General features: G+C 54.9%; 414 protein-coding genes, 4 tRNA genes, 1 other RNA gene and 11 pseudogenes (2 of these 430 running past the window's edge). 132 read left to right on the plus strand and 298 right to left on the minus strand.

The window, feature by feature from the left end:
• From ACRTGH_RS02040 to ACRTGH_RS02050, 3 genes are all read right to left on the minus strand, one after another.
• On the minus strand, positions 1 to 1558 hold the 5' end (the start) of the coding sequence (locus ACRTGH_RS02040) for a hypothetical protein (RefSeq protein ID WP_368847126.1). The gene continues 4646 nt to the left of window position 1, outside the view; 1558 of the gene's 6204 nt are visible here — the first part of the coding sequence; it begins with the start codon at positions 1556 to 1558; the stop codon falls past the left edge of the window.
• 354 nt (positions 1559 to 1912) lie between these two features.
• A complete protein-coding gene (locus tag ACRTGH_RS02045) occupies positions 1913 to 2410 on the minus strand; it encodes an autotransporter outer membrane beta-barrel domain-containing protein (RefSeq protein ID WP_368847125.1) in 498 nt (165 codons plus the stop codon).
• Positions 2407 to 7281, minus strand: coding sequence for a beta strand repeat-containing protein (locus ACRTGH_RS02050; RefSeq protein ID WP_368847124.1), 4875 nt, complete (start codon positions 7279 to 7281; stop codon positions 2407 to 2409). Before ACRTGH_RS02050 ends, ACRTGH_RS02045 begins: the two co-directional genes overlap by 4 nt.
• Before the next feature lie 374 nt (positions 7282 to 7655).
• On the opposite strand from ACRTGH_RS02050, the gene ACRTGH_RS02055 reads away from it, so the two are divergent.
• The 5 genes from ACRTGH_RS02055 (at position 7656) to ACRTGH_RS02075 (ending at position 14900) form a co-directional block, all read left to right on the plus strand.
• Positions 7656 to 8432 carry a MurR/RpiR family transcriptional regulator gene (locus tag ACRTGH_RS02055; protein WP_368847123.1) on the plus strand — a complete coding sequence of 259 codons (777 nt, stop codon included), beginning with the start codon at positions 7656 to 7658 and terminating at the stop codon, positions 8430 to 8432.
• 414 nt (positions 8433 to 8846) lie between these two features.
• On the plus strand, positions 8847 to 10958 hold the full coding sequence (locus ACRTGH_RS02060) for an alpha-glucoside-specific PTS transporter subunit IIBC (RefSeq protein WP_368847122.1): 2112 nt from the start codon (positions 8847 to 8849) through the stop codon (positions 10956 to 10958).
• Positions 10959 to 11021: 63 nt separating this feature from the next.
• Positions 11022 to 12683 carry a glycoside hydrolase family 13 protein gene (locus ACRTGH_RS02065; RefSeq protein ID WP_368847121.1) on the plus strand — a complete coding sequence of 554 codons (1662 nt, stop codon included), beginning with the start codon at positions 11022 to 11024 and terminating at the stop codon, positions 12681 to 12683.
• Complete coding sequence (locus tag ACRTGH_RS02070) at positions 12683 to 13456, plus strand: HAD-IIB family hydrolase (RefSeq protein ID WP_368847120.1); 774 nt, start codon at positions 12683 to 12685, stop codon at positions 13454 to 13456. Before ACRTGH_RS02065 ends, ACRTGH_RS02070 begins: the two co-directional genes overlap by 1 nt.
• Positions 13457 to 13613: 157 nt before the next feature.
• Positions 13614 to 14900, plus strand: coding sequence for a hexokinase family protein (locus tag ACRTGH_RS02075; RefSeq protein ID WP_368847144.1), 1287 nt, complete (start codon positions 13614 to 13616; stop codon positions 14898 to 14900).
• Positions 14901 to 15233: 333 nt separating this feature from the next.
• Here ACRTGH_RS02075 and ACRTGH_RS02080 read toward each other — a convergent pair whose 3' ends face one another.
• Complete coding sequence (locus ACRTGH_RS02080) at positions 15234 to 16121, minus strand: Rpn family recombination-promoting nuclease/putative transposase (protein ID WP_368847119.1); 888 nt, start codon at positions 16119 to 16121, stop codon at positions 15234 to 15236.
• A 167-nt stretch (positions 16122 to 16288) separates the two neighbouring features.
• On the opposite strand from ACRTGH_RS02080, the gene ACRTGH_RS02085 reads away from it, so the two are divergent.
• Complete coding sequence (locus tag ACRTGH_RS02085; protein WP_368847118.1) at positions 16289 to 16588, plus strand: maltose acetyltransferase domain-containing protein; 300 nt, start codon at positions 16289 to 16291, stop codon at positions 16586 to 16588.
• 92 nt (positions 16589 to 16680) lie between these two features.
• Positions 16681 to 16783: pseudogene (locus tag ACRTGH_RS02090) on the plus strand (DapH/DapD/GlmU-related protein); the annotation flags it as partial.
• 118 nt (positions 16784 to 16901) lie between these two features.
• On the opposite strand, the gene ACRTGH_RS02095 reads toward ACRTGH_RS02090, so the two are convergent.
• From ACRTGH_RS02095 to ACRTGH_RS02180, 18 genes and pseudogenes are all read right to left on the minus strand, one after another.
• Positions 16902 to 17186: a type II toxin-antitoxin system YafQ family toxin gene (locus ACRTGH_RS02095; protein ID WP_368847116.1), complete on the minus strand. Its 285-nt coding sequence runs from the start codon at positions 17184 to 17186 to the stop codon at positions 16902 to 16904.
• Complete coding sequence (locus ACRTGH_RS02100) at positions 17183 to 17458, minus strand: type II toxin-antitoxin system RelB/DinJ family antitoxin (protein WP_368847115.1); 276 nt, start codon at positions 17456 to 17458, stop codon at positions 17183 to 17185. The genes ACRTGH_RS02095 and ACRTGH_RS02100 overlap by 4 nt, the downstream gene beginning before the upstream one ends.
• A 136-nt stretch (positions 17459 to 17594) precedes the next feature.
• The gene (locus ACRTGH_RS02105; protein ID WP_368847143.1) at positions 17595 to 20099 is read right to left on the minus strand and encodes an excinuclease ABC subunit UvrA; all 2505 of its coding nucleotides are present in this window, start codon (positions 20097 to 20099) and stop codon (positions 17595 to 17597) included.
• A gap of 37 nt (positions 20100 to 20136) precedes the next feature.
• Entirely contained in the window at positions 20137 to 20583 is a 447-nt protein-coding gene (locus ACRTGH_RS02110) for a hypothetical protein (RefSeq protein ID WP_368847114.1), read from the minus strand.
• Positions 20584 to 20606: 23 nt separating this feature from the next.
• The gene (locus ACRTGH_RS02115) at positions 20607 to 21509 is read right to left on the minus strand and encodes a restriction endonuclease (RefSeq protein ID WP_368847113.1); all 903 of its coding nucleotides are present in this window, start codon (positions 21507 to 21509) and stop codon (positions 20607 to 20609) included.
• A gap of 22 nt (positions 21510 to 21531) precedes the next feature.
• Positions 21532 to 22170, minus strand: a complete 639-nt coding sequence (locus ACRTGH_RS02120; RefSeq protein WP_368847112.1) for a helix-turn-helix domain-containing protein — start codon at positions 22168 to 22170, stop codon at positions 21532 to 21534.
• Positions 22148 to 22819, minus strand: a complete 672-nt coding sequence (locus ACRTGH_RS02125) for a DUF3990 domain-containing protein (RefSeq protein ID WP_368847111.1) — start codon at positions 22817 to 22819, stop codon at positions 22148 to 22150. Before ACRTGH_RS02125 ends, ACRTGH_RS02120 begins: the two co-directional genes overlap by 23 nt.
• A 164-nt stretch (positions 22820 to 22983) precedes the next feature.
• Complete coding sequence (locus tag ACRTGH_RS02130; protein WP_368847110.1) at positions 22984 to 23553, minus strand: anthranilate synthase component II; 570 nt, start codon at positions 23551 to 23553, stop codon at positions 22984 to 22986.
• On the minus strand, positions 23537 to 25033 hold the full coding sequence (trpE, locus tag ACRTGH_RS02135) for an anthranilate synthase component I (protein WP_438474840.1): 1497 nt from the start codon (positions 25031 to 25033) through the stop codon (positions 23537 to 23539). Before trpE ends, ACRTGH_RS02130 begins: the two co-directional genes overlap by 17 nt.
• A 17-nt stretch (positions 25034 to 25050) precedes the next feature.
• Entirely contained in the window at positions 25051 to 25848 is a 798-nt protein-coding gene (gene trpA, locus ACRTGH_RS02140) for a tryptophan synthase subunit alpha (RefSeq protein ID WP_368847108.1), read from the minus strand.
• Positions 25845 to 27137 carry a tryptophan synthase subunit beta gene (gene trpB / locus ACRTGH_RS02145; protein ID WP_368847107.1) on the minus strand — a complete coding sequence of 431 codons (1293 nt, stop codon included), beginning with the start codon at positions 27135 to 27137 and terminating at the stop codon, positions 25845 to 25847. The genes trpA and trpB overlap by 4 nt, the downstream gene beginning before the upstream one ends.
• Before the next feature lie 57 nt (positions 27138 to 27194).
• Positions 27195 to 27995 carry an indole-3-glycerol phosphate synthase TrpC gene (gene trpC / locus ACRTGH_RS02150; protein WP_368847106.1) on the minus strand — a complete coding sequence of 267 codons (801 nt, stop codon included), beginning with the start codon at positions 27993 to 27995 and terminating at the stop codon, positions 27195 to 27197.
• Positions 27992 to 28612: a phosphoribosylanthranilate isomerase gene (locus tag ACRTGH_RS02155; protein ID WP_368847105.1), complete on the minus strand. Its 621-nt coding sequence runs from the start codon at positions 28610 to 28612 to the stop codon at positions 27992 to 27994. The genes trpC and ACRTGH_RS02155 overlap by 4 nt, the downstream gene beginning before the upstream one ends.
• 618 nt (positions 28613 to 29230) lie before the next feature.
• A pseudogene (locus tag ACRTGH_RS02160) lies at positions 29231 to 29752 on the minus strand (IS3 family transposase); the annotation flags it as partial.
• Positions 29751 to 31889 (minus strand): hypothetical protein, encoded by a 2139-nt coding sequence (locus ACRTGH_RS02165; RefSeq protein WP_438474559.1) that lies wholly within the window; start codon positions 31887 to 31889, stop codon positions 29751 to 29753. The pseudogene ACRTGH_RS02160 and the gene ACRTGH_RS02165, both read right to left, overlap by 2 nt.
• Positions 31890 to 32053: 164 nt before the next feature.
• Positions 32054 to 33451 (minus strand): FibroRumin system radical SAM peptide maturase, encoded by a 1398-nt coding sequence (locus tag ACRTGH_RS02170; protein ID WP_368847104.1) that lies wholly within the window; start codon positions 33449 to 33451, stop codon positions 32054 to 32056.
• Positions 33445 to 33699: a FibroRumin family radical SAM-modified Cys-rich RiPP gene (locus ACRTGH_RS02175; RefSeq protein WP_438474561.1), complete on the minus strand. Its 255-nt coding sequence runs from the start codon at positions 33697 to 33699 to the stop codon at positions 33445 to 33447. Before ACRTGH_RS02175 ends, ACRTGH_RS02170 begins: the two co-directional genes overlap by 7 nt.
• A complete protein-coding gene (locus tag ACRTGH_RS02180; protein WP_368847102.1) occupies positions 33599 to 33835 on the minus strand; it encodes a FibroRumin family radical SAM-modified Cys-rich RiPP in 237 nt (78 codons plus the stop codon). Before ACRTGH_RS02180 ends, ACRTGH_RS02175 begins: the two co-directional genes overlap by 101 nt.
• A 260-nt stretch (positions 33836 to 34095) precedes the next feature.
• Here ACRTGH_RS02180 and ACRTGH_RS02185 point away from each other — a divergent pair, with 260 nt between their 5' ends.
• On the plus strand, positions 34096 to 34236 hold the full coding sequence (locus ACRTGH_RS02185; RefSeq protein WP_438474842.1) for an IS3 family transposase: 141 nt from the start codon (positions 34096 to 34098) through the stop codon (positions 34234 to 34236).
• Between the two features lie 221 nt (positions 34237 to 34457).
• On the opposite strand, the gene ACRTGH_RS02190 is transcribed toward ACRTGH_RS02185, so the two are convergent.
• From ACRTGH_RS02190 to ACRTGH_RS02200, 3 genes are all read right to left on the minus strand, one after another.
• The gene (locus ACRTGH_RS02190) at positions 34458 to 35933 is read right to left on the minus strand and encodes a DUF2828 family protein (protein ID WP_368847100.1); all 1476 of its coding nucleotides are present in this window, start codon (positions 35931 to 35933) and stop codon (positions 34458 to 34460) included.
• A gap of 423 nt (positions 35934 to 36356) precedes the next feature.
• On the minus strand, positions 36357 to 37190 hold the full coding sequence (locus ACRTGH_RS02195) for a hypothetical protein (protein WP_368847099.1): 834 nt from the start codon (positions 37188 to 37190) through the stop codon (positions 36357 to 36359).
• A gap of 303 nt (positions 37191 to 37493) precedes the next feature.
• On the minus strand, positions 37494 to 37679 hold the full coding sequence (locus ACRTGH_RS02200) for a hypothetical protein (RefSeq protein WP_368847098.1): 186 nt from the start codon (positions 37677 to 37679) through the stop codon (positions 37494 to 37496).
• A gap of 337 nt (positions 37680 to 38016) precedes the next feature.
• Between ACRTGH_RS02200 and ACRTGH_RS02205 the strand changes: the two genes are divergently transcribed.
• Positions 38017 to 38529 (plus strand): methylated-DNA--[protein]-cysteine S-methyltransferase, encoded by a 513-nt coding sequence (locus tag ACRTGH_RS02205; RefSeq protein ID WP_368847097.1) that lies wholly within the window; start codon positions 38017 to 38019, stop codon positions 38527 to 38529.
• On the opposite strand, the gene ACRTGH_RS02210 is transcribed toward ACRTGH_RS02205, so the two are convergent.
• The 3 genes from ACRTGH_RS02210 to ACRTGH_RS02220 form a co-directional block, all read right to left on the minus strand.
• Positions 38526 to 39278: a hypothetical protein gene (locus tag ACRTGH_RS02210; protein ID WP_368847096.1), complete on the minus strand. Its 753-nt coding sequence runs from the start codon at positions 39276 to 39278 to the stop codon at positions 38526 to 38528. The two genes, ACRTGH_RS02205 and ACRTGH_RS02210, sit on opposite strands and share 4 nt — an antisense overlap.
• Before the next feature lie 43 nt (positions 39279 to 39321).
• On the minus strand, positions 39322 to 40083 hold the full coding sequence (locus ACRTGH_RS02215) for a hypothetical protein (protein WP_368847095.1): 762 nt from the start codon (positions 40081 to 40083) through the stop codon (positions 39322 to 39324).
• A gap of 83 nt (positions 40084 to 40166) precedes the next feature.
• Entirely contained in the window at positions 40167 to 40925 is a 759-nt protein-coding gene (locus ACRTGH_RS02220; RefSeq protein ID WP_368847094.1) for a hypothetical protein, read from the minus strand.
• Positions 40926 to 41389: 464 nt separating this feature from the next.
• Here ACRTGH_RS02220 and ACRTGH_RS02225 point away from each other — a divergent pair, with 464 nt between their 5' ends.
• Positions 41390 to 42259 (plus strand): RsiV family protein, encoded by an 870-nt coding sequence (locus ACRTGH_RS02225; RefSeq protein WP_368847093.1) that lies wholly within the window; start codon positions 41390 to 41392, stop codon positions 42257 to 42259.
• 350 nt (positions 42260 to 42609) lie between these two features.
• Here the strand turns inward: ACRTGH_RS02225 and ACRTGH_RS02230 are convergent, their stop codons facing one another.
• From ACRTGH_RS02230 to ACRTGH_RS02275, 10 genes are all read right to left on the minus strand, one after another.
• Positions 42610 to 44676, minus strand: coding sequence for an alkyl/aryl-sulfatase (locus tag ACRTGH_RS02230; RefSeq protein WP_368847092.1), 2067 nt, complete (start codon positions 44674 to 44676; stop codon positions 42610 to 42612).
• A gap of 331 nt (positions 44677 to 45007) precedes the next feature.
• Positions 45008 to 45634: a TM2 domain-containing protein gene (locus tag ACRTGH_RS02235; protein WP_368847091.1), complete on the minus strand. Its 627-nt coding sequence runs from the start codon at positions 45632 to 45634 to the stop codon at positions 45008 to 45010.
• 44 nt (positions 45635 to 45678) lie between these two features.
• Positions 45679 to 48735 (minus strand): type I restriction endonuclease subunit R, encoded by a 3057-nt coding sequence (locus tag ACRTGH_RS02240; protein ID WP_368847090.1) that lies wholly within the window; start codon positions 48733 to 48735, stop codon positions 45679 to 45681.
• Positions 48736 to 48968: 233 nt separating this feature from the next.
• Positions 48969 to 49949 (minus strand): Abi family protein, encoded by a 981-nt coding sequence (locus ACRTGH_RS02245; RefSeq protein WP_368847089.1) that lies wholly within the window; start codon positions 49947 to 49949, stop codon positions 48969 to 48971.
• Between the two features lie 85 nt (positions 49950 to 50034).
• A complete protein-coding gene (locus ACRTGH_RS02250) occupies positions 50035 to 50610 on the minus strand; it encodes a restriction endonuclease subunit S (protein ID WP_438474567.1) in 576 nt (191 codons plus the stop codon).
• A gap of 11 nt (positions 50611 to 50621) precedes the next feature.
• Complete coding sequence (locus ACRTGH_RS02255; RefSeq protein WP_438474569.1) at positions 50622 to 51350, minus strand: restriction endonuclease subunit S; 729 nt, start codon at positions 51348 to 51350, stop codon at positions 50622 to 50624.
• Positions 51347 to 52357: a type I restriction-modification system subunit M gene (locus ACRTGH_RS02260; RefSeq protein ID WP_368847087.1), complete on the minus strand. Its 1011-nt coding sequence runs from the start codon at positions 52355 to 52357 to the stop codon at positions 51347 to 51349. The genes ACRTGH_RS02255 and ACRTGH_RS02260 overlap by 4 nt, the downstream gene beginning before the upstream one ends.
• A 109-nt stretch (positions 52358 to 52466) precedes the next feature.
• The gene (locus ACRTGH_RS02265) at positions 52467 to 53393 is read right to left on the minus strand and encodes a DUF4268 domain-containing protein (protein ID WP_368847086.1); all 927 of its coding nucleotides are present in this window, start codon (positions 53391 to 53393) and stop codon (positions 52467 to 52469) included.
• A gap of 119 nt (positions 53394 to 53512) precedes the next feature.
• Complete coding sequence (locus ACRTGH_RS02270; protein ID WP_368847085.1) at positions 53513 to 54490, minus strand: recombinase family protein; 978 nt, start codon at positions 54488 to 54490, stop codon at positions 53513 to 53515.
• Positions 54487 to 54633 carry a hypothetical protein gene (locus tag ACRTGH_RS02275; protein ID WP_368847084.1) on the minus strand — a complete coding sequence of 49 codons (147 nt, stop codon included), beginning with the start codon at positions 54631 to 54633 and terminating at the stop codon, positions 54487 to 54489. Before ACRTGH_RS02275 ends, ACRTGH_RS02270 begins: the two co-directional genes overlap by 4 nt.
• A 412-nt stretch (positions 54634 to 55045) precedes the next feature.
• Between ACRTGH_RS02275 and ACRTGH_RS02280 the strand changes: the two genes are divergently transcribed.
• The 8 genes from ACRTGH_RS02280 to ACRTGH_RS02315 all read left to right on the plus strand — a co-directional run bounded on the left by ACRTGH_RS02280 (position 55046) and on the right by ACRTGH_RS02315 (position 67639).
• Entirely contained in the window at positions 55046 to 61669 is a 6624-nt protein-coding gene (locus ACRTGH_RS02280; protein ID WP_368847083.1) for a hemagglutinin repeat-containing protein, read from the plus strand.
• Between the two features lie 28 nt (positions 61670 to 61697).
• A complete protein-coding gene (locus ACRTGH_RS02285) occupies positions 61698 to 62033 on the plus strand; it encodes a hypothetical protein (protein ID WP_368847082.1) in 336 nt (111 codons plus the stop codon).
• Positions 62034 to 62128: 95 nt separating this feature from the next.
• Positions 62129 to 62953: a hypothetical protein gene (locus tag ACRTGH_RS02290; RefSeq protein ID WP_368847081.1), complete on the plus strand. Its 825-nt coding sequence runs from the start codon at positions 62129 to 62131 to the stop codon at positions 62951 to 62953.
• On the plus strand, positions 62950 to 63378 hold the full coding sequence (locus tag ACRTGH_RS02295) for a hypothetical protein (protein WP_368847080.1): 429 nt from the start codon (positions 62950 to 62952) through the stop codon (positions 63376 to 63378). Before ACRTGH_RS02290 ends, ACRTGH_RS02295 begins: the two co-directional genes overlap by 4 nt.
• 2 nt (positions 63379 to 63380) lie before the next feature.
• Positions 63381 to 63776 carry a hypothetical protein gene (locus ACRTGH_RS02300; RefSeq protein WP_368847079.1) on the plus strand — a complete coding sequence of 132 codons (396 nt, stop codon included), beginning with the start codon at positions 63381 to 63383 and terminating at the stop codon, positions 63774 to 63776.
• A gap of 10 nt (positions 63777 to 63786) precedes the next feature.
• A complete protein-coding gene (locus ACRTGH_RS02305; RefSeq protein WP_368847078.1) occupies positions 63787 to 65085 on the plus strand; it encodes a hypothetical protein in 1299 nt (432 codons plus the stop codon).
• A gap of 265 nt (positions 65086 to 65350) precedes the next feature.
• Positions 65351 to 65692 (plus strand): hypothetical protein, encoded by a 342-nt coding sequence (locus ACRTGH_RS02310; protein WP_368847077.1) that lies wholly within the window; start codon positions 65351 to 65353, stop codon positions 65690 to 65692.
• 414 nt (positions 65693 to 66106) lie between these two features.
• Entirely contained in the window at positions 66107 to 67639 is a 1533-nt protein-coding gene (locus ACRTGH_RS02315; RefSeq protein ID WP_368847076.1) for a ShlB/FhaC/HecB family hemolysin secretion/activation protein, read from the plus strand.
• A 64-nt stretch (positions 67640 to 67703) separates the two neighbouring features.
• On the opposite strand, the gene ACRTGH_RS02320 is transcribed toward ACRTGH_RS02315, so the two are convergent.
• The 10 genes and pseudogenes from ACRTGH_RS02320 to ACRTGH_RS02365 all read right to left on the minus strand — a co-directional run.
• Complete coding sequence (locus ACRTGH_RS02320; RefSeq protein ID WP_368847075.1) at positions 67704 to 69326, minus strand: recombinase family protein; 1623 nt, start codon at positions 69324 to 69326, stop codon at positions 67704 to 67706.
• Positions 69241 to 70878 carry a recombinase family protein gene (locus tag ACRTGH_RS02325; protein WP_368847074.1) on the minus strand — a complete coding sequence of 546 codons (1638 nt, stop codon included), beginning with the start codon at positions 70876 to 70878 and terminating at the stop codon, positions 69241 to 69243. The genes ACRTGH_RS02320 and ACRTGH_RS02325 overlap by 86 nt, the downstream gene beginning before the upstream one ends.
• A gap of 26 nt (positions 70879 to 70904) precedes the next feature.
• On the minus strand, positions 70905 to 71093 hold the full coding sequence (locus tag ACRTGH_RS02330) for an SHOCT domain-containing protein (RefSeq protein WP_368847073.1): 189 nt from the start codon (positions 71091 to 71093) through the stop codon (positions 70905 to 70907).
• A 6-nt stretch (positions 71094 to 71099) separates the two neighbouring features.
• Positions 71100 to 71528, minus strand: a complete 429-nt coding sequence (locus ACRTGH_RS02335; protein ID WP_368847072.1) for an RNA polymerase subunit sigma-70 — start codon at positions 71526 to 71528, stop codon at positions 71100 to 71102.
• 162 nt (positions 71529 to 71690) lie between these two features.
• Positions 71691 to 72095: a phage holin family protein gene (locus ACRTGH_RS02340; RefSeq protein ID WP_368847071.1), complete on the minus strand. Its 405-nt coding sequence runs from the start codon at positions 72093 to 72095 to the stop codon at positions 71691 to 71693.
• Positions 72095 to 73300, minus strand: a complete 1206-nt coding sequence (locus ACRTGH_RS02345) for a hypothetical protein (RefSeq protein ID WP_368847070.1) — start codon at positions 73298 to 73300, stop codon at positions 72095 to 72097. Before ACRTGH_RS02345 ends, ACRTGH_RS02340 begins: the two co-directional genes overlap by 1 nt.
• Positions 73301 to 73304: 4 nt before the next feature.
• Positions 73305 to 73529 (minus strand): hypothetical protein, encoded by a 225-nt coding sequence (locus ACRTGH_RS02350; protein WP_368847069.1) that lies wholly within the window; start codon positions 73527 to 73529, stop codon positions 73305 to 73307.
• Between the two features lie 2 nt (positions 73530 to 73531).
• On the minus strand, positions 73532 to 75538 hold the full coding sequence (locus ACRTGH_RS02355; RefSeq protein WP_368847068.1) for a hypothetical protein: 2007 nt from the start codon (positions 75536 to 75538) through the stop codon (positions 73532 to 73534).
• A gap of 1 nt (position 75539) precedes the next feature.
• Positions 75540 to 76487 (minus strand): hypothetical protein, encoded by a 948-nt coding sequence (locus tag ACRTGH_RS02360; RefSeq protein WP_368847067.1) that lies wholly within the window; start codon positions 76485 to 76487, stop codon positions 75540 to 75542.
• Between the two features lie 12 nt (positions 76488 to 76499).
• Positions 76500 to 76682 (minus strand): annotated as a pseudogene (locus tag ACRTGH_RS02365) (hypothetical protein); the annotation flags it as partial.
• 54 nt (positions 76683 to 76736) lie between these two features.
• On the opposite strand from ACRTGH_RS02365, the gene ACRTGH_RS02370 reads away from it, so the two are divergent.
• The 5 genes and pseudogenes from ACRTGH_RS02370 to ACRTGH_RS02390 all read left to right on the plus strand — a co-directional run bounded on the left by ACRTGH_RS02370 (position 76737) and on the right by ACRTGH_RS02390 (position 79975).
• The gene (locus tag ACRTGH_RS02370; protein ID WP_368847066.1) at positions 76737 to 76976 is read left to right on the plus strand and encodes a hypothetical protein; all 240 of its coding nucleotides are present in this window, start codon (positions 76737 to 76739) and stop codon (positions 76974 to 76976) included.
• Positions 76952 to 77689, plus strand: a complete 738-nt coding sequence (locus ACRTGH_RS02375; protein WP_368847141.1) for an IS3 family transposase — start codon at positions 76952 to 76954, stop codon at positions 77687 to 77689. Before ACRTGH_RS02370 ends, ACRTGH_RS02375 begins: the two co-directional genes overlap by 25 nt.
• A 13-nt stretch (positions 77690 to 77702) precedes the next feature.
• Positions 77703 to 78143 (plus strand): hypothetical protein, encoded by a 441-nt coding sequence (locus ACRTGH_RS02380; protein WP_368847065.1) that lies wholly within the window; start codon positions 77703 to 77705, stop codon positions 78141 to 78143.
• Positions 78144 to 78211: 68 nt separating this feature from the next.
• A complete protein-coding gene (locus ACRTGH_RS02385) occupies positions 78212 to 78733 on the plus strand; it encodes a hypothetical protein (RefSeq protein ID WP_368847064.1) in 522 nt (173 codons plus the stop codon).
• Positions 78734 to 78883: 150 nt separating this feature from the next.
• Positions 78884 to 79975: pseudogene (locus tag ACRTGH_RS02390) on the plus strand (IS256 family transposase).
• A gap of 106 nt (positions 79976 to 80081) precedes the next feature.
• On the opposite strand, the gene ACRTGH_RS02395 reads toward ACRTGH_RS02390, so the two are convergent.
• The 5 genes from ACRTGH_RS02395 to ACRTGH_RS02415 all read right to left on the minus strand — a co-directional run bounded on the left by ACRTGH_RS02395 (position 80082) and on the right by ACRTGH_RS02415 (position 85038).
• Positions 80082 to 80819: a hypothetical protein gene (locus tag ACRTGH_RS02395; RefSeq protein WP_368847063.1), complete on the minus strand. Its 738-nt coding sequence runs from the start codon at positions 80817 to 80819 to the stop codon at positions 80082 to 80084.
• A 306-nt stretch (positions 80820 to 81125) separates the two neighbouring features.
• The gene (locus ACRTGH_RS02400) at positions 81126 to 81332 is read right to left on the minus strand and encodes an ATP-binding protein (protein ID WP_438474578.1); all 207 of its coding nucleotides are present in this window, start codon (positions 81330 to 81332) and stop codon (positions 81126 to 81128) included.
• Between the two features lie 253 nt (positions 81333 to 81585).
• Entirely contained in the window at positions 81586 to 83319 is a 1734-nt protein-coding gene (locus ACRTGH_RS02405; RefSeq protein ID WP_368847062.1) for a hypothetical protein, read from the minus strand.
• A 214-nt stretch (positions 83320 to 83533) separates the two neighbouring features.
• The gene (locus ACRTGH_RS02410) at positions 83534 to 83905 is read right to left on the minus strand and encodes a hypothetical protein (protein WP_368847061.1); all 372 of its coding nucleotides are present in this window, start codon (positions 83903 to 83905) and stop codon (positions 83534 to 83536) included.
• Between the two features lie 371 nt (positions 83906 to 84276).
• A complete protein-coding gene (locus tag ACRTGH_RS02415) occupies positions 84277 to 85038 on the minus strand; it encodes a type I restriction-modification system subunit M (protein ID WP_368847060.1) in 762 nt (253 codons plus the stop codon).
• Positions 85039 to 85257: 219 nt separating this feature from the next.
• On the opposite strand from ACRTGH_RS02415, the gene ACRTGH_RS02420 reads away from it, so the two are divergent.
• Positions 85258 to 85464 (plus strand): hypothetical protein, encoded by a 207-nt coding sequence (locus tag ACRTGH_RS02420; protein ID WP_368847059.1) that lies wholly within the window; start codon positions 85258 to 85260, stop codon positions 85462 to 85464.
• Between the two features lie 250 nt (positions 85465 to 85714).
• Positions 85715 to 86098: a hypothetical protein gene (locus ACRTGH_RS02425; RefSeq protein ID WP_368847058.1), complete on the plus strand. Its 384-nt coding sequence runs from the start codon at positions 85715 to 85717 to the stop codon at positions 86096 to 86098.
• A 268-nt stretch (positions 86099 to 86366) separates the two neighbouring features.
• Here the strand turns inward: ACRTGH_RS02425 and lacZ are convergent, their stop codons facing one another.
• From lacZ to ACRTGH_RS02445, 4 genes are all read right to left on the minus strand, one after another.
• Positions 86367 to 89423 (minus strand): beta-galactosidase, LacZ type, encoded by a 3057-nt coding sequence (lacZ, locus tag ACRTGH_RS02430; protein ID WP_368847057.1) that lies wholly within the window; start codon positions 89421 to 89423, stop codon positions 86367 to 86369.
• A gap of 356 nt (positions 89424 to 89779) precedes the next feature.
• Positions 89780 to 91474: a hypothetical protein gene (locus ACRTGH_RS02435; protein WP_368847056.1), complete on the minus strand. Its 1695-nt coding sequence runs from the start codon at positions 91472 to 91474 to the stop codon at positions 89780 to 89782.
• A 100-nt stretch (positions 91475 to 91574) separates the two neighbouring features.
• Entirely contained in the window at positions 91575 to 92087 is a 513-nt protein-coding gene (locus tag ACRTGH_RS02440) for an XRE family transcriptional regulator (RefSeq protein ID WP_368847055.1), read from the minus strand.
• 108 nt (positions 92088 to 92195) lie between these two features.
• The gene (locus tag ACRTGH_RS02445) at positions 92196 to 92951 is read right to left on the minus strand and encodes a metallophosphoesterase family protein (protein ID WP_368847054.1); all 756 of its coding nucleotides are present in this window, start codon (positions 92949 to 92951) and stop codon (positions 92196 to 92198) included.
• A 155-nt stretch (positions 92952 to 93106) separates the two neighbouring features.
• Between ACRTGH_RS02445 and ACRTGH_RS02450 the strand changes: the two genes are divergently transcribed.
• Genes ACRTGH_RS02450 through ACRTGH_RS02475 form a run of 6 tightly spaced genes read left to right on the plus strand, consistent with a single transcriptional unit; the run spans position 93107 to position 95551 of the window.
• The gene (locus ACRTGH_RS02450) at positions 93107 to 93373 is read left to right on the plus strand and encodes a DUF4160 domain-containing protein (RefSeq protein ID WP_368847053.1); all 267 of its coding nucleotides are present in this window, start codon (positions 93107 to 93109) and stop codon (positions 93371 to 93373) included.
• Between the two features lie 10 nt (positions 93374 to 93383).
• Positions 93384 to 93677, plus strand: a complete 294-nt coding sequence (locus ACRTGH_RS02455; RefSeq protein ID WP_368847052.1) for a DUF2442 domain-containing protein — start codon at positions 93384 to 93386, stop codon at positions 93675 to 93677.
• A 1-nt stretch (position 93678) separates the two neighbouring features.
• Entirely contained in the window at positions 93679 to 93999 is a 321-nt protein-coding gene (locus ACRTGH_RS02460; protein ID WP_368847051.1) for a hypothetical protein, read from the plus strand.
• A complete protein-coding gene (locus tag ACRTGH_RS02465) occupies positions 93984 to 94412 on the plus strand; it encodes an EamA family transporter (RefSeq protein ID WP_368847050.1) in 429 nt (142 codons plus the stop codon). Before ACRTGH_RS02460 ends, ACRTGH_RS02465 begins: the two co-directional genes overlap by 16 nt.
• Positions 94413 to 94426: 14 nt before the next feature.
• Complete coding sequence (locus ACRTGH_RS02470) at positions 94427 to 94831, plus strand: secondary thiamine-phosphate synthase enzyme YjbQ (protein ID WP_368847049.1); 405 nt, start codon at positions 94427 to 94429, stop codon at positions 94829 to 94831.
• 54 nt (positions 94832 to 94885) lie between these two features.
• Positions 94886 to 95551 (plus strand): DNA-3-methyladenine glycosylase family protein, encoded by a 666-nt coding sequence (locus tag ACRTGH_RS02475; protein ID WP_368847048.1) that lies wholly within the window; start codon positions 94886 to 94888, stop codon positions 95549 to 95551.
• Between the two features lie 76 nt (positions 95552 to 95627).
• Here the strand turns inward: ACRTGH_RS02475 and ACRTGH_RS02480 are convergent, their stop codons facing one another.
• The 31 genes from ACRTGH_RS02480 to ACRTGH_RS02630 all read right to left on the minus strand — a co-directional run bounded on the left by ACRTGH_RS02480 (position 95628) and on the right by ACRTGH_RS02630 (position 126571).
• Complete coding sequence (locus tag ACRTGH_RS02480; RefSeq protein WP_368847047.1) at positions 95628 to 96098, minus strand: hypothetical protein; 471 nt, start codon at positions 96096 to 96098, stop codon at positions 95628 to 95630.
• A 178-nt stretch (positions 96099 to 96276) separates the two neighbouring features.
• Positions 96277 to 97107 carry an ADP-ribosylglycohydrolase family protein gene (locus ACRTGH_RS02485; RefSeq protein ID WP_368847046.1) on the minus strand — a complete coding sequence of 277 codons (831 nt, stop codon included), beginning with the start codon at positions 97105 to 97107 and terminating at the stop codon, positions 96277 to 96279.
• Complete coding sequence (locus ACRTGH_RS02490; RefSeq protein WP_368847045.1) at positions 97089 to 97211, minus strand: hypothetical protein; 123 nt, start codon at positions 97209 to 97211, stop codon at positions 97089 to 97091. Before ACRTGH_RS02490 ends, ACRTGH_RS02485 begins: the two co-directional genes overlap by 19 nt.
• 44 nt (positions 97212 to 97255) lie before the next feature.
• Positions 97256 to 97693, minus strand: a complete 438-nt coding sequence (locus ACRTGH_RS02495; protein ID WP_368847044.1) for a WapI family immunity protein — start codon at positions 97691 to 97693, stop codon at positions 97256 to 97258.
• A gap of 34 nt (positions 97694 to 97727) precedes the next feature.
• Positions 97728 to 98456 (minus strand): ATP-binding cassette domain-containing protein, encoded by a 729-nt coding sequence (locus ACRTGH_RS02500; RefSeq protein ID WP_368847043.1) that lies wholly within the window; start codon positions 98454 to 98456, stop codon positions 97728 to 97730.
• Complete coding sequence (locus tag ACRTGH_RS02505; RefSeq protein ID WP_368847042.1) at positions 98453 to 99994, minus strand: ABC transporter permease/substrate-binding protein; 1542 nt, start codon at positions 99992 to 99994, stop codon at positions 98453 to 98455. Before ACRTGH_RS02505 ends, ACRTGH_RS02500 begins: the two co-directional genes overlap by 4 nt.
• An 11-nt stretch (positions 99995 to 100005) precedes the next feature.
• Positions 100006 to 100278 (minus strand): helix-turn-helix domain-containing protein, encoded by a 273-nt coding sequence (locus ACRTGH_RS02510; protein WP_368847041.1) that lies wholly within the window; start codon positions 100276 to 100278, stop codon positions 100006 to 100008.
• Positions 100278 to 100640, minus strand: coding sequence for a type II toxin-antitoxin system RelE/ParE family toxin (locus tag ACRTGH_RS02515; protein ID WP_368847040.1), 363 nt, complete (start codon positions 100638 to 100640; stop codon positions 100278 to 100280). The genes ACRTGH_RS02510 and ACRTGH_RS02515 overlap by 1 nt, the downstream gene beginning before the upstream one ends.
• 95 nt (positions 100641 to 100735) lie before the next feature.
• Positions 100736 to 100957, minus strand: coding sequence for a hypothetical protein (locus ACRTGH_RS02520; RefSeq protein WP_368847039.1), 222 nt, complete (start codon positions 100955 to 100957; stop codon positions 100736 to 100738).
• A 279-nt stretch (positions 100958 to 101236) separates the two neighbouring features.
• A complete protein-coding gene (locus ACRTGH_RS02525; RefSeq protein WP_368847038.1) occupies positions 101237 to 102244 on the minus strand; it encodes a LacI family DNA-binding transcriptional regulator in 1008 nt (335 codons plus the stop codon).
• Positions 102229 to 103698, minus strand: a complete 1470-nt coding sequence (locus ACRTGH_RS02530) for a sucrose-6-phosphate hydrolase (protein ID WP_368847037.1) — start codon at positions 103696 to 103698, stop codon at positions 102229 to 102231. The genes ACRTGH_RS02525 and ACRTGH_RS02530 overlap by 16 nt, the downstream gene beginning before the upstream one ends.
• A 5-nt stretch (positions 103699 to 103703) precedes the next feature.
• A complete protein-coding gene (locus ACRTGH_RS02535) occupies positions 103704 to 105575 on the minus strand; it encodes a glucose PTS transporter subunit IIA (RefSeq protein ID WP_368847036.1) in 1872 nt (623 codons plus the stop codon).
• A 285-nt stretch (positions 105576 to 105860) separates the two neighbouring features.
• Positions 105861 to 106049, minus strand: a complete 189-nt coding sequence (locus tag ACRTGH_RS02540) for a hypothetical protein (protein ID WP_368847035.1) — start codon at positions 106047 to 106049, stop codon at positions 105861 to 105863.
• A gap of 69 nt (positions 106050 to 106118) precedes the next feature.
• Positions 106119 to 106961 (minus strand): PD-(D/E)XK nuclease family transposase, encoded by an 843-nt coding sequence (locus ACRTGH_RS02545; protein WP_368847034.1) that lies wholly within the window; start codon positions 106959 to 106961, stop codon positions 106119 to 106121.
• A gap of 179 nt (positions 106962 to 107140) precedes the next feature.
• The gene (gene ftsZ / locus ACRTGH_RS02550) at positions 107141 to 108256 is read right to left on the minus strand and encodes a cell division protein FtsZ (RefSeq protein ID WP_368847033.1); all 1116 of its coding nucleotides are present in this window, start codon (positions 108254 to 108256) and stop codon (positions 107141 to 107143) included.
• 224 nt (positions 108257 to 108480) lie between these two features.
• The gene (locus ACRTGH_RS02555; RefSeq protein ID WP_368847032.1) at positions 108481 to 108816 is read right to left on the minus strand and encodes a small basic family protein; all 336 of its coding nucleotides are present in this window, start codon (positions 108814 to 108816) and stop codon (positions 108481 to 108483) included.
• Positions 108813 to 109511, minus strand: a complete 699-nt coding sequence (locus tag ACRTGH_RS02560) for a DUF881 domain-containing protein (RefSeq protein WP_368847031.1) — start codon at positions 109509 to 109511, stop codon at positions 108813 to 108815. Before ACRTGH_RS02560 ends, ACRTGH_RS02555 begins: the two co-directional genes overlap by 4 nt.
• Positions 109512 to 109536: 25 nt before the next feature.
• A complete protein-coding gene (locus tag ACRTGH_RS02565) occupies positions 109537 to 110307 on the minus strand; it encodes a cell division protein FtsQ/DivIB (protein ID WP_368847030.1) in 771 nt (256 codons plus the stop codon).
• Positions 110308 to 110533: 226 nt separating this feature from the next.
• Positions 110534 to 111475 carry a D-alanine--D-alanine ligase family protein gene (locus ACRTGH_RS02570; protein WP_368847029.1) on the minus strand — a complete coding sequence of 314 codons (942 nt, stop codon included), beginning with the start codon at positions 111473 to 111475 and terminating at the stop codon, positions 110534 to 110536.
• Positions 111472 to 112857: a UDP-N-acetylmuramate--L-alanine ligase gene (gene murC, locus ACRTGH_RS02575; protein ID WP_368847028.1), complete on the minus strand. Its 1386-nt coding sequence runs from the start codon at positions 112855 to 112857 to the stop codon at positions 111472 to 111474. Before murC ends, ACRTGH_RS02570 begins: the two co-directional genes overlap by 4 nt.
• Before the next feature lie 51 nt (positions 112858 to 112908).
• A complete protein-coding gene (gene murG, locus ACRTGH_RS02580) occupies positions 112909 to 114018 on the minus strand; it encodes an undecaprenyldiphospho-muramoylpentapeptide beta-N-acetylglucosaminyltransferase (RefSeq protein ID WP_368847027.1) in 1110 nt (369 codons plus the stop codon).
• 72 nt (positions 114019 to 114090) lie between these two features.
• Positions 114091 to 115461: a UDP-N-acetylmuramoyl-L-alanine--D-glutamate ligase gene (gene murD, locus ACRTGH_RS02585; RefSeq protein ID WP_368847140.1), complete on the minus strand. Its 1371-nt coding sequence runs from the start codon at positions 115459 to 115461 to the stop codon at positions 114091 to 114093.
• Between the two features lie 23 nt (positions 115462 to 115484).
• Positions 115485 to 116459, minus strand: coding sequence for a phospho-N-acetylmuramoyl-pentapeptide-transferase (mraY, locus tag ACRTGH_RS02590; protein WP_368847026.1), 975 nt, complete (start codon positions 116457 to 116459; stop codon positions 115485 to 115487).
• Complete coding sequence (locus ACRTGH_RS02595; RefSeq protein WP_368847025.1) at positions 116456 to 119365, minus strand: UDP-N-acetylmuramoyl-L-alanyl-D-glutamate--2,6-diaminopimelate ligase; 2910 nt, start codon at positions 119363 to 119365, stop codon at positions 116456 to 116458. Before ACRTGH_RS02595 ends, mraY begins: the two co-directional genes overlap by 4 nt.
• Before the next feature lie 98 nt (positions 119366 to 119463).
• The gene (gene ftsL, locus ACRTGH_RS02600) at positions 119464 to 119835 is read right to left on the minus strand and encodes a cell division protein FtsL (RefSeq protein WP_368847024.1); all 372 of its coding nucleotides are present in this window, start codon (positions 119833 to 119835) and stop codon (positions 119464 to 119466) included.
• A 57-nt stretch (positions 119836 to 119892) separates the two neighbouring features.
• Positions 119893 to 120837 (minus strand): 16S rRNA (cytosine(1402)-N(4))-methyltransferase RsmH, encoded by a 945-nt coding sequence (gene rsmH / locus ACRTGH_RS02605; RefSeq protein ID WP_368847023.1) that lies wholly within the window; start codon positions 120835 to 120837, stop codon positions 119893 to 119895.
• 8 nt (positions 120838 to 120845) lie between these two features.
• Entirely contained in the window at positions 120846 to 121277 is a 432-nt protein-coding gene (mraZ, locus tag ACRTGH_RS02610; protein WP_368847022.1) for a division/cell wall cluster transcriptional repressor MraZ, read from the minus strand.
• 314 nt (positions 121278 to 121591) lie between these two features.
• Positions 121592 to 122398, minus strand: coding sequence for a polysaccharide deacetylase family protein (locus ACRTGH_RS02615; protein ID WP_368847021.1), 807 nt, complete (start codon positions 122396 to 122398; stop codon positions 121592 to 121594).
• Between the two features lie 39 nt (positions 122399 to 122437).
• A complete protein-coding gene (locus ACRTGH_RS02620; protein ID WP_368847020.1) occupies positions 122438 to 122962 on the minus strand; it encodes a hypothetical protein in 525 nt (174 codons plus the stop codon).
• A gap of 70 nt (positions 122963 to 123032) precedes the next feature.
• Complete coding sequence (locus ACRTGH_RS02625) at positions 123033 to 124373, minus strand: tetratricopeptide repeat protein (protein WP_368847019.1); 1341 nt, start codon at positions 124371 to 124373, stop codon at positions 123033 to 123035.
• Positions 124370 to 126571, minus strand: a complete 2202-nt coding sequence (locus tag ACRTGH_RS02630; protein ID WP_368847018.1) for a transporter substrate-binding domain-containing diguanylate cyclase — start codon at positions 126569 to 126571, stop codon at positions 124370 to 124372. The genes ACRTGH_RS02625 and ACRTGH_RS02630 overlap by 4 nt, the downstream gene beginning before the upstream one ends.
• 440 nt (positions 126572 to 127011) lie before the next feature.
• On the opposite strand from ACRTGH_RS02630, the gene ACRTGH_RS02635 reads away from it, so the two are divergent.
• Positions 127012 to 127686: a uracil-DNA glycosylase gene (locus ACRTGH_RS02635; RefSeq protein WP_368847017.1), complete on the plus strand. Its 675-nt coding sequence runs from the start codon at positions 127012 to 127014 to the stop codon at positions 127684 to 127686.
• Between the two features lie 269 nt (positions 127687 to 127955).
• Here the strand turns inward: ACRTGH_RS02635 and ACRTGH_RS02640 are convergent, their stop codons facing one another.
• The 3 genes from ACRTGH_RS02640 to ACRTGH_RS02650 form a co-directional block, all read right to left on the minus strand.
• Entirely contained in the window at positions 127956 to 129479 is a 1524-nt protein-coding gene (locus ACRTGH_RS02640) for a DUF438 domain-containing protein (RefSeq protein ID WP_368847016.1), read from the minus strand.
• Between the two features lie 294 nt (positions 129480 to 129773).
• Positions 129774 to 130847, minus strand: coding sequence for a hypothetical protein (locus tag ACRTGH_RS02645; protein WP_368847015.1), 1074 nt, complete (start codon positions 130845 to 130847; stop codon positions 129774 to 129776).
• Positions 130848 to 130982: 135 nt separating this feature from the next.
• Entirely contained in the window at positions 130983 to 131345 is a 363-nt protein-coding gene (locus tag ACRTGH_RS02650) for a hypothetical protein (RefSeq protein WP_368847014.1), read from the minus strand.
• 259 nt (positions 131346 to 131604) lie between these two features.
• Here ACRTGH_RS02650 and ACRTGH_RS02655 point away from each other — a divergent pair, with 259 nt between their 5' ends.
• From ACRTGH_RS02655 to ACRTGH_RS02670, 4 genes are all read left to right on the plus strand, one after another.
• On the plus strand, positions 131605 to 132453 hold the full coding sequence (locus ACRTGH_RS02655) for a hypothetical protein (RefSeq protein ID WP_368847013.1): 849 nt from the start codon (positions 131605 to 131607) through the stop codon (positions 132451 to 132453).
• A 180-nt stretch (positions 132454 to 132633) separates the two neighbouring features.
• A complete protein-coding gene (locus ACRTGH_RS02660) occupies positions 132634 to 133662 on the plus strand; it encodes a hypothetical protein (RefSeq protein ID WP_368847012.1) in 1029 nt (342 codons plus the stop codon).
• A 117-nt stretch (positions 133663 to 133779) separates the two neighbouring features.
• Positions 133780 to 134829, plus strand: a complete 1050-nt coding sequence (locus ACRTGH_RS02665) for a hypothetical protein (protein WP_368847011.1) — start codon at positions 133780 to 133782, stop codon at positions 134827 to 134829.
• A gap of 70 nt (positions 134830 to 134899) precedes the next feature.
• A complete protein-coding gene (locus tag ACRTGH_RS02670) occupies positions 134900 to 135451 on the plus strand; it encodes a hypothetical protein (RefSeq protein ID WP_368847010.1) in 552 nt (183 codons plus the stop codon).
• Between the two features lie 441 nt (positions 135452 to 135892).
• Here ACRTGH_RS02670 and ACRTGH_RS02675 read toward each other — a convergent pair whose 3' ends face one another.
• The 6 genes from ACRTGH_RS02675 to ACRTGH_RS02700 all read right to left on the minus strand — a co-directional run bounded on the left by ACRTGH_RS02675 (position 135893) and on the right by ACRTGH_RS02700 (position 140159).
• Positions 135893 to 136243 (minus strand): nucleotidyltransferase family protein, encoded by a 351-nt coding sequence (locus ACRTGH_RS02675; RefSeq protein ID WP_368847009.1) that lies wholly within the window; start codon positions 136241 to 136243, stop codon positions 135893 to 135895.
• Between the two features lie 131 nt (positions 136244 to 136374).
• Positions 136375 to 137097: a vWA domain-containing protein gene (locus ACRTGH_RS02680; protein ID WP_368847008.1), complete on the minus strand. Its 723-nt coding sequence runs from the start codon at positions 137095 to 137097 to the stop codon at positions 136375 to 136377.
• A 242-nt stretch (positions 137098 to 137339) separates the two neighbouring features.
• Entirely contained in the window at positions 137340 to 137705 is a 366-nt protein-coding gene (locus ACRTGH_RS02685) for a hypothetical protein (protein WP_368847007.1), read from the minus strand.
• A 314-nt stretch (positions 137706 to 138019) separates the two neighbouring features.
• Positions 138020 to 138298, minus strand: a complete 279-nt coding sequence (locus ACRTGH_RS02690; RefSeq protein ID WP_368847006.1) for a type II toxin-antitoxin system YafQ family toxin — start codon at positions 138296 to 138298, stop codon at positions 138020 to 138022.
• On the minus strand, positions 138291 to 138560 hold the full coding sequence (locus ACRTGH_RS02695; RefSeq protein WP_368847005.1) for a type II toxin-antitoxin system RelB/DinJ family antitoxin: 270 nt from the start codon (positions 138558 to 138560) through the stop codon (positions 138291 to 138293). Before ACRTGH_RS02695 ends, ACRTGH_RS02690 begins: the two co-directional genes overlap by 8 nt.
• A 288-nt stretch (positions 138561 to 138848) precedes the next feature.
• Complete coding sequence (locus ACRTGH_RS02700) at positions 138849 to 140159, minus strand: hypothetical protein (protein ID WP_368847004.1); 1311 nt, start codon at positions 140157 to 140159, stop codon at positions 138849 to 138851.
• Between the two features lie 216 nt (positions 140160 to 140375).
• Between ACRTGH_RS02700 and ACRTGH_RS02705 the strand changes: the two genes are divergently transcribed.
• From ACRTGH_RS02705 to ACRTGH_RS02730, 6 genes are all read left to right on the plus strand, one after another.
• On the plus strand, positions 140376 to 142949 hold the full coding sequence (locus ACRTGH_RS02705; protein WP_368847003.1) for a hypothetical protein: 2574 nt from the start codon (positions 140376 to 140378) through the stop codon (positions 142947 to 142949).
• Positions 142937 to 144346 carry a sensor histidine kinase gene (locus tag ACRTGH_RS02710; protein ID WP_368847002.1) on the plus strand — a complete coding sequence of 470 codons (1410 nt, stop codon included), beginning with the start codon at positions 142937 to 142939 and terminating at the stop codon, positions 144344 to 144346. Before ACRTGH_RS02705 ends, ACRTGH_RS02710 begins: the two co-directional genes overlap by 13 nt.
• The gene (locus ACRTGH_RS02715; protein WP_368847001.1) at positions 144324 to 144944 is read left to right on the plus strand and encodes a response regulator; all 621 of its coding nucleotides are present in this window, start codon (positions 144324 to 144326) and stop codon (positions 144942 to 144944) included. Before ACRTGH_RS02710 ends, ACRTGH_RS02715 begins: the two co-directional genes overlap by 23 nt.
• 126 nt (positions 144945 to 145070) lie before the next feature.
• A complete protein-coding gene (locus ACRTGH_RS02720; RefSeq protein WP_368847000.1) occupies positions 145071 to 146495 on the plus strand; it encodes an SPFH domain-containing protein in 1425 nt (474 codons plus the stop codon).
• A 78-nt stretch (positions 146496 to 146573) separates the two neighbouring features.
• Positions 146574 to 147686 (plus strand): TFIIB-type zinc ribbon-containing protein, encoded by a 1113-nt coding sequence (locus tag ACRTGH_RS02725; RefSeq protein WP_368846999.1) that lies wholly within the window; start codon positions 146574 to 146576, stop codon positions 147684 to 147686.
• A 12-nt stretch (positions 147687 to 147698) separates the two neighbouring features.
• Complete coding sequence (locus tag ACRTGH_RS02730; protein ID WP_368846998.1) at positions 147699 to 148508, plus strand: TPM domain-containing protein; 810 nt, start codon at positions 147699 to 147701, stop codon at positions 148506 to 148508.
• A gap of 183 nt (positions 148509 to 148691) precedes the next feature.
• Here the strand turns inward: ACRTGH_RS02730 and ACRTGH_RS02735 are convergent, their stop codons facing one another.
• Entirely contained in the window at positions 148692 to 149144 is a 453-nt protein-coding gene (locus ACRTGH_RS02735) for a MarR family winged helix-turn-helix transcriptional regulator (RefSeq protein WP_368846997.1), read from the minus strand.
• A 476-nt stretch (positions 149145 to 149620) separates the two neighbouring features.
• Entirely contained in the window at positions 149621 to 151555 is a 1935-nt protein-coding gene (locus ACRTGH_RS02740) for an aconitate hydratase (RefSeq protein WP_368846996.1), read from the minus strand.
• A gap of 176 nt (positions 151556 to 151731) precedes the next feature.
• On the opposite strand from ACRTGH_RS02740, the gene ACRTGH_RS02745 reads away from it, so the two are divergent.
• Positions 151732 to 153072 (plus strand): citrate synthase, encoded by a 1341-nt coding sequence (locus ACRTGH_RS02745; protein ID WP_368846995.1) that lies wholly within the window; start codon positions 151732 to 151734, stop codon positions 153070 to 153072.
• Positions 153073 to 154071 carry an isocitrate/isopropylmalate dehydrogenase family protein gene (locus ACRTGH_RS02750; RefSeq protein WP_368846994.1) on the plus strand — a complete coding sequence of 333 codons (999 nt, stop codon included), beginning with the start codon at positions 153073 to 153075 and terminating at the stop codon, positions 154069 to 154071. It abuts the gene before it with no gap.
• Between the two features lie 132 nt (positions 154072 to 154203).
• On the opposite strand, the gene perR is transcribed toward ACRTGH_RS02750, so the two are convergent.
• The 5 genes from perR to cysK form a co-directional block, all read right to left on the minus strand.
• Entirely contained in the window at positions 154204 to 154629 is a 426-nt protein-coding gene (gene perR / locus ACRTGH_RS02755; protein WP_368846993.1) for a transcriptional regulator PerR, read from the minus strand.
• 149 nt (positions 154630 to 154778) lie between these two features.
• Positions 154779 to 154943 (minus strand): hypothetical protein, encoded by a 165-nt coding sequence (locus ACRTGH_RS02760; RefSeq protein ID WP_368846992.1) that lies wholly within the window; start codon positions 154941 to 154943, stop codon positions 154779 to 154781.
• A gap of 248 nt (positions 154944 to 155191) precedes the next feature.
• On the minus strand, positions 155192 to 156223 hold the full coding sequence (gene aroF, locus ACRTGH_RS02765) for a 3-deoxy-7-phosphoheptulonate synthase (RefSeq protein WP_368846991.1): 1032 nt from the start codon (positions 156221 to 156223) through the stop codon (positions 155192 to 155194).
• Between the two features lie 68 nt (positions 156224 to 156291).
• Positions 156292 to 157203: a prephenate dehydratase gene (pheA, locus tag ACRTGH_RS02770; protein ID WP_368846990.1), complete on the minus strand. Its 912-nt coding sequence runs from the start codon at positions 157201 to 157203 to the stop codon at positions 156292 to 156294.
• Between the two features lie 117 nt (positions 157204 to 157320).
• Positions 157321 to 158253: a cysteine synthase A gene (gene cysK, locus ACRTGH_RS02775; RefSeq protein ID WP_368846989.1), complete on the minus strand. Its 933-nt coding sequence runs from the start codon at positions 158251 to 158253 to the stop codon at positions 157321 to 157323.
• Positions 158254 to 158502: 249 nt separating this feature from the next.
• Between cysK and ACRTGH_RS02780 the strand changes: the two genes are divergently transcribed.
• The 5 genes from ACRTGH_RS02780 to ACRTGH_RS02800 all read left to right on the plus strand — a co-directional run bounded on the left by ACRTGH_RS02780 (position 158503) and on the right by ACRTGH_RS02800 (position 162944).
• Positions 158503 to 158949: an RrF2 family transcriptional regulator gene (locus ACRTGH_RS02780; RefSeq protein ID WP_368846988.1), complete on the plus strand. Its 447-nt coding sequence runs from the start codon at positions 158503 to 158505 to the stop codon at positions 158947 to 158949.
• A 215-nt stretch (positions 158950 to 159164) separates the two neighbouring features.
• Positions 159165 to 159395, plus strand: a complete 231-nt coding sequence (locus ACRTGH_RS02785; protein WP_368846987.1) for a ferredoxin — start codon at positions 159165 to 159167, stop codon at positions 159393 to 159395.
• Between the two features lie 249 nt (positions 159396 to 159644).
• Positions 159645 to 160208, plus strand: coding sequence for an alkyl hydroperoxide reductase subunit C (gene ahpC, locus ACRTGH_RS02790; RefSeq protein WP_368846986.1), 564 nt, complete (start codon positions 159645 to 159647; stop codon positions 160206 to 160208).
• Between the two features lies 1 nt (position 160209).
• Positions 160210 to 161850, plus strand: a complete 1641-nt coding sequence (locus tag ACRTGH_RS02795) for an FAD-dependent oxidoreductase (RefSeq protein WP_368846985.1) — start codon at positions 160210 to 160212, stop codon at positions 161848 to 161850.
• Between the two features lie 227 nt (positions 161851 to 162077).
• Entirely contained in the window at positions 162078 to 162944 is an 867-nt protein-coding gene (locus ACRTGH_RS02800; protein ID WP_368846984.1) for an Rpn family recombination-promoting nuclease/putative transposase, read from the plus strand.
• Between the two features lie 162 nt (positions 162945 to 163106).
• Here ACRTGH_RS02800 and ACRTGH_RS02805 read toward each other — a convergent pair whose 3' ends face one another.
• The 16 genes from ACRTGH_RS02805 to ACRTGH_RS02880 all read right to left on the minus strand — a co-directional run bounded on the left by ACRTGH_RS02805 (position 163107) and on the right by ACRTGH_RS02880 (position 185155).
• Positions 163107 to 164066, minus strand: a complete 960-nt coding sequence (locus ACRTGH_RS02805) for a zinc-binding dehydrogenase (RefSeq protein WP_368846983.1) — start codon at positions 164064 to 164066, stop codon at positions 163107 to 163109.
• Between the two features lie 28 nt (positions 164067 to 164094).
• Positions 164095 to 165636: a GH32 C-terminal domain-containing protein gene (locus ACRTGH_RS02810; protein WP_368846982.1), complete on the minus strand. Its 1542-nt coding sequence runs from the start codon at positions 165634 to 165636 to the stop codon at positions 164095 to 164097.
• 15 nt (positions 165637 to 165651) lie between these two features.
• Positions 165652 to 166977, minus strand: a complete 1326-nt coding sequence (dnaB, locus tag ACRTGH_RS02815) for a replicative DNA helicase (RefSeq protein ID WP_368846981.1) — start codon at positions 166975 to 166977, stop codon at positions 165652 to 165654.
• The gene (gene lonC, locus ACRTGH_RS02820) at positions 166978 to 169032 is read right to left on the minus strand and encodes a Lon family ATP-dependent protease (RefSeq protein WP_368846980.1); all 2055 of its coding nucleotides are present in this window, start codon (positions 169030 to 169032) and stop codon (positions 166978 to 166980) included.
• Positions 169033 to 169048: 16 nt separating this feature from the next.
• Complete coding sequence (gene rplI / locus ACRTGH_RS02825) at positions 169049 to 169495, minus strand: 50S ribosomal protein L9 (protein ID WP_368846979.1); 447 nt, start codon at positions 169493 to 169495, stop codon at positions 169049 to 169051.
• Complete coding sequence (locus ACRTGH_RS02830) at positions 169452 to 171482, minus strand: DHH family phosphoesterase (RefSeq protein WP_368846978.1); 2031 nt, start codon at positions 171480 to 171482, stop codon at positions 169452 to 169454. Before ACRTGH_RS02830 ends, rplI begins: the two co-directional genes overlap by 44 nt.
• Before the next feature lie 24 nt (positions 171483 to 171506).
• Positions 171507 to 172460 (minus strand): YybS family protein, encoded by a 954-nt coding sequence (locus ACRTGH_RS02835; protein ID WP_368846977.1) that lies wholly within the window; start codon positions 172458 to 172460, stop codon positions 171507 to 171509.
• A 247-nt stretch (positions 172461 to 172707) separates the two neighbouring features.
• On the minus strand, positions 172708 to 174348 hold the full coding sequence (locus ACRTGH_RS02840) for an L-lactate permease (RefSeq protein ID WP_368846976.1): 1641 nt from the start codon (positions 174346 to 174348) through the stop codon (positions 172708 to 172710).
• 78 nt (positions 174349 to 174426) lie between these two features.
• Positions 174427 to 176610 carry an L-lactate dehydrogenase (quinone) large subunit LdhH gene (gene ldhH, locus ACRTGH_RS02845; RefSeq protein ID WP_368846975.1) on the minus strand — a complete coding sequence of 728 codons (2184 nt, stop codon included), beginning with the start codon at positions 176608 to 176610 and terminating at the stop codon, positions 174427 to 174429.
• Entirely contained in the window at positions 176610 to 177227 is a 618-nt protein-coding gene (locus tag ACRTGH_RS02850; protein WP_368846974.1) for a LutC/YkgG family protein, read from the minus strand. Before ACRTGH_RS02850 ends, ldhH begins: the two co-directional genes overlap by 1 nt.
• A 306-nt stretch (positions 177228 to 177533) precedes the next feature.
• Positions 177534 to 178931 carry an FAD-binding oxidoreductase gene (locus ACRTGH_RS02855; protein WP_368846973.1) on the minus strand — a complete coding sequence of 466 codons (1398 nt, stop codon included), beginning with the start codon at positions 178929 to 178931 and terminating at the stop codon, positions 177534 to 177536.
• On the minus strand, positions 178928 to 180136 hold the full coding sequence (locus tag ACRTGH_RS02860) for an FAD-binding protein (RefSeq protein ID WP_368846972.1): 1209 nt from the start codon (positions 180134 to 180136) through the stop codon (positions 178928 to 178930). Before ACRTGH_RS02860 ends, ACRTGH_RS02855 begins: the two co-directional genes overlap by 4 nt.
• Before the next feature lie 195 nt (positions 180137 to 180331).
• The gene (locus tag ACRTGH_RS02865) at positions 180332 to 181123 is read right to left on the minus strand and encodes an electron transfer flavoprotein subunit beta/FixA family protein (RefSeq protein WP_368846971.1); all 792 of its coding nucleotides are present in this window, start codon (positions 181121 to 181123) and stop codon (positions 180332 to 180334) included.
• Between the two features lie 297 nt (positions 181124 to 181420).
• Positions 181421 to 182914 (minus strand): hypothetical protein, encoded by a 1494-nt coding sequence (locus ACRTGH_RS02870; RefSeq protein ID WP_368846970.1) that lies wholly within the window; start codon positions 182912 to 182914, stop codon positions 181421 to 181423.
• A gap of 88 nt (positions 182915 to 183002) precedes the next feature.
• Positions 183003 to 184712, minus strand: coding sequence for a phosphoenolpyruvate--protein phosphotransferase (gene ptsP / locus ACRTGH_RS02875; protein ID WP_368846969.1), 1710 nt, complete (start codon positions 184710 to 184712; stop codon positions 183003 to 183005).
• 176 nt (positions 184713 to 184888) lie between these two features.
• Positions 184889 to 185155, minus strand: a complete 267-nt coding sequence (locus tag ACRTGH_RS02880) for an HPr family phosphocarrier protein (protein ID WP_368846968.1) — start codon at positions 185153 to 185155, stop codon at positions 184889 to 184891.
• A 372-nt stretch (positions 185156 to 185527) separates the two neighbouring features.
• Here ACRTGH_RS02880 and ACRTGH_RS02885 point away from each other — a divergent pair, with 372 nt between their 5' ends.
• Together ACRTGH_RS02885 and ACRTGH_RS02890 are read left to right on the plus strand one after the other, a co-directional pair.
• The gene (locus tag ACRTGH_RS02885) at positions 185528 to 187663 is read left to right on the plus strand and encodes a Yip1 family protein (RefSeq protein ID WP_368846967.1); all 2136 of its coding nucleotides are present in this window, start codon (positions 185528 to 185530) and stop codon (positions 187661 to 187663) included.
• 52 nt (positions 187664 to 187715) lie between these two features.
• On the plus strand, positions 187716 to 188603 hold the full coding sequence (locus ACRTGH_RS02890) for a PRC-barrel domain-containing protein (RefSeq protein WP_368846966.1): 888 nt from the start codon (positions 187716 to 187718) through the stop codon (positions 188601 to 188603).
• 80 nt (positions 188604 to 188683) lie between these two features.
• Here the strand turns inward: ACRTGH_RS02890 and ACRTGH_RS02895 are convergent, their stop codons facing one another.
• The 16 genes from ACRTGH_RS02895 to ACRTGH_RS02970 all read right to left on the minus strand — a co-directional run bounded on the left by ACRTGH_RS02895 (position 188684) and on the right by ACRTGH_RS02970 (position 205300).
• Positions 188684 to 190105: an NADH-quinone oxidoreductase subunit N gene (locus ACRTGH_RS02895; RefSeq protein ID WP_368846965.1), complete on the minus strand. Its 1422-nt coding sequence runs from the start codon at positions 190103 to 190105 to the stop codon at positions 188684 to 188686.
• A 2-nt stretch (positions 190106 to 190107) separates the two neighbouring features.
• The gene (locus ACRTGH_RS02900; RefSeq protein WP_368846964.1) at positions 190108 to 191640 is read right to left on the minus strand and encodes a complex I subunit 4 family protein; all 1533 of its coding nucleotides are present in this window, start codon (positions 191638 to 191640) and stop codon (positions 190108 to 190110) included.
• On the minus strand, positions 191640 to 193541 hold the full coding sequence (gene nuoL / locus ACRTGH_RS02905) for an NADH-quinone oxidoreductase subunit L (protein WP_368846963.1): 1902 nt from the start codon (positions 193539 to 193541) through the stop codon (positions 191640 to 191642). Before nuoL ends, ACRTGH_RS02900 begins: the two co-directional genes overlap by 1 nt.
• A gap of 11 nt (positions 193542 to 193552) precedes the next feature.
• Positions 193553 to 193864, minus strand: coding sequence for an NADH-quinone oxidoreductase subunit NuoK (gene nuoK / locus ACRTGH_RS02910; protein WP_368846962.1), 312 nt, complete (start codon positions 193862 to 193864; stop codon positions 193553 to 193555).
• On the minus strand, positions 193861 to 194364 hold the full coding sequence (locus ACRTGH_RS02915; protein ID WP_368846961.1) for an NADH-quinone oxidoreductase subunit J family protein: 504 nt from the start codon (positions 194362 to 194364) through the stop codon (positions 193861 to 193863). The genes nuoK and ACRTGH_RS02915 overlap by 4 nt, the downstream gene beginning before the upstream one ends.
• Positions 194357 to 194752: a 4Fe-4S binding protein gene (locus tag ACRTGH_RS02920; protein ID WP_438474609.1), complete on the minus strand. Its 396-nt coding sequence runs from the start codon at positions 194750 to 194752 to the stop codon at positions 194357 to 194359. Before ACRTGH_RS02920 ends, ACRTGH_RS02915 begins: the two co-directional genes overlap by 8 nt.
• Before the next feature lie 49 nt (positions 194753 to 194801).
• Entirely contained in the window at positions 194802 to 195839 is a 1038-nt protein-coding gene (nuoH, locus tag ACRTGH_RS02925) for an NADH-quinone oxidoreductase subunit NuoH (protein WP_368846959.1), read from the minus strand.
• Between the two features lie 13 nt (positions 195840 to 195852).
• Positions 195853 to 196950, minus strand: coding sequence for an NADH-quinone oxidoreductase subunit D (locus ACRTGH_RS02930; RefSeq protein WP_368846958.1), 1098 nt, complete (start codon positions 196948 to 196950; stop codon positions 195853 to 195855).
• Positions 196923 to 197423 carry an NADH-quinone oxidoreductase subunit C gene (locus ACRTGH_RS02935; RefSeq protein WP_368846957.1) on the minus strand — a complete coding sequence of 167 codons (501 nt, stop codon included), beginning with the start codon at positions 197421 to 197423 and terminating at the stop codon, positions 196923 to 196925. Before ACRTGH_RS02935 ends, ACRTGH_RS02930 begins: the two co-directional genes overlap by 28 nt.
• Positions 197420 to 197929, minus strand: coding sequence for an NADH-quinone oxidoreductase subunit B (locus ACRTGH_RS02940; RefSeq protein ID WP_368846956.1), 510 nt, complete (start codon positions 197927 to 197929; stop codon positions 197420 to 197422). The genes ACRTGH_RS02935 and ACRTGH_RS02940 overlap by 4 nt, the downstream gene beginning before the upstream one ends.
• Positions 197920 to 198273: an NADH-quinone oxidoreductase subunit A gene (locus ACRTGH_RS02945; RefSeq protein ID WP_368846955.1), complete on the minus strand. Its 354-nt coding sequence runs from the start codon at positions 198271 to 198273 to the stop codon at positions 197920 to 197922. Before ACRTGH_RS02945 ends, ACRTGH_RS02940 begins: the two co-directional genes overlap by 10 nt.
• Positions 198274 to 198443: 170 nt before the next feature.
• Positions 198444 to 199193, minus strand: a complete 750-nt coding sequence (locus tag ACRTGH_RS02950) for a thiamine phosphate synthase (protein ID WP_368846954.1) — start codon at positions 199191 to 199193, stop codon at positions 198444 to 198446.
• A gap of 76 nt (positions 199194 to 199269) precedes the next feature.
• The gene (locus ACRTGH_RS02955) at positions 199270 to 200385 is read right to left on the minus strand and encodes an aldose epimerase family protein (RefSeq protein ID WP_368846953.1); all 1116 of its coding nucleotides are present in this window, start codon (positions 200383 to 200385) and stop codon (positions 199270 to 199272) included.
• Between the two features lie 106 nt (positions 200386 to 200491).
• Positions 200492 to 202198, minus strand: a complete 1707-nt coding sequence (locus ACRTGH_RS02960; protein WP_368846952.1) for a two-component system response regulator — start codon at positions 202196 to 202198, stop codon at positions 200492 to 200494.
• Positions 202199 to 202261: 63 nt separating this feature from the next.
• A complete protein-coding gene (locus ACRTGH_RS02965; RefSeq protein ID WP_488657294.1) occupies positions 202262 to 204202 on the minus strand; it encodes a penicillin-binding protein in 1941 nt (646 codons plus the stop codon).
• 393 nt (positions 204203 to 204595) lie between these two features.
• Entirely contained in the window at positions 204596 to 205300 is a 705-nt protein-coding gene (locus ACRTGH_RS02970) for a hypothetical protein (protein ID WP_368846950.1), read from the minus strand.
• Positions 205301 to 205490: 190 nt separating this feature from the next.
• Here ACRTGH_RS02970 and ACRTGH_RS02975 point away from each other — a divergent pair, with 190 nt between their 5' ends.
• Positions 205491 to 206684: an ATP-binding protein gene (locus ACRTGH_RS02975; protein ID WP_368846949.1), complete on the plus strand. Its 1194-nt coding sequence runs from the start codon at positions 205491 to 205493 to the stop codon at positions 206682 to 206684.
• Between the two features lie 737 nt (positions 206685 to 207421).
• The gene (locus ACRTGH_RS02980) at positions 207422 to 209086 is read left to right on the plus strand and encodes a ribonuclease J (protein ID WP_368846948.1); all 1665 of its coding nucleotides are present in this window, start codon (positions 207422 to 207424) and stop codon (positions 209084 to 209086) included.
• A gap of 110 nt (positions 209087 to 209196) precedes the next feature.
• Here the strand turns inward: ACRTGH_RS02980 and ACRTGH_RS02985 are convergent, their stop codons facing one another.
• From ACRTGH_RS02985 to rfaE1, 53 genes are all read right to left on the minus strand, one after another.
• The gene (locus ACRTGH_RS02985) at positions 209197 to 209943 is read right to left on the minus strand and encodes a Crp/Fnr family transcriptional regulator (protein WP_368846947.1); all 747 of its coding nucleotides are present in this window, start codon (positions 209941 to 209943) and stop codon (positions 209197 to 209199) included.
• A 114-nt stretch (positions 209944 to 210057) separates the two neighbouring features.
• On the minus strand, positions 210058 to 210564 hold the full coding sequence (locus ACRTGH_RS02990; protein WP_368846946.1) for a flavin reductase family protein: 507 nt from the start codon (positions 210562 to 210564) through the stop codon (positions 210058 to 210060).
• Between the two features lie 49 nt (positions 210565 to 210613).
• The gene (locus ACRTGH_RS02995; RefSeq protein ID WP_368846945.1) at positions 210614 to 212362 is read right to left on the minus strand and encodes an ABC transporter ATP-binding protein; all 1749 of its coding nucleotides are present in this window, start codon (positions 212360 to 212362) and stop codon (positions 210614 to 210616) included.
• A gap of 15 nt (positions 212363 to 212377) precedes the next feature.
• The gene (locus tag ACRTGH_RS03000) at positions 212378 to 213766 is read right to left on the minus strand and encodes a sugar transferase (protein WP_368846944.1); all 1389 of its coding nucleotides are present in this window, start codon (positions 213764 to 213766) and stop codon (positions 212378 to 212380) included.
• Between the two features lie 159 nt (positions 213767 to 213925).
• Entirely contained in the window at positions 213926 to 214870 is a 945-nt protein-coding gene (locus ACRTGH_RS03005) for a GDP-L-fucose synthase family protein (RefSeq protein ID WP_368846942.1), read from the minus strand.
• Positions 214871 to 214910: 40 nt separating this feature from the next.
• Positions 214911 to 215255 carry a type II toxin-antitoxin system RelB/DinJ family antitoxin gene (locus tag ACRTGH_RS03010; protein WP_438474617.1) on the minus strand — a complete coding sequence of 115 codons (345 nt, stop codon included), beginning with the start codon at positions 215253 to 215255 and terminating at the stop codon, positions 214911 to 214913.
• Positions 215237 to 216553 carry a sugar phosphate nucleotidyltransferase gene (locus ACRTGH_RS03015; RefSeq protein WP_368846941.1) on the minus strand — a complete coding sequence of 439 codons (1317 nt, stop codon included), beginning with the start codon at positions 216551 to 216553 and terminating at the stop codon, positions 215237 to 215239. The genes ACRTGH_RS03010 and ACRTGH_RS03015 overlap by 19 nt, the downstream gene beginning before the upstream one ends.
• Before the next feature lie 213 nt (positions 216554 to 216766).
• Positions 216767 to 217801: a GDP-mannose 4,6-dehydratase gene (gene gmd / locus ACRTGH_RS03020; RefSeq protein WP_368846940.1), complete on the minus strand. Its 1035-nt coding sequence runs from the start codon at positions 217799 to 217801 to the stop codon at positions 216767 to 216769.
• Between the two features lie 354 nt (positions 217802 to 218155).
• Complete coding sequence (locus ACRTGH_RS03025) at positions 218156 to 219331, minus strand: glycosyltransferase family 4 protein (RefSeq protein WP_368846939.1); 1176 nt, start codon at positions 219329 to 219331, stop codon at positions 218156 to 218158.
• 17 nt (positions 219332 to 219348) lie between these two features.
• Complete coding sequence (locus tag ACRTGH_RS03030) at positions 219349 to 220296, minus strand: acyltransferase family protein (protein ID WP_368846938.1); 948 nt, start codon at positions 220294 to 220296, stop codon at positions 219349 to 219351.
• A gap of 46 nt (positions 220297 to 220342) precedes the next feature.
• The gene (locus ACRTGH_RS03035; RefSeq protein ID WP_368846937.1) at positions 220343 to 221422 is read right to left on the minus strand and encodes a glycosyltransferase; all 1080 of its coding nucleotides are present in this window, start codon (positions 221420 to 221422) and stop codon (positions 220343 to 220345) included.
• A 13-nt stretch (positions 221423 to 221435) separates the two neighbouring features.
• Positions 221436 to 222575, minus strand: coding sequence for a glycosyltransferase (locus tag ACRTGH_RS03040; protein WP_368846936.1), 1140 nt, complete (start codon positions 222573 to 222575; stop codon positions 221436 to 221438).
• A 4-nt stretch (positions 222576 to 222579) separates the two neighbouring features.
• Complete coding sequence (locus tag ACRTGH_RS03045) at positions 222580 to 223689, minus strand: glycosyltransferase family 4 protein (RefSeq protein WP_368846935.1); 1110 nt, start codon at positions 223687 to 223689, stop codon at positions 222580 to 222582.
• Between the two features lie 441 nt (positions 223690 to 224130).
• Positions 224131 to 225228, minus strand: a complete 1098-nt coding sequence (locus tag ACRTGH_RS03050) for a DegT/DnrJ/EryC1/StrS family aminotransferase (RefSeq protein ID WP_368846934.1) — start codon at positions 225226 to 225228, stop codon at positions 224131 to 224133.
• Positions 225229 to 225245: 17 nt separating this feature from the next.
• Positions 225246 to 226331, minus strand: coding sequence for a GDP-mannose 4,6-dehydratase (locus ACRTGH_RS03055; RefSeq protein WP_368847138.1), 1086 nt, complete (start codon positions 226329 to 226331; stop codon positions 225246 to 225248).
• Complete coding sequence (locus ACRTGH_RS03060) at positions 226213 to 227175, minus strand: glycosyl transferase (protein WP_368846933.1); 963 nt, start codon at positions 227173 to 227175, stop codon at positions 226213 to 226215. The genes ACRTGH_RS03055 and ACRTGH_RS03060 overlap by 119 nt, the downstream gene beginning before the upstream one ends.
• Before the next feature lie 32 nt (positions 227176 to 227207).
• A complete protein-coding gene (locus ACRTGH_RS03065; RefSeq protein ID WP_368846932.1) occupies positions 227208 to 228452 on the minus strand; it encodes a glycosyltransferase family protein in 1245 nt (414 codons plus the stop codon).
• 2 nt (positions 228453 to 228454) lie between these two features.
• The gene (locus ACRTGH_RS03070) at positions 228455 to 229774 is read right to left on the minus strand and encodes a nucleotide sugar dehydrogenase (protein WP_368846931.1); all 1320 of its coding nucleotides are present in this window, start codon (positions 229772 to 229774) and stop codon (positions 228455 to 228457) included.
• 40 nt (positions 229775 to 229814) lie between these two features.
• Positions 229815 to 230549, minus strand: coding sequence for a polysaccharide deacetylase family protein (locus ACRTGH_RS03075; RefSeq protein WP_368846930.1), 735 nt, complete (start codon positions 230547 to 230549; stop codon positions 229815 to 229817).
• Between the two features lie 24 nt (positions 230550 to 230573).
• The gene (locus ACRTGH_RS03080) at positions 230574 to 231770 is read right to left on the minus strand and encodes a glycosyltransferase (RefSeq protein ID WP_438474623.1); all 1197 of its coding nucleotides are present in this window, start codon (positions 231768 to 231770) and stop codon (positions 230574 to 230576) included.
• Between the two features lie 84 nt (positions 231771 to 231854).
• Positions 231855 to 232634 (minus strand): hypothetical protein, encoded by a 780-nt coding sequence (locus ACRTGH_RS03085; RefSeq protein ID WP_368846929.1) that lies wholly within the window; start codon positions 232632 to 232634, stop codon positions 231855 to 231857.
• A gap of 10 nt (positions 232635 to 232644) precedes the next feature.
• Positions 232645 to 233553 (minus strand): class I SAM-dependent methyltransferase, encoded by a 909-nt coding sequence (locus ACRTGH_RS03090; protein ID WP_368846928.1) that lies wholly within the window; start codon positions 233551 to 233553, stop codon positions 232645 to 232647.
• Between the two features lie 6 nt (positions 233554 to 233559).
• Positions 233560 to 235419, minus strand: a complete 1860-nt coding sequence (locus tag ACRTGH_RS03095) for an LIC12162 family transferase (protein WP_368846927.1) — start codon at positions 235417 to 235419, stop codon at positions 233560 to 233562.
• Between the two features lie 150 nt (positions 235420 to 235569).
• Positions 235570 to 236610 carry a pseudaminic acid synthase gene (gene pseI / locus ACRTGH_RS03100; RefSeq protein WP_438474626.1) on the minus strand — a complete coding sequence of 347 codons (1041 nt, stop codon included), beginning with the start codon at positions 236608 to 236610 and terminating at the stop codon, positions 235570 to 235572.
• A 2-nt stretch (positions 236611 to 236612) separates the two neighbouring features.
• Positions 236613 to 236852 (minus strand): acyl carrier protein, encoded by a 240-nt coding sequence (locus ACRTGH_RS03105; protein WP_368846925.1) that lies wholly within the window; start codon positions 236850 to 236852, stop codon positions 236613 to 236615.
• An 8-nt stretch (positions 236853 to 236860) separates the two neighbouring features.
• Complete coding sequence (locus ACRTGH_RS03110; RefSeq protein WP_368846924.1) at positions 236861 to 238360, minus strand: amino acid adenylation domain-containing protein; 1500 nt, start codon at positions 238358 to 238360, stop codon at positions 236861 to 236863.
• Between the two features lie 25 nt (positions 238361 to 238385).
• A complete protein-coding gene (locus ACRTGH_RS03115; protein ID WP_368846923.1) occupies positions 238386 to 239441 on the minus strand; it encodes a 3-oxoacyl-ACP synthase III family protein in 1056 nt (351 codons plus the stop codon).
• Positions 239441 to 240202 (minus strand): SDR family NAD(P)-dependent oxidoreductase, encoded by a 762-nt coding sequence (locus ACRTGH_RS03120; protein WP_368846922.1) that lies wholly within the window; start codon positions 240200 to 240202, stop codon positions 239441 to 239443. Before ACRTGH_RS03120 ends, ACRTGH_RS03115 begins: the two co-directional genes overlap by 1 nt.
• Before the next feature lie 4 nt (positions 240203 to 240206).
• The gene (locus tag ACRTGH_RS03125; RefSeq protein ID WP_368846921.1) at positions 240207 to 240425 is read right to left on the minus strand and encodes a hypothetical protein; all 219 of its coding nucleotides are present in this window, start codon (positions 240423 to 240425) and stop codon (positions 240207 to 240209) included.
• Positions 240422 to 240982 (minus strand): UDP-4-amino-4,6-dideoxy-N-acetyl-beta-L-altrosamine N-acetyltransferase, encoded by a 561-nt coding sequence (gene pseH, locus ACRTGH_RS03130; protein WP_438474629.1) that lies wholly within the window; start codon positions 240980 to 240982, stop codon positions 240422 to 240424. The genes ACRTGH_RS03125 and pseH overlap by 4 nt, the downstream gene beginning before the upstream one ends.
• Positions 240960 to 242054, minus strand: coding sequence for a UDP-2,4-diacetamido-2,4,6-trideoxy-beta-L-altropyranose hydrolase (gene pseG / locus ACRTGH_RS03135; protein ID WP_368846919.1), 1095 nt, complete (start codon positions 242052 to 242054; stop codon positions 240960 to 240962). Before pseG ends, pseH begins: the two co-directional genes overlap by 23 nt.
• A gap of 30 nt (positions 242055 to 242084) precedes the next feature.
• A complete protein-coding gene (locus ACRTGH_RS03140; RefSeq protein WP_368846917.1) occupies positions 242085 to 243230 on the minus strand; it encodes an N-acetyl sugar amidotransferase in 1146 nt (381 codons plus the stop codon).
• Positions 243227 to 243940 carry a PIG-L deacetylase family protein gene (locus ACRTGH_RS03145; protein WP_368846916.1) on the minus strand — a complete coding sequence of 238 codons (714 nt, stop codon included), beginning with the start codon at positions 243938 to 243940 and terminating at the stop codon, positions 243227 to 243229. The genes ACRTGH_RS03140 and ACRTGH_RS03145 overlap by 4 nt, the downstream gene beginning before the upstream one ends.
• A complete protein-coding gene (locus ACRTGH_RS03150; RefSeq protein ID WP_368846915.1) occupies positions 243927 to 244619 on the minus strand; it encodes a formyl transferase in 693 nt (230 codons plus the stop codon). The genes ACRTGH_RS03145 and ACRTGH_RS03150 overlap by 14 nt, the downstream gene beginning before the upstream one ends.
• 111 nt (positions 244620 to 244730) lie before the next feature.
• Positions 244731 to 245456 carry a cytidylyltransferase domain-containing protein gene (locus tag ACRTGH_RS03155; protein ID WP_368846914.1) on the minus strand — a complete coding sequence of 242 codons (726 nt, stop codon included), beginning with the start codon at positions 245454 to 245456 and terminating at the stop codon, positions 244731 to 244733.
• Entirely contained in the window at positions 245450 to 246229 is a 780-nt protein-coding gene (locus ACRTGH_RS03160; protein WP_368846913.1) for an SDR family oxidoreductase, read from the minus strand. The genes ACRTGH_RS03155 and ACRTGH_RS03160 overlap by 7 nt, the downstream gene beginning before the upstream one ends.
• Before the next feature lie 25 nt (positions 246230 to 246254).
• A complete protein-coding gene (locus tag ACRTGH_RS03165; protein ID WP_368846912.1) occupies positions 246255 to 247154 on the minus strand; it encodes an aldo/keto reductase in 900 nt (299 codons plus the stop codon).
• A gap of 29 nt (positions 247155 to 247183) precedes the next feature.
• On the minus strand, positions 247184 to 248350 hold the full coding sequence (pseC, locus tag ACRTGH_RS03170; RefSeq protein ID WP_368846911.1) for a UDP-4-amino-4,6-dideoxy-N-acetyl-beta-L-altrosamine transaminase: 1167 nt from the start codon (positions 248348 to 248350) through the stop codon (positions 247184 to 247186).
• A complete protein-coding gene (pseB, locus tag ACRTGH_RS03175; protein ID WP_368846910.1) occupies positions 248347 to 249330 on the minus strand; it encodes a UDP-N-acetylglucosamine 4,6-dehydratase (inverting) in 984 nt (327 codons plus the stop codon). Before pseB ends, pseC begins: the two co-directional genes overlap by 4 nt.
• A gap of 90 nt (positions 249331 to 249420) precedes the next feature.
• Positions 249421 to 250635 carry an O-antigen ligase family protein gene (locus ACRTGH_RS03180; protein WP_368846909.1) on the minus strand — a complete coding sequence of 405 codons (1215 nt, stop codon included), beginning with the start codon at positions 250633 to 250635 and terminating at the stop codon, positions 249421 to 249423.
• Between the two features lie 29 nt (positions 250636 to 250664).
• Positions 250665 to 251831: a glycosyltransferase family 4 protein gene (locus ACRTGH_RS03185; RefSeq protein WP_368846908.1), complete on the minus strand. Its 1167-nt coding sequence runs from the start codon at positions 251829 to 251831 to the stop codon at positions 250665 to 250667.
• Between the two features lie 80 nt (positions 251832 to 251911).
• Positions 251912 to 252976 (minus strand): lipopolysaccharide heptosyltransferase II, encoded by a 1065-nt coding sequence (gene waaF, locus ACRTGH_RS03190; protein WP_368846907.1) that lies wholly within the window; start codon positions 252974 to 252976, stop codon positions 251912 to 251914.
• Between the two features lie 55 nt (positions 252977 to 253031).
• Positions 253032 to 253652, minus strand: coding sequence for a DUF4276 family protein (locus ACRTGH_RS03195; protein ID WP_368846906.1), 621 nt, complete (start codon positions 253650 to 253652; stop codon positions 253032 to 253034).
• 1 nt (position 253653) lies between these two features.
• Entirely contained in the window at positions 253654 to 254739 is a 1086-nt protein-coding gene (locus tag ACRTGH_RS03200) for an AAA family ATPase (protein WP_368846905.1), read from the minus strand.
• A gap of 27 nt (positions 254740 to 254766) precedes the next feature.
• A complete protein-coding gene (locus ACRTGH_RS03205) occupies positions 254767 to 255672 on the minus strand; it encodes a VirK/YbjX family protein (protein ID WP_368846904.1) in 906 nt (301 codons plus the stop codon).
• Positions 255666 to 256490 (minus strand): glycosyltransferase family 2 protein, encoded by an 825-nt coding sequence (locus ACRTGH_RS03210; protein ID WP_368846903.1) that lies wholly within the window; start codon positions 256488 to 256490, stop codon positions 255666 to 255668. Before ACRTGH_RS03210 ends, ACRTGH_RS03205 begins: the two co-directional genes overlap by 7 nt.
• Before the next feature lie 116 nt (positions 256491 to 256606).
• A complete protein-coding gene (locus ACRTGH_RS03215; RefSeq protein WP_368846902.1) occupies positions 256607 to 257179 on the minus strand; it encodes a hypothetical protein in 573 nt (190 codons plus the stop codon).
• Positions 257154 to 258476, minus strand: coding sequence for an AAA family ATPase (locus ACRTGH_RS03220; protein WP_368846901.1), 1323 nt, complete (start codon positions 258474 to 258476; stop codon positions 257154 to 257156). The genes ACRTGH_RS03215 and ACRTGH_RS03220 overlap by 26 nt, the downstream gene beginning before the upstream one ends.
• A 79-nt stretch (positions 258477 to 258555) precedes the next feature.
• Positions 258556 to 259773, minus strand: a complete 1218-nt coding sequence (locus tag ACRTGH_RS03225; RefSeq protein WP_368846900.1) for a glycosyltransferase — start codon at positions 259771 to 259773, stop codon at positions 258556 to 258558.
• 320 nt (positions 259774 to 260093) lie between these two features.
• The gene (locus ACRTGH_RS03230; RefSeq protein ID WP_368846899.1) at positions 260094 to 262124 is read right to left on the minus strand and encodes an LTA synthase family protein; all 2031 of its coding nucleotides are present in this window, start codon (positions 262122 to 262124) and stop codon (positions 260094 to 260096) included.
• A 29-nt stretch (positions 262125 to 262153) separates the two neighbouring features.
• Positions 262154 to 262684, minus strand: a complete 531-nt coding sequence (locus tag ACRTGH_RS03235; RefSeq protein WP_368846898.1) for a D-glycero-alpha-D-manno-heptose-1,7-bisphosphate 7-phosphatase — start codon at positions 262682 to 262684, stop codon at positions 262154 to 262156.
• Positions 262674 to 263645 carry an ADP-glyceromanno-heptose 6-epimerase gene (gene rfaD, locus ACRTGH_RS03240; RefSeq protein WP_368846897.1) on the minus strand — a complete coding sequence of 324 codons (972 nt, stop codon included), beginning with the start codon at positions 263643 to 263645 and terminating at the stop codon, positions 262674 to 262676. Before rfaD ends, ACRTGH_RS03235 begins: the two co-directional genes overlap by 11 nt.
• A gap of 59 nt (positions 263646 to 263704) precedes the next feature.
• Positions 263705 to 264706, minus strand: a complete 1002-nt coding sequence (gene rfaE1 / locus ACRTGH_RS03245; RefSeq protein ID WP_368846896.1) for a D-glycero-beta-D-manno-heptose-7-phosphate kinase — start codon at positions 264704 to 264706, stop codon at positions 263705 to 263707.
• Between the two features lie 247 nt (positions 264707 to 264953).
• On the opposite strand from rfaE1, the gene ACRTGH_RS03250 reads away from it, so the two are divergent.
• On the plus strand, positions 264954 to 265088 hold the full coding sequence (locus ACRTGH_RS03250) for a hypothetical protein (RefSeq protein WP_368846895.1): 135 nt from the start codon (positions 264954 to 264956) through the stop codon (positions 265086 to 265088).
• Positions 265089 to 265184: 96 nt separating this feature from the next.
• Here the strand turns inward: ACRTGH_RS03250 and ACRTGH_RS03255 are convergent, their stop codons facing one another.
• The 6 genes from ACRTGH_RS03255 to ACRTGH_RS03280 form a co-directional block, all read right to left on the minus strand.
• Entirely contained in the window at positions 265185 to 266333 is a 1149-nt protein-coding gene (locus ACRTGH_RS03255) for a glycosyltransferase family 9 protein (RefSeq protein ID WP_368846894.1), read from the minus strand.
• A 65-nt stretch (positions 266334 to 266398) separates the two neighbouring features.
• Positions 266399 to 267460: a glycosyltransferase family 9 protein gene (locus ACRTGH_RS03260; RefSeq protein WP_368846893.1), complete on the minus strand. Its 1062-nt coding sequence runs from the start codon at positions 267458 to 267460 to the stop codon at positions 266399 to 266401.
• 138 nt (positions 267461 to 267598) lie between these two features.
• On the minus strand, positions 267599 to 268063 hold the full coding sequence (gene rfaE2 / locus ACRTGH_RS03265) for a D-glycero-beta-D-manno-heptose 1-phosphate adenylyltransferase (RefSeq protein WP_368846892.1): 465 nt from the start codon (positions 268061 to 268063) through the stop codon (positions 267599 to 267601).
• A complete protein-coding gene (locus tag ACRTGH_RS03270; RefSeq protein WP_368846891.1) occupies positions 268057 to 269073 on the minus strand; it encodes a bifunctional heptose 7-phosphate kinase/heptose 1-phosphate adenyltransferase in 1017 nt (338 codons plus the stop codon). Before ACRTGH_RS03270 ends, rfaE2 begins: the two co-directional genes overlap by 7 nt.
• Before the next feature lie 16 nt (positions 269074 to 269089).
• Positions 269090 to 270643: a Tat pathway protein gene (locus ACRTGH_RS03275; protein ID WP_368846890.1), complete on the minus strand. Its 1554-nt coding sequence runs from the start codon at positions 270641 to 270643 to the stop codon at positions 269090 to 269092.
• An 11-nt stretch (positions 270644 to 270654) separates the two neighbouring features.
• Positions 270655 to 271578, minus strand: coding sequence for a hypothetical protein (locus tag ACRTGH_RS03280; RefSeq protein ID WP_368846889.1), 924 nt, complete (start codon positions 271576 to 271578; stop codon positions 270655 to 270657).
• A gap of 340 nt (positions 271579 to 271918) precedes the next feature.
• Between ACRTGH_RS03280 and ACRTGH_RS03285 the strand changes: the two genes are divergently transcribed.
• A complete protein-coding gene (locus ACRTGH_RS03285) occupies positions 271919 to 273283 on the plus strand; it encodes an alanine/glycine:cation symporter family protein (protein ID WP_368846888.1) in 1365 nt (454 codons plus the stop codon).
• 151 nt (positions 273284 to 273434) lie between these two features.
• On the opposite strand, the gene ACRTGH_RS03290 is transcribed toward ACRTGH_RS03285, so the two are convergent.
• Positions 273435 to 274775, minus strand: a complete 1341-nt coding sequence (locus ACRTGH_RS03290) for an anaerobic C4-dicarboxylate transporter (RefSeq protein ID WP_368846887.1) — start codon at positions 274773 to 274775, stop codon at positions 273435 to 273437.
• A gap of 191 nt (positions 274776 to 274966) precedes the next feature.
• Positions 274967 to 275281, minus strand: coding sequence for a hypothetical protein (locus ACRTGH_RS03295; RefSeq protein ID WP_368846886.1), 315 nt, complete (start codon positions 275279 to 275281; stop codon positions 274967 to 274969).
• Between the two features lie 123 nt (positions 275282 to 275404).
• Between ACRTGH_RS03295 and ACRTGH_RS03300 the strand changes: the two genes are divergently transcribed.
• On the plus strand, positions 275405 to 275860 hold the full coding sequence (locus ACRTGH_RS03300) for a DUF441 domain-containing protein (protein ID WP_368846885.1): 456 nt from the start codon (positions 275405 to 275407) through the stop codon (positions 275858 to 275860).
• A gap of 15 nt (positions 275861 to 275875) precedes the next feature.
• Here ACRTGH_RS03300 and ACRTGH_RS03305 read toward each other — a convergent pair whose 3' ends face one another.
• Positions 275876 to 277141, minus strand: coding sequence for a DAK2 domain-containing protein (locus ACRTGH_RS03305; RefSeq protein ID WP_368846884.1), 1266 nt, complete (start codon positions 277139 to 277141; stop codon positions 275876 to 275878).
• A 258-nt stretch (positions 277142 to 277399) separates the two neighbouring features.
• Here ACRTGH_RS03305 and pilM point away from each other — a divergent pair, with 258 nt between their 5' ends.
• The 4 genes from pilM (at position 277400) to ACRTGH_RS03325 (ending at position 282110) form a co-directional block, all read left to right on the plus strand.
• Positions 277400 to 280279, plus strand: a complete 2880-nt coding sequence (gene pilM, locus ACRTGH_RS03310; RefSeq protein ID WP_368846883.1) for a pilus assembly protein PilM — start codon at positions 277400 to 277402, stop codon at positions 280277 to 280279.
• Between the two features lie 59 nt (positions 280280 to 280338).
• Positions 280339 to 280412 (plus strand) — tRNA-Gly (locus tag ACRTGH_RS03315).
• A gap of 163 nt (positions 280413 to 280575) precedes the next feature.
• Complete coding sequence (locus ACRTGH_RS03320) at positions 280576 to 281382, plus strand: class I SAM-dependent methyltransferase (RefSeq protein WP_368846882.1); 807 nt, start codon at positions 280576 to 280578, stop codon at positions 281380 to 281382.
• A 101-nt stretch (positions 281383 to 281483) separates the two neighbouring features.
• A complete protein-coding gene (locus ACRTGH_RS03325; protein ID WP_368846881.1) occupies positions 281484 to 282110 on the plus strand; it encodes a hypothetical protein in 627 nt (208 codons plus the stop codon).
• Between the two features lie 154 nt (positions 282111 to 282264).
• On the opposite strand, the gene ACRTGH_RS03330 is transcribed toward ACRTGH_RS03325, so the two are convergent.
• The 17 genes from ACRTGH_RS03330 to ACRTGH_RS03410 form a co-directional block, all read right to left on the minus strand.
• Positions 282265 to 283188, minus strand: coding sequence for an RpnC/YadD family protein (locus tag ACRTGH_RS03330; protein ID WP_368846880.1), 924 nt, complete (start codon positions 283186 to 283188; stop codon positions 282265 to 282267).
• A gap of 168 nt (positions 283189 to 283356) precedes the next feature.
• Positions 283357 to 283569 carry a DUF2922 domain-containing protein gene (locus ACRTGH_RS03335; protein WP_368846879.1) on the minus strand — a complete coding sequence of 71 codons (213 nt, stop codon included), beginning with the start codon at positions 283567 to 283569 and terminating at the stop codon, positions 283357 to 283359.
• 73 nt (positions 283570 to 283642) lie between these two features.
• Complete coding sequence (locus tag ACRTGH_RS03340; protein WP_368846878.1) at positions 283643 to 283867, minus strand: DUF1659 domain-containing protein; 225 nt, start codon at positions 283865 to 283867, stop codon at positions 283643 to 283645.
• Between the two features lie 64 nt (positions 283868 to 283931).
• Entirely contained in the window at positions 283932 to 284489 is a 558-nt protein-coding gene (locus ACRTGH_RS03345) for a sigma-70 family RNA polymerase sigma factor (RefSeq protein WP_368846877.1), read from the minus strand.
• A 131-nt stretch (positions 284490 to 284620) separates the two neighbouring features.
• Entirely contained in the window at positions 284621 to 284749 is a 129-nt protein-coding gene (locus tag ACRTGH_RS03350; RefSeq protein WP_368846876.1) for a hypothetical protein, read from the minus strand.
• A gap of 19 nt (positions 284750 to 284768) precedes the next feature.
• Positions 284769 to 285323, minus strand: a complete 555-nt coding sequence (locus ACRTGH_RS03355) for a hypothetical protein (RefSeq protein ID WP_368846875.1) — start codon at positions 285321 to 285323, stop codon at positions 284769 to 284771.
• A gap of 294 nt (positions 285324 to 285617) precedes the next feature.
• The gene (locus tag ACRTGH_RS03360; RefSeq protein WP_368846874.1) at positions 285618 to 286727 is read right to left on the minus strand and encodes a [Fe-Fe] hydrogenase large subunit C-terminal domain-containing protein; all 1110 of its coding nucleotides are present in this window, start codon (positions 286725 to 286727) and stop codon (positions 285618 to 285620) included.
• Positions 286728 to 286865: 138 nt separating this feature from the next.
• A complete protein-coding gene (locus ACRTGH_RS03365; protein WP_368846873.1) occupies positions 286866 to 287558 on the minus strand; it encodes a metallophosphoesterase family protein in 693 nt (230 codons plus the stop codon).
• Positions 287559 to 287820: 262 nt separating this feature from the next.
• Positions 287821 to 288297 carry an SsrA-binding protein SmpB gene (gene smpB, locus ACRTGH_RS03370; RefSeq protein ID WP_368846872.1) on the minus strand — a complete coding sequence of 159 codons (477 nt, stop codon included), beginning with the start codon at positions 288295 to 288297 and terminating at the stop codon, positions 287821 to 287823.
• A gap of 54 nt (positions 288298 to 288351) precedes the next feature.
• The gene (rnr, locus tag ACRTGH_RS03375; protein ID WP_368846871.1) at positions 288352 to 290970 is read right to left on the minus strand and encodes a ribonuclease R; all 2619 of its coding nucleotides are present in this window, start codon (positions 290968 to 290970) and stop codon (positions 288352 to 288354) included.
• Positions 290957 to 291382 (minus strand): PaaI family thioesterase, encoded by a 426-nt coding sequence (locus ACRTGH_RS03380; protein ID WP_368846870.1) that lies wholly within the window; start codon positions 291380 to 291382, stop codon positions 290957 to 290959. Before ACRTGH_RS03380 ends, rnr begins: the two co-directional genes overlap by 14 nt.
• 99 nt (positions 291383 to 291481) lie before the next feature.
• A complete protein-coding gene (locus ACRTGH_RS03385; RefSeq protein ID WP_368846869.1) occupies positions 291482 to 292225 on the minus strand; it encodes an alpha/beta hydrolase in 744 nt (247 codons plus the stop codon).
• Positions 292226 to 292370: 145 nt separating this feature from the next.
• A complete protein-coding gene (secG, locus tag ACRTGH_RS03390) occupies positions 292371 to 292586 on the minus strand; it encodes a preprotein translocase subunit SecG (protein WP_368847136.1) in 216 nt (71 codons plus the stop codon).
• A 623-nt stretch (positions 292587 to 293209) separates the two neighbouring features.
• Positions 293210 to 295027: a hypothetical protein gene (locus ACRTGH_RS03395; RefSeq protein WP_368846868.1), complete on the minus strand. Its 1818-nt coding sequence runs from the start codon at positions 295025 to 295027 to the stop codon at positions 293210 to 293212.
• Positions 295020 to 299789, minus strand: coding sequence for a hypothetical protein (locus ACRTGH_RS03400; RefSeq protein ID WP_368846867.1), 4770 nt, complete (start codon positions 299787 to 299789; stop codon positions 295020 to 295022). The genes ACRTGH_RS03395 and ACRTGH_RS03400 overlap by 8 nt, the downstream gene beginning before the upstream one ends.
• 269 nt (positions 299790 to 300058) lie before the next feature.
• Positions 300059 to 301474, minus strand: a complete 1416-nt coding sequence (gene pyk / locus ACRTGH_RS03405; RefSeq protein WP_368846866.1) for a pyruvate kinase — start codon at positions 301472 to 301474, stop codon at positions 300059 to 300061.
• 199 nt (positions 301475 to 301673) lie between these two features.
• Positions 301674 to 302702 (minus strand): ABC transporter substrate-binding protein, encoded by a 1029-nt coding sequence (locus ACRTGH_RS03410; RefSeq protein ID WP_368846865.1) that lies wholly within the window; start codon positions 302700 to 302702, stop codon positions 301674 to 301676.
• A gap of 243 nt (positions 302703 to 302945) precedes the next feature.
• On the opposite strand from ACRTGH_RS03410, the gene ACRTGH_RS03415 reads away from it, so the two are divergent.
• Complete coding sequence (locus ACRTGH_RS03415) at positions 302946 to 304424, plus strand: class I adenylate-forming enzyme family protein (protein ID WP_368846864.1); 1479 nt, start codon at positions 302946 to 302948, stop codon at positions 304422 to 304424.
• Positions 304425 to 305032: 608 nt separating this feature from the next.
• The gene (locus tag ACRTGH_RS03420; protein ID WP_368846863.1) at positions 305033 to 306214 is read left to right on the plus strand and encodes a multidrug effflux MFS transporter; all 1182 of its coding nucleotides are present in this window, start codon (positions 305033 to 305035) and stop codon (positions 306212 to 306214) included.
• A gap of 67 nt (positions 306215 to 306281) precedes the next feature.
• On the opposite strand, the gene ACRTGH_RS03425 is transcribed toward ACRTGH_RS03420, so the two are convergent.
• Both ACRTGH_RS03425 and ACRTGH_RS03430 read right to left on the minus strand, forming a co-directional pair.
• Positions 306282 to 307064 (minus strand): phosphotransferase, encoded by a 783-nt coding sequence (locus tag ACRTGH_RS03425; RefSeq protein ID WP_368846862.1) that lies wholly within the window; start codon positions 307062 to 307064, stop codon positions 306282 to 306284.
• Between the two features lie 117 nt (positions 307065 to 307181).
• Entirely contained in the window at positions 307182 to 308201 is a 1020-nt protein-coding gene (locus ACRTGH_RS03430) for a NifB/NifX family molybdenum-iron cluster-binding protein (protein ID WP_368846861.1), read from the minus strand.
• Positions 308202 to 308413: 212 nt separating this feature from the next.
• Between ACRTGH_RS03430 and ACRTGH_RS03435 the strand changes: the two genes are divergently transcribed.
• From ACRTGH_RS03435 to ACRTGH_RS03460, 6 genes are all read left to right on the plus strand, one after another.
• Positions 308414 to 309352 carry an NAD(P)/FAD-dependent oxidoreductase gene (locus tag ACRTGH_RS03435; RefSeq protein WP_368846860.1) on the plus strand — a complete coding sequence of 313 codons (939 nt, stop codon included), beginning with the start codon at positions 308414 to 308416 and terminating at the stop codon, positions 309350 to 309352.
• Positions 309346 to 309576: a glutaredoxin family protein gene (locus ACRTGH_RS03440; RefSeq protein ID WP_368846859.1), complete on the plus strand. Its 231-nt coding sequence runs from the start codon at positions 309346 to 309348 to the stop codon at positions 309574 to 309576. Before ACRTGH_RS03435 ends, ACRTGH_RS03440 begins: the two co-directional genes overlap by 7 nt.
• Positions 309577 to 310084: 508 nt before the next feature.
• Positions 310085 to 311356, plus strand: coding sequence for a UDP-N-acetylglucosamine 1-carboxyvinyltransferase (gene murA, locus ACRTGH_RS03445; RefSeq protein ID WP_368846858.1), 1272 nt, complete (start codon positions 310085 to 310087; stop codon positions 311354 to 311356).
• The gene (locus ACRTGH_RS03450) at positions 311353 to 312816 is read left to right on the plus strand and encodes an ArnT family glycosyltransferase (protein ID WP_368846857.1); all 1464 of its coding nucleotides are present in this window, start codon (positions 311353 to 311355) and stop codon (positions 312814 to 312816) included. Before murA ends, ACRTGH_RS03450 begins: the two co-directional genes overlap by 4 nt.
• A gap of 174 nt (positions 312817 to 312990) precedes the next feature.
• Positions 312991 to 314052 (plus strand): NADH:flavin oxidoreductase, encoded by a 1062-nt coding sequence (locus tag ACRTGH_RS03455; RefSeq protein WP_368846856.1) that lies wholly within the window; start codon positions 312991 to 312993, stop codon positions 314050 to 314052.
• A gap of 146 nt (positions 314053 to 314198) precedes the next feature.
• Positions 314199 to 315878, plus strand: a complete 1680-nt coding sequence (locus ACRTGH_RS03460) for a carbon starvation CstA family protein (RefSeq protein WP_368846855.1) — start codon at positions 314199 to 314201, stop codon at positions 315876 to 315878.
• A 217-nt stretch (positions 315879 to 316095) separates the two neighbouring features.
• Here ACRTGH_RS03460 and ACRTGH_RS03465 read toward each other — a convergent pair whose 3' ends face one another.
• A complete protein-coding gene (locus tag ACRTGH_RS03465; RefSeq protein WP_368846854.1) occupies positions 316096 to 317118 on the minus strand; it encodes a LacI family DNA-binding transcriptional regulator in 1023 nt (340 codons plus the stop codon).
• A 223-nt stretch (positions 317119 to 317341) separates the two neighbouring features.
• On the opposite strand from ACRTGH_RS03465, the gene ACRTGH_RS03470 reads away from it, so the two are divergent.
• From ACRTGH_RS03470 to ACRTGH_RS03495, 6 genes are all read left to right on the plus strand, one after another.
• Entirely contained in the window at positions 317342 to 318721 is a 1380-nt protein-coding gene (locus ACRTGH_RS03470; RefSeq protein ID WP_368846853.1) for a sugar porter family MFS transporter, read from the plus strand.
• Positions 318722 to 318749: 28 nt separating this feature from the next.
• Positions 318750 to 320351, plus strand: a complete 1602-nt coding sequence (locus ACRTGH_RS03475; protein WP_368846852.1) for a xylulokinase — start codon at positions 318750 to 318752, stop codon at positions 320349 to 320351.
• 12 nt (positions 320352 to 320363) lie between these two features.
• Entirely contained in the window at positions 320364 to 321062 is a 699-nt protein-coding gene (locus ACRTGH_RS03480; RefSeq protein ID WP_368846851.1) for an L-ribulose-5-phosphate 4-epimerase, read from the plus strand.
• 39 nt (positions 321063 to 321101) lie between these two features.
• Positions 321102 to 322526, plus strand: coding sequence for an L-arabinose isomerase (gene araA, locus ACRTGH_RS03485; RefSeq protein ID WP_368846850.1), 1425 nt, complete (start codon positions 321102 to 321104; stop codon positions 322524 to 322526).
• A 170-nt stretch (positions 322527 to 322696) separates the two neighbouring features.
• Positions 322697 to 323548, plus strand: coding sequence for a transketolase (locus tag ACRTGH_RS03490; RefSeq protein ID WP_368846849.1), 852 nt, complete (start codon positions 322697 to 322699; stop codon positions 323546 to 323548).
• A 2-nt stretch (positions 323549 to 323550) separates the two neighbouring features.
• Positions 323551 to 324492 carry a transketolase family protein gene (locus ACRTGH_RS03495; RefSeq protein ID WP_368846848.1) on the plus strand — a complete coding sequence of 314 codons (942 nt, stop codon included), beginning with the start codon at positions 323551 to 323553 and terminating at the stop codon, positions 324490 to 324492.
• A gap of 254 nt (positions 324493 to 324746) precedes the next feature.
• On the opposite strand, the gene ACRTGH_RS03500 is transcribed toward ACRTGH_RS03495, so the two are convergent.
• Complete coding sequence (locus ACRTGH_RS03500) at positions 324747 to 334625, minus strand: two-partner secretion domain-containing protein (protein WP_368846847.1); 9879 nt, start codon at positions 334623 to 334625, stop codon at positions 324747 to 324749.
• An 84-nt stretch (positions 334626 to 334709) separates the two neighbouring features.
• Complete coding sequence (locus ACRTGH_RS03505; RefSeq protein WP_438474845.1) at positions 334710 to 336503, minus strand: ShlB/FhaC/HecB family hemolysin secretion/activation protein; 1794 nt, start codon at positions 336501 to 336503, stop codon at positions 334710 to 334712.
• A gap of 382 nt (positions 336504 to 336885) precedes the next feature.
• Here ACRTGH_RS03505 and ACRTGH_RS03510 point away from each other — a divergent pair, with 382 nt between their 5' ends.
• Positions 336886 to 337377, plus strand: a complete 492-nt coding sequence (locus ACRTGH_RS03510; RefSeq protein ID WP_368846845.1) for a hypothetical protein — start codon at positions 336886 to 336888, stop codon at positions 337375 to 337377.
• A 69-nt stretch (positions 337378 to 337446) separates the two neighbouring features.
• On the opposite strand, the gene msrB is transcribed toward ACRTGH_RS03510, so the two are convergent.
• Positions 337447 to 338571, minus strand: coding sequence for a peptide-methionine (R)-S-oxide reductase MsrB (msrB, locus tag ACRTGH_RS03515; RefSeq protein ID WP_368846844.1), 1125 nt, complete (start codon positions 338569 to 338571; stop codon positions 337447 to 337449).
• Between the two features lie 230 nt (positions 338572 to 338801).
• Here msrB and ACRTGH_RS03520 point away from each other — a divergent pair, with 230 nt between their 5' ends.
• Both ACRTGH_RS03520 and ACRTGH_RS03525 read left to right on the plus strand, forming a co-directional pair.
• On the plus strand, positions 338802 to 340124 hold the full coding sequence (locus ACRTGH_RS03520) for a TrkH family potassium uptake protein (protein ID WP_368846843.1): 1323 nt from the start codon (positions 338802 to 338804) through the stop codon (positions 340122 to 340124).
• 10 nt (positions 340125 to 340134) lie between these two features.
• Positions 340135 to 340788: a potassium channel family protein gene (locus ACRTGH_RS03525; protein ID WP_368846842.1), complete on the plus strand. Its 654-nt coding sequence runs from the start codon at positions 340135 to 340137 to the stop codon at positions 340786 to 340788.
• Positions 340789 to 340937: 149 nt separating this feature from the next.
• On the opposite strand, the gene ACRTGH_RS03530 is transcribed toward ACRTGH_RS03525, so the two are convergent.
• Positions 340938 to 341579 carry a class I SAM-dependent methyltransferase gene (locus ACRTGH_RS03530; RefSeq protein WP_368846841.1) on the minus strand — a complete coding sequence of 214 codons (642 nt, stop codon included), beginning with the start codon at positions 341577 to 341579 and terminating at the stop codon, positions 340938 to 340940.
• 106 nt (positions 341580 to 341685) lie between these two features.
• Between ACRTGH_RS03530 and ACRTGH_RS03535 the strand changes: the two genes are divergently transcribed.
• A tRNA-Arg gene (locus ACRTGH_RS03535) sits at positions 341686 to 341762 on the plus strand.
• An 86-nt stretch (positions 341763 to 341848) separates the two neighbouring features.
• Here the strand turns inward: ACRTGH_RS03535 and ACRTGH_RS03540 are convergent.
• From ACRTGH_RS03540 to ACRTGH_RS03640, 21 genes and pseudogenes are all read right to left on the minus strand, one after another.
• Entirely contained in the window at positions 341849 to 342730 is an 882-nt protein-coding gene (locus tag ACRTGH_RS03540) for a diguanylate cyclase domain-containing protein (RefSeq protein WP_368846840.1), read from the minus strand.
• Positions 342731 to 342977: 247 nt separating this feature from the next.
• Positions 342978 to 343421 carry a Fe-S cluster assembly sulfur transfer protein SufU gene (sufU, locus tag ACRTGH_RS03545; protein WP_368846839.1) on the minus strand — a complete coding sequence of 148 codons (444 nt, stop codon included), beginning with the start codon at positions 343419 to 343421 and terminating at the stop codon, positions 342978 to 342980.
• Positions 343418 to 344647 (minus strand): cysteine desulfurase, encoded by a 1230-nt coding sequence (locus tag ACRTGH_RS03550; protein WP_368846838.1) that lies wholly within the window; start codon positions 344645 to 344647, stop codon positions 343418 to 343420. The genes sufU and ACRTGH_RS03550 overlap by 4 nt, the downstream gene beginning before the upstream one ends.
• The gene (locus ACRTGH_RS03555) at positions 344637 to 345479 is read right to left on the minus strand and encodes a SufB/SufD family protein (RefSeq protein WP_368846837.1); all 843 of its coding nucleotides are present in this window, start codon (positions 345477 to 345479) and stop codon (positions 344637 to 344639) included. Before ACRTGH_RS03555 ends, ACRTGH_RS03550 begins: the two co-directional genes overlap by 11 nt.
• A gap of 20 nt (positions 345480 to 345499) precedes the next feature.
• Positions 345500 to 346906 carry a Fe-S cluster assembly protein SufB gene (gene sufB, locus ACRTGH_RS03560; RefSeq protein WP_368846836.1) on the minus strand — a complete coding sequence of 469 codons (1407 nt, stop codon included), beginning with the start codon at positions 346904 to 346906 and terminating at the stop codon, positions 345500 to 345502.
• 10 nt (positions 346907 to 346916) lie between these two features.
• Complete coding sequence (gene sufC / locus ACRTGH_RS03565; RefSeq protein ID WP_368846835.1) at positions 346917 to 347672, minus strand: Fe-S cluster assembly ATPase SufC; 756 nt, start codon at positions 347670 to 347672, stop codon at positions 346917 to 346919.
• A gap of 420 nt (positions 347673 to 348092) precedes the next feature.
• Positions 348093 to 348743, minus strand: coding sequence for a hypothetical protein (locus tag ACRTGH_RS03570; RefSeq protein ID WP_368846834.1), 651 nt, complete (start codon positions 348741 to 348743; stop codon positions 348093 to 348095).
• Positions 348744 to 348851: 108 nt separating this feature from the next.
• Complete coding sequence (locus tag ACRTGH_RS03575; protein ID WP_368846833.1) at positions 348852 to 349523, minus strand: response regulator; 672 nt, start codon at positions 349521 to 349523, stop codon at positions 348852 to 348854.
• Positions 349520 to 350851 (minus strand): type II secretion system protein GspD, encoded by a 1332-nt coding sequence (locus tag ACRTGH_RS03580; protein ID WP_368846832.1) that lies wholly within the window; start codon positions 350849 to 350851, stop codon positions 349520 to 349522. Before ACRTGH_RS03580 ends, ACRTGH_RS03575 begins: the two co-directional genes overlap by 4 nt.
• 99 nt (positions 350852 to 350950) lie before the next feature.
• A complete protein-coding gene (locus tag ACRTGH_RS03585) occupies positions 350951 to 351715 on the minus strand; it encodes a hypothetical protein (protein WP_368846831.1) in 765 nt (254 codons plus the stop codon).
• A gap of 102 nt (positions 351716 to 351817) precedes the next feature.
• Positions 351818 to 351943, minus strand: a complete 126-nt coding sequence (locus ACRTGH_RS03590; protein ID WP_368846830.1) for a hypothetical protein — start codon at positions 351941 to 351943, stop codon at positions 351818 to 351820.
• A gap of 59 nt (positions 351944 to 352002) precedes the next feature.
• Positions 352003 to 353457: a glucose-6-phosphate isomerase gene (locus ACRTGH_RS03595; RefSeq protein ID WP_368846829.1), complete on the minus strand. Its 1455-nt coding sequence runs from the start codon at positions 353455 to 353457 to the stop codon at positions 352003 to 352005.
• Positions 353458 to 353608: 151 nt separating this feature from the next.
• A complete protein-coding gene (gene galU / locus ACRTGH_RS03600; protein WP_368846828.1) occupies positions 353609 to 354511 on the minus strand; it encodes a UTP--glucose-1-phosphate uridylyltransferase GalU in 903 nt (300 codons plus the stop codon).
• Between the two features lie 6 nt (positions 354512 to 354517).
• Positions 354518 to 355870, minus strand: a complete 1353-nt coding sequence (locus tag ACRTGH_RS03605; protein WP_368846827.1) for a phosphohexomutase domain-containing protein — start codon at positions 355868 to 355870, stop codon at positions 354518 to 354520.
• Complete coding sequence (locus ACRTGH_RS03610) at positions 355836 to 356006, minus strand: hypothetical protein (RefSeq protein WP_368846826.1); 171 nt, start codon at positions 356004 to 356006, stop codon at positions 355836 to 355838. Before ACRTGH_RS03610 ends, ACRTGH_RS03605 begins: the two co-directional genes overlap by 35 nt.
• Before the next feature lie 82 nt (positions 356007 to 356088).
• Positions 356089 to 356637, minus strand: a pseudogene (locus ACRTGH_RS03615) (nuclease); the annotation flags it as partial.
• 119 nt (positions 356638 to 356756) lie between these two features.
• Positions 356757 to 357266: pseudogene (locus ACRTGH_RS03620) on the minus strand (nuclease); the annotation flags it as partial.
• Positions 357267 to 357372: 106 nt separating this feature from the next.
• Positions 357373 to 358296 (minus strand): helix-turn-helix transcriptional regulator, encoded by a 924-nt coding sequence (locus ACRTGH_RS03625; protein ID WP_368846825.1) that lies wholly within the window; start codon positions 358294 to 358296, stop codon positions 357373 to 357375.
• 74 nt (positions 358297 to 358370) lie between these two features.
• Positions 358371 to 358919, minus strand: coding sequence for a lecithin retinol acyltransferase family protein (locus ACRTGH_RS03630; protein ID WP_368846824.1), 549 nt, complete (start codon positions 358917 to 358919; stop codon positions 358371 to 358373).
• A gap of 608 nt (positions 358920 to 359527) precedes the next feature.
• Positions 359528 to 360001, minus strand: coding sequence for a hypothetical protein (locus tag ACRTGH_RS03635; RefSeq protein WP_368846823.1), 474 nt, complete (start codon positions 359999 to 360001; stop codon positions 359528 to 359530).
• A 432-nt stretch (positions 360002 to 360433) separates the two neighbouring features.
• On the minus strand, positions 360434 to 361471 hold the full coding sequence (locus ACRTGH_RS03640; RefSeq protein WP_368846822.1) for a cell division protein FtsZ: 1038 nt from the start codon (positions 361469 to 361471) through the stop codon (positions 360434 to 360436).
• Between the two features lie 62 nt (positions 361472 to 361533).
• On the opposite strand from ACRTGH_RS03640, the gene ACRTGH_RS03645 reads away from it, so the two are divergent.
• Positions 361534 to 361665: a hypothetical protein gene (locus tag ACRTGH_RS03645; RefSeq protein WP_438474658.1), complete on the plus strand. Its 132-nt coding sequence runs from the start codon at positions 361534 to 361536 to the stop codon at positions 361663 to 361665.
• Between the two features lie 61 nt (positions 361666 to 361726).
• Here the strand turns inward: ACRTGH_RS03645 and ACRTGH_RS03650 are convergent, their stop codons facing one another.
• From ACRTGH_RS03650 to ACRTGH_RS03670, 5 genes are all read right to left on the minus strand, one after another.
• Positions 361727 to 363013 (minus strand): RtcB family protein, encoded by a 1287-nt coding sequence (locus ACRTGH_RS03650; RefSeq protein WP_368846821.1) that lies wholly within the window; start codon positions 363011 to 363013, stop codon positions 361727 to 361729.
• A 24-nt stretch (positions 363014 to 363037) separates the two neighbouring features.
• Positions 363038 to 363256 (minus strand): hypothetical protein, encoded by a 219-nt coding sequence (locus tag ACRTGH_RS03655; protein WP_368846820.1) that lies wholly within the window; start codon positions 363254 to 363256, stop codon positions 363038 to 363040.
• A 206-nt stretch (positions 363257 to 363462) separates the two neighbouring features.
• Entirely contained in the window at positions 363463 to 364500 is a 1038-nt protein-coding gene (locus ACRTGH_RS03660; protein ID WP_368846819.1) for a ParA family protein, read from the minus strand.
• Positions 364501 to 364959: 459 nt separating this feature from the next.
• Positions 364960 to 365631: a vWA domain-containing protein gene (locus ACRTGH_RS03665; RefSeq protein ID WP_368846818.1), complete on the minus strand. Its 672-nt coding sequence runs from the start codon at positions 365629 to 365631 to the stop codon at positions 364960 to 364962.
• A gap of 222 nt (positions 365632 to 365853) precedes the next feature.
• Positions 365854 to 366483 carry a hypothetical protein gene (locus tag ACRTGH_RS03670; protein ID WP_368846817.1) on the minus strand — a complete coding sequence of 210 codons (630 nt, stop codon included), beginning with the start codon at positions 366481 to 366483 and terminating at the stop codon, positions 365854 to 365856.
• Positions 366484 to 366666: 183 nt separating this feature from the next.
• Here ACRTGH_RS03670 and ACRTGH_RS03675 point away from each other — a divergent pair.
• Positions 366667 to 366742 (plus strand) — tRNA-Gln (locus ACRTGH_RS03675).
• A 269-nt stretch (positions 366743 to 367011) separates the two neighbouring features.
• Here ACRTGH_RS03675 and ACRTGH_RS03680 read toward each other — a convergent pair.
• Positions 367012 to 367332 (minus strand): helix-turn-helix domain-containing protein, encoded by a 321-nt coding sequence (locus ACRTGH_RS03680; RefSeq protein ID WP_368846816.1) that lies wholly within the window; start codon positions 367330 to 367332, stop codon positions 367012 to 367014.
• Between the two features lie 277 nt (positions 367333 to 367609).
• On the opposite strand from ACRTGH_RS03680, the gene glpA reads away from it, so the two are divergent.
• The 11 genes from glpA (at position 367610) to ACRTGH_RS03735 (ending at position 380813) form a co-directional block, all read left to right on the plus strand.
• Positions 367610 to 369217 (plus strand): anaerobic glycerol-3-phosphate dehydrogenase subunit GlpA, encoded by a 1608-nt coding sequence (gene glpA, locus ACRTGH_RS03685; protein WP_368846815.1) that lies wholly within the window; start codon positions 367610 to 367612, stop codon positions 369215 to 369217.
• On the plus strand, positions 369214 to 370440 hold the full coding sequence (gene glpB, locus ACRTGH_RS03690) for an anaerobic glycerol-3-phosphate dehydrogenase subunit GlpB (protein ID WP_368846814.1): 1227 nt from the start codon (positions 369214 to 369216) through the stop codon (positions 370438 to 370440). The genes glpA and glpB overlap by 4 nt, the downstream gene beginning before the upstream one ends.
• A 14-nt stretch (positions 370441 to 370454) precedes the next feature.
• On the plus strand, positions 370455 to 371678 hold the full coding sequence (locus tag ACRTGH_RS03695) for an anaerobic glycerol-3-phosphate dehydrogenase subunit C (RefSeq protein WP_368846813.1): 1224 nt from the start codon (positions 370455 to 370457) through the stop codon (positions 371676 to 371678).
• Between the two features lie 136 nt (positions 371679 to 371814).
• A complete protein-coding gene (locus ACRTGH_RS03700) occupies positions 371815 to 372120 on the plus strand; it encodes a PTS sugar transporter subunit IIB (RefSeq protein ID WP_368846812.1) in 306 nt (101 codons plus the stop codon).
• Positions 372121 to 372214: 94 nt separating this feature from the next.
• Positions 372215 to 373717: a glycerol kinase GlpK gene (glpK, locus tag ACRTGH_RS03705; protein ID WP_368846811.1), complete on the plus strand. Its 1503-nt coding sequence runs from the start codon at positions 372215 to 372217 to the stop codon at positions 373715 to 373717.
• Positions 373718 to 373729: 12 nt separating this feature from the next.
• Positions 373730 to 374458 (plus strand): MIP/aquaporin family protein, encoded by a 729-nt coding sequence (locus ACRTGH_RS03710; RefSeq protein WP_368846810.1) that lies wholly within the window; start codon positions 373730 to 373732, stop codon positions 374456 to 374458.
• A 152-nt stretch (positions 374459 to 374610) separates the two neighbouring features.
• Positions 374611 to 375486 carry a hypothetical protein gene (locus tag ACRTGH_RS03715; protein ID WP_368846809.1) on the plus strand — a complete coding sequence of 292 codons (876 nt, stop codon included), beginning with the start codon at positions 374611 to 374613 and terminating at the stop codon, positions 375484 to 375486.
• Positions 375487 to 375573: 87 nt separating this feature from the next.
• Positions 375574 to 376122 carry a hypothetical protein gene (locus ACRTGH_RS03720; RefSeq protein ID WP_368846808.1) on the plus strand — a complete coding sequence of 183 codons (549 nt, stop codon included), beginning with the start codon at positions 375574 to 375576 and terminating at the stop codon, positions 376120 to 376122.
• A gap of 248 nt (positions 376123 to 376370) precedes the next feature.
• On the plus strand, positions 376371 to 377867 hold the full coding sequence (gene glpK / locus ACRTGH_RS03725) for a glycerol kinase GlpK (protein WP_368846807.1): 1497 nt from the start codon (positions 376371 to 376373) through the stop codon (positions 377865 to 377867).
• 285 nt (positions 377868 to 378152) lie between these two features.
• On the plus strand, positions 378153 to 379412 hold the full coding sequence (locus ACRTGH_RS03730) for an SLC13 family permease (RefSeq protein ID WP_368846806.1): 1260 nt from the start codon (positions 378153 to 378155) through the stop codon (positions 379410 to 379412).
• A gap of 66 nt (positions 379413 to 379478) precedes the next feature.
• Positions 379479 to 380813, plus strand: coding sequence for a serine hydroxymethyltransferase (locus tag ACRTGH_RS03735; RefSeq protein ID WP_368846805.1), 1335 nt, complete (start codon positions 379479 to 379481; stop codon positions 380811 to 380813).
• A 175-nt stretch (positions 380814 to 380988) separates the two neighbouring features.
• Here the strand turns inward: ACRTGH_RS03735 and ACRTGH_RS03740 are convergent, their stop codons facing one another.
• Both ACRTGH_RS03740 and ACRTGH_RS03745 read right to left on the minus strand, forming a co-directional pair.
• A complete protein-coding gene (locus ACRTGH_RS03740) occupies positions 380989 to 382326 on the minus strand; it encodes an MATE family efflux transporter (protein WP_368846804.1) in 1338 nt (445 codons plus the stop codon).
• A gap of 3 nt (positions 382327 to 382329) precedes the next feature.
• Complete coding sequence (locus tag ACRTGH_RS03745; RefSeq protein ID WP_368846803.1) at positions 382330 to 383085, minus strand: YdcF family protein; 756 nt, start codon at positions 383083 to 383085, stop codon at positions 382330 to 382332.
• Positions 383086 to 383285: 200 nt separating this feature from the next.
• Here ACRTGH_RS03745 and ACRTGH_RS03750 point away from each other — a divergent pair, with 200 nt between their 5' ends.
• Entirely contained in the window at positions 383286 to 383630 is a 345-nt protein-coding gene (locus ACRTGH_RS03750) for a cupin domain-containing protein (protein WP_368846802.1), read from the plus strand.
• A 245-nt stretch (positions 383631 to 383875) separates the two neighbouring features.
• Here ACRTGH_RS03750 and ACRTGH_RS03755 read toward each other — a convergent pair whose 3' ends face one another.
• From ACRTGH_RS03755 to ACRTGH_RS03775, 5 genes are all read right to left on the minus strand, one after another.
• Positions 383876 to 384799 carry an NAD-dependent epimerase/dehydratase family protein gene (locus ACRTGH_RS03755; RefSeq protein WP_368846801.1) on the minus strand — a complete coding sequence of 308 codons (924 nt, stop codon included), beginning with the start codon at positions 384797 to 384799 and terminating at the stop codon, positions 383876 to 383878.
• Positions 384800 to 384929: 130 nt separating this feature from the next.
• Positions 384930 to 385772, minus strand: a complete 843-nt coding sequence (gene rfbD / locus ACRTGH_RS03760) for a dTDP-4-dehydrorhamnose reductase (protein ID WP_368846800.1) — start codon at positions 385770 to 385772, stop codon at positions 384930 to 384932.
• Positions 385773 to 385907: 135 nt separating this feature from the next.
• A complete protein-coding gene (locus ACRTGH_RS03765) occupies positions 385908 to 387392 on the minus strand; it encodes a sensor histidine kinase (protein WP_438474667.1) in 1485 nt (494 codons plus the stop codon).
• Positions 387376 to 388089, minus strand: a complete 714-nt coding sequence (locus tag ACRTGH_RS03770) for a response regulator transcription factor (protein ID WP_368846799.1) — start codon at positions 388087 to 388089, stop codon at positions 387376 to 387378. The genes ACRTGH_RS03765 and ACRTGH_RS03770 overlap by 17 nt, the downstream gene beginning before the upstream one ends.
• 47 nt (positions 388090 to 388136) lie before the next feature.
• Positions 388137 to 389027 carry a LysR family transcriptional regulator gene (locus ACRTGH_RS03775; protein WP_368846798.1) on the minus strand — a complete coding sequence of 297 codons (891 nt, stop codon included), beginning with the start codon at positions 389025 to 389027 and terminating at the stop codon, positions 388137 to 388139.
• A gap of 1595 nt (positions 389028 to 390622) precedes the next feature.
• Between ACRTGH_RS03775 and ACRTGH_RS03780 the strand changes: the two genes are divergently transcribed.
• A complete protein-coding gene (locus ACRTGH_RS03780; RefSeq protein WP_368846797.1) occupies positions 390623 to 391126 on the plus strand; it encodes a hypothetical protein in 504 nt (167 codons plus the stop codon).
• Here the strand turns inward: ACRTGH_RS03780 and ACRTGH_RS03785 are convergent.
• The gene (locus tag ACRTGH_RS03785; RefSeq protein WP_368846796.1) at positions 391065 to 391466 is read right to left on the minus strand and encodes a hypothetical protein; all 402 of its coding nucleotides are present in this window, start codon (positions 391464 to 391466) and stop codon (positions 391065 to 391067) included. The two genes, ACRTGH_RS03780 and ACRTGH_RS03785, sit on opposite strands and share 62 nt — an antisense overlap.
• On the opposite strand from ACRTGH_RS03785, the gene ACRTGH_RS03790 reads away from it, so the two are divergent.
• The 4 genes from ACRTGH_RS03790 to ACRTGH_RS03805 all read left to right on the plus strand — a co-directional run bounded on the left by ACRTGH_RS03790 (position 391454) and on the right by ACRTGH_RS03805 (position 394240).
• Entirely contained in the window at positions 391454 to 391882 is a 429-nt protein-coding gene (locus ACRTGH_RS03790; protein ID WP_368846795.1) for a hypothetical protein, read from the plus strand. The genes ACRTGH_RS03785 and ACRTGH_RS03790 overlap by 13 nt on opposite strands.
• A gap of 3 nt (positions 391883 to 391885) precedes the next feature.
• Entirely contained in the window at positions 391886 to 392281 is a 396-nt protein-coding gene (locus ACRTGH_RS03795; RefSeq protein ID WP_368846794.1) for a hypothetical protein, read from the plus strand.
• A 225-nt stretch (positions 392282 to 392506) separates the two neighbouring features.
• Positions 392507 to 392971: a hypothetical protein gene (locus ACRTGH_RS03800; protein ID WP_368846793.1), complete on the plus strand. Its 465-nt coding sequence runs from the start codon at positions 392507 to 392509 to the stop codon at positions 392969 to 392971.
• Between the two features lie 147 nt (positions 392972 to 393118).
• Positions 393119 to 394240 (plus strand): hypothetical protein, encoded by a 1122-nt coding sequence (locus ACRTGH_RS03805; RefSeq protein ID WP_368846792.1) that lies wholly within the window; start codon positions 393119 to 393121, stop codon positions 394238 to 394240.
• Here ACRTGH_RS03805 and ACRTGH_RS03810 read toward each other — a convergent pair.
• On the minus strand, positions 394218 to 394466 hold the full coding sequence (locus tag ACRTGH_RS03810; RefSeq protein WP_368846791.1) for a hypothetical protein: 249 nt from the start codon (positions 394464 to 394466) through the stop codon (positions 394218 to 394220). The genes ACRTGH_RS03805 and ACRTGH_RS03810 overlap by 23 nt on opposite strands.
• A 101-nt stretch (positions 394467 to 394567) precedes the next feature.
• On the opposite strand from ACRTGH_RS03810, the gene ACRTGH_RS03815 reads away from it, so the two are divergent.
• The 8 genes from ACRTGH_RS03815 to ACRTGH_RS03850 all read left to right on the plus strand — a co-directional run bounded on the left by ACRTGH_RS03815 (position 394568) and on the right by ACRTGH_RS03850 (position 401554).
• The gene (locus ACRTGH_RS03815; protein ID WP_368846790.1) at positions 394568 to 395497 is read left to right on the plus strand and encodes a hypothetical protein; all 930 of its coding nucleotides are present in this window, start codon (positions 394568 to 394570) and stop codon (positions 395495 to 395497) included.
• Positions 395498 to 395509: 12 nt separating this feature from the next.
• A complete protein-coding gene (locus tag ACRTGH_RS03820) occupies positions 395510 to 395857 on the plus strand; it encodes a hypothetical protein (protein WP_368846789.1) in 348 nt (115 codons plus the stop codon).
• 107 nt (positions 395858 to 395964) lie between these two features.
• Entirely contained in the window at positions 395965 to 396309 is a 345-nt protein-coding gene (locus ACRTGH_RS03825) for a hypothetical protein (protein WP_368846788.1), read from the plus strand.
• A gap of 71 nt (positions 396310 to 396380) precedes the next feature.
• Complete coding sequence (locus tag ACRTGH_RS03830; RefSeq protein WP_368846787.1) at positions 396381 to 398714, plus strand: hypothetical protein; 2334 nt, start codon at positions 396381 to 396383, stop codon at positions 398712 to 398714.
• A complete protein-coding gene (locus ACRTGH_RS03835) occupies positions 398715 to 399269 on the plus strand; it encodes a hypothetical protein (RefSeq protein WP_368846786.1) in 555 nt (184 codons plus the stop codon).
• Positions 399270 to 399333: 64 nt separating this feature from the next.
• Positions 399334 to 400023, plus strand: a complete 690-nt coding sequence (locus ACRTGH_RS03840) for a flavodoxin (RefSeq protein ID WP_368846785.1) — start codon at positions 399334 to 399336, stop codon at positions 400021 to 400023.
• 86 nt (positions 400024 to 400109) lie between these two features.
• The gene (locus tag ACRTGH_RS03845; RefSeq protein WP_368846784.1) at positions 400110 to 400697 is read left to right on the plus strand and encodes a flavin reductase family protein; all 588 of its coding nucleotides are present in this window, start codon (positions 400110 to 400112) and stop codon (positions 400695 to 400697) included.
• Positions 400697 to 401554 (plus strand): aldo/keto reductase, encoded by an 858-nt coding sequence (locus ACRTGH_RS03850; protein ID WP_368846783.1) that lies wholly within the window; start codon positions 400697 to 400699, stop codon positions 401552 to 401554. Before ACRTGH_RS03845 ends, ACRTGH_RS03850 begins: the two co-directional genes overlap by 1 nt.
• Before the next feature lie 89 nt (positions 401555 to 401643).
• Here the strand turns inward: ACRTGH_RS03850 and ACRTGH_RS03855 are convergent, their stop codons facing one another.
• Complete coding sequence (locus ACRTGH_RS03855; RefSeq protein ID WP_368846782.1) at positions 401644 to 401778, minus strand: hypothetical protein; 135 nt, start codon at positions 401776 to 401778, stop codon at positions 401644 to 401646.
• Between the two features lie 49 nt (positions 401779 to 401827).
• Here ACRTGH_RS03855 and ACRTGH_RS03860 point away from each other — a divergent pair, with 49 nt between their 5' ends.
• Entirely contained in the window at positions 401828 to 402004 is a 177-nt protein-coding gene (locus ACRTGH_RS03860; RefSeq protein ID WP_438474674.1) for a hypothetical protein, read from the plus strand.
• A 75-nt stretch (positions 402005 to 402079) separates the two neighbouring features.
• Here the strand turns inward: ACRTGH_RS03860 and ACRTGH_RS03865 are convergent, their stop codons facing one another.
• The 6 genes and pseudogenes from ACRTGH_RS03865 to ACRTGH_RS03890 form a co-directional block, all read right to left on the minus strand.
• The gene (locus ACRTGH_RS03865; RefSeq protein ID WP_368846781.1) at positions 402080 to 402448 is read right to left on the minus strand and encodes a TIGR02328 family protein; all 369 of its coding nucleotides are present in this window, start codon (positions 402446 to 402448) and stop codon (positions 402080 to 402082) included.
• Positions 402449 to 402635: 187 nt separating this feature from the next.
• A pseudogene (locus ACRTGH_RS03870) lies at positions 402636 to 402992 on the minus strand (transposase); the annotation flags it as partial.
• Positions 402992 to 403132 (minus strand): annotated as a pseudogene (locus tag ACRTGH_RS03875) (IS30 family transposase); the annotation flags it as partial. The pseudogenes ACRTGH_RS03875 and ACRTGH_RS03870, both read right to left, overlap by 1 nt.
• Positions 403065 to 403403 carry a helix-turn-helix domain-containing protein gene (locus ACRTGH_RS03880; protein ID WP_368846779.1) on the minus strand — a complete coding sequence of 113 codons (339 nt, stop codon included), beginning with the start codon at positions 403401 to 403403 and terminating at the stop codon, positions 403065 to 403067. The gene ACRTGH_RS03880 and the pseudogene ACRTGH_RS03875, both read right to left, overlap by 68 nt.
• 297 nt (positions 403404 to 403700) lie before the next feature.
• Positions 403701 to 403772 (minus strand): annotated as a pseudogene (locus tag ACRTGH_RS03885) (recombinase); the annotation flags it as partial.
• A 67-nt stretch (positions 403773 to 403839) separates the two neighbouring features.
• Positions 403840 to 403998 (minus strand): hypothetical protein, encoded by a 159-nt coding sequence (locus ACRTGH_RS03890; RefSeq protein ID WP_438474677.1) that lies wholly within the window; start codon positions 403996 to 403998, stop codon positions 403840 to 403842.
• Positions 403999 to 404048: 50 nt separating this feature from the next.
• Between ACRTGH_RS03890 and ACRTGH_RS03895 the strand changes: the two genes are divergently transcribed.
• From ACRTGH_RS03895 to ACRTGH_RS03915, 5 genes are all read left to right on the plus strand, one after another.
• Entirely contained in the window at positions 404049 to 405794 is a 1746-nt protein-coding gene (locus tag ACRTGH_RS03895; RefSeq protein WP_368846777.1) for an ABC transporter ATP-binding protein, read from the plus strand.
• Positions 405787 to 407547 carry an ABC transporter ATP-binding protein gene (locus ACRTGH_RS03900; RefSeq protein ID WP_368846776.1) on the plus strand — a complete coding sequence of 587 codons (1761 nt, stop codon included), beginning with the start codon at positions 405787 to 405789 and terminating at the stop codon, positions 407545 to 407547. Before ACRTGH_RS03895 ends, ACRTGH_RS03900 begins: the two co-directional genes overlap by 8 nt.
• Before the next feature lie 383 nt (positions 407548 to 407930).
• On the plus strand, positions 407931 to 408512 hold the full coding sequence (locus ACRTGH_RS03905) for a nitroreductase family protein (RefSeq protein WP_368846775.1): 582 nt from the start codon (positions 407931 to 407933) through the stop codon (positions 408510 to 408512).
• A gap of 185 nt (positions 408513 to 408697) precedes the next feature.
• A complete protein-coding gene (locus ACRTGH_RS03910) occupies positions 408698 to 409015 on the plus strand; it encodes a TIGR04076 family protein (RefSeq protein WP_368846774.1) in 318 nt (105 codons plus the stop codon).
• A gap of 173 nt (positions 409016 to 409188) precedes the next feature.
• Positions 409189 to 409572, plus strand: coding sequence for a VOC family protein (locus tag ACRTGH_RS03915; protein ID WP_368846773.1), 384 nt, complete (start codon positions 409189 to 409191; stop codon positions 409570 to 409572).
• Between the two features lie 61 nt (positions 409573 to 409633).
• On the opposite strand, the pseudogene ACRTGH_RS03920 reads toward ACRTGH_RS03915, so the two are convergent.
• Positions 409634 to 409957, minus strand: a pseudogene (locus ACRTGH_RS03920) (hypothetical protein); the annotation flags it as partial.
• A 254-nt stretch (positions 409958 to 410211) separates the two neighbouring features.
• On the opposite strand from ACRTGH_RS03920, the gene gltX reads away from it, so the two are divergent.
• A complete protein-coding gene (gene gltX / locus ACRTGH_RS03925) occupies positions 410212 to 411666 on the plus strand; it encodes a glutamate--tRNA ligase (RefSeq protein ID WP_368846772.1) in 1455 nt (484 codons plus the stop codon).
• A 20-nt stretch (positions 411667 to 411686) separates the two neighbouring features.
• Positions 411687 to 411761: transfer RNA gene (locus ACRTGH_RS03930), tRNA-Glu, on the plus strand.
• 69 nt (positions 411762 to 411830) lie between these two features.
• Here ACRTGH_RS03930 and ACRTGH_RS03935 read toward each other — a convergent pair.
• Positions 411831 to 412901, minus strand: coding sequence for a glycosyltransferase family 9 protein (locus tag ACRTGH_RS03935; RefSeq protein WP_368846771.1), 1071 nt, complete (start codon positions 412899 to 412901; stop codon positions 411831 to 411833).
• 199 nt (positions 412902 to 413100) lie between these two features.
• Between ACRTGH_RS03935 and ACRTGH_RS03940 the strand changes: the two genes are divergently transcribed.
• From ACRTGH_RS03940 to ACRTGH_RS03960, 5 genes are all read left to right on the plus strand, one after another.
• Positions 413101 to 413661 (plus strand): SWIM zinc finger family protein, encoded by a 561-nt coding sequence (locus ACRTGH_RS03940; protein ID WP_368846770.1) that lies wholly within the window; start codon positions 413101 to 413103, stop codon positions 413659 to 413661.
• On the plus strand, positions 413610 to 416375 hold the full coding sequence (locus ACRTGH_RS03945; protein ID WP_368846769.1) for a DEAD/DEAH box helicase: 2766 nt from the start codon (positions 413610 to 413612) through the stop codon (positions 416373 to 416375). Before ACRTGH_RS03940 ends, ACRTGH_RS03945 begins: the two co-directional genes overlap by 52 nt.
• 72 nt (positions 416376 to 416447) lie before the next feature.
• Positions 416448 to 416810, plus strand: a complete 363-nt coding sequence (locus tag ACRTGH_RS03950) for a type II toxin-antitoxin system RelE/ParE family toxin (protein ID WP_368846768.1) — start codon at positions 416448 to 416450, stop codon at positions 416808 to 416810.
• Positions 416803 to 417090: a helix-turn-helix domain-containing protein gene (locus ACRTGH_RS03955; protein WP_368846767.1), complete on the plus strand. Its 288-nt coding sequence runs from the start codon at positions 416803 to 416805 to the stop codon at positions 417088 to 417090. The genes ACRTGH_RS03950 and ACRTGH_RS03955 overlap by 8 nt, the downstream gene beginning before the upstream one ends.
• Before the next feature lie 38 nt (positions 417091 to 417128).
• Positions 417129 to 418289: a DNA polymerase IV gene (locus ACRTGH_RS03960; RefSeq protein ID WP_368846766.1), complete on the plus strand. Its 1161-nt coding sequence runs from the start codon at positions 417129 to 417131 to the stop codon at positions 418287 to 418289.
• A 102-nt stretch (positions 418290 to 418391) separates the two neighbouring features.
• Here ACRTGH_RS03960 and ssrS read toward each other — a convergent pair.
• The 3 genes from ssrS to ACRTGH_RS03975 all read right to left on the minus strand — a co-directional run bounded on the left by ssrS (position 418392) and on the right by ACRTGH_RS03975 (position 420386).
• Positions 418392 to 418569: non-coding RNA, 6S RNA (ssrS, locus tag ACRTGH_RS03965), on the minus strand.
• 155 nt (positions 418570 to 418724) lie between these two features.
• Positions 418725 to 419078, minus strand: a complete 354-nt coding sequence (locus tag ACRTGH_RS03970; protein WP_368846765.1) for a PTS glucitol/sorbitol transporter subunit IIA — start codon at positions 419076 to 419078, stop codon at positions 418725 to 418727.
• A 243-nt stretch (positions 419079 to 419321) separates the two neighbouring features.
• On the minus strand, positions 419322 to 420386 hold the full coding sequence (locus tag ACRTGH_RS03975) for a restriction endonuclease (protein WP_368846764.1): 1065 nt from the start codon (positions 420384 to 420386) through the stop codon (positions 419322 to 419324).
• Positions 420387 to 420688: 302 nt separating this feature from the next.
• On the opposite strand from ACRTGH_RS03975, the gene ACRTGH_RS03980 reads away from it, so the two are divergent.
• A protein-coding gene (locus tag ACRTGH_RS03980) for an IS3 family transposase (protein ID WP_368846763.1) occupies positions 420689 to 421848 on the plus strand; the annotation gives its coding sequence in 2 pieces (ribosomal slippage) (positions 420689 to 420941 and positions 420941 to 421848; 1161 coding nt in all).
• A 404-nt stretch (positions 421849 to 422252) separates the two neighbouring features.
• Positions 422253 to 422651 carry an FxLYD domain-containing protein gene (locus ACRTGH_RS03985; RefSeq protein ID WP_368846762.1) on the plus strand — a complete coding sequence of 133 codons (399 nt, stop codon included), beginning with the start codon at positions 422253 to 422255 and terminating at the stop codon, positions 422649 to 422651.
• Positions 422652 to 422765: 114 nt separating this feature from the next.
• Here ACRTGH_RS03985 and ACRTGH_RS03990 read toward each other — a convergent pair.
• The 7 genes and pseudogenes from ACRTGH_RS03990 to ACRTGH_RS04020 all read right to left on the minus strand — a co-directional run.
• A pseudogene (locus tag ACRTGH_RS03990) lies at positions 422766 to 423780 on the minus strand (ISL3 family transposase); the annotation flags it as partial.
• 64 nt (positions 423781 to 423844) lie between these two features.
• Positions 423845 to 425110, minus strand: coding sequence for an IS110 family RNA-guided transposase (locus tag ACRTGH_RS03995; RefSeq protein WP_368846761.1), 1266 nt, complete (start codon positions 425108 to 425110; stop codon positions 423845 to 423847).
• A 344-nt stretch (positions 425111 to 425454) separates the two neighbouring features.
• Entirely contained in the window at positions 425455 to 425739 is a 285-nt protein-coding gene (locus ACRTGH_RS04000) for a hypothetical protein (RefSeq protein WP_368846760.1), read from the minus strand.
• A 216-nt stretch (positions 425740 to 425955) separates the two neighbouring features.
• On the minus strand, positions 425956 to 426618 hold the full coding sequence (locus ACRTGH_RS04005) for an MAE_28990/MAE_18760 family HEPN-like nuclease (protein ID WP_368846759.1): 663 nt from the start codon (positions 426616 to 426618) through the stop codon (positions 425956 to 425958).
• Positions 426608 to 427717 (minus strand): GmrSD restriction endonuclease domain-containing protein, encoded by a 1110-nt coding sequence (locus ACRTGH_RS04010; RefSeq protein ID WP_368846758.1) that lies wholly within the window; start codon positions 427715 to 427717, stop codon positions 426608 to 426610. Before ACRTGH_RS04010 ends, ACRTGH_RS04005 begins: the two co-directional genes overlap by 11 nt.
• Positions 427714 to 429135 carry an Eco57I restriction-modification methylase domain-containing protein gene (locus ACRTGH_RS04015; RefSeq protein WP_368846757.1) on the minus strand — a complete coding sequence of 474 codons (1422 nt, stop codon included), beginning with the start codon at positions 429133 to 429135 and terminating at the stop codon, positions 427714 to 427716. The genes ACRTGH_RS04010 and ACRTGH_RS04015 overlap by 4 nt, the downstream gene beginning before the upstream one ends.
• 27 nt (positions 429136 to 429162) lie before the next feature.
• Entirely contained in the window at positions 429163 to 429369 is a 207-nt protein-coding gene (locus ACRTGH_RS04020; protein WP_070496688.1) for a helix-turn-helix domain-containing protein, read from the minus strand.
• Between the two features lie 240 nt (positions 429370 to 429609).
• Here ACRTGH_RS04020 and ACRTGH_RS04025 point away from each other — a divergent pair, with 240 nt between their 5' ends.
• Together ACRTGH_RS04025 and ACRTGH_RS04030 are read left to right on the plus strand one after the other, a co-directional pair.
• Entirely contained in the window at positions 429610 to 430983 is a 1374-nt protein-coding gene (locus ACRTGH_RS04025) for an IS4 family transposase (protein WP_368846756.1), read from the plus strand.
• Between the two features lie 222 nt (positions 430984 to 431205).
• Positions 431206 to 431751: a hypothetical protein gene (locus tag ACRTGH_RS04030; protein WP_368846755.1), complete on the plus strand. Its 546-nt coding sequence runs from the start codon at positions 431206 to 431208 to the stop codon at positions 431749 to 431751.
• A 179-nt stretch (positions 431752 to 431930) separates the two neighbouring features.
• On the opposite strand, the gene ACRTGH_RS04035 is transcribed toward ACRTGH_RS04030, so the two are convergent.
• From ACRTGH_RS04035 to ACRTGH_RS04050, 4 genes are all read right to left on the minus strand, one after another.
• The gene (locus tag ACRTGH_RS04035; protein ID WP_368846754.1) at positions 431931 to 432785 is read right to left on the minus strand and encodes a hypothetical protein; all 855 of its coding nucleotides are present in this window, start codon (positions 432783 to 432785) and stop codon (positions 431931 to 431933) included.
• Positions 432775 to 433161, minus strand: coding sequence for a response regulator (locus ACRTGH_RS04040; RefSeq protein ID WP_368846753.1), 387 nt, complete (start codon positions 433159 to 433161; stop codon positions 432775 to 432777). The genes ACRTGH_RS04035 and ACRTGH_RS04040 overlap by 11 nt, the downstream gene beginning before the upstream one ends.
• 246 nt (positions 433162 to 433407) lie before the next feature.
• Positions 433408 to 434616, minus strand: a complete 1209-nt coding sequence (locus ACRTGH_RS04045; RefSeq protein ID WP_368846752.1) for a phosphopentomutase — start codon at positions 434614 to 434616, stop codon at positions 433408 to 433410.
• Entirely contained in the window at positions 434613 to 435146 is a 534-nt protein-coding gene (locus ACRTGH_RS04050; protein WP_368847134.1) for a GNAT family N-acetyltransferase, read from the minus strand. The genes ACRTGH_RS04045 and ACRTGH_RS04050 overlap by 4 nt, the downstream gene beginning before the upstream one ends.
• Positions 435147 to 435424: 278 nt before the next feature.
• On the opposite strand from ACRTGH_RS04050, the gene ACRTGH_RS04055 reads away from it, so the two are divergent.
• Positions 435425 to 436597: a MalY/PatB family protein gene (locus ACRTGH_RS04055; RefSeq protein WP_368846751.1), complete on the plus strand. Its 1173-nt coding sequence runs from the start codon at positions 435425 to 435427 to the stop codon at positions 436595 to 436597.
• Between the two features lie 36 nt (positions 436598 to 436633).
• Here the strand turns inward: ACRTGH_RS04055 and ACRTGH_RS04060 are convergent, their stop codons facing one another.
• The 4 genes from ACRTGH_RS04060 to ACRTGH_RS04075 all read right to left on the minus strand — a co-directional run bounded on the left by ACRTGH_RS04060 (position 436634) and on the right by ACRTGH_RS04075 (position 442281).
• Positions 436634 to 438082 (minus strand): TrkH family potassium uptake protein, encoded by a 1449-nt coding sequence (locus ACRTGH_RS04060; protein ID WP_368846750.1) that lies wholly within the window; start codon positions 438080 to 438082, stop codon positions 436634 to 436636.
• Between the two features lies 1 nt (position 438083).
• Positions 438084 to 439430 carry a Trk system potassium transporter TrkA gene (gene trkA, locus ACRTGH_RS04065; RefSeq protein ID WP_368846749.1) on the minus strand — a complete coding sequence of 449 codons (1347 nt, stop codon included), beginning with the start codon at positions 439428 to 439430 and terminating at the stop codon, positions 438084 to 438086.
• A 133-nt stretch (positions 439431 to 439563) separates the two neighbouring features.
• On the minus strand, positions 439564 to 440694 hold the full coding sequence (locus tag ACRTGH_RS04070; protein WP_368846748.1) for a DUF362 domain-containing protein: 1131 nt from the start codon (positions 440692 to 440694) through the stop codon (positions 439564 to 439566).
• A 186-nt stretch (positions 440695 to 440880) separates the two neighbouring features.
• Entirely contained in the window at positions 440881 to 442281 is a 1401-nt protein-coding gene (locus ACRTGH_RS04075; protein WP_368846747.1) for a methyl-accepting chemotaxis protein, read from the minus strand.
• A gap of 317 nt (positions 442282 to 442598) precedes the next feature.
• On the opposite strand from ACRTGH_RS04075, the gene ACRTGH_RS04080 reads away from it, so the two are divergent.
• Positions 442599 to 443174: an N-acetylmuramoyl-L-alanine amidase family protein gene (locus ACRTGH_RS04080; RefSeq protein WP_368846746.1), complete on the plus strand. Its 576-nt coding sequence runs from the start codon at positions 442599 to 442601 to the stop codon at positions 443172 to 443174.
• A 105-nt stretch (positions 443175 to 443279) separates the two neighbouring features.
• On the opposite strand, the gene ACRTGH_RS04085 is transcribed toward ACRTGH_RS04080, so the two are convergent.
• The 3 genes from ACRTGH_RS04085 to ACRTGH_RS04095 are packed head-to-tail and all read right to left on the minus strand — an operon-like array spanning position 443280 to position 445520.
• Positions 443280 to 443786 carry a DUF4411 family protein gene (locus tag ACRTGH_RS04085; protein WP_368846745.1) on the minus strand — a complete coding sequence of 169 codons (507 nt, stop codon included), beginning with the start codon at positions 443784 to 443786 and terminating at the stop codon, positions 443280 to 443282.
• 2 nt (positions 443787 to 443788) lie between these two features.
• On the minus strand, positions 443789 to 444946 hold the full coding sequence (locus ACRTGH_RS04090) for an ImmA/IrrE family metallo-endopeptidase (protein ID WP_368846744.1): 1158 nt from the start codon (positions 444944 to 444946) through the stop codon (positions 443789 to 443791).
• Between the two features lie 46 nt (positions 444947 to 444992).
• Positions 444993 to 445520, minus strand: a complete 528-nt coding sequence (locus ACRTGH_RS04095) for a cysteine hydrolase family protein (RefSeq protein WP_368846743.1) — start codon at positions 445518 to 445520, stop codon at positions 444993 to 444995.
• 376 nt (positions 445521 to 445896) lie between these two features.
• On the opposite strand from ACRTGH_RS04095, the gene deoC reads away from it, so the two are divergent.
• From deoC to ACRTGH_RS04110, 3 genes are all read left to right on the plus strand, one after another.
• On the plus strand, positions 445897 to 446541 hold the full coding sequence (gene deoC, locus ACRTGH_RS04100) for a deoxyribose-phosphate aldolase (RefSeq protein ID WP_368846742.1): 645 nt from the start codon (positions 445897 to 445899) through the stop codon (positions 446539 to 446541).
• Positions 446542 to 446656: 115 nt separating this feature from the next.
• Complete coding sequence (locus ACRTGH_RS04105) at positions 446657 to 446941, plus strand: type II toxin-antitoxin system RelB/DinJ family antitoxin (RefSeq protein ID WP_368846741.1); 285 nt, start codon at positions 446657 to 446659, stop codon at positions 446939 to 446941.
• On the plus strand, positions 446931 to 447209 hold the full coding sequence (locus ACRTGH_RS04110) for a type II toxin-antitoxin system YafQ family toxin (RefSeq protein ID WP_368846740.1): 279 nt from the start codon (positions 446931 to 446933) through the stop codon (positions 447207 to 447209). Before ACRTGH_RS04105 ends, ACRTGH_RS04110 begins: the two co-directional genes overlap by 11 nt.
• 123 nt (positions 447210 to 447332) lie before the next feature.
• Here ACRTGH_RS04110 and ACRTGH_RS04115 read toward each other — a convergent pair whose 3' ends face one another.
• From ACRTGH_RS04115 to ACRTGH_RS04130, 4 genes are all read right to left on the minus strand, one after another.
• Positions 447333 to 447572 (minus strand): phospho-N-acetylmuramoyl-pentapeptide-transferase, encoded by a 240-nt coding sequence (locus ACRTGH_RS04115; protein WP_368846739.1) that lies wholly within the window; start codon positions 447570 to 447572, stop codon positions 447333 to 447335.
• Between the two features lie 69 nt (positions 447573 to 447641).
• Complete coding sequence (locus ACRTGH_RS04120; protein ID WP_368846738.1) at positions 447642 to 449636, minus strand: clostripain-related cysteine peptidase; 1995 nt, start codon at positions 449634 to 449636, stop codon at positions 447642 to 447644.
• A gap of 63 nt (positions 449637 to 449699) precedes the next feature.
• Entirely contained in the window at positions 449700 to 450365 is a 666-nt protein-coding gene (locus ACRTGH_RS04125; RefSeq protein ID WP_368846737.1) for a DUF5105 domain-containing protein, read from the minus strand.
• 240 nt (positions 450366 to 450605) lie between these two features.
• The gene (locus ACRTGH_RS04130) at positions 450606 to 451337 is read right to left on the minus strand and encodes a LytR/AlgR family response regulator transcription factor (RefSeq protein WP_368846736.1); all 732 of its coding nucleotides are present in this window, start codon (positions 451335 to 451337) and stop codon (positions 450606 to 450608) included.
• 129 nt (positions 451338 to 451466) lie between these two features.
• Between ACRTGH_RS04130 and ACRTGH_RS04135 the strand changes: the two genes are divergently transcribed.
• Positions 451467 to 452822: a sensor histidine kinase gene (locus ACRTGH_RS04135; protein WP_368846735.1), complete on the plus strand. Its 1356-nt coding sequence runs from the start codon at positions 451467 to 451469 to the stop codon at positions 452820 to 452822.
• A 121-nt stretch (positions 452823 to 452943) separates the two neighbouring features.
• Positions 452944 to 453180, plus strand: a complete 237-nt coding sequence (locus ACRTGH_RS04140) for a hypothetical protein (protein WP_368846734.1) — start codon at positions 452944 to 452946, stop codon at positions 453178 to 453180.
• A 104-nt stretch (positions 453181 to 453284) separates the two neighbouring features.
• On the opposite strand, the gene ACRTGH_RS04145 is transcribed toward ACRTGH_RS04140, so the two are convergent.
• The 4 genes from ACRTGH_RS04145 to ACRTGH_RS04160 form a co-directional block, all read right to left on the minus strand.
• A complete protein-coding gene (locus ACRTGH_RS04145) occupies positions 453285 to 454274 on the minus strand; it encodes an asparaginase (RefSeq protein WP_368846733.1) in 990 nt (329 codons plus the stop codon).
• Positions 454275 to 454340: 66 nt separating this feature from the next.
• Positions 454341 to 454901, minus strand: coding sequence for a hypothetical protein (locus ACRTGH_RS04150; RefSeq protein ID WP_368846732.1), 561 nt, complete (start codon positions 454899 to 454901; stop codon positions 454341 to 454343).
• A gap of 73 nt (positions 454902 to 454974) precedes the next feature.
• Entirely contained in the window at positions 454975 to 455337 is a 363-nt protein-coding gene (locus ACRTGH_RS04155; protein ID WP_368846731.1) for an ArsR/SmtB family transcription factor, read from the minus strand.
• 12 nt (positions 455338 to 455349) lie between these two features.
• Positions 455350 to 455682: a 7(1) septoil knot domain-containing protein gene (locus ACRTGH_RS04160; RefSeq protein WP_368846730.1), complete on the minus strand. Its 333-nt coding sequence runs from the start codon at positions 455680 to 455682 to the stop codon at positions 455350 to 455352.
• 322 nt (positions 455683 to 456004) lie between these two features.
• Between ACRTGH_RS04160 and ACRTGH_RS04165 the strand changes: the two genes are divergently transcribed.
• A complete protein-coding gene (locus ACRTGH_RS04165) occupies positions 456005 to 457528 on the plus strand; it encodes a WG repeat-containing protein (protein ID WP_368846729.1) in 1524 nt (507 codons plus the stop codon).
• Between the two features lie 91 nt (positions 457529 to 457619).
• Here ACRTGH_RS04165 and ACRTGH_RS04170 read toward each other — a convergent pair whose 3' ends face one another.
• Complete coding sequence (locus ACRTGH_RS04170) at positions 457620 to 458012, minus strand: DUF488 domain-containing protein (protein WP_368846728.1); 393 nt, start codon at positions 458010 to 458012, stop codon at positions 457620 to 457622.
• Between the two features lie 211 nt (positions 458013 to 458223).
• On the opposite strand from ACRTGH_RS04170, the gene ACRTGH_RS04175 reads away from it, so the two are divergent.
• Entirely contained in the window at positions 458224 to 459594 is a 1371-nt protein-coding gene (locus tag ACRTGH_RS04175; protein ID WP_368846727.1) for an NCS2 family permease, read from the plus strand.
• 83 nt (positions 459595 to 459677) lie between these two features.
• Here the strand turns inward: ACRTGH_RS04175 and ilvA are convergent, their stop codons facing one another.
• Positions 459678 to 460925, minus strand: coding sequence for a threonine ammonia-lyase (ilvA, locus tag ACRTGH_RS04180; RefSeq protein WP_368846726.1), 1248 nt, complete (start codon positions 460923 to 460925; stop codon positions 459678 to 459680).
• Between the two features lie 288 nt (positions 460926 to 461213).
• Between ilvA and ACRTGH_RS04185 the strand changes: the two genes are divergently transcribed.
• Positions 461214 to 461373, plus strand: partial view of a universal stress protein gene (locus ACRTGH_RS04185; RefSeq protein ID WP_368846725.1) — the start only. It continues 278 nt past the right edge of the window; only the first 160 of its 438 coding nucleotides appear in the window; its start codon is at positions 461214 to 461216; its stop codon lies beyond the right edge, outside the window.

The raw sequence follows: 461373 nt of genomic DNA on the forward strand, positions 1-461373 counted from the left end.
CCTTGAACTTATTCCATTCCGTCGTGCGCCCAAAGCCGCCCGTTCCCAGTGTCAGCATGGTATCGCCGTCGCCGATCGAGCTGTTCAGTTTGAAGTTATAGTTTTCAAAATTGTTAACAGATTTCACCGCAACATTCTTTGCATTGACGTTCAGCGTATTGTCTGTGACATCACTTGCATCATTGCCGCCATAAATATCGCTGTTCGTCAGCATCGCCGTATATGTGCCGTCGTCTGCGCCAAGCGTGACCGTGTTGCCCGTCGTCTTGCCCCACGACTCACCGCCTTTAACATCACCGCTGAATATTCCGCCCGAAATGGTAACGGTATTCCCCGTAACCGCATTCGTGCCATCCGATGAACCACCGATAACGACCCCCTGGATGATCCCTCCCGAAATGACGACATGATTATTCTTCACCGTGCCGTTGCCATTGGACACGCCGCCATAGATACGTCCCTTCAGGGTGCCGCCCGAAATGGTGACCTTGTTCTCCCTGACCGTGCCGTCCTTGGCGGATAGTGCGCCACACACTATCTTTTCCACCGTACCGTCCTGAATGGTGACTTCATTCTTTTCTAGGATTCCATTCGTCGTAGCATAGGCGCCTTGCGCATTTGCATGGCCGCCATAGACGGCGCCGCCGATCGTCGATGTGCCCGCAATCGTGACTTTGTTCGAGCTTGCTGATCCATCGCCCAGGACGAGGCCGGCATTGATCTCCCCGGTAACGGACGTATCTGTCACAGTGACTTCGTTTCCATCTGCCTTGCCGTTCGCTCCTCTGGAAAATCCGCCAAAGACATGACGTTTATTTCCGCCCGTACCAACCGTGCTATTTTCAAGCGTCACAATATTCTTCGTAACGCTCGCATCATCGTTCCCTTGAGCGCCGATCACCATCCCCGATACGGCTGCGTTTTTCAAATGAATCTCGTTGCGCTCAGCCGTCCCGCTGCCCGCCAGACGACCGCCAAAGACCGTCTCATCTGCGTGTCCTTCAATATTCACAATATTATGGATGACACTGCCCGCTGCATAGCCGCCATAGACCCGCCAGCCCCTGCCCGTCGCCGTAATCGTGACCGTATTGTTTGACGAGTTGCTCATGCCTGCCGTATAACCGCCGTAGATGCTGCTGTTGTTCAGTATGCCGCCCTCAATCGTGACGTTATTGCCCGTCGCTGCCCCCGAAGCGCTTTTGCCGCCATACACGCTTTGCCCGGAGCCAAGCGTAATGCTGTTGATGGCAACGGAATTATTCGCCACATCGTCCGCAGTGGCAGAGCCGCCGACAACATCCCCGTTGATAGCAGGACCTGCAGCGCCGCTCTCGCCGATTGTGACATTATTCCCGTCCTTGCTTCCTGTTTCCGTCGTTCCGTCGACACCGGCACTATGCGCCGTATCCGACGACGGAATCGTCACATCCGCCGCATACGCCACGGATTCTCCCAACAAAGAACTGACCCCCGGCACTAAACAGGCGCCGTTCGTCGATAAGGCCAACGTCACTAAAAGCGAAAGTTTTTTCTGCGCGTTCTTCTCACTAAGCATACGATATGATTCCTCCTTGTACACTTGAGGAGCATCCTCCCCATCGCTCCTCCGGCTTTGGCAAGTCCATGCTCTAGCCATAGCCCCTGTCTTCTGTTCATAACGAAGAGCTGGCATTTAACCATAAAAATCCGATATCATAAGATAAATCATACCATCTTATAGAGCTGTTTGTCTAGTTCTTTTCTCATATATTTTGGACGGGCAAGGACATGACTCTTAACAAAAGGCAAAACCTTCTCTCAAGCGAGTCTGCGATAAAATCCTCTCCTTGCACGGCGCTAAGACAAGAAGAGAACCGGGCAATGTTCTTCCCGGTTCTCTTCTTGTATGCTTTTCCGTCCCGATCTCGCATCAGAACGTCCAGTTGACGCTAACACCGCCGGAAACACCGCGGCGCTTGCCGGCCCAACCGTTGAGGTTGAGCTCATAGCTGACGTTGCTGTCCTTCGGTGCGAAGCGCGCACCGAGTTCGAGAACGCCGCTGGAGCCTTTGAGGCTCGGGCTGGGCGTGTCCATGCCCTGGTAGCTTGCCCTTGCATCGCCGTCGAATTCATACTCCCAGGCAATGCCTGCGTAGACCTGGCTCTCAGGGCTGTCGCCCTTCGTATAGCGCACACCGAGGCGCAGACGGCTCGAATCGACATCGTCGAACTTATACGTTTCACCCGTTGCGAGCGTGGCGTCCGCATCGTTCTGGTGCGCGTAGAAGTACTTGAGGTAGGTGTCAACGGAAGCGCCGCCCTTGAGCTTCGTCACACGACCAAGGCCGAGATGGAAGCCGTAGTAGGGATGCGAGATGTCGTAGCTCGTATCGACGCCCGCAATATTGCCCGTGTAATCGCTCTTCATGCGTCCGGCACGGATGCTGCCTTCGAAGTAGGTTCCGTCTCCTGCCCATCCTTTCTCGCCAGCAAGCCTGCACCGATATAGCGCGTCTTACCGTCGCCGTGCGTACCGTCATCGAGGTAGGAATCGTAGTTGCCGCGACCGTATTCGACAAAGGGGCCAAAGAGCAGTGCGCCGTCCTTCTGCGCGATTTTGCGTGCAAAGCCGACATTGAGATTGTAGCCGCGGACATCCGCATAAGAACCGGTCTCCACTCTCATGCTCGTGCCGCTCTGTGCTACCCAGGACGCATAATCGGTATCTGCACCGGAGGATGCAGACCCGGCTGCCTTGCCGCTCTCTGCCGCTTCCGCCGCCACAGCCGATGCAGCTGCCGAGAGACCGCTGCCCACGAGGCTGTTGACGCCGCTGTTGTAGAAGTCCATGGCGGCAGCCCTCGTTTCAACCAACGACTTGGTTGCTTCGTTCAATTTCGCCTCGGAAACGGTGGCGACAAGCTCATCCGTGCCGCGCTTGGCAAGCGCGAACTTGTAGCGCATCGATACACCCTGCTGTCCTTCGAGCGCATTCGTCAGCGTATCGTCCGTCGTCAGCGTGCCGCTCGTGTGGTCGGGCTTTTCCGCGACTTTCATGAGGCTGAGCGTATCATTCGCCTTCAGTGTCCGCGCCCCGCCGGCGAGGCCGACGCCAAGCTTCAGCCCCCGGATATCCTTCGTGTCCGTGCCCAGCTTGAGCATCGTAGGCATGGCCGCACTCGCGCCTTCCGGCAGGTAGAAATTGAGCTTTTCGATGTTGGCAAAATCTTTAATCTCCGTGCCCGACGCATGAACGGCGAGCGTATTGCCCGCAGCCTCCTTGTTGCCGCCGTAAACAACGTCCCTCACCTTCGTCCCGAAGAGATTGATCGTGTTGTTTCGTGTTTGCGCATCAGCAGAAAGCGGTGCACCCGAACCGTCTACACCAATCTGGCCGCCGTAGACATTGCCGTGAACCTCGACGGCACCGAGGTTCACGGTATTGTACGAGGCTGCGCCCTTGGCCGCATAGCCGCCGACGATATCGCCCGTGACATTGCGCAGGACGTTGACCATATTGCGCAGCGCATTTCCTGCGCCGACCGTCTTGCCGCCAAAGACTTTGCCTGTGAACGTATTCGCTGCATCAGTCTCCGTGAGCGTCGTCGTATTGTCCGCGGCATCTGCCGTGTTGTCTGCATTGCTGATATAGCCGGCGGCGATTACCGGGATCTGAATCGGCGCCCCGCCCTTTACGACAAGCTCGTTATGATGGGAGCCGCCGTGCGTGTTTGAAACGCCTGATGTGCCTTCCGTCTTGCCGCCGTAGGCAGCGTCAAGGCCCGCCGCAGCAGGTATGGCGTCAATCTCAAGATGGTTGTACTCCGTGCCCGCGCCATACGCGGAAATGCCGGCATAAAATTCGTTGTTGTCGAAGGTGCTTGCCGCGTTAAGCGTACGATTGCCGTTCTTGAAACGGTTGAGCGAGAGTTCCACAGATGTGGCGTCTGCCGTCTTGTCGGGATTAACCGTCGCATTAGCGTCAAGATGCGTGACAGTCTCATAATTTCCCTGAATTTTTGAATCCAGGGCATATTCCGAGAATTTGAGTTTACCAGAAGCCAGCGCCTTGAGGAGGGTAATCTTATTCTTGCCCTGCAAGGTGTCGAGGTTTTCAGGCACATTAGTCGTGACATTTGTCCATTTTACGCGAACATCCGTAGTATCCGATGACAGCTGTCCAAAGCCGCCCGGTTCGGACAGCTCGAGCATGGTAGCACCGTTCTGGAGTGCGTCCGTCATCTTGAAGTTCAGCTTCTCGAAGTTGCGGATCTTCTTCACCGTCAAACCCGCTGCCTGCACGTTCAGCGTATTGCCCTTGATCTTTTCATCGTCATTGGCATAGACAGTGCCGTTATAGCTTGTGCCCCAGACCTCTGATCCCGTGAGCGTACCGCCGCCAGGCGTGACGGTATTGTTGTTCGACGTGCTCGTCGTGACGCGCGAATCGCCGCCGACAATTTGTCCCGTGACCGTGCCGCCCGTAATCGTGACGGTGTTCTCCGACATATCGCCTGCCGCAGCGGGAGTTCCGCCGCCGCCGATGACGTTCGCGACCTCGCCGCCCTCAACAGTGACCTCGTTGCCCGTCGCCGAGCCGTTCGCACCGGATACAGCGCCGCCCATGGCATTCGTGACCGTGCCGCCTTTGATGAAGACGCGATTCTTCGATGCAACTCCGTCCGTCTTGCCAGTATAGCCGCCGTTGATGTTGGCAATCGAGCCTGCGCCCGTGCTCTCGATCGTGACCTGGTTCTCCTTTGAGTCAGCCGCACCGTTGGTCTTGCCGCCGTAAACGAAATTGAGATTCGTCGACGGAACGCCCGTCACCGTAATCTTGTTGTTATAGGTCGTATTCCCGTCCCTATAGGAGATACCGCCGGCAACTTCGGTTGCCGTTGCCGGATTCGTACCGTCATACGTCCACTCGTTGTTTCTGAAGATATTGTAATTCATGATGACGGATGTAGCCGTGCGCGTCCCCGTATCCGTGCCCATGAAATATTCGGTATTCTCGGTGCTGCCGAGATCGCGCGGCGCATAGCCATCCTTGAACGTCAGCGCATTCGCATCCTCGCTCCTGATAAGCGTGATTGTGCCATTCGGCCGCCCGGTCAGCCCTGTCGTATCCACGCCGAAGTTGTTGTTCCAGTCGATCTCCCTGCCGAAGCCGCCGTTACGCAATGTCAGCATCGTATCGCCGCTCGCGAGGCTATTGTTCAGCTTGAAGTTATACTTGTCAAAGTTGTTGACGGACTTCACCGCAACATTCTTCGCCTGCACATTGAGCGTATTGCCCGAAACAGGGCCACTCGTCGCATCACCGCCATAAATATTGGCATTCGTGAGATCCGCTGCCGATAAATCATGATGCGTATCATCACCAAAGTTGACAATGTTGTTGTTCTGATTGCCTCCGGCGTTCGTCAGACTACCATAGACGGCCTGGGTAATCTTGCCGCCCGTGATCGTGACCTCGTTCTCTGACGACTCACCGCTTGCCAGTGCACCTTCGACAACCTTTGCCTCGCCGCCGTGGAAGAACGTCTTGTTTTTCCTGGCAGCCCCCGTGCCGTTGGTAAAGCCCGCGCGCACAACATCGGCCTTGCCGCCATGGAAATGCACTTCGTTTTCCGTTACATCAGCATTGTTGGCATTATAGTCGACATATCCGCCTTCGACAGCTTCGAATTCGCCGCCGCGAATGGTCGTGATATTCTTCTTGACCGCACCGCCGCCCAGTGTGTAACCGGCATACACTTTTTGCATGCCGCCGTTCTCGACGATGACCTTATTATCGGAAACCTCTCCCGCATTTTGATCGTTTGTAATCGCGCCGCCATAGGCAAGCCCGATGCCAGTCGTTCCTGTACTCTCCACGGTCAGCGTATTATTCGTCGAATTACCCGCTGTTCCTGCCGTCTCTGCACCATAAGCAGCGCCCAATCCGCCGGAAGGAAGCGCCTTGATCGTCAGCTTATTGTTGTTCGTCGTATTGCCGAGACTCGAATAGCCGCCGTAGAGCTCATTGCCCGTAAGCGCCGTGCCGTTATACGTCGCGTCGGCGTTCTGGAAGCGATCGACGCTTGCCTTGATGAGCGAGGCAATGTGTTCTCCAAAGAATGTATGACCATTCGACTCCATGTGGTATTCATAGTCGCCCGTCGTACCCTTTTTGCCGCCGGTCGTATAGTTGCCGATCTTCATATCTGAGCCGGAATATGCATGGAGCAGGTTGATATTCCCGATACGTCCGTATTTTGTCTTGTCCGTATCGTTTTCCTTACCCGTCAGGGAGAAGTTCTTCCAATCAAACGCTTTGCCGTAGCCCAACCCGAAGTTGCCCGTATCCATCGTCAGCATGGTAGAACCTGCTGTGACCGATTTCGTCAGGTTAAAGTTAATCTTCTCGAAGTTACGAACTTTGTCCAGACGAATGCCCGAGGCATTGACATTCAGCGTATTGCCCTTGATCTTATCGCTGTCATTATCCTGTACCTGCCCGCCGTAGCTCGTTCCCCAGATTTCCGCACGATTGAGATTGGCACTGAAATTGCCATTTTCATCACCGAGATTGACAATATTGCCATTCGACGTACTCGAAAGATTGCGCGAATCACCCGCATAGATCTTGTTGTTGTTGTTCAGTGCGCCGCCCGTGATAGTGACGGTATTGCCCGACATATTTCCTGTTACGCCGTTCATACCGCCGCCGCCGATGATGACACCGCCCGAGGAAAACGTGCCGCCATTGATATTGACCGTATTGCCTGTGGCGCTGCCCGTACCGGCAGTCCGTGCCAATCCGCCCCATACATAGCTCAGATTGCCACCCGAAACAGTGACCGTATTGCCCTGAGCACCGCCGGACGCACCTGTAGTCGCTCCGCCAATCAGCGAAGTTGCACTGCCGCCTTTGAAGATGACCGTATTATTCGATGCCGTTCCCGTAGCACGACCGCCAAAGATTGTGCCGTTTCCTGCTGCCGTCGCCTGGATGCTGTTGATCGTGACGGTATTGCCCGATGCATTCGCCGACGTGCCGCCAGCAACATTGCCGCCGATGACGGGATGATCACCACCCCCCTCTGCACCGATTGTGACCGTATTGTTGTCCGTCGTACCGCCGATAACGTCACCGGGACGATCATCCGACACTCCGACCGTCACATCCGCCGCATGCGCCACGGATTCTCCCCACGGCGAGTCGACCCCCATCGTCAGGCAGGCTCCGCCCGTCGATAAAGCCAACGTCACTAAAAGCGAAAGCCTTTTCTGCGCTTTCTTCTCACTAAACATAAAATATGATTCCTCCTTGTGCACCAGAGGAGCGCCGTCCCACTTGCCCCTCTCCTCTCCGGCCTCGGCAGCTCCATGCTTTGGCCGTTTTCATCACCTTTTGCAGGCAATGAAATTCAATTTCATAAAGCAAATCATACCACTTAACGAGGGTTATTGTTCAGTCCTTTTTTCATACATTTCAAAAACGCAGGGACGTAAACCTTAAGGAAATGCGCAGGTTTTCTTCATGTAAAATATTTCTCGGTGGAGGCTGCAGAAAAAGAAAGAGCCCTATCCCCTATAATGTATGCTCCAAAATTGACGAACCCTTTGCAGTATCTTATAATTTTATTGAAACTATCTCTATCGCTGTACGGGAAAGGAGTGTTTTTATGCGTCTGGCAGAACGCATCAATATGCATTTGCAGGAGCTCGGCGAGGCGGACAGGAGCATCTGGCGCTTTATTGACAACCACAAGGAAACCGCCTGCCACACCTCGATTCACGAGCTTTCCCGTGCGTGCGCCGTTTCGAGCGCCTCGGTCGTGCGCTTCGCGCAGAAGCTCGGCTTCGAGGGATTCGGCGAGATGAAGGCACTGCTCAAGATGGAACTGGAGGCAGGCGCTGTGCCGGAGCGCGATGTCACGAAGGCGCTCGGCCGCTTCTACGACCAGACGTGGCGCGAGCTCATGGGGCGCGACTACAGCCGCGCGAGCCGTCTGATGCATGAGGCGCACCGGGTCTTTGCCTACGCCTCGGGCTATGTGCAGAACAATGTCATGCAGGAGTTCAAACGCCTTTTTCTTTATGACAATATCTTTGTCTGCGAGATCGCGGGACGCGAGGAGTTCTATTCTGTCTATCAGACGGCAGGGCCGGACGATCTCTTCGTCTTCATCTCGCTTTCGGGAGAATCCGAGCGTGTCAAGGAGTTTTCCGAACAGCTGAATCTCAAGGGTGTGCCGCTGCTCGCCATCACGCAGATGCAGCACAACACGCTCGCAAGCCGCTCGACGGAAAACCTCTACATCATGCCCGCCCAGTTTAACCTGCCCGAGAACGAGGCGCGGCTTCAGTTCAAGTCGATGCTCGCCTACTTCCTGCTGCTTGAGATCTGGTACGTCCATTACCGCCTGTACCGTGGGAAGCAGGAGGAGATTTCAACGTAAGTTACACGCACAAACGTACACTTCGTGGACATTGTCCTCACGCCCTTACAGAAGCCTGGCCAATCGGTCTGCGCCTTCGGCTTGACCTCTTGGGGCTTCTTGTAAGCTTTCAGGACATATGTTCAGCCGCCACGTGAAACGGCTCGGGGGCTTTTGATTCCGTCTCCTGCTCCGGCACATCACAACATCGTGCTGTACATATGTCCTCACGCCCTTACAGAAGCCTGGCCAATCGGTCTGCGCCTTCGGCTTGACCTCTTGGGGCTTCTTGTAACAAGTTTCATCCGCTGTACTTCCTTCCATTTTTCGTACATAGCACCCAAATGCCACAAAACACTTGCTTTTGCGGCGTTTTTTTATTATGGTATAGATAACGGTTTTACCTTATATCAAAACATTCAAGGAGGCAGGCTCATGTCAATCAGCAAAGATGTCTTTATGCAGAACATGCAGCGGTTTGGCGGCGCGATGTATACGCCCGTCATCCTGTTCGCGTTCTTCGGTCTGACGGTGGCGGTGTCCATTGTCTGCAAGAACACGGGGCTTCTCGGCGCAATCGCCGCCGAAGGCACGCTATGGTACGATTTCTGGTACATCGTCGAGCAGGGCGCGTGGACGGTGTTCGCGCAGATGCCGATTCTCTTCGCCATCGCCGTGCCCATCGGCTTCGCGAAGAAGGAGCCCGCGCGCTGCGCCATGGAATCCTTCGTCATCTACATGCTCTTCAACTACTTCATCTCGGCCATCCTCACGCTGCACGGCAGCGCATTCGGCGTTGATTACAGCCAGGCGGCGGGCGCCGGCACGGGACTTGCCATGATCGCGAACGTCAAGACGCTCGACATGGGCATGCTCGGCGCGATCTTCATCGCGTGCTGCACGGCGTATCTGCACAACCACTTCTACGACACGAACATCCCCGATTGGCTCGGCATTTTCAAAGGCCCTGCCTTCGTCGTCGCCGTCGGCTTCGCCGTCATGATCCCGATGGCTCTCATCTTCTGCTGCGTCTGGCCGATGGTACAGCACGCAATCGAGCAGTTCCAGTTCTTCCTCAAGACGAGCGGCATCGTCGGCGTCTGGGCGTACACGTTCTCGGAGAAGATCCTGCTGCCCGCCGGCCTCCATCACTTCATCTACCTGCCGTTCATGTTCGGCCCTGCCGTCGTCGACGGCGGCATCCAAGCCTACTGGCTCGGCCACATCAACGACTTCATGACGAACGCGCAGTCACTCCGCGACCTCTTCCCCGAGGGCGGCTTCGCGCTGCACGGCAGCGGCAAGGTCTTCGGCCTGCCGGGCGCAGCGCTCGCCATCTACGCCTGCGCCAAGCCTGAAAAGCGCAAGAAGACGGCAGCTCTCCTGATACCCGCGACGATCACGGCGATGCTCTGCGGCATCACGGAGCCTCTGGAATTCACCTTCCTTTTTGTCGCGCCTCTGCTTTATCTGCTGCACGCCATTCTCTCGGCGACGCTTTCGGCAACGCTCTACGCCATCGGGCTTTCGGGCAACTTCGGCGGCGGTCTCATCGACTGCTTCGTGCAGAACTGGATTCCTCTTTTCTCCTACCACTATGCGACATACCTCACGCAGATCGGCGTCGGCCTGTGCTTCACCGCCATCTACTTCTTCGTCTTCCGCGCTGTCATCCGCTTCAAGGATTACAAGACGCCGGGCAGGACGGACGACGACGTCGAGGACAAGCTCTTCACGAAAGCCGACTACAAGGCGAAGCAGACCGGCGATACCGCCGGCGATGAAGCCGCTCCCGGCATGAAGCTGGACGAGCGCGATGTGAAGGCGAGGGTCTTCCTCGAAGGGCTCGGCGGCGCAGCAAATATCAAGGATGTCACAAACTGCGCGACGCGCCTGCGCGTGACGGTGGAGAATCCCGACCTCGTACAGTCAGTCGCCGTATTCACCCGAGCGGGCGCACACGGCCTCGTACGAAACGGACATGCGTTCCAGGTCATCGTCGGCCTCTCCGTGCCGCAGGTGCGCGAGCGCTTCGAGGCGCTGCTTTCCGCCCCGGCCTCCGACAAGACGGAAGTCGCCGTCGGCACGGAAAAATCCCTCTCCTTCGCGGCGGTTGCGGACGGCAAGGTCATCGACATGAGCGAAGTCAAGGACGAGATGTTCTCGCAGAAGATGATGGGCGACGGCGTCGCCGTCGAGCCGACGGGAAATCTCGTCGTCGCGCCCGCCGACGCCGAGGTCACGATGGTCATGGAGGATTCGCTGCACGCCGTCGGACTGCGTCTCGCGAACGGCGCGGAAATGCTCATCCACATCGGCGTCGACACGGTGAAACTCGGCGGCAAGGGCTTCGAGCTCCTTGTCAAAGCAGGCGACCATGTCGGCCAAGGCGCGCCGCTCGTGAAGTTTGACCGCGCCACGATCAAGGAAGCAGGCTATCAGGACACGGTCATCATGGCGGTGACGAATTCGGGCGAATACCCGCTGATGAAGAAGCATACGGGCATGACGGCCGAAGCCGGCAAGACGGACGTCCTGACCTTCTGACGCACGGCAAATCTCGCAGCCCCCTGCCCGCACGGCAGGGGGCTGAATGGAAAGGAAAAACGCATGAAAGCAACGCATTGGTGGCAGAACACCGCCGTCTACCAGATTTATCCGAAGAGCTTCAACGACACGCGCGGCAAGGGCACGGGTGATATTCGCGGCATCACGGAAAAGCTCGACTATCTGAAGTCGCTCGGCGCAGGCGCGCTCTGGCTCACGCCCGTCTATCCGTCGCCCATGGTCGACAACGGCTACGACATCAGCGACTACTGCGATATCGACCCGTCCTTCGGCACGCTCGCCGATATGGAGGAGCTGATCGCCGAGGCCAAAAAGCGCGACATGCGCATCGTCATGGATCTCGTCTACAACCACACCTCTGATCAACACCCGTGGTTCTTGGAGTCGAAGAAGAGCCGCACGAACGCGAAGAGCGACTGGTACATCTGGCGCGACGCGAAGGAGGACGGCAGCGCGCCTACGAACTGGCGCGGCATCTTCGGCGGCTCCGCCTGGACGTACAGCGAGGAGCGCGGCCAATACTATCTGCACACCTTCGCCGAGGCGCAGCCCGACCTCAACTGGGAAACCCCCGAGGTCAGAGAAGCGCTCTTCGCCGCCGCAAACTTCTGGCTCGCAAAGGGCGTCGGCGGCTTCCGCATCGACGCCATCACTTACATCAAAAAGCCCGCCGTCTTCACAGACGGCGAGCCGGACGCGGCGGACGGCATGACGAGCGTCCACGATATGACGGCGAACACGCCGGGCATCCTCGACTTCCTGCACGAGTTCCGCGCACGCGTCTTCGACGGGCACGACATCTTCACCGTCGGCGAAGCGAACGGCGTCACGCCCGAGGAACTGCCTCTGTGGGTCGGCGAAAACGGCGTCTTCTCCATGCTCTTCGAGTTCAGCCACGTCCTCGTGCCCTACGAGGGCGGCGAATGCTGGCACAAAGCGCAGCCGTGGCCTCTAACGAAGCTCAAGCGCGCGCTCACGGCGAGCCAGCACGCCACCGCCAAGGAAGGATGGTTTCCCATCTACTTCGAGAACCACGACCGCGCACGCTCCGTCGATTACTTCTTCCCGAAGGGTGCGGACAAGAAGCTCGCGGCAAAGGCGCTCGCCGCCGTCCTCTTCACGCTGCGCGGCACGCCCTTCATCTACGAGGGCGAAGAACTCGGCATGACGAACGTGGCTTGGGATTCCATTGACGCCTACGACGACATTTCATCGCACGGCCAGTACGCGCTCGCTTTGGAAGATGGTTTCTCCAAGGAGGAAGCGCTGGGCTTTGTCCACTTCAACAGCCGCGACAACGCACGCACGCCGATGCAGTGGACGGCAGAAAAACATGCGGGCTTCACGAGCGGCACGCCGTGGCTTCCCGTCAACGAGAACTATCGCACGCTCAACGCCGCTGCCGAGGAAGAGGCGGCGGACTCCGTGCTGCACTTCTACCGCCATCTCGCCAAGCTGCGCGAGACAATTCCAACGCTTTTGGATGGCGTATATGAAGAGCTTCTTGCGGAAAACGAGCAAATCTATGCGTTCTCGCGCACACTGGAAAAGACGCGCATCAAGACGGCAGTCAACTTCAGCACGGAAGACGCGGCGCTTCCTGCAGGCTTCCTCCGCGGCACGCGCCTTGCCGGAAGCTATGCGGACGCACCGACGACTTCGCTTCGCCCATTGGAAGCTGTGATTTACGAGGAGGAAATATGATGAAGGTAGCTGCGAGCGATTACGACGGGACGCTCTTTCGGAAGGGAAAAATCGACGAAGAAACACTGCAAGGCGTCCGGAAGTGGCGTGCGGCCGGCAACAAGTTCGGCGTCATCTCGGGGCGCGACTACGGCATGCTCGTGCCGCAGCTCCGCGCTTTCGGACTGGAATTCGACTACACGGTCTGCAACAACGGCGGCATCATCCGCGACGCAGAAGAGACGGTGCGCTTCCAAGCCGAGATCGACCCCGCCGCCCTCGTCGCCATCGCCGAGGAACCATTGGCGCAGAAGTCCTTCCACTTCGCCTTTTCCGCGGCAGATGTCACATACCTCTGCCACCATTCGGAAGGCTCATGGATCGAGCGCGAGGCAAAGGAATGGGACTTCCCCATCATCTACATTGAGGAATCTGAGATCGGCACGCTCACGAAGATCCAGCAGTTCTCCATGGGCTTCCCGCTGCCCGCCGAATCCGACGCCTGCGCTGCGGTACTCAACGCAAGGCTTGGCGCGAAGATCCACGCCTACCCCAACGCCTGCAGCCTTGACATCACGCCCACAGGCATCGGCAAGGATCAAGGCATACGCACGCTGCTGTCCACCATGGGCTGGGACGGCGCAGAAGTTTTTGCCATCGGCGATGAGACGAACGATTTGCCGATGCTCAAAGCCTTCGACGGTTATACGCTGACGACAGCACGAGAAGAAATCCAAAAGCAGGCAAAAGAGGCTTTCCCAAGCGTCGGCGCGATGCTGCTGACCTGTCTGTAAGGCAAGCCCGAAGGGCGCAGCCGCACAGGAAACAGGTCGCATGTGAAAACGTCCCAAGAACGCGAGCCAAAGGCGAAGCGCGATTGGCTGACGTTGACCACTCAGGGGTTCGCTCAGCGGCGAAACCCTCATTATTAAAGGAGGAGCAGCCATGACCATGACCATGGACAAGAAGAAATACGACGAGGTGCTCGCCGCCTTCAGCATCAGCGACGAGGAACTGCAGAAAGTCTCTACCGACTTCGAGTCGGAGATGCAGGCGGGGCTCAATGGCGAAGCTTCCACGCTGCGCATGCTGCGCTCCTACGTCGCCCTGCCGACGGGGAAGGAAATCGGCGATTTCCTTGCGCTCGACTTCGGCGGCACGAACGTACGCGCCCTGCACATCCTCCTGCACGGAGGCGGCAGGTACCAGGTCATCAAGAAGGCGGCGAAGCCCCTGACCGCGCCGGGTGTCTACGACTATGTGGCAGAAAGCGCCACTGCCGAGGAGATGTTCGACTTCCTCGCCGAACTCATCGACGAGGCCATCGAGAGCAATCGCTCGACGACGTACCTGCTCGGCCACACCTTCTCCTTCCCGTCAGTGCAGACCAACCTCTACAATGCCAAGCTCATCACTTGGACGAAGGAGTTCGCGACGCAGGGCGTCGAAGGCAAGGTCGTCAACGACCTGCTGAAGGAAGCCCTCGCACGGCGCGGTGCACGAAACGTCATCCCCGTCGCCGTCATCAACGACACTGTCGCCACGCTCCTCGCCGCCGCCTACAAGAAACCAAACGCCTACATCGGCTCGATTTACGCCACGGGACAGAACACCTGCTACTTCGAGGAGTTCGCAGACGGCTCCGAGACGCCCACCGTCATCAACATGGAGTCGGGGGGCTTCGGCAAGCTGCGCCCGACGAAGTATGACATGCGCATCGACGAAATCTCCGAAAAGCCAGGCGCACAGCACCTGGAAAAGATGGTGTCGGGACGCTACCTCGGCGAGATTTACGGGCACGCGCTCGCCGACCTCCTCGGCAGGGACGATCCGTTCTCCTTCACGAGCATCGACCTTTCCACGATCGTCGCCGATGCCTACCTCGACCGCCACGAAGCTGCCGCCATCCTCGAAGAAAAGACAGGAGAGAAGTTCAACGCGCTTGAGCTGAACCTGCTGCAGGATCTCGCGGGCGTCATCATCGCCCGCTCCGCCCGCCTCGTCGCCGCGACCTTCGCAGGCATCGTGCGCCACTGCGCACATGGTGGGGCGATCAAGGAGCAGCACATCGCCATCGACGGTTCCGTCTACGAGAAGATGCCCCTCGTCGCCGAAAACCTCAAGAAAGCACTCGTGGATCTCCTCGGCAACGAGGCCGAAAAGATCCACATTATCCTTGAAAATACCGGCTCCGCCCTCGGCGCCGCCCTCGCTGCCGCCATGACGGTGGAAGGGTAACGGAGGAAAGACTCAACACCATGCAAAGAAAGCCGGCTCAAATCTTCGTTAGCATTTACAATTTTGAATAAAACCCTCGTTTCCCGCGCACTGTAAGACAAAAAGACAGTCGTTCGGAAATCCCGTTCGACTGCCTTTTCCTTATTTTGCTTCGTCTAAGCCGCGTTTCTTAAAACTCGTACTGCGTCCACATGCCGATAACCTTAACGCTCGTTTCTTCCTCACAAAAACGGACGGATATGCGCTCCACTGCGTATGCCCGTCCGTTTTCCTTATTTCGTAAAGAATTGACCAAAGATCAGCCGACAAAACAGCCTCCTGCACACATACGTCTTACTGCATCACCGCCTGCAGCTGCAGCAAATATTCCATCGTGCAGCCCGTCCGCTTGGAGATTTCCGGCAGCGGCACATTCGCGCGCAGAAGAGGGAAAATCTGCAGCATCATCTGCTGCGTTTCCGCCTTCCCTTCAAGTCTGCCTTCAAGTCTGCCTTCAAGTTTTCCTTCAAGTTTTCCTTCAAGTTTTCCTTCAAGTTTTCCCTCACGAAATCCTTCTTTGCGTTCTTCCATCATTTTCATAGCGAAAGTCATATAACTCACCCTCTCCTGTTCTTCACTCTTAACTTTTTGTATCTCCTGCTCAATCTCCTGAACCAAGCTATTGTCCGAAACCACCCCATCGACATATTGCAGGAATGCTATGATCTCGGAATCCACATCGCCGATCACGCCTTTCGTGTTGAGGAAAATTTTTGTCGCGCCATCCTTCAGCCTTAAATCTTTGTTTTCCAAGCAAAGATTCTCAAACGTATAGATATAGCGACCTTCATCAAAAGGATCAAACGGACAGATGAAGATGATGATCGTCTTGTTCAAATCATCGTAATCGGCTCCCGCTGCAAGAAGATCCGCATCCATCATCGACTGGTAATAACGCGTCCGTTTAAAGAGTGCGTCTCCTTCCAATCGCCGCACCTGCATCTCGATATTATATACCGTCTCTTTCTCATCACGCACATAAACATCCAAGCGGATGCCCTTGCTGCTGTACTGCGTCTTCATGGATTTTTCAGTCTCAAGATAGCGAATCTTTCTAATTTTCATACGAAGTGTGCGCTCTAGTAATTTTTTGCAAATGCGCTTGCGGCGCATGATAAGTTTGAACATATAATCATCGCGAATCGTCAGTTCTTCCCACGGCTTGATGGCATATCTTTCCATCCCTTCACCTCCCGATCTGACTTCTTTTCTTTATTGTATCATGAACGCCCGCGAGGTCAAGTGTGCCGAACGCTGAATATATTCTCTTCATTTCAATTATTCAAAAACAATGCTAGGATAGAAGCCGTAAGCATTATCCGAAAACCAAAAGACCGAAGGAAAACAACATGACGGAACCGGAAAAACTCGATGCCGGACTCACCTACGACTTTTGGAATGAAGGCGTGAACGGGCGCAAGCTTCGCGCCATCGCTCTATGCGCAAAGCTGAACGTCATCCCGATGACGGACGAGGCGGCGCGTGCGCCAGTGATTCGCGAACTCTTCGCGGAAGCGGGCGAAAACACCTCCGTTCTGACGGGATTCAACTGCGATTACGGTCTGCACATCCGCGTCGGCAAGCAATTCCTGGCGAACTACAATGTGACCTCCTCGACATCATGCCCGTCACCATCGGCGACTATGTGATGATCAGCCCGAACACATTGATCTCCACGGTCAACCACCTGATATCACAGCGAGACCGGCGCGCGCACCTCGATATCGGCAAGTCCGTCGCCATCGGCAGCGACATCTGGATCGGCGGCAACGTCACAATCCTTCCCGGCGTCACGATTGGCAATAACGTCATCATCGCTGCCGGCGCCGTCGTGACGAAGGACATCCCCGACAACTGCCTCGCCGGCAGCGTGTCGGCAAGGAAAATCCGCGCTATTGAAATGCTATCTAAAAGCAAAATACCCCGCAGGGTCAAACGACCTTGTGGGGCATTTCCATCATCTCAGTTTCCAAACAATTCGCTATGTGTTCCCGTCCTTGCCAATGTTAACACAAGCACATCATTTTCAATTCGATAGATGAGCAGCCACTCCCGCTGAATGTGACACTCGCGATAGCCGCGCCAGCGTCCAAGCAACGCATGATCTTTATTTTTGCTCGGCAGAGATTTCCTGCGTGCCAATGCACGGATGATTTCATCAAGCAACTTAATATCAAGCCGCCGCTTCATCGCCAGCTTATAATCTTTCTTGAACTGACTTGTCCAAACAATCTCCAGCGCTTTCATGCCTTCAGTGCCTGCAGGGCTTCTTCCAGATCTGAATAGCGCTTGGCAAAAGGATCGCTCAATATATGTTCGGCTTCCATCAAGGCTGCAACAGTCTCCCGATTGGGTCGATCTACACGAACATCGAACGGGAACCCCCCCACACGGAGGGACTGCCGCAGGAACACGTTGATTGCCGTTGTCAGGTCGATGCCGAGTTCACCATACAGAGCCTCACTCCGCTCCTTCACATCACGATCCACGCAGACATTCACATCCATGACAGCAGACATACCGCTTCCCTCCTTCATCACTTTCCTATATTATACTGCTTCTCGAAATGCAAGTCTATTGTTTTCCAAAGGAAGCGCTGATAAGATGAAGTCGCCCAGATTTGCACAGATGTGTGAAGATGGGTGGCTGAATTTATCAGCGTTTCCTATAATCAAGATACCGCCCCGTGACGCTTTGCGGACTTTTCCGTATCACCTCGTGCGTGCCGCAGGCGACGATCTCACCTCCTGCTTCTCCGCCACCCGGCCCCATGTCGAGGATGTAGTCGGCGTTCCGTATGACATCGAGGTCATGCTCGATGACGATGACGGTCGCACCGCTCGCCATGAGGGTCTGGAATACGCCGAGCAGCGTCTCTACATCGAGCGGATGCAGACCGATCGTCGGCTCGTCGAAGACGAACACGGAGCCCTCCTGCCCCCTTCCCATATCGCTCGAGAGCTTCAATCGCTGCGCCTCGCCGCCCGACAGCCCCGGCGTCGCCTCGCCGAGCGTCAGATAGCCGAGGCCGAGATCGTGCAGAATCTGAAGCCGCCGCTGCACCGCCTTCAAATCGCCGCAAAGTTCCAGCGCCTCATCGACGCTCAGCGACATCAGCTCGGGCAGAGAACAGACCTGCTTCCCCTTGCGCTGCACGCGAAGAAGATCGGCGGCTTCCTTGCGGTAGCGCGAGCCGCCGCAGTCGGGGCAGTCAATCGTGACATCGGGCAGGAATTGGACATCGAGGCTGATCGAGCCTGTTCCGTCGCACGTCGGACAGCGAAGCTTCCCCGTGTTGTAGGAAAAATCCCCCGCCTTATAGCCATGCGCCTTCGCCGCCTCTGTACGCGCATAAATCTTTCGCAGCTCGTCGTGCACGTTCGCATAGGTGGCGACGGTAGAACGCACGTTGGCGCCGATCGGCACAGCGTCGATCAGCCGCACCTGCCGCACGCCGTCAGCGGCGATTTCTCGAACGTGCGCGGGAAGCGCCGTGCCGCTCGCCTGTGCTTCGAGCGCCGGAATGAGGCTTTCGAGGATCAGCGTCGTCTTGCCCGAGCCGGAAACGCCGGTCACGACGCTCAGTCGTCCCAGTGGAAACACGGCGTGAAGAGGCTTCACCGTATGGATCTGCTCCGTTTTGAGCTCGATCCTGCCATGCCGGAACATACCCTCAGCCGGCGCAGGCGTATGGACGCGCACCTTTTTTCTGCCGGACAGAAAGGCGCCGATGCGCGAGTTCTCGTTCTTTTCCAGCTCCGCGAGCGTCCCCTGCGCGATGATCGTGCCGCCGCCCGCTCCCGCCTCCGGCCCCATCTCAATGAAGTGATCGGCGCTCTTCAAGACCTGCACGTCATGATCGACGAGAATGATGGAATTCCCGTCAGCCATGAGTTCCTGCATGACATGCAGCAGGCCTTCGATGTTCGACGGATGAAGTCCTATGGACGGTTCATCGAGAACGTAGAGCACGCCCGTCGTCCGATTGCGCACGGCGCGCGCAATCTGCATGCGCTGCCTTTCTCCCGTCGAGAGCGTCGATGCCGCGCGATCGAGCGCGAGGTAGCCGAGACCGAGTTCCATGAGGCGCGCCGCCGTATGCCGGAACGTCTCGCAGATGCTTTGCGCCATCGGAACCATATCCTGCGGCATCGCCCGGGAAACATCCGCGACCCACGCCGCAAGCTCCGTCAGCGTCATGCGGCAGACATCCGGCAGGGAAAGTCCCGCAAGGCGCGGCGCACGCGCTGCATCCGAGAGGCGCGTGCCGTGACACGACGGGCAGATCTCCTGGCGCAGGAATTTTTCCACGCGCTTCATGCCCTTTTCATCCTTGACCTTCGCGAGCGCATTTTCTACGGTATAAATCGCGTTGAAATAGGTGAATTCCATCTCTCCCGCCGCACCAGTCTTTTTGAGCTGATAGACCATATGCACTTTGTCGGGCGGCCCGTGAAAGACGATGTCCCTCTCTTTCGCGGTAAGCTCGCGGAACGGCACGTCCGTCCGCACGCCCAACTTCTGCGCAATCTCCTTCATCAGCGACCACATGAGCGTCTGCCACGGCAGCACCGCGCCCTCGTCGATCGAGAGAGATTCGTCGGGCACGAGCGTCGACTCATCGACGACGCGCACGATTCCCGTGCCGCCGCACGCCTCGCAGGCGCCGCCGCTGTTGAACGCCAGCTCCTCCGCACCCGGCGCGTAGAAATGCACGCCGCACGTCGGGCAAGTGATCTCCTGCTCCGCTGCGACCCTGCGTGTCGGCGGCACATAGTGACCGTTCGGGCAGCGATGGCTCGCCAGACGCGAGAACATCAGCCGCACGACGTTCAGCAGCTCCGTCGCAGTGCCGAACGTGCTGCGCATCCCGGGCACGCCCGGGCGCTGATGCAGCGCGAGCGCCGCCGGAATATAGCGCACCTCGTCGACACGCGCCTTCTCCGCCTGTGTCATGCGCCGCCTCGTGTACGTCGACAACGCTTCCAGATACCGCCGCGACCCTTCGGCGTAGAGCACGCCGAGCGCAAGCGAGGACTTCCCCGAACCCGAAACGCCCGCAACGCCGACGATCTTATGCAGCGGAATGTCAACGGATATATTCTTCAAATTATGCACGCGCGCCCCTCGGACTTCGATCGCCGCTGGCTGCTTTTCCATCACCGCACCTTGCCTCTCGTTCCTGCACACATACGTCTTACTGTATCACCGCCTGCAGCTGCAGCAAATATTCCATCGTGCAGCCCGTCCGCTTGGAGATTTCCGGCAGCGGCACGTTCGCGCGCAGGAGAGGGAAAATCTGCAGCATCATCTGCTGCGTTTCCGCCTTCCCTTCAAGTCTGCCTTCAAGTCTGCCTTCAAGTCTTCCTTCAAGTTTTCCTTCAAGTTTTCCCTCACGAAATCCTTCTTTGCGTTCTTCCATCATTTTTATAGCGAAAGTCATATAACTCACCCTCTCCTGTTCTTCACTCTTAACTTTTTGTATCTCCTGCTCAATCTCCTGGACCAAGCTATTGTCCGAAACCACCCCATCGACATATTGCAGGAATGCTATGAGCTCGGCATCCACATCGCCGATCACGCCTTTCGTGTTGAGGAAAATTTTTGTCGCGCCATCCTTCAGCCTTAAATCTTTGTTTTCCAAGCAAAGATTCTCAAACGTATAAACTACACGTTCTGGAAATACGTATCATCGACCTCATATGTCTTGACTTCTCTCACGCCAATACTATACTCTGCTAATTTCGAGATGAATTCTTCGCCATCAATGAGATCGATCTGCTGCTTGCCTGGGCTGAGTGCCTCGGCTTTCGCCGCCTGCGAAAATGTTCCCGTCGTGATGAATACGCCTTTCTCGATATCCGTTGTGAGGGAACCACGAAAATCACGAATTTCCGGTGCACCGACACTTCCTGCATACCTTTTGCATTGAAAAGCCACATTGAAACTCAAAATGCCGTTGATTTTAAGCTTGCCTGTGCCATCGATACCACCATCTCCGGATTTCTTTGTTACCTTCACATTTGAAAAGCCACACTCTCGCAGGAGCCGTTGAGAGAGACGCTCAAAACCATACGGATCCATATGCAATAAGACTGCAGAAAGATGGTCACGCCACGAAAGTTCTGTAGAAATTTCTGTGATATCTCCTTGCTCCTGTAATTGCATCTGCTCTGCCTTTTCTCGGAGTCTTTTATCTTCAAATCTTTTCTTCGGCTTCTTTGCATTTTTATCAAGGCTATGTACATAGCGAACAATTTCATCTGGATGGATAACGACCGTTTCTGGATGATTTTGGTATGTGGAAGCAATAGTCCAAACACCGCGTGAGCTATTTGTGATATAGCCGCGCTTCTTGAGGTAAGAGCGCGTCCAACTCATGCGATACGAAAGTTCAGTCGTACTTCCGTTTGTCCCATGCGGCATATCTATAGCCTCATTGGAGAGTCCCATCTTTTTGATAACGGCATCTTCAATTTCCTCAATGGTTCCCGATCCACCAAGCTCAATGAGTGCCTGCCATATAGGCTGCATGTACTCTTGATACTTGGGTACTTCTATTTTTGACATCTGATTTCCTCCATCCACGTCCTTAGGCCAACAAGTCCTCCATTCGGCAATGAAGCGCCTTGGAGAGTCTGTACACCGTAGCCGAAGCCGTCTTGTTGATATCTCTTTGCCCCTGCTCGAAAAGCTGGATTTGCCGCAGCGGCACTCCGGCCTCGGCTGCCAGCTCTGCCTGGGAAAGTCCGGCATTTCCCCGGTACTCCCGCAGCCGTGTATGCGGATGAGCCGCTTTCCGTTGCTGATTCAGCTGTTCAGCAAACTTCATGACATCCATCTCATGATAGACAGGATACATCGCGATGATTTGATCCAGAGAAACTGTCTGCAGGATTTCCATGAAAGAGATGTCTTCCAGCCATTGATAGAATGCCAATGCCCATCCTGCCCAATACTCCGGCGATTTATCCAAGTACATCGCATCGGGAACGGCAGGATATGAAATCCCGGTGTCATCCAGAATCTCCCTGACCAGCTCCGGTCCATTCACCCCCGCCACATAACGAGGATTGCCTTGAGCAAACTGCTTGGCGCTTTTCGAAACGGCCAAAGCTTTTCCAAAAACATCCGGTTCTATAGACAAGGACATCACTGCAAAGTCGACGGCATGCCCCAAAATATTCTGAGCACTGGATAAATAGATTTCATCGTAAGCGTGGATCCCCATTTGAAATCCCTTCTCTCATGATATCCAACATATAAAGCTCTTCCAGTCCTTCTGCTACAGATTTCTTCCTTCGATACTCCCGACGTGCATCCCTGTCCCGAATCGCCTTTTTTTCATACCATTTTCCAGCTTCTGCAACTTCCGCATCCACGAAACGGATGTGTTGATAAGATTTTTCGCTTTTCAGCACGATCTGTTCTCCGAGCTTTCCCAATCGCATAGCTTCCGAAAGCTTCTGCAACGATACCGCGCCCATTATAAAATCCTGCGCAAAGCTGAAATAGGAATCATCCGCACGGTAGCCAATAATGACATCGTATGGCTCGGGATCGATAAAGAAATGTTCCTGCAGGTAATCTTTGGCCTCTTCTGCGATGCTGCCATTCTGCCAATAACTTCTGTAACGGGCAAGAAGCGCCAGCCAATTCAAGATGTTGCATGGCGGCAAATTAAGGTTCAGTACCGAGAGGCCCTCCATATCCAATTCATAACAATTCGCATAACCGTCCGTATTCTTGGCACAAGCCCATTCCTTGGCCAGTTCCTTGCTTTCCGTAGTATAAAAGCCATAGCCATAGTCGTTGCTCTTTTTTCCTCCATGAAAAACGGGACGCTCGACAACATGTTCTGAACCATGGTAAACAAGCATAAACCGCCCCCCCTTCTTCACTATTAGTATATCGCTACAGGGATACATCGGTCAAGTTTCCCAAGGAACCTTTGTGCTAAGGCCGAAAAAACGCAAAAACGAGCCGCTCAAAACAGCGATTTGCATGGATACGGCAAATCGCTGTTTCTTCTCAACCCTATGCCTCAAGCCAATCCTTGCAGGAAGTTCCGCATGATCTTCTCGCCGTCGGGCGTCAGGATGGACTCGGGATGGAACTGGATTCCCTCGATGGCGTACTCCTTGTGGCGCACGCCCATGATCGTGCCGTCTTCCAGCTCGGCGGTGACGGCGAGGCAGTCGGGCAGAGATTCGCGCTCGATGATGAGCGAGTGGTAGCGGCCGACGGCCGCTTTCTCGGGCAGCCCTGCGTAAAGACCTTGCCCGTCGTGGCGGATCAGCGAAGGCTTGCCGTGCACAATCTCCTTGGCACGCACGATGCGACCGCCGAAGACTTCGCCGATCGCCTGATGGCCGAGGCAGATGCCGAGGAGCGGCACCTTGCCCTTCGCCGCTTCGATCAGCATCTCAAGATTGCCCGCATCCTTCGGCAGCCCCGGCCCCGGCGAGAGGATTACGGCCTCGTAGTGCGCCGCCAACACGTCCTCGGGCGTCACGGCATCGTTTCGCACGACCTCAACCTCTGCGCCGAGGGAAGCGAGCAGTTGATAGATATTGTATGTAAATGAATCGTAGTTGTCAAAAAGCAACAACATCGTTTTCCACCTCCTCGACAACTTCAAACAGCGCCCGCGCCTTCTGCAGAATCTCCCGATATTCGTTTTCGGGCACGGAATCCGCGACGATGCCCGCCCCCGCTTGGATCACGGCGGTTTCGTCGTTTTCGATGCGCATCGTGCGCAAGGTGATGCACATGTCCATATTGCCGTAGAAGTCCATATAGCCGACCGTGCCCGCATACGTGCCGCGCTTTACAGGCTCAAGCTCGCGGATGATCTCCATGGCGCGCAGCTTCGGCGCACCGCTGACCGTGCCTGCGGGAAATGCCGCCGCCAAGACGTCCAGAGGGCGGCATTCTTTCTTGAGCCGCCCGACGACCTCGGAGACCATGTGGAGCACATGGCTGAACTTCTCGATCTCCTTGAACTTCGTCACGCGCACGCTGCCCGCCTCGCTGATGCGCCCGATGTCGTTGCGCGCAAGGTCGACGAGCATTGCGTGCTCAGCACACTCCTTCGCGTCCGCCTTGAGCTCGGCGGCGAGCGCCGCGTCCTCCTCGTCGTTCCTGCCGCGCCGGCGCGTGCCCGCAATCGGGTAGGTGAAAATCTTGTCGCCCGCCACCTTCACGAGCATCTCGGGCGAAGCGCCGACGAGCTTGACGCTGCCGAAGTTCAGATAGAACATGTAGGGCGACGGATTGACCTGTCGCAGGCGGCGATAGAAGTGGAAGCTCGGCTTCGTGATCTTCTCGCGGAACTGGCGCGACGGCACGACTTGGAAGATGTCGCCGGCAAAGATATGCTCCTTCGCCTTTTCGACGGCGGCAATAAAATCACCGGAATCGCTTTCATACTTCGCGAGGAAGTCGAGCGGCTTCCTTCGCTTCGCAGCCGTTTTGGCGGCAGGCGCGACGGGCGCGCGCAGCCGTTCTGCAATCGTTTCCATCTTCCGCTCCGCCTCTTCGTACACAGCGTCCGCCGTTTCCTCCGTGACGCGCGCGAGATGGATGAGCCGCGCCGTATTTTTCAAGGCGTCGAAGACCACCATGTGACGGCAGACCATGAACTGGCCGAGAAGCTCGTCTTCGTCGAGCGTCATTGTGCGCACGCGGTCGAAGGTCGCGGCGATTTCGTAGTTCAGATAGCCGACCATACCGCCGTTCGCCAGCGGCAGCTCCTCGTCCTCCACCGCAGGGCGGAAGCCTTCCATATATTTTTTGAGCGTTTCCTGCGGCGTGCCGTCGAAGCATTTCATCAAATCGTTTTCGCGAATCATCAGGCGATTCTTGAAAACCTGCAGGCGAATGAACGGCTCGGCGCCGATGAACGAATAGCGCCCGAACTGCTGATGCGTCGTGTCGACGGATTCGAGGATGAAGCCCTCCGCCTCACCGACGAGCTTGCAAAAGACGGAGACGGGCGTATCGAGATCCATGGAGAGCTCCGCCGTGACGGCGATAAGATTCGCCGCCTTTGCCAATTCCTTAAAACGCGCCAACGATGGCTGCAAAGTCATCATTTTCTGCACCTCCCTCAGCCATGATATGCCGCATCGAGAGCTTTGCGCATCGCCGCGATCAGCTCCGCCGCCTCGTCCCGCCTGTCCGCGAGCAGGAGCTTGACGACGGCGCTGCCCACGATGACGGCGTCGGCTTCCGCCGCCGCTTCGACAGCCGCCTCGGGCGAGCCGATGCCGAAGCCGACCGCCAGCGGCGTCTTCGTATAGGCGCGCGCACCCTTGACGATCTTGCCGATCCGGCTGTAGTCGACCTTCTTGACGCCCGTGACGCCGTTGTTCGACACGCAGTAGATGAAGCCTGCAGCGCTCGCGCACGTCTCCTTCATGCGCTCGGGCGTCGTGCCCGGCGTGATGAACTCCATCAAGGGAAAATCGTGCGCCGCGCAAATTTCGCGCATCTCACCCGACTCCTCGTGCGGCACATCGGGGATGATGACGCCATCCATGCCCGCCGCCTTGAAGTCCTCGACGAAACGGGGGAAGCCGTAGTGCAGCATATTGTTGACATAGCCCATGCCCACGAGCGGCATCTCGGAGAAACGACGAATCTCTTGCACGATTTCGCGCACTTTCGCGAGCGTCATGCCGCCCTTCAAGGCGGCGACGGAAGCCGTCTGGATGACGGGACCGTCCGCCATCGGGTCGGAAAACGGCAGCCCGAGCTCTATGACGTCGGCGCCCGCCTCTTCTGCACGGCGCACCGCATCGATCGTGCCTTCCGCATCGGGCATGCCCGCCGTCAGATAAATGATGAGCCCTTTCCTACCCTTTTCTTTCAGACCGTTCAATACATGTTCCAAACGCGTGCTCATTCGCTTTCCCTCCCCAATGCTTTTGCCATGAAACCACAGGATGTCACGCCGGAGGCACTGACTGACTGGCTGGTTTCAGGCAAGGGCGGCGCACAATGTCCACAAAGTGGACGTTTGTGCGTGTAGTTCGCCACCATCTGCACATCTTTGTCACCGCGCCCCGAGAGGCAAACAACGACGACCTCATTCTCCTTCGTCCCGGGCATCAGTTTCTCAAGATACGCGAGCGCATGGGAGCTTTCCATGGCGGGCACGATGCCTTCCATGCGGCAAAGCCGCTGAAACGCCGCGAGCGCTTCCTCGTCCGTGACCGAAACGTACTCCACGATGCCTTGATCCTTGAAGTAAGAATGCTCGGGGCCGACGCCCGGATAATCGAGCCCTGCGGAAATGGAATACGCCTCGACGACCTGTCCGTCCGCGTCCTGCAGCAGGTAGCTGTAAGCGCCGTGCAGGACGCCCGGCTCACCGGCGCCGCTCAAGGTGCGCGCGTTGTCGACGGGAGCCTCGCCGCGCCCGCCGGCCTCGACGCCGTACTTCTTGACGGAAGCCTCGTCCTTGAAATCATAGAACGTGCCGATGGCGTTGCTGCCGCCGCCGACGCAGGCGACGAGCGCATCGGGCAGCTGTCCGCACGCCGCCTTGACCTGTGCGCGGATCTCCTCGCCGATCATCTTCTGGAAGTCACGCACCATGCTCGGGTACGGGTGCGGCCCGACCGCCGAGCCGATGATGTAGTAGGTGTCCGTGATATTCGTCGCCCAATAGCGGATCGCCTCGCTCGTCGCGTCCTTGAGCGTGCCCGTGCCGCTCGCGACGGGAATGACCTTCGCGCCCAGAAGTTCCATGCGGAAGACGTTGAGTCTCTGGCGCTTGACGTCCTCCTCCCCCATGAAAACATGGCACTCCATGCCGAAGAGCGCCGCGACCGTCGCCGAGGCGACGCCGTGCTGCCCTGCACCCGTCTCGGCGACGATGCGCTTCTTGCCCATGCGTTTTGCAAGCAGCGCCTGCCCGAGCGCATTGTTGATCTTGTGTGCGCCCGTATGCAGAAGATCCTCGCGCTTGAGGAAGATGCGCGCCTTGCCGTAATGCTCGGTAAGCTTCTCGGCAAAGTACAATCGCGTCGGACGGCCTGCGTACTCTTGCAGATAGCGCCGAAACTCCGCTTGAAACTCCTCGTCCTCCCTGCATCTCGCATAGGCGGCTTCCAATTCCTGCAGCGCCGGCATGACGATTTCCGGCACATACTGTCCGCCGTATGCCCCGAATCTTCCCTTCTTAGCCATATATTTCCCTCAACTTTCTTCTACTATCAAAACAAAAATCTATTTCTTTCGCCCTGCTCATGCGCTCTCCTTGGCGAGCGCGCACGGCTCCGCCAAACGCCGCGTCATCTCCGCAACATCATCGGCACGCACGAGCCCCTCGCCCACGAGGATGCCGCCGCAGCCCGCCTCCTGCAGGCGGCGCGCATCCGCAGCGCTGAAAATGCCGCTCTCGCTGATAAATGTACGGCTTTCCTCCACCTTCGGCAAAAGCTCCAAGGTGTTCTCGATCGAGGTCGTGAACGTCTGCAAATTGCGGTTGTTGATGCCGATGAACTCGGCCGGCGTCGCCAGGGCGGCCTTCATGTCCGCCTCATCGTGCACCTCGACGAGCACATCGAGGCCGATCTCCCATGCTCGGAACACATACTCCCGAAGCTGTGCGGGTGAGAGGATACGCGCAATCAGCAGCACGGCGTCCGCGCCGAGCATACGCGCTTCGAAGATCTGGTACTCGTCGATGATGAAATCCTTGCGCAGGAGCGGCAGATCGACGAGAGAACGCACGCGCACCAAGTCCTCGTTCGAGCCGAGGAAATGCGGATCGGTGTGAACCGACAGCATCGAAGCGCCGTTCTCCGCGTAGATGCGCGCGAGTTCATCCACCGTATGCGTGCGGCACAGCCTTCCTTTGGCAGGCGACTGCAGCTTGCACTCGGCAATGAGATTCCAGTCGCGCGCCTGAAAGTGCTTCGTCATATAAAAGCCGCCGCAGCGCTCCCTCGCCCTCGCCTTGAGCTCGGCAAACGGCAGCCGTCGCTTCGCCTCCGCTACCAAGTCACGCTTCTTTTCCACGATTTCCGCTAAAATATCTTTCATTCCGGAATCCTCCGTTTCTGCACAACTGCCATAAATTCTCGTATCCTCTCGACGGATTTCCGCTTCTCGATCTCAAGACTGCCCGAAACATCGACGCCGTAGGGGCGGAAAACCTCTTCTGCCTCCCGCACATTGCCGCTCGCAATGCCGCCCGCGACCAACAGGGGCTTTTCGAGACGCACCGTTTCCTCCGCAGCCTCGCGCCAGCGGAAGCGCTGCCCCGTACCGCCGACAGCATCTTTGGAAAAGCTGTCGAGCAGGATGATCTCCGCCGGATAGTCGTTCGCTTCCTCCGCCGAAAAGTCGTCGCCCCAGCGAAACGCCTTGATGACGGGGCGATGGACCGCACGCGCATAGGCAGTGCTCTCATGCCCGTGGAGCTGCACGAAGTCAAGACTGCAGAAATCTGCGGCGGCATTGACCTCGTCGAGCGGTGCATCGACGAACACCCCGACCTTCTTGGCGCGCTGCACATGCTTCGTCAGGCCGCGCACCTCTTCCGGCAAAACATGGCGATGGCTCTTCCCGTAAAAGATAAAACCCAAAAAGTCCGCCCCTGCGTCCTCCGCCGCCAACACCGCCTCTTCTGTGCGCAAGCCGCAAATCTTGACCTTCATACCACTCACTCCTTACAAAAAAAATCGCCCCCTGCAGGAATCACAATCCTGCAAGGGGCGAAATATTTCGCGGTGCCACCCTTTTCAAGTCAAGTTCAGAAAACAAAAAAGCCACTTCGCCGCCTCGGGACGAAATGGATTCGCAGCCACCCTGAAATTGACCTCTCGTTTCAGGTACAGGAAAAACCGATACCCTAGCCCTCTAACGGTGGCAGCCGTTCCAGCCTACTCGGCACAGCCTTTCGGTGGACTCTCACAGGACCATTCACCATGCGCTTCCCGCCGATCATCACACCTCCCCGAAGGGTCATCGGCTCGCTGAAAGAAAGTTTACAAGGCTACTATTTCCTGCTCTACGATTTACCTATATACATTGACGATTCGAAAATCGATGTTGCCATTATAAAATAGAGCCGCCACTCTGTCAAGCACTTTATCCCATTATTTTTCTATGCTTTTTACTCAAGGTTAATTGCAATAGCAAATTGGACAGTTTCCCAAAAATTTTTCAAGCAGCAGAAGCAATGTGGTTGAGTTGTTCTTAAAACAGCTCTTCTGGAGTGCGGTACCCGAATATGTTGTGGTCAAGCGTTTTGGTAACACGAATGTCCAATCAACTTATGTCGAATATCTCGCTTCGAATGGCGTACGATATCCGTTATAAGAATGCGGTCGTACATGGTTGTATGTAGTATAAGCAAAATGTTCCACAGCACGGTAGAGAAACTCCTCATCTTGATACTCGTGAAGATAAATTTCTTCGTTCTTCAGCGTATTGAAATAGCGCTCCATAGGGGCGTTATCATACGGGCATCCGGCCTTGCTCATGCTTTGAGTCAGGTCATGTTCTTCGCAAAAGTCGGTAAACACCTTCGATGTGTACGGGCTGCCTTGATCGCTCTGAAGAATCAGACCTTTGATTCTCTTTCGTTGACTGCTGAGTGCTTTGCCAAGCGTTCGGATTGCCAAGTCACTCGTCATACACCGATCCGTCAGGGTTGCGACAACACTGCGGTCATGCAGGTCAATAATCGTACAGTTATATCGGACATCGCCTCCATGGAGAAATAAATAGGTGAAACCTGTTGCCCATTTTTGATTGATTTGTGGTGCTGTAAAATCTTGCTTGAGCAGATTCTCAAACGTATTTATTAGAGTCCCTTAGAATACTGTTATCACAAGTTAATTCAATATGTTTTGCAAAGTATTGTTCAATTGCCTCCGAATGATCAACAACGATAACCGTTCTATCTTTTTGACAAAGTCTATTTAAATATTGAACAACGCAAAAAATTTCCGTATTGCTCAGTCCTTTGAACGGCTCGTCAACACCAAATACTTTTGCTTTAGATTTCATAGCTTTCAAAACTTTAACTCGGATATTCTCTCCACCAGAAAGTGTCGCTACTGGCTGCCCCATTCTCAAATGCCCTAACAAAAGAGAATTTGCTTCTTCTAAGTAGTGTATTATTTTATTATTCATTCCAGAAAAATACTCTATCGTCTCATCAATGGTCATGTTCCAAACATCAAAAATATTTTTTCCAGCAACTCTATACTTTTGGAGAATTTTATTAAATCCAGTCCCAGCACAATCTTTACATAGAAATCTTATTTTCGAGTCGTACCCATTTCCATATTCTATATAACCAGCTCCCATGCAAACCGGACACATACCTGTACAACCAGTTTGGTTCGAAAAGAAGCGACGATCCTTTTTATGTTTTACTGCAAATAAATTAGAAATATCAATAGAAACATCCAACGCTGTAGCTACAGACGAATTTTTATTCCCCAATAGAGGTTTGGGGTTGATATATAGGTAATGATCAAAGTATTGAGGGAAATACTCTCTCAATAAAGTGGATTTTCCAATGCCGGAATGCCCTGTAATTAGATTCATACACCCTTTCCCAATCTCAATATCGACACCTACATAAGAATAAACCGGGTTATGAATACTAACACGCTCCATACTTTGGACAGGCAAGATGTTTATTGTGTTCCTGATACTTTGTTTTGCCAAATATTTTTTGGCATCAATAATAAAACCGCCATGTACTCCGCCGCTTTCTCCTAATGCAATTATTTTTTTTGAAACACTCACAAAAATATCGCTATGATCAACAATGACAACAGTATGTCTTTTCGCTAAATCTACAACGCATTCAAATACAGATCTTTTTTCTTCACCAGACAGCCCAGCTAAAGGTTCATCCAAAACCAAAAGTAAATTTGACAACTGGGTACTTAAAACCTGTACCATCCTAAGCCTCTGCAATTCTCCACCTGAAAGTGTAGGGATTGCTCTATGAAAGAACAAATAACCAAGATGAAGATCTATAGCTTTTGACACGAACTTCTGAATATTATTAAGCACAAAGAGCAAACTGCTATCTGTTGTTTCAGAAAGCATCTTCTTTATATGATGTTGAAGCTGCTCAAATGGCATTGTCATAAAGTCACCGATAGATAAACCAACAACGTTGTATCGTTCGTGCTGTAGAGAATACTTTTTTCCTCGACAACATCTGCAAGTTTCTTCTGAGAAAAATTGTGTTGCAGGAACAAAGTTTACCATCATCGGTTTTCCAGTCATAATGCCGTAATATTTTGTAGTCCTGCGTGAAAAACTCGAATTCTTTTTATATCGAACAGAATACTTTTTCGCACTTTCTCCATAGAGGATCATTGTTTTTTCCTTATTCGTAAGTTGACGAAAAGTCTTCTGCGAATCAATCCCATTGTCTAAACAGAACTGCTGGATTATTTGCGAATAAAAATCTTTATATCGATTCCAACACTGAATAGGATTTTTTTCTAAAGGTACATCATAATTGATAAGTCTATTTTTATCCAGTGTTCGAATATATCCTAAGCCGTGGCACTCATCACACAAATTTTCTTCTCTATTTAATACAAAGAAACTCTCACTCAATTCTAAAACAGATGAATAAATTAAGATAACGCTTCTGCTAATTCCAAAGTACGTTCCTATTGTCGATCTCAGATTATTGTTAAAGTTGGATTGTCTGATTGGTACAGCAGCAATCATATTTTTGTAACCTTTAATGTGGTAAGTAGGTTCAGAAATATCATCAGCGAACATTGATAAAAATTCATGTTGACCAATTTGGGCAATCGTATCATACGCAAGTGAAGACTTTCCACTACCAGAGGGGCCAACAATAAGATTGATTGCATTCTGTTCAATCTCAATCTCGATGTTTTTTAAATTATTCGTTTCAATTCCCCAAATATTGATGATTTCACTCATGCTCAACCTCTTTCTTCCCTACACTTTACAAAATACTGCTCAAATAAATTTTATAAAACTTTCAATTCTGCACAAGTACTAGTGGCTGACATTCATGATGTCAGCCACTAGTCAAGCGGCTTTCGCCAACAAATTAGGTACTATTGATACTATGTAAATATTTTCTAGACTTGTCCACTAACAATAATGCGGTACAAATCTTTGATAAAAAACTCCAACGTCTTCTTTGAATGGACACAAAACCTCTCATCAATGGAATGAATCGTATTTCCAGGTTTAAGATGCATTGCATTAACCGGACAGCCCCCGCCACAAATACCAAGAGCTGGACAGGCAAAACATTCTTCATGGTTTATAGGAGTTAATTGCGACCATTCGATGAAATCGGCATCTTTTACGGCAATAAAGTCATCGTCATTGATGTGAGCCACAAAGTATTGCTTATCGTGGAGACAACCATGACAAATACCTACCTGCCCATTCGGAGCAATTACAATCTGACCACCCGTAGTTGCGGCGCAATCTGAGAAATAAACCTGCGCTTTTGAAAAAGATTTCAATTTTCTCATTATGCGATCTTCATAAATTCCACGCTCACGTAACTCAATAAACTCATCAATGATAAACTGCGCCGCTTCTTCGTTATAGCTATGGGGTAGTACAAAAGTATCGCTGGACATCATAATATTGAAACCAAATGCTTTTACACCATATGCATCAATCAACTTCAAAATGTCTTTTGTACTTCTTATCGTTTCTTCACTTAATGTGACCGAAAGAGACACATCCACCCCCATCTTCTTACAAAGATCGAGTTTATCTAAAATTCGAGAAAACACAGCTTTTCCGTCTACATCTACTCGCATACTATTGGCTTTTTCAGTAAAACCATCAATAGAAATAGCAATGGCCACCCCGAGTTCACGAAGTTTTCGAATTCGTGTTTCATTCAAAAGCAAACCGTTTGTAACCATAGACATTTCAATGTTACGTATGCATCTTTCTTCACTACGTAGTTCATTAATTCTCCTTGCCACATATTCAAGCACATTGAAATTCACCAACGGTTCTCCACCATAAAAAATTAAAACCGGCCTATTCTCTTCCATATCCAAACCAGATTCTTTTATTTGACGAATGAAAAATTTGATGGCTTTTTCTGCAGTTTCAACTGACATATTTTCTAAAAGGAAATTGCTCCGTTTCCCACAGTCATTATTTCCGAGGAAACAGTACTTACATGCCAAATTACACTGTTCACTCATAATCATATAGCAAACATTGACGGCAGGATTAGGAATCTTAGATTTTACAAATTGGAGAACTCTATCATCCTCATCTTCTGTTTGTGTTAGAATCTTAAATCTTGCGAGTTCCTGTACTTCTGCACTAATTTCTTCGGGTGCATTTTCTACTTTATCACAAAAGGAGCTTGCAAGCCATGCCTGCAAGCTCTCAAGTGCCTTTTTAGATAAATACACCGGCTTCATTCTCAATGAATGGTAAAGAGCTACGGCATCTCCCAAGTCATAAGAATGCGTAAACCGAGATATATTTACCATCCAATTTCCTCCATCTCAGGAATCGCACGGCAGGAGCAGGCACAGGTGCAAGAGTTACAAGCTACGCATGCACAACGAGCCATTACAACCGCATTATTGCAGATTGCACCAAAAAGCTGCATATATTGTATATTATTTGCGCTCATATTAGATTGCCTCCCATTCAAAATCAGAAACAACGCCACCAGAACAAGAGCAACGGCAATTGCACATACAGCCTGTGCACTGGCCGATGCATGATGCCGCATAAGAAAGCGCTCCCTCACTGATATTTCCCAGAAGAGCCTCATAGGCGCCAAAATAAATTTGAATCACGAAAATCCCCCCCCCTTCTCTAAATTTTCTATCTATAATATTATGACCTTTTTCTAGAAATGTCAACATACAGGATATACGTTTTTAAGAAAACTGGAACACACAATATACAGCATCTTCTGATAATATAAATCGTATATACTGTACTTAATCCAGACCACTTAATAATGGCATAAAGCAAAGAAAGTAGTAAAATCCCCTTAATATCAAGCTTTTTTGTTATTACACTATATCTCGTATAATTTGTTAGATTCTCAAACTTCGCATATCAAAAACATTCTACAGACCTTGAAAGCATTGACTTTATGCCAATGAAAATACTTCCTTACATGCACATTTTCGTAGTTTTTGCGACAACAGTATATATTCGATTCTTCAACGAAGAGCGTCCCGCATACGCCTTGGGATATCTTACTCCAACGCAATATCGGGAACGTTTCACGCCCAAGCAAGGAAGATCTGAGCCTTGATAAAAACGGTTCATTGTAAATGGATTCCATAGATATCCGAACTATCATAAAAATACTAGACAAACCCGATTGTCTAACTCTTCAATCGGGTTTGTCTAGTATTCAGGTTTCCATGACTATTTTGGGAATTTTTATGTCCAGTTTTTGTTAACAAATGCAAAATCATAGAGAAAAAGCATGACGCGCACCGCCATGCTTTTTCTTTTCCCGCTCTCCTGTCCTTACGCCTGAATCGCCGCATATCGCTCGCTTGCCAGCACCTTTTCCATATATTCATACGGCGTGATGCGATCCTCCACGACCATGGAGAATACGCCCGGGCTGCAGCCGGAAACGAGCATGACGCCTTGCTCGTTCATCTTGACGGGCTGCTGCTGACGGCGGCTCTGCACGTTCCAGAACACGATGCGCGGCAAGCGATAGCCCGCCTCGGCAAACATCTTCTTCGCCTGCTCGAAATTCGTCACAGAGGCATTTTCCGTACAGGCGTCAAACTCCATGTCCGTGATGATGTAAAGCACCTCGGGCATCTCCTGCTGCGGCACGCCGCCCGAAACCGCCGCACGCAGCAGGAGGCGGAAGACGCCTTCGAGATTCGTATTTGCCACCTCATTAAACGTCCTGCAATAACTGATCTTATCCGCAATCGTCGCGCCCTTGATCTGAAGGATGCGCGGCTTACGAGAAAACGTGATGAAGTGATCGCGGAACGCGCCCTCATTGCGCTCTGCAAAATAGACGGCGAGCGAGAGCGCGACGCAGGCCGGCAAAGGCTCTCCGCCCCCATACATGGAAGCGGAACCATCGAGCACGACGAGCGCGTTCTCCCCATGCGTATAGTCGGGAAGCGCCTTCCATGTGATGTCGAGGGTACGCGACGCCTCCGCCGAAAGACCTCTTCCACTCTCCCATTTGCAAAGCGGGCGAATGACTTCGTAGGGATAGAGCGTCCCCGTATGAAGAGTCTCAGTCCCGCGCGCCACGCGCTCCAAGAAAGCCTCGTAGCGCTTCGCATCGTTGCGCCGAAAAGCCTCGCGGTACTTGAACATCGCCTTGGACGGCTGCTTCGCATAATCAAAGCTGTAGTCCTTCGTGCGCAAATGGTCTTCGATGATCCGGATGCAGCGGCGCAGACGGACGAGCATCTTTCGATATTCCGCCTCCTGCATCCCGAACGACGCCGCCAGATGACGCGCCTTAGCACGCGTCTCACGCGACGAAGTATTGACGGACGGCAGCCACTTCGCGAGAAGCGAGACGTCCTCCCCTTTTTGCGACGCGCCGAGATCGCTTTCCAGCTGCTTACGAATCAAGCGAACGGCGGCAGACTCCAACGGTGTGCCGAGAAGCGCGAGCACATCATCCCAGCGCCCGTACTCGGGGATGAGCGGCAGATTCTTCTCCACGCACGCAGGCGCATAGACGGCAAGATGGCGCAGAAGCACGCGGAAGACGCGGCGCTCGCCCAGCCCGCCGCGAACATCACGCGCATAGAAGAGCGTGCGCAGCGCGCGCACAGGATCCTCGGCAAAGGCGCGCGTAAAGCGCACGACGATCTCTGCCTCCTTCGCAGAGCGCAAGGCGCCGACCGTCGCAAAGAAGTCGAGCACGTCCGAGCCCGAGCCGGCGTAGGTCGCGGCATCGTTCTCCGTCCGCGTGTACGTCTTATTGCTTTCCTCTTTGAGCAAGTCGAGCATCGTGCTTCCTCCTTCGCGCAAAAAGCCCGGCGCAAAGTGCAGATGCAAATGTGCCGGACAAATTCATTCTCCGCAGCATACGCCGGGAACGTATACAAAAACAAGATGCCACGGACGGAACGGCAAGCCGCTCCGTCCTGTGAGGTCGTGCCACACTACTGCGTGACAGGCAGATTCACTGCTGTTGGCATCTTTTTGCGAGACGCCTTTCCGAGGGTGCCCGCAACGGGGTACACATGCGCGATCTCCAAGAATAGCTGTACGCGTCTCCTGTATATGATACCATGATATGCAGCATTACACAATAGATTTTTCCAATATTCAGACGATAGGGAAGATTGCAAGTTTAATTGTCGCATCGTTCTGCCAAACTTTGGTAGTTATGCAGCCGCAGACAAAACCGCCAATCGGAATTGACGTTGTTTACCATACGACGCAATCGGATCCATGCTGCTTTTCCCACTCATACGACCAAAATGCCTGCCCATCTTTCGTGACAACAATGCGTCCCTTGGACTGCAGTAAGACACCGAATCCATAAGATCCAATGATGCCAGTCCACCCTCCAAGCCGATGCAGATTATGAGAAATCTCTTTCTCTCCTTGCGGTGTCAGCCATCCCTCCCCATGCAATACATCCGTAATCGTTTGGCATATCGCTTCCCTATTATCTCTTCCCACGATTCTCCATTTCTCATCAATCGACTCCGGCCCGGAGTAAAAAGTTTCCCTCTCAGCCTGTAAAAACAGCACATCCCCCTCACCTTTTTTGATCACAACACGCACCTTGCCGGATTTCAAATCCCCTGGCTCCAAAAATGGGGAAAAGCGCGCATACTCCCAACGCAAGGGGCGGAATTGCATCGTCAGAACGGGAATCCCCTGCTCATCTATGGTTTTTTTGCGCTCCATCTCTTTGAGTACAATTACGTCCTGCCAAGAAATATAATAATTCTTAGGCGTGAGTTCTGTACCGGTTTCATCAAGCGCATAAATCTTATCCATCACCGCCTCTCTCAATTTATCTGAGGCAGCCCCTTTCAGGCTTTCTGCCACATCCTCTTCCGTGCGAAGGCGGCCTGAGAGAGTCTTCATCGGAAGTGATACGGCAGGCAGTGGCTCAGCCAACAGAGCATCACACCACTGCTCCAGAGCCTGCTCTTTTACGCCGCTAGGATCGGATAAGGCATACGCGTTGACGGTCACTTGCTGAAAAAGAAGAACTGCTACGGCTACCAAAAGCTTTTTCCATTTCATAAAAGATGCCTCCACTCATTTCAATTCGACCAGTACCTTCTTTGCTTTTTTTTGGCATTCCGACGACATGAGCCTATCCTATATAAGCCGCAATACCCTTTTTCCGTTTTGCAGGAGAGTCAATACGTCGATGAGTTTTTTCATATTTTTGTCACGTTTTTTCGCTCGCTTCACATCGCGCTTCATACGGTTCGTATATACCACGTCAATCCTCCAACATGGACGCGACGGTTTCCTCTGCGAAGGCGCACGGTTCATGCAGATCACCCCATGCGACTGTCATTCACCGCCTCCATCATATCGTCAGGTATGCCACGATGCTGCACGGGCAAACGGTATCCCGGTGTTGGCAATAGATGCCTGCAAGAAGCTCCGAATCGCCGCCGTATCGAGTCCAAGGCTGGCAAAAAGAGCGTCCGCCTCCTGCGTCACATCGTCATCCACCATCAGTTCAAATCGTGTCAGGATCTGCGATCTGCACTCCCGCATCTATTGAATCCATTCTATTATATCACATCAAAACTGCCGCATGAAGCCTGGCGACTCAGCGCAATGCTCTCCAGCAAATACTCTCCGATCCTTCATTCCTCCTCGCAGACTTTCGTGATACAATGATATAATACAGGAACGCATGGAAAAAAAGAGCGACCTCATGATTCGCCCCGCTCGCCTGCAAAGGCCGAATCCTTTTCTTCCCTCGCACAGCGGCGGTATGATGCACTCGGCGTGCAGCAACGCTTTTGATACAAACATAGAAAAGAGAAACTCCTTATGGCAACGAAAGATACCGGAAATTTAATTTCACCATACGAAAGGAAGCATCCCCATGCAGTACACAGCGCATTACGCTTCGCCGTTCGGTCCCATCACGCTCGCCAGCGACGGCACATCCCTCGTCGGGCTTTGGTTCGACGGGCAGAAGTATTTCGCCGACACGCTTGAAGATGCGCACAGGCAAAAAAGCCTCCCCGTATTCGAGGAGGCTCGTCGCTGGCTCGACCTCTACTTCAGCGGCAAGGAGCCCAGCTTTTTGCCGCCGCTCGCACCGAAAGCCACGCCGTTCCGCAAAAAGGTCTGGGATATCCTTCTCTCGATCCCCTACGGGCAAACGATGACATACGGCGAGATCGCCAAAACGATCGCCCGCGAGCAGTCTTCCCGCATGTCCGCCCAAGCCGTCGGCGGCGCTGTCGGGCACAACCCGATCTCCATCATCGTCCCCTGCCACCGCGTCGTCGGCACAAACGGCAGCCTCACGGGCTATGCCGACGGCATCGACAAGAAGGTGCAGCTCTTGACGCTCGAAGGCGTAGATATGACGCGGTTCTTTGTACCTTAATTCTCGTAAATGCTGAGCACGACATAGCTTCCATCCAGTCCGAAGGAAAGATTCTCGCCGGGAGCGATGCTGTAGACTGCCGTCATGCTTCTCGACGACTCTTCAGGAATTTGCGGCAGACGGTAGGCGCGGGCGTACGCCTCCCGCGAATCGTTTACCCCGAGGCCGGAGCGGTCAAAGTGCAGCTTGCTCCCCCGGAGAAGCACGAGTCCTGTCACGATTCCGTTTTCGCGGAAAATGATGAGCCTCTTATCCGGATAATACAAGCCCTGGGAAAAGCTCATGTCGCCTACATGACAGGGCTCCTCCCGACGCAATTCCTTCCCCTCTCCGAGAATCTCCTGCACGGCGCTCATGCGCATACCGAAATGAATGCCGCCGACAGACTCAAAGTAGTCCGGAGTCAGCGTGCGCTGCAATGCATCGCCGCCCGCCAGCGTGATATAATCCCCCGCACCGCCAAAAAGTTTCCAGCCGATATGAAGCGTGCGCTCTCCGCCCGCTTCTTTGACGCGGAACTCTGCGCCGCCGGATTCAATACCGCCTACCCATTGTCCCCAGCCGACGACTTCACAGCCGTTGATCGTGCGCTCCCCAATCGTGAGCGCCGCGCCTCCGTCTCCATCGTACCAAGTGCCCGCCATGCGCTCCAAAATCACATCGAGAGCGTCGCGCGGCTCCGCCGCCGCACTCTGTCCCAAAGCGAGCAGCACGAACGCACATAAGGCGAACATCGCCAATCCTTTCATCTCGCACCTCCCGATCCTGCAAAGATTCCACTATCACCAAAAATCAATGCGCCACAGCGCTGAACCTGACATAGCTCCCATTCTTTCCGAACGAGAAGAACTCCCCGGGAGCGATCTCATAGAACGCCAGCGGATTGTTGTACGTCCTTTCCTCGGGGATCTCGGACATCTTATAGGCGCGCGCGTATGCCGCCCGCCCGTCGTTTGCCCCGAGGCCGGAGCGGTCAAAATACAGTTTGCTCCCCGGCAGCAGAACAAGGCCTGTCACGATGCCGTCTTTATGGAGAACGATAAGCCCCTTGCCCGGATAATGCCAGCCGTAAGCAAAGGTATCATCGCCTGCACGGCAAGCATTTTCCCTGTTCAATTCCTGCCCCGCACCGAGCCTTTCCCGCACGGCGCGCGTGCGCATACCGAGACGAACGCCCTCGACGGATTCGGAACAAGCAGGATTCAGCGTGCGCTGCAGCGCTTCCCCATCGTTCAGTCGGATGTAGTCCCCCGGCCCGCCGAAAAGCAGCCAACCAATGCGCAGCGTGCGCGTGCCGGCCGCCTCTCGAATGATGAAGTCCAGAGAGCCGCTGCCGGGTCCGTTTGCCAGTCGATCGCCGCCGATAACCTCGCAGCCGTTGATCGTATTGCCCTCGATCGTCAGCACCGCATTCCCATCTTCATCGTACCATGTACCTGCCAGCTTTCCCATGGTTCCCCGGAACGAATCCGGCGACATCATCGTCTCCGCCTCACCCTGCCCCGCAACGAACAGCATGAGCGTACATAGGACAAGCAAAACAACGCGTTTCATCTCGCACCTCCTGTTTTAGAAAAGCTCCTCCATATAGCATCCACAGCATAATACCCTGCCTTTGATTCCGAAAATGCCTGTCTTCAATCGTAAACAGCGAGCAGGACATAGCTCCCATCAAGCCCGAAAATAAGAGCCTCACCGGGAGCGATGCGATAAACTGCAGCCCGGTCTCTCGATGAATCCTCGTAAATCTCCGGCAGACCGTAAATGCGGTCGTATGCTTCGCGCGAATCGTTTACCCCGAGGCCGGAGCGGTCAAAATGCAGCTTGCTTCCCTTGAGCAGCGCCAATCCCGTCACAATTCCGTCTTCATTAAGCACCATGAGCCCCTTGTCTTGATAATACCAGCTGCAAATCCAGCGGGGATAGTCTGCGGGGTAATCATCGTAGGCGCGCAATTCCTCACCTTTTCCGAGGATTTCCTGCACGATGCGCAGGCGCATGCCGAAATGGATGCCGCTGACGGACTCGAAGCCGACGGGATCCGGCGTGCGCTGCAATGCCTCACCGTCCGCGAGCGTGATATAGTCTCCCGCGCCGCCGAAAAGCCTCCAGCCGATGTGAAGCGTACGCTCCCCGCCCGCTTCTTTGATGTGAAACTCCGCATCACCGGCCTTAGGGCTGCCTGCCCCATGCTCCATGGCGACGGCCTCGCAGCCGTTGATCATGCGCCCTTCGATTGTGAGCACCGCGCCGCCGTCTTCATCGTACCAAGTGCCCGCCATGCGCTCCAAAACCGTATCGATCTCATCGCGCGGCTCCGCCGCGCTCTGCCCCGAAACGAGCAGCACAAACGCGCATAAGAGGAACATCGCATGTCGTTTCATCACGTTGTACATAGGTCCTCACGCCCTTACAGAAACCTCCGAATCACTTTGACGAAAGCTCACAATCGTGCCATGCATCCCCGCTTCCGGATGTGTGTTCATTTCCTTTTCACCGCCTCCGTCTCCAACGCATCCCTCCTCCCTGCATCCAAAAGCGCATGCTCATATATGCGCTTCCTGCACCAAAGGCAGTCCTTTCCCTCATAGTATAACATAACCGATATGTTTTTTTAATCGCTTTATTCTCTTTATTCGTGTTCTGTCGAAATGCATATAAAAGTGCAAATTTTTCATACAGCCTGTCATTTGGCACAGTACACTTCCGCCTGAATTCATGCTATATATTAAATAAGTATGTTCATTTTCGCTGTAGGCCAGGGAGGCATTTCTTCAACGTCGCCGAGCCGCTGAAATAGTATCGCAGCCGCAAAAGCCTCTGCTCACATACCCAGACGATCATATAAGGAGGAATCCCCATGAAAAAGCTCCGTTCCCTCTCCCTTGCAGCCGCCCTGGTGCTCGCACCTCTCGCGCCGCTCCCGGCCAGCTTCCCGCTCGCGCCAACCGCCCAGGCTGCGCAGCAGGACACGATCCGGGAAGTCACGAGCATGGCGTCGGACGCCTACAGCCTTGAGGCCGCCCGCTCCCTCAAAGCCCCCGTGCCGTGGCTCCTCGTCGAAGATCATCGCATCGAGGCCTTGAATGCCAACGGCAAATGCGTGACCTACAGCAGCCATTCCGTGCTCCACGTCAAAGGCGAAGGGCGCGAAGCGCTCTCGCGCGCCCTCGACGCCTGGAACAAGCACGAGGCGCAAGCTGCGAAAAAGGGCTTCGATTTCGCCTATAAATGCAAAAACGGCGACCGCCAAGGCGGCTTTCTCGAAGAAATCGCCTACTTCGATTACTCCGTCATCACGAAGTGGGGGCGCGTCGACGAGAGCATGATCAGCTTCTGCAGCTTCGGCGCCGAGTTCACCGGCGGCATTCACCCGATGCATGGCGAGGGCGGCACGACCTTCGACACGCGGACGGGGAAAGAAATCGATCTCGCCGCCATCGTCACGAGCCGCGAAGCTTTGCTCCGAGCGCTCGCCACCGCCTTCCGCACCCAATACCCGGGCCGCGAGGAGGATCTCTTCGCCTACGACATCGAAGAGCAGCTCGAACGATTCCACAGACCCGAAAAGGGATTCGACAACTTCTCCTGGTACATGGGCACGCGCGGCGAACTCGTCTTCCTCTATGCCCCCTACGCCCTCGGCCCCTACTCCTCCGGCGACTTCACGCTGACCATCGAGCGCGCGGACGCCCCCGAGCTTTTCACCGACGCTTATCCGTTAAAATGACAAAGGAGGCGCGATCTGTAGTTTGGCTACAGACCGCGCCTGCTGTTTTTTTGCACGCGGGCATCCATCACCGCAATCGCAGCTCTTCACACGGTGTATGCCGAATAAACTTTCAGGACATATGTTCAGCCATCACGCGAAACGGCATGTTTTGTTTTCGCACCCGATTTCAGTGATGGCACATCACAACGTCATCCTGTACATATGTCCTCACGCCTTACAGAAACCTGGCCAATCCGTCTGCGTCCATGGCTTGACTTCTTAGATTCTCATGGCAATATCGACATACTCCCATTTGAGGTTTTCCTTTATTTAGCAGCAACTGGGCAGTGAGCCAACCGTTGCTGCTGTCACGGCTCCACAATATTGAACATGCCGGATTTCCGACCGAGCTCAGTCAGATTGGCCGCCAGTCTTTGCAGCAAAGCTGCATCTCCCTTGATTTTTGCCTTCCGGGCAAATGCATTATAATCCATGAGCAGCAGGAGCATCGTCTTGGAGCTGCATTCAACCGTCGTGTCCGCAGGAGCTTTTCCCGCATCCTCCGCATGGAGAAGGACGCCGTCCACAAGATAGGCTCTGTAATATTTGCCGAGATCTTCGATATGGAAAAGAATCTCGGCATCCCGGTTTGCCATAGCCTTCTTATCCAGCAGGATATCCATGTAGTCGAATGCCATCTCCGGTGTAAGCTGGCGCATGAGAGCACGACCAAATTCACCGCCGCTCCTGGGCCGTTTTGTCCTATTGCCCTTCCTCAGTTCAAGCGCACCGGTCAGATAGCAGTTGCGCCATGTGCCGGATTCTGCCTGATAGCCCAGCTGTTCGAGCGCGTCTGCACAGAGAAGTCTTGCCTCCCGATTGGAAGGATCTGCGAATACGAGCTGATTGGTGAATTCGGCAACCCACTGGTATTCCCCCTTGGCGAAATCCCGCCTCGCCTGCGCAAGGCAGGCGTCCATGCTGCCAAGCTCCAGATATTGTGCCATCTTCTTCGCGCTTTGCTCGGCAGGAAGCCTGCAAAGGTTCACCGGGTTGGCGTCATAGTAACCCATATATTTCTGATAGACCGCCATGGCATTGTGCGCCGGCGTCCCATAATACGGCCTTGTATACCAATTTTTAGAAAGCCGCTCCGGCAGCTGCAGCATATTTTCGATTTCCACGCCGTTATACCCCTGGTTGATATAGGTCAATGACTGATCATTGATGTACTTGTATACCGCAGCGGTATTCAGCATATAATCGCGGATGACCTCTTTGCCCCAATGCGGCCAGTTGTGCGACTGGAAGACAACCTCCGATCGATCGGCGTACCGCGACATCGCTTCCATGATATATTTCGCCCATGCATTTCCGTCGCGCACCTCAGCACCGCGCAGAGTGTACAGGTTATGGAGCGTTGCCGTGCAGTTCTCCGCAGCCCAGAGCGCCTTGTAGCGCGGGAAGTATATGTTCATCTCGGCAGGAGCTTCCGTTCCGGGCGTCAGCTGGAATTCCATCTCCACGCCGTCAATCGTGATTTTTTCGCCGGTCTTCTTTACCTCGTACGACGGCACGACAAAGGATACCGTCCCCTTGGACTGCCCCATGCCGATGCCGATTGACAGCGCGCCCGTCGGGGATTTGTCGATAAGCGTACCGTACTGATAGTTTGCACGCCTCCCCATGGCCTTGCCCGCATAAAGATTCTCTTCCACCGCATGGGTGGTAAATCCCTCCGGAACGATGAGCGGAATCTTGCCGCCTGCAAGCTGCTTCTCGATAGGAAGGGAGGCGTCCGCAACCGTTTTATCGTTCACGAAAGCTCCGACACCACCGAAATGGTCAATATGAGGATGCGAGATAATGACTGCTTTGATCGGTTTTTCCCCGAGATGTTGTTTGACAAGATCGAGAGCTGCCCCTGCACATTCGATGCCCATCGTCGTATCGAGTACGATCCAGCCGGTATCGCCTGTCACAAGGGTGAGATTCGCCATGTCGTACCCGCGCACTTGGTAGATTCCCTTTTCCACCTCGAAAAGGCCATAGGCATGGTTATTTTTGGCATTTTCCCAAAGGCTCGGATTGACGGTATCGGGACTCTCCGCTGCGTCTTCCAGAAAACCATACGCCTTCTGGCTCCATACGATATTGCCGTAGGCATCCTTGATCTCCAGCTTTTCAGGCGAGGCAATCCGCCCTCTTTGGGCAAATTCCGCTTCCTGTCTGTCAGCAAAATCCAACTGGCTGTAAACAGACTCGTTCTTTTGCCGGGTAAATTCCGTCGCACCCTTTGAATCCGGCGTCAGTTCCTCTGCCGCCGCGCCGCTTCCTGCTCCCGCTTCCATATCCGCCGCCCCACAGGGCGCGACAGCCAGCAGGATTGCAGCCGTCAGTGAAAGAATCACCTTTCCCGTTGCCTTCTTTTTCAATGTTTCTCTCTCCCCATATCGCATACCATACCAAAATCCGTTTCGCTGCGGTTCTTTCATATACATCCCAATATACATGGTACTTTAAAATGAACCGATAGGCTTATACTATTATATCATAAATTAGCTGCAAGAAAAGAACCGCTTGAAACGCAAGCTCTTGGAAAGCGATATGCCCACAGCGAATACCGTGGAAAAGTCTATCCATCTTCAACCGACGGAGTACATCTGCAAACTTCATTTTGTCGGTGCGTTCAAGCAAGCTGCCCCCGTCACTCCTCCACCAGCCCCATAAACATCGCGAAAAACGCCTTGAGCTTCGCAATGACACTCACCTTCCTCGTTGAAAATTCATAGCAAACAAATAAATACATTCATCCATAGAATCCTTTCGTACAGATTCCCATGGCGCTCCTTCTGCTTCAACCATTACATTTCCTGCCTGATCCAAAAACTCTCCTTTATGCGTCATAACCAAAATTTCGGACTTGCTTGTCTGAAATGTAACATGTGAAATTGCATATGTTATATTTTTTATCGGCATCATATTCTTGCCGGAAAAATTCAACTCAACTAGATAGGAACAATGAATCAAATTCTCTTCCTTGATAATGGATGTCACATCTACAAAATACCGTCCACATGCCATAGACCAATAAACATATCGCCATTTTGCATATTTATCATCCCATCTTTTTCGCGCCGCCGATTCCAAACATAACCCATCGCCATCTTTAAAACAATTTGTCAAAAGACGGACAACATCCACACATGTCCCTATTCCAAAAATCCCGGCAGTCAGCAGATACAGCAGACCTGTAACATACTGTCGAACATAAAACCTATGCAGTCCTGCAACACCAATGAATCCCAGAAGGCATAACCCTAGTGCTGTCTTTTTATCATAAGAGGACACTCGTTGTATTTGCATCCATAAGGGCATTTTCTTCTCATTCATAGCACCTGTCTCCTCTCATTTGATTCAAATGCATAGGTTCCCCCTCACTCCTCCACCAGCCCCATGAAAGTCGCAAAGAACGTCTTGAGCTTTTCGATGACGCCCGCCTTCTTCTCGGCGCGAGCGCCGCCGAAGCGGCGAACGGGCGGCAGGATCGTATCAATCGCCGTGCCCGTCGTCTTGAACCTGCCGTCGCGCAGCGCACTTCGGACGAACTTCTCCGTCTCCTCGGGCTTCAGCTTCTCCTCCTGCACGATTTTCTCAAGCGCCTTTTCCTTCTCCTCATCGACATAGGTGCGCCAGTCCTCCATCACCTTCGTACTCGTGTTGACCGTCGCAATGAAGCCGTCGATCAGCTCCTTCTTGCTCCGAAGCTCGGGACTTGCGCCGACCGCGCGGTCAATCGCGCCGATGATGCTCTGATCCAGGCCGTTCGATGCATGATACTTCTCCACGAGCAGAAGAATGTAGTCGATATTGATGTCCACCTGCCGGATCAATTCCAGCTCGAACACAACATCGTCGTTGATGTTCTCCTTCTCCGCATTTCCTGCACCCGTCATCTCGCGATGAATGTCCAAGTACATGCTCTGGTAATCCTGCAAATCGCGCGGCGGCAGAAGAGGATCATTTTCCTCAAAATCATCAAACGCCGTGAGAATGTTCCTGAGCCGCAAGATACTGCCGAAGACGCGCACGAAATCCTTCTGCGCCTGCTCGCCCAAGATCGGCTCACCGACAGCGAACTTCTCGCGCAGCTCCAGGATAAGCTCCGCATAGCCCTTGTGGTGACGGCCGCTCGCATCGTCATAGCCGTCGTAGTAGTCGCGGAAACCTCTCAGCAGTACGACGCTCTCGGCATTCTCATCACCGAAAAGCGAGATCGCATCGTCCGTCGCTTTCGCCAGATTGCGAAAAGCGACGATATTGCCAAACGTCTTGACCGAATTCAAAATGCGGTTCGTGCGTGAAAACGCCTGAATCAGCCCATGGTACTTGAGGTTCTTGTCCACCCAAAGCGTGTTGAGCGTCGTCGCGTCAAAGCCCGTGAGGAACATATTGACGACGATGAGCAAATCGATCTCGCGCTTCTTCATGCGCTGAGAAAGATCCTTGTAATAATTCTGGAAGGAATCCCCGTCCGTCGAAAAATTCGTAGAAAAACGCGCATTATAGTCCGCAATCGCGTCCGAAAGGAAGTCGCGGCTCGTGCGGTCAAGCCCCGCCGTATCAAAATCCTCATCGGGCAAAGCGTCCTCGGGATCGTCCTCGTTCGCCGCATAGCTGAAAATCGTCGCAACCGCAAGGTCGCGCCCCGCCGCTGCCAGCTGACGCTTGAACTCCTCGTAATACTTCATGCAGACAGGAATCGACGCGACCGCGAACATCGAATTGAACCCCAAGACGCGCTGTCCCTTGAGCGAATACGCCTTGCCGCGCATCGTCTTCTGATCGAAATGCGCGAGGATATATTCCGTCACGGCACGGATGCGTTCGGGCGCAGCGAGCGCCTTCTCGCGGTCAATGGCACGCACTTCCTTGTCCTCGATCTCCGCCTTGCTCTTCATCGTGTTGATGTAATCAATGCGAAACGGCAGCACATTGCCGTCGTTGATGGCGTTCACAATCGTATAGGTGTGGAGCTTGTCGCCGAAAAGCTGCGGCGTCGTCCGCGCCGAAGGCTTGCCCGCGCCCGACGCATTCGGCGCGAAAATCGGCGTTCCCGTAAAGCCGAAGATATGATACTTCTTGAACGCCTTCGCAATCGCCGTGTGCATATCGCCGAACTGCGAGCGATGGCACTCATCGAAAATCAGCACGACATGCTTGCCGTAGATCGCGTGCGTCTTGTTCTGCTTGATGAACATAGCGAGCTTCTGAATCGTTGTGACGACGATGCGCGCCGCATCATTCGCGAGCTGCCCCGCGAGCACGCGCGTCGACGTATTGCCGTTCGCCGCTCCCTTTTCGAAGCGGTCGTACTCCTTCATCGTCTGATAGTCAAGATCCTTGCGGTCAACCACGAAGAGCACCTTGTCAATATCCGGCAGTCCTGCGGCAAGCTGCGCCGTCTTGAACGAAGTCAGCGTCTTGCCCGAGCCCGTCGTGTGCCAGATATAGCCGCCGCCCTCGATCTTGCCCCAAGTCTTGTAATTCGACGCGATCTTGATGCGCGACAAAATGCGCTCCGTCGCCGCAATCTGGTACGGACGCATGAGCATCAGCACCTCTTCCGTCGTAAAGATCGAATAGCGCGTCAAGACGGCAAGCAACGTATGCTTCGCGAGGAATGTGCGTCCGAAATCCATGAGGTCCGTGATGAGGCGATTGCTCGCATCCGCCCAAAACGACGTGAACTCAAAACTGTTGCTCGTCTTCCTGCTCGCCCTGCGCCCCGCCGCATCCATCTCACGGATATGGCTCGCACGCGTCGTATTCGAATAATACTTCGTATTCGTCCCGTTCGAAATAATGAACACCTGCACATACTCATACAGCCCCGCACCTGCCCAGAAGCTGTCGCGCTGATAGCGGTTGATCTGATTGAACGCCTGGCGAATCTCCACGCCGCGCCGCTTCAGCTCCAAATGCACGAGCGGCAAGCCGTTGACGAGAATTGTCACATCGTAGCGGTTCGCATGAGCCGCCGTCTCTGCTTGAGCGCCCGCGCCGCCTTTCACCGCATATTGGTTGATGACCTGCAAACGATTGTTGTAAATGTTCTCCTTGTCGATCAGCTTGATGTTCTTCGTCGTTCCGTCATCGCGCCGAAGATTCTGAATGTAATCCGTCTGAATGCGCCGCGTCTTCTCTGCAATACCGTCGCCCGCAGGCGCGATTGACGCCTTGAAGAACCGCCCCCACTCCGCATCGCTGAACGCATAATCATTGAGCGCCGAAAGCTGCTCCCGAAGATTCGCGACCAGCTCCGCCTCGTCATGAATCCGAAGATACGTATAGCCTTCCTCTTTCAGCAGCCCGATCAATGCCCGCTCAAGCGCCGCCTCCGGCTGATACGCCGCATACGGCGCCCGCTCCTCGCGAACATACTGGGAGAGCACCGTGCTCTCTTCCGCGCTTGCAATCAGGTTATAGTACATGGTATCCCTCGTTTTTTTCGTAGGTTTCCTTCTTGTTATTCTCCTAATCCCTCTGTTATTCCAATATTCTATCTCGTATTTCGTGAAAGGGCTGCTTTTGTCCTGCACTCCCATCGTTTCGCCCCTACAAAAAAAAGAGAGCCAGATCTCTCCGACTCTCTCAAGTATGCGTCCGCAAACACATACCCCAATTTGTGTTCTCATTATACTACCGACCAGGAAAATATGCAAGCTTAAATATACGCTTTAAGTGCAGTCATTCGTGCAGATAAGTCCCTATGGATAACGATTGCTGCAACTGCGGGATTCACTGATTTGACGTAGTCATCCCTAATTTTCTCAAACGCTCTAACGAATGCTTTAATCTCCATCTTAGGCACATGCAAGATTTTTAGATAGTAGCACACGAGAATGATATAGTCGCCAATCGTCTTGAAATTCACATAGGACAGACCGATTTCTTGCAGCAAACACTGCTTCACAGCTCTATTGGGATCAACACTTCGAAAACGTGTATCAAAAACAACTGCGTTATGTGCGATTGCATTCCTTAAATCTTTTAACATGTAAATATACTTGTAGACAAGCTGCCGATCCGTATCATATGCCAAATTCAATCCGATTCTGCGGGAAATATCATCACGCACATCATACGTCAAACATGACAAAAGAAATCCAAAATCCCCCATTGTCATGATTTCAAAAAGCGCCCAAATAGGAACACCCGAATAATTCGCATTGTCATAGAAATGAGTTATTTTAGGATTTCCCCTTCGATATTCTTTTGCAAGACTCGACTGAATCGCATTTTGCAAATTAAGCTTTGCTTGCTGTAGTTTTCTCTTCTTTTCCACATTCGCTCCAACTGGCGAATTATGATATCCACTGACCGCACGATCACACATCACTTGGATGCTCTCCGACCTTACCTTTGTAAGAATCGCCTCCACCGCAATATTCTTGACTGCAGTTTCGATAAACATCACCTTTCCATACAGCAAAGATTTCAGAGCCGCATCGTATCGAATCGTCGCATATACCTCGCCATACGAAGTAAAAGGCAAACTATTTCCTGCACGATGAAAAAACCGATACCCTTTGTAGCCATGAAAATATCCTGTATTGATCAGTTGGCGTTTTTGCGTACTCCCAGAAACCGCTATGCCCTTGTCGCGAAGATGACGCATCAAACCATCCGTGGTTTTATAACTCATAAGAACCTCCTGCCATTTTCTATAAGCCTATTATACCAAATATATGTTCTTATAACAATACTCATAGAAACGACCTTTTCGCCAATCAGATGCGCTCTTCGAGCTTGCTTCTTGGAAAGGTCAGCAGTTTATCGCGGTAGTATTCGTATTGCTTCTTGCGTGCGACGATCTCAGCAGGGAGTCCGCTGGTGAGATCGTTACATAAGGCGTCGAAGCGGTCGAGGATATTCGCAATACTATTTTGAATTTCAAGTTTTGGTATTGCTATTTTCACTTTGTTCAATCGTTTCACGGACAACCCTGGTTGTGCACCTGCTGTTTTGTATTGACCAAGATTCATATTCACCAAAACATGAAATAAAAAGCGATTATTAAAATTCTTCTTCCCGTCAACAATCACAGCGTGTTCAGTCGCATAATACGGTGCCTTGGCAAAGCATATATTACCGCAAAGTGCGCCTTGTCGCCCAATCAGAGGTGCATCACTGTAATGATTCACTTCTTGAACATACCCACGAAGTCCATTACCACCATAACAAGGAGTTTTATAAACGTCGTTTTTCTGCTCACGAATACAGCTAGCAGATATTGCTGTTCCAGCTTTTAACCCACAAACCTCCCCTAGCGTTTTCCATTCAACATCAAACGTTTTCCACAACAACCCGAATTTACTTATTCTTTGTGCTTGTCTGTCTGTCTGTCTGTCTGTCTGTCTGTCTGTCTGTCTGTCTGTCTGTCTGTCTGTCTGTCTGTCTGTCTGTCTGTCTGTCTGTCTGTCTGTCTGTCTGTCTGTCTGTCTGTCTGAACGATTGTATCATCCGCACGGACAAAATTCAAAAGGCTGTCGCGGTAAAAATCATACTGCTTTTTCCGCAATGTAAGCTCTGTCATTAGTTGCTCTGTCAACTCCGCTGTAAGTTCCGTAAAATTGTCTAGCAATTTTACGATTTCATTTTGAATTTCCAATGGCGGGACGGGGATTGGTATTTCACGGAGGTCTTTCTGATTCAGCTTAGGTGGAACGCCTTTCACAAGATGATGAATTTTGACGGTCTGCATATAGTGGAATAAAAACCTTAACAAAATTTCTCCCTTTTCTTTCAAGATATGTGCATGATTATTAACCCATATCTTTCCGGTAGCCCAATGCACAACAGGAGTTTCTTGCTCAGTCAATACACTCCCATCCTCGCCAATCAACAAAAATGTACCGTCAAAAATAAAATCATCGACGTAATCTTGAATTCCATTAGCACCATAATATGGATATTGCCCTGTAACTCTATCTTTTTTTGTTACAGGTCGCCTATGACTATCTAATATAACGCAAATTTCCCCCAACTTCTTATATTCCACCCCATTCGGGCAAAGCTCTTCCATCAAATCCCTCAGCCTGCTCATAGCGCAATTCCCTCCTCGCCCTCGATCTCGGCGATGATCTTGTCGATTTCACGCCGCAGCACTTCTTCCCTTGCGACGATCTCGCAAATCTCTGCGTTGAGCGCCGCGATGTCGATGACTTCGCGCGTGTCTTCTGGCTCGACGTAAGTGCTGACGGAGAGGTTGTAGTCCTCGGCGGCGATTTCCTTGCCTTGAACGAGGCGCACCGTGTAGGCAACATCTGCGCGGTCAGTATACATCTGCAGGATACGCTCGATATTTTCCTGCGTGAGCTTGTTGTTGTTCGTGACCTTGATGCATTCCTTCGAAGCGTCGATGAAGAGCGTAGTCGTATCCGCTTTCGACTTCTTCAGCACCATAATACAGGTCGCAATACTCGTGCCGAAGAAGAGATTGTCCGGCAGTTGGATCACAGCATCGACGAAATTGCTGTCGATGAGATATTGGCGAATCTTCTTCTCCGCGCCGCCGCGATACATGATGCCGGGGAAGCAGACGATCGCTGCCGTACCGTTCGCCGCCAGCCAAGCGAGCGCGTGCAGGATGAAGGCGAAGTCGGCTTTCGACGGCGGCGCAAGCACGCCCGCAGGCGCAAAACGCGGATCGTTGATGAGCAGAGGATTTTCCTTGCCCACCCATCGAATCGAATACGGCGGATTGGAAACGATCGCCTCAAACGGCTCAAACGCATCATGCTGCGGATCAGTCAGCGTGTCGCCGCGCGCAATGTCGAAGTCATCGAAATTGATGTCATGCAGGAACATATTGATGCGGCAAAGATTGTACGTCGTGATGTTGATCTCCTGCCCGTAGAAGCCGTTTCGCACATTCTCCTTGCCGAGAATTTTGGCAAACTTCAGCAATAGAGATCCACTGCCGCAGGCGGGATCCATTGGCACGTCGTCTTTGATACAAGTGAACGATGCACCCAGATACCCCTTGAACGATGAACACGCCACCCTGTAACGATTATGCACAGGTGCATCCAGACGAGTATTCATCCGCATGGCACGCTCCTTCCCAGAACCTACAAAAAATTTCGATGCGTCAGATCGCCGTATTGATATTGCTCCATGCTGACCACCAATTCCCCTGACAAATCAGAACAAGCTGCTGTCATATGTATTTCTTGAACACTGCTTTCATTTTGAGCATGACATCAATCAGCCATTCAAACTGCGATGTCCACTCGCTTCGGTCTGCAAGAGACACACTTTTTTCAAGGACGATGCGGCTCGCCTTGCGCTCCGGCAGTTCTCGCCAATCAAAAGAAAAGCCGCATTCCCGCTCGATTGCGTCCTTGTTCTGTAGCAGGGAACAGAACATATCCTTGTCTTCATTAATATAAAGTTCCATGTCCAATTCGTCTCTTTTCTGTATTTGAGACACAACAAAATGGCAGGCAGACGATCCGATGCTGAAGTCCATCCAGTGATCTGTGGAGGGCTTTCTGCGCTTAAAGTTCTTTGCAAATTGTACGTTCTGGAAAGCGTAGTCCTGAAAAGCCACCCAATACTCGTACCTCTGCTGCTGCGTTGCACTGGTCATTTCGGTTTTCCTGACCTCTTTCGTCCAATCATTCGGTTTTTCAACGACCTCGAACTTGACGGCGGGCGCAGAATTACCGATGCGGTACAGTTTGATCTCGCAGAGGAAGAACCCGATTCTTTCATCCGTATGATTGTTCAGCCATTCGATTGCGGCCTTGTGTTCTTCACGCGCATACTTCACGACCCAGATAATGACATCCGCCGATTTGCCGGATGCATATGTAATGAGTTTGCCGAGGTGATCGTGATCCGTATCTCCCAGTTGGTTCTCGATGATGATTTTCCGCTCCGTCCCTGTCTCCGAGGCAAAAAGATCCACATGGAAATCCCCTACCGACGATTCCGTTTCATCCACCGTAATATCAATCCCCACGGCATCGGCGAGAAGCGCGATGTTGTCATCCTCCGAAAGCCACGGCGTGAAATCCGCAGCTTCGTGCGGCCACACCGTACGCAAATCCTTTATTTCCTCCAACTTGCCCAAATTCGCCATGGCTGAGCTCCTCCCTGCGTTTTCGTTCTCTGTTCTAATTCTGACACAGGACAGGGAGTTTTTCAATCCCAAAAGAAAAAGGCACCCGACCTAAGCCGAGTGCCTTTTTTCATTATATTTTATATTTCTGTGCCGTCCTTGAACGTCACGCGAATGTCCGTCTTGCTGTAAACTGTCATGAAATTCACGAGGCTTGCCCACAATTCCGTCTCGAATCTCGTAATCGGCTCCTGCGCCGCAAGCATCCGAATGAAATCCTCCATCTGCTTCTTTCGCATCTCTTTTCCCGAGAGCTCCTGCATCACCGCATCCAGTTCTGACCTCGCTTTTTCATAACGCTGCACCAATCTCTCGTACCTCTCGGCGTATTCGTTCTGATCGAGTGCAATGCGTGCATTTTCACTCACGTATTGTTCTGCCAATGCGGCCGTCTCTTCCACTTCTTCCCGAAGTTCCGTCTGCTTCTTCTCCAAGGCTGTATTCTCGCAAAGCATATGGATGACCGTCCGAAGGTTGGCTATGAGTTCATCCTTCTCCGCGAGCAGGATATTGACCGACCGAACGAATACGTCCTTGATTTCTTCTTCCGTAAGGTGCGGTGTACTGCAGATTTTCCCATTCCCATATTTGTGATTGCATCGATAGATCGTACGGCGATAGGCATCTGTCGAATGCCATACTTTTGCACCGTACCAGCTTTTGCACTCGCCGCATCGAATTTTGGAGGAAAAGATACTCACACCACTGTGGCGCGGCTCTGCCTTTCGTCTTGCCATCTCTGCCTGCACGCAGTCGAAGGTCTGTGGATCAATGATCGCTTCGTGGTTTCCTTCTACATAATACTGAGGGATTTCACCCTCGTTCTTCTTTGTCTTCTTCTGCAGAAAATCTACCGTAAATTCCTTCTGCAATAGCGCATCGCCCTTGTATTTCTCGTTTGTGAGAATGCTCCGCACGGTGCTCTGATTCCATTTTATCTTGCCGCCCGGTGTCCTCAGCTTCCTTTTTGTAAGCTCCTTCGCAATCGCATAGCAGCTCAGTCCGTCAAGGAATCGTTTGTAGATGAGCCGCACGACCTTTGCCTGTTCCTCGTTCACCACGAAACCTCGATCATAACCGAGGAATCGCTTGTAGGCGACACTTGCCTTGCCGTCGGCAAAACGCCGTCTCTGCCCCCATGTGGTGTTTCCAAGATGCTGCGGCTTTCTTCCTGAGCCAAGCTCGACATGATCGTGATCAAAAGCTCCGTCTTACCGCCAATTTTGATACAATCTAACGATGCACCCCCTATACCCGATTAACGATGCACCCCCTTGCACCCCCCTGCTTATCGTTAAGAGAGTATACGCCGTGAAGCCGCATAAATCAAGGCTTCGCGGCATAGTGAAAGGGGGTGCATTTGCACACCCTAGGTCGAGATTTTGCACACCCTAGCCAGAAAAACTGGACACGGAAATCTAAAAATCGGTCAGGGCTTCATGGCAAAGTCCGACGCCAAAGACCAGCGCCATATTCCTCGAAAGGCACAGTCCAGCATCGGCAAGAACCACGTCCTTAATTTTTGGAAACAACCTCTTGCTATTCCTTATTGATTATGTTATCATTAAATCACTTTGCGATAGGTATAGGGATATATGAGGAGGATGCCGAATATGAGAAGAAACGACCTTGCACGAAAGATTACAAGCTGGCTCACCTTGGGCGTCTTTTCGTTGCAGCCGTCTCTTGCTTTTGCTACGGACATCGTTGCCGACGCTTCGGCGCCCGAAGCGCAGCGTCCCTATGTGACGGAGACGGCGAGCGGCGTCCCGCTCGTGCAGATCGCCCGCCCCGACGGCGGCGACGTCTCCGTGAACCGCTACGAGGCGTTCAGTGTCCCGGAACGCGGCGCCATCCTCAACAACGCCTTTCTCTTCTCGAATACACAGCTCGCCGGATATATCGAGGGCAATCCAAATCTCAGCGGAGGTCCTGCACGCATCATCGTGAACGAGGTGATGAGCGACCGGCCTTCGGAGCTGCGCGGATTTCTCGAAGTGGCGGGCACGAAAGCCGATGTCATCATCGCAAACCCGAACGGGATTTACGCCGATGGCGCCGGCTTTTTGAATGCCTCCCGCGCCATCCTCGCGGCGGGACACGTCCTGCACGATCCGTCGGGCGGCTATACAGGGCTTCGCACGGATGACGGCAGGATCGACATCCGGGGCAAGGGGCTTGACGCGCGCGGCGCGGAAAGCGCCGAGATCTATGCCCGTGCCGTTGAGGTGAACGCAGGCCTTTGGGCGAATCATGCAAAGATCGTCGCCGGAAGAAACGAAATCGGAAGAGACGGCAGCATCACCCCCATCGCCTCCGAAACGGCTGTCCCTGCCCCGCACTATGCCATCGACCTCGCGGACATCGGCGGCATGTACGCCAACCGCATCACCCTGATCGGCACGGAAAAGGGGCTCGGCGTCAATCTCACGGGACAGCTTTCCGCCACACAGGCCGTCTCCCTTGATGTGAACGGCAACCTCAAGACCACAGGCAACGTCTACAGTGACGGTGACGTTTCCCTGCGCGCCGGGCAGATCGAAAACACGAATCTCATCTATGGCGGAAAGAACACCTCCATCGACGCCCGGCAGCTGACAAACAAGAGCGGCGGCCGAATCTACGGCGGCACGGTGACGATCCAGGCAGGGAATGTCACGAATGAGACCGACCGTGCTCTTGAAGATCGTCTTGCCTCCGAGGTGCATACGCTCTCGCACCACGCGGCGCAGGTCGAAGCCGCTCACATGGATCTCGCGGCGCGAAACGGCGCCTCCCTTCCTTCGCTTCTCTCCTCTTATCGGGAGAGGATCGGGCAGGCAGAAGCATCTTACGATGCACAGCAGCGCAGAGTCGATGCCCTCCGCGATGAACTCGCATCCCATCCCGCAGGTGTCATCGCCGCACACGACCAGCTCAAGATCCATGCCGATACGGTTCAAAATAGCGGAAACGCCCTGCTCTACTCCGGCAAAGATCTTTCCATTACGGCAAACGAAACAGTCAAAAACCGCGGTGCACGCATCGAGGCGCAGGGCAGCATCGTCATCACAGCGCCCCATATCGAGAACGAAAACGCCGCCTTTGCCGCAAAACGCAGCATCACGAAGGCCAGCATGAACCCCACCAAGATCCGCATCGACGAGCCGGGACACAGCGAGCAGGGCAAGGCGTTCCCTGCGGGGGAGTTCCGGGAAGTCGGCAGCGGCTATGGCGCGTATCACAGCTACATGGCGAAAAAGCCCATCTATGAACGTGCCGCCTATGAGCCTGTGGCGCAGCTTACTCCTGCCGAAATTGCCGCAGGGGAGACGCCGGTTCCCGCAGAAATCGTCGGAACGCTCGCCCCGAACTACGACTATGACGACCCGATCTTCGCCGAGCTCGGCGTCACGTCCATGGCCTCCCCGCGTCCTGCGCACGGAGACCCGGCGCAAGCGGCATGGGATGCACAGTACCGCAGCATCCTTGCGGCGCTCAACGAAAAAATCGACGCGTATAACCGCGAGGCCGAGGAATACAACCGCACGACGGCGCAGGCGGCCGGGCAGAAGATCAACCTGCTGACGTTCATCGAGACGGCAGACGTGCATTCTGCCGAGACGGTCACGTCCTCCCTGCCCGCCGCAATTCGGGCAGGAAACAGCATCACGCTGCACGGCGACACGGAAAACACGGACAGCACCATCAGTGCGGGCGGAACACTTCGCGCGGATGGCGCTCTCACCGAAAACGCCCATATGCAGCAGGAGCAGACCGTCACCCTCGGGACGACGCAGGGAAGCTATACGGAAAGAAGAAGCTGGCTTCATAAAGGGAAAGTACGGAAGTACCATGGAAAAGCCTGTATGACGCCCGAAGTCGTACGTACGAATCCCACGCCCATCGGCGTCCATGTAATCGAGGAGAATGCTGCTGCAGAGTCCATCGAGGACGCGCAGCGCGATCGCGTTGCCCGGACGCTCTCCCCCTTCGGGCTCTCTTCGCATCCGCAAACGGCAGGAACAAGCACAGGCGGCGCAGAGCATCTCTCCCTCAGCGCGCTCTATCGCGTGCATCCCGAGAGCACGGCAAAGTATCTCGTCGAGACCGATCCTGCCTTCACCGACCGGAAGAAGTTCCTCTCCTCGGACTATATGTATCAGCGGCTTCGGTGGGATCCCGACCGAATCCCCAAGCGCATCGGCGACGGCTTCTACGAGCAGCAGCTCCTTGCCGACCAGATTCTTCGGCAGACGGGAAAGCGCCACCTTGACGGCTATACCGATGATGAAACCGCATTCAAGGCTCTTATGGATGCGGGCATTTCCTATGCCCAAAAAATGAATCTCGCTCCCGGCATCGCGCTTTCCAAGGAGCAGATTGCCGCCCTCACCTCGGATATGATCTGGCTGGAGGAGCGTGAGGTCGAAGTCAATGGCAAAAAGGAGCGCGCCGTATACCCTGTTCTCTACACGAAGAACACTCAAGGACTTCGCCTCACCGAGGGCGGCAGTCTCATCTCGGCGCGGAACATCATCGTCGAGACGAAAGATGCGCTGAAGAACGCCGGCACGCTCTACGGGGAAAACATCATCGTGCAGGCGGGAGAGATCGAAAACACGGGACGGATGCGCGGACAGAAGATCGGGCTGAAGTCTGAGCGGGATATCCACGTGCAGGGTTCTGTCATCGGGGACAAAGCCGTTGCCCTTGAAGCCGGGAACAATATTACGGCGGAAAGCACGACGGAGAAGCTCGCCCATCAGGATGTTCTGAATACGACCGCCGGAATCGCTGTGAAGGGCGATGAGGGCGTTCTTGTTGTGAGCGCAGGAAAGAACATCGCTCTTGCGGGAGCAACACTTTCAGCGCTCGGCAAAAACGGCAGCGTGCTCCTCTCGGCGGGAGAAAACATCTCCCTTGACACCAAGAAACTCCAAAGCGAGAAGGATATGACGGCGAATGCGGAGAATTATCTTCGTATCAAGCGCGGCACGGAACTCGGCACAGAGATTCGTGCCGACGGCAATATCTCTCTCGCTGCCGGAAACGATCTGAAAGCAAGAGCCGCCACCATCGAAAGCAAAAACGGCACGGTTTCCCTTTCCGCCGGAAACGACATCTCCCTCACCGCCGGACGGGAAACGGCGGAAGATCACTACGGCATCCGGTACAAGTCGGGCGGACTGCTCTCCGCCAAAACCACCGCCATCCGCACGGACAACGAGACCGATACCGCGATCACGAGCAAGGTCACGGGTGCGAACGTCAGCATCGCGGCCAAACGGGATGCTTCCTTTACGGCGGCAGATATCGCGGCAGATCACGACGTGAAGATTGCCGCAGGACGGAACATCTCTGCTGCCTCGGCGGAGAACGTTGCACATGCGGAGAATTTCAAAGAGGTCAAGAAATCCGGCGTCTTCTCCTCCGGCGGGCTCGGCTTCACCATCGGCACGCAGAAGACGAAGACCACGCACGACAGCGATGCCATCACCCAGCAGGGGACGAACATCGCGGCACTCGGTGGCAGCGTCTCCATCGCTGCAGGAGAGAACGCGCATATCTCATCGAGCAATATCCTTGCGGCCAAAAATGCGACTATCGCAGCGAAGGAAACCATCCTCGACGGCAAGGACAACATCTACCGCGAGAGCTTCACGCAGGAGAGCCGGACGACGGGGCTTACCGTCAGTCTCAGCCATGGCCTCCTGAGCCTCGGGCAGGAGATTGCCGCGCCTTTGCAGCGCCTCGGCGAAGTGAAGGACGACCGCTTGAAGGCCGTCTACGCCTGGAAGGCCGGCCGCCTCATCCATGAAAACTTTGGCAAGGGACAAAACCCACTGAAGGATGCCTCGGGCTTCTCCTTGAATCTCAGCCTCGGCACGAGCAAGACCTACAGCCGCACCGAGAGCACAAGCAAGGAATACGTGGGCAGCGCGATCCGCGCCGGCCGCACAGCAAGCCTCACGGCGGCAGAGCATGACCTTTCTGTCAAAGGCTCCCAAGTTGCAGGAAAGGACGTCTCCCTCAAGGCTAAGGGAGACGTGCGCCTCGAAGCCGGAGAAAACACCAGCGTCACGACGAGCGAGAACAAGACGAGCGCCGCAAGCATCGGAGCCTCCTTCTCCCCGCAAGGCCTTTCCGGCCTCAGCCTAAGCGCGAGCAGCGCAAAAGGAAAGAGCAAGGAAAGCCGCACGTCCTACACCCCCACGGAAGCGAAAGCTGCGGGAACGCTCAAGCTGGAAAGTGGCAAGGATACGAACATCCTCGGAAGCAAGGCCAAGGGCGAAAAGATCGAGGCGAACGTCGGAGGCAATCTCACGATCGAAACCTTGCAGGAAAAAGAAACCTACGAGGAGAAGAACACATCGGCGGGCTTCAACCTCTCTTGGAGCATGAACCAGATGCTCGACCCGGCCGGCTCCGGCAAAATCCTCCGCTCCTTCTCCAAGCCCACGGTCGGTGCATCGGTCAGCAAGGGAAGCCTGGAATCCCACTACCGCAGCGCACATGAGCAGGCAGGCCTCTTCGCAGGGAAAGACGGCTTCGACATCTACGTCGAGAAGAACACCGACCTCAAAGGCGCGGTCATCGCAAGCGAAGCGGAAGCGGGAAAGAACCGCCTCAGCACAGGGACATTCTCTTTCAGCGACCTTAAAAACGAAGCGGACTACAGCTCGAAGAGCATCGGGGCGGCCTACCATCACTACGGCAACTACGACAAGATGAGCCAGAAGGAGAAGGACAAGGTCTATAACACCATAGGCCTCACCCCCAACATCTCCATGCCCGCGAAGGGCGATGCGAAGAGCACGACAAGAGCCGCCGTCGCACAGGGCACGATCAATGTGCGCGACAATCCCACGCAGGATCTCTCTGCCCTCAGCCGCGATACGGAGAACGCACTGAATGAACTGGGGCGTATCTTTGACAAGCAGAAGATCGAAGAGCAGCAAGAGCTTGCCAAGGTCTTCGGCGAAGAAGCCTTCCGCCTCGCCCATAACCTCCCCGACGACGGCAGCGGCCGGAAGATCGCCGTCCACGCCATCATCGGCGGCATCATGAGCCAGATCACAGGTGCTGGCTTTGCTTCTGGTGCGATTGGTGCAGGCGTAAATGAGGCTGTAATCGGCGAGATCAAGAAGATCAAGGATCCCGGCACCGCACAGATCGTCAGCGCGATTGTAGGTGCTGCAGCAGCCAAAGCTGTCGGCGGGAATGCTGGCGCTGGTGCAAGTGCTGCAGCAGCAGGGACGAAGTGGAACTTCTTGTATCGCTGGCAAGAGCGACAAATGCAGGAAGAACTATCCAAAGCAAAAACAGAAGAAGAGCGTCAAACGATTATTGAACGTTATGAAAAAATTTACCAAGAAAATGAGCAAGAACGCAATGCCTACGCAAAGTATTTAGCGGATAATACTTTGCTTAGTGACTATGGGATCCTAAAAGAAGTTAATAGAAAATATGCCGATATCGTAGAAGTTGTAAAAGGAGATGGTTTTGAACTAAGAAGAAACAATCCTATAAACTACAATACAGAACAAACACGTTTTTTCCCTTTTTACCTAGCCGACGGATTAAAAGACGGGTTAATCATGCATGGTGTAGGAACTATTGAGGGTTTTCGTGCAATTGCAGATGATCCGTTTAAAGTTATAAAAGATGTCACAGAAACTCTTGGAGAACTGTTTTCCTCAGGAGAATTAGGGAATTCATTAAAAGATACACTGTATGAACAGTTAAATATCCTAGAGGATGGAGATGCTTATGACAAAGGCTTTATAGTAGGTGCAGTACTCGAAGAGATTGCCGAACTTGCTGTTCCTGAAGCGAAAATATCAAAGTTAAAGTATTTAACTAAAGGAACAAAGATATCGTCAATAGTAGAGATAGAAAAAGGGTTTGATAACTTTTATAGACTGAAAAGGCAATTAGGTGATCCAGGGAAGGGCCTGCAGTGGCATCACATTGTTGAGCAATCACAAATCAAATCCTATAGAGCCGGATTTGCTCCTGAACAGATTCATAACGTAGGTAATGTTATCGCTTTACCGAGCGGAAAAGGAAGCATACATTCGGAGATAAGTAAGATATATTCTAGTAAATATCTCTTCACAGGAGATAAAACAGTTCGAGACTGGTTAGCAACCCAAAGTTTTGAAGAGCAATTCAAGTTTGGAATACAACAACTTGAAAAATTCGGTACAGTAACACTGGACCATGGACATTGGGTTTTTAAACCATTTAACTGACTTCCAGATAAACGAAAGAGGTATACTTATGAAAAAACCTTTGGATTTAATTTCCTACTATATAGATATATGTATGCAGTGGGGATACAGTGAGACCGCAGGTAAAGCAAATAAAATATATGATAAGATAAGGTCAACTGAAAGAAAACTAAAAGAAACGGAAGAGGGGACACAACAACTTATATCTATTTTATCCCACTCTGATGGATATGTTCGGTTGAATGCAGCTTCGACATTATTGAACATAGTTCCCAGAGAAGCAGAAAAGTGCTTAGAGGAACTTTCAAAAGAGAGAGGAACATTGGGCTTTATTTCAGAAATTACATTGCAGGAGTGGAGGAAAGGAACGTTAAAGATACAATGATAATTCTCTAAATACAATGTACTGACACCACAAAATCTGCCATTGCCCCCGGAACCATCGACATCCGCGAGAATCCCACGCAGGACATCTCTGCCTTGAGCCGCGATACGGCGAACTCGCTGAACGAACTTGGACGTATCTTTGACAAGCAGAAGATCGAAGAACAGCAGGAACTCGCCGCCGCCTTCGGCGAAGAAGCCTTCCGTCTTGCCCACAACCTCCCCGACGACGGCAGCGGCAGAAAAATCGCCGTCCACGCCATCATCGGCGGCATCATGAGCCAGATCACAGGAGCAGGCTTTGCCTCGGGTGCTGTCGGTGCAGGCATCAATGAGGCTGTGATCGGCGAGATCAAGAAGATCAAGGATCCCGGCACAGCGCAGATCGTCAGTGCGATTGTCGGAGCTGCAGCAGCTACGGCGGTCAGTGGGAATGCGGGTTCTGGTGCAAGTGCGGCGGCGAGCGGGACGAAGAATAATAGCTTGATCACCCAATTCGATTTTATAAGAGATGGCATACGTAATAATAATTGGGTTTATGAACTTCCTGAAGGGCATTGTGTCTACAGTCTATATTCTGTGGGGCCAACTACGATTATGACCATTATATTTAACGTGGATGGAATGCCAGTTTTTTCCTCGTATGCTCTAGGCGCAGGAATACCAACTCTTCCGATTGGCGGTTCTTTTGGCCAAGGTTTCTTCATGAATTCAAAGAGGGAACTAGTTACAGATCCAGAGAAAATAATAGAAGAAATGGCCGGTTTTTCGGACGGATGGACTTTGAATATTCTAGCTGAAGGAGGAATATCAACAAACTTAAATGGATATCAACTAATTTGTTATGGTATTGGAAGCACCCCAGGAGCAAGTTTAAGTGCAGGATGGACATTCTATGAAGGGAGTAAAGATGATTTTTGAAAAGAGAATTTTATCCCTATATTTGTTTGTATAGTGGTTTGTTTCTGTTTATTGCATGTGCGATTGCATTGACTACTTCCGCTATATTGTCGGTTTACGAAGAAAATTCTGTTAAGGAAGATGGTTGGAATGAATATATTTCCCTTTATCAAGCCATTCCTTTACCGGAGGCATCACAAATTATTGAATTCAAGATTTTCGATAAAGCAAGTGTACCATTCAATATCACCATAAAATATACAAGTGCCAAAAGCTATGAGGATGAACTGGAACAATATTTGCCATTGCTCGAAAAATATCAAATGATAGAAATCATGCAAAAGGAAGATCAATATGAATGCACAGATAAGAGAAAAATTATACACTTTTCATTTAAGAGGCGAGATACTAAATATATTCTCAGGCTTTCAAACGGAAGTTGGTAAAAATGAATAGATCTGTCATAAAATATTCAATCTGTGTTGCAGGGACGGGATTCTTGCTCTTTTGGCTATGGGGCTATTTCTATCATCCGCTGCACTATGGTGGGCATACGGATCAAGATGAGGCTACACTAGCTTATGCTCTGCACGATTTAACAGAAATTCAACAGTGTGATATTATCAACATACAGAAGTCAACTTATCTAGGAGGAGGACGCTCTCTTGCCATCGAGGTGCAAGGAGACTTTAAAGATGCTTTATCTGCCGATAAAATGGCGGAGAATGGCTGGAGAAATATAAAAACAACCGCAAACTCTCTATCTGCCGAAAAAAAGAATTATTGCATAGAAATACAACAAAAGAAAATCCGATATATGCTGATAGTCACTGCAAGAAAATAGCAGCGGCATCATGAGCCAGATCACAGGAGCTGGCTTTGCTTCTGGTGCGATCGGTGCAGGCGTAAACGAGGCCCTGATCAAGAACCTAAAGGGGATAGATCCTGGTACGGCGCAGATCGTCAGTGCCATTGTCGGTGCCGCCGCAGCAAAAGCAATCGGCGGAACCGCCCAAGCAGGAGCATCTGCTGCAGCAAGCGGGACGAAGTGGAACTGGTTAGGAGAAGAACAATATGTTTTTGTTGACGAACTAAGGTCATTGGAAGCGGATGATGAGAGCGAACTCATTGATATTATTGCGAGATATGCAGCATTAAGCAATTTCAAAGCACAACACGGTCTAACAGGAGATGGCGATGATGAGCGAATTACAGCTTCACTATATCCGTTATTGAGAGATTTGATTCCTGAAGAGTATAGAGAAGAATGGTTAAGCAAGGGATTAAACTATACGCTAAATGCAATTGTTTGTATGGATGAACGAACGTATAAAAAAGCGAATGAATATCGTACGCTTATAGAGACTGGCGAACTTAAGACGGAAGACTACCTCTCTTCTTCAAAAGCTCAATATATATTGGATGGTGTAATGGCCAAACAAAAAGCAGACACCTTATTCAATACCAATTCTTCTAATGGTATAAGTGAAATACCCGGCAGACTGTCTGACATTTTTTCTAATGGTATAAGTGAAATACCCGGCAGACTGTCTGACATTTTTTCTGATGATATAGGTGAAATACCAGGTGAGCTGTCTGACCTTGCCTCCGAGATGCTAGGCAGGTTTTCTAACCTTGCTTCCAATACTGCAGCCAGGATATTAGGCGGGGGTTATGCCCTTGCTTCTAATTCATTCGTAGCACAAGAAGTCACCCCTCTTTCACGGGAACTATACAGGCACGCATACGAAGGAGAAGGAGAACCTCTACACTTTGACGCTGATTCTGAAATGAGTTCATTGATAATAAACGGAAAATCCTTTCAGGAACAAGTAACAAAAATAGGAGGTGCAATTCCGGTAGGGGAAACACAATTTCGTGCGATAAGTATAGGTCCAAAGGCGGGCGATCCATATGATTTTCATATGGGACCTGGAAAAGGTTCACTAAATCTAAGAATAACCAGAACTAGTGAAAATTCAGTCCATGTAGAAGGAGTGTTCCAGGACTACTACAATTTTGACCATTGGGGTAAACCAACTCTTAAAGGCTTGATCAATGATGGTGCTCATGAATTGCAAAAGGCAGGGATACTGACCCCATATGAATGGTATTCTGATATTAACACGGATATAGATTTAAGCGGTGAATAAGATGAAAAAATATAATTTTTTTATTTCCTTATGTATCTCTCTACTGCTAGTATGTGGCGCTCTAGTTTCCGTTTTCTTACGGATTACTCTTATACTCCTTATGCTCAGTATTTATGATCTATTCATCATAGATCAACTTCCTCGGGATTTCGAAATATCGTATTGGAAACAGTTAAGAGATTACAGAGTAACATCCGTCCATTCAGATTACCACGAGATAGAAGACTGGGTTTACACCTACGAAAAGAACAAGGAGAAATTGTATGTGAGGGGTGCACATGGCTTTTGGATCATTGATTATGTACATGGCAACATTACTTTATTTGACAAAGATTTAACAAAAGAGGATGTGGATGTTATCAATAGCTATGTTGACACACACAGCGATACAGAACTCAGAGATGATAAACGACCATTTCTAGGACTCTCTAAAATAGTAGCTCACAAAAAAGTATATAAGGACCAGATGAAAATACTTACCCAATATTCCGATTTAACTTATGAAGAACAAGAAATATATCAAAGATTAAGGTCTCCAGGTTATGAAAACACGTCTCCTATGGTCTATGGATCTTTATTCCAGCCATTTGAGTATCTATTTAGATAATCCATTCGTTATGCACATTTTCGCATTTTTAAGGAAACGCTGATAAAATGAAGTCGCCCAGATTTGCACAGATGCGCTGTATCTATCGAGGAGACAAACCGGAGGCGTAGCGGTGCTACGTCGAGGATTTGTCGACGACGAGAGGACAGTGCAGATGTGTGAAGATGGGTGGCTGAATTTATCAGTGGTTCCTTAATACAGGCTTTGTGCATAATGATGACGACAACTTCGATGCGTAAAGTTACGGCCTAAGAAATGTGGTGAAACTATTTGATCCCAGACAAACTCCCATCTGCCCTCCTACTCGCAGCAGCCATCCTCCCCTTATCCGTCTCTCCCGCCAATGCTGCTCCACTTTCACAGCAAGAGCAGCTTGACCAGTCACGAGAACAAGAGGCGGCACGACAAGAGAGGATGCATCAAGAACGCACGGAGGTTGATACGCCCGCTCTTCCTTCTTCACCTCTGTCTGCCGATGCGAACGTCCGATTCCCCATCTCCAAAATCATCCTTGAGAATGCATCCGGGAAGTTTTATTTCCTGCGCCACATCTCCCGTGACTACGAAGGACGCGAGCTTTCTCTCAAAGATATCAACGAAGCCGTCAGCAAGATGAATCGAGAGCTTATGGAGCGTGGCTTTTCCACGAGTCGTGTCGTTATCCCCGAGCAAAATCTTTCCTTGGGAGAGCTGCACCTCGTTTTGCAGATCGGACGCATTCATGCCGTGCGCTTTGCCGAGGACAGTGATACACTCTATACCTACAACCTCTTCCCGTTTCGTGCGGGTGATGTCTTGAATGTACGCGATATCGAGCAGGGGCTTGAGCAGGCGAAGCGCCTGCCTTCACAGGATATTACCGTGAAGCTATTGCCGGCACAGGAGCCGCAGATGACGGATATCCTGCTCACGGTGACACGCGGCAAGAATGTCTACGGCACGATCTCGGTGGACAATTCGGGGCTTGAGGATACGGGAAAGCTCCAGCTTTACGGCAGTGTCGGCGTCGATCAAATATTTCAGCGCAATGATATCCTTCGCGTCGGCATGAATCTAGACGGCGCACAGGACGGCTATGCGAAAGGTACGCGCGGGCATAATGTCAGCTACACGATTCCGTATGGGGCGCATACGTTTACGCTCTCTTACCAACGCTCGAAATACCATCAGACGGTGGAGAGCCGCCCCTACGATTTCATCAGCGCGGGCGATACGAATATCTCGACGTTTTCCTGGGATTATGTGCTGCACCGTTCGTCAAGCACGAAGACGAGCATGGATATTCGTCTGAAGAAGCGCAATTCCCATAGTTTTATCAACGATGTGGAGATCCCCATCCAGGCGATGCACCAGACATCCATGGAGGTCGGCTTTTCCGAGCGTCTCTATATTGATCGAGATACGCTCTATTTTCGTCTGGCACACCGCTTTGGTCTCGGCTGGCTGGGCGCACAGAAGGAAAAGCCCTATGCCGATGCGCCCAAGACGCTCTATCGAATGTGGCTGCTCGATGTAGACTTTGTGCATCCGTTTGAGTTCTGTCATCGTCCCGCAACACTTACAACATCCTTTCACGGGCAGTGGACGATGGATAATATGCGGCTCTACGGGGTGGATATGATCAGCATGGGCAATCGCTATACGGTGCGCGGCTTCGACGGTGAAACAACGCTGATGGGAACGAACGGCTGGTATCTTCGGAATGAGCTTTCGACACTCTTCCCGAAACAGAAGGCGGAACTCTACTTCGGGCTTGACGTCGGCGCCGTCTACGGCTACGGCACGGAGGTCTACAACGGACATGCAATCGCGGGCGCAGCAATCGGTCTGCGCGGTACACTCGCCGACGCTTCCTATGACGTATTCGCCGCTGCGCCCATCATAAAACCCGAGGGATTCCATACGCCGGATGTGACGTATGGGTTCTCCCTCGGGTTGAAGTTCTAGGAAAAGTTATCCTCCGACAGGAATTTCACACAGCTTTGAAAAATTTCTTCGCTGCGCCAAATTTCTAAATCCGTATCTCTGTCCCATCCCGAAACACCACCGTCATGCCCTTACTCACGGTCACGCACTCTACCATGCTCGCCCAAAGCTGGCTGTCGAACACTGCCACTGGCTCAGGCTGCGCTTTGAGCCTCTTGATAAACTCTGCCAATCGCTCCGACTGTGCTTCCTTGGCAGAGATAGCTTCCGTCGCCTCGTCAAACCGAGCCTTGGCGGCATCATATCTCGCCACAAGCCCCTCGTAGTGCCGCTGATACTCCTCCTGATTCTGTGCAATGCGAGCGTTCTGCCTAACGCAGTTCTCCGTCATCTCCACCAATACCGCCAACTCCTGCTGCAGCTTGACTTTCTCCTCCGTGAGAACCGTCGTGTCGCAAAGCGTCTGCTTGATGAGCCGAGCATTCGCGATGATCTCATCCCGCTCCGTCACCAGACGATTGAATGCCTTTACGAAAGCCGTCTTGATTTCCTCTTCCGTCACATGGGGCGTCTGGCATTTCTGCCCGTCATACTTGTTGTTGCAGCGGTAGATGGTGCGTCTGTACTTATCCGTAGAGTGCCAAACTTTAGCACCGAAAGAACCGCCGCATTCGCCGCACCGGATTTTCCCCGAGAAAATGCTCACACCGCTGTATCTCCCGCCCTCCCGTGTGCGTCGCTCCATCTCCCTCTGCACCATCTCGAACACGGCAGGGTCGATGATGGCGGGATGGCTCTGTTCCACGAAGTAGCTTGGCACTTGCCCGCAGTTCTTGACGGCTTTCTTGGTGAGGAAGTCCGGCGTGAAGGTCTTCTGGATTCTCGCGCATCCCGTGTACTTCTCGTTCGTGAGGACACCCCGAATGGTCTTTGCGTTCCATCTCTCCTTGCCCGTGACTGTCAGAATGTGCCGTGATGTCAACTCCTTGGCAATCTTACACGCCGTCATGCCTTCAAGGAAAAGCTGGAAGATGAGCCGCACGGTTTTGGCTTGCTCCTCGTTGATGGCGAGATTGCCGTCCTCGCCCTTGTCGTAGCCGAGAAAGCGCGAGTAGCCGACGGAGAACTTGCCGTCTGCGAACCTCTTCCGCAAGCCCCATGTGACGTTCTCGGAAATGCTCCTCGCTTCCTCTTGCGATAGGCTGGAAAGAATTGTCAAGAGAATTTCGCCGCGAGCCTGAAATGTCCAGATAGACTCCTTCTCAAAGTAGACCTCAACGCCATGTTCCTTAAGGTTTCGTATGGTGGTGAGGCTGTCCACCGTGTTTCTCGCGAACCTCGATACAGATTTCGTGACAATCAGCTGAATCTTGCCGTCCAAGGCATCCTGCACCATGCGGGTGAATCCCTCGCGCTTTTTCATGGAGGTTCCCGTCACGCCTTCATCCGAATACATTCCGGCAAACTCCCAGTCCGAGCGGCTCTGGATGTAGTTGGTGTAATAATCCACTTGGGCGGCGTAGGAGGTTTTCTGGTCTTCGTTGTCCGTGGAGACTCGTGCATACGCCGCAACTTTGCGTTTCTCTGCGCTCGCCAGCGGCACTTCCGAAAATCTATGGATGCTAGCGGGGATGACCGTCACATTCCGCATCGCGTTCACGTCCTTTCCATCGTTTGTATTCCGCTTGCCGCCGTGCTTGTGCGGCATCGAACATCTCCTGTGTCACAAGCGGCTCGTGGTCGTTTTCGATGATTTCTTCCTGTCCACTCTTTGAGAACTGTGCCTTGATTCTCCGAACGCCAAGGTAGAAGTCGCTTGCCAGCGTGTAGGCAATCAGCTTGCGGGATATTTTCCCACGAAAGCTGCCATAGCCGTCGGCTTCCAGCTTCCGTGAGATGTCCGTAATTTGCCAGCCGTCGAGGTAGTATTGGAAAATCAGCCGAACCGCCTCGGCTTCTTTGGGAACAAGCACATAGCCGTTTTTGCTCCATTGGTAGCCGAAGGGCTTCTTATGCGGGTCGGTACGCTTCTTCTCCGCTTGATTGAAATAGTGAATCCTCGCCGTCTTGACCGTACCATCGTAGAAGTGGAATTCCAACACGTCCGTATCGGTGGTGAGGATTTTCTCCACTGTCCGAGCAAATGCAGTTTCGTCAAATTCCGTCAATCCCAGTACCTCGCAGGAAGCCTCCCGAAGCCGATAGCCACGGATGTTCCTCGCGTCGCACGTTCGCTTGCGGATTTTGTCGTAGCAGTGCCAATGCTCCTGCAAACCGTCGTGTCCATTGGTTTTGCACACACCTTTGACAAAGTGCGCTCCGCATCTGCCGCAGATAATTTTTGCCGAGAAGCAGCTGGGCTTTACGATGCGATGTGCTGCCGGATTGAAGTCGTAGCTGTCCTGAATTTTCTTTTGTACCTTATCGAACGTCTCTCGGTCAATGATGGCAGGGTGATTGTCCGTGATGTAGTAGCGCGGCAGCTGTCCCTTGTTCTCAATGATTCTGTGCGTCCGAGGGTTTTCCGTGATGTAGCGCTGCAGAAGGACATCGCCGGCATAGACCATGTTCCGCAAGGCGTAGCGAATGAACGGCACGGATGAAGCATGTCCGTGTTTCTGCAGCCAGCGGGATGTCTGACTGAGCGGAATATCCTTGAGGAAATTGTCGTAAATCACCCGGATGGCATCTGCTTCTTCCTCGCAGATGACGAAGGACTTGCCGTCCCAGCGGTAGCCATAGGCGGCAGCGTGCCATTGCTCCCCTCGCTCAAATTTCTTCTGAATCGACCACTTGGCATTGTCGGATTGGCTGCGGCTCTCCTCTTCCGCAAACCCCGCCAAGATTCCGAGCATCAATTCTCCGTCCGCCGAGAGCGACTGGATGTTCTCCTTCTCGAACCACACGTCGATGCCGAGAGATTTTAAGTGCCGCACGGTTTCCAACAGGTCTACCGTGTTTCTGGCAAATCTTGAAATGCTCTTGCAGAGAACGATGTCGATGCGTCCGACATCGCAATCGGCAAGCAGTCGCTTGAATTCTGCCCGGCGACTTATCCCACCGCCGGAGATACCGCTGTCGGCGTACACCCCGACATAGATCCATTCGGGATTGTTCTGGATGAGCTTGCTGTAGTAACTGACCTGTGCCGAGAGCAAATGGTTCAATCTGTCCGATTCCACGGAAACACGGGCATAAGCTGCCACTTTCTTTTTAGGCGTAAGTGTCGCCACGGTCGGCTCTATGCGTGTAATCTTCAATTGTATCACCCCTCACCATATATCCCTCAACTCGGGCGAGGAGTCAACGGTATTTCCGCATAGATTGAGCCGATCAGCGGCTTATATTTTTCGAGGAAGATTTGCTCCATTTGTCCATACTCGGCTTGGGAGATCAGCCCCTCGGAAAGCATCCGGCGCACCATGCCCATCGTGGCTTGGTACATTTTCTCGCGCTGAAACTGTTCCTTCGTCACGAGAAATCACCTCCGAGTTCCTGCGCTCTTGCAGCCGCCAAACCGCTCGGCGATGTAGCACGCATGAGAGCAGTATTTTCTGCGGCTGTTGCCGTAAACCTCGAAATCTCTGCCGCAATGACGGCACACCAATGGATAGACGGCTTTTCGCTGCACGAGATGCAGATGGCTGTTCCACCACTTCTGGCGGCAGGCATCCGAGCAGAACCGCCGTTTCTTCCTGCCGGGAATCTGCTCCATCGGCTTGCCGCAGCATTCGCAACTCAAGCCAACATCCGCAGCCTGCGGCTTGACTGCCTCCGGCTTTGCTGCATTCATCCTGCGGCAAAAAGATTTCACGGTGTTTTCGGATAGACCAAGTTCCTGTGCGATTTTCTTGTAGCCCTCGCCCTTCCCGCGAAGGTCTTTGATTTGCTTCTTTTGCTCTTCTGTCATGGTGTTCTCCCCTCTCTACAATTGAAAGGACAGAAACCAAGATTTTCAGCGGATGTTTTCATAAAATCACCTCTACAAGAGAGCCACGGCAAAGGTGAAACTTCATGGGTTTTGCTCAAAAAAATAAGCCCGGCAGGATTTCCCCCGCCGGGCTTCGTTCCTTTATCCGAGCATCTGCTTTTCCCGTATCTCCTTCATGGCTTCCTGCAGCTTCTTCGGTACGGGAAGTCCCATTCTCGCTGCATGTCCTACGATGGAGATGCCTTCATTTGATAAGTAGAAGAAAATCACGGCCGAGCGCAGGACGCAGCCGCTGCCGATGATGTGGACGTCGAGCACGTTTGCCACGCCGACGAGCAGGAAGATGGCGACTTTCCGCACGATGCCCTGAAAGCCGATCTCGCTCGACAGGTTCTTGTCCAGCACGGCGCAGAGGACGCCCGTGATGTAATCTACGGCAATGAATACGATCAGCGCATAGAGCAGATGGTCGAAGTCGCCGAGAAACTCGCCGACAAGCACGCCGATGCACGCCGACCACCAGCGAAGGTGCATAAGGTTTTCCATTACGTTTTTCCCCCTTGAATTGCATTTTTCAACGTCTTTTCCCATGTCTGTACGTCCCGCACACGACGGAAGCGGAACGTGTCGCAATCGCCCTCCGCCAGCTTTTGCAGCACGCCGTCTTTGCATAGGTACAGCCCGTTCTCGAAGGGATGAACGACGTCCCATCCCCACTCGGGAGGATATACCTCCGGAACTTGATCCTCTCCTGTGGTGGACATGGAAAGCGTCTGCGTGGTTACGGAATGCACGCCAAGCAGATACTGCCCATCTCCGATGCGGAGAATCGTAAAGCGCGTGCCAAGGCGGAAGCATCCGGTGACGACCTTGTTTCCTGCCGGCGTAAAAATAGTCAGGATGATGCGCTCAGGACGGCTGAGTACATTGGCGGACACTGGCGCATAGCGGTTCCACATATAATAGTAACCATCGTGGATCGGGAACTTCTTGCCCCTCGCGCCCGTAAACTTTTCTATCTTCCGCAGAAATCCGTTTTCGTTAAGGCGTGCATATTCATAGAACAACGGATGCGCACTTGCGGCATTCACATAATACACGGTATTGGTCATTTCCCTGCCGGGTTTCCTGCCGTTATATCCGCCGTCTGTGGAGGCATCGATTTCCAAATAGAAGCCCCAGTTCCCTTCGCAGTCTATATGCCCGCCTCCGGTAATGATGCTTGTGTAGTGCGGCAGTTTGAACATCTCATAATACGGTCTGAGATCATGCGAGGCGATCTCTTCCCCGTTCTTTTCTGCGCGGACAGCGCCCAGAGCGCCCGGCCATATCCCTAAATCATCCTCCACCCAGTAAACGCCCGTGAGTGTAAAAATGTTCCCATAGGCATCCATATCCGCATCGAGGAGCTGTCTCTTGCCTCGCGGATACGGATGCGGCAGAAGATGTGCGGCGTGCGCCCCCAGATAAAGAAGTCCTCTGTAACTGACCGCTGGGAGTCCCGACAGCCGTCGCAGTTCTCCTCGTTGGTAAATGCAGTGCCATCCGCCAACGTAGATGGGAACGCCGCTTTCCCCACGCTTGGCGAGCACAGGCGCACTGCCGCCTGCGGATTCATGCCCGTAGATGCAGCGCCCGTCCGTCCACACCCAGTCGCCGCTGTGGACGCTTCGATTGCCGATGACGGTGAGCCACTTCCCTTCGGAGAGTGCCTTCTTGCCCTCCACAGTGCTCACTCTTGCCCTGTGCATATTCTCACGCTCCCAGAATGATTGCCGTGCCGCCTTTGGAAATCTGCACCCAGACGAGAGCGCCTTCTTCCGTGCTGCAGTCTACGACGGCTTTAAACGAATAGGAGCGCGATCCGATGCGCACCCTGCCGCCTTGAATCACGCCCCTCTGCGCCTTGCCTTCCTGCCGTTCCTTCGTGTCTTTGACACCCTTACGCAGAGCATCCATCAACCCTTGCACGCCGTTCATAGTCAGTACCACCTCGTCATCTTTATGGTTTGCTTGAGAGAGCGCGGCGTAAGTTCGACGGCATTCGACTGCAGGAAATATTCGTTGCCCTCGAATCTTATGCGCTCCGTAAAATCGACGATATGCCCGACATCCGGCACACCGTCTTGAATATTCGCAAAAACTTCCAGCGTGACGGTTTCCTGCGTCTTGCGGTTGAGCCACAGAATTGCCTGTGTCAGTTCCTTCAAGTACGCTTCGCCCTTGACGGGAAATTCCGTATCAATCAGCGAGGTGAAGGGGGCATCATCGTCGTCACGCGAATAGCTGGAGCCGAGACTGAGATTGGACTGCTCAACCGTGAAGCGGCTTGCCTTGCCGCCGGGCTTTCCCTGCGAGAGCGTGCTGCCTTCCAAACTGCCGTCGACGTAGACGATCGTCACATACCAACCGTAGCCCAGTGGTGCGTGGTAGGTAAGGCGCTCCGTTCCGTGCTCGTTGTTCCAGTCCGTCCAGTCGTATTCCGTGTGCTTCTTCCCGTCGTTGATTGGCTCGGTGGTACGCTCCCATTCTTTGACGAGATACACGTCGCGCTTGGTTTCGGCGTAGGTATATTCCGTGCGGCTCGTGGAGCCGTCCTTGTTGTGCGTCTGCTTGCTCGTCAAATATTCGCCGTGATAGGTGTATCGCGTCATGCCTTTCTCATTCGTTTCGCTTGTCAGAAAGCCGTTGTGATAGGTGCGGCTCATCTCTTCCCAAGAGATCGTACCCGTAAAGGGAATCGGCTCGGTATCTTCTTCATTGTAGGCATTTCCTGCCGTCTCGGAAGCGTGACCGCTGTGCCATAGGGAGCGCACGAGGCAACGCTCCACCGTCGGCCTGCCATGCGGCCAGTCCGTGATGTCGAGGACGGACGCTTCTCTGCCCCGTTGGACGATATGCAGCGTATCTTCGCGGATGAACACATTGACCTGCCGCTGCGGCAGCTTCGCCGTCCAACCGAAAAGCGCGGAGATGAAGTCTTGGTACGTCATGCCGCTGTCCTCGAAATTCTGCGACGGCGTGAAATCGTCACACGCCCAACGGAGATGCAAGCCGAGCGCGGCGGCGATGGACTGCGCGTAACCGGAAGCCTGCGCTTCTTTCACGAAGATGCGAATGGCAGAGTAGAGCGTCGCGTCCTTGCTGTACGCGCCTTTCACCGTTTGAAGCAAGTCCCGTTGGAGGGTTTCTTCCACGAGGAAGGAGAAGCGATAGTCGAGTAGCTGACCGCGCACGGCATCGCCGATGGCAAACGGCTGCACCGTCTCCATCTGAAAGCTGTCGGAAAGCGTCATCTCGCCGAGCGTGACGGCAAAGGAGCGGATGCCATGGGCACGGAAGTTGTCGACGATCTGTGATACGGCACGCTTGCTTCTTCTTCCTCGGGATGTTTTGACGTATTCGAGCACATGCGGCACGCGAATCAAGGTGTCAAAACGGACGCACACCTGCGCCACGACGGTACGGCGCAGTGCGGCTTTAGCGAGATTGCCCCTGCCGAGCCTGCGCTGCGTCCTCGCACCCGCTTGATTCCCCACCCCTGGTGTGCGCTTGGTGTCACCACGAACCGTCTCACTCTTGACGACTTCGCGCCCCGTCGCCCCGCGAGAAATGCAATAATTCGGAGACAGCGTGCGATAGGTGTCACAGCGGACGCAGACATAAATGCCGCCGACGCATCTTCGCGTGGCGGCAGAAACGATATTGCTTTTTGCCACGCGCCGCAGGAATCTGGCGCTCGTCCAATCGATGGCGGAAGAAGTGACCGTGCGCCTTGTATCTGCGGCAATGCGGCTGGTGCTGCAAACCTGCCTTTGACTGTCTGCTCTTGCTGCTGCAGTTTCAGTAACTTGGCGTATGGTATCTACGCGCACCGTTTCCCTGTGCTTGGGCGCGGGGATGATTGTAACCCAAATTTGAGGACAGAGATTTTCCTTGCCGTAGGGAATCCACGAAATGAAAATCTGCGGTTTCAGCAAGGCGTTCATCTCATTCCCCCGCTTTCCAGCCGAACTTTCTCCCTGCAAGCTCCGTCAAACGCATGGCTACGGCGCGGCTGTCCACGATGGCGCCTGTCGGCTGACCTTTCAGAATGTGCCTGCCGTATTCCGTAACGGTCTCGCCGTTTTTCTCAAGTGCCGTAAGGGCGCAAAGCCCTTCCGCCGTTCGATAGGCGGGATTGCCGACGAGCGCGATTCCCGTCACCTGAGATTCTTCGCCATATGCTGCAGCCAATGCCGTCGTATCCGCTGTCTGCAGAAGAATCTGCCCTGCAGCCGTCGCCGTATAAATACCGTCGCCGGAGTTCGTCATCGTCGTTTCGGTAATCGTGCCCGGCAGCATGACGACCTGTTCCCTCGGATCGATTTCCCTGTCCGACAGAATAATGTTGGAGATCAGCCCATGTCTGGCAGTGCTCACAATTTCCAGCACCTTGCTTTCTTGGAAGACGCCATCCCCCTCGTATGACTTTGTACTGAGTTCTGCACCATTCACTATGAGGGTTACAGAACCTTCGCGAGTGCCCGGTTTATATTTGACGTGGAAATACAGCGTATTGACGTCGTCCAGTTTGAGGTGCGATCTTTCCTTGAAGTTTTGATAATCCGTACTCCCTGTCACGCTGATTACAGAGCTCGCATGCAAGGTTCCGCTGACGTACCAATCGTCATATCTTTTTGAAATCCTTGCGCCATGCCACCCTGCAAGCGCAACCTTGACCTCAAAATTATCCTCGCTGGAATCGCTTTCACGGTGCAAGTACACGTCAAATTTGCCGTAAAGCTCCGTCACCGCTTCGGCGAGCACAATGCCGCGCTCCTTCTTAGGCTGCCAGAAAGATATGCCGCTCCTGCTGTACTTTTCGCCCTCCACCGTCTTTCCTGTGTCGGTATCGAGCAGGTTGGCATATCCCGGATTGATGTACTTGAACGCCATGCCATCGCCTCCTCAGACTTCTACGATCAGCCCTTCCGCCTGCACGTCAACCGTGGTGTCGTTCTTTGGGCTTTCATCCGACGTACTCGTCGCCTTGACCCAGAAGATAACGTTGCCCTCGCCAACATTCGAGAGGGAAATCATGTCTTTCCAATCAGCGGAAACCAAGACAGTATCTGCCGTGTAGTTGTTATCTTGTGTTGTGGTAAACTAAAGTTGTAACAGGATTGTCGAAAGAAAAACCCTCTAGTGAAAGGAGATTTGATTCTTGTCACAACAACATTAGGAGTCTCAAAAGCAAGCATCTGCAAATGGTGCAAAGAATTCAGCGAAGAATGCCGGAAAAACGCCTCAAAAAACCCAACCGCCCAGAATGATCTGGAACTCATGAAGGAGAATCGCCGCTTGCGCGAAGAACTTGCAGAAGCGAAAAAAGAAAATCTTTTCCTAAAAAAAGCGGCGGCATTCTTCGCAAAAGGAATCGACTAGAGGCCTATCGGTTCATAGACGAATATTGGGATCTGTTTGGTGTTCGGTGGCTGCTGCGACGTTTGGAAATTTATCCGAATGCTTATTACAACCACCGAAAGCACAGACGGGCAAAAGAAGCTACCCGAAAACGAGATATCCTGCATCAAATCCAAACCATATATCATGAAACCAACGGCATTGCCGGATATCGCAGGATGCGGATTTATTTGGCGCGCAATGGCATCGAACTTTCCGCCTTCACGGTTCATAAGTATATGAATACGGAACTGGGGCTGCGCTCCATTGTGCGGCGAAAAGCTCCGAGATATCAAGGCGGTACGCAGCATAAGAAGTTTGAGAATCTGCTCAAACAAGATTTTACAGCACCACAAATCAATCAAAAATGGGCGACAGATTTCAGCTATTTATTTCTCCATGGAGGCGATGTCCGATATAACTGTACGATTATTGACCTGCATGACCGCAGCGTTGTTGCAAGCCTGACGGATCGGCGCATGACGAGTGATTTGGCAATCCGAACGCTTGGCAAAGCACTCAGCAGTCAACGAAAGAGAAGCAAAGGTCTGATTCTTCATAGCGATCAGGGCAGCCCGTACACATCGAAGGAATTCACCGACTCAACACAGATAAGAAGCAAGATCTTGCCCTATAAAACTAAGATGAAATATGGTACGATATTAAAGATATTAAGTGTAAAAATTAGAGTTTAAGAGGTAGCCATTAATGGATTTAAATAAAATATTAGCATTTAGTCAACTCGCAATTGATAGAACCGAGGATGAAAAAAAGAGTTTAGCACGGTTATTAAATATTGATTATGAAGAATATAAAAAAAGAATTGTCGGTAAAGAAAAAGAAGCCGATTTTATTATTATTTTAAAATCACTTGAAGTATTAAAACATTTTGAAGCCTATGACGAAGGATTATCCCATATTACAGGAGAATATACTCCAGATTTTAAAATAGAAATGTGCGACGGCTATGAGATGTTACTTGAGGTAAAACATACAGATAATGAAATATTTAAAATATCACAGGGGAATTTGCAAAAGAGAAAAAAATTTGCAGATAGATATAATTTACCACTGAAATTTGCTATTTCTTTAAAAGGTCTTTGGGGTCTTTTTACTGTTGAAACTTTACTTGCAAAAAAGGTAAATTAACGCTTGATGATTTTAGGGGAGAAAAGGCAATTTCTTGGTTAGATATTGAGCTTGCAACTTGTTCATATATGTTCCAAAGACAAGTAAAAATAAGAAGTGTATATTCAACAAATCACGCTAAAGGTATGGGAATTCAATTTGAACCATATGGTCAATTAATTTCATATGAACTATATTACGGTGATAAACGAATTTTTAGAGCCAAAGGAAAAGGGAGCAAATTCGTACAATATAGTAGGTATCTAGAGGCACTTCAAGATAGAGTTGCAAATATAAACCAAGACATAGAACAACAAGGTGAATTTACAATTATCACAGAGTTTTCTGATAAAGGTGTTGCCAATATTATACCTGAATATGAATTTGTCTTATCACCTATAAAACATTTGTATAAAGAAATGAATTCAAAAAAGATTAAATATAATTCTCAGCTAGCTATTTCTGAATATGAATTTAACTATATATCTATTCAGATGCTTAGACTTATTTTGTCTGAATTAGTGAGTTTAGGCTTAGATATAATTGTTTTTAGAAACAATTATGGATATAAATTTAAGGATTATGCTACGAGTTTTTGGAATAAGTCTTAATTGAATATGTGAATGTCCATGAAAAAGTGAGCCATGTGGTTGCGAATCATTGAGCCGCCATCGAGTGTGTGAAAGAAACTCTGTAAAAAACTTCACACTCGAAGAAACAGGTCTTCTATGATAAAATCTAATCACAGGAAGTCTTTAATTATGGCAGCACATCAAAAAGAAGTTCACAAAGTCAAAATGACCGATGGGAAAATAGCGTTCATTCAGCAACTCTTTCAAGAGTATGACATTGAGAGCACATCCGACATCCAAGATGCACTAAAAGACCTGCTAGGCGGAACCATCAAGGAAATGATGGAGATGGCATTTGGGCTACGAGAAATCCCAAAGCTCCGACAATGAGAACGCACGCAATGGGTACAAAACCAAAACATTAAATAGCAGCTATGGGAGATTTCGGATCGAAGTCCCCCAAGACCGACAGTCTTCTTTTTAACCACAGGTGGTAAACGATAAGATTCTCCCCCACATTGAGGAATGGCAGAACCGCTCTCTTGTCGGCGTTTGTCCAATCGTTTTCATCGATGCCGTCCATTTTTCCGTGCGCCATGACAGTATGGTCAGCAAACTGGCTGCCTATGTCGTTGTAGGAATTAACGACGCTGGGCGAAAGGAAGTCTTAACCGTTGAAATCAGGGAAAATGAGAGCAGCAAATACTGGCTTGGTGTTCTTAACCGCCTAAAAAATCGAGGTGTTCAGGATATCCTGATTCTTTGCTCGGACGGGCTTAGTAGCCTCAAGGAAGCAGTCGCTACGGTCTTTCCGGAAACGGAACATCAGCGCTGTATCGTACACATGGTACGCAATACCCTGAAATACGTGGCGCATAAGGATATGAAGCTCTTTGCCAAGGATCTTCGCAACATATACACAGCTCCCGATGAAAAGACCGCCTTCAAATGACTGGAAGAGGTGGATAAAAAATGGAGTCCTCATTATCCACCAGCCATGCGCAGATGGTATGATTATTGGGATGTCATAACACTGATATTCAAGTTTTCTGTGGGTGATCGCACCTCGTTTTATACCACTAATATCATTGAAAGTCTAACGCATCATACTACCGTAGCTTAAACTGGCAACGAAGCGTATTTCCAAGTGCTCAAGCATTATTAAAAATTCTTTATTTGGCGACATTTGAAGCCACAAAGAAATGGACGATGTCGATAAGGAACTCGAGAAAGACCCGAGGAGGACTGGCAATTATGTATCCAAACAGATTGCCTTATTAATATCCCCATAAATCATAGAAAATCTGATTTACAGACTTTTCTTCACAGCCCGTATTCGTCGTAGATTTATTGGACATTCATGTTACAAAACTGCTTGACCACAACATCATCTTTTAATGTGATCTTTTAGAAGCTCTTTTCGCAATCCGTCTCTATCAATGGCCTCAACCAGATCAAAAATAGTTTGTCGCATATCTGATAATATTCTATATGTTAATTTTATGTAAAATCCATTTGTATATTCTAAATGTGGATGTTTCTTTCTAAAAGCTTCATCCGCATATCCATCCGCATGTACAAGTTTATGACGTATATCCAAATAGGATACTGCACTATTTATCAATTCTTTTTCTACTTCAATACCGAGCTTCTTACATGCTTTTTCTATAAGCGAACGTGTACTGCGTTCGCTTTCTAAAGATTGAAATATATTATCTATAACAGTTTTCTCTATATTGCCATCACGTATACGCTTCAAAACTTCTGTGGCAGACATATTAAAAGAATGATTCCCAACAATACGTTCCGGTGTATTGGTAGCATTTTTATACGATTCTAAAATGACTCCTTTTAAATAAATTGTTAATTCTTCATATAATTCTTTTACATATGCAGCATACATTGTTGCACGCAAATGAGTTACTACAATTTCCCTATTAGCATCGCAAATCTTATACCGTGCTATACTTTTATGTTTTTCTCTGTCAAACATATCAAATAATTTTTCTTTATTTTCCCAATTATCTCTTTTTATCAACGCATAGAACATATCAATAATTTCTATATCATCTTGAAAATGCATCATCTTGTTTTTAAAACTTATATATGCTTCTGAATGCTCCACTTGCTTTCCCTCGTTCCATTTTCAAAGAATCGCTAGAAATAGTAAATACATAAAATCACAAGATTCATAGCCACGGATTTCACAAATTGCAGTACAAATAGGATTCTGCATCACATTCCCTCCCATTTCATTGCAATTATACTATATGCTATGCACTTTGAATACCATTTTCCGTATTGACTCTTATTTTTATCCTACCGCTTGGGTATACCCCCTATGCTGTCAATGCCATAAAATCCTTGAAAATCGGTATTCTTTCCGTATCAATACAAGCATTACATCATATCGTTATCGACGTTACTTCGTTCATCGCGCATACGAAAAAGAAGATACTGTAAGTCTTCCTCTCACCTTAAGCGGCGCCTGCCGCGTCATCGGCGGCAGGCGCCGCGCGAGCATCGTCTTACCCGAGCCGGGCACGCCGACCATCAACAGATTGTGCTCGCCTGCCGCCGCGATCTCCAACGCACGCTTGGCGAAGAACTGTCCCTGCACATCGGCAAAGGCATCCAACAGCGCCTCCCTGCCCGAAGGAACTCTCACACAGCTAGCGCAAATTCTTCGGTACATACACACTGATTCTGTCAACGAGCAATGCCTCACTGTCGTTGCCCGGCGAGACGAAAACTTCCTAAGACCATGTTTCTTTTTCGCCATTCATCAGATTTAATCCTACTCCTTCATGCTGATTTGCACAAAATCGCGTGCCATATGCACAAGTACGACTAACTAATGTAGACTAACATCTCGATACTAAGCTTCGCAATCATTTTTTCGAATGGGCAATAACAGAAAACATAATCTGTATAGGCGGCTCATAGAACATTTTCACTAGATCATTATAACAACTTTCATCACAGCCTTCTTTTACAGAAACATCTCCGTGCGCTAATCCGTTACGCAATTTTACCAAAGTATATTTTTTAATACCTAGATGGTACTTTTCTATGGCATCACAAATTCGACAAAAATTCTCCCGTTCACTTCCAAGGAACTTCTTGAAAGCGGCTACAACTTCACTACCTTGTTGATTTTTCTGGGATGAAATTGCCTTTCTTACAAACGGTATATTTCCCAAGGTTGGATGACGCGATTTATCAAACAATGCCTTGTGCACATCCAACAATTTATTATCACGACAAAATGTATTTTTGATTTTTTTATAGCTAGGACTTTTTTTGAACGGTTCAAAAAAGTTCAAATTCATCTCCCGTTCAAGGCTGCTAACGAACAAAAACGAGGCAATATCCGGTGTCTTTAATTTTTCGTAAATAGCTAAAGATGTCTTTATATCTTTTTGTGTAATCGGCGCAAACTTTTCCCAAATATCCGTCAACTTATATTTACTCTGATCAAAATTGATGTCTTCCGGCATGAAAGTATAAATACGGCTCAGTATCGCATCAATCTTTTCCTCATCGGTTCTTTCTTGATCTAACTGCAAGCTATCAATTTGTTCGCGAAGCAAGTTATAGTTTTTCTGTAAAGTTTCATTATCTTTTTTCAACTGGACATTCTCATGACGTAACCCCAATAATTTTTCTTGTAATATTTCATCACTTTTTATCGAAAAATTTGTTATGCATTCTTTTAAATAGTCGATAATATCTTGATTTTCTTTGACTCTATCTGCCATCGCGGAAGACAATATGAATTCGCTTAGCAAATCGACCAAATCATTTTTCAAGACTCGTTCTTCAATATTCCCCACTTGCTGTGCAGCAAAAACACCATAAGTCGCCCACTTATATAATATGGGGTCGAGTCTTGTGTTCACCATCTTCGAATTCGAAAACCATGTTTTCCCATATTTTTGATACACCGTCGCAATGCACTCATAAAATTTACATTCATATAAGTTCTGTATTACATCATCATAGCACCAAAACCACCACAACATCGTGGTTCGATTCTCTGAAAGCTGTTTCGCGGCCTGAGCCTGCAGCTTTGTAAAGGTATAGAGTTCTAACATCCCATAGTCTCGGGCATAGGATGTCATGCCACCTAAATCAGGTGTAAAATCTCCCGTCCACTCATACACCTTACGTCCATCTTTTTCATAAAGTAATTCTCCTTTTTTAAAATCGATGGCTCTATGTAAAACCTTTTTATTATATTCTTTAAAAAATTTGTTCTTTAGGAGTTCTTTCAGATCATTTTCATCGAAATCCATCCATGCCTCATTTTTACTTTGACTATTATTCTGAAGCATACTGTCCTCAACGGATCGCAGAATAAAATAATTTATGTCCTCTGCGTCAACGAGTTTGGGGTATTGATCCTTCTTCAAAGAATATGCATTGTCAAGGAAAGCGTCCAATTCATCAAGATTATTACGCTCCGCTACACCATAATAAAACGTAATCATCTCAAGCAAATTTTGAAATGGATTTACTTTAACAACAGTATCTCCGTCATCCGCAGAGAAATAAGGACTCCCATCTTCTATCCTCGGGTTGAGCCATTTTACTAATTTCATTTCGATTCGATCCATTCCCATATAGTATCACTCCTCGCATGTAACTTTCAAATAGAGCAACGCTGTTTCAGATTCGTATGATGTAGTATCCTCAATAACGACTTATTTACCATATGCTTTTTTAAGCATATCTCTAGACGAACAACAGGTTACACAAAAAAAGAATCCTACAGTTAGTTCATGCAGCAAAGTCACATCTTAGAACAATTCAACCTTATATCGTACGCAAAATATTTCAGTAATAGGAGTCATCATCTCGTATGCTATAAATCCAGCCTAATTGATTCATGCAGAATTCAAAAATGTTATTTTTGAAGAGCGCAGGTGAGTTAAAGTGTTGCCCATCGTTAGTTGAATATTTCCATCCTTTGAGACTATCAAATGTCCAGCTTATCACCCTTTGTAATGTTCCATTTTTCACCAATTTAGTAGAAACCGTAAACCCAATACTTCTTGCGCCTCTATAACTCACAATCGTATCATCCATGATAAAAACATCGATATTTTCGTTGTTCCAATGCTCAACCCATACATCCGTTGCTTCGCAATTCGGCGCAAAGATAAGCATCGAAGCAACTACCAGTGCAATAGATAAAAACTTTTTCATGTTTAATTCTACTCCTCATGACAGCATCTTTACTTCCCTGTTAACCTTGTAACTATTTCTCCAAGCTCTTCGTAAATTCCTATCTCACCTTTCAAAAATTACGAGATATCTAACGCATCATTTCTTCTATTCTTATACGATAGGTCTATTTTTGAACGATAACTTTCTCATATCATTCAAGAACTCAACACGTCCAGCACAGCGAATATATCAAAGCATCCATTGTTTCATAATCATCATGTTGGTTCTACATTTTAACGATAGCATACCCTGAAACGATAGCTTTTTCTATCGTTTCAGGGTATGCTATCGAAATAACTGTTTTTCATCTCTCGCTCTAGATTCCAGCTATACCGCCTTGCCCGAGCAGCCTAAAAACCGCTGAATCCCCCCGACATCAAGGCATTTCCGCGCCCCTGCAGTTGTATCATTTTCGAAGTGCTTTTGTCGTATACTTTGTTCACCCGCGCCTTGCCGATGACCGCGAGGCGTGTCAGAAGCTCAGAGACTTCCTGCGGCGTATAGTATTCGCCGCCGCTCTTGCCGGCATTCGAAGCGTACATGCCCATGAGATATTCATAGGCGTCGCCAAAAGCGTCGATCGTATTGTCTCGATAGTGCCCAAGCTGCATTTCGCCGATGCCGTCGAGGAGTTTCACGAGCTTTGCATTGCGCTCCTTCACCGTAGCGCCGAGCTTGTTGCTGTTGACGTCGAGATCTTCAAAAAGCCCCGCAAGATCGTTTTCACTCGCCGTGCCGGTCGCCGAGGCTTCAATGTTGTGAAATACCTTTTCCAGCGTTTCATTGAGGTTTTCATTCGTCGGCGCACTTTTTCGCACATTGGCAAAAAGCTCGCTCGGCAGGATGAAGTACCCCTGCTCCTCCACAAGATTCTCGCGCTCCGTCTCCGCCTCTTCATCGGACAGTGCGGCATAATCAAACGCCGTATCGCCCGCCTCATGCGCCTCACGGTTGAGGTAATTCGTCAGCTTCTCCGAGATATAGCGATAAAAGAGCGTGCCCAAAACATACTGCTTGAAATCCCAGCCATCCACCGAGCCGCGCAGATCGTTCGCAATCTGCCAGATCGCCCGATGCAGCTCCGCCCGCTCCATTTCCTTCTTGTTGTCCATCGTCTCGCCTCCATAGTCAGGATATTCTTAAATTCGCGTCAAGCCTGTCTTTGTCCTGCTTTCCTGATAAAAGCATCGTCCGTGCTCCACAAATAAATAGCATCAGAGGCGCACCCGCGGTACCGGCAAGTCCTATCTGGCCAAGGAAATCGCCGCGGACATCATCAGCAACGGCCATGCTGATGGTTATACGAGCCTCACGGACGAGCAGAAAAGCTGATGGAGTTTGTACAGTTCCATCCGAGTTACGACTACTCCGATTTTCTCGAAGGACTGCGTCCGACAATCAATGATGACGGGACGATGGGTTTTGAATTGCAGGACGGTATCTTTAAGAAATTTGTAGCCCGTGCCAGAAAGAACTACGAGGATTCACAGAAATCCAAAGAACTGCTGGAAAAAGAATTCTCCGTCCATAAAAAGTAAGACGTTGGCAACGCAAGCGGAAGGTACATATTATGATAAGCATAATAAACCGAATTTTTTCATAACCATCCTCAAAAAGTTTATGCATAAAATCATCAAAAAGAAGGTAGATCCCCAACGTTTCGCGAAATATGAAAGTGCCATCTCAAAGATAGTGCGAGCCGTGAAAATAAACAGCCCGGTCGGCGAAAGAGTTTGGCAAAGAATCGCAGCATCAGCCATGCTGTCACTTGAAATGGAGGATTGCAAAATGAAAAAACGGATTTGTCTCATGGCTCTGATCGTATCTGCAGCAATTTTACTGCCAACATACGTCTGCGAAGCAAAGGATGTATGGGTCGATCATTGGAATTCTGAGAATGTCGATATCTACGTTATGGATGATACGCTTACGAGCGGCACCTCCGACAGCGGAAGATATTTCAAGGTGTCCGCCAAAGAAGTACGAAACGGAGAGTTGGTGCGTATCGTCCATTGGAATTTCAGCAAGTACAAATCGGATATGTGGCGATATAAAACAAACACCATGCGGGGAGATCATACGACTGTAGTCATCCCCAAGGATCAGCTCTTTGAGTTTTGCATGGATTCCCTGGGCTGGTCCTATTACATCAAGGAATACTGGTACTATTGAGATTTCATATCCAGCAAACGCACGAATTGCTCGAGAAATATAGGGGAATGATAAAATCCCGCCTGTTGTTGAATACACTCTCAACAAGCGGGATTTTTCATACCCAAAACACGAAAACGAAAGAGGCATGCCTCCATCCTGCACTCCTCCCGAGTCACCTCGCAAATTCCGTGGAGACGGATCCATGCCGGCATCCAACGACTCGAACGATGTTCCGTGTCCACCGCCCCATGAATTGCCGCCGTGCAGCCGAACAGTCGCAGCTGTTTTAAATCCCTTTCATCATGAACCGGAAATGTCTCTTTTCATTCGACCCAATCCCTGTGCGTACGGGCGCATCCCCGCGGTCGCCTCCGCTTACGCCGCACCCGCCTGCTGACGCGCGCAGATACATATGCTTGGAGTGTGGCAGATCGTACGCATGGCGTGCTCTCTCCAGCTCATGCGGGCTGTGCGGGAGTGCCGATGCCTCAAACGGAACATCGCCTGCGAGACGCAGACCGTGCCCGCTGCGATCCGTGACCTCAATCCACCGCACACCGCAATGATTTCCCATTTCCTGCGGACGCAGATACGGTTCGACCTCATCCGCCGCCGTACTCTCATAGATGCCAAGGCGTGCTCCCCCCGCACAGTCGATGTAATTCTCCTTCGGTCCATAGCCATAAAAGCGAATGCGATCATAGTCTGCATTCAGCGTAAAGATCATAGCAAAGTCCGGCATCTCGGGCATCCCCTTTACCGCCTCATAATCCATCGTGACACCGATTTCCCCGCTCGCCACCACCGTATAGGTGACCCTGCACGCGGAAGCAGGTTCCGTGGCAAGCGCATAGGTAAAGCGTACGGTGACGCGCTTGGCACGCCGTTCATCGCGTCTGCCGAAGAAACCGTTCACCATCTCGAAATCCTCGCCGTCCACACTGTACTCGATGCGCGTGCAGCGGCGATAGAAACTCGCGAGTTTCCACTGTGCCGTGTCCGCCACGCGCCCGCTGTCGCAGTCATTGTCGATCGGCGCACGCCAGAAACTCGGCTGCGGCAGTTCCTCGATCAGTTCACGCCCACCATAGCAATAAGAGACGAGATTGCACTGCGCACTCGAGAACCGGAGGGAAAATCCCTCCCCCTGCACACCGAAGTTGATGTCTCCCTGCACCACACGCAGATCCCCATAGGCAACAAGCGGCGTATAGACGGGCGCAGCATCACATCGGCCAAGAATATCAAAAAGGCGCGTCTGTGCATCTGCAGGCGGTACAACAACGGCCTGTCCAAAGGCGATATCATATTCCACTGGTGCCCACAGCTCCGCATGTTTCAGCTGAAGCGATGCCGTCAACACATACTCCCCCTCGCCCATGTAGGGCATTTGGTAGATCACACTGCCGATGTGCTTTGTTTCTCCCGGCGCCACATGATGCCCCTCTTGCCAGGTTTCCCAAATCTCACGCCCATCGAGATGAAGCATAAGGTGCAGCTTATAATTCTCCGCATAGAAAAAGCGGCTCTTGTTCTCGATCTCTACGCCGTTCCACACAGGCCGCAGAACAAAGTCCTGGTAATGGTACTTCACCTCCTGCAGCTTTGCCGGCAGACGGTCGCCAAAGTAGCTGCCGCAGAAGAGTGCAGACTCCCCATAGCGACCGTGCCGACGAATCGCCTGATCGCCAAAATCCCCGATGAAGGTGCCCTGGTACAGAGGGTCGCGCTCCGATAGTTCCGTATACTTGTGCATGGCGCCCATCGCATGCGTATATTCGCAGCAAATGAAAGGTTTGTCGCGATGTTCCTTGAGAAACGCCTCGATCTCCTCTGCCTTCGCATACATTCGGCTCACCACATCACTCCTCGCCGGAACGCTGCTTGCTCCAAAAATCCTCTCGCAATGCACGAGGCGCGTGGGATCGACGCGGTGAAAGTACTCGCTCATCTCATAGATACTGCGGCAAGCCCCATTGCCGCACGACCAGATGAGGATGCACGGGTGGTTCTTGTCGCGCTCGTACATCGACTTTGCGCGGTCGAGCACAGCGGGCAGCCACGCCTCGCGATCACCCGGCAGATTGTGCGTCTCCTGCACACATGTGCCATCTTTCATCCACGATCCGTGCGTCTTGCAATTTGTCTCATCGATCACATAAAATCCATAAAGATCTGCCAACTCATAGAAGCGATTGCTGTTCGGATAGTGTGCCGTGCGGATCGCATTGACATTCGCGCGCTTCAGCGCGATAAACTCCTGCTCGACGAGCGCAGGTTCCATCGCCCGCCTGTGGTCACAGTCGAACTCGTGCCAATTCACTCCCTTGAACACAATGCGCTCGCCGTTGATCTGCATGGCTCCGTCTCGGATGCAGAACTCGCGGAAACCGACGCACACGCGCACGACCTCCTGCAAAGCATCCGCCGCATCACACACATAAAACATAAGATTGTAGAGCCATGGACGCTCCGCGCTCCACAGTAGCACGCAGACAGCCTCTCCCGAGAACGCATGGGTCTTTGCCCGGATGACCGCCTCATCTCCCCATATGCAATCTCCATCCGAATCGCAGAGCAGGATCTCGACATGCTTTTCTGACGCATCATTGAATGCAAGACGCACATCCATCTGCCCGTAAGTACATCCATCCCGCTCAACCGGAACGGCCCGAACGGCAATATCTTCGATGTGCTGCCGCGGCTTCGTGTAGAGGAGGACATCGCGGCAAATTCCCGAAAACCGCCGCATGTCATGATTCTCGAGCCAACTTCCACTCGTATAGTGAAAGACCATCGCCGCCAGCTTGTTCTCCCCCGCTGCGAGATACGGCGTCAGATCAAAGTCCGCAGGTGTGCAGCTGTCCTCGCTGTAGCCGACGAAATGACCATTGAGGAAGAGTGCGAGCGCTGCGTCCACTCCGCCAAAGGAAATATAGACATCATCCCATCCCTCAGGCACCGTGAAATACTTTACATAGCAGCCAACGGGATTGTCCCGCACAGGAATCTCACCCGGCACGATGTTTTCGCGCCCGTCCCACGGGCAGGCCGTACTCGTATAGTGCGGTACACCATTCCCTTCCATCTGGATGTGCGCCGGCACATGGATCGTCTCCCAGTCGTAGCAGTCATAGTCCGCCGTCTCAAATCCCTGCGGGATGTGCCTCGCATTCCGAGCATAAGCGAAATGCCAAACACCGCCAAGCGTACGATAAAACGAGGATATGCCGCGTGCAAGCTCCATCTCGTCGCGATAAAAGATATGGTCGCTATGTGCAGGCAAACGGTTCTCCGCGAAATACAGTGGATCTTTCAGCTTCTCAAAATTGAATGCCGCCATACGAAACCTCCTATTCTCTAGAGAACGCAGCCTCTGCCGACCGCTTTCCAACAACCTGAACCAAAATCACTTATTCATTTCATCCCATTCGCCTTCGATCTCTGCCACGATGCACACAAGGCCATCCTCACAGTCTTTCTCTCGTTCGGCTCAGATGCATGCCACCCCTCGGAAATGACACATTCCGCCAACATCCTTCGATACCTTACGACATATTCTTCTTTTCCGTTTCGAGCGGTACATTCGCTTCACGCGGCATACGGACGAGCAGGCGCAAATGAAGACTTCCACCACCGGCACAGCATAGTCATCCATCCCGTAGGAGAATTTCGTATAGCGAAATTCGATCTTATCCATCATGCCGCTCCTCCTTTCATCGGAAAACGCCGGCGAAGTTCCTGTATTCCCCTGAGAATTGCAAGGTCGCGCTCCATACTGCCCGACGATATCGCGCGCTGCAATCGTTCTGCAGCCAGCGCCGCCTCGCCGTCCCCGTGATCCGCCGCCCATGAGAGCCAATAGAGCGCTCGCTGCACATCACAGCGCATCAGACGCCCGCGTTGGTAGAGCAGCCCCAGGACACGCGCCTGCATGATATGACATCTGCGATCCAATTCGATGCACGCGACATAACGCTCACCCTTGCAGACGGCAACGATGATGGAACTCTTCTCGATCACGTAGCTGCGATAGCTTGCAAGGCAGTTATGCAAGGCGATACCGAGCGGCGCAAGTTCGTCCGTATGATGGACGAGGCGAAAATCATAGTCATTGACACAACATTGATAGCACAAAGTTTCCGGCTTGTAGAGGATTCGCCGAGGTTCATCTTCCGACGTAATCGCCTCGACTTCCCAAGCAATCGCGTCACGCACATACTGCGTCAGCCCTTCACGCAGGAGGAGTCGCTTGACCTCCGGCGTGAGCTGTGCACCATATCGCCGGAAATTTAAGAGGATATCCTTGCGGCACTGCGTCATTCTTTTCCATACATAGTTCTCCCCAAGGAAATCGGCAAGAGCCTTCTCCCCCTTTTGTCTGCACAGCCAAGCGGCATGTTCTTCCAGTGCCGCCCACAAAAGGCGATTGCCGCTATTGCACAACTCCACGCGTCGCGTCTTCGGCTCGAAATAAAATTCGCTGATTCTTTGCTCTCCGATATCACATTCCGGCTCCAATTCCAAAAACGGCTGCATGAGCGCAACTTCCCGCATCCCCATCTGACGCAAGAGCAGGTACCATGTAATGGCATACGGAGTGTAAGTATACGCCCTGCGCACGCTCTTCGACGGATGAATTTCCAGGCATTCGCAGAGAATACGGTAGGGATTCGTTTCCTCGTAAGGAAACGTCTCATCAAAATCTTCCACAGCATGCGCAAGGAACTTCTTGAGGTAGACGATGTGCGGATCGAAGGGGCGCTCGATGTACGCTGTAATCATCGATGCTCCATACATTCGACTGAGACTGCTCGGACGAATGCCGCAGCTGCGCTCGATCCCTCTCGCCAACGCGTCAAGAGCCAATTCAGTAATCACCGGAGGAACGTAAACAGCCGTGCACGCCGTCCACGGCTGCAGTTTCCCATCGACACGGATCCGCGTGCACTCCCAACGCCGCCGCACCGCCCATACTGAAAGGGCGAAATTATGCCATTGCAGGCTTACACCTTTCGTTTCGTACCGTACCTCTGCCACATCCGCCGCAACATTCAGCGGGCCATCCGGCGTGCGCTGAAACAGCCGCCAACGAAACGGAATATAGAGCGGCCTCGGACGCCCCTGCGACATGTCGAAAGTGCCGTGATTGGAAAGTCCGCAAATCTCGCAACCGCATACGGAACGGACGCCATGCGAAAGGCGCTGCTCGACCTCTTCCAGCCTCCAATGATAGGGGCAAAGCACATAGCCGTTTTCACTGCCAATGAGCTCATCTGTTCCTCCGTAGTAGAATGAAAGCACATAGGGCAATTCCTCAATCGGCGCATTGATCTCATGCTCATCCGTGCATGGCACCCACCTATATTTATCTTCATCAAAGCGAAACGCCATATTCAGCATCCTCCACACCGCCTTTCCCGCAAATCTTGTTTACGAGTCCAGTCTAGCATGCAGGCTGCGTCTTGCGGTCGCTATCAGAGAGACAATGCGATCAATGCGCAGCACTGTCGCCGAGTATCGGAAGACCATAGTAGTCAAGCACATCATTGATCAGAAAGAGATCGTATTCCCCCTGCTCAATGAAATATCGCAAGATCACATCCTCCTTGCGGGTCGACGAGAGCGCATAACCAGCGCGCCGCAAAAGATCGTCTGCCTCCTTCATATTCAACTCAAGAGAAATCACGAGTGCCATGATATTCCGCTTGCTCGGCGTATAGCGCGCGTCTGTTCGAAGCTTGGAAAAGAGCCGCCTGTCAAGCTGCGCCTTCTTATAGACTTCTACCTCACTCTTCCCCTTTTTATGAATCAATTTCATGAGCCGCTGTGCAAACGAATCCTCAAAATGCGCAAAGATCTTGTCCAGTTTCTCGCGCATCTGACCGCTTCGCTCCGTATACCTGGTTCCGTAAGAAAACTTCACACCCAACTCACGCAGAGCGACTATATCGAGAAAGTTCTCTTGCAGATATCGCTCGATTTCCTCTATAAGCCATGGATTCATATTGCCCTCCGCAGGAAGAATCACCTCATGTTTTATCTGCCAATGCATCGGCAGGCCGAAAGTGAACGTCTCAGCTATGCATGACTTCTCGCCCCAGCATTTTCCCGATCACCGAATCCGGTCGATCTCCTTGTAGATGCCGCGGAATTTCATTTTTTTGTTGATCATGCTGCTGTGAAAATGGCCGAAGTACCAGAGGTTCCAATTCATTTTCTTGTAGAGTTCCTCAAACATTTCCGCCGTTCGGTCGATGCCGAAGCGGCGGTGCAGGATGACGGGCGGCTCGCCTTGTACGCCGCTTTGGCGGATGAACTCAAACGGAGCGGTATGCGTGACGACGAGGTCGGCGTGCCAGTCCAGCGCCTCGAGATGGCGCACAGCATTTTCATACTCATCTTCATTGTACGTCTCTTCCTGCCACCAGCTTTCACCCGGCGTGCGCCAGGCGCGGTCGATACTCAGTGCGCCGCCGAAGGCAAAGAGCGAGATGCCCTGCACCTCGTATGTTTCGCCGCGCTCCAAGTGCAGGATGTTCGGGCGCAGTTCGTGCACGCGCCCGCCGTACTTCTCCTTCTCGGGAAAAGCGAACAGGAGGGGAAAGTTCTCGTGGTTTCCGTCGATAAACAGGATCTCCGCACCAAGCTCTGCCAAGGCGTCGAGCTTCGCCTCGTCACGCTCCGTCGCCTTTCCTTCACGAGGAGTTCCCAAGCTTCCCTTGCCAAAGCCCCACGGGATGCCGAAATCACCGCAGATGAGGACGACATCCTCCTTCGCCAGCGGCGGCAAGCCATAGTGCCCCTGCCAATTCTCCGGCAAAAAGCGTGTAATATCCCCGTGTATATCACCCGTGACATAAAAGGCCATCGCCATCTCCTCCATCCACTCTGCCGCACCATGATGCTTTCATTGTAACATAGAAAAAGCAGCGCGAACAAGGAATACACGGCATTCAGACGCATAGTTTATGTTGAGAAAGTTCGCCTGGTATGCTATCCTTGATATGGAAGGAGGCCGTCAATGTGCCAGAATTAAGCCGTTTCGGAGGTATGATTATCTATATGCTGTTTCACGACATCGGTCAGCACCATAAGCCGCATGTACATGTGTACTACGGGGAACACGAAGCCGTCATCGGTATCGATGGTGAATTATTAGCGGGATCCCTGCCACGAAAACAGTTAAGAATCCTTACAGGCTGGCTTGCCTTTCATGAAGAAGAAGCCTATAAGGCTTGGAACCTCGCCGTTCAGGGCAAACACTTCGACAAGATCCCCCCCATGAATTGAGGTGAACGTGATGTACATAAAGAACGATATTTGCTATGCAGGAGAAATGCAGGACGGCATAAAGGTGACGGAAGCCAAGCCGCTGCGCGGCGGCATGATGCTGATCACCTTCTCCACGGGAGAAAGGCGATTATTCGACACAACGATTCTCTCTGGAGAAACATTCAGGGCGCTTGCAGATGATGAAGTATTCCGCCGTCCCGTATTATTTCACGGCGCGATCACATGGCAGCAAGGAGAAATCGACATCGCCCCTGAATTTGTCTACGAGAACAGCTACGCTTATGACGACATGGCGATATAACATGAACTGGACAATTTCCAGGATCAGCGATATTCGCATGCCGCATGCGACAAAGTATGCAAACCAGCAAGGAGCGTGGAATGAACACCGCCATCGCAAAATACTCGACATCGTTCCCGGGGAAATGGTGTTCGGAGCAAACGGGATCTTCCAGATCAAATTCGACAACTACAACCTCGCAAACGGGGTTTGCTCGGTCGCGCTCATCTTCATCATGTTCTACGGAGGCTTCGGGACGAAACGAGGCGCACTTCCAAGGAAGGTTTCTTACAGAAGCCTTTGCCGCTTACGAAAGAAGGCTTTTTCATGTCATCCTGGCTGATTTACGCACTCCTCTCCGCGCTTTCCGCCGCCTTTGTTTCCATCTTCGCCAAAATGGGGCTCGCGGGGCTTGACAGCAGCGCCGCTACCGCCGTGCGCGGCGTTATCATGGCGATTTTTCTCATTGCCGTCATGCTCGTACAAGGCCATGCCGCTCAACTGCCCGAAATCTTCGCCGACCGCAAGGCGCTGGCATTCGTCGCCCTGAGCGGCATCGCCGGAGCCACTTCCTGGCTCTTTTACTTCATGGCACTCAAAACCGGCGATGTTTCGCGCGTCGCCCCCGTGGACAAACTCAGCGTCGTTTTCGCCGTCCTCCTTGCCATGCTCATTTTCCATGAAGAAGTCAGCCTCGCGCATGGCATCGGCATTTTTCTCATCGCCCTCGGCAGCCTGATGCTCGCCATCTTTTAGAAAGGAGCGTCTCCATGACGCAGACAAAGATTTTAAACGTGCCGACGCACGCACATACGGAAATGCTGGACATCACGGACAAAGTACGCACCGCCGTTGAAGAAAGCGGCTGCAAGAGCGGCATTGCCGTTGTCTTCGTACCGCATACGACAGCGGCGGTCACCATCAACGAGAATGCCGATCCCGATGTCGTACATGATTTCACCGGGGCGCTCGCCAAGATCGTCCCCTGGCAGGACGGCTACCGCCATATGGAAGGCAACTCCGCCGCTCACTTGAAGGCCAGCATGATGGGCTTTTCCGAAACCGTGCTGATCGAAAACGGCAAGCTGCTCCTCGGCACATGGCAGGGCATCTACCTCTGCGAATACGACGGACCGCGTCCGCGCAAGCTTTATGTGAAGGTGCTGGAAGGATGAAGCGAGCCGTTCTCCTGAATCCGAGCGGCTCTTTCCGAGGTGAGGAGGAACGTCATGTTTGTGCCCTGCGGCGAAAAAGAACTCGCCTTTTTAAAAGCCAAGGACAAGAGGCTCGGTGCCGTCATCGAGAGCCTCGGTGTGCTGAAACGTCCGACTTTTGACGACGTTTTCGCTGCCGTCGTGCATCACATCATCGGACAGCAGATCTCGATGAAAGCACAGGACGCCGTCTGGGCAAGGCTTCTCGAAAAAGTCGGTACCGTGGATGCGGCACATCTGCTGACCCTCGGTCGCGAAGAACTGCAGACCGTCGGCACAAGTTTTCGCAAGGCAGACTACATCATGGACTTTGCTGAAAAGGCGGCGAACGGCGCATTCGACATCACCGCCTTGGAGACGATGTCCGATGCCGAGGTCATCGCCTCGCTTTCCTCGCTCAAAGGCGTCGGCGCCTGGACGGCGGAGATGCTCCTGATCTTCACATTCAGGCGCCCCGACGTCCTGAGCTTCGGCGACCTCGGGATACAGCGCGGCTTGCGGATGCTCTACCGGCACAAGGAAATCGACCGCCAAAAGTTCGCGCGCTACCGGAAGCGTTACTCCCCCTACGCAAGCACCGCCAGCCTCTATCTCTGGGCGATTGCCGGCGGCGCGGTAGAGGGGCTGACCGATCCTGCGGCGCGGAAGAAACCAGCGTCGTCCCAACGAAATTCATCCTAAAAGCCACATAGGAAAACCCCCGATAGAAACAAATCCATCGGGGGCACATTCATTGCAGAAACGGTTCAAAACACGTTCAATCAAAAAGACCGATATGGATGCTTGCAATCTTTCCTGCATCATTGAACACGAATTTGATACCAATATGGTCATTGGATTCGCTCTGATAAAAGAAGTTTCCCTTTTCCTTCCTGTCCGGCTCGCCATAAAGCCGCAGTACTGTTCCCCTGTCCATGCCGACCGTGATTCCTGCCGGCGTAACCCAACCATTGTTCCCTTTGCAGTCGGCATGGATCATGAGGGCATTACAGAACGTAAGGTCTATGGTTCCGCCGTAATGATACGTATCAATCCATCCCCTCCAAAGCGGATGCTGATTTGTCGTCGATACCTTCGACGGCGCCCCGTATATGCCGCGCACATAATCGATGGACGCCCCGTAATAGACGCCACCGAGCGATACCTCCTCATCGGGTACGGAAGCGGCGGCCGCAGTCATCGTCGAAAAAACAGCAAGAAAAACCATCGTGGAAAACCACCTGCGCATAATTACCACACTCCATTTCTGAGATTCCAAAAGCCCATCGGCAGCTTCGCACGGCTCTCACCGGCTCCGGCAAGCTGCCTTTTCTATTATTATACGGAGAAGGTTCCCTTCCCTGCGTCAAAAAACCTGCGACATCCCCCGCACGCCCGTTTTTTTCCGACGAAACAGGGCTGCCGGCTCAGGCGTTTTCCGGTTCCAGCCAGCGCTTTGCCTCCCGGCGCGTTTTATCAAATGCCCCGAGTACAGTGAGCATATCCTGCGGCAAGCGGCTGCGGCACTCTTCCTGCAGCGTTTCAGGAACACCGTAAAAGGCTTCGGCAATACTGCCCGCAATGCAGGCGATTGTGTCCGTGTCGCCGCCGAGAGATACGGCTCCTCTCACGGCATCCTCGAAGTCCGTGCTTTCCAAAAACGAAAGGATCGCCTCGGGCACGGAGCCTTGGCATGTCGCATCCATGGAATACCCCGGGCGAATCTCATCGAGCGTGCGCGACAAATCGTAGCCGAACTCCTGCACGATATAGCTCTTGATCTCCTCCTTCGAACTGCCCTCGCGTGCGAGGAAGATGGCACTCGCCGTCGCCTCTGCACCCTTGACGCCTTCCGGATGATTGTGCGTGACAATGGCCGTCCGGCGTGCAGCCTCGCGCGTCTTTTCGAGCGTATCGTAGAGCCAGCCCGCAGCGGCGACGCGCATCGCCGAGCCGTTGCCAAAGCTGCCGTAAGGCTCCGGCTCATCGCTTGCCAGCCAGTGACGGAAAAGTCCGCCGTAGCCTGCACGAGAATATCGCCTGCCCCAGCGCTGCATCGCGTGAACGACCGCCGCACAAACCGCCGCTTCGTCCGCCTCTTCTCCCACTTCCAACAAGGCGTCCGCCACGGCGATCGTCATCACCGTATCATCCGTAAAGCGCGAGCCTTGACTGAACAGAGGAAAATCCTTCGTCTTGCCGCCGCGATCAAATTCATACGGCGCACCGATCATATCGCCTAAAATCGCTCCATACATGCAAATCGCTCCTCTCCCTGTCCCGTGATTTTATCATTTTCTACTAGAATATCTAGAAACTCATCAATTTCTGCGTCGATGCCCATTTCCTTTTCTATGTCCATTTGACCGCCCCATAGTTAAAAAATCGAACGACGGCCATTTCGCTTCATCCCTTTAGCAAATCCGGGATTTCCTCCGCATATCTCCCATAGTCAGCAAACAGAGCCTTTGCAAAAGTCTGCAAATATGTCTGGTCGAATTCGTTTTCAAATGTCAGCTCATGCGCATGACCTGTCCCCATCTTGTTGTGAAGGTTGCCTTTCACATGGATATGACCGCCTGCCGCAGCTATGAATTCAAAGAAACAATGCATGCTGTACGGCTCTTCCAATCGCACCGAACCTTTCAGTGTTTCGCACAATTCATTCAGCTGTACGGCAAACGCGGCAAACTGAAGATCGTCGACATCCATGAAGGAGTCTGCCGAGAAGCCTCGGCTCGATACCTGCACCCGCAGACTGTTTACCTCAGGATAGGAAAAATTTCCCTGTGAGACTCGCGGCGTCAATTCCAATGAGAAATCTTCTGCATTCAATCTGTACATAGCGCCCTCATAAATACACCCTGTTGATTCTCTCCTACACCTTTTCCACAAGCTGGCGCACAAAGTCCGTCGCAGGATGCGCCTCGATCTCCTCGGGCGCGGCAAACTGCTCGATGCGTCCATCCTTCAGAATGAGGACGCGCGTGCCGAGGCGCAGGGCTTCTTCGACATCGTGCGTGACGAAGACGATCGTGAGGCCGCCGCGCGCGTGGATGGCGCGTATCTCGTCCTGCAGCTGGCGGCGCAGCAGCGCGTCGACCGCGCCGAACGGCTCGTCCATCAGCAAAAGCTCGGGTGATGCCGCCAAGGCGCGCGCGATGCCGACGCGCTGCTGCTGTCCGCCCGAAAGCTCGCCAGGATAGCGCCCGCCGAGACTCGCGTCGAGGCCGACGATCTCCATCCACTTCACCACGGCCTTCTTCGTGCGCTCCTTGTCGCTCTTGTTCCAAAGGTTCGGCACATAGGCGATGTTTTCCTCGACCGTCAGATGCGGGAAGAGCACGCTGCCTTGAATGGCATAACCGATCTTGCGGCGCAGCTGCACGAGATCCGCCGTTTTGAGACTTTCGCCGAGCACTGTGATCTCGCCTGAAGTCGGCTCGACAAGACCGTTGATCATCTTGAGGAACGTCGTCTTACCGCCGCCCGACGCACCGAGCACTGTGATGAACTCCCCCGCTTCGATCGAAAGGTTTAAGTCGCGGATAGCTTCCGCGTCCGCATAAGATTTGCATACATTGCAGAACGTGATGACCTCACTCATTCGAGCACCCCCTTCTCCTGCAGGAAACGACGTGCAACCGTGCGCGGCTCCTCCCCGCCCGACTCGACCTCGTCGTTCATGCGCGCCATCTCCGCCTCCGAAATCAATCCGTCGAAGTGTGCGAGAAGGCTGCGAAGTTCAGGATGCTCGGAGAGCACCGCCTCGCGCACGACCATGCCGCACTCGTAGGATGTAAAAAACTTTTTGTCATCCTCCAACACGATACCATTAACCTTGGAAAGCCTCCCGTCCGTCGTAAAAACAATCATCGAATCGAGCTTTCCTTCGTCGAGAGCCTGATACTTGAGCCCGATATCCATGTCAACAGTCGAACCAAAGTTCATGCCATAGGCGCGGCACAGGGCGGGGAAACCGTCCTCACGCTCGAAGAAGTCGTACTCAGCGCCAAAGTTCATCTGCGAGGCGCAGCGCGCAAGATCGGAATACGTCTTGAGCTGATACCGTTCAGCAATCTCTCGCCGCACAGCGATACCAAACGTATCGTTGAAACCCGTCATGCCGAGCCATTCCATATGATACCGATTGCGGTACTCTTCCTGCAGTTCCCCGAAGCGCGATTCATCATAAGCATCCGTACGCTTCAAAACCTGCAGCCAGCCTGTACCCGTATACTCGGGATAGATGTCGAAATCGCCGTTCTCCATGGCGGGCATAATGTTTGATGTGCCGCCGCCCACGCCCGGTGTCAAGGAGACCTGCAGGCGACTGCCCTGTTCGATGATGAGCTTGAGCATTTCGCCGAGAATCAGCTGCTCCGTCATCGGCTTCGTCGCAATGCGGATCACCGAGGATTTCGTGCTCTGGAAGAACGCATAGGCGCCGCCCGCCATGACGAGTACGAGAGAAACCGCTGCCAGTTTGCGCCACGAGCGGCTCTTCGCGCTGCTACGACGACGAAAGGCGCGCTTCTCCACGCGCGAGAGAACGGTATCAGCAAGGAGCGCCAAAAAAGCGATGAGGAGTGATCCGTCGAAGGCGAGCGCTGCATTGTTCGTCGTGATGCCGCGGTAAATCGCGATGCCGAGCCCGCCCGCACCGATGAAGGAGGCGATGCCGGCAAGCGCGATTGTCATCGTCGTCATATTGCGTATGCCCGCAAGAATCACCGGTATGGCCAGCGGCAGGGAAATACAGCGCAGGACTTGGAAACGCGTCGACCCCATGCCGACTGCCGCCTCGATCAGGAGCGGATCGACGTTTTTCAAGCCCGTATGCGTGTTTTTCACCATGGGCAGCAGCGCGTAGAGCGTCAATGCGATGATCGCCGTCGTATTGCCGATGCCCGAAAAAGGCAGAAGAAAGCCGAACATCGCAATCGACGGTATCGTGTAAAGAAAATTGACGACAAGCAGCGTCGGCTGTGCCGCGCGATCGATTTCGGCAATCAAAATCCCCATCGCGCCGCCGATCACGATGGCAAGGACGATCGCCACTAACGATATAGCGATATGTTCCAACGTGAGCTGCAGAAAAAAATCACTGCGCTCCTGAAAAATCCGTATCATTTCTGCAAGCATAAGGCATCTCCTCAGTCGCTCGGAACAATATCCAATTTATAGCCCAAGGGCTGCAATACGCGAATCAATGTATTGATCTTAGGTGTGGCCCCCATCTTTTCCAACCGCGCAATAGCAGATTGTTTCAATCCGCACATATCTGCTAATTGTTTTTGGGACAGCCCTCTTGTTTCCCTGGCTTCAATGAGCTTACCAATCAAAGCCACTTCAAAATCAATACGAGCTTTTTGCTCTTCGCCAATAAAGGCCTCATCATTCCAAAGTTCATTGAAATTCGTCCCCATTACTTTCCCTGCCTTTCCAAATAGTCCTCCATCCTACGTTTCGCACATTCAATCTCTTTCTTAGGGGTCTTCTGTGTTTTCTTGCGAAAATGGTGCAGCAAAACAAAACGACCATCGATATAAGCAAAAAATAAAATGCGTTCATGCAAAGGACGCATTTCCCACAAATCACCCTCCAAGTGTTTCATATACGGCATACCTGCCCTTGTGCCATATTCCTGTAAAACACGCAAATATACGAGAATCTTATCCGACAAAACACGCATACGTTTATCGGAATCCCGCCGTCGCTGCAACTCCATCAGGAAGTCTTTTACAGGCTCCTCGCCTTTTTTATCTCGGTAAAATTCCACATTAAACATAGATACATCCCATTTAAACTATAACATAGTTGTTATCAACCTACAAGTGACTCTTCTGCAAAAATAGTGCCGCTTCCGTCACTGCGCCTCGCCGCTCAGCCTTTCAATCGGTTCTGCGGGGCAGCTTTCAAAACAAAGTCCGCAGTGCAGGCAGTGCGCAGCGCCGATCTTGTACGGCTCACCTTCCGCGATGCACTGCTGCGGACAGAAAGCATCACATCGATGATGCGCACGGCGGGCAAACCGTTCCGATCCATCGTAGCAAAAGCGCAGTCCCTTATACTGCGCAGGATTTCCAGGTATTCCTGCGTTTCCATCTGCATCCGCTTCCTTTGACAAAATTTTTCATACAGCTTCATCTTAGCATATCTTTATTGTAATATCAAGTATTACATTTTATTTCTTCGCTTCTTCTCCTATTTCTCGCACGCAAAGATATTTTCCCCTTAAACACAAATAATCCGAATCCTGGCACAGCCAAAGACTCGGATTATTTTTCGCTTTATTCTTCCACGCCCCAAAAATTCAAGGAGCTGCACCTATAGACGGAACCCCCGGGCATCTTCCTGCAGGTCGCCCGTCATACGCTGCTGAATTCATTCTTTCTCGATCTTGATCACGCTGGACCGTTCGATAAGATGCGGCGGAAAATCAGCGACGGAAGCCACCGGTTCCTCAGAAAGAAGCTTCAGCAGCATTTTAGCCGCCTGGGCGCCGACTTTCTCATAATCAAAGGCAACCGTTGTCAACGGCGGATAGGTGACCGCGCCCATTTCATAGCCGCCGAAACCAGCCACAGAAACTTCCTCCGGCACATCAATCCCGCGCTCGTGCAGAGCCCGCAGGATGCCGAAGGCAAGCCCATCCGTTGCGCAGACGACAGCCGTAGGACGATGCGCCAGAATTTCGCTGCCCTTTTCGTAAGAAGCTTCCAAGCCAAACCCCGTCTCGATAAAATCAACGACTGCACCGCGGCTGCCGCGCGTGAAGAGCTCGATAAAACCATCCTTGCGGTCGACGCCGACCGCCTGATCCTTTTCCGTCACGCCGACGAAGGCAACACGCTCATGCCCCATGCGCCGCATATAGTCGCCGAGCATACGGCCTGCGCCGAAGTCATCCACCTTGATGTACGTCACCTTCGGATGCTTCTGGCCGACAAAAACTACGGGAATCTCGCGTTTCCTCAAATCCTCGGCAAGAGCAATATGCGCCTCGGTAATCCCGACGGAAACGATGATGATTCCATCGGCGCCGCACTGAGCCAGATTCTCCATATTCTGCAGCTCGCGATTTCCATCGAGGCACGACGATTCAAAGAGAGCGCGGCAGCCGACTTCCTCAAGAGCAAACGACATGCCCCGCAGCAGCTTGCCGCCTGTCGGCGAGTCGACGCGCGGCATGACGATGCCGATCATGCCGCTCTTCTTTGCCTTGAGGCGGCGCGCAAAAGCATTGGAGCTAAAACCGGTCGCATCAATGGCCTTCTGTATGCGGTCGGCTTTCTCAACGCTTACATAGCCCTTGTTCAAATAGCGCGAGACCGTACTCTTGGAAACCTCAGCCAATGCCGCGATATCTTGTATCGTTACCTTTCTTTCCATTCAAATCCCCCCAATTCCCATGCCTTGCCTTCGATTTTTTCAAGCTTCCTGTCCGCTGAAACCACGAGCTGCGACGCCGTCTCCTTTGTCGGAAAGACGAAGAACGACGCCGCCTCTTCCCCGTCCTGGAAAAACACTTCAATCGCTGTCTTATCCCGGTAGATATGCAGTTTGAGCGTATCACGCACAGCGAGACGGAAGCGGCGCATACCGCGCCCGCCGAGTTTCATCGCCGTGCGGTCGAGCGTCATGACCGCACAGCGTCGATCATAGGAAAAACGCAGGTATTCACCCGCCTCCGCATAAACAATGTCGATGTGCGCTTCCTGCGCATCTCCGAGCACGAGCGAAAGCTCAATCTCCGCTTTTTCCGCAAGCAGCTGCCCGATTTCCTCCGCATGGACGGCGCCGAACTTCTGTGGCGCACCTTTTCGAAGCGCCTTCATTTCCTCGAGCGGCGCAGAAAGGAGCCTACCGTCCTGAAGACGCAGCTCACGCGGCATCGTCAGCGAGAAGAGCCAGCCTTCTTCCGCCGTCGGATACTCTTTCTCGCGCTCAGGCATGCCCATCCAGCCGAAGAGGATCGCACGCCCCTCGTGCAAAAACGCCTGCGGCGCATAGAAGTCAAAACCCCGGTCAAGCTCATGGAATGCGCCATGCTGAAACTCCAGCGCATCGACGTCAAGCCGTCCGACGACATACCCCGACTGGTAGAGATTCTGCCAGCGATAGTCCCCCGCAGGAAGCCCCTGCGGCGAGAAGAGCAGCACATCACCTTCCGCAAGCGGCAAAAGCGTCGGGCATTCCCACATGTAGCCAAAGTCGGAAAGCTCCGTCTTGAGCTCGCCTGTGAACTGCCACGCGCCTTCCTTTTTTTCATAGAGCACGGCGCACCCCTTCTTCGCCTCTGTCTGTGCGCCAAGCACGAGGAATTCGCGCCCATCCTTTACGAAGCGGCTCGGGTCGCGAAAATGCGCCGTAACCCCGCGCGGCTCGTGCTCGATGATGATTTCATCCTTTGCGGCGATTCCTTTTTCCGGCTGCCACGAGGCCAGCCTTTGTGCCGGGATGCGCCGTCCGTCCTCCTTGCGGTTGCAGGTATATACGAGACGCAGCACATCTCCTTCGACGAAACCCGCGCCCGAGTAGCAGCCATCCTTATCGTGCACATCGCTCGGCCAAAGCGCCAATTCAGGCAGGCTGTAATGCACGAAATCCTCGGTTTCCACATGACCCCAGCATTTATGCTTGTGCTCAACGCCCAAGGGATTCCACTGAAAGAAGATTTGATACTTGCCCGCGTACCAAGAAAGCCCATTGGGATCGTTGACGAGCCCAAACGGCATCTCAAAATGAAACGCATTGTGCCAGCGATGGCGAAAGGGAATGCCTTCACGCACTTTGGTATCAATTTCCCTTTTATCGAATTTCCCCGCGAACCTTTCCTCCGACATGCGCTTCACTCCTTCGGGTCAAAGAGCGTGTAGGTCAGACCGAAAGCGATGCCGAAACCAATGGCATTGACAATCAGGTATTCGACGAGGCGATCCATGTAGAGCAGCGTGCCCGGCAAGACCGTCACGCCCATGCCCGTGCCCGCGAGGTGCATGATGCCCGATGCCGCGCCAGCGCAGGCACCGCCCACAAGAGCATAGAGGAACGGTTTCATAAAGCGCAGGTTGATACCAAAGATGGCCGGCTCCGTAATGCCCAAAAATGCCGGAATTGCCGAAGAGATGTAGAGAGCGCGCTTCTTCTTGTTCTTCGTGCGTGCCGCCACGGCAACGGCAGCGCCGCCCTGCGCGATGATCGCGCCCGTGATGATCGCATTGAAGGCGTCGCGCCCCGTTGAAGCCAGCAGTTGGATCTCGAGCGCATTGAACACATGGTGTATGCCGCTGACGACGATGACCTGATGCAGTCCGCCGACGATGAAGCCGCCGGTACCGAACGGCAGTTCAAGGAACGCGCGCACAGCGCCGAACACAGCAAGTTCCAGCGTGTGCATGATGGGACCGACGACGAGAAGGCCCACGAGCATGCAGGAAAAGAGCGTGAGGAACGGCGTGAAGATGAGGTCAACGACATCGGGAATGAACCTCTTGAGCCATGCCTCAACCTTCGCGGCAAGAATGCCGAGAACGAGCGCCGGCAGAACCGAGCCTTGGTAGCCGACGACGGGAATCGCAAGCCCGAGGAGTTCGAGCCGAATCGGTTCCGCCGTACCGCCCGCAATCGCATAGGCATTCGGCAGCTGCGGCGCAACGAGCATGAGCCCCAGGACAATACCGATGACAGGCGTGCCGCCGAATTTCTTCATCGTCGACCAGCAGACGAGCGCCGGCAGGAAAGCAAACGCCGTATCCGTCAGGATCTGGCTCATGAGCACGAGGTTGTCACTCATCTCGACGCCGAGGTTCTGGAGCATGCCGCGCAGCCCCATGAAAAGACCGGTAGCAACGAGCACAGGAATGATCGGCACGAAGACGTCGCCGAACGTGCGCGAGATTTTCTGCGCCGTCGTCATCTGCTCGTATGCAGCTTCCTTGTTGGAGCCGCCCGCGAGCGCGGGATTCATGCCGACGAGCACATCGTAGACCTTGTTGACGAAGCCCGTGCCGAGAATGATCTGGTACTGTGCAGCCGCGAAGAACTGCCCCTTGACGCCGTCGATGTTCTCGACCGCCTTGTCCTCGATCTTATCCTTGTCGTTCAAGATCAGCCGCAGACGCGTCGCACAGTGCTCGGCGGAGCGGATGTTCGCCATGCCGCCGATGTGGTCGAGAATCTCTCGCGCCACACGCTCCTCAGCGCTCATCGAGGCGTAAGCAGGATTCGGTCCTGCCGCAGCCGGCGCAGGCGCTGCCGCCTCACTTGCCTCTTCCGCGCCTTCGCCCGGCGAGGCGACTTTCTGCTCACCGAGCGAGAGCGTAATCGTGCCGTAGTCCGCCGCATTCGTCACGACGACGGGCGTCGTCGTATCGTAACCGGCCGCGCGGATTGCCGCCTCGTCAAACTCGATGAGGAGATCGCCCTTCTTGATCTGCGCCCCCTGTTCCACATGCGCCGTGAAGTGCTTTCCTTCAAGATTCACCGTGTCAAGACCGACATGAACGAGCAGATCGACGCCGTCCGACGAGTGAAGCCCGATTGCGTGCTTCGTCGGAAAGAGCACCGTGACCTCGCCGTCGAACGGAGCGCGAACCTTGCCCTGCGGATTTTTCACCGCTGCGCCGCGTCCCATGGCCTCGCTGGCGAACGCAGGATCGTTGACCTCCTTGAGAGCGATGAGCTCGCCCTCCAAGGGGCTTTCCAACAATAATTCCGCCATTCCCATTCCCCTTTCTCTGCGAAGCATTGATAATTTCAGCCCCGCCGTCTCGACACAAAAAGCATGAAACGCCTGCTGCCAAGCCGGAGAGCTTCATTTTATCAGTGTTTCCTGTGAAATCGGTCTCATAACTCCATTCTTATCTTACCCCGTACAAGAATTATTGTCAATAGATTAGAAAGAACTTTCGCTTACTATCTATCGAAAAGAGTTTTCCCACGCCTTTGACGCATACGCCGCTATGTTATATTACCCGGAAGAAACATCGAACCGGCCTTGAAAGCTTCAGCACGCCGCCAGAAGAGCGCTCCGAAGTCGCGCACCCAAGACCCGCCTCGCCCTCGTCGCTCCCGGACGCTTCACCCCCACCATTTTACCTACAGACCAGACGGCTGCATATAGAGCGAAGAGCCACTGCACAGCAACTGCCGTACAGTGGCTCTTCGCCTCGTCCAACCGTTTCATTTCCATCATCGGGACGGCCACCTCGACACCGCTTTCCGGTCACACACCGTCTCCTTGCAGCTTCCCCGCTTTACACCTTCAAAGCATCGCCTTATACCGTTCCTGCTCCGCTTTCGGAATCGCCAGTGCATCCATCGCTTTTTCCGCCGTCAACTGCAAGTTAGCCATAAGGCTGCGAATAGAAAAAATACGCTCCGTTTCCTTGCCACGCTCCATGCCACGCTCCATGCCGCGCTCCATACCACGCCTCTCAGCCTCATTTGTAAGCATTTCCATCGCCCTGCACATCACCGCCACCCCTTTCTCATTTTCCTTAAAGTAGCGCACACGTTCTGCCAATACAGCATAATACATATCCGCTGCTTGCGTACAGCGAAAATCGTGCATCAGTTTTCCCAACGGCGTATCTTGTCCTGCCATCGAACTATTGATATAAATGATATGCGATCCATCGCAAAAAGTTTTATTGCTGCCTTCAATCATGCGCCGAACCATATACATCGGCTGCCCATCACCAAGCACATCCGTCTCTGTGATAAAGATTACATAAGACTCCGGCAGATTTTCATAGTCTTCACCCGCCAAAAGTACATTGGCATCCATAATGCTGCTATGATACCTCGCTCTACGCTCTGCCGCACCCTTTTCTGCACGCTGGATCTCGATATTGAATTCCTTTCCATCAGCAAACGCATGAATATCCAAGCGCACACTGCGTCCCTGAAGATTTTTCAGCGTATCCTGCGTAATCGCCTTTGTCGCCTTAATATTCGGCTTGTTCAGAATAATTTGCAGAACCAAATCCACACATTCCAAGCTGTCTTGAAAAACCACCGTCATGAAATCATCATCCAGCAATCGAAATCCTGCCAGCACCGTCAGAAACTTTTGCCGCCACTCTTCTTTCTCATCCCAATCCATAAGCTTTCCCCCGTCTTATTTCCTCCATTATACTATGAAGCCCTTCCTCTTTACAAGCAAGCCCGGAACGCTTGGCAAAAGCTGTGCGGCGTACACAGCATGATCATGCAGTCAAACAAAAAAACAGGCGCCTTCACCGAAAAGGGGAGGACGCCTGTTTGCAATATTCGTTATTTCCCTCAGTCGCGCTTCTTGTTCATCCAGACGGGGATGTCGAAGTTGCTGAAGCTCGGGGCTTTCGGCATCGGGGTGTCGGGCTGGGGGGCGACGGGGCCTGCGCCGGGCTGACCGGGCTTGGCTGGAGCCGCAGCGGCGGGGCGTTGGATACCAATGGCATCGGTATCGAAGCCTGTCGCTATGACGGTGACGCGCACCGTTTCCCCGAGGGTATCGTCCAGCGAGGCGCCGAAGATGATGTTCGCGTCGACGTTGACAGCCTCCTGGATCGTGGAGGAGGCTTCGTTAACCTCGTACATGCTGAGGTTTTCCGCCGAACTCGAGATGTTGAGGAGCACGCCGTGTGCCCCCTCGATGCTCGTCTCAAGGAGCGGCGACTCGATGGCAAACTTGGCCGCAGCCACAGCGGCATTCTCTCCTGTAGCCTCGCCGATGCCCATGAGAGCCGAACCGGCGTTGCTCATGATGGACTTCACATCAGCAAAATCGAGGTTGATGAGTCCCGGCACGGCGATGAGATCAGAGATGCCCTTGACGCCTTGGCGCAGGATATCGTCGGCAAAGCTGAAGGCGTCCATGATGGAAGTCTTCTTGTCGACGACCTGCAGAAGCCGGTCGTTCGGAATCGTGATGATCGTATCGACATGCTGCTGGAGCTTCGAAATGCCCGCCTCGGCTTTCTTTTGGCGCAGACGCCCCTCAAAGCCGAAGGGACGCGTCACAACGCCAACGGTCAAGGCGCCGATTTCCCTCGCGCACTCGGCAACGACGGGGGCAGCGCCCGTGCCTGTGCCGCCGCCCATGCCGGCGGTGACAAAGACCATATCCGCGCCCTGGAGGGACTGGATAATGTCGTCGCGGCTCTCCTCAGCCGCCTGCTCGCCAATCTCGGGGCGTGCGCCCGCGCCTAGGCCGCGCGTAAGCTTCTCGCCGATCTGTATGCGCTTCGGCGCCATCGCGTGCAAAAGCGCCTGTGCATCCGTATTGACAGCGATGAACTCCACCCCCTGGAGCCCCGCTGAAATCATGCGGTTCACGGCATTGCTGCCGCCGCCGCCCACGCCAATGACCTTGATCTTGGCAAATTGGTCGTAACCCATATCATCCAATTCTATCACTATAGCAACCCCCATATTACAGTATGGTCCGTCATCCCGACCACCCTTTGCGGCAGAGAGACTGGTATTCGCAAAAGCCATATCGCCAAAACCGCGATTCATGACCGCCCAAGCGGCGCATAAACCAAGGTTCTCAGATATTTTATCATTATTTTAATTGTTGCGCCATAAAAAAATTATGAAAATAGTCGCTTTTCCTATCTTTTTTCTTTCCCAGGAGCCATTCAGCCCTTCTTTGCAAAAAAATGGCGGCGCAGAATCGCCAGGTTCTGGAAAATGCGCAGGCCGAAGGCCAGGAGCGCCACATAGTAGAGGTCGATGCCGAGGCGATCGCCGATGTAGACGAGGAAAGCGGCCATGAGCGCGTTCATGAAAAAGCCCGAGATGAATACGGCGTTGTCAAAATGATTTTCCGAAGCTGCCCGAAGGCCGCCGAACACGGAGTCGAGCGAGGCCAGCAATGCAACAGAGGAGAGCTTTGCATAGGCAAACGGCACTGTCAGCGGCGAGAGCATACCGACGGCAATGCCGAGAACGAGACCGAGAACCGGCAGGATCATGATGCATCCCCCTTTTCTTCCGAAAGAGATTCGATTGCCTGCGCGTACTTGAACGAGGCCGCCCCCTTGTAACTGGGAACCTCGACGCGCTCCTCTTTCTTCACATCGATCTGTATGCCCCAGACCTTCAGTGTATCCTCGACGCCGCCGCGCATCTTGATCGATTTTTCGAGGCTCTCGGGATCGCCGATCGCCCGAATCTTATACGGCGGCGCCGAGCGCACATTATTGACGGAAAGCGTCGGACCCGCACAGCGGATCTCAGAGGTGCCCGTAAGGCGCTGCCCGTTGATGGAGATGGCTTCCGCGCCTGCGGCGCGCAGTTCGTTGATGACGCGCAGCAAATCGTCGTCATGGATGAGGTAGAGGTTCGGATTCTCACCGGCCTTCGATGTCGCCTTGCTGTCGTCGAGCGTCACCGTGACCCCCGGACCGGCCAGCGGCGTGAAGCCGCCCTTCATGCGCAGATAATCGTTGCTCGGACCATCCGGCTGTTCTTTCGCGCCCTTGAGCTCTTCCTGCAGTCGGTCGCGCTCCTTCTCCGTCTCGATGAGACGGGCGGCAAGCTCCTCGACGCGCTGCTGCGAGACGGACTGGCGCATGTCCTCCGTCGCGCGGAACTGCACGGCCAGCATGAAGCCGAGCACCATGCAGACACAAGCGATCGACCAGCGTCCCTGCTTGAAATTGATCATAAAGATGAACACCTCTTGCGATAAATTATTGCTTGATTTTGATAAAGGGTGCGGTGAACTTGAAATCGACATACTCGACGGGGCGTTTCGTCACTTCGAGGTCGACGATGAAGCTGTCGGTCAGATGCGCTTTTTCCTCAAGTCTCTCGAGGCGGCCGAGACGGATCTGCACGCCGCCTGTCGTATAGGCCATGACGTCGTTCGGGTTCTTCAGCGACACTTCCGAAATCTGCCCGTTCGTTTCGGGCTTCATGGCGTAGAGATAGACGAGCGCTGCCTTGAGATTTTCGTCGGTGGTCGTATCCCCGATGTAGATATCCGTGAGCTTGATGCCTGTAATCATAGGGATGGACATTTTCTTCAGCGTCTTATAGGCGTCGATGACCGTGCCCTCACGGTCGAGGTCTACGTAGCCGAAATCGCAGTCGACTGTCGCCACAGGACGGCGCTCCGTCACCTGGATTTCCAGCGTCGAGGGCAGGGAACGACGCACGACGGCCTGCTCCACGCGCAGATCTTTCATCAAAAGCTGTGCCATCTCCGCCGTACGCACCTGAAAGAGCGGCACGCCGGGATAGACGCCGGCAACGCGGCAAATATCTTCCTTCGGCATATAGTGGTTGCCCAGGACGCGAACCTCACGCACAGAAAAAAGCGGCGAGTAGACAACGACGCCGAGGACGATGCCGGAGCACACCAGGAAAAGGAAGCCCTTTAGAACACGGCGCGGACTTCTGCGGCGCACGACGACCTGCGATTCATACGTCTCCGGCTCTGTCGGCCTGTCTGCTCCCATCGCTGTCGCCTCCTTTCGCCCTGTGCCTTATTATACCACGTTTTTTCCCCGCCGCGCGCTTTTCCGTCTTTTTTATAGGAAGCGCTGATAAAATGAAGCCGCCCAGATTTGCACAGATGCGCTGTACCTATCAAGGAGACAAACCGGGGGCGCAGCAATGCTACGTCGAGGATTTGTCGACGACGAGAGGACAGCGCAGATGTGTGAAGATGGGTGCCTGAATTTATCAGTGATTCCTATATCCCGCCATTTCCAGCAGACGCTCACAGAGCTCGGGAAAGGCAACTCCCATGGCACGGCCGGCGTCCGGCACGAGCGAAGTCTCCGTCATGCCCGGCATGGAATTGATTTCGATGACATACGGCGTCATATCCTCCGCCAGCATCATATCGGCACGGGCGACGCCGCGGCAGCCGCAGGCGCGGAAGGCTGCGACGGCGAGTTCCTGCACGCGCTTTGTCACTTCCGGCGGAATTTCAGCGGGAACGATATGTGTCGAGGCGCCTTTCGTGTACTTACTCGCATAGTCGTAGCGTCCCGAAACCGTCGTGATCTCGATGACGGGGAACGCCTCCGCCTTTTCCTCATTGCCCCAAACGGCGACGGTCAGCTCCCGTCCCCGGATAAATTCCTCTACAAGAATCGTGTCATCGTAGCGAAACGCATCGGAAAGAGCCGCAGCCAGCTCCGCCTCTTTCTCCACGATGACGACGCCGATGCTCGATCCCTGCGACGAAGCCTTGACGACGACGGGCAGGGAGAAGTCGGCGAGGATCCGCGCTTCCAGTCCTGCCTCGCGCTCGAAGCGATGAAACGTCGCCGAACGCGGCGTCGAAATTCCTGCGCCTAAAAAGACACGCTTGGACAGCACCTTGTCCATCGTGACGGCAGCCGCGAGAACGCCCGATCCCGTATAGGGTATGCCGAGCATATCGAGCGTTCCCTGTAAGACCCCATCCTCCCCATACTTGCCATGCAGAGCGTTGAACACAATGCTGCAGCCGCTCTTTTGAATGGCCTCGGGAAAATGCGGCGGATCAAGCTCCATGGGCTCAGCCGCATATCCCTTTTCCTGCAGCGCATCGACAATGGCCCTGCCCGTGCGGCGCGAGACTTCCGCCTCCGTCGAGGGGCCGCCCATGACGACGACGATCTTTTCCTGCCTCATTGCTTCGTTTCCCTCTCTTCCAAAAGCGCCACGAGCTCCTCGCCCGTCTTCCAGATATCGCCCGCCCCCATCGTGAGGATGATGTCGCCCGGCTGCGCCAATGCGGCGAGATGAGCTGCGACCGCTTCCCGCGCAGGGATATAGGTGACGTCCTGCCCTGTCGCGGCGCGAACCGCATCGAGTATCGTACGCCCCGAAATGCCGGGCAGCGGCGTCTCTCCCGCCGCATAAACATCCGTCAAGACGAGGATGTCCGCCTCACGGAAAGCGCCGCCGAATTCATTGGCGAGCAGCTTCGTCCGCGAATAACGGTGCGGCTGGAAAGCACAGATGATGCGGCGCGGTTTTGTCTGGCGCGCCGCAACGAGCGTCGTCTCGATTTCCGTCGGATGATGCGCGTAATCGTCTACGACCCAGATATCCCGGATGCGCCCTTTCGTCTGGAAGCGGCGTTTAGCCCCATGGAAGAGAGCCAGTCCCTGCGCCATTTGCGGCACCGTAAGGCCGATGGAAAGTCCCGTGACGATGGTGGCCAGCGCGTCGAGCACGTTGTGGCGGCCGGGAAGATTGAGCCGCACGCGGCCGAGGTCATCCGCTCCATGCAGCACGGAAAAATCCACACCCGCGCCGTGCATCTCGAGCTTGCCCGCACGGTAGTCAGCCGGATGATCGATGGCGTAGGAAATATATTTCACATCGAGTTTCTCAGCCATTTCACGCACATTTTCGTTGTCGAAACAAAGGATGGCATGGCCGCCCGGCTTGATGCTGCCGACGAACTCGCGGAACGCCTTGCAGATGTTGTCGAGCGTGCCGTAGTGATCGAGATGATCGTCCTCGATGTTCGTGACGACGGCGATATGCGGGCGAAGCTTCAGGAAGGAGCCGTCGCTCTCGTCCGCCTCGGAAACGAGGTAATCGCCCTTGCCAAGCTTCGCATTGCCGCCGAGGACATCGACCTCGCCGCCGATGATGATCGTCGGCGATATGCCCGCATGATCGAGCGCGACCCCCAGCATGGAAGTCGTCGTCGTCTTGCCGTGCGCCCCGGCGACGGCAATGCCTTTCGCCGCATTGAGGAGCGCCGCATTGATGTCGGAGCGATGAAAACGGCGGATGCCAAGGCGCGCGGCCTCGACAATTTCGGGGTTGTCTTCGGGAATGGCGCTGGAGACAACGATAGCCTCGGCGCCCCGGATGTTCTCCGCGCGGTGCCCCTTGTATATGGTCGCGCCAAGTTCCCGAAGCTGCTCGGTCAAAGGCGACGAGCCGAGATCCGAGCCGGTCACCCTGCAGCCCTTTGCGAGCAGGATATGCGCCAATGCGCTCATGCCCGCCCCGCCGATGCCGACAAAATGTATCTTATGGATGTCTTTCAGCAACAAATTCCCCTCCTGCTACTTTCCGGTCCGCTTCCTGCGTCCCGTGTCCTTCTATCGCTTCGCGAGCCCCAGCACCATGTCCGCAATATCGTCGGCCGCCTGAGGACGTCCGAGGGAACGGCTGCTTTGCGCCATGCGGCGGAGTACATCCTCTTCCTTCAGAAGTTCTCCGAGCAGCGCCGCAAGCGTTTCCGCTGTGAGATCGCGGTTCAATATGACGCGTGCCGCGCCCGCTTTTTCGAGGGCGCGCGCATTATGCTCCTGGTGGTTTTCCGCTGCAAACGGATACGGCACGAGAATCGCCGGCACGCCGCGCGCCGTCAGCTCGGCAAGCCCCGTCGCGCCTGCACGGAAAATGGCGAGATCCGCCATGGCCAAGGCTTCCGGCATATCGTAGAGGTACGGTTCCACCCGCAGATGCGGAAAACGCTCGAGATCGGCGCCCGCTTCCCGCAGCCGCCGCATGACGTCCTCGTACTCCCCCTTGCCCGTGACGAGCAGGTACTGCACCTGCGGATATTCCTGCGCCTGTTTCAGCACGCCGACCATGGCGCGATCGATGCTCCTCGCCCCGCGGCTGCCGCCTGAGACGAGCACCATGCGCCGCGCGGAATCGAAACCGAACTTTTCAAACGCCTTCTCACGGTTCGCCGTCATGACCTCGCGGCGGATCGGGTTGCCCGTGAACACCGTCTTTTCCCGCGGAAAATGTGCCAAGGCTTCTTCCATGCCGACCGCGATTCGCGTCACAAACTTCGCAAGGATCTTGTTCGTGACGCCGGGCACGACATTCTGCTCCTGGATCAGCGTCGGCACATGCGCGAAGCTCGCGGCCATGAGGATCGGCCCGCAGACATATCCGCCCGTGCCGATGACCGCATCCGGACGGAATCGGCGCACGATTGCCGCCGCTTCCGCGAGGCCGTGCACAGCGCGTCCGAGGCGCACGATGTTCGACGGCGAAAAGCCGCGCTTGAGCCCCTCGATGTCCACCGTTTCGAAAGGGATGCCCTCCTTCGGGATGATGTCGGCCTCCAGTCCCTTCTTCGTGCCGACGTAGAGGAATTCCGCCCCCTTTTCCTTCTCCGCTATCGCGCGCACCAGCGTCAGCGCGGGATATATATGGCCGCCCGTGCCGCCGCCCGATACGATGATCTTCATGCCTGACTGTCCCCTCCATGCCTTTTTCTGCCGCTTTTGTGCGCCTCTTTCCTGTCGCACAAAACCGACGGCTCATACAAGTCCATGCACCAGTTTTTTGAACACCTCTCCCCGCTCCTCGTAGCTGTCGAACATGTCGAAGCTCGCACAAGCCGGCGAGAGCAGCACGACGGCCGGCGGCTTTGCCAGGCGATAGGCGATGTCGACCGCCGTCTTCATCGAATAGGCCGCATCGTGAATATGTTCCGTCGGGAAACCTGCGGCGCATGCTTCCTTGTGAAAGCGCAGCGCCGCATCGCCGACGAGGATGAGTTCGTCGCAGCGCTCTTTCACGAGGTGCATGAACGCCCCGAGATCCGTCATCTTGTCGTCGCCGCCGGCGATGAGGATGATATGCGCCGGGAAAGTCTCCAAAGCCTTGATCGCGGAGTCCGTGTTCGTAGCCTTGGAATCATTGTACCAAGGGACGCCCGCGATGTCCACAACATACTCGATGCGATGCTCAACTCCCTTGAAGGAGCGAAGCACGCGGCGAATCGCCTCGGGAGCGACGCCCGCGAGATACGCCATCGCCGCCGCTGCAAGCGCGTTTTCCACATTGTGCGCTCCCTTGATGCCGAGCTCCGCCGTCGTGACGAGAGCGATCTCCGCGCCCCCATGACGCAGTGTGAGCATATCGCCCAAGAGCACCGCGCCCTCTTCCAGCGCTTCTTGCCGACTGAAGAAAAAAACGGGGCAGGCGGCGCGTTCCTTCATCGAGCGCGTCCTCTCGTCGTCATGGTTCAGGACGAGCCAGTCTCCCTCCGCCATCTCTCGGAAAAGACGCTCCTTCATCGCTTGATAAGTCTCCATCGAGCCATGGCGCGCCAGATGATCGGGCGTCACATTGAGGACGGCGGCAATCTTCGGGCGGAAATGCTCCGTCGCTTCCATCTGATAACTCGAGATCTCGGCGGCCAGCGCGCCGCCCGTGCCGATCTCGCAGGCGGCCTCGGAAAGCGGGTAGCCGATGTTTCCGCCGACGCGCGTCTTTTCTTTGCCAAATTTTTCCGCGAGCAGCAGTCCCAGGAGCGTCACGGTCGTCGTCTTGCCGTTCGTTCCCGTCACCGCATAAATCGGCGACTTTGCGAGGCTCGCCGCAAGCTCCACTTCGCTCGTCACGCGTATGCCCCGCTTCACGGCCTCCTGGGCAAGCGGTATGCGAAGGGGCACGGCGGGCGAGAGCACGACGAGATCCGTTCCGTCGAGAAGCGCCGCTTCCTGCGGACCGAAGGCCAGTGCAATGCCCGCCTCGCGCAGTCCCCCGAAATCGTACTTGAGAGCCTCCTCCGGCTTCGCATCCGAAAGGGTGACGACAGCACCGAGCCTTTTCAGAATCCTCGCCGCTGCAAAACCGCTGACGCCCGCCCCGATGACGAGCGCCTTTTTTCCTGCAAAATTCATATCGAGCCGCAATTTGAAGCCTCCTAACGCAGCAAAGAAATGCCGAGAACCGCACAGAGCGCGCCTGCAAGCCAGAAAACATGCACGACGCGTTCTTCCTTCCAACCCTTGAGCTCAAAGTGGTGATGGATCGGGCTCATGAGAAAGACGCGCTTGCCCGTTGTCTTGAAGGAAATGACCTGAATGATGACGGAGAGCGCCTCGATGACGAAGACTGCGCCGATGACGACGAGCAGCAGCTCCGTATGCGTGAGAATGCCGAGCGCGGCAATCGCGCCGCCGAGCGCGAGCGATCCCGTATCGCCCATGAAGACGCGCGCCGGATGATGGTTGAAGCGCAAAAAGGCACAGGAAGCCCCCGCAACGGCCGCCGCGAAAGCAGCAAGTCCCGGCGAAGAAAACGCGAGCGCCGCAAAGATGTAGGCGACAGCCGCCGCCGTCACCGTACCGGCCGCTAGACCATCGAGGCCGTCCGTGAGATTCACCGCGTTGCTCGTGCCGACGAGCACGAAGAGGACGAGCGGATAGTAGAGGACGCCGATATCCAGTTCCGTCTGCAGGACGGGCAGCCAGACCGTGGTGTCGATGCCCAGTCCCTGCCGCGCGAAAAACGCGACGACGACGGCGATGACGATCTGGCCGAGGAGCTTTTGACGCGCCTTGAGCCCGAGATTCCTCTTTTTGACGACCTTGATATAGTCGTCGAGAAAGCCGAGCGCGAAGTGGCCGAGCATCACGAAGAGCGCGAGCAGCACTTCGAGCGTCAAGGGCGCGGCGAAGAGCGTCGCCAGCGTCGCTGCACCTATGATCATGATGCCGCCCATCGTCGGCGTGCCGCTCTTCGCCTGATGGCTCTTCGGCCCCTCTTCGCGTATGCTCTGCCCGAACTTGAGCTTGTGCAGCTCCGGTATCACGAAAGGACCTGTCAAAAGCACAAGGAAGGCGGCAATCGCTGCCGCCGTCACAATATAAAGCGTGGACACATTCACTTCGATCATTTACGCTCTGCTTCCTCCCCGAGCTCCTTTTTCAAAAGCCCGATAATCTCATCCATCTTCATGCCGCGCGATCCCTTGAAAAGCACCGCATCGCCGGGATGCAGAAGCTCCCGCAGCAGGCGCGCCGCCTCCTCGTGCGAGGCGGTGCGCCGCACGAACGGCACGCCGCCCCTTTCGGCAGCTTCCGCGATAAAGCGGCTCTCTGCACCGCGCGTCAGGACAGCGGCGAAACCGCGCCGCGCCGTCTCCTCGCCGACACTCTCGTGCCCGCTTTGCGCCGCCTTTCCCAGCTCAAGCATGTCGCCCAAAACAGCGATCTTGCGTCCCGCATGCATCTCCGCCAGCGTCTTGACGGCGGCGCGCGTCGAGCTCGGGCTCGCGTTGTAAGCATCGTTGATGAAGATGTACGGACCGACCTTCTCGACGGCGAAGCGCATCCGGCTCTCCAACGGCGAAACAAGGCCGCGGCGGATTTCCGCCAGCGACAGGCCGAGCACGCGCGCCACCGCAATGGCCGCAAGCGCGTTTGACACATTATGGCGGCCGAGCATCGGCAGGAAGAGCTCGTGACGCTCCTTTTTGCCGCGCTCGTTCCTGAACTCGAGCATAAAGCGCATGCCGCCTTCCGCATGGCCGACGGCCACGCCGCGCACATCGGCGCCCGCGGCAAGGCCGAACGTCACGACGCGGACTCCCTCGCCCGCCTTCTCGCGCATGGCCGCGACGCGTGCATCGTCCGCATTCAGGATGACCGTGCCGCCCGGTGCGACGGCCTCGACGAGCTCCGCCTTCGCCTTCGCAATATTTTCGATGGAGCCGAGAAGCTCCATATGAACCTCGCCGACATTCGTCACAATGGCGATATCGGGCTTCGCCAACGGCGCCAGCGCCGCGATCTGCCCGAGCCCCCGCATACCGATCTCGACGACGGCGGCTTCATGTTCTTCGCGCAAGCCGAGAAGCGTCAGCGGCAAGCCGACCTCGTTGTTGTAATTCGCCGCCGTCTTCTGCACATGGAAGCGTGCTCCGAGCACGGCGGATACAAGCTCCTTCGTCGTCGTCTTGCCGTTCGACCCCGTGATGGCGACGACGGGAATCGCGAACTTCCTGCGCCAGACAGCCGCAAGCTGCTGGTAGGCCGCAAGCGTATCCTTCGCCTTGAGGACGACGCCCTTCGGCGGCAGCTTCTTTTTCGCTGTATCCTCCGCCACGAGCACGCCCGCCGCGCCCTTTGCCGCAGCCTCCGCAGCGAAATCCGCTCCGTCGAAACGCTCTCCCTTGAGCGCCACGAAAAGCGCCCCCGGCACGATCCGACGCGTATCCGTCACGACATCGGAGAATACGGCATCCTTCGCGCCGCGCACAAGGGAAATGCCCGTATCCTGCAGCATATCGCCGAGCGAAAAGCGCATAGCAAGGCGCCTGCGCTTTTCGGCAACAGCCTCGCGCGCCGTTTCCCTATCGTCAAAATGGATGGTGCGATCCCGCAGGATCTGGTAATCCTCGTGACCCTTGCCCGCGATGACGACGATATCGTCCTTCTCCGCCAGCGCGACGGCGCGGAAAATGGCCTCGCGCCGTTCCGTGATCTTCTCGTGCCGCTTGCTGCCGATCTTTTCCCGCACGCCCCTCTCCACCTCGGCAAGAATTGCCTCGGGATCTTCCGTGCGCGGGTTGTCCGAAGTTGCGATGACGATATCGGAGAGCTGCGCCGCTATGCGCCCCATGATGGGACGCTTCGTGCGGTCGCGGTCGCCGCCGCAGCCAAAGACGGTGATGATGCGCCGCCGAGCAATGCGGCGCGCCGTTTTGAGGATGTTTTCCAAGCCGTCGGGTGTGTGGGCATAGTCGACGATGACGGAAAAATCCTGCCCCGCATCGACAAGCTCGAAGCGCCCCGGCACGCCCTGAAACGCCCCGAGCGCCCGCTGGATCACCGCAGGCGCAATGTTTTCAGCCAGCGATGCGCCGACAGCGGCCATGACGTTGTAGACATTGAAGATGCCCGTGACGCCGAGTGAAAGCTCCATTCTGCCAAAAGCCCCGGACAGCACAAAATCCATGCCTCGCGCATGGACATGTATATTCTCGGCGCGAAGATCCGCCTCCTGTTCGATGGCATACGTCATAGGGCGGCATTTCGCGTGCTCGAGCATCACAGCGCCCGCCGCATCGTCGATGTTGACGACAGCCGTCTTCCCTTCTTTCACGCCCGGCTCGCTCACATGCTCAAAAAGCCGCGCCTTTGCCGCCCGGTAATTTTCCAAGGTCTTGTGGTAATCGAGATGGTCCTGCGTGAGATTCGTGAAAACCGCCGTGTCAAATTCGATGCCCGCCACACGGTTTTCCGCCAGCGCATGGGACGACACCTCCATCACGACGACGTCCATGCCGCACCGCGCCATCCGGGCGAGCGTACGCTCCAGCGACACGACGTCAGGCGTCGTGTTGTGAACCGGCAGGGCCTCGTCCTCGATGAGGATCTGAATCGTGCCGATCAAGCCGACCTTGAGACCAGCCTCGCGCAGGATGGCGCGCGTCATGTAGCTCGTCGTCGTCTTTCCGTTCGTGCCCGTGATGCCGATGATGCGCATCCTGCGCGCCGGATAATCGTGGAAAAAGGGCACGATCTTTTCCAGCGCCTCCTGCAGACGCGGTACGCGCAGAACAGCCGCCGCTCCCTCGGGCACGGCGATATCGCGCTCTGTCAGAACCGCCCGCGCACCCTGCGCTACGGCTCGGCCGATAAAGGAATGGCCGTCGACATGGAGCCCTTCGATGGCGACAAACAGCGTATCTTTGCCCACCTCGCGCGAATCCTGCACGATATCCGCGATTTCCGTCGTGCCATCCCCCTTGATCTCGGCGCCCGCAACAAGCGCCGCCAAATCGGCCAGTTTCTTCATTCTCTGCCTCCCCGTTCTGCAGCCATTTTTGCATCCATGCCCTGACGGCATCCCTTCTCACCTCTGCCGCAGCGTTTTGCCGCCTGCTCCGGCTTTCTCTACGGACGTCCGTCCGTCGCGAAATAGACGTTTTTCGGCGTGCTCATGCCGAGCTTGTCCGTCGCGATGCGGCGGATGCGTTCGGGCGATTTCATCTGCGCGATCTCGATCTTCAGATGCTCATTCTCCTTCTCAAGCGCCTGCGCCTGCTGCTGAATCTGCACGAGATCGTAGCCGCGGCTCGCCGTGATGCCGCTCCGTATCGTGATCGCCATCGCCATCACGCAGATCAGCGCGAGCAGCAGGAAGCAGCGGGAGCGCAGATGCGTGTTGAGCGTCGACCGCCTTTTTATCAGGGGCGGCTTCTCCTCCCTCGGCTGCGGCTTGGGCAGCTCCTCGTAGTACTCGTATTCCTCCTGCCTTGCAAGCATCTGCTTCTCCTCCCTTCCTGAAACTCCATTTCTGCAAACAAACTTCTTCCTGCGCCGTCATGTGCGCGGCAGTTTCTCCGCCGCGCGCAGCTTCGCGCTCTTGGCCCTGGGATTCACCTCGACTTCCGCTGCCTCCGGCTTGTGCGCCCTGCCCAGGAGCCTCAGCTCCGGCTCGTGCCCGCAGACGCAGACGGGCAGACCCGGCGGACAGATGCAGCCGCGCGCGAGCTCCCGCAAAGTCGTCTTGGCGATGCGGTCCTCCAGGGAGTGGAACGTGATGACGGCGATGCGCCCACCGGGCGCCAGCGCCTTCACCGCCGCCCGCAGGCTGTCGCCCAGTATGCCGAGCTCGTCGTTTACCTCGATGCGCACGGCCTGGAAAACGCGTTTCGCCGGATGTCCGACGGCGGCGCGGCGCACGCTCTTCGGCACGGCGCGGCAGATGACGTCGACAAGATCGCCCGTCGTCTCGATGGGCCGCTCCGTGCGGGCCGCAGCGATGAATGCGGCGATGCGCTTCGCCCAGCGTTCTTCCCCGTAGTCGCGGAAGATGCGGCAAAGCTCGGCTTCGCTGTAGTCATTGACAACCTCGCGTGCGGAAAGGCAGCGCGTGCGATCCATGCGCATATCGAGCGGCGCATCCTGCATGTAGGAAAACCCCCGCTCCGCCGTATCGATCTGATGCGACGAAACGCCGAGATCGAAGAGTGCACCGTCGACATGGTCTACGCCCAGGCTTTCCAGCACCCCCGCAAGCGCACTGAAATTCGACTTCACGATATCGACGCGGCAGGAAACGCCGGCCAGCCGCTCCCTTGCCGCCGCAAGCGCCGCCTCATCTTGATCGAGGCCGATGAGCCGGCCCCTTGCGGAAAGCCTCTCGGCGATGCGCCGCGCATGGCCTGCGCCGCCAAGCGTGCAGTCGAGATAGATGCCGTCCGGCTTCACATCCAGCGCCGCAATCGTCTCCGCGGGCAATACGCTCGTGTGCTCAAACCCCATGCGTCACCTCAAATCCCGAGATCCGTCAGCGTCTCCGCAATCTTCGTGACCATTGGGTTCACCTCGTCGTTGTAGGAATCCCAAGCCGCGCGGCTCCAGATTTCAGCACGCGTCATGACGCCGTTCAGGACGACGTCCTTCTTGAGCTCCGCGTAGGCGCGCAGATTGCTCGGCACGAGGAAGCGCCCCTGCTTGTCAAGCTCAAGCTTTCGCGCCCCCGCGAAGAAAAAGCGGGCGAAAGCGCGTGCCTCCGGCTTTGACATCGGAAGCTCCTTGAGTTTCGCCGCAAGGCGTTCCCATTCTTCCTCACCATAGAGGAAAAGGCAGTTGTCAAGACCCTTCGTGATGACAAACGACGCGCCGAATTCCGGACGAAAATCAACCGGCAGGATCACGCGCCCTTTCGCGTCGATCGTATGCATGTACTCGCCCATCAACATTTCGTTTGCCACCTCCTGTCTATATTAAACCACATTTCCCCACTTTTCGCCACTTTTTTGCCTAGTTTTAATTCTTCCTTTCTCGTCATTTTCCTGCTTCTCTTTGAGATTTTTTCAAAAGCAAATGCAAAAAACAGCTTTCGCGCCGGAAAACACAAGGGCTTTGCGCGGATCCGCCGCAGCGGGCAGCCATGCGTTGCCCCAATCCCAAGGCAATCGCATCCTAGGCATAAAGAAGCAGCCCCGCGCCGATGGCACAAGGCTGCTTCTTTCATCGATTCAATTTTATCTTCCTGCGGGAGAGCCGCCTCCCGTCAGCGCTTCACCCAGCCGAAACGCTCGAAGGCGGGGAGGTACCTCATGCGCTCCTGGAACGAGCGCTCCGTGTTCTCCGTATGAAAGATCGGGATGCGGTCGAGCGCGTAGAGGTTGCTCGCGCGGTCCGTGTTGCCGTAGCGCACGGTGAACGCCATCTTGTAGCCCGCCTCCTGCACGAGGCTTGCGATATGGAGATTATAGGCGCCCGTCGGGTAGGCGAAGCAGGTGACCGTCTTGCCGAGCTTTTCCTCAATCAAACGCTTCGAGGCGGCCAATTCCTCCTTGGCCTCATCGTCGGAAAGGTCGGTCAGGGCGCGGTGCGTCATCGTATGTCCCTCGACGGAAATGCCGTTCGCTTCCATCTCACGCAGCTGATCCCAGGTGAGATAGCCCTTCTTCTTGCTGATAAAGCCTGCCACGACGAGAACCGTCGCCTTCAAGCCATACTTTTTCAGAATCGGGTACGCCTTTTCGTAATTGTCCACATAGCCGTCGTCAAACGTGATGAGCACCGGCTTCGCCGGCAGCTCCGCGCCCTCTGTCAGGGCGGCATGAAGCTCGGCCGGCGTAATGGTCTCAAAGCCGTTGTTCTTGAGCCATACCATCTGCCGCTCGAAATCCTTCGGCGTCACGGCGAGCGACAGCTCCCTGTTGTCGACCATATGATAATTCAGGATGCGCACCTTCGGTCCCTGCTCCACATCCTGCGAGATGCGTGCGCGGATATCGCCCGTCCCCGCCGCCAGAAGCGGCAGGAGCACCAGCCAAAGCACCAGAAAAATCCGCAGCAGCCTTTTTCCCATCTGCCTCTCTCCCTCAATCCCGAGCCGCACGGCGCAACGTCAGAGAAGCGGCGCGTAAAAATCATCCGAGAACACATCCACATCGCGTTTCAGGACCGCATCGTAGAACCGTTTGCTCCCATAAAATCGCATACGATAGGCGAGATAGAACGCGATCTCACCCGCCGGCATGGAAATGCCCCTTTCCGCCCACGAGCCGGTCGGCGGAATGAACCGCCAGTCATCCGCTCCCACTTTTCCGGCATACATCTGCCGCAAATCCCAATTATAGAAGAAGCGCATCGTGCGCACCTGCGTGATCTCGCCTCTCCCACCGCTGTAAAAATCATTCTCATTACCGATGGCGCTTTTCGCCGTGATGACGTTCACCGCGATGATGTACTGCGGCGGCTCGTACTTCTGCACAACGAGCGATGTGCGGTCGACGTACCAGGCCACCCCCATATGCCCGTCGCAAAGAACGAGATTGTGATCGCCGTTCAGGTACGTCGGGTAGTTTGCAAGCGCCGTATGCGAGAGCGCAAACACAAAAAGTCCGATCAGCAGGGCAAAAAATCGTTTCATCGCAAGCACCTCCAGCAAGCTTCCATTTCTTGGTGATTCTATCTTTCCCGGCAGAATCCTTTCTTTCGCCTCACTTCAGGCAGGCTTCAAAAATAATCTGGTTTTTCAGCACCGTCGGGTTCGTCGTGTTGATCTCGGAAGCGCGGAAAAAAGCCTTCCATGCTTCCCGATATTTTTTTTGCCGCACCAGAGCGATGCCGATATTGTTCTGGGCGTTGGCCGACTGCGGCACGAGTTCCAGCACGCGCTCGAAGCTTCGTATGGCGGCCGCTTCCCTGCCTTCTTCCAGCTCCAGCACGCCGAGATTGTACCAGCCGTAGGCAAAGTCAGGGTGCTCGCGGACGAGTGTTTCATAGTCCTTCAGCGCCTTCTGCCTCTCGCCCCCCGCCACGCGGAAGAGGGCGCTGTCGTAGCGCGCCGCTGCGCTCTGCGGCGCAAGGCGCAGCGCGGCCTCGATATCCTGCGCTGCACCCTGCGCCTCGCCGCGCTTTTGGCGCACGATGGCGCGGTAAATGTAACGGGCGGCCGACGGCTCTTCCGCGAGCTTCCTTTCCGCAAAGGCGAGCGAGGCGTCGGACGCATCCGGCGCCTTCGCCTCGCGCCAGAGGAGCAGGATGTCCTGTCCATACGACGTGCCGGGCACAGCCCATACGCCGTTGAGACCCGTCCATGTCTTGACCTTGCCGTAAACATCCGTGCGGTATTGGCGCACCAGCTCATAGCGCGGATCGACGAGCGCTTCCTTGGGGCGCTCCGTCGTCGTATACGCCAGCAAGTGCTGGATGTGGGCGCGCACGCCGAGACGCGGCGTCGCAAAGCTCGCGCCCCTCACCTTGTTGCCCGTCGCGCCGAGGCCGCAGTAGTTGTTCTGCTCCGGCAGGACATCGCCGCCGTAGGCAAAGAAGCCCGTCTCCTTCAGTGCCTGACAGAGCGCGATGTCGGCGCGTATGCCCTCCGCGCCTGCCTCCTCGTAGTAAAAGCGCACGATGTCCCGAACGCTGCAGCCAAGCTTCGGTCTTGGATTGCGCCGTTCGATAAAAGCTGCCATCTGCTCCTGCGCAGCCTCGGCCTCGCCCAGGATAGCAAAGCTTTCAGGCGGCACCTCCTCTTCGAGGAGCGGCGCGGAAAGCGCCGGAGCAAGCGCGAAGCGCACCTCGTCCATAGCCTTCCCGTTGACCTCGCCCGGCAGCTCCCGCGCAAAGGAGGGGCGCACCATCGCTGCAGCGGCAGCCTCCGCCGCCCCGTCCGCAGATGCAGCAGACGCAGCGATGCCCGCGCCTCCTGCCGCGGCCGCCTCGCTCGCCGCAGGAAGCGAAAACGCCGTTCCCGCCGCAGCGAATACCGTCAGCCAAAGGGCGGCGCCGAGGCCCAGACGCCGCAGCGTCGTTTTCCTGTTCCTGCCGTCCCTCACGTCTTTTCCCCTCCGTCTTCCTGATCCTCGCCGTATATTTTCCAGCCGTTCCGCCCGGCGCGCTTCACCTCATAGAGCGCGTTGTCCGCCGCATGGAAAAGCTCATCGTACGTCGTGCCGTGCTGGGGTGCAAAGGCGATGCCAATGCTCACCGAAAGAAATGAGCGGTCATCCCGGATTTCCAGCTCGCGCGCCGCCGTCAGAAGCTGACGCGCCCGGCGCTGCACGACGCGGAAGCTCGTGACGTTCGTCATCAGCACCGTGAACTCATCGCCGCCGAAACGTCCGACGTAGTCGGAATCGCGGAAGATTCCCCGCGCCTCCTGTGCGAAGCGGCGCAGCACATCGTCACCGTACTGATGGCCGAGCGTATCGTTGACTTCCTTGAAGTGATCGAGATCCATGATGAAGAAGGCATGGAACGCCCCTTCCTTCAGCGGCAGTTTGAGCGTCTCCGTACACGCCGCACCGATGGAGCGCTTGTTCAGCAGCCCCGTCAGGGCGTCGACCTCAGCCTCTTGCTTGTAGACATCGCGCGCGCGCATCAATGTCTTTTGCTCGGCAATCGCCGCCTCAAGCTCCACGTTCTTCGCCAGCAGGATCTCCGACTGACGGCTCTGCAGGCGCGAGCGGTAGAAGAACGCCGCCGCCCCGAAGAGAGCAAGCAGGACGATGCTCACGAGCACGACCGTCTGCACCGGATAGAGCGCGACGATCGACGTCAGCGTCATGCGGCTCGTCATATGCGCGTTGACGATCTCCTGCACGCGGCGCGGATCGAGCTTCAGGATGCCCTTCGTCAGCACAGACTGCAGAATATGCGGCTGCGCGTTGGAAATGGCAAGGCTCACCGGAATCTCCGCCGAACGTCCCGCCAGGACGACAAGGCCCGGGTGCAGTGAGAGCAGGCCGCTGCGCTGCAAAAAGAGCAGCGGCATCAAAGCAAAATCGCAGTCCTCCTCCTCAACAAGGCGCAGGCCGTCCGACGGATTGTCCACCGGCACGATCGTCCAATTCGGGTGCTGCGCACCCAGATAGACGCGCGTGCCGAAAAACCAGCGCGGCACAGCCACGCGCACCTCGCCCTCCGGCAAATCGCTCATGCCGCGGCGTACGACATAGGAAAACGGCTCACTGACAAAGGTAGACGTAAAACGCATATCCTGCATGGACGGCAGGTTGTTGTAGACACAGAAGAGGAGATCTGCCTGCCCCTCCCGCAGCATCTTCAGCGCCTGCTCATTATCCGCGGCGCGCACGAACTGAAAGGAAAGGCCGATCGTCTCGCCCATCGCCTTCAGCACATTCGGATAGATGCCGTCCGGCACCCCCTCCTCTATATGCTCGCCAAAAAAAGGCGCATGGCTGCGGACATAGACGATGCGCAAGGTCGGCTCCTGCTCCCGATAGGCATTTTCCTCCGGCGTAAAGCGCACGAGCTGGCCCTGCGCCCTGTCGAGAAACAGTTGGCCCAAATGCGTCTCAAAGCTCGGGTTGATCGTCTCCGTGCGGTAAATGGCCTCGCTGAGATTCCGCAAAAGCCCTGCGCGCTTGTCCGCCGTCACGAAGCTTGCGGGAAGGAGTGCCAAGCGCAGCAGCATTTTCTCCTCCTGCCTCTTGTGGCCTACGGTGTCGACGATCGCATCGACCTCCCCACGAGCCAGCGCCTCGTGCATCTCCTCCGTGCTCTCATACGCCTGCGTCTGGATCTGGATTCCCTGGTCGCGCACAAAAGGCTCCAACGCTGCCGCATGGGATCCGGCCGTCAGAATGCCGACGCGCATCCCCTCAAGCGCAGCCGGCTCATTCTGCACAACATCCCGGTCGCCGCGCACATAGAAGGCAAGCACGGTGAACGTTGCCTTGCCTCTGCTGTAAACAAAGCCCTCAGCGTCATGGATTGTCTCCTCCGGGAAATAGAGATCGATCTTCCCTGCCTGCAGCATCTCGCGGGCCGTCCGCTCTTCCATCGGCACATATTCGTACTGCCAGCCGGTACTACGTGCAATTTCGTCGAGATACGTCTTCGTATAGGTGAAGAGAAGCCGCTCAGGCGAATCATCCGGAAAGGGCGTGAGATCCGGGCAGCCGACGCGCAGCACCGCCGTCGTCCCCATAGCAAAAAGAGCCCTTCCCGGCACGAAGATCGTCAAAAAGACGAGCCCCAAAACCATGCCGAGCCGCAATACCCGATTCATTCCCAAACACCTCTTCTGCTCCATGCATATTGCAGCCAACCACGCGCTTTCACGGCATCCTGCCGCCATCCTTGGTCAAACCGCCCAAAAAACGATCTTTTCCTGACTATTAGTATAACAGATTTTTCCTTGAGAAGCACTGATAAAATAAAGTCGGTCCAATTGACCTGTCAGGGCTCTCTTTTTTCATGAGACCCCAAGAAATCAAGTCCGAAGGGGCCGAACGATCGGGCGCCTTTCTGTAAGGCGTGAGGACACCGTACAGCACGATGCTCTGACGGCACGATCGCCGGAAGCGGCGTCGAAAGCCAGCCATGCCGCTTCACGCAGCGGCTGAACCCGTGTCCTGAAAGATCCCTCATAAAAAGAAGGAACTTGCGCCATAAGAGAAGAAAACACTGCAGTAAGGAATGACAAACAAGAAAAGGCAGGACCGCATCATGAAAATTTTCCAAAACGACTGGGGCGATCTCCTCGCGGACGAGATGCAGAAACCCTACTACCGCGAGCTGCGCCGCTTCCTCATCGAAGAATACCGCACGCGCCGCATCTATCCCGACATGTATTCCATCTTCAACGCGCTGCACTGCACCGCCTATGCCGACGCCAAGGTCGTCATCCTCGGGCAAGATCCCTATCACGGGCCGGGGCAGGCGCACGGTCTCTCCTTCTCCGTGCAGCCCGGCGTCGCGCCGCCGCCCTCACTGCTCAACATCTTCCAGGAGCTCCGGACGGATCTCGGCTGCCGCATGCCGAACAACGGCTGTCTCACCCCCTGGGCCGAGCAGGGCGTCCTGCTCCTCAACACTGTGCTGACCGTGCGTGCGCACGCAGCCGCCTCGCACCACGGGCATGGCTGGGAGACCTTCACCGATCGGATCATCTCACTCCTCGCCGCACGCGAAAAGCCCCTCGTCTTCATCCTCTGGGGCAGCCCCGCCCGCCGCAAAAAGCCCATGATCGCAGCCCCGCCGCACCTCATCATCGAGTCGCCGCATCCAAGCCCGCTCTCCGCCTTCCGCGGCTTCTTCGGCAGCCGCCCCTTCTCCAGAGCCAACGATTTCCTCAAAAGCACGGGGCAAACGCCCATCGACTGGCAGCTGCCCGACGTGTAAAGCTGCGGATCGCTCCACGACAGAAATTCTCCGAACATGGTTCAGTCGTCACACCAACCGGCACGGCTCGGAAACGATTCAAAAAATCCGCTGCACAGGCAAAGCTTATGCAGCGGATTTTTCTATCGTCTTATTTCAAAGATTCGTCTTCTGCTCTTTGTTAAGTCCGCAGCGGCTTCAATCTCATTGTTTTTCGAATTTTTGCACCCGCCTGCCTCAAGTTCCCTTTGCTCGCAGTTCCTTTATCCCTGCGGCATCGCTCCTCCAGCCTACTGCTTGCCGGAAAACGCCTCCAAAGCGCGCTCGAAGTCCTCGACGACCTCCACCGTGCCGATGTATTCACCCGCATCATCGTAAACCGCGAGATAGCGCACACCGACGGGTTTGCCCTTGATGTAGCGGTAGATTTCCATATGGTCGCGGCGCTTCGCCTTGAAATCCGCGATGAGCTGCTCTATGACGGGCAGGACGCTGGCCGGATGGCAGTCCTGCACATTGCCGCCGAGCGCCAGTCGCGGACGCACAAATACCTGCCCCGGGTTCGAGAAAAAGCGCAGGATATCGTCTTTGTCGATGAAGGTAAGATCGACGGGCAGCAGGTTCAGGATCGCCTCAAGCGCCTTGAAACTCAGCTCCCCCGTCGAAAGACGCACGCTACCGCCTGCGAGCGCCGCCCGTTCCTTTTCCTTCGCCTCGACGACATAAGCCTCGCCTGCCGACCATCTCGGCACCTCGCGAAGGAAGGCGAAGCCGATTTCCTCCATATCGCGGTAGACCATGAGCCAGTCCCTCTCCGTGAAGAAACGCAGCGTCAGGGGGAAGAGGATTTGCTCCTCCTTATAGATCATGTCGCTGATGCGCTGCAGGAACGCCGCGATGCGTTCCTCCTGCCCCGCCAGCCCGTCCGCCGTCTCCTTGGCGAGCGAGCGCATCTCCTGCTTGATCTCATCGTCCACGCCCCACATGACGCCCGAGGGACCCGTCACCCCATTGCGGTAGAGAAGCGGCATCAGGAGCGACTCCTTCTTGCCGTAATGCGCATAAAGACCGTTGAGCTGTCCCAAGCCCGCCCCGAAAGCTGTCGCGTCCCCCTGTGCGAGGGCCGTCTTCATCTCTTCCAAAAGCGCGGCAAGCCCCTCGTTCTCCGCGACGAGGACCCGGAGCGGATGGCCTTCCGGCAGATCCTTCACTTCAGGCGGCGTCCCCTCCGCCGGCAGTGCGCCGCCGATATGGCCATGGAAAAGAGCCGAGTGGACGTCACAGAGCTTCTGCACCTCATGAATGGCCATGCCGCCGTCGATCAGCTCCTGTTCGGCAGCAGAAATCTCCTCCGCCGAAACACTCGCAAAATCCTTCACAAAGTCGGCGCGCACCGTATCGAGCGATTCGCCGTCCGAAAGACGCCGCAGCAGGCCCTTCAAAACAGCCGCACGCTCCCCCGACTCGCCGTCCGCTCCTGTCGCTGACGCACCGGCCGCACCATGGCAGCCACAGCCGCCGGACGCATGAGCGTGCGCCGCCCCGTGGGCGTCGCCGCTGCAGGCGCAAGCAGAAGGCTCTGCCTTGCTGTCCTTGACCGTGAAGCCGCGCTCCTCAAGCTGCCGCACAACATCGTCGAGCTTCATGCCCTTGACCGCCACGCCCTTGGGCAGCGTCATCACGCGTCCCATGAGGTTCAACACCACCGGGTTCTTGATCTCCTCAAAGCCGATATCCGCCATCGCCTGCTGGAATTCCGGAAATTCCTCCACCAGCTCCGCCACCGTTTTCGTCAAATCGAGTTCCTTTTTCATATTGTCCGCTCCTATTCAAACATCGTGATTTCATTTCTCATTGCAGCCATTATAGCAGAAATTTTTCTCACGTGTTGTCGCATTTGTTACCACCTCTTGCCTAAACCGCAAGATTCCATCGAACAGCAGAAGGAGCGTACGCCGCTGCACAGACCATTGCCGTTTTCCAAAAAGTGTCGGGCAGCAAGCGATCGACCTCGCAGGGAATATCATTTCACTGCCTTGAGCAGGTGCAAAAAAGAGATTCCATACGTCAGATCCGGCATGTGGAATCTCTTTTTGGGAAGCCTGCACCTATTCTGTTTCTATCTCGTCGCGATGTTCAGCAAAAATACGCTCCGTCCATTCGATGAACGCATTTTCCAGATCGATCTCCTGCGGGGTGGGCGTCTTTCCCTTTGCTGCGTGCCAAGACGAGCGGCCGCTTTCGTAATAGATTCTCACGCAGTAAGCTGCGGTTCTCTCATCCTCTTCTGTGACCCGCGAACCGTCTTCGAAATCCAGGCTGTATCGGGCCAGGAGTTCTTGCAGGCTGGCGGCAATCTCCGGGCTCCATGGAATCGAGCGCTCATGAACCGTCTCATCCGTGCCGTCCTCATGCCACAGATAGGCCACGTCGAAAAGATAGGGGCTGAAATCGTTCGGGTCGATGCGCTCTTCGGCAATTTCCTGCAGCGTATAGTTGCCGCCGATTTGCTTGTTTGAAAGGGAGATGGTGCGCTTGAGAACGCCGGTTTCCTCGGGTTGTCGGATATCAAGAGAGAAGCGACTGATGCGGAAAACTTCCGGAGGATAGGCATATTCCGTGTGACCGGCAGCGATGAAAAGCTCATCCATATATCGCTTGAACGGCATCCTGAACATTGCCCATTTTATGGGATACATGCAATTGCTGGATGCAGAAATACTTTCACCCGAAGCATAGGAGATGAGGAAGGAAAATTCATTTCCCAGGAACGGCAGACCGTTTGTATGCTCACTGATTCCGTTGAGAGAAGCGATGTCGAAGCGGCGGATCATCCGTTCGATGGCGTCGACATTCTCCTGCGTCACATCAATCGTCTCCTTCTTTGATTTCAGCTTCCATGTGCCGTTTTCCTTATCGAGGGCATAGCTGTAGGGACCGGACCGCTCCGGCATATAGGGATCACGGAAACCGAAATAGATGAAAAAAGAGGAGATTTCCGTGGATTCCACCGTATGAGGCACATCGGTTCTTGTATGCGATCTGCGTCCGCCGGGCAGATCCTCCTGCCGGATTTCAGTGCCGAACGCCGAATTTTGAAAGGAGCAGCCGATGGTGAAAAGAACGAGAGGTGCGGCGGCGAGCAGCAAGCGACGTATCATCTTTTTGCCGGAAAGTTTCATTGTGGCAGCCTCCTTTATCTTGCGAAAGATCTGCGGGCGTATGGGGACGGTCTAGCACAAAAGACCATTTTGATAAAAACAACGCGCCCCTTTACGGGGCGCTTAAAGAAACCTGCGTTCACAGCATGTCGGGCATTAGGTTTTATCACTCATGCTAAATCCATAGAGGGTGTTGCCGTGCACAGTCGATGAGCCATTCATTGTGATCGTTTTAAACGTTTTCAATTTCTCGAGAAGCACAGTGTTCGGCGTATATAGACCCCCTCTATTCCCAATATACGCAGCGAGTTCTTTCGCAGCGGCTTCCGTACTGCTGGCATTGGAATAATACTGCGTATACTCGCTGCTGCTCTTCGGCACATAAATGGCGTTCATCGTCCGATTGCTGAGACCCGAATGGTCTGTCCTGACCGTCTGCACACTCACTGAGGCAAAACAGAGGCTTGAGGAGAGCAGCAGAGTTGCAAATGCGGCAGAAAGAACTTTTTTGAGTTTCATGGTGTTTTCCTCCTTTTTTGAAAAACCGATCATCCATGTTTCAAATCTACTCGAACACAGGCCTTGTTTGTAGTATATCATCGAACAAGCGGGAAGCGTCCTGTCCTAAATGACAGGTGAAAGCGATTTTTCAATTTTTCGCCTTCCGAACCCAAACGGTACGCGCAAGCCTTTTGAACCTGTCATTTGCTACAGGACACCCCTTGTTTTTTTTATGCTATGATTAAGGAAAACTTGGGCAATATAAGGAGGATTTTCTATGAAATCATCAAAAACTGTCATCTTCGCCGCACTCTGCCTCCTCCTCGCCGCGCTTCTCTCGGCGGGCTGCTTCAAGGGGCAGGCAAACCTTGCCGTCCATGAGGACGGCTCGTGCACCTTCAAGAGCACCCTGCTCGGCGCCGATTTCATTCGGCAGGCCATTGACGAGAACAAGGATGAACTCCTGAAAAACGATCCGAACGCCAAGATCCGGGAGATCACGGAAGGCGACAAAAAAGGCTTTGAAGTCATCTCGGAGTTTCCCGATATGAAGACGCTCGCCGAAAAAGGCGGCAAGCTCTTTGCACGCCAGGACGGCAAATGCCTCGGAATAATGGAAAAAAAGACCTGGTTCTACGACGCTTACAGCTTCGACCTCTGGGTCGGCTCTTCCCAGGAGGAGCCGACCGCCGAGGTTGACCCGCAGGCTCAGGCGATGATGCAGGGCTTCCTTTCTCAGATCCAGTACGAATTCCGCCTCGATCTTCCCGTCATCCCCGAAAGCCACAATGCGGAGACGGTGGAGGCGGAAGGCAAAACGCTCCACTGGGATCTCTCGCCCACGCTGGCGTCCCAGCAGGAAAAGCATATCAAGGCCGAATACCGCCTCTGGAACAAGATGCACATCGCCCTGACCGCCGTCCTCATCCTCGCCTTCCTCGCCCTTGCCGTCGTCATGCTTGCGATGCGGCAAGAAGAGGAATCCGGAAAGCGCAGGAATCAGCTCCTGGCCGCGCTTTTCCTTGTCATCGCCCTTGCCATCGGCGCTTTTTCCGCCTACGCGGCGCTGCAGCCGCCCACACTCACGGCGCAGGATTCCATCTCGCCCGCGGCCTCCGACAAGTAAAGCGGGAAATGCGCAGGAACTCCGCTCCGCGCTCTGTCCCCACCGGCGAACGGGAAGCGTCTCTGCTTTCCTGACAGGCGCCATGCGCCTCTCTTCAGCGGCTTCTGAAAAAGGGTATCCCGCCTGCAATGCAGGCATAAACATTTAACTGCAATGTCCTCAAGGAAAGGAGAACAGCAAATGAAAACATCCTGGAAAAAACTCCTCACGGCTGCAAGCGCAGCAATCTTCTGCGCTGCGCTGCTTACGGGCTGCCTCGGCAGCAACGGTCTCGGTCCCGACGCGCCGAAGGAACCCATCGCGAAGTTCAAGCTCGGCGACAAGGAAGTGCCGCTCTACGAATATAAGGGCGCGGAACTCCCGGATTTTGAGACCTTCCATTCCAATCTCGCTTTGACGAAGGACGCCATCTACGGCATCAGCAGAGATGCTGCGGATAACAAGTACCATCTCAAGAAGATGAACCTCAAGGACGGCGCGATCGTCTCGGTGGAAGATCTCGGTCCTGTAGCCATGAACCGGATCTCTTCGGACGCAACGAACATCTACTACATCGGCGAGAAGGAGCCTGGGACGATCGGCTGCTACGACGGCAAAGCCGCCACTGTCTTCAAAGTGGTGGGCGTATCGCCGTCTGAGGTGCGCACCATCTTCGGCGGCAAGAACGCCTATCTGGCGGCTGACCATTTCGATCGTTCCGGCATTTTGTTCGGCGAGATCTCCAAGGAAGGCGTCAAGGATACGAAAGTCGTCCTGCCTCCGGAGGATTTCAAAAAGTACAGTTCATCGCCCGACAATAGGGATGGGGAGAGCAATCCAAGAATCCGATTTGCGGACAAGGACGGCTTCTACCTCTTGACCGAGGCTCGGCACGGGGACAAGGAGACGACTCTCCCCCTTCATATGTATGGGCCGGACGGCAAGAAACTGCGCACGTTCGAATGCAACGAGGGGATTCCTGCCGATGCCAAAAAGCGAGATGTAGGATTGAACCAGACCATGGCGTCGAAGGACTATGTGATCTTCTGCAACAGGGGCTATATGCGCATCTTTGACAAGAAGGACGGCAAATACGTCGGCGACATTGAGTTGAAACTGGGGGAGCAGACATTGCGCCCCGAAGGCATCACAGTTGATGAAGAGAACCATATCTACTTCGTCAGCCAATCCGGCAAGGATCCGAACCATATTTACCGCATCGACCTCTAAGGCTCAAGGCTTCACGGCGCCTGCATGACTCATGCCGGCGTCGTTTTCCTCTTGCAAAAGAGGATACGGGTGCGCAGAAAAGAGATTCGTATACGGGACAAGGAAAGGAGAGCAAAAATGAAAACATCCTGGAAGAAGCTTCTTACGACGGCAGGCGCAGCCCTTCTCTGCGGCGCGCTCCTCACGGGCTGCCTCGGCGGCGGAGGCGGCGCGGACGGTGCGCCCGTCGACGACAAGGGCATCGGCCCCGAGGCGCCGAAGGAGGCCGTCGCACAGCTCAAGTTCGGCGACAAGGAGGCGCTGCTTTACGAATACAAAGGCGTACCGCTCCCTGCATTCGAGGGCATAAATTCCAATCTCGCCGTAACGAAGGACGCGATCTACGGTCTGAGCCAAAAGGAGGATGCGTACTACCTCAAGAGAATCGCCGTCAGGGACGGCGCCGTCACCGCAGTCGAGGATGTTGCCCTGGCTGAGAACAGGCCGCTCGCCTCGGACGGAACGAACATTTACTACGTCTCGGATGTCATGAAATTTGAGATCGCCTGCTTTGACAAAAAAAGCGTGTCGCGCTTCACTGTGCAGGATGTGAAGGCCGTGCGCCCCGTCCTCGGCAGTAAGAACGCCTATATGAGCAGTGATTTCGTCTCGTTTTCCGGCGTCCTGTTCGGCGAAATCTCCAAGGAAGGCGTCAAGGATGTGAAATCCGTCCTGCCTGCGGACGAGTTCAAAAAACTCAGCTCCAGAAACGACGAAAAAAATGAAACGAATGATGTGCTCATGTGTGCCGACAAGGACGGCTTCTACATCTCGACGCTCGCCGGTCACGGCTCGAAAAACCGCGAAGACTGGACGATGCCGCTGCATATGTATGGGCCGACCGGCAAGAAGATCCGCACCTTCGAGTGCAACGAAGGAATCCCAAAGGAGGCGCAAAAGATTCCCATCCGTGAGCGCCATGCCATTGCGACGAGGGATTACATCGTATTCTACGCCAGAGGCGTCATGCGCGTCTTCAACAAGAAGGACGGCAAATACGTCGCCGACATCAATCTGAGCGTCGACAAGAAGGCGCTCTCTCCCATGATGGTTACAACCGACGGCGCAAATCACATCTACTTCATCGACGAGTATACAAAGAACAGGATCTACCGCATCGACCTGTAACGTCTATGGCGACTGCCTATCGGATGCCGGCGCCATTTCCCTTTTGCCGATCAAGGAAGGAGGCTTCCCCATGAAAATCAGAGCCGTATTCGCGCTGCTCTTCGCGCTCTTCCTGCTTCCCGCCGCCGTCGGCGGAGCCGCAGGGCTTCCCGACGCGGAGATGTCGCTCGGCGGCATCCGCCTCGGCGATACGATGCAGGAGGTTGAGGAGATTTACGGCGAAGGCGAGCGCGTCGCCGACGGCGTCGATGAATGGGGCGGTACGACCGTCCACATCTTCGCCAATGATTACGGCGACTCCCTTCGCGTGTCGTACCGCGATGAAGACGGCGTCCATCGCGTCATCAGCGTGCATCTCGGCGTGAACGACGTCAACGAGTACAATCTGCAGCCGTCCGAAGAGGCGCGCATGATCGAGACGCCAAGCGGCATCCACCTGGACAGCACGCTTGAGGATCTGGAAGCCGCCTATGGCTATATCCCAAAGCCGAAATGCGGACACACCGCGCCGCCCGTCTGCGGCTATTTCTACGACAGCGAGGACGCGGAAATCGCCTTCTACATCTGCCGCGAGCACAGCCCCGGCATCCGCTCGATCTGGCTGCACGAGAAATTGATGTAAGATTGCCCTGATGGGGAAATCTGATTTACCTGAAAGCCCAAGAAGGCAAGCCCGAAGGCGCAGACTGATTGGCGAGGTTTCTGCAAGGCGTGAGGACATATGTCCTGAAAGTTTACATGAAAGCCCAAGAAGGCAAGCCCAAAGGGCGCAGCCTGATTGGCCGCTTTCAGGTAAGGGCGTGAGGACATATGTACAGCATGATTCTATGATGTGCCATCGCCGAAATCGGGACTAAAAACGAGCTATGCCACTTCGTATGGCGGCTGAACATATGTCCTGAAAGTTTACATGAAAAGGCTGTGCAATCGTCGGTATCGACGATTGCACAGCCTTTTTCATGACGGCAGCAACTATGTATTTTTGTGCTTTTTGGCGACGGATCGGATTTTTCCTATAGCGAAGTCATTTTTCTGCAATACTTCTCGAAATTGTATGGTATCTTCAATTTCCCTGCAATACATATGAATGCTCTGGAGAATTTGTGCGTCTCTTTCGTTTAGCTTCATAAAGCAGCATCGCATCTCTTTCGTAATATTTTTTAAAAATCTCACTGTCTTTGGATATTTGCGATATGAGATCGACTTCTTTGCCCAAGGCTTCTTCCAAATCCATACGTAGTCCGATCATTTTGAACAAATCCAGATCTCTTCCGGAAATCAGGCGGAAATCCACGTCGCTCTTTTCCGTCGCATCTCCTCTCGCATAGGAACCGAAAAGGAACAGTTTCTTCACGCCATATTTTTCACAAATCGGACGAATCTTCTCTTCGATTTCCGCCCTCGTCAGAATCATTTCTTCTCGCCTCCGTTCAGAATAATTTCCTTTATTTTATTATACCGAAAAGATGAAATTTTTGCCGCATAGAAAAGCCCCGAAACCATCGCGCGATGGCTTCGGGGCTTTTCTATGCGGCGAAACGTCTCTCAGTCCTGCGTCTCGTCCGTTTCTACATGATCCTTCCAGCTGTCGCTCTCGGCATCTGGATTTTCCACGGCTTCCGCCACATAGGCGCTGACCGCCTCGAAGTTCCTGCGTACGCCCGAGCCTGTATTCTTGTAGGTCACGGCGTTCTTCTTATTGACGCCGATGCGGTCCGCTTCCTTCGCCGCATCGATGTTCGCGCCGAGGTAGATGAAATCCCAGCCCGCCTTTTCCTGCTTGTCAGAAATCATCTTCTTGACCTTCTCCTGCGTGAACTCTTCACTGGCGTTCTCCATGCCGTCCGTGATGATGACGAAGACGACCTTCGTACCCTTCTTCTCAATGCCTTCCGTGCGCGCGACCTTGAGGATCGTCGAGCCTACGGCATCGAGGAGCGCCGTCGTACCGCCGACCTCATACTCCTTATCCGTCAGCGGTTTGATGCGCCGAATGTCCTCTCGGTCATAGATCGTATCGATCTTGTCGCTGAAGAGAACCGTCGTGACATTGACCTTCGCGTCGAGCTTTTTCTCCTTCTCGATCATCGCATTGAAGCCGCCGATCGTATCCGACTCCAGCCCCGACATCGAGCCGCTCTTGTCGAGCACCATCACGAGCTCCACGCGCTCCGGTTTCTCCTTCTGCGCTGCTTCTGCCAAAAGCGCATTCCCCAGGAAAATACAGAGCGTGAGTACAAGAAAAGACGAAACAATCTTTTTCCACATGATGAATACCTCCTTTTAAACAATTTCTCTATCAGCTCTATTATACCGAACCTATGCCTCCTTCGATACTGCGAATGTCTCGGATTGGCAAAATTTAAGGAATCCCCTGCCTCCTTATGCCAAACGGGGCATTGCCCGCTCCGGACAACGCCCCGTTTTCATGTGAAATTTATGACGCGCTCGCTTTCCCGCTTCTGCAGATCCATGCTTCAGCGGCAAAAACAAACTGCGGCCGCCTTATATTACATCTTTTCCCATTCCGTGAAGTGGTAGGAACGGACGCCGCCGCCGATATCCTCACCGTCGCGGTACACGTCATAGTAGCCATATTCCTCAAGGAAGTCGCGCACGGCAATGTTGCCCGTGTAGACATCGAGCCTGCCGCTCGGCAGCGCACTCTTGAACTCGCTTGCCGCTGAAGACGGGGAGCTTGCCTCGTACATCGTGATCGTGCTGCCGCTCTTGACAAAGATGGCAAACTTCGCGGACTTCACATAGTTCTGGAAGTCACTCTGGCTGACATTTCCCTTCCACATGGCGAAACTCATGCTCGACATCACCATCATCATCGCGAAAACCAATCCCATTACCCTTACTGCTTTTTTCATAACCTTTCATCTCCTTCTCTTTTGAAAATCCATTGAACTGCCAAAATGACCCTGCGCGGTTCATTTTCTATAATTATACACGAAAAGCGGCATTGCTGTCCTGTAATAAGTTACAGGACACAAAATTTTTCTTGTACCGGTGAAGCATGCTTAAGGAAGCGCTGATAAATTCAGCACCGGCATCTTGTTGCATCTTTTCCGCCCTGCCTGCGTCGGCAAATCCTCCGCATAGCCCCGCTATGCGTCCGGTTTTCCTCCTTGGCAAGTCGAAAAATCTGCACCAATCTGACGAACTTCATTTTATCAGCGCTTCCTTAAAACAAATCGCTGTGCGTCCCCGTCCGAACCAGCTGCAAAGTGCGCGCAGTCTGCACAATCTTATACACCAGGAGCCAGTCCGGTTCAATATGGCATTCCCTCATACCCTTGTAGTTCCTTGAATTCACCAGTACATGATCGCGATATTCTTCCGGCAAAGACTGCTCTCTGCGCAAAAACTCGACGGCAGTTTCCAGTTTCTTCATCTCGCAGCCGCGTTTGACGGCCAACTTGTAATCACGTTTAAATTGACCTGAGAACGCCAGCCTAAGCATCAAGTGCCTCCATCATTTCGGAAACACTGTCGAAAGGCCCGTGCATATCCTCACCCTTTTCCGCAGCAGCCATCGCCCTGTAGGTAACTTCATTCGGCTCATCCAGCTTCACCACGAAAGGAAGGCCATGGCAGCGCAGAGCCTGACGATAGAAAATACCTGTAGCCGTGCTTAAATCCATCCCCAATGCCTTAAAGAGCTCCGCAGCTTGCAGCTTGAGTTCCGGCTCCATGCGAAGCGTCATATTTCCCTTGTTTGCCATAGCGTATACCCCTTTCTGTTCCCGTTTGCACAACATGGAAGAACTCTAGTCGACCAATTCAATAAGCTTATTATATGAAATATTCATTTGCTTTGCAAGTGCATTGCCAGAAAAACATATCCTGTTAAGGAAGCGTGGATAAATTCAGCGCTTCCATCCCGGCACGCCTTTTCTGCCTTCTTTGCATCGGCAAATCCTCCACATAGCCCCGCTGCGCAGCCAGTGCAGCTCCTTGAGCGGAGGAAAAATGTGCACCAACCTGACGCGCTTCATTTTATCCTCGCTTCCTCAAAAATACGCTGTGGCGCTCATGCCCAGCACGCGCTGCCGCGCCCCCCGGTAGGAAATCGGGCCGAAAAGGGGCGTTTCCGGCTGCGCCGGCTTCAAGTCGAAGCCCTCGATCGCCAGGACAAGGCCGCGCGCCAGGACGATATCGGCGCGCGCACCCCAGCCGCAAAAGCCCGCGCGGCCAAAGAATGTAGGGTCGGCATCCATCGTATGCGCGATGAACGTCGCACGCGGCTGATGATAGTAGCTGATCCAGAGGCCGTAGTCGCCGGGACGCTCCAGGTCGGGCGGCTGTCGCAGATGCAGCGTGGCGACAAAGCCGTCGCCCCGTCCCGTCCAGCCGTCGAGCTCCGTCCGCGCCCAGCCGTGCAGCCATTCCAGTGAGAAGCTTCGGTGCTTGTCAAAACGATAGGAAGCATACATCTCCAAGGCGCGCTGGCGATCAAAGGCATTGCCCAGGGAGAGCGGTTTTTTCCGCGCCTCCTGCAGGGTCAGCGGCGCGGCTTCGCTTTTCAAGTCGAAATAATAGACGCCGCCCTGCCACTTCTGCCGCCTTTGCTCATAGGAAAGGATTAGGCCGCGCTTTCTCTTTCCCGCTTCCCGTGCCACCGTGCGCCCATAAAAAACAGAGGCTCGCCCCACCTTCACCCCGTCGCCGAAGCGATAGCGCACACCTTCAACGCGCCGGTCAAAGGCATTGCCGTCGAGCGCCATAAAATTGAACCTGCCAACGCTGAGCTTCGTCGCGTGCCGTGTCGTATGCTCGATGTAAAACCGCGAAAGATAGAGCCGTCGGTCGCTCTTATGCGGCGTTCCGGCGGGATCCTTGTCGTAACGGATGTCCTCGAGCTGCGTCCGCAGGCTCCACTCCTTGTCCAAATGAAGCAGCGGAAAAAGACGCAGTCGCCGCGTAGCGAGCAGCGTCTTTTCTTTCCGGTGCGCCTCGGGCAGTTCCATACGCCCTTCACCAAAGAGCCAGCGATACTCGCCGGAAAGCTCAAACTTCGGATAACGCTCCTTTGCCTCTGTCCGCCCGCTTTCTGAGGACGCGGCTTCATCCGGCTCCGGAGCAGCCGCCTCCTGCGCCGAAGCTGCCGTTTGCAGGGCGGACGGCTCCTTTTCCTCAGACGCTTCCTCCCTGCCGGCTGACCGTCCCTCATAAGCGGCATACGGGGAGGTCCCGTCCTCAACTGCCGCCCCTCTTGCCCGCAGCCGAGGCGCCTCCGCTTTCTCCTGCGCCGCCTCGACGCAAGGCAAAAACATGCAAAAAAGGGACAGCAGCCAAAGCAAGCCGCATCCAATCCGTCGCACAAAAAAACCTCCCTCTGCCGTTCCAACATTTGCATTGCATATTGTATCACGATTGGCCTCCTCCATGTAAGGCGAATGGGTATATGTTAAAAAAAGTTTAGACAAAACTCCTAGGGCAAAACTTCTTTTTCCACAAGGATTTTTCAATGTTACAAGAGAAATAAAGTATGTACACAATGCACACAAAGACGCGCACGGTGAATTTGGAGGGCGGCGATGAAAAGGCTTGAACGAGACGGCGAGGCTTGCACAGGCGTTTTTCCTGCGGCTCTTTTTTTGCTTCTGACACGCCTCCGGATCAAGCGCTTTGTCTTTGCCCGTCCTGCCCGCTCCCTGCGGCCTCTGCCCGTCCTTGCCACCCAGGCTCTTCTCGCCGCATTTCTCACGGGACTTGCCGTCTCGCTCCTCCTCTTTCCGGGCACGGCGTCATCTGCCTCGCTCGCCTACGAGAAAACCTTCGGCCCGGTCTATATCGATGCGCTGCGCCGCGCCTGCCCCGAGATCAAAGAAGCACAGGGGCGGCCGGGCAGCCTGCTCGAGCTCTTCCAGGACAGGCGCTTCGACGCCGTTGAGGCCTACGGCTTTCAGGCGCAGCGTTTCCTTGCCAGCGATCCCGAAGAGATTTACTGGTACCCGCACTTTTCTGCCGTCGTCGTGCTCGCCGTGGACGAAAGATGCCCTGTTCCCGTGGAAGGCTGGGCGGATCTCGCCGAAGGCGTCACGATCGTGCTGCCCGGCGACGCACCGGAACGCGAAATCTTTTCCCTGGCACTTGCACGCGGGCTTTCCAACGAGCCGCATCTGGAAGGGGCATTCTCCCTTCTCGTCCGCTTGAAAGAAGAGCGCCGGCTCAAGTTCTACCCCGTGCAGCGCGCCAACCAGTACAGCATGGCGCAGGCAGACGGCGGCGGCGACGTCTATGTGCTTTTTGCGCATCAGGCGGAGCAGCTGATCCGCCGCGGCGCACCTCTGCGGATCTGCCTGCCCCAGGAGGGGACGCTCGCCTTTTCCAAAGGCTTGCTCTCGCACCAGCCCCTCGTTTTCGACGACAGCCTGTCCGCCGAACTCGCTGCGGCCGGCTGCCCTATCAAAATCCCTGCCGGCGCCGTGCGCATTGCGGACGCGGACGCCTTCCTGCGCGACGCCGCTCTGGCGAACAGGCTTTACCACAGGGAAATCCTGGCCCGCCCCGTCCTTGTGCCGCGGGAGCCGCACGAACGCTTCACGCTTCTCGTCCTCTCCCTCGTCCTCACCGTTCTCTGGGGCGCGAGCCTCTGGCAGCGCGTGCTGCACCGCGGCACGCGGCGTGCCGTCGTGCTGCTCGTCATCATGCTCCTCCTCTGGGAGATGGTCCGCATCGCGAAAATTCTCGCTCTCACGGACGATATCGCACTGCACCATATACAGTGGTATCTCTTCTACATCTTCCGCGCGGCGCTGCCCGTCTCCCTCCTCTGGATTGCCTGGGCGTCGGACGAAGACGTGCTCGACCGGAAGATGCCGCGCTGGCTCAAGTCCGTCTTCGGCCTGAACCTCTTTCTCTCTTTTTTGATTCTCTGCAACGACTTCCACGAGCAGTTCTTCATTTTCACCTGGGACGCTGCAAATCTGCAGTGGCAGGAAAAACTCGCCTGGGGCGCCTATGCCTATTGGACGCTTTGGTTCAGCGAAATTCTCGCGGCGCTCCTGTTGCTGCTCGAAAAAGCGGAGCAGCAGAAGATCCTGCGTCTCTCGATGAGTCTGCCCTTCCTCCTCTTCGCCCTCTTCATCTATTACTCCATAGCCTATCAATATCATCCGTGGATTCAGCTGTTGGAGATCACCTGCGTAACGGCGCTTTTCTTCCTGCTCCTCATGGAACTCTGCCTGCGGACGGGACTGATGCCTTCGAACAGCAGCCACCAGAAGTTTTTTTCCCACTCGCGCCTCAACATGCAACTCGTCGATACGGCGGGAAACATCATCTTCGCTTCCGCCGCGCCCGGATGCGCCAACGAGAACGAGAGCCGCATCTCGCGCATGGCGATCCACGGCGGCGCCATCGTCTGGCACGAGGACATGCGCCGCCTGCATCGCCGCCAACGCCAGCTCGCTCTTCTGCGCGACGCCCTGCAGCGCTTCAACGCCCTTTTACATGAGAAGCGCCGCATAGGCAAGAAGCACCTGGCGCTCACGCTCAAGAAGCAGCTCGCCGAGGAACTTGAAACCATACTCGAAAGCAAACGCCCACTGCTGCGCGACTTCCGAGCGCGCCTTATGGAGAGCACGGACACGGAGGATGCCACACGCCTCATCCGACAAATCAATGTGCTTTCCTCCTACCTCAAGAAACGCTGCGTACTCTTTCTCAAGGGGCAGGAAAACGGGAGTATACGCCCGGACGAGCTTTCGATGGCCGTCTCGGAAACCTGCTCCTACCTGCGCCCCCTCGGGCTCCATGTCGGCGTGGAATGGCGGCTGGATCACCCGCTTTGTGCCGAGAACGCCCTGACCCTTTTCGACTTCTTCGCCGAATTTCTCGCCGAAGCCGCCGACCGGGGACTGCCCGATGCCTTTTGCCGCTTTTCCCTCGAAGAACAGCCACAGGCCTCCTTCCTTTTCGAGAAAACGGTCTGGCTCATCCCGTGGCTGGAGAAAAACCGCTGCCATTACAAGGCAAAAATCGTGCTGCGCGACCTCGGCCACGCAAATTCGCTCCTCGTGCGGGGCGCCGCGCCCACTGGAAAGGAAAGCGCAGCCACTGCCGAAGGCAAGACGGAAGAGGAGGAACACAACCCATGGAAGCCCTGACCTCTTATGGCTATTGGGCCAATCTTTTCTTCATCCTCCTCGCCTGCTTCACCCTCATCGGTGAAAGCTTCGCCCTCTTCTGGGGGCCGTTCCTCCAGGGGCGTCAAGGCGGCCGCCGCACCCTGCCGGAGCTGGCGGCACTCGCCGTACTGCTTTCCGTCGCTCTTCTCTTCGGCGGTTTCTGGAACTCCCTGCGCCTCGGCTTTGCACACAGCACCTGGCTTGAGACGGAACGTTTCTTCATCGGCAGCTTCGCGCTGCTCGCAGGCGCCTTTTCCTGGCAGAGCAGCGTCCTCCTCTCCCTGCCCCTCGCTGCCGCCGGGCTCCTCATCCTGCCGCTTGCGGACAGCGCCCTTCCCTGGAGCGCTTTCCTGGCCACGCTGCTTCTCGCTCTGCGGCTCATCTTTCTAGCCTTTCGCGAGCGAACCCTGCTCCATTATGAAGTCACGGCAGCCTCCATCCGAGAGGGGCTCGACCTCCTGCCCGAGGGCGTGCTCTTCGCCCGCAGGCAGGGCGCTGTCGTGCTTGTAAACATCGCGATGCTGCGCTTCATGGAGAGGCTTTTCCAACAACAGTTCCGCAGCTTCAACGCCTTCTGGGAAGCGCTGCAGGAATTCGACCACCCTTCTCTGGCGGAAAAGAAGGTGCAGAAAGATGCCTTCCTCTTCCGTTTCAGCTCCGGGGATTCCTGGCTCGTGCAGCGCATGCAGCTGACAGAAGGCCTGGAAGGCTGGCAGATGACAGCCTCCTGTGTCACGGAGCTCGATGCCGTGACGCAGGAGCTTGAGGCAAAGAACGCGCTGCTGGAGACCCGCGCCGACGAGCAGAAAAAGCTTCTGAAAACCCTCGAAAAAACGGAGCGTCACCGCGCCCTGTTGGAAATCACCACGCGCGTGCACGACATCCTCGGGCAGCGCATCAGCATGCTGCAGCAGCTCCTCGCCAGTCCTGCCCCGAAGGACATCCTCGATACCATCGTGCATATCGACGCCCTTCTCGAGGCCGTGCCGCTCGGCCAGGAGCCGCCCCCCGAAACGCTTCTCGCCGATATGCTCGACACCTACAGGAGCCTCGGCGTGAAGCTCAGTCTCTCGGGCAGCCTGCCGCGCAATATGCGCCGCGCCCAGGCCTTTGCCGCCATCATTCGCGAGGCCTTGAGTAACGCCGTCTGCCACGGGCGTGCCAACGAAATCTTCATCGAAATCTCTGAAAGATGCCTGCGCGTGCGCGACAACGGCCTCGGCTGCCCGCACGGCCTCTCCCCGGGCGGCGGCCTCAAGGGCATGATGCAGCACCTGGACGAAATCGGCGGCCAGCTCGCCGTCACGACAGAGCCATACTTTGAAATTGCCGCAAAGGTAGGTGAAAAAAAGCATGATAAAAATCCTTCTCGTTGACGACCAAAAGATCCTGCTCGAGGGGCTCGCCAAGATTTTCGACCCCCTGCCCGACATCGAAGTCATCGGAACCTGTACCCTTTCCGAACTGGCGGAAGAGTCCTGCTGCCGCTTCCGCCCCGACCTCGTGCTCATGGACATCTGCATGGAAGGACGCACCAGCGGCATACAGATCTGCGAGCGCCTGAAAGCCCGTTTTCCCAAGATCCGCATCATCCTCATGACGGGCATGCAGGAAATCGCTTTTCTCGACTGGGCCAAGGATGCCGGCGCGGACAGTTTCATCTACAAGGAATCCTCCAGCGAGGCCTTTGCCGACTGCATTCGCGAAACGATGGCGGGCGGCCATATCTACCCCGATGCGCGGGGCGGCTCTTCCTTCGGCTACACGGACACGCAGCTGACAGAGCGCGAGATCGAGATCCTGCAGCTCGTCTGCCGCAACATGAGCTACAGCGAGATCGCGGAGGAGCTGGGCATCAAGAAGCGCACCGTGAGCTTCCACATCAGCAACATGCTCGTCAAGACCGGCCACAAGAGCATCATCGGTCTTGCCGTCGAGGCGGCGGAAAAGGGCTATGCGAGCATACAGCTCTGACGGTGCAGCGGCAATTTTCTTTGCCAACCTGTCATTCGCTACAGCACACTTTTTTCATTTATATGCTATAATATTTAGAAAAGGAACTCTGTAAAATCATCTCCCAGCAAGAAGGAGGCAAACACCATGGGCTTGATCCAAGCAGCAATGGGCGCCGCAGGCGGCGTCATGTCCGACCAATGGAAAGAATTCTTCTACTGCGACAGCCTCGACAAGGATTCCCTTGTCGCCAAGGGGCAGAAGCGCACGAGTTCGCGCGGGCGCAGTTCCAACACCTCGGGCGAGGAAAATATCATCACGAGCGGCTCGATCGTTGCCGTAAACGAAGGCCAGTGCATGATCATTGTGGAACAGGGCAAAGTCGTCGAAATCTGCGCCCAGCCGGGCGAGTTCACCTACGACAGCTCAACGGAGCCGACCATCTTTGGCGGTGACCTCGCCAACGATCTCAAAGCCGTCTTCCAGAACATCGGCAAACGCTTCACCTTCGGCGGCGACGCGCCAAAAGATCAGCGCGTCTACTACTTCAATACGAAGGAAATCATGGGCAATAAATACGGCACGCCTCAGTCCATCCAATTTGAAACGATGATCGGGCAGTACATGATGAACGTAAACATTCGCTGCTTCGGCGAGTACAGCTACCGCATCACGAACCCGATTCTGTTCTATACGAATGTCTGCGGCAATGTCGAGGGCGTCTATTCGAGAAGCGAGATCGACTCCCAGCTCAAGAGCGAGCTTCTGACTGCACTGCAGCCTGCCTTCGGGCGCATATCGGCCAAGGGCATCCGCTACACGCAGCTCATCAACTACACGCGGGACATCAAGAACGAGCTGTCCGAGGAATTGTCCGAGGACTGGGGCAAGAAGCGCGGCATCGAGATCGTTTCCTTCGGTGTATCGAGCGTCAAGGCGGATGAAGAGGATGAGAAGCGCATCAAGGAGATCCAGGACAGCGCCATTATGAGCGATCCGAACCTGCGCGCCGGCCGCCTAGCGACGGCGACGGCGGACGCCATGCGCACGGCAGCCGGCAACGAGGCCGGCATGGGCGGCGCCTTCGGCTTCATGGGCATGGGCATGGCCGGAAATGCCGGCATGGGAGCCATGGGCGCTTTCGGCCCTGCAGGCGGACAGGCGCCGCAGGGCAATCCGCTCGCCCCGCAGCAGCAGCCGCAGCAGCAAGGCGCCGCCGGCGGCTGGAACTGCGCCTGCGGCCAGACGGGCAACACGGGCAAGTTCTGCGCGGGCTGCGGCAAGCCACAGCCGGCTCCTGCCGGATCCTGGAACTGTGCCTGCGGACACGGCGGCAACACGGGCAAATTCTGCGCCAACTGCGGCAAACCGCAGCCGGCGGCGGACGGCTGGACATGCGCCTGCGGCTCGACGAACCAAGGCAAGTTCTGCGCCAACTGCGGCAAGCCGAAGCCGGCCGGAGCGCCTCTCTACCGCTGCGACAAATGCGGCTGGCAGCCGGCAGATCCGACGCATCCGCCGAAGTTCTGCCCGCAGTGCGGCGATCCCTTCGATGAAAACGATGTGACCTGAAAAAATAAAACAAGCAGCAGCGAACCGGCGTCCGAGACCGGCTCGCTGCTGCCCCCAGTGAAAAGCAAGGTGAAGTAAATGCCCGATACATCCGTAAGCTATAAATGCCCCAACTGCGGTGCGCCGCTCTCCTTCCTGCCGGGACACGACCATGTGACATGCGAGTATTGCTCGACGGAGCTTGCTGTCGAAACAGTCGAGTCACTGTTCGAGCGTGAGCAGGAAAAGGCACGCCTTGCCGCAGAAGCCCGGGATTCGCGCTGGAACACCGAAGGCGCGGGCAGCGAATGGGACGAGCAGGAAGCGGGCGCCATGCGGCTGCAGACCTGCTCCTCCTGCGGCGCCGAGCTCGTTTCCGACGGCAACACGATGGCGACCGAATGCGCCTACTGCGGCAGCCCGAACATGATGCCGCAGCAGTTCCACGGCATGCTCAAGCCCGACTATGTCATCCCCTTCAAAAAGACGAAGGAAGAGGCCATTGCGGCTCTCAAGAAATTCTACGAGAAACGCTACCTCTTGCCCGACGCTTTCAAGTCCAATAACCGCATCAAGGAAATTCAGGCGATGTACGTGCCGTTCTGGCTCTTTGACTCCGCCGTCACAGCCAGCGCGTCCTTCCGTGCGGAAAACGACAGGGTTTACGAAACGGCGGACGAAGTCATTACGGAAACAAGCGTCTACAGCTGCGAGCGCAGCGGCTCAATGAAGTTCGAGCGCATCCCCGTCGACGGCAGCGAACGCATGGACGACACCTATATGGAGAGCATCGAACCCTTCGATTACGGGGATCTTGTCCCCTTCTCCGCCGCCTACTTCACAGGCTTTCTAGCCGACAAGTACGACGTCGATGCCGAGGCTTCCGCCCCGCGCGCCGACAAGCGCGTCACAGAAAGCGCCCTCGGCGTCCTCGAAAGCACCGTCGAAGGCTACACGCGCCGCACGCTTGAAGGCGAGCCATGCATCATCAAGGAGGACGGCACGGTCAGTTACGCCATGGTGCCCGTCTGGATTCTCACGACGAAGTACGAAAATAAGCCGTACACCTTCATGATGAACGGTCAGACGGGAAAGGTCGTCGGCTCTTTGCCCATCGACAAGCGGAAGGCCATGCTCTACCCGCTCGTCGCTTCCCTCGTCAGCGTGCCGATCCTCTACTTCATCGCAAAATTCGTTTTGGGAAGCATATAAGGAGGGCTGCACATGAACAACAAGAAAAGAAGCTTCTTCAGCGCCGTCCTTCTCTCCTTCTTCCTCCTCGCGCTCGTCATCTCCCCTGCTGCGGCCGAAGCGGCAGCCAAGACAGCCAAGGGAGCCGAACAGGTGCAGATGCGCGTCATGGACGAGGCCGATCTCCTCTCCGCACAAGAAAAGAACTCCCTTGAAAACACCCTGGTGGACCTAGAGAAGAAGCATAAGGTTCATATCGCCGTCTATACCTCGAAGGATCTCAAGGGACAGAAGGCCGGCGACGCTGCCAACAAACTCGTCGACAAGATCGCCCCAGGCGCGGAAAACGGCGCCATGGCTCTTGTCCTCGACATGAAGGAGCGCGATTGGTACATCGCAACGGACACAAAGATGCGTGAGCGCATCACCGACAAGGTCGGCCAGGGCCACCTTTCCGACAAATTCCTCCCCGCTCTCTCCCAGAACCGTTATGCTGAGGCATTCGGCGCCTATGCCGCCACGGCGGACGAAATGCTCACCTACTACGAAAAAGAGGGCAAGCCCTTCGACCCCAAGGCAGGTTTCAGCCTGCTCGCACTCGGCATTGCCGTCTTGCTTGCGGGCGGCGTGTTCTGGCTCGTGCGCAGCAGCCTCATGGGCTCGATGAGCAATGTGACGGCGGCGACCGAAGCCGACGCCTACCTCAATCAGGAGAGCTTCAGCCTGACAGAAAACCGCGATACCTTCCTCTATATGAACGTCACCCGACGTGAAAAACCCAAGAAAAAAGAAACCTCCTCCAGCCGCGACGAAAGCCACGGCGGCGGCGGCGGAAAATTCTAAGGGACAGAGGAACGGTACAAAAAAGGCAGCCCTGCATCATACCGTATATCGGATGATGCAGGGCTGCCTTTTTCGCTTCTTTATCCAAATGACCGCAGCGAGCGGGACGGCGCGGTGCAGGAACGGCGACTCTGCACGCTGCACCGGAACAGACGGCGTGCAAACGGATCACAGCAGGACGTTTCAGACAGAATACCGCGCTCTCTCCATGCGCTCGTCTTCGACAGCATTTTTCATCGCCTGCTCCAAAAGCCCGCCCATCTGACGGCATTCCTCTTCCGAGAAGCCCCGCGTCAGGAGCTTCTGCCAACGGTCGCTGGCCTTCCTCAGCTCCTTTTTGATGCCCTGCGCTTTTTTCGTCGTCCGAAGCACATAGGCGCGGCGATCGTTCTCGCTGACCGTACGGCTTATATAGCCCGCCTCGACAAGCTTCGCAACGGCGCGCGCCGCCGTCGTCTTGTCGATCTTCACCATCTGCGCCAGCCGCTCCTGGTTGATGCCCTCATTATCCAAAAGATGCAGCAGGAAAATATATTGGCCGCTGCCGAGCCCATACTTCTTCAAGGCCGCATTGAAATAACTCTGGCTGTACCGATAGAGCAGGGAGATATGCATCCCCATGTCGCTTCCTCGCAAAATATCCCCTCCTCTGGGACTAGATAACCAGGCTTCCAATATATAGGAATCGCCCGCAAACATATAGAATCCTTCTTGTTTTTCTATATTATACTATGCCATTCTGGAAAAATCTACTCTTAAGTGAAACCTTGCTCTTAATTTTATTTGTATACATGATACTTTCGACTTATAAAAGAAGCAGTGGGGATCCGGAGCATCCGGAGAAAAAGAAAAAGCCGAAGCCCCCTGCCCTTTCGGAAAACAGGTGGCTTCGGCTCCCGGCCGCACTGCGGCGGAAGGAGGCACAGGCAAGATTCGCGGCTCGAACCTTTAGGAAGCGCTGATAAAATGAGGTCGCCCAGATTTGCACAGATGCGCTGTATCTATCGAGGAGACAAACCACAGGCGTAGCGGTGCTACGTCGAGGATTTGTCGACGACGAGAGGACAGTGCAGATGTGTGAAGATGGGTGGCTGAATTTATCAGTGCTTCCTTTATGCCTTCTGCTTATTCTTAATATAATTGAGCTTGCCGCCCGCCTGCAGAAGCTCGATATCGAGCGGCGAAAGGTTGTGGCGGGCATGGAAGCTTTTCTTCTTCGTACGGTTCTCGACCCTGACGGACTTTCCCGGTGCGAGCGATGCAAAGTCGAGGAAGAGTACGTCGCCCTCCTCGATGCCGTCGTAGTCCTCTGCCGTCTCGAACAGCAGGGGAACGATGCCGAAGTTGACGAGATTTGCAGCATGGATGCGTGCGAAGCTCTTCGCCAACACGGCCTTGATGCCGAGATACATTGGCGCAAGCGCCGCGTGTTCACGGCTCGATCCCTGCCCGTAGTTTTCGCCTGCGACGATGATGCCGCCTCCCACCTTTTGGCAGTGCTCTTTGAAGCCCTCCTGCACATCACGGAAGACGAATTCGGAAATCTTCCCGATATTCGAGCGGTAAGGCAGCACCTTAGCTCCTGCCGGCATGATATGGTCGGTCGTGATATTGTCGCCCACCTTGATGACGACTTCCTTTTCCACGGATGCGGCGAGCGGCGTATTTTCCGGCAGCGGCTTGATGTTCGGGCCCTGTACGACCTCGACGCGCTCGGGATGCTCCTTTTCCGGCGCGTAAATCATCGAGTCGTCCACGAGGAAGACCGCCGGCTCTTCCGGCAGTTCGAAGCTCGCCTCCCTGGGATCGGCGATGACGCCCTTGATGGCGCTCACGGCCGCCGTCTCCGGCGAAACAAGACAGACATTGGCGGAAAGCGTGCCGCTCCGTCCCTTGAAATTGCGGTTGAACGTGCGCAGCGACCAGGCATTTGTCACGGGCGACTGCCCCATGCCGATGCACGGGCCGCAGGTACACTCCAAGAGCCTTGCACCGGCGGAAAGAATCTTCTGCAGGCCGCCCGCCTCCGTCACCATTTGAAGCACCTGACGCGAGCCGGGCGAAAGCACCAGCGAGACATGCGGCGCGACATGCTGCCCCTCGAGGATCGAGGCTACCGTCATGATATCGCGATAGGAAGAGTTCGTGCAGCTGCCGATAGCCACCTGGTCGATGCTCTGCCCCGCGACCTCACGCACCGTCTTGACCACATCGGGCATATGCGGCATGGCAATGAGCGGCTCAAGCTCCGCGAGATCGATGGTATGGCTCTCGTCGTAGCAGGCACCCTCGTCCGCCGCCAGCGGCCGGAAAACATCCTCACGCCCTTCGCGGCGCAGGAAGCTGCGCGTCGTTTCGTCACTCGGGAAGACCGATGTCGTAGCTCCGAGCTCTGCGCCCATATTGGTGATCGTCGCGCGCTCCGGCACGGAAAGCGTCGCGACGCCCGGCCCCGTATACTCGATGACCTTGCCGACGCCGCCCTTGACCGTAAGAAGCGAAAGAACTTTCAGGATGATGTCCTTCGCGCTCACGCCCTTTTGCAGGGCGCCCAGCAGGCGGACCTCGACGACACGCGGCATGTTCAGCATAAAGGGTTCACCCGCCATGGCGCAAGCCACGTCGAGGCCGCCCGCACCGATGGCGAGCATGCCGATGCCGCCGCCCGTCGGCGTGTGCGAATCGCTGCCCAGAAGCGTCGCGCCCGGCCTGCCGAAACGCTCGAGATGCACCTGATGACAGATGCCGTTGCCGGGGCGCGAGAAGAGGATGCCGTGCTTCTTGGCAACCGTCTGCAAGTATTTGTGATCGTCGGCATTCTCAAAGCCGCTCTGCAGCGTGTTGTGGTCGACATAGCTGACGGAAAGCTCCGTCTTCACCTGGCCGACGCCCATCGCCTCGAGCTGAAGATACGCCATCGTACCCGTCGCGTCCTGCGTGAGCGTCTGGTCGATGCGGATGCCGATGGGCGCACCCTTCTCCATCGTCCCCGTCACGAGATGCTCCGCGAGAATCTTCTCCGTCAATGTCCATGCCTTTACCGTCATGCAGTACACTCCCTTTATCGATGTTGCTTTTCACATAAAGAACTTATCACAAAGAGGAGCGAGCGTCAATACTTCTATGCTATTTTATTATAGGAGCAATAACCTATTTTATATATCTAAGCAAAGTGCTATAATGCATTTGTGCTTATTCGCTCATTTGGAAAGGGGCTAACGTCATGGACAAAGCAATCCACCTCGCGCAATTTTACGGCAAATCGCAAAACTATACGGATATCCCCAAGGAACTCTTCAAAAAATACAACGTGAAGCGCGGCCTCAGAAACGAGGACAAGACAGGCGTCCTCATCGGCCTTACGCGCATCGCCGATGTCGTCGGCTACAAGCTCGACGAGAACGGCCACAAGATCGACGCGGACGGCGAGCTCTTCTACCGCGGCATCAACGTCATGGATATGGTGAAGACGGCGGAGCACTCCTCCTATCTTTACGAGGAAGCCTGTTTCCTGCTGCTCTTCGGCTACCTGCCGACCGAGGAAGATCTCCGGCGCTACTGCCAGGGACTCAAGGAAGGCTACGAGCTGCCCGAAGGCTTTCTGGAAACGCACCTCCTGCACCATCCGGGAAAGAACCTCATGAACCAGCTGCAGCAGTCCATTCTCGCACTCTACAACTACGACCGGGACCCCGATGCCACCGATGTCTACAAGACGCTCATCAAGGGCATCGACATCATGGCCAAGCTGCCCTCCATCGCCTGTTACACCTACAACGCCAAGACCCACTATTTCGGCCGCGAAAGCCTCGTGCTCCACTACCCGCAGCAAGGCTATTCCACGGCCGAGAACATCCTCTCCATGCTGCGCCTCGACGGCAAATTCACGCGAACCGAAGCGCAGCTGCTCGACATCCTGCTCCTGCTGCACGCCGATCACGGCGGCGGCACGAACTCCACCTTCACCAATGTCGTCGTCGCCTCGACGGACACCGACCTCTACTCAGCCATCGCCAGCTCCATCGGCTCCCTGAAGGGGCCGCGCCACGGCGGCGCCAATGTACGCGTCGCCAACATGATGGACAAGGTCATCGAAGCCATCGGCCTGGATGCGGATACAGCGGCCATCGAACGCGTCATCGAGCGCCTGATGGCAGGGGAACTCGACAACCCCTCGGGGCTTGTCTACGGCATCGGCCATGCCGTCTACACGCTCTCCGACCCGCGTGCCGAAATCATCCGCCAGTATGTCGGCAAACTTGCAGCAAGGAAGGGTCTCGGGAAAAAATTCGACTTCTTCGTTCGCTTCGAAGCCGTCGCCAAGCGTTACCTGAGCGAGAAAAAGGGCGTGAGCATGTCGAGCAACATCGACTTTTACAGCGGGCTCGCCTATGAGCTGCTGGGCATACCGCGCGACCTCTTCACACCGCTCTTCGTTCTCGCACGCACCGTCGGCTGGATCGCGCACAACGTCGAGCACAAGCTCTACGACAGCCGCATCATCCGCCCGGCTGCCAAGTACGTCGGCAGCATGGCGGATTATGTACCAAGGGAGGCACGCTGAATGGCAACGAAAATCACAGTATTCAAAGGCGACGGCATCGGTCCTGAAATCACGGACGCCGTTCTGGAAATCCTCGACAAGGCAGGCGCAGGGCTCTCCTGTGAAATCTTCCCCGTCGGCGAAGCGGAATACGAAAGGAACGGCGCCCTGATTCCGGAAGCCGGCCTCGCCTCCTTTGAAAACACGCGCGTCCTTCTCAAATCCCCCATCACGACGCCCGTCGGCAAAGGCTTCCGCTCCCTCAATGTCACGCTGCGGACGAAATACGACCTCTACGCGAACATCCGTCCCGCCAAATCGAATCAGGCCGTCAAGACGCCCTTCCCCCATGTCGATTTAGTCACCTTCCGTGAAAACACGGAAGATCTCTATGTCGGCGTGGAAAAAGAAATCGATGCCGACACGGTTCACGCCATTAAGATCATCACGCGGGAAAAGAGCGAGCGCATCTGCCGCGCCGCCTTCCGTTATGCAGCCGCCCACGGGCGCAAAAAGGTCACCTGCGTACACAAAGCCAACATCATGAAGCTCTCCGACGGCCTCTTCCGCTCCGTATTCTACGAAGTCGCCAAGGAATTCCCCTCCATCGAGGCCGACGACAAGATGGTCGACGCCGCCTGCATGATGCTCGTCATGCACCCCGAAGTCTTCGACATCATGGTCATGCCGAACCTCTACGGAGATATCGTATCCGACCTCACCAGCGGCCTCATCGGTGGCCTCGGCCTCCTCCCCTCGAGCAACCTCGGCGATACCATGGCGATGTTCGAGGCCGTGCACGGCAGCGCTCCCGACATCGCGGGCAAGAACATCGCAAATCCGACCGCCTTCCTCTGGTCCGCCTGCATGATGCTCGAGCATATCGGGCAGAACGAAACAGCGAAAAACATTCGCCGTGCCGTGGATGAAACGCTTGCCGCAGGCAAGACGCTCACCCCGGACATCGGCGGCACAGCGACGACCGAGGCATATACAAAGGCCGTGATCGAAAGGCTCTGAACGGCCTTTGCAGAGCATCGACCGCAAAATGCCGCACCTGCCCCGGCAAAACCTTTTCAAAAAAACGCCCTTGGGAGAGAAGCCACGCTTCCCGCCCAAGGGCGTTTGTACTTTATTTGCCTCGCTCTTCCGTCAATGCGCCGCCTTCTGGCAGGCCGGGCACTGCCCGTAGAAATAGAGCTGCTTGCCCGAAATGGCATAGCCCGTTTCTGTTTCCACCTGCTCCACAAGATCGCCCGTATCGGCCTTGAACACATCGTCTACGCGGCCGCAGCCCACGCAGCAAATATGCGGATGGCTCGTCGTATTCGCATCGTAGCGGAAACTCTCCTCGCCGACATTCAGCGCCTGCACAAGACCGACTTTGCCAAGAATGTCCAGCGTCTTGTAAACCGTCGCCAAACTCATCGTCGGATAAGTCGGCTGCAGCTCGCTGTAAATCATATCCGCTGTCGGATGCGCCGTCGTATGGCAGAGCACGTCGTAGACGGCAAGCCTCTGCGGCGTTACCTTGAATCCTTTTTCGCGCAGCAGCGTCGTCACTTCCTGCATCACCATGTTTTTCCCTCCTTGCCTGTCGGCTGCACCTTTGTCCAAGCCGTACTATTGCAATATTTTTCTAACAATCATTTGTCGTTAGAAAGAACTCTCATCAACTTAAGTTTACCTCATTTGCTCCCGCCTGTCAATTCCTTGGAGGTAAAAGTTTACATTTTCTCCAAAACGCAGCTTCCAGCCACGATTCCTCCGCCGTCTGCCCATCCCTCATTCTGTATGCGCTCCCGAGAAAGCGCCCCGAAAACAAGCGTATAAAGCATCCATCCCGTCGCTTCGGAAATACCCGAATATTGCTTTGTCTGCCTCCGCTCCAAAGCAAAATCTCCTGTAGGAATCCCTGACAAATTCAGCCACCCATCTTCACACATCCGGGCGACTTCATTTGATCGGCGCTTCCGATAGCCATCCCTTGCAGTCCTGCGGCAAAACGTCATGAAAAAGCCCCGCTCGAACAGCTCCGAGCGGGGGCAAACCATATAGGCGAAGAGGCGAACAGCTTCTTTCGCCGCTCGCCGCGGCAGCCTTCCCCTAAGACGGGAGCAGCGCGTGCCGGAAACCGATCTTAAATATCCATCGGCTCGATCTTCTCATCCCGCATGAACTGCGCGATCTTCTTCACGCCGCGCATGACCTCGTAGTAGCTCTCAGGCGTCAGGGACTGCGGGCCGTCGGACAGCGCCTTGGCCGGATTCGGGTGCATCTCCATGATGAGACCGTCCGCACCGGCCGCTATGGAAGCGAACGCCATGGGGCGCACGAAACGCCACTTTCCCGTGCCATGGCTCGGATCGGAGATGATCGGCAGATGCGATAGATGCTTGATGGCAGCAACAGCACTGAGGTCGAGCGTATTGCGCGTATACGTCTCGTAGGTGCGGATGCCCCGCTCACAGAAAATCACGTTCGGGTTGCCCTCGTTCATGATGTACTCGGCCGCATTCAGCCACTCGTCGATCGTCGCCGCCAACCCGCGCTTGAGCATCACAGGCTTGCTCCCGCGGCCGACTTCCTTCAGCAGGCGGAAGTTCTGCATATTGCGCGCACCGATCTGCAGGACGTCGGCATACTCAGAAACAAGTCCGACGTTTTCCACCTCCGTGACCTCGGTCACGATCTTGAGCCCTGTCTTTTCGCGCGCCTCGGCGAGAAGCTTCAGGCCTTCCTCTTCAAGGCCCTGGAAGGAATACGGCGAGGTGCGCGGCTTGTAGGCGCCGCCCCGCAGGAATTGAGCGCCGCCCTTCTTGACGATCTCGGCGGCTTCCATAAGCTGTTCACGGGACTCAACGGCGCAGGGGCCGGCCATGACGACGGGCAATCCCTCGCCGATCTTGATGCCGCCGACATCGATGACGGTCGGCATCGGATGAAACTCCCTGCTTGCAAGCTTATAGCTCTTAGAAATGGAGACGCTCTGCTCAACGCCGTCCATCGCATCGATGGCCAAAGAGCCCATGCGCATCTTGTCGCCGATGACGCCGACGATCTTCTGCTGGGCGCCTTCCATGATCTTGGCCTCAAGACCCACACCGTTGATGGCCGCAATGACCTCTTTGATATTCTCTGCTGTCGCATCCGGGTTCATGATGATGACCATAACAAACTCCTTTCAAACGAGGGAATCACACGCTTAAATAAATGACTGCCCTAACCGCACCCAACGGATCAACCCGCAGGAGCGTCCCTGACGGCCGCCCCCGGCGCACGCACATTCGCCGCCGTCAGCACCGGAAAGGGGCCGAGGGTGCGCAGCCAGATGCTCTTTTCACGCACCGCTTCGATAGCAGCCGCAAGAGACGCACGCTCCACAGCCTCGATCTCGAAGAAGAAGATATAGACGCCGAGCTCCGTGCGTGCGGGGCGCGACTCGATGCGCACCATATTGACGGAACGCGAGGCAAACTCCTGCAGCACCTCGCAGAGGCTGCCCGCGCGCTTGCCGTCAATCTGGCAGATGACCAGAATCTTCTGCGGCACAGGCGCATGCGCCTCAAGGAAGCGCAACTGCGGAGGACACTCCCCCTCGCGCTCGACGAGGAAAAAACGCGTGCAGTTTGTCAGCGTATCCTGTATGTCCTCGTCCACCGTCAAAAGCCCGTAAATCTCCCCGGCACGCGCGGTGCAGATTGCCGCCGCCCCGTCCTCCGGACGGCTCTTGGCAACCTGCCTCGCAGCCTCCGCCGTCGAGGAAACGGCGACGAGCTGCGCCTCGGGACAATGCGCTTTCAGATAGCTGCGGCACTGCGAAAGCGGCTGCGCATGGGAAATGACGCGCCGAATCCGCGCCTTCGGGTACTTCGCCATCAGCTCGTTCCTTACGCCCCAGATAAGTTCCAGTGTCAGGGAGAAGACATCGCTGTGCGCCAGTGTATCGAGCGTGATGTTCACCGAGCCTTCCAGAGAATTCTCGACGGGTACGAGGGCGCTTTCCGCCTGCCCCTCCTCAACGGCGGAAAGCGCCTGGAAAATCGCTGGAAAAGCACGGATCTCGCGCGGCTCATCGAGGAGGCCGTTCAAGTAAAGAGCCGCCGCCTCGCTGTGCGTCCCCAAAGGGCCCAAAAAACCCATGCGTTTCATCGTCTTCCCTCCCAACACAAAAGCCCCTTCAGCAAAAACGCCAAAGGGGCTGCCTTGCTAAAAACAGTGTTATCTTATCACATAACACAATTCTTCGCAAGGCTCACGCGCCAAAACTCAATCGTTGAAGAGCTCCGTGGAAAGGTACCGCTCGCCCGTATCCGGCAGCAGGGCAACGATCGTCTTGCCCTTCGCCTCGGGACGGCGGGCAATCTCGAGCGCAGCAGCGAGAGCCGCCCCCGAGGAGATGCCGACGAGAGCGCCCTCCGTGCGCGCGAACTCACGGCCGCAGCGGAACGCATCGTCATTCGAGACGGCAATGACCTCATCGTATACCTGCACATCCAGCGTCTCCGGCACAAACCCCGCGCCGATGCCCTGAATCTTGTGCGGGCCGGCCTTTCCCTGACGCAGGACAGCCGAATCCTGCGGCTCCACCGCCACGACCCGCACGGCAGGGTTCCGGCTCTTCAGATAAGAGCCGACGCCCGTCACCGTACCGCCCGTGCCGACGCCCGCGATGAAGTAGTCGACCTTGCCGCCCGTCGCCTCCCAGATCTCCGGGCCTGTCGTCCTCCTATGCATCTCAGGATTGGCAGGGTTCGTGAACTGCGACGGGATGTAAGAATCCGGCGTCTCTTTCGCCAGTTCCTCCGCCTTGGCAATCGCCCCCTTCATGCCCTTCGAGCCGTCCGTCAGCACGATCTCTGCGCCATAGGCCTTCAAGAGGTTGCGCCGCTCGACGCTCATCGTCTCCGGCATGGTCAGGATCGCGCGATAACCGCGCGCTGCCGCCACACTCGCAAGGCCGATGCCCGTATTGCCGCTCGTCGGCTCGATGATGACGGAGCCGGGCTTCAAGGCGCCCTCCCGTTCTGCTTCCTCAATCATGGCCAGGGCGATGCGGTCCTTTACGCTGCCCGCCGGATTGAAATATTCAAGCTTCACCAGAATATCCGCCCCGCTGCCATTTCTCTTGCTGAAATTTCCCGCGCGCAGAAGAGGCGTTCCGCCAACGAGTTCCGTCACGCTGTCATATACTTTCGCCATGCTGTTTCCTCCTCCATGTCAAAACAACATACATTTTTCATATCTGTTTGATATGTTATAGTCTACAATATTTTTCCTAGCATGTCAATAGGCTTTATTTTTTTCTCTCCCCTCCCCCCTTTCCTTCCTTAATAAAAGCGCCGCAGCATCCGGCAGAAAAAGCCTATTTAATTGCTATGTTATTGACAAATTCCTTTTTCCCCGCTAAGATAAATGCATAGATAAACCGTATGAAAAGAGGCATATAATATGAAGATTTCTGCCAAGGGGCGCTATGGTCTCGCCGCCATGGTCTTTCTTGCAAAAGCCTGCCAATCGGACAATCCGACAACCATATTGACGATTTCCGAAAACCTCGGCATCTCGAAAATTTATCTCGAGCAGGTATTCTCCCTCCTCAAGCACGCACACCTTGTAACTTCGAGCAAGGGCTCGCAGGGCGGCTACCAGCTTGCAAAGCAGCCGCAGGAGATCAGCTCCTGGGATGTCCTCTCGTCCATCGAACTGCCGCTGACAGAGAAGACAGCCGCCTCCGTGGAAGAAAAGCGGCCGGAGCTGGAACGCGCTCTGCAGAGTGCCGTCTATGAGCCTCTCGACGAATCCATCCGCACCGCGCTGCAAAAGACAACACTTCGGGACCTTCTCGAAGAAACAAACCGACAAAAGTCTGAAGAAAATTTGATGTATTTTATCTAAACCCTTCTGCAGCGCCTGAATCCCCTGATATTCTCTGCTTTTTCCTTGTTTTTCTTCTCGATATTTAGATTCTTTTCAGGGTCTTTTGGGCAGGTGCGCAAAAAAACCTTGCATTTTAAAAAGATTGCGGTATAATAAACCATGGCTCGTGAAGAATGATATTTCATTCCACAGCTTTTTGTTAGCACGGTTGCAACACCGCTGGAGGGATTTTTATGATGATTGATAACGTTACGGTTGTCATCGAGAGCGGCGCCCTTTCTGTCAAAGAGGCAGAGCGCTACATCCGTAAAATCCAAAGGCACTCGAAAGGTCGCACGCTCAAGCGTGTTTCATTTAGGATGACTGATGGGTATTTGGATTTACGCTATGCGTTTGAAGGCATCCCCTTTGAGCGCATCCGCCGCATCTCGCATGAGACGACCACGGAGCGCAAGGCTGTCTAAGCTGCTCCGCCAAAGAACAGCGCGACAATACCCTGCGTCCGCAAGAAGCCGATGTTCCCGCATACCGGGACATCGGCTTCTTGCGTTCATCCGCTCTTTCTCAAACAAGGATGTCCCGCGGCAAATTGCAGTTAATCGCATTCCTCGCCCGGAAGAGATTCTGGAAACCCCCTTGACAACATTCCGAGAGTATGTTATCCTATATTCATCAAGTAAACAATAATAATTATTCAATAGGAGTGATTGACTATGTCATTAATCAACAAAGAAATCGGCGACTTTTCTGTACAGGCTTACCAGAACGAAGAGTTCCGCACGGTAACAAAGGCGGATGTGCTCGGCAAGTGGAGCGTGTTCTTCTTCTATCCGGCGGACTTCACCTTTGTCTGCCCGACGGAGCTGGAAGATCTCGAAAACAATTACGCGAAGTTCAAGGAAACCGGCTGCGAGGTCTATTCCGTTTCCTGCGACACGCACTTCGTGCACAAAGCATGGCACGACCATTCCGAGCGCATCCAGAAGATCACCTACCCGATGCTCGCCGACCCGACGCATGTCCTCTCGCGCGACTTCGAAGTGCTCATCGAAGACGCCGGCCTTTCCGAGCGCGGCACGTTCATCGTGAACCCCGAGGGCAAGATCGTCGCCTACGAGGTGAACGCGGGCAATGTCGGGCGCAACGCCGACGAGCTCCTGCGGAAGCTCCAGGCCTGCAAGTTTGTCGCCGAGCATGGCGATGAGGTTTGCCCGGCGAAGTGGCAGCCCGGCGCTGAGACGCTGAAGCCGACCCTCGACCTCGTGGGGGCGCTCTGAGATGGCAGAGGAAAAGAACGAACTCTATGATGCTGTAGTGATCGGCGGCGGCCCTGCGGGGCTGACCGCCGCCATCTATTTGGCGCGTGCCTGCTGCCGCGTGCTCGTCGTGGAAAAGGAAACCTTCGGCGGACAAATCACGCTGACGGCGGAAGTCGTAAACTATCCGGGCAGCGACCCCACAAGCGGCGCTGACCTCACGGCGAAGATGCACCGCCAAGCGGAAGGCTTCGGCGCAGAGTTCCTGCTGGCCGAGGTCACTTCTCTTGAAAAGAAGGGCGATACCTGGCGGATCAAGACGAGCCGGGGTGAATACGAGGCGTTTGCCGTGCTGCTCGCCACGGGCGCACACCCGCGCCAAATCGGTTTCAAAGGTGAAGAGGAGTTCCGCGGCCACGGTGTTGCCTACTGCGCTACATGCGACGGCGAGTTCTTCACGGGCAAGGACGTCTTCGTCATCGGCGGCGGCTTTGCAGCAGCAGAAGAAAGCGTTTTCCTCACGAAGTACGCGAAGCATGTGACGCTTCTCGTGCGTGAGGAGGATTTCACCTGCGCCCCTGCAACGGCGCAGCCGGCACGCGAAAATGACAAGATCACGATTCATTTTCAGGCGGAAGTGGAATCCATCGAGGGCGATACCCTGCCGCGACGTCTCACATGGAAAAATCTCGCGACAGGCGAACGCAATGTCTTTACACCCGAAGGCGGCGATTCCTTCGGTGTTTTCGTATTCGCCGGCTACCAGCCTTCGACTGACCTCGTCCGCGGCCTCGCTGATCTCGACCCGCAGGGCTACGTCGTCACCGATCGTCAGCAGCAGACGACGATGGAAGGGCTTTACGCGGCAGGCGACGTCTGCATCAAGCCGCTGCGCCAAGTCGTGACGGCTACGGGCGACGGCGCTCTCGCCGCCACCGAAATCGAAAAGTATGCCGCCAAAATGGAGCAGAAAACAGGCAGAAAGGCGCACCTTCAGGTGCGCCGCGCGCCGCAGCATACGGCGAAGGACACGGGGGACAAGAAAGAAGGACCTTCCACCAGCGGTCCCTTCACCGCTGAGATGAAAGAACAGCTCAAGACCGTGTTTGCACGCATGGAACGCCCTTTGCACCTGGAAATCGCTCTGAGTGAAGATCCCCATTCAACCGAGCTTCTGGACTTCATGACGCAGCTCGCGGCAATGACGGACAAGCTTTCCGTCGAAATCACCGGCGGCATCGGCGTGCCGAACGTGCGCGTCCTCAACGATGACGGCAGCTGGGCCGGGCTCACCTTCCACGGTGTGCCCGGCGGGCATGAATTCACCAGCTTCGTTCTCGCCATTTACAATGCCTCAAGCGCCGGACAGAAAGTCTCCGACGAGGATCGCGCACGCATCGAGGCCATCACGAAGGAGCACCATATCACTCTGCTCGTGAGCCTCTCCTGCACGATGTGCCCCGAGCTCGTCACAAGCGCCCAGCGCATTGCGACGCTCAACCCGCATGTGAGGACGGATGTCTACGATCTGGGACTCTTCCCCGAAATCAAGGAAAAGTACAACATCATGAGCGTGCCGTGCTTCTTCATCGACGACGACAACGCGCTCCATTTCGGCAAGAAGAACATCGCGCAGCTCCTCGACTTGCTGGAAAAGGCGTAAACGATAACCTCCGCTGCTTGAAAAAACGATGAATCCTTTCTGCAATGCAAATAAGCAAGCAGACCGCCGGCCGATATGCGACATATAAATGGCCGGGCAAACAGGAAGGGGCTACTGTTAAGTCCGATCGGACTTATACGGCAGCCCCTTCCTATTTGTTGTTGTTGCGACAGAAAAGAATTTTGTAGTATAATAAGTACAGCAAAATTTTCACGGGAGACTACGCTATGGACGTAAACGCCAAAGAAGAATGGCGGCGGAAATTCTCAGAGGTGCTGAAAGGTTTTCGCTTACTCGATGATGAGTTCATGACCGTCGTTTTTCAAGACAGTTTGGCTTGTGTCGATCTTGCTTTGCAAATCATCTTAAATAAGCCAAATCTCAAGGCGACACGAGTGATTACGCAGGATACAATAAAGAATCTGCAGGGGCGCAGCCTGCGCCTCGACATTCATGCTTTTTCCGACGGACGAGAATTCAACATCGAAATTCAACGCGCAGAAAAAGGTGCGGCAGAATATCGGGCAAGATACCATAGCAGCCTTATGGATGCAAACATCTTGCACCCAGGCGACGACTATGCGTCACTGCCGGAATCTTATGTAATTTTCATTACAGAAACCGATGTATTAGGCGATGGGCGGCCGATTTATACGATCGAACGAACCATAAAAGAAAGCGGCAAAACTTTTCGCGACGGCTCTCACATCATCTATATCAACACTTCCATTGTTGAACAAGATACGCCGCTGGGCAGACTGATGCATGATTTCCGCTGTACACGTCCGGAAGATATGTATCACGAGGTGCTGGCGAATCGCGTGCGTTACTTTAAACAGACGGAGAAAGGAGCAGAACCCATGAGCAGGGCGATAGAAGAACTTACAAACGAAGCGAGATCGCAAGGACTTCAAGAGGGAATCGAACGCGGCATCGAGCGCGGCATCGAACGCGGCATAGAAACCGAGCGCATATTCTCGATTCGCGCCTTGATGAAGAATCTTGATATTACGGCAGAAAAAGCGATGGACGCTCTCTCCGTCCCGCCATCGGAGAAAAGACGCTATAAGGCGCTGCTGCAGCAGACACGATAAGGACAGGAAGCACATCCTTCTGAAACATTGACAAAGAGCAAAAAGGCCGCAGCCGGCAAAGATTTATGCCGGCTGCGGCCTTTTTCCTGCAAGGGCGGCGCACAAACGTCTGCAGTGTGAACTTGTGCGTGCAGCCTGCCCTCGCCTAAGAACTTCAAGAAATCATTCATCGAGCAAAACGATGAGCTTGCCGATGTTTTTGCCGCTCTCCAAAAGCTTATGCGCTTTTTGGACTTCGTCCAGCTTGAAAATTCTGCTCGGCGTTAAATCCACATGGTATTGCTCCACAAAGGCGAGAAGCTCGTCCAAACGCTTCTGGTCGACATTGCCCGAATAAAAGCTCGTCAGGCAGCCATTAGCAGGCAGATCCATGATCGGATCGAATTCTTCCAGATACCATTGATCACCGAGCAGCCCGGTCAGGCAAACGACAGCTTCCTCGTTCAGGCAGCGAATCGTATCCTTGAGCGTCTTGGGACCGACGAGTTCCAAGGCCTTGTCAAATTTTTCTTCTGTCTGCAGGCGACCCTGCGCATCCTCGATGATATCGCTGTAACCGACTTGCCGCAAGGCGTCCGCCTTCGCCATATTCCGCGTCGAACCGACAAGGCGAAGCTTGGGCCAGCAGGCTCGCACGAGTTTGGCAAAGGCAGCGCCGACGCCGCTTGATGCCGCGCGCACCAGCACTTTGTCCGAAGCCTGCAGATGCAGATTTTTCAAGGAGCCGAAAGCCGTGTAGTAGGTTTCCGTCATCGTTGCCAGCTCTACCCAGGATCGGTTCGTCTGCACAGGATAAATCTGCTCGTTGGGAAGCAGCACAAATTCTGCATAAGAGCCGTCAAAAGCGCGTCCCATCTCGCCCATCAGGGAAATGACGCGCTGACCTGCCGGAAGCCTTTGCGGCTCAGTCGTTTCGTATATTTCACCGACACATTCAATGCCCAGGATCCGTGGAAAGGAAACGCTCGGCGAATCACCGCGGCGGGTAAAGATTTCGGAACGATTGATTCCGAAGCCCTTGACCTTGACGAGCGACCACCCCGGCTTCACGCGCGGCCGCGGAACCTCCATAAGTTCCAGGACGCCGGGCGCACCGGGCTGCCGAACGACAACGGCCTGCATGGCGGACACCTCCTCCAAAAAACGCTTCTCAGATGATATACTTCCTCTTCTGCGGCTTCGACTGCCCGTAGCGCAGGCGGTCGAGTTCCCAGATCGTGCCCATGACCTTTTCCATAGGGGCGTCAGCTTCAAGCGCAAAAACAGGCTGGACATCCTTCTCGGGGAATACAAGGAAGGAGGCGACTTCTTCTCCGTTCTGGAAGAAGATTTCGATGGCCGTCTTATCGATGAAGATGTGCATGACGAGCGCGTGATACGTATACAGCTTGAAGCGGCGCACACCGCGCCCGCCGAGCTTCATGCCCTCGCGGCTGATTTCGACGACATCGGTTCCGCGGTCATAGGTGATCGTCACCTTTTCACGGGCATAGCGCAGTTCCGTCTTCACGCGCTCGGCCGCACCAAAGACGATGTTGAGCAGGATTTCCGTACAATAGTCAATTTCCGTCTTGAGGGACGGCACATCCCTGCCCGAGAGCTCCCGTGCGCTGCGTTCGATGCGCAGGGCTTTGAGCTCCGGCACAGGCTTCGAGAAGAGCTTTCCCTGCCGGAACGACATGACACGCGGCAAGGTCAGCGTGTGCATCCAGCCCTCCGCACCCGTGGGATATTCCTCGTCGTTATGCGGCATACTCATCCAGCCGAAGAGGATGTTGCGGCCCTCGTGCGTCCCCACATGCGGCGCGAAGAAATCGAAGCCTCGATCAAGCTCGTGGAAGGATCCGTGCAGCATTTCCTGAGCTGCCAGTGAAAGATGACCTGCGACATAGCCCGACTGGAAGAGATTCTGATAGGAAAATTCACGATCGGGCACACCGCGCGGCGAAAAGAGGAATACATCGTGATTGCCGAAACGCAGCATCGCCGGGCATTCCCAAACACGGCCAAAGAAGCCGAGCTGCGTCTTGAGCTCGCCCAGAAGCTTGAATACGCCTTTCTCCTCACGATAGAGGAGGGCGCAGCCGCGCGCGTCATCCTCCGGTTTCGCCTGCGCCCCGAGAACCATGTAGGCATGGTTGTTGCGCACAAAGAAATGCGGTCCCTGGAAGAGATCCGTATAGCCTTCGGGCGGCTCCTTCAAAAGCACCATATCCTTGTGGATGACGCCTTCCTTCGTAAGCGTGCCGAGAATCTGGTGATTCGCACGCCGCCCCTCTTCCTCACGCCGTCCCGTGTAGAGTATGCGCAGCCTGCCGCCGTTGATAAAGGCCGAACCCGAGCCGCAGCCGTCGCGGTCGTCATCGCCCGTCGGCCAAAGGATGAGCCTCGGCTCGCTCCAGTAGACGAAATCGCGCGTCTTAAATTCCACCCAGCCTTTGTTTTTGTCCTCCGTTGAAAAAGGATTCCATTGGCAAAAGAGATGGTACTCACCCTCAAAAAAAACAAGCCCCTTCACACTGCCCGTAAAGCCAAAGGGAAGCTCCAAGTGGAAGCGGTTGCGCCAACGATGGCCGGCACGATGGACAGCCTCTTTCAAGCGGGCGTCGAGTTCCTTCTTGTTGTACTCCTGTTTTTCAGGCACTTCCTTGTCAATCTCCTGCTTTTCCAGATCCTTCTTGTCTTCCTCCATCTTGTCCTCCTAGGGTCATTGTATACGCGAAAGGTCGCCAAACTTCGTGAACTGCTTGAGGAATGTGAGGTCCACCGTATCAACGGGACCGTTCCGGTGCTTGGCGATGATGACTTCGGTTATATTCTTGTTCTCCGTCTCGGGATCGTAGTAATCCTCGCGATAGAGAAACATGACGATATCGGCATCCTGCTCAAGAGAGCCGGACTCACGCAAATCGGAAAGCATCGGCCGCTTCACCTGACGCGCCTCCACGCTGCGTGAAAGCTGAGAAAGCGCGATGACAGGAACATCGAGCTCACGCGCGAGTGCTTTCAGGGAGCGCGAAATCTCGGAGATCTCCTGCTGGCGGTTGTCGCCGCTCTTGCTCGTGCGTCCCTGCATGAGCTGCAGATAGTCTATGACGATGAGGGAAAGCCCCTTCTCCGCCTTGAGGCGCCGCGCCTTGGAACGAAGATCCATGGCGGTGATGCCCGGCGTGTCGTCGATATAGAGCGGCGCTGCGGAAAGGCGGCTCGCCGTCTCAATGAGATGCCCCCAATCCTCTTCGTCAAGGTCGCCGACGCGCAGGCGCTGGGAATCGATCCGTCCTTCAGCGCAGAGCATGCGCTGCACAAGCTGTTCCTTGCTCATTTCCAAAGAAAAGAAGGCGACCGGTTCTTTCGCCCGCAGCACGACATGCGCCGCGATGTTCAGTGTGAATGCCGTCTTACCCATCGAGGGGCGCGCTGCAACGAGAATAAGGTCGGATTTCTGCAGGCCTGCCGTAAGCTGATCGAGATCGCGGAACCCTGTCGGCAGTCCTGTGATGGAGCCTTTGTTCTCATAGCGCTTTTCCAGCTGGATCAGGGTTTCCAGCAGGATGTCCTTTATGCCGGTAAAATCCTTGCCGCCCTTGCCGCCGGAAAGGCCGAGAATCCGCCGCTCGGCATTGTCCATGATCGTATCGACGGGATCCGCCTCTTCATAGGCCGTACCCACGATTTCCGTCGCTGTATGGATGAGCTTTCGGAGCTGCGCCTTTTCCCACACAATCTGCGCATGATACTGGACATTTGCTGCCGTCGGCACGGAGTTTGCAATGAGGGTGATCGCCGGTATGCCGCCGATCTTCGCCAAATCGCCGCTCTTTCGCAGCTGTTCCGTCAGCGTCACGATATCGACGGGTTCGCTGCGCTCCTTGATTTCCAGCATCGCTTCATAAACCAGGCGATGCGTCTCGCGGTAAAAATCCTCGGGAGAGAGCATTTCCGCAACAATCGTAACGGCGTCCTCCTTCAGGAGCATGGCGCCCAGGACAGCCTGTTCGGCTTCTACGCTCGCAGGCGGCATGCGTTCCATTCAGACGGCCTCCTTTTCCTTCGTCGTATCCTCCTGCACTGCAGCGCTGTCCGCCTTTTCTTCCGCCGTTTCTTTTTTCAGCGTCACGGTTTCCTGCGGCTTTTGCAGCCAGTCGGCCTCCCCGGGTTCGCCCGGTTCGAACAGGACGGCGAAGGCCTCCTCCGCTGTTTCCACAGCATGGATGTCCAGCCCCAGGTGTCCCTCGGGGATATCCTTGTCGTTCTCCTTCGGTATGACGAGCGTCTTGATGCCCGCCTGCTTCGCGCCGTAGGCCTTTTCAAAAACGCCGCCGACAGGGCGCACACGTCCGGCGAGCGAGATTTCTCCCGTCACGGCGACATCCTGGCGGATCCTCCGCCCCGTCACGGCACTCGCAAGGGCTGCGAGGATCGCCGTCCCGGCGCTCGGGCCGTCGATATTGCCGCCGCCGATGACGTTGATATGCACGTCATAGTCGTGGATGCTCTTTCCCGTCAGGCGGCGCAGCACCGAGGCGGCGTTGAAGACCGAGTCCTTCGCCATGCTGCCCGCCGTTTCGTTGAAGCGCACCTGCCCCTTGCCTTTTTCCTCTGCCGGGAAAACAACCGCCTCGATCTCGATGACGGAGCCCAAAAAGCCCGAAACGCCCAGGCCGAATACATGTCCCGCCTCCGGCTTCTTGGAAGCCTTCTTCGTCACGAACTGGTAGAGACGGCTGACTTGCGCTACCTCGTAGATATCCGCACGGCAGATCTCCACGGGTGCGCCGTCCTCCGTGCGGGCAAGCGCGAGGCTGTAAGCGTCGGCTAGGATGTTGATGGCCTTGCGCCCCTCTGTCGTATATTCGCTGATCAGGCGCACGACTTCCTCCGCCACCTCGACCTTGAGCTTCTTCGCCGCATTTTCCACGATTTCCTCGATGTGTTTCGGCGTCAAAGGCTCAAAGTAGATTTCGGCACAGCGCGAACGCAGCGCTGGATTGATATGCGAAGCGTCGCGCGTCGTCGCACCGATGAGTACGAAATCGGCCGGCGCCCCTTCTTCGAAAAGCTTCCTTATATAAGGCGGCACCTTTTCATCCGTATGGTCGTAATAAGCCGACTCAAAGAACGCCCGCTTGTCCTCGAGCACTTTCAGGAGCTTGTTCTGCAGCATCTCGTCCATCTCGCCGATCTCGTCGATGAAGAGAATGCCGCCGTGCGCCTCCGTCACAAGACCCGGCTTCGGCTCGGGTATGCCGCCGTCCGCGAGGTCGCGCCGCGCCCCCTGGTAGATGGGATCGTGCACCGAGCCTAGAAGCGGATTCGTCATATCGCGCGGATCCCAGCGCAGCGTCGTACCGTCCGTCTCGACAAAGGGCGCCTTTTCCCCAAACGGCGCATGCGCCTTCTTCTTCACGGCCTCAAGGACAAGCCGCGCCGCCGTCGTCTTGCCGACGCCCGGCGGCCCGTAGAGCAGAAGATGCTGCGGATAGGGCGAGGACAGTTTCGACTCAAGCGCCTTCACCGCGCGCTCCTGCCCCACGATTTCCACGAGCGTCTGCGGCCGCAAAAGCTCCATCACCGACTGGGTAAGATGAACCTTCTCGAGTTCCTCCAGTTCCTCGCGCTTCTTTGCCGCCTGCGGCGATTCGATCTCGCGCTTCTCCTCCTTCAGCACCTGCATCCGGATGTCCTGCACATAGTCCTGGTGGTTCTCCTCAAGCTTTTCCTGTATCTTCTGTTCGATCTTGTCTTCCAGATTGCGCCGCGCCATAATATCGGCAATGCGCTCCGAAAGCTCGATCAGGACGCCGGGAATCTCCTCGTCCGTCGGCACGCGCTCGATCGTCGGGTTCTCGTAGACGATGCGCTCCAAGGCAAGAACGCGCTCGCCGCGCACAGGCGAACGCATCAGGCGCATGGCGTCCATCTTGCCGGCCTTGATGACGAGACGATCCGAACCGGCCTCATCCGAAAGTATGGAATAGAGCGCATCGATCTCACGGTCGAGGCGGTCCCCCGGCTCACTGCCCGAGGCAGGCAGTTCAGCAGACGTCCGCGAGCCTGCAAAAAACCGTTTTAAAAATTTCAGCATAATACTTCTTCCCAGCTCACTCCGCGACGACCTGCACCTTGATGGTGCTCGTGATTTCCGGATGCACCTTGATCACAGCCTCATACTCGCCCGGACCTGTCACATCCGTCCGAAGGGAGATCTTGCGGCGGTCGATCTCGATGCCGTTCGCTTTCTTGAGCACATCTGCGACATCCTTCCCCGTGACAGAGCCGAAGAGCTTGCCGCCCTCACCCATGCGCACGGCGACCGTCACGCTGACCTTTTCCAGCTGCGCGGCCAAAAGACGCGCCTCGTCCGCCGCCTGCTGCTTCTTCCGCTGCGCGGAATTCGCCTTCTGCTTCGCCGTCTCGAGATTTGCCGCCGTCGCTTCAACGGCAAACTTCTTCGGAAGCAGGAAGTTCCTGCCGTAGCCCTCCGAGACCTCAACGATGTCGCCCTTACTTCCGACCTTCTTGATGTCCTGCTGCAATATCACTTTCATCTTGATCAATCTCCTCTATCTGTTTCAAACTGAGCTCTACGGCGCGTTTCTCGATATCGGCGAGCACCCCGCCCGCCACCTGCGCACCTGCAACATTCTGATGTCCGCCGCCGCCGAATTGCTCCATGATGACCTGCATATTGAGTTCGCCGGACGAACGGGCGCTGATGCCGACCTCGTCGTCCTTGATCTGGAAAAACACGAGGCTCATGCGAACGCCCTCGATGCGCAGCAGCGCATCGGCCACCTGTGCCGCAATCGCCGACACGTTCGGAATGACCTGCGGGCAGCGAGCCGTGATAAGGCCGCCCGGATAAAGCTTCGCCTCGGCTTTCGCCTTGGAAATCGCCATTTCCGTCTCGTAATCCGTGCGGAACAAATGCCGCACGACAACGGGATCGGCGCCGCCGCGCCTGAGATATGCTGCCGCGTCAAAGGTACGTATGCCCGTCTGCACGGTGAAATTCTTCGTATCCACAATGATGCCCGAGTAAAGCGCCGTCGCCTCGAAGCGCGAGAGACGAACCTCCTCGCTGAAATACATCAAGAGCTCCGTGACAAGCTCGCTCGCCGAGCTTGCAGCCGGCTCGATGTAAACCAAAAGCGGCGTTTTGATGAAGCTTTCGCCCGAGCGCCGATGGTGGTCGATGACGACAACCTGGTGGGCAATGCGCTCCAAGAGCAGCGGTGCGGCAACGAGATGCGGAATATGCGTATCGACAACAAAGAGCGCCGGATTGAGCGAATCGATGCTCTCCAGCTCCGATGCGTGCACGATAAGCCCCTCGTACTCGGGTGCACCCTCCAGCAAGTCAACAATCTTGTCGATGCCCGCGTTCATATCACTCAGGACGATATGGACGGGTTTTTCAAGGTCGCGCGCCATTTTCATGATGCCGATGGCAGCGCCGAAGCAGTCGAAATCCTCGTTGTGATGTCCCATGACGAAGACCTCGTCCGAATTCTCGATGATCTCCCGCACGGCATGAGCAACGACCCGCGCCTTGACGCGCGTATGCTTCTCGACCGCCTTCGCCTTGCCGCCGAAGAACTGGTTTTTGCCGCCCATGCGCACGACCACCTGGTCGCCGCCACGTCCCAAAGCGAGATCGAGCCCCGCCTGCGCCTCGCGTCCCAGCGCCTCCATCGCCTGTCCCTCGGCCACTGCCATGCCCATGGAGAGCGTCAGCGGCAGCCGATTCGAGCCCTGGAGCACACGCATGCGGTCGAGAACGTCGAAGTGTTCCTCCTGCGCACGATCAAGTGCCTTCCGTTCCAGCACGCCGACATAGAGATCGTCGCTGACGCGGCGCATAAACCCCCCGAGTCCCTTCATCCACTCGTCCAGACGACGGTTTGCCTCGAAGAGCAGTCCCGTCTGCTCCGACTCCGTCAAACCCTGCACGACCTCATCGAAATTATCGATCTGGATGTAGGAAAGCACCGTACGGCTGTCCTTGAATGCCTGGCGCATATCCTGAAAATCCGTGTAATCCTCGACATAGAGAGCCATCAGGCCCTTGAGATTGTCGGAAATGACGATGGGACGATACCGCACCTTGAAGGAGCGATCCTCATAAGACACGATGGTTTCGCCCGACGTCCCCCAAAAGGAATCGAGTTTCACCTCCGGCCAAAAATCCTGCAGGGCAAGCCCCACTTCCAGGTTACCGCCCAGATATTCCGCAATGCTCCCGTTCATCCATTTGATGCGTCCCACGGGATCCACGATCAGGATTCCCTGCGGCAGCCGCTCGATCGCGAAATTCATCACCTCGCTCACATTGCGCACAACATCGCAGCAATAGGAGTCAAAAGTGCGCTGGCGGTCACGGCAGCGCTCGCGCGAGAAAAGCGCGACAAAGAGCCAGACCACGAAAGCGATGGAAGCAACATAAGGATTGTACCAAGAAAGCACCAGCACAAGAGCCAGCAAGGCGGCAAGATAGATGCAGGCATCCATCCACGCCGATAGATTACGAGGCAATCAGCCCACCTCCTGAGAAAACATTTAACGCCGATTCATGAAGCGTCGGCGATAGTCAAAGTACATATCAAAAAGGCCGGTAAAAGCGATGAGCTGCATCAGGAATGTGCTCAGCACGGCAAAAGCAACGATTGCCCAACGCCAGAACGTACCGATGCGCCAGCGATCCGCCACATACCAAAAAAGGGAGAACCCCTGGATCAGACCGGCAAAAGCGGCAATGATATTGCCGTTCAGCGAGGCCGCATAAAGGAGATCGATATGGCGCGTGCCGCCCCAATAAAGCCCGACCAAAGAAAAACCGAAAAGGTAGAGGAAATACACGGAAAAGCGCCACTCGGAAAACGACGGCAGCTGCGGCGTCTCCGTCCTGAGACGGCCCAGCAGGAATGTCACCGCAGAAAAATTCAGCAGCGCCGCCATAGCGGATTCGGCAATAAAGATCACCGGCGCGATCAGAGCCACCGTTTCCAACATAGCGGACACCTGGCTTTCCATGGCCTGCACCTTCGCCGGAGGAAGGTTTCCCTGCGCCTCGATGGCCGATGCAACAGAAAGATACGACTCCCGCACGGCATCGAGGAACGGCATCAGCGGATCCACGCCAAAAGAAAGCGCCACGGCAGCAAGGGAAAGTCCCGTACCGCCGAGGGAAACGATGAACCCAAGGCGGACGAGGCGCTCTGCCGACCACTTGCGGCGCAGGCCGAAGCCCCAAAAAAACGCCATCGGCAGTACGAGGAAAACGGCATGAAGCGCACCCGCAAGCCCAAGCACAACAAAGAACACGGCAGAAGCAAGCGCCCCGCCGAGAAAGGCCCAGACGTACCCATGGCGCACAGCGAGTACGACAAGCGGCGCCGGCCAGACGAAGAGGCAGAGGACGCCGAAGAAAGGCACGAAAGGCGCCGCCAGTGCCAGAAGCAGAGCGAGCACAAGAAGCGCACCCCGCTCCTGTCCCTGCGTCATATCCCGCATCGTCAAACCTCCTCCAAATCAAGCCAAAGAATCCGACTGCTTCCCCATATTATATCATTGCAATACCCTATTATATCAGAAAGATGCCCGTATGTCATACTTTTTAGCAGAATCCTCCCATAAAAGGAAGCCATGCGGCAGGGAACGCGCTTTTCCAGCTGCTTTCACCGCCCCATCTTCTCTTGCCCCGGGACAAAAAAATCCCCGCGGCCGCAGCCTCGGGGATTTTTGGTGATTCGATCTTCTTTTAAACCGTTGGGGCAATACCAAGCTGAATTGCCACCAGCATGGTAATGATGCAGATTATGTAGTAAATTGCCCAAGGGATGATATCCGTTCGGATCAGCTTGCCCTCGATGCCCTTGATCGTGATGACGCCCGTCGTGGCGGCAGCAGCAACGATGTTGTTGATGCAAATCATGTTGCCGATCGCGCCGCCCTGATTCTGCAAGGCGAGGATGACCGTCGGCGGGATATTGAGGAGCTGCGCCGTCTGGAACTGCAGCGGGGAGAACATGATGTTCGACACCGTGTTCGAACCGAACATGAACGCGCCGACCGAGCCGATGAAGGTTGCGAAGTAGAAATAGTTGCCGCCCGCAAGCTCTGCAACGCCCTTCGCCATCGTCAGCAGCATGGAGTCAAGGCCGAGGCCGTTGATGCTCGAATAGCGGTACATGTAGACGAGACCGAAACCGAAGATCAGGGCGATGGTCGCACCATAGACCTGGTTTGCGGACTTCGAGAAGATTTCCTTGACCTGCGTGCCCGTGAGACCGTAGAGAGGAATCGAGAGAAGAACGATGAGGATGAACGGCGCGACGCCCGGGTTGTTGAGGATCGCGAAGTTCCATGCAGCTTCCGGAACGCCGAGGATGCCCTTGACGGAGATGACGACGCTCTTGATGGGTCCCTTGAGACCGAGCTGCGGGATGCGCGTGAGGATCAGCCACAGCGAAACGAAGAGGTACGGAATCCAAGCCTTGAAGAGCGACATGTGCGGAATATCTTCCGTCCTCTTATCCTTCTTCTCGTCACTCTCAAAGCGCCAGATCGTCTTCGGCATGAGGAAGCCGGCTTTCGCAGCGCCGATGAGCACGAAGATCGTGATGGCGGCAGCCGTCAGCGACGTAATCTCCGAGCCGATGAACTTGGCAAGGAGGAGGAAGAAGATGTCAAAGACGACAGCGGCAAAGAGGCAGAAGGGCAGCACAGGCAGAGCGTCCATGAAGGACTTGTTCTTGCCGAACATGCGCGTGATGATGCCGACGACGACGAAGATGATGAGGAGCGCACCGACGGCCATGCCGAGCGCCGAGATGAAGGAAAGGCTGAGCTTCCATGCCTCGAAGTCGGTGACACCGATCGTGGGCAGCATCTCCTTGACGATGTCAGCTGCCGCATTCGTCGGCGTACCGGCTGCACCGAAGGGAACCGGCGTCGAGTTCAGAATCAGGCAGGAGATCGCAGCTGCCATCGGAGGAAAGCCCAAGCCGATCAGAAGAGGCGCCGCAATCGCCGCCGGCGTGCCGAAGCCCGCCGCACCCTCGATGAAGGCGCTGAACGCAAAGCCAACGATGATGAGCTGGATGCGTGCATCCTCGGTGATGCCATTGAACATGCCCTGGATGCGGTGCATAGCGCCCGCCTTGTCCAGCATGTTCATCAGCAGGATCGCGCCGAAGATGATGAGGAGCGTATCAATAGAGCCGAGAAAACCCGCCACAGAATATGCAGCGATGTCCAAAACCTTCATTTCCCATGCAAAATAACCGATAACGACAATGACTGCCCAAGCGATCGGCAGAACCTTCTTCGCTGACATGTTGAAGACAACGGTCAGCACAATGGTCAGCAGAATAGGTACTGCTGCGAGCAAAGCTAACATGAATTTTCAACTCCTATCCAGTTTTAAAAGGTGTGGGAAATGCCGGCAGTACCGGCATTTCCCTGCAATTGGACTGCATCAGGCACGGCTTCCCCTTGCTGCGATATTCTCGGCGAGAATATCCGCGACGTGCTTGACCTTGATGTTCGGCGCCTGCTTGTCGAGACCGCCGCCGATCTGCATCATGCAGGCCGGGCACGCAACCGCACAAACCTGTGCGCCCGTGTCCTTGATGTTGTTGACTTTCTTCTCAAGCAGCGGCATCGAGATCTCGACGTACTTCATGCCGAAGGCGCCCGCCATGCCGCAGCAGTGGTCGGCGTCCTTCATCTCCACAAAGTCGACGCCCGGCGTCGCCTCAAGAAGGGCACGCGGCTCCTTGTAGATGCCAAGACCGCGGCGGATGTGGCACGAATCGTGGTACGTGACCTTCTGCCCGCCGGCGGCTGCCGGCATCAGACGGCCTTCTTTCTCGTAGATCTCCGCGACGAGGCTCGTGAACTCGCGAACCTTGCTTGCGAACGTCTTGACCTTTGCGAGCATGGAAGAATCGCCCTCGAAGATCTCGACGTACGTCTTCTCCAAGGTTTCCGTGCAGGTCGGGCAAGCCGAGAAGATCACATCGGGGTTCAGCGCCAAGATCGCCTCGATGTTCTTCTTCGCGAGCTTCCTTCCCGTGTCGCGGTCACCCATGCCCATCGCCGGCTTGCCGCAGCAGCTCTGATCCTGCGGGAAGAAGACAGCGACGCCGGCATCCTGCAGCACGCGCACGGCATTTTCCGCCGAATCGGGGAAGACGAAGTCCATGTTACAGCCCGAGAAGAATACGGCTCTCATCTTCGGGTTCTGCGGATTCGCCTTCTCAAGCTCCTTGGCGCGATCGCGGAACGGCTTGTCGGCGATAGCCGGCAGACTGCGGTTGTCCGTCATCTTCGCGAAGAAGAGCGGCAGATGGCGGATAAACTTGCCGCTCTGCATCGGCTTCTGCGCCTTCGCGCCAATCCTCAGAAGCGTGTGGAAGATCTTGCGGTTCGTGAGGATGTTTTGGAACACCGTCTTTTCTGCAAACGGCATGCCGTGTTCCTTCACGTTCCTCGAGCGCAGCTCGTCGATGATGTCCGGGATGGGGATCTTGCCCGGGCAGATCTGCACGCACTTGCGGCAGCCTATGCAGAGATCGCTGAACTTCGAGAAATCCTTAAGACCGTTGTCCAAAAGACCCGTGAGAATCGCCCCGATACCGCCGGAGTAAATATGCCCGTAGACGTTGCCGCCGACGAGTGTCCAGATCGGACAGACGTTGAGGCAGGAGGCGCAGCGCACGCACTGATAGACCTCATTGAGCTTCGGGTCACGCGCAGCTTCCAAACGGCCGTTGTCCAAGAGAATGACGTAGAGCTTGCGATCCTCCTCGACCCACTTGCCGTCTTTCTTGTAGATGACAGGCGTCGGACCCGAGATGAACGTCTCGTAGCTCGTCGCTTTCTGGCACGTGCCGTTTCGCGGCAGGAGGCGCAGGATCTTAGAAATATCTTCAACCTTCGGGATGAGCTTCTCATAGCCGATGAGAACGACGTTGATGCGCGGCAAAGTCGTCGCGATGCGTGCATTTCCTTCGTTCGTCACGAGTCCGGTCGCACCGTTCTCGGCGACGCCGAAGTTCGCGCCCGTGAAGCCGAGATCCGCCTGCATGAACTCTTCGCGCAGCACTTGACGCGCCGTCTGAACCATGAAGGGGATGTCGCTCGGAATGTCCTTCTTCAGCTCCTTGGAGAAGAAGCCCGCGCACTGCTCGCGATTCAAGTGAATCGCCGGCATGACCATGTGCGACGGGTGCTGTCCCGCGACGGAGAGCATCCATTCGCCCAAGTCCGTCTCGCGAATGTGGATGCCGTGTGCCTCGATGTCTTCGTTGAGGCGGATCTCCTCACTCGCCATGGACTTCGACTTGACGATGCGCTTGACGTTGTTCTCCTTGCAGATCTTGAGGAGGTAATCCTTGACCGCCTGCCCGTCCTTCGCACGGTAGACCACGCCGCCGCGCTCGCGAACAGAAGCCTCGAACTGGTCGGCGAGCTGGTCGATGTGCTGCACAGCATCGTGCTTCATCGCGCGCAGATCCTCGCGCAGAGCCTCGATGTCATAACCCTCGTACGACTTCAGGCGAGCACCCGGATACTGCTCGGCGAATTTGCCGAGAGCGCCGCGAAGAATCGGATCATGCAGTTTCTCGTCAATCTCTTTGCGCAGATTACGTGCCATCAGCCCTCACTCCCTTTCATGTTCTCGATCGCGATGACGAAGAAACGGCTCGGGCCATGCACGCCGAGCGTCAGCACGCGCTCGATGTCCGCCGTGCGCGACGGTCCTGTGATGAATCCGACGTAGCCGCGCTTATAGACGCGTGCGATGATCTTGAGCGCCGTCGTGAGGTTTTCCGTCATGTAATTCGCATTGACATAGACTGCATGAACCGGCGGCAGCATCCCTGTGACACGCGCCTCGTAGGAATACGTATCGACGCAGACGCCGCCCGTCTCACCGACGCCGAACTCTGCGACCGAAAGGCCGAGATCCGCCGTCGGAGCGTTTTCAGCAAGCTCGAACTTCTCCGTATAGATCGGTACTTCCGGCGTAGAAAGCTCGTCATAGATCTTCTGGATCTCAGGGTCATCCGCACCGCCTGTTGCAATGACCTTCTTACAGTTGAACTCCTTGATGAGCTCCGCCGTCTTCGCCTTGGCCTCGGCATAGTCTTTCACGCGAAAGACTTCTGCAGCGGCCAGTGTGGCATTCTTTTCAAAATCGTCCCAATACTTCGCATTGATGAGTTCGTCATCAAAGGCTTCCTTGGGCCAGTTCTGACAGACTTTGAGCATGTTCCATCCTCCTTGGATATCCTGAATCGGTTCAGAAATAGATGATATATATTATTTCCTAAGAAGTTCCCTTCCCCCACAGACGACGCAAGCGCCGTGCAGGAGGCGGCCCGCACGGCGCTCACATCGGCAATGGCGGGAAAGGTGATTCTTGGCATGGTTAGCTAGGCACATATTGACCGGCAGCCCCAGCAAAGCGCCGGGGCACATCCGATCCTTTCAGCCCGGTTCCCCATGAAACCCCAAGCGGTCAAGCCCGAAGGCGCAGACCTCTTGGCCGTTTTCATGTTTGTACGTGCAGTTTTCTCAGAACAGCTTCGTCGGATTCAAGATGCCCTTCGGGTCGAACGCCCTCTTGATGCCGCGCATGAGCTCGATCTTCTCGGGTGCATAGTTCTCGCCCATGTAGGACATCTTCGCGAAGCCGACGCCGTGCTCACCGGAAACGAGACCGTTGAGCTCACGGGACTTCTTGTACATGCGGTCCATGGCCTCTTCGAGGTTCTTCTTCCACTCCTCGTCGTTCATATCGTCACGCAGGATGTAGATATGGAGGTTGCCGTCACCCGCATGGCCGAAGCTCTTGATACGGATGCCCATGTCCTCGCGCACCTGATGCACGTATTCAACGAACGTGTTGACGCGGTCACGCGGCACAACGCAGTCGACCTCGTCCATCTCCGTCGTCGAACCCTTGATCGCCTCGAGGAACGCACCGCGCGTCTTCCAGATCGGCGTCTCGCGCTCTTCCGTATCCGCGATGAAGAGGTCGATCGCACCCTGGTCGAGGCAGATCTTCGCGACATCGTCGTAGGTGCCCGAAATCTCCTCCGTCGAATTGCCGTCGAACTTCAACAGCAGATAGGCGTCCGCCGTCTTGTCCGGGAACTTCATGCCCAGGTACTCTTCGGCGTCCATGATGACCTCGCGCTCCATGAACTCGACGGCCGTCGGAATGACCTTCGAACGCATGATGACGGGCACCGTGTCGATCGCGTGCTTCAATGTCGGGAACGGCACGAGCAGCGTGACCGTCTTCTTCGGCAGCGGGATCAGCTTCAGCGTCGCCTTCGTGACGATGCCGAGCGTGCCTTCCGAGCCGATGATCATGTCCTTGATATCGTAGCCCGTCGAATTCTTGACGACCTTGCCGCCGAGATTCATGACCGTGCCGTCCGCCATGACGACTTCCAAGGCACGGATATAGTCGCGCGTGACGCCGTACTTGACAGCGCGCATGCCGCCGGCGTTCGTCGCAATGTTGCCGCCGATCGTCGCGGATTTCTCGCCCGGATCCGGCGGATAGAAAAGTCCATGCGGCTCGACATAGGCATAGATTTCCATGATGAGCACGCCCGGCTCAACCGTCAGCGTGAGGTTCTTGTCATCGAGCTCAAGGAAGTGGTTCATGAGCGTCGTATCGATCATGACGCCCTTGTGCACGGCAACGGCTGCACCGACAAGGCCCGTTCCGGCGCCGCGCGGCGTCACCGGCAGATTGTTGTCGTAGCAGTACTTCATGACCTTGGAAACTTCTTCCGTCGAGAGCACGCGCACGACGACATCCGGGTAGTGTGCCTCGGCACTGAGCTCGTCATGGCTGTACTCTTCCTTGATCTCGTCCTTCCAAAGAAGGCGCTCGCGGTCAACGATCTGGGCAAGCGCCTCTAAGTCTTTTTCCTCGAAAGTCTTGTAGTTACTCATGCTACAACGGCCTCCCCTTTCTTGATCTTTTCAATCAGCTGCGGGACGATCTCATAGATGTCCCCGACAATGGCATAGTTCGCCACATCGAAAATCGTAGCCTTCGGATCCGAATTGATGGCGATGATGTTTTCCGAATTGTTCATGCCGGCGACAAACTGAATCGCGCCCGATACGCCGCAGGTGATGATGAGCTTCGGGCGAACCGTACGGCCCGAAAGACCGATCTGATGCTTCGCATCGAACCAGCCGCCCTCCATCATCGGACGCGTGCAGGCGACCTGACCGCCCAGAAGCTCTGCAAGCTCCTCGATCATCGCGAGGTCTTCCTTCTTCTTGACGCCGCGGCCTGCGACGACGAGGACTTCGGCGTTCTCGATGCTCTGCTCCTTCGGCTTCTTCGTCGTGCCGAGCACGTCGACGCGGTTCTTGAGCTTCTCCGGCGCCACCGTGAACTCCTCGACCTCGCCGGAGAGCTCCTCGCTCCTCTCGGGAGCGTTCATGATCTTATAGCGCACCGTACACATCTGCGGACGATGGTTCGGCGTATGAATCTCCGCCATGATGTTGCCGCCGAATGCCGGGCGGATCTGGACGAGATCCGTGTTTTCCTGCATATCGAGAATCGTGCAGTCCGCCGTGAGACCCGTCTTGAAGCGGGCGGCGATGCGCGGTGCGAGCTGACGGCCGACCGAGGTCGCGCCGACGAGGATCGCCGTCGGCTTCACCTTGTTGATGAACGCTTCAAATGCCGACGTGTACGTCTCGATCTTGAAATACTTGAGCTCAGGGTTGTCACAACAGAAAACTTTGTCCACACCGTAGTGCCTGAGTTCATCGACGCGGTCCTTGATGTCGCTGCCAATGAATACTGCATACACGGGATGGTTGATTTTTACCGCGAGCTCCTTCGCCTTGCCGATGAGTTCGAACGTGACCGGATGGATCACGCCTTCCTCGTGCTCGACGTAGACGGCAATTCCCTTCCAGTCGTCCTTATTGACCGAGGGTTTCACCTCGTCCTCGACGAACTCCATGACGCCCGCAGGCCCCTTCTTCACACACAGCTTACAGAGTTTGCAGCCCGCATTGATTTCCAGCTTGCCGTCGACGTTCTCAAGAGCGTTGAACGGGCAGACGGCAATGACCTCTTCCATAATCTGCGCACTGGTGATTTTGTCTTGATGGACAACGAGTTTCCCCATTTGCATTTCCTCCAGTTCTTTTTCTTCGACTCTCACAAAGCACGCTTCTGCACTTCATGAGCAGTGTTCGGCTTTCCTTTACAGAAGATTGCCCTGACCACCAAGGTCATCCGGTCTGAAAGACACGGGCCGACGGGGCGGTTTTACATCAGGGCGGCGCACAATGTCCGAAAAGCGGACGCCTGTGCGTGCAGTTTACGCGATGAACTTCTTCTTCTTCAGCATGCCGATGATCTTGTCCGAAACCTCTTCCGCCGTGCCTGTCCACGAAACCTGTTCCTTGTCGGACGTCGGCGGGAAGATGCGGCTGACCTGCGTCGGCGAACCGTTCAAACCATAGTGTTTCTTGTCCTTATCGTCCATATCCTGGAGCGTGAACATCGGGATTTCCTTATCTTCCGTCGCCTTCTTCTTGAGGTACGACGGCAGACGCGGCTGCACGATATCCTTCTGCACCGTGATGAGGCAGGGGAACTGAACCTTCAGATGCTCGATATCCTGTGCCATTTCCATATCGACCACGAGCCCGCCGTCCTCGACGCCCTTGATCTCCTTGACGTTGCAGACGCTCGGCAGATCGAGCGCTTCGGAAACCTCTGGCCCCACCTGCGCCGTATCGCCGTCCGTCGTCTGCAGGCCGCAGATGATCAGGTCGAACTTGCCGAGCTTCTTGATGCCCTGCGAAAGCGTGTAGCTCGTCGCGAGAACATCCGCACCGCCGAACGAGCGGTCGGAGATGATCGCGCCTTCGTCCGCGCCCATGGCAAATGCTTCATAGATGACAGCCTTTGCCTGCGGCGGTCCCATCGTGATCACGCTGACGCGTCCGCCGTACTGTTCCTTGAGCCGCAGACCGCATTCGAGGGCAAACAGGTCGTACGGGTTCATCTTGGAATCTGCGCCGTCACGCTTCAAGACGCCCGTCACCGGATCGACTTCAACTTTGTTCGAGCCCGGGACTTGTTTGATACATACAAGAATTTCCACAATTACCCCTCCGTTTATGATTCTATCGTTAAAAAGCCCTACCTGTTTATGATACTATAAACCCGTACAATAGGCAATAAAAATTTTTCGGATTTTTTCGGAAAGCCTCTCTTTTATTCGCGTTCTCTCTTGCCTAAAGACAGCAACAGGCCTTGGGGCCTTTCTCAGTGTATACAGTATTCGCCGGCGTTTTCTAAAACCCTTCTGAAAAAGAAATGATTTTCCCACAGCTCTTTTTATCCCTTAAATAAAAAGCGGCAAAAAAGCGGCCCGCACAATACGGGCCGCTTCCTGCAGCTATTTTTTCTTTTTCTCCCAGACAAAGGACGCGCGCGGTCCCTGCGCATCATAAAATTCAATCGGGGCGATCGTCAGCTCTCCGTCTTTCTTCCGTATAGCATCGGTGCGGACGATATAACCATCGCCGAAATCAATGACCGCATCGCCGAATTTGAGGTCGCGCCAGGCGCTGTCAAAACTGCCCGAAAGGCTCTGGAAGGGAACGATGTAGCGATATGTGCCGGGTCCGGAATAAAAGGATCCCTTATACTCCGTGCGGCGTGAATTGCCCGTGGAACTTATCGTGATATCGAGCGCCACCTTGCAGTCTAGCATCGCGTGCGGAAATCCTTTGGTCGCCTCGAGACCTTCGCCGTGGCCGTAGAGATGCCAATAGCGCGTGTCGAGATCGTAATCGCCGTGCGCCGCGAACTTGCCGCCGAAGACATCGGCCGTAACATTCGTGAAGTCAAGCCGCGCCCCCTGCCAGCGGACGTTGCCCACGACGTTCTTGAAGGGAATGCCCGGCAGATTGAGGCTCTTTATGCGCACGACGCCGTCCCCCTCGAGATTATCCAGCGGGCCCGTGAAGCGGACGGCAAGCGTCATCTTGTCGCGCATCTTCATGCCGATATCCAAGGAACCCGGATCGACCTCGCTGACGAGAACCGAAAGATCTGCCGTCGGCACCGCCTCGCGCATATTCACACTGCCGTTGAGCGTGACGCCGTTTCCCGCCATCGTACCGCCGAGTCCCACGACAGAACCCTTGACCCCGACATCCTTCGACGTATTGATGTCCGCGTGAACCTCCATGCCCTGCAGGAGGTAATGACGGCGGCGGTAAAAAAGCTCCCCGCGGCAATTTTTGAGCGTAAGCTTCAGCCGCAGTTTCTTCCCCTCGCGGTCGAAATTGCGCAGGCGGCGGCGCAGCACCTCAGCACGCTCTTCGCGCGCGGCTTCGCCGCGAACCTTGAGCTCTGCCTCGCTCATGTTCTCGCGCTCCGCGCTGCCCATCGTCGAGCGCTCTTTTTCTTCCCGCTCCTTTTTTTCGAGCGCCGCTTCTTCTGCGGCGTCAAGCGCAGGAGAATGGCGCAGGAAATCGAGCTTCATATCATCGTCGAAAGCCAGGGAGAGCACAGCACCGTCGAGCGTCAGCTCCTGGATCGTCGTCGATTTCAAATTGCCCGTCAGGACATCGTAGGCGCGTGCGCGGAAACTGCCGCGCGGCACGGCGAGGATGAGGCCGCCCTCAGGATCTCGCCACTCAAGATTTTCGAAGCGCACCTGTCCCAGCACGTTCGCATGGAGGCGCTCCACCGTCACCGTACCGCGCAGCATCGTCTGATCCGCCATCGCATGGTTGAAGATCAATGCGGCGCTGCGGCTCAGAAAAAAGAGGTCGGCAAAAAGAAAGAGCACTGCGAGAACGGCAAAAATCGCTAGGCCGTACAAAACTTTTTGCCGTCTGCCCTGCGGCCGCGGCAAGTGCGATACGAGCGGCAAGCGCATGACGTCGCCTCCTTTTCTTCAAAACGAAGAGCCTGCCGCTGCGCCAAGCGCAGCGACAGGCCATGCCTTGCACAGATGCAGCGGCGTCTCAGGCAAGAACCTTCTGGAGATACGCCTTGATCTCCTCGCCGTCCTCCATCTTCATCACATCGGCCAAAAGCTCCTTGGCCTGCACGGAAGAAACGGAACGGATCTTTTCCTTGACGCGCGGAATCGACGGGGCGCTCATGCTGAGCTCAGACAGCCCCATCGCCAGCAAAAGGACAGCCGCCAAAGGATCGGAAGCCATCTCGCCGCACATGCCGCACCATATCCCGTTGTCTTTCGCGGCCTGCGCCGTGCGCTGGATGAGGCGCAGAACAGCCGGATTGAAATGATTGTAGAGATAGGAAATGCTCGAATTTCCCCGATCGACAGCGAGCGTGTACTGCACGAGGTCGTTCGTGCCGATGCTGAAGAAGTCGACATATTTCGCAAGTTCGGGCGTCATGATGGCGGCTGCCGGAGTCTCGACCATGATGCCGACCTGCACGTTCTCGGAGAAGGCCTTGCCCTCATGCGAAAGCTCGAGCTTCGCCTCCTCGACGAAATCGAGGACTTTCTTGAACTCGGCGACGTTGATGACCATCGGCGCCATGATGGCCGCCTTGCCGTAGACGCCGGCACGCAGGATCGCCTTGAGCTGCGGCAGGAAGAGATCCCTTCTCTGCAGGCTGATGCGAAGCGCGCGGTAGCCGAGGAACGGGTTGTCCTCCGGCGGGATGTTGAGATAGGGCAAAGGCTTGTCGCCGCCGATGTCCATCGTGCGGATCACGCAGATCTTGCCGTCGCATTTCTCTACCGCTTCCTTGTATGCCTTGAACTGATCTTCTTCCGTCGGAATATCCTGACGTCCCATGAATACGAATTCGGAGCGGAAGAGTCCGACGCCCTCCGCACCGTAAGTGAGCGCCGCATCGACGTCCATATGGTTGCCGATGTTGGCGCAGAGCTCGACGCGTACGCCGTCCCTCGTGACGGCAGGCAGAGGCGCAAGCTCGGCGTAGTACGCCTTGCGCTCCTCCTGCTGCTTGATCTTCTCGCGGTAGTCCGTCAACGTCATCTCATCGGGGCGCACGAGGATGTCGCCGCGCTCGCCGTCGATGATGACGAGGGCGCTGTCGGGAATCTCCCCGAGCCGCTCGCCGATGCCGACGACCGTCGGAATCGCGCGCGCCTTGGCAATGATGACAGCATGGCACGTCGTACTGCCCTGCCCCAAAACCACGCCCGCGATCTTGTCCGTCGGGATGTTGGCGATGACGGACGGCTCGATCTCATGACCGCAGAGAATGACGGGATCATCGCCGATTTCCGGCTCCTTGACGCCGAGGATGTACTTGGCGATGCGCTTGCCGACATCGCGGATATCCGTCGCGCGCTCACGGAAATAAGCGTCATCCATCTGCTCGAAGATCGCCGCCTGCTCCTTGGCCGTGTCCAGGACAGCCAACGGGGCATTGGCCAATTCCTCGACCTTCGTATGCATCGTCTCTTCCATCATCGGATCCTGGGCGAGCATGCGATGCGCTTCAAGAATAGCCGCCTGCTCCACCATATTCTTTGCCTGCAGCGTCTTGATATTTTCCTGCAGCACAGCGACAACAGCCTTGACGGCATCCTTGATCTTCTGGTTTTCGATATCCTTGTTGCCGGGCTGGTAACCCTTGAGATAGCCGTCGATATTCTGTCCAGCCATCATGATCCTGCCCACCGCGATACCGGCAATGACCCCCTTGCCGCGCAAACCTTCTGCCATACCTTTCATCCCCCATTCCATCGCTTTGCAAACATTTCATCCATTCCAGCGATGCGTCCCCCTCCGGCGTCCGCACCGAAAAAAGGCAGTCCGGGGCGCAAAAAGCCGCGCCCCGGACCAGTTTCCGGAAAACATCGGCCCGTCAGCCGAATCTGCACTCCCGGAACGTGCTCTTCTTACTCCTCGCCGAACTTCGTCTCGATGAGTTCCTTGAGCGCCGCTACGGCCTCGGCCTCGTCCGGGCCGTCCGCCGAAATCGTGATCTCCGTACCCTTGGAAAGGCCGAGGCTCATCAGCATGAGGATGCTCTTCGCATCGGCCGTCTTCCCCTTGGCCTGCACCTGCACCTTGGACTTGAACTTCGCTGCGGTCTGCACAAAAACGGAAGCCGGGCGCGCATGGATTCCTGTCTTGTTCTCGATGGTCAATGTTGCTTCTGTCATTTGAATCTCTCCTTCAGGTTGCATTTCTCCAGACATTGTTCCTCTAAGTTATTCGCCGTCGGCGGGGATTTCCCCTTTTGGGCGCAAAACTTTTTTTGCAGCATCCGCTGCTTTCTTCCTAATTATACTTGATTTTTCTTCTCCGGGAAACACCCCTGCACTTTTTGCTGGAAAATCCCTGCAGCAAAGAAGACGCATCGCTGCGCCGCGAAGGATTTTCTGCCACATCAGTTTTTTTAAGAAAAAGGAAGGATTTCAGGCAAATACGTCGAAATAGCTAATGTCAGGGGTTCTGCAAGCATCCCTGCACCCTGCGCCGGCCTGCAAGGCCGCGCGCGGAAAGACACTGATAAAAAAGCGTGGTGATAGGTATTGACGTTTTTCCTGCTCGCTGCAGCTATCATGGCCGTGAGCATTCTTGTGCTTCATAAAGCCGCAAATTTTTTTGGCTGCAAAATCAAGTATAAGTCTTTGTTGCTCTGTGCAGCCATGGCCTTTCTCGTGAACTTCGCGGCGCTCAATATCTCATCGTTCCTGACGCCGATGCACTACTGGCTGATCCTCATTTTCGTACTCGCGACATCGCTTTTGGTCACGTTCTACAACGCCTATCTCCTCCATCGTGAGCGCCGTCTCGCGGCCGCCATGGCCGCCATCCACGGCGAGGAAGCACCGCCTGGGGAAGCCGGGGAGGCTCCGCCTGCAGCAGACACAAAAGAAACGTCCGCCAAAGAGACGCTCGAAGCCGAAAAAGAGGAAGAAGACGCCGCACCTCCGGAAGAAATTCCCGAAGACGCGGAACAGGAAGCGGCGCAGTCAGCGCTCCCGACGGAAGAAGCAGATTTCACTCCCGACGGCTTGGCAGAGGAAACGGCAGACGAAGAGGCGATTTCCGCCGCCGAACCCGAAGAAGCTTACTGGGAAGAGGCCTATGCAGCGCAGCGCCAAGATTCCGACGATGCGTCGACCACGGCCATCATGCAGAAAATCACCGCCGAGCTCCCGGGCGTCACCTTCACCGACACGGTAAACCCGCTGTTCGGAGCGGTCGACACGGAAGAAGAACAACCACCACCGCCCTTTGACGAGACGGCAGAGGAAGAAGCGCCGCCTGAGCCGACAGCCGATCTCCCCGCCGAAGCGGCAGAGACCGAAGACGCTCCCGCTTCCTTTGATGAAGAATACGCGGAGCCCGAGGCGGTCTGGGAGGAATCCACAGCGGAAGATCCTTCCGGCGAAGAAATCGATCTTGCAGAGCCGGCTGCAGAAGCAGAGGAAACGGAAGGCACGGTCTTTGAAGAAGCGCCGGAAGAAGCCCTCGAAGAATATGAGGCAGCCCCTCCGGAGCCATACGAGCCGGAAGAGGAATTCCCTGCAGCAGAAGACGAAGCATCGTTCAGCGAAGCGTCTGCTGCAGCGGACGGCGCCGACGAAAATCTCTCGCCGGAAGGGGCGGACACAGCCGCTCCCCCTGCCGAAACTGACGAGGCGTATGCGCTCGAGGATACGGCAGACGGCTTTGACGAAGCATCTCCGGAAGCGGACGAACCTGAAGAGGAATTCTTCGATGAGGCCGCTGCAGCAGACGAATACGGAACAGAACCTGCTCCCGCCGAAACCGAATCGGACGAAGCGGCATACCTTGCCGAAGAACCCGAGCCAGACGAAGCGGCATACGCCGCCGAAGAAGGCGAATCCAACGAAACGGCAGATTCGGTCGAAGAAACCGAGCCGGAAGAGGCCTCGTACTTCGCAGACGAAGCCGTCCCGGACGAAACGGCAGAGGAAGAGGAATACGCCGCCGCAGAGCTTGATGCTTCCGAGGCGGACGCATCGGAAGAACCCTTGTGGGAAACGCCTGCCGAAGAGGACGAAGTCCTGCCGGAAGAAACCGGCGGCTTCGCCGAGGAAGAGCCGGACCTTCCCGCCGCAGAAGAGACAGAAGCCAGCCCGGATGAAAGGGAAGAGCTGCCTGTCGAAACGCCTGAAATATCCGAAGCCGATGCCCCGGATGCAGACAGCGGCGAGGACCTCGACCTCGAGCCCGCCGCACCGCCCTCGGAAGAGGAACGCCAACGCGCCCGTGAAGAACTCAAGGAGCTCACACAGGCTGTCAGCCGCCTCCATACCATGGACGACTATCTCGACTATGCCGAAGAGCAGGCAAGAAACCGACAGCACAGACGCGCCATCTTCGCCTACAAACAGGCGCTCGGCCTCTACTGGGACGACGACTACGCGCCTTTCATCGCCATCAATCTCGGCAACACCTACAAAGAGACCGGCGATTACGGCAACGCGAGCGAGACGTACAAAACAGCGCGCGACCTGCCGGCGGCGGCAAGAAGCGAGGCCATGCAGGAGGAATTCCAACGCAATGCCGACTACCTGCACACCGTTGACCATATTTTGCACAAACACGATATTGCCGGAACGCCTTTTGCCGAAATACCTCCCGAAATCTTAAGTGAAATTGAGAGTGCTTTCCAGAAGGCCCATGAAACATAAAAGGTATCTTGAAGGGTAATCATTTACATTTACATCACAGGGGGAACGATCTATGAAGAAAAGTACACAGATTCTTGGCTTGCCGGTCATCAGCATCACCGAAGGGCGTGAGCTCGGCATGAGCAAGACCTTGCTCATCGACGCAAAGAACGGCGCGGTTGCCGCCATCACGATTGAAGATGACGACTGGTATCGCGGCGTAAAGCTCCTGCCCTACGATTCCGTCATCGCCGTCGGCGAGGATGCCGTCACCATCACGAACAGTGAAAACATCCTGACGCTCGAGGATGCCGTCGATTTCGAAAACCTTCTCGACGAGAACGTCCGCATCATCGGCACAAAGGCCATCACGAAAGCCGGCACGATCCAGGGCTCTGTCACCGAAATCTACGTTGGAGACGACGGCAAGGTCGTCCAGTGTGAGATTACGACGCCGGACGGCACGACGAACGATATCGCAGCCGACGAGATTTCCATCTTCGGCAAGCAAGTCACTGTCATCGACGGCGGCAGCCTAGAAAAAAAAACATCTGACGTGATGCCCGCTGCAGCCGAACCTGCTGCGGAGCCGGCGTACGAGGAGCCGTCCGCCCCTGTCGAACCGGAGACTGCCCACGAGACCGCAGACTTTGAGCCGACGCCCGAGCCCGAGCCTGCGCCTGCCGTCGAGGAACCGCCGGTTCAAGAGCCTGCCATCGAGGCAGAACCCGAACCGATTCCGGAGCCTGCGGCTGACCCTGAGGATGCCGCTGAAAAGGCCGCAGCAAAGGCGACCGAGGATAGGCATCGCCGCTTCCTCCTTGGCAAGAAAGCATCGCGCACGATCTCAACCGACACCGGCGTAGTCATCGTCGAAGCCGGTGCCGACATCACCGAAGAAGTGCTGCAAAAAGCAAAGCTCGCGAACAAGATCATCGAGCTTTCCATGAACGTGCAGTAACAAACTCCGGACATACGAAAAGGAACCGCCCCTGCGGCTATGCCGCAGGGGCGGTTCCTTTTCGTATGTCGTCCGAGCCCTTAGAAGAATGTCGCCGCCACGAAATTTGTGAGATTCGCCAGCGGCTCGGGATAAACGCCGAAGACGAGCGTCAGCGCGACGCTCACGAGCACGCAGGCGCGCAGCGCGCCGGAGACCTTCACGGGCTGTTTCGGGCCTTCGCCGAGGTACATCGCCTTGACGACGAGCAGGTAATAGTAGACGGAAATCATCGACATGATGAAGCCGACAAAAGCGAGCCAGAGTTCTCCCTGATCGACGACAGCCGTGAAGAGGTAGAGCTTGCCCGCGAAACCCGCTGTCGGCGGTATGCCCGCCATCGACAGGAGAGAGATGGTCATGACGGCGGCAAGCACAGGCGCCGCCTTGGCAAGTCCCGCGACATTTGCCATATCCGGTTTGCCGCGCTGCGCCTCGACAGCGGTCAGAACGGCAAAAGCGCCGATATTGGCAAAAGCGTAAAGCGCCGTATAAAAGAGCAGCGCTTTCATGCCTGCCGCATCCGCTGCGACAACGCCGACGAGCATGTAACCGACCTGTGCGATGGAAGAGTAAGCGAGCATACGCTTCACGTCGTCCTGCACGACAGCCATGATGTTGCCGCCGATCATCGAGACGGCGGCGAGAACCGCCAGAAGCGAGAGCCATGCGCCGCCCAAGGGCGGAAATACGGCCAAGACGAGCCGCAGGAGCACGGCGAACGCCGCCGCCTTCGATCCCATGGCGAGAAGCGCCGCCACAGGCGCAGGTGCGCCCTCGTAGACATCAGGCGCCCACATGTGGAACGGAATCATCGACAGCTTGAAGAACAATCCTGCAAAGACGAGCGCCATGCCCACGATGCCGAGCGGCGTAAAGAGCCGCAGGCTGTCGGCGACCAGGGCAAAGCGCAGACTGCCCGCCGCGCCGTAGACGAGACTGACGCCGAAGAAAAGGATGCCGGACGCCGCCGCACCCAGAACGAGGTACTTGATCGCCGCTTCGCTCGAAAGCGCATCGCGCTGCCTGAGACCTACGAACACATAGAAAGAAATCGTCATGAGCTCAAGCCCGACGTACATCGTGAGGAAGTCGTTCGCCGACGCCATGACGCACATGCCGAGCACAGCGAAGACGAGGATCGCGTAAAACTCCGCGCGCGAACGCAGAAGCTTTTCGACGTAATCGCCCGAAAACAGCACGACGAGTGCCGAGCTCAAGAGGAAAAGCTGTTTGAAGAACACGGCGTAATTGTCCACGAGGTAAAGCCCCGCATAGAACGCAGCGTCCTCGCCGCTGTGGTAGAAGGAAAAGCCGTAGCCGAAGAGCGCCAAAAGCGCGACGACCGCGATCGCGGTAAGGCTCGTGCGCGGCTCCTCCTTCGGCAGCAGCACGCCCATCGCCAAGAAGAGCAGAGCAAGCGCGAGGAGACCGAGTTCGATGCCGATTGCTGAAAAATCCATGCTCAGTTCCCCCCTAAAAAGAAACGGATCTCGATCTGGCTCAACTGGTCAAGCATTGGCTGCAGCGGCTCCGTCCCCGTCGAAATCAGCCCCATGAGGAGCTGCGGGAACACGCCGAAGCCCACGAGCGCCGTGCCCAAGAGGACGAGCGGCATAAGCTCCGCGCCATGCATATCGCGATAGGCGTCGAACTTCTTGTCCGCCGGGCCGAAGAGCACTTTGGCAAGCAGGCGCAGCACATAGAGCGCCGTGAAGATGATGCCGGCAATCGCGAGCACCGCGAGAAGCGGGAACGCGGCAAAGACGCCGACGAAGATCGTGAACTCGGGCACGAAGCCGATGAGCCCCGGCAGACCCAGGGACGCCATGCCCGCGAGCATGAAGCCCGTCGCCAGGCGAGGCATCTGGTAGGCCAGCCCCTTGAGATCGTCGACCGTGCGAAGATGCGTCTTTTCATAGATGAAGCCGATCATCGCGAAGAAGAGCGCGCTCATCACGCCGTGCGCCACCATGTTGGCGACCGCGCCCGAGACGCTGACGACATTCAGCGCCGCAAAGCCCAGGAGCACATAGCCCATGTGCGACACGGACGAGTAACCGACGACGTACTTCAAATCCTTCTGCACAAGCGCGATGTAGGCGGCATAGAGCACGTTGCACATCGCGAGGAACGCGATCAACGGCGCCCAGAACTTTGCACCCACGGGCAGCACGAGCAACCCGATGCGAATGAGACCGTAGCCGCCGATCTTCTTCAGAACGCCCGCATGAATCATCGACACAGCCGTCGGTGCGCCGGCGTAGCCGTCGGGCGACCAGCTGTGGAACGGGAACATCGAGAGCAGAGAGCCGAAGCCGATCAGGAGCAAGAGGAACGCACCGATCTGGAAGATCGGGCTGAAGTGCCCCGCCTGCGCAGCGAGAGCCAGTATCTGCATATCGAAAGTTCGGCTGCCTGCGGGGAATGCCATAAGGTAGAGGCAGACGACGCCGACGAGCAGGAACGCCGAACCGATCAGCAGATAGATCGTGAGCTTCATGCCCGCATATTCCTTCGTCACGCGCTTCGTCGAACCGAAAAGAATGACGAGGATATAGATCGGGATGACGACGACCTCGTAGCACAAGAGGAAGATGAAGAGGTCGTTGGCGACGAAGGTTCCTGTAACGCCCGCAATCAGCACGAGCAGCAGGATGAAGAATTCCTTCGAGCGTTCCTTTACATGCCACGAGGAAAAGACAGCCGAGATGCCGATGAGCTCCGTCAAGAGGAGCAGCGGCAGCGAGATGCCGTCGACGCCGAGCGCGTAGGAAACGCCGAGATCGGTGATCCACGGCACGCGCTCCGTATACTGCATGCCGCCCGCCGCAAGGTCGTAGCCGAAATACGCCCAAACAGAGAGCCCGAAAGAAAACGCCATAGCGGCCGCCGCTACGATGCGTATGGCCGAGCGCGCCCCGCGGTTCAGGAGACACAGCAAAAGCGCCGCTGCCAAAGGCGTGAGCAGGATGACCGACAACACGGGAAAGTCCATCAGAAGCCACCTCCCACGAAGGCGATGCCGCCTGCATAATAAACGCCCAGAAGCGCGAGCAGAACCGCGCCGAGAATCAGCACCGTCGCATAAAACTGCGTCTGCCCCGATTCAAAGAAGGACAGGACGCCGCTCATAAAGCGTACGAGAAGACCGAGCGTATTCACAACACCATCGACGATATAGATATCAATCCAATAGCAGAGCTTGCCGAAACCATCGACAAAGACCCTGCGGAATCCCGCATAGATCTCATCGATATAGAACTTATGGTAGCTCAAGGTATACAGAAGGCCGAACTTTTCCGCCAGCACATCCGATGAAACCGTCTGCCGCACATAGATGAGCCAGGCAAGCGCAAAGGCCAGAAGCGTCAGCACGGTGGAAAGCACCGCCACCTGCATGTCGATGGCGCCTGCTTCCGGTTTTCCAAAGTAAACCCAGGCGCCAAAGCCCCAGTGATGCCCGAGCGCACCGCTCGTAACGGCAAGAGCCGAAAGAACGACGAGCGGCAGGCGCATCCACCAGCCTGCTTCGTGCGCATGGTACGCCGTGCCCGTACGGCACTTGCCCATAAAGGCGACGAAGAGCAGACGCGCCATGTAAAGCGCTGTCATAAAGGCGGTGACGGTCGCGAGGATGTAGAGCGGCGTTGACACCTCGGCAGCCGCAAAGAGGATCTCATCCTTCGAGAAGAAACCCGCGAAAGGCGGCAGCCCCGTAATAGCGAGCACGCCTATGGCCATCGCCGCAAAGGTCCAAGGCATCTTCTTCCAAAGACCGCCCATGCGGAAGATATCGGCCTCGTCGGAAAGCGCATGCATGACAGCGCCCGCTGACAGGAACAAGAGCGCCTTGAAGAAGGCGTGCGTCATGAGATGGAACATCGAGGCCGTCAGCGAACCGACGCCGAGCGCGAGCATCATGTAGCCGAGCTGGCTGACCGTAGAGTAAGCGAGGATACGCTTGATCTCACGCTGCGTCAAAGCGATGCTCGCGGCAAAAATCGCCGTGAAGCCGCCGACCCAGGCGATGAGATCCATGAGAAACGGCGAAGCCGCAAAGATGAAATAGGCGCGCGCGACGAGATAGACGCCCGCGACGACCATCGTCGCCGCATGAATCAAGGCGGAAACGGGCGTCGGGCCTTCCATCGCATCGGGCAGCCAGACGTGCAGCGGGAATTGGCCGGATTTTCCGATCGGGCCGATGAATACGAGGAACCCCGCAACGGTCAGAAACACCGTGCCCAGCGTCAGTGCCTCAAGAGGCACGAGCGTCCGAAGCGCCAGAAAATCGAGCGTGCCGAAATGAATCTGCAGCAGCAGGATGCCCAAGAGCAGGCCGAAGTCACCGACGCGCGTCGTGATGAACGCCTTCTTCGCCGCCTCGCGCGCCGACACGCGCTGGTAGTAGAAGCCAATCAAGAGATACGAGCAGAGCCCGACGCCTTCCCAGAATACGTAGAGCTGCAGGAAGTTCGAGGCCAGTACGAGCCCAAGCATCGACGCGACGAAGAGCGAGATGAACGAGAAGAATCGTCCCATTCCGGGATCGCCCTTCATATAGCCGACGGAATAAATCTCGACGAAGAGGGAAACCGTCGTGACGACGAAGAGCATCATCGCCGTGATGGGATCGACGAGGATGCCCATCTCCAAGACGAGATTGCCGACCATCACCCATGTAAGCTTCGCAACATGCGGCGCCTCAACCGTGATCGGCGTCGTCAGTACCGCAGCGATGACACCGCCCGAAAGCGCGAAGCTGGCAGCGATGGCCGCGACTGCAATCGCCGCCGCAAGGCGCGGCAGGGCGCGCAAAAAGCCTGCGGCGATGAAGGCAAGCCCCGGCAGGAGCGGAATAAGCCAAGCGTGACTCAAGGCGAAAGAGGAAAACATCATGCCACCCCCTAGCCTTTCATGCGCTGCAGCGCATCGAGCGAAATCGTATGGCTGTCATGGTAGATGCGGAAAGCGAGCGCTAACCCTACGGCAATTTCCGCCGCGCCGACCATCATGGAAAAGACAGCGAGAAGCTGTCCCTCAAGAGCCTCCACCGGGAGAAAGCGATTGAAGGCGACGAGATTCAAATTCGCCGCGTTCAGCATGAGCTCGACGCTCATGAGGACGACGATGAGATTTCTCTTTTGTATGAGTCCGAAAAGACCGATGGAAAAGAGGATTGCCGCCAATACGAGATAATGAAGGAGACCTACGCTCATTGTCCTTCCTCCTTTGCCAAAACAATCGCTCCGACAAGCGCCGCCAGAAGAAGCGTCGCCGCCAGCTCGAAGGTCATCACATATTCGCCGAGCATGAGGTCCGCGATTGCCTCGATCGTGCTGCCGGCGGAGCTTTGCGCCACCTCTGCAAACGGCGTCAGGTAGACGGCGGAAAAAACGACGGAGAAAAACAGTGCGGCCGCAACGGGCGCGGCAAACCAGCGCGCGTTGTCCGGGCTCGTCTCCTCACCGGGCGCATGACGCGTGAGCATCACGCCGAGCACGATGAGCACGGCGACGCCGCCCGCATAAATCATGAGCTGCGCCGCGCCGAGAAAGTCCGCACCGAGCTTGAAATAAAGACACGCAACGCCGATGAACGTGACCGTCAGGAGAAGCGCCGCATGCACAAGCTTTCTCGCCAGAACGACGCCAAAAGCCCCTGCGACCGTGACCGCTGCCAGGAGGTAGAACACCCCCGCGTCCAGAAATTCACTCATGCGGCTCGCCCCCTTTCTCCTTTTCCTCCGCTACTGCATCGTATCTCATATCTTCCTTGAAATACGACGCAATCGCAAAATCTCTGTCCCAAGAAATCGCTTTCGTCGGGCAGACCTCGACGCAGATGCCGCAGTAGATGCAGCGTCCGATATCGTGCCAATACTCCGCCATATGGCGTTTCTTCGCCTCGTCCGTCACGATGTGCAAATCGAGCGCCGCATTCGGACAGCTCATCGCACAGAGACGGCACGAGATGCACTTCTCCGTTTCCATCACCAGATGCCCGCCGCGGAAGCGTTCGGTCATCGGAATCTTTTCCTCGGGATAGGAAACGGTTTCCTTCTTCCCCCAGAGGTGACCCCATGTCACACCCAGGCCTTTACCCAATCCTTTGCCCCACAAAGTTCCTCACTCCTTTCGCCGAATTGCTTCCGCTCTAAAACATCTGCCAGAGCATCATGCCGATGCCTGTCAGAAGGACGTTCAGCATCGCCGCAGGCAGGAGAAGCTTCCAGCCGAAAGCGATCTGGTGATCGATGCGAAAGCGCGGAAAGGTCCAGCCGACCCATTGGAAGACGACGATCATGATGAATGCCTTGAGGAAGAACCAGAAGATTCCCGGCAAGAACGCAGGACCCTGCCAGCCGCCCAAGAAGAGCGTCGTCACGAGAATCGCGATGGAAAGGAGGTTCGCGAACTCAGCAAGGAAGAAGAGCGCCCAGCGCATGCCGCTGTACTCCGTGAAGGGGCCGGCGATGATCTCCGACTCACCCTCGAGGAGGTTGAACGGCGGGCGGTTGCTCTCGGCAATCATGCAGATGAATACGACGAGAAAAGCGAGCGGCTGCTTGAAGATATACCAGCAGTCCGCCTGCGCCTCGACGATGCGGCTCATATCCAAGGAGCCGGCCAGCATGACGACGCCCATGAGCGCGAAGCCGAGCGGCAGTTCATACGTCAGAAGCTGCGCGACGGCACGCATCGAGCCGATAAGGCCGTACTTGCTGTTCGAAGCGAAACCGCCCATGAAGAACGGCAGAACCGCCTGCGCCGAAATGGCGAGCAGGAGAAAAAGACCGATGTTCACATCGGCGAAAACCACGCCCGCATCAAAGGGATAAAAGGCGTAGAGCAGAGCCGCCGGCACAAAGACGAAAATCGGTGACAAACTCCAGAGGATGCGGTCGGCGCCGTTCGGCATGATGTCCTCCTTGCCCAGGAGCTTCAAGGCGTCCGCCACCGGCTGCAGAAGACCGCCCGGTCCCACGCGGTTCGGCCCCAGACGCACCTGGATGAAAGCGCAGACCTTGCGCTCGCCGAAGGTAAAGATGAGCGCCGCATTCATGACGACCATCAAGAGAACGGCGATGCCGAGAAGCGTCATGACGACCTCGGCGAGAAAAGCATCGCCAAGCGCCCCCGTCAAAAACAGGCGCAGTTCATTGATATAAGCATAGACGATACCCGTTTCCATCGTTCCACCTCCCTCAGCAGTCGACCTCGCCCATCAGCGGGTCGAGCGTCGAATAGACGACAACGGAATCGGCGATCAGCGCTCCGCGGCACAAGGGATCGAGCGCCTGCAAATTGATGAAGGAGGGGCGCCGGATGTGAACGCGATAGGGCTTCGCCGTCCCGTCGCTCACGATGTAGAAACCGAGCTCGCCGCGCGTGTTCTCCACGCGATGGTAAACCGATCCCTTCGGCGGGCGAAGGTTCGGCGAAACGACCTTGCGGCACGAACCTTCAGGCATCTCCTTCAAGGCTTGGCGGATGATCTTCGCACTCTCGCCGATCTCCTTGAGACGCACCTCGTAGCGATCCCAATCGTCACCAAGCGTGCCGACGGGAATCTCGAAGTCGAGGCGGTCGTAGACGCTGTACGGCTCGACGCGCCGGATATCGTAGGCGACGCCCGTCGCACGCAGGTTCGCACCCGAAAGAGAGAGCGTCTTCGCTTCCTCCGCCGTCATGGGCGAAACGCCCTTCATACGCGCATAAAAGATTTCGTTGCCTGTGATCAGGCGATCGTACTCGTCGAGCATCGCCGGTACATAGTCGAGGAACTCCTGCGTCTTTTCGATGAACTCCGGCGTCGCATCGTAAGCAACGCCGCCCAGGCGGATGTAACTCGTCGACATGCGGGCGCCGCAAATAAGGTCGAAGAGATCGAGCACCTTCTCGCGGTCGCGGAAAGCATAGACGAAAGCCGTCGCCGCCCCGAGATCGTTGAGGAGCGTACCGATAAAGATGAGATGGCTCGCAATGCGGTTGAGCTCTGCCGCGATGACGCGCAGATATTCGGCGCGAAGCGGCGGGCGAATGCCCGCGAGCTTCTCCACCGCCGTACACCAGGCGAGGTTGTTGTTCATCGAAGAAACGTAATCGAGCTTGTCCGTATAAGGCAGACACTGCGCATACGTGCGCGACTCCATGAGCTTTTCAATGCCGCGGTGAAGGTAGCCGAGGATCGGCTTCGCGCGCTCAATGCGCTCGCCCGAAAGCTCCAGCTCGACCTGCAGCACGCCGTGCGTACTCGGGTGCTGCGGCCCCATGTTTAAGACGTAGGTGCTTTTTTCAGCCATACAAGCTTACCTCCCTCCAGCTTCGGCTCCGGTGCGATGAAATCCTTGCGCAAAGGATGCGCCGGATAGTTGTCCGGCATCAGAATGCGCCGCAGATCGGGATGGTGGAGGAACTCCACGCCCATGAGATCGTAGACCTCGCGCTCCTCGAACTCCGCACCGGGATAGAGCGCCGTCGCCGACTCGATGACGGGCGCTACACTTTCAAGCGCGACTTTCACCTCGAGTTTTACATTCTCTTCCATATTATATAGATGGTAGACCATCTCGATATGGTCCTTCCAATCGACTGCCGTGAGGTTGCCGAGACGATCGAAGCCTTCCTTTTCCTTCAGCGTGCGCAGCACGGCGGGAAAATCCGCCGCCGCGACGACAAACGCAGGCTCTTCGGCCTCTGCGTCGAAAGTCGCCTTAGGAAAAACGGCGACAAGCTTTTCAAGACGTTCCTTGGAAAAATATGCCGTCGTCCTCATCGCGCCTCACCCCCCGCTCGCTTCGCACGTTCCGGGTGCTGAATCTTATCGCGCAGCTTGATCATCGCATCGATCAGAGCCTCGGGACGCGGCGGGCAGCCCGGCAGGTATAGATCGACGGGCAGCACCTCGTCAAGGCACTTGACCGTCGCGTAGGAATCCGTGAAAGGGCCGCCGTGGATGTTGCAGTTGCCCATCGCAATGACGAACTTCGGCTCAGGCATCTCCTCGTAGAGACGGATGAGGGGCGGCGTCATTTTCCAAGTCAAGGTTCCCGCAACGATCAAGAGATCCGACTGCCTCGGACACGCGCGAAAGACTTCGTAACCGAAACGTGCGAGATCAAAGCGCGATGCCGCCGTCGCCATCATCTCGATGGAACAGCAAGCAAGGCCCGAGGCGAGCGGCCAGATCGAGCGCGAGCGCGCCCATTTGAACACCGCATCGACCGAGGTCACGATCACATTCTCCCTGAGCGATGCAGGGACGAGATCCACTACTTCCATGCGAGATCCCCCTTCTTCCACGCATACCAAAGACCAAGCGCCAGTATTCCCATAAAGACAAACATTTCCAAAAACGCAAAAAGGCCGAGGCGCTCAAAAGAAACCGCCCAAGGATAGAGAAACACCGCCTCGACGTCGAAGAGGAGGAAGGCGAGCGCGTAGCGGAAGTAGCCGACATGGTACTGCACATCGCTCGATCCGACCGTATCGACGCCGCACTCATACGGCTTCTGCTTCTCCGGCGTCGGCTGACGCGGCTGCAGGATGCGTGCCGGCACGAGCACCATAAACGGAAAAGCGATCGCCACGACGAGAAAAAGCCCGAGTCCGCCGTATTCTCCCATAGAAACTCCCCCTTGTTATATGATAGCTTATAGTTATGATTCGATAAGTCGTGATAATTATTAGTATAATTTTTTTGCTTTTCACTGTCAAGTGAGAAAAAATACTGTCACAACAAGCAAAACCAGGGCATAAGCCCTTCCTGCAAAGAGGTTGGTGAATGAAGCGGCGCCTATATTCCGGCTCCCTCCGCCTCATTCCACGCCGCCAGCATCGCGCGCGCTGCCTTTTCCGGCTCCTCTGCGCCCGCCACGGCCGAGATCGTGAAAAAGCCCGCCGCCCCCGTCCGCCGCACGGCAGGAAGATCCGCGGCTCGGAGCCCGCCGCCGACGATCACGGGGCGCGGCGCCGCCTTCGTAAACGCCGCAATCTCCCCGAGACTGCGCGCTTCAAAGCGGCCGTCGGCATCGAAACCTGCATCGGGTTTCGACGCCGTCCGATAAAGCGGCCCCGTGCCGATGTAATCGGCGGCTTCGATATCCTCCGCTGCGAGATGCGGCAGATCCGCTGGATGCGCTGAAAGTCCGACAACGGCTTCCCTGCCGAGAAACTGCCGGCAGATATGCGCAGGTACATCCTTTTGTCCCACATGAACGCCTGCAACGGGCAGACCCATAGCGCGCGCCGCGAGAGCCACATCGAGCCGGTCGTCGACCAGAAGCGCCACGCGCCCTGCACCTCCCGCCTCCCCGATCGCACGCGCCATTGCCGCCAAAAGCGCCAGCTGCTCGCGCGCCTCCTGCCGCTTTGCACGCAGCTGCACAGCCGTGAAGCCTGCGCGCACGGCCGCAGCGACAACCGATGCAGCAGACCGCCCCCGCGTATCGTCCGGCCCCACAACGAGATAGGCGGACACATCCAACGCCTCGCGCCGGCCGGCTCCCTGCCCTCCTGCATGGCTCCCCGCCGCGTCCCAATTCATAAAGACTCTCTCCCCATAAAAAGCTTCCGATAAAAAAGCCGCGCGGCCCAGCAAGAGGCCGCACGGCTCAACATCCCTATTCCTTCACGCCAAAAGCATAGACCGTCTCAGCAGTCCACGTATCTCCTGAGCGCAGGAGCGGCTGCTCAAAATTCATATGATGCACCGCATCGGGATAATACTGCGCCTCCAGCGTAAAGCCCGCCCGCGGGCCGAATACCGTCCCGGCCTTGCCGCGCAGGACGCCGTCGAGATAATTTCCCGTGTAGAACTGCACCCCCGGCTGCGTCGTATAAGAGTGCAGCTCGATGCCCGTCTTGTCCGAAACGGCATACGCCATCTTATGCAGCCTGCTGTAATCAACCGGGCAGCCGGAGTCCGTGCCAAGACCGAGCGCCTTCGCCTCCTCGGCTGCCGGCGTCTTGTCGAGCGCAAAATTGTGGTCGTAGCCGCCCGCCCAACGCATCTGGCTGAACGGCGCATCAATGCGCGCCCCGATCTCCGTCGGCTCGCTGAAATCAAGCGGCGTTCCCTCAACGAGCAGGATGCGCCCATCGGGAATCGACTCATTGTCCGTCGGCGTATACTTCGCGGCGAAAATCCGTATCTTCTGGTCAAGCACCGAACCCGAACTGAAACCTTCCAGATTGAAATACGTATGCTGCGAAAGATTGCAGATCGTGTCGCCGTTCGCGACGGCCTCGTAACGAATCACAAGCTCGTTTTTTTCCGAAAGCCCATATGTCACAGCAACCTTCAGATCGCCCGGATAGCCGCCCTCGCCGGCGGGACTCATATAGTGCAGCGTCAGCTCGCCGCCCTTTTCCTCCGCCGTCCATGTCTTTTTGGCATAGCCGCCGAAATCACCACCATGCAAATGGTTCCTTCCCTCGTTGCACTCGAGCACATACGTCCCGCTCTCCAGCTGCAAATCGCCGAAAGCGATGCGCCCCGCCGAACGGCCCAGAACAGCGCCAAGGTACTTGTCATCCGCCTCATAACTTGCGATATTGTCATACCCGAGCGCCACATCAATGCCCTTGCCGTCCCTGTCCGGCACAACAAGTGACTGCAGGCGCGCGCCGTAATCCATGACGGAGAGCCTTGCCCCCCGGCTGTTTTCAAGCGTGTACAGCGTGATCTTCCTGCCGTCCTTGAGCTCACCAAATGCTTCTTTCGTTATCTTCGCCATCTGCCACACCCGTCTCTCGAATCACACGGGAAAGCGCCGCCCCTGCGGCATTCCCCCAATACCTCTGCGGCACACGGGCACAAAAACACCGCCCGATTGCCAAGCGTTACTGCTTCCCTGTTTCTTTCTCCACCAGTGCCAAAAAATCCTTCCCGGACAGCGGTTTTGAAAAATAATACCCCTGTATCGTATCGCAGCCGATGCCCACGAGAAAATCGACCTGCGCCTTCGTCTCGACCCCCTCGACCACGACACCCATGCGGAGATCGTGCGCCATCTCGACGACGCGGCGCAGAATGACAGGCGCGCGCTGCGAACCCTCGAGATCCTGCACGAAGACCATGTCTATTTTCAGAATATCGACCGTCACATTCTTCAGCAGATTGAGCGAACTATAGCCGCTGCCGAAATCGTCCATCAGCACCTTGAGCCCGACATCCTGCAATTTCCGCAAAGCGCCGAGGAGCTGCACGGGATTGTCCGTATAGGCCGATTCCGTGATCTCAAGACGCAGGAGGGACGGCGGCAGATCATACTTGTCCAGAAGCCCCACGATGGTATCGCAAAAATCCGTATCATAGAAATTCAGCCGCGAGACATTGACCGAAACAGGTATAAGAGGACGTCCCTTGCTGCGGCGCTCCGAAAGCATCCGGCAAACCTGTTCCCAAGCAAAGCGATCGAGACGCACGACAAAGCCGTTGCGCTCAAACAGCGGCACGAAGCGTCCCGGCGAGATAACGCCGGCGGTCGGATGCTTCCAGCGCACAAGAGCCTCGGCGCTCACAGCACGATTTTCCTTCGCACTATAGATCGGCTGATAGTAGACGCAGAACTGTCCTTCGGCAAGAGCCAATTCCATCTCCCGCAGCATCATCTGCTCCTCTAGGAACTTTTCACGCATCTTCGCATCATAATAGGCATAGCGCTTCTTATAATGCCCCTTGACCGTATTCAGCGCCATACGGGCGCGGTCGCACATCTGGTCGACAGGCAGGAAAACGTTATCCACCGGATATATGCCTACATAGAAAAGGATGTTGTTCTTTATTCCGAGCGAGAAAATCGCATTGTCTATGCCCTCAAGAAAGACATCGAGATCCAGCGTATCCTCCGGCATACAGACGGCGAAATGGTCCGCCTCCATGCGTCCGCAGGTGCCGATGCCTTCCGTAATGGTCTTGAAATACGTCCCCGCCGTCTTGAGAATCAGATTGCCCGTCTCGACATGGAACAAATCGTTGATAATCTTGAAGCAGTTGATATCGAAATAAAGAATATCATACTGCCTCTGCGGATTCTCCTGCAGGAGCGCCACGGTCTTTTCGTAAAACGCCTCGCGGTTGTATATGCCTGTCAGTGCGTCAATCTCAATGTAATGGCGCATCTCGAGGATCTGCCTCTCGCGCGCCGCCTGTTCGAGCTTTCGCCATTCGTTCTCCATGCGCGCCATGACATTTTTCACACGGCATCGCACGATCGTCGGGTCGTAAGGCTTCGTGATAAAATCCGCCGCCCCCATCTCCATGGCGCGCACTTCCACCTCGCGCTCGTTGCGGGCCGTCGTCACGATGACGGGAATATCTGCATACTGCCCATTGCGCTTCAGCGACGCGAGCACATCGAAGCTGTCCATACCGGGCATCACAAGATCGAGCAGAATGACATCCACGGCATGGGCTGCAACAGTCGCCAGCGTCTCCTCGCCGCTTGCTGCCTCGAGGATAAAATAATCATTTTTAAAAAACTGCGTGAGGATCGCTCGATTGATCTCCACATCATCGGCCACGAGCATGACAGGTTTCTTTTCCATGGAATCCCTTTCTCCTATTACACGATCTGAACTGTGTTTCCCCTTAGAATCGTTTACCATAACTTATGGAGAAAACACCACCGTCACCACTGCACCCGGATCAACGACGCTGTAAGGAGGCGCACTCTGGTACGTCGCACGCCCCGACCCCTCCGCCTCGAGCGTCACACCGATCTCGGCGAGCTTTTCCGCCACCTCACGAATCGTCATGCCTTCAAGGTCAGGCACAACAACCTTGCCGCTCGGCACATTCTTCGGCATCTTCGGCTGTTTTTTCGGCGGCTGCGGTTTCTGTGCGCGCTTTTCATCCATCTCAAGGAACGGATCGCTCGAAGGCTCGATATGCATATAGCGGAAAATCTGTGCAAAGATGGAGCCCGCAACAGGCGCCGCAATCTGCCCGCCATAGAAATTGCCGCCCGCCGGATCGTCCAAGATGACGAGCACGACGATGCGCGGATCGTCGACAGGAGCAAAGCCGCAGAACGATGCGATGTAATGCCCGTCCATATAGCCCGCGCCGTTCGGACGTATCTTCTGCGCCGTACCCGTCTTGCCGCCGATGCGGTAACCCTTGACCTGCGCCTTCTGCCCGCCGCCTGAGGCGACAACCTGCTCCAAGAGTCCGACGAGCGTCTTGGCCGTCGCCGACTGCAGCACACGGCGCACCTCATCGCGCTTTGTCTCAAGGTACAGCGAGCCGTCCGCATTCTCAATGGATTTCACGATATGCGGCTTCAGCAGGACGCCGTCGTTTGCAATCGCCGCCATCGCTGCAGCAAGCTGCAGCGGCGTCACAGCGATGCTCTGGCCGATCGCCATCGTTGCCATATCCGAATCACGCATATCTTCCGGAGCAAACAGAATGCCACTTTCCTCCGCCGGCAGCTCCACCCCCGTCGGCGAGCCAAAGCCGAAAAGCTTCGCATACTTCGTGAGCCTTTGTGCGCCTAGATCGAGCCCGACAAGTGCAAAGCCCGTATTCAGGGAATTCTTCACGACATCCGTAAACGTCACCGTGCCGAAGCTTTCACCGTTCCAATTCTGAATGCGGCGGCCTGAAACCATGACATAACCCGGATCGACAAAAAGCTGGTTCGGCGTGACGATTTTCTCTTCAAGCGCCGCCCCCGCCACAACTGACTTAAACGTCGAACCCGGCTCGTAAATCGAAGATACGGCCAGATTTTTCCACGTATCGCTGCCATACTTGCCAAACTCATTCGGATTGTACGAAGGACGCATCGCAAGCGCCAGGATATTGCCCGTCTTCGGATCCATGACAATGGCTGTCGCATGCTGCGGCGCATTCATCGCCATCGCCCGATCCAGCTCCTGCTCCACGATAAACTGTATGCTGCTGTCGATCGTCAGCGTCACCGTCTTGCAGCGGTCTCCTGTATACGCATCGTGCCGGAAAAGCGAATCCAGGATCGGGCGGCTCTTCATATCCGTCAGGACGAAGCTCTCCTCCGCCACCCCCTTGATCACAGCATCAAACTGCTGCTCTATGCCGTCAAGCCCCTTGTCGTCCGTACCGACAAAGCCCAGGACATTCGCTGCAAGCACATCGTTCGGATAATAGCGCTTCGCCTCGTCACGGAAACCAAGACAGTCTCCATACGACTTCTCACGCATCAGCTGCTTTACGGCATCCGACTGCTCCGGCTCCATGCGGCGCTTCACCCAGACAAAACCGCCGCCCTGGTCGATATCCTCAAGAATCTCCTCCACAGGAAGCTGCACGATAGGCGCAAGATCAGCCGCCAAGGCTTCCTCATCCTTCACATGGCTCGGATCGACGAAAAGCGACTTCGTCATCATCGATACAGCCAATTCCTTGCCGTTCGCGTCGAGAATTCTGCCGCGCGGCGACTGCAGGAGCCTCTCCTCCCCCGACTGCAGGCGCACGCGCTCCGCCATTTCCGCGCCCTTGACGATCTGCACCCAGCCATAGCGGCAAAGGACTACGAAAAAACCGACGAGCACCAAGAGTACCGTCATCTGCACATTATCCCGCACCCGCCGCCGACGCTTCTCGACCCGTTCCGCCTTACGGTTCACATTCAAAGCAAAAACTCCTTGCGTATATACATTGAACTTTTATTCACCTTATTATACTTATTATAGCACAGGCACAAAAAATAAGGGACACCAAAGCGTCCCAAATCACATCCTTCCCCACCCCCGGTTCCCACCATCGTCGTTGGAAGCATCCTGCCTGTCCTTCTTATCTATATACAGTTACTCAAACTTCGCATGTGAGAAATCCGCAGAGGTCCTTGAAAACCGTATGAACAAACTCATCTATGCGCGGTTCAGCCAAGAAGAATCCGAACGGCTCTTCAAAGTGATCTCTAAGCTCTTGGAGAGCACGAGAAATATGCGATAAAGACTTCACCTTTTTGCCGACACCCGCTTCATGCCGCGAAGCGACTCCTTCGCCCAAAAGAAGAACGCATGCGCGTCACCATAAGCATAGGCATGATCGGTAAAGGCCAAGAAAAGCTCCTCCATCGTATGCGGCCGATAACTATACGGACTCAAGGTCTCTGTATATGTTTCCATCTTTTTCGTACCATAAGCGGAAAAGAACTTCTTCACATCCTTGGTATTATCAAGCAGCATCTGCAGATACTTCCGCGCCGCCTCCTCTTTCCCCAGCTTGTAAGAAAGAAGCGCCATGGCAAGAGAAAGACGCGTCTCCTCCGCCCCATGATACTTTTTGAAAATCTTCTGAGCCGCTTTTTCCTCCTCAAGATACGCATAAATATGGATGAGCGTATAGCGAATACCGAGATTGTCCCTCGAACAAAGACGAAGCATCGACTCGCACTCCTTAGCGGCAAGGCGCATCTTGCGATTCACCAGCAAGGTTTCCACATACGCATGACAAACCCGCATATACGGGCGCGTTTCGACAATGAGCCAAAAATCGCCAACGGTCTCCTTGCAGAAATCCCCTTGCTCACGCAGCTGTTTCTCAGCCTTTTGCTGCAATTCACAAAGAAGCATCTCCTCCTCGTACGGATTCTTGGCCGTCATCTCGATTTCCGCCAGCGCCGCATCCACATGCTCGGGTTCAATCTCGCGCGCCTTCATTTTCCTGAATAGGCCGTGCCATCTCAAACTTCTAAGCCCAATGGTCTTCCGTAACTCATCACTCCACCAGAAAACACGGTTACCAGTTAACGGAAAAACAGATAGTTTTTGTATCGCAATCCTAAAACTATCTGTTTTTGAAACTTTATGGTATAATAATACAAACAGCAAGAGCGGAGGCGAAGATATCGTGATCGAGCGTCAAGAATATATGAAGCGGTTGATTGCTTTCAAGGACAAACAAGTCATCAAGGTCGTGACAGGAATCCGGCGATGCGGCAAATCCACTCTTTTAGAGATGTATCAAGATTGGCTGCACAAGCAGGGCGTGCAGGAAGAGCAGATCATCGCCATCAACTTCGAGGATATGGACTATGAGGATCTCACGGATCGCAAGGCACTGTATCAATATCTGAAAAGCCGGCTTGCTTCGAACAGGATGACGTACATCTTCTTGGATGAAGTGCATCACGTCCATGAATTCCCCAGGGTGGTTGACAGCCTCTATATCAAAAAGAATATCGACTTGTATATTACAGGATCGAATGCCTACATGCTATCGAGCGAGATCGCCAGCCTGATTGCCGGACGGTATGTCCTGGTCGAAATGCTTCCCCTTTCTTTCAAAGAGTATTGGGTGGGCGCAGGAAGACCAGCGGAGAAAGGGATTCTCTATACGGAGTATCTACAAAACAGCTCGTTTCCCTACGCACTGACGCTGAAAGACGATCCAAATGCAATTCGCGACTATTTGGAAGGAATATATAGCACCATCGTCGTCAAGGATATTGTGAACCGCAAAAGAATCACGGATGTCATGATGCTGAAGAGCGTCCTGCGCTTTATATTTTCAAGCATAGGCAGCCCGCTTTCCTCAAAAAAGATTGCAGATACGATGACCTCGGATGGCAGGAAGATTGATTCCAAGACGGTCGAAAAATATTTGATGTCATTCATGGAAAGCTATGTCATTTATCAGGCGAAACGATACGATGTAAAGGGCAGGCAATATCTGAGGACTCTGGAAAAGTATTATGCAGCAGACATCGGCTTGCGGTATCTTCTCCTAGGCACGCGCGACGTGGACGCCGGTCATATCTTGGAAAATGTCGTTTATCTGGAACTCCTGCGTCGTGGATATGACGTCTATATCGGCAAGGTGAATTCTTTTGAAGTGGATTTCGTGGCACAGGACAGAGCGGGAACGGTATATTATCAAGTCGCTTTGACAGTTCGCGACGAGTCCACACTGGAGCGCGAACTGCGCCCGCTCCGCTTGATTCGCGATCATTATCCAAAGATCCTTTTGACCATGGATGAAGATCCGGAAGCGCAATATGACGGAATACGGCGCATCAATGCCCGCGACTGGCTTCTGATGTGATCAGAGTTTCATAAATCTTGGTGTGGGAAGTTTGAGTAGATATCTTTACATCGCAATCCGAACAGCGTTTTTCATCATATATAATAGCATCATCGTCCGGTATTGCCATGCAGCCTCTCCTCTTAACAAGCCCATTATCGCCTTAAAGCATAAGGTTTTCCCTGGGGCACCGCCTCGCAGGCGCGATCGCAGTATTTCTGCAGCTCTATGTCTAAACTCCCACTGAATTTCAGGCACTCTTGTCACATACTGAATCCATATAAAGCAGTCCGCCGAAAATCTAAAGCCCATACTGTGATCAGTATATCACAACCCCCCGCCCCAGGAACTGCTCTCAAGAAAATGCACGGCGTTTTCCACTGGCATCAAGTCAGCCGCATCCTCCGTGCGAGAAATACATACAAGCGTCGCATCATCGCTGTTCCCACCATCTTCCCGCTTGCGTCCGCACCGTATTCCGGCAGAGTTCCGCCTGCCCCCGGATGCACTTCCAGCGTCCCCTCCTGGCTTCTCGAATGGACGTCGTCTTTCGAAAGACGCAAAGAATTGCTGGCAGAGAATCCTACAGCATCACGGAACACCAAAGTTTGACAGAACGATGCGACAATTAAACTTGCAATCTTCCCCCCCTTTCTTTGCTATGTCTTTTTCTTTGCAAAAACGGTTTACCTGTTATATAATATTGAGAGATGTGTGTTGATCGGCTATAAAATCTTATTTTCGGAGGTGTATATTTTTTGGCTTCAAACACAAAAAAATTACAGGTTATCCCCTTGGGCGGCCTTGGCGAGATTGGGAAGAACATGACGGTGCTGCGCTTTGGCGACGATATTCTCGTCATCGATGCGGGGCTCATGTTCCCGACGGAGGACATGCTCGGCATCGACCTCGTCATTCCGGATATCACATACCTTTTAGAGAACCGCGAGTGTATCAAGGGCATCGTATTGACGCATGGACACGAGGATCACATCGGCGCCCTGCCCTATGTGCTTAGCCAGATTGACGTGCCTGTTTACGGCACGCCGTTGACTTTGGGCATCCTCAAGGGGCGGCTCGAGGAGCGCAGTGTCTCTACGCAGAGCCTGCACCCCGTTATGGCGGGAGATCAACTCCGCCTCGGCTGTTTCTCGATCAAGTTCGTGCGTGTGAACCACAGCATTCCCGATGCTGTCGCCCTTGCAATCCGCACACCGCTCGGCACGATTTTCCACACGGGCGACTTCAAGATGGATTATACGCCAGTCGACGGCAAGCTGACGGACTTCAAGGCACTGTCTGAAATCGGCAACAAGAGCGTCCTGCTAATGCTTGCCGACTCGACGAATGCCGAGCGCACCGACCCTGTGCCGAGCGAGGCGACCGTCGGGCTCGCCTTTGACCGTGTCTTTCGGCGCGCACGCGGCCGCATCATTGTCGCGACATTCTCTTCAAACGTCTCGCGCATCCAGCAGATCATCGATTCTGCCGTGCGCTACCGCCGCAAGGTCGCCATCCTTGGCCGCAGCATGGTCAACGTCACGAATATCGCCATGGAACTCGGCTATCTGACAGCGCCGGAGGGCACGATCGTCGATATTGATGAAATCAATCGCTACAACGACAACCAGATCGTCATAGCGACGACGGGCAGCCAGGGCGAGCCGATGTCCGCCCTGACACGCATGGCGATGAGCTCGCACCGCAAGGTCAACATCACGCCGATGGATACCGTGGTCATCTCGGCCACGCCGATTCCGGGCAACGAGCGCTATGTCGGCAAGACGATCGATTTGCTTCTGAAGCTCGGCGCTGATGTCGTCTACGGCAAGAGCGAGGGCATCCACGTCTCAGGCCATGCGAGCCAGGACGCGCTGAAACTCATGCACAATTTGATCCGCCCGCGCTATTTCATGCCTGTGCACGGCGAATACCGCATGCTCGTCTGCCATTCCAAGCTCGCGCAGAGCCTCGGCATGCCCGCCGAAAACATTTTCCTCAACGAAAACGGCGGCATCCTTGAGCTCACGCGCAACACGGCAAAACTCAACGGCAAGGTGCAGTCCGGCATCGTGCTCATCGACGGTCTCGGCGTCGGCGATGTCGGAAACATCGTCCTGCGGGACCGCCAACAGCTCTCGCGTGAAGGCGTGATCATCGTCGTCGTGACGATCAACCGCTCCTCCGGGCGCATGGTTTCGGGGCCGGACTTCGTATCGCGCGGCTTCGTCTATGTCCGCGAGTCGGAAGAGCTTATGGAAAGCGCCAGAAAACGCGTTTTCAACGCACTCAAGAAGTGCGAGGACGACCATGTCACTGAATGGTCCGCCATCAAGACGACCATCCGCGACACCCTCGGGCGCTTCATCTTCGATGCTACCCGCCGTCGCCCGATGATCCTGCCGATCATCATGGAGGCCTAAGGACCAGTAAGACAGCAAGACAAGTCCCATATAAAAAGCGTGCAGACTGCTCTTTTCAGCGGTCTGCACGCTTTTTTCCTGGCCTTGCGTCACTGCCATTGCTGTATGGTTTACAGATATTCTTCCAGCCGTTCCCTGTCGAGAATCCGTATCGTGCGCGCTTCCACGGCAAGTATGCCTTCCTTCTGCATCGCACTGAGCTCGCGCGAGAGTGCCGGACGGGAGACAGCGAGATAAATCGCCGTGGACTCACGGCTTTCGGGCAAGCAGATCACATCATCCTGCCGCCTGGGCTGCAGCATCAGATAGCGGGCGATCTTGCCGCGCAGGGAGCCGCTGGCCAGGACCTTCAGCATATTGTTCATCTGATAGGCCTTGCTCGCAAAATCCCGCAGAAGGTTGCGCTGCAAAATATTTCGGAGCCGTATCAGACGCTCCTGCGAGGCCTTTGCCGTTTTGCCCGTACCTGCCAGCTCTTCCTCCCCCATCTCCGCGCCGCCCTGTGTCAGCATCCGACTTGAAATTTCCAGAAGCTCCGTTGGCACAAGCGCCTGGGTAAACATATCGTAGGCATGGCGCTCGATGAAAAGATAGACCTCGCCGAACATCACGCCGGGCTTCCGGATTTCCCCGAGAAAGATCTGCCGCCCCGAATACGTATCCTTGAGGATGCGTACCGCACCCGAAACGAGCAGGAAAAGCTTTTCCGGCACATCGCCTTCGTGGAAGATAATTTCACCCTTCTTGTAGCGCACGAGGCGCACCTGGCTCGACTCCAGAAGCGCCGCGATATCCTCATCCGTCATGCCGCGCGCTATGCTTGTCCCCTTGAGCTGTTCCGCAATTTCCCGGCGCATCGCCCTGTCCCTCCTGCCTTATGCCAACACATTATGCTTCATCGTAGCTTCCAAAGAACATACTATTTTCCGGCATACCGCCACACTCTCCATACAGAGATTCCGCCCCTGCTCTCACTCGCGGACAAGCACCTTCTCAATTTCCGCCACATACATCGTATGGTAATCCTTCTCAGGATACCACTTCTCATCCGGCAGCTTATCGATAAAGCAGGCGGGATCGAGCGGCTGCGCATAGAGCTTGCGGCAGAGAAGCGCCAAACGCGCCTCAGTGAAATAGGTGCGGCCGTTTTCCGAAAGCGGCGTAAGCCCCGCCTTCTTGATCTTGTCCTCCGTGCGCCCCGATACCGTGCCGAAATAATTCAAGGTCTGACGATAAGAACCGTCGAGTACGGAGAGTGCAAAGCCCTCGGCCTTGTCGACGAATTCCTTCGTATAGCGCTGCGGACGGATGAAGATAAAGACCACGGGCTTCCCCCAGAGCACGCCCATGCCGCCCCACGAAGCCGTCATCGCGTTGGCCTTTCCCTCCGCTTCGCCGGAAAGGAGAAGCCAATCCCCGCCGATCATCCGAAAAACATTGTCCTTGAGCTCCGTCGGTTGAATTTCCCTGAATGCCATGTTCATTCCCCCTGATTCTGTCCTTTTCTCTCAGCAAGCTGCGCGCATATCATGCCTTTTCCAGAAGCTCCGCCCGCCCTTCGGCAAACTTCACCTTGAAATCGCACTCCGCCAAGGTGCTCACGCGATGGGCAATCGAAAGGATCGTAATCTGCCCCTTGAGCTTCAGGATGGTATGCGTGATGCTTTCCTCCGTCTCGTTGTCAAGCGCCGAAGTCGCCTCGTCCAGGATCAGAACCTCCGGTTCCTGGTAAAGCGCACGCGCAATGCCGATGCGCTGGCGCTGCCCGCCGGAGAGACGCACGCCGCGCTCGCCGACCATCGTATTGGCTCCTGCAGGCTGCGCCGATACGAACTCATGCAGCTCCGCCATCTTGAGGACGCGCTCCACCTTTTCGTCGTCAATATTCTCCGTCCGCATGCCCAGCGCAATATTCTCGCGAATCGTCCCATCGATGAGATAAATCGTCTGCGGCACATAGGCAAGGTTCGCCTGCCAGGCGCGGATATCCTGCTGAATATCCACCCCATCGACCTTGATGCTGCCGCGCACCGGCTTCAGCAGCCCCAGCAGGATGTCGACAAAGGTCGTCTTTCCCGCCCCGGACGGCCCGACAATGCCGACAAAAGCGCCTTTCGGCACACGAAAGCTCACATCCTGCAGGACGAGCTGTCCCGTGCCGGGATAGCTGAACTCCAGATGCTCCACGGAAAGCTCCTGCCGAAACCCCATCTTGCCCGAATCGAGCGCAAGCTGCAATTCCCGCTGATGCACAGCGCGGCTTTTGATCGCAAGGAATTCGCGGTAAAGCTCGTCGAAAAGCGGCATCTGGAACTTGATGCCGTTGGCGAGGTTCACGATGCGGTTCGCGCTCGGCATCAGGCGAAAGGCCGCGAGAGCCAAAACGCCCAGCAGCGGCACGATATCCATCGGCGCCGTTCCCATGGCCAGCTTTACGACAATCATGACGAGCAAAGCACAGACGACAAGCGTCTCGATGATCATGCGCGGCAACTGTGACAAAAAGAGAAATTTGCGATTGGCATTCCCGTATAATTCATAACTGCGCAGAAACTCATGCAAAAAGAACCGTTCCCGACGCATGACCTTCGTTTCTTTAATCGCCCCCAGACCCTGGTTGAGCCATTTAAGATAGATCGCCGCATAATCATTTTGGATGCGCCCCACCTCGGCAATTTTGCGGCGGAAAGATTTCAGCAGCGCATAGATCAGTGCAGCCATAAGCCCTGCAACGACAACAGCCGTAAACGCATCCAAAAAAACAAGCATCAGCCAAATCGTTCCCGCCGTGATGAATTCTGTCAAAAGCATAAACGTCGGGATGAGAATTGCAGAGAATACAACCTGCCCTCCCGCACTCACATTGCGAAGCAACGTGGCCGTATTATGGCTTAAATGAAAAAAATACGGCTTGGACAAATAATTCGCCAGCAACTGCCCTGAAAAATAAATTTGGTATTTCAGCGAAAAATCAATCTGCAGCTTCGCCTGCCATGCCATATAGAGATTCTTCACGATGTACACAAGGATAAGCCCGACAGCGCCCGCGATGATCAAGTCCGTATGATCCTCTATGCCCAGAAGAGATGTCCCCCACTGCAGTTCTGCATGGCGGTCGAGGAAATCCGGCTGTCCCATCACAGAAATCAGCGGCAGAATGGCACCAATTCCCACGGCCTCGAGCATGGCGCCCACGACCATCGCAAAGACGATGAGCGCGCACTGCCTGAGCTGCGCCGGTGTAAAGATTGTAAAGACCTTAAAGAATGATTTCATATCCCTCTTCCCATCTCAATCATCTTCCTCTTCCCTGCGGATCCCATAGGCGGCGAGAGCCTCTGCCGCTTTATCCTCGTCCACGCCCTCTGTACTGCCCTTCTGGAAGAGCACGCGAACCGTCTGAATGATGATCACGAGATCCGTAAAAAGATCGCAGTGCTGCACATACATGAGGTCATAGACGAGCTTGTCATACGCCGTTGTATTGTACTTGCCATAGACCTGGGCCAAGCCGGTGATTCCCGGCTTCACATTATGGCGGTAGGCATATTCCGGCGTGTCCTCTTGGAATTGCTTTACGAAGAAGGGGCGTTCGGGGCGCGGGCCGACAACGCTCATTTCCCCTTTCAGGACATTGATAAACTGCGGCAGCTCATCCAGGCGCACCGCGCGCAGAAAGCGTCCCACCTTCGTGATACGCGGATCGTTCTCCCCCGCCATCACCGGGCCGCTCGCCTTCTCCGCATCCTGGCGCATGCTGCGAAATTTATAAACCTTGAACTCCTTGCCATACCGTCCGGTACGCACCTGTTTGTAAAAAACCGGCCCCTTGCTGTCCAGCTTGATGGCCAGTGCAACGGCAAGCATCGGCAAAGCCGTCAAAACAAGCGCGGCCAAGGAGAAAAAAATATCTAAAATCCGTTTCAGGGAGCGGCGCTCCAAAGACGGGTTCAGATACTGCGGCCGAAAAAACGGGATGTCGTCGATCTTATCGATCGTCAGTCCGCTGCAGTAAAGCTCATAGACGGACGGCGCGAGCAGAACCTCTTTCTGCTGCTCCTGACAGCAGCCGACAATCTCGGATTTTTTCGTAATCTCCACATCATCACAGAGGATGACAAGATTCACGAGCAGCACAGCCTCCCGCCATGCCTCGTTCTCCGCCCCATCCGTCGCGATATGGCGCACGCGGATGCCAAGCTCCGGCGTGCTCGAAAGCCGCATCAACACCCTCGCACAAGCCTTCTCACTGCCGATGACAAGCGCCTCCCGCGGCACCATGATGAAGCGCTCCAAGCGCCACATCGTCCAGAGCCAAAGACCGAGCAGGATGAACTCATAAACAGCCGTCATGAGCAGCACGCTTCTCGAATAGCTGAACGCACGGAAAAAGAAATTCACCGCCATCATGATGACGAGCGTATAAAAGACAGAAAGCGCTACCCCGATAAAAATCTCGCCGAAGCGTTTGCGCGCAAGGGAAAACAGTCCATAAACACCAAAAAGGATGCCGATCAGAATCAAATTCATCGGCATCATCTGAAAATATACCTCGGTGGAAAATGCCGCCGGATAAACGGCCAGCACCGTCTGCAAAGCGAGATAAACGGCCAGCGCCGTCAGGGACAAGACCCCGCCGAGGAGCATGACCTTTCGGAACGTAGGAAACTTTTCCAGCATGAACAACATCCTTTTATGCCACAGCGCGGCTTTCCTGCACGATACTTCCTTATATCCAAATAAACACGGATATCTTAGTATACCATTGTTTGCAGGCTTTTTCCACCACACGCCTCTGCCGGCAGGCCGCGCCCAAAAGCTTCCATTCCCCATCAAGCCCTATTCCAAAGTCGGCAAAACATTCTTGCAGAAATCCTCATAAGCTAGGCGCAATCCGTCCTCAAGCTCCGTCCTGTACGTCCATCCAAGAGCTTCCGCTTTGGAAACATCGAGCAATTTGCGCGGCGTGCCGTTCGGCTTCGTCGTATCCCAGAGAATCTCCCCCTCGTAGCCGACAACACGAGCGACCATTTCAGCCAGATTCTTGATCGTCAATTCCTTGCCCGTTCCTGCATTGACTGTTTCATTGCCGCTGTAGCGATTCATCAAAAACACACAGAGATTTGCCAGATCATCCACATAGAGAAACTCGCGCAAAGGCGAACCGTCGCCCCAGCACGTCACCGAAGGCGCACCTTTCTCCTTCGCCTCGTGGAAGCGGCGAATCAGAGCCGGCAGCACATGGCTGCGCGTCGCATGATAATTATCGTTCGGCCCATAGAGATTCGTCGGCATGACCGAAATATAATCCGTACCGTACTGGCGGTTCAGGTATTCGCAGTATTTCAGGCCTGAAATCTTCGCGAGCGCATACGCCTCGTTTGTCTCCTCAAGCGACGAGGTCAGCAGGCAGTCCTCCTTCATCGGCTGCGGCGCAAGACGCGGATAGATGCATGACGAGCCGAGGAATTCGAGCTTCCTGCAGCCGTTTTTCCATGCGGCATGGATCACGTTCATCTCCAGCATCATATTGAAATACATAAAATCCGCCGGCGCCTCGCTGTTCGCCCCGATGCCGCCGACCTTCGCCGCCGCAAGGAAAACATATGCGGGCTTCTCCTCCGCAAAAAATGCTTCCACAGCCTTCTGCCGACAGAGATCGACGTCCTCATGCGTGCGCGTCACAATATTCGTATAGCCCTGCTTCCGAAGTTCCCTTACGATAGCCGAGCCGACCATGCCGCGGTGCCCCGCCACATAAATCTTCGCATCCTTTTCCATCATAAAAGTCCCGCCTTAAATCCTATTCAATGATCATGGCCAATTATACTTCATGCTCAACAAAATCAAGATGCCCCGCCTTATATTCTTCCATCTTTTTTTCCAAATAGCGTACATTGGATTCCGAATAAAACGGATCAATGGCAAGATCAAACGGGATGCGCTTTTCTCTCCCCACCTTCTTGGCAAAGATTGTAAAAGCTGCACTCATGGAAAGTCCCAGTTCCGCGCATACCTGCTCCATGTTTTTTTTCACCGACGCATCCAGTCGAAAGTTTACATTTACAACATTTGCAGACTGTGTCATATACAGCCCCCCCTTATGCAACCATAATACGCAAAAGTAAAGAAAAATACAAGCATTTTTCTTTATTCCGTCTCCTGCCACTTGATCTTGTCCTCTTTCGAGATATCCTTTCCCATCTGCAGCTCGATGATCGTCATCTTCTCGCGCGCCTCCACCTTGTGCTTCATCCCTTGCGGGATATGCACTACAGCGCCCGGAGCCACCTCTTTTCGGACGCCGTCGAGCAGAACGAAGCCGCGGCCCTGCACCACATTCCAGACCTCATCGCGATGCCGGTGGCTATGGTAATTCATGCCATGCCCGGGATTTAGCGTCACCTTTATGACGAGGCTTCGCTCCTCCACGTCGATGATCTGGAACCTGCCCCACGATTTTTCCGCAAACATGGCCTGCTGCGTAAACTTCTCCACATAAGGCTTGATATAGCTCGATGCGCTCTTGTCGGCGACAAGGATGCCCTCGGGACTGGCTGCCACCACGGCATCCTTGAGCCCCATGCAAAGAATCGGCACATCCATCTCGTTGACGACCTGCGTCCTTTGGCAGGCATCGTCCATCGTCACATCGCCGATGCTCGGCGACTGCATGATTTCCGTCAGCGTATTCCACGTGCCGAGATCCTTCCACTCACCCGCATAGCGCAGGACGGCGATGCTCTTCTCCCGCTCGACAACAGCATAGTCGAAACTGATTTTTTCAAGCTTCCCATAGTTTTGGAAAAGCGCCTCATAGCTCGAGAAGCCCAGAAGCTTCTGTGCCTTTTCCAGTACATAAGCAAGGCGAAAAGCAAAAACGCCGCTGTTCCAAAGCGCGCCTTTTCGTATATACTGCGCCGCTTCTTCCTCCGAGGGCTTCTCCTTGAAGGTCGCCACCGGGCTGATTTCCGCCTTGTCCTCCGGCAGGATATAGCCGTATTTCGCACTCGGGTACGTCGGCTCGATTCCCATGAGCATAAGCGAGGCCCGGTTTTTCGATGCAAGAGATGTCAATCTTCGGACAGCGGAGAAATAACTGTCCTCCACATAGGGATCGACAGGGCATATTGCTGCAGCCTCATCCAAGGGCACGCCCTTCACATCGTGCAGATAAGCGCATACAAGCGCAATCGCCGGAAACGTATCCCTGCGGCACGGCTCCACGGAAAGTGCCGCATCATCCCCCAGCTGATGCAGAAGCGTCGCGACCTGCGCCTTCGACGTTGCAATCGTCACATCCGCATCGGGATCGGCTCTTCGGATCTGCCCATAGACGCGCTGCGCCATGGACAGGCAGGTCCCGTCCGCCTGACGAAAAATCGGGATAAACTGCTTCGAACGTATATCGTTGGAAAGCGGCCAAAGGCGTTTGCCTGAGCCGCCGGAAAGCAAAACAATATGCACAGCCCTACCTCGCTCCCCTTCATTTTTATGGCAAACTTTCAGGACATATGTTCATCCTTCACGCGAAACGGCCTACTTTGCTGTCGTTGCCATCTCCTGCGATAGCATCATCCCAGCATCATGCTGTACATATGTCCTCATGCCTTACGGAAACCTCAGCCACGTTTCCCGATTATCCGGCAGCAGCTCCGGTCGGCCTCTTTTCAAACCGGATCAGCGTCCGTACTTTTCCAGATCCGCCTTGACCATCAGGCGCACAAGCGCCGGAAAATCGACCTTGCGCCGCCAACCAAGCTCCTTTTCCGCCTTCGAGGAATCGCCCCAGAGAAGCTCGACCTCCGCCGGACGGAAAAAACGCGCATCCACATCGACGAGAAGCCGTCCCGTCTTCCTGCAATACCCCTTCTCCTCAACACCCTCGCCGCGCCATTCGATCTCGATGCCTGCCGCTTCACGGAAAGCGCACTCCACGAACTCACGCACCGTATGCGTCTCGTTCGTCGCCAGCACATAGTCGCTCGCCTTCTCCTGCTGCAGGATGCGCCACATGCCCTCGACGTAGTCGCCCGCAAAGCCCCAGTCGCGCTTCGCATCGAGATTGCCGAGCGACAGCTTCTCTTCCTTGCCCGCTAAAATCTTCGCCACAGCAATCGTAATCTTACGCGTCACAAACGTCTCACCCCGGCGCGGCGACTCATGGTTGAACAGAATGCCGTTCGCCGCAAACATCCCGTAAGCCTCACGATAATTGACTGTAATCCAATACGAATAAAGCTTCGCCGCCCCATAAGGAGACTTCGGATAAAAAGGCGTCGCCTCGCTCTGCGGCGCTGTCTCCGGCAAGCCGCCGAAAAGCTCCGATGTCGACGCCTGATAAAAGCGGCAGGGAACACCGCTCTGGCGGATCGCCTCCAGCATCTTGAGCGCCGCGACGCCCGTAGCCTCCGCCGTATACTCCGGCACTTCGAAAGACACTGCCACATGCGACTGCGCCGCGAGGTTGTACACTTCATCCGGTCGAATCTTCGCAATCAGCAGCATCAAATTGCACGAATCCGTCAAATCCCCATAGTGCAAAAAAATCCGTCCCGCCAGCGAACTGTCCGCCAGCAAATGATCGATGCGTTCTGTACAGCTTGTGCTGTGACGACGCAAGACGCCATGCACCTCATAACCTTTTTCGAGCAGAAGCTCCGCCAGGTACGAACCATCCTGCCCCGTAATTCCCGTAATCAACGCTTTCTTCATATCCGATCTCCATTTCCAAATCATGAAAACTCTTTACTTCACGGCATCCGCCTCATCACCGGCATAATATCGTTGCTTGCGGCTCTTCGGTTTTCCCGGGAGCTCCCCGCTCTCAAATCCATTTTGTCAATGCAACAAGATCTTCTGTTATCATTTTCTCCTATTTAAACAAAAAAAACACAACAAAGCAAATCCGTTCAATGAAATTTTATTGATTTAAGTAAAATATTTGTAAAACCCCATTCTATTTTATAAAACAGCAGGAGATTTTATCAAATCAAACAACAAGTTTACTGAAATCAAATTTGATTTCCAGAAACACTTCATCTCAATGCTCATATCCTCTACAAGCGACTACATATTCATAAAAAGCTCCGCATACTTTCGTACAATCGTTTCTTTTCGATACTTCTCTAAATAAAGCTTTCGGGCTCGTTCCCCCATTTCGCAGGCCTCCTGCGGATGCGCCTGCAAGAAGTCCACCGCCGCACAAAACGCCCCGACATCTCCATGAGGCAAAACAAAACCGAGACGGTTTTCCCGTATTGTCATCGCCATCTCCGTCATTGGGTCCGAGATCGCCAACACGGGCCGGCCGGCAGCCAGATAAGTATAGAACTTGCTCGGCACGGCAAGACCTGAAAGATCCTCCTCCAAAGAAACAAGAAATGCGTCCGCCTCTGCCAAAGCTTCCTGATACTCTGCCTCGGGAAGAAACGAACGAAATTCGACATTTTCCATTTCTCGTGCCTGCTCCATAAGGCCTGCCTTAGAAGCTCCCTCGCCCACAAAGACAAGCGTTGCTTCCGGCAGTTCACGCAAAGCTTCTACGGACAATTCCAAATTGTGGAATCGCCCCATATTGCCTGTATAAAGGATTTTGAATCTTCCTTCTTGTTCCTTACGTCGAAAAACCACCCCGTCACTCGCCCAGTTTTCTATGACAGCCAAGTGTGTTTCCGGCACATGATAAGCCGTCATCAAATATTTTTCCATATCGCGCCCCAGGACAACGACCTTGTCTGCATGGCGAAAAACATAGCGGTTTACAGCAAACATCACGCGGGAAAAAAGATGCTTTTCCCCTACCACATGCATGGCAATGGCGATATCAGGATATAGATCATGTAAGATATAAATAAAACGCTGTCTCTTGCGGCGCAGAAGCAGCCCCAAAAACGGCATAAGCGGCGGATTGGATACGGAAACGAGGATGTCCTTTTTCCCGGTCAATCCGTGATGAATCGCTGTCCAAAGGGAACAGAGAACTACCATGACATAGTTGAAAACTCGGCCGAATGCGTTCTCTTTCGAGCGAAACCACCGAAAACAGCGAAAAACGCGCACATCCCCATATGTTTCAAAAGCCGGCAGGACACGCCCAGAAACATCGCCGTACTCCTGGCGGCTGGCGATGACATCAACAGAAAAACCGTTTTCGGACAAAGACGAAAACAGCTCTCCCATAACACGTCCCGTCCCGGTGCGATCAGGAAAAAAGAACTGACTCAAAAGCAAAATGCGTTTCACATCCTTTTCCCCCTTTCCTAAGTTTTCCGCAAAGACTGCAAAAATCCCACAGCCAGAAGCAGAGGCACAAGAAGAGCGCACGATGTCAAAAACACCATCCACCAGGCTTCCTGATGAAAATGTTGAAGAAAAACCACCGCCGCATTATTCGTATATACATGAAATCCCATGATATAAATGCTATAGCGCGAAATCAATTCTATTCCTCTGTCAAAAACCCGCACTCGCTTCTCCAGAAGCTGCCCCAAAAACAGCAACAAGTATATGACAAGCACGCTATAACATACATTATACAATGGATCCGGAATCATATACGATGCCAGATCCAGGCGTGGGATCGGCAAGAATACGATTGCGCCCAAAGCTGCAGCAAAAGCCAAAGCCCCAAATACGGAAAGCATCCTGTATCTGTTCCATACGGCAGCAAACAAACACCCCAGAACACACCAAAGAACTGCAAGCAAGCCTTCATGTATGCCAAACCCGACAGGAAATTCCAACGGCCTCATCCAACCAACGAGGAACAAGAATCCTGCCCCAAGTAAAATATTGTCTTGCTCTTTGCCATAGCACAACAAAGCTCTTGCAAACATCTTGCCCCAAAAAAGCGCCGGCAGAAACCAGAGAATGAATCCATAATGATGCAAATGAGGCATATCCATAAAATAGAGGAACCCTACGGCTGTTTCCCATAAATCCATAGCAGGGCGCCCCAATGCCCATATCTTTATGTTCTCAGCCGCAATGCCCAATAGCCCGAAAAATAAATAGTACCTGCCCAGTCGAAAAAAATCATGCTTATCAAAAACAGATAAACGTCCGCCCTTCTCCCGCTTCGCCCACAACAAAACGCCGGACGCAAAGAAAAACGCCGGCATATGCCATGCAAAAATAAACCGGCTCAACGGCGAAGCTATATGGCCCAGAACCACAGCCAATATGGCAACGGCCTTCAAAAAATCCAAGCTCCATACTCTTTCACTCTGCAATACGATCCTCCGTTCTCCATTCTCATATTTGCAAAAGGGCGAACAATTCCTGCCAATTTTTCGCATATGGCGGTGCCGGCTCTTGCTGCGGCAGCACGTCATACTGCACCGTTCCCATAAACACCTCCCGGATTGCCTTTGCCCAAGCGCTCGCCTCCAACGGCTCCAAGAACTTTACACGTGCATACCCGTCCAGCACCTCATGTGCATACGGCAGATTCGCCGTTAGGATCGGCTTTCCCGTAACCATAAATTCCGAAAGAGGCATTCCCCAGGATTCCAGGCGCGACGGGAAAAGCATCGCACCACATTCCGCATAGAGTGCAAAAACGCGCTCGCGCGATTGGCGGCCAATGAAGCGAAGTCCCGGAACATCCCGATACTGCCGAATGATCTTTTCTGCATATTTTCCCTCCGAGCCGTCCATCGTCAGAACGATTTGCAATGACGGCAAATCCTGCAGCATTTTTGCCGCCTCGCAGAGCACCTCGACGTTCTTATACGTATGCACCGTAACCGGATAGAAAAACATTTCTTTTCTTGCCGCAATTGACACAATGGGCTGCTGAAAAGCCATTTGCGGCCTTGCCACCACAACATTCGAAATGCCGAAAAGACGCTGAAATTTTTGACGCATCCAGTCCTGTTGGACAATCACATAGCGGTTCCTAAGCAAATTGATGCGGTAAAGGTAGCGGTAAAACAAAACAAACAGCGTAAATTTCCAATCGGCAAAAACCTCTTGCCAGCGCAGCAAATAAAAAGGTGACGGATTATGACAATAAACAAATTGCCGTCCCGCCACAACACGCGGCGTCATATCATGCATAGAAAGCCACAGATCCGGACGGATTTCCTTCGACAGGCGATGAAACAGAACATATTCATGATAACAGCGCTGCAGCCAGGAACTCTTTGCGGCAGGAAAAGCCATATAGGTAAGCCTCTCATCGGCGACATCATCAAAAAGGCGCACATCATGAACCAGCGCGATAATCTCAATGCCTTTGCAGCAGTGCAGCATTTCACGCAGGCAATCCTTATATACCGAGAGCATTCCGCCCGCCACGATGTTCACACCGGACACCACGATCTTTTTCAAACCATCCTCCGATCTATCCTTCCTGCTTCCAAAAACCATCCGCAATACGCCGGGCAGATTCCTCCGGACTGTGTCTTTGGGCGATCGCCAGAGAAATCCTTCCCATTTTCTGCAGATCCGCATCCTCCATCATGAACTTCATGCACCGCACAAACGCCCCTTCATCCTCCGGAGGAAACAACAGACCATTCTCCCCATCATGCACGATATCCGGCACGCAGCCGCATTTCTCCGAAACGACAGCAGGAAGACCCAGGGCCAAAGCTTCATCAACAACAAGACCCCAAGGCTCTGACAAGCTCGGCAAAACAAACACCCTGCTTGCAAGATAATAAAGAGGCAGCTGCTCCTGTTGGACAAAACCGGAAAATATCACATGCGCCAGACCATGCTCCCTGACGTAGGTTTCCAATTCCGTTTTCTGCGGCCCCGATCCGACCAAGAGCAAGCCCCAGCCTTTTTCTTCACATGCGGCCTTTTCATAGGCACGCAAAAGAGACAAAAGATTCTTTTCCGGCGAAAAACGTCCGACATAAATGAAGTATTGACGCAGCGGAATTCCCAGCATAGAACAAAGCTCCCCGCGCTTCTCCTCCACATCATATCGCTTGCGGCAGGAATCATAAATCGCATGATCCACTCCACCGACCCCGCCCATAACGACAATGCGGCCTTCAGGAACACCAAGCTTTCGGACATACGCCTTGTGCTTTTCCCCCGCGACAACAACGCGAAAACACCTGGACAAGAAGAGCCTCTTGATCCATTCCTTCCATGCCGTCCGCACATGATCCGCTTCCTGCGATTCAACAATGGCCGCCAGTTTTTTCCCACACACTATGCCATAGAGCCAAAGAAACCAATAGGGAAGCGCGCTATATTCCCCGATGATAAAACATTCCGCCCTTGAACGCATGGCGCACCATAAAACCTGCAGGGAAAGCTTCCATGACGGAACTTCCTCCCATTTCCGGCGTCGGTTCAAAACCGTATACGGATAGAGAATACGCTCTTCTTCCACCCGCCAATCCCGCAAAACCGAGGTGCGTGCAAAATAACAAACCGTAAGTTCGCCACGCCATTTCTTTGCCAGTGCATTGAAAAGCAGCGTCTTATACGGGGATATGATATTGTGGAACAGTACCGTACGCAAGAGATCAACTCCTCAAAAAGGCACTAAGGCGCTCCACCTGCCGGGACCAGTCATATTGCGAAACAAACACGCGGTTTTGCTCGAAATATTGCGCCCCTTCCCTTCTCGCCGCACAAGCTTTAAGCAGCCCCTCCCGAAGCCCTGCTGCACTCGTCTCAACGAAAAATATATGCTGGGCAAAGTCCTCCCAGCCTGCAAAACGCGTCGAGACAACGATGCGCCCGGATGCCAGATACTCCATGATCTTGGAAGGGAAGTTGTTTTTATTCTCCGGCAGTCCCATATTGCGAGGATTGACAACGATATCGGCACCGGCAAGAAGCGCATAGTATTCCTCACGTGAAACAAAGCCGTGGTAAACAATGCGTGCGTCCCGTCGCGCCGCCTCCCGGACAGCCTCTTCCAAAGGACCGCGTCCCGTAAAGTGGAACTCCGCCTCCGGCACATCCAGCAAACGAATGGCCTCTAGGTATAAATCAACACCCGTCACTTCATTCAAAAGCCCCGCATAAAGAAAGCGGCATTTCTCCTTGACTTCATAGCGAAACCCTGCATAGTCCGCCATGCGTACCGCCCCGGGGAAAAAAAGCTTATTGCGGTGAGGAAATGTTTCGTAAAGGTGGCGTGAAAGAAACACCAGGCGATCAAAGCGGCCATAATCCCGTTCCGTCCATCTCACTAAAAAGCGCCGCAGGGGTGACGCATGAGACTCCACGCCTGAATGGTCGGCAACGATCAAGGCAGTACGCACACCTAAAAGCCGTGCCAAAAACAGTATACCATAATAAATCCAATAATAATTATAGAGCAGTACGTAATCCATGTTCCGCATCAAGCGAAAAACCTTCCACTGATAGCGAAAAAAGCCCGTTATACGCGAAATCGATCCCGTCCGTGCCACAAAGTCGATGCCCTGCGCCGAAATTTCTTCCTCCACCGCATTCGACCAATGGTCTTCCTTGGGAAACCCATAAAAAGAAAGCACCTGCACCTCATTGCCATGCCGAAGCTCCTCTAGCAATTTCCCACAAAAATTATTCGCCGCCTCCGAAGCATACCGAAAACGTGCGATCAAAGTCGGCGGCATATATGTACCGCAAAAGAGAATCTTCACCTTGCACCCACCGTCGATATTTTCACTCCGCCACATCATTATGTTTAAGCAACACGGTCTTCCACAGAAGCCGGATCAATATCTCTCCAGTTTCCAGTATACCACCATGCCGCATCCCAAGAAAGGATGCGGCATGACCATATGAATCAATTGCCATACCTCTGCAAAAATCTATCCATCAGCACTCTTCGCAAAGTACCGTCATCGCCGTTCCAGTAAAAAACCTTTGGAAATCAATGTCCTTTGCCGAAAGAAGCTATCTTTGACCGGCATGTCGGCTGCATAATCCTGCAGTCCATCGCGTTGAAGCGTATCCTCAGCTTCTTGCCATGAGGAAAATTCGCCCTTGATGCCGTAAAAAGGCTCACCTATATATTTCAAACGCAAAAGAATCGGCGGAATCATCGCCTTTATGATTTTTTTAACAACGAAAACCTCCGTTCAATCGACATGGAAATCATTGATCGCGCAAATGACAGTCTGTTGTTCTTCCTCTGTCATTCCATTATACATAGGAAGGCTCAAAACCTCTGCCGCATACTTCTCTGCAATCGGAAAAGCTCCTTCTCGATAACCTAAATAACGATATGCCTCAGCCAGATGCGGCGGTATAGGATAGTGAATCATCGTGCCGATCCCTTGTTTTTTCAGATGTTCTGCCAAAGAATCACGCACCGATGTATGAACAACGAATTGATGCCACGTCGAATCTGCCCCCGGACGTATCCGAGGCAATCGGACGTGCGGGTTGTTGATCGCCTCCATGTATCTGCCGGCAAGCCGACAACGCTCCGAATTAAATTCGTCCATATACTTCAACTTCACACGCAGCAGCCCCGCTTGCAATTCATCCAGCCTGCTGTTGCATCCCACAACCTCATTGTGATATTTCTTTTCGCTTCCATAGTTGCGAAAAACGCGGAACTTCCGCGCCAATGCAGCATCATCCGTCACAATGCAGCCGGCATCACCAAAAGCTCCACACCCCTTCGTCGGGTAAAAACTAAAGCAGCCAACATGCCCAAAGGTGCCCACCGTTTTCCCTTGCCAATGATTTCCGTGGCTTTGTGCACAATCTTCGACAACCTTCAAATTATACCTTTGTGCAATATCCATAATTTTTGTCATGTCACATGACTGCCCATAAAGATGCACAGCCAGAATCGCCTTCGTACGGGGCGTAACAGCTGCTTCTACCTTTTCGGCATCAATGTTGTCATAAACGTCCGGCTCAACAAAAACGGGACGTGCTCCATTTATCGTAATCCCCATGACGCAAGCGATATAAGCATTGGACGCAACAATGACTTCATCGCCCTCCTTGATGCCCAGCAGGCGAAACGCCATCCACAAGGCATCGAGACCACTTGCCAAGCCCACGCAGTATTTCGCGCCGATATATTTTGCCCATTCGCTCTCGAATGCCTCAACTTCCTTGCCCAGGATATACCAGCCGGAACGAAGCACCTCAACCGCCTTTTCCTCATACTCTGCCGCATGCAGAGAAAACTGGCGCAAAAGGTTATTTGCCATAATCATGGTGTTTCAATCCCCCGTCACGAATCCAGATACTCATCCATATACTGCATATAATAATCTATCATGCGTTCCAATCCATCCTTTAAGGCTACCTTGGGCTTCCAACCTACAACCTTTGCCAATTTTTCGCTCGTACCATAAAAATCTCCAATATCGATTTTTTTACGTTCTTCCGGGAATGGCACGATTTTCAGACTGCCTTTGCCGGAAAAACGGAGCATCATCTCAGCCACCTCTTTCAAGGAAGCCTTCTCCCCCGACAAATTAAATACATCCCCATAGGTTTCTTCACAAACAGCTGCCAGACACATGGCCTCTACGACATCATCCACATAATTGAAGTCACGCACCTGCTCCCCGGTGCCAAAAAGCTGAATTTGTTCCCCCGTCACAGCACGGTTGGCAAACCAACCGATAAAACCTTGACGGGCATTCTTGATCAGCTGCCGAGAGCCATAAGTATTCGTCAGGCGAAGGGATACCGTCCGCACACCATATACCTTCGTATAAAGCTGATGATAGTGCTCTGCCGCCAGCTTATTGATGCCATTCACGTCCGGCGGTGAAAGAGGATGTTTCTCATCCACGGGCAAATACTGCGGATGGCCGTAAATCTGCCGTGTGCTGGAGAACACCACTACAACATCCGGCGCATAATGTCGGCAGGTTTCCAACAATGTGAGCTGCGCCCTCGTGTTGACTTCCATATCCATGAAAGGCTCCCGCATGCTGTCCTGATGGCTCACCTGTCCTGCAAGATTGAAGATATATTCCTTGTCTCGCACCAAATATCTCAAGCTGTGCTCATCGCGCATATCAGAAAAGTTCAAACACACATCATCTTTTATATCTTTGATATTAAAAAGATTCGCCCCATATTCATCCAGCATGGAGTCAAGCAAAGTAACATTTGCACCTTCCTTGACGAGGCGAATCGCCAAATTGCTGCCGATAAAACCGACGCCGCCTGTTACCAAAATATTTTTACCTGCAAATGACATTATAGCAACCCCTTTTCCACCTGCCCAATCGCTCCTTATAACGCTGAATCGTATGCCAAAAGCCCCTCGGTATACCGACAATTCCTTTTGCAAAAGCAGCATCATAACCATTCTGCACCAATTTCAAGGCTGCTTGCAGAGAATCAAGATATGGAAAATAGATATTCGGTACAGTTTCTTCAGGAAGCCTATACGTACTCAGATCAAACATATGCAAGCGCAGCCATCTCAAACCATGAAAATGATAAAAGACGATGGGGACGCCATCTACTTTCGGTCCTTCCGTGCAGCAATACTGCTGCACATTCCATGGAGCAACCCCGCCACCAATATGTTCCAACTCATGCACCATGCCCGAAAATCGTATCATCCAATCGTCCAAATACTTCTGATCACCAAATTTGCCATCCTCAAACCGATCATAGCACCATTCTTCGCAGCGGTCACACCACCAGTTCAAAACATGCAATCCATTCTGTGTATTGCGGAACGTCATAAACTGCACGCAATAAATGCCCGAAGTCTCACTTTGATCATACTCCGGCGTATAGCGATGCCTTGTAATCATGACATCCTTTTCCGATGCATGAAACTCATCCAATAAAACCTGCGGTGACTGGAAAAAATATAAATCCGCATCAAGATATGTAACTTCCGGCACAGCAAAATGCTGCAACACATAAAGGATGGAAAAAGATGAGCACGTCCAGCAATATTCCCCTCTAGTCCGTGTCTTTTTTATCGAGAGCAGACGCTCATTTTCAAACTCTTTCATGGATACAACCTGCACATGAGGCAATGCCAATTTCTCCAGAATCTCTTCCGCCAAATCGTCAAAAGCAAAAATATAAAGAAGAAATGCCTCACCCGTTTTTTCCAATGACTCATACAATGCCAATCCGCGTGTCAAATAGCCGGAATCAAACAAGGTGCAATAACGATTCATGGCAACCCCTTTCATATTTATCGAAACATGCCTTATGCTCTATCCTTTAGAGATTTTTTCACGATTCTATCAAATTCAATCGCACGATTCTTGTATGTATGTTCCCTGAGGCAGCGCCTTGTCCCAGCTTCAGCAATCCTCTGCCTCTCTTTTGGATGCTCATTCAACCATGTTGCCTTTTCGACACAATCCTCAAGAGAATCATAAACCACAACTTCCTTGTCTGGCATAAAAAGCTCCTTCATATTTTTTTTATTATCTGTCAGCAGGCAGGCGCCAACACCTGTCGCCTCATAAAGTCTCATATTGGAAGCAAATTCCGGGGAGGAATCTGCATGAATATTCAATACAACATTTGAGCAAAGAAGCGCATTAAACATCTCAATCCCATACACCGGTGACCTCATCTGCTTATACAATTTATAATTTACAGGGAGTCTCGGCCGCTCTTCCCAAGCACAAGCTTTATTTAAAACTGGTATTCGCGAAAAAATAGTATCTCTCGACCATTGAGAGAAAAAATGGATGGCATCATAAAGCTCCCCCGCCAAAACACCCCGCAAAAAATCCTTCTTCTTGTATGTAGCGCTTGGCGAGTAAATATCCAACGGTAATACATCCAAAAGCCCAAGCAACAATTTTTCCCGGAACAAATGGTATTCTTTTCCTCTAACAATGTTACCGACAAAAGATATTTCCGAGCATGTTCTATCATCTTTGTGCAATACAGAAAGAATGTCCGGCGGAAATGCATGATTCATATGAACGGCGTTTGCACCTTTTTGCCGCAAGTAAGAAACGCTTTCCGGGGCGCAGCAAAGGATAATATCCACCAGCCCCCACAAGTCTTGCCTAGCACGTTCTTTTGCAACGGCACTACCCGCCCAGCCAATAATCAATCGTACAGAAGCAACTTCTTTTTTTACCTGCTGCACAAAGGACGCGCTACAGCAATCATCCGCAAATAAGATGTCCGGACAATACGCCTTGATTTGCAGCAGCAGGATTTCCTCCAACGACAAATCATTCCTGTGGACAGAATTCTCTGCCAGCCATAACTTTTGCAGGAAGTCGGCATTCACCACAACATTTTCAGTTTCATAGCCGATTTCCTGCAGTGCCTTGCACCATCCCGTCGCAAAATAATTCGTATAACTTGCATCGACCCTTGCTTTAAGCTCCCTATAGGATAAGCCTTTTGGGTCGTTGCTTGTTTCCTCGGCAAAAAGCTTTGCTAAAGCGTCTGCATGCGTATTGCCCACCCAGAATATTTTCATTGTCAAAGACTCCAGTATCCGCAAATCCCTTTATCCCGCAAAGAAAGGCATACGCTTTTGACATCGAGAAAAATGCGCGCCAAAACAGGCATCTCTTTACGAAACAGCGCAATAAGTTTATCGTCTCCCACATCAAGATACTGATTGTGTGCCACCGCCAAAATAAGGCAATCCAAATCCACCATTTCTTCCCACGTGGAAAGTCTGATATGATACAACCGTTCCGCCTCCTCTGCATCAGCATATGGATCATGCAAAAGCGGCTCTATACCATACTCCCTCAAGCGGTATACAATATCAACCACCTTGGTATTGCGTATATCTGGGCAATTCTCCTTAAAAGTCAGCCCCAAGATACCAACACGAGCCTGCCGCACCTGTTTATCTGCCAAAACCATCTGACGGATTGCAGCGTCGGCAACAAAAGTTCCCATCCCATCATTGATTTTTCTCCCCGATGCAATCACCGTACTATGATAGCCAAGCTTTTCCGCCTGATAAACAAAATAATACGGATCAACGCCAATGCAATGACCACCGACCAGCCCCGGCCGAAAAGGAAGTGCATTCCATTTCGTCTGCATAGCCTCCAAAACGTCCGCCGTTGAAATCTGCATACGATCAAAAACCATGGCCAGTTCGTTCATGAAGGCAATATTGATATCACGCTGGCTATTCTCTACGACCTTCGCAGCCTCCGCCACTTTGATACTTGGAGCTTTATGCACACCTGCTTCGATGATCAGACCATAAATATTGGCAATCTCCTCCAGCGTATCATCATCCATCCCCGAAACAATCTTCTTTATGTTTTCAAGACGATGCACCTTATCGCCGGGATTGATTCGCTCAGGCGAGTAGCCTATGTGAAAATCCTTACCACAAACAAGCCCGGAAACCTTCTCGAGGATGGGGCGGCAAACATCCTCTGTCACCCCCGGATAAACCGTTGATTCATAGACAACAATCGAACCGAGGGATAAATGACGTCCAACCACTTCACTCGCACAAATCACAGGCGAAAGATCCGGCGTCTTATCCGCGTTGATCGGAGTGGGCACCGCAATGATGAAAAAACTGGCACCATTCAGCTCATTCTCATCGGATGTAAAACGAACTGTCGTAGAGGAAACGGCATCGTCCCCAACCTCAGATGTAGGATCTTTCCCTGACCTATACTTTTCTATCTTATCGGCACTTATATCAAATCCGATAACTTCAGCGTGCTTGGCAAAGGCAACAGCCAGAGGCATTCCGACATACCCAAGGCCGATGACGGCTATCTTCTTTTTCCTTTGTACAATATCATCATACAGCAACATCAACAGCTGCTCCTTTCCACCAGAAGTATTCCCTGCTCGTTTATTCAGTCCCTATATTCAACAAGGGAAGATAGGCTCCGGCATTAATCCGTGGCAAATAGTATCTGCTCATTGTCGAAAAAAAATGCAGCGAGGCCGATAGCGTCCCGGCGGCAGAAACATAGCCTGCTCGCTTCAATATTTGAATCGTGCACCACGATATATCATCTATCGTTCCCCATGGATACGAAAAATGCTTGATTTCCATGCCTGTTAAATCCTCTAAATCTTGCTTGGATCCATAAATTTCTGCTTCAAGATCTGCACACTGTGCGCAATTCACATGATTCCGGGTATGCGATCCAATCGTGCATAACGCATCTGCCGATAAGTCCACAATTTCCAGCCGACTCATGATCCTATGGCTTCCCAACTGCGCACTTGGCACATAAAGGATAAACGGGATATTTCGCATCTTCAATACAGGATAGGCATATTGGTAAAAATTGTCCATTGCATCATCAAAGGAAATCACGCACTGTCCCGTATAATTTCCATTTGTCAAGGATATCAAACATTCATCCATGGAAACAAATTGATAGCCTTGTACTTTTATATAATCCAGAATTTGCTGGAACTCGTCAAGCGAACAATAGCAGGAAGGTGCGTCCGATGTCTCGTATGGCGAAACACTATGGAACATGATAATGATCGAATAGCGTTTCGATAATCCTTTTTCAGGAATACGATATAAAGCACCAAGCATCCGACTAAGCAATCGTTTTTTTAAATTCATAAGCACAGACTTCCTATTCTACGTTCACCAAGCCAGCCAACGGGAGACGTATCTCCCTTCTTTATCTCGAACAATGCTCTCCTTAGGAGAATGGCAATACAACCAACGATCATGTGATGTGAAACAATTCCTTAGGCGCGGCTGAAACCTTCTGGGAATATACTTGAAAAAAAACTTTTTCAAGTATTCCTTCAAACTAGATTCAGTTGAACATTGTGAATGTATTTCCTCGCTATACAGCGGAAGAGAGACGAAGGGAATCCCTCTATCCTGACAAAATTTCTTTAACACTGCATTTTCTTGTTCATAATATTCCTGCTGCTCATATCGTACACAGGCAGCGTCCTGCAATATTCCGCAGAGGACATTCTCTTCTTGACATCGATCCTCTCTTCCAAGCAAAAACATTGTATAATTATAATCCGCAGAGATCATATTCGTATTGGTGATCCGTAAATATGGAACTGCGGCATACTGCAAACGATCCACTCCGCACGGACTCAACTCCTGAAACTGACAGGCAGCTTCATATGAAGTAGAATGTCGAAAGCCTTCTGAGCTTTGCAGCGGAATCGCTACAAATAAATGGTTATGATGAAAAATTAATGACTCAACTTCACTCAAAAGCAATAATGGCGGTCCATAGTCTGGATTGAAAAAATTGAATACACTCCCATATTGATGTTTCACTCGCTGCAGGAGTTCCTCTTTGATGATTCCTCCTAACAAGCTGCCAGAACCCGGTATGCCACCCGGAAACTGATAATTTCCTTGTGAGAATTCCAGTTTTTTTTGGATCTCACCTTCCGGATCACGCCGTTCCCAAGAATTAGACCAATCCTGTCGATACAAAACACCTTCAAAAGAATTATTGTCCTTTGCGTTCAAATCATAAAAATCCCACCCCCAATTCATCATATCTGGGAATTTTTCTTGCACAATGCACGTGTACAGACACTGAAGCGACTCAGTATACATATACATCTTGTCCTGCATGAAGCCAATATATCGACCTTTTGCAAATTGCAAACCATATTCCCAATTGCCGCACATCCCTAGTACCGGTTCATCGGGCGGATGTACATAAATAAAGCGCTCGTCTTGGTACTTTTCGACGATCGGCTTGCAGGAGAGTGCTTCCTCATCATAGTCGTCCGTGACGATGACCTCAAAATCTGAAAACGTCTGGTGATGCAAAGAGTGCAACGCTATATCGACCATAGCAGGTCTTGCCTTCGTCGGAATTATTACAGAAAAAAAAGGCATCGATCCCATCACTCCAGTCCTCAGAGAAATACCTGTCTTTTATCTCCCTCGCAAGCTAGATATATATTTCAATATACGTTTTTTCGCCTGTTTCTTCAATGATAAAACATCATCCAGACAAACATTTTCCTTCTGATATCTTTTCATAAAACTATCGACGCCAACTGCATCCGAAAAGGCTTTTTCCAACCTCATATAACAGCGTTTGTCATCTTCTGTAACATCAAAATGCTCCCATATTTCTTCCATCGTGGTCACATTTTCCAGCAATGAATGATGGAAATTATAGTAAAAATTGAACATTGACCTTTGAAAGACGAACGAAATAGGCGCGTCTGCATAGAGCCATTCATAATCGATAATAACAGGCCCTTGTGCTGTATATAGAACATTATCCGGATGGAGATCGATATTGATCATTTTGCCATCAGAGGGTTGCACAGCGAAATCTACATCAGGATTTTCCTGTACGCTCTTCCCCTCTTGCAAAAAATCATAATATCGCCTCAGCTCTGAAAAAAATTTTTCTTTCCCCTGATTATATCCTACCTCTGCAATTCTAGCACCCCATGACATTCCTTCGATATAATCAAATCGTACCGTATCTTCGCCCATGATCTCGACTTTTGCAACATGATCTTTACCATAGACGTCACAGAGCATCTTATAATTCAAAAATATCTTCTCTATATGAGGCCGCGCAGCCAGCGTCAACGCCTTTTTCCAAACGACCGTATTCCCTCCGTCACGCTCGATTAGTGTCACGATCTGATATTCCGGTTTTCTCGCTCGAGAATACTTGCTATATATGATTTGCATATCTATCTCCTTATAAATGGCAAAATACTAAAAAGGAGTTCGCAAAAAAATCGAAGCAATCATTTTCCAACAAGCCTTGCGCGGCAGCGCTTTCATCGAAGAAGGAGAAGCGTTCACTCGAATATGAAGGAGAGATAGAGGCAATGTCAGCAGGTGTTGGTAAATACTGATCGGAAAAAACCACTTCCGGTATTTTGTAATCCGGCAGGGGGTAGTACCACTCCAAACGCTCAAAGCCAATCCCATGCAGCATTCCCTCAAGCTCTACCTTGCCGAAAGTTCTCACACCTGGATTATCTTTGTACCCCTCGATTCCATCAAACAGCCTTCCCGTATGATCCTCAACTGCTCCGGACCAATACTTTAACCCATAGCGATTCTCTATCGCTATGATAAGCGTTCCATTCTCTTTCAGATAGCTTTTACACTGCTTCAAAAAGTCTACATAGGGGGTTTCCCCATTTGTGAACTTCCCTGCATATTCCAAGACGCCGATCAAGGTAACATACTCAAACCGCTCGGAGAACTGCATATCATTCAGATTGCCAACCTTTATGTTGAGATTCTCACATGTATGATAACGGCATGCCGCAATAGACGCGCGGCGCTTCGATAGCTCTACGCATTGTACCGTCTTTACTTTATCCAGAAAAACGCCCGTCATACCTCCACAGCCGGAGCCGATTTCCAAAAGAGCCGCATTTTGATCGAAAGGATACCACTCCAAAAGATTCCTGCGCATCCGGGTCAGATGATAAAAGATAGCCCAACGATCATCACACGCCAAAATCTCCTCTATGGGCTTTTCACTGCGCACAAGATGTAAAAGATCATCTTCCACATCGCCATCGCTATAGATGTCCTGTCCTCCATATTTTGTCAAATCCAATCGTTTGAGATACTGTTCTTCCGAAATCATGCTTTGTCAGCTCCTCGCCTGGCGCAACAACTCACGCATCCACCAACCATCAATATCCTCAACTTCAAATAAGTAATTTTCCCGTATCTTTTTTATAACCGCTTGCCTCTCAGGCTCATTCCACCATCCCAGAACATCATCATGTATACGGCTCAGCAAGGATGCCGCTTCTTCGCAATCATAAAGGATGATACCAACTGACTCCATCAGATGCACACTTTCAAGAGCCTCTTCTCTGAAAGGACATATTTCTCTATCTAAAAGCATAATAAACGGTTTATCAAGATACAGCGCCTCTCTCCATGTCGTTGAAAGATGATCGCATATCATCAGTTTACAGGCTGCTATAGCTTCAACAAAAGACATATTCCGATCTACTATATCCACTGTTCCGTAAGTTATTGCAATCTGTTTAGTCCCTAAAAATTTCAGCATGGGAAATGCCTTTGCTACTCGAGAAACGATATGCCACCCGGAATCTACATAATATTCTTTTACATACAGATCTTCCTTGGCCTTTTCGTCTAGGGAGGAAAAGAATTCAATCTGTCTCTCGATATATCTTTTCCGGTGAACATCCTCACCTGCATATTCATCACACCTAGGATACATAAACAAGGCAGAACCTACAAAAAGAACATATCGTTCCGCGTATCGTGTGTTTCGATAGCATTCAAATTTATAGGAGGGTGCACTAAGGATTTCACATATAGAAGAACAAGGCCGTACCGCATCTCCTGCCCATGAATAAAAAACATCGTTTAAGTATTCTTCTTGGTCGAGCACCCCTTCAATAAATTCATGGTTTCCCCCATGTTGGAGGCCAATGATTTTTACACCTCGATTTTGTGCCAATAAGGAAAAAATTGTTTCCGGGCAAGACGACAATATCCCTGTAAGTGAAAAAATGGCCTTTAATCTTCGATACTTTTTCAAAAGAGACATGCTATTGGCATGATGATAGCTATATTCTTCAAGATAGAGCTTCGGAAATATCCGCCCGATAACATCTGCAACGATAGGAGATACCGTGTTAAGTGTCCTTAATGCCGATGTCAACTCTCCCCTTAATTTGAGAGACGTCGGCACATGGATCGGGTTGTAGGGATAGCGAAGCTGCTGTATTCTCCCAGAAGTTCCCACTGCCCAATCGATATACGTATCACTAGAAGCATTCAAACAATAATATAGCACTTCTGCGTTATTATAGTCAAAAGTACGGTGATAGTAATATATCGTCTTTCGCAATGTGCGTCGTGGAGATTCTGTAAAAACCTTCTTTATTCTCCGGCATATGGTTTGTAAAAATGCGTTATTTCTTTTCTTGTTCTCGACAGATGCAGCAATCTGTTCTTCAACTTTAACAGGAATCACTTGAACACCAAAATAGTTTTTCGCCAGATAAGTATAAAGCCAAAGGTGATAGTCATCCTCCCACAGAGATTCTATTCCCCCCTCAAAAAAATCTTTATCTGCAAATTCTTTTTTAGTATAGGTATAAAATATTTGATCAGGATAGTTCTTCTTCAACTCCTCAAATTGCAGCAATTTCACCTGTATATCATATACGATATACAGAAGCCATCGAAAGAACAGCTTTTCCCAATATCCTCTATCCTCACAAATATTGCAATGTGTATTAACTACTCCCCCTATACACGCAGCAATCTCCCTGATATTCTTTTGGAAATCTTGATCCTTGACCGGCAACGAGGCATTGCAGTTACTATAATGCAAGCTCAATCGCTCCGCTTCATCCAACTGCTCACAATATACTTGATTAAGGAAAACCATTGTTGCATCGGTATCCCAAAGCTTTCTATGTATGGTCAGCGGTAGAAATATTCTTTTATTCTTCGTAGTCAATTCCATCCTCATTTTACTATCTACCTCTCGGTTAGACATAACCATGCCATACTTCTTACCGGCACAACATTGATTATAGCTGCTTATAACGCAACAACCAAACCTTCATCACAATACTTCTTAACATGAAAAATATTTGAAGCGCCTTCTTTAGCCCAGCAAATCCCACGCAAGCGGTGTTCCCCGCTTCACATCCCGATTGACCTTCTTGCCCAATACGACATCATAGTATTTCGGCAAGAGTCCTCGTCCGGGACGAATACTTCTCACATTTTCCTTCGTAAGGACATCTTCTGCGGAAAGATCCTCTGCGATGTAGAGACTGCGCCGATCCTTGAGGGAGCACCGTTCTTCTGGCGTTGGACCATAAGCGATTTTTCCAAGGGACAGCCAAGCCTTCTCGCTTTCTTCCGCCAATTCCTTAAGCTCATGAGGCTCCATTGAGAAAGCAGAGTCCACCCCGCCATCTGCTCGTGCCGTTGTGAAATGCTTTTCAATCACCGTAGCTCCAAGTGCGACAGCAGCAAGAGAAACCCCGATACCCATCGTATGATCCGAAATGCCGACCTCGCAGTCAAAAAGCTCTTTCAGATGAGGCAGTGTTCGCAGGTTCGCTCCCGCAGGAGTTGCAGGATAGGCGCTCGTGCATTTTAGAAGCGCCAGCTCGCTGCAGCCATTCTCTCTCGCCGTTCGCACAGCCTCATCAAGTTCTGCAAGCGTCGCCATGCCCGTCGACATGATGATCGGTTTTCCCGTCGCCGCAACTTTCTTGATAAGCGGAATATCGATATTTTCAAAAGAAGCAATCTTATAGAACGGAACATCCAACTCTTCCAGAAAATCCACAGCAGACGCATCAAACGGCGTACTGAAGCCAAGCACCCCCTGTTCAGTACAACGTTTGAATATCGCCTCGTGCCACTCCCATGGAGTATATGCTTCTTGATAGAGTTTATAAAGCGAAGTCCCCTTCCACAAATCATCCGGATCATCGATGAAGAATTCACCTTCGTCAATGTCAAGTGTCATTGTATCTGCGGTATAAGTTTGCAGCTTCAGTGCCGCCGCTCCATTCTTCGCCGCCAATTCCACAATCTCCAGAGCACGCTCCAGCGAATGATTGTGATTCCCTGACATCTCAGCAATAATGAACGGCTTCTTATCTTTGCCAATATAGTCTTTCAACTTCATCATCATTCCTCCATAGAAGCGCTGCGCTCCATCAGAGCCGCAATGGCAGATACCGTTTGAAAATTCTCTGGGACGATGTCAATTGGATCAATCTCCGCACCGAATGATTCTTCCAACTGTGAAACGAGATTTACAATGTCGAAGGAATCCAAAAGGCCTGTAGCTAACAAGTCTGCATCATCATTCTTAATATCAGGATTGACCGTTTTCAATACCTCAGTCACTTTCTCTCTCGTATCCATATTGCCTCCTAGAACTGCATTTTCAAAAAAACGCGATCCATCTTTCCGTTCATGTTGAGTGGGATCGCATCCATTTTTACAAACCGATTCGGAATCATATAATGCGGAACGTATGCCGAAAGCGCCTCTTTCAATTCATCATCATTTTTCGAACCTGCATAGAAAAGCACGATCCTAGAACGTGCCGAATCGTAGAGGCAGCACGCCTGTCTGATTCCTTCCACAGCAAGTGCAGCCATTTCGATCTCCCCGAGTTCGATACGATGCCCCATATGCTTGATTTGGAAGTCTTTCCTTCCGACATACATCAATTCACCGAATTCGTTATAGCGAACCAAGTCGCCTGTACGATAGATCATCTCATGGTAGTTGGGCTGCAAGGGATTCTGAACAAAAGATTCTGCTGTTTTCTGCGGGTTATTATAATATCCATAGGAAAGCCCACACCCACGCACGCAAAGCTCACCAGTCCCATCATTCGTGATCAATCTGTCATCTTCATCAAGAATGAAAACCTCCATATTTTCACAGGCCTTTCCAATCGGCAGGGAATCCTCATCCTTGAAATCACGATTTACGCGATAGTAGGTACAAACCTCCGTAATCTCAGTCGGTCCATATAGATTAACGAACTCAGCATTGGGGAGAGCCTTACGCCACATATTCAGCTGTTTATTGGGCATGACCTCCCCACAAAACAGAACTTTACGCAGATACGGCAATGCGACGCGTCCCAAGGCTTTCAAATTCGCCACTAACACCAAAGCAGAGGGCACCCAAAAGATCGTATTAATTTCTTTCTCATTCAGATATGCAAGCAGACGGATCGGAAAGGAAAACTTATCTTGTTCCAACAACCATGTCGTAGCACCAGTCTTCAACGGAGCATAGACATCCTGTATGGATAAATCAAAATATAATGCCGCTTGGTTTCCCAGAGTCGTCTTGTCTGTCAGATCAAAAGCATCCGTCACCCAATCGATATAATCGACGACCGCCTGATGCGAAATAGTAACACCTTTTGGCTCTCCTGTAGAGCCCGAAGTGAACAAGACATACAAAACATCTGTATCCAGCTGTCTGCACCTAACTTTTTCAAGCAATTTAATATCATCTTGATTCTTTTGAAGATCTTCATAGAGAAGAACCTTGCACCCAGAAAAGATCTCTTTTGCAGAGGATGATAAACTATGATTCGTAATAACAGCTGCGGGGTGCAAGGTTTTTATAATCTTACAAATACGCGAAGCCGGCATCTTCGTATCGATCGGTGTATAAAAATTCCCACTATATGCAGCGCCTAGAAAAGAGGCTATGCAAACGGGGGACTTTTCCATAAAAACGATGATCGGCTGCTTAAAGAGATTCGCCATTCTCAAACCAACCGCCACTTTTCGCGCACTCTCCTGCACTTGAGCAAACGTCATCGAGTCCTGTTCGTTGGCAAAGGCAATTTTCTCCGGGTATCGCCGCACGATATCGTCCAAATAGTCCGTAACTAATCGCATACTACATCCCCCATCGCTGCAGAAACTAGTCTTCCATCAACTCAAATACCTGCGTCCCGCATAGGTCAAGCGCGCCGCCGGCACACGCAAGTCCCGTGCCGAATCCGCAAGCCAAAACCTTTTCAAACGTCAGAACCTGACCGCCAAATGTTCCTGTCAACATGATCGGAATGGAAGCGCTGCTGGCATTTCCTGTTTCTCCCACGAAAATCGGCACACGATCCTTCGGCAATTTCAGCTGCTTCGCGATATATTGAACAATCAGTGCATTCGCCTGATGAAGTGCAAACAGATCAACATCGGAAAGCTCCCAACCAATACATTCAGCAGTTTCTCGGATAGAAGAGAGCGTCTCATTAAGAGCAAAGCCCATGACTTCCAAGCCGTTCATATAAAAATCCTCATCCGTACGAGCATTACCATCGGCATCCTTATGCAGTACATCCGTCACGCCCTGCTCGTGCGGCATACGATTCGCTCCAGCCCGAATCATCAGATGTTCAGCGCGACTGCCGTCCGTATAAAAAGAAAACGCACTGCGACGCATCTTTTCATCCGCTTCCACAAGCGTGGCCGAACCGCCATCTCCAAGCACCATGCGAGCGGCCTTGTCCGCAGGATTCACATAATGCGAAAGCGTATCTCCCGCGCAGACAAGCACCCGTTTGCAGTAGCCGCTTTCAATGAGCAGGGATGCCTGGAAGATTCCATAGACATATCCTGCACAACCATAGTTGATATCGAAAGTAAGTGCATGATTGGGCAAGCCGAGGCGCTCCTGCAGAATCGCCGAAGTATGTGGGATAATATAATCGGGCGTTTCCGTCACAAAGACAAGACCGTCAATGCTCTGTGAATCGATATGCCGCTCCTGCATGAGTCGTTTTGCCGCTGCCGCACAGTAATCCGCCGTCGTCGTTCCCTTCGACGCCACACTGACGCGCCGTATGCCCGTCACCTTCGTGATCTTGGCGACAGTCGCTTCTCCATAGAGGTCAGCAAGTTCCGACAGATCCAAACGATTCTTGGATACGCAGGCAGAAACTGCTGCGACACGGGGCTTGGTAAAAATCCTGTCCATCATCCACCCCCCCATAGATACCCACCATCAACAAGGAAATCATTCCCTGTGATCCATCGTGCCCTTTCACTGAGAAGAAAGAGTACGAAACCACTCACATCCGATGCCTCTCCAAAGCCTAAAAGATGCCTTTTTTTCAGCGCGGCAATAGCCTCTTCTCCTAGTATCTCCTGCTCCCTTTCGGTCATCTCTGAACTGACCCATCCCGGGCTAATCGTATTGATCCGCTTCCTATTTCGGCAAATCTCTTTCGCAATCGAGCGAACCGCCGCCTGCACCGCAGCTTTTGCCGCCGAATAGGCAAACATGGAAGAAGCGCCCGTATACGCTGAGATCGAAGAAAACAAAACGCTGCTGCAGCCATCCACGGAAAATTTCCGCTGATTGACGAGCTGCATCGCCTTGATAGCGCCCCAGAAACTCGTTTCCATAATAGTACGCGCCATCTCTTCCGAAAAAGCCCGCAAAGGCGTAAGCCCTTCCACGCCCGCCGTATAGACCGCACCATGAAGCTTTCCAAACTGAGCAACAAAGGGTGCAAGTACGCCATCCAGAGGCCTATCCGCCGTCATATCCGCCGTTGCAACGAAAATCAGCTTTGGGTACTTCTCTTGCAATTGGAGCAGCGGCGCCTCCCTGCGCGCTACCGCCAGAACTCGAGCGCCAGCTTCTGCCAACTCCTCAGCGATTTGGCGTCCCATACCAGAACTCGCCCCGATGACCATGAAATTCTTTGAAGAAAAATCATATACGACATCCATCGGACTACTCCTGTGTCAATGCAAAAAGATCCTTGACCGTTTTCGCCTCACGCACCTTGCTCGGCTCGATACGGTGCGCACTATGCCCGCTCATCGCTGCAAGGAAGCTCACGAAGCTAAGGGAATCCCATGTATCGAAATCCTCTAAAGATGCATCCAAGCAGACCGCATCCTCGACATCAAGAATCGTCTGCATTTCCTCTAAAAATTCCGCTTCCGTCATACTTCCGCCCCTCCATATAGATGATCAAGACGCTCCTTCTCCCGCTGCCACTCCGAGCGCAAGATTCCAATCACATGAACATCCTGAAACTCCCCATGCTGCAAGAAATGCTGTCGCAGGTAGCCTTCCTCCTTGTAACCCAATAAGAGATTGAGCTTGTAGGCGCGTTTATTATGTGCAAAGACATAAGACCACACCTTATTGATTTCCGTCCGAGAAAAGATATACTCCAACCCCAAATAATCCACAAACAGCCCTGCATCAATTGGCACATCGGTTACTGCGCCTATATACGAACTGGACGAGCACCTCTTATTCTCCTCATCCCAATCGGAAAATCCCATGTAGCCGATCGCCCGATCTTCATAACAGAACACAAAATGACGCAACGGATCATGCCGTCGAAGCCTCTGAAACCAAGCCTCATGCTCTTCCCATGTAATTTCATGAGAAGTCAGCATCTCCGAGGCAATGCGCTCTGAATTTCTCCACTCCAAGAGCGTCGACAAATCTTCCTGCCGAATGGGATGCAGACTATATTTTCCATGTTTCAGCACTTGCCGTCACCTCCCTCAACATCATTTCCACCTGCTCTTTCCCAAAAATGGATTTTCCTGCCGTACGCACAGCCATGCGTCTTGGCTCATCCAGCAAAAAAGAAACGATTTTCTTCGCATATTCTTCATCCGTGATATCTTCAAAATATCCTGCATAAACGATGATCCCCATCGAATCATGCAAGACAGCATCCTCGCGCTGATTCTCAGCGACAGCTACGACAAGAGACGGCAGCCCCAGATAGCAGCGCTCCCATGTCATCGTCCCTCCTGCCCCGATCGCACAATCCGAAGCACACATCAAACGAGCAACATAATCGATCTGACAATACACATGCCAGCGATGCATCTTACAAAAAGCCTCCACCTCTCCGCGATGCGGATTGGACGCCCCCACAACGACATGCACATTAAATCTTTGCGGGAGACTCGCTAAAATGCGCAATGCGCGCAAGGTCTCATTCGTCGGATCACTGCCGCCGAAACAAACAAAGACGGTCATATCGCTTGAACTAGATTCACTTTCTACCTCAACAACATGCCTCGCATCATAAAACTCCTGTCGCAGCAACAAATAGGAAATTCCAAGGAAAGCACGACAATCCGCTGGCAGCAGACCGGCATACTTGCCATCTCTCTCCGCCCCTAGGTTCGCATCAAGCAGGAAATCACAATGATGCACTCGATCGGCCAGATCATCGATGACAAAGATGCGCTTTACATGAGGGCGCAGCGCCTCTTCCCAAGTATGATCCAAAGCATAGTGATCCACAACGAGCAAATCACAGCCTTTTTCTCCCATAACGGCAATCGTATCAGCAGCATCCTCAAACTGTTTGACACCGAGCCAAGAAGCATACCCCGCGCCCGCATAATGCGTTGGTGTCGGAAGCATTCTATAGGAAAATCCCTGCCTCACAACGACCGCTTCCATACTGCCTTCATGTGCGCGCATAAAGAAGCACACATCATGCCCCATCCGTCGCAGGCGCTGCGCAAGCGTCAGACAGCGCATCAAGTGTCCGCTGCCAATGATCGTGGACGCATCAACACGAATGATAACATGCAGCATATGTCCATCGCCCCTCTGCACATTTATCGATCAGCGAATCAGATATTCATCTTTCTTGACCAAATTCCCGCGACGGTCCTTAAGCAGATTTCCATGCTCATCTACCTTGAAATAATCACGGTTCGTATATCGGTCACAGATTGTAATAAACTCATCCACCGTGAGTTCCAGCGGCTCCAAGATCTCCGCCAACGGCTTGCCCAGATACGTCCACGGGAATTTCCCGTCATTGAGTCGTACAAGTTCGACCCCATCTTCACGAGTCAGACGACCAGCTCGAATATGCTGCGATACAATATCACTGGCACGGCTATATCCATATTTCAAATACTTGAAATAATGATGGATGCCCATGCGATAATCATCTGTATTACCAGCGTCTTCAACAGAGCCCTCAATCACACGGTCATAGGAACGCATCCCATGCCCGCGTGAAACAATATTATTCATGACTCCGTCCCAAGGGAGATAATAGCCAAGATAGAGGCCCGTCACCCCTACGCAGGAGAGTTCTTCATCCGTAGGCACCTGATAGGGAATCAGATCGATCTCACGAATCCCATTGACGCCAACCAAATCCCATACCGACAGTCCAAGCAGATGCGCCCAGCGCTCCAGCCACGCACGGTCAAGGTACGCACCGTCTGCCGCAGGACCTCCGTACTCCGTATCCGGATTTTCACCCCATATGATCAATGGGACGTTATACTGCACGGCAGAACGATAGATAAAGGAATTCGCTCCTACTTCTTCCAGCCAGCAAATATCCCCTACACGTTCAAGACTCAGGCGCGCCATCTTGTTCTTTATGCGCGGATTTGCAGTGAAGGTAATATAATCGACTCCTAAATGCTGTAAATTAAGGATGTTCTGATAACCTATATCCGACAGATCTGATGCCATGAACGTAATGCACAAAGGATGCATGCCCATCTGCAACATTTTAACGACCTGATAGGTACTGTCCTTGCCACCGCTTACGGGAACAATGCAATCGTAATTCTTCCCATCCTTAGAACGAAAACGCTCTAAGATCCGTTCCAAGGCTCTGCGCCGTTCTTTCCAATCGATATTCTGGCGATTTTCATAGGAAGCGCACGCCTCGCAGACGCCTTCCGAGTTCAAATTCAGTCCAGGTCTCGTATCCGGCATAACGCAACATTTGCAGAACTTCATAGATTCGAACTCCCTTCCCCAAGAATATTTCGGCCAAGAGAAAACGCCTCGGCATACTTTACACCAATTGTTTGTCCTCGATATCTAGCCAAGTGCTCAATCCCTTCATACGAGCGTGGATGCGGATATTCCTTCATCTCGCCAGCGTAGCAGCGCAGTAGGGCAATCTTCTTATCGATAAATTCATCGATCTGAACAAACCAGTTTGGCAAAAAAGCATCTTTCGCATATGGCATCTGCCATTCCGTACTTGAAACCGTCTCAAAAAAGATAAGACGATCTACTCGGGATGCCGGCAGAGAACGCGCGGCTGTGACCACAGCCTTATGTGTGATCAGATGATCTATATTTACATCTCCTGCATGATGCGTATAAATAATGTTGGGGGCAAGCAATTCTATCTGTTCCTCAACGCACTTTACCACATCAAGCAAATCCACACCGTCCATACGGTTATCAGGAAATGCGCAGATCTTCAGCGATTCCGCCCCTAGAAGATCCGCTGCCATTTGCGAGGACTCATGCAAGGCATGAAGTTCTCCCCTCCGCCGATCAAGGTCTCGGTGCTGATCTCGACTGGTGAGACCTTCAGCCAAGATCAAGATATGTACACGATCTCCATTTTCGACGTGTCGCAGCAACGTTCCCCCGCAGCCCAGGTACTCATCGTCTGGATGCGCCGCTACCACTAATACATTATTCGGATTCATGGCTCTCCTTTTTTAATGAAATTTTCACATCGGCTTCTATATAACCATCACGCAATGCAGCTCTTCTAAAGGATAGACGCAAGTAGGGCGTTTCAAGAAACGCATGGGGATACCCCTCCGCATCCAACATACGAATCCAATCAAACACCTTTTCAAGAGACTGCAACTCCTGGATATCACTTTGCTCAGGACTCCTGCGGCGGAACACCACTGGCATTCCCTCTTGTTTCTGGGGAATCGGCCGTGTTTCTATGATTTCAACAATCATATCTTTTGCCAGCTTAGTGGACCGTATATATATTTCTTCTGCAGATCCAAAAAGAGAAAGTTCCCGCTTCAAAAAGATATCTCCCGCATCCAGTTCTTTTACGCACCGCAAAGCAGATAATTGGGTCTTGTAGATACCGCGTTCAATCAAATTTTGCAAGGGACTCCCACCTCGTCCGAACGGTAAATCAGTCATATGGAATACGACACAAACAAAATTCTCATAAACACTGGCAGGGATATAATGAGACCAATGAAGAAAAAAAACATAGTGCGGCTGGATATTCTTCAGATTCTCTTCCGTTACCAACTCCTTTTCTGAGATGAATATGACATCATCGTCCATCATCGCATCCAACTCATCAGCACAGGCAACATCCCACGGTTTTTCCGAAACAAGAACTATACTCATATCTCATATCCTCACCAAACCGATGCACAAGACATCGATTATCTGCATTCCTCTACCACGATACCTAAAGCACACCACGTATAATATACGCTCCATACGCGAGGAAAAGGCTTATTCCTTAACTAATTTCTGATGCACGTCTTTGTTGATATCAAACCAATGGGGATTTTCTTCCATCAATGTCACCACACGATCGAGTGTCATGTCCTCACCTTCTCGGTACAGAGCATGATAGATATTCTGTATCAGTTTCCAATCCTGCTCTGTATCCAAGGTGAATCGATATTTGCTATAGTCGTTCGGATAGGGCGGACGATAAGGGGGCGCATAATTCTCATCCAAGTACGGCGTGACATGCTCATGCTGATAATGTTCATTCGCATTTTCATACGCTTCTTTCAGCATATCGAAAGAAAAAATCTCACAGCCAAGCCCCAGCGGAACATTCTCACTCGAATCGATGCGCTCGTACTTCCCTGTTCGATACGCTGCAATCTCATCATCGATCACGTTCCAATCAATCAGTGTATTGTCAGCACATACGCGTGCAATATCCGTAAGCTCGTACTCCACTGCCGCATGATAAAAGCGGGATAGAACATCCTCGTTGCTGCCTCGAAAAGCATCCACATGGTACTTCCGGCATTCCTCGACAATGGCGTCATCCGCAGGCAGAGTGCTCGTTGCGATAATCAGCGCATCCGCATTTCGGACTCGTTGCAATCTGGAGATGACATGTCCCAAGACCGTCTTTCCACAAAGGTCCTTGAGCATCTTATTTGGCAGGCGTGACGACCCCATATGTGCCTGCACGATGATGCCAATCTTTCTCACCACACTGTCCACCCTCCATCCACGGCAATATTCTGGCCATTCGTATATCGGCTCGCATCCGAAGCAAGATAAACCATGATGCCATGCAAATCCTCCGGAGTTCCAATTCTGTGCATCGGTGTCTTATTTTCCAGTGCGTGAATAAACCGAACATCTTTCTGTACCTTCGGCTCAGGAAACGGTCCTGGAGAAACTGCATTGGCGCGAATCCCTTTTCCCGCATACACACAAGCGATGTATTTCGTAAACTGAATGATCGCCGCCTTTCCCGCACCGTAGTTTGCAGGATTGTTCTGACCGCTGTCACCATATATCTCCATATTCGGCGCAACCATTCCGTACATGGAAGCGATATTGATGATATTTCCTCGCCCTTGCTCCATCATAATCGGCAAAATTTCTCGGGTCATACGAAAGACGCCGTTAATCGTTCCATCGATTCCTTCCAGCCAGTCTTCTTCCTCGTATTCATGAAGAGGCTTCGTACAGCCATACGCCGCATTGTTGATCAGAACATCGATTTTTCGCGTCATCTGCATCACCGCATCGACCGCGCTACGCACGGAATCTTTGTCATGGAGATCAAACGCAACAGATTCACAGGTCAACCCACCATATTTCTCCCGCAGGCGCACGCACCCCCGTTGAGCTTTCCCAGCATCATGTCCCAACAGGTACAGATCTGCGCCAAATGCAGCCAGCGCCTCACTGATTCCTGATCCAAGATGTCCTGCCCCGCCTGTTACAACGACCGTTTTTCCAGTCATGTCGAACATATCTCTGATACTTCTCATAAGTCCCTCACCATAAGCTCGGTATAACGACTTCCCTCGGCACATCAGCAAATGCACCACGGATTTTCCCACAATAAGATTGAAACGCATCGAGCTTATCTGCAACACGCATGTTTTCTTCCAATTGCCCCACCGTATCGACGCCGAAAACGACAACATCGATTCCCGGATGCGACAGCACATACAGCATCGCTACCTCACCGACTGAAAATCCGACTCCCTCCGTAAGCGTCCGAAATCGTGCGACGTATGTGCCGCTGCCCCTTACCCGCAATTCAGCTTCCTTCGGAGGCATGAGCAAGAGTCCTTGCAAAAAGGCGCTTCTTGCATAGATACGCTTACCACACGCACGCGCCTTTTCAAAGAATCCTACCGCATCAAGCCGTTGATCGAGGGCATTATACGGCACTTGGATAATCTTGATGCACGGATTTTCCAGCGCCCGAAGAGCTTCTTCAGGATCATAGATCGAGATGCCGGCCATCCTGATCAGTCCTTCGTTCTTGGCACGAACAAGCCCCGCCATGACTGCCGGCCGCTCCATATCATCTGCGCGATGAAGCATATAGCAATGTATGCAGTCGGTGCGTAAGCGTCTTAGACTTTTGTGAATTTCCCTAAGGACGCCTTCCTCGTCATCGACAGCATCGGGATCAAGTTTCGACGTAATGCATACGGGCGCACCATTTACACTTTTTTGCGCTAATCCATAACGCCCCAGCACCTCTTCCGCCGTGCCATATGCACTCGCCGTGTCGTATTCGCGGATTCCAAAGGCGATTGCTGCGTCCAAGACCGCCTCCGCCTCCGCCTCCGTTGGCTGTCGGCCAAGCGTATTCTTTACGCCATATTTCATACCAAACTGAACGGTACCGAGCGCCAGCTTTTCCACTGCTTTCCTTGCCACGATTTCTCACCCGTCTATGCAAAAACCGATCAACATTTTTCCGTCAGCACTGAGGCCAAGTTCTCCACAACTCCATCCTGCTCCTCATCGCTCAGGCCATAGTACAATGGCAGGGTCAGCGCTTCGCGGTAATATTCCATTGCGTTCGGGCACTCCTCGGGACGATGTCCGAGCGCTTCGTAATACGGCTGCGTATGAACGGGGATATAATGAAGATTGAGTGCGACGCCCCTTTCCGCCATCTGAGCAAACACTTCTCGCTTGCTCTTGCAGACTTTGGTAAAATCCACGCGAATGACATAGAGATGCCATGAGGGATCCGCCCCTTCCATGACATACGGTGTTTTGACAGGAAGATCTTGCAACGCCGCATCATATCGCGCGACAAGTTCCCGCCTTCGCGTTACGAACGTATCGAGACGATCCATCTGACTGCAGCCCAGTGCAGCTTGGAGGTCTGTCATGCGATAGTTGAATCCCAGATCGATCTGCTGATAGTACCAAGGCCCATCCGGCTCATGCGTCATATCCGCCGCATTGCGCGTAATCCCATGACTACGATAGAGCAGCAATTTCTCGTAGAGATCTTCGCGGTTCGTCAGCACCATGCCGCCCTCTCCCGTCGTGATGATCTTGACCGGGTGAAAGCTGAACACCGTCATATCCGAGAATGCGCAGCTTCCAACCTTCGTATTGAGATAGTCTGCTCCGACAGCATGAGACGCATCTTCCGTGACGGCAAAGCCATACTCCTCAGCAAGTGCATGAATGCGCTGCATATCACAAGACTGCCCAGCAAGGTGAACAGGAATGACCATCTTCGGAAGCTTTCCTTCCGACTTTGCCTTGCGAAGCTTTTCTTCCAGGCAATCGGCACTCATATTGTACGTCTTTTCATCAATATCGACGAAATCCACATCCGAGCCGCAATAACGGGCGCAATTCGCCGAAGCCACGAAAGTGATCGGACTCGTCCACAAAACATCGTCCTTTCCCATCCCAGCAGCGAGACACGCGATATGGAGCGCCGAAGTCGCATTGCAGACTGCAACCGCATACCTCGCTCCACAATAATCCGCAACAGCACGCTCAAAACGCTCGACATCAGGCCCCTGCGTCAGAAAATCGGAGCGCAGAACTTCTTCTACTGCCTGAATATCTGCCCCATTGATGCTCTGTTTCCCGTAATAGATCATGGGTTCATCTCCCTAAGTTCCTCAACGGTCAAGAAATGCGGATTTGAGCCAGAGTCATAGGAAAAATCATCGGGAACAGGATGCCCTTCTTCTCCCAGTCCATTCTTCGCATAATTGACACCAAAGATCGGCGTGGAAGGACAAATGACGAAGTGATCCAAAAACTCAAGGGTATCGTAATAGAGATCCGCCGGGCACATGACCTCATGCAGTTTCTCGCCCGGACGAATGCCAATCACTTTTGTCGGTATGTTCGGGGCAATCGCTTCCACTAAATCCATAATCCGCATGGACGGAATCTTTGGGATAAAGATCTCCCCTCCCTGCATGCGCTCGAAATTTTTCAGTACGAAATCAACACCATCTTCAAGCCGCAGCCAAAAGCGCGTCATGCGGGGATCTGTAACCGGCAGTTCTTTCGCCCCCTGCGCAATCAACTTTTTGAAGAACGGAACGACCGAACCACGAGAGCCTACAACATTGCCATAGCGGACAACAGCAAAACGCGTCTTTCGATCACCGACAAGATTGTTCGCCGCCGTAAAAAGTTTGTCCGACGCCAATTTCGTTGCACCGTACAGATTGATCGGATTCGCCGCCTTGTCTGTCGAAAGCGCTATCACCCGCTTGACCTCCGCAGCGATTGCCGCATGGATGACATTCTGCGCTCCATCGATGTTCGTCTTGATGCACTCCATCGGATTGTACTCTGCCGCCGGAACCTGTTTGAGTGCAGCGGCATGCACAACATAATCAACCTTATACATCGCCTGCTTCAAGCGATCCCCATCACGCACATCTCCGATAAAATAACGCATGCAAGGCGCATTAAACACCTGCTGCATCTCAAACTGCTTAAGTTCATCGCGAGAAAATACAATAACCTTCTTGGGAGAAAAACGACTCAGCAGAATTTCTATAAACTTCTTGCCAAAGGATCCGGTTCCACCGGTGACGAGGATACTTTTCCCGTTAAACAATCTAAATCAGCTCCCATCGGCATATAAACCTTCTATCATTATACCATGAATGGCAAGACGGGAGAAGCGGTTCCCTCCCCCCCTATGAAACTATACTTTTTCCCGCTCCTCGATCATGCCTGCTGCAAGGGACAGGCCCATGAGCAGACAATATTCCGTCAAGATGGAGAGCTGGTTGATGTTCGTATCCGTCAGCCCTTCAAAATGCGTGCCGGCAAAAATCAAAATGCCCATAAGCGCACAGGAAAACGCCGTCCTGCTATGCTCAATCCGGTACCGCTGCAGAAGCCGCCAAAGGATATAGCCGTGCAGAAAGAAAAAGGCCAGGATGCCCACAATACCGCCCTCCGAAAGATGCTTCAGGATATTATTGTGCGGATGGCCATGGCCTGTATCGGGATCGCCCTCCACCACGGGGACTTCTTTCGCCTCGGCGGGAATATATGTCGTGTTGTAATACCAGCCGTACTCATCAAGGCCGACGCCGAGCAAGGGATGATCACGCCAAATCTCAACAGCAGCATTCCACATATAGACGCGCTCCACATTGACGGAGGCCTTGGGATCTGCGATGGTCGAAAAGCGCTGGCTGTAGGTCGGCGAAGCAAGGAGCCCTATGCCAACACAAACGACACCCACAAGAATCCCTGCAAGAATCTGTCGGCGGCAGCGCTGCTCCAGAAGGAGGTACACAGCCACGACACCGGCAAAAGCCAGCCACGCCCCTCGCGTCTGCGTCAGAACAAGAATCGCAAGGGAAAACATCGTCATGAAAAGCAGCAGCTTTCGCTCAATCGGGCGAAAATACATTTTCTGGGAAAAGAAAAACATCGCCGGAACAGCCATCAACATGTGGCTGCCAAGAAACGTTGCCGAATGAACGCGCCCATGAGGATGAAAACCCCATGGATGCGTAAGCAGTTGCCAAACGGCCGCACAATCATTGATGAAAATAGAAGCCGCCAAAGCCAGGACGATGAAACGCACCTGTTCTTTCCTCCGCACGTATAGAAGCGCGAAAAAAAGCGGCAGAAATCGGTAGGAAGCCCCCACCAATGCCTTGAGCGAGAAGAGGATTTCCCTCGAGCCAAGACAGCATGCCGCCCAGGCGCCCAGGTAGACGAGGACGGCAACGGCCATGCCCTTGTCAACGGCAGGCAGGCTGCGCGTCCAGACAGCCTGCACGAGCATCAGCAGAAGACCGATCACGATCATCGTCACCGTGCCCCCTGTCGACACGTTCGCCGTCAAGGCCAGCGCGACCAGGATGCGAAACATCCATTTTTCATATACATCTGCTTTCATCCCGACTCTTTCTCCTTTTGCCCCCGCCCTCAATCTTCCATCCCTGCAAGCAGGAAGTCCTTGCCGCACGGTTCCTTGCTCTGTATGATGTCCGCCAGCTTGTCGCTGACGACGGAATAGGCGCACATGCGCTCCACCAATTCTCTGGAGGCATCTCCCATCCGCCTGCGGGCTGCATCGTCGCCGAGAAGCTGCAGCGCTTTTTCCGCAAAAGCCGCCGCGTCCTCTGTCGGAACGCGGTACCCGGTCCTGCCGTCAAAGATGAGATCATTGCATCCCCCGATATCGGAGACAACAGCCGGCAGGCCGCTTGCCATCGCCTCGAGAAGGGAGGTCGGCAGAGCCTCGTGGCGTGAGGGAAATACATAGACATCCCCCATTTGATAATACGGCAGCGGCCAATCCACTTCGCCAAGAATCCGTGCACTGCCATTGGTTTCCTTTGCCATTTCGTGCAGTCGGCGCATGAGTTCATGCTTGCCGCCGCCGACGACAAGAAGGCGTGCTCCTGCATCCGCCGCATGCACCATCGGCCAAAGCTTCAGCAAGGTGTCGACGCCCTTGTCACGCACAATGCGCGCACAAAAGACGAGCACGCGCGCATCCGGCGAAATGCCTTGCTCTTCACGCAGACGCTTCTTTTCCTCGACGGCCGGCACGACATAGCGCTCTGTATCGATGCCATGCGCCAGAACGGAAATCTTTTCGGGAGCAATCCCGCCGCGCTGGATATAGCCGTCACGAATTTCATGTGTCGTTGCAATATAATTCGTACAGGTTGAAAAAACACGGCTGCGCCAATTTTTCCCCGCATCAAAGATCTCGGCCTTTCCCGTCAAGGCGAGCGTCACCGGAAAACCGCGTGCATGAGCGAAGCGAATCGCCCACACGGCAAATTTCGGCGTGCCGATGATGTAAAAGGCGTCCACGGTTTTATGCGTCGTCATGAGGCGCACAAGAAGCTCCGTGCCGCGCGAGGGTTCGTGCAGACGCACGAGATCGATGCCGTCCATAGCTTCGCGCGACTTCGTATAAAAATGACGCTTCCGCGTAAAAATGGTAACCGTATGTCCTCTCTTGATCAATTCTTTCGCATGGTTTTCCGCATGGAACTCGGCTCCGCTCTTCGTCGGCAGCCCATCTTTGGAAAACTTCTCGCCGACGGCAAAATCCTTGACCAGAAGTGCGATATGCATCTTTCCGCCCGCCTTTCCCTATCCCCAACAAGGCTTTCCACTTGCCTGTTTCCTGCTTTTGCAACGCCGTTTCACGCCCTTCATCCTCCCAGCATTTCAATGCATGCCTCCAGCACCTCCTGGGGCCGCACGTTCCATAGGCAGGACGGCTGCGGCCAGGAGGGGCAGCCTTCGGCCGGATAGCTGCAGGGACAGCACGGCTCCTTGGCTGTAAATACGCGCACGTTTTCGCTGATCGGATGCCAGCGGTCGGGGCTGGTGCAGCCGTAGACCGTGACCAGCGGCGTTCCCGTCGTCGCGGCGATATGCGTCGCGCCCGTATCGACGGTGAGGAAAAGGTCCGCCGCCTGGATCAGCGCCGCAAGGTCGCGAAGCCCCGTATCGCCGCAGAAGTTCTCCGCCGTTTTTTTCGTCTTCATCCCTGCGATGACTTCCGCCGCGTATTCCCTGTCGCCCGGTGCGCCAACGACGAAGAAAGCCGCATCGTATTTCCTCTCGAGCCCTTCGACCACTTCGGCGAAGTATTCCTGCGGCCACGTCTTGAGCGGAAACGTTCCCTTGACGCAAAGGGCGATTCGCTTTTCCGCCTGCGGCAGCCGAGCCAGAAGCTGCGCCGCCTTTGCCTCATGCTCCGGCCGGATTCGTGAAAACACCGGTTTCTCAAGCCCCTCATCGGGCAGCCCCGTGACGCCGCGCACGATCGCCTGGTACGTCTTGACCTGCAACGTCTTTTCCAAATCGTGTGTGATGGGAACGGTCTTTGTATAAAGCCATGTGACGCGGCTCGGTTTCGCATCGAAGACGCGGCTCGGGCCGACGCGCACGGGAATGCCCGCCAGAAAAGCCACGAGAGCAGGCCTCAGCTTCCTGTCGAAGGAAATGGAGAGGTCAAAGCGACGCGCCTTGATTTCCCGCACCATGCCCAGCATCTTGCCCAGGGAGTTCTGCTTCGCTTTGTAGCCGAAAACGAGCACCTCGTCGATGACGGGATTATCCTCCACCGCCTCGCGCACAACAGGCTTGACGAGCATCGTGATGCGTGCATCGGGATACGCCTTTTTCAAAAGCGCGACGGCGCCCGTCGTCAGAACGACATCGCCGAGATTGACAAGCGCGTTGACGAGGATGTTCTTATACGGCTTCATTTCAATATGCTCCTCCCGAACATCGCCCAATATGCGACGAAAAAATCCCACAAGTCTAAAGCGTCTCCAGACGGGCAAGCCATGCGTCAAAGTGGCGACATTTCTCCCGCAGCAGTGGAAGGCCAATATCCTTCGCGATATTGTAGCCGTCGAGAACCTTATCATATGCCGGATAGATGGCCTGAATACGTTTGGAAGGAGACGTATTGGGATTATTGTTGATATGTTCCGGCGTGGGGAACTGTTCTTCGATCCTGCGCAGTGCACGGAGCTTCCGTTCACTCAAATCGCAATACGAAAACGCCTCAGTTTTTGAAAACAGCAACGCCTCATATTCGTGCAGCAGCAGATTGGGATAGAAGCGCTCTTCTCCCATATCCACCCGCATATGCTCTTCCTCATGGGAAACTCTTTGATAGACATCGTTTTGCAGCGCTGTCCGATATCCCGGGGTATCGGACGGGAGTCCATAATAGTCCAGCATCGTTGTGACAAACGCGCCTCTATCATTTCGACAAAGGCTGCATATATCCCTCCGGATGCGGCTGTATTTCGAAACGCCATAGCACGGGATTGCGGCAAGGATTATTTGCTTTTCCGCAAAAACAGGCAGCAGCAATTCATTGATGAATTTTTCTTCGGACGGACCTTCGCAATAAATATGGATGCGTACCATATCAAGGACGCCCCCCGAGGATATTGCGTTTCCACAAATCGCCCAATGTATAATCCTCCGCCAGCCAATCTTTCAGCTTCTCACTGTCCAGCCTGCGAAAGACAGAGGCCGTATCCTCATATTCGGCGACAATGACATCCTCTGCCTGAAATTCATTCAGCAGTTCCACCGACTGTGTGGAAACAATGATCTGTTTTTCAAGAGAAGCTTTTTTTATCAAAGAAGCCAGCAGTTGAACGGCATAGGGGTGCAGGCCCAGTTCAGGCTCATCGAGCAAAATGGTTTCCGGCTGAAGTTCCTTCGGCTGAAGGAACAAAACAGCCAGACAGATGAACCGCAGCGTACCATCCGACAGCTGTGACGCCCGGAAAGGAATATCGCTTCCTTTCGCCCGCCATTCCAAGGCGATTGTATCCGGCTGCAACGGATTGGCCCGCAGGATAAAATCCTCAAAATACGGCGCCGCCATCTGCACGGTCCGCACAATGCGGTGATAAGCGGATGCGGCCGTCTGCTGCAGGCGATAGAGAAATGCCGCCAAGTTTCTCGCATCAACGGCAAGCTCGATATTATCATTGATTCCATGCATCTGCTTGACGAGCGCCGTATCGCTCGTATCATGAAAATGATAGACGCGCCACCTCTGTTTTTCCAAAAGCGGCTTCACATACGAATCGATGCCCGTATGTGTTCCCTCTTGCCAGGCGGATTCCATATTGCCCCCGCCTATGGGGGACCAGCCTCTCATATTCTCAAAAAAGCGTTCCGCTGCAATCATCAGGCGATTATCCAGCGTAGGCTCAAGGATAAAGCCATACCCATGATTTCCGAAATAGAAATTCGCCTCCATTTGCTCCGTTCGCTTCCTGCCCCAATGCAGGAAGGCGTCAGGGCCGCCCTTTTGGGCGATATAGCGCTGCATACGTCCCTCGATCATGGCTTGCAGCAGGGAAAACAACGAAATGAGATTTGTCTTGCCCGAACCGTTGCTTCCAATCAAGATATTGATCCTGCCGAATTCCATCTCACTTTTTCGGATGGACTTGAATCCATGGATCTCAAGGTGCGTCAGCTGCTGCCCGTTCATGGCTCCCCTCCTCTCGTCGCTGCGGCTTCATTTCAATATGCTCCTCATCTTTCCCTCGATCTGTGCGTCGACATCGTCCTGGAAGGCGAAGCGCTTGCGGTAGACGGCGCGCTTTCTTGTCGGGACTTCTTCCATCGTCTTGCGCGTTTCCCTAAGCGGCAGCTCATAGAATCGCGCATCTTCCGTGACATGGCCGCCGGCCTCTTCCCAGAAAGCGCCGAAATCGGTCTTGAGTTTGCGGTCGCGGCGCATGTGGTTGTTCGCATAATAGCCTGCGTTCGATACGGCATAGATATGCTTGAGCCCCATGGAGCGTGCCACAGCCTGCATCATGTATAGGATGAGATTCTTCGTGCGGTAGCGGTGGGCGCGCTTCGTCGTTTCCTTGACGATCTCTTTGGCGTTTTTCATATTCGGGCCCTGCATCGCGCCGAGGAAAAGCGACGGTTCGCCCTTCTTGTCGCGCGCCAGCCAGAACATGATCTGATAAAGCTCCGAGGTTCCGAGCATCATGCGCAGGCTCAGCAGGCCTTCCTTGCGCTGTCCCGGGCCGAAGGTCAGCTCGGCGAACCAATCGCTGTCCGGCTCAGTCTCGCGCCAAATCTCATAATGCGCGTCCAGGCAGCCCAGGCGCACGGCCCACTCCGCCGGAAAAAGCTCGAAGAGCAGGCTGAAGTGGCTGCGGATGAGCTGCGCGCGCTCCGCCGTCGTCGAGCCTGCATAGAAAAAGGCGCGCGTCATCTGCTCGATGGGGAAGGGATTTCGCACGAGGATCTTTTTCCGTTCCTCGTCCGCCTCGAACCAGTCGTACAGTCCCTCAAGCGCCCCATGGTGCACGACGCCGCGCCCCAAAAAGACGACGAGCCGACGTGCCTCACGCCAGTTTCCCGTATCGTATATGCGCCGCCCCAGGCGGATGAGCTGCCTCACCATGATTCATCCCCCACATGCTCGTTCTTCTTGTCAAGGTAATAGAGCTTGACGTACTTCGCCATCGTGTAGAAAAAATGGAAACCTGCCAGAAAAAGTCCGATGCGCCCATCGCGCCAGCCGCCGCGCAGGATATACATGCGAAAGGAGGCCCATGCCGGATGCAGCAGGATATCGGAAAGGCTCGCACGCTTCCCCTTTTCTCTGAGCTTTTCGGCGGCAAGCGTCGTATAGACGTTGAACTTGCTGAAGTAATGCTCCCAGCTGCGATAGGGATAGTGGATCATATAGCAGTCCTTGGGCAGGCGCACCTCCTCGTACGTGTGGCGAATCGCCTGGTGCACAAGCCCTTCGACATGCGTGCCTTCCCGCGGCAGAAGGCGCACGACATAATCGGGAAACCAGCCGCCATGGCGCAGGGGATGCTCCCAGAAGTAATTGAGGCGGGCGTTGAGATAAGCATAGCGCCGGTCGTCCGCCGCAACGATCTCGCGCACTTTCGCGGCGAGGCGCTTCGAAGCGCGCTCGTCGGCGTCGATCATAAAAAGCCACTCGTAGCGCGTCTGCCCGATGCCGAACGTCTGCTGCGCCCCCCAGTTACCGTCAAGCGCACGCTGCACGACGCGCGCACCGAGCCCTTCCGCAATCGCCGCCGTCCTGTCCGTACTGAAATCGTCAAGGACGACAACCTCATCGGCAAAAGAAACGCTCCGAATGCAGTCGGCAATATTCTTTTCCTCATTCTTCGCGAGTATCAAAACGGAAAGCTTCGCCATAAAAATCCTTTCCCTGCCTGCTGCGGAATCCCTGATAAATTCCATCTCGTCATCTTGGTGCATCCTTTTCGCCCGTTCTGCATCGCCAGAGCCTTGGCCAAGCGAAAAATCCGCATCCATCCGACGGGCTTCTATCAGCGCTTTTCTGAAAACGCCGTTCCTCAAAGTTCCAGTGGGTGAGCATTGGAGCACTGTATGGTTCCGTCTTTTTCCACAAGTTCTTGCGCCTTGGAACAAACCTTGACAAATTTAAGCAAATCAAAGATATTTTCCGGCCTTTCCCCACAATAAAGAGCCAGCCTCCTGCACAAACGCCTCTTGGTTTCATCAATATCGTCCGGAATTTTTTGCCGCTGCGGACTGACAACATAGGCATCCAGACGAGAAAGCCCCTTCAGCCATGAACCATACGCCGACTTCTCCTCAATCGCCTTCGGCGTGTTTTCCAATTGCAGAAAGGCATCCTTGACAACCTCGCCTTTGAGTTCTATGAGATGAATCCATCTCCGCTGCTCAATTCTGCAGAGATAATCGCATTTGCGCAGCTGATTTTCTCCCGCGATTCCTTCATCCTTGACAATGCCTTTATCCACCTTGACAACTTTCATCTCTTGCTTTGCACGAAGAAAAAGTTTTGTTTTCTCATCCGACAGCGTATGCCGCTGCCCTGCCTTTAAAACTGCTACATGCCGCTCCGCATCCTTAGCCTCATTCCTGCCGCCGGTTTTCTTCATGCCCCACCTCATAATAATAGAGCTTCGAGTACAATCTTTCAACCTCGTCGGAAACGTCGTCGATCAAAGACGAGCGCAAATCCTCATATTCCACATCGACAAGAGGCTGCACGCTTCCATCCTGTTCCAATTTCCACGCTGTGAACTGCTCAGGATCGATCCATTTCCCTGCGGGGAGGATTTCCTGAAAAGCTTTGTCCCCGGCTGCACCCGGAATGATGCGGGCCAGACGTCCGCTGTAGTGAAGCACATTGGCCACCGTCAATGTATACGGGCTATGCGTCGTGACCAGTGCCTTGCTCTTGTTGATATTCGTAAATTCCGTGATGAACTCCAGCACCATCTTTTGCAGTGTGGGATAAATATGCGCTTCCGGCTCCTCGATGATGACGAAGGCGCACTCCTGCCGCAGCAGCAATATATAGAGCTGGTTGAGCAGCCACAGCAGCTCCTGCTGCCCGGAGGAAGCGTAGTTGATCGGCACCCTCTGCGTCTTATCCACAATGAAGTACTCCCCGGCTTTCGTGCTGCGGTAATCCCCCTTCAAGCCCCGAATAAGTTCCTGCGCCATTTCCGCCGCTGCAAAATCGCGTTCGGGCAGGGGGAAATGCTCGTGAACCTTCCCTATCCCACGATCAAAATGAGCTTGTATGCTTTCGTTGAACTGCATGAAGCGACGGTTGACCAAATCAATGCTGTCGTAATCAATCTTCGTTTTTTGACGAGAAAGAAGCGCCAACAATTGCCGTCCTGCCGGAATATAATACGTCGACAAGAAATCCCGGAAGATGTCGTTGACCCGGTTCCGAATTTCCTTGTGTATGCGTTCGCGCTCCTGCACGACAAAGGAGAAGTCCATGCGTCCTGCATCCTGCCGCCTTGCCGCAAGCTCATCTTCCAGCGCCAGCAAACGGCTGTTTAATTCCGGGCTGTACCGTACGTCAAGATATTTTTTTTCGCCGGACAACGATACCTGGATATAAATTTCTTCCGCATAATCGTAACGCATATGCAGCTTGTCATCCAGATACCAGCTGACACCGAACAATTCGAGGAAAACCTCCTTGAGCTTCCTGTTCAAAACCCGCGGAAGACGATTGTCCGGCTCCATGCTCCGGTCGGTTGCAATATCATATAAATAGGCGATAATTTCTTCCTTGATCAGGCGAAAGAAATAGACGCTCTTGCATATCGTACTCTTTCCTGTCGCCTGCTCCCCAATCAAAAGATTCATCCGCAGCAGATCGGATGTGAATTCTTTGACGGGACCCAGATGCCGGATTGCAATCTTTTGCATGGCCGTTTCACTCTCCCCTATGCGGCTGCCATCCCCCACAAAGACCTGCTTCCATAAATGCGCCTTTCTCTTTGGCGCCTTACTTTTCCTCCAGAATTCCTGTAAGCCGGCGGGCGAAGGCGGCGGGGCTGTATTCCGCCGCTGCTTTTTCGAGCTCCGCCCCATAGTGCGGCGCTTTTTCGTCGTAAGTGTTGACGAAATCCTCGAGCGTCTGCCGCAAGGCTGCCAGATTTCCGCTGGGGAAACGTTTGCCGATATCGAAGGCCGCAAATACTTCGGGGTTCATGTCGTCGCTCGTGACGACGGGCTTTTGGAAGCCGACGGCGGTGAAGAGCATGCCGCCCCAATGGTAGCGGTAGCGCGGCGCAGAATATGGCAGGAGGAGCGCATCGACGGAGGCAATGGCCTTCTGCCAGTCGGCGCCGATCAATCCCTTGTGCAGGAAGCGGACGCCGTCATGCTTTTCATACTTGGCGATGATGCGTTCAAACGCCGCTGCATCTTCCGGATGCATGGTCGCGCCCTGCACGAAAAGTTCCACGGGGCGCGTATAACGTCCGCCCAGATAGGCTTCCAAAAAATCCTCCAGACGTTTTTCGCGGCGATATTGTCCGAAAAAGCCGAGGACGAGCGGACGCTCCCCCGCCTCTTGGCGCTCGCCCTGCGGGAGCGTCCGCCCTTCCTCGCGTGCATTGTCTCGCCCCCAAACAACGGGCAGGGACGGCTCGCCCGGCTGCCAGTCGATATCACGCGGCACATACGTCGGCGGATAAAGCAGGCGGATATTCCTGCGCCGCTCGCCGAAGATGCTGTCCGTGAAGCAGAGCACGGCCGGCCGGATCTTGGGGCAGGCGGAAAGCGCATCCACGGCACGCAGGAATTTCGGCGCTTCGCCGGGATTGATGCCGTGCAGGATGAATACGACGGGCACCGGGGATTTTCGAAGGATGCTGCGCCGCAGAGCGCGCAGATAGCGATAGGTTGAGGTCGGCACGACGATCGCATCGATCTCGCCGCGCCGTGCGGCCTCGTGAAGCTCCCGATACCAATGCAGCCGATGGAGTTCGCGCCGCACGGTGCGAACGAGCTTCCGGATCCCTGTGACGCCCGTATAGGAAACGACCTCAGCTCCGAGTTCATGCACCGGCACCTGATAGTCCATGGCGAAGCGAAAGCCCCGCGGCACATAAAAAGAGACTTCATGCCCCATGGCCTGCAGTTCCTCGACAAGGATGCGGTCGAAGTCCACCTCGTGCCCGCCCGGCGTCATGATATTTTCCAATATGCCAATCCGCATGATACACCTCCTCTTTATAGTGTACCATGAAACCCCAAGAGGTCAAGCCGCAGGCGCAGACCGATTGGCTAGGTTTCTGTAAGGGCGGCGCACAATGTCCACAACGTGGACGTTTGTGCGTGTAGTTTAGCGTGAAAGCCCCAGAAGGCAAGCCCTAAGGGCGAAGCCTGATCGGCGGCTTTCAGGGTAAGGGGGTGAGGACATATGTACAGCACGATTCCATGATGTGCCGTCGCTGAAACCGGACACAAAAGCAAGCTATGCCGCTTCACTTGGCGGCTGAACATATGTCCTGAAATTTGCAGGGAAGGCGGCGAAAGTCAAGCGCCAGTCCCCCCCTGCCTGACCAGATGCTCCGGGTGGCGCACGAGCCAGCCCGTAAGCTCGCACCAGGCCTGCTGCTCATCGTCGAAGCGGCGCACGTCCTGTGCCATGGGCAAAAGCTCCGCTGAGACGCCGAGATCCTGCTCGACGCTGTTGACATAGCTGCCCAGCCGCTCCCGCGTCATCCAGCAGTAAGGCGTGACGACATGCCCGACAGGCTCCAGAAGCGATTTCTGCAGAGCATAATAAGAGAATCCCTGCGGTGCGATCAGCTCGAACAAGGTCGCCGGAACATTCATATGGCTGCCGATTGCATTGCCTGCGAACATCTCCTGCCCGAGCGCCGGATGCGACAGGGCGAACGAAGTCAGAAGCTGCTCGCGCAAATTCGGCTCGCGGCGCGGCACAATATCAAAGTCCAGCGGCAGGACTCCCGTCGAATGGTCGCCTGTCACAATAAAGAGACTGTCGGGATACCGTTTCCGCATCGTCTTGAGGAAGCGCAGCGCAGCCTGATCAGCGTACCAGGCGCTTCCCAAGCGCCGCCAGGTGGCGGGATCCTGCCGCAGGGCCTTCGGCATCTCGGGCATGAGCGCCTCGATATCGAAGCCGTATTCAGCAAACGGCATGCGATAAGGACCATGATGCGAGGTAGTGTAGAGAAAGTGAAACTCAAAGCCGTCTTCCCCATCCGCCTCAATCCGCCTCGCAGCTTCCTCCAGAAAGATATGGTCGTAAATGCCGAGCCATGTGCGCGGCGCATCCTTGGGGCAGATATCCGTGCCGCCGAAAGCCCTGTCGAAGCCGACGCCCGGCACGAAGTGGTCAAGGCTGCTCCACGTCAGGCTGCCGCCGTACCAGAAGCTCGTGCGGTAGCCGAGCTTCTTCAGCTGCAGCGGCAGGGACGTCTGCACCGTACCGTTCCAAAACGACTGGTTCTCGTTGAGCTCCATATCCGCATCAAAGATGCCCGTGAGCAGGCTCACAAGGGACGGCTGCGAGATCATGCCGCCGGGCAGGAAGTTCGGGAACGATACCGTATGCGGCTCGGCGCGCCATTCCTTGCTCGCCTCCATGAGATGGAGCTTGTCGTAAAGCGGATCAAAGAGGCTCTGCGCGTGACTTTCGAGAAAGAGCAGGAAGATATGGGACGGCTTTTCGATCCGCGCCCCCTTCGCCTCACGCCGAAAACTTTCCAGCGGCGATTTTCCTGCCTCCATCTTCTGCGGCAGAACGGGCGCCATGAGGGCGGCCGCCTCATCGTCGCTGCGCGTGAGCGCCGGATGCACCTTTTGCTTCCAGAGCGCCGCGAGAACGGGCAGATCGTCGCGCACAGCCTTTCCCATGAACACATCGTCCTTGACGATCGCCGGAACCTCATCCCACTCCGGCTTCTTCCTGTGCAGGAACGTGCCGCCGTAATGAAACCAATAGTAACCAGCGATGGAAGCCAGAAAAACAGCCGTATTGAACGCGTACTGCAGCCAGCCTTCCGGCAGCGGCGGATACGGAATCTGCGGCAGGGCCAGAAGACAAAGAGCCGCCGCTATGCAAAGCGCCGTATACGGAATATAGCTGAAGATCACGGCCATGCCGTGGTTCTGGTTGAAGAAGATGTCGCGGAAGTTGTCCTTGTCCGCATTGCGCCCGAGAAAGACCAGATGGTTGAAAATATCATGAAAGTGGTAATAAAAAATCAACTTGGCGATAAAAGCCGTATAGAGGACGAGCGCGTACGCTGTCACCACGACAAGACGGGCGGCATCGCCCCATGCGTGATAGGAGGAAAAGAATGCGCCCGGCAGGCTGATAAAAACGAGCGCGACGATATAGACATAGGCATTGAAATCCATGCCCCACCAGAAACCGTAACGGAAGCAATGGTACCAGCGCCGCCATTCCCCTGCAGGCGTCTTCTTCGGGCGATAGACGAGGATGAAGGCGAGCCGGAAGAGCGCGCAGAGCAAGGGCGGCAGCAGAGCGATTTTGATGTCCTGCTGCAGCCCGGAAAAAAACAAGGAAAACATCGTGCCGAACCTTCTCCCTTCCCAAACCTTTAGTCGGGCAGCTTTTCCAAAGCAGCCTGCACCGCTGCAAGCAGGCTGCCGCCCGTATAGAGGACGCCCTGCAGACCTGCGCGCTGCGCACACTCCATATCCCGCGCGGCGTCGCCGATGAGGCAGGAGCGGTTCCTCTCGATGCCGAACTTCTCGCAGGCCTCGTCGACCATGCCGGTATCCGGCTTGCGGCAGGCGCAGTTCTTGCGGTACTGCGCCAGTTTTGCCTCCGGATGGTGCGGACAGTAGAAGAAGGCGTCGATATGGGCGCCTTCTTTTTCGAGTTCCTCATTCATCCATGCGTGCAGCCGCATGATATCTTCCTCCGGGTAATAACCGCGCGCCACGCCCGACTGGTTCGTGACGACGACGACGAGGATGCCGCGCTCGTTCAGGCAGCGGATGGCAGGAATCGCGTCCGGCATCCAGCGGAAATCCTCGGGACGATGCAAATAGTCGGTATCGACATTCAGCGTGCCGTCGCGGTCAAAAAAGACGGCCTGCCGCTTCGCCTTCGGCTCACTCCCCATAGCGAAAGTAACCGCCTGCATCGAGGAAAGCCACGTATTCTCGGACGGCCTCCCTGAAGTCCGTGAACCCTCCGTCATAGCCGGCTTTCAGGAGGTTCTTGGGGTCAGCCTCAGTGAAGCTCTGGTACTTGCCGCGCAGGACTTCCGGAAAGTCGCGGTAGCCGATATGACCCTCGCCCATGGCAGCGATCACAGCGTCAGCGGCTTCATTGTAAGTATGCGCCTCGCCCGTACCGCAGTTATAAATGCCCGAAGGGCCTTTCTTCTCCCAGAACCAGAGGTTGATCCGGACAACGTCCTTCACATAGATGAAATCGCGGCGCTGCTCCCCGTCGCCGAAGCCGTCCGTACCGCGGAAGAGCCTCGCCTCGCCCGTTTCCTTGAGCTGTCGGTAAAGCTGATAAAAAATCGAGGCCATCTTTCCCTTGTGCTGTTCCTGCGGGCCAAAGACATTGAAATAGCGCAGGCCGACGATGGGACTGCGGCTCTCTCCTTTGACCTGGCGCACATAGCGGTCGAAAGCGAGCTTGCTGAAGGCATAGGGATTCAGCGCATCCTCCGCCGCATCGCCCTCGGTGAAGCCGTGGCGCCCCATGCCATAGGTCGAAGCGGAAGAGGCGTAAAGGAACGGAACCCGGTGCTGCATGCAGAAATGCAGCAGCGTCTTCGAGTACTCATAATTGGTCTTCATCATGTAGTTGACATCGTACTCCATCGTATCGGAGCAAGCGCCCTCATGGAATACGGCGTCGATATCGCTGCCGCCGAAATCGTCTTCCTCGATGCTCTGCAGGAAGTCGTCCTTGTGCTGATAGTCGATGAACTGCAGCCCGCGCAGGTTCTTGTAGTTCTCGCCATCCTTGAGATCATCGATGATGAGAATGTCCTGCCTGCCCTTGCGGTTCAGCGCCTTGACGATATTGCTGCCGATAAATCCGGCGCCGCCGGTAACAATGATCATGACGGGTTCCCCCTCCTTATAGACATTCGTCCGCGCAGTCTGGCGGCGTAAAAGATCCGCTATCTATTCTCCTCGCGCGCGACCTCCCGCAGCGCCTGCTTGAGTTCGTCACGGCTCACAGCGTAGGTGCCGAGCTTTTGCACGACGACACTGGCCGCAAGGTTCGCGAGGAAGGCGGCTTCCGCACCCTTGAGCCCTCCGGCAAGGCCGGCCGCCAGAACAGCGATCACCGTGTCGCCCGCACCCGATACATCAAAGACTTCCTGCGAGCGCGTCGGGATATGCGTCTCCTCTTCCGCACGGACGAGGCTTACGCCGTGCTCCGAGCGCGTCGCGAGCACGTTCTTGATCTTATACTTGCGCGAGATATAGCGCGCTGCCTTGACGACTTCTTTATCCTTGTTTTGTATGGGCTCCAATAGAAGCTCGTTGATTTCCTTGATATTGGGTGTGATATAGTCCGCCCCGCGGTACTTCGTCCAATTCGGCCCCTTGGGATCGACGATGACCGGTACGCCATGCGCATGAGCCGCCTCGATGACAGCCGTCGTCGTGGGCTCGCTGCACGTTCCCTTCGCATAATCCGAAACGATGATGGCGTCGATGCTTTCGGAGAGCTGACGCCGCACGAAAGCAAGAAACTTCTGGATATAGATCTCCTCCAGCGGCTCCGTGCTCTCGAAGTCCAGCCGCATCATCTGCTGATGGCCGCCGATGATGCGCATCTTCGTCGTCGTCGGCCGCTTCGTATGGACAAGCCCCGCATGGTCGATGCCGTTGGCCACGAGCTTTTCCTTCAGGGAGCGGCAATGGTAGTCCTCACCGACAAAGCCCGCGAGCAATGTCTCACAGCCGAGAAGCGCGAGGTTGTGCGCGACATTGGCCGCGCCGCCCAGCGTCTCCTTCTGGCGCGTGACATGGTTGATCGGCACGGGCGCCTCAGGCGAGATGCGCGTGACCTCGCCATAATAATACTTGTCAAGCATGACATCGCCCGTGACGAGGATCTTGCAGCGCGGCAGACGTTCCTCAACAAGGGCGAGAAGCTTTTCAATATCCATGGACGGCTCCTTTCCGTGGTCGAAAATCATGTGAAAACCGAACACCTTCTACAGTCTATTTTAATTGTACCATGAAAGCCCAAGAGGTCAAGCCGTAGGCGCTGACCGATTGGTCGCTTTCATGTAAGGGCGGCGCACAATGTCCACAAAGTGGACGTTTGTGCGTGTAGTTTACCATGAAAGCCCAAGAAGGCAAGCCCTAAGGGCGCAGCCTGATTGGTCGCTTTCATGTAAGGAGGCTGGACATATGTACAGCAAGCCCCCAAAGCACATCACTTCACCAAAGCACGGCAAGTATCTCCCACTTGTACAGCATCAAGGCTTCCCGGCTGAACATATGTCCAGCGAGTTTACCATGAAAGCCCAAGAAGGCAAGCCCTAAGGGCGCAGCCTGATTGGTCGCTTTCATGTAAGGGCGGCGCACTATGTCCACGAAGTGGACGTTTATGCGTGTAGTTTAGCGTGAAAGCCCAAGAGGTCAAGCCGTAGGCGCAGGGTGGGCGGACGCATCCGCCAGATCCACAACGCGGCATTCATACTGCCCTTCATGCGGCGGAATCCGGCCGATCTTGTCCCCGTAGAGGCGCAGGAGCTCCTCGGCATAGTGCAGCACGACGCTGACGGGGATATGCTTCATGCAGCCCATGTGATCCTCGCCCGTCTTGGGACACTCGTGCTTGCCGCACGGATGGCATTCCTCCGGTGTCTTGATCAGGACGTCCTTGGCATCGTAGGGATAGAAGCCGGGCACAGGGCTTGAGCCGAACATCGTCACGATCGGCACGTTCATCGCAACGCCGACATGCATAGGGCCGGAATCCGTCGTGATGAAGAGCGCACATCGCTTGAGAAGCGCCGCCAGCTCGGCAAGGCGCACGCGCCCTGTAAAGACCTGCAGCTCCGCGCTTGCGCCGTGGCGCATCTTGGCGCGGCAGGCTGTGACGAGTTCTTCGTCCATGGGACCGCCGAAAAAGGCGATGCCGTATCCCCTTTCGATGAAGTGATCGGCCGTCTCGGCGAAGAAACCGTCAAGCCAGCGCTTCGTCTTCCAGCTCGCGCCGATATTGAAAGCGATGACCTTCCTGTCTTCGGCAAAAGATTTCTGCCAGAGCGCTGCGGCACTCCGTTCCGCCTCCTCGGGCAGCCACATCTCGAGTCCGCCGTCGTCGATGCGCCGGATGCCGACCGCATCGCGCAGGACATCGAAGTGCGAGTGAATCTGGTGCTTGACCGCCTTCTTGTTCTCCATGACTTTGTCGAAAAAGATCGAAAAAAGCGGCTTCGCATAACCCACGATGCGCTTTGCGCCCGAAAAGGCCGCCAGCGCCGATGCCCGCTCATTGCGGTGCAGGTTGATCACGAGGTCGAACCGCTCGCGCCGCACGCGACGCATAAAGCGCAAAAAGGCGAGCGGATGGTTGTCCTCGCCTTTTTTGTCGAGCAGGAGACAGTTGTCGAGATGCTTGTTGTATACGACGAGATCGGCGAGCTTCTTGTCCGCGAGAAGCGTCAGGCGCGCTTTCGGATAATTCGTCCGAAGCGTCCTGAGCACGGGCGTCACGAGCATGAGATCGCCGATGTGCATGAGGTTGATGACGAGAATGTTCTTGTATTCCTGAGGCTGCATAAAAGACTCCCTTGACGGAAACCATGTGAACAAAGACGAATGCCGGCCTGCGGCGGCAAGGCGGGCTACAGGCCTCCCACTCCCAAAGGCGGGCGGAATTCATGCAGATCCCCCAGAACCTGCCGGATCTTTTCCTGCACTTCCTGTACGGAAAGGATTGCCAGACAGTCGATTCCCTTGCTGCAGGAGCGTTTCCAGCAGGCGCGGCAGGAGCGTGGTATCTCCAGCGCATTTTCCTGCTGGCCATAGGGACCGTTGCGGTTCGCATCCGTCGGCCCCATGAGCATGACCGTGCGCGTGCCGAGGCCGGCCGCAAGATGCACGGGACCCGTATCGCCGCCGATGACGAGAACGGCACGCCTGAGGATATGCGCGAGCTGCTTCAGGCTCGTGCGCCCGACGAGGTTCACGGGCGGAATCTCGGAAGCTGCATTGATTCCCTGCGCCAGGCTTTCATCGAGACGTCCGCCGCCCACCAGAACGGGAATCAGCTTTTCGCCGTAGAGCCAATCCGCAAGGATGGTGAAGTACTTCATCGGCCAGCGCTTGTTCGGCCAATTCGCGCCGATGGCGAGCGCGACGAAGCGGCTTCCCTCCTGTACGCCCTCCGAGGCGAGCAGCTCATCCGCGGAGGCTGCCTCCCTCGCCGTCAAAGCAACGGGGAAGCGCACCTCATCGACGCGGCAGCCAAGGGCGCGCGCGACATCGAGGTAGCGCTCGACGATGTGCCCCTTCGCGTGCGCCCCCCTGACGGGGCGGCTCACACGAGCCGATCCCTCGCGCATGTTCGCCATGCCGAGGCGCAGCCGCGCTCCCGCCTGCGCCACGATGGCCGCCGACTTGAACAGCCCCTGCAGGTCGAGCGCCGCATCGTAGCGCCGCTGCCTGAGCTCACGGCGGAAGGGGCGAATCTCGGAGAGGAATCCCCGCAGGGTGCGGAACCTTTTTTTCTCAAAGAGGATGATGTCGTCGATATAGGGATTGCCCTCGAGAATATCGTAGGCCGTCGGCTCGACGACCCATGTCAGATGGGACTCGGGAAACGTCTCCTTGATCGCATAGGAAACGGGCAGAGCATGAATGACGTCCCCGATGGCGCTGAGTTTGACGACCAGGATGTTTTTCATAAAATCCCCCGAACTTTCCTTCTTCCATACATCTTCCCAGGAACGCCCAAAAGGCCAAGCCAAAGACGCAGGCCAATCGGCTTTTTCAAGACAAGGGCGACGCACGATGTCCACTTTCCGGACGTTGGTGCATGCCGTTCACTTCTGCCCGATCTTCTCTATGATCTTCGTCGTAGAGCGTCCCGGCACGAGATCGATAAACCGCACCTCTCCGCCGTATTTCTCGACGATCTTTGCCTCGGGCAGCGTTTCGCGCGTGTAGTCGCCGCCCTTCGCGTAGACGGCCGGACGCACTTTTTCGATCAGGTCCTCCGCAGTCGGCTCGTCGAAGAGCACGACGAAATCAACAGAGCGCAGGGCGCTGAGAACCGCCGCTCGGTCAAGCTCCGCATTGACGGGGCGGCTCTCTCCCTTGAGCCGCCGCACAGAAGCGTCGCTGTTGAGGCCGAGCACAAGACAGTCGCCCAAGGCGCGCGCCTGCGCTAAGTAGCGCACGTGTCCGGCGTGCAGGATGTCGAAGCAGCCGTTTGTAAAAACGACACGCTGCTCTGCTGCGCGCAGCGTGTCGCAAAAGGATGCGATATTTTCTCTCGGTATCAGCATGACGAAAGCTCCCTTACTTTTTTATGCAGCTCCCCGTCGCTGACCGTCGCCGTGCCTAATTTCCGTACGGCAATGCCGGAAGCAATGTTGGAGACATAGGCGGCCTCCTGCGGTGACGTGCCTCCCGCCAGCGCGAGGATGAAGGCCGCAACGCAGGTATCGCCGGCGCCCGACACGTCATAAACCTCGCTCTTATCCGACACGGGGATCTCATACCGTGCGCCGTCGGACAAGAAGAGCAGCATGCCCTTTTCGCCGCGCGTGATCAGCGCCCCCTTCGCGTCGAGCTCGCCGATGAGCTCACGCGCCGTCCGCTCGATATCCTCTTCCGTCTCAAGGCGGCGATCGAAAGCGGCCGCCAGCTCGGCGTCGTTCTGCTTCACATAGTCGACGCCGCGGAAAGAGCGCACGCCGTAGCGCGAATCGACAATCGTCGGCATTCCCTTTTGGCGGCACGCCGCCAAAAGCTCCGCCCGGATCTCCTCTGTGACCGTCCCCGAGCCATAGTCGCTCAAAACGACGGCATCGACAGAAGAAAGCGCCTTGAGAAGAGCCGTCTCCAGCTCCTTTGCCAGCAAAGTCGGCAGAGGATCGCGGCTTTCCTTATCTATGCGCACGATCTGTTGGCTGACCGTCGCACGGCCGCCCGCGATGACGCGCGTCTTGGAAATGGTCGGCCGCTCCGCCGTCCCGACAAGCCCCGCCGTATCGACGCCGACCTTGTCCAGGACCGCGCGGATCCCGTCGCCGCCCGCATCCCGTCCGAGCACGCCGAAAGCCTTGACCCGACCGCCCAACGTCGCGGCATTGTGCGCGACGTTGGCCGCACCACCCGCGACGACACGTTCTCCCATCTCTTCCAGGACGAGCACGGGCGCCTCGCGCGAAATGCGTGAAATGCGCCCGTCAAGATAGATATCGGCCACCATATCGCCGAGAATGAGGACGCGCGTCCCCTTCATGCGTGCGACGGCATCCATCGCCCCGGCGGATTCAAAAGCTACTGCCATATACCATGCCTTTCTCTCACCATGGAGTGAAGTTCAGCTTGACCGTCCAGCGGTCGCGTTTCTCGCGGTAGCGTGCGATCAGCTGGACGCAGTGCATATCGTGATACCAATAGTAATCGACATCGCGCAGCGAATGGCTGTCGACGTCGTAGGCAATGCCGCAGACGAAGCGGTCGTTGTCCGTAAGCTGGTAGCTGAACCCGGAATAGACGGCCTTGTTGTAATCCGCAACATCGTAGTCAAAGAGAGAGTTTTGCGAGGAGTTCTGCGCGTAATCGTATTTCGCATAAGCCGTAAAGCGGTCGTCGAACTTCTTCAGCAGCGTGGCCGTCCAGTTCACGCCGGCAACCTTCGAATCGTTGTACGACTCCTTCGTGACCGAATAGCTTGTGTTCAGGTAGAGATTGAAATTCTCTCCGAGGGGAATCGCGTCCGGTGTCAGGCTGAACTTCCAATGGGTATGCGTGCTCTTGAAATCATTGTTGTGCCAGCGGCCGCGCTCGGCCTCGATCCCCCAGCTCACGGGCAGATCCCTCACGCGCCAGCTGTAGTTATAGCGCAGGCTCGGTTCCCGTTTGAGCCAGTTATCGTTGTCATCCTGCCAATAGCCGTAGCCGAGGCGGAAACGGCCGAACCCCGCATCGTAGCGCAGCTCCGCATTGCTGCGGACGCCCTCGTTTGTCGCGATTTGCAAAAGCGGCACGAACTCAAGATGATCCGCAAGGGAAATGCCGAATTCCTGCCGAATGATAAGGCCGCTGTCCTTGTCGTAAGAAACGCGAGGAAAGGGAGACGACTCCTTCTTGTTGGGGCTGAGATCCGCTTCATAGCGATTCCTGTGGGCAACGCGCATCTTTTTGACCCAGAAGTCACAGTCGTGGAAGATCGCCTTGTCGTTCGGATAGATCTCGATGAGCTTGGCGCTCGTATGGTAGTCCGGCTGCTTCGCCGAACACTTCGTCGCCGTGCCGTCGTGAATGACGATCTTGTCCGGATAGATCTCAATCTTCTTGCCCGAAATGTACTGATGCGCCACCCTACCCTGCGCATCCTCGATCGTGCCGATGCCCGTGCCGTAGTTGTAGGCCAGCTTCCAGCCGTCGATTTCGGCAGAGGTCTGTCCCGGTGTCAGCTGGATGAGATGCGCCTTGTTCTCGACCCTGACATCCTGGGAGATCATATTGCCCTTGATCTCATCCGAGGTCACGCGGCGATTGTCGATCTCGGTGATCTTCACGTTGCCGCGCGCCAAAAACTCGCCCGTGACCTGGTCGTAGAGAAGATCGTCGCCCTCGAAGGAGGCCGGCAGATTTTTCGCCGCCGGATCTATGGGCTGGCGCAGATGCTGGCGCATATCCTCCGTATCCTTCAGGAGCTCCTGCTGCGCTTCCGTCAGCCGGTTCTCCTTCGCCGCGCGCCTTTCGTTTTCGATATAGTCAAGGATGTCCGCCGCCGTATCCGTGGAAGCGCTGTAAGCCGCGGACGCCGTCCCCGGCAGAAGGGATGCGGCCAGCAGGACGCCAAGCGCCGCCTTTTCCTTGCAAAGCAAAAGATGGTGCAATATCTTCATGAGGCTTTCTCTCATCCTTCCGTTGTCGGCACGGCATACAGCACGGTATCATTCTTCGTCTGGATGAAGAGCTCCGTCCCCGCCGGCAGTTCGATATTCTTGCCCTTGACAAAAGCCCCGCCGATGATGCCGATCGGCCCGAGAAGCAGCATGCCCGCGACGCTCGCGCCGGCAGCCAGGGCATAGCTCTTCAATTCCTTCTTCGCTTCTTCCCCGACGAAGGTCGTCACATCCGTGCCGTCCATTGCCTTGGTCGTGTGGAAGTCGGTTTCGATCTCCGCATCGCGCCCGAAATTGCGCGCCTGCCGAACCTTCTTCACCGTGCCCACGCCCGGCTGTCCCTTGGCGAAAACGAGCATGCCGTTCTGCACGACATCCTCCGCCACCTTATAGTGGATGGTGTCGCCCACCTTGATTTTTTTCGCATTGACGTTATCGGTCAGGGCGATCTTGATGATCGTGTTCTGCGGCACCGTCACCTCCTGCAGGGGGACGCTGTAGCCGCCGAAGGCAGCCGTGCCGAGAGACTGTATGCGATTCTTGTAGGTGCCGCCGTTCGTCTTTCCCTCGACGAACATCTCCATATCCGTCACACGCTTGTCGATGGGCAGCGGATTGACCTCATGCGTCAGCCCCCACTCAACGGCGTTGAGCTGCGTCAGGAGTCCCGGGCCTCCCGCATTTTCGTAGATATCATCGTAAACGATGTTGATGCGGTCGAGCATGGAGCCATTGTTGTGTATGCCAAGATAGTCCTTCTCAAGACGATTGATGCGGTCGACGAGCGCCCCCGTCTGCGTGCCGCCCCAAGTCTCCTCTTCAACCGCCGCGAGCTTGCCCTGCACCGTTTCCTCCACGGCAGCCCTCGCCATGCCGGCATGCGTCACCAAAAGTGCTGCGCAAAGCGCCGTACTCATTATTTTTTTCCAGAACATGGTTCGTCCCCCTTTTCCTATTTCTGCATATATGCTCCCGACAGGGCGCATACCTTCTGTTTCTGACTTCACCTTTTAGCCTTATTCTGCAAAGACCCCTAAACTCCTTCCTTAAATAACGCTAATTTGCCGCCTTTTGGCCGCCTTTACAAGAAGGCTTCGTTTATGATAACATAATATGGTCATTATGACGCATCATTGTATTCATACAATGGACGCGGCAACATCAGCCGCCCGCCGTCCTGCGGACTTTCTCGCGGGATGTTCTGCCTGCGGGCCGCCGGCACCGCCTTGCTTTTTGAGACTCCTGCCGACGGCTCAGAAAACCTTGGGGGGACTTATGGAAAATCTAATTCCGCTGCTCAATTCAATCGACTCCGTACTCTGGGGGCCGCCGCTCATCACACTGCTCGTGGGCACGGGCATCTTCCTGACCATCCGCCTGCGCCTGCTACAGGTCGTGCATCTGCCGCTCGCGCTCTCCCTCATCTTCCGCGCGAGAAACCGCGGCGAGGGCGACGTCTCAAGCTTCAAGGCGCTCTGTGTCGCGCTCGCCGCGACTGTCGGCACGGGCAACATCGTCGGCGTCGCGACAGCCGTCAAGGCGGGCGGCCCCGGCGCCATCTTCTGGATGTGGATGGCGGCCTTCTTCGGTATGGCGACGAAATACGCCGAAGGGCTGCTCGCCATCAAGTACCGCACGACGGACAGCCGCGGTGAGATTGCGGGCGGCCCGATGTTCTATATCGAAAACGGTCTGGGCCGCAAGTGGCGTCCCCTGGCGATTTTTTTCGCCTGCGCCTGCGTGCTCGTCGCCTTCTTCGGCATCGGCACCTTCCCGCAGGTCAACGCCATCGTCGACAGCGTCGAGATTTCCTTCGGCGTGCCGCGCCTGGCGACGGACCTCGCCCTCACGGCGCTCATCGCCGCCATCACGCTCGGCGGCCTCAAGAGCATCGCGCGCGTCGCAGCGGCCATCGTTCCCTTCATGGCGCTGACCTATATCGCGCTCTCCGTCGTCCTGATCTGCCTCAACATCGAGGCTCTGCCCCATGCCATCGGGCTCATCCTGCAGAGCGCCTTTACGGGCGAGGCCGCTGTCGGCGGTTTTGCCGGGTCCACCATCATGATGGCCATGCAGAACGGCATCGCGCGCGGAGTTTTCTCGAACGAATCGGGGCTCGGATCCGCACCGATCGCCTCTGCCGCCTCCAAGACGAAGCGCCCGGCTGAACAAGGGCTCATCTCCATGACGGGCACATTCATCGACACCATCATCATCTGCACGATGACAGGCCTTGCGCTCGTCCTCACAGGCACCTGGTCGGGCGATGCGGCAGGCGCCGCCATGACGAGCGCCGCCTTCGCTGCGAGTTACGGCCATATCGGCAGCCAGCTCCTCACCATCGCGCTCGTGCTCTTCGCCTTCACGACGATCCTCGGCTGGAACTACTACGGCGAACGCGCCACGATCTACCTCTTCGAACGCAAGGGGCTCCTGCCCTATCGCCTGATCTTCATCGCGCTCGTCGCCTCCGGCGCCTTCCTGAAGCTCGAAGCCATCTGGATCATCGCTGACATCGTCAACGGCCTCATGGCCATCCCGAACCTCATCGCCCTCCTGCTGCTCTCGGGCGTCATCGCCAACGAAACGAAGAAGTACCTCGATCAGGTATCGCGCCACTCCAAGATCAAGCACTCCTGAAAATTCATCCTGGAAAAAGAAAAAACTCCCGCGGCAGCCTCTCGGCAGTGCCGCGGGAGTTTTTCCTTTTTCCGCAGTTCATGCAAATGCGGTGCACAAGTTCCACCTGCGGACGTTTATGCGTGCAGGTTTCAGGAAACGGGTTCCCTGCTCAGAAGATGAGGTGCGCGACCACATAGCCCATGCAGCAGCCGGAAGTGACGCCGATCAGCCCCGGGATCATGAAGCTGTGGTTCAAAAGATACTTGCCGATGCGCGTCGTGCCCGAACGGTCAAAACCGATACAGGCGAGATCGGACGGATACGTCGGCAGGAAGAAGTAACCGTAGCAGGCAGAGATGAACGACATGATGAGCACGGGATCGACGCCGACATTCAAGGCCATCGGCACAACGATAGCGATGGCCGCCGCCTGCGAGTTGACGAGCTTCGACGTGAAGAAAGCGATGATGGCATAGGCCCAGGGATATGCCGTGACGGCCTCGCCGAGAACTTCCTTGAGGAACGCCATGTGCGCGCTGAAAAACGTGTTCGCCATCCAGGCAACGCCGTAAACGGAAAGGAGCGCGACCATGCCGGAGCGGAAAACCTGGCTGTTGCCGACTTCTTTCGCCTTCACCTTACAGAAAATCAGAATAGACGCAGCGATCAGGAGCATGATCATCTGGATGACCTCCGTCATGTCGAGCGGCTGCAGCACACCCGCCTTATCGGCAAAATGCGGCAAAAGCTCCGGGTCGTTGCCGAGAACGGCGATGACGAGGATGCCGAAAAAGAAAATGAACATCGCATGGTAATAGGAGCGCGGCAGCGTCTCGCCCTGCAGGCTCTCCGCCTCGCCGTAGACGTATTCACGATTCTTCGGGTTCTTGATGAACTCCTGGAATTCCGCATCCTTGTCGAGATCCTTGCCGCGGCGGTAGCTCCAGAGCGCCGCGCAGATCACGCCCGTCAAGGTCGCGGGAATCGTCACGCCGAGGATCTGCAGAACGGACACCTGATGGCCCGCCTGCGCCATAAAAGCGATGATGGAGACGACGGCTACAGAAACAGGCGAGCCGCAAATGCCCATCTGGGCGGCGACGGACGACACGGCCATCGGACGCTCGGGGCGGATGCCCTGCTTGATGGCGACATCGTAGATAATCGGAAACATCGTGTAGACGACATGCCCCGTGCCGCAGAGCACGGTCAAAAACCACGTCGTGATCGGTGCAAAGATCGTGACCTGCTTCGGGTTGTTGCGCAGGAACTTCTCCGCGTACTTGAGCATGACCGTGAGGCCGCCCGAAGTCTGCAAAAACCCTGCGCAGGTGACGACCGCCAAAATCGTCAGCATGACGGAAATCGGCGGCACGCCCGGCTGATAGCCGAAGACGAAGGTGTAGACGACGAGGCCGATGCCGCTGATGACCGCAAGCCCTATGCCGCCGTGATGCACGCCGAAGATAAGGCAGGCGAGCATGACAAGAAAGCCGAGAAATAATTCCATAGAAAAACTTCCTTTCCAAAACCACTGAGTCTTTGGCCGGAATACCGAGATTCCCCATCCCCTCCTGCGCAGGGTTTCAAAAACTCCGACCAATATACCAAAGATTATAATACAATAAATTTGGATAAGCAAGAAAAAAGATGGGGCGTTTCCGCGCGCCAAATGCGCGGAAACGCCCCATCCTCCTCCTCTCAATAGCGGCGATGCTCTTTCACATAGTCGACGGGACGGCTCCAATCGACGTGAACGTCCGTCGCCTCCCAAAGACGCGTCAGAGCGATCTTGAAGCTTTCGACATCGGCCTTGGGATCGATCTGTGTTTTTTGGAAATCGCGCAGCGTCTCGTGCGGTATGGCGATCTCGTGCGTCTTTCCCAAATACGCCTCGACAGCCGCACGCGCCTCCGCCTCGTCCAAAACAACGGCGATCGTCTTCTTTTCGGCGTCGTACTCGACATAGCCGAGCTCATTCTTGTACTGAATTGCTACGCTGTAGGCCTCTGCCATCTTTTTATCACCTTTCCTTATGCCTCTTTTTCCGCTATACTATGATATGGAAGAACAACCCTCCTGGGCAGCGCCGCTCGCTGCGGCACGCCCGCCAAAATTCATCAAAAGAAGGCGAATCCCATGTATTCAGAATATCTTGTCCTGCTCGTGATCCTCGCCCTGAGCATCATCGGGCACAACTCGACCGTGGCCTATGCCGTGCTCATCGTGCTCGTGCTGAAGCTCCTCGGCCTCACAACGGCGCTCAACATCCTCTCTGCCAACGGGCTGAACTGGGGCATCGTGCTCCTCATGGTCGCCATCCTCATTCCCATCGCAACGGGCGAGGTGACCATGACGAACATGATCGACGCTTTCAAGAGCCCTCTCGGCATCATCGCCATCATCTGCGGCGTGCTCGCGGCCATGGCCGGCGGCGGCGGCGTGGAACTCTTAAAAGACGACCCGCACATCGTCGCGGCGCTCATCATCGGCACGATCATCGGCGTCTGCTTCTTCAAAGGCGTCGCCGTCGGCCCCCTGATCGCAGGCGGCCTGACCTACGCACTGATGAAGCTCTTCGCTCTCGTCAAGTAGCGCCGCCCCATACGTTCATACCAGAAGCTTGCGCATCGCCTTGGCATTTTCCCTGGCGGTGCGCTTTTTGTCATAGGCCGCGACAGCCTTCTCCTGCTCCGCCTCGTCCCTTGCCAGCACGAGCTCCACCCGTTCGCCGAGGATCCGCTTGGCCTGGCGCAGGACGAGCGCCATCGTCTCGTCAGCCGAGACAAGCACATACGTCCGCGCGAGATCGCTGTGCGCCGCGTGCAGGAGATCCGCCACGGAAGGGCAGGCCGTGCGGCTGCCCGGCACGATGACATTCGCGCCCAGCTCCGTCAGGCGAAGCCCGCGTTCCTGGCTGGACGCGACAGCCAGCAGCGCGACCGGCATCAGCGACTCGTAAACCGCCGTCAGGGAATGCGCCTCCGACATATTGATGAGGCGGAAGGCATGCAGCCTGCCCCAGCCAATGGCCTGCTCGACGACAGATCCCGGATGGTCCGTATGCACATGGACGTGCAGGGCACCCTCGCCCGGCTCGACGACAACGAAACGGCATGATTCCTGCAGACGGTGCTCGACCTCGCGCACCCGCGCCTTGCTTCCCACGATGCTGAAGGAAACGCAGTACGGCCGCACGAGATCCTTGCGCGGATCAGGAATCGCGAGCTTGTCCGCCCCCATGCCGAGAGAAAGGCTTACCGCCGGAGAAACGAAATGGCCGTCCAGCCCCTTCATGCACCCCTGCAAAAACAGCTGCATGACCCGCGCTCCGGGTTCTTCGCGCTTTTCCTCGGCCAGCGCCCTCGTCCCCTCCGCGATTGCCGCCTGGAGGATCTCTGAAATCGGCAGATTGGCGCGCACGGCATGGTGCGCCCCCTTCGCCACCGCCTTGGCCGCGGAAACGATCACAGCCTCTGTGCCGGGCGGCAGCACGCGCTGCGCATAGAGGATCCCGTACTGGAAGGCCTTGCCGAACTCGGACGACGTTGCATCCGACTTGCCCGAAAGACCTTTCGCCAGACCTCGGAGGAGCTGTCCGAGCACAACTCCCGTCGTCCCCCTTGCGCCGAGTACCGCCGCGCTCGCGACGCGGCGCGCCAGCCCCCCGATGCTCTCGTCCTTCACATCGACCAGCGGCATCACGGCCGCCCCCATCGTGCGCAGCACATGCGTGCCCGGCAGCGCCGAACGCTCCCCCAGCTTCTGCCGCGAAAGCTCGTCTATACTCTCGTATTCCAGCAGGAGTTCACCATAAGCGCCGCTGAGCATCCTCTTGAAATCGCTGCCGGTGATGATTTCCCTATTGCCTGTCATACTGATCCCTTCTTCCCTGTCGTCTCTTCCTCCGTCCGGCAAGTCTGCCCTGAAAGTTTACAAAGTTTACAGAAATTCTCCTGCAAAAACAGGATTCTTCTATAGTATTCGCGAAATAAAAGAATTAACCTTCTATCTCCTTGTTCCCGCAATTTTAATTTCTCATGAAATCGGAACAGCCTTACGGGATAGGGCATGACAAAAGCAGGAAAACCCTCTGCGCCATGCAGGAGCGACAAAAAGCAAAGGAGCCTTTCGATGCCCAGAATAAAAAAGACTGCGTCAGAAAATGAAACAACCGCCGCCGAGCAGCTCACCGCCCAGGCGGCTGAGATGAGCGCCTCCCCCGCCGCGCAGGAACCGCCTGCAGACACGGCAAAAAAAGCCAAGCCGGCAGCAAAAACCGGCGCGAAAAAAACAGCCGCCAAGACGACAACAGCAAAAAAAACGCCGGCAAAAAAAGCGCCTGCAAAGAAAACGGCGGCGAAAAAAACAACCGCCAAAAAGACAACAACAGCCTCAACCGTAAAAAAAGCAGCGGCCTCAACAGCAAAAAAGACAACGACTGCGAAGAAAGCGACGGCCAAAAGCGCCGAAAAAATCGCCGCTCCCGGGCAGAGCGCGGCCCCGGCAAGCAAGGCGCCTGCAGCTGCCGCTGAAAAAGAAACGGCCGTCATCCGCCCGAACGCAAACGCCGCCGCAAAGACGCCGCAAAGACCGAAGGGCGAGCCCATCTTCGCGCTCGACATCGGCACGCGCAGCATCATCGGCATCGTCGCCGAAAAAAGTGAGAACGACCAAATGCGCATCCTCACCACCGTGCACCGCGAGCACAAGACCCGCGCCATGCTCGACGGACAGATCCACGATGTGCCGCAAGTGGCCGACCTCATCCACGAGGTCAAGAAGGAACTCGAAGCCTCCGTCGGCTCCCTGAAAGCCGCTTCCGTCGCAGCCGCGGGACGCGCCCTCTACACAATGACCGCCGACGCCACGACCGAGATCAACGGCGTCATCAGCGACGAGCAGCAGCGCGCGCTCGACTTCGCCGGCGTGCAGGCGGCACAGGCCAAGATCGCCACATCGAAGGACATCGAGGATCCCGGCCGCTATTACTGCGTCGGCTACAGCACCATCCAGTACACGCTCGACGACATTCCTCTGAAGAGCCTCGTCGGCCAGCGCGGCAAACTCGCCAAGGCTACAGTCATCGCCACCTTCCTGCCGCGTCAGGTCATCGACTCCATGCAGTCGGCGCTGCGCGACGTCGGCCTTGAGATGCGCGCCCTGACCCTCGAGCCCATCGCGGCCATTAACGTGCTCATACCGCCGACCATGCGCCATCTGAACCTCGTCCTCGTCGATATCGGCGCGGGTACCTCCGACGTCGCCATCACGAAGAACGGCTCCATCATCGCCTACGGCATGGTCCCCTTGGCCGGCGACGAAATCACCGAGGCCATCAGCCAGCGCTACCTCCTCGACTTCAACGTCGCGGAAAACGTCAAGCGCAACGCCTCGGCCGGACGCAAATCCAAATTCACCGACATCCTCGGCACGGAATACGACCTCGGCCCCTCCGATGTCATCGGCCCCATCATGCCGAACATCCAGAACCTCGCCGATTCCATCGCACGCCAGGTGCTCGAGCTCAACGGCGACTCGCCGCAGGCCGTCATGCTCGTCGGCGGCGGCGCACAGACGCCGGGGCTTCCTGCCCTCGTGGCAAAAGCGCTCTCCGTGCCCGAGAATCGCGTCGCCGTGCGCCATCCCGAGAACATCATCGGCGTCGAGAGCATCCCCGCCGAGCTGCAGCGCCCCGACGCCGTAACGCCGCTGGGCATCTTGAAGATTGCCTCCATCAACCTCCTGCACTTCCTTTCCGTTTACGTCAACGAGCAGGAAATCAACCTCTTCAACTTCCGCGATCTCACCGTATCCGACGCTCTTCTGAATGCCGGCATCCAGCTCAAGAAATTCAATGGCCGCCCCGGCCTCGGTCTCATGGTCACGGTCAACGGCGAAAAGAAATTCTTCCCCGGCTCCCTCCCGTCCATGGCCATCTTGAAACTCGACGGCGAAGACACGACGCTCGACACGCTCGTCAAGGCAGGCTGCCATATCACCGTCGCGCACGGCAAGGACGGAGAAACACCTGAAGTGCGCCTCTCCGAAGTCCTGAAGGTGGAGCCGGACTTCCCCCTCATCATCAACGGACGCGAAACGCGCATCCAGCAGGCTGCGCTCGTCAACGGCGAGCCTTCCAAGCCGGAACGCCTGCTCGCCGACAACGACATCGTCGAGAGCAAGGAACCGCGCACCCTGGGCGAGGCGCTGAAAGCCGCCGGCTATCCGCCGACGGGCCGCAAGATCCACTACACGCTGAACGACAACAACGCGCAGTACGTCATCTCACCCGAAATCTACCTCAACGATGAACCGGCGACCATCTCCATGCCCATCCACGAGGGCGACCGCATCGAATACCAGATGACGGCAGAGCCGAAACTCAGCGACGTGCTCGACATCTCGCGCCTGCAGGCCGCCATCACCATCACCTACAACGACCAGGAATACGAGATCCCCTCCGCCGCGCTGGAGCTTGAAGTCAACGGACACAAGGCGTCGCCCGGCACCTACCTTGAGGACGGCAGCGTCGTCTACTACAGGCTCTCCGAGAAAAAAGCCACGACCGTCAACGAGGCGCTCCTCGCCGTCGGCTTCGAGCCGCCGCCGCCCACGAGCCGCGTCAGCGTCTCCATCCTTGTCAACCGCCGCCCCGTCATCTTCACCGACCCCGTCAAGAACGGTGACCGCCTCGACATCATCATCAAGCCGCTGCCCGCCCCGCCCGCAGCAGCCCCCGCCGGCAATGCAGGCACTGCTGCAGGCGGCACGACAGGCCTCGGCTCCGGCACACCGAGCGCAGACATCTCCGGCAGCCCCGCCCCAGCCTCCGGAAGCGCCCCTGCTGCCGGCACGCCGGCTCGCAGCACAGGCTTCAGCGGCATTCCCCCTGCGGCAGGGACGAGCGGCTTCAGCAGCATCCCCAAAAGCAACGAACCGGGCGTCTCCCCTTCCGGCTTCTCCCTGCGCGACGCCATCAAAAGCTCCGGCGGCCTGCCGCCTCATTCCTAAGGGGAAAACGCCTCTTGCCACGGTGCAAAATCCATGGTACAATATCACTCGTAATCTTCGCGGGCATAGTTCATCGGTAGAATACGAGCTTCCCAAGCTCGGGAGGTGGGTTCGATTCCCATTGCCCGCTCCATACGAAAAAACAGAGCTGTCAGAAATGGCAGCTCTTTTTGTTTCACTATATCGGTTTTACTCCCTTCGCCGTTTTTTCTTTCGTCGCCCCTTGACACATCCCGGACAAACGGAATAAGATTCTATAAAGGATGAAATTCCATATCAATTAGGAGGCCTCTCTCATGAAAACAAAACTCAGCGGCGTGGAGGAAACCCTGCTCATTCCCCTTTGGGCACGGGCGGAGGAAACGAAGCGGCCGGACGGCCTGATCCGAGATGATTTCGCCGTTCGGCTCGTCGAACAGATTGACTACGATTTCTCCAAGTTTGCCCGCGCCAGGCACTCACAGGCAGGCGTCGCCGTGCGCAGCTATATTCTTGACCATGAAACGAGCGGCTTCATCGAGAAACACCCCGATGCGGTCTGCATCAATCTCGCCTGTGGCCTTGACACTCGGTTCTATCGCATTGACAACGGACAGATCGACTGGTACAACCTCGACTTGCCCGATGTCATGAAGCTGCGCCAAAGCCTGTTGCAGGAAAAAAATACGCGCACGCACGATCTCATCGCTTCGGTTTTCGATCCCGCCTGGCCCCATCAAGTCGAGCGGGCAGGACGTCCCGTCCTCATAATCATGGAAGGCTCCGCCATGTACTTTACGGAAGATCAAATGCGCAGCCTGTTTTCCATGCTTACCGAGGCCTTTGCAGATGCCTCCATGTTCATCGAGATCATGACGCCCTTTATCATCAGCCAGCAAAAACGCCACGATTCCGTAGATACAAAAAAGGCGCCCTTTCAATGGGGTGTAAAGAGCGGCAAGGAGATTGAAAAACTCCATCCCGCCATCACTTTCCTCAAGGAACAGACCTTCTACGAAGGCTTCCGCCGCCGTTGGGGCTTATTCGGCGTCCTCTCCCTGATCCCTTGGTGGAACAAAAACTGCAACGACAAAATTGCCTGCCTGCACTTTGCGTCTCATTGAGTTGTTTGAGCTTCCGCTCCTTGCGCAGACATCAAATTTGCTTTATAATTTTTCATACTGTACAGGATATATTCCTATAAGCTTTCAGGGAGGGACTTTGCATGAAAATGAATTGCAGGCTCTATCTAGGTGCGTTTTGTATGCTTTTGTCACTTTTTTGTTTCCATGCACACGATTGCCATGCCGCCGAGCCTCCGGCAGAATATGCGGTTTGGGACAGGATGCCGTTTGAAGCAGCCGTCGAGGCAAAATTGGAGGCGACAGCCCCCATCAGCCTGTACAACGCCCCCAGGGGAACCGCACTCGTCGGTTCCGTATCCTCCGGGGAGGTTGTCCAGCGGATTTCCTGCGTCGTCTACACGCATCCACAGAAGCATCCCGTACGGGTGCTGCAGACGCTGCAAACCTACAAAAAGCACAGCCAAACCCCCGACGGACCGGTTCTGCAGCCCGGCTCCTATATCTATCTTTTGATGTACACGGGAGAAGGAACCTACCTCGGCTGGTACAACGGCGAAGAGGCGTGGTGGCTGGCAGGCTACAACATCAAAAACTTTGCCGACGCAGCCCAGCAGCCATGGGGCGAATATGTCGGCGAACCGACATCAAGAAAACTTTCCATCGAGGCATGGTACTGCCTTCGCAAAAGCGACGGGACAACAGGCTGGGCAATGGCCGCAAAAAACGGGGATTTCTCCCATGAACACCTCAAAATGATTTGGAAATAATCCCGCAAACAACATCAGAATCTATAAAGCGTCATTCACTGCAAAACGCATGCAGCAAATGACGCTTTATTTCTCTTAAAGAACAAAAAAATTGCCCGCACGTCATGCACGCGAATCGCATGATGTTCGGGCAATCAAAGAAACCGTTTGCCGTTTAAAGCAGGCTGTGTTGTCTGCCAAGCTCGCGAATCTTTTCCGGCGGGATTTTCGATACTCTCGCAATGGTTTCAAGGGGAAGTTTTTCTTTCAGCAACCCCAAAACAACCGCCGCTTTTCCCTCTTCACGTCCCTCTTCACGTCCCTCTTCGCGTCCCTCTTCGCGACCGCGAGCAAGGCCGCGAGCCATCCCTTGCTCGATTCCATCTTCACGGATGGCTTCTTCAAAATCCTTTTGGTTCCATTCAAAATTTACCATATCGACAACCTCCCCCTCGTGTTCTTGCAAAAATTCTTTCATAACATCATGTTCCATACAATACCGCATGGCTTCTCGGATTGCCTGCACACGCTCCATCCCCTCTGCGATATTGATTTTAATTCGATTCATAAAAAAGCTGTAGTCGTGAAGCGAACGACTCATCCGCAGCAACATCTTCCCGCTTCCATAGGCAATATTGTGAAAAATAACCTTAAGCTCCAACCGGATTTCCCCTTCATCTTCCATATATGCATCGGACAGCTTCATCTGCTCGGTTTCCGGCGTATCTTTATCGCCTGTATAGAATACATGAAACTCCGGCCGTGGGAGTGGAATCTGCTTGTTTTGATACAAATTTTTGGCAGGAATATATCGGCGCAGCTGTTCGCAGATGTAATACAGGCAACGTAACGGCATATTCTGATTCATTGTACTCTGATGCTCTATAAAAACCAAATGATGGCCTGCCAAAAGAAAAGAAATATCGTTCTTCACTTGCGACAAGAACGTCCCGTCCAGCGTCACGATTTTTACATGCTCTGCTGACGCATACGTTCTTCCGTGCAGGGCGCTCGCGACTTCTCTCAGGCGTACCGTGTTATTGAAATACATGCGAAATACCGTGTCTTGATACCGCCGCCCTTTCTTTCCATCGCCCATACCTGCACCACCCTATCTATGAGAATCTTTCTTTTATTATACCATAAGACGACGCGACAGAGGCATTTTTTGTCGAACCGGTGTATGTGTCAGGGGAACGCATCCTCCCGCACACCGAACAAGCAAAGAAAACGGCAAAGCTTTCTGCTCTGCCGTTTTCTTTTGCCCTTAGGCGAGTTCCTGATCCTCGCTCGAGCGGATATACGACTCCTTGATGGCCGTCGGGCTGACGCCGCGGACGACGAGCGCGTGCTTTGCGATCACGTCGTTCATCACGCCCTCCACCTCCGCCTTCGTCAGACCCGCCTTGGGATCCGCGAGACTCAGCGTCACGGTCTGCGCCTCCGAAAGCTTGAAGACCATCTTCAGCGACTTCGCCATATCTTTCACCTCCTTTCTTCTAGCCAAAAGCGGCGCTTCGCCAGCTCAGCCTGCCGGCCGCGCCGCCCCTCGCTTACTCTTCCGTCAGTGCGGCTGCGTCCTGGCGCATGACGTCATGCACGGTGTGCGCCTGCAGGGCGCCGATGTTCTTGCCGAGCGTGAGGAAATCCTCATCGCCGAGTGCCGGGTTCACATGCTGAATCGTGCGCTGGCTGTAAGTCGGCGCGCCCTTCTTGTCCGTGCCCGTCTGCACCCGAAGAATCAGCTTCGTCGCCGCTCCCGTCTTCTTGACTGCCATATCTCTCACCCCCTTTCGCCCCCATACATGCAGCCGGCAAAGAAGATATATCCAACCGGCAAACTCAAAATTTTTCGAGCCGACGGCGCAGCTTCAAAAGCGCCCGCCGCTTGACGACCGCGGCGTAAGCCGGTGTCAATCCCAGACGGCAGGCGGCCTCCCGGAGCGTCGTATCCGCCAGGTAAACGAGCGACAGCAGCTCCTTCTCCCTCGGGGAGAGCGTCCGGATTGCCCGTGCGAGCGCATCGCGGAGAAGCAGGCAGTTTTCCGCCCTGCCCGCCGACGCATCCTCCGCCATGTCCCAAAAGCCGTCGCCCTCTTCCCCGTCGCCCGGATGCACCTCGCGCTGCCAGTAGGCGCGCTCACGCCGGAAAAACGTATGGAGATCGCCGTAGACCCGCCGCTTGAGGAAGCCCTCGAACGGAACGCCAAGCGCGGCGTCAAAATCCCGCACCGCACGCAGGAAGCTCTCGCGCGCCGCCTGCAAAGCATCCTCGAACACCGTGCGCAGATGACGCTGACGCGCCGCACGGAAGAAGAGCCCCTGAAACCGCTCGAAAAGTTCTTCCAAAATCGCCCCGTCGCCCTGCTGTGCCTGCAATACCATCTCATTCATCGTCATTTTTATTCCCTCACCTTTCGGCGAGGAACCGGTTCCTCATAATTCAGCGCTGGATCCATTGTAGCTGCGGGGCGGGCGCACCGCAAAAGACGACTGGATACCGGATCGGCGCATACTGTGGGCGCAAAGGCTCAAAGACGAACACGGCGGAAGCCGCAGCGTCCGCCCGGCAAGCCCGCCTGATTCACCCAAAGCGGCTTGCCCGCCTCGTCAACGGCAAAAACAAAAGCACCGCAGCCCATCCCGCTGCGGTGCTTCAAACATACTGTTTCATTGTATTTATTTCCTTCCCAAAACGGCCTTGCCGCCGCCCGTGCCGCCGCTTTCCCATACCTTGCGCCAGAAAAGGCGGCGCAATACAGCGGCATCGATCCCAGCCTCGAGCTCCCGGCGCAGGAGGTGAGCTGCACGCAGATGGGCGGCCAGCGTCGCCTCCCCCCAGAGTGCGCACAAAAAGCGTCCCGAGGAAAGCTCCAGCGCGGTCCGTCCCTTCTCCTGCCGCAGGCGCACATGCGCGGCATTGACGACGCCCATCGCCCCGTCCCCCCTGAAGCGCGGCCGCCGCGCCTGAAACGGTACGAGCACGAGCTCCGCGCCCATCGCCAGCGGCGCCGCCTGGCGAAGCGCCGTGCGCTCCTTCGCCCAGGCGCGCAGAAGCGGCAGCGACTGGCAATGACGGCGCGCCAGACGTTCCAGCAAAGTGCGCAGCCGCACGGGCAAAAGCCGCTCCGTGCCGTCCGCCAGCATCAGGCGCGTGCAGTCGCCCTGGCCGTCCACATATTCCGGCACGGCCGCCTCGATTTCCCAATCCTCCGGCAAAACAAGCCCCTTCATTCCTTCATCCTCCCATCGAATCCTAAACTTTCACACCTTACAGAAACCCGGCCAATCCATCTGCGCCTTCGACTTGACTTCTTATATTTTTACAGAACATATGTTCGGCAAAAATAGTATAACATGTCTTTCATATTTTTGGCAAGAGGCAGCGCAGGCAAAAGAAAACGGCTGCCCTGCATTTTCCCGCCAAGATGCAGCGCCCCGTGCAGACACGGAGTTCCGCTTGCCAAAACGGCTCACGGGCATCGCATCATAGCGGCTGCGGCTTATGCAGAGCAGCCCCTTTCCTTTTTAGGAAAACCTCTTTCTTGAGAAAAACGTCTCGTCGTACAAAAGCCCCTCGAGCGTATAGAAGCCGAGGCGCGTCAAAAGCTCCAGGACATACGGATTGTCGAGCGGCGTGCGGTACGGGGAACGCTTGCCGTATGCCTTGACATGCTCTTTCGCCGCTTCCTGCGGGATGAGTTTTTTCGGGCCGCCTACGCAGCCGCCGGCACAGCCCATGCCCTCGAAGAAGTTGGCCTTGATCTCGCCCTTCATGATCTCGTTGAGCATTTGCCTGCACTCGGCCACACCGTTCGCATGGAGCGCACGCACTTTGATGGCTCTCTCGGGATTCAGCTGTTCCAACGTCATCTGCACAGCTTTCGAGACGCCGCCCGCATAGGCATAGATGCGTCCAGCCTCGGAAGAATAGACGCGCTTCTTGTCCGACTGATCCTGCGGCAGAATCCCGAGCCGATCAAAAATATCCTTGCATTCCTGGAACGTCAATACATGATCGATCGCGCCGATGAGGTCGGGATCCTTCGCCTCGGTCTTCTTGGCGACGCACGGCCCCAAGAAGACCGTCAGAGCATCGGGATAGAGCTTCTTCACCGTGCGTCCGGCGGCGATCATCGGCGAAACCGACGGCGGCACATGGGGCATGAGCTGCTGGAAAGTTTTCTTGATCATGGCGACCCACATGGGACAGCAGCAGCTCGTCAGCACATAGTCCGACTCCGACTGGATATGGCGGTCGAACTCCAGCGCTTCCTTGAGCGTCAGGATGTCGGCGAAAAGAGCGACTTCCACAAGCCCGTCAAAGCCCATCTTGCGGAACGCATTGCGAATCTGCCCTGTCTTGACGTCCTTATACTGTCCCAAAAAAGCCGGTGCGATCAGCACATAGGCTTTGCGGCCTGCCTTCTTGCCTGCAAGCACATCCTCGAGAACAGCCCGCGAATCCTTGGAAAGCGGTTTCTCCTTCCCCTCATCTGAAAGCTCCTCTTCTCCCCATACCGGTTCATGGATGGAGGGATGGAACAGACAGTTGAGCTGTTCCGGATCGTACTCGAATTCCTCTTGGCCCGTCGCCCTTTTCAGCGCCTCATGGTAAAAATTCTCAATCGTCTGCATAGCGGATTTCCCCTTTCCGACAAAAGAGCCATTCCATTACTCTCGGTTATATTATAACCTCTTCCTATGATTTTGTCAGCATTTTTCAGGACATATCTTCAGCCGCCATGCGAAACGACAGCAGAGGCACGGAACGGCTCAGCGCTCCCGGCCTCCGTCATCGCTCTGCCAGAAGCGGCGATGCAAAACATCCACGATGGAGATGCGTCCATCGGGAAGATAGGAGCCCGTGTCGACAAGAATCATACTCCGGTTGAGAAACAGCGGTTTTTTCGCCCTCGGCACGATATAGCACGTCGGCGTGTGTCCGGCGACAACAACTTCCTCCCCTTCATATTCCCGGTAAAACTCCTCACGGATCCACAAGAGGTCGCACGGCTCCTGCTCCTCAGGCGGCACGCCGGGACGGATGCCCGCATGGGCGAAAACATAACGCGCTCCATCCTGCTCGATCGAATAGGAAAGCGGCAGCTCCTCGGCAAAGCGCAGCACGCGTGCCGACGCGCCCGGCTCTTCTTTGTCCCATGCCCGGAGCGCCGCCTCGGTCTGCTTGCCGCCATTGGGCATCCAGATGCCGCCCCCCTCCCCCTTGCGGAAGTGGTCCAGCATCATCTGCTCGTGGTTGCCGCGCAGGAGCACAACATTCTTCTTCTCCGCCAGCTCCATGAGAAACGCCAAGCATTCGCGCACCTGAGGCCCGCGATCAATGTAATCGCCGAGAAATATGAGAAGATCCTTGGACGCATCAAAGCGCACTTTCCGATAGACGGAGAGCAGCTTGGAAAAATGCCCGTGGATATCCCCTACCGCCAAAATTCTCCGGTACGTCATGCCCAATCCCCCTTTCCGGACAAGCGGCGGCTGCCGCCTATTTGAATACCTCGAACTTCCTGTATAAAAAATCCTATCGTTCCTAAAAAACCGTAGTTCTCAGGCATCCACCGGCAAAAAGCGCACGACTTCATGCCTTGCTGCCATAGACGCGGCGAGATGCCGTCTGCCAAAAATCTTCCATCAGATTTATTGTATCACTGAACCCTTCCAAAAGATATACAAACAAAAAAGAGACGGCAGCGCCATCTCTTTTTGCTGTTCATCTTCCCTTGCCGTGATCCTTCAAGGCGCGCTCGATATCGCGCTTTGCGGCTTTCGCCGCGAGGTCGCGGCGCTTGTCGTAGTTGTGCTTGCCGCTGGCAAGGGCGATTTCAAGCTTTGCTCGCCCGCGCGAGAAGTAGAGCTTCAGCGGCACAAGCGTGAAGCCCTTTTCCCGGGTTTTGGAAAAAAGCTTGACGATCTCCGCCTTATGCATGAGGAGCTTCCTCTTCCTAAGCGGCTCGTGGTTGAAGATATTTCCCTGTTCGTAGGGGCTGATGTGCATGTTCTCCACGAAGATTTCGCCGTTCTTGATGGAGGCGAAGCTGTCCTTGAGGTTCACGCGGCCTGCGCGCAGGGACTTGACCTCGGTGCCTTGCAGCACGAGCCCCGTTTCAAAGGTTTCGTGTATGAAATAATCGTGGCGCGCCTTGCGGTTTTCCGCGACAATCTTCATGCCGTCGTTCTTGCGTCCCATCGCTTCCCCCCTGTTCTTTATGCCGGCAGCACCGTTTCCTGCAGTGCTTTTGAATCACTCGCTGTTGGCCGTGGCGCGCTCTGTCTTGTTGTGCGGCCGGCGCTTCGCCCCGGACGACGTCGTCTTTTTCGAGCGCTTCCTGAGATCCTTAGGCGGCGGCATCCAAAATGCCTTGGGCTTGCGGCTCTTCGGCTCCTCGTCCACGGGCAGTGCGCCCCGCTTTCCCTTGCGCGGCCTCTCCTTTGCCTTGGTGTCGAGACCAGCGTTTTTTGTCCGGGCCTTGCCGCTTTTTTCGCCCGACCGCCTCGCCGCCTTCTTCGCGCGTCCCTCGTCATGGCTCTTGTCCATGCCTTCGCCATGAGGCGACGGCGCAACGGCTGCGATGCAGGGCACGGCGCTGTCTGTGTCGCGCCTGCGGCCGCGCTCTTTCCGCGCTGCGTCTTTCGTCCCCTTCTTCGGCTTCGCACGCCGTCCATCCTTCTTTTCCCCGGCCTTCTTGTCATCGTCCTTCTTGACCGGCACAAAAACACCGTTGTCCTTGAGGATGAAGTCGAGGTTGCGTTCCGCAATATTGGCGCGCACGAGCACGACGGTCACGGGATCGCCGAGCCGATAGGAAACATGCGTCGATTCGCCGACGAGCGCGTAGAGCTCCTCGCGGTATTCGTAATAGTCGTTGACCATGCTCGATACATGCACGAGGCCTTCTACGCCATTTTCCAGCTCGCAGAAGATGCCGAAAGCCGTGACGCCGCTGATGACGGCTTCATACGTCTCGCCGACGAACTGGGACATGTACTCGATCTTCTTCATGTCCTGCGTCTCGCGCTCCGCCTCGATGGCGACGCGCTCGCGCACCGAAGTATGCTCGGCAATTTCCGGCAGGAGGACGCGCAGGCGCTCCTGACGTTCCGGCGTAATCGTCCCCGTCGCAAAAGTCTCGCGCAGGAGCCGATGCACGATGAGGTCGGGGTAGCGGCGGATCGGCGAGGTGAAATGCGTGTAATGACGCGCGGCAAGGCCATAGTGCCCAAGCGGCGCATCCGCATAGCGCGCCTGCTGCATGGAGCGCAGAGCGACCGCGCTGACGATGCGCTCTTCCGGCTCCCCCTTGACCTTTTCCAGCACCTGCTGCACATCCTTCGGCGCAACCTTGCCCGCCTCATCGGCATGGAGATGGAGCGAGAACGTCGCGAGCAGCGTGTTGAGCCGCTCGATCTTTTCGTCCGACGGCTGCTCGTGCACGCGGTAGATAAAGGGCAATTCCTTCTTTTCCATATGCTCGGCGACTGTCTCGTTCGCTGCGAGCATGCATTGTTCGATCATGGACTCGGCCAAAGAGCCTGTCCGCTTGACAAGTTCCACGGGATGCCCCGCCTCGTCGAGCTTTACCTTGATCTCGGGGATCTCGAAGCCGATCGAACCGCGCCCATGACGCGCCCGCTCCATCACTGCGCGCACATCCCGCAGGGGTTCGAGCAGCGGCAGCAGGTCGGCGTTCTCTGCCAAAGCAGCCGCCTCCCCGTCGACGAGCAGCCGGTTTACAAGGGTATAGGTCAAGCGGCGGTAAACATGGATGACCGCCGGGAAAATCTCGTAGCTCTTGACGAGGCCGTCCGCGCCGATCTCCATCTCGCAGGCCATCGCCAGGCGATCTTTCCCCGCATTCAGGCTGCAAATGCCGTTCGAAAGCTTTTTCGGCAGCATGGGAATCACGCGGTCGACGAGATAGACACTCGTGCCGCGCGCGTACGCCTCCCGATCCAGCGGCATATTCTCGCGCACATACCAGCTGACATCGGCGATATAGACCCCGAGGAAAAAGCTGCCGTCCTCCCTGCGCTCAGCATAGACGCCGTCGTCGAGATCCTTTGCATCCTCCCCGTCGATCGTCACGATGCGGAGATTTCTGCGGTCGCGCCGTCCGCGATACTCCTCAGGAGCGACCTCATCCTCGATCGCCTCGGCCTCCGCTGCCGCCTCTTCCGGGAACTCCTCCGAAAGGTCGTACTGGCGCATGACAGAAAGCACGTCGACGCCGGGTTCGCCCGTGCGTCCGAGGAGCTCTTCCACTTCGCCCTCCGCGCTCCGCCTTCCCGCCGGCCATTTCGTGATCTTAACGACGACCTTCATGCCCGATTTTGCACCATGCACGGCGCCCTTGGGAACGAAAATGTCCTGCCCGATCTTCTTGTCATCGGGCGTCACGAAGCCAAAATTGCGATTCGCCTCAAACGTGCCGACAATGCGCTCGTTCGCACGTTCCACGATGCGGATGATCTCGCCCTCTCGCGAGCGCCCCGGCACCTCGGAAGGCGAGAGGCGCGCCACAACGCGGTCGCCGTTCATCGCGCCGCCGAGGCTGACGCCCGGCACGAAGATATCGCCGTCCTCGTCCTTTTCCTTGGTCTCCGGGATGATGAAGCCGAACCCCTTGCCCGACATCGAAAGACGCCCGACGACGAGGTTCATGCGCTCGGGAACGCCAAAGCGGTCGTTGCGCGTCTTGATGATGGCCGCCGTCTGCTCCAGTTCTTCAAGCGCCGGCCAAAAGAGGACGAGATCCTCGTCCGTCAGATGCATTTCCTCGGCAAGTTCCGCATCCGTCAACGGCTTATACGCCGCCTTGCGCATATAGTTTACAATGCGCTCCTGCAATTCATTCCATTCCATCTTTTTCTCCTACGAGCGCCATCTTCGCCGCAGCTTCCGCCAGCACCGTGCCGTCCGTCAGGGCCAGCTCCGCTTTCATGCTCACGAAGCCGCCGCGGCGGCTCTCTTCCCAGCCTGCAATCACGAGTTCCTCGCCGACAGGCGCCGGATTCCTGTAGCGAACATCAAGACGCGCCGTCACGGCTCTCTCCCCCAGCTCATGGTAGAGATAGCCGCCCATAGCCTCATCGAGCATCGTCGTGACGATGCCGCCGTGTACAATACCGCTGTATCCCTGGTATTCGGACGGCAGCGTTTTGCGCGTCGTAAACCGTTTCCCTTCCATATGAAAATCCAGATGAAGCCCGATGGGATTCTCCGGACCGCAGGCGAAGCAGTATTCCTCGCCTCTGACGCTTTTTCCCTGTTCCATAAATTCTTTTCCTTCCCTATTCCAATTTCGTGCCGGCGGCGCAAAAAAGCACGGATCCATCCGGCGCCTCCATCTTGGCGCATCTTTCCCGCCCGCTCTTCATCCGTGATTCCGTAAAAATGCCGTCACCTGCCGAAACACCGTCCCGCGCTCGGCATCGAGCATCACGCGATGCCCCGAACGCACGAGCCAGAGGACCTCCTTGTGCTGTGAACCCACGCGGTCATAGATATAATGCAGGCTGTCCCTGCGCGCCGTACGGTCATGCAGCGAATGAACCAACAGGAGCGGCACGCGGACAGCGGGCAAAAGCGCCTTCACCCGCTCGATAAGGCCGACGAGTTCATGCACGGCGACGAGCGGCATCTTCTTGTAAGTGAGATTGCAAAGAGCCGGCACATCGCGCAAGTAATGGCGCAATTTCGGATGGAACCTGCCGATGGATTCCGTACGCGGCGGCAAGTATCTCAAGCCGCGTCCCTCGGCGACGAAGATCGGCGCGGCAAGCGTCACGACACGCTCCACCGGCTTTTCCGCCGCCAGGCGCAGGGCGAGCAAAGCTCCCATAGAATGCCCGATGACGGCTATGCGCTTCGTCAGCCCCGTCAAAAGCGCATAGCCGTCCATCGCTGAATCGTACCAGTCCTCGGCGTCCGTATGCTCCATATCCTCAGGCGTGGTGCCATGCCCGGCCAGGCGCGGGCAGAGCACGGTATGCCCCGCACGGTGCAGCGCCTCGCCCAGAAGCGCCATCTCCGGCGGCATCCCCGTAAAACCGTGCAGCAGCAGTACGCCATACGGCCCTCCGGGGAGGAGGAACGGCTCCGCTCCTTCGATGATCATCGCCCTCCTCCTTTCCATACGCACCGTCCGCGAAAACCGCCGTCCTATAGAAAGAAACGCCCGGCTTTCTCTGCCGGGCGTCCGTCGAGCAGCCAACAAACCATGCGAAGCGGAATACGCGCCATTTCGCCGGAAAGCCGCCGCATCACATCGTCATCTTGGCAATCACAACCGTTATCGTGCCGAAAAGCACCGCCAAAACAACCGTGACACGCGCCAAAAGCGCATCCATGCCGCGCGCCTTGGCGCTGAAAACCGTATCTCCACCGCCGCCGTCAAAGCCGCCCATACCAGCCGACTTCGGCTCCTGCGCCAATACGGAAACGATCAAAAGTATGGCAACGACCGCATCAAGCACCATCAAAAACGTAAGCAAAAAGCGAACCTCCTCCGCCGCAAAAGCCCATCCATTCTTTGTTTATTGTACCATGAAAGCCCAAGAAGTCAAGCCCGAAGGGCGCTGACTGATTGGAGGGGAAGCGCTGATAAAATGAAGTCCGTCAGATCGGGGCAGATTTTTCGTTCGATCAAGGAGACAAACCGGACGCATAGCGTGGCTATGCGGAGGATTTGTCGACGCGGAGCGAGCGGAAAAGATGCACTGAGATGGCGGGCTGAATTTATCAGCACTTCCCCATATTTCATGTAAGGGCGGCGCACAATGTCCACAAGGTGGACGTTTGTGCGTGTAGTTTACCATGAAAGCCCAAGAAGTCAAGCCCGAAGGGCGCTGACTGATTGGAGGGGAAGCGCTGATAAAATGAAGTCCGTCAGATCGGGGCAGATTTTTCGTTCAAGCAAGGAGACAAACCGGACGCATAGCGGGGCTATGCGGAGGATTTGTCGACGCGGAGCGAGCGGAAAAGATGCACTGAGATGGCGGGCTGAATTTATCAGCGCTTCCCCGTATTTCATGTAAGGGCGGCGCACAATGTCCAAAAAGTGGACGTTTGTGCGTGTAGTTTACCATGAAAGCCCAAGAAGTCAAGCCGTAGGTGCCGGCTGCCCCAAGACAATCCCTACCCTTTCCTCATCCACCCTCTCCACGGTTCCTTCAAACGTCTTGCCGATGAAGTCGTCGAGGTTTCTTCCTGCCAAATAGGTTTGGGAGATTGTCCCAAGGTATTTTCCTTCCACACGGCAGCGAAGGTTTTTACGGCTCCCCTTCTCAAACACATAGATCCTGACCTTTTGATTCAACAAGCTCTGCGGCGGTTTTTCAAAAGGCTCCAGCTTCGCTGTCTCAATCGTATCGGCAGGGAAGTTTTTCGCCACCTCCACATAGGACTCCTCCGGTTCTCCCATCTCACAGCCAGCGCCGGAAAGCAGGTCAAAAAACTGTTTACAGAACACATCCACTTCCCTTTTGTCCAGCTCTGTCAGATACTCCTCGTGTCCATGGGCAACCGGATTGCGCGCCATGACGCACTTAGCAAATTTATGTTCCAGGGCAGAAAAAAGCGCATTGCCAAAGTATTTGGAGAAAATCTCCTGCCAATTCGCCTTGAGGATTTTCACGGCATCCGCCATGGACATGACGTCAAGGTAAGTGCTGTCGATATTGAATACCTTCTTGTTGTTCGCAATGAAAGCATCATAACGCATAAGATCGCCCCGGCTGATTTCCTCCGTCCCTCTCAGAATAGCGCACTGGATATCGAGGGCATTGTCCCCTCCCGCCTGATACCGTCTTACCAGTGCGGGAAGTTCCTTCTCAATGAGCAGCTTCAGTTTCTTCTCCAAACCGATAATATTATCCCAAATGCTCAAGGAGACCATATTGGCGGAGAGAAAATCAGCGAAATATTTCGCAATGGCAATAAGCTCACCGTTCTCTTCCCGAAAATAGCCCAGGTTGAACAGCTCATCCTTATCGTTCTGCGTCACGCCGATATTCGGGCCGACAATAAACGGCACAATCCGCTTCAGGTCGCCGTCGCGTTCCAGATGTTTGAGGCAGTCTCGATAGTAATCATTGATCGTCTTGCAGCGGTTCAGGAAAATACTGTCAATATCGATCGCTTCCCCCGCCTCCGCCGCTTCCATGATGTAATGCCCCATGACGGAGAGAAGATACGGCAGGTTTCCTGCATAATAAATGATTTTTTCTTTTTGTTCCTCATTCAAACCAATGCCCTGCCGCTCGAAAACAGCAAAGTACTCCGCCATATCCGCCGCATCGAATCCCTTGAAGGGAACGATGTCCAAAACCCCGTGGAACGTGGAGCTTTGGTAAGTAGCTTCCTCGATCGTATAGAGATTGCGGCGTGAAATCGTAATGGCGAACACATGGAACTTGCTTGAGGAAAATAGCGTGCGAAACAGCTCGAAGTATTTCGTCTCCTTTTCGAAAAGAGTGGCCGCATTGTCAAATTCGTCCAAGACCAGGATGGTTTTTATTTCCTGCCCAGCAAGGTATTCAAAGATTCTCTTGATATTGCGCGAAAAGACAATCCATTTCAGCGCCTCGTCCTCCATGGAGGAGAGATACGTTCCAACCTCGGCATCCAGTTCCCCGCGCTGCAGCAAGTATCTCCGGATCTCGCAGCAGATATCCTGCCAGATCTCGATATAGCTGCCCCATTCATTGAGATTCTCGTAGATGTAAAGAACATCCTTCGGTACATCCTCAAAGGCTTTCGCAACAGCGGACGTCTTGCCGATCCGCGTGAGTCCAACGAACGATTTCGCCATGCGCACCTGTCCGTCCAGGAAGTTCTTCCGCAAATTCCCGACGAAGGTTTTGCGCCCAATAAACGAGCTGCCGGCGGCCTGCCCTCCGATTTGGAATATATTATCCATGTGCTACCTCCAAGCCATATTTTTCAATGATCCATTCCTTGTACAAAGCCACCTTGATCTTGCACCGTTCCCGTCCCTGGATGATGACGACATCCCTCTGTTCCAAAGCCTCCAGAAGCTCGAAATCCCCTTCCCGCTCGATCACGCTTTTGAGCGGCGTCCACTCCTTTTTGCCGGAAAGCTGGGCAATCCTGTGGAGGATACGCTTGTTCTCCCGGTTGGCCGCATCCGAATCGACTCTGCTCTTATCGTCATACTGCGGCTCAAAAAAGCGTGCTTCCTCAAACGCGGACAGGTTCTTTTTCAAATAATCTTCGACATGCGCCCGCGTAACAAATACGGTATGCGTTTGATTCAGATAATCCACGAGCCCCGCGCAAAGATTCATGATCAAGAACGCGCTGCCGGCGGTCAGTTCATACAGGCGATCGAGCGCCTCCGGCTTGTATCGGCTCATTGCCTCGCCGTTTTCATCGAGCAGCTGGATGGGCTCGTCCATGAGTTTTTTCGCGTATTCTTCCGTCAGATAGGTAACCTTCCACAAATCGGTCGAGCCGAAATCATTGGTGAATTGCTTTTCCTCAATAAACCGCATCATATGATCCTGCCCGATGATGACCGCAAAGATGCCGTTGTTCTGGATGAATGCCTTCCAAAATTTCATGATGCGATCCGTCATGGTTCCCCGGCGTATCCAATCGTAAATATAGGTAAACTCATCGATCATCACGATGATGTTATACTTCTCCTGCGCCGTTTCCAAAACGCGGCGGATGCCTTTGAACGCATTGTTGAAGTACAGCTGCGCGCGCTCCTGCGATTCCAGGAGCCGATCCGGATCTATTTCCACGCCGGCAGCTTCCAGCATCTCCTTCAGGCGAGGATGCCGGCTGCCGACTTCATGCCGCAGGCCATCCAAAATCGTATAGAGGAATTCCGTAATGTCATCCCCCGTCAGATCTTCTTCGCCGATGCTCCCGATATTGATGATGATATTCCTTTGCGGATCCAGCTCCCGCAAGCGCTTCTCCAGATGGTAGAGGAGGGACGATTTCCCCGTCCTTGTCTGCCCGTAAAGCGCCAGGCAGCGTCCCTGCAGGACAGCGCCGGACGCATCGCTGATCTGGCGGATGATATCCTCGATATCCTTTTCCCTGCCGTAAAACATCGCAGGATCTTTTACTTCCGAGCCGTTCCGATACGGCTCAAACGCGTTTTCGATGGGCTGGAATACCGCTTCGCTGTAAAGCGGGATCGAGAGCACCGTTTCCAGTGCGCCGTCCTGAAACTCCGTCATATTCTTCTTGTATTGGTACTGAATCGCCACCTGGACGGAAAACGTCTTGTTCCGTATGACCTCCGGCGTCACTTTGAATTCAAAGATCTTTTCCTCCGCCTTGCCGTTGCCCGGCAGCAGCCATTTGGACAACTGCTCGTCCTGCACGATATCGGCGTTATCGCTCCAAATCCTGACGGATACATTGTCCGCCGTCTGGACATTGTTCTTGTTCGTAAAGGCGATGGGCACGCTCACCAAAAGATTCTCTTCATCGACGGAGCAGTCTCCCGACAGGCCCACGGAAATATCCGGCTCGGCATTGCCGTAGAGCTGTTCGGATTCCGTGATGATCTTTCCCTGCAGCTGCGCCAGTCTTGGCAGGAGCGCTTCATAACCGAGCGCCGTGGGATACTCACGGATTTTCTCCTCAAGATGCCTGCGGGCCTCGTCCGCTTTGCCGAGCATCTCCGCCTTGTAATCGAAATCGGATATCTCATTGTAACGCAGCAAGGCGGCGAAGATCTTCCGCAAATCCGCGATATAGGCGGAATCCGTATACCCCAGATAAGACAAGTACCTATTGTCGTTAAACTTTTCATACCATTCCTGCAGCTGTCCGATCGAAAACACATCGTCCATCATATTTTCCAGCATGTGCGAAAACGTCCTGCGCATCTCGTAATAGACCTTTGCCGCCTTGTTCCACAGCTGCGCGAACGCTTCGGCATGGATCGTATCGGGAATCGTTTCCGCAACGATTCCCGATACGACATCCAGAACGCGGCCGAACTGCGCATGGTTTTGGATTTTCTCCAGGATAAAATTCTTTGCCCGGGAATTATACGTTGTCAGCTCCAGCATGCCCGCCGTAAACTCTTCGATCGATGTACGAATATCGGCTTGGAAGGCTTCCTCAATGCTCATCTGGAACGCTTTGTCGAACTCTTTGCGATCTTCCAAGTTATAATACATATAATACAGACTGCCACTTTTTTTCCGAATTTTCGTCTTGGGATAAAAATAGGTCTGGATGTAACAAATGGTCGAGAGCGCCCAGCATCTATAAGCGTTCTTTATATCCTGCGCCATGGAATACGCTTCGAAAAAGCAATACCTCGCCGTATCAAAATTATCCGCAAGATCGTTGCGAAGGAGCCTGTAATTGCCGTAAAAATACGTTCCTATCGCAACATAAGCCTGATACTCTTCTTCATTAAAGAACGTCGCCTCTTTGATTTCCTCCCCCGAATCCAGGATCTGGCGCATGAGTTTGGCCACGACAAAATAGTTATTGCTTCGAATCCCTTCATTTACACTCGCTTCCACTTGTATAAGGATTATCGCTTCAATAATCCTGCGGCCTTCAGCCTCCTTTCCTACGAAAACGCCTTCTTTTATCACTTTCTGTTTCTTCAATTCGTTTTCAAGGCTCAGCCCTTCGATTTTTTGTAAAATATAGCCGGATATTTTCGCGATGCCGATCGCTTCTTCCACCAAATCCACATTGGAGAGATCCTCATTTTCCTTGAATTCTCCCTTGATGACGGACTGCGCCAATTCATTCTGCGGCTGCAGCCGCAGGATTTGATTTGCATACTCCTTGGACTGCTCCACATCCCCCAATTTGAACCAGGCCTTGCATATGCCCATCAAGGCGTTGAGTTTTTGCCTCTGCCGCCTTTCCTCGTCCTGATAGAAACCGCCTTCTATCCTTTGCAGGCATTGCGTAAAAAATCGGATCGTCTCTCGGTATTCGCCGATCTGGCTGAAAAGATAAGCCTCAGAAAAATACAGCTCCGCCTTTTTTTCCCCGGAAGCCGTCATCCCCAAAAGAGCCGCATAGGTATCTAGGATATCCTGCTTGTAGGCTGGCTTTTTTGCCTTGAACAGTATGGAAATCCGCAGATTCAAATACGCTTTTCTTTCCATGGCCCGTTCGCCATGCTCGTCCAACAATGCCAATGCCTCCGCATACATTTGCAGGCGCGCATATAGGGAAGCCAGATTGGGCACGCTGCTCGCCAATCTTTGCCGCTGCTTTATCGCCTCTTTATAAAAGGTAATGGCTCTCTGCGGATCCTTGTCCTCGATATCTGTTTTTTGCGCCAGCAGAAAATAATCGATCTCCCCTTTCGTCTCATTGCGGGAAACGCTTTTCGGATACCGCGGCAGGACGACGGCGATCTGCTTCTTCATGTTTTCGTAGGCCTCTTCCCGCATATACAGCGCACCGTACTGCTCCAGGTACTTTGCAGCGCGATCCCATAAATGCCGCTGCATCATCAGGCTGACCAGATCGGCAGCGGCGCCGCCGGGGCGCTCTTTCCTGCGGATGGCTTCAATGAAGAGATCTTCCGCCGCCTGGAAGCGTTTCTCTTCCCTCGCTTCCCTGGCTTTCATATAAGTCGGGCATTCCACCGTCGGTTTTTCCTGCTTATGCACGGCAGGCAGATAGCCGAGCATGCCCGTATTTGTCTTGATGTTTTGCGCATAAAACAACCGGAGCAGCTGCTGCAACGCTTCCGGAGATGCCGTCCCATCCGTTTCCTCCGGGTACGCAAGGCCGCAGGACAGCAAAACACCCTTCAGCAGCGCAAGCCAGCCATGCACATTCCCACCCGTCGCTTCGCGGACGTTGAGCTTGGTCAGCAGGGAATAATCTGCATTCGCTATCATGCTGCGGAGCAAATAATATACGATATAGGGCCGAAGCCTGGAATCATTCATGAAGTGCCTGCAAGCGAAAAGCAGCATCGCCTCTTCCTGCCGAATGCTCTCGGCAACGGCGAACGCGGATACGTTGTCGCCATTTTCCTTGCTGTAGACATCCAACGCAAGTTTTTCACACTTGCACTGCCCATAAAGAGCGGCCAGCATATTGGCCGCCGCCTTTGCATTTTCTTTGCGCGCGGACAATCGCATAAGCCTTTTCAGCTTTGTAATATTTTCCTGAATCTTGTAGTCCGCCGGCGAGGTTTCATGCAGCTTCAACATAGCATAATCCAGACTGTCGGCAACGGCAAGCAGTTCAGAGGCTCCCACATGCCCTTCCCTTTCCATGGCAAATTCTCTGTAGCCTCGCACGGACGGCACAGACATTTTGGAAAAATATTTCACGCCTCGCGCCGCCAGTTTCTCCAACAGGCTATCGTTTGCAGATACGAGCTGCGGCCGCGCCTTTTCTCCTGCCGCTGCAGAGACCGCCACACGATCTTTTGCTGCTTCCGCCTCTCCCGTCGGCGGCTTCTCTGCCCCTTCCGGGCTTTGCGCCTGCTCCATCCCCGCAGATTCCTCCGGATTGCCGAACTCGTAGAACGAAATCATATCCAGCGCGACCGTTGCGTTTTGACCATTTTCCCTTTGCACCTGCACGGAATCGAGATCCACGGCAACCACAGTGCCCCGGATCTCCTTTGTCCCGATCATGATCTCTACGGTCTTCCCGATTTTTGCCTCGGCCAAAAAATTCGTCTTCACTGACATGGTGCTTCCCCTCGCATCATCACAAAAAAAATCCCTGTAAAAATGCCGCTGCGTTCAGCACGGCAGCTGCTTCTTCAGCGCTTTCAAGCGGTTTTTGCAATACTCCGTACTATTTCGATTAAAGATGTATAAATCCTGCTGCCCCTGCCGGCACGATCCGCACCGACTCTGCAAAAACATAAAGATATGCGCCGTTTGCCTCCTGCCGACGAAAAAACGGCGCATGAGCCAAATCAGACTCATGCGCCAGTCTTTTTTTCTTCAAACCGTCAAATCGTATAGACGCGAATCGCGTTCGTATTTCCTTCTTCAGATTTGATGCCCGAAGTGATGATCGTCAGGTCGCCGCGCTTGACACAGCCCTTTTCGACCGCCGACGCCGTCGCATTCGCAAGCATCTCACCCTCGTCGGGCCAGATTCCCGCCGCTTTGATCGGGTAGACGCCCCAGCGCAGGTTCAGCTGACGCATCGCCTTCTCATCGGGCGTATAGGCGACGATCAGGGATTTCGGGCGGTAGTGCGAGATGATGCGCGCCGTGTAGCCGCTGACCGTCGGCGTGATGATCGCATCGGCATTGAGCTCCATGGCCATCTGCACCGTCGCATGCGCCACGGCACGCGTGCGGGATCTGAGCTCCTGCAGACCCGTGCCCTGATACATCTTCTTGTAGTGCAGCGAGGATTCGATGCGCTGCGCGATCGTCGCCATCGTCTCGACAGCCTCCGCCGGATAATCGCCGCTTGCCGTCTCGCCCGAAAGCATGATGGCGTCCGTGCCGTCCAGGATGGCGTTTGCGACATCCGAAGCCTCGGCACGCGTCGGGCGCGGATTCGTCGTCATCGACTCGAGCATCTGCGTCGCAACGATGACCGGCTTGCCGACCTTGTTGCATTTCGCGATGATCTCCTTCTGGATCAGCGGCACGTCCTCTGCCGGAATCTCGACGCCGAGATCGCCGCGCGCGACCATGATGCCATCCGAAACCTCGAGGATGGAGTCGAAATTCTTCACACCTTCCAAGTTCTCGATCTTCGGGTAAATCTCCATCCTGCCGCCGTGCTCATCGAGCAGCTTGCGGATCTCCTTGACGTCGTCCGCGCGCTGGATGAAAGAGGCGGCAATGAAGTCCATGTCCTGCTCGATGCCGAAGAGGATGTCGTTCTTGTCCTGCTCCGAGATCGGCGGCAACCCGAGCGGGACGCCCGGCGCCGCGACGCGCTTCCTCGTGCTCATCTTGCCCGAGTTCAGGATCGTCGTCACGATGTCCTTGCCCTGGATCTTCTCGACCTTGAGCTCGACAAGCCCGTCGGAGAGAAGCAGCTTGTCGCCCGGCTTGACTTCGGTATAAAGCTTCTTGTGATTGACCGAGCACTTCGTTTCATCGCCCGGCGCATCGTCATAGGTCAGCAGGAAAGGCTTGCCCGCCTCCAGCATGACAGAGCCGTCCTTGAACTCGCCCAGGCGCATCTCCGGCCCCTTCGTGTCGAGCAGCAGCGATACCACCTGCCCCGTCTTCTTCGCCGCCTCGCGCACACGATTGATGCGCGTCAGATGTTCCTCATGCGTGCCATGGGAAAAATTGAAGCGCGCGACATTCATGCCGTTCTCGATCAGCTTCTCCACCATTCCCGGCGCGTCCGTCGAAGGACCTTGTGTGCAGATAATCTTTGTTTTTTTGAACATAATTCATCCTCCATACCATCTGTCCAGATGTCCAGACGAAGTTCCTGCCTGCGGCAAAAGCGCAGGCAGGAAGCAACCCCTTCCTTACTGCTTAATATTGTACTACTAAATCCCAAGCGCGACAAGTCCAAAGGGGGCATCCCGCCCCGCCTTTTCCAAACGGCAAAAAGGGAAGGCCGTCAAAACCTTCCCCCTGTCCTCAATACTTTCTTTCCTGGATTGCCATCGGCGCGATTTCCGCCGGGTAGACGTTATCCCCGACGAACACGGAACGCTCGACCTTTTCTCCGGCCAGAACCTTCTTCGCCATTTCCATCACCAGCGGGCCCTGCAGCGGATTGCCCTCAACCGTGCAGTTGCTCTTGCCTTCGATCATGGCTTGGAAAATGGCGCGCGTGCCGTCGCAGGAAACAATTACGATGTCCTGCCCGGGCTTCAGTCCGACGGCTTCGATGGCCTCGATCGCTCCCAGAGCCATATCGTCGTTCTGCGCGAAAAGGATATCAATCTTGTCCTTGTGATTCTTGAGGATGGCTTCCATGACCTGGCGGCCGCCCTCCTTCGTGAAGGTCGAATTCTGCGTCACAAGGATCTCGTACTTCTCCTTGTTGGGGGAGTTTGTCATCTCATCGCGGAAGCCCGTATCACGGCGGACAACGACAGACGATCCCGTCGGGCCCTCGATCTCGGCGATATTGAGCTTTGCGCCGCCGTCGCGCGGCTTCCTGCCCGTCCTCTCCACATAGCCGTCAAGCCAGCGGAAAGCCTCGCGCCCCTCGCGCACGGAATCCGTGCCGATGCGCATCACGTAAAGGCTCTCGTCGTTCGTCTGGACGTCGCGGTCGACGACGATGACAGGAATCTTGGCCTCCTTGGCCTCTTTCAGCACCTCATCCCAGCCCGTCGACACAATGGGGGAAAAGGCGATGATATCGACCTTCTGGGCAATGAAAGAACGGATTGCCCGTATCTGGTTTTCCTGCTTGAGCTCCGCATTGGAAAACTGCAGCTCGATGCCTGCATCCTCAGCCGCCTGCTTGATCGATGCCGAATGTGCTGCGCGCCAGGTGGACTGCTCGCCGATCTGCGCAAAGCCCATCGTGATCTTCCGGTTGCCGGAGCCGGGCTCCGCACTGCCGACCTTGCTCGTATCCTGTTCTCCCGTGGCGCATCCCGCCGCTGCAAGCGCAAAGAGCGCCGCGAGCAGCAGGGCAAAGATTTTCTTCATAATTGTCCGCCCCTTTTCCCATACCTTGCCAGAATCTGACGTTTCCCCCGAAAGCATAAACGCATACTATTCAAGGCATAACTTAATACTATCTTAAATTTAGCATTGAACCCTCTTTTTGTCAATTGCCGCAATGCAATTTTGATTGACTTATGCGTCTTTTGGCCTTAAAATTCACCTATGAGCAATGTTAGCGGGAAACTGCCGCAAGGCCTTCCCAGACAAAGACAAAGGATGTGTTTCATGCTACTCCACGAAATCCTGCAATACGGGCGCGGCGAGGATATCGCTGTCGTTGACCGCGGCCGCCGCATCACTTACGACGAGCTTCGCGAGAGCCTGCGCGCCTCGCGCGACCGCCTTTATGAAGCCGGCGTGCGCGCACATGATCATGTCGCACTTTTTTCCCATAACCGTACCGAGCTTCTCATCTCCTACCTGGCGGTGAACTCGCTCGGCGCCGTCGCCGTTCCGCTCAACTACCAGCTCAGCGTGCGCGAGGTCGCTTACATCATCAAGGACGCCGGCGTCCGCTATCTCGTGACGGAGAAGGAGCTGCCGCTGGAGTCCCACCTTGGACAGCAGGGCTACGGCGGCGAGCTCCGCCAGCTCCCCCTGCTCGATGCGCTGAAACCCGCAAACGCCATGCCGGCGCCGGAACTGCCGCGCATCTTTTCACCGGAAAATCCCTGTGTCATCATCTACACCTCGGGCACGACGGGCGCACCGAAGGGCGCCGTCCTGAGCCACAAGAACCAATGCGTGAACGCGCGCCAGGTCGTCGATCATCTGGGCATCACACGGGACGACAACGTCCTATGCGTGCTGCCGATGTACCACTGCTTCGCCTGGACGTGCTCCATTCTCTCGACGCTCTGCGCCGGCGGCACCATCGTCATCGTCAACGGCTTCATGCCCAAGGAGACGATCCGCGCCATCCGCGAGGAGAAGGTCACGACCATGTACGTCGTGCCGTCCGTCTGTGCCATCCTGACGCGCCAGGCCGCCAAGGAGGATCTGCAGAGCCTGCGCCTGACCGTCGTCGGCGGTACGGCGCTGCCGCAGGAAATCGCCACGGCTTACATGGAGAAATTCAAGCTGCTCATATACGAAGGCTACGGTCTCTCCGAGGCCTCGCCCATCGTCACGATGGACGCACCGCGCCACTACCGTCCCGGCTCCATCGGGCCTGCCCTCGACGGCATCAAGGTCATCATCGCCAACACCGACGGCAAGGAACTGCCGCGCGGCATGGCGGGTGAGCTGCTCGTCAAAGGGCCAACCGTCATGAAAGGCTACTGGAACCAGCAGGAAGCCACGGAAAAGGCGCTGAAAGACGGCTGGCTCCATACGGGCGATATCGCGCGCATGGACGAGGACGGCTTCGTCTACATCGTCGACCGCCTCAAGGACATGATCATCAGCATGGGCGAGAACGTCTACCCGCGTGAGATCGAGGAGCTTGTCTACTCCTTCCCCGGCATCGAAGACGCCGCCGTCATCGGCATCCCCGATCCCCTGCGCGGCCAGGCCGGCGCCTGTTATTACACGGTCAAGGCGAACGAGGAAGTCGACATGCGCACCTTGAAGAAATTCCTGCAGAAAAATCTTGCCGTCTATAAAGTGCCGCGCGAGTTCTGCCAGATTCCCGAGATGCCGCGCACCTCGACGGGCAAGATCGCCAAGCGCGAGATCCTCCGCCTATACCGCGCGGAAGGCTGAGGAACGTACGACAGCGGAGATGCCTCGCTGTACTGCGCCGCCTGCACGGATGCGGCAAGTTCAAAACAAAACGGGTCCATTCCGATATGGGATGGACCCGTTTCTTGACGCTTTCCCGAAAGCGGCGCAAATCCTCTCGGCTCCACGCCCCTTCTCCTGCCAATCCAAACAAAAAAAATGCGCCGCGAACGGCGGCGCGAATGACAGAATAAGGTCTGGACGGAACATCCTCCCAACGGGTACCAAGAACGGCTTGATCCGCTTCGTGTGCATCGTGCATCACTGTAAGGAATGATGCGGGCTGCTGAAAGCCATCGACTTGTACGAACTGTACTGCACTCTCCAACAGGTCAGTTCCGAACCTCAGATCCACCCAAATTATTGTCCCCAGCCGGGAAGGATGTTCCTAGGCGGCATCCACCATATCCCATCTCCGAGAGTCCGGCGAAGCCTTATGTTCTTGTTTACATTATATAATAGGACGATGGTTTAGTCAACCCCTATATATAGAGATTTATCATATTTTATGACTGTAAAACATTTTTCCGCCGGAAAGCCTGTTTTCTCCTGTATTTAAATGGAAGACTTTATGGAAAGAAGTACTCTTTATGCAAATGTCAAAAACAAGCCGCGTTGCTTTGATTGCCTTTTTAGGCATAATGTCTGCTATGGCTCCCTTGGCAACCGATATGTACCTGCCGGCTCTGCCGGAACTTGCTGCCGACTTTTCCGCCACGGCCTCGCTCGCACAGATGACCTTGACGATGACCATGCTCGGCATGGCAATCGGCCAGATTTTTCTCGGCCCCCTGAGCGACATGCACGGGCGCAGGCTGCCGCTTTTTTGCGGCATGGCCGTCTTTGCCGCGGTCTCCCTTGGCTGCTGCTTCTCCGACTCCATCGAGCCTTTCCTGGCCCTGCGCTTCCTGCAGGGCTTCGCCGGAGCCAGCGGCATCGTCATTGCACGCGCCATTGCACGCGATGTCGCAGAAGGAGTGGAGCTCACGCGCTTCCTCGCCATCCTCATGCTCGTAAACGGCCTCGCGCCGATACTCGCGCCTGTCGTCGGCGGCCAGCTCCTGCGCCTCTCCTCCTGGCACATCATCTTTGCCGTCCTCTCGGCCATCGGCGTCACCATGGCTCTCTGGACGCTCGGGACGCGCGAGACCCTGCCCAAGGAACAGCGTGCAGCGGGTATGGCGCAGAGCTTCCGGACCTTCCCAAAGCTCCTGCACGACCGCTATTTCTTCGGTCACTGCCTCTTGCAGTGCTTCGTCTTTGCAGCCTTCTTCTCCTATATCTCCGGCTCCTCCTTCGTTTTCCAGAACATTTACGGCGTTTCCGCGCAGACCTACAGCCTGATCTTCGGCGGCATCGGCGCGGGGCTCTTCCTCTCGGGGCTCCTGCCCGCAAGGCTGGCCGGCCGCGTGAAGGATACCGTCATGCTCAAGTATTCCCTGATCCTGCCGTTCCTAGGCAGCTCGCTGCTCCTCGCCGCCTTTTCCCTCGGGCGGCCGCCGCTCCCCCTCGTCATCTTCCTCCTCTTTTTTACAATCGTGCCGCTTTCCGTCACGGGCACGGCGAGCTTCTCCCTCGCACTCTCCCGCCAGGGCAAGAACGCCGGCGCGGCATCGGCGCTCATCGGCTTCTTCTCCATGGTGCTCGGCGGCGTCATGATGCCGCTCGTCGGCATCGCCGGCGACCATACGGCGCTTCCCATGGCCATCATCATGACGACGGGCTACGCGCTCGGCCTTTTCGTCTTTTACAGCCGCATCGCAAAAGGATAGCCGCCGCAAGGCTGCCCGCAGAAAATCAGGGAGCAGCCAGCGCGGCGGCATCACATCCTATAGAACGTCATTGCCCCAGGAAGGCCTGGCGCTCCTCGCGCAGGAGACGCAAAGCCTCATAGACGCTTGCGAGGTCGCTGCCCGTATGGCGCAGGAACACGCGGAAGAAGGTGAACAGCCCGTCCATCGCGCCAAAGTAAAGGACGGCGGCACGTGCGCTGGCAGGCGCTTTTTGCCTGTAAGCGGCAAAGGCGGGACGCGCCAGCGACGGTCCGTCCTTCCCCGCCTCCTTCATGATGCTCTGCAGAAAGAGGAGCACATCGCGTGCTATGCGCTTTTCGCGCGGCAGCCCTACGATCACGCCGTCCTCGAAGTCGAGCAGCCAGGAGCGCCTGCCGTCCCACATCATGTCCTTGAGCGCAGGACGCCCATGGTGCAGGCCATGCGCATGGAGAGCGGCAAGGGCTTCCGCCGCCTGGCGCAGAGCCTCCTCGCGCTCTGCCGGTCCTGCATCGCGCACAACATTCGAGAGCGGCTTGCCGCAGTCAACAAGCGCCAGCCAGTCCACACCCGAGGCAAAGACCTCGGGCACGGGCAGAGAAAGCCGCCGCAGACGCCGGAGACGTCCCGCCTCAAAGCGGACGGCGCGCGCACCGTTCGGATCAGCGCCCGGCTGCAACAGCCCCAGGCCGAGCAGGAGCGAGGCACGGCGGGCAAAGCGCAGCCAAGCCTCATGATAGACATGCTCGGCCTGCTTGACCCAGATGCGCTTTCCCGCAAGGAGAAAGGAAAAGACCCTCTCCCCCGGTCTTTTCTTCATCTCCTGCAAAACAACGGCCTTCCTGTCCATGCGCACAGCCCCTCTCTCGCCAATGTTCCTTCATTATATCAAACGCACGAAACACCTGTCCAGCCGCCTGGCACGAAAAGAGGGGATGCCTGTATGGCATCCCCTTCGCCGATTTCTTCAGCCCTGGCCGCGTCCATGCCCGTGATGTCCGCCCTTGCCTTGGCCGCGATGCGGACAGCGGCCCTCGCCCTGCGCCGCGCCTTCGCCCTGGCCGCCTTGCCCGTGCCGGCCGTGGCCGCCGGGACCGCCCTGTCCGCCGGGGCCACCGTGACCGCCGTGGCCGCTAGGTCCGCCGTGGCCGTGGCCGCCCTGACCGCGATGCGGACAGCGGCCCTCGCCCTGACCATGCTCATGGCTCTCGCCGTGCCTATGGTGCGCACTGTGGCCTTCACCTTGCCCATCGCCATGGTGATGATGACCTTTCCCGTGGTGGTCGCAGTTCGCCTCTTCCGTATAGACGAGCGTGCCCGCGAGATACGCTTCAACAGCCTCGTCGGCTGCGCCCTTGACGCCGGCATGAACGCGGATGCCCGCCTCGCCGAGCGCCTGGATGGCGCCCGCGCCGATGCCGCCGCAAATCAGGGCGTCAACGCCATTGTCCGCAAGAAGTGTGGCAAGCGCACCATGACCGCTGCCCGCCGCGCTGATGACCTCCGCCTTCTCAACGGCATCCTGCCCGATGTCATAAAGCTTGAATTCCTGTGCATGGCCGAAATGCTGAAACACCTGGCCGTTTTCATAAGGGACTGCAATTCTCATTTTTCCTTCTCCTTTCTCAACGGGAAGCGAAACGCAATAGCCGGGACGACCTTCGGCGCGCGGACAGCATTTGCCGCAAGGCGCAGAAAAATCGCAAAGCCGATAGCAGCCGCCCTCGATTACAAGCGGCCTGCCGTGCACAAGGCTCTCAGCCAGCTTATACCGTGCGGCGGCATAAATCTCGGCGACGGTCGTGCGCGAGATATCCATGCGCCGTGCGCATTCCTCCTGCTTGAGCCCGTCATGGTCGATGCTGCGGATGCACTCGTACTCCTCAAGCAGCAGCACCACCGCCTCCCCGCCGGGACATCCCTCGGGGGAAAAGCGTTCATAAGCGGGATGCACACAGATGCGCCGTCCCCTGCGCGGCCTTGGCATTCGTTTCGCCTCCTGGAAACAAATAAAAAATTTTTACGCAATTGTTATCGACATATGTCGGTAACTCTGTTATTATAGTAACAGATCGGGAGGAACCTGTCAACCGGAAGAATGCCTGCTTCCCTGCGGCAGGATTTTCGCCTTCCGCAAAGAACTTTCTTTCTATAAGAAGCAACATATAATTACACGCATAAACGTCAGGAGTGATTCCTATGGCAAAAGAAACGATACAGAAAGACGTCATCATCATCGGCGCAGGCATGGCCGGCCTGACGGCGGCACTCTATGCAGGACGCATGAACTTCCGGACGCTCGTCCTCGAAAACGCGCTCATCGGCGGCCAAATTGCGAACGCCGCCGGCATTGAGAACTATCCCGGCTTCCTGCGCGTGTCCGGCGGCGACCTCATGGCGGTCGTCCAGCAACAGGCGGAGAGCTTCGGTGCTGTCGTGGACGAATTCGACGCCATCGAAAAAGTCGATCTCACAAGCGATCCGAAACGAATCGAGACAGAGGGCGCGATCTACGAAACCCCCGTCGTCATCATCGCCTCGGGCATGAGCCGCCGCAAACTGCCGCTGCCCGAGGAGGCAAAATATGCCGACCGCGGCGTGCATTACTGCGAGCTGTGCGACGGCCATATGTACCAGGACAAGATCATCGCCGTCATGGGCGGCGGCAACGCAGCCGTCGATGCGGCCAACTTCCTCTCTCGCTACGCAAAGAAGCTCTACCTCGTCCATCGCTCAACGCTGCGCGCTGACGAGGTGTCCCAGAAGCGCCTGCGCGAAAATCCCAAGGCCGAGATCCTGCTGGGAACGGAAATCCGCGCTTTGAAGGGCGACGGCAAACTGGCCGCCATGGAGCTTTTCGACAAGGAGAGCGGCCGGACGCGCGAAGTCGCCGTCGACGCCATCTTTGTCAACATCGGCGTGCAGCCGAACACGCGCCTCTTCGAGGGGCAGATCGAGCTCAGCGAGCGCGGTCACATCCTCGCAGGCGAGGACTGCCGCACGAAGATTCCCGGCGTTTTCGCCGCAGGCGACATCCGCGAAAAGGAGATCCACCAGCTGACAACGGCAGCTTCCGACGGCACAACCGCCGCCCTGCTCGCCGAGAAGTACATCACAGGAGGTAAAACATCATGGTAAAAGTTTATTCCATCACCCAATGCCCTTGGTGCGACAAGGTCAAGAAGTACCTGAAGTCGAAGAACATCCCCTACGAGGAGCACAACATCGAAAACAGCGAGGAGGACAAGAAGGCCTGCCAGGAAATCTCCGGCGACCTCATCGTTCCCGTCACGACCGTCAACGGCAAGGACTTCGTCGTGAGCTTCGACAAGGCCAAACTCGACGCGCTTCTCGGCATCTGAATGCAGAAACCCCGCAAATTCCTGCGGGGTTTTCTTATATCCGAAGGGGAACTGCGCCTTTGGCTTGACTTCTTGGGGTTTCATGGTAAGCTACACGCACAAACGTCCACTTCGTGGACATTGTGCCCCGCCCTTACAGAAACCCGGGGAATCGCTGATAAATTCAGCCCGCCATCTCAGCGCATCTTTTCCGCTCGCTCCGCGTCGACAAATCCTCCGCATAGCCCCGCTATGCGTCCGGTTTGTCTCCTTGATCGAACGAAAAATCTGCACCCATCTGACGGACTTCATTTTATCAGCGCTTCCCTGCCAATCAGTCTGCGCCTTTGGCTTGACTTCTTGGGGTTTCATGGTAAACTACACGCACAAACGTCCACTTCGTGGACATTGTGCCCCGCCCTTACAGAAACCTAGCCAATCAGTCTGCGCCTTTGGCTTGACTTCTTGGGGTTTCATGGTAAACTAAAAAGTGCTGTATTGGGTGTATTGGGGAGGAAACAGAACTTCAATGGAAAAGTTGATCATACAAGGCGGCTGCCGCCTCAAGGGGCGCGTGAAAATCAGCGGCGCGAAGAATGCGGTGCTGCCGATCATCGCCGCGACACTTCTGGGGCAGGACACGCCGAGCCGACTGGAAGAAGTCCCGGCGCTCGACGATGTGCATACGATCACAGACGTGCTGCAGGCGCTCGGCGTGCGGGCATCGTTCGACAAAGCGGCCAACACGCTGACCGTGGACAGCAGCGAAATCGTCCGCACGGAGGCCCCTTATGAGCTCGTGCGCAAGATGCGCGCCTCTTTTCTCATCATGGGGCCTCTGCTCGCACGCCTCGGCCATGCGAAAATTTCCCTGCCGGGCGGCTGCGCCATCGGCACGCGTCCCATCGACCTCCATCTCAAGGGTTTCGAGGCTCTCGGCGCAACGATCGATATCGGCCACGGCTACATCGAGGCACGCGCTGAAAACGGGCTGCAGGGAGCGCGCATCTACCTCGACTTTCCCAGCGTCGGCGCGACGGAGAACATCCTGATGGCGGCCTCGATGGCCAAGGGGCAAACCATTCTCGAGAACCCCGCGCAGGAGCCTGAAATCGTCGACCTCGCAAACTTCCTCAATGTCATGGGCGCAAAGGTGCGCGGCGCAGGCACGAACGTCATCAAGATCGAGGGCGTCGAAAAGCTCACGGGACACAACTATACGATCATTCCGGACCGCATCGAGGCAGGCACCTACATGGTCGCCGCCGCCATGACCCAGGGCGACGTCTACATCGAAAACGCCATTTCGGAACATTTGAAGCCGGTCATCGCCAAGCTCAAGGAAGCGGGCGTGACCATCGAGGAGCATGTCGAGGGCATCCGCGTCGTCTGTGGCCGCCGCCCGAAGGCCGTCGACATCAAGACCATGCCCTATCCCGGCTTTCCGACGGACATGCAGGCGCAGTTCATGGCGCTTCTCGCTGTGGCGGAAGGCTCCGGTCTTGTGACGGAAACGGTCTTTGAGAACCGCTTCATGCACGTCGACGAGCTCAAGCGCATGGGCGCCGCCATCAAGATCGACGGGCGCACGTCCGTCGTCGAGGGCGTCGGCCACCTCACAGGCTGCCAGGTCAAGGCGACCGATCTCCGCGCAGGCGCCGCCATGGTGCTCGCCGGGCTTGTCGCAGAGGGCGAGACGCAGGTCGGCTACATCCATCACATCGACCGCGGCTATGACAACCTCGTGGCAAAACTGGTCGGCCTCGGCGCAGATATCCGCCGCACGGAGAACGGCACATGACAGAAAGACGAAAGCACATCATCCTGCTCCTCTGCCTCGGTCTCCTCTACTTCCTCGGCAATTCTTCCATCGCCGTAACGGATCCCGTCGAGTCGAACTACACGGAAACGGCGGCAGAAATGCTCGCCAGCGGCGATTTCTTCTCGCCGCGCATCTACGGCAATTATTGGTACGACAAGCCTGCTTTCTTTTACTGGGAGCTGATCGCAGCCTTTTCCCTCTTCGGGCAGACGGACTTCGCAGCGCGATTCTTCCCTGCCGTCTTCGGGCTTCTCGGGCTTTTTCTCACCTACTTCTTTGCCCGCCGCATATACGACGGGCGCACAGGTTTCTGGGCAGCCGCCATCCTCGGCAGTTCGTTCGAATACTGGATTCTGTCGAAGGCCATCATCACGGATATGACGCTCTTCGTTTTTTTCAACGCCGTGCTCGTTTTCTTTTTCCTCGGCTGGCAAGGGAACAAGCGCTTCTATTGGCTTTCGTATCTCTTCGCCGCGCTCGCCGTGCTCACGAAGGGCCCCATCGGCATCCTTCTGCCCGGCCTCATCGTGACGCTCTTCATCTGCTGGAAACGAAACTTCGCCGAAGTGCTGCGCATGAAGCCCATCGGCGGCATGATCCTCTTCTTCCTCGTCTCCAGCACCTGGTACTATGCGATGTACCGCATCCACGGCAGCGCCTTCCTGGACACCTTCCTCGGCGTGCACAACGTCCTGCGCGCGACGGTCTCCGAGCATCCGATGTGGGACGTCTGGTACTACTACATCGCGATTTTCTTCCTCGGCTTCCTGCCCTGGAGCTTCTCGCTTCCCATGGCGCTCCGCCGCTATTGGAAGGAACGGCGTCTGCCGGTCCTGGACGATCGGGAGCGCTTCCTGCTCCTCTGGGCGATCGTCATCAACGTCTTCTACCAGCTCATGGCGACGAAGTACTCGACCTACACGCTGCCGGGGCTTTTGCCCATCGCCATCCTCACGGCGCGGCTCCTCATCCGTCACGAAAAACTCATGCAGCGCATCTTGCTGGTGATGTTCGCCGTCTTCATCGCGCTGACTTTCGGTCTTGCCATCCCCCGCACGAACAGCGGCGGCGTCTCCGGCAAGCCCTTCGCGCCCATCCTGAAGGAGCGCCTGCAGGAGGGCGACATGCTCACGGCCTTCGGTGACTACAGCACCTCCACAGTCTACTACACGGGACACGAGATGTTCCGCCTGCTGCCGCGCGATCAGATCGAGGACGCAAAGCCGAAAAGCATGAGCTGGACGACCACGAACGTCATGCCGTACTTCGCCATCGAAGACCTGTCCTATGACCGCGACATCTACATGCTCGTGAAAAAAAAGAAGCGCCAGCCGCGCTTCCCTGCCGCACTCGACGAGAGCGAATGGCAGCTCGTGGCGGCCTCGCCCGAGGACGGCTCAGGAGCCAGCCTCTATTGGCGTCCGGCTAAAAAAGACTGATGCCGGCTGCCGCCCCTGTATGTTCTGCTTTGCGCCTGCCCCGGGAAACAACTTCCGGAGCAGGCGCAAAATTTTAGGAATCGCTGATAAAAGGAAGCCGCCCCGATTCGCACAGATGTGAGAAGACGAGCGGCTGAGTGCATCCGAGATGCCTTTATTTGGGAGGAATCGCTTATGAAAAGCCCCGTCGAAGAACCGATTGCCCTTGCCGGCCTCAAATGCAAAAACCGCATCATCCGCTCCGCCGTACACAGCTTTCTCGGTACGGCAGACGGCCGCATGGGCGAAGGCGATTTCCAAATGTATGAGGAACTGGCGCAAAACGGCGTCGGCCTCATCATCACAGGACACGCCTGCGTCGCTCGCGGCGGACGCGCGAACGAAGAGCAGCTGAACCTCTTCGACGATGCCGCCGTCGAGGACATCCGGCGCGCCGCTGCCCTCACGCATGAAGCGGGGGCACGTTTCGTCGTGCAGCTGAGCCATGCAGGGCCGCGCGCCATTGATACGGAAGACCTCGCCGACGTCTCGGCACGTCCCCTGAAAAAAGACCGCGCAGCACGCGCCATGACGCAGGAAGAGATCGCCTCTCTCAGCAAAGCCTTCGCAACAGCCGCCGTCCGCGCACAAAAAGGCGGCGCGGACGGCGTGCAGATTCATGCCGCCCACTCCTACCTCGTCTCGCGCTTCCTCGACCCCTTCTTCAATGCGCGTACGGACGAGTACGGCGGCGACGCCTCGGGACGCTTCCGCCTTCTCGCTGAGATCATCGAAGCCATCCAGGAAAGATGCGGCAAGGACTTCCCCATACTCGTCAAGATCAACAGCGATACAAAAGGGGCGGATACCGCCTACGAAGCCGACCTGCGCTTCTACCTCGAACGATGTAAGGCGCTCGGCGTCGCCCTTGTCGAGCTCTCGGGCGCGGACTTCATCAACCTGCCGAAAACAGCGCGCCTCTACTACCTCGAACGCGCCAAAAAGATGCGCGCCGCCGTCGATCTCCCGCTGAGCCTCGTCGGCGGCGTCCGCTCACTCGCCGATATGGAAGCCGTCCTCACCGCCGGTCTCGACATGGTATCCCTCGGCCGTCCCCTGATCTCTGACAGCAGCTTTTTCACCAAAGCGCTCGCCGGGGAAAATTCCCGCTGTCTCTCCTGCAACCGCTGCTTCGTGCTGCCCCGAATGCACCCGGGCACACGCTGCGTGCTGCACCGAAAAAAACCGATGGCCTAGCTTACTGTAAAGGCTTTAAGGAGATATGTCCTTAAAGCTTACATCTTTACAACTTTATCGAACTTTACAAGTTGACACTCGACTCTATAAGTGCTATATTAACTTTCGTATCTATCATTTACATCCAAGGAAAGAAGGATTTTTTCATGAATGCACTTATGCTTGTCGGGTGTGCAATCGCTGTTTTCCTCGTCTCCTACATGCTTTACGGACGCTGGCTCGTAAAGACCTGGGGCATCGACGAAAACGCCCTGACGCCGGCGAAAAAGTTCGAGGACGGGCAGGACTACGCCCCCGCTTCGCGCTTTACCGTTTTTGCGCACCAGTTTTCCTCCATCACAGGAGCCGGCCCGATTACGGGGCCGATCATCGCCGCCATGTTCGGCTGGCTGCCCGCGTTCCTCTGGCTGCTCCTCGGCGGCATCTTCTTCGGCGCGGTGCAGGATTTCAGCGCACTCTATGCCTCCGTGCGCAACGAAGGGCGCTCGATGGGCATGTTGATCGAGCAGTACATCGGCAAGACGGGGCGACGCCTCTTCCTGCTCTTCTGCTGGCTCTTCACGCTCCTCGTCATCGCCGCCTTCGCCGACATCGTCGCGAACACCTTCAACGGCTTTGCCAAGGACGGCAGCCTCGCCGTGCCGAATGCGGCGGCAGCCTCCATCTCCATGCTCTACATCTTCGTGGCGATGGGCTTCGGCCTCTTCATCCGCCGCGTAAGGCCATCGGGCGCGGTCAAGCTCGCCGTCGCCGTCGCTCTCATCATCGCCATGCTCGCCGTCGGCATCTCCTATCCGCTTTATTTCGATGCACAGGTCTGGCGCTACGTCGTCTTCGCCTACTGCTTCATCGCCGCCGTGCTGCCCATGTGGTTTCTCATGCAGCCGCGCGACTACCTGAGCGTTTTCTTGCTTCTCGGCATGGTCGCGGGCGCCGTCCTCGGCGTTCTCGTCGCCAATCCCGTCATCGAAATGCCTGCCTTCGTCGCCTTCGAGGTCAAGGGGCAGTCGCTTTTCCCGATTCTCTTCATCACCATCGCCTGCGGCGCCGTCTCGGGCTTCCACAGCCTCGTCTCCTCCGGCACAAGCTCCAAATCCATTGAGAACGAGCGCGACATGCTGCCCGTCGGCTACGGCTCAATGCTCGTCGAATCGCTCCTCGGCGTCGTCGCCCTCGTCATCGTCTGCTCGGCGGCAACGGGCGGCAAGCTGCCGGACGGCACCCCGTTCCAGATCTTTGCCGGCGCTGTCTCCGGCTTCTTCGTCCAGTTCGGCCTGCCCCAGCATGTCGCCGCCTGCATCATGACGATGTGCGTCTCGGCTCTCGCCATGACGACCATCGACTCGGTCGCACGCATCGGCCGCATGTCCTTCCAGGAGCTTCTGGCGCCCGCCGCCGACGAAACGGAAAGCGCCGTCGTCCACATCCTGCGCAGCAAGTACATCGCGACGGCCATCACGCTCGCACTCGGCTACATGCTCTGCCTCGCCGGCTACATGAGCATCTGGCCGCTCTTCGGCGCAGCAAACCAGCTTCTTGCCTCACTCGTCCTCATCTGCATCGCGGTCTTCCTGCGCACAACGGAGCGCAAGGGCTGGATGCTCTACGTGCCGATGACCTTCATGTTCCTCGTCACAATGACGGCGCTCGTCATGAGCGTCTACGGCATCTACGGCAAGATCCTGAACGGCGGCTTCGTCTTCATGGTCGACGGCCTGCAGCTCATCCTCGCCCTGGCGCTGATGACACTCGCCCTCCTCGTCGTCAAGCACTGCGCCGTCGAGCTCGTCACAGGCAAGGCCGAGCATCCCGTCGAAGCTGAATGACCTGCCTCGACGGAAAGCGCCGCCATTTTTCACAGCATAGCCAAAAAGGGCTGCCGGACAAGTCGAATCTGACTTATCCGGCAGCCCCTTTCAATAAAACAAAAAACATAACGCCAACATTTTACAGCCCATCCGCCCGGATGGGCTGTTTTCTTATGGTGCTGCAGAAATGCCATGATACGCTTTTAGGTGCATGGCACACAACTGCCTTTATCCTTTATAGATTCTCAAGAATTCGAATCTCGTTCTGCATAAGATGTTTGCTGCGTGTAGGTTTGATACAGCTGATGAGGCGGTCATAGGCGATCTGCATGGCGACCTGTCCCTGACGACGTGGATGTTGATAAATGGCGGCGTCGATGATGCCGCTGTGCATGGCGCTGCGGATGGCGGGAATGACGTCGAAAGTGACGACGGTGATGTCCGCGGTGCGTCCTTTTTTGACAAGCGCCTGACAAACGCCGTGCGCTCCACCCGATGATGCAATGAAGACGGCGTTGATTTCGGGGTGCTCTTCAAGCATTCCAAGAGTGCTCTCATACGCCTTTATATCATCGTCAAAACTCGTCGCCATCGCAGAGAGTGTGCAGCCTTTCTCCGCTGTGAGGCGCTCACGGAAGCCTTCGATACGGTGCATGTGGCCGAGCATACGTACGCCGCTGTAGATCACTCCCGCATGAATCGAACCCGTGCGGAGCTTGCGCAGGAGCGCCGCTGCCGTACGCCCTCCTGCAGCATAGTCGCTGCCGACATAGACATGGGGGATGTCGGACTCAAAATCGTTGTTGAGAGCGATCACAAAGATGTCGCTTTGAATGCAGTCCTCGAGTGCCTGTATGACCTCCGGCTCGCTGATCGGGTTGATGATGACTGCCTCTGCGCCCTTCTCCCGCAAAGCAGCGATGGCGGCGCACTGGTCGACGGAGCTGTATCCAGTGAGGAGGTGCCACTCCGCTCGCAGCCCAAAGCGTTCATAATAGGAGGCGGCCTTGCGCAGCGCGCGAATGACGGGCACAAAGAACTGGATCTCACTGGCTGAGATAATGATGCCGACGATGGGGCTTTGTCTTTGGGAGACGAGAGCACGCGCCGCCGGATTCGGCCGATAGCCGAATTCCTCCATCGTTTTGAGGATGAGGGCACGCTTCTCCTCCTTGACTTTGCCGCGCCCGTTGATGACGCGGTCGACCGTGCCGCGCGACACGCCGCAAATCTCTGCAATCTGTTTGATAGTAATCATAATGCACTCCTTTTGTATGGGTTTATTATATCGATTTTTTCGAAGTTTTACAATTCCTTTATTGTATCAATTATGTTCTTTTTTGCTCGAGCACAATATTATTTTAAAAGAAAAAAACATTTATTTTACTATTGACTAGTCGACTTTTTTATGATACTTTATATTTAAAAGCGTGCTCGAGCACATAGAGAGGTAAGAGCGACTATGAATAGGAGGGGCATTCATGGAAAACAATGCTGTCACTGAAAAGAAAATTCCCAGTTCGTTTATCTACTTTTTTGGATCCTTCGGCGGGATTCTGTTCGGCTATGACATCGGGGTTATGACAGGAGCTCTGCCGTTTCTCCAAAACGACTGGGATCTCCACGGGGATGCGAGCATCATCGGCTGGATCACCTCGTCGGTCATGCTTGGCGCAATCTTTGGCGGAGCGTTTGCGGGCCAGCTCTCGGATCGCCTTGGTCGGCGCAAGATGATCCTGCTGTCCGCACTGATCTTTGTAGTCGGATCAATTCTTTCGGGAATTGCACCGCATAACGGTTCCTATTATCTCATCGGCGTCCGCGTCCTGCTCGGCCTAGCAGTCGGTGCAGCATCGGCGCTCGTCCCCGCCTATATGTCGGAAATGGCGCCTGCAAAGCTGCGCGGCCGCCTGTCCGGCATCAACCAGACGATGATCGTCTCGGGCATGCTCCTCTCGTACATTGTAGACTATATGCTCAAGGATCTGCCGGAAACCTTTGCATGGCGTCTCATGCTCGGATTGGCAGCCGTTCCTGCAATCATCCTCTTCCTCGGGGTTCTGCGCCTGCCGGAGTCGCCGCGTTTCCTCGTACGCGGCGGCAAAATTGATGACGCGCGGCGGGTGCTCGGCTTCATACGGCCGGACGATGAGGTCGAGACAGAGCTTCATCAGATTTGCGAGACGGCAAAGGAAGAATCTGCAGCACGTGCAGAAAACTCGTGGGGCGTATTCCTTCAGTCGAAATACCGCTATCTCGTAACAGCGGGCGTCGGCGTCGCCGCGTTCCAGCAATTCCAGGGTGCAAATGCGATTTTCTACTACATTCCGCTGATTGTGGAAAAAGCGACCGGCCAGACTGCCAGTTCACAGCTCATGTGGCCGATCATTCAGGGAATTCTCCTCGTTCTCGGCTCGCTGATCTTCCTCGTCATTGCCGATCGGTTTAATCGCCGCACGCTGCTGCGCACGGGCGGTCTCATCATGGGGCTGTCGTTCATCCTCCCGACGATTCTCGAGATGATTTTCCCGGATATGGATCCGATCATGATCGTCGTATTCCTGTCCATTTATGTTCTGTTCTATGCATTTACATGGGCGCCGCTCACATGGGTTCTCGTCGGCGAGATTTTTCCGCTTGCTATTCGCGGACGTGCGTCGGGACTGGCATCGTCCTTCAACTGGATCGGTTCGTTCCTTGTCGGGCTCATGTTTCCGATCATGACCGCCGCGTTTTCACAAGCTGCCGTCTTTGCCATCTTCGGCGTTATCTGCCTCATCGGCGTTCTTTTCGTCACGAAGTTCGTGCCGGAAACGCGGGGACGCACACTCGAGGAGATTGAGTCGCAGGGAGTTCGATAATTACATCTTGTGTTAGGAGGTTTTCGATATGGATTTCAAACAGAATATCGCTGCTGTCGAAAGCGGCGCTACCGTTCTCGGAATCGAGTTCGGCTCGACGCGGATCAAAGCGGTGCTCATCAACGCGGACTTTCAGACAATAGCCTCCGGCAGCTATACGTGGGAAAACGACTTGAAAAACGGGATCTGGACGTACGCGCTCCCTTCGGTTTGGACAGGAGTCCAAACATGCTACGCGCATCTTGCCGCCGATGTGCAGAGCCGTTATCATGTGCCGATCGAAAAGATCGGCGCGATTGGCATCAGCGCAATGATGCACGGATATCTCCCCTTTGATCGGGAGGGCAAGCAGCTCGCAGAATTCCGCACATGGCGGAACAATATGACAAGCGCGGCGGCAGCCATCCTCACGGATAAGCTGCAGTTCAACATTCCGCAGCGCTGGAGCATCGCACATCTCTATCAGGCTCTTCTGAACGGAGAGGAACATGTAAAGGAGCTCGATTTCTTCACAACACTCGCAGGCTATGTGCACTGGCAGCTTTCGGGCGAGAAGGTGCTCGGCATAGGCGACGCCTCGGGGATGTTCCCCATCGATGAGAAAACAGGGTCGTATGACACGGATATGCTCGCCGCCTTCTCCGTGCTCCCCGAGGTCAAAGCGTGCTCGTGGCAGATTGAAAACATCCTGCCGCACGTCCTGCGGGCAGGCGAGAGCGCGGGCAGACTCACGCCGGAGGGAGCGCACCTTCTCGATCCGAGCGGCAGGCTCTCGGCAGGAGCGCAGATGGCGCCGCCGGAGGGCGATGCAGGAACAGGCATGGTGAGCACGAACGCCGTACGCAAACGGACAGGCAACATCTCGGTGGGCACGTCGGCGTTCTCGATGAACGTGCTTGAGAAACCGCTGCGCCAAGTGCATCGCGACATCGATATTGTGACGACGCCCGAGGGTGCGCCTGTTGCGATGGTGCACACGAACAACTGCTCGTCAGACATCAACGCATGGATCGGACTCTTTCGAGATTTCGCCCAGTACCTTGGACAACAGGTGGCACCGGATCAGCTCTATCATCTGCTCTTTGTCCACACGGCGAAGGCGGAGCCGGATGCGGGCGGGCTCCTCAACTATAATTGCCTCTCCGGTGAAAACATCACGGAGGTGGAGAACGGACGCCCTCTCTTCCTGCGGACGCCGCACAGTCGTATGAATCTGCCGAACTTCATGCTCTCTCAGCTGTATTCGGCGTTTGCACCTCTGAAGATCGGGATGGACATCCTCGTGCGCGAAGAGGGCATCCGCACAGAGGTCATGATCGCACACGGCGGACTTTTCAAGACGCCGATCATCGCGCAGCAGGTTCTGGCGAACGCGCTCAATTTGCCGATCACGGTGATGAATACGGCGAGCGAAGGAGGCGCTTGGGGCATGGCGGTTCTCGCCTCCTTCGCAGCGCGTGAGGAAAAACCGGCACTGGCGGATTTCCTCGATGAGCAGGTGTTTCGGAGTGCCGAAAGCACGACGCTGATGCCTGAACCCATGGGCGTCGAAGGCTGTGAGAAGTTCATCGAGCGTTACAAGGCGGCGCTCTCCGTCGAGCAGTCGGCAGGCGTTTTGGCGGACGAATAAGGGGGGATTTTCATGCTGGAAGAACTCAAGCAGGAGGTCTATGAGGCGAATATGATGCTGCCGAAGCTCGGGATCGTCACATTCACATGGGGGAATGTCTCGGGCCTGGATCGTGACAAGGGACTTTTCGTCATCAAGCCCTCGGGGGTGGAATACGAGAAACTCCGTCCCGAGGACATGGTCGTCGTCGATCTGGACGGCAATGTCGTCGAGGGCACGATGAACCCATCGAGCGACACACAGACCCACAGGGTTCTCTATCGGGAGTTTTCAGGAATCAACGCCATTGTCCACACGCATTCTTCGTGGGCGGTCTCCTTTGCACAGGCAGGCGTCGAAATCGAGGCGATGGGGACGACCCACGCGGATAATTTCTACGGCACGATTCCCGTCACAGAAGCTTTGACGCAAGCAGAGATAGAGAGCGCCTACGAAGAAAATACCGGGCAGGTCATCGTTCGCACCTTCCGCAGTCGAGGAATCGATCCCGCGGCAGTGCCCGCGGTGCTCGTCAAGCAGCACGGTCCCTTTACATGGGGGGCGACGACGAAGAAAGCGGTCGAAAATGCAAAAGTGCTCGACCTCGTTGCCGAGATGAATTACCGTACGATGACGCTCCAACGCGGGAACACACGCGTTCCGCAGTATTTGTTGGACAAGCACTATCTGAGGAAGCACGGCGCAAACGCCTATTATGGACAGAATGCCTGATCACAGGCTTTGATGGATATAAGAAAAGGAGAGAGTATCATGTTGCAGGTAAAAGATTATGAGTTTTGGTTCGTTGCTGGCAGTCAGTCCCTCTACGGTGAAGAGCAGCTGGCGAACGTGGCGCGCAACGCGCAGGATGTTGTCGACAAGCTGAACGCAAGCGGAAAGCTGCCGTACAAAGTCGTCTGCAAGGGCATTATGACGACGGCGGACGGGATCACACAGTTCATGAAGGACGTGAACTATCACGATGAGGTTGCAGGCGTCATTACCTGGATGCACACGTTCTCGCCCGCCAAGAACTGGATCCGCGGCACCGTCCTGCTGCAAAAGCCGCTCCTCCATCTCGCGACGCAGTATCTCAACGAGATTCCGTATGCAACGATCGACTTCGACTACATGAATCTGAATCAGAGCGCACACGGCGATCGCGAGTACGGCTATTTGAATGCCCGACTCGGCATTGACAACAAGATCGTCTACGGCTGGTGGGGCGATGAGGATGTGCAGAAGGAGATCGCAGACTGGCAGGATGTCGCCGTAGCCTACAACGAGAGCTTCCACATCCGCGTCTGCCGCTTCGGCGACACGATGCGCGACGTTGCCGTTACGGAGGGCGACAAGGTGGAGGCGCAGATCCGCCTTGGCTGGACGGTGGATTACTGGCCGGTCGGCGAGCTGGTCGAGGTCATCGACGCAGTCGATGAAAAAGCGATTGATGCGGCGTATGCGAAACTGAAGGAGGACTATGAACTCACGCCGCAGTCGAATTCCCCCGAGAAATTCGAAGAATCCGTGCGCTATCAGCTGCACTGCTACCTCGGACTGAAGGCCTTCCTCGAGGACAAGGGCTACCATGCGTTCTGCACGAACTTCCAAGATCTCAAAGGGATGAAACAGCTCCCCGGGCTCGCCGTCCAGCTCCTCATGCGTGAGGGTTACGGATTCGGCGCGGAGGGCGACTGGAAGCACGCAGCACTCTCGCGCCTCCTCAAGATCATGGCGCACAATGACCGAACGGTCTTCATGGAGGACTATACGCTCGACCTGCGCAGGGGACATGAAGCGATTCTCGGTGCGCATATGCTCGAAGTCGACCCGACGATTGCGAGCGACAAGCCGCGCGTCGAGGTCCACCCGCTCGATATCGGCGGCAAGGACGATCCTGCACGCCTCGTCTTCACCGGTTCGGACGGCGAAGGAATCAATGTAACGATTGCAGACTTCCGCGACGGCTTCCGTCTCATCAGCTATCCCGTCGACTGCCGCAAGGCGGAGGAGGAAACGCCGCATCTGCCCGTTGCCAAGCAGCTCTGGACGCCTAAGATCGGGCTGAAGAAAGGATCGATTGCCTGGATCAAGGCAGGCGGCGGACATCACACCGTTCTCTCCTTCCGTCTGACGGAGGAGCAGATCCGCGACCTCGCCGTCATGCTCGGCATCGATCTCGTCGAAATCTGCTGATATGGCCTTTGCCATGCGTCCGGTTTTTCGATGAAGTACGGGCGTCAAAACGGCGGTGCTGAACAAGGCATGAAGACAGCGCCGATGTGTGAAGATGGGGGCTGAATTTATCAGTGATTCCTAAAATGCATATTCCGTGTATGATGTATGGATTGGCAAGGAGGAGTTTTATGACACCGGCTGAACAGAAGAAACTTCGGCTTTTCGCAGTAAAGGTGCGCGAAGGCATTTTGCGCGGTACACATGCGGCAAAGAGCGGACATCCGGGCGGCTCTCTTTCGTCGACGGAGTATTTTACCTATCTCTACAACAAGGAAATGCGCGTAGATCCGAAGAACCCGCACGAGCCAATCCGCGACCGCTTCGTCCTTTCCAAGGGGCACGTCGCGCCCGGCCTCTATGCGACGCTTGCCAATCGCGGCTTCTTCCCTGTGGATGAACTTCTGACGCTTCGTCACATCGGCGCACGCCTGCAGGGGCATCCGAATATGAACCTCACACCAGGCGTAGATATGTCCACCGGCTCGCTCGGTCAGGGAATATCAACGGCGGCGGGTATGGCAAAAGGCGCCAAGCATCTCGGGAAGGACATCCATGTCTACACCCTTCTCGGGGACGGCGAGCTTGCCGAGGGACAGGTATGGGAAGCAACGATGTTTGCCGCCCATTATAAACTGGACAATCTCTGCATTGCAGTCGATGTCAACGGTCTTCAAATTGACGGCGCGACTGTAGACGTCATGAATACGGCGCCACTTGACGCGAAATTCGAGGCGTTCGGCTGCGCAGTTATCACAATCGACGGTCATGACTACAATGCCATCGAGGAAGCATTCAAGGCGTTCCATGCGAACAAGGGCACGGGTAAGCCGACGGTGATTTTGATGAAGACCGTGAAGGGCAAGGACATTTCCTTTATGGAAAACAATGCCGGCTGGCATGGCAAGGCGCCCAATGATGACGAACTCGCGCAGGGACTTTCGGAGCTTGCCGCGATTCGCAAGGCGATTGAGGAGGCATGAGCATGGCGGATGTGAAGAAAATTGCAACGCGCGACAGCTATGGAAACGCACTGGCAGAGCTGGGGAAAGCGCACGCGAACATCGTTGTTCTGGACGCGGATCTCGCGGGAGCTACGAAGAGCGGCACCTTTAAGAAAGCGTTCCCGGAACGCCATTTCAACTGTGGTATTGCGGAGTCCAATATGGTCGGTGTCGGCGCGGGGCTATCGACGATGGGGCTGGTTCCCTTTGTCTCAACCTTTGCCATGTTTGCAGCGGGACGCGCCTATGAGCAGGTGCGCAATACCATTGGCTATCCGCACCTGAACGTCAAGATCTGTGCGACGCACGGCGGCATCTCCGTCGGAGAGGATGGCGCGTCGCATCAGTGCTGCGAGGATTTTGCCCTCATGCGTACGATTCCCGGCATGACGGTCATGTGCCCTTCGGATGATGTAGAGGCACGCAAGATGGTGTATGCTGCCTATGAGATGGAGGGACCTGTATACATCCGCTTCGGTCGTGCGGCGACGCCGATCTACCATGACGAGTCCTTCTCATTCACCATTGGCAAGGGAGAAGTCTTGCAGGATGGGACGGATGTTGCCGTCATAGCTGCGGGCATTCTTGTGCCGGAGGCAATGGAGGCAGGAAAACGTCTTGCTGCCGAGGGAATCAAGGCACGCGTCATCAACATGGCAACGATCAAGCCGATGGATGAAGAGCTTGTGATCCGTGCGGCGAAAGAATGCGGCAGGATCGTCACCGTCGAGGAACACAATATCATCGGCGGGCTCGGCGAGGCGGTTGCAGGTGTCACGGCAGAGCACGCCCCCGTCCCCGTCCACCGCATGGGCGTGCGGGACGAGTTCGGGCACTCGGGTCCTGCGGCGGAGCTGCTGAAACAGTTTGGTCTGACAGCGGATGCGATTGCTGCGGAGGTCAAGGAGTTCGTTCCCCAATAAAGGTTTCACTGACAAATGCAGTATTGCCATCTGGGTGTACTTCATTGCTTCCGTAAAACTCACACAAGAGCGATTCCATTCGCTGTACGCTGTAGGATGAGGTTTGAACCATTGCAAATACGTCAATAAAAAATTGAGGTGTCAAAACGGCACCTCAATTTTTTCGGGTGAATCGGCATAATAAAAAGGGGCTGCCGGACAAGTCTGATCTGACTTATCCGGCAGCCCCTTTTTCATGGACTTTTATGCACAGTTTATTCTTCGTCTTCTTCTTTCATTTCCTTGAAGATATAGACGGCACGGATCTCTACGGGAGTTACGCCGAGATCTTCGATCGCGGTCAGAAGACCGGAGGCGAGGACGGCGCGTTCTGCTTTTTTATCCTTGCTGACAACAATGGCGAGTGCCGCCGCATCTTTCGGATAGAGCGTCACGATGCCGTTGCCGAAGGTGACCTCAAAGGAGCCGTTCTTCGTCTGGTAGAGGAAGCTCAGCGTCTGCTCGGCCGACTTGCGGATTTCCTTGGGATCGGGAATCTCGACCTTCTTCGAGGAAGGCTTTATGGCGAGCTTGCCGGGACCGTAGTTGACGGAGTAGATGCCGTCAAGGTCACGCGATTTGCCGTCCGTGAAGAGGACGGGAATGGCTTCGGCTGTGCTGCCGGGGATTTCGTCATAGACGCCGTAGTTGCCGCGCGTCTTGCCGAGGTCGAAGCCGAAGGAGCCGTCCGCGCCTTCGACGTAATCATGCGCTTCAGGGGAGCCACCGTCCGTCGCGAGGACAACGCGGCTCTGCCACCTCGTAGCGGCGGGATCCTGCGGCATATCGATGGTCACACCATCGGCAAACGACGCGTCGCGCCGCGGCTCGGAGGCTGCAAAGCCCGTGCCGCCGCTCGTACCGGCAGCTCTGCCCGCACTGCCGCTGCCGGCATTGCCGGAGCCCGTGCCTGTGCTGCTGCCTGCACCGCCGCTGTTCGCGCCTGAGCCGCCCGCATTCGAGCCGCCTGTGCTGCCGCCGATACCGCCCGTCGAGCCGCCGATGCCGCCTGCGCTTCCGCCGCTCATACCGCCGCCGATGCCGCCTGTGCTTCCGCCGCTCATACCGCCGCCGATACCGCCTGTCGAGCCGCCGATGCTGCCGCCCGTCGAGCCGCCGATACCGCCTGCGCTTCCACCGCTCATACCGCCGCCGATGCCGCCTGTCGGGCCGCCAAAGCCGCCGGTACGGCCGCTCAAGCCCGCCATGATCTGCGCAGCGGCGACGCTGCTCGTCGTCACGGCACTGCCTGCAGGCGTGCTCATGTCGAAGCCGCGCATATTGATGCGCAGCGTTCCGGGCGCATAAAGGAAGCGATAGTTGCTGAGACTTGTCCCGCCCGCATAGACGACACTGGCGGGATCGACGTGGATTGCCGATGCGTAGATGCCGCCGGGCGTCGAGGCATTGATGTTCGGCGCATAGTGCATCTGCACGCCGTTGATCGTGTCACCTGCGAGAAGCCCGCGCCCCGTCGTATGGTCACCGCGCTCCACGGTATATGCCGTCACCACAGGGTTCGGCGCACCGTAGTCACGGGAAGCGCTGCCCGCCGTGATGAGGACATCGCGCGGCACAATGCTGAAATGCCCATCGACATAAGTGATGGTATAGTTTGCAGCCGAGCCGGACGAGAAGTGTGCGGCGCTTGCCTTTGTCCAAAGGCCTGCCGTACCCGCATTCGTCGTGACGGCCGCCGTCGGGTCGATCGCTTCCGTCACATCGTCGATGGCGTCGCCGTTGACAAGCCCCGTCGTTGCAGTTGCCGCAGCGACGTTGACCTTCGCCGTGCCGCCCACATAGCCTGCTGTGCTGTTGTCCGCACCGTAGGCGCGCTGCTTATCGCCCGCCGTGATGGTCAAGGCACGCGGCGTAATGGTCAGCGTACCGCTTGCCGATGTGATGTTATAGTCCGAGGCGTAGCCGCGGCTGCCCGGCGCAAGCGCTGCATTCTCGACCCGCATCGTATAGCTTCCGACACCCGTACGCTCCGTAACGGCATTACCGCCGCCATCGACAGCTCTGACCGTATAATTTGCAAAGCTGTCGCCTGTTGCAAGCGTCCCCGTATGAGTCGGAGACGGAATTGCCACCGTATTGTTTGCAGCGCCATAGATGCGCGTACCATTCGGCGCGGTAAAGTGGATGTCGCGCGGCTTGATCGTGAGCTTGCCCGGCACATACTTGAAGTTGTAGTTGTTTGCCGCAAGCGTGCTGCCTGCCAGGCCAACCGTGTACTCGCCCGCATGAATCGCGCCCTGCGCAAAGCCCGATGTCTGGCTCGCGTCGGCAATCGGGGTATAGGAAACAGCCCCCGAAATGCCCGCTGTTGCCGCGGTCTGGCTGTTCGCGAAGTTTGTGAACGTAACGCCGTTCATTCCGGTGTAATTGTGCGGATTGCCGTTATAGTCGACTGTCTCCGTCTTGCCCGTAACTGTTACTTCACGCGGCACAATGCGGTAGTCGACCGTGATCTTGTAGTTGAGATCGTTGTGTCCCTGATAGGTGATCTTCTCACTGGCAACGGTCGAATTTGACCCGTACGTACGCGCACCTGCGCGCACAGTCGAATCGGTCGCCGCGTTCGTGACCGTGCCGTCCGCCGTATTGATGTCGGCATTGACGTTCGTCAGCTTCGTCGTGCCGAAGTTATGCGTGCCCGAGTCAATCACATGGGCGCGAATATAGTCAACCTCATCCTTGTCGAGCGCACGGCGCTTGAGGTTGCCGTCGTCAACGATCTGGAAGCCCGCCGTCGAGTTGAAGAACGCAGAATTATCGTCACCGTAGGTGCGCGTCGAGTAGAACTTCAGCTCCGGCTGATACTTGTAGAACATGGCGTTCTTGCCGGGCGGAACAGGGAAGGCGCTGCGGTTGTTGTAGTCCACGCCGTATTTGCGGAACTCGAAGACGAGACCGTCGATCTCGTTCTCAACCGAATCCTCCGTATGCACGATGTAGCGCTGGCCGGGGTCGGTCTTGATGGCATTGGCGCCGCCCTTGTTCTTGAACGCGCCGCCCTGCGCCTCGATGACGACATCGGACGTGCCCGTGCCGACGATCTGCCCGCCGGGCGCAATCGTGACGTTGCCGCCGTTCTTGTTCGTGATGTTGATCGGCGCGTTATTGCCCGTGATCTTGCCCGTGACGTTCGTGCCGCCCTTCGTCTCGACGGAAACGCCTGCGGCGGACGTAATATTACCGAGATTCTTGATCTCGTTCGGTCCCGTGAGGTTGACGGAGCCAGCCTCGACTTCGAGCGTCGGCACGGACTGCAATACGCCCGTCGAGGTGACCGCGCCGTTCGTCTTGATGGCGACGGCATCGGCAAGCCCTTCGGGCAGGTTGACGTTGCCGACCTTGATATCTCCCGCATTCGTGCCGCCGATGCGGATCTTCTTAAAGCCCTTGCCGTCGGGGTTCTTCCGCAGAAGCCCCGTGCCGCTGAAAATGTCGGACGGCAGTGTAGAATCCGAAGCCGAACCGCCTGATCCCGGCGTGCCGAAGTTGAGCGTCTTGCCCGGCGTATAGGTGTCAAAGGACACGTCGCCGTGGCCCGTGATCGTACTGCCGTTCGTCGTGTTGAGCTTATCCGTCTGAATGGCGACATTGCCGTCATGATCGCGGTCGGCGCCGTCCGCATTGATATGCGCATCGTCGAGGTTGACCTCACGGCTGGCGACGGTATAGTCCCTGCCGTGCGTATTGATCGTGCCCGAGAGGTTGACGCCACCCGCTCCGCTCGAAACCGCCTGCTGGATGTTCACGTGGAACGGCATGTCGATCACGCCGCTCTGATAGAGACGTCCGGTACCTCCGCGGTCGCCGATGTTGATGACCTCATACTCCCAGAACTGGCGGTTGTTGCCATTAAAATACTTATCGAGCAGCGAGAGCTTCGCCGGATCGTTCACTTCGCCGCCGAGCTTGACATCCCGATCGGGCGACATCGGCAGGATATTGAGTTCCTTCTTGCCCTTCATCTTGCCATTCAAGTCCATCGCATCGGTCTTGAGCGTGAGATTGCCCGTACCCGTATCGACGGAGCTTCCCGCCGCCGTCGTCAGATTCTTCGCCTCAAGCGCAAGCGCGTTGCCGTTCGTCTGGATATTCGCCGAGCCGTCGAGATTCATCGAGCCTGCCGTCTTGCCGGAGCGAATCGTCGTCGGATCGACGAAGTTCAGATTGCCGCCGACCTTTGTCGCGCCCGTCGCATCTTCGCGCCCGAGATAGACATGCTTGAAGCCGTCCTTGATCTTGTTCCCGCCAAAGAGATTTTCGGGCAGGGTCAGCCCCGTGCCCGCCGTGCCGACGTTGAGGTTCGTAGCGGCATTCGCCTGCTGCACGGTCAAATTTCCCTTGCCCTCAACCGTCTTGTCGAAGGTCATGGCGTCGGCAGAGAGCACGACATCGCCCGCCGTGCCGCCGGATTCACCCGCCTTGACGCCCGTGATCGTGCGCGAGGGGATGGATGCGCCCGCCGGCGTCGTGATCTCGCCGATGGTCAAGGCATTGGACTTGACCTTGACGGAGAGAGCGTCGGCGGCAAGCGTGCCGATTTCGTTCGCCTGTTCGAGTGCGATATTGCCCCCGAGCGCAGCGAGCTTCGTCGCCGTGATCTTACCCGCCGTCTGGTTCGCCGCCGTCTGGGCGTTGACCGTCAGCGTCTTATCCTGCGCAAGCGTCATATCGCCCGCGAAGTTGATCGTATTCGCCTGCAGCGTCACGTCCTGCGTGAGCGAAGAATTTGCCACATTGATCGTGCTCTGCTTGTCCTTATCGAGCCGGCCGATGCTGTAATGCGAGAAGTTCGGGCCGAATACCTGCGTGAACTTGTTGTTCGTCAGCTGCAGGTCGCCCGCCGCCCCGTCGCCGAGACCGATGGTCTTCGTGCCATTGAAGGTGCTGATGCCGAGCGTTCCCGTGCCCGTGACGGACGGACTGCTGCCGTTCGCGACGAGGTTCGTGATGTTGTTCGTATAGAGGTTCAGTGCGCTGCCCGCGCCGATATTCATGACGCCGGCGCCGCCCGAGTTCTCAATCTCGCCCGTCGTCAGCGTCACGTTATAGGGCTTGCCCGATCCGTCCGTGCCGACTTTGAGACCGCCCGCACCGATTGTGACCTTGCCCGTTTCCGCCGTCTTGACGACGACGCGGTTGTTTGCCTCAAGGCCGTCGATCGTGACGGTCTGGCTGCGATTGTCGCCGAGAACGAGCTCACTGAACTGATTGCCAAAGAGCTTGCCGTTGAGCTGGTCGCTCGTGACATGAAGCCCTGCGCCTGAGGCAGAGTTGTTGAGCGTCAGATCGCCCGCCGTCTTGCGCGTGATGACGAGACCGCTCTTGCCGACGATGTTCGTCGTATTGTCGTCCGCCGTCGGGGTGACGATCTCATCCGTATGCACGCGCAGAGCGCCCTGCGTATCTGTGCCGGAGTCGAGCTGGGCGCGCGCATCGAGCTGCACCTTGTTGCCCGCCACATCGACCCAGACGGGCGTGGAGCCGGGAGCGACCTGCACCTTGGCGTCCTCGTTCAGTACGACATCGCCGCCGCGGGCATTGAGCGTCGCCTGTGCATAATTGCCCTCGACCTTCAGTGCAGCGCCCTGTTCGAGATGGATGTTGCCGCCCGTATTGATATTGATTTCTGCGCCTTCGCTCTTCTGTGTCGCACCTTCCCCCTTGACGTGGACGGTCTTGCCCTGCTTGACGGTAAAGCCGCCCGTAATGACCGATGCGGGATCATGCCCCGGTATCGAAGGTTCCGTACCAATCGTGAGCTTCGTTCCCTTCCCCGCGATGGTGAGATTGTCGCGCACCTCGACGCCGAGCTTGCCCGAAGCATTGATGGACTTGTTGACCGTACCGCCGTAGAAGTAAAGGTGCTGATCGCCCGCGACATCGAAGCCGCCGAATCCGTCGAGCACGTCATTGATCGTGCGGTAAGAAATGCGGTAGCCATTCGCCGGCACACCAACGGCATCGTCCTTGATATAGATATCCTTTCCCGAGGGAACACCGCTGGTCTTGACCTTGCCATCTTTCTGACCGAGGATCTTACCATTCCCGAGGTCAAGCCCGCCCGAGAGGTCGAGCTCCAGATTCTTGACGGCGAGCGTATCGCCTGTGTTCGGCAGAGTGGCGGTACTCGCCTTGATCTTCATGTCGGACTTGCCGTCCGCGCCCGCCTTGTTCGTTCCCTCAAGCTTGACGTTGCCCTGCGTCTCGATGTCCGAGGGGGTCTTGAACGTCGCGTCCTTGATGTTGACATCGCCCGTCTGCGATGCGCCGCCGATCTTGATCTTGCCGTAGTTCGCGTTGTTGATGTTCCAGTCGTTCGCGCCCTTGCCGACGTTGATGGCCTGCGCCTTCGTCGCCTTTTCGAGTGTGAGCTGATTGCCGACGTTGACCTTATTGTTGCCGAGATCGAGATCGTCGGCTTCGATCTTCGTATCGCCTGTAGAATTCAGCTTGCCCTCGACCGTGAGCTTCTGTCCGGCATCCATCTTGATGTCCGTTGTCTTCGTCTTAAGACCGTCGACGTTCTTCGCAGGAGCAACCGTGCGATCCTCGACGACGGCGACCTTCATGTGCGTCCGATTCTTGAGCTTGAGATCGCCGTCCGCCATATCGGCGGCGATATTTTTAATCTCATTCGGCTGCGTGCTGAGATCTATCGAGCCTTTGCCGAGCAGAAGCAGATTGCCGACCGTGATCGGCGCACTCTGCGACAGTCCGTCGCCGAGCGTCGTGCCCGACGTATCGGCATGGAGCGCGAGCGTATCGCCGTCTGCGCCGACGACCGCGCCCGTGATGTCGATCTTGCCCTTCGTCAAAATGCTCGTATACTTCGGCATATTGCCCGCCGAAATGCCCGCGATCGTCGCCGTGCCGGCATTGTCCTTCGAGCCAATGCTCACATTATGGAAATTGCCCGCCTTGAGCTTGCCAAAGCCATCATCCGTCACAAGACCCGTCGTGCCGCCGACCGTGAAGTTGCCCGCTGTCTTCGGTTTCAGCGCAAACGTACCCGCGCCCGCCGTATCGGCAAAGGTTGCGTTATTCCAGTTCGTGACGGCATCCGTCACCATCGTCATCGTGCCCGCGCCCGCAGCGAGGTTTGCGCCCGCAGCAAAGTCCACGGCGTTCGCCTTGAACGTCGTGTTCTTGTTGCCCGTATTCGAGAGCGTTCCCGAGAACTTTACCGTTGCCGCCGACTCGACCGTCAGCGGCGCTTTGACATCGGCTGTACCGATCTCGACATTGCCCGTATTCGCGCTGCCGATCTGAATTTCGCCCGTGCCCGAACTGATGAAATCAAGGTTCGGCAGTTCGAGATCGGCAGCACTCGAAGAGCCGACGGCGATCGTCTTGCCCGCTTGTCTAGTCTCAACCGTGACCGCACCGTTTGCACTCGAAAGAGTGCCCTGCGCTCCTGCGGGGAGCGTCAGCGCATCCGTCTTGAGATGGATCGTGCCGCCGGCCGTTGACACCTTGCTCGCCGTGTCAAAATTGACCGCCGCCGCTTCGAGCGATGTCGCCGCCGCGCCCGTCGACTTGACCTCAGCATTCGCATCGAGCTTGAGCGTGCCGCTCGCCTTGAGCTTCATCGCGCCCGCGCCGTTCGTGATGCCATGCGCACCGACCGTGAGGTCGCCCGTGACGTCGATGTCCGCACCGTCCGCTGCCGTCGTCAATCCCGTATCTTCACCGATCTTGAGATTCGTGCCGTTCTTGAAGGCCAGTCCCTTCGCCGCGCCGTCGAGCTTTCCGACGGCATGCGTTCCTGTGAGGTTCACCGTCGCAGCCGCCGCATCGAGCACGAGCGCATCCGAAGTGATGACGCCCGCACCTGTGATGGCATTCTTCGAACCAAGCGTCAGCGCATGACCTGCGGCGACATTTACCGCGCCTCCGACGGTCAGCGTACCTGCACCCGAATCGATGGCGAGATCACTGCCCGCCGTCACGCCGCCGGCGTTGATGTTTGCCGCCTTGCTCGCGTCGCCGACTGTATTCTTATAGAAGTTCCGAATCTTTCCCGTGCTCGTGAACGTATCGCCTGCGAGATCAAGCCCGCCCGAACCCGTGCCGAAATTGATGGTCTTGCCGTCCGAGAGCGTCCAGACCTTTGCAGAGCCTGCCGGGTCATTGTCGCCCGTGATCGTGCCGGCAAGGTCGATGGAATCCGTGCGCAGCTCGACCGTGCGCGTCGTAATGCCTGAGCCGCTGTCGATGGAGATTCCCTTGGCAAGCGCCGCATTGGTTCCCGTGGACTTGCCGATCAGCGTGACCTTGCCCGTGCCCGCCGTAATCGTCGTACCCGCGAGCGATACGCCCGCCGCATCCGCCGTCGTGCTGCCCGCGAGTTCGACATTGCCGCCCGCCGTACCGCCTGCGTCCGTGGTATTGATCACGGCATGGTCGAGCGTGATGCCCGCCTCGCCCGCACTCTGCGAGTTGGCAAAGCCGACGCCGCTGTCCATGAGACCGCCGCCGATCTTGACATCGCCGCCGAGCGTCGTGATCTGCTTCCCGTTCGCAACGCTGACACTGCCGCCCGCACGGTGGTTCGTATCGGAGGTGATGTCCACATTCAGCTTACCCGCCGTTGAAGTGATATCGGCGTTGATATTGATGCTACCCGTTGCTTTCAAGGAAAGGGTAGCATCGCCGCCCGCCGTCTTCGTGATGGCGTCCGTCACGGTGATGGAGTTGTCATCATTTCCGGTAAGATTTGCCGTCTGGATATTGACGGACGTGCCGCCGTTCAGCGAGTTGGTGACGGTCTGCACATCCGCCATCGAGCCGGCTTCAGGATCGCCGGCTGCACGGGTCTTGACCTCGATATCACCGGGATCGATCAGCCATTCGCCGCCCTTGCCCGCTTCGGACGAAGCATCGACACTTCCCGTGATCTGCACCTTCGCGCCAGATGTCTCAACCGCGCCGCCCTTGCCTGTCCCTTTTCCGCGTGCCGTGATCTCGCCCGCGAACTTCGTCCTGCCGTCCGACCAGACGGCGACCGTGCCGCCCGCGCCGCCTGCCTGCGTCGCGTCCGCACGCACAGCCGCGCCGCGCTCGATCGTGACGTTCTCGGCGTGCGCGAGATCGCCCGCGCCCTGCCAGCCGCCGCCAATCTCGACCGTGCCGCCGGCAGCGCCGCTCGCATCCGTCACGCTTCCTGCCGCCAGGCGCACGTCGTTCGCCGTCATGCGGATTGCGCCCTGCTTGCCGTCAAGGCTCGAAGCGCGCACAATGCCCTCCTGGTTGACGGCGGAAGCCGTCAAAGCGTCGCCCGTCGCCGCCGACATGAAGACGAGGCCGCCGTCAGCTTCGACGAGGCCTTTGTTCGTGACCGCCTGCTCCAGCGCCGCTTTCGTCGGCACGACCGAGACCTTGCCGTCGCCCGTGAAGTCAAGCGTGACGTCCTGCGCCGCCGTGAGCACCGCCGCGCCCTTCTTGGCGACGATCACACCCTCGTTGGCGACGTCCTTGCCGAGGAGCGCGACGACGCCTGCATCCGCCGCACGCAGCGTGCCGCGGTTGATGACCTTGCCGTCATTCGGCGTGCCGACAAAAACATACCTGCCCGCCATAAAGTCGGCGTTCGTGACGTTCATCGTCGAGGCGACGATCGCGCCCGCATCGACCTGTGCGCCGGGCGCAAAAAGGACGCCCGCAGGATTGACGAGGAATACCCGCCCGTTCGCCGAGAGCGTGCCGAAGATTTCCGATGGATTGTTGCCGAGCACGCGATTGAGGAGCGCCGCCTGTGCATTCGGCTGGAAGATATTGACGCGCTCACCCGCCGCAATGCCGAAGCTCTGCCAGTTGATGACGGCGTTTTGCGTCGTCTGATGAATCGCCATCTCCGCCTGGCTCTGTGCGATTTCAGCAGCGCCCGCCGCGACCTCGCCGCCCTGCGGCAATGCGTAGGCTGAGCTGCCCGTGCCGACGAGCACGGCGCCCGCCGCTATGACGCCCGCGCCGCTCAAAAGGGCGCGGCGCACATTCTCCTGCAGCCGCAGCAGGAAGGGATCCGACAAGCCGTGCTCTTTCCTCGCACGGCGCTGTTTTTTCGTAAAGCGCATCGTATTTCTCCTTTTCTAATCTGAATGATATCCGAATATCCAAGAGGTCAAAACAAAACATGCAGACTTCTCAGCTCTTTATTATTAGAAGAATTTATAAAGTTGGAACCAGAACCTGCCCCTGCGGTCCGTGTCGGAAACCGCCTTTTCGCTGCCGATCTTCCACGCGTAATGCAGGTGTGCGACCCAGTTTGCCTGATTGCTCCAGTTCACACCGACGCCCGCGCCGTAGAGGCTGCGTCCCTGCTGGCCCGCATAGCCCTGCCAAGCGTCGTGGCTCAGCTTCACGTGGCCGCCGTCGACGAAAGCGATGAGCTGCCATATATTCTCGTCGCCCTCGCGCGTCGCGAGATTCCAGCGCAGCTCCGTCGTCCAGCGCCAGCCGTCGTCGCCTGAAGCTTCGCCGACGGGATAGGCGCGTACGCCGTAAGGACCGCCGAGGGAAAACTTCTCCGAGGGGTCGAGGTTCTTCGTCGCCCACTGGCGGCTGTAGGAAATGTAGAGCGAAAGCCGCTCGCTCACATGCTGCAGGCGCGTCAGATTGAGATTCCACTTGCCGAAGCTTCCCGCCGTCCGCGCGGTCATGGCGTCGTATTGGCGCTGCACCTCTTCATTGATCGAGAGGTTTCCGTGCGTGTAGTTGAGCGAAAAGGTGTTGCGTCCGCCTCCCCAGAAGCGATCGAGATTGTCGCCGTTTATGCCGACGACCCAGTTCTTCGCACCCTTGGGGTTCTTGTACGCCATGCCCTCCGCCTCGTCATTGAGATCCTTCCAGTCGAAGCGAATCGTACCGTAGAGGTTGAAGTCGCGGCTGCGCCGGAAGTTGTGCTGCCACCAGAGGCTCAAGGTCTCCGACGTGCCCGTATAATCGAGCGTCGAGAAAGCGCCGCCCAAGGTGTAGTGCGAGCGTGCGTAGCTGATGCCGACGCGTTCGCCCTGCTTGGCGATTGGCGTCGAATAGGAAGCCGATCCCGACCACATGCCGCCATTCGACACGATGCCGCCGACGGAGAAGAGGTCGCCCTCGCGAAAGGGGCTCGCATAGTTGACGAAGGCGCTGTACTGGTAGCGTCCCGTGTAGCGGTAGCCGCCGTTGTCGACGCCGACGTAGCCCCACATGCGGTTGCCCTTGTTCTTCACATCGATGACGATGTCCGACGTGCCCTGGCGGCTGCCCGCCTTGATCTGCGTGCGCGCTTCGACGCGCGAGAGGTCGTTCGTCAGCCAGACGCCGCGGTTCAGGATTTCCTTCTTCACGAGATTGCCCGAGTAAATCCCCATCTCGCGTCGAATGGCAGTTTCTGTCAAATAAGAGTTGTTATTGATGATGACCTTATCATAGCGCCCGGGCACGATGGTGAAGTTGACCGTACCGTCCGCAAAGGTCTGCGGCGCCAAATAGGCGAAGGCAACAAAGTAACCCTTGGCGCGCAGGTACTTCGTGATTTCCGCTGCCTGCGCCTCAAGATCGGCGAGCCGCGCGTACTTGAGCTTGTGCGGTTGAAGCAGCGTGCGAAGTTCCTGATCCGTCACGGGGTTCTCGCCTGAAAACGTATAGCGGCGCACGAGGATCGCGCTCTCCGCCGTATCCTGCTGCGTCGCCTGTGATGCGGCGGTTTTTCCCGCCTTCCCTGCCGGCTGCGGCTTGGAGGCTTCTTCCGCCCCCTCTGTCGCGGGTACATCGGCAGTGCTCGTTCCCATCATCGGCGCTTCACCGGCCGCCGCGCGCAGCATGGCCGCCTGCTCCTCCCCGGTCGCATGCGAGCTCGTTCCCGCTTCCGCGTCCAAAGGAGTGAGCGCCGCTCCCAGTAAGGCAAAGCCGACGGCAAAAGGCCATGCCCGGCACTTCCTTGTGCCCAAAATTCTGCACTCCGTCATCCGTGCATCGTGCTGTTTCATCCGTGTTGTTCCTCCTAAAGCCGTACTGCACAGCTGGACCTTTCAAAGCCGCATCGCTGTCTGCAGGCAAACTTTCTGTTTATAAATTATTGCGTATGCTACATATTATCATACTTCCGTCTTTTTTCCTAGCCTAATTGCCTTACTTTTTGATATATAAATAAAAAATAGGATTTTTCTCCTGCACGAGAATAAGGGTTATCCATGGACAATAAAAAGAAGCTGTCACAGATATGGCTGCAGCAGCTTCCTTTTTGCCCGGCGCTTTCCGGTGAGATTCTTTCCTTGCCCCCGAGAGCGGCTTCCTGTATCATAATATATGACAGATACAGCGCAGATTCCGCAGAAAAGAGGCGTTTCTATGAAAACATTCCGGCAGATTTCTCTCCTCCTTCTTCTTTTTCTCCTCGCCGTCAGCAGCACCGCCTTTGCAGCCGACTGGCAGCGGATTGGGGCAAATGACAAATGCGCCCACTTCTTCGACAGGGACAGCATACGCTATGAACGATTTTATCTGCCGTTTTTCGGCAACTCCCGTCCGGACACTTCCCGCATCACCTATTGGGAAAAAATCACGATCGCTCTGGAAGAAGCCGAGGCCATGGCGGAAGAGCTGGACGATCCGCGTTACCTCCGCTTGGATTACGTCCTTCTCCTGGAGACCGCTTCCCTGCACGACAGAACCATCACCATCCGCGAGGAGATCCGCTACGACCGCGCAGGAAACATCCTCCTGCGTGACTTGTCCGAACGCGTTTCCAACATCATCCCCGGCTCCTGGGGCGAAACCGTCTTCAACACCGTCGTCGACTACGCCCGCCTGCATCACGAGGAGCTCCTGCAAAATACGTAAGCGAAGCCGCTCACCCCTCCCACGGACGAAAAACGGCCCGGCGCTCAAAAAGTGCGCCGGGCCGTTCCTTCACTCATCCAGCAGGGAAAGATACGCCCCATAGCCCGCAGCCTGCATTTCCTCCTTGGGAACAAAGCGCAAAGAAGCGCTGTTGATGCAATAGCGCAAGCCGCCCGTTTCCCGCGGGCCGTCGTTGAATACATGGCCGAGATGTGCGCCGCTCTTCGCCGCCGTAACCTCGGTGCGCACCATGCCGTGCGAAGTGTCGCGGTGCTCGGCGATGAGCGCCGCATCGATCGGACGCGAAAAAGCCGGCCAGCCGCAGCCCGAATCGTACTTATGCGTCGAGACGAAAAGCGGCTCGCCCGTCGTCACATCGCAATAGATGCCGGCGCGGAATTCGTGATCGTACTCGTTCCGGAAAGGCGGTTCCGTCGCCTTTTCCTGCGTCACCTTGTACTGCAGATCCGTGAGGCGCTTCCTAAGCTCCGCATCCGACGGCCTCGCATATGCGGGCTTCTCCGGCTTCTCCTGCGCCGCCTTCTTCGCCGCCTCGCCCTTTTCGCGCATCGAAGCCAGCAAGGAGGGCGGGATATGGCAGTAGCCGTTCGGATGCTTTTCGAGATACTTCTGGTGTTCCTCCTCCGCACGCCAGAAGTTCAGAAGCGGCCCCGTTTCAATGGCGACGGGCTTTCCCAGCCGCTCCTCCAAGCGCCGCAGGGAAGCGCGGATGACAGCGGCATCGGAGCTGTTTCCGTCTTCGTCCGCCGCATAGTAAATGCCCGAGCGGTACTGCTCGCCGACATCGTTGCCCTGGCGGTTCTTCGCCGTCGGGTCGATGGACTCATAGAAAAGTTCCAGAAGATTTTCGAGCGGCAGGATCTTTGGGTCGTAGACGACATGCACGGCTTCCGCATGGCCGCTGCCGGAGCAGACCTCACGGTACGACGGATTCTCCGTGCGCCCGTTCGCATAGCCGCTTTCCGTCGATATGATGCCGGGCGCAAGGCTCAAGTAATGCTCTGTGCCCCAGAAGCAGCCGCCCGCAAGCCAGATCTCCGCCTGCCCGTTTTCCGCATGGTTTGCCTGCACAATGCCCCGGGGCATATCCGACGAAGCCGCCGGCGCACCGCAGCCGCCGAGGCAGAGCGCCAATCCCAAAGCGCAGGTAATTCTTATCAGCGATTGATTCATAGCAAAAACTCCCTTCCGCCGCTGTCGCGGCAGCATAAACCGGACGGAAAACAAAGGTGCGACACACCCTTGCCTAGCTGAATCCCCTAAAGGAAAGACCCCGCAAACACGGGAAGCCTATGGCATAAGTCTCTTCTTGCACGAACACGAAAAGAAAGTTATAATGAAAAGAGATCGGTAGAAGAAGCTTGTTCTCAAAGCAAGCTCCCATTTTAAAACGAGGCTGTTTTATGAAAATCATTGGACGCTTGCGAAGGCTCTCGCCTTTTCGTATCATTATTTTAAGTTTTCTCGGCTTGATTCTCTGCGGCACCGGGCTTTTGATGCTGCCTTGGGCCACAACAAACGGCGAAGGCGCCTCCTTTTCCGATGCGCTCTTCACTGCCGTTTCTGCCAGCTGCGTGACGGGCCTTACCACTGTCGACACCGCTGCATACTGGACGATTTTCGGTCAGCTCGTCATCCTGGCCATGATTCAGGTCGGCGGCTTCGGCGTCATTACTGTCGCCGTCTCTCTCGCCGCGCTTTCGGGCCAGCGCATCGGTCTCATGCAGCGCAGCCTTTCTAAAGAGGCTGTCTCCGCGCCGCAGCTTGGCGGCATCGTACCGCTCCTCTACTTCATTTTGCGCTTGACTTTCTTGATCGAATTTCTCGGCGCTCTTCTTCTCGCCCCCTCTTTTTGCCAAAAAGTCGGCCTTTTACGCGGCATTTACTTCGCGGTCTTTCATTCCATCTCATCCTTTTGCAATGCAGGCTTCGATCTCTTCGGCAATTCCCTGATGGATTTCGTCGGCGATCCTATCGTAAACGTCACGGTCATGCTCCTCATCATCGCCGGCGGACTTGGCTTCACCACCTGGGCGGACATCCGTCTGAACCGCGGAAATTTCCATGCGTACACCCTGCAAAGCAAGATCGCCCTGACAATGACGGCAGCTCTCATCCTGATTCCGGGGCTTTTCTTCTTTTTCTTCGAGCTCGATCCCGGCACTTCTCTCAGCGAACACTTCCTGATCTCCTTCTTTCAATCCGTTACGACCCGCACCGCAGGCTACAACACGATCGACATCAAGGACTTCAGCGAAACGGGACGAGCCGCCCTCATCACCTTGATGCTCATCGGCGGCTCGCCCGGCTCCACCGCAGGCGGCATCAAGACAACAACAGCTTTCACCTTGCTTGCCATCATGATCGCCACCTTCCGCCTCAAGAAGGATCCGACTTGCTTCTCGCGGCGTCTTTCCTCCGAAACACAGCGGCACGCCGTCACCATCCTCATGATGTATCTCCTGCTTTTCGCTTCCGGCAGCGTACTGCTCAACCTCATTGACGGCATACGCCTGATCGACAGCGCTTTTGAAACGGCTTCTGCGCTGGGAACCGTCGGTCTTTCCATCGGCGTCACCAACGATCTGGGGCCGCTTTCCAAATACGTCATGATGCTTTTGATGTTCTTCGGGCGCATCGGAGGTCTCACTGTCATCTTTGCTGCCCATGCACACAGCAGACAAGAATCCGGACGCAGCCCGGAAGAACGAATCACCATCGGATAGGAGGAACATCATGAAATCCATCCTGCTCATCGGACTTGGCCGCTTCGGCCGCTACATTGCAGAAAAGCTGCACGACATGCAGCACGACGTCCTCGCCGTCGACCACGACGAAGACCGCGTGAACAGCATTCTGCCGTTCGTGACGAACGCACTCATCGCCGACAGCACCAATGCCGACTTTCTGCGCTCTCTCGACATCCCCAACTTCGATGTCTGCATCGTCGCCATCGGCGATGACTTCCAAAGCTCCCTCGAAACAACCTCGCTCCTCAAAGAATTTGGCGCACGCTATGTCGTAGCGCGCGCCTCGCGCGACATTCACGAAAAATTCCTGCTGCGGAACGGCGCGGACGAAACCGTCTACCCGGAGCGCCAATTCGCGCTTTGGACGGCCATCCGCTGCGGTTCCAATCATATCCTCGACTACTTCCCGCTCAGCGACGAATACGCCATCTACGAAGTACCCGTACCCAAAGCATGGGAAGGGAAAAGCATCATCGAGCTTGATATCCGCCGCCGGCATCACCTGAACATCCTCGGCATAAAAGCAGGCGACCGCATCGACCTCAATATCTCTGCCCAGACGATCTTCGCGCCGGATGCCGCCGTTCTCGTCGCCGGCAGACAGGAAGATGTCGCTCATGTCTTTCAAAGAAATGGCTGACCGCTCCTATAAAATATGGCGGGAAGACGATTTCATCCCCCGCCCCGGGCTCTGTCAAAAATGAAAGCAGGGGCATCCCCTGTATGGTACACCACGCAGTCGCCGTCCGCGCTCAAGATCACATGTTTCACACAGATCCCCCGTCCATATCAAGAAGACGCCGCTTCCATTCTCCCCGCCTTTCGCGCAATGAATCTTGCGCCGTTCACCCATCTCGTCTTAGGGAACATATCCGTCCTGACGTCCGAAAAGCCGGCGCCTTCCAAATAGGCGACGATCTCTTCCGGCGCATGGATGATCATGCGCTCGAATTTGCTGCTCCACGTCGTATCCGTCGGGTCGATCGCTTCCAGGCCTATGACGAAGCGCCCGTCCGGCTTCAGCACGCGATGCACTTCGGAAAATGCGCGCGCCAGATCCTCCCACCAGTAAAGGGAGTCCGTCGTCACCGCCAGATCAAAGCGCCCCTCCTCATAGGGAAGCGCCGTCGCCTCGCCCTGCGCTATGGTGCAGCGAGAGCCGTAGCAGCGGTTCTTCCTGCGGCTCTCCTTCACGCTCGTTTCCGAGACATCGAGGCCGTCGGCAGCCAGGCGCGGATATTCGCGCAGCAGACGATGAAGCATGCCGCCGCCTCCGCAGCCGATGTCCAGGATACGGCCTTCCTCGGGCAGGGCAAGTCCCTGCAGGGTTCCTTCCCAGAGCTTTCGATGCCCGATATTCATCCCCTTGAGAATGAATGATCCGAGCCAACCCTTGGGAAATGCCATTTGCTCCATAAACGAGTTCGCCATCGTTCCACTTCCTCTCCGAACACAGTCCGCCCGGCGGCTGCTGTGAGCTGCCGTCATTTCGGGCTTGCATATATACGCTTCTTTTGTTAAAATGAATACGTTGCACGCGGTCGTAGCTCAGCTGGATAGAGCATCTGCCTCCTAAGCAGGGGGTCGCGCGTTCGAATCGCGCCGATCGCACCACGAAAACAAAAGCCTGCCCCCGGAAGAGGGCAGGCTTTTCCTATGCTCTATAGAGAAGCTTCGCCCTCAAACGGGCTCCGAGCGGCTCACGCATCGCCGGCCATTTTCCTCGCGGCATCGAGCAGCTTGCGGCAGCGCGTGCCGTGTTCGGGATAATAGGCGACGGCCAGTTTGCTCGTAATGCCGAATTTGCCGTATCCGGCGCTGCCCGTGCGGAAGATGTCCTTGAGGCCCTTGACGTTCATCTCCAAAAAGTCCTTGTTCGTCACATCGCGCACGAAGACGGCAAAAGCTCCGCTGCCGAGATGCGCGAGCACATCGCCCGAGCGGAACTTGCTGCCGATGGCCTTGCAAAGTCCCACGAGCATCGTTTCCATCCCGCGCTTTCCCATGCGCTTCTCCAGCGCCTCATAGCGCTCGATACGCATGAAAACCAACGCATTCACATCCTGTTTTCCCTCGCCTGCAAGATAGGCGTCCACTTCTTTGGCGAGGCCGAGCTCGTTGGCCACGCCGGTGACGGAGTCGAGGTCGGAGCGGAAACGCGACACGGTCTTGTTGGCCTTGACGCGCAGGATATCCGTGTTCCAGAGGGCGCCCTTCACCTTGGCGAGATGCCCCTGCTCGTCGGTCTCGCGTTCGATAACGAATTTATACCACGAGTACTTGCCCACCGGGCGCTTGCCCATGTCGAGCAGGAAGCGGTCCCTCTCGGTGTTCTGTCCCGAGAAGAACGCGATCAGCGGCTCCATGAAATCCGGGTGCACCATTTTCTTGAGCTCGGTATTCAATGTCTTGCGGAAATTCTCAATCCTGCGCAGCTCCATATCGTCGCGCGCCATATTGAACAACATCGTGTCCGTCTGCAAATCGTAGTTGAAAACGATGGCGCCGAGCCGCTGCAAAAGCAGCCTGACGCATTGATTCTGATAGTCCTCCCCGGGAATATCCGACTGATACTGCCACATTGCCTATACCCCCTCATGACAAACCTTACCAACCCAAACGACACGCGGAGCATATCCTCGGCTTCATATGTTGTACAGAAAAACTTCCTGAAAACATAGCATTTGATATAAACCACTTCATCAATTATTTCGTCATTTCCCTGTTTTTTATTAAATCGATTTCGTCATATTTCGCTTACTTTCGTTCTGTTTTCATCTTTTTTTCACACAAAAAAGGCAGCTGAAAAAGCTGCCCTTTCTTTCTTGTTCAATCCGCCTGCTCATTTTCCTTTGCCAATGCCATATCGAGCGTATGCCACGAGAGGACGGCGCATTTGACGCGCGCGGGCATCCGCGAGATGTTCCGGAGCGCCGCGGCCTCGTCGAGCTCGTCGAGCTCTTCTTCCGTCAGCTCCCTGCCCTTGATCATCGAGATGAACAGCTCCGCGAGACGGCGCGCCTCGTCGACAGGCTTTCCTTTTACGAGGTCGATCATCATCGAGGTCGAGGCCTGCGATATGGCACAGCCGACGCCCGTGAAGGCGGCGTCCTTGATCCTGCCGTCTTCGACCTGGAGCTCCAGCGTGATCTCGTCGCCGCAGGACGGGTTGTGGCCGCGCTCCTTGATCGTCGCTTCCTGCAGCGGATGCTTATGCTCCATCGAGCGGCTGTGCTCGGCAATCAGCTCTGTATAAATATCGGATAAGCTCATAGACGCATCACCTTTCTGACTTCTTTCAATGCCTCAAGCCAGCGGTCGACATCATCCTTCGTGTTGTAAAGATAGAAACTCGCACGACAGGTAGCGTTCTGCCCGAGATATTTCATCAGGGGCTGAGCGCAGTGATGCCCGGCGCGCACGGCGACGCCGAAGGAGTCGAGAATCGTCGCGACATCATGCGGATGCACATCCTTGACGTTGAAGGTGATGATTCCCGTCTTGAGCGCCGGGTCGGCATCGCAGCCGTAAAGTTCGACGTCGGGGACATCGCGCAGCTTGGCCAGGGCATAGGAGACGAGCTCCTGCTCGATGCGGCGCACGGTATCAAAGCCCGTTTTTTCGAGATACTCGATCGCCGCGCGAAGCCCTGCCGCACCGCCGACGTTCTGCGTGCCGGCCTCAAATTTCTGCGGCAGCTCCGCGAACGTCGTCTCCTGTTCCGAAACGTACTCGATCATATCGCCGCCGCGCAGAAACGGCGGCATGGCTTCGAGGAGTTCCTGCTTCCCGTAGAGCACGCCGATGCCCATGGGCGAAAGCAGCTTGTGCCCGGAAAACGCGAAGAAGTCGCAGTCCATTTCCTGTACATCTACGGCCATATGCGCCGCACTCTGCGAACCATCAACGAGGATGACCGCGCCGTTCTCATGCGCGACGGCGGCGATTTCCTTCACGGGATTGATCAGCCCCAGGACATTGGAGACTTCCGTCACGGCGACGATCTTCGTCTTCGCCGTGATCTTCCGCTTCGCTTCCTCGACGGAGAGCGTGCCGTCCTTTTCGAGATACATGTATTTCAGGACAGCGCCCTTCGCCTGCGCCACCATCTGCCACGGCACGAGGTTCGAGTGATGCTCGGCGATCGAGATGACGATCTCGTCCCCCGCATGGACGTTCGCAAGGCCGTAGCTGTAGGCGACAAGGTTCAGCGCCTCCGTCGCGTTCTTCGTGAAGATGATTTCCTGCGGCAGTCGCGCATGGATGAAACTGCGCGTCGCGGCACGCGTATACTCGTAGATGTCCGTCGCCTTGATGGAAAGCGCGTAGGCGCCTCGATGAGGATTCGCGTTGCAGCCGCCGTAGTAGCCGCAAATGGCCTGAATGACCGCGTTCGGCTTCTGCGTCGTCGCGCCGTTGTCGAGGTAGACGAGCGGCTGGTTGTTCATCTTATGCGTGAGCAAGGGAAAATCCTTGCGGATGTCTTCCTCAGTCGGCATCTTCGATCCTCCCTTCGATGGCGGCTGCAATCTCCTCCCGCAGAGCTTCGTCGGGAATGCGTGCGAGCACAGGGAAAAGGTCGGCCTCCACGACGAGGCGGCGCGCTTCAGCGAGATCGAGGCCGCGGCTCATGAGGTAAAAGAGCTTCGCCTCGTCCATCTTGCCGATGCTCACGGCATGATGCCCGTCGACATCGCCCTCGCCTGAGAGCATCAGCGGCACGGAGCGGTTGCGCACGCCGGGCGAAAGCAGGATGACCGCTTCATTCTCGCGCCCGACAGATCCCGTCGAGCCTGCCGCAAAGTCAAGCGTGCCGCGGAAAATCTTTTCCGCCTTGTCCATCAGCGCGCCCTTGACCTGCATGTCCGCATTCGTGTGCGCGCCCTTCTGGCGCACGATATAGTTGAGGTCGAGCCTGCGCTCCCGGTCCACGAAATAGAACGCCGCAATATCGGCCTGAGCCTCGTCTGCCTCGAGGCTTACCGAAAGCTTCGAGACGGCGCTTTTCGCGCCCGCATCAAAAGCCGTATAGCGAAAATGGCCGCCCGCCTCGACATGAACCGTGACCTCGTCCGCATGGGGCGCCGTCTCCGTCACGAGCTGCACGCGCACGAGATCGAGAGCGCCGCCGGCTTCGACGTGCGCCTTGACTTCCGCCTGCCCCGCCTCACGGTAGACGACGACAGCCTGCTTTTTCTCGCCCGCTCCGACGCGGATCTCCTGCGTCCGGCCGATTGTCCCATCAAGCCCTTCGGGCAGCGCGGCGCCGTTCACACCGAGCCAGCGCCAGGTACGCATGGGGATGGAGCTGAAAAGTTCTTGATTCTGCATGATGTTCCTCTCCCCTCTCCTTAACCCATCGTGCCTTCAAGCTCGATCGTTACGAGATTGTTCATCTCGACTGCATACTCCAATGGCAGTTCCTTGGCGATCGGCTCGACAAAGCCGCGCACGATCATCGCACGCGCCTCTTCCTCGTCAATGCCGCGGCTCGTCAGGTAAAAAATCGCCTCGTCACTGATGCGGCCGATCTTCGCCTCATGCCCGACATCGACCTCGTCCGCCTCGATGTCCATCGTCGGCAGGGTATCGGAGCGCGAAATGCTGTCGAGCATCAAGGACTCGCAGTTGACCGAGCATTTCGCAAACGGCGCATTCTTGGTGACCTTGACGGCGCTGCGGTAAATCGCCTTGCCGCCGGCCTTCGAGATCGAACGCGTATTGATCGAGGCGGACGTGTGCGGCGCCGTGTGAACGACCGTTGCGCCCGTATCGAGCGTCTGCCCCTTCGAGGCGAAGGTGACGCCCGTGAACTCGCAGCGCGCCCGCTCCCCGTGCAGGATGCTGCACGGATAGAGCATGGAAACATGCGAGCCGAAGGAGCCCGAGACCCATTCGATCAGCCCGTCCTTTTCGACAAGCGCCCGCTTCGTATTGAGGTTCATCATGTTGCGCGACCAGTTCTCGATGGTCGAGTAGCGGAGCCGCGCCCCCTCCTTGACGAAAAGCTCCACGCAGCCCGCATGGAGGTTCGTCACATTGTACTTCGGCGCCGAGCAGCCCTCGATGAAGTGCAGGCTTGCACCCTTTTCCACGATGATCAGCGTGTGCTCGAACTGACCTGCCCCCGGCGCATTGAGCCGGAAATACGATTGCAGGGGGATCTCCACTTGGACGCCCTCCGGCACATAGACAAAAGAGCCGCCCGACCAGACCGCACCGTGCAGCGCCGCAAACTTATGATCCTTCGGCGGCACGAGCTTCATGAAGTACCGCTTCACGATATCCTCATGCTCCACAAGCGCCGTTTCCATATCGGTGTAGACGACGCCCTGCTCCACGAGGCTCTGCTGTATGCTGTGGTAGACGACCTCCGAATCGTACTGCGCACCGACGCCCGCCAGCGAGGTCTTCTCCGCCTCCGGAATGCCGAGACGGTCAAACGTATCCTTGATATCCTCGGGCACTTCCTGCCAGTTGCCCGTCATCTTTGCGTCGGGGCGCACATACGTCACAATCTCATCCATGTTGAGCTCGGAAAGATCGGGGCCCCAGGACGGCAGGGACATCTTGTTGTAAATGTCGAGCGACTTCAGCCGGAAATCAAGCATCCAGCCGGGATCGTGCTTCTGCTCCGCAATATCGCGGATGATGTCCTCCGTCAGCCCCTGCTGCGCCTTGTAGACGGGCACATCGTAGTTCTTGATGTCGTAAAGGGTGCGCTCGATGTCCTCGACAAAAGTCTTTTTCTTTGCCATCTCGCCCACCTCACTTTGCCACGGCGTCATCGAGGATATGCGTGAAGCCGCGGCGGTTCACCTCATCGATGAGCTCGGGGCCTCCTTCCTCGGCAATGCGGCCGCCGATGATGACATGCACGCGGTCGACCTTGAGCCGCTTGAGGATCTTGGAGTTGTGCGTGATGATCAGGCAGCTGTTGTCCGCCGTATGGTACTTCTCAATGCCGGACGACACGATCTGCACGGCGTCGACGTCAAGCCCCGAATCCGTCTCATCGAGAAGCGCGAGCTTCGGCGCGAGCATCAGGAGCTGCAGGATCTCGTTGCGCTTCTTCTCGCCGCCGGAAAAGCCCACGTTCATATAACGCTCGGCATAGGCCGGATCGATCTTGAGCTCTTCCATCATCTTTTTGAGCTCCTTCTTGAAGGCCATGATCTTGACCTTCTCGCCCGTCATCGCCTGCTTCGCCGTCCGGAGCATGTTCTCGACCGTGATGCCGGGAATCTCCTCCGGCGTCTGGAAAGAGAGGAACAGGCCCGCACGTGCGCGCTCAAACGTCTTCTTCTCCAGAAGGCTCTGCCCCTCAAAGAAAATTTCCCCGGCCGTCACCTCATACTTCGGATGCCCCATGATGACGTTCATCAAGGTGGACTTGCCCGATCCGTTCGGCCCCAGTATGACATGCACCTCGCCCTTGTTGATCGTCAGATCGAGACCTTTCAATATTTCTTTGCCCTCCACACCTGCTGAGAGGTTCTTGATTTCCAACAATGCCTCCGACATGATACTGCTCCTTTCTTCGCGCGGAACCTTTCTGCAGTTCACCGCGCACCTGCGCCTCTGCACAGCATAAAATCTATGTCCGCCGCACCCAAAAGCCGGCGATCCTTCATTTCAAAAAACGAGAGAAACTTCCTGCACCCCAGCGTTTTTTCGGAAATCTTCCACTCTTTCTTCCCCTTGCAATGGGAAAAAACCGCCGTACCGGGTTTCATGGTATTTCACTCGGGATTCTCTGCTTTCATTGTATTTGCTTTTATTATAAATGTCAATCCTAAAAATGAATGAGATTCATATTTTATGATTATCAATCTCAAAGGCGACAGAAAGAAGAACAAGGAGCCGCTTCACGCTCTTCGCGTGCCACAACCCCTTGCGCGAGTATCCTGTTGTCAAAAGGAAGACGCGGCCGCCTGCCGCACATCATTGCCGATAATCCTTTGCGATCTTGATGCCCGCCTGTTTCACCGCCCGATGCAGAGCAGGCATCAAGGACAGAAACTCACGGACAGCGCGCACATGCGCCTCGCCCCGAATGCGTCCCTGATAATGAGACGCTTTGAGAACCCCTGCCGCCGAAGTCGGCTCCATCTCCACAACGACCTTTCCGTTCTCGATCTCGAAATTGGCATAGACCGTCAGGAGATGATTCGTCCCCTGCCATATACCAAGCCGGTCGTCTTCCTGCCCCCGCACATCGTTGAAGAAGCACGCCTCGAAAATCGCGGGGGAAAGGCGCCCCGTAAGATCATTGTCCTGGAAATAATAGAGCCTTCCCGAGAGCGGTGCGCCGAACAGGAGGATTTCATTCTGATTGAAGTAAAAAAGCCAGCGGCGGGAGTCGGCCCGGTTCACAGCAAGAGCGAGCCCTGCCCGGCAGTCCCCGTCGTAAACGGCCGCCAGCACATCGCACATCATGCCGTGCGCCAGAAGCTCTGCCGCCGCCTCTTCCTTCTTCATGGCAGGCGCAGACTTCGCCGCCGCACGGCCGATCGTCTGCGGCAGAGCAAAAAGCAGCGCACTGAGACAAAAAGCGGCGACGAGCACCGCAAAAAATCGTTTGAGGCTTTTCATGCCGCATCTCCTTCCGCCTTCACATCCCGCATGTCCCGACAGAAGTGCAAACCGCGGATCCTTGCCGTCCCGCCGGGAAACGGTCCGCCGGCGCATAAAGCAGCCCTCTCAGTCAAGCGTCATGATCTTATGCTTCAGGACATAGATCAGAGCCTGCGTACGGTCGTTGACATTGAGCTTGCGGAAAATATTCGTCAAGTGATTCTTGACCGTCTTCTCGCTGACGAAGAGCGCCTGCGCAATATCCTGGTTGCTGAAGCCCTTGGCGATACACGAAAGCACGTCCATCTCACGCGAGGTCAATCGCTCCGAGCGGCTTTCACGCCACATCGTGCGCGCCTTCTCGTTGATGTTCTCGTCCTCGGCGACGCCGCCGAAAAGACGCTCGGCCAGCGACGGATAGACAAAAGCATTGCCCTCGTTCACGACGTGGATTGCCTTGATGAGCATCGACGGCTCGACATCCTTCAGGAGATAGCCGAGAACGCCATTTTTCAGCAGCTCCAGCACATAATTGTCGCTGTCATGGATGGTCAGCACAACAATCTTCGTCTTTGATTTCGCGGCTTGGAGCTGACATGCGACCTCGAGCCCGGAAAGGCCCGGCATATTGAGATCGAGCAGCAGAACGTCAGGCTGCAGCACAAGCGTGCGGGCGAGGGTCTCCTGTCCATCTTCCGCCTCGCCGACAACCTCCAGATCGTCCTCGAAATTCAGTACGCGTTTCACCCCCTGGCGAAGCAGCGCATGATCGTCCGCGATCAAGATCTTTATCGTCATTGCCCAACATCCTTTCCGTACTCTTGCCCCACGGTTCCTTCTGCCGGGGATGGCAAGGCGCGCAGAATATGCGCTGTTAAAAATATCATGATTTCCGAATCCGTCTTGCCTCGCCGCACACTGCGAAAAAAAGAGCCAAGAATCGGCAAATCGCCGAGGAGCGGCACCTTGGCGAGATTCCGCGTCTCCTCGCTGCCAATCAGTCCCCCGATCACCATGGTTTCGCCGTCCCGGAGGCGCACCGTCGTATCAGCCGAACGTTCCTGGAACTTGTATGCCTTGAGCTCGTCCACATAGACGGGCGAACTGACCTCTGTATGCACGGCGGCCGTGATCTGCCCATCCGCATGGATGCGCGGCGTACAGCGCAAAATAATGCCCGTGGGCTTATAGACGATCGAGGTCGTAATCGTCGAATTCGTCGTCTGCGTCTCGGGCACCGGCACAGAGCCGCCGATATTGATCACGGCCTCGCGCCCCTGAAGCGTTGCGATATTGGGGCGGGCAAGAACCGTCGCCTTGCCCTCGCTGACAAGCGCCGAAATCTTCGCACTGTAATAAAATTCAAAAGGGAGCCCTGCCGGGCCGCGGCCAAAGCGGATGATGCCGGGCGTTTCCCCGTTGATCCCCCGCCGCGCCGCCTCCGTCTTTCCATCGGCTTTGGCGGCATACGGGTAGACAGGCAGCTGTGACCAGCTCCAATCCACACCAAGCTCCTTCGCCGCATTCTTCTCTACAGCGACGACATGAGCCTCCAGCGAAACCTGTTCCGTAGGCACATCGAGCGCGGCAAGCGTCTTCCTTGCCTGCTCCGCTTCCTGCTCCGTACCGTACAAAAGCAGGGAATTTGTGGCACTATCGACCATAAGTCTCTGGCCGGTCCTATATAGTCCCCCTTCGCTTGTATCTTCCTTCCCATTTTTCTTATTCTCTTCTATCTCGAAAATTCCTGCTTCTCCTAAAGATAATTTTACAGCAGCAAGCGCCGTATCGAGATCGGCATAGAGGATGGGCAATCGATGCATACGATAGAAGGCGCTTGCATCCTTCGGCGCCCCGACGAGCAAAACGGAGCCATCGTGCTCCACGAGCAGGCCCTTTGTCCGAGCGACGAGAAGAAGCGCCTCCTCCGGCTCAATGTCCTTGAGGCTCAAGCTGATGCGTCCCCCTACAGAATCGTCGAGCACAAGCCCCAGTCCCGAAAGCCGGGCGATCGAGGCAAGCACGCTGCGCACATCGCCGTCGACGATCTCGAGCGTCATCGGCTCGGCTCCTGCACGCAGAGGCATAAAGACAAAAAGCAGCAAGAGCATCAGCCATTTTTTCATCCGAAAGAATCCTCCTTGAAATCGCTTTTCAGGCATATCCCTGCGCCCACTTCTGCCGCCGTTTTGGGTCCGTTCAAGCCCCGGCAGGCAGAGCGCCGCTCACCGCGGCAGCGGCAGCGTATACAGTCTGCCGTTGACAAGGACGACGGCCGTTCCCTCGTCCAGTGAATGGAGCAGCACGCCGTGCTTCTCCTCGCCCTCGGCCAGGAAAAAATCCTGGCCTTCGAAGCTCATGAGCAGCACACGTCCTGCATTGCTCGTAATGACGCCCCGCGCCACCATGGCATTCGACGGGTCAACAACGCTGCCCGGCTTGGCCTCCACGCCATTGCCGGCTCCGCCTGTCCCGCCCTGTGCCTGGGAAATATCCACCTTTCCGGTCTGCCCTATACCCCGGCGGGCCGAATCGCCCGCCGCCGGCGTATTTCCCTGCTGCTCCCTTACGCCGCCCAGCGCCGCAAGAGCCGCCAGATCGTCAGCATCTCTCGTATGCAGCAGGCAAAACGGATCGCCCAGCGCCGAAACCCGGTGCGTTTCCTCCGGCCCCTGTGCCGCCCCGGACGACGGGACGCTCTCCGCGCTTGTCACGGCCGCCCGTTCCGTCGCCTCCCTTTCCGAAAGATCCGCAAAAAGCCAAACGAGCAGACCGAGCAAAAGCGTCAGCAGCAGAACCGCTCTGCGGCTCCCGCCGGAAAAGAGAAAGTTTCCGGCACGACACACGCCTTCGCGAAGAGCCGCAAGGCCGCTCCGCTTCCCTCCGTGCGCCGTTTCACCGGCTTCCGGCATCGACGCCATGCCGGCGGCTTCTCCCGCTGCCGGAAGCTCTGCCGACAGAAATTTTCCTTCCCATTCTCTATGAATCAATCCAGATCCCCCCCTTTCAGCACAAACATAAGAATAAATAAAACAGCCCTGCTTCTTCCTGGAATCCGCAGAGCTGTTGTTCTCGCCTCTTGCGAGCTATATTCATTTCGAGGACGCCCTGCGGATCAAACCGAAAGCGCAGCTGTTCCTTTCAAGCGGCCGGCTGCCGCCGCGTCCGGCAAATTCTAGCAGCACGGATAAATTCAGCATCGACCTGTCGACCTTCATTTATCAGTTCTTCCTTCTATTATAGGGATTGTCGAGTTCTTGTCAAGGGATTTTCTCCCTCACTTCTTCGCCTTGAGCTCCTGGAGCATCGGCCCCATGATGCGCTTGTACGATTCGACGCCCGGCTGGTTGAACGCATCGACATCGGCAAGCTCGCCCTCGTAGGCGACGCTCAGCGCCAGAAGATAGAGGAGTTCTCCCAGATGGTAAGCGTTGAGCTCCGGCAGCGAGAACAGCGCGTTGAAGCGCTGGTTCGATGCGAGCGCATCGGCGTTCGAGCGGCGCGCGACCTCAAGTGCTTCGCCCATCGTCAGTCCCGAAATATCGGCGAGCTTCTTCACCTCGGGGAATTCGTTCGGAATCACGCAGTCGTCCGCCCACTTCTCGATGCGGATGAACTGCACGATCTTGTTGAGCTTTCCTTCCTGGTGCTGCTGCGTCTGCGCATGCATGTCCGTCGTACCGACGGCGACCACAGGCGTGCGCCCGTAGCAGACCTCGGCGCCCTCCTTGTTGAACTGCTTGCCCAGCGATTCCGCAAGGAGCTGGATGTACCACTCGGAAACCGACTTCAGGTAATCGCCGTAAGGCATCATAACCTCGATATCGCGTCCGTACTTCTCCGCAGCGATAAACTTCAGAGCCGCATTGAGCATCGCCGGGTTCTGCCGGACATCGTCCGTTTGGCAGGCCTCGTCCATCGCCTTCGCGCCGTCGAGGAACGCCTGGATGTCAAAGCCGATGCAGGCTGCAAGCGAAAGCCCGACCTCGGAGAAAATCGAGAAGCGTCCGCCCACGCCGTCCGGCACGGCAAACGTCTTCCAGCCCTTCTCCTGCGCGAGCTTCTTGAGAAGCGTCGGCTGGGCCTCGTTCGGATCCGTCACGGCGACGACCTCGACCTCGATATTCGCATCCTCCCGCAGCGCCTTGTAGACTACCATAAAATTGGACATCGTATCAAGCGTGCCGCCCGACTTCGAAATCACGAGGAGCAGGACGCGCAGCTTGCGCTTCTTATGGCTCTGCGCAGTCTTCGCCTGGTTTCCCAGCGTGCGGATGAGATCGCTCGTCGCACGCGGATCGATATTGTTGCCGCTGAAATAGACCTTCGGGAAGCCCTGACGCTCCTCCTCGGTCTTCTCATTCCAATACGCGCCGCACTCGACATCGAAAAGCACTTTGTTGCCGAGGAAGGAACCGCCGATGCCGAGCGAAACGACGGCATCCGTATGCCCCTTGACATGCTCCGTAAGCTCCTTCAGACGCGCGAGCGAGGCCGGGGAATTGAGATGCCCCTCCTCCACATACGGAAGCTGGGAAAAGAGCACCTTCTCCGGCGTGCCGTCCTTGGAAAGATGTTCCCGAATAACGCCCGTCTCACGCATGACCTTCATCGCCTCATGCGCCTTCTTGAGATCGTCCGCCAGCGTCTTGATATCGGCCTCCGTCACCTTTCCCTCACCATAAAGATTGTCATAGTCAAAGGCAAAGCCGGACTTCAATTTCAAACTCATAACAACACCTTCCTAACGAAAAACCCTTGGAAACAGGCCGGACAATCTGTCCCGGCCGCTTTATGGGAAAGCAGCAGGCAGCCGGCGTCTTTCGCCGGGCTGCCTGCGCCTTCAAAACGAAATGCCTCGAGCCGCGCAGCAAAGCGTGCGTTCAGCCCTCATCCCCATCCATCTTCGGGCGCAGCAAGGGACCGATCGTATGAACGAGGTACGTCATAAACTCCTCCCGGATCTCGGGTCGCTTCAGCGCCTGCTCCACCGTGGCCTCCAAAAAGCCCTCCTTGTCGCCGATGTCGTAGCGGCGGCCCTCAAACAGGTAGGCATAGACTTTTTCCCGCCGCGCCAATTCTCCGATGGCGTCCGTCAGCTGGATCTCCTGCCCCGCGCCCGGCGCTGTATGCGCCAAGATCTCGAAGACCACCGGCGTCAGCACATAGCGGCCGAGAACCGCGAGCCGCGAAGGCGCACACTCCACCGACGGCTTCTCGACAAGGCCGACGGCCTGCCAGACATTGGGCTTGATCTCGCGCGGCTCGACAATGCCATAGCGCGAAACCTGGCTCCGTGGTACCGGCTGCACGCCGAGCACACTGCCGCCGTAGTCGTCGTAAACATCGATGAGCTGCGCGAGGCACGGCACCTTGGCGTCGACGAGGTCGTCGCCCAAAAGCACCGCAAAAGGCTCCTCCCCGACGAACTGACGCGCGCAGAGCACGGCATGGCCAAGCCCGCGCGCCTCCTTTTGGCGGATGAAGTGGATCTGGATATCCGAGATCTCTTCAATCATCTTCAGCATATCGTACTTGCCCTGCTCTTTGAGCTGCATCTCGAGCTCCAGGGAGCGGTCGAAGTGATCCTCGATCGAGCGCTTGCTGCGCCCCGTGATGATCAGGATCTCCTCAATGCCCGAAGCCATTGCCTCCTCCACGATAAACTGAATCGCGGGCTTGTCGACGATCGGCAGCATTTCCTTCGGCTGCGCCTTCGTCGCGGGCAAAAAACGCGTGCCGAGACCGGCTGCCGGAATGATCGCCTTGCGGATCTTCTGCCGCATCACAGCTCAGCCCCGAATGACGGCCAAAAGCTCATCCGTCTTTTCCTTCATCAAAGCCTCGTCCTGACGCGACTCGACATTCAGGCGAATCACAGGCTCCGTATTCGACATCCTGAGATTGAAGCGCCAGTTATCGAACTCGACCGAAAGCCCGTCCACCTTCTCCACCTTGCCCTTCGGGCCGTAAATCTCCTCGACCTTCTGCATCACAGCATGGGCGTCCGACACCTTGCTGTTGATCTCGCCCGAGATCGGATAGCGCGCCATGCGCTCAGCCATCAGCTCCGAAAGCGGCTTGCCCGCCGCACTCATCAGCTCGAGCACAAGGAGCCACGGAATCATGCCACTGTCGCAGTAAGAAAAATCACGGAAATAGTGATGTGCGCTCATCTCACCGCCATAGACCGCGTTGACCTGACGCATCTTGTCCTTGATGAACGCATGGCCGCTCTTGCACATCACAGCCTCGCCGCCGAGCTCCTGGCAAATCTCAATCGTATTCCAGATCAGGCGCGGGTCGTAAATGATCTTCGCGCCCTTGTTCTTCTTGAGGAACGCCTGCGCGAGGAAGCCGACCATGTAGTAGCCCTCGATGAAGCCGCCCTTCTCATCGAAGAGGAAGCAGCGGTCGAAATCGCCGTCCCAGGCAATGCCGATGGCAGCGCCGGACTCCCGGACGACCTTTGCCGTAGCCTCGCGGTTCTCCTGCAGGATCGGGTTCGGCACGCCGTTCGGGAAATTGCCGTCCGGCTCATTGAACACCTTGACCATCTCAAACGGCAGGTGCTTCTCCAACGCATTGATGATCGGACCGGCCGCGCCGTTGCCCGTATTGACCACGATCTTGCACGGCTTCAAAGCCTTGAGATCGACATACGTCAGGATGTGCTTGATGTACTCGTCGAGTACATCGACCTGCTCGACCTTCCCCTTTGGGCGGTCAAGCGGCTTGAAATCCCCCTCCATCACGGCCTTCTCGATATCCTTGAGCCCCGTATCGCTCGAAATCGGGCGCGATTCCTTGCGCACGAACTTCATGCCGTTGTACTCCTTCGGGTTATGGCTCGCCGTGATCATAATGCCGCCGTCCAGCCCATAGTGCGCCGTCGTGAAATAAATCATCTCCGTGCCGCACTGCCCGATATCCATGACATCGGCTCCGGCCTCCGTCAGCCCCTTGGCCAGGGCGTCGCGAATCGACGGACCCGAAAGACGGATATCATGGCCGACGGCCACCTTCTTCGCCTGGAAGAGATCGACGAAAACGCGTCCAATGCGGTAGGCCAGCTCCTCATTTACCTCCTCCGGATAAATGCCGCGAATATCATATGCCCCGAAACCCTTGTTGCTGATTTTCATAATTGCCACCTCTTCTTAAATCAAATTTTCCGTTTTCACTGAATTGTTTTATTCTTTCGGGAAAAGCAGGCGATTTCCCTGCTTCGTGCCGAGAAAAAATTTTAAGAAATTTCAAGCCGACCATCGCCGGCTCCATACCATACCATCCGCCCCATGCAAAAAAGAATTCCCCTACGCAGCATGATCTGCATAGGGAAACGGCCGGCGGCAATATGGCATCAAGGCAACGGTTGCTCTTTTGCCAAAGCGCGGATCTTATCCGCAGACAAACTCGTGATACGCGCGATCATCTCGATGGGGAGTTTTTCTTTCAGCATGGAAAGAGCCGTCTCTTTGCGCGTATTTTCCATGCCGCGCTCCATGCCCTGAGCGATACCGCGCTCCATGCCCTGGGCGATTCCGCGCTCCATGCCCTGGGCGATGCCGCGCTCCATGCCCTGTTCATAGATGCCTGTGCTCAAATTACACATGGTTCTCAGCTCCTCCTCCATGTCGGCGGTTGTGCTCATGCCGAATTCGTCTTCTAAAACCTTCTTTTTCTCTGCCGGCGGTGTTGCTGTGTCCTTGAATAAGAGCCGCAGGAAACGAATGAGCCAATCTTCCGCCTGCGGTTCCTCTCCAAGATAGATTGTGACGATGCTCAGCAAATCGTAGTCGGCACGATTTTCCTCATGGCAATGCAGGATATGGTGCTCCTTGAGGTCGTAGCGATTGATGGCGCTTCTGCCATCGGGAGAGTCCATGCAGAGCCAAATGGTATAGACCTTTTACTGAGCCGTCCGTGAAACAAGCCCTAAGGGCGCAGTTAAGCGGGTAACGGCTCGTATGTGAAAATGTCCCAAGAATGCAAGCCGAAGGCGTAGCATGATTGGCTGACATTGACCGCCTTGATCTCATCGTAGGACGAGCCGGTGAATTCGGTCTCCTTCTGCGAGGAAAGCAAGCGGCTCGCGTAGTAGACCGCCCGCCGCAGAAGCGCGTAGCCCAGCTTCGAGCGGCGCTGCGTCCGCTGCGCTTCGACATTGATGATCAAAGTGAGGCGCTCGCCCGATTGGGGAGCTCGCGCGTGAAACAGGATGTCGAAACGTATCCATCCTTCTGTGATACCGACATTTTCGGTGGCATCGCCGAAGATTTCCTTCGGGGAACGCGCGGCATTTCTTGCGGCATTCGTCTTATCCCTGTCAACAGGAATTTCGCTGATCTGCGGCGTGCCCTCGATATATTTTTCGGCAATATCGGCGACAGAGGCTTCTGCAAATTCCGGCACGGTTCTCTTGAGGAGGCGCGCCATGATGGCTCTTTGGGAAAGCAGCCACTTCGCATGCTGGTCGTAGACTGGGTTTTGATAAAGCGGCGCAGAGCCTTCCGGCAAGCGGGTCTCTATTGGCTGCATGGGGTCACCTTCTTTGCCTTTATTTAACATGGCAGTTGCTCTCCAGCCAAGAAAAGATGATGGGTTTTCGCGAACTCTTGCAATTCCGCGCACAGGCGGTTCCGCTCTATCCCTTCCTCACATCAAGCACCTGCACTTCCTCGCCCTGCGTCCGGAGCCACATCTCGATGCCCTTGCCGTAACTCTCCGCCGACAGCGTATAGACGCCCGCTTCTTCCTTTATGACGCGCAAAGTCGGCAGGCGGTCGCGGATTGCCTCCAATGAGCAGCCGCTGTAAGTGAACGTGATGCGCCGCAGCTCGCCCGCGTACATGAACTGGATGCGCTTGCGGAACTCGCCTTCCTGGAACCGCTCGCGATACGGCACCGAAAAGCGCTCCTTCTTCACGCTGATCTTCTCCATGCGGTCGACACGGAAAACGATTGGATAATCCGCCGAATCATCCGCATAGTAAGCGATCAGGTAAAAGTAAAACTCCGAAAAAAGAATCGCCGCAGGTTTTACCACGCGTTCATGGCACATGCCGTCGAGCCGCGTATAGCAAAACTCCGTAATGCGCTGCTCACGTATGGCGGCGGCAAGCTTCCAGAGCGTCGGCACCACGTTCTTCCCATGCTGCAGCTCCGTATAGTAATGCGCCTCCTGCGAAATCAGCTTTTCCACGACCTCGCGCTTCTCCCTCGACACCTGCGACAAAAGCTTCCCCAAGAGCCGCTGCATCATCGCCTTGGGAAAAGGACGGCTCTCCAAAAGAATCTTGCAGACAGCAAACACTTCCTCCGGCTGCAGCCCCTCGGCGCTCTCGCGGGAAATGCGATATCCGCCCGACGCCTTGTCGTAGACGATTTCAAGATACGACTGCTCCCCCGCAAGATACTCGCGCAGCCCCTCGATATCACGCTGCACCGTCTTCTCGCTCACGCGATACTGATCGGCAAGCTCCCGCTTCGACAGCGCCTCCCCCTGCTGCAGACGCTTGTAAAGATCGAGCAAGCGATAACTGCGATTGTCCGCGCGCCCTTCCTGCATCATCCTGCCTCCTTCTATAATCCTCAAAGCAACGTTCATTTCCCTAGGGAAGCGCAGCGATCCGCCAATCCGCCTCACCCGAGGAGACGCACCACATTCCCCTGCAGGATTTCCTCCAGGCGCTCAACCTGAGCCGATTCCTTCGCCCCCGTCTTGCACCACATGGCAAAATGCTCGCAGTTCTGCGTCAGTAAATCGTATTCTCCCTGCCCGATGCAGCTGCGCGCGCGTTCGACCGTCTCCTGCGGCGAATAAAAATCCCGTTCCTCTTCTTCCGGCTCGATATCAAAGAGAAAAGACACCGCATCGCTGATGATTTCCGCACCAATGTCGGCAGGACTGCGCCTGGAAAACGGATTAAACGACGCGCAGAAAAGATCCCTGAGCTTATCCAGCACATCAGGATCCTCAAACGCAAAAACGCAGTACTCCGAATCCCCGTCAAGGAACTCCTTCAGCGACGTTTCCGCCACCCTGCCGCTGCAGCAGTCAAACACATCGCCGCCCTCCTGCTTGACATAATGGATGACGCTCCTCTTCCGCCCCTCTCCGGAATATATCCCAAAATGCTTGTACACGCCGCGGTCGACATAAATCACGTCACCATAATTTGCCTTATCCATAAAATCTCTGCCCCTTCCTTAAAGCATCTTTTCCTCAAACCTGCTGCACGACTGGCAACCCGCAGTCGTCATATTCTTCAACGTACACGGTGCGCGCCGTTGGGGATCGAACTCCCAAAAACCAGCCGCCGGACTTTTCGGAATAAGCGCCTCGTTCCTGGGATCGTACCAATGCCTGCAAAATGCACACTTATTGATGCGATGATCCTTGATGTTGACCAGCGTCATGAAAATTCCCCCGCCTCTACAGCCGCACTTCTTCAATATGGATGAGAAACAACATCCTTATCGACTCTTTTAACCTTAATAAAATTTTAACACTGCAGCTCCCTCCCCGCAAGATATTTATGAGCCTCGCCTAATCATGCACAGCGCTTCTCCATCCTGATCTCCATAAATACATCCCCTCCCCATAAGATCTCCCTGTTCTCTTCACAGTATAAAACAAGGCATGGACAGTTTTTGTCCATGCCTCAAAATATTTTCTTAAGTCTCGTGCTTAAAAAGCAAGCAAACGATAGCCGCACAATTCTCTATGCGCTTCACGCTCCCCGCTCATCCTACTGAACGACAAAATCAAACTGAGATTCTTTGTTGAAAAATCCGTCTCACGATCTATTTTCTCCAGACTTCCAGAGAACAATTCCTCCGATCGCAACAGCAAGTGCTCCCATTCCTCCAAGCACCTTAAGATAAAAGTTTTTATTTTCGTTATCTTTGCGTTCTGCTCTCTCTACCAGCTTCTTCATTTCTTCATAAATACATTTCTTTTCCTCAAAATTCAGTTCATCTTTCTCCCATCCCTCCAAGAATCTCTGCATTGCCTCATATTGATCATTGAGACGCTTCATGTTTTCGTCATTGCCTTTAATAGCTTCTTTTCCCATCTTCATATAATTTTTTAAAGCCCTACGCACCGATTTCACAAAACCATGAATCTGCCGCAATGCATCATCCTGATCTGCAGGAGCCATCCTTCTTGCCTGCTTTATAAAATCCATGATCTTATCTTGCGTCACATTTTCAAAACTCCATATCCCTAGAGATGAGAGTACCTCATCTTTCGTAAGTACGCGTTTCATAATCAATCCACTCCTTTTCATATAATCGTTCGGATTCAATATTCTCGCTCCAATTTTCTTCTCTTAATCAAAACTTTATCATGGGTGTCCCGTCCTCGCAATACACTTGTGTCCCAACCTTCTCCCAACTTCTTTCTCATTTGCCACGAACTTCTCTTACTTATTATCGTTTGGATACTATCTCTCCTTTCACCTCTGCTGCAACAGCTCTTTCCGGCATGCTTCCCTCAAATCATTCCCTACTTGAAAGTCCAAGAAGTCAAGCCCAAAGGGTGCAGACTGATTGGCAAACTTTCATTAATGGCGGCGCACAATGTCCACGAAGTAGACGTTTATGCGTGTAGTTTACTATCACCATTATAGCAACGCCGATTGCCATTCAGGTCGCCCAACATGCGACATTACAAACATTGATCTTTCTTAACAGCAGTCTCAATACTCCATCGCCACCCGCACCGCCATATTGACGCGCACGCCGTCATCAAACTTTTTCTCTCTGTTGACGTGGAGCATCACGTCTGCCTTTTCCCCAAGCGATGTTTTCAGCTCGCCCAGCGCGGCCTGCGCATCCGGTAAGGCAAGATCTTCATCCTTCCCCGCGACCATCACGAACACCCGTTTCGCCGCCTGCAATGCGCCGCCTCGCGAGAGCACGCGCCGTACGTCCGCCATCGCTGTGCGTACATCCGCGCCTTCGCTGCTCCATGCCTGCCAGATGTTTCCCCGCCACTCAGCAGACAGGAACTTACTGACTTCCTGCCATGAGATCGCGGCCTCTTCTCCGCCTTGCAAAGCGCACAGCAAATCGCCGACGAAATCGCTCTGCCGCTTCGCTATTGCCCTTGCCGCTACAGCTCCCGACGATGCAGAAGAATCATCGCCCATCGCGATAACAGCTTCCGCATGTTCGCAAAGACTTTGAAATCGCTGATACATTTCCGTCCCTCGCGTCTCCGCCTCATTCTTGTCCATGAGTTTTTCTAGCTGCGGTACATGCACCACAGCGATTTTCTGCGTAGAACCATATGTCGAGTTCTTCGCTGCAGCAGGCGCGGCATCCCTTCCAATCTCCTCCGAAAAGTCCGCCAACACAAGGGACGGATAGCAAAACCGCCATATCGTGTGGTAATAGAAGCAGAATTTCTGATAACTGATCGGCAAACTCTCGAACGGCGCCGTCATCACATTCTCCACGACTTTCCACAAATCATCTTTCATCGCGATCGTATCCGCCTTCGTCTGCCGGAGCTTTTTCTCATCGCGATGCAGCACGAGATATGTCGCATTCTCGCAGCCTGACTCCATCAATCGACGAACAGCCTCCACTCCGTTATCACCAATGCCGACAATATCCGCAGCATCCATCCTGCTGCGAATATGAAAAGATCGCACCGGCGGCATCCCCAAACGCTGCATCGTCTTAAACATCTCAATCATCTCAAATCCCGTTATAAAAGACACTTCTCTCATCTCCTTTGCTTTCTTGTATTTTCATTGTGCCAAATCTCTTTCTTTCCACGGTCGCCTGCCGCATGGAGAACACACGCAAAGAAACTGCTCTTTCCATGCTCAAGGAAAAGCTCCCCATCGAAATGATCGCACGCATCACAAATCTGTCGGCGGACGATATCCGGGCTTTGGCAAAGGAACATTCCCTGCTGTAAGCAAACAGCGATAACAGCCCCTGAAACGACGAGCCGCACCGCACGCCAAAGTCCATTCCCCTCAATCCGTGGCGGTGTCTTCCGTCATTTCTCCCTGCACTTTCCCGTCTTCATTTTCCTCCACTGCGCCCCTGGGGCCGCTTGCTTTGAAGTTGTAACCCGGCTTCAGCACCTCAATGACATCGACGGAATCACGGATGACATCGATGATGTCGGCGAGCGATTTGTATGCCATCGGGGCCTCATCCAAAGTGCCTTCTCCTATGCTCGTCGAATAGACTCCTTCCATTTCTTTTTGGAACTCTTCGATCGTGAATCTCTCGCGCGCCGTCGCCCTTGACATCAGGCGGCCTGCGCCGTGCGGGCCGGAGTAATTCCATTCAGGCTCGCCCCTGCCTACGGCGAGTATGCTGCCATCGCGCATGTTGATGGGGATGAGGACGAGCTCGCCCTTGTGCGCGGCGATCGCGCCCTTCCGCAAAATCCCCTCTTCCGTATCGATGTAATTATGCACCGTATGAAACGCCGCCCCGGGCGTGATGCCGAGATGCGCGAGCATGATTTCTGCGATCTTCTCGCGGTTCAGCTCGGCAAAATGCTGGCAGATTGCAATGTCGTGCAGGTAGTCGTCAAGGTACTTGCCGAAAAGGAACGCGAGATCGGCAGGGACTTCCGGCTTCGTCGGACGAAAGTTCCGGTGCAGCTCCTTGATCGCCGCCTGCAGCTCGGCACGCCGTCCCTCCGCTTTGTAGCGGCGGATCATTTCATCACGCATTTCAAAGAGCGCCGCCTTGCCATGCGACAAATCAACGGCAAGCGACTGGTAGATCCCGGCGACCTGCGTACCAAGGCTGCGGCTGCCCGTATGGATGACGAGATAATTCGTACCGTCCGCCGCACGGTCGATCTCAATGAAGTGATTGCCGCCGCCGAGCGTACCGAGACTTTTCGCAATGCGCTTTACATTCTTGAGATCACGGTAGCAGCGAAGCGCTGTGAAGTCGAACTTCGCCTGCCTGCCGTCCCAGAGCATCCTGCCGGAAGGAATGCGGCGGGCCGCCTCATCCACTTCGACGAAGTCGAGTTCCGCCTTGCCAAGGTTGACCGTATACATGCCGCAGCCGATATCCACGCCGACAAGGTTCGGCACAACCTTGTCCGTCACCGTCATCGTCGTGCCGATCGTGCAGCCTTTGCCCCAATGGACGTCAGGCATGATGCGAATCCGCGCGCCTTCGGCGAACGCATAGTCGCACATGCGCCGAATCTGTTCGACGGCTTCATCCTCAATGACCTTCGCATAGGCGATTGCCGTCGCAGCCCTGCCCTTGATTTCCAACCGTTCCATTCGATCTCCCCCTACATCCTTTGGTTACTCCTTCGTCTCCTTCATAATCTTCAATCCCTTGCCTTCAGGCTCTTCCCTCTGCGGACGGACGCCCCCGAAATGCGGCTCGCAGAAGGGCGGGCGGCGGCCTGTCCTGCGGCAGTCCGGGCACGGGCTCACCACACAGCGCACGACGCCCAGGTGATACAAACAGTCCGCGCACGGCGGGAACACGCGATGACGCAGCCTCTGCAAAACACCCATCAAAAATACCTCCCATAAAAACGCTTCACCGTCCTCTGCGGCATTTTCCTTTTCTGTTCACAGTATAGCAACCCGACCTCCTATTCGGGTCGCTCGCCGCGCGACATTTCCTGTTCTTTCTTCCAGCATAGCAAAAGGCATGGACAGCTTTTGTCCATGCCTCAAAATATTTTTCAAGCCTCTTGCTGCAGAAATCGTACTTCGTATCACCAAATACTGTTGCTGATAAAGTGCAGCTGATTCTTGATCTTATTCACTGACTCATTGACCTCGACTCTGACTCGTTGGATGGTCACGCTTTCTCCCGGATTCAACAACTCGATCGGCTTGGACTGCGCACTTGATATTCGTCCGCTGCCAAGGAAATCATCAAGCAGAACGATATGATTTTCCGGATTCCTTGTAGTGAAATGGAGAATATTTCTAGCTACAAGATCTCTGATCTGCTCAAGATACAGCCGTGTTTGACGATTCGGCTCATTGCGCGCTCCGGCACGCGTGGACCAGCCACAGTGTGTCAAAACGACCAATTGAATTTTCGGAGAATGCGAATCATGCGGCATAATCCTGCGAAAAGGACTCGACGGATCAGATAATGTCTGCAACAGAAGTTTGAACGAGTTGATGGACTGCTGATCTGTTCTGACCGGCACGATCAAAGCATCTGTAGCATGCCATGCCAAATGCGTCGCCCCCGCGAAAAACGGTGATGTATCAATGAGGCATTTATCCGTTTCGGTTTCTTCCATTTCACGCCGAATCTCTGCCCGCAGAGAAAACAGCATACGATCGAGCAGATCCTGTTGCTGCTGTCCGGCTACACTCATCGCCTGCCCCATAGCAACAGCCATTTGTGAAGGAAAATTATACAGCGCATCCGCCGATGGAATGAAGTACACACTTCGCTCTCGAAAATAAAGATTCGTAGCACCCACATATTGCGCAACACGACTGGCGTTCCCCAAGCCGGGCATGAAATATGGCAGCAGCATATCATATGCCGACACTTGCACGGATTGATAGTATGTATCATTATAAAAATAAGAAAGATTTCCCTGAGGACATGTATCGACGGCGAGCAGATTTTCTACCAAATAAGACAGATTGAATGCCAACGAGGTCTTTCCTATTCCACCGCGAAGATTGCAGATACAATATGTAGGAAATTTCGGCAACGATAATGGCTCCGCCTTATTTTCTGCAATAGCATTTTGCCGCATCAATAGCGCCTCTGTAAAACACATAAAAGCATACCACCTTCCAAACACTCCCTATGTCAATCTTCTTTCTCATATTATAGAAAAATCTGCGGAACTAGTCAATAAAAATTCTTGCTACGAAGTCTCATCATATCCTTAATCGTATGAGAAAACCGCCTTCCCAACAGGGTTAGGCGGTTTCCCAAAAGCATTTTTCTTAAGGAAGCGCGGATAAAATGAAGTCGCCCGGATTTGCACAGATGCGCTGTATCTATCGAGGAGACAAGCTGAACGTACAAACGTCCACTTTGTGGACATTGTGCGCTGCCCTTACATGAAACCAACCAATCGGTCTGCGACTTCGGCTTGACCTCTTGGGGGTTCAAGGTAAACCGCAGGCGTAACAGCGCTACGTCGAGGATTTGTCGATGACGAGAGAACAGTGCAGATGTGCGAAGATGGGTACTGAATTTATCCAGGCTTCCTTAATTTGCAGCGAATACCTTACTTCTTCTCCTGCGCTTTTGCACAATACTCGGCGATCTCAAGATTCCATCCCGGCGTCACCGCTCCGGTTTTGACGAAGTTGTCCGCCAGCGCACCGAGGGCGACGAAATTCGTCCGCACACCGCCGCGGTCACAGGCGAACTCCACGGAATTTTCCCTGCGGATGCCGAGATCGCCGGCGACAGCGACAGCGTCCATGTTGGCGCCGAGGAATATGAATTCCCAACCATGCTTTTTCTCCTGATGCTCGATGAGCTTCTTGACCTTCTTCGCCGTGTAGCGCACGCTCGAATTTTCAAGGCCGTCGGTCGTGATGACGAACATCGTGCGCACGGGACGGTCCTCTTCGCGCGCATACTTGTGGATGTTGCGGATGTGGTGGATTGAGCCGCCGACAGCATCGAGGAGCGCCGTGCAGCCGCGCGTGAAGTATTCCTTCTCCGTCAGCTGCGGCACTTTTCCAATGGGAACGCGGTCGTGGACGATTTCCACCCCGTCGTCGAAGAGCACGGTAGAAACGAGAACATCCGCGCTTTCCTCCTGCTGGCGGCGCAGCATCCCATTGAAGCCGCCGATGGTGTCCGATTCCAAACCCGACATCGAACCGCTGCGGTCGAGGATGAATACCAGCTCCGTCTTGCCCTGCTTTGCTTTCTTTTCTTCTGTCATGATAAGCATCTCCTTTTTTCTTGTACTGCTTTTCTCTGCAATTTTCTTCTGCAGGGATATTGTAGCAAGAAAAAGGCGAGCCTTGGTCGCACGAAAAGCGACATTTATCATAAACGTGCAAGAAGCCAAGCCGAAGGCGCGGAATGGTTGTCCGCTTTCATGCAAGAGAGGTACGGCCAACCCCTTTTGCAGGGGACATTGTCCGACAAGCTTGCCGCAACCTTACGGCAGCGTTTCCATTCCTAATTCGTACAGTGCATCGTTGACTTCGTCGAGATCGCTGGCGCCATGCTCGACAAAGTAGCGCACAGCGAGATCGAACTTATTCGCCGGCGAGAACGCATATCCCGCGCTTGCCAGCAGATCCGCCGCATCATCGAGATTGAGCTGCAGTACGATGATGAAGGCGTAGAGCGTCTTGGCCTTCGGGCGGTAATCCTTGCGGCGCATCTTGGAAAAAAGCTTGCGGTCAACGCCCGCCTTCGTATACACCGCGACCTCCTCCAGCCCGCGTTCACGAATCATGCGCAGAAGCCTTTGCGAGCATGTTTCCTCCGGTTTTAGCAGCCGTTCTGCCATGCTTGAAAAAAGCCCCGCTCCCACAAGGCCAAAAACGATCGGCTTTTCTTTTCCCTGCGGCTCAGAATCCGCGCGGCTCTTTGCACGCGCTTTCTCCGACTCCTGCAGGCTCTCCTGAATCTGCGGCAGTTCCAACGTCAGCGCAGCTTCCGCACGCGGCGCCTCTTCCAGAGGCTCACTTTCCGGCCGCCAAAATTTATCGATATAGCGGCACAACGCCTTGAGCATCCCGCGATCCACAGGCTTCGTCCGAACACGATTCTTTCGATCCATCAGAAAATTCCTCCCCTATCCCTTGCCCAATCACACACGCATATCCCCGGCTGCATCCCGGCCCACACTTCCCTTGCCAAAACATTTCACAATCCTTACCAGCCCGAATTTTTTTGCAAAAAAGGATTGACATACAGCAGCACTTGGCCTATAATAGCTTTTGTTGACAACACAATATCTCAATGGGGTATAGCCAAGTTGGTAAGGCACGGGATTCTGAATCCCGCATGCGTTGGTTCGAGTCCAGCTACCCCAGCCACGCAATCGAACGCCGCGGAAGCGGCGTCTTTTTTTTACACTGAAACCCCAAGAACTCAAGCCCGAAGGGCGCAGAGTGATTGGTCGGTTTCAGGTAAGGGCGGCGCACAATGTCCACGAAGTGGATGTTTGTGCGTGTAGTTTACGTGAAACCCCAAGAGGGCAAGCCGAAGGCGCAGGCCGATTGGTCGGTTTCAGGTAAGGGCGGCGCACAATGTCCACGAAGTGGATGTTTATGCGTGCAGCTTCCCCTAAGCACCGCACGTGAATTCAGTGCTGCGACAGCAAGAGTTTCAACGCGAGCTGCTTTTCATTCGACAGTTCGCAGATCAGCGTCAGAAGATGCGGATCAATGCCGGCCTCCGGCTTCGTCTGCTTCGAGGCGGCCTTCCCGACAACGCTGTTGAGCTCCTCGACGGTCAGATCGAGGGCGCGGCAGATTTTCAGCACATTGTCCATCGCCGCGCCGCCGATTGAGCCGTTGAGGATGGAGAGCAGCGTCGTGTAAGGCATCCGGATCTTCGCCGCGAACTCCTTCAGATTGTAGCCGTTCGATTTGATCAGGGATTTCACATAATCCTCACGCGTCACGCCTCTCCCCCCCTTTCCTCCTGTTCGAAATAGATGCCATATATCTAGGTATTATACAGGCAAACAGCAAAAAAGAAAACGGTCGATACAAAATCCCCTCATCTTGTATTGATAAATCTGAAAATTTATGGTACGATAAGCGCAGGTAGAAGAATGGAAATGCTTTCCCTTTTCAGGAAACGAAAAATCGTATTGCTCTTAGGTGAAATATAGAATTTCGTTCCATCTGCACGGAGAGCTTCCCACCCGGGCGCGTCCCGGGGGAAAGGAGAATTTCATGGAGAAAGCAACGGTCATCGTGATCGGCGGCGGCGCCACAGGCGTCGGCATCCTGCGCGATCTCGCGATGCGCGGCATCGACGTCATGCTCCTCGAAAAAGCCGACCTCGTCAACGGCGCGAGCTCGCGCTATCACGGGCTCCTGCACAGCGGCGGACGCTATGCTGTCAAGGATCAGGAGGCGGCACGCGAATGCATCGAGGAAAACACCATCCTGCGCAAAATCGGCAAATCCTGCGTCGAATCCATCGGCGGCATGTTCGTGCGTCTCGACTCGGACGATGCCGACTTCGAGGCCAGCTGGGTCGAGGGCTGTAAGGTGAGTGGCATCGAGGCGCGCCCTTTGACGCTTGACGAAGCGTTCCGCATGGAGCCGCGTCTCTCGCGTCATATCGTATCCGCCTACGCTGTGCCGGATGCGGCCATCGACGGTTTCCGCATGTCCTGTCAGAACGTCCTCTCCGCCGCCCGCTACGGCGGCCGCTACAAGACGTACGCCGAAGTCGTCGGCATCCTGCAGAAAAACGGCGAGCTCGAGGGCGTGCGTGTGCGGAACACCCTCACAGGAGAGGAATACGACATCGCCTGCGACATCCTCGTCAACGCAGCGGGCGGCTGGTGCGAAAAGGTTGCCGAGCGCGCGGGGCTCAACGTCCCCGTGCAGCCGGACAAGGGCACGCTCATCGCCTTCAACCAGCGCCTCGCGAACCACGTCGTCAATCGCCTGCACAAGCCGTCGGACGGTGACATCTTCGTGCCGCACGGCTCGATCACGATCCTCGGCACGACCTCGATGAGCATCGACGATCCCGAGGACACAAGCTCCTCGCACGAAGAAATCGAGGCCTTGATGAAGATCGGCGAGCAGACCTTCGAAGATCTGCGCCACTACCGCATTCTGCGCGCCTTCGCCGGCTCGCGCCCGCTTTACAAGCAGCCGGGCGCCTCGGGACGCGGCGCCTCCAGAGGCTTCGTCATCCTCGATCATGAAAACGACGGGCTCAAGGGCATGATGACGATCGTCGGCGGCAAGTTTACGACATACCGCCTGATGGCGGAGCGCATTTCGGATCAGATCGCCGAAAAGCTCAACGTCAAGACGCCGTGCCGCACGGCGGAAGAGCCGCTCGTGCCGGAAGTCAGCGAAGAGGCGAAGAAAAAAGCCGCGAAGTACTTCCCGTCCTTCGGCACGAGCCTCGCGGCGACGCGTCTCGGCCCGGAGGCCTTCGATCGCGTCGTAAATAAGCTCGAGACCGACCCCGATTCGCGTCTCCTCGTCTGCGAATGTGAGAACATCACGCTTGCCGAAATCGAGGAGATCGCCCAGCGCGACGACAGCCATGTAATCAACGATATCCGCCGCCGCACGCGCCTCGGCATGGGCACCTGCCAGGGGAATTTCTGCTCCCTCAGGGCCGCCGGCATCTTCCACCGCGTAGGCGTCAAAGAGTCCTCGAAGGACTCGCTCGGCCAGCTCCGCGGCTTCCTGCAGGAGCGTTGGAAAGGCGTGCGCCCCGTCCTCATGGGACGCAACGTGCGTGAAACGGAAATGACGCGTGCTCTTTACGAGCTTTCCTTTAACGTCAACGGAGGCAAGAAGGCATGAGGCAAAGAGATACCATAGTGATCGGCGGCGGCTTTGCCGGCCTGATGGCAGCCATCGCCAGCGCGAAAAACGACAAAAATACAACCGTCATCCTGTACGGATCGGGCTCTTTCCCCTTGAACAGCGGGCTGATCGACATCCTTGGCTACGATGCGGCGCACCGCCCCGTCCAGGATCCCCTCGCTGCTCTCGAACAGCTGCCCGAAGAGCACCCTTATCGCCGCATCGGTACGGAGGCCGTCGCCAAAGGCGCTGCCTTTTTCCAGAAGATCATGGAAGAGCAGGGCTTTCCCTACGTCGGCTCCCTCCATGAGCAGCAGCAAGTCGTGACGCCGGTCGGCACCCTGAAGCCTTCCTGTCTGGTGCCGCCTTCCATGCAGGCGCCGGACCTCGCCGGCAAGGACATCGTCGTTGTCGGCATCAAAGGGCTCAAGGACTGCTATCCCGAAATGCAGGCCGCCAACCTCAGAGAAACGCTCGGTGAAAGCGTCAAGGTGCGCACGGCGATGATCGACACGAAGCTCTCCAAGGAGCGCGACCTCCTGATTCTCGGCGTTGCGCGCTGGATGGAGGGAGACGGCGCAGGCGAAGCCATCCGTCAGCTCGCGGCCGAGGACGGCCCGGGACGCGTATTCATCTTCCCACAGATTCTCGGCGTCAACGGGCAGAGGGTCTACAAGAAGCTGCAGGCGGCACTGAAGGGCGACGTCATCGAAACGACGGCCATGCCGCCCTCGGCCAACGGCATGCGCCTGCGCGACGCCCTGATGAAAGCCGCGCGCAAGCTCGGCGTCGAATTCATCGAAAACGCCAACGTCGTCGGCCATAAAGCCGAAGGGAAGCGCTGCATTTCCATCCGCGTCGCAGGCGTTCGCCCCAAGGACTACCGCGCCGAAAAATTCATTTTGGCAACCGGCGGTTTTTACAGCGGCGGCCTCGTGATGAAAAACCTCGGCGAACCATATGAGCCGATCTTCGGCCTGCCCGTGGCAGGTGAAAAAGATCCGGACAAATGGACTTCGCTGGACGTCTTCGCCGAGCAGCCGTTCATGAAGGCCGGCATCAAAACAGACGAAGCGCTGCGCCCCATCGACGGGAGCGGCAGCATCCTTTTCGATAATGTCCACATCATCGGCCGGCAGCTGGCCGGCTACGACTTCTGCCGTGAGCACTCAGGCAACGGGGTGGCACAAGCCTCCGCCTACAAGGCTGCAATGGCGTGAGAGGAGGGCGACCCATGGAAAAAGAATTTGAAAGAGAAGAGACTACGCCGGATACGGCCGACCATTGCATAGCCTGCAGCTGCTGCGTCGCCAACTGCCCGGTAACAGAGGCGGCACGCGAATTCGCAGGGCCGAAGCTCGTCGGGCCTGCACACAGCCGCATGAAATTTTCCCAGGAAGACATCGAGCGCAGCCTCGATTACTGCTCAAACTGCAAAAACTGCGAGATCACCTGTCCCTCCGGCGTGCGCGTCGCTACGCTCAACATGCTCCAGCGCGGCGAATACTACCGCACGCACAAGCATTCGCAGAGGGACGACATGCTCGCGCACGGCGAGCGCATGTCGAAGCTCGTGCGCGCTCTGCCGCTCGGCGCGACATTCGCAAACCTCGGCATGAAGATCGGCAAGGCGCTCGGCGTCTTTTCCGCCGTCGGCATGGCCGGCGAGCGCAGTTTGCCCGCCTTTGCCTCCGAGTCTTTTTACAGCCTCTTCAAGAAGCTGCCGCAGAAGCCCTATGAGAAAAAGGTGCTCTTCTACCCCGGCTGCTACATCAACGAGTACGAGCCTCAGATCGGCATTGCCTTCATCAAGGTCATGCAGCAGAACGGCTACGAGGTCATCACGGACCGTGAATTCATCTGCTGCGGCTCACCGATGGTCGCTACAGGCTACCTGGACGAAGCGCACGAGCATGCGAAGAAAAATGCTGCGCGCATCCTCTCATGGAAAGCAAAGGGCCTCCCCATCGTCGCCTGCTGCACGAGCTGTTCCTTGATGCTCAAGCACGAGTATCACGAACTCTTCGAGGATCCTGAGATGCACGAGATTGCCAGCGGCGTCTACGATGCCTTTGAATTCCTCGAACTGATCGAGGAGCGTGGGGAGCTCAACGAGAATTTCAAGTCCATCGACCACCTTTACTCCTACCATGCGCCATGCCATTTGCGCGCATCCGGCATCGGCCTGCCGTCGTACAACTTCCTCAAGAGGATTCCCGGCCTTTCCATCGAGGAGCTCGCAGCCGGCTGCTGCGGTATGTCGGGCAACTTCGGCTTCAAGGCGGACAAGTACGATGTCTCGATGAAAATCGGGGAAAAGGTCTTCCAGCGCATCGCCGAGATCGGCGCCGACACCGTCGTTTCCGACTGCGGCACATGCCGGCTCCAGATCCGTCACGGTTCAGGCAAGAAAACCTGCCATCCGATCGAAATCCTCGCGCAGGCATACAACGCATAAGCTTGCTGAACCCGGGCAGCTCTATGATTGCCCGGGTTTTCATAAAAAATTTTCCCGCCGCTGCAGCATTTCCCGGAAGTTTGAAACGCTGCAGGCACAACGGGGACATTCCTAAAAAGAAAGGAGGCTGAAATTTATGCGAAGAATCGTTCTCCTATGCTCAGCGGGGGTCTCGACGAGCCTTCTCGTGCGCAAGATGGAGGAAGAAGCCGCCCGCCAGGGCTACGACTGCTCCGTCAGCTTCTTCCCCATCGCTGAAGCAGGGAGCGCCGTGCAGCTTGCCGATGTCCTGATGCTTGCGCCGCAGGCGAAGCACCAGCTCGGGGAGCTCAAGGTGCGCTATCCCAAAGTCCATTTCGACGTCATTCCGGAAAAACTCTACGGAGAGATGGATGCACCGGCAATCCTCGACCTCGCGCAGAAAGCAGCCGGCGACTACTAAGCCGCAGTGAAACCAATACGCCTATGCATCTCCCTGCGCCAATGCAGGGACGACCTCAAAAAGGGAATTGGGTACAAGAAAAAGGAGTGGTATTATGGGAAAGAAGTACGTCATGGCGCTCGATGCCGGTACGACAAGCAACCGCGCTATCATCTTTGATTCGGACTCAAAAATCATCGGCGTTTCACAAAAGGAATTCACGCAGCACTTCCCGCAGCCCGGCTGGGTCGAGCACGACGCGGAAGAAATCTGGAGCTCCATGCACGAAGTCATGCGGGAAGCCGTCGAGCAGTCGGGCATCGTCGCCAGCGACATCGCGGCCATCGGCATCACGAATCAGCGTGAAACGGCCGTCGTCTGGGACAGGGCAACGGGGCGCCCCGTCTACAATGCCATCGTCTGGCAGTCGCGCCAGACGGCGGATATTTGCGAAGACCTCAAGCGTCAGGGCTTCGGCGATGAATTCAAGGAAAAGACCGGCCTCGTCATCGACGCCTACTTCTCCGGCACGAAGGTCAAATGGATCCTCGACCATGTGGAGGGCGCGAGGGAAAAAGCCGAAAAGGGCGAGCTCGCCTTCGGCACGATCGACACCTGGCTCCTCTGGAAACTCACGGGCGGCAAGGTCCATATGACGGACTACTCGAACGCCTCGCGCACCCTGATGTTCAACATCCGCACCCTCGAATGGGACGACGCCCTGCTCGCCCATCTGGATGTGCCGAAAAACATGCTGCCCGAGGTACATCCCTCAAGTGAGATTTACGGGCACACGATTCCTTCCATCATCGGCGCCTCCGTTCCCGTCGCGGGCATGGCAGGCGACCAGCAGGCCGCGCTCTTCGGGCAGAACTGCTTCAACCCCGGCGAAGCGAAAAACACCTACGGCACAGGCTGCTTCCTCCTGATGAACACCGGCACGGACATCTGCATGTCAAAGAACGGGCTCGTCACGACGATTGCCTGGGGGCTCGACGGCAAGGTCGAATACGCGCTGGAAGGCTCCATCTTCGTCGGCGGCTCCGCCATCCAATGGCTGCGCGACGGACTGCGCCTCGTCGACTCCGCACCCGATTCCGAATGGGTCGCGAAGAAGGTTCCCGATGCCGGCGGCGTCTACATGGTCCCCGCCTTCGTCGGTCTCGGCGCACCGTATTGGGATATGAACGCCCGCGGCATGATCATCGGTCTCACACGCGGCACGACAAAGGCGCACATCGTACGCGCCACGCTCGACTCCCTCGCCTATCAGACGCGCGACGTCCTCGGCGCGATGGAAGCCGACTCGGGCAACCGCCTCGCCACGCTCAAAGTTGACGGCGGCGCTGTAGCCAACAACCTCCTCATGCAGTTCCAGGCCGACCTTCTCGGCGTCTCCGTCGACCGCCCGCAGATCACGGAGACGACAGCACTCGGCGCCGCCTACCTCGCAGGTCTTGCAGCAGGCGTATGGAACTCGAAGGAAGATCTCAAGAAGAGCTGGCAGCTCGACACACGCTTCGCTCCCGCCCTTGCCAAGGAAGAAGCGGACAAACTCTACAAGGGCTGGAGAAAAGCCGTCAAGCACGCCATGCACTGGCTGGACGACGAAGAATAAGGAGGTACGGACATGTATGACAATCTTCTCGGTGAATTTTTCGGCACACTGATCCTTATCGTCTTCGGCTGCGGCGTTTGCGCCACATGCTCCCTCGAAGACTCCAAAGGAAAGGGCGGCGGCTGGATCTGCATTGCATTCGGCTGGGGTTTCGCCGTGACCTTCGGCGTGTTCACCTCCATCTCGCTCGGCGCACCGCAGGGTGACATCAATCCCGCCGTGACCTTGGGCAAGATGCTCGCCGGCGTCTACACCTTCCAGCAGTTCCTCGCGACTTCTGCCGTCCAGATTCTCGGCGGCATCGTAGGCGCCGCCATCGTCTGGCTCGCCTATCTGCCCCATTGGGAAAAGACGCCCGACCCGGCGGCGAAGCGCGGCGTCTTCTGCACGGCGCCTGCCATCCGCAGCGCTTGGAAGAACTTCCTCTGCGAGTTCATCGCAACCTTCTTCCTGCTCTTCATGATCTGGGCGATCTTCTCCAAGCTCTGCGGCCCCTTCGTGCCCGGCTACGGCCCGTACATCGTCGGCATCCTCATCGTCGGCCTCGGCCTCAGCCTTGGCGGCCCCACGGGCTACGCGATGAATCCCGCGCGCGACCTCGGTCCTCGCCTCGCCCACTTCCTCCTGCCCATCGCAGGCAAGGGCGACAGCGACTTCTCTTACGGCTGGATTCCCGTCGTCGCCCCCCTCGTCGGTGCTGCAGCCGCCTACTTCGTAGCGCACGGCATCGGCATGCTGTAAGATAAAAAAATCATTTTCCAAGCAAAACAAAGCAGCCCGCTGCCTCATCCAATGTGTGCAGCGGGCTGCTCTGTTTTTCAAATGCTGGAGAGTGACCACCTTGCCAAAGCGACGGAATCCCTATAAAATATACTTAGAGTATATAAATCGAGGTGATTATCATATCACACGAACAAAAGCGAACGCTTTACCTTGAGAAAATCAAGCAGCTGCGCCTCATCGACGACACATTCTTCAACAGCTGTTTCGACGGCAGCATTCCCTGTATGGAAGTGCTGCTTCGCGCAGTGATGGGCAATGACCGGCTGCGTGTCACAGAGGTCATTACCCAACAAAATGCACCAAATCTCTACGGGCGTTCTGTGCGTTTTGATGCACTCGCAACCGACGGCAAAACAATTTACGATGTGGAGATACAACGCAATGACGAGGGTGCACTCCCGCGCCGGGCACGCTACAACAGCAGCATGGTCGATGCCCGCGAAGTCAGCAAAGGGACGCCGTTTCGCGCTCTGCCGGAAGCCTATGTCATATTCATCACCGAACATGACATCTGGAAGCGTGGCAGGCCGCTCTACACCGTGCGCCGAACATTTATGGATACACAGAACGTATTCGAGGACGGCACGCATATTCTCTATGTCAACGGAGAAGCCCAAAACGAAAGCCCGTTAGGCCGATTGATGCATGACTTTTTCTGTACCGAGCCGGACGATATGTACAGCAGCATACTCGCCGAACGCGTGCGCTTTTTCAAAGAAGATAAAAAGGGGGTTACGGCCATGTGCAAGATCATGGATGAAATTTACAAGGACGGCATCGCGATTGGCGAAGCTCGCGGCGAAGCTCGCGGCGAAGCTCGCGGCGAGGCTCGCGGCGAAACGCGCGGCATACTGCGCGGCGCAGAAACAGAGCGTTTAAAGAATATCAAAAGTCTCGTACAGCGCATGGGAATCACTGCCGAGGCTGCCATGGATGCACTGGGCATCGCCAAAGACGAGCAGTCAAAGTATCTGGCATTGCTGTAAAGCATTGCTCTATCATACAGAACCTCCGAATCCCGTCATCTATTTTCCTGCCGCTTCAAAAACACCAGCAAAAGGAGGCGCTGCAAGGTGAAAATTCTGCGTAGAATCTCTGTTATATTCGCATTCTGCTCCATCATCGCATCTGCCGTCTGCGCCAATGCGCAGATCGTACAAGTCTGTGATATGGGCGCAGGCGCACTCGTTGAAAAAAGCAATCTCGTTTTTTCCAAAGTGAACAACCCCATTCGTCTTACGGACTTTACGCACCTTGGGAAAGTGTCTGAGGACGCCCCTTATGATATATATATAGCTACGGCAGGGGCGCCTAAAGACGGAGCGGCCATCTCATTCTTCTGCAACAACACCGGTTTCGTTTCCAAAATCCTGATTATGGCAAACGGCAAAAATCTCGCCGCCATCAGAAACGCCGGTTTCGCCCTTGCCGCCCTATTGATTTCCATGGGGCTGTCCGGCAGCGAGATGAATGTCCTGATGGAAGAACGCGCCTCGAACAAGCCCTATGCCGATGTTTGGGTTGCGAAAATCAACCGACGGGTTATTCTGGAATACAAGCTCCACCAAGGAAAAAACGACACCAAAGTCATGGCCATGCGTCTGATTGCCGTGGATCAATAAGTGCCCGCGATACGGCTTGCAGACAAGCCGGGGAATAACGCTGTACTGCGTGCGGCAAAAAGGATGCAGCGACGATTTCCAAAGCCCCAGCACGCAGGCCAAAAGATGCGGCTCGATGGCCGCTTTCAGGTAAAGGCGCGGCACAATATTTGCAAAGCGGCTCTCCATGCGTGCAGTTGATACGCGAAAAGTCCCCTTTCCTATGCTATAATGTCCTTGACGGCATCGCATTGGAAGGGGGCTTTTTTATGCGCAGAAAATATATCCTCGCACTCGATTCGGGTACGGTGAAGAGCCGCGCGGCTATTTTTGACGAGGAGGCGAATCTCGTCGCGCTCGTCAAGAAAGATCTCAGCATTTACCGTCCGCAGCCGGGCTGGGTGGAGCAGGATGCGGACGAAATCTGGGGCGTGCAGCTCTTTACAGCGGAGCAGGCCATCCAGGAGGCGGGCATCAAGAAATCGGAAATCGCCGCCATCGGCATCACGAATCAACGCGAGACGACGGTCATCTGGAACCGCCGCACGGGGCGCCCCATCCATCACGCCATCGGTTGGCAGTCCATGCAGACGAAGGAAATCACGGAGCGTTTCCGCGCACAGGAAGGGCTTTTGGAAGAGTTTCGCCAGAACACCGCCATGGTTCTCTCCCCCTACTTTTCTGTCAGCAAAATATGCTGGCTCCTCGAAAACGTCCCCGGGGCGAGGGAGCTTGCCGAAGCAGGCGAGCTCGCTTTCGGCACAGTCGACAGCTGGCTCCTCTGGAAACTCACGGGCGGCAAGGTTCATGCGACCGACGCCTCGAACGCCTCGCGCACAATGCTCTACCATTTGACGCGCTGCGAATGGGACGAGACACTGCTCGCCCATGTCGGCATCCCCGCCTCCCTCATGCCCGAGGTGCTGCCGTCCTCGCATCCTTACGGCACGACGGCAGCGCCTGTCTTCGGCAGGGAGATCCCCATCAGCGGCATCATCGGCAACCAGCAGGCCGACCTCTTCGGCCAATGCTGCTTCACCCCCGGCACGGCAAAAAACACTTACGGCGGCGGCTCTTTCTTCCTGCTGAATACCGGCAGCCGCTGCCTGCCTTCCCGAAACGGGCTCAATGCGACCATTGCCTGGGCGCTCGACGGCAAAGTCACCTATGCGCTCGAAGGCAGCATCTTCGTCGCCGGCGTCGCACTCGAATGGCTGCGGCGCGGGCTCAAGATTCTCGATTCTCTCGAGGACTCCGAATGGATTGCCAAGCGCGTCACGGACACGGCCGGCGTCTACTTCGTGCCCGCCTTCCGCGGCCTGTCCGCCCCCTACTGGGACAGCGAGACGCGCGGCATGCTCATCGGGCTTTCCGAGGATACGAAGCGCGCCCACATCGTGCGGGCAGCGCTCGCCGCCATGGCCTACCAAGTGCGCGACGTTTACGAAGCCATCCTTTCCGACGCCGCCATGACGATCGAGGAGCTGCGCGTCTCGGGCGGCGCAAGCCGCAACAATCTCCTGATGCAGCTTCAGGCCGGCATTCTCGGCATCCCCGTGCGCCGTCCCATCGAAGGCGAAACAACGGCGCTCGGCGCCGCCTACATGGCCGGCCTAGCCGCCGGTCTCTGGCAGGACACGGAGGAGCTTTCCGGCCTTTGGCGCGAAGACGCCTGCTTCATGCCCCACCTCTCCGCCGCCGAACGCGACCGCCTCTATGACGGCTGGCAGAACGCCGTTTCCCATGCCATAGGATGGCATGGATAGGCGGCTCCTTCCACGCTTCCCGTCAACGCCTATACATCTAGGCATACGCCCCTTCTGCGAAATAAGGAAAACGCACATTCCAAGCTGCGAGGAATGTGCGTTATTTTTCTGCATAAAACAAGACGCTCGTTATGGATAACTTTTGTCTATGATGCTATGAAGATATTTCATAGAGTTCCGTAGGGAAATATGAGAGGAACTTGTGAGAAAAAACAGAAGATTATAATATATCCAAGTGGCTGGCGCAACGTGCAAAAATCTGAATAACAGGAGATGATGAAAAAAATGGATGCAGCAACATTGACGTTGATCGTTCTTGCGATCGCTGCCTTTTTCTTCGCCACGGAGATGATCCCTTTGGCTGTGACGGCGATGGGGGCTGCAGTCGCCCTGGGTCTTCTCGGCGTGCTGACGCCTGCCGAGGTATTTTCCGGACTTTCCAATTCCACCGTTGTGTTGTTCGCGGGTATGTTCGTGATCGGAGGCGCCATGTTCCAGACGGGGCTTGCCCAAAAAATTGGCGTCGAGGTCGTAAAGAAATCAGGGACCGATGAAAAACGGCTGATGGTCGCGCTCATGGTCATTACGATCGTCCTCTCGTCCGTATCTTCCAACACGGCGACCGTGGCCTGCCTCATCCCCGTGGTCATGCAGATTTGCGCCGCCGCGCGCCTGCCCGCCGCCCCGCAGCTCATGGCGCTTGCCATCGCGGCAAATGTCGGCGGCACGATCACCATGATCGGCACGCCGCCGAATATTTTGATGAGCGCAACCTTGGGAGCAAACGGACTGGAGCCTTTCGGCTTCTTCGAATTTGCCTGGATCGGAATCCCGCTCTCCATTCTCGGCATCGTTTACATGATCTTCATCGGGGATCGCCTCTGCCCCCACACGATGTCGGAAAGCGCGATGGACGACAAGAGTTCCGCCGCCCCGAAGGACACACGCAAGATGTTCATCTGCGCCTTTATCCTGATTGCCGTCGTCATCGCCATGGTTCTTGAAAAGCAGATCCATGTGCCCATGCAGACATCGGCCATCATCGGCGCGCTTGCCTGCGTGCTCACAGGGTGCATTTCCGAAAAGCAGGCATATCAGGGCATCGACTGGACCACGATCTTCCTTTTTTCCGGGATGCTCCCCCTCGCAAAAGCCATGGATACAAGCGGCGCCGGAAAGCTCATCGCGCACGGCGTGCTCGATCTGATCGGGACGCATCCGGCTCCCATGGTGATCGTCGTCTCCATGTTCCTCCTCTCCTGCGGTCTTACGCAATTCATGTCCAATACAGCCTCCTCGGCGCTGCTCGCGCCCATCGGGCTTTCCATTGCCCAATCCATCGGCGTTTCACCGTATCCCGTGCTCATGGCCATCGGCATCGCCGCATCGTGCGCCTTCACGACCCCTGTGGCAACGCCGCCAAATACCCTCGTGCTCGGGCCGGGCAAATTCCGCTTCATGGACTTCGTGAAAATCGGCGTCCCCCTCGCCATCCTCTCCCTCATCGTATGTGCCGTGATCATTCCGGTTGTATGGCCATTCTAACTGTACACCCGTCGGATTTTCATCGATAGAGCCATGTGGGCATAGCGCCTGAAAGGAGTTTCTTCTATGAAAAAAGAAACCTTGCTGAACCATTTAAAAACTTTTGATCCCGAGATTTTCACCTTGCTGCAAGAGGAGATCCAGCGCCAGCGCTATACGCTCTCTCTCGTGCCGAACAGCAACGCCATGTCCCCCTTTGCCTCTTATCTGGAGGGAAGCATCCTGGCAAACAGCACTTTCGAGACGCACAGCTCCGCGGCTTCCGGCTCAAGGCTTGAAGAACTCGCCATCAAACGTGCGCAAAAACTTTTCGGCAGCCGTCACGCTATCGTCCGTCTGGGCAGCATAGCCACCGCTTCGCGCGTCGTCTGCCTGGCGCTCCTAAAAGAAGGCGATCGCATTCTCTCCTTTAATCTGCGCAAAAAAGAACACTGCAGCGGGCTGAACTTCGGTTTTGAAAATTTCGGCCTCGACCCGAAGACGCAATCCATTCACTGGGATGAAGTCGCGCACATTGCCGAAAGAACAAAGCCGCGCCTCATCATCTTTTCCCCCGTCAGCTACCCACGGAATGCAGATTATCGCCGCCTCTCCGAAATCGCCCACGATGCAGGCGCCTACCTCTGGGTAGACATCGGCCAGAGCGTCGGCCTCGTCGCGGCCGGCCTGCTGCCGTCCCCCGTCCCCTTTGCCGACGTCGTGACCTTCCCAACGAACGATTCCCTGCACGGCCCCGACGGCGCTATCGTGCTCTCCACGCAGGAAATCGCCCGTGCCTTAGACGATACGGTCATCAATACAGGACATACCGCTCTGCACATCAATCACCTGGCTGCTCTGACCGTCGCCCTGCGCGAAGCCGGCACAGAGACGTTCCGCCGTTACGGCAAGCAAGTTCTCATCAACAGCAAGGAGCTTGAGCACACGTTTGAAAAAGAAGGCATTCCCCTGCTTTGCGGCGGTACGGAAACACACCTCGTGCTCCCCGCGCTCAGCCCAAAAATGCAGGAAATCGACATCACGGCCTACATGGCGCAGGCAGGCTTCCAGGTCAAGTCCGATAACATCCCCACGATGCAGGCGGAAGAATTCTTCCCTGCCCTTCGCCTCTCGAGCCTAAACCCGACCACCCGCTCCCTCAAGAGAAAAGATATGGCAAGCATCGGACAGCTCCTTGCAAAGGCGCTGAAAGACAAACTGTCCGACTCGGAGCTCGAGGCCACACGCAGCCAGGTTGCAACGCTCGTCATGAATCAGCCCATTTTCTCAGAGGAGTGGCTGACAACAGGTTCCACAGGCCTGCGCACCTTCTACAACAATTCGGACAGCAGCGCAGCACACGAATTCGCCTCCAACGAAAAACGAAATATCATCAAGAGTTTCTTCCACATCAGCGACTGAACAGACAAAAAAGCGTGCCAAGCGCGAAAAAACGGCAGAAAAATACCGCATCGCCCAAACAGCCATGCGGGATTTTCCACCCTGCACAAGATCCGGCGCAGATCTGCACCCCCATATGCCCCGTGGTCTCTTCCCTGCAAAAAGCGCCGCACATGCCAATGCCCGGCCGCTTCTTTCAGCGGCCTTCCTTCGGCAGGCGGCGCACCGTCATGACATAGGCGGCAGCAAGCGGCACGCAGGAGCCGAGCCAGGCCATCGGATTGCCCAGGGAGGCGCCGAGAAAGCCGAGGACATCGACGAGAAAGATACCGGCTGTCGCACGCATGATGAGCTCCATGACGCCGGCGACCGTCGGCACGATGGATTGACCGAGGCCTTGCAGCGTATAGCGGAAGATGAACAAAAAGGCCAGAATCCAATACGTCAGACCGTTCACGGTGAGGTAAAGCTGGCCGAGACGGATCGCCTCCTGCTCCTCCGCGCCGACGAACAGCTCCATGACCGACGGCCCTGCGACGATGATCAAAGCCCCGCCGACGATGCTGAATCCCACGGACATCCAGCTGCACTTTCGCACGCCGTCGCGGATGCGGCTGAACTTTCCCGCGCCATAGTTCTGCGCCGTATAGGCTGCCATCGCCGCGCCGAACGACATCATCGGCATCATGGCGATCGTGTCCACCTTCTGCGCCGCCGCGTAAGCCGCGACAGAAACAGGGCCGAGGCCGTTCAGCGCGACCTGCAGGATGACGGCGCCGAACGCGATGATCGAGGCCTGAAAGCCCATGGGCAGGCCGATTTCCAGATGCTCGCGCAAAAAACTCCACGAAAGGCGCCAATCATCTCGCCGCACATGGAGTTCGGGGACGCGCCGCGCGATGTAGACGAGGAAAATCCCCGTGGCAAAGGCCCACGAAACGACCGTCGCAAACGCCGCGCCCGGGATGCCCCAGCCGAACACGAGCAAAAAGAGCACCTCAAGCGCAATATTGACGGCGATGCCGATGCCGATGATGAGCGTCGGCATCTTGCTGTCGCCAAGAGCTCGCAGGATGTTCGCCGCCATGAGCGCACCCGTGGCGAAGATCGTGCCGCCGCAGATGATCGAAAAGAATGCCGTCGCGTTGTCCAAGAGTTCGCGCGGCGTGTTCATGACCTCGAGCAGCGGACGACAGAAAAAAAAGCCGACAACACTGAGCACAAGAGCTGTCGAAAGGGAGAGAACGGCACACGCCGCCGCACTCCTTCGGACGCCGTCTGCATCGCGCGCGCCGTAGCGCTGCCCCGTGCAGATGGAAAACCCCGAGGTCAGGCCGATGACGAAGCCCAGCAGCAAAAACATCAGGCTCCCCGTCGACCCCACCGCCGCCAAAGCCTCGATCCCGAGGAAACGCCCGACCAGAAGCGTGTCGATGAACGCATAAAGCTGCTGCATGATATTGCCCGCAATGAGCGGCAGTGTAAAAAAGAGGATGAGCCGCGCCGGGCTGCCCTCCGTCATATCTTTTGCCATACGTTACTCCAAATAGCGCGTCACAGCCGTGCGCAGGGATTCCTGCAGCACGGTGACCGAGACTGCAAGCGCCCCGGAAGAGGGCGCGAACTTCATATAATGCAAAATCGGGTGGCGGCTCGCCAGGTAATCCGTCGGATACGGTACGACCTCCATGCCCAGCTTCTCGTAGTTCAAAACGGCGCGGCGCATATGAAAGGCGCTCGTGACAAGAATCGGATGCGTCAGGCCCCGTTCCCTCAGCAGCGGCACGGAAAAAGCCGCGTTCTGCGTCGTATTCTGGCTCTCGCTTTCCACGATGATGTTTTCCTCCGGCACGCCGAGGCTCATCAGAATGCGCTTTGCCAAAAGAGCCTCCTTGCCGCTTTCCTGGAAAACCTGCCCGCCTGAAACAAGAATCGGCAGATCCAGCTTCCGGGAAAGGCGTACAGCCGTCAGAAGCCGCGCCGAGGGACTGGCCGTCAGCGCGCCCTCGCCGTCCACATCGGGCGCATCGGAAAAGGCGCCGCCGCCGAGCATGACGACGACATCTCCCTGCGGCGTCTCCGGCGGCGAATATACGCCCTCCAGGGATTCCGCCAATCGCTCCGCGACAAAGCCCGTGGAAAGAATATAGAAAACGAGCGTCAGGAGCACAATGCCCTTCGCTGCGAAGCGCTCCCCCCTTTTCCATGCAGCATAGGCGAGCAGGAAAAAGAGCAGGAAAAATATGCCGGGCGGCAGCACGAAGCTCGCGCCGAACTTCAAGAATTGAATCACCCTCGGCTCCCCTTTCCTTTTTCACAGCAAACGGCAAGCTGCACGCACAAACGTCCATTTCGCGGCCATTGTACGCCGCTTGAAAAGCGCTCTGCGCCTTCGGCTTGGCCTCTTGGACTTTCCTAAAAGAGGATTCTGGCAAGAATCCTCGAATAAGACAAGAGAAAAGAACAAACACATCCACAAAGGAGCGAACAACGATGGCTATTTTGAAAAGCAGCGCTGAAATCCGCAGGAACGCCGCCGGGGGCAAGGGCGAGGTCAACCTCGAGCACCTGCTCTCCAAAGATGAGATGAACGACAAATGCTCGACCTTTGCGCGCATCACTATCAAGCCCGGCTCATCGCTCGGCTACCACCAGCACAAGGGCAACAGCGAGACGTATTTCATCCTCTCCGGCCACGGAATCTACAACGACAACGGCACGGAAGTCGAGATCGGCCCCGGCACGATCACCTTCTGTCCGGACGGCGAATACCACGGCCTCTCAAACGAAAACGGCAGCGAGGATCTCGTCTTCATGGCGCTGATCATCAACAGCTGAACCCCTTGGACGGGCCAAACGGGCTGCGCTGCATAATCCCACGCCTCTGAGGCAGCCCCCATAAACGAATCCTTTCCGGCAAGCGTAAAAAAGCCCTCCCGTTCCCCCGCGGCCAAAATTTTCATCCGCGCGAAGCGCGTTTGAATCTCGGTCGGCATCCCGGGGGAACGGGAGGGCTTTCGCCTGCGGCATCCCGTGTTCGCGTTGGGCATGGCATCAGCGCGAGATCTGCACTTTCCCCTTTTTTACTTGCCGCAGAAATATTGATACGTTCGCTTCAGTCCGTCGGCGAGAGGCGTGGCAGGCTGCCAGGCCAATCCGCGCCGGGCGCGGCTGTTTGCAAGCATCGACTTGTAGATGTCGCCTTCCCTTTCCGGGCCATACTTCGGGATGATTTCCCTGCCGCGGATCGATGCGAGAAGCGATACCAACTCCCGGAGGCTCGTCTCCGTCTGCGTCGAAAGGTTGTAGGCGGCATTTGTTTCCTCCGTCTGCAGCGCGGCATAAATGCCCTGCGCGACATCGCCCGCATAGATGAAATCGCGCGTCTGCTCCCCGTCGCCATAAATCGTGATATCCCTGCCCTCGGCCACAGCCTTGGCAAAGATGCTGATGACGCCGCCCTCGCCGCCGTCTCCCTGTCGCTCGCCGTAGACGTTGGCAAAGCGCAGCACGATGTAGTCGAGGCCGTAAAGCCGGCGGTACATCTCGAGATACTTCTCCACTGCCAGCTTCGACAGACCGTAAAAAGACATCGGCGCCGTCGGCTGCGCCTCGCGCACGGGAAGATCGTCCTCCTTCACATCGCCGTAGACGGCCGCCGTCGAAGCGAAAACCACCCGGCCGATATTCGCGGCGCGCGCAGCCTCAAGCACATGCACCGTGCCGAGAAGATTCTCCCGCGCATCGAGCAGCGGATCCTTGATGGACGTATCGACCATCGTCTGCGCCGCAAGGTGCACAATCGCGTCAAAAGAACCCGCTGCAGCGACCTCGGGCAGCTTCGCATCGAGGATATCCATCTCGATGAACTTCACCTCAGGCGGCAGGTTCTGGGCAAGGCCCGTCGACAAATTGTCCAGCGCCGTCACGCGTTCCCCTTTTGCGAGCAGCAAGCGCACGAGATGCGAGCCGATAAAGCCTGCTCCTCCTGTCACAAGAATATTCAACTGCTGCACCTCCTTAACTGCTTTATTATAGACCAATCAACGAAACGCGTCAATCGCGCGCAGCGCCGCATCGTATATGCCCCGCTCCTGCCGCGGCGCATTTCCCATGGCAGAGAGGCACGAAGTGCCCTCAAGCCAGCTCGTCAAGATAGCGCCGCACGGCATCCTGCCAGGGCGGCAGACGCGAAAACCCCGCCGCATCCAGGCAGTCCTTCGAAAGCCTGGAATTCCTCGGGCGCACGGCAGGCGTCGGGTACTCCTCCGTCCGTATGGCCTTGACACGCGTCTTTTTCCCCGCAAGACGAAGCGCCTCAGCCGCCAGCTCGGCCCACGAGCAGACCCCCTCGTTCGTCGCATGGTAGACGCCGTACTTTTCCGTCCCGAGCAAATCGACGAGGAGCCGCGCCAAATCCTTCGTATACGTCGGCGAGCCGATCTGGTCACCGACAACGGAAAGTTCCTCGTGCGTCTCTGCGAGGCTCAGCATCGTCTTGATGAAATTCTTGCCGTTCTTGCCAAAAACCCACGAAATGCGCACGATGAAAAGCTCGGCAAGAGCGCGCTCCGCCGCCTGCTCCCCGAGAAGTTTCGAGCGCCCGTAGATATTCAGCGGCCCCTTCTTGTCATCGGGCTCGTAAAATCCCTCGCCGGTCCCCGGAAACACATAATCCGTGCTGATGTAGAGGAACTTGGCGCCGACCTCCTTCGCCGCGCGCGCAAGCTCGCCCGTCGCCGCCGCATTCACAGAGAGGCACAGCTCCTCTTCTTCCTCGGCCTTGTCCACCGCGGTATAAGCCGCACAATGCACGATGGCCTCCGGACGGTATGCTTCGACAAAACGGCGCATGGCGGGATAGTCCGTCAGGGAAAAATCCTCCAACCCCACACCCTTGGCCTCCATGCCCCGCGCCTGAAGTTCCCGCATCACATCGAAGCCCAGCTGTCCCGTCGCGCCCGTAACCAGTATCCCCATCATCGTTCCTCCATCCATTCTGCCGGCCTGCCCCAGCCCCTTCTTATGGCAAGTGCCGGAAGCCCCAGCTTCCGGCACCCTTTCCTTATATGAAATTCTCCATGCAAAGCGCAATTCCTGCCACAGCAGAAGAAATCACCAGACGCGCGGCACATGAAGGATGAACTTCGTTCCCCGTCCGAGATCGCTGTCCAGCTCAATGCGGATCCCATGCTGGTCAGCAATCCAACGCGCGATGGAGAGACCGAGCCCCGTGCCGCCCGGCGCATTCTTGTCCTTCGTGCGCGAGCTGTCCACGCGGTAAAAACGCTCGAAAATCTTCTCCTGGTTCTCCGGCGCGATGCCGATGCCGTCATCGGCGAGAGCGAGGATCATCTCGTCATCGCCCGCGAGCAGGGACGCCGTGATATGGCCGCCCCGCGGCGTGTACTTCATGCTGTTCTCCAGGATGATGCGCATCATATGCTTCATCAGAATCGGATCGGCATAGACCAGCCCCGGCTCATTTTCCAGCAGGCGCACCTCATGCTTCTTTGCGATCAGCGCCATCTTCTTGACGACGTCATCGACGACCGTGGCGAGATTGATGCGCTCCTTGTGCATGGCAAGCCGCTTCTGGTCGGCGCGCGCAAGGAACAGCAGCTTCTCGATCAGCCCCTGCATATCCTCTGCTTCCGAGCGGATCGCACTGAGCCCCTCTTCCAAAGTCTCCGGCTCATTCGCGCCCCAGCGGTTCAGCATATCGGAATAGCCGCGGATGACCGTCACCGGCGTCCTCAGCTCATGCGAAGCATCCGAAACGAAGCGTCTCTGCTGCTCGAATCCCTCCTGTATGCGATCGAGCATGTGGTTGAACGTCTGCGCCAGCTCCGTCAGCTCGTCCTTCACCGGCGGCACCTCAATGCGGCGGCTCAAATCCGTGACCTCAAGATCGCGCGCTGTCTGCATCATCGTGCGGATCGGGCTCAAGATGCGGCAACTGATGAAATAGCCTGCGCAAAGAGCCAGTATGATGCCGGCGAGATTCGTGATCGTCAGGATCTTCTGCAGCGTCGTCAGGAAGTGACGTTCCCCCGTAATCGTGCGGAAGAAATGCAGCACATACGTATGCCCGTTCTGGTTGACAATCACTTTATGATAGTAAAGATGCATATTGCCGATCGTCGAAACGAACATCGAATCGTTGGCCCAGAGCGGCGGATGCCAATCGATATGCTCCTCGACCATGCGGATCGACGGGTAATGCGTATCCGACTCATAGACGATCTTGCCGTCCTCGCCCTCCGTAACGCGCAGGACGACGCCCGGCGTCAGCAGGTCCTCCTGGTAAATGGAAAAGGCCAGGGGATGGCGCCGCCGCACATCCCCCTCTTTTTCATTGAAAATCTCCACACCGCGCGTGATGGCGCCGAGCACATGCTCCTCGGAGCGCATCAGCTCAATCTCTGCCTGATGGTAAAGAGAAAAATAAATGCCGATGGCCGTCACAAGGCTCGTGAAAACGAGCACAAAAACAAGCACCGACGCATAAATCAGCGTAAGCCACGTCGACACCCGCATGTGCCGGGCACTGCGCAGACGCAAGAGGCTGCGCCAAATACGCCTAGCTCTTGACCGCATAGCCGACGCCCCGTACCGTGTAGATGTACTTGTCGTCGAAGCGTTCGTCAATCTTTGCCCTCAGGTAGCGGATGTATACATCGACCACATTCGTGTCGCCCACATAGTCATAGCCCCAGACCTCCTGGAGAATCTGGTCGCGCGTCAGGACATTCGGCTTGTTGCGCAGCATGTATTCGAGCAGCGAATACTCCTTCTTCGTCAGCTCCACAAGCTCGCCCTTCACGCGCACCTCATAGCGCCCCGGATAAAGCACGAGATCCTTCACTGCCAGCACGCGCTCCTCGCGGTTGCCCTCCTCGTTTGCCCGATGCACGCGCAGCGCCGCGCGAATGCGCGCAAAAAGTTCCTGAATGGCGAACGGCTTCGTAATGTAATCGTCAGCGCCGATATCAAGCCCGCTGACCTTGTCCTCCACATCATCCTTCGCCGTCAGCATGATGATCGGCACATCGCTGATCTCGCGCACACGGCGGCAGACCTCGAGTCCGTCCATCTCCGGCAGCATGATATCGAGAAGCACGAGATCGTAATGATCCTGCACAATGCGCTCATAGGCGCGGCGGCCATTATCCTCCGCCTCAGTCAGGAAGCCCTCGTGCTCAAGCTCCATCTGCAGGAAGCGCGCAATGCGCCTCTCGTCCTCCACAATAAAAATCTTCTGCGGCTCATCCGCCTTCGCCAGTTGATCCGTCATGCCATTTCCTCCTGTCATCTATGCCTCGGGAAGCATCTGCTCCATGCCTATGCGATCCCAGTATCCCCCAGCTGCTCCTGCATCATCGCCAGAAAATTTCCGGCAGCCGCGGAAAGCGGCCTGTCCTTCTTCCAGGCGATTACCGTATGCGTCAAAATCTCCGGCTCAACGAGCCTCTTGCAGACCATCTTCTCATCCGTCAAAAGACTGCGCGCCGAAAGCGGCAGAATCGCCACGCCCAGCCCCGCCTTCGCCGACAAGACATCCTGCACGATGCTGTCGCTCAAACAGATGATATCCGGCTCAAACCCCGCCTTGCGGCAGGCTGCAAGGAACACCGCCTGCCAGCGCAGCGGTATGATGACGGGCATATCCTCGAGCTCTTCCAGGCGCACTACGTCCGCCGCCTCACCGCATGGCGCCTCCTTCTGCAGAAGCACGGCCAGCGGCTCGTTGGCAAGAACGAGCGAAGCGTAGCCCTCGTTTTCCACCTCCGTGCGCGTAATGGCGATCTCGATGATGCGGTTGTCCAGAAGCTCAAGGACACGGGCCCCCTCCGCCTCAAAAACGCGGAACGTCACGCCCTTGTAACGCTCGTGGAACGCCGCCAGAAGCCCGGGCACGAGATTCGCGCCCGAGCTCGTGATCGTGCCGATGCGCACCTCGCCCGCCGAACCCTCGCCGACATCCTGGATCTCGCGCACCGTGCCGTCCACAAGCCCCAGGATATGCTCCACGCGTCCCTTGAGAATACGCCCCGCTTCGGTCAGGCGTATGCGGCGGCTGCCGCGTTCGAAGAGCTTTACGCCCAGCGCCCCCTCCAGTCGCTTCATCTGCCTTGAAAGCGCCGGCTGCGCCACATCGAGCCGGCTCGCCGCATGACTGATGTTCCCTTCCTCCACGATCGCATAAAAAGCGCGCATATCCTTGATTTCCATGCTCTTTCTCCCTCTCGGCGAAACGCTCTGCCCTCCAGGATTCTCCCGAAACATCCAACCGTCCGATCACATCCCAGATCCAGCCGCACCATAACAAAAAAGAAGCAAAGCAACGCCGTTCTATCCCCTTTTATTATACGAGCGACGCTTTCCCATGGCAAATGAATTTCCTCTTAGGAAATCTATGGATAAAAGAACATCCGTCTTCCCCCTGATTCTAACGATGCACCTTCCAGGTCGAGATTTTGCACACCCCTAGCAGCAAAACTGGACACGGAAAACTGAAGATCGGACATACCTTCTTTGCAATGTCAGACACCAAAGACCATCGCCATATTCCCTCGAAAAGGGCAATCCCAGCACCAACAAGAATCACATCCTTCATTTTCGGGAGCAATATTCTTGTAGAGCCTTATCGATTATGTTATCATTAAATTACTTTGTGATAGGTATAGGGATATATAGGGACATCGAATATTTAGCGAAGTGCCGAGCGACTCTGTCGTCGCTGTCCTTTCAACAGGAGAATTTATCAAATTTACAAGCATCGCTTGCATAATTGATAAATGGGGGAGCATATATGCAACGGCTGGTTTTTCTCCTGGGGTTTTCGTGGGACAATAACTGCAATGGGAGGAATTGGCGGGACAGTAAGAGTATCCTCTTCTGGGATTATAGGAGAAATCCAAGGCGGTCCCAACGTTCAACTAGGTTTAACTCTTGGCTATACATGGTACGTTGGACAGATAGGATAACATCATGAAAAACAAATTGCGAATACTCCCAGCTTTTATTATTCTAAGTTGGATTATTGTGCTCCTCGTAACGGGAATAGGGTATCGCCTTTTCTTCCAAGAAGAGCGTAATCTACGGATACATGATCTAGAAAATCAGCTTAATACAATTCAGAAGTTAGACGAATATCACTCAGCTCTCCCTCGTGTTGGTGCGAGCAGAGCACTCATCGCAATCTGTGTTGGGAAAAAATTCTATGTACCTCAGGGTAATGAAGCTTTTTTCCAACACTCATAAAAAACCTACAAGAAGATGGTTGGAGGGTAGATGATAGCGAACTTCATGGAAAAATCCCATCCTTGTCGGCTCAGAAAGGAATATACAAGATCGTCATAGGTGCTCTTTTTAAAAATGCTCAATATAATTGGAAAGCAACAATCTGCTATGACGATATATTCGAGAAGCTAAGTTGGTAGTTTGTTCGCAGGGAGCAACGGCATCCAGCGTAGGTACAGTCGCCACTCCGACAGTTGCTGCTGCAGAAGCGACTATCGCGTTACATGGTGGAACAACTTTTCCCCTATTTCATATAAGGTTATCCCCAGCCTTTCCATGCCTGCCAAGGGCAATGCAAATAGCACGACGAAGTCTGCCGTTGCCGCAGGAACCATCGACATCCGCGAGAATCCCGTGAAAAAACTGGACAAGTGAACGTATACAAGCGGGGCGAATACGACGGCGTCCAGGCGATTGACGGTTTTGATAATAGGGAAATACTGATGGAGATATTCTTGGACAAGACTATTTTCATATCGTACAAACCACTAGTATTTCCCTATAAATACTGTGGGGGAAAATTTATGTTAAGTATACGCATTTCAAAATATAATCCTCAAAGAAGAGACGAAAATGGAAGATATGGAGAAACTACATGGACTTCTTTTTCAGATATTGGAAATTTTTTTGGGGAGCATTTGTTTACATATGAAGAATATATTCAATATGAAAATAAATATATTTATGTATTGACCTCGTTATATAAATTATCTCCGAATAATTATTTTATTATAAAAAACCTAGAACTTTATCACAAGGATACAGATTGCGAATTTATAGAAGGTATGAAGATATACAATACTAGTGTATTCGACTCATTAATACGAAATGTCTTAAGAGAGCATCTTTGGTGTAAGCTGTATAATGATTATCTTGAGATTCATTTTGGATATGATTATTATGTATATGTTATTTTCAAACAGGATATGAATCGGAAAGACATTAAAGATTTCTGTCAAGCAATTTTTATTCAGGGACTTTTTGTAGAAGAAATGCTATCGCCTTATAGCAAAATAAAAGATTCTTAGGAAGAGATAACATACAATATAAAACATCTTCGATAAACAGAAGATCGAAGAACAGCAGGAACTTGCCGCCTTCGGTGAAGAAGCCTTCCGCCTTGCCCATAACCTCCCCGACGACGGCAGCGGCCGGAAAATCGCCGTCCATGCCATCATCGGCGGCATCATGAGCCGGATTACAGGTGCCGGCTTTGCTTCTAGAGTCATTGGCGCAGGCGTAAACGAGGCCATTATCGGCGAGATCAAGAAGATCAAGGATCCTGGCACTGCACAGATCGTCAGCGCGATTGTAGGAGCTGCAGCAGCCAAATATGAAGGGAGTAAAGATGATTTTTGAAAAGAACATTTTATTCTTATATTTGTTTGTATGGTAGTTTGTGTCTGTTTATCGCGTGTGCGATTGCATTGACCGCTTCCGCTATATTGTCGGTTTACGAAGAAGATTCTGTTAAGAAAGATGGTTGGAATGAATATATTTCCCTTTATCAAGCGCTCCCTTTACCTGAAGCATCACAAATTATTGAATTCAAGATCTTTGATAAAGCAAGTATACCGTTCGATATCACCATAAAATATACAAGTGCAAAAAGCTATGAGGATGAACTGAAACAGTATTTACCGGTGCTCGAAGAATATCAAATGATAGAAATCATGCAAAAAGAGGCTCAATATGAATGCACGGATAAGAAAAGAATTATACACTTTTCATTGGACAGGCAAGATACAAAATATGTTCTCAGGCTTTCAAACGGAAGTTGGTAAAAAATGAATAGACCTGTTATAAAATATTCAATCTGTGTTGCAGGGATGGGATTCTTGCTCTTTTGGCTATGGGGCTATTTCTATCATCCGCTGCACTATGGTGAGCATACGGATCAGGATGAGGCCACACTGGCTTATGCTCTGCACGATTTAACTGAAATTCAACAGTGTGATATTATCAACATACAGAAGTCCACTTATCTGGGAGGCGGACGCGCTCTTGCCATCGAGGTGCAAGGAGACTTTAAAGATGCTTTATCTGCCGATAAAATGGCGGAGAATGGCTGGAGAAATATAAAAACAACCGCAAACTCTCTATCTGCCGAAAAAAAGAATTATTGCATAGAAATACAACAAAAGAAAACCCGATATATGCTGATAATCACTGCAAGAAAATAGCGGCGGCATCATGAGCCAGATTACAAGCGCGGGGTTTGCTTCTGGTGTAATTGCATAAGAGTCAACGAGGCCATTCCTGTCACAGTTAGTGGTACAGTTGGTACGATATTAGATTCCAATGGGATAATGTTTGGTAGCCAAGATATGGTGGACAAACTGTCTGGAGTAAGCATAGGTTTTGGTATTGGCGGAGGGATAAGCATATCTCTAAGGGAGGAATAACGCATGGACAAACAGATGGTGGAAGTACTAAACAATATTCACTTTGCAGAGAGATATCAAGCTCTACGCACACAATATTCTTTTGATCTAAAAGAGAGCTTTGCAACCTATGATAATTCGTATGTTTTGGCGATGCTTCGAGAGATAGGTTATGCATCTGTAAAATATTGGAGAAAAGAGAACTTTTTCCAAGCAAGAAAAAAGGGCAACATATATGAATTTAGATATCATATACGTATAAAGTATGGTATTGCTGAATTGATGTGGTATGTTATGAAAAATAATAAATATTATGAAGGGGATACTTTTCCAAATTTAGAATACGAACTGTTGAATCTGGAAAATAGAAACCACCTGCCAAATTTCCGCAACTATGAAGACCTCCGAGGAATTCTCACAATAGCATTTCAGATGTGTGAAGACATGACAGCTGAGTTTTTGAAAGTATATGGTGACTCCATCGGATAACACTCCCCCCCTTTATACTCCTCTTTGGCAACTAAGAGAGAATCTATTTAACCCAACAGCCATCCATACCATTCTTTCAGACGACATTTATTTCTTTCAAGGGAAAAGGCTTCTTGCAAATTGGGCCTATGGAAGGGTGCCAGACGAATGAACACCATTTGGATAAAGCATGAGAAATTATGCAAAATACTTATTGCCTTGACCTTTATATGCCTGTTTATTGGAATAGGAAGAGTGTTATTTCCATATTACGCGCAACAAACAAAATTCTCCGGCAGTATCGTTGGTTGGTATTGGAATACCGAGCGAATTCCACGTTTTATCATCAAGGATCCCAATCATTTAGAACGCGAAACAATTTTCGACGTTTCAGATATAGTGCCAGAAGGTTTCTTTCTGTCCTTTGTCGCGCTCACAAAGGAAGGCCTGTATTTTCGTCTGATAGGAACAAGAGAAGAAACATATTCACGAATTCCTCAAATCATGTGCTTGACTGAAAAAGATTTACGACAAGTTCCTGTTATATGGCCAGACACGACAGACGATCTGATTTCTAGCAGACTATATGTATATCCTGATAAATTTTATCTCCTCTTCGCCTCAAAGGATCGTAGCCTTCCGTATAAAGTGTATTCTATCCCTAAAGAAGGCGGAGAAGCTAAAGAAATCTATGATGATCTAAGCATGCGATCCTTTGGGGATGATATCAGTCAAAAGGATGGCGCCCCCCTGCAATACAAGGATGGCCTCATCTGCATCCGACAGAATGATTCTGTCTTGGTATTCGTAAACGATGAAGGCGAAGAGCCTCTATTTCCTTTGCCGGTCGGAACAGCGAAACTTCTGAAGGGCTGGTATGAAGAAGGCAAAAGCATCTTGCTTTGGAGCCGTGACCCGAATTACGCTGTTGTTGTCAATTTGCAGGGAGAAGTATTGTTTGAGCTGTATCGATCGTGGTTCTTGAGTTCAAGCTGTTGGGATGTGCATGGAAATGCGACCAACGGAATCTTGTTCACGGAAGCATCCTTAGTGGATTTTGGATATTTTCCTGGATTCTACGCGCTGGATTTTTTCCGTAAAGAGCGGGTTCGGCATTTTGACTCTGGCATCTACGATACACGCACAGGCAATATGATTCCGCTTTATTGGAAAAACCAGATTTCTCCCACGGGTTGGTCTAAGGTAGATTATGATCCAGATTTCTTTGAACGACTGCTTGCGTCGGCAAAAAGAAATCGTGCTGTCCCTAGCATAGTCGACAAGCAATAAGATTGAAGAACAGCAGGAACTCGCCGCCGTCTTCGGTGAAGAAGCCTTCCGCCTCGCACATAACCTGCCCGATGACGGCAGCGGCCGAAAAATCGCCATCCACGCCATCATCGGCGGCATCATGAGCCAGATCACGGGTGCTGGCTTTGCTTCTGGTGCGATTGGTGCAGGCGTAAACGAGGCGATCATCGGCGAGATCAAGAAGATCAATGTCCCGGCACCGCACAGATTGTCAGCGCGATTGTAGGTGCTGCAGCAGCCAAAGCTGTCGGCGGCAATGCAGGAGCAGGAGCAAGTGCGGCGGCGAGCGGGACGAAAAATAACTTATTGACAAAGGCGCAATTCCTGGAGAAAGAACGTCGGCTGCGAGCCGCTACAACGGAAGCTGAAAAGGAGGCAATCGAGCAGGAATACCGCAAGATTGATGAGGAAAAAGATCGGCAAGATGACGAAGAGGAAGAGCGCCTAACAAAAGAAGGAATCCTCTCGCCCGATGAAATTGCCGATATTATCAACAAGAAGAATACCGATTATGTCACCTTCGACGGACTGCAACAAATTCGTTTAGGCAGGATTTTAGTTACACCTTCGGATATAGCTCAACCTCTTCTCGATGGAAGTGCGGGTTTTGTCGTTGCTGTAGATAACAATCTGTCTGGTGGCATCGGACAGAGCCTCTATCAAGGTTGGACGGGGCACCGTATCGACAATCGAAATACCACCACCTATCATCTCTTCAAAATCATTGGAGATAGTGTAACTGGCGGCATTGGCTCATGGGGAATCGGTACGGGAATATCAATGGGGGCCGGTGGACTTATAGCCGCCCCGGAAACAGGCGGACTATCACTTTCTATATCCGCTGAAGGCGCTGCCCTTGCAGGATATGACCTCGTAGTAACAAAAAATTCGCTGGACAATATGCAAAAGGATACGAGGCAATTTATCGAATCCTTGGATAATAGCGCAAAAACGGATTTGAAAGGTGGTGACAAAACCCCATCTGGTGTCGAGCTTTCATATCATGCAGCTAAACAAGCGAATGACAGGAATTTCACTCTCAAGAATATTGATGACATTATCTTGAACAATAAGAAAACCCGCAAAAAGGAATTTCATCCAAACGGTGAAATCCGCTGGCGTTACCAAGACAAACGAGGGAATACCGTCATTACTAATGAATACGGCACAAGGGTTATTACGGTATGTTCCCATCCGGCAAGTGTAAACAATGAAAAATATATACCAAAGAATTAGGAGTGACGCAGTATGAACAAACATATGATTTTTGATAATCCACCGATTTCTTACGATGTCGTGGACGGTGTGGATTTGGAGCTACGAGACCTATTCTTTTGCCACCCTATGATAAAAAATCATACGTGGTGCATTGAGGATAAGATTTACAAAATAACGATTGAGCTGAAAGAGGGCGATAAGTCAAAATGCGACTTGGCGCGGGAACTCTTTTTGTATCTGATTTCTACGATAGGATATAGAAGTGGAGGCAGATATTCTATCGTGGAAAAGGAAAGTGGGCTCTTTTGCGAATTTGTGACATATGGAGAAGAATGTGAGGATTACACAGGATTCTATTTTCAAGTAACTTTCACATGATTTTACAAAAAACATACTGAGATGTCCTATTTAAATATCTAAATAAAAAACTGTACGGTAAAATCCGTTCAAACGAACTATTTCTAAAGATCGGAGCGATGATTCTTATGTCTGACCTTAAACTTTTAGATGAAATAACTGTCTCTTATGATGTGGCGAGCGATGTAGCAGAAAAACTAGAGACATTTCTCTCTGCAAGTAATGAAATTAGTCAGTATCATTTTATAATCGAAGAAAAAATATATAAAATAGTTATCGAAATGAATGTTACTACGTTCCATTGGGCATATGCAGGAGATATTCTTTCTGAACTCATTTCTCTCATGTCTTACAAAGCTGGGGGAAGATACTTTCTCATTAAGCGACAAGAGGATTTTTATGGTGAATTCTTGACATATGATGAGGAGCATAAAGGTTTATATTTCCAATTAACCTTTAAATTTCCCAACTAAGCCATTTTTCAATCACTGCAGCAACCTACGAGGAGAAGAACACATCGACAGGCTTCAACCTCTCCTGGAGCATGAACCAGATGCTCGACCCGGCCGGCTCCGACAAAATCCTCCGCTCCTTCTCCAAGCCCACGTTCGGTGCATCGGTCAGCAAGGGGAGCCTGGAATCCTACTACCGCAGCGCACATGAGCAGACAGGCCTCTTCGCAGGGAAAGACGGTTTCGACATCTACGTCGAGAAAAACACCGACCTCAAGGGCGCGGTCATTGCAAGCGAAGCGGATGCGGGAAAGAACCGCCTCAGCACAGGGACGTTCTCTTTCAGCGGTTTGGAGAACGGTGCGGACTACAGCGCGAAAGACTATGGCATTTCCGTGCAAACGCAGCGGAAAAAACATCTGACGGGAAAAGTAAATTCGGAAACGGGTGAACTTGAAGCAACCGAAGTTCAGGAGCTGAATATCCACCCTTCCGTTTCCATTCCTCTTCGCGGACATGCAAGCAGCACAACAAAATCCGCCGTTGCTGCAGGAACCATTGACATCCGTGAGAATCCTGGACAAGATATTTCCGCCCTTAACCGAGACATGCAAAATACGCTCAATGAGCTGGACAGAATCTTTCATAAGAGCGACATCAAAGAAAAACAGGAATGGATCGGTGTCCTTTCCAGCGAAGGCTATCGGATGATTGGCGACTATAGCCTTTGGCGTTATAAGGAGGCCATCAAGGAAGCCGCAAAACACGAGAAAGGCTCAGAAGCGTACAAGAAAGCCATGAAAGAGGCTGGCCGCTGGCAAGACGGCGGAGCCTACAAGACCATGCTCCACGCCTCCTTCGGAGGGCTTCTTTCATCATTTTCCGGAGCGAGTTTTGCTGCCGGAGCCATAACCGGAACCGTAAACGAGCTCATGCTCAAAGAGCTGCAGAACATCAAAAGTCCCGAACTCAAGCAGGCATTCAGCTTGATCGCAGGCGCAGCCATCGGCAAAATGGCGGGCGATTCGCCATGGACAGGAGCCGCAATCGCAGAGCAGGCAACACAAAACAATTTCCTGATCCATGAATATCAGGTCAAGATGGCATACGCCTTAAAAGAAGCATTGGATAGCGGCGATCATCAGCGCATATTGAATGTCGTGGCATATTTCGCGGCATTAAGCTCGTACTCTATGAAGCATCCCACAAGAGCGGAGCAATTTGATTGGGATTTATTGAGAGGCCCGATCGAGCCTCTTCTGCTTGAGCAACTGATGCGAATCGACAATCCCAATGATTCGATTCATGCCAGCGATATGATCAATGATGTGCTGAACCGAATTGTCACAACCACATACGGATGGGAAGCGACACTTCTTACAAACCGATATCTTTCTCGACTGGAAAATGGATTTTATCAGTATGATGGATTTACCATACCGGATGAGGCTTTTCGCCATTTAGAGAGGGAACAACCCGGGCCTCTGCAGAAGATCTATTTGCAAGAAATGGCCAAGCTGGCTGCAACCGAGCCGAAGAAATATGTGCAGCACGTCTATCAGAACGGAGGATATTGGAACGACAGCGGCATTTTAGTAGACAACGGAGAGGAACGCCCCTATTTCCTCCAGCGAGGAGACTACGAATATCAATACAACAATGCGGAGATTATAGGGTATGCTGCTGACGGAACACCGATGATTGAGGCGGCTGCGGGGACAGACATGAATGGTGATCCGGTGATGAAATCCTATCCGGTTTGGGGCCTTCCGAAACGTGCATATTATGAAACCGTAATGGGATCGCAAGCGTCTAATACTGAAACTGAACCCGCAATGACGGGAACACAGGCGATATCAAATCCCTCTCAGCCCCCGATCGCTAACGCTGTGCCTCCTACGAAAAATCTCCCCAATAGTATTGACATAATTGTTTGGAAACCGTCAAAAGGCAATAGTCCCCATATTGCCCTCCGTGAAAATTACGACGGCAAACGGAAGAACAATCAGGAACTGCATTTCGGCAACTATGGGAGCGAAAAAGCTCTGCCTATAGGTATTGGATCTGGTCGTGTTTTATCTGTCACATCAGATGAACCCATCCAAACAGCTTTAAAGAATGGAAAAGCGTATAAATATGACACTATTACAGATACAGAAAAAATAGCGAATATTATCGAACGCAAAGATGATTTTCTAGAGCGGTATACAAAAGAGGATCAAAGTAGTTTACGCTCCGCAGTAATCGAAGAACATGGAGGAGAATATATTCATGTGTATCGCCCTGACGACGGCTATATCAATTATTACCTTTTAGGAAAAAACTGCCTTTCTTTTGTAAAAGATATCATTGGTGATAATAGTGAAGCTTTGAATCATTTTAGTGATATCTCGTTTTTTGACATAAAACTATGGAAGGATAAATAAATGGAGCAACAAAAAAATGTGTTGTGGATAGCACATCGAACTTCCATCATTATCTATATGGCGCTGGCATATTATATTTTTTGTGATGTTTTTGGAGGTCTAGCCCTTTTAGCATGGTGGGTAGGAACCATATTGCCTTTTCCATCAATAAATTTTTCATATTCTTTAGTAGGATTAACAATGATTGCTTCTGCTATTCTAACAACTCTGCCGCTTATACCTATGACACAAAATGTACAAAAAAAGCAGCTATGGCTTTGTACGGCTCTCACTTATACTTTCATATGTTATATCTACGCTGTGGTATTTACAGAAGATTTATGGACAGCACTTATAAGTGAGCGGGCAGGTGTTTTATTATATCTATTAGGTCAGTTAGAACTCCTATTTCTCTTACGAAAAGCATGGCAAAAAATACGAATTTTTATACTATTAGCTGATATTATATTTCTTATAGGATTTGTAACCTTTTGCGGCGGAGGGATGACGTTTAACGTAAATCACGTAACAGTTTCCATTTTGGTTAAGTTTTTGAAAATCATAACCGGTCTATAAAGACAGCTTTATCAAACGAATGCAGCTGCCAGTCAGCACGATTTCTAAAAGAAAAGGGTGTTTTATGTCAACGAACAAAACATCTGTGATCCTCCTCGCATCCCTCCTCGCACCCCTCCTCTCCCTCTCTGCCGGCACGGCTGTCGCCGCCCCTGCACAGCAGGAGCAGCTTGACCAGTCGCGGGCGCAGGAGGAGGCACGGCAGGAGCGGCTCGGCGAGGAGCGTGTGGAGACGATTGCCGCCCCTCCTCCTTCTACGGATCTTCCTGCAGATGAAAGCGTCCGATTCCACATCTCTCAGATCACGATTGAGAACCGGACGGAGCGGTTTCACTTCCTCGAACGCATCGCTCGTCCCTACAAGGATAAGGAGCTGTCTCTCAGCGACATCAACAAGCTCATCCATACGATGAATCCGTCTCTCATGGCTCGTGGGTTTTCCACGAGCCGTGTTGTTGTGCCGGAACAGAATCTCTCATCCGGAGAGCTCGTCTTCCTCGGTTATCCCATCTGGTGGAGCGACATGCCGATGCCTGTCTACACCTTCCTCGATCGGGAGAATTTCGCGGGCAAGATCATCCTGCCGTTCTGCACACATGAAGGGAGCGGACTCTCCGGCACGGATCGCACGATCGCCGATACGACGAAGACAGAGGTAAAAGACGGCTTTGCTCTCGCAGGACACATCGCACAGAACTCGCCCGATGATGCACGATCAGCGCTCTACGAGTGGATGGAAAAGCAGGGCTATTAACTGCTTGATTTGCTCGTCGAGATATCGTAAGGTAATACTAAAGGAAACAAAGAAAAATCATACGACTTTTGCAAAGGGGAATTTCAATGAAGAAGAATCTTGCAGATAAGCCCGCACTCTTTCCCATGCCGGTGCTGATGGTCGCAACATACGATGAGAATGATACGGTGAATGTGATGAACGCAGCGTGGGGCATGATCAGCGATATGGACAAGATCACGCTCTTCCTCGACGAGGGACACAAGACGACGGCGAACATCCGAGCCATACGCGCCTTCACGGTGAGCCTTGCCGATCAGGCACATATGGCAGAGGCGGATTTCTTCGGGATCGCGACAGGAAACAAGATGCCGGATAAATTCGCGCGGACGGGACTGCATGCGACGAAGAGCGCACATGTGAATGCGCCCATCATCGAGGAATTCCCTGTGGTGATGGAGTGTGCGCTCTTGGAAATCATCGAGACGGAGCATACCTTTGCCATCGTCGGGCAAATCATGAACGCACAGGCAGAGGAGAGTGTGCTGGACGCGAAGGGAAACGTGGAGCCGGCAAAACTGAACGCGCTCATGTTCAACCAGTTCCAGAAGGCCTACTACAGCATAGGTGTGCAGATCGGCAAGGCGTGGAATGCAGGCGCGTATCTGATGAAAAAAAGTGAAAGGAGTCTCTGATGGCAGTAGAAAATGTAAAACTCAGCAATGGCGTAGAGATGCCGCTCGAAGGGTTCGGTGTGTTCCAAATTCCCGATCTTGCGGAATGTGAACGCGTGACACGCACGGCAATCCAGAGCGGTTATCACCTGATCGATACGGCGGCCGTGTACATGAACGAAGAGGCAGTCGGTGCAGCAATAGCAGCGTCGGGCGTAGCTCGTGAGAAACTTTTCGTCACAACAAAGCTTTGGGTACAGGATATGTCCTACGATAGAGCAGACGCAGCGTTCGAGACTTCACTGAAGAAACTCGGGCTGGACTACATCGACCTCTATCTTCTCCATCAACCGATGGGCGATGTGTTCGCTGCATGGCGGCGTATCGAGGAGCTTTACCGTGCGGGACGGATACGCGCTATCGGCGTGTCGAACTTCTACCCCGCTCCGCTTGCAGATTTCTGCGAGACAGTGGAGATAAAGCCGATGGTGAATCAGGTGGAGCTGCACCCATTCTTTCAGCAGGAGACGGCACTTGCGAACATGAAGCACTACGGTGTCCATGCACAAGCGTGGGGGCCGCTCGCCGAGGGAAAGCACGGCATCTTCAGCCATCCCGTGCTGACAGCGATCGGGGAGAAGTATGGAAAAACAGCGGCGCAAGTGGCACTGCGCTGGAACACCCAACGCGGCGTTTCCATCCTGCCGAAGTCCGTACACACAGAGCGCATCGAGGAGAATCTTGCCATCTGGGATTTCACCCTTACGGATACGGATATGACGGAGATTGGAAAACTCGACCTCGGTCATAGTGAGATCGTCGATCACAGCTCCCCCGCATTCGTACGATTCCTGCACGAGCGTAAGATTCACGACTGAAATATGTAGAAAAGGTTGCTGCTCAAGGAAATACTTCTTTGAGCAGCAACTTTTTCTGTGATGCTATGATTTTCCTGCACCTTCGATCTTTATCCTTCAACAGCCCCCTCAATCCCGTCCTTCTCGCCCGCCTCTACGACCATGCCAGGAAGGAGTTCTCCTATGGCTTCCGCATGCTCACGCTCTGCTGGTCGGATGGCAATACGCTCCTGCCCGTCAGCCATACGCTGCTCTTACCGAGAATGCGATCTGGGGGAGCTGTTCTACCTATCTGTGGATGAGTTGCCGGATGTGTGCTTCGTGGAAGCCATGCGCCTCCTTTTGCTGCTGTTTGTTGAACGGCTCCAAGAGAAGCCTATGCTGGATGAAGGGGAGATACAGGGACAGCTGCAAGGCTTCTTGAAAGAGTTGCCTGCCCTATTGTCGCAAAAACTACGAAAATGTGCATAGAAGGCGTGTTTTCTTTGGTATAAGGCCTTGGTTTTCAAGGTCTGTGGAATATTTTTGATGTGCGAAGTTTGAGTTCTATACTTTTAAATGTATACCTTTATCTCTTAAATTTTCTATGCAATCAGCCAGATATTCAATATTATGCTCTTTGTAAATTGGACTGCCTATAATTTCCTCTTTAAGATTATCGTACTTTTCTGCTGTCCTTCCTCTGTAATTTTTATCTTTCCATTCCGCAGAAACATGATATCCTCTTTTTTCCATCTCCTCCATAACCAACATATGGTAAATAAAAAGATGATACGGGGAATATGTAAACACATAGTCCACAGTTTTATGTTTCTTTTTCCATCCATTGCCCCTCAGAGCACAACATTCCCTATGTTGTCCAAGAAGCTGATTTTTGGGCAATAAGTGGATAAGTTTTTCATGCCATAGTCTCATATTGTTCTCCTGTTAACAAAGTTGATTTTTCTAAGGAAACGCTGATAAACCACGGATAATAAGGCGCGCGTTCTGCCCGCATGAAACATCCTCTTCACGATCAGAAACGGATGCTCCACTTTGCTGCGAACCGAGGCTTTCGCATGTTCGATCTGCCGTTCCCAATTCGTTCCTTTGTATTCTTTCGTCATGCGGTTCTGTGAGGGTCTTTTGGCAATCCGATAATCCACGTCTGAAAGATCGGGTTCTCCCGTATTTCCGTGCGCTTTTCCACACCGAGATGGCCGGAGTCTCCATAGCCCGTGCGGTCATCTTTGCGGATCAGTTCATGGATCTTTGCAATGTCGTGCACGTTGGCAGATGTTGCCGTAATTGTATGGACATAGCCGGTGCCGGCGTCCGCACCGGAATGGATCTTCATGCCGAAGTACCACTGATTCCCCTTCTTCGTGGAGTGCATCTCAGGATCGCGGGACTTTGTCGCATTCTTGGTCGAACTCGGCACATGGATGATCGTTGCATCCACAATCGTACCGCCGTGCATATGGATTTGCGTGTTTGCCGTTCTACCAAGGTCAAGATGACAGGTTTGCTTCTTTGTCGCCCCACCACCAGATCAATCTCCCAATGCCCAAATTCTTTCCTTTGGTTCACTTGTTCCGGGCGCTCTTCTATGCTTTTGCCTGCCCGGTTGTTCCAAGCAACTTTTCGCACTTTGCGCACGGCTTGTTTCGCCGCTTTCTTTTTCTGCAGCAGGTCTTTGTTGCTGATTCCTCAGTTGCTCTGTTAAACCCAATGCCCGCTCACGCTCAATGGTTCGCTTGGAGTACCCCATACGCTCGGCAATCTCCTGCGTTCTCATTCCTGCATTGAAATAAGCCTCCAGATGATACCGATCTTTTTCCGTAAGTTGTTTCCATTTGCGCTTTGACGTGGTAGAATGAATCTGTTCCATTTTGGTTCCCTTCTTTCAGTTGCTTTTGGTGTTCAACTAAAGTTTAACTGAACAGTTTCCAAAATGGAACTTTTTGCGTCAATTTATTTTACAACTTCCCACAGGTATGTGTAAGATTTTCTCGTGGGAAAAATGCCCCCTTGATGCGTCTACCTTCGCGGCATAGTCATTTTTTGTCTTTACGCAAAGCATTTGGACTATTATCTAAGTGCACTGCCATCCGTGCACTTATCGTAATCCTCTCATGTCGTACACCTTCTGTTTTTCCACATAGAATACACGAATCTCATTTTCCTATTTCAGATACTCCGTCCGATTCTGTACCACCCGTACATTCTGACGAATCAGCGTTTCAAGGCGCTCTGCTAAACCTATAGTGTATTCGATGTTAGTCGTTTACCCTTTGAATGTTTTCAAAAAATTTCTCTCCAAATCCCTACACGCTCACTTCTGTCCCATCCCGAAACATCACCGTCATGCCCTTACCCACAGTCACGCACTCTACCATACTCGCCCAAATCTGGCTGTCGAACTCCTCCACAGTCTGGGTCTGATCTTTGAGCGTCTTGAAATCACCGCTTGCCACACACTTCAATTCATTTTATAATTGATAATAAATTTCACTATTTAGGGGGAGGATTTCCTATGGAAAACACAAGCCCTATGCGGCAGCTATGGCGGCTTGCCGCTGCGGAGCATGGGCGGCTGTACATGGCGATTGCACTTGCGGCTTTCGGCGTACTCGCGGGAATCGCCCCGTACTGGGCAGCGGCGGAGATGATTACCGCGCTCCTCTCTGACGCACTGGAGCCGCGCTTCTATCTCGTCCTATGCCTTGTCGCTTTCGCCGGCTGCGCCCTGCGCAGCATCTTATACGCGCAGGCTCTTGCCCTGTCCCATCGAGCGGCATTCGCCGTACTGCGCGACGTCCGCACACGCGTCCTCGAGAAGCTGCCAAAGCTCCCGCTCGGTGCCGTAATCGAGCACGCAAGCGGAGCGATGAAGCATACGATCGTCGATCAGGTCGAGAGCATGGAGCGCACGATTGCACACCTGTGGCCGGAAATGACAGCAAATACGTTTGGACCGCTGTGCATCTTTATCTACCTGCTCATCCTCGACTGGCGCATGGCGCTGCTCTCTCTCGTCTCGATTCCCGTCGGCATGATCTTTATGGCGATCATCATGCGCGACTACGAGGAAAAATATGCCGGCGCGGTGCGGACAACGGACGAGATGAACGCCGCCGTCGTCGAGTACATCGACGGCATCGAGGTCATCAAGGCATTCAACCAAGGTGCAGCCTCCTATGAAAAGTTCTCGGAAAAGGTGCGTGCAAACGCTTCCTATTACTATCACTGGATGCTGCACTGCCAGCTTCCGATGTCTGCCGGCAAGGTTCTAGCCCCGACAACGCTCATTACGATTCTGCCTGTCGGCTGGCTTTGGTATCAAGACGGCACGCTTCCGATGGATGTTTTTATCCAGACGATCATCCTCTCCCTCGGGATCGCAGGTCCGCTGCTCGCCTCCATGAGCTTCATTGACGCACTGGCAAAGGTCGGGACGACCGTCGCCGCCGTCGATGGCTTTCTCTCTGCCGAGGAGCAGCATCATGCAGCGGAACCGGCCGCGATTAAGACGACGGACATCTCGGTGGAACATGTCTCCTTCGCCTATGATGGAACAAACAACGTCCTGAACCATATCCGTCTCACCATTCCAAGCGGCACGCTGAACGCATTTGTCGGCGCAAGCGGCAGCGGGAAATCGACGCTCGCACGTCTGATCGCCGGCTACTGGGATGTGCAGGACGGCACAATCCGCATCGGCGGACACGATCTGAAGGACATCCCGCTCACACAACTCTATGATCTGGTCTCCTTTGTCGCGCAGGATACTTATCTCTTTGACGACACGATCCGAGAAAACATCCGCCTCGGCAAAACATCGGCGACCGATGCGGAAGTCGAGCGCGCGGCAGAGGTTTCGGGCTGTGCGGCGTTCATTCAGAAGCTCGAGCGAGGCTACGACACCCTCGTCGGCAGCGGCGGCAGCCATCTCTCAGGCGGCGAGCGGCAGCGCATCGCGATTGCACGCGCCATGCTGAAGGACGCCCCCATCGTCATCCTCGATGAGGCGACAGCATACATCGACCCCGAAAACGAGGCGATCATCCAACGCGCCATCGCACAGCTAATCGAGGGGAAGACGGTCATCATCATCGCACACCGTCTCTCCACCATCACCGATGCGGACAAGATCTTCCTCATCGCGCATGGCACAGTCGCGGCAGAGGGAACGCACATGCAGCTCCTTGACGGCAGTGCGGAATACCGCAGCATGTGGCAGGCACACATCAGCGCAAAGGACGGTGCAGCAAATGATTGACGCACTCCGAAAAATCTGGACGTTCGCAGGCAGCGAACGGAAAAATCTCAACCGCTCGGTTCTGCTCGGCATTCTCTACGCCATGTTCCACGCGCTGCAAATCGCGGCGCTCTACGTCGTGCTGAAGGGGCTGATCGAAGGCGCGGGCGGCATGGAGACGGCGATACAGGCGCTCGCAATCCTCGCCGTCAGCATCCTCGGACGTTCCGTTGTCGAATATATCTCACAGCTGCAGCGCGTCCATGCGGGCTACTTCATGGCGGCAAACAAGCGCATTGCCATCGCCGACCGTCTCAAACGCGTCCCGATGGGCTATTTTAACGAGAGCAGCCTCGGACGGATCACGGGCATCGCAACAACGGTTCTGGGCGATGTGGAGGAAACTGCCTCCATGGTTCTCGTCAACACGCTGACCGGCTTGCTGAATACCCTCATCCTCATCCCGATGGTCTTTGTCTTCGATGGGCGCATCGGCGCAGTCTTCATTGTCGGTATCGCCCTCTATCTGTGGGTCACAGCAACCATGGAGAAAAAATCCCGTATGCTCGCACCGAAGCGGCAGGCGGCACAGGCATCGCTTGTCGAGGCTGTACTTGAGCAGCTGCACGGAATGCACGTCATCAAGGCGTTCAACCTCACGGGCCGGGGCGACGGGCATGTGCGCGATGCGCTTGCCGAAAGCGAGCGAGCCAACCTTTCGATGGAGCGTCTCTTTACCCCATATGTGGCTGCACAGGGACTCACCCTGCGCTTTTTCAGCATCCTGATCATCGCCACCGCACTCTACGCACATCTCACGGAAACAATGAACCTTTTGGACACGATTATGTGCATCGTCTTCTCCTTCATCGCCTATCAGCAGCTCGAATCCGCGGGGAGTGCGCTCTCCCTGCTCCGCGTCGTATGTGCCTCCATCGACGAGGCAAACGAAACAGACGCCGTCCCGCAGCTCGATGCAGAAGGACGGGACATCGCTCCTGCACATCACAGCATCACATTCGACCGTGTGTCCTTTTCCTACGGCGAGAAGCGCATCCTAAGCGACATCTCCGCCGACATCCCGGAACGCAGTCTGACGGCGATTGTCGGGCCGAGCGGTTCCGGCAAGACGACGCTGTGCCATCTCATTGCGCGGTTCTGGGATGTCGATGCCGGCACAATCTCCATCGGCGGGCACGATGTCAAGGAATATACGCTCGAGTCCTTGATGGCACAGATCAGCATCGTCTTTCAGCGCGTCTACCTCTTCCACGACACCATCGAAAACAACATCCGCTTCGGGCGGACACAGGCGACCCGAGCAGAGGTCCTGGCAGCAGCAAAAAAGGCAGCGTGCCATGATTTCATCATGCAGCTGCCGAACGGGTATGAAACAATGGTCGGCGAGGGCGGCGCAAACCTTTCGGGCGGCGAAAAGCAGCGCATCTCCATCGCCCGTGCCATTCTCAAAGACGCGCCCATCATCATCTTTGACGAGGCGACGGCGAACGTCGATCCGGAGAACGAGGATCGGCTGCAGCAGGCAATCGAGGCACTGACGCAGGACAAGACCGTCATCATGATCGCCCACCGCCTGAACACGGTTCGAAATGCCACGCAGATTCTCGTCGTGGCAGACGGCAGGATCGTTCAGCGCGGAACGCACGAAGAGCTGATCGCCGAGGCCGGCATTTACGCAGACTTCATCGCAGCGCGCAGGACAGCCGTCGGGTGGAAACTGTCATCTCCGGCAGCCCAACCCAACGTTGGATAATGGCTAAAACATCCTCTCCCTCCTACTGGACAGCACCTCGAAATACGGACAGCGAATAAAAGTCCCTTCTATTGTAGAATAAAAACTCCGGCCCGTTCCCTAGAGAACGGACAGTAAAAAACTCCCTCCTGTTGCAAAAAACTGCCGCAGGAGGGATTCGTCGTATCCGGGAAGCATACAAATATACAACGGCATTGTGACAAGCCTCTGCAACGGCAGCTGTGTCATGTGACATTTTTCAGAAGAAATCTCTCATCAGGCAGCCATGCAGCGTATAAGCGTATTCTTTACAAAAGATATTCTATAAGCTATGATTGAATCATCCGTAAAGCACAAGCCAGCAGAAAAATAAACGCGGCTGTTTCTACAGGAAGGTGCAAAGCATGAAGATGGACTTGCATAAACTATACACCGGCTGCCGCTCCTATCGGCGCTTTAGGCAAGACCCTATCCCGCAGGAAGTTTTACAAGAAATTGCAGACACTGCACGCATCCGCTCATGCGCCTTGAATGCTCAAGTGCTGCGATACCTGGTGATCCGTTCTCCTGCTGTCGTAAAGAAACTATCGTCCTGCTTTCGTTGGGCTGCGAAACTCCCCAGGGAAATTGGTACTCCAACAGAAACGCAGCAGCCCACAGCCTATATCGTTGTGTTAAAACCGGAAAAAACCCATCCTTTCGCTGATATTGATGTAGGCATTGCCCTTGACACTATGGCTATCACGGCTTGGTCGCATGGCATCGGAAGTTGTATTCTGGGATCGATAAACAGGAAAAGTTTGAGCGAAGCCGTAAAAATTCCCACAGGTTTTGATGTATGTATGGTCTTGGCTCTTGGTTATCCCGATCACAAGAGCACCCTTGTGGAAGCAGGGACGGAGGATAGCCTCAACTACTATGTAGACGAAAACCGCGATTACTATGTGCCCAAAAAATCCGCAGCCGACACAATCACCTATCTCTAAGAGATACAAGAAAAAGAGAGATTCCAAATGCCAAAAAGGACATGTGTACAGCGCGGCGCCCGGCTGACGGTATCGCTGGAAACGAAGCAAAGCAAATATGCCGCTCAGCATGACGGCTGAACATATGTCCTGAAAGGTTACTAACAAAAATTAAAATATAGTTCGGATGTCAGGAGGCGGCTGGCGTGAAGAAAGTGCGGATCACTGTGATGCGAAAGGCATCGTACCCGGATTTGATGGCAAAATACGAGAACCCCATCGAACACGCCTGCGATCTTGAGGAAGGAGCGGTATTCATCGCCAATGGATGGCAAAAGCCGGACAGCCTATGCGAGAGTGCATGGCAGTCTATGTCGCCCTTCGTCATGGCGCTTGCTCACGGAGCGGAGAATTTTTACGAGGGCTGGATGAAAAACCCTCGCTCTGCGATGATTTCCTGCAACGATGGCTTTCGCCCGGTTAGCTTTCTTTTGGAAAGAATGGACGAGGAAGCGTCCCCATGAACCAGAAACTTTTATGTGGTGTTTTTGTTTGACTTTCCCTGCAGCAGGACGCACAGTGAATCAATCCAGAAGTATCGCGAGCCACGAAAAGGCAATTGCTCAGACTGTACAAACAACCGAAGATATGCCGCAGACAAAAAGCGAATGCGGAGCATGAAATGGAGGACTGAACGATGAAGATTGAGCACATTGCCATGTACGTGAATGATTTGGAGGCGACCAAGGAATTCTTCACAAAATATCTGAACGGCAATGCCAACGATGGCTACCACAATAAAAATACGGATTTCCGCTCTTACTTCATATCTTTTGATGAGGGGGCAAGGCTGGAGATTATGAAGAAGCCCGGTATGACCGATGACAAGAAGGCTCTCGCCAGAACAGGTTTAATCCATATCGCTTTCAGCGTCGGCAGCAAAGAAGCGGTCGATTCCCTTACCGCTCGTCTGGAAGCCGACGGCTACGAGGTCATCAGCGGACCGCGTACCACGGGAGATGGATATTACGAAAGCTGCATCATCGGTATGGAAGGGAATCAAATTGAGATAACGGTATAAGACAACAAGCGAGAACCTCTGCCGGTTCTCGCTTGTTGTCTGTTTTTGAGCCGTTTCTCGTCTACGTTGCAGCGCCCTCCTTTCCAGGGGCGGAGCAGACGCTCCCTTCTGCTTTTCGCAGTGCCAGAATCTCCGCACGCATCAAGCCGCTCGACTTCTCAATCACCTCAACAGGGACGTTCAGCGCAAGCAGAGAACGTGCCATGGCATTCACCCCTTCTGCCTCTGCCTTAAAGTAATCTGCGCGTTTGGCCAGTTCTTTATAGTTCATCTGCTCCGGATGCTCGCAGAAGAAATCCTGCATCAGACGTCCAAGCGGCGTGTCGTCACGATTTTCTCCATTGACATAGAGAATATGCGCCCCATCGCCAAAGGGGCGTTGAATTCTACTATCATAGTATGCACTACGGCGAACATTGTCAAAGCTGAACAAGAGATCGATTATGCCGCTGTAAAATATTGACGAAATGAGAGCGGCTTCCCAGCCAGGCAATGCCCTCATGCAAATTTATCCGTGCTTCCTAAATTGCAGAAATCCCGCAATACTGTTATACTCAAGGGAGCACGCAATGCAAGGCAGCCATCTGCGCCTGCATTCTTGCCGCACGCAATCATCCCAATCATTCAGGAGGAATCACATTGAGCAATCCCATACGCACGCGCTTCGCGCCGAGCCCCACGGGCTACATGCACATCGGCAACCTGAGGACGGCGCTCTACGGCTATCTCTTCGCCAAATCCCAAGGCGGCGTCTTCATCCTGCGCATCGAGGACACGGATCAGGACCGCTTCGTCGAAGGCGCGCGCGAAGTCATCAACGAAAGCCTTGCCGCAGCCCATATCATCCCCGACGAGAGCCCTGAAAAGGGCGGCGCCTTCGGTCCCTATGTACAGAGCGAACGCAAAGCCATCTACAAGGAATACGCGGAAAAACTCGTCGCCAGCGGCCACGCTTACCGCTGCTTCTGCGAAGCCAAGGGACACGATCATGCGGACGGCAAATTCGGCGGCTACGACCGTACCTGCCGCGAACTTTCAGCCGAAGCCGTCGAAAAGCATCTTGCAGCGAGCGATCCCTATGTCATCCGTCAGAAAATGCCGCTCACGGGCTCGACGACATACCGCGACCTCATCCATGGCAGCATCACCATCGAAAACAGCGAGCTCGAGGATCAGATCCTCCTCAAGCGCGACGGCATGCCGACCTACAACTTCGCCAATGTGGTCGACGACCACCTGATGGAGATCACCCACGTCATCCGCGGCAATGAATACATCACCTCCACGCCGAAACACATCCTGCTCTACGAATCCTTCGGCTGGGAGCTGCCGGAGTTCATCCATCTGCCGCCCGTCATGGGCAAGGCCGAGGACGGCACCGTATCGAAACTCTCGAAACGCCACGGTGCCGCAAGCTTCGGCCAGCTGCTCGACCTCGGCTACCTCGCCGAAGCTGTCACGAACTACGTCGCGCTCCTCGGCTGGTCGCCCAAAGACACGAACCAGGAAATCTTCACGATGGAGGAGCTCGGCCGTGCCTTCTCTCTCGACGGCATCAGCAAATCGCCCGCCATCTTCGACTACAAGAAGCTCGACTGGATGAACGGCGAATACTTCAAGGCCATGGAACCCGCGGCTTTCGCCAGGGACGCGCGTCCCTTCGCCGGCGACCTGCCGGAAGAGCTCGCCGGAAAATGGGACTATATCGCCGAGATTCTGCGCCCGCGCCTCAGCCGCTACGGCGAAATCCCCGATCAGATCCGCTTCCTCCTCGAGATGCCCGACTATGATCTCGACTGCTATACGAACAAGCGCAACAAGACGAACCCCGAAAAGGCGCTCGCGCTTCTGCCCGAAGCGCTCCCGATGCTCGAAGCCATCGAGCCGTGGGAGCCGGACGCCATCAACGCCGCCCTCGACGCCTTTGTCGAAAAGTGCGGCGAGAAGAAGGGCGCCGTCATGTGGCCCATCCGCATCGCCGTTTCCGGCCAAAAAGTAACGCCCGGCGGCGTCACCGAAGCCCTCTTCATGCTCGGCAAAAAAAATTCCTTGGAGCGGCTGAAAAAAAGCCTTGCAAAACTCGAAAACATGTAATATAATATACATGTTAACGCGGCTCCTTCGTCAAGTGGTTAAGACACCGCCCTCTCACGGCGGGTTCATGGGTTCGAATCCCATAGGAGTCACCAAGAAATTTCAGGCTGAAGCCATCCGGCTTCAGCCTTTTTGTTTTCCGTTCTTCTCAAAGCCTGCGAAACTTATTTCCGCAAACACTCGAGCACTTCCTTGAGGCGGCGCGCTGCCGCGGAGGGCTCGATGGCTGCCATGCAGGCGTTCGTGCCATGGGGACAGTGCGTTTTGCAGCACGGCGGGCAGTCGTAGGGCGTTTCGAAGAAGACGTTGTTCCCATGAAGGGGGCCGTAGATGGAGGGGCGCGTCGGTCCCCAGAGGCTCAGTGTCGGCAGACCGACGGCGGCAGCGATGTGCAAAGGGCCGGTATCGGGGGAAAAGAGAAGCGTCGCCTCCCGCATCAACGCCGCCGTCTCGATGAGGCTTGTTTCGCCGGCAATGGAAAGGGAGCGCCCCCGCTGGCTTTTTTCGAGTTCCCTTTGCGCCGCTCCGATGAAGGGCGCGTCGCTTTTTGCACCGGAGAAGACGATCTGCACATCCTCAGGCACTTCCCGCAGCGCTGCGGCGAAATTCTCGGGCGGCCACTCCTTGCTTTTCCACGTCGTGCGCAGGCTCACGAGAAGGATGGGGCGCTGCGCATCGATGCCGTGCCGCGCCCAAAACGAGGAGGCGAAACCCGCAAGCTCTTGCGGCAGATCGAGCGATATGCGCGTATCGTCGTGCGCCAGGCCGAGCGGGGCGAGCACCGAAAGGTAGCGGCGCACCTTGTGCGGCTCCTCCGTCCTCGGCGCCTTCATCGTCATGAAGAATCCTCCTCCCTCGCTGCGTTCGCGTATGCCGATCCGCATCTGCGCACCCGTAAGGCGCGCAAGAATGCCTGTCAGGAAGAGATCCTGCACGTCGAGCACGATATCGAAGCGGTGCGGCGCGAGAAGGCGCTTTGCTTCGCGCAGGAAGCGCAGGCCCGCAAGGATATTGCCGGCGGCCACCGCCCTGTCGAAGGGCCGCCTGTCCCAGACAATCAGTTCGTCGATATCAGAAAAATGCGTGAGGAGGTCTGCTGCCGGGGGGCTTGCCAGCCATGCAATCCGCGCATGCGGCAGGGCGCGGCGCATATTTCTCGCCACAGGAGTCGCATGGAGCACATCGCCGATGGAGCTCAAGCGAATGATGAGGATTCGCGCGTGGGAAAGTTCCATGTGCTCTCCTTTCCAAAACGGTCTGCCGCCGAGGCGGACCGACGAGATCTCTTCATGCAGCAGCAAGTTTACGGTAAAAAAGATTTCTGTTAGAATGAAGGGATACGGTTTCCATCATTTAAAATACGGTTCCTTTTTCTCGTATGATACTATCATACATTCCTCATACGCTCAAGCCCCAGGCAAAGGAGAGATGCCCGTGCTCAAGGATTCTTCCATACATGCGTCTGCCAACAACATGGCCTACCGCAAAGGCTGCCGCTACTTCAAGGACGGCCGCGTCACCGAGATCACGCGCCGTCCGAACACGTCCATCTACGTCGCGACGGTCGAGGGCACGAGCGATTACGAGGTGCGCGTGCGCCTCGACCCTGCGGGCGAGAACATCGAGGCCTACGACTGCACCTGTCCCGCGGCCTCGCTTTACTCCGGCGCCTGCAAGCATGTCGTCGCCCTCCTCAAAACCATCCAGTCGAGCCAGCTCGACGCAAGCCTGGACAAAGAAAGCGCCAAGCCCACGGGGCGCATTTTCGATTGCTTCGCACGGGCGGAAAAGCGCGCCCATCTTGCAGAAGAAGGGCGCCGTGCCCCCGCCGCCCTCAGGGAATCTCCCCCATCTTCATCGAGCCGCATTTCTTCTTTGAGCGCGAATACAATCGCCCGACATGCTGGCTTGAATTCCGCCTCGGGCGCGAACGGCTCTACGTCATGCGCAGCATACAGGATTTTCTCCTCTCGTTCCGCGCGGGCTATCCCATAGAATTCGGCAAGAATCTGACCGTCGATCCAAAGGCTGCGACCTTCGCCGCCGGACTTTCCGCCGCCCTTTGGCATTTTCTGCTCGATGTCTGGAAAGACGAGGAAAGCAGTCTCTACTCCAGCAGCTATTTTCGCGGTACCGGCGGCGGCAGCCGCATCTTTGACGCCAAACGCCTCAAGCTCTCGCCGAGCCTGCTCGAACGCTTCTTCTCCCTCATGGGGGAGCATGCATTCCTCGCCGCTGCCGACGGAAAAAAAGAACGCAGCGTCACGGTGCAGGACGGCACGCCTCCCATCCGCCTCGAAGTCCTGGACCGGAACGGCACAGGACGTCTCGTGCTCGCCACCGACGACGTGCACATGCTCGACGGCGACGGACGCTTCGTGCTGCTCGACGACACGGTCTACCGCGTGCCGCCCGCCCTTACCGCGAGCCTCAAGCCGACGATGGAAGCCTTCGGCAGCTCGCGCAGCCTTTCCATCGCCGCACAGGACATGCCGGCTTTTTTCGGCAGGATCCTGCCCGAGCTGGAAAAAGTCGCCGAGGTGCATGTCGCCGCCAGCTTCGCCGAACGCTACGAAATCATGCCGCTTTCCGCCGCTGTCTATATCGACTACTATAAGGACGGCCTCGCTGCGCGGCTCGAATTTCGCTACGAGGACGTGCAGTTCAACCCCGTCAAGGATCCCGCGCCGCACCATACGGCGAGCGGGCGTCAGCTCATCCGCGACGCGGCGGCGGAAAAAAATATCCGCGCCTTCTTCGATGCCTATGACTTCTTCGTCGAAGACGCCTCGCTCGTGCAGCCCGACGAAGAGCAGAGCTTCCTCTTCCTCGACGAAGCGCTGCCAGAGCTTTCGCGCATCACCGACATCTACTATGCCGACGCCTTCCACGAAAAACCCGTGCGCCGTCTGCCGCCCGTGACGGTCGGCATTTCCGTCAGTGAAGAAAATCTGCTCGACGTCTCGCTCGGCGCCGGCAGCTTCGACTTCGCCGAGCTCATAGCCGTGCTGCACTCGTACCGCGAGAAGCGCCTCTACCATCGCCTCAAGGACGGAACCTTCGTAACGCTGGCCGACCAGCAGCTACAGGGACTTTCCGATTTCATCGAGAGCGTCGGCATCAAAAAGGACAAGGATGCGGCAAAGATTTCCCTGCCTCTCCGGCAGGCGCTCTACCTCGACGCGCTCGCCAAGGAAGAAAAAGGCATCCGCCTCGAACGCAGCAAACGCTTCAAAAACATCGTGCGCGACATCAAGAATCCCGTCGATGCCGACATCGAGCCGCCCGCCGAACTCAAAGGCATACTGCGCGACTACCAGCAGACAGGTTTCGCCTGGCTCTCGATGCTCGCCGCCTACCGTCTGGGCGGGATTCTCGCCGACGACATGGGGCTCGGCAAGACGCTGCAAGTCATCGCCTTCCTGCTCGCACACCGCGCACAAGACAGGCCGCCCGCCCTCGTCGTCGCACCGACATCCCTGATGTACAACTGGCTCGATGAAATAGAAAAATTCGCGCCCGGCCTCCGAGCCGCCGTCATTGCAGGCACAAAGCAGGAGCGTGAAGCGGCGTTCGCCCGCGCCCTCGGACGGACAGGCGAAGCGCCCGCCGACGCCGTCATCACGACGTACAACATGCTCAAACGAGACCTCGAACTCTACGAAAAAGAGCGCTTCAGCCATATCTTCCTCGACGAAGCGCAGCAGATCAAAAATCCCACGACGCAGGCAGCCAAGGCCGTCAAAAGCCTCCGGGCGGACGCCTCCTTCGCGCTGACCGGCACCCCCATCGAAAACACCCTGACGGAGCTTTGGTCCATCTTCGACTTCCTGATGCCGGGCTACCTGCGAAGCCGCACGATGTTCCGCTCCCGCTTCGAGATGCCCATCGTGCGTGCCAAGGATCCACACGCCAGCGCCGACCTCATCCGCTACATCTCCCCCTTCATCCTGCGCCGCATGAAAAAAGACGTCCTCGACGAACTGCCCGACAAAGTCGAGCGCAAGATGACAAACGAAATGACCGAAGAGCAGCAGAAAGTCTATGCCGCCTGGTTCGTGCAGGCCAAGAAAGAATTTGCCGCCGAGCTCAAGGCGCATGGCTTCGGCGAAATCCGCATGAAAATCCTCGCCATCCTAACGCGCCTCCGGCAGATCGCCTGCGACCCCTCGCTCTTCCTCGAAGATTATACAGGCGGCTCGGGCAAGCTCGATCTGCTCGAAGAAGTCGTCGCCGACGCCGTCGAGGCAGGGCACCGCATCCTCATCTTCTCCCAGTTCACGACCATGCTCGCCCACATCGCCCAGCGCCTCGACGCCATGCAGCTCAGCTACGCCTATCTCGACGGCTCGACGCCCGCCTTAGAACGCATCCGCCGCGTGCGCGACTTCAACACAGGCATGGAACCCGTCTTCCTCATCTCCCTGAAAGCCGGCGGCACCGGGCTGAACCTCACGGGCGCCGACATGGTCATCCATTACGACCCGTGGTGGAATCCCGCCGTCGAAGATCAAGCCACCGACCGCGCCTATCGCATCGGCCAAAAGAACAACGTCCAAGTCCTGAAATTCATCACGAAAAACACGATCGAAGAAAAAATTTACGCCCTCCAGGAAAAAAAGAAAGCTCTCATCGACCAGATGATACAACCCGGGGAAAATTTCCTGGCCAAGCTGTCGGAAGAGGAAATCACGGATTTGTTCCGCTGAAAGCAAGGAAAAGAAAATACCGGCTTGCCCTCCGATAACTTTTAAGGCATAATTATAAAAGGGAGCGCATATATGCACCCCATATATTTTTACCGCGACAAGAATGGAAAGCGTCCCCTTGCCGAATACCTTGCGGCTCTTGCCCAAAAAGGCGACAAAAACAGCCGCATCAAGCTGAGCAAGATCCGCGCCTACATGAAAATTCTCAGCATCTACGGCACGCAGGCCGGAGAACCGTATATCAAGCATATCGACGGCGACATCTGGGAACTGCGGCCCATTCGTGATCGTATCCTGTTTGCGGCATGGTACCAAGGCGGCTTCGTCCTGCTCCATCATTTTTTGAAAAAAACACAGAAAACACCGAAACGTGAAATCGAAACAGCAAAAAGAAACCTTGCCGACCTTATGGAAAGGAGCGTTGATTATGAATAAAAACAGTGCCGTCGGGGAAGATGCAATCGCTTATATCGAATCTCTCATGACCCCCGAGGAAATCGCCGAGAGCAACCTGCGCGTCGCCTTGATCGGCGAATTGATAAAGGCTCGCCGGGAGCGCGGCCTTACGCAAAAGCAGCTGGAGGAACTGAGCGGCGTGAAGCAGCCGGTCATCGCCCGCATGGAGCGCGGCACGACAAGCCCGAACATCGCCACCGTCATGAAGCTCCTCGCCCCCTTGGGCAAGACGCTCGCCATCGTCCCCATGGAGCGGTGACCTCTCCGTACCCCGAACCATGCCACGGAGGTGTGACCATGCAGCGCACGATTTTTCATATCGATATGGACGCCTTTTTCGCCGCCATCGAGCAGCGCGAGCATCCGGAGTACCGGGGACGGCCCGTCATCGTCGGCGGGCTTTCTGCACGCGGCGTTGTTTCCACTGCCTCCTATGAAGCACGTCGTTTCGGCGTCCACTCCGCCATGCCGATGGCAACGGCACGGAGACGCTGCCCCGACGGCATCTTCGTGCCGGGAAACCACGCGCTCTACAGCGCCGTTTCCGCCGACATCTTCGCCATCTTCGCACGCTATTCGCCGCTCGTTGAGCCGCTTTCCATCGACGAAGCCTTCCTCGACATGACCGGCATGGAGCTGCTCGCTACCTCGCCGCGCGCCCTCGCCGAAAAACTCAAGGCGGAAATCCGGGAAAAAACCGGCCTCGTCGCCTCCGTCGGCATCGCACCGAACAAGTTCCTCGCCAAACTCGCAAGCGATCTCGAAAAACCCGACGGCCTCGTCGAGATCCGCGCGGAAAACGCCGTCGCCCGCCTCTCCCCGCTTCCGCTGCGCCGCCTTTGGGGCGTCGGCAGACGCACGGAGGAGAAGCTGCAGGCGCTCGGCCTCAAAACCATCGGCGATCTGCAAAAAATGGACGAGCGCCGCCTCGCGCGCGCCATCGGGCAAAAAGCCGCCCGCGCACTCAGGGAACTCTCCTTCGGGCGCGACGAGCGGCCTGTCGAGAGCGGACGCGAAGCAAAATCCATCGGCAAGGAAACGACCTTCGAAAAAGATATCGAAAGCCCCGAAGAAGCCGAACGCGCCCTCCTCGCCCTTGCCGAAAAAGTCGGCTGGCGCCTGCGCCTTGCCGGGGCGGCAGCACGCACCATCCAGCTCAAACTCCGGCGCAGCGACTTTTCCACCGTCACGCGCAGCCGCACCCTGCCCGAAGCCACCTGCCACGACGGCCCCATCTTCTACACAGCGCGCGGCCTTTTCCGCGAACTCGGCATAAAGAGCGGCATCCGCCTCCTCGGCATCACCGCGGAAAATTTTGAAAAAGACGCCCTACCCTCCCTCTTTGTCGACGAAAAAAAAGAGCGCCTCTACGGCGCCATCGATGCATTAAAAAAGCGCTTTGGCGAAAACATCATCACCAAAGCACCGCTCGTGCAAAAAAAGGATAAAAAAGAGTGAAGCCTGTAAAGCATCCGGCTTGCATAAGGGGCTGCTTTACAGACATCACACAAGCGAAAAGAGACCACCAGCCATGAACCTTCTAGCGACCCCTTTTCAAAGCAGATGTCCAAAATGTCGTTCGCTTCATATGTCTAAAACCTGCGACTCGCAGGTGGGTACCTCGAGCCTTGCTTCTGCTATTCGCTCAAGACGATCCAGCATCCACAAGCCTATCCCGGTTCCCTTAGAAAACTGTAGGTTAGACATAAAGTAAAGCTCGCGTGCATTTCAGGCGGCTTCTGCTTTGACCATATCATAGCATAACCTATGCGCCTGTGCAAGACTTGACAAATCAATTTCCAATGAAATATTTTCCGCAGTCGATTTCCTCAAACGAAAAGGGAACGTCCGGCGCATTCGTTCTGCGCAGACCTTCCCTTTTTGCTCCTGCGTTTATTCAAAGATGATCTTGTCGCCGACATTGAGGCGCGGCGGCAGATTTCCCTTGACGATGATCTGTCCGGGCATCGAGCCTTCCGCGTTGATGACGATGGTGCAATGCCCCTCCTTGCGCAGGTTATCGTTTGCCGCATCGCCGACGGATACGACCTTGAATTTGCGTTTTGCGCCCATGATGAGCGTATCGCCTGTCTTGATATCTTCCGTAAGCTCGCCGGCTGTATGCTCGACGACCATTTCCGAAAGATTCGGGCGTACGCCTTCATCAAGCAGGATGATGCTCGAGCTGTTTTCCAGGAAGTTATGGGCCAGACTTCCAATATTCGTGATCGTAACATCGTATTTCATATCCCCGTCTCCTTCTCCGCGCCCTATGGTTACTGCACTCAATTATATTATAACACAAAATTATCCAAATAGCGACCCGCCCCTCTGCAGAGCTATGTGTCAACTGCAAGGATGTCAACTTGCCGGATCCTCCTGTGCAGCGGCATTGTTCTTCTTCGCATAATTCCGAATCCCAGTCTGCAGCCCCATGGCCTTAGTTTAACGGAACTCCGTCCAAAGGAACAGGCACAGCTCGATGCACACTCACTTCATCACACGATGGAGCAGCGTCTGAAAATCATTCACATGCTCGTAGATCACGCAGTCACTGTGCAGTTTTTCAAAGAGCTTCTTCGCACACGCGATTTTTGCCGCCTCAATCGGGCGAAGCTGGAGCGAGGAGAGCGTTCCCTTCGTTTCTGCGACGAAGTAGATGTGACGCACTTTCCCCTCGCGAAACACGATCGCCCAATCCGGCGCATAGTTACCAACCGGCGTCGGGATGGCGAACCCGCGCGGCAGCTTCGCGTAGATCAGCACCTCGTCCCTGCCGTCGAGATCCTGGGCAAATTTCCTCTCCACATTGCCGTCCGTGAACACGTAGTTCTGAATCGCCTTCTCCGCCTCGTATGCCTCGGCGTAGGGACGCTTCTCCGTCGCAAAGATACTCGAATCGTAGCTGCCCTCAATCGTATCGTATTCGATATGATCGACGATGCGCGTCGCCTTCTGCTCGAGAATGAGCCGCGTCACCGTGCGGATGAACTCCTCGGGGTTGTCACGGTAGTTCGCAAATGCCTCGGCCTTGATGCCCTGCAAAATCGCTGCCGCCGTCCGCCGCGTGAGCGTTGTTCCCGCCGCAATACGACCGATCAGATCATAGGTCACCGTGCTTCCCTGTGCGCGTTTCAGCGTGCTCGTCCGACTCTTGCCGTAGGTAAAGCTCTTGCCATCCGCCACCATGCCCACATCCAGATCGGTCTGCTGACCGCCATAGGTAATCGTATATTGGAGACGGCTGACGCTCAGCTCCGCGTTGATATGGTCGATGGCAGTCCGCACGAGTTCGCTGGAGTCAAAGGAAACCGTATAGGCGTACTTGTGATTGATCCTCTTCCAAAGTTTTTGGAACTCTGTCCGATGGAACCGCTCATTCAGCTTATTCTCCGGTATCTTCGTCGCCCCCGCGTCCGCGATCATCGTGCGCAGCACACTCTCGTCATAAATTGCCTGCACGAGACGATGCACGCCCTCCGCCAGCGGCGCGAGCGTCTCAGGCAGAGGCGCGAGCATCCCCGCTGCAAGAGCTGTACGATAAGCCTCCGTCACATGGTCATCATCGTCGATGTAGTCATGACGCAGGAGATATTTATAAAAAGCTAAATGCTAGACAAACCCTATCGAAGAGTTAGACAACCGTTGAAAACTAATGTTTTTATGATGCTTCGGATGCTTATGGAATCCATTCGCAATGAGCCGTTTATCAAGGATCAGCTTTTTCTCGTTTGGGTGTGAACCGTTCCCGATACTGCTTTGGAGTAAGGTATCCAAGGGCGTATGCGTGTTGTGGTAAACTAAAGTTGTAACAGGAATATCTAATGGGAAACACCGAATGAAAGGGGATTCGATTCTTGTCACAACAACATTATGAACCAGAATTTAAACAACAGATCGTCCGACTTCATATCGAAGAGGGACGCACATACCGAAGCTTGACGGCAGAGTATGGAGTTTCAAAAGCAAGCATCTGCAAATGGTGCAAAGAATTCAGCGAAGAATGCCAAGAAAACGCCTCAAAAAATCCAACCGCCCAAAATGATCTGGAGCTCATGAAGGAGAATCGTCGTTTGCGCGAAGAACTTGCAGAAGCACGAAAAGAAAATCTTTTCCTAAAAAAAGCGGCGGCATTCTTCGCAAAGGGAATCGACTAGAGGCATATCGATTCATAGACGAACATCAGAATCTATTTGGCATTCGGTGGTTGCTGCGGCGGTTGGGAATGTATCCGAATGCTTATTACAACTACCGAAAACACAGACGAGCAAAGGAGGCTGCCCGAAAACAGACCATCCTTCGTCAAATTCAAGCCATATACCATGAAACCAACGGCGTTGCCGGCTATCGCAGGATGCAAATTCATTTGGCGCGCAAGGGCATTCATCTTTCAGCTCTGACGGTTCATAAGTACATGAACACAGAACTGGGATTGCGCTCTATTGTGCGGCAAAAAGCTCCGAGATATCAAGGCGGCACAGAGCATAAGAAGTTTGAGAATCTGCTCAAGCAAGATTTTACGGCAACACAAATCAATCAGAAATGGGCAACAGATTTCACCTATTTATTTCTCAAAGGAGGCGATGTCCGATACAACTGTACGATTATTGATCTGTATGATCGCAGCGTTGTTGCAAGTTTGACGGATCGTCGTATAACGAGCGATTTAGCAATCCGAACGCTTGGCAAAGCACTCAGCAGTCAACGAAAGAGCAGCAACGGGCTGATTCTTCATAGCGTTCAGGGCAGCCCGTACACATCGAAGGCGTTCACCGACTTTTGCGAGGAACACGATCTGACGCAAAGCCTGAGCAAGGCTGGATGCCCGTATGATAACGCTCCTATGGAGCGCTATTTCAATACGCTGAAGAACGAAGAAATTTATCTTCATGAATATCGAGATGAGGAATCTCTCTATCGCGCAGTGGAGCATTTTGCTTATACCACATACAACCATGTACGACCGCATTCTTATAACGGCTATCGTACGCCATTCGAAGCGAGGTATTCGACATAAGTTTATTGGACACTCGTGTTACAAAAACGCTTGACCACAACATTTTGTATCTATTTTTTTGGGGGGGATTTTTTGTTGACAATATATATATATATATATAATTTTGTATATCGCTCATAAAAGTAAAAGGAAGGAAGAGTTCTATGGCGGGAAAAATGTGTATGAAATGTGGAAAACAAACACTTTGGAACAAGGGAAACAAGTTGGTATGTTCCAATTGTGGCTTAACCGTAAACCTTCCGTCTAATGACGGTAAAGGAGGCAAAGGACAAAAATGTCCATCATGTGGAAAATTTACATGGTTTAATAATCGTTGTAATAGCTGTGGAGCAAATACAAAATAACTTTTCTATACCATTAAGAAGTAAGTTGCATTGATTAGTAGGTGGGAGGAGTTTTGTGCAATGGGTTTGTTTGATGTTTTGAAAAGTGTTGCTGAAAGTGCACAGAGATATGCTGAAAGCCCTGCTGGTCAGAGAATGATGGAACGGGCTGCACAAGCTAAAGCAGAGAAAGAAAGACGAATGCAAGATCGTGGCTTGCAATGCAAAATAAATCGACTGTCTGGCACTGATGCTTCTGCAGTATGCAATGGAACTATAAAAAATGTTGGTACACATACATATTTCAATATAGAAGTGGAAATAGTTTATAAAAATAGAAACGGTGCTGTGGTTGACAGAAAACAAGAAAAGATTCGGGACAGAATTCCTCCAGGAGAATCAAGGACGTTTGACTCATTCAGCTCTGCGTTCAATGTTCAATCTGCATCAGCTTCAGTTAAGCAATATCAAGTAATATAAACAATTTTATCACTTGTTCGATAGTTGATAACTCAGGCTCCTCGCTGTTTGATATGGGTAGGCGAAAGGAACGAATGTTCTTTACATCCATGCAGTCTTCTACCAATGGACAAATTATGGGATCTGGATGTTGAGATTCAGCTTGCCGCATCCTAGATAGATCATGGTCTTGAAATATTCATCATTCCTGAACCCTCGGGCGCGACGCTTGATGTTTTGTATGATGCTGTTCATCCCTTCCAGAATGGCGTTCGTATAGGGGTGCTCGAAGTAGTGCAGGATCTCGCTCCAATGATTGCGAATCGTGCCGCAAAACCTCTTCATGGGTTCCAGCCTTGCGTGCATCATCCAGCTGCAGAGCTTTTTCAAACGCTGTTCCGCCTCGTCTCGATGGACGGATTGCTCGTAGATTTCCTGCAATTCGATGCGCATAGCACAGGCACGCGCTGTCTTTAAATGCTTCTTCTGGAGCGTTTCCTTTTTCTCTCGCTGTTTTTCCGTCAGATTGGCATCATTCTTCAACCACAGATACTTGGAGTTCTTCAACAAGACGTTCTCCTTGGCTTCCATTTTGCGAACCTTGTCCACGGCTTCGTTGGCATGTTTGATTACATGGAACTTGTCGATGATAGTCTGACTGTTCTCGAAGGATTCCTGAATCCCCTTGCGAAACCGAGCGACATGTCGCAGATGATGAGACCGACTCTTTCCGTATTGCCTCGGTGGGCTTCAAAGTCGGCAGCGAACCGCCGGACAGTTGCAAAATCCTTGCCATCGGTCACGAAGATGACTTTGCGCTGGGAAAGGTCGGCGACGACCGTGATGTAGTTATGCCCCTTCTTGCTGGTTTCATCCATGCCGATGGCGGTGACTTCGGAATAGTCCTCCAACGCGCGAGCCTTGTCCACATAATGATGGATGAATCTCCATAGTCTCGTGTAATGCTCTCCGACCATACGAGCAATGACGGCTACGGGCAGATGTTTGGCACCTCTATGACCCAGCTCTCAAAGAGAAGCGTGAAACCTGATCCCTCGCGTGCCCAAGGCACCTGTACGGTCTTCACGCCATGTTTTTCGCATTGTATGCGAGGGAGATCGGCATGTATGTAGGTTTTAGCGTGAAAATATCAGGAGGTGGATTATATCAAAAAAGACCGACCTTAACACACCTATTAAGGCTCGTTTTTTGAATTATGCACATGTTGGAGCAACAAAAGTTTCGGTCAAAATCCCCTGTTGCTTCAGGAGATGAATGGCGTTCTGTATCTTGCGTGACCGATGCTTTTCCTTTAACTCCTCAGGCATATCGATCTGCCGAAGATCAGTGGGGCAGAACACTTCTCCGGTTTTGAACATATGGTAGATCGCTGTCAATATCATGCGTGCAATGGCGATGATGGCTCTTTTCTTGCCACGGCGACGCGCGATATTTTCATACTTGACTTTGTAGTAGGGCTGGCTGGTGCATTTCACGGCTGCATGAGCCACCTGCACAAGCATCGGCTTGATGTATACCCCTGCACGGGTAATCCGAACCGACTTCTTCTTACCGGCGGATTGATTGTTTCCGGGAGTCAGGCCGGCCCAACTGCAAAGCCTCTTGGAAGAACCGAACTGCGTCATATCCGTGCCGATCTCAGAAAGAATCGTTCGGGCGGATTCACGGCTCATGCCCGGGATTGTACAAAAGAGACGAATGGCCGCAGCGTAGGGTGCAGTCATCTGATCAAGTTTTTCGTCGAGAGCCTGTATTGCAGCATTCAAGTATTCCATATGCTGACGTATCTGCAGCATTCGAAACTTCTGCTCCTCTGTGAGTTGAAACCCTTCGATGGATTCAACGACAGCAACAGCTTTCTTTTTGAGAGTGCGATGGAGCAGGGTCGAACAATGCTGCGCCATTGGTTCTTTGTCCGTCAGCAAATACTTGGTGATTCGCTGAGCAGATGTCCCGAACATATCGGAAACGACGGAATCCAAGGCGATGTTGCAGACAGTGAAGCCGTTTTGGAAGCGGTTCTTCTCGCTGCTGCGCATGTTGGTGAGCTTAGAGCGGTAGCGCGTAAATTCACGCAGTATGCGTATGTCTTTGCTGGGGATGAAGCTGCCTTTGACAAGACCGAAGCAGAACAGCTCGGCGATCCACTTGGAATCTTTGGCATCGTCTTTGTGTCCTTTCACCGCCCGCACCCATTTCGGGTTGGCAATTACAACGCGCATTTCCGGTTCCAGTACATTGAGGACGGGAACCCAGTATTTGCCGGTGGATTCCATACAAACGTCATAACAGCCATTTTCGATGAGCCAATTTTTGAGCCTTTGAAGATTTTTGTTGAACGTGGAGAAGCGTTCCTTTTTGTAAGAGAGTGTCTGCATCTTGGTTACGGATATGATCGTGGCAACGAGAAAGCTTTTGTGAACATCGATGCCACAGCAGATGGGGCAAACGACTTTCATGTTGACAATCCTCCTCTCATGGTTGAGGAGAGACATTGCCTGTCTATGCCAAGCAAAACGATAAGTCTATGCCAATGATTAGCGTACGGTCTGAAAGATCCACTTATTTGTGCTTGAGCGGCAGGACTTGCACCGTTTACCATACTGACTTGAATCGAGAGAGTTGACAATCCTCAACTCGCTTCCCCGTGCTTTGTAGGGTATCTCTCCTCTCAAGAAGATTATACCAAACAAGGGCGTGTCGCACCTTTGTTTTCATCTCTATTTGTGCCGTCTGCGACAGCGGCGGAATGGAATTTACCATGAAGCCCCAAGAGGTCAAGCCGAAGGTGCAGACCGATTGGCTAGGCTTCTGTAAGGGCGGCGCACAATGTCCACAAAGTGGACGTTTGTGCGTGTAGTTTATACTGGAAGAAGTTGAGATGACGCCAAATTCTCGGTGCTGTGTCGTAAGCAGGAAAGCTTTTGCCGCAATGGTCTTGCGGGCAGGGAAACTTCCCTCCGCGTTGGAAGGCGATATGAATATGCAGTTCCATGGATGCATCTTCTGTGGGCTTGAATTCCACTTGAGATATGCGCCAAGGGTGCGGGAGGTTCAAAGCAACGGCAAACAAGCTTCCTGTATCCATGGATAAAACCGCCTTTCTGTGTCTGTCTTCCATGGATATAATTCTATCGGAATGAAACGCGCTTTTCAAGCGTTACCCACAGTAAACAGCGAAAGGCAAAAAAAAGAATACCCTAATGCAAGAGTATTCTTCTGCAAAATCCGATATGAAAGAACTATATCAAATCAGAAAAAATTATGAGAAATATATGGGTAAGGAGATGGAGAGATAGCTTTATTAAATTCTATATTCTTCATTTCTAGCTGCCTCTTTAATGTTTTGTGCAAAATTATTTATTAGTTCAACAATAGTTTCATGGAGATCTATATAATCATTTGCATTTGAAATTCCATCCAGCGTCTCTAACCTCTCTCCGTGTGCTATTTTATTTCTATTTCCCAATAATCTCTGATCAACCAGCATTTTTTTAAGCATATATGGATTATTATCTATACCTATTGTAGCAGCAATTTCCTTAAATATATCCATTTTAAGATTACTATCTGTTTTAATTATATTTTTACATGGAATACGAGAACATTCTTCTTTTTTAGCATAAATTTCATCTATCAATTTATTATGAATAGATGCTTTTTTTGTATCTTCAAATTCATCTAATGAATGCTTCATTGCAATAGCTAAAAAATTGTTCTTTAGTTCTCCATATTTTAAATTCAACCCTGCAACATATACCAAATAATATTCCGCTATTGACTTAACAGCACCTTCCCAATGTGCATATAGCATAGCGATACCTGATCTTATAGCCCTAGATTGTTCACTTTTTTCTTTCGTTTTAGATGACTCAACATCAACTTTTATTGATGTTAGTTCTTTTTTTCTCCATGCCAATTCATCATCTATTTTCTCTTCTAAACTAGTTAAATCTTTAATCTTCATTTCTGAAAAACTCTTTTCCTAAAAGTGTTAAATCTTTAAATCGAGGTACAGCTCTTGCTCCTTTTTTTGTGCTTTCAATATACATATCAGTATCATAAAACTTTCTTATTCTGTCTACCAAAGACTCTGGTTCATTTTTTTCTATATAATCAATATTCATGTAAATGCCTGATGCAATACCCTGAAATGCCGATACTAAAAATGCTCCCTTATGTTTATCCTCAGTATATTTTTTAAATGAATCTTCTCCTAACAATTCGTTTAATAGCTTAAAAGTTCTGTTAAATCTATCTTCTATAATTTCATAGTCTTCTTCCTTAATAGTTTCAAGAATTTTAATAGTTTCTCTATCCAATAATTCTCCTAAATCATTGTAATTTGATGTATCATCCGAATTCATTTTAACTGCAATTAGAAGGCGTAAAATCAATTCTAACTTAAATTGTTCATCTTCTTTTCTATCAGTTATAGTTACACATTCATTAAAGTCATTATTTTTCGCCAATTTATCCAAAAATGCATAGAAATCTCTATTTGTCATTATCATCAAACAATTTCTAACTTCTTGATCTGATAACTTTGACCCGCCTGTATTCAATCTTTGGAAAAGCTCGTATTTCGTATTTGGATCACTTTCCTTCTTTACAATTATCACATCAATTCTTGCTCTTTTAAAAGCTAGTTGTTGCTCCTTTGTAAATGATTTTTCTGAATTACTAGGATTGTTCCACATCATGCCATCGAATGAAGGTAAATAATCTGTCTTCTGTAGTACTAATGGTTCTACTTCTTTATTATTTTCATCTTTAAATATCCCTACAAATTGAAAAATTGTAGATAATCGCTGAACACCATCAATTACATCCCAAACCCCTTCATCATTTTGACTTACAAAAATAGATGGTATAGGGATATTTAACATTATTGATTCTATCAATCTTGTTTTCTGAGATTCACTCCATCTAAATACCCTTTGAAATTCTGGATGTATATCCATTTCTCCATCTCTATATATATTTATTAGTTCTCCAATAGACATTTGATAGGCATCTCTAAATATTTTACTTGAACGTTCACTTATTTCATCTTGTAAACTCATTTTATCCTCCATTTGCTAATATCAAAATTTTTTATATCATTTGCTGTTATTCTTAAAGAAGACCCACTTACGTAAATCCCTATTCTTTTTACATACTCAAAAAACTCATCACTTTCAAGTATTTCCTTGGCTAAAGATAAATCCAAATTAGCTTTAGGTACAATATATATTCCAGAGTACGGTATAGTATTTTCGTCTAGTTCATAAACATTAACTCCATTTGTGACAATGAATGACATCAATAATTTTCGCTGATTTAAATTATCTATAGCCTGCGAACGACCATATTCAAACCACTTACTTGATTTATCTGAATCTCTAGACTCCAATTTATCTCTAAACTTTTCAAGGTGTTTTATGATTCCAGGATACTGTTTATCCATAGTTTCTGTTTCGATTTTTATTAATCCTGCATTTCCAAATTTATAGGGGAAAATTATTAATTCGTCTACATTCCTACTTAGTGACCTAGGACTTGCAGCTATCTTAACGAGTTCTTTCTCAATAAGAATATTGTCAACCAAGAAATATTCATCTTCTTCCTCGTAATTCTTAATTACAAATGCTTCATTTAATAAAGTAGCGACACTTGTAGCCGCCAGAAAGTAATCCGAAAACAAAACTCCCCCATCATTACAATCATTATTAAAAATCCACTTATCATTTAAATTTGTTTTATCTATCAACAATGTTTTTTTATTGCTTATATCGTAATACTTGATATTAGAATATTTATTTGCAAATTCACAAACAATTATAGATGATGAAGTAAGTACATTCTTAAATATTTTTTCTGTTGTATAATCAAATATTTTTGTTATTTTATCTAATAAAATATTTCTCAAATCTTTAGCAAATACATTTTTAAAAATATTAGTAGGCATTAAATATGCCATTTTACCGTTTTTACCTAAATGTTTTAAGCTCATTTCTATAAACGGATAACAATAATCAAATTTTCCCTTTTTACATGAAGCAAAATTTTGTCTAATAAATCTTCGATTTTCTTCATCAATATTTGTATAAGATATATAAGGAGGATTACCAACTATGAAATCAAACGATGATTTTATTTCTAAAGATAAAAAATCATCGTTTACAATATTCCACTCAACATCATTTAATCCATATGATTTAGCAACTATGTCAAGATTTTTTTTACAATTTTCAAAATTTATCTTGTCATACTCTACAGCAAAAAAATCACGTTTAAGCCCATCTATAATATCATCATCAGCAATGCAACATTTCTTACAATCTTCAATATATCTCTTTATTGCCTCACATAAAATTTGTCCATCCCCACAAGAATTTTCTAAGAATTTTTTTCCATATAAATCAACTGTATAACCGACTTCATCAAGCATTTTTTTTACAATATAAGTCGGTGTAAACACATGACATTTTTCATTAACCATAAAATTACCTTCTTTTTCCCTTATTTTTCATTTCTCTTCAATGCACTCCATAATATCTGATATATCACATTGTAGAAACTCACATATTTTTATTAACACATCGGTAGTTACATTTTCATCTTTCTTTAACTTATAAAATGTACTTCTACTAATCCCTGTTTTATCAATTAAGTCTTTGTGTTTTATATCTCTATCAATCAATAATTTCCATAATTTTTTATAGCTAAATTTCATTATAAACCCCTCGATATCATTCAAATTCATAGCTTGTAGTTTATTATATCATACTTTAGTTCAAATTTATATACTATTCTGTTGACACAAGCTGTATAATAGTATACTCAAACTTCGCAGATGAATAATCTGCTGTAACCCTTGAAATATCTATCGTCTTGGCAAATAAAATAGCATGAGCAACATCCATTTGGTATAATTTTAAGTGTCAACCAAAAACATCCAATGGAGGCTCATGCTATGAACAGTATAACACAAAACCACCAAGACGAGGAACTGCTTTCCAAGAAAATGCAAGTCTTTTTCCGTCGCTATCAAGTCGGTCGCATCCTCCGTGCGGCAAATGCGTACAAGCTTCGCGGCATCCCTGTTCTCAACATCTTCCTGTTGGCGTTCCGCATGGTGTTCCAGCAGCGTTCCGTCTACACGCAGATGCATCTCCAAAGCACCGTTATGCCTTTTGGCAAGGATACGTTCTACCGCTTCATGAACTCCTGCCGAATCCACTGGCGCAGGTTCACGACAGAGCTTGCCGCCGCCATCATCCATGACACGCTCGCTCCCCTGACTCATGCGGATCGTATCAACGTGCTCATCCTTGACGATTCCATCTACCATCGCGCCCGCTCCAAAAAGGTGGAGCTTCTCGCTCGCCTCTACGACCATGCCAAGAAGGAGTTCTCCTATGGCTTCCGCATGCTCACGCTCTGCTGGTCAGATGGCAATACGCTTCTGCCCGTCAGTCATACGCTGCTCTCTACCGAGAATACGAAGAATCGTCTCCGTGATGCATCACAGAAAGTAGACGCTCGTTCCCATGGCGGCAAGCAGCGAAAACTTGCCCAGCAGAAGGCAACCGAGGTGATGCTGCAGCTCCTGCAGGAAGCGAAGGCTGCCGCTATCCCGGCGCGCCACGTCCTGTTCGACACATGGTTCTGCTCCCCGGCATCGCTCCTGAAGATTCACGGTCTTGGCTACGATGTGGTCGCCATGGCAAAGAAGACGGAAAAGATACACTACATCCATCAAGGATGCCTGCAGGATGTGAAGGCGATCTACAAGCAACACCGAAAGCGGCGTGGCCGCTCGAAGTATCTGCTGAGTGTAGAAGCCGCTGTCGTCAAGGGCGAAGAATCTCTCCCTGTGCGCCTTGTCTTTGTCCGCAATCGCAACCATCGGAAGGACTGGCTGGTATTGGTGACGACGGACATGAGCCTCACGGCGGAGGAAGTCATCCACCTCTACGGCAAGCGCTGGGGCATCGAGGTGTTCTTCAAGGTGTGCAAGAGTTTCCTGCGCTTGGAGAAGGATTGCCGCTCTCTTTCGTATGACGCGATGACAGCGCATGTCTCCATCGTGTTCACGCGGTACATGTTCCTGGCAGTGGAGCAGCGCGAGTGCAAAGATGCACGAAGTCTGGGAGAGCTGTTCTATCTATCGGATGAGTTGCCGGATGTGTGCTTCGTGGAAGCCATGCGCCTCCTTTTGCTGCTGTTTGTTGAACGACTCCAAGAGAAGGCTATGCTGGATGAAGGGGAGATCCGGGGACAGCTGCAAGGCTTCTTGAAAGATCTGCCTGTACTGTTGTCGCAAAAACTAAGAAAATGTGCATAAGGAGAGTGTTTTCATTGGCATAAAGTCAGTGTTTTCAATGTCTGTGGAACGTTTTTGATGTGCGAAGTTTGAGTTGGTATGTGTTAACTGCAAAAATATCAAATTGCCGGCGAGCCTCCTGTGCAGCGGCATTGTTCTTCTTCGCTGAAGTTCGGCGCATTCGAGCGGCCGCAGCTGCAGTGCGGTGTTGCGGAAAATTCAATCCCGGCAGGAAAAACATCTTTGATTACAGAAAAGTATCTTATGCGTTCTCTTGCAATGATGCGCTATTTTCAGGGAGGTATCGCTATGAAAAAAACACTCCTACTCGCAGGTATTCTTGTCTTTATCATGTCAAATATTTCTTTTGGAGCCGAGCTGCCAAAAGGGACACTGACAAGGGAACAATTAACCCTGGGATATATTCCTATTGGAGCGACACCTCAAATGGTCACGCAAGTATATGGACAGCCCGATAGGATCGATGACCGCAACGGTATGACGTACTATTACGGAAAGACTCTGACGTTTTCATTCCTAGGCGTGGGCGCCGCTTCCCTGTACGATATCACTGCCACAGCAGATAACGGCATTGAAACCGCTGATGGAATCGGCGTTGGGATGCTGATCAGCAAACTCTATGATGTATATGGTACGCCTAATTACATCCGCAAAGATAAAGATGCGACGCGTTATTGGTATTACTGGGAAAGAAGCCCTTATGCTTATTTCACATTTACAGCCCAAAACGGAAAAATTGTAGAAATTTCCCTGCACTACGCAGATTGATAGAATGGAGTCCTCAAGCGTAACTGCGCTCCCACTTTCTCACCCCTTCCTATATGCCCTGCCCCCGGGAAAAGAAAAAACCACCGAACATCGGTGGTTTTTCGACACTTTAGCAAGCACGCGGCTGCCGCATTCTTTCTGCGGCGGCGGTTTCTTGGCGCATTTATGGGAGCCTTCCCTCAGATGAACTCGTCGGCTGCGATGAGCAGGTTGAAGGGGCCGACGGGGCTTTCTATATGGAGGTTCAGGAGTTTGTTGACACTCAGGTGAAGCTCCGTCGCAGTCTTCGGCAGGTTCAGGTCGAGCTCGAGGTCGCGTTCTCCCAGACGCACGGCGAAGAAGCCGTTCAGGACATTGAGGAATTCCGCGAGGCTGTCGACTGCGAGCTCGTCGAGCTCCCGAAAATCTTCGTGACTGTAGCGGCGGGCAAGCTCGAGGAAAACCTCATCGGAAGCGGCCAAGCCTGTGACAAAGGAGACCGCGCCGGTGATGGCCTGGGAAACGATGTACCCGGGAAGGTCGCCGTCTGCAAGAGGCGTCCCCGTCGGATTGATGACGCAGGCGATGCCCATGAAGCGCTTCAGGGCATGAAACGCCACGCCGACGTATTCCGTATAGAGGGGCAATTCCTCCAACAGCATGGGAACCGCCGCCTTTTCCATCGCCTCCTGCAGAGGATGCTCGCCCATGCGCCCATAGTCATGAAAAAGCTGCTCTACCTCTTTGTAGTTCAGACGCCCGGCATCGAGCAGGGCCTGCGCCAACAGGCAGCCTTCTCCGGCGATCGCTTCCCCGAGGTTGTGGATCTGAGAAGCCGTGAGCACGCCTTCTTCCTCCGCGCTCTTGCGGAAGGCCTCGCCGGACAGTGCGCCGAGGGAATCAAGCTCCACGGCGGTCGCGGCGCCGCGGAACAGCGCCTGCAGCGGCAAATCGACTTTTGTAGCGAGGGTTTTGGGGAGGAATTCGCGGATCTCCGTCACCTTGAGCACACCGTGATTCAGCAGGAATTGAGCAAACAAGAGATCACTGTTCATCCAGTCCTGCCTTTTTCCGAATGCGCGCGATGGCATTCTTGATCTGCTCGGGCGTATAGGGCTTCTGGATAAAGTCCAAGGCGCCAAGCTTCAATGTCTCCATGAGTTTTCCCGGCGTTCCTGCAGAGGACAGCATAATGACGGGAATCGTATCATCGACTTCCTTGATGACGCGCAAAACCTCTATGCCGTCGACCTCAGGCATGACGATATCCAGGATGATGCCGTCCGGGCGATCGCCGAGGCTCTCCGCAATCGCCTCCTTGCCGTTCTCCGTCTCGATGACCTCGCAGTCAAGCGCCTCAAGCTCCTCGCGCAGCTGCTTGCGCAGAAGCTTGGAATCATCGGAAATAAGGATCTTGCACTTTCTGGCCAATCCAAACGCCTCCTTTGGCTGTCGCCTTGCGGCCATGGGTTTTATAGCTGCAAGGCTCCACCTCATTCGTTTTCGCTTCTCTGCCGTGAAAGCCCAAGAAGTCAAGTCCGAAAGACACAGACCGATGGGGCTTGCATGGCAGAGCGGTGCACAACGCCTGCAAAGCGGACGTTTGTGCATGCAGTTTCCATTATTATACCACATTTCCGTCAAATCCATAAAGAACTTCTTCCGCGTTCTTCCCTCTCAAGCCTTTTTGATTTCCTGCCAGAAGCTCCTCCCTTCTGTTTCCAGGGGCACGCCGAACATTTCGGCAATCGTGGCGGCGGTATCGGCGAACGAGGAACGCGTACCGAGATTGCGCCCTGCGGCTATGGAAGCGCCGCAGGCGAGAAGCGGCACATATTCGCGCGTATGGTCGGTGCCCGGAGCGCCGGGATCACAGCCGTGGTCGGCGGTAATGAAGAGCGCATCGCCGTCTTTCATGCCCTGGAGGAATTCGCCCAGCGAGGCGTCGAATTCCATCAAGGCTTTGGCATAGCCCTCGATATCGCGGCGATGCCCGTAAACCATGTCAAAATCGACGAGATTGACGAAGGCAAGACCCGTGAAATCCTCGTGCTGCAGCGCGAGCGTCTTTTTCATGCCGTCGGCATTGTTCTCGTTCGTGCCGAGGCTTCTCGTGAGACCGCACCCGGCAAAGATGTCCGAAATCTTGCCGACGCCGATGACATCGCATCCCGCCGCCTTCAGAGCGTCCAGCACCGTGCCGGACGGCTCCAGGGAGAAGTCGTGGCGCCCCGCCGTGCGCTCGTAATCCGGCCATGTCCCGATGAAGGGACGCGCGATGACACGGCCTACGCCGTGCGCTCCCTGCATGACGACGCGCGCCTTGCGGCAGGCCTCGTAAAGCTCCTCGCGGGAAACGACGGCCTCGTGCGCCGCCAACTGCAGCACGCTGTCCGCCGAGGTGTAGACGATGAGCGCGCCCGTTTCGATATGCTCGCGGCCATAGTCATGAATGACCGCCGTGCCCGAATACGGCTTGTTGCAGATGAGCTTGCGCCCGATGCTTTTTTCCAGCTCGGCGATGACCTCCGGCGGAAAGCCATCCGGGTAGGTCGGCATGGGCTGATGCGCGACAAGCCCGGCAAGCTCCCAATGCCCCGTCGTCGTATCCTTGCCGCGCGATTTTTCCTGCAAGCGCATAAAGGCGCCGCGCATCTGCGGGGCTTCCGCCGCCGGCATCGTTTCGCCTGCCGCCTTCATCGCCTCCGCCATGCCATCGACGGCAAAAATGCCCAAAGACGCCAGATGCGGCACGGCAAAGCCCTTTGCCTTCGTCAGGCTCAGGAGCGTATTGCACGGGCCGTCGCCGAATTCCGCCGCATCGGGAGCCGCGCCGATGCCGAGACTGTCGAGCACGATGACAAAAAGCCGCTGGATCTCTTTCATAGTTCCTCTCCCCTTTCCTTGCGTGCGAAGTATTCACGGTCGAGTATGCCGAGGATCACAAGATTCTCATACACGCCGTCCGTCAGGATCGTCTCACGGATCAAACCTTCGCGCACGAGCCCTTCCGATTCGTAAACATGCAGTGCGCGCGCGTTGTAATCCTTGCAGTCGAGCCAGGCGCGGTGAAAGCCGAGGTCGTCAAATGCCCATGACTTGAGCATCTTGAGCGTTTCATGGCCATAGCCCTCGCCCTTCTTGTCGAGGATGATGCGCGTCCATTCCATCTCCTTCGAGGGATTGTTCAAACCCGCGATCATCAAAAAACCGACGGGCTCCTCCGTATCCATGCGTTCGATGATGAGATGGATCGCCCCCTCGGTATCGAGCGTTTCCCTGTGCACCGCACGCTCCCAAGGTATGACGAACCTGCCGTTTTCAGGACGGAACTCCACCTCAAGGATGTAATCCAGATCCTTTTCCTCCGCCTGCCGAAAATGCAGACGCTTCCCTTTTTTCACAATGCCCTGCATAAAATGCTCCTTTCGATCGCCTCGCCCCGGCGCCCGTCCCCCGTCTTGCAGAAATTCCACCAAGGCCATGCCCATCGCCAAACAGGATACTTTCCTCCATTTATTGTATAATGGAAACAGAGGCTTTGCAAACACTAAGCCCCGGTCGACGGGAATTTTCCTCGTCCGCATTGACAGCAATGCCGCCGCATTTTATAATAAACACATTCCATAGTTCATCTGTATGAATAATACATTTACTTTACAGGACCAACACAAAAGAAAAGGAGCCTTCTCCCATGCATCATTTCGACTTCGATGAGATCATCGACCGCCGACATACGAACAGCTTGAAATACGACTTCGCCGCAGAGCGCGGCTATCCCGAGGATGTTCTGCCCTTCTGGGTCGCCGATATGGACTTCCGTGCGCCGCAGGCGGTGCGCGAGGCCATCCGGCAGCGCGCCGAGCATGGCATCTTCGGCTATTCGAGCCCGAAAGAGGAGTATTATGCGGCGCTCGAAAAATGGTTCGATACGCGCCATGGCTGGCGGCCCGGCAAGGATGCACTCGTCATCACGCCGGGCGTCGTCTTCGCGCTTTCCACGGCGGTGCGCACTTTTACGCAGGCAGGCGATGCCGTCCTCGTGACGGAGCCGGTCTACTATCCGTTTTTCAGCACGATCGAGGGCAACGGCCGCAGGCTCGTCACGAGCTCCCTGCTCTTCGAGGACGGCGCATACCGCATGGATTTCGCCGATATGGAGAAAAAAATCACCGAAAACAAGGTCAGGCTCCTGCTCCTCTGCAGCCCGCACAACCCCGTCGGGCGCGTCTGGCGACGCGAAGAGCTGGAGCGGCTCGCCTCCATCTGCCTCGCGCACGATGTCCTCGTCGTCGCCGACGAGATCCACGCCGACTTCGTGCGCCCTGGGAACAAACACACGCCCTTCGCCTCGCTCTCTCCCGAAGTCGCCGCCAGGACGATCACCTGCACTGCGCCGAGCAAGACCTTCAATCTCGCCGGGCTGCAGCTCTCGAACATCTTCATCACAGAAAAAAGCCTGCGCCAAAGGTTCCAAAAGGAAGTCTACAGCACAGGCTACGGCGAACCAAATCTTTTCGGCCTTTTGGCGGCGCAGGCGGCTTACAGCGAAGGCGGCCCGTGGCTCGACTCGCTGCTCGCCTACCTGGAGGAAAACATCGCGCACACGAAGCGCTTCCTCGCCGAACATCTGCCGCAGGTGCAGCTCATCGAGCCCGAAGGCACCTACCTGCTCTGGCTCGACTTCCGCGCCTGCGGCCTGGAAGTGAAGGCGCTCGACCGGAAGATCATCGAGGAGGCCCGCCTCTGGCTCGATGACGGCGCCATCTTCGGCAAGAGCGGCGCGGGCTTCCAGCGCCTCAACATCGCCTGCCCCCGGGCGACGCTCGAAAAAGGGCTCGAGGCGCTCGCACGTGTCTTCGGCTGAAGCAGGCGCATGTCGTTCAGCCAAAGCTTCGCTCGTTCACCACTGATGGCGATGCAGACGGCCGATGCCGGCGTGCAGCAGTATGAGGAAGGTGAAAAGCTCAAGCCTGCCGAGGATCATCAGGAAGCCGGCGAACACCTTAACCCAGCCGGGCAGCAGCAGGAAATCCTTGCCACCGTAGAGAAGCGTCACGACGGTTCCCGTGCCGGATAGGCAGCCGACGGCAAAGCCCATAGCGGGCAGGGCGTCGATATGGGCGAGCGCAAGGCCGAGCGTCGCCGCGACGAGGACGACGACATAGAGGAAAAAGAAGGCCATGATGCGGCCGAGAACCTTGCGCGGCACGGAAACACCGTCCACCTTGACGTTGACGACCATGCGCGGGTGAATCGTGCGCAGAACCTCGGCCTTGGCCATCTTGCACAGCACGAGGAGCCGCATGACCTTGAAGCCGCCCCCGACCGAGCCGATGGAGCAGCCGAGAAAGGCCAGCAGCAGCAGGACGGCATGGGGAAAAGTCGGCCATTTCGCGAGCTCCACTTCGGCAAATCCCGTCGTCGTCGCAAACGATATCGCATGGAAAAGTCCGAAGCGCAGGCTCCGCTCCCCATCGTAGACGCCGCTGTAGGCGAGGTATCCCGCGAGCAGGAGCCCGCCGACGAGAACGACGGCGAGAAAGACGCGAAGCTCCGTATCGGCGAAAAGCGTCCGCAGGCTGCGGCGCGCCGCAACCCGTTTCCAGAGCAGGAAGTTCACGCCCGCGAGAAACATCGACACGGCAGCCGCCAGCTCCGTCGGCGCCTTGTCCGCCCCGAGCACCGTGCCGCGCGGATCAAGGCCCGTCGTCGATATCGAGGTCAAGGCAAGCACCAGAGCGGGAAGCAGGCTCTCGCCCGCCAGCAGGAACAGCCCCAGCGAAACGAGCGTCAAGACGCAGTAGATGAGCACCATCTTGCGTCCCGCGAGGTTCATGCGGTGCAGCAGCGGACTGAAACTCAGACCGCTCCCCGCCGAAAGCGTGATGCCAAAGCAGCCGCCGACCTGCGGCATGACAGTCACAAGCAGGATGAGGAAGTGCAGCCCGCCGATCCAGCCCTGAAAGATCTGCCAAAAGCCCAGCGAGCTTTGCAGCCCCGTCGGCGTGAAAAGGAGCGCCGTCGTCGTGAAGGCCGCGACGCTCGCAAAAAAAGCGTCCGCGCCCGTAAAGGTCCCCGTGAACCAAAAGGGCAGCGCACCGAGAAAGGACAGCAGAAGCCAGGCGGAGAGCAGGAACACCGCCCCCTCCGTCACGCCGATCACATGGCGATGCCCCTTGCCGAAGCCGGCGAAACCGCCCCCAAAGGCAAAAGAAAAGGCTGCCGGCAGGGCAAAGGCAGCAGGACGCGCGTCGCCCCAAAGAACCGACAGCAAGAAGGCGATGGAGAGCGCCGTCCCCTCCAGAAAGGCCATGCGCCCGAGCAGGAAGGCAATGGTACGTATATCCATATCAATTCTTCCCCTTGAAGTATTTCATGACCTTCTGGGCAAATCCCATCTGGATGAAGAGAATCGTGCGATCCCCGGGCTGCAGAACCGACGCGCCGTTCGGAATCACGGCCTCATCGTCGCGCACGTAGGCGCAGACAAGGCACTCGCGCGGCAGCCTTGCATCCATGAGCCGGATCCCTGCCACAGGAGCGCCCTCCTGCACAATGACCTCGACAGCCTCAGCCTTCGCCCCTTCCAGGAAGGAAACGGAGACAACGCCGCCGCGCCGCGCGAATGCCAGCACCTCACCCGCCGACAGGAGACGCGCCGAGAGAACGATATCGACGCCGACCTTTTCCATGAGATCGACGTATTCATTGCGCGCAACGCGCACAACCGTCCTGCCCGCCCCCAAGTGCTTCGCGAGAAGCGCGAGCATCAGGTTCAGCTTGTCGTCCTCCGTAAGGCAGACGACGACATCGGCATTGGCCACGCCTTCCTCCGTCAGAAGATCGATGTCCGTGCCGTCGCCGCATATCGCAAGCCCGTTGTCGAGGCAGTCGGCCGCCAGGCGGCTGCGCTCATCGTTCAGCTCGATGACCTTCACAGCGACGTCCGCCTCGTCGAGCATCTTTGCAAGAAAACGCCCCGTACGCCCCGCGCCGATGATCATCACATGCTCGAGCTTCTTCGCGTCGCGATGCACAAAGTTCTCGCTGAACTTCTCGATTTCCTCCGGATCGCCGATAAAATAGGCGTTGTCATGCGGCAAGAGGCAGTCGTCGCCGTGCGGGATGATCATGCGGTGGTCGCGGAAAATCATGCCCGCGAGGATCGCCTTGGGCATTTCGAGATCCTTGAGGGGAATGTTCGCCAAAGGCGAATGGCGCGTCACCTTCGTCTCAAAGAGACGCACCTTGCCGCTCGCGAAATCCTCGACATCGAGCGCCGCCGGCGTCATCAATATGCGGTAGACCTCGCGCGCCGTGATGAGCTCAGGGTTCAGCATGAGGTCGATATCGAAATTCTTCTTGAGATATTCCTTTCCCTCCGAAAGGAACTGCATATCGCGGATGCGTGCCGCCGTATGCGTGATGCCGTGCTTCTTCGCCAGAATGCAGGCGACCATGTTGACCTCGTCGCTTGCAGTCACGGCGATGAGAACGTCGGCTCCCCGGATGTCGGGATCATCCATCGTGATGGGGCTCGCGCCGTTCGCCGCGACGGTCAGGACATCGAGCGTATTCTTCGCCGCCTCGAGGCGCACCTCGTCCCGATCGACAAGCACCACATCAAACGCCTCGTTCGACAAGAGCTCCGCAATGCTGTAGCCCAATTTCCCTGCGCCGATGATGACAATGCGCAAAGCGATCCCTCCTTTTGGAAATGCGCAAGAAAAAAGCCGCGGGAGCTGCCGCCGTGCAAAGTTCTGCACGGGCTTCCCTTGGCTTTTTCTGCACCCTTTGCCTTATTTTAGCGCATTTGGACAGCGGACGCAATCATTTCAGCGTGACCAGCTCATAATCCCGCGTTCCAAGGCCGATCTTCTCGCCATGCACGAGCGTTTCTTCCCAACAAACGTTGGGGTTCGAGTCGAGGAAGTGATCGTGGTGGTGCTTCCAGTCGGGCTGCGCGAGATGATCGCCGAGCTTGCTGTTGCGGATCGGCTGGGCCTTCAGCGCCATGTCGACGCACGCCTGATCGAGCGCGACGGGATCGAAGGAGGCAAACATGCCGATGTCGGGCAGGATCGGCGCATCGTTTTCGCCGTGACAGTCGCAGTTCGGCGAGATGTCACGTGCGATGCTGATGTGGAAGCACGGCCTGTCCTGACAGACCGCCTGCGTGTACTCCGCCATGCGGCGGTCGAGGATGTCGGCAGCGTCCCAGACTTCATTGTAGAGCGCGTTGAAAGTACACGAGCCGATGCAGCGGCCGCAGCCCTTGCAAAGCTCCTTGTCGATAACCGCCTTGTTGTCCGCATAAGAAATCGCGTCCGAGCCGCACTCCTTCGCGCAGCGCCGACAGCCGCGGCAAAGCTCCTCATGGACGCCGACCTTGCCTGACGAATGCTGCTCCATCTTGCCCGCACGGCTGCCGCAGCCCATGCCGATGTTCTTGATCGCGCCGCCGAAACCCGTCTGCTCGTGTCCCTTGAAATGCGTGAGGCTGATGAATACATCGGCGTCCATGACGGCGCGGCCGATCTTCGCCGTCTTGAGAACGATCGCGTTCTTGATCGACACTTCGAGCTCGTCCGTGCCGCGCAGGCCGTCGCCGATGATGATCTGACAGCCCGTCGTCGTCGGGTTGAAGCCGTTGATGTTCGCGCAGTCGAGATGCTCGGGCGCATGGCGGCGGCTGCCCGGGTAAAGCGTGTTACAGTCCGTCAAAAAGGGGATGCCTTTTTCCTCCTTCACGAGATCGGCGACCGCCTTTGCGTACTGCGGCCGCAAAAACGCGAGGTTGCCCAGCTCGCCGAAATGCATCTTGATGGCGACGAAGCGCCCCTCCAGCTCGATCGTCTTGAGACCCGCCGCAAGACACAGACGCTGCAGCTTCTTCGTCAGGCTCGTCCCCACATCCGTGCGGAAGTCCGTGAAATAAACCTTGGCTTTTTCCTTTGCCATGATATTCGCTCCTTTTTCTATATGCGTTTCATCCGTTCGGCTTCTCTTTCCAAGAATCCTCTACCCCAATTGTATCATGGAAGTGTCGGCGGTCAAGCCGGGAGGCGCAAAAAGGAGGCGGCGCCCTCCTACAGAAAGAGAGCGGCTCTTTGATGCGAGCCGCTCTCTTAGTATGATAGACGTTTTTCAGCCCATATTTTTCAGCTCGTCAAGCGCGCTAACGACCTCTTCCGAAAGCTCCTCAAGTTCCGGCAGAAGCGCCCTGACCTTGTACTCGTTGTGGCTGTTGTAGGCCTCGATCGCCTCGGCGCAAAGGCGGTGGAAGCGTTCATGCTTCGCGTCGAGCGCGTCGAACACCGGCCGCCCGCTGTACTTTTCGCGCCCCTCCCCCTCGTACCAATGACCGAGACGGCAGGTATGATGGTTGACGACATCGGCGGCATCGAGCTGCATGTTGCCCAGAAGCATCTGATTGACGCGTGCGAACCAGATCAGATGATCGGTCTTCGCGAGATCGAGAATATCGTGGGAATCCAGCCGGACTCCGCTCTTGAGGAAATCACTGCGCACGGAGCTGGAATTCATGAGCACATGGAAGAGGCTCTCATTGCACGCTTTCGCATCCCCTCTCGCCGTATGCATATTGTCCATGGCCTGCGAGAGCGAAGCCGTCATCTCTTCGAAAGAGGCCGACTGCTGCTCGGCAAACGGCGCCAGCTTTTCCATCGCACCGCTGATCTCCATAAACGTCTCCCGGATCGCCCCTGCCTGTTTCTCCGTCGCCTGGATATTCTCCGAGTTCTGTGTGAAGGTCTCGTCCATCGAATCAACCTGCTCGCCGAGATTCGTCACCTCTGTCCGTATCGAAGTGAGCTGATCGCTGATCTCCTCGACGGATTGCTTCGACTGGACGGCGAGCTTCCTGACCTCCTCAGCAACGACGGCGAAGCCGCGCCCATGGTCGCCCGCACGCGCCGCCTCGATGGACGCATTGAGCGCCAGAAGGTTCGTCTGCTCGGAAATGTCGTTGACCGCCGCGACAAGGTTGTGGATGTTTGCCGTCGAACTCGTCAGCGACTCCATGCGCTGCACCATGTGGCCGAGGCTGTCGCCCACGACCTTGTTGCCCGCCGACATGCCCATGATCGTCTCGCCCGCCGCGCGCATCGTATCCTGCCCCGTCGTCGTCTGATCCGCGATGTCCGTCGACATCGAGGCGATATCGTTGATCGAATCGGCCAGGCTGCGGATCACGCCCATGACCTCCTGCACGCCGCTCGCGATATCCGAGAGACTCAGCACCAGCTTGTTCAGCAGAATGGACGCGCGGATCTGCCGCGCCAAGCCATCGTTCATCACGCGCATGGTATTGAGTTCCCCCGCCGCCTGTTTTGCTGCAAAATTCTGAATTGCGCCCGCCAATGAGCGCAGCGCCGGTGAGCTTACGGCCGGCGCCGGCTCATCGAGTTTGCCGTCGGCAAGCGTCGCCAGGTAGCGCTCCAGCCTGCGGATATCCTCCGCATCATTCGGCGAAGGAGCGGCCGGCGCCGCATAGGTCTGTCCCTTTTGAAAGAATCCCATTGTCATCACCTTTCTTCTTATATTCCTCTTGAGGTCTTATTCCTAGGCTCTTTAAGCATCAAGCCCCATCCTTTTCCCCTTATCTCTACCACTCTTATTTATCGTAAGATAATTTCCCCAATAAAATAGCTCTTTTTGTTGGGTTTTTCTAGGACATTTTCCTAACTCCTGCATTTTTCCTATCACGGCCGGATATACTGTTTCACCTCGCCCGCATGTATAGGCGCGACGGCGCACCAAAGCGGCAGCACCAGGCCTGCCGATCCTGCGGCAGCCCATGCCAAAGACGCCGGCAAAGCGAGCCGAAAGGCAAAGGAGGCAGCATGAAAATCTTTTTGAATCCGGGTCATGACCCCATCTACGACAGCGGCGCAGTCAATGCAGCGCTCGGGCTTAGGGAATGCGATGTGGCAGCCGATATCGGCGCGCGGGTGAAGACATATCTCGAACTCGTCGGCGAAGAGGTGCGCCTCATGCAGAGCGACAACCTCGCCTGGGAAAGCCGCTATATGGAGCGCTGGGACAAGGCCGTGACAGACGAGGCGAACCGCTGGCCTGCCGACCTCTTCGTGAGCCTGCACTGCAACGCCGCGAACGGCGAAGCGCACGGCACGGAAGTGCTCGTCTACGCCTTGGGCGGTCCGGCGGAGCGCCTGGCACGCACCATCGGCTGGCAGATCGTCACCTCGCTCGACACGACCGACCGCGGCATCAAGGAACGTCCCGGCCTCATCGTCCTGCACGCGACCGCAATGCCCGCCGTGCTCGTCGAAATGGCCTTCATCGACTGCATGCCCGAAGCACAGCTTCTCAGGGACAAAGCCGACGTATTCGCCCGCGCCATCGCCCGCGGCATCACCGACTACGAAGAAGAACTGCAGGCGACGGGAAGGCAGTGAAGAAGAAGTTGAAAAAAGAATAGTGCGGCGGACAAGAAACCGCAGAACAGCCCCCGACGTTGAAGCAAGAGCAATGTCGGGGGCTGCTTTTATGTTTTTCCTAGATTACAAATGAAAATCTTCTCGCCGCATCATATCAAACAAAGATACACAAGGCACCTGAAAATGGCGTGCTATATCTGGAATCTTGGGATTTCTTGAAGGATCGGTTATGATACCGGCGGATTGCTCAAAAGTCAATATCTTATAGCCATATGCCATGGCTGCAGCAATCAACCATGGGTCAGCAATATCGAATTGTGACCAGCGGCGCAGAGCGGCGTCATTATAGTTTTTGCTCTGCTGAATATAATCCAGAACATCGGTGTATGCTTTGGCAATCCGCGCATCCTTCGTTGGCAGAACACATGAATCCGGCAAGCTTCCTGCCCACTCCGCAAGTTCATCCGTACCTTTCAGAAGCTCACCATACACTTTATCCAAAACAGCAATTTTATCCAATGAAATTTTCGGGCGCAGCTGTCCCCAGAAAGAAGGTGCAAAATCAAAAGGATAGTAAGCGCGTGCAGGCTGTATGAGACTATTGGAGTCAATGAGGTATTTTTCATCCAAACTTACGCGCCTCCCATCTTAGCGATCGCCATCGTATACGTTTTCCGGTTCGTTCCTGTCAATCGATAGGCATCCGTATCCTGTGTGTTCCCTTGTAAGACACTACGATGGAGGGCGCTCAGAAAGCGATGGTCCAGATTGGAAAGCAGTGTATTATAAAAATCTCCGCCGGAGCTCTTCTGTTTCTCTGCCTTCATCTTTTGATACCGTGCTTTTTGCATGGACATCAGGCGAAGGTATTCGCCCCGTGCAATTTTTCCATCATCGTATGCGCGTCGCAAGATGACGGCTTCACTGCAGCGAAAATGACGAGCAGCAATCTCTGTCATTTCCTCGAGCGACATAGACGGATTCCATATACGCCGGAACTCTTCCTCAGGCACGAGGATTTCCGATGCAGCGGCATTGCATTTTTGCTCCGGCAGGCTCACCGCGCTGCTCGACCATTCAGCATGATTGAACAAGCTGTTTTCGCCGAAAAAAATGTGCGCCGTCTCATGCAAAAGCGAAAAAATCCGCCCATTCGGTGCATCCGCCGTATTGATGAAGATGAGAGGCGCCCGGGCATCGACCAGTGTGAAGGCGCGAAACTCCTGGATATCGAGGAGCCTGCGCGTATTGCAGCCGACCTTTCCTCCGGTAAAGACCAATACGCCGCAGCGTGTCAGCCGCTCTCTGAGTGTGCCGAAATTCTCTTCTGCACTCCTGCCCTCTTCATACCATCGGATATCGAGATGCAAACTGCGGCGAATCCTTTGCGCGGTGCGGCTCACAGGTTCGTGAACATCAGCGCTTCCGACAAATGCCAATGGTTTCGCGCCGTCCGCTTGAAGCTGGTCTCGCATCCAATCCTGAATTGCCGTCATCTGATCGAGGATGTCTATGAGGTTGCGACTCGCCCTTGCCCCTGTCTTACTTCCTACCGTGCGATATTCAACGAGAGAAACGTCTTCCTGCGGCGGTGTTTGCAAAAAGAAATAGCCGAACGGAATATGCGTTTTTCTGCTCATTTCTTCTATTTGATTCATCGTCGGCACCTTTTTGCCGTTTTTCCAAGCATCAAGCCGCTCGAGCACCTTAGGCTCCATTTGTTCCTCATGGATATTCTGTAAAACCCAATCGATAATCGCCGAATGAACGGGAACCGTAACACCTGCCATGGAAGTCGCCTCCTTTCTCTGTCGTTTTCTTCAAGGCGGCATCGCCTCACCGTTCGACGATGATCTGGCAGCTCTCCATCACATCCAGCGCCGCTTCATGCTTCTGCACCGTCACACCGGCGCAGCAGGCGGCGTCCACATAAAGCGGCAGTTCTGGGAGAGCGGCCTTGAGCATCAGCGCGTTGGATACGACGCAGATATCCGTGCAGATCCCTACCAGCTCCACGGATTCCAGCGTTCCGTCCTCAAAGAGCTTCGCTATTTCCTCTACAAGCCGCATACTGCCGAAGCAGGGCTTCTCATAAACCGCCGCATTCTTCTCTTTTCGGAGCGCTTCAAGTACCGCCGGAAACTCCCAGCCCTCCGTGCCTTTTATACAATGGGGAATCGGCAGCTTTTTCCCTTCCTGTGTTTGCAGGTAGTCCTGACCATGCGTATCCTGCGTCATAAAAACCGCACCATCGAAATGCCTGACTTTTTCCACCAGCCTCGGCAGCATTTCCTGCGCTTCCGCTGTCCCGAGGGCGCCGGAAATAAAATCATTTTGCACGTCAACGACGATCAAGGCTTTCATCGTTCCGAGCCTCCTTTTCCATACTTCCTTTTCCAGTTTCAGCGCATCTCCCGCTCCGACAAGGAACGCGATGCCGAACAGCCCCAAGGCTCGATGAACATTCCCCGGGCATCGAAATCGCCGCATCTGCCGCGGAAAGCGCCTCTTTTTTCCATTATTTCCTCCATGGTATCATATTTTCGGCGCGATTGCCACAAAATGCGCCGCACGTCTGCCGAACCGAAACGCTTCATTTACCATGCAGCCCCGAGAAATCAAGCGAAGGCGCAGAGGGATTCTCCTGCCGTATTCCTTCACTCCCGCTTGACTTCCCGGCATTTTTTTTGCTAGACTTTTAGCCGTAAGAAATTCCAGCAGCTTCAGGGGGAGGATCTCTATGGATTTGGCGAAATTTATTGACCACACCTTGCTCCGGACGGATGCGCAGAGGGCGGATCTGGAAAAACTCGTCGAGGAGGCGAAGACGCATCGTTTCGCCTCGGTCTGCGTCAGCCCGCTCTGGGTGTCGTTCGCCGCGAACGCGCTCAAGGGCAGCGGCGTTAAGACCTGCACGGTCATCGGCTTTCCGCAGGGAGCGACGCCGTCCGCTGTCAAGGCTTTTGAGACGAAAAAGGCGGTCGAGGACGGCGCGGAGGAGGTCGATCTGGTCATCCCTGTCGGCAGGCTCAAGGACGGCGATGACGCCTATGTGCGGGACGATATCCGCGCCGTCGTTGAAGCAGCCAAAGGAAAGGCGCTCACCAAGGTCATCATCGAGACCTGCCTCTTGACCGATGAGGAGAAGCGCCGCGCTTGCCGGCTGGCCAAAGAAGCGGGAGCCGACTTCGTCAAGACATCGACGGGCTTCTCCACAGGCGGCGCGACGACAGACGATGTAAGGCTCATGCGCGCGGAAGTCGGCACAGCGCTCGGCATCAAGGCCTCGGGCGGCATCCGCAGCCGCGCCGACGCGGAAGCCATGCTCGCCGCCGGAGCAACGCGCCTCGGCACATCGAACGGCGTAAAGATCGTCACGGAATAAGCCCTTCCATAGACAGAGCTGCGGGCAGACAAAACTCTGTCAGAAGGCACGAATACCGCTTTATTTGTTTACGTTGTACTGCAAATATGCTACAATAAGGCAAGGAGGTGATATTATGGCTACCGTATCTGCACAAATTCGTCTGGATCCCGAAGTGAAAGCGCAGTCGATGGCGCTGTTCCAAAACCTCGGGCTGGATCTTTCCACGGCGGTCAATGTATTCCTGCGCCAGTGCCTGATTCATCGCGGACTCCCCTTCAGTGTAAAGGAACAAAAATACTCCGCAGAATTGCTTGAAGCGATAAAAGAGGCCGAGCAAACAGCGCATGACCCAACCGTTCCTTCCTACAAAGACTGGCAGGAACTGAAGCAAGCCTTGGAGAATGACCATGCAGTATAAACTGAAATACACACGTTCCTTTCGTCAAGGATACAAACGCGCCCAAAAACGCGGCCTGGATCTGTCCCTTCTTGGCGATGTGGTGGAAATGCTGCGCTGCGGCAAAAAGCTTCCTGAAAAATATGCCGATCATTGGTTAAGCGGCGATTTCTCCAAATGCCGTGAATGCCATATCCAACCCGATTGGCTGCTCATCTATCGCATCGACGGCGATATTCTGACACTGACCCTGATGGATACGGGAACGCACGCAGACCTTTTCCGCTGATCACTTCATAAAAAGACTGCCATACGGAAGAAATGCCTTCCCGTATGGCAGTCTTTTCGCATAATATATGGTTCTGTCAAATCTTACTTGAACGGCTCCTCGCTTCGCATTTTCGCGGCAAAGCTACATCTCACCGCCGCCGATCGCTGCGTTGTGATCGTTCGCCCACTTGTAGCCGAGGAACGCGCCGACGAGGTTGACGAGCACGGCCGGCTCCGGGCCGACAGCTATACTGATGAGCCAGCTGACGACAATCAGCCCGACAACAGCGATGGCGCCCTGCTTGTTGAAGCCTGTGCTGTAGAAGATGCCGAGGACAAAGAAACCGAGAATCGCTCCGAGAATAGGACTTTTTTTGCTCATGATAAATCTCTCCTTTGGTTGTTGTTCATTGTATGATCAGAATAATGCCGGCGGCAGAAACTCTGCCGCTCATTCGACACTCGTCGTGATGCCGCCGCCCGCGATATCGAAGACAGCCATATTCGACAGAGCGCTTTCGCCTGTCGGCGCGAGGAATTCGAACATATAGCCGTATTTGCCGTCGCCGACTTCTTCGTCCTTGACCTTCGGGTGACTGCCGAGGCGGAAGGTATCGACTTCGACGGGGGTGAACTCATCATCATCGCCGGAAGCGGACATCGCATAGTGAATCGTCGTGACCATATCGCCTGCCTTCAGGTGGATCAGGCGTCGGTCGCTCATGCCGTTCTCCTCAAGCTCGCGGCGCGCGCCGAGGATGCGGTATGTCCCATCGTCATAACTGTAGGCGACCTGCAGGTTGCACTCTTCGCCGTTGAGCTTGATGGGAATGGAATAGAGGTTGTAGTCGTCACCTTCTTCGGTGATCTCGATGTAGACGGGATGTCCGTCGAGCATCGGCCATGTGCCGTCGAAGTTGTCGCGAAATACGCCCGTGTCCCAGTCGGCATCGATGTTCGTATCGCTGCCGAGGTAGAGGATCACGCCCTCTTCTTCACCGAGGTAGATCAGGTTGCAGCGCACGGACGAGAGGAGATCCATCTCGCTCTCGCTGAGTGTCACAAAGGCACTACCGTCGCTGCCGTCGATGTCGACAGCCCTGTCCTCAAGACCTTTGACATGGAAGATGGGGCGGCGCGCTGCGGGCAGTGTACCGAGACGCCCCTCCGCCATTCCTGCGAGGACGGCTTTCGCCTCCTCGGGCATCTCGCCGTAAAGCAGGCAGTAGAGCAGGCATTTCTGTGCAAGCAGCGCCGCATCCTGCTCAGCGTAGAGAGCGAAACCGTCTTCGTCGCCGTCGTAGGAGTAGTAAGATGAGATGCCGCCGCCGCGCCTGCGGTAGTTTCCGTGCACCTTGTAGACGACGGCGTCGTCCACCGCCTGCGCGAGTGCGGCCGCGTTCTGGGGCATCTGCTGTTGGGTCTCCCGGGCCAAGCCCGCGAGATCGACCATGTTCGCATAGCCCTGTTCACGCGTATTGCCGCCGTAGTTCTCGGCGCTCTGCGCCGCGCGGTCGAGCGCGGAGAAGAATGCCGGCGAAAGATGCGCCGCCTGCGCGAGAGCTTCGCGGCTGTAGGCGTCATAAGCGGCCGTGAGCGCGGGGAGCTTCTTGATGTCGATGACGGAAAGCGTCGCCTGCTCCGCCACATCCTCTTCCTCGCAGGCTGCGAGGAAGCTGTCGCAAATCGCTTCGCCAAGCCCCGCGCCGCCCATCGCAGGATTCTTCGCCAGAGCGCCGACCCAGCCGTCGTAGCTCCAGCCCGTGTGCGGCTCGACCTCTTCGGACGCGACCATATAGCGCGCGTAGTCCTCGATCGCCGCCGCCGTCTCGTAGCTCGCCATGAGGCAGGCGTCGAAACCGATCATCTCGAAAGGCGGCGCATCGGGTGCGCTGCCGTAGACGTTCGTGAGAGCCGTTTGAATGTCGTTGAGACGCAGCATGTTGCCCGTGCGCTCGTCGGCGCAGACGCCGACGGCGCTGCCGCCGCCGTGATCCCAAAAGACGAGGACGCGATGATCGGCGGGAAAATGCTCCTCGCCGTAGCGCAGGAAATCTTCGAGCGTACCGCGGCCGCCCAGATCGGCATCGCTCAGATCCTCAAGACGGTGCAGCCCATCCTCATCGCAGAGGTAAAGGTTCAGCGCGCCGTCCTTAAACTCGTCGTTCTGCCAGCTTTCCGTGCCGCCCGCCAGGATGAGCACGCGCACATTGGGCGGCAGATCGACGTCCGCGAGCTCCCCGATGTCGGTTGATGCTGCGCCGATCTCAGACTCAAGGTCGGAGCCGCAAATATACCAGGAAACGAGCCACGTATCATCCTTGTCATAGGCGTCGGGGAAACTCGAGCCAGCCTTCGTCACTTTTCCGCCGCCGCAGCCTGCCAGAACGAGCACAAGAAAAAGAACCGCCAGGAAAGGACGCAGCATGCGGCACAGATGCTTCATGGCCTGCGCTCCCTCCTTTGCGGTTCCCGGACTTCCTTTATTCCCTGATCTTCAGGGCGACGCTTATTTCTCTCCGTCGAGGAACTTCTGAATCGCCTTCGGATCTTTCGGCGCCCAGTGCAGCGTCTTGCCGTCATCGCTCTTCACAAGCTGGCACGGCACATCGAGGGTCTTTTCCTCATCATAGGGAATTTCGTCGATGAACTTGCGCAAGACGTCCATCGCGCCCTGCTGATAGGAGGCATCGTTGCGGACGTCGACGCCCTGCTGCTGCGCCATGCCGAGGACGACGCCCAAAGCGAGGAGATCCTCGTTCGTCTGCAGGAGCTTGTCCAGCTCTGCCTTGTCAACCGGCGTTGCCGTAAGCTCGACGACGGGATTCTCGCTGTCGTCCTTCTTGACCTTCGCCTTGAGGTTCATATTCGCCTTGCGGTCAGCGACATAGTAATTCGTGACGGCAACGGCATTGTTCTCGCTGAGCATCATGCTCTGGAACATCTGATCGACCTCGGTCAAGAGCGCCTCGCTGATCTTCTCCTTCTGCTCCTTCGTCATGCCCGTAGCCTCAGTCTTGTCCGTGTCGCCGTAGGCGTAAAGCTCTGCGTAGGCGAGGACAGCCTTGTCCGCCGTGTCCTTAGGTTTGTCGCCGCAGCCCGCGACGAGGAACATCGCCAGTATGGCGACAAACGGAAGCAGCAGCCGTCTTGCCGACATCATCTTTCTCTTCATTTTTCATCCCCCTATAAAAACTGTTTTCAGGCTTCCGGGAAACCCGTTGCAAAACCTGTGGGAACCACCGGACAGGTGCCTTCTTCCCCAGGCGCTGCCCGCTTCCCTAAAATTGATTATGGCAAAAAAAAAAACTCCCTGCAATAAAATTGCAGAAAGTGACGACTTCTTACCTGAAAGTGACGCGGCAAACAAATGTGAAGACGCCTCCTCCTGCCGGCCCTTGGCAGGGCAGGCGCCCTACTTGTTCAATAGATACTGCATATAGGCGGTTCGGACAGCACTGCGGCGGCGTTGGCTGATGGGCAGGCGCGTGCCGTTTGTCAGTACGAAATCCTCCGCCTCCATGCTTTCGATCATGTCCATGTTGACAAGGATGCGGTGGTAACATTCCTGAAAGCGCTTGTCCGTCAAGAGGCGCTCCGCCACCCATTCGTAAGTGAACGGGCGCGTGAAGCGAAAATCCTGCCCCTCGAGAACGATGCGCAGCCTGCCGCCGTCGATGTCGGCATAGCAGATCTTCTTGAACGGCAGATCCAGGGCGCGTCCGTTATACCGCACGGAAAGCGCACGCCTCGCCTTGGCGCGGCGCGCAAACACCCGCTGCAGGGAAGCCTGGAAGGCCTCCTCATCCGCTCCCATGGGTTTGAGGAAGTAACCGTCGGCAAAGACGCGATAGCCTTCCATCAAATACGCCTCGCTGCTCGTGAGGAAGATGATGCCCACGTCGGCGCTTGCCGCACGGAGGCGGCGCGCTGCTTCCATGCCGCCGAGACCGGGCATGAGGATGTCGAGAAGCACGAGGTCATAAAGCTGCCGGCCGAAACAGGCCAAGAGGCTTTCCGCCGAATCGAAGAGATCGAACTGCACGACGGCAGTCTCCTCGGGCCAATACTTGCCGAATATTTTTGCAAGATGCTGCCGCGTCGTTTCGCGTACTTCCGCCTCATCGTCCACAATGGCAATCCGCATCCTTCCAGCTCCCTTCTTCTCTTCCGCCGCATCCTTATGCATCCCGTGAAATATTTGACGAACCAAGCCGCTTATCGTATAATACCACAAAACCAGACAGCAGAGAATCATACCAATGGAGGATTTGCCATGCCCGAAAGCAATTTCATGATCATCCTCACGACCTCTCTGTTTTTCCTCACGCTTCTGCCGTCCGTATACCTCCGCTATCTGCCGTTTCGGACGGTGCTCACGGAAAAGCAGCGCCATACTCTTTTTCTCGCCTACGCCGCCATCTTTGTCTTTGAGCTCACACTTTCCCTGCTGCTCTTTTTTTCCGGCGCCCTGCCCTTTTCCTTCCATACCTTCAAGATCATTTTCTTCTTTTTCGGTTTTCTTCCTTACTTCCTGCTGAACCTCTGCCTGATCCGGCCGTATGCCGCACAGCATTTCTTCATCCTCGGCATACAATTCCTCCTTGCGGCCGCGATCTCGACAGCCGCCGTCCTTCTCACGATACTGTATGCCGGGCTTGACGGTTTCTTTGATTGCTTCGCCTTCTATTGCGCCTTATACCTCCTCCTCTATCTCGCCGTCTTCCCCTTTGTGCTGCCTTTCTTCCGCCAGATCTTCCTGCGCTTTTCCACGGTCAGCACCGACCGCTTCTGGCTCTACATCTGCCCGCTGCCGCTTCTCATGTTCTTCCACGACATCTACTTTTCGATCTCGGAGGAGCTGCTCATTCTCCATCACCTCCCGGCACGCCTGCTTCTGTTCATCTCCGGCATCCTCATCTCCCTCGCCGCCTGGCGTGGCCTCGAGCAAATCCTCCGGCAGGCGGCGACGACCGAGCGCAACCTTGCTCTCCTGACGCGCATGAATTCCATCGGCGAATACACGCGCTCCCTGCAGGACAAGCAAAGACGCCTGGCTCTCGTGCGCCACGACCTCCGCCACAATTCGAAGATGCTCGCCGACCTCATCTCACACGGCGAGGACGAAGCTGCCATGAAGCTCATCGGCAGCATCAACGAGCAAATCGATGCGACGCACGCCGAGCATTTCGCAGCCAATCCCCTGATCGACGCGGCTCTCTCCGTCTACGTGCAGCAGTCGCGGCAAAAGGGCATCCCCATCGAGACGAAGGTGGACGTGCCGCCTTCCTTTGCCGCAGAAATCGACCTCTCGCTCGTCCTCTGCAACCTTCTGGAAAACGCAATCCATGCGGAAGAAAAAGAGGAGAAAGCAGCGCGCGGCATCCGGATTCTGGCTCGTGCGCAAGGCAGAGGGCTTTTTCTCGCCATCGAAAACCGCCGCAGCGCCCCCGTGCCGCTGACGGCAAACGGGCTGCCCAAGAGCAGGGAATCCCTGCCGGGACATGGCTACGGCACGCGCTCCCTGCTGGACTTCACGAAAAAATACGGTGCGGAATACTTCACGGAGCAAAAGGACGGCTGGTTCAGCATCCTGCTCCATCTGCCGCTGCACGAAAACAAGAGCGGCTGACGCCCGACGGCACTTTCCTGCAAGATTTCGTCACTTTCCTTGAATTTGTTGAAGTTCTCTCCTGCCTTTGCGATAATACAAGCAAGGAAAATTTCCAGACATCAAAAAGGAGAGATTCAATATGAAACATTGGTTCAAGGCTTTTGCAGTCATAGCGTCCTGTGCCCTGATGCTCGGCACGGCGGGCGTCGCCTCAGCGGACGAGTATGAAGGCTACGATGAGAACGGCAACGCTGTTTACGCGGTGGCGGACGAGGACGGCAACGTCGCTGTCGCCGTTGCGGACGAGAACGGCAACTACGCCGTCTATGCCGAGGATGGCGACGGCAATTCCTACGAGGAGACCGGCTCTTACTAAGAGGGACAGAAACGGCCGCTGTGTGCATGACAAGTACACAGCGGCCGTTTTTCGCGCTTTCATGGCACAGCGGCAGGCGGACGGCATGCTCCGTCCGCCTGCTCTCAATACATATGGAACATGCGCTGGATCTCTTCCTTTTCCTGCGTCTGCAGAAGCGCGAGCTGCAGGAGGATGCGCGCCTTTGCCGGAGGCAGCGTATCGCCGTCGATGAAGCCCGCCTCGTCATAGGAAGGCGCGGGCAGCACCGCGTCGAAGGCGGCGCGGCTCGTGCGGACGACGGCAACGCCTCGCGCAGCAGCCTCGCAAAGAGCCGGCAGAACCGCCTCGTGGATGCTGCCGTTGCCCACGCCCTCGTAGACGAGGCCTGCCGCGCCGCCTGCGACAGCAGCTTCAACAAGGCGGCCGTCCGCGCCCGCATGGCCGCAGAGAATCGGCACGTAAGGAAGCTCCTGCACGTTCGCCGCGTCAAACTCACTCTTCGTCGTATGACGCGGCAGAAGCGCACGGCGGAAACGAGGCGTCCCCGCCTCCATCAGCCCCAGGGGGCCAAGCCCGGGGCTTTGGAAAGCGTGCAGCGCCGTCGTACTCATTTTCTGCACATCGCGCGCGCTGTGAATCTCTCCGTTCAATGTCACAAGGACGCCCTGTCCCCAGGAAACAAGGTTTGCCGCAAGGCGCACGGCATCGAGGAGGTTCATCGGCCCGTCAGCGGAAAGCGCCGTCGCCGGGCGCATCGCTCCGGTCAAGACGACAGGCTTGTCGCTCTTCACGACGAGATGGAGGAAGTACGCCGTTTCTTCCAGCGTGTCCGTGCCATGCGTGATGACGACGCCCGCCGCATCGCCTGCCAAGATCTCATTGACGCGCGCGGCAAGGCGGAACCAGACCGCTTCCGTCATATCCTTGCTGTCAATCGCAGCGACCTCTTCGCTCTCGATGTCCGCATAGTCCGCAGCTGCGGGCACAGCCACGAGCAAATCCTCGACGCTCATCGCCCCTGCCCGGTACACCGTGAGTTCATCCTCGCGCGCCGCTGTACCCGCAATCGTTCCGCCTGTCGCCAGGATATAGATTTTCGGCTTCTTCTTCACGCTGCCGCCTCCTTCTTCCATCCATCCCCGCATTGCCGCCTCGCACACACGGCGCCGCGCTTCCCTTCAATGCAGCGGCGTCCGCTTGATGTCGAGCGCCACTTCCAGCACCGCTGCCGCCTTTTCGCGCATGGCGGCCGGGCTCATGCGCTGCCAGATTTCCTGCACGCGCGCGGCAAAGGCAGAGGGAGCGAGCGGCTCTTTTGCCGCTTCGAGCGCATGCCGGGAGAGCAGGGCGGCGAAGTCTTTGCCCATCGCCTGCTCGCGCTGCGCGAGCAGCAGGCCGAGCTGTGCATCCACGAGATAGAGGTGCAGCACCTCGTATGTCAGCGACTCGGACGTCGGCAGCTGCTCCTGCCTCAAGCCGCCGAAAGAGAGCGGCGCGTCGCCCCAGCCTTCCTTGAATATGCCCGGAATCCGATAGAGCAGGAAGAGCACCCCCGCCTCCTCATAAAGCGCCAGCTCCATCGCGCCCGTGCGAAAGGCCTCGACAGCGATGATATCGCTTCGGGAGAGCTGCAGGATGAACATCGCCCCGTTTACATCGACTTGGAAAAGGCCGCCGTCTCCCCGGCTCTGGATCGGCAGCGGAAATCTTTCGCCGACCTGGAAATTCGTATATAACATAAAACGCTCCCCTTTGCAGCCCGGGCGCCAGACGCCCGCATGGCGCTCCCTCCCTGCGGCAAGCGCCTCGCCTCTACTTCGGGCACGAGATCCGCCCGACCGTCTCGACCGTGCGGTGCAGCGCATCGACAAGCGGCGTCGCAGCCGCGCGATAGTACATCTCCTTGCCCTCGCGGCGCGAGACGATGAGCCCGCTTGTCTTGAGGACGCGCAGATGATGCGAGATGGCCGGGCTCGACATGCGCATATAAGCCGCGATGTTGATCACGCACTCCTCGTAGTGGCAAAGAAGCCAGAAGATATGCAGCCGCGTCACATCGCCGAGCTGCCTCATCGCCGCCGCCACGGAAGCGAGCGTCCCGCTGTCCGGCATATGCGGCAGCGCCTCTATATCATGTCCGTGATCGTGCGGCAGACGCACAGACTTTTCCGGCATGGATCCCCCTCCTTAATTCGCCACGCCCGGAAAAGCGCTGACGAATTTTATCTTGATATCGGGAAAATGCTCGACGAACTGTATCTTGAAGTCCTCTCCGAATTCCACGATCTGCCATTCGCCGACATCATCGGGAAAAGCGCTGACAAGCTTTACCTTGAGATCGGGCCAGTAATCGACGGCCTTGACCTTGATATCGGGGAAATGCTCGACAATCTTGACCTTGCCGGCCAGCCGTATATTTTTGAAGTATCCGTCCTGCGACACAGGCGATGCGGCAGATGAAACGCCCGGAACAAGGCAGAGAACAAGAAGCGCCGCAAAGGCTGCGATGCACTTTTTCATAGGCTTTCCTCCTCTTTTTGGCCATGCGCCTTCTTTTGGAAAGCGAACGGAACGCGTCGTTTTCACCTTTAAATTATACCGTATTGATGCGGAAAACTCAAACCGCAGCCTGCCTGAAGAGCCGCCTGACGGGGAACGAAGCATCCGGCAGACAGCTCAAAAAGCCATGCGCACAAACGCCCGCTTTGCGGACATTGGGCGCCGCCCTTCCAGGAAAGCAGGGAGTATAAAACTATAGGGAATAGGCCTATGGTTCAAAGGAACTTGTCCCTTTCCTCTTGAATATATAAAGGTATAGTTTTTCATGAGGAGAGATGCCCCTATGTTCAAAAAAAATCGCCTGCGCGGCACTGTCGCCGCCCTGGCCTGCGTCGGCTTTCTTCTGGCGGGAAGCCCTGCCCGAGCTGCCGAGGAACCGATCCATGACAACCCCCTGTACAGCAGCCTGGACGTCCTTTTGCACAAGGACACGGCTTCCGATTCGGCAAAGCGCCGGCAGAGCGAAACCCGGCTGGCCTTCGTGAAGCAGGAGAAAAAATGGGGCGCCGTCAACGCTGCGGGAGGAACCGTCATTCCCGCCGACTTTGACGAGCTCTTCCCCTATGCGAAAGAACTGATCGCCGCACGCAAAGGAAAATCCTGGGGCGTCTTCCATCGCTCCGGCAAAATCGTCGTCCCAGTCTCCATGAAGCATCTGGAGCCCTTTGAGGAAGAGCGCATCGTCGTGCAGGACGCGAAGGGAAAATGGGGCTGCTACGATGCGGACGGCAACATCGTGCTGCCGGCGGAATATCGCGACATGGTGCCGTTCACCGAAGATGTCGCAGCCGTGCAGCTCAAGGACAAGTCCTGGACATACTTCCGCCGTGACGGCAGCCTTCTGAGCGAACAAACGTATCGGGCGGCAGGCATCTTCTCGGAAGGACGCGCCGCCATACAGGACAAGAAAAAGCGCATCGGCTTCATCGACGCCGAGGGAAAAGAGGCCATCCCTTGCCGATATGATTACGCCATGATTTTCAGCGAAGGCCTCGCACCTGTCTCGCTCAAAGGCAAGTGGGGCTTTATCGACAAAAAGGGAACCATGGTCATCGAGCCGCAGTTCCGGGAAGTCGCCGGCGGTTTCAGCGAAGGCCTCGCTCCGGTCAAGAGCAAGGAAGGCTGGATCTATATCGACAAGACGGGCGCGAAAATGTTCTCTGCACATTACGACAACGTCCTGCCCTTCCACGGCGGCCTTGCCGAAGTGCGCCGCACGGTCAGCACCACCAATCTTTTTGGTGCGCTTTTGACCATCGCCGAAGCGGCGACCGGCTTTTATGTGTACGACCCGGATCTTCTCACCGACGAGAAGATCAAGCGCGGCTATATCGACCGCAGCGGAAAGGAAATCATCTCTCCCAAAAACGACTACACCGATACCTTCCATGACAAAAAGGCCATCGTCAAAGTCAAAGGGAAATGGGGCTGCGTGAACGAAAAGGGCGAATACCTCGTCGAAGCCAAGTATAAGGATATGCGCCGCTTTTCCGAGAATCTGGCGGCCGTCAAAGAGGGCAACGCCTGGGGCTATGTGACAGAGAGCGGCACTCTGTCCATCGCACCGAAGTACGACGAAGTGCGCGATTTTCATGAGGGCGTCGCCGCCGTGCGGCAGGGCAGCCAATGGAGCCTGATCGACAAAGACGGGCGTCCGCCGTTCCGACTTCCCTTCGGCATCACGGAAATCGGCGACTTCGCCGACGGGCTCGCCCCCGTCAAGATCGGCGACAAATGGGGCTATATGAACCACGAAGGCACGCTTGTCATCTCTCCGCAGTACAAAGAAGCGCGTCCGTTCCAATAAAGGCGTAAAGGCGCAGCGCTCGGCCTCGGCATCTCAGATGCCGAGGCCTTTTTTCTGCTCCCGTCGGCTCCTGCATCGAGCTCATCGCCGCCTATTCTCCTTTGCCGGGAGCCGCATCCTGCGCCATCGCCTCTTCAAGCCACTTTCGAAGCACGAGGACGTGGTTTTCCACGGGATTCTTGTTCGCGTAGACGAGCGTCACGGGGCCTTCTTCCAGCCACTCCCGGCACTTTTTCGCGAAAGCGGCGGCGGCGGGGCTTTTTTGCAGCTCCCCCAGATACGCACGGCCGAAGAGGTCGAACGTCATCTCGCCGCTGTGGTAGAGCTTCCTAAGCTCCGGCGACGGCGTGACTTCCTTCGCCCATTCGGCAAGCGCGGCGCGCTCCTTCTTCATGCCCCTCGGCCAGAGTCGGTCGACGAGGATGCGTCTGCCGTCCTCAGCGGCGGCTTCTTCGTAAACACGCTTCATCTGAACCTCGTACACAGCAAAGACTTCCTTTCATATCATACGTTCATACTCTCATACGGAGGGCGGCGCAATGTCCGCTTCCCGGACGTTGGTGCGCGTCGCTTCTCCTGAAACTTTTGGGCAAAGCCGCCGCCCCTTCTTGCCACGGTCGGATGTTTCCGCTAGAATAAAAGAAAAGTGCGCGGCTCTGGTGTGCTTTATCAAAAAATAAAAAGGAGCGAATCGGATGGAAAACATGCTGGAAAACCTGTTTCATCTCAGGAAAAACGGCACAACGGTGCAGACGGAGATGCTGGCGGGACTGACGACGTTCATGACGATGGCTTATATCCTCGCCGTGAACCCTTTGATCCTCGGCTCGACGGGCATGGACGCGGGAGCCGTATTTACGGCCACGGCGCTTGCCTCGGGCATTGCAGGCTTCTTGATGGCGGCCTTCGCCAATCTGCCTTTCGCACTTTCCTCGGCGATGGGGCTCAACGCCTTTTTCGCCTATACGGTCGTCGGACAGATGGGCTATCCCTGGCAGCTTGCCTTGACGGCGGTTCTCTGCGAGGGCCTGATCTTCATCCTGCTGTCCCTGACGAATGTGCGCGAAGCGCTTTTCAACGCGATTCCTATGACACTGAAGAGCGCCGTCTCCGTCGGCATCGGGCTTTTCATCACATTCATCGGCCTGCAGAACGCGCATGTCGTCGTGGCGGGCCCGAAGCTCGTCGCGATGTTCTCCTTCTCTAAGGCCATCGCCGATGGAACCTTTCATTCGGAGGGCGTCGCCGTTCTTCTGGCGCTTTTTGGCATCCTCCTGACAGCCGTTCTCGTCATGCAGCGCGTCAAGGGGCACATCCTCATCGGCATTTTCGTCGTCTGGGGGCTGGGCATCGTGCTCGAGCTTCTCGGCGTCTACATTCCCGCGCCGGAGCAGGGCTATTTCAGCCTGCTGCCGAACGGCATTGTCGCCATGCCGGTATCGCTCGCGCCGACCCTCATGCAGTTCGATTTCCAGGCAGTCCTCTCGCTTGACTTCTTCGTCGTGATGTTCGCCTTCCTCTTCGTCGATCTTTTCGATACGCTCGGCACACTGATCGGCTGCGCCTCGCGCGCCGACATGCTCGATGAAAAAGGCCGCCTGCCCCGCGTCAAGGGAGCGCTTCTCGCCGATGCCTGCGGCACGACGATCGGCGCCTGCCTCGGCACCTCGACGATTTCCACCTACGTCGAATCCTCCGCCGGCATCGTCGAGGGCGGCCGCACGGGGCTGACCGCTGTGACGGCGGCGCTGCTCTTCTTCGTCGCGCTCTTCTTCTCGCCGCTCTTTCTCGCCGTGCCCGGCTTTGCGACTGCGCCGGCGCTCGTCATCGTCGGCTTCCTCATGATGCAGCAGGTCTCCCGCATCCCCTGGGACAAGCTTATCGAAGCCATTCCGGCCTTCGTCTGCATCGCCGTCATGCCCTTCGTCTACTCCATCGCCGACGGCATCGCTTTCGGCATCATCTCCTACACGTTCCTGCACGTCGCGGCCGGACGCTTCCGTCAGCTTACATGGCTCATGTACGCGCTGACGCTCCTCTTCATCCTTAAATACGCCTGGCTCTGAGCCGCCGCAAGCGATAAAGAAGAACAGCCCGGGATCTTCCGTCTCCGGGCTGTTCTTCTTTTTCAGAGGCAGCCGGCAGCCGTTCAATAAATTTTCGTCACCGGCAGGCCTTCCTTGGCAAGAGCTGCGACGAGGCGGGCGATATGCTCCTGATTGTGCGTCTCGACCGTGACCTCGAGCTGCACCTGCTGGAAGCTGTCCGTGACGCTGGCCTGATTGTGCACGAGCTTGATCACGTTCGCGTTTTCCCTCGCGACGATTTCAGCGACCTTGAGCAGCTGTCCGGGCTTGTCCGGCAGCTGCACGGCGAAACAGAAGATCCGGCCGCGCGCAATCAGGGACTTGCTGATGAGCGCAGAAATCGTCGATATGTCGATATTGCCGCCCGAGAGGATTGCAACGACCTTCCTGCCCTTGAAGGGCAGGCGCGCAAGCGCCGCAAGCGAGAGAACGCCGGCGCCCTCCGCGATGAGCTTGTGCTTCTCGATGAGGAAGAGCAGCGCACTCATGATCTCCATCTCGGACACGGTGATGATGTCGTCGAGATACTTGCGGCAGAACGCATAGGTAAGATCCCCCGGCGTCTTGACGGCACAGCCGTCCGCGACCGTCTCGATCTGCGCGAGCGTCGTGACCCGGCCGGCGGCGAAGGAGGCCGCCATGCAGGCCGCGCCCTGCGGCTCGACGCCGATGACCTTGACCTCGGGGCGCACGGACTTCGCTGCGAAAGCAACGCCCGAGGCGAAGCCACCGCCGCCGATGGGCACGAGGATGGCGTCGACATCCTTGAGCTCATCAATGATTTCCAGCGCCGTCGTCCCCTGTCCCAGAAGCACATCGCGGTCGTTGAACGGATGAACATAGACATAGCCCTTCTCCGCCTGCAGCTCGCGCGAACGCTGGTAAGCGTCATCGAACGTATCGCCTGCCAGCACGACCTCGGCGCCATAAGAGCGCGTCGCCTCGACCTTCAGCAGCGGCGTCGTCGCAGGCATGCAGATGACGGCCTTGACCCCGAGCCGTTCGGCCGCAAGCGCGACGCCCTGCGCATGGTTGCCCGCCGAGGAAGTGATGACGCCCTTGGCGCGTTCCTCCTCCGTCATATGCGCGATTTTGTTGTACGCGCCCCGCAGCTTAAAGGAGCCTGTATTCTGAAGGTTTTCCGGCTTCAGATAGACGTCGTTTTCGCCCAGCGCGGAAAAAAACGGGCTCGGCAGGAGCCTGGTCTTCTTCGCCACGCCGTCCAGCGCGCGCGCCGCCTCATAGAGACCCGCAATGGTCGTTCCCGCCATGATCGAGGCGACATCGGCCGCCGGTTCATTCTTCTTCATAATTCCACTTTCTCTCCTCTTCGTCCGCCTCGTTTTCCCTCAGCGGCCTTTGCCAATATACGTTATATTCTAGCATGAAAGAGCCTGCGGGCAAAGAAAAAAATCCCCCTTTTTGACGATGCAGCGAAGAGGAACACCCTGCGTCAAGACGGCTGAATCGAATGTATCGGGGTTTCTTATATTCCTGCAAAAATTTCCATAAAATTTCTAAAAATCAAGAGGATTTTTTTTCTTGTTCACGAACTATAAAGGTAGAAAGTATACGATCATGGCAGAAGGAGGTGCCAAATGCAGGATAAGATGCGAATTCTCGTGCCAGTGGACGGATCCGAGCACTCCGGAAAAGCTGTGGAAATGGCGGTTCGCCTGGCAGGCTCCATCGGGGCGCACATCGACCTCCTCTATGTTTCCTACTTCGAGCGGGAAACGGACGGCGACCCGGACAACC

The organism is Selenomonas oralis, from assembly GCF_051603425.1.
In the GTDB taxonomy this organism is placed as follows: domain Bacteria; phylum Bacillota; class Negativicutes; order Selenomonadales; family Selenomonadaceae; genus Selenomonas; species Selenomonas sputigena_A.

Bases quoted from the DNA above. Each gene is read 5' to 3' on its own strand.
- ACRTGH_RS02155 (WP_368847105.1), bottom strand. From the start codon at position 28,612: ATGAAGGTCAAGATTTGCGGCTTGCGCACAGAAGAGGCGGTGTTGGCG.
- ACRTGH_RS03325 (WP_368846881.1), top strand. From the start codon at position 281,484: ATGAAAATGAATTGCAGGCTCTATCTAGGTGCGTTTTGTATGCTTTTG.
- murG (WP_368847027.1), bottom strand. From the start codon at position 114,018: ATGAAGATCATCGTATCGGGCGGCGGCACGGGCGGCCATATATATCCC.
- ACRTGH_RS02900 (WP_368846964.1), bottom strand. From the start codon at position 191,640: ATGGACTTTCCCGTGTTGTCGGTCATCCTGCTCACGCCTTTGGCAGCG.
- ACRTGH_RS03410 (WP_368846865.1), bottom strand. From the start codon at position 302,702: ATGAAGAAAATCTTTGCCCTGCTGCTCGCGGCGCTCTTTGCGCTTGCA.
- ilvA (WP_368846726.1), bottom strand. From the start codon at position 460,925: ATGAAGAAGAATGAACCGGCGGCCGATGTCGCCTCGATCATGGCGGGA.
- ACRTGH_RS03480 (WP_368846851.1), top strand. From the start codon at position 320,364: ATGCTGGAAGAACTCAAGCAGGAGGTCTATGAGGCGAATATGATGCTG.
- ACRTGH_RS02525 (WP_368847038.1), bottom strand. From the start codon at position 102,244: ATGGAAAGAAAGGTAACGATACAAGATATCGCGGCATTGGCTGAGGTT.
- ACRTGH_RS02345 (WP_368847070.1), bottom strand. From the start codon at position 73,300: ATGCACAGGGCAAGAGTGAGCACTGTGGAGGGCAAGAAGGCACTCTCC.
- cysK (WP_368846989.1), bottom strand. From the start codon at position 158,253: ATGGCGAAAGTATATGACAGCGTGACGGAACTCGTTGGCGGAACGCCT.
- ACRTGH_RS02440 (WP_368847055.1), bottom strand. From the start codon at position 92,087: ATGAATCCATGGCTTATAGAGGAAATCGAGCGATATCTGCAAGAGAAC.
- ACRTGH_RS02520 (WP_368847039.1), bottom strand. From the start codon at position 100,957: ATGGAAACGCAGGAATACCTGGAAATCCTGCGCAGTATAAGGGACTGC.
- smpB (WP_368846872.1), bottom strand. From the start codon at position 288,297: ATGGGACGCAAGAACGACGGCATGAAGATTGTCGCGGAAAACCGCAAG.
- ACRTGH_RS03200 (WP_368846905.1), bottom strand. From the start codon at position 254,739: ATGAACGGGCAGCAGCTGACGCACCTTGAGATCCATGGATTCAAGTCC.
- pseG (WP_368846919.1), bottom strand. From the start codon at position 242,054: ATGCTGCATGTTATCATTCGTGTTGATGCGTCCACGATCATTGGCAGC.
- ACRTGH_RS03660 (WP_368846819.1), bottom strand. From the start codon at position 364,500: ATGTGTTTTACAGAGGCGCTATTGATGCGGCAAAATGCTATTGCAGAA.
- ACRTGH_RS02540 (WP_368847035.1), bottom strand. From the start codon at position 106,049: ATGATGGAAATGAAACGGTTGGACGAGGCGAAGAGCCACTGTACGGCA.
- msrB (WP_368846844.1), bottom strand. From the start codon at position 338,571: ATGAATCAATCGCTGATAAGAATTACCTGCGCTTTGGGATTGGCGCTC.
- ACRTGH_RS03210 (WP_368846903.1), bottom strand. From the start codon at position 256,490: ATGGAATTTATCAGGGATTCCGCAGCAGGCAGGGAAAGGATTTTTATG.
- ACRTGH_RS02105 (WP_368847143.1), bottom strand. From the start codon at position 20,099: ATGGAAAAGCAGCCAGCGGCGATCGAAGTCCGAGGGGCGCGCGTGCAT.
- ACRTGH_RS03820 (WP_368846789.1), top strand. From the start codon at position 395,510: ATGAACAAACATATGATTTTTGATAATCCACCGATTTCTTACGATGTC.
- ACRTGH_RS03005 (WP_368846942.1), bottom strand. From the start codon at position 214,870: ATGATGGAAAAGGATGCGAAGATTTATGTGGCGGGGCACCGCGGCATG.
- ACRTGH_RS03955 (WP_368846767.1), top strand. From the start codon at position 416,803: ATGAATAAAAACAGTGCCGTCGGGGAAGATGCAATCGCTTATATCGAA.
- ACRTGH_RS03550 (WP_368846838.1), bottom strand. From the start codon at position 344,647: ATGCCGACTGAGGAAGACATCCGCAAGGATTTTCCCTTGCTCACGCAT.
- ACRTGH_RS04125 (WP_368846737.1), bottom strand. From the start codon at position 450,365: ATGAAGAGAAAGATGATGTCGGCAAGACGGCTGCTGCTTCCGTTTGTC.
- ACRTGH_RS02405 (WP_368847062.1), bottom strand. From the start codon at position 83,319: ATGGGAATGGATCGAATCGAAATGAAATTAGTAAAATGGCTCAACCCG.
- ACRTGH_RS02620 (WP_368847020.1), bottom strand. From the start codon at position 122,962: ATGAAACGATTTTTTGCCCTGCTGATCGGACTTTTTGTGTTTGCGCTC.
- ACRTGH_RS02445 (WP_368847054.1), bottom strand. From the start codon at position 92,951: ATGGCCTTTTATGTCACGGGTGATATACACGGGGATATTACACGCTTT.
- ACRTGH_RS03085 (WP_368846929.1), bottom strand. From the start codon at position 232,634: ATGCAAATCATATATAGCAAGTATTCTCGAGCGAGAAAACCGGAATAT.
- ACRTGH_RS04020 (WP_070496688.1), bottom strand. From the start codon at position 429,369: ATGAAATTTAGCTATAAAAAATTATGGAAATTATTGATTGATAGAGAT.
- ACRTGH_RS02630 (WP_368847018.1), bottom strand. From the start codon at position 126,571: ATGAATCGGGTATTGCGGCTCGGCATGGTTTTGGGGCTCGTCTTTTTG.
- ACRTGH_RS03125 (WP_368846921.1), bottom strand. From the start codon at position 240,425: ATGACGGAAGCGGAATTTTTAGAGGAAATGCAGACGATTCTTGATGTC.
- ACRTGH_RS02665 (WP_368847011.1), top strand. From the start codon at position 133,780: ATGAAAACATCCTGGAAGAAGCTTCTTACGACGGCAGGCGCAGCCCTT.
- ACRTGH_RS02850 (WP_368846974.1), bottom strand. From the start codon at position 177,227: ATGCTCAAAGTCTGTCAGAACTGGCCCAAGGAAGCCTTTGATGACGAA.
- ACRTGH_RS03285 (WP_368846888.1), top strand. From the start codon at position 271,919: ATGGAAAATCTAATTCCGCTGCTCAATTCAATCGACTCCGTACTCTGG.
- ACRTGH_RS03750 (WP_368846802.1), top strand. From the start codon at position 383,286: ATGGCTATTTTGAAAAGCAGCGCTGAAATCCGCAGGAACGCCGCCGGG.
- ACRTGH_RS02060 (WP_368847122.1), top strand. From the start codon at position 8,847: ATGTCAATCAGCAAAGATGTCTTTATGCAGAACATGCAGCGGTTTGGC.
- ACRTGH_RS02655 (WP_368847013.1), top strand. From the start codon at position 131,605: ATGAAATCATCAAAAACTGTCATCTTCGCCGCACTCTGCCTCCTCCTC.
- ACRTGH_RS03780 (WP_368846797.1), top strand. From the start codon at position 390,623: ATGTTAAGTATACGCATTTCAAAATATAATCCTCAAAGAAGAGACGAA.
- ACRTGH_RS02065 (WP_368847121.1), top strand. From the start codon at position 11,022: ATGAAAGCAACGCATTGGTGGCAGAACACCGCCGTCTACCAGATTTAT.
- ACRTGH_RS02955 (WP_368846953.1), bottom strand. From the start codon at position 200,385: ATGGCGAAGATAACGAAAGAAGCATTTGGTGAGCTCAAGGACGGCAGG.
- araA (WP_368846850.1), top strand. From the start codon at position 321,102: ATGTTGCAGGTAAAAGATTATGAGTTTTGGTTCGTTGCTGGCAGTCAG.
- ACRTGH_RS04140 (WP_368846734.1), top strand. From the start codon at position 452,944: ATGAAACATTGGTTCAAGGCTTTTGCAGTCATAGCGTCCTGTGCCCTG.
- ACRTGH_RS02455 (WP_368847052.1), top strand. From the start codon at position 93,384: ATGTACATAAAGAACGATATTTGCTATGCAGGAGAAATGCAGGACGGC.
- ACRTGH_RS02570 (WP_368847029.1), bottom strand. From the start codon at position 111,475: ATGAGGCAGGAAAAGATCGTCGTCGTCATGGGCGGCCCCTCGACGGAG.
- ACRTGH_RS03805 (WP_368846792.1), top strand. From the start codon at position 393,119: ATGAACACCATTTGGATAAAGCATGAGAAATTATGCAAAATACTTATT.
- secG (WP_368847136.1), bottom strand. From the start codon at position 292,586: ATGGTGCTTGATGCGGTCGTTGCCATACTTTTGATCGTTTCCGTATTG.
- ACRTGH_RS03335 (WP_368846879.1), bottom strand. From the start codon at position 283,569: ATGGCGAAGTCGCTGAAGATGGTCTTCAAGCTTTCGGAGGCGCAGACC.
- ACRTGH_RS03330 (WP_368846880.1), bottom strand. From the start codon at position 283,188: ATGGGCGATGGAAAGAAAGGGCGGCGGTATCAAGACACGGTATTTCGC.
- ACRTGH_RS04035 (WP_368846754.1), bottom strand. From the start codon at position 432,785: ATGAACAGTGATCTCTTGTTTGCTCAATTCCTGCTGAATCACGGTGTG.
- ACRTGH_RS03525 (WP_368846842.1), top strand. From the start codon at position 340,135: ATGAAATCCATCCTGCTCATCGGACTTGGCCGCTTCGGCCGCTACATT.
- ACRTGH_RS04155 (WP_368846731.1), bottom strand. From the start codon at position 455,337: ATGCCGGAAAAGTCTGTGCGTCTGCCGCACGATCACGGACATGATATA.
- ACRTGH_RS03645 (WP_438474658.1), top strand. From the start codon at position 361,534: ATGGAGAACACACGCAAAGAAACTGCTCTTTCCATGCTCAAGGAAAAG.
- ACRTGH_RS03440 (WP_368846859.1), top strand. From the start codon at position 309,346: ATGGTAAAAGTTTATTCCATCACCCAATGCCCTTGGTGCGACAAGGTC.
- ACRTGH_RS02800 (WP_368846984.1), top strand. From the start codon at position 162,078: ATGGACGTAAACGCCAAAGAAGAATGGCGGCGGAAATTCTCAGAGGTG.
- sufB (WP_368846836.1), bottom strand. From the start codon at position 346,906: ATGGCAAAGAAAAAGACTTTTGTCGAGGACATCGAGCGCACCCTTTAC.
- ACRTGH_RS02880 (WP_368846968.1), bottom strand. From the start codon at position 185,155: ATGACAGAAGCAACATTGACCATCGAGAACAAGACAGGAATCCATGCG.
- ACRTGH_RS03425 (WP_368846862.1), bottom strand. From the start codon at position 307,064: ATGGACAGGAAGGCCGTTGTTTTGCAGGAGATGAAGAAAAGACCGGGG.
- ACRTGH_RS03295 (WP_368846886.1), bottom strand. From the start codon at position 275,281: ATGGCAGAGGCCTACAGCGTAGCAATTCAGTACAAGAATGAGCTCGGC.
- ACRTGH_RS03730 (WP_368846806.1), top strand. From the start codon at position 378,153: ATGGATGCAGCAACATTGACGTTGATCGTTCTTGCGATCGCTGCCTTT.
- ACRTGH_RS02690 (WP_368847006.1), bottom strand. From the start codon at position 138,298: ATGCTTAGGCTGGCGTTCTCAGGTCAATTTAAACGTGATTACAAGTTG.
- ACRTGH_RS02680 (WP_368847008.1), bottom strand. From the start codon at position 137,097: ATGTGGAAAAAGATTGTTTCGTCTTTTCTTGTACTCACGCTCTGTATT.
- ACRTGH_RS03365 (WP_368846873.1), bottom strand. From the start codon at position 287,558: ATGACGTACCGGAGAATTTTGGCGGTAGGGGATATCCACGGGCATTTT.
- ACRTGH_RS03770 (WP_368846799.1), bottom strand. From the start codon at position 388,089: ATGACGGATCAACTGGCGAAGGCGGATGAGCCGCAGAAGATTTTTATT.
- ACRTGH_RS03080 (WP_438474623.1), bottom strand. From the start codon at position 231,770: ATGGTCGATATAGCGTTGCACTCTTTGCATCACCAGACGTTTTCAGAT.
- ACRTGH_RS04005 (WP_368846759.1), bottom strand. From the start codon at position 426,618: ATGAAGATTAAAGATTTAACTAGTTTAGAAGAGAAAATAGATGATGAA.
- ACRTGH_RS02990 (WP_368846946.1), bottom strand. From the start codon at position 210,564: ATGGCATTCAGGGAAATTCAACCGACGGAGCTCAAGGACAATGTTTTT.
- ACRTGH_RS03670 (WP_368846817.1), bottom strand. From the start codon at position 366,483: ATGGATCGAAAGAATCGTGTTCGGACGAAGCCTGTGGATCGCGGGATG.
- ACRTGH_RS02225 (WP_368847093.1), top strand. From the start codon at position 41,390: ATGAAAAAGCTCCGTTCCCTCTCCCTTGCAGCCGCCCTGGTGCTCGCA.
- ACRTGH_RS03385 (WP_368846869.1), bottom strand. From the start codon at position 292,225: ATGATCATCGAAGGAGCGGAGCCGTTCCTCCTCCCCGGAGGGCCGTAT.
- ACRTGH_RS03985 (WP_368846762.1), top strand. From the start codon at position 422,253: ATGGGTTTGTTTGATGTTTTGAAAAGTGTTGCTGAAAGTGCACAGAGA.
- ACRTGH_RS03465 (WP_368846854.1), bottom strand. From the start codon at position 317,118: ATGATTACTATCAAACAGATTGCAGAGATTTGCGGCGTGTCGCGCGGC.
- nuoL (WP_368846963.1), bottom strand. From the start codon at position 193,541: ATGTTTTCCTCTTTCGCCTTGAGTCACGCTTGGCTTATTCCGCTCCTG.
- ACRTGH_RS02300 (WP_368847079.1), top strand. From the start codon at position 63,381: ATGAATAGATCTGTCATAAAATATTCAATCTGTGTTGCAGGGACGGGA.
- ACRTGH_RS03120 (WP_368846922.1), bottom strand. From the start codon at position 240,202: ATGGATGTCGTATATGATTTTTCTTCAAAGAATTTCATGGTCATCGGG.
- ACRTGH_RS03850 (WP_368846783.1), top strand. From the start codon at position 400,697: ATGGCAGTAGAAAATGTAAAACTCAGCAATGGCGTAGAGATGCCGCTC.
- ACRTGH_RS03450 (WP_368846857.1), top strand. From the start codon at position 311,353: ATGACAGAAAGACGAAAGCACATCATCCTGCTCCTCTGCCTCGGTCTC.
- ACRTGH_RS03415 (WP_368846864.1), top strand. From the start codon at position 302,946: ATGCTACTCCACGAAATCCTGCAATACGGGCGCGGCGAGGATATCGCT.
- pheA (WP_368846990.1), bottom strand. From the start codon at position 157,203: ATGAAACGCATGGGTTTTTTGGGCCCTTTGGGGACGCACAGCGAGGCG.
- ACRTGH_RS02810 (WP_368846982.1), bottom strand. From the start codon at position 165,636: ATGGAGGAAGACAAGAAGGATCTGGAAAAGCAGGAGATTGACAAGGAA.
- ACRTGH_RS02175 (WP_438474561.1), bottom strand. From the start codon at position 33,699: ATGCGGCATCATGCATCGGCCAGTGCACAGGCTGTATGTGCAATTGCC.
- ACRTGH_RS02495 (WP_368847044.1), bottom strand. From the start codon at position 97,693: ATGTACAGATTGAATGCAGAAGATTTCTCATTGGAATTGACGCCGCGA.
- ACRTGH_RS03510 (WP_368846845.1), top strand. From the start codon at position 336,886: ATGAAAACATTCCGGCAGATTTCTCTCCTCCTTCTTCTTTTTCTCCTC.
- ACRTGH_RS02235 (WP_368847091.1), bottom strand. From the start codon at position 45,634: ATGAATGAGAAGAAAATGCCCTTATGGATGCAAATACAACGAGTGTCC.
- trpE (WP_438474840.1), bottom strand. From the start codon at position 25,033: ATGACTTTGCAGCCATCGTTGGCGCGTTTTAAGGAATTGGCAAAGGCG.
- sufC (WP_368846835.1), bottom strand. From the start codon at position 347,672: ATGTCGGAGGCATTGTTGGAAATCAAGAACCTCTCAGCAGGTGTGGAG.
- gmd (WP_368846940.1), bottom strand. From the start codon at position 217,801: ATGAAGAAAGCGTTGATTACGGGAATTACGGGGCAGGATGGTTCGTAC.
- ACRTGH_RS02320 (WP_368847075.1), bottom strand. From the start codon at position 69,326: ATGCCGCACAAGCACGGCGGCAAGCGGAATACAAACGATGGAAAGGAC.
- ACRTGH_RS02205 (WP_368847097.1), top strand. From the start codon at position 38,017: ATGCAGTACACAGCGCATTACGCTTCGCCGTTCGGTCCCATCACGCTC.
- ACRTGH_RS02555 (WP_368847032.1), bottom strand. From the start codon at position 108,816: ATGATCCTGCCGGTTCTCGGTCTCGTTCTCGGCATTGCCGTCGGTATG.
- ACRTGH_RS03460 (WP_368846855.1), top strand. From the start codon at position 314,199: ATGAATGCACTTATGCTTGTCGGGTGTGCAATCGCTGTTTTCCTCGTC.
- ACRTGH_RS02650 (WP_368847014.1), bottom strand. From the start codon at position 131,345: ATGAAACTCAAAAAAGTTCTTTCTGCCGCATTTGCAACTCTGCTGCTC.
- ACRTGH_RS02420 (WP_368847059.1), top strand. From the start codon at position 85,258: ATGGAGTTTGTACAGTTCCATCCGAGTTACGACTACTCCGATTTTCTC.
- ACRTGH_RS03495 (WP_368846848.1), top strand. From the start codon at position 323,551: ATGGCGGATGTGAAGAAAATTGCAACGCGCGACAGCTATGGAAACGCA.
- ACRTGH_RS03840 (WP_368846785.1), top strand. From the start codon at position 399,334: ATGTCAACGAACAAAACATCTGTGATCCTCCTCGCATCCCTCCTCGCA.
- ACRTGH_RS02465 (WP_368847050.1), top strand. From the start codon at position 93,984: ATGTCATCCTGGCTGATTTACGCACTCCTCTCCGCGCTTTCCGCCGCC.
- ACRTGH_RS03665 (WP_368846818.1), bottom strand. From the start codon at position 365,631: ATGACAGAAGAAAAGAAAGCAAAGCAGGGCAAGACGGAGCTGGTATTC.
- ACRTGH_RS02645 (WP_368847015.1), bottom strand. From the start codon at position 130,847: ATGAAACTTTCCGGCAAAAAGATGATACGTCGCTTGCTGCTCGCCGCC.
- ACRTGH_RS04095 (WP_368846743.1), bottom strand. From the start codon at position 445,520: ATGAAAGCCTTGATCGTCGTTGACGTGCAAAATGATTTTATTTCCGGC.
- glpA (WP_368846815.1), top strand. From the start codon at position 367,610: ATGGAGAAAGCAACGGTCATCGTGATCGGCGGCGGCGCCACAGGCGTC.
- ACRTGH_RS02695 (WP_368847005.1), bottom strand. From the start codon at position 138,560: ATGGCAAACAAGGGAAATATGACGCTTCGCATGGAGCCGGAACTCAAG.
- ACRTGH_RS04025 (WP_368846756.1), top strand. From the start codon at position 429,610: ATGAACAGTATAACACAAAACCACCAAGACGAGGAACTGCTTTCCAAG.
- ACRTGH_RS03115 (WP_368846923.1), bottom strand. From the start codon at position 239,441: ATGGACAGGATTTTTACCAAGCCCCGTGTCGCAGCAGTTTCTGCCTGC.
- ACRTGH_RS03500 (WP_368846847.1), bottom strand. From the start codon at position 334,625: ATGCGCTTTACGAAAAAACAGCGCCGTGCGAGGAAAGAGCACGGCTTG.
- ACRTGH_RS03490 (WP_368846849.1), top strand. From the start codon at position 322,697: ATGACACCGGCTGAACAGAAGAAACTTCGGCTTTTCGCAGTAAAGGTG.
- ACRTGH_RS03520 (WP_368846843.1), top strand. From the start codon at position 338,802: ATGAAAATCATTGGACGCTTGCGAAGGCTCTCGCCTTTTCGTATCATT.
- ACRTGH_RS03400 (WP_368846867.1), bottom strand. From the start codon at position 299,789: ATGTCAGTGAAGACGAATTTTTTGGCCGAGGCAAAAATCGGGAAGACC.
- ACRTGH_RS02705 (WP_368847003.1), top strand. From the start codon at position 140,376: ATGAAAAGGCTTGAACGAGACGGCGAGGCTTGCACAGGCGTTTTTCCT.
- ACRTGH_RS02785 (WP_368846987.1), top strand. From the start codon at position 159,165: ATGATGATTGATAACGTTACGGTTGTCATCGAGAGCGGCGCCCTTTCT.
- ACRTGH_RS02410 (WP_368847061.1), bottom strand. From the start codon at position 83,905: ATGAAAAAGTTTTTATCTATTGCACTGGTAGTTGCTTCGATGCTTATC.
- ACRTGH_RS02220 (WP_368847094.1), bottom strand. From the start codon at position 40,925: ATGTACAACGTGATGAAACGACATGCGATGTTCCTCTTATGCGCGTTT.
- ACRTGH_RS04160 (WP_368846730.1), bottom strand. From the start codon at position 455,682: ATGAAAAAGTGCATCGCAGCCTTTGCGGCGCTTCTTGTTCTCTGCCTT.
- ACRTGH_RS03895 (WP_368846777.1), top strand. From the start codon at position 404,049: ATGGAAAACACAAGCCCTATGCGGCAGCTATGGCGGCTTGCCGCTGCG.
- ACRTGH_RS02890 (WP_368846966.1), top strand. From the start codon at position 187,716: ATGAAGAAAAGTACACAGATTCTTGGCTTGCCGGTCATCAGCATCACC.
- ACRTGH_RS02215 (WP_368847095.1), bottom strand. From the start codon at position 40,083: ATGAAACGCGTTGTTTTGCTTGTCCTATGTACGCTCATGCTGTTCGTT.
- rfaE1 (WP_368846896.1), bottom strand. From the start codon at position 264,706: ATGGATATTGAAAAGCTTCTCGCCCTTGTTGAGGAACGTCTGCCGCGC.
- ptsP (WP_368846969.1), bottom strand. From the start codon at position 184,712: ATGGCAGAAGGTTTGCGCGGCAAGGGGGTCATTGCCGGTATCGCGGTG.
- ACRTGH_RS03555 (WP_368846837.1), bottom strand. From the start codon at position 345,479: ATGCAGAATCAAGAACTTTTCAGCTCCATCCCCATGCGTACCTGGCGC.
- ACRTGH_RS03225 (WP_368846900.1), bottom strand. From the start codon at position 259,773: ATGCGGATTGGCATATTGGAAAATATCATGACGCCGGGCGGGCACGAG.
- ACRTGH_RS03740 (WP_368846804.1), bottom strand. From the start codon at position 382,326: ATGGCAAAAGATATGACGGAGGGCAGCCCGGCGCGGCTCATCCTCTTT.
- ACRTGH_RS03865 (WP_368846781.1), bottom strand. From the start codon at position 402,448: ATGAGACTATGGCATGAAAAACTTATCCACTTATTGCCCAAAAATCAG.
- ACRTGH_RS04045 (WP_368846752.1), bottom strand. From the start codon at position 434,616: ATGAAAGAGATCCAGCGGCTTTTTGTCATCGTGCTCGACAGTCTCGGC.
- ACRTGH_RS02840 (WP_368846976.1), bottom strand. From the start codon at position 174,348: ATGTTAGCTTTGCTCGCAGCAGTACCTATTCTGCTGACCATTGTGCTG.
- ACRTGH_RS02675 (WP_368847009.1), bottom strand. From the start codon at position 136,243: ATGATTCTGACGAGGGCGGAAATCGAAGAGAAGATTCGTCCGATTTGT.
- ACRTGH_RS02470 (WP_368847049.1), top strand. From the start codon at position 94,427: ATGACGCAGACAAAGATTTTAAACGTGCCGACGCACGCACATACGGAA.
- ACRTGH_RS03905 (WP_368846775.1), top strand. From the start codon at position 407,931: ATGAAGATGGACTTGCATAAACTATACACCGGCTGCCGCTCCTATCGG.
- ACRTGH_RS03160 (WP_368846913.1), bottom strand. From the start codon at position 246,229: ATGTTCGACATGACTGGAAAAACGGTCGTTGTAACAGGCGGGGCAGGA.
- ACRTGH_RS03380 (WP_368846870.1), bottom strand. From the start codon at position 291,382: ATGGAACAGGGAAAAAGCGTCAGAGGCGAGGAATACTGCTTCGCCTGC.
- ACRTGH_RS03320 (WP_368846882.1), top strand. From the start codon at position 280,576: ATGAAAACAAAACTCAGCGGCGTGGAGGAAACCCTGCTCATTCCCCTT.
- ACRTGH_RS03430 (WP_368846861.1), bottom strand. From the start codon at position 308,201: ATGCCAAGGCCGCGCAGGGGACGGCGCATCTGTGTGCATCCCGCTTAT.
- ACRTGH_RS03635 (WP_368846823.1), bottom strand. From the start codon at position 360,001: ATGAAACGCGTACTTACGAAAGATGAGGTACTCTCATCTCTAGGGATA.
- ACRTGH_RS04000 (WP_368846760.1), bottom strand. From the start codon at position 425,739: ATGGATACAGGAAGCTTGTTTGCCGTTGCTTTGAACCTCCCGCACCCT.
- ACRTGH_RS03830 (WP_368846787.1), top strand. From the start codon at position 396,381: ATGAACCAGATGCTCGACCCGGCCGGCTCCGACAAAATCCTCCGCTCC.
- ACRTGH_RS03235 (WP_368846898.1), bottom strand. From the start codon at position 262,684: ATGGGGAGTGAGCCGAAGGCGAAGCGGCAGGCCGTCTTTTTTGACCGC.
- ACRTGH_RS04175 (WP_368846727.1), top strand. From the start codon at position 458,224: ATGGAAAACATGCTGGAAAACCTGTTTCATCTCAGGAAAAACGGCACA.
- ACRTGH_RS02565 (WP_368847030.1), bottom strand. From the start codon at position 110,307: ATGGGAGCAGACAGGCCGACAGAGCCGGAGACGTATGAATCGCAGGTC.
- ACRTGH_RS02730 (WP_368846998.1), top strand. From the start codon at position 147,699: ATGAACAACAAGAAAAGAAGCTTCTTCAGCGCCGTCCTTCTCTCCTTC.
- ACRTGH_RS04060 (WP_368846750.1), bottom strand. From the start codon at position 438,082: ATGGATATACGTACCATTGCCTTCCTGCTCGGGCGCATGGCCTTTCTG.
- ACRTGH_RS04135 (WP_368846735.1), top strand. From the start codon at position 451,467: ATGCCCGAAAGCAATTTCATGATCATCCTCACGACCTCTCTGTTTTTC.
- ACRTGH_RS03855 (WP_368846782.1), bottom strand. From the start codon at position 401,778: ATGGCTGACGGGCAGGAGCGTATTGCCATCCGACCAGCAGAGCGTGAG.
- deoC (WP_368846742.1), top strand. From the start codon at position 445,897: ATGGATTTGGCGAAATTTATTGACCACACCTTGCTCCGGACGGATGCG.
- trpC (WP_368847106.1), bottom strand. From the start codon at position 27,995: ATGAAAGATATTTTAGCGGAAATCGTGGAAAAGAAGCGTGACTTGGTA.
- ACRTGH_RS03775 (WP_368846798.1), bottom strand. From the start codon at position 389,027: ATGGAAATCAAGGATATGCGCGCTTTTTATGCGATCGTGGAGGAAGGG.
- ACRTGH_RS02170 (WP_368847104.1), bottom strand. From the start codon at position 33,451: ATGGTAAATATATCTCGGTTTACGCATTCTTATGACTTGGGAGATGCC.
- ACRTGH_RS03605 (WP_368846827.1), bottom strand. From the start codon at position 355,870: ATGAAAATCAGCAACAAGGGTTTCGGGGCATATGATATTCGCGGCATT.
- ACRTGH_RS02200 (WP_368847098.1), bottom strand. From the start codon at position 37,679: ATGCGGGAGTGCAGATCGCAGATCCTGACACGATTTGAACTGATGGTG.
- ACRTGH_RS03070 (WP_368846931.1), bottom strand. From the start codon at position 229,774: ATGTTGCTGTATGATGATATTGTACAAAGGAAAAAGAAGATAGCCGTC.
- ACRTGH_RS03765 (WP_438474667.1), bottom strand. From the start codon at position 387,392: ATGCGGTCAAGAGCTAGGCGTATTTGGCGCAGCCTCTTGCGTCTGCGC.
- ACRTGH_RS02055 (WP_368847123.1), top strand. From the start codon at position 7,656: ATGCGTCTGGCAGAACGCATCAATATGCATTTGCAGGAGCTCGGCGAG.
- rnr (WP_368846871.1), bottom strand. From the start codon at position 290,970: ATGGAATGGAATGAATTGCAGGAGCGCATTGTAAACTATATGCGCAAG.
- ACRTGH_RS02960 (WP_368846952.1), bottom strand. From the start codon at position 202,198: ATGGAAAAGAAACCTGTCATGCTCGTGGCCGATGATGTGGAGATCAAT.
- ACRTGH_RS02070 (WP_368847120.1), top strand. From the start codon at position 12,683: ATGAAGGTAGCTGCGAGCGATTACGACGGGACGCTCTTTCGGAAGGGA.
- ACRTGH_RS02740 (WP_368846996.1), bottom strand. From the start codon at position 151,555: ATGACGGTAAAGGCATGGACATTGACGGAGAAGATTCTCGCGGAGCAT.
- ACRTGH_RS02725 (WP_368846999.1), top strand. From the start codon at position 146,574: ATGCCCGATACATCCGTAAGCTATAAATGCCCCAACTGCGGTGCGCCG.
- ACRTGH_RS03195 (WP_368846906.1), bottom strand. From the start codon at position 253,652: ATGGTACGCATCCATATTTATTGCGAAGGTCCGTCCGAAGAAAAATTC.
- ACRTGH_RS03140 (WP_368846917.1), bottom strand. From the start codon at position 243,230: ATGAAGTTCTGCAAATGTTGCGTTATGCCGGATACGAGACCTGGACTG.
- ACRTGH_RS02340 (WP_368847071.1), bottom strand. From the start codon at position 72,095: ATGGAAAACCTTATGCACCTTCGCTGGTGGTCGGCGTGCATCGGCGTG.
- dnaB (WP_368846981.1), bottom strand. From the start codon at position 166,977: ATGGAACGCATGCCGCCTGCGAGCGTAGAAGCCGAACAGGCTGTCCTG.
- ACRTGH_RS02545 (WP_368847034.1), bottom strand. From the start codon at position 106,961: ATGGATTGGGATGAGAAAGAAGAGTGGCGGCAAAAGTTTCTGACGGTG.
- ACRTGH_RS03185 (WP_368846908.1), bottom strand. From the start codon at position 251,831: ATGCATATCGCACTTCTGGTCAAGGATTTTGCCGTCGGCGAGAAGTTT.
- ACRTGH_RS02950 (WP_368846954.1), bottom strand. From the start codon at position 199,193: ATGAATTGGGACGCGGCGGGGAGCCATGCAGGAGGGCAGGGAGCCGGC.
- ACRTGH_RS02415 (WP_368847060.1), bottom strand. From the start codon at position 85,038: ATGGACAACAAGAAGGAAATGGAGCGGGCGGAGCTGCATCGGGCGATC.
- ACRTGH_RS02895 (WP_368846965.1), bottom strand. From the start codon at position 190,105: ATGGATTTTTCAGCAATCGGCATCGAACTCGGTCTCCTCGCGCTTGCT.
- ACRTGH_RS02050 (WP_368847124.1), bottom strand. From the start codon at position 7,281: ATGTTTAGTGAGAAGAAAGCGCAGAAAAGGCTTTCGCTTTTAGTGACG.
- ACRTGH_RS03250 (WP_368846895.1), top strand. From the start codon at position 264,954: ATGTACAGCAAGCCCCCAAAGCACATCACTTCACCAAAGCACGGCAAG.
- trpA (WP_368847108.1), bottom strand. From the start codon at position 25,848: ATGAGCACGCGTTTGGAACATGTATTGAACGGTCTGAAAGAAAAGGGT.
- ACRTGH_RS03455 (WP_368846856.1), top strand. From the start codon at position 312,991: ATGAAAAGCCCCGTCGAAGAACCGATTGCCCTTGCCGGCCTCAAATGC.
- ACRTGH_RS02180 (WP_368847102.1), bottom strand. From the start codon at position 33,835: ATGTTGACATTTCTAGAAAAAGGTCATAATATTATAGATAGAAAATTT.
- ACRTGH_RS03055 (WP_368847138.1), bottom strand. From the start codon at position 226,331: ATGCTGCTTTTGCAAAAGGAATTGTCGGTATACCGAGGGGCTTTTGGC.
- ACRTGH_RS02595 (WP_368847025.1), bottom strand. From the start codon at position 119,365: ATGAAGAAACTGGCCGATTTGGCGGCGCTTGTTGCGGGCGCCGAGATC.
- ACRTGH_RS03255 (WP_368846894.1), bottom strand. From the start codon at position 266,333: ATGCAGCCTCAGGAATACAAGAACATTCTCGTCATCAACCTCATGCAC.
- ACRTGH_RS03435 (WP_368846860.1), top strand. From the start codon at position 308,414: ATGGCAAAAGAAACGATACAGAAAGACGTCATCATCATCGGCGCAGGC.
- pilM (WP_368846883.1), top strand. From the start codon at position 277,400: ATGCCCAGAATAAAAAAGACTGCGTCAGAAAATGAAACAACCGCCGCC.
- ACRTGH_RS02970 (WP_368846950.1), bottom strand. From the start codon at position 205,300: ATGAAGGCGCGCGAGATTGAACCCGAGCATGTGGATGCGGCGCTGGCG.
- ACRTGH_RS02615 (WP_368847021.1), bottom strand. From the start codon at position 122,398: ATGGGAAAAAGGCTGCTGCGGATTTTTCTGGTGCTTTGGCTGGTGCTC.
- ACRTGH_RS02945 (WP_368846955.1), bottom strand. From the start codon at position 198,273: ATGGGAGAATACGGCGGACTCGGGCTTTTTCTCGTCGTGGCGATCGCT.
- ACRTGH_RS03695 (WP_368846813.1), top strand. From the start codon at position 370,455: ATGGAAAAAGAATTTGAAAGAGAAGAGACTACGCCGGATACGGCCGAC.
- rfaE2 (WP_368846892.1), bottom strand. From the start codon at position 268,063: ATGCTGATACCGAGAGAAAATATCGCATCCTTTTGCGACACGCTGCGC.
- murA (WP_368846858.1), top strand. From the start codon at position 310,085: ATGGAAAAGTTGATCATACAAGGCGGCTGCCGCCTCAAGGGGCGCGTG.
- galU (WP_368846828.1), bottom strand. From the start codon at position 354,511: ATGCGGCAGAAGATCCGCAAGGCGATCATTCCGGCAGCCGGTCTCGGC.
- ACRTGH_RS03300 (WP_368846885.1), top strand. From the start codon at position 275,405: ATGTATTCAGAATATCTTGTCCTGCTCGTGATCCTCGCCCTGAGCATC.
- ACRTGH_RS02670 (WP_368847010.1), top strand. From the start codon at position 134,900: ATGAAAATCAGAGCCGTATTCGCGCTGCTCTTCGCGCTCTTCCTGCTT.
- ACRTGH_RS03845 (WP_368846784.1), top strand. From the start codon at position 400,110: ATGAAGAAGAATCTTGCAGATAAGCCCGCACTCTTTCCCATGCCGGTG.
- ACRTGH_RS03215 (WP_368846902.1), bottom strand. From the start codon at position 257,179: ATGAAGAAAACCGGCGGCAGGAATGAGGCTAAGGATGCGGAGCGGCAT.
- lacZ (WP_368847057.1), bottom strand. From the start codon at position 89,423: ATGGCGGCATTCAATTTTGAGAAGCTGAAAGATCCACTGTATTTCGCG.
- ACRTGH_RS02045 (WP_368847125.1), bottom strand. From the start codon at position 2,410: ATGAAGAGCGATTACACGGGCAATATTGCGGGCGTCGATACGAGCTAC.
- pyk (WP_368846866.1), bottom strand. From the start codon at position 301,474: ATGTTCAAAAAAACAAAGATTATCTGCACACAAGGTCCTTCGACGGAC.
- ACRTGH_RS03580 (WP_368846832.1), bottom strand. From the start codon at position 350,851: ATGAAAAAATGGCTGATGCTCTTGCTGCTTTTTGTCTTTATGCCTCTG.
- ACRTGH_RS02085 (WP_368847118.1), top strand. From the start codon at position 16,289: ATGACGGAACCGGAAAAACTCGATGCCGGACTCACCTACGACTTTTGG.
- ACRTGH_RS03220 (WP_368846901.1), bottom strand. From the start codon at position 258,476: ATGCAAAAGATTGCAATCCGGCATCTGGGTCCCGTCAAAGAATTCACA.
- ACRTGH_RS03420 (WP_368846863.1), top strand. From the start codon at position 305,033: ATGCAAATGTCAAAAACAAGCCGCGTTGCTTTGATTGCCTTTTTAGGC.
- ACRTGH_RS03630 (WP_368846824.1), bottom strand. From the start codon at position 358,919: ATGGATAAGGCAAATTATGGTGACGTGATTTATGTCGACCGCGGCGTG.
- ACRTGH_RS02305 (WP_368847078.1), top strand. From the start codon at position 63,787: ATGAGCCAGATCACAGGAGCTGGCTTTGCTTCTGGTGCGATCGGTGCA.
- waaF (WP_368846907.1), bottom strand. From the start codon at position 252,976: ATGAAGCCGTATAAGAACATCCTCGTCAACGCGCTTGTCAATCTCGGC.
- rplI (WP_368846979.1), bottom strand. From the start codon at position 169,495: ATGAAAGTGATATTGCAGCAGGACATCAAGAAGGTCGGAAGTAAGGGC.
- ACRTGH_RS04070 (WP_368846748.1), bottom strand. From the start codon at position 440,694: ATGGCAAAGGAAAAAGCCAAGGTTTATTTCACGGACTTCCGCACGGAT.
- ACRTGH_RS02165 (WP_438474559.1), bottom strand. From the start codon at position 31,889: ATGAGTGAAATCATCAATATTTGGGGAATTGAAACGAATAATTTAAAA.
- ACRTGH_RS02075 (WP_368847144.1), top strand. From the start codon at position 13,614: ATGACCATGGACAAGAAGAAATACGACGAGGTGCTCGCCGCCTTCAGC.
- ACRTGH_RS02360 (WP_368847067.1), bottom strand. From the start codon at position 76,487: ATGGCGTTCAAGTACATCAATCCGGGATATGCCAACCTGCTCGATACC.
- ACRTGH_RS03960 (WP_368846766.1), top strand. From the start codon at position 417,129: ATGCAGCGCACGATTTTTCATATCGATATGGACGCCTTTTTCGCCGCC.
- ACRTGH_RS02380 (WP_368847065.1), top strand. From the start codon at position 77,703: ATGGATTTAAATAAAATATTAGCATTTAGTCAACTCGCAATTGATAGA.
- ACRTGH_RS02480 (WP_368847047.1), bottom strand. From the start codon at position 96,098: ATGCGCAGGTGGTTTTCCACGATGGTTTTTCTTGCTGTTTTTTCGACG.
- ACRTGH_RS03995 (WP_368846761.1), bottom strand. From the start codon at position 425,110: ATGAAAGTCGTTTGCCCCATCTGCTGTGGCATCGATGTTCACAAAAGC.
- ACRTGH_RS02930 (WP_368846958.1), bottom strand. From the start codon at position 196,950: ATGGCTGAAAAAAGCACCTACGTCTTAAACATGGGGCCGCAGCACCCG.
- rfbD (WP_368846800.1), bottom strand. From the start codon at position 385,772: ATGGGGATACTGGTTACGGGCGCGACGGGACAGCTGGGCTTCGATGTG.
- ACRTGH_RS03915 (WP_368846773.1), top strand. From the start codon at position 409,189: ATGAAGATTGAGCACATTGCCATGTACGTGAATGATTTGGAGGCGACC.
- ACRTGH_RS02530 (WP_368847037.1), bottom strand. From the start codon at position 103,698: ATGTCGGAGGAAAGGTTCGCGGGGAAATTCGATAAAAGGGAAATTGAT.
- ACRTGH_RS04090 (WP_368846744.1), bottom strand. From the start codon at position 444,946: ATGGCAGGTGTTACGGTTCCCGTTCATTCGGCGATTATCGATTGGGTT.
- ACRTGH_RS03900 (WP_368846776.1), top strand. From the start codon at position 405,787: ATGATTGACGCACTCCGAAAAATCTGGACGTTCGCAGGCAGCGAACGG.
- ACRTGH_RS02500 (WP_368847043.1), bottom strand. From the start codon at position 98,456: ATGAGTGAGGTCATCACGTTCTGCAATGTATGCAAATCTTATGCGGAC.
- ACRTGH_RS02195 (WP_368847099.1), bottom strand. From the start codon at position 37,190: ATGAAATGGAAAAAGCTTTTGGTAGCCGTAGCAGTTCTTCTTTTTCAG.
- ACRTGH_RS03625 (WP_368846825.1), bottom strand. From the start codon at position 358,296: ATGCAGGAAGGGCGCGCGGACAATCGCAGTTATCGCTTGCTCGATCTT.
- pseI (WP_438474626.1), bottom strand. From the start codon at position 236,610: ATGAAGTTGAAAGACTATATTGGCAAAGATAAGAAGCCGTTCATTATT.
- ACRTGH_RS03275 (WP_368846890.1), bottom strand. From the start codon at position 270,643: ATGAAGATATTGCACCATCTTTTGCTTTGCAAGGAAAAGGCGGCGCTT.
- ACRTGH_RS03540 (WP_368846840.1), bottom strand. From the start codon at position 342,730: ATGTGGCAGTATCAGTCGGATATTCCCGGGGAGGACTATCAGAATCAA.
- ACRTGH_RS02460 (WP_368847051.1), top strand. From the start codon at position 93,679: ATGAACTGGACAATTTCCAGGATCAGCGATATTCGCATGCCGCATGCG.
- ACRTGH_RS03150 (WP_368846915.1), bottom strand. From the start codon at position 244,619: ATGAGTATAGTTCTTGTTTCGGAAAAACCGTGGGATGTTGCCTGTGCT.
- ACRTGH_RS03655 (WP_368846820.1), bottom strand. From the start codon at position 363,256: ATGGGTGTTTTGCAGAGGCTGCGTCATCGCGTGTTCCCGCCGTGCGCG.
- ACRTGH_RS02485 (WP_368847046.1), bottom strand. From the start codon at position 97,107: ATGTATGGAGCGATTTTAGGCGATATGATCGGTGCGCCGTATGAATTT.
- ACRTGH_RS03595 (WP_368846829.1), bottom strand. From the start codon at position 353,457: ATGAGTTTGAAATTGAAGTCCGGCTTTGCCTTTGACTATGACAATCTT.
- ftsL (WP_368847024.1), bottom strand. From the start codon at position 119,835: ATGCTTGCAAGGCAGGAGGAATACGAGTACTACGAGGAGCTGCCCAAG.
- mraZ (WP_368847022.1), bottom strand. From the start codon at position 121,277: ATGTTGATGGGCGAGTACATGCATACGATCGACGCGAAAGGGCGCGTG.
- ACRTGH_RS02855 (WP_368846973.1), bottom strand. From the start codon at position 178,931: ATGAGTAACTACAAGACTTTCGAGGAAAAAGACTTAGAGGCGCTTGCC.
- ACRTGH_RS03230 (WP_368846899.1), bottom strand. From the start codon at position 262,124: ATGTTTTCCTTGTTTTTTTCCGGGCTGCAGCAGGACATCAAAATCGCT.
- ACRTGH_RS03280 (WP_368846889.1), bottom strand. From the start codon at position 271,578: ATGTTCTGGAAAAAAATAATGAGTACGGCGCTTTGCGCAGCACTTTTG.
- ACRTGH_RS02940 (WP_368846956.1), bottom strand. From the start codon at position 197,929: ATGGAAGTAGTGGATCTCGTCCCTGCATCGCTCAGGGAGAATGTGATC.
- ACRTGH_RS02120 (WP_368847112.1), bottom strand. From the start codon at position 22,170: ATGGGGATCCACGCTTACGATGAAATCTATTTATCCAGTGCTCAGAAT.
- ACRTGH_RS03470 (WP_368846853.1), top strand. From the start codon at position 317,342: ATGGAAAACAATGCTGTCACTGAAAAGAAAATTCCCAGTTCGTTTATC.
- nuoK (WP_368846962.1), bottom strand. From the start codon at position 193,864: ATGAGCGTAGGTCTCCTTCATTATCTCGTATTGGCGGCAATCCTCTTT.
- ACRTGH_RS04130 (WP_368846736.1), bottom strand. From the start codon at position 451,337: ATGCGGATTGCCATTGTGGACGATGAGGCGGAAGTACGCGAAACGACG.
- ACRTGH_RS02635 (WP_368847017.1), top strand. From the start codon at position 127,012: ATGAAAATTTTCCAAAACGACTGGGGCGATCTCCTCGCGGACGAGATG.
- ACRTGH_RS03880 (WP_368846779.1), bottom strand. From the start codon at position 403,403: ATGGAACAGATTCATTCTACCACGTCAAAGCGCAAATGGAAACAACTT.
- ACRTGH_RS03345 (WP_368846877.1), bottom strand. From the start codon at position 284,489: ATGACGATGAATGAGATGGTATTGCAGGCACAGCAGGGCGACGGGGCG.
- ACRTGH_RS02640 (WP_368847016.1), bottom strand. From the start codon at position 129,479: ATGAAAAAGGAACTCGATTTGACGAAAACGGTGGCGGAGCTGGTGGAG.
- ACRTGH_RS03475 (WP_368846852.1), top strand. From the start codon at position 318,750: ATGGATTTCAAACAGAATATCGCTGCTGTCGAAAGCGGCGCTACCGTT.
- ACRTGH_RS02995 (WP_368846945.1), bottom strand. From the start codon at position 212,362: ATGAAATCATTCTTTAAGGTCTTTACAATCTTTACACCGGCGCAGCTC.
- ACRTGH_RS03640 (WP_368846822.1), bottom strand. From the start codon at position 361,471: ATGAGAGAAGTGTCTTTTATAACGGGATTTGAGATGATTGAGATGTTT.
- ACRTGH_RS04010 (WP_368846758.1), bottom strand. From the start codon at position 427,717: ATGAGTTTACAAGATGAAATAAGTGAACGTTCAAGTAAAATATTTAGA.
- ACRTGH_RS03065 (WP_368846932.1), bottom strand. From the start codon at position 228,452: ATGAAAATATTCTGGGTGGGCAATACGCATGCAGACGCTTTAGCAAAG.
- ACRTGH_RS02915 (WP_368846961.1), bottom strand. From the start codon at position 194,364: ATGAGTGAATTTCTGGACGCGGGGGTGTTCTACCTCCTGGCAGCGGTC.
- aroF (WP_368846991.1), bottom strand. From the start codon at position 156,223: ATGGTCATCATCATGAACCCGGATGCGACAGCAGAGAATATCAAAGAG.
- ACRTGH_RS02350 (WP_368847069.1), bottom strand. From the start codon at position 73,529: ATGAACGGCGTGCAAGGGTTGATGGATGCTCTGCGTAAGGGTGTCAAA.
- ACRTGH_RS02710 (WP_368847002.1), top strand. From the start codon at position 142,937: ATGGAAGCCCTGACCTCTTATGGCTATTGGGCCAATCTTTTCTTCATC.
- ACRTGH_RS03145 (WP_368846916.1), bottom strand. From the start codon at position 243,940: ATGAATCCGAATAATGTATTAGTGGTAGCGGCGCATCCAGACGATGAG.
- nuoH (WP_368846959.1), bottom strand. From the start codon at position 195,839: ATGGAAACGGGTATCGTCTATGCTTATATCAATGAACTGCGCCTGTTT.
- ACRTGH_RS02510 (WP_368847041.1), bottom strand. From the start codon at position 100,278: ATGGGGACGAATTTCAATGAACTTTGGAATGATGAGGCCTTTATTGGC.
- ACRTGH_RS02210 (WP_368847096.1), bottom strand. From the start codon at position 39,278: ATGAAAGGATTGGCGATGTTCGCCTTATGTGCGTTCGTGCTGCTCGCT.
- ACRTGH_RS02745 (WP_368846995.1), top strand. From the start codon at position 151,732: ATGGACAAAGCAATCCACCTCGCGCAATTTTACGGCAAATCGCAAAAC.
- ACRTGH_RS02535 (WP_368847036.1), bottom strand. From the start codon at position 105,575: ATGGCGGAATTATTGTTGGAAAGCCCCTTGGAGGGCGAGCTCATCGCT.
- ACRTGH_RS02185 (WP_438474842.1), top strand. From the start codon at position 34,096: ATGCACATTTTCGTAGTTTTTGCGACAACAGTATATATTCGATTCTTC.
- ACRTGH_RS02355 (WP_368847068.1), bottom strand. From the start codon at position 75,538: ATGAACGCCTTGCTGAAACCGCAGATTTTCATTTCGTGGATTCCCTAC.
- lonC (WP_368846980.1), bottom strand. From the start codon at position 169,032: ATGCTGAAATTTTTAAAACGGTTTTTTGCAGGCTCGCGGACGTCTGCT.
- ACRTGH_RS03270 (WP_368846891.1), bottom strand. From the start codon at position 269,073: ATGGCAGTAGCTTTTGAATCCGCCGGGGCGATGGATGCCGTCGCACGC.
- ACRTGH_RS03575 (WP_368846833.1), bottom strand. From the start codon at position 349,523: ATGACGATAAAGATCTTGATCGCGGACGATCATGCGCTGCTTCGCCAG.
- ACRTGH_RS03090 (WP_368846928.1), bottom strand. From the start codon at position 233,553: ATGATTTCGGAAGAACAGTATCTCAAACGATTGGATTTGACAAAATAT.
- ACRTGH_RS02685 (WP_368847007.1), bottom strand. From the start codon at position 137,705: ATGAAAAAAGCAGTAAGGGTAATGGGATTGGTTTTCGCGATGATGATG.
- sufU (WP_368846839.1), bottom strand. From the start codon at position 343,421: ATGAGCTTATCCGATATTTATACAGAGCTGATTGCCGAGCACAGCCGC.
- ACRTGH_RS03110 (WP_368846924.1), bottom strand. From the start codon at position 238,360: ATGCGATTAGTTACGGACTATTTGGACGATATCGTGCGGCGATACCCG.
- ACRTGH_RS02385 (WP_368847064.1), top strand. From the start codon at position 78,212: ATGTTCCAAAGACAAGTAAAAATAAGAAGTGTATATTCAACAAATCAC.
- ACRTGH_RS02100 (WP_368847115.1), bottom strand. From the start codon at position 17,458: ATGTCTGCTGTCATGGATGTGAATGTCTGCGTGGATCGTGATGTGAAG.
- ACRTGH_RS04075 (WP_368846747.1), bottom strand. From the start codon at position 442,281: ATGACAATGGGATTCTTTCAAAAGGGACAGACCTATGCGGCGCCGGCC.
- ACRTGH_RS02280 (WP_368847083.1), top strand. From the start codon at position 55,046: ATGAGAAGAAACGACCTTGCACGAAAGATTACAAGCTGGCTCACCTTG.
- rsmH (WP_368847023.1), bottom strand. From the start codon at position 120,837: ATGGGGTTTGAGCACACGAGCGTATTGCCCGCGGAGACGATTGCGGCG.
- pseC (WP_368846911.1), bottom strand. From the start codon at position 248,350: ATGATCTATTACGGGAAACAGAGCATCAATGGGGCAGATATTCAGGCA.
- ACRTGH_RS02260 (WP_368847087.1), bottom strand. From the start codon at position 52,357: ATGCGGATGAATACTCGTCTGGATGCACCTGTGCATAATCGTTACAGG.
- ACRTGH_RS03785 (WP_368846796.1), bottom strand. From the start codon at position 391,466: ATGTTCTTTTCAAAAATCATCTTTACTCCCTTCATATTTGGCTGCTGC.
- ldhH (WP_368846975.1), bottom strand. From the start codon at position 176,610: ATGGCACGTAATCTGCGCAAAGAGATTGACGAGAAACTGCATGATCCG.
- ACRTGH_RS02265 (WP_368847086.1), bottom strand. From the start codon at position 53,393: ATGGCGAATTTGGGCAAGTTGGAGGAAATAAAGGATTTGCGTACGGTG.
- ACRTGH_RS03290 (WP_368846887.1), bottom strand. From the start codon at position 274,775: ATGGAATTATTTCTCGGCTTTCTTGTCATGCTCGCCTGCCTTATCTTC.
- ACRTGH_RS02130 (WP_368847110.1), bottom strand. From the start codon at position 23,553: ATGTTGTTGCTTTTTGACAACTACGATTCATTTACATACAATATCTAT.
- ACRTGH_RS04015 (WP_368846757.1), bottom strand. From the start codon at position 429,135: ATGGTTAATGAAAAATGTCATGTGTTTACACCGACTTATATTGTAAAA.
- ACRTGH_RS02660 (WP_368847012.1), top strand. From the start codon at position 132,634: ATGAAAACATCCTGGAAAAAACTCCTCACGGCTGCAAGCGCAGCAATC.
- ACRTGH_RS04120 (WP_368846738.1), bottom strand. From the start codon at position 449,636: ATGAAGCATCTGTGCCGCATGCTGCGTCCTTTCCTGGCGGTTCTTTTT.
- ACRTGH_RS02240 (WP_368847090.1), bottom strand. From the start codon at position 48,735: ATGTACTATAACCTGATTGCAAGCGCGGAAGAGAGCACGGTGCTCTCC.
- ACRTGH_RS02435 (WP_368847056.1), bottom strand. From the start codon at position 91,474: ATGGCGTTTCGCTTTGATGAAGATAAATATAGGTGGGTGCCATGCACG.
- ACRTGH_RS03340 (WP_368846878.1), bottom strand. From the start codon at position 283,867: ATGGCAGTCAAGAAGACGGGAGCGGCGACGAAGCTGATTCTTCGGGTG.
- ACRTGH_RS03945 (WP_368846769.1), top strand. From the start codon at position 413,610: ATGCGCAGCATACAGGATTTTCTCCTCTCGTTCCGCGCGGGCTATCCC.
- ACRTGH_RS02285 (WP_368847082.1), top strand. From the start codon at position 61,698: ATGAAAAAACCTTTGGATTTAATTTCCTACTATATAGATATATGTATG.
- ACRTGH_RS02870 (WP_368846970.1), bottom strand. From the start codon at position 182,914: ATGCGCTTGCCGCTCGTATCGCACTTGCCGCGGCCGCAGGGCAGACGG.
- ACRTGH_RS02965 (WP_488657294.1), bottom strand. From the start codon at position 204,202: ATGACGGTACTCTTGGTGCTCGTCGGTTTTTTCGTAGTCCTTTGCCGC.
- ACRTGH_RS02490 (WP_368847045.1), bottom strand. From the start codon at position 97,211: ATGGACATAGAAAAGGAAATGGGCATCGACGCAGAAATTGATGAGTTT.
- ACRTGH_RS04115 (WP_368846739.1), bottom strand. From the start codon at position 447,572: ATGAGCAAAAAAAGTCCTATTCTCGGAGCGATTCTCGGTTTCTTTGTC.
- ACRTGH_RS03360 (WP_368846874.1), bottom strand. From the start codon at position 286,727: ATGCAGACGATTGAGAATTTTTACCATGAGGCGCTGAAAAGGGCGACG.
- ACRTGH_RS03260 (WP_368846893.1), bottom strand. From the start codon at position 267,460: ATGAAAAACATCCTGGTCGTCAAACTCAGCGCCATCGGGGACGTCATT.
- ACRTGH_RS03650 (WP_368846821.1), bottom strand. From the start codon at position 363,013: ATGGAACGGTTGGAAATCAAGGGCAGGGCTGCGACGGCAATCGCCTAT.
- ACRTGH_RS02985 (WP_368846947.1), bottom strand. From the start codon at position 209,943: ATGCGCCGGGAAATTGCGGAACAGCTCAAGGGGACAAGCATAGCGCGC.
- ACRTGH_RS04050 (WP_368847134.1), bottom strand. From the start codon at position 435,146: ATGCAGGGCATTGTGAAAAAAGGGAAGCGTCTGCATTTTCGGCAGGCG.
- perR (WP_368846993.1), bottom strand. From the start codon at position 154,629: ATGGTGATGCAGGAAGTGACGACGCTGCTGCGCGAAAAAGGATTCAAG.
- ACRTGH_RS03105 (WP_368846925.1), bottom strand. From the start codon at position 236,852: ATGGATACGAGAGAGAAAGTGACTGAGGTATTGAAAACGGTCAATCCT.
- ACRTGH_RS03710 (WP_368846810.1), top strand. From the start codon at position 373,730: ATGTATGACAATCTTCTCGGTGAATTTTTCGGCACACTGATCCTTATC.
- ACRTGH_RS02190 (WP_368847100.1), bottom strand. From the start codon at position 35,933: ATGCTCGACTTGCTCAAAGAGGAAAGCAATAAGACGTACACGCGGACG.
- ACRTGH_RS04105 (WP_368846741.1), top strand. From the start codon at position 446,657: ATGGCTACCGTATCTGCACAAATTCGTCTGGATCCCGAAGTGAAAGCG.
- ACRTGH_RS02115 (WP_368847113.1), bottom strand. From the start codon at position 21,509: ATGTCAAAAATAGAAGTACCCAAGTATCAAGAGTACATGCAGCCTATA.
- ACRTGH_RS03835 (WP_368846786.1), top strand. From the start codon at position 398,715: ATGGAGCAACAAAAAAATGTGTTGTGGATAGCACATCGAACTTCCATC.
- ACRTGH_RS02475 (WP_368847048.1), top strand. From the start codon at position 94,886: ATGTTTGTGCCCTGCGGCGAAAAAGAACTCGCCTTTTTAAAAGCCAAG.
- ACRTGH_RS03355 (WP_368846875.1), bottom strand. From the start codon at position 285,323: ATGAAGGGGCTTGTTTTGCCGGAGGATTGGGAAATCGAGGCGGCCGTG.
- ACRTGH_RS03935 (WP_368846771.1), bottom strand. From the start codon at position 412,901: ATGGAACTTTCCCACGCGCGAATCCTCATCATTCGCTTGAGCTCCATC.
- ACRTGH_RS02795 (WP_368846985.1), top strand. From the start codon at position 160,210: ATGGCAGAGGAAAAGAACGAACTCTATGATGCTGTAGTGATCGGCGGC.
- ACRTGH_RS02750 (WP_368846994.1), top strand. From the start codon at position 153,073: ATGGCAACGAAAATCACAGTATTCAAAGGCGACGGCATCGGTCCTGAA.
- ACRTGH_RS04080 (WP_368846746.1), top strand. From the start codon at position 442,599: ATGAAAATCTTTTTGAATCCGGGTCATGACCCCATCTACGACAGCGGC.
- ACRTGH_RS02335 (WP_368847072.1), bottom strand. From the start codon at position 71,528: ATGACAGAAGAGCAAAAGAAGCAAATCAAAGACCTTCGCGGGAAGGGC.
- ACRTGH_RS03180 (WP_368846909.1), bottom strand. From the start codon at position 250,635: ATGAAAGCAGATGTATATGAAAAATGGATGTTTCGCATCCTGGTCGCG.
- rfaD (WP_368846897.1), bottom strand. From the start codon at position 263,645: ATGATCATTGTTACCGGCGGCGCCGGATTTATCGGCAGCAATATCGTC.
- ACRTGH_RS03610 (WP_368846826.1), bottom strand. From the start codon at position 356,006: ATGGAGCCGGCGATGGTCGGCTTGAAATTTCTTAAAATTTTTTCTCGG.
- glpK (WP_368846811.1), top strand. From the start codon at position 372,215: ATGGGAAAGAAGTACGTCATGGCGCTCGATGCCGGTACGACAAGCAAC.
- trpB (WP_368847107.1), bottom strand. From the start codon at position 27,137: ATGGCTAAGAAGGGAAGATTCGGGGCATACGGCGGACAGTATGTGCCG.
- ACRTGH_RS03800 (WP_368846793.1), top strand. From the start codon at position 392,507: ATGGACAAACAGATGGTGGAAGTACTAAACAATATTCACTTTGCAGAG.
- ACRTGH_RS02715 (WP_368847001.1), top strand. From the start codon at position 144,324: ATGATAAAAATCCTTCTCGTTGACGACCAAAAGATCCTGCTCGAGGGG.
- ACRTGH_RS02835 (WP_368846977.1), bottom strand. From the start codon at position 172,460: ATGCGGGATATGACGCAGGGACAGGAGCGGGGTGCGCTTCTTGTGCTC.
- ACRTGH_RS02425 (WP_368847058.1), top strand. From the start codon at position 85,715: ATGAAAAAACGGATTTGTCTCATGGCTCTGATCGTATCTGCAGCAATT.
- ACRTGH_RS02315 (WP_368847076.1), top strand. From the start codon at position 66,107: ATGCATCAAGAACGCACGGAGGTTGATACGCCCGCTCTTCCTTCTTCA.
- glpB (WP_368846814.1), top strand. From the start codon at position 369,214: ATGAGGCAAAGAGATACCATAGTGATCGGCGGCGGCTTTGCCGGCCTG.
- ACRTGH_RS02560 (WP_368847031.1), bottom strand. From the start codon at position 109,511: ATGATCAATTTCAAGCAGGGACGCTGGTCGATCGCTTGTGTCTGCATG.
- ACRTGH_RS04165 (WP_368846729.1), top strand. From the start codon at position 456,005: ATGTTCAAAAAAAATCGCCTGCGCGGCACTGTCGCCGCCCTGGCCTGC.
- ACRTGH_RS03735 (WP_368846805.1), top strand. From the start codon at position 379,479: ATGAAAAAAGAAACCTTGCTGAACCATTTAAAAACTTTTGATCCCGAG.
- ACRTGH_RS03505 (WP_438474845.1), bottom strand. From the start codon at position 336,503: ATGACGGAGTGCAGAATTTTGGGCACAAGGAAGTGCCGGGCATGGCCT.
- ACRTGH_RS03700 (WP_368846812.1), top strand. From the start codon at position 371,815: ATGCGAAGAATCGTTCTCCTATGCTCAGCGGGGGTCTCGACGAGCCTT.
- mraY (WP_368847026.1), bottom strand. From the start codon at position 116,459: ATGATCGAAGTGAATGTGTCCACGCTTTATATTGTGACGGCGGCAGCG.
- ACRTGH_RS02860 (WP_368846972.1), bottom strand. From the start codon at position 180,136: ATGGGGAAACTCGTTGTCCATCAAGACAAAATCACCAGTGCGCAGATT.
- ACRTGH_RS03590 (WP_368846830.1), bottom strand. From the start codon at position 351,943: ATGAAGGTCGACAGGTCGATGCTGAATTTATCCGTGCTGCTAGAATTT.
- glpK (WP_368846807.1), top strand. From the start codon at position 376,371: ATGCGCAGAAAATATATCCTCGCACTCGATTCGGGTACGGTGAAGAGC.
- ahpC (WP_368846986.1), top strand. From the start codon at position 159,645: ATGTCATTAATCAACAAAGAAATCGGCGACTTTTCTGTACAGGCTTAC.
- ACRTGH_RS02780 (WP_368846988.1), top strand. From the start codon at position 158,503: ATGAAGATTTCTGCCAAGGGGCGCTATGGTCTCGCCGCCATGGTCTTT.
- ACRTGH_RS02805 (WP_368846983.1), bottom strand. From the start codon at position 164,066: ATGCAGGCCGTTGTCGTTCGGCAGCCCGGTGCGCCCGGCGTCCTGGAA.
- ACRTGH_RS02515 (WP_368847040.1), bottom strand. From the start codon at position 100,640: ATGTTTAATGTGGAATTTTACCGAGATAAAAAAGGCGAGGAGCCTGTA.
- ACRTGH_RS04055 (WP_368846751.1), top strand. From the start codon at position 435,425: ATGCATCATTTCGACTTCGATGAGATCATCGACCGCCGACATACGAAC.
- ACRTGH_RS02935 (WP_368846957.1), bottom strand. From the start codon at position 197,423: ATGAGGACGACGGCATATTTTTCCAAGGAACGTCTTGAAAAGCTTGTC.
- ACRTGH_RS03075 (WP_368846930.1), bottom strand. From the start codon at position 230,549: ATGAATTTAAAAAAACGATTGCTTAGTCGGATGCTTGGTGCTTTATAT.
- ACRTGH_RS03395 (WP_368846868.1), bottom strand. From the start codon at position 295,027: ATGGATAATATATTCCAAATCGGAGGGCAGGCCGCCGGCAGCTCGTTT.
- ACRTGH_RS03050 (WP_368846934.1), bottom strand. From the start codon at position 225,228: ATGATTATGGCAAATAACCTTTTGCGCCAGTTTTCTCTGCATGCGGCA.
- ACRTGH_RS03205 (WP_368846904.1), bottom strand. From the start codon at position 255,672: ATGGTGAGGCAGCTCATCCGCCTGGGGCGGCGCATATACGATACGGGA.
- ACRTGH_RS03060 (WP_368846933.1), bottom strand. From the start codon at position 227,175: ATGAATCGTTATTGCACCTTGTTTGATTCCGGCTATTTGACACGCGGA.
- ACRTGH_RS03305 (WP_368846884.1), bottom strand. From the start codon at position 277,141: ATGACAGGCAATAGGGAAATCATCACCGGCAGCGATTTCAAGAGGATG.
- ACRTGH_RS03950 (WP_368846768.1), top strand. From the start codon at position 416,448: ATGCACCCCATATATTTTTACCGCGACAAGAATGGAAAGCGTCCCCTT.
- ACRTGH_RS02125 (WP_368847111.1), bottom strand. From the start codon at position 22,819: ATGCTTGTTTACCATGGTTCAGAACATGTTGTCGAGCGTCCCGTTTTT.
- ACRTGH_RS02720 (WP_368847000.1), top strand. From the start codon at position 145,071: ATGGGCTTGATCCAAGCAGCAATGGGCGCCGCAGGCGGCGTCATGTCC.
- murD (WP_368847140.1), bottom strand. From the start codon at position 115,461: ATGAATTTTGCAGGAAAAAAGGCGCTCGTCATCGGGGCGGGCGTCAGC.
- ACRTGH_RS03795 (WP_368846794.1), top strand. From the start codon at position 391,886: ATGAATAGACCTGTTATAAAATATTCAATCTGTGTTGCAGGGATGGGA.
- ACRTGH_RS02095 (WP_368847116.1), bottom strand. From the start codon at position 17,186: ATGAAAGCGCTGGAGATTGTTTGGACAAGTCAGTTCAAGAAAGATTAT.
- ACRTGH_RS02080 (WP_368847119.1), bottom strand. From the start codon at position 16,121: ATGGAAAGATATGCCATCAAGCCGTGGGAAGAACTGACGATTCGCGAT.
- ACRTGH_RS02505 (WP_368847042.1), bottom strand. From the start codon at position 99,994: ATGCTTGCAGAAATGATACGGATTTTTCAGGAGCGCAGTGATTTTTTT.
- ACRTGH_RS02255 (WP_438474569.1), bottom strand. From the start codon at position 51,350: ATGAGCAGGCTGAGGGATTTGATGGAAGAGCTTTGCCCGAATGGGGTG.
- ACRTGH_RS02245 (WP_368847089.1), bottom strand. From the start codon at position 49,949: ATGAGTTATAAAACCACGGATGGTTTGATGCGTCATCTTCGCGACAAG.
- ACRTGH_RS03825 (WP_368846788.1), top strand. From the start codon at position 395,965: ATGTCTGACCTTAAACTTTTAGATGAAATAACTGTCTCTTATGATGTG.
- ACRTGH_RS03970 (WP_368846765.1), bottom strand. From the start codon at position 419,078: ATGAAATACGATGTTACGATCACGAATATTGGAAGTCTGGCCCATAAC.
- ACRTGH_RS03530 (WP_368846841.1), bottom strand. From the start codon at position 341,579: ATGGCGAACTCGTTTATGGAGCAAATGGCATTTCCCAAGGGTTGGCTC.
- ACRTGH_RS04150 (WP_368846732.1), bottom strand. From the start codon at position 454,901: ATGTTATATACGAATTTCCAGGTCGGCGAAAGATTTCCGCTGCCGATC.
- ACRTGH_RS03000 (WP_368846944.1), bottom strand. From the start codon at position 213,766: ATGCTGGAAAAGTTTCCTACGTTCCGAAAGGTCATGCTCCTCGGCGGG.
- ACRTGH_RS04110 (WP_368846740.1), top strand. From the start codon at position 446,931: ATGCAGTATAAACTGAAATACACACGTTCCTTTCGTCAAGGATACAAA.
- ACRTGH_RS03570 (WP_368846834.1), bottom strand. From the start codon at position 348,743: ATGAAAAGCCTCAAACGATTTTTTGCGGTGCTCGTCGCCGCTTTTTGT.